The organism is Micromonospora sp. KLBMP9576 (assembly GCF_050941805.1).
GTDB lineage: Bacteria > Actinomycetota > Actinomycetes > Mycobacteriales > Micromonosporaceae > Micromonospora.
The window spans coordinates 3,165,454-3,619,889 of record NZ_CP194567.1 but is presented as its reverse complement, the minus strand read 5'-3'; the positions used below and the strand labels follow the sequence as shown (position 1 = coordinate 3,619,889).

The following is a 454,436-nucleotide window of genomic DNA, read 5'->3' as shown; positions in this document are numbered from 1 at the left end:
CCTCGACGACCACGAGCCGGTCGGCCAGCACCAGCGCGTCCAGCGGGTCGTGGGTGACCAGCAGGGCGGCCCCCGGGTGCGCGGCCAGGTGCCGGTGCAGCTCCGCCCGGGTGTCCAGCCGGGTACGCGCGTCGAGCGCGGCCAGCGGCTCGTCGAGTAGCAGCAGCGCCGGTTCGACGGCGAGCGCGCGGGCCAGCGCGACCCGCTGCGCCTGCCCGCCGGAGAGCTGCCGGGGCCGGCGCTCGGCATGCTCGGCGAGACCGACCCGGCCCAGCCAGTCGTGGGCGATCCGCCGGGCCGTACGCCGGTCGGCGCCGTGCCGCCGGGGCCCGAACGCCACGTTCTCCCACGCGCTGAGGTGCGGGAAGAGCAGGTAGTCCTGGAAGACCACGCCGACCGGCCGGCGCTCGGTCGGCGTCCAGGCGCGTCGCGCCGGCCGGTCCAGGTCGACGCCGTCGAGGGTGAGGTGCCCGGCGGTCAGCGGGAGCAGGCCGGCGAGCGCGCGCAGCGCGGTGGTCTTGCCCGCCCCGTTGGGGCCGAGCAGCGCGACCACCTCGCCGGCGGCGACCCGCAGCGCGACGTCGAGGCGGAACCCGCCCCGGTCCACCACCAGGTGCGCGTCGAGCAGGGACGCGCTCACGGGCCGGTGATCCAGCGGTCGCGCAGCCCGGCGAGGATGGCCACCGAGACGGTGAGCAGGACGAGGCTGAGCACCACGGCGGCCTGCACGTCCGTCTCCAGCGCCAGGTAGACGGCCAACGGCATGGTCTGCGTCCGCCCCGGATAGTTGCCGGCGAAGGTGATGGTGGCGCCGAACTCGCCGAGCGCCCGGGCCCAGCACAGCACCGCCCCGGCCGCCAGGCCGGGAGCCACCAGGGGCAGGGTGACGTGGGTGAACGTCGTCCACCGACCGGCGCCGAGAGTCGCCGCCGCCTCCTCGTACCGGCCGTCGGCGCCGCGCAGCGCCCCCTCGACGGCGATCACGAGGAACGGCATCGCCACGAACGCCTCCGCGAGCACCACGCCGGCGGTGGTGAACGGCAGGGTGATCCCGAAGGTCGCGTCGAGCCAGCCGCCGAGCAGGCCGCGCCGGCCGAAGACCAGCAGCAGCGCCACCCCGCCGACCACGGGCGGCAGCACCAGCGGCACGGTGACGAGGGCGCGTACCAGGCGTCGGCCGGGGAACTCGACGCGGGCCAGCAGCCAGGCCAGCGGCACCCCGAGCAGCAGGCAGAGCAGCGTGGCCAGGGTGGCGCTCAGCAGGGACAGCCGCAGCGCGGTGAGCACGCCCGGCGCGGTGAGCCGCTGCGGCAGGTCGGCCCACGGCGTACGGGCCAGCAGCCCGACCAGCGGCAGCACGAGGAAGACCAGCCCCAGCACGGCCGGCAGCAGCAACGCGAGCGGCACCCGGGCGCCCCGCCCTCCGTGGGTACGCGTCACGGGGCCTGGAACCCGGCCCCGGTGAGCACCGCCCGCCCCCGATCCGAGCGGACGTACGCGACGAAGGCCCGCGCGCCGTCGGGGTTCGGCGCGTCGCGCAGCGCGACGATCGGGTAGTCGTTGACGGCGCGGGCGGACTCGGCAAACTCCACGGCCGTCACCTCGGCCGCGGCGGCCAGCGCGTCCGTGCGGTAGACGAGGGCCGCGTCGACCTCGCCGAGGCGCAGCTTGGACAGCGCGCCCCGCACGTCGCGTTCCAGGGTGACCGGGGCGAGGGTGACGGCGGCGGCGTCGAGTGCGGTGCGCGCCGCCGCGCCGCAGGGCACCTGCTCCGCGCAGAGCGCGACCTTGACCCCCGGCCGGCTCAGGTCCGCCAGCCCGGCGACGGCGTGCGGGTTGCCCTTCGGCACGGCGACGACGAGCTGGTTGCGGACGAGGACCGCCGGATCGCCGTCGGCGTGGCCGGCCTCGGTGACGGTGGCCATGTTGGCGGTCGCCGCCGAGGCGAACACGTCGGCCGGCGCGCCCTGGTTGATCTGGGCGGCCAGCGCCGCGCTGCCGGCGAAGTTGAGGACCACGCTGGTGCCCGGGTGGGCGGCCTCGAAGTCCCGGCCGAGCCGGGTGAACGACTCGGTGAGGGAGGCTGCGGCGAACACGGTCACCGCCCCGCCCGCCGAGCCACCGCCGGAGCTGTCTCCCGCCCCGCCGCACCCGGTCAGGGCCACCGTCGCCACCACCAGCGTCGCCGCCGCCCGCAGCCGTGCCCTCACGAGCCCTGCCTGCCCCGCGAGCCCGCCGCCGGGTCGGCGCGTTCCACCACCACCGTTGTCGACTTGATCACCGCGACGGCCAGTGAACCCACGCGCAGGTCCAGCTCGTCGGCCGCCTCACGGCTCATCAGCGACACGACCCGGAACGGGCCCGCCTGGATGTCGACCTGCGCCATCACGGTGTCCCGCACGACGTTGACCACGATGCCACGCAGCCGGTTGCGGGCCGAGGAGACGTCCGAGCGGTCCTCCGGGTCGGTGCCCTTACCCCGCGCGAAGGCGGCCAGGTCGACCCCGTCGATGACCCGATGGCCGTGCCCGTCGCGCCCGGCGGCGAGCCGCCCGGCGTCGACCCACCGGCGTACGGTGTCGGCGCTGACCCCGAGCAGCTCGGCGGCCTCCCCGATGCGGAACGTCGTCACGAGGCACACCCTAGCGCCCGCACCTGCGAGGGCCCGTGGTGGATCCCGCTTGCTGAAGCGATGGTGGAACGGCTCCGCCCCTGGCGATCGCGTCAGCGGGCACCGTCCGGGCCGGTCCCGTCGCCACCGGGCCGGCTAGTTGACCCGGACGGCCGCCCGTTCACCTGCTGTCGCCGCGTCGCGGGATAGACCACAATGAGGGGCTCGCACGGGGGGACGGCGACCGGGAGGGTCGAGTTGGGTCAGGACGAGGAGAGCGGCGCGAGCCCGTCGGTGCCGTTGCCGGCGCCCGGCCGCGCCTGGCGGTCCCGGCAGGTGCGCCTGGCGGCCCTGCTGCTCCTGCTGGTGGTGGTCGTGACGGCCACGGTCCGGGTGGTAGTGGCCAGCGGCCCGCCGACCTGGGACGAGCTGCGCGAGCGGGCCGGACTGACCAACCGGGACAGGCTGATCATCGGGGTCAAGGACGACCAGCCGGGCGTGGCGCAGAAGCTGGAGAACGGTGCGTTCGAGGGCTTCGACATCGACATCGCGTACATGATCGCCGAGGACCTGGGCTTCGACGCCCCGGAGGTGACGCTGCTGTCGATCGAGAGCGAGGACCGGGCCCGCCGGCAGGCACGCGACGCCGACGGCAGCTTCGTCACCGTCGACCTGGTGATCGCCTCCTACAGCATCACGGAGCAACGCCGGGAGCAGGGCGTGGTCTTCTCCTTCCCGTATCTGGAGACCGAGCAGTCGGTGCTGACGCTGGCGTCCGACCCCCGGCAGGTCGCCAGCCTGCGCGACCTCGACAAGGCGAAGGTCTGCACGCTGGGTACGTCCACCTCGGAAGAGCGCCTGCGGGAGGCGGGCGCGAGCCCGATCGGCCGCAATCGGATCAGCCAGTGCGTCCAGGCGCTCTACGACGGCGAGGTGGACGCGGTGACCACCGACGCGGCGATCCTGGCCGGCTTCGTGGGCCCGCGCCCGTCGGGGGAACTGCCGCCGGCGACGAAGCTGCTGCGGCGCAAGGAGTTGCGGCACTGGGACATCGGCGCGGAGTCGGCGGAGAAGTGGGGCGTGAACACCGGCCCCGTTCCGGCGATGCGGGACCTGGTGAACCTCTCCCTCTACCAGTCCGCGAAGGGCCCCGACGGCGATCTGTGGAAGGCGGCTTTCGACCGCTACCTGGCCTCGGAGCAGCAGTACAGCAACCCGCAGCAGGTGGCGGTCGGCCGGCAGCCGGAGCCCGAGGAGAAGGTGGAGGTGCGGCAGTGGCCGTGGGAGAGGTGGGCCCTGCCGTCTCCGAGCCGGCCGCGACCGGGCGCCCAGACCGCCGCCCGGGCACGAGGCAGGCGCAACAGGCGCAGCAGTGGCTGCTGACGCTGCTGCCCGCGTTCCCGGTGCTGCTGCTGGTGCTGCGGCTCTGGCGGCTCAGTCGGCAGGACATGCCGACGATGCTGCTGCTGGTGCAGTACGTCAGCCCGCTCGGACTGCTCAGCGCCCTGCTGATCGCGCTGGTCTGGGCGTTTCCGCTCGTCGTGCTGGTGCTGGCGGTCCTCGGCCGGCTGCTCCAGGTCAGCGCGCCTGACCGGTTCGACCCGGAGCGCTCGCTGCTCGCCTACGGCACCGTGCGTACGCCCGGCTGGGTTCTGGTGTCGGCGGTCGCGCTGGCGGCGCTCACCTGGCAGTTGCGGTTCCTGCCGCTGCTGGTGATGCTCTCCCTCTGGGTGCTGGCGCTGCGGACCCGGCTGCGTCACCCGGACCGCCCCCGGCTCCTGCTCGGCACCGGGTTGGTGCTGCCGGTCGTGGCGGCGGCCGCGAGCTACGCCTGGCTGGGCCCCGCCGTGCCGGCCGCGGTCCGCGGCGGCGAGCTGGCCACGGCCCTGCTGCTGGTGGTGCCGCCGCTGGGGGCGGTGGTGCTCACCGGCCCGGTGCCGGGCCCCGTCGCCCCGGCGCTGACCCGCACCCTCGCCTACGTGGTGGCCGGCGTGGTGCCGCTGGTGATGGGGGTGGTCTTCCTGCGGGTGCCGCTGCTGCCGGCGGTCGCCGTCGAGGTAGGCCCGGAGGCCGGCCCGGTCCGGGAGGTGGTACGCGGCCAGGCGGTCGCCGTGACCGACCGGATGACCATCGTGCTCGACGGGCGGGGCGAGGTGCGTTTCCTGCCCAACGACCGGGTACGCGGGCAGTTGCTGTGCCCGGACCCGGGACGCGTCCCGGTCAGCCGGGTGGACGTGTACGGCTGGCAGGTGGAGGAGACGGCGCTGGACTGGTTGATCCCCCGGCAGCCGGTGGGGCGGACGGACCCGCGCTGTCTCGGTCGGCTGCCGGCCGCCGACCCCGGCGACCCCTTGACGCCCGGCTCGTCGACGCCCGGCCCCGCCACGTCCGTCCCCGCGTCCCCGGGCCCGCGTTGACGGTCGTTCCGGCCGGCCGGGGCGGTTGTCCCGGCGCCCCGGCCCGCCCGCCGAGCGCCCTGACCGGGCGGCTCGGCCCCCGTCCCGGGAGGTTCGCGGGGGCGGTCAGCCGCGGCGGGCGGTGCGGCCCTTGAGGTGGCGGCCCAGCTCCCGGGCGATCTCCCGCTCGGCGTCCCGCTCCGCCAGCGCCTGCCGCTTGTCGTACGACCTGCGGCCCTTGGCCAGGGCCAGCTCGACCTTCGCCCAGCCGCCCGAGAAGTACATCGACAGCGGCACCAGGGTCAGCCCGCCCTCGCGGGTGCGCTCCAGGATCCGGGCGATCTCCACCCGGCGCAGCAGCAGCTTGCGGGTGCGCCGGGGCGCGTGGTTGGTCCAGCTACCGAAGCCGTACTCGGCGATGTGCAGCCCGTGCAGCATCAGCTCGCCGTCGTGTTCCTGGGCGAACGCGTCGACAAGCGACGCCCGGCCCTCGCGCAGCGACTTGACCTCGGTGCCGGCCAGGACGAGGCCCGCCTCGTAGGTCTTGAGGATCGTGTAGTCGTGCCGCGCCTTCTTGTTCGAGGCGATCAACTTGCGCTCGGTCTGCCGGGCCGCGTTCACCCGGTGGAGGATATCGGCCGGCCGGTGGCTCGCGGCGGTCGACTCCCGGCGCCGGCTGCCTCCACCCGCAGATTGGCGAGCAGCCGGTCGACCGCCGGCGGACGGTGCCGCCCGGCGGCGGTGGCCGCGTACACCCGCCGGGCCGGCGCGTCGTCGCCGTGCAGGCGCAGCAGCACCAGGTCGGCCGGGGCGGCCCGGACGGCGAGCGCGGGCACCAGCGCGACCCCCAGCCCGGCGGCCACGCAGCCCAGCTTGCCGGTCCAGTCGGCGGCGACGATGTCCGTCCGGGGCCGGAAGCCGGGTGGCATGGTGGCGCGCATCAACGGGTCCTCGCCGTCGGCCGACCCGGCGACGAACGTGTCGTCGGCCAGCTCGGCCAGCCGCACCGTGCGGCGTCGGGCAAGGCGGTGGTCCCGGGCCACCGCCACCAGCAGGCGCTCGTCGAGCAGGTGCCGCAGCTCGAGGCGTCCGGCGTCCAGCGGCCGGTCCGGCGGCGCGCTCACCACGGCCACGTCGGCGTCGCCGGCGAGCAACCGTTGCAGCAGGTCGGGGGTGCGGCCCTCGACCACCGAGAGGGCCACCCGGGGGTACGCGGCGCGGAACGCGGCCAGCGCCCGGGGCACGAGGGCGGCCATCGCGGTCGCGAACGCCCCCACCCGCAGCCGGCCCCCACCGAGCCCCCGCAGCGCGTCCAGGTCCCGGTGGGCGGTGGTGAGCCGGTCCAGCACCGCCTGCGCGTGCGGCAGCAGGCACCGCCCCGGCTCGGTCAGGGCGACGCCGCGCGGCAGCCGGTCGAACAACGCCACGCCCAGCTCCGCCTCCAACGCCGCGATCTGGCGGGACACCGCCGACTGGGTGTAGCGCAGCTCGCGGGCGGCGGCGGTGATCGAGCCGTGCCGGGCCACCGTCCGGAACACGTCGAGGGCGAGCGGCTGCATCCGCCGAGCGTACCCACGCATGCGTCGCACGCATGGCTGCCATCCCGATGATTCGCTGATCGCATGGCACCGCCCGCCCTACGGTTTCCCCCATGACAGAGATCGCCGTACTCGGCACGGGCCGGATGGGGGCGTCGATCGCCGTCGGCCACGCCGGCGTCGTCATCACGATGCTCGCCGACGCCGACGCCGTGCAGGCGGTGCTGTTCGGGCCCGACGGGGCCGCGCCGGCCCTGCCACCCGGTGCCTGCCTGGTCGAGATGTCCACCAACGGTCCGGTCGCCGTCCGCGAACTCGCGACGCGCCTACCCACCACCGTGGACCTGGTCGACGCCCCGGTGGCCGGCAGCGTGGCCGCCGCCCGCGCCGGCCAGCTTCGGGTGCTCGCCGGCGGCGCCGATGCCGCCGTCGACCGGGCCACCCCCGTCCTGGGGGCGCTCGGCACCGTACGCCGTTGCGGCGACACCGGCGGCGGGGCCGCGCTGAAGCTCGTGCTCAACGCGGCGCTGCTCGTCGCGGTCGCCGGGCTGGCCGACACCCTGGCGGTCGCCCGCGCCGTCGGCGTCGACCGGGCGACCGCCCTCGACGCGCTGGCCGCAGGCCCGCTCGGCGGAGTGCTCACGCGCGCCACCGCCACCGACGCCGACTTTCCGCTCGTCCTCGCCGCCAAGGACCTCGACCTGGCCCGGGACGCGCTCGTCGCCACCCCGGCCCCGCTGCTGCGCGCGGCCCGGAGCACGCTGGCCGCCGCCGACCCGACCGCCGACATCGCCACCCTCGTAGCCCTGGAGAACTCGTGAGGCGCACCCTCGACAACCCGCCCACCGTCGCCGCCCCGTTCGGCGACCGGTTCGCCCACGTGGCCCGCGTCGACCTGCCCGGCGGCGCACTGCTCATGCTCGCCGGGCAGGTGGCCGTCGACGACGACGGCCACCTGGTGGGGCCGGGCGACGTCGTCGCGCAGTCGGAACGGATCTTCGAGATCGTCGAGGGCGTGCTGGCCGGCCACGGCGCGGGCCTGGCGGACGTGCTGCACGTCCGGACGTTCATGACCGACCTCGGCGACCTGCCCGGGTACGCCGGCGTGCGGCGTCGGCTCTTCACCGCCGTGCCACCGCCCGCCAGCACGACGGTCGAGGTAAGCCGGCTCTTCCTGCCCGGCGCGCTCGTCGAGGTGGAGGTGGCGGCCGCCGTCACCGGCCGGTCCGCCGCCTGAGCCTGCGCGTCACCGCCCTGCCCGGCGGGTGCCGCCGGCCGCGCTCGCCGGCGTCGTCGCGTCCGCCGAACCCGGTGGCGTCGGCCGCCCGACGCGCGCGAGACTCTGTCGATGGATCACCGGGCGATGGTGCGGCTGAGCAAGCGGATGTCCCTGGCGCTGCGCCACGTGCCGGCCCGGTTCGGCCTCGTGCCCGACCGGGCGGGCTGGGTGCCGGTGGAGGCCCTGTGTGCCGCGCTGCGCATCGACCGTGCCGACCTGGACCCCGTGGTGGCCGGCGACGACAAGCAGCGCTTCGCCGTGCAGCGCGGTGCCGACGGCGTCGAGCGGATCCGGGCCAACCAGGGGCACTCGATCCCGGTCGAGCTGGGGCTCGCGCCCGCCGTGCCGCCGGCACGGCTCTACCACGGCACCGGTCGCGCAGCGCTCGACTCGATCCGGGCCACCGGCCTGCACCGGGCCGGTCGGCACCACGTGCACCTGTCACCGGACGTGGCGACCGCCCGACGGGTGGGTGCCCGACGGGCGGGCGAGCTGGTGGTGTTGACGGTGGACGCGGCGGCGATGGCCCGCGACGGGCACATCTTCTATTGCAGCGCCAACGGTGTCTGGCTCACCGACGCGGTGCCCGCCCGCTACCTGACGGGCTGAGCGCTCCGGCTCAGCCCGGGTGCCGGGCGAGGAAGTCGGCGAGCATCCGGGTGTGGGTGGAGAAGGCCAGCTCCGTGGGTTCGGTGAGCACCAGCCACTCGGTGGCCTCGGCGGTCGGCGCCGACGGTGGCAGCGCGTCGGCCCGCCGCGTGGGCAGCTCGCCGAAGACCATCATCGTGCCGCCGGCCGGGGCGCCGTGCACCGCGAGCAGCCGGGCGTCGGCGGCGTCGGCGCGCAGGCCGGTCTCCTCCCACAGCTCCCGGACCAGCGCCTCCTGCCACTCCTCGCCGTACTCGACGAAGCCACCCGGCAGGGCGAGCTGGCCGCGGGCCGGCTCGATGTCGCGGCGGACGACGACCACGCCGAGACCCCGGGCCGTGCGGACCGGCAGCACCGCCACCGCGACGGGCAGCGGGTTGCGCCAGACCGTCTCGCCGCAGGCCGCGCAGACCCGCGGCCACCCGGCCGCCGCCGGGTAGGCCGCGCCGCAGTAGGAGCAGTGGGAGTACGGCGCGCCGGTCATGCCGCAGCACGTTACCCGCCGGCCGCGACTCGCCGTCTCGTGGCGGGCCGTGACCGGCGTCGCGCCCGCGCTCAGGGCATCGGTGTGCCGGTGTAGAAGGCGGTGGTGCGGGCCACGGCGGCCCGGGCGGCCTCGGCGTCGGTGCCGTCGGCGACGCTCGCCTCGCCCCAACGCTCGCTGCTCGCCGTCGCGAACCGCCGGCCCTGCTCGGAGACCGCCCATGCCTCGCCCTCCTGCGGCGTGACCCCGCTGCCGTCGGCGGCCAGGTGCGAGGCCAGGCCGAGCAGCGCCAGGTCCCAGCCGACCCCGAGCGCGCCCGGGCCGAACTGGTCCCAGCGTTCCTGGTCGACGTGCGCGACGTGCTCCAGCTCGAAGCGGGTCCGACCGTCCCCGGCCGGGGTCAGCCGCACCTCGATCCAGCTCACCTCCTCGCCGTACTCCCAGGTGGCGGCGAAGCCCTTCGGCGGGTCGCAGCGTTCGATCGTACCGCCGGCGTTGCCCTCCAACTGGTAGCGGCCGTGCAGCCGCAGGTCGCCGGAGACCGGCATGAACCAGCGGGGGATCCGCTCGGCGTTGGTGCAGGCGTCCCAGAGGTCCGCCAGTGGCGCGTCGTACGTCTGGCTGATGGTCATCACCCGGGCCTCGCCGGCCTCCAGCACCCGCCGGCCGAGCTGGCGGCGTACGGCGTTGATCTGCTCGGTGGCGTCGATCATGCGTCTCTCCTGTCATCGGGCGGTCTGTCGGTCACGTCCGGCTGCGCGCGTAGCCGCCGTTCGCGCTTGCCTCGGGCCAGTTCGGTGGCGAGGGCGTGCAGGGGCGGCGTCCAGAACCGGCGGAAGTCCGCCAGCCAGCTGTCGACCTCCCGTAGGCCGCGGGGATCCACGGCGTAGAGCCGCCGGGCCCCCGCCGGCCGGACGGTGGCGAAGCCGTTGTCGCGCAGCACCTTCAGGTGCTGGGAGACGGCCGGCTGGGAGATCCCGAACTCCCGCCGGATCACGTCGCACAGCCCGCCGGCGGTCATCTCGCCGTCGGTGAGCAGTTCGAGGATGCGGCGCCGCACCGGATCACCGAGTACGTCGAAGGCGTGCACGCGCTCTTTCTATCACACATGGCTTATATAAGCGGGCCCTGATAAAGGGCGTCCGCGGCCCCGGGTTTGCCTGCCGGGTGGCCGGGAACCCGGGGCACCCCGGTAGCGCGGCGCCGACACGCCGCCCGACGAACGGACGCCGAGCGCCCATGACGTACCGCCCGGCAGTTGCCAGCGATCTAGAGCCGGCGGCCCCGCTGACGCTCGGGGTGGAGGAGGAGTACCTCCTGCTCGACGCACGCACGGGGGAGAGCCTGCCGGTCGCCGACCAGGTGCTCACCGCCCTGTCCGGCGCCGCTCGGGACCAGAGCCGGCAGGAGTTCCGGCACAGCATGGTGGAGATGGTCACGCCCGTCACCGTCGAGCTGGCCGAGCTGCGCGGGCACCTGGTGGCGCTGCGCCGCTCCGCCGGCGACGCCGCCGAGGCCGCCGGGGCGCGGCTCGTCGCCGTCGGCGCCACGCCCGTGCACGAGCGGCACCGGACGGTGCCGGACGAGCCCCGCTACCACGCGATGTCCCGGCGCTTCGGGCCGGTGGCGCACGATCCGGCCGTCTGCGGCTGCCACGTGCACGTCGGTGTCGCGGACCGCGAACTGGCCGTGCAGGTCTGCAACCACCTGCGTCCGTGGCTGCCGGTGATCCAGGCGATCACCGCCAACTCGCCGCTGCACGACGGGCGCGACACCGGGCACGCGAGTTGGCGTTCCATGCAGCTGGAACGCTGGCCCAGCATCGGGCCGACCCCGCACTTCGACTCGGCCGCCGACTACGACGCGACCGTGGCGGAGCTGATCGACGCGGGGGTCATGCTCGACGCGGCGATGGTCTACTGGTACGCGCGCCCGTCGGCCGCGTACCCCACGGTGGAGATCCGGGTGGGCGACGTCTGCCCGGGGGTGGACGACGCCGTGCTGGTCGCCGGCCTGGTCCGGGCGCTCGTCGCGACGCTGGCCGAGGAGGCCCGCGCGGGACGGCCCGCCCCGCGCATCCGGGACTGCCTGGTCTCCGCCGCGCACTGGCGTGCCGCCCACGACGGGCTGGAGGGCGACCTGATCGACCTGCGCGCCGGCGTCGCGCGCCCCGCCTGGGACCTCGTCGGGGACCTCGTCGAGGAGGTCGCGCCGGCCCTGACCCGGCACGGCGACCTCGACTACGTACGCGACCAACTGGCCCGGCTGCGCCGCGACGGCAACGGCGCCACCCGGCAACGCCGGGTCATGGCGCGTACGGACAACGACGTGCGCGCAGTCCTGGACCACCTGGCCGCCGAGACCCGCGCCGGCTGAGCCGCCCCCGCCCCGGTGCGGCGTGCGTCGGGCGGGGGCGCTCAGCGGATGTCGTGGGACTGCAGCCAGAGTTCCAGCAGGCCGAGCTGCCACAGCTTGTTGCTGCCGGCGGCGGCCTGCGCGCGGTCCGGTTCGGCGAGCAGTTCGTCGACATACCCGGGGCGGAACAGGCCGCGCTCGCGGGCGGCGGGCGCGGCGAGGGCGTCGGCGACGAGGTGCCGCAGCGGCCCGTCGACGTTGCGCAGCGCCGGCACCGGGAAGTAGCCCTTCGGTCGGTCGACGACCTCGGCGGGCAGCACCTGGCGGGCCACCTCCTTGAGCACGCCCTTACCGCCGTCGGCCACCTTGTGCTCGGGCGGGCAGGCCGCCGCCAGGGTGACCAGGTCCTGGTCCAGGAAAGGGGTGCGCACCTCCAGCCCCCACGCCATGCTCATGCTGTCGACACGTTTGACCGGGTCGTCGGGGAGCATCAGGTGGGTGTCCAGGCGCAGCACCGCGTCCAGCGCCGTCTGCGCGCCCGGCGCGGCCAGGTCCGCCGCGAGCAGTTCGCGACTGGCGTCGCGGTCGCAGGCGTACGCGGGGTGGACCACCCGGTTCAGCTCGGCGTGGTCCCGGTCGAAGAACGCGTCGGCGAAGGCCGCCGTCGCGCCGTCGCGGGGTGTCCGGGCGAGGGGCTGGTGGTAGCCGTAGCCGGCGAAGACCTCGTCGGCGCCCTGCCCGGACTGGGCCACCTTCACGTGCCGGGCCACCTGTTCGGAGAGCAGGTGGAAGGCGACCACGTCGTGGCTGCCCATCGGTTCGGTCATGGCGTGGACGGCACGGCGTACGGCCGGGACCAGGTCGTCGTCGGCGAGCCGGATGCGGTGGTGGTGGGTGCCGAAGGCGCCGGCAACCAGGTCGGAGTAGTGGAACTCGTCGCCGCTCTCGCCGCCCCGGCTGTCGAAGCCGATGCTGAACGTCTGCAGGTCGCGTTGCCCGGCCTCGGCGAGCAGCGCCACGATCATGCTGGAGTCCAGGCCGCCGGAGAGCAGCACGCCGACGGGCACGTCGGCGACGAGGCGCCGCCGCACGGCCGCGCGCAGCGCCTCGCCGACGGCGTCGCGCCAGTCCCCGGCGTCCATGCCGGCGTGGGCGGGGTCCCGGGCGTATTCGGGCCGCCAGTAGACGCGCTCGCGGCTGCGCCCGTCGGCCTCGATGACGCGCAGGGTGGCCGGGGGGAGCTTGCGCACCCCCCGCAGGACGGTCCGGGGCGCCGGCACGATGGAGTGCCAGGACAGGTAGTGGTGCAGCGCCACCGGGTCGATCGTGGTGTCCACGTCGCCGGCGCGCAGCAGCGCCGGCAGGGTGGAGGCGAACCGCAGCCGTCCGGGTGACTCCGCGAGGTAGAGCGGTTTGATGCCGAGCCGGTCGCGGGCCAGCACCAGTCGGCGTCGCCGCCGGTCCACCAGCACGATCGCGAACATGCCGACGAGGTGTTCGACGAAGGCCTCGCCCCACTGCGCGTACGCCACGAGGACGACCTCGGTGTCGCTGGTCGAGTGGAACGTGTGCCCGGCGTCGCGCAGTTCCTCGCGCAGTTGCGGGTAGTTGTAGACGCAGCCGTTGAAGATCAGAGCGAGTCCCAGGTCCTCGCGGGCCATCGGTTGGGCGCCGGCCTCGGTGAGGTCGATGACGGTGAGCCGGCGGTGCCCGAGGGTCACCCAGTCGTCGTGCCAGAGGCCATCGCCGTCGGGGCCGCGCGACCGCATGGCCTCGGTCATCCGGGTCACCGCCCCGGCGTCCGGCGTCGACCCGTCGAACCTCGCCTCTCCGCTGATACCGCACATGATCAGCCGTCACCGGACTCGCTGGGCACCGGATCCACGGTCACCACTCCTGTCGGCGTCGCAGGCGCCGGGCGGCCCGGTCGGGGGCGCCCGGTCCCGTCGGGTAGGACGGGCGGCTGGGCTACCCCGGTGCCGGGGCAGCAAACCCGGCCGCGGTCCGACGGCGGGCGGTGGCGGGGCGGGGAACGGCGCGCGGCGCTGCGGCGGGCGAGGAACGGGCGCGCGGCGCTGCGGCGGGCGGGGAACGGGCGTGCGGCGGCTGCGTTGGGCGGGGAACGGGCGTGCGGCGGCTGCGGTGGGCGGGAACGGCGCGCGGTGCTGCGGCGGGCGGGGAACCGGCGTGCGGCGGCCACGGTGGGCGGGGCGGTCAGTCGCGCAGCGTACCCAGGATGCGGGTGAGTTCGGCGCGGTCGGTGGGCGGGAGGGCGCCGAAGAGCTGCTCGGCGGCGGCCCGGCGGGCGGCGCGCAGGGCGGCGCCGGTGTGCGTACCCTCCTCGGTCGGCGCGACCAGGGTGGCGCGCCGGTCCGCCGGGTCGGGCCGGCGCCGCACGAGCCCGCGCCGCTCCAGGTCGTCCACGACCTCGGTGGCCGAGCGCGGGGCGATGCGCAGGTGCTCGGCGAGCGCGCTGAGCCGAAGTTCACCGTGGCGGATCAGGGTGCCGAGCGCCCGGGACTGCCCGGGCGTGACGTCCCAGGGGGCGAGCGCCTCGCGGGTGCGGTGCCGCAGCCGGCGGGTCACCGCCTGGAACGCCTCGGCGAGCCCGTCCTCGGGGCCGTCCGTGTCTGTCGTCACGGGAATACCGTAGCAGTGGAAGCTGTTGCTCCCTCATGTTGAGGTAACCTCAGCATATCCGACGTGAGGAAGTATCCCTTGGAACCCGTCCCCTCCGGCCGCGACCGCGGCCCCCGCAAGGTCAGCGCCGCCGAGAAGGCGCAGGCCCGCCAGGTGTCGCTGCGGCGCATCGGCCGGCTCTTCACCCGGCACCGCGGCGCACTCGGCACGGTGATCGCGATCATCGTGGTCTCCTCCGTGCTCGCCATGGCCTCGCCCTTCCTGCTGCGTGCCGTGATCGACCGTGCCCTGCCCGAGCGTGATCTGCCCCTGCTGGCCCGGCTGGTGGCCGGCATGGTCGCCGTCGCCGCCGTGACCTCCGTGCTCGGCGTGGCGCAGACCTGGATCTCCACCCGGGTCGGGCAGCAGGTCATGCACCGGCTGCGCACCGACGTCTTCACCCACCTGCAACGGCAGTCACTGGCGTTCTTCACCCGCACCCGCACCGGCGAGGTGCAGTCGCGGATCACCAACGACATCGGCGGCATGCAGAGCGTGGTCACCTCCACCGCCACCTCCGTCGCGGCCAACCTGACCACTGTGGTCGCCACCGCGGCGGCGATGGCCGCGCTCTCCTGGCGGCTCTCGCTGGTCTCCCTCGTCGTGCTGCCGCCGGCCCTCTGGCTCACCCGCCGGGTCGCCCACCTGCGCCGCGAGATCACCGCGCGCGGCGACAGCACGAACTCGCCGACCTCAACGTGACGGTCGAGGAAGGGCTCTCGGTCAGCGGCGTGCACCTGGCCAAGACCCTCGGCACCGGCCCCGCCCTGGCCGCGCGCTTCACCGACTCGTCGGCCCGCCTGGTCGATCTGGAGCTGCGCTCGGAACTCGCGGGACGTTGGCGGATGGCCACGATGAGCGTCGTGTTCGCCGCCATCCCGGCGGTCATCTACCTCAGCGCCGGCCTGCCCGCCGCCGCCGGCACCCTCAGCATCGGCACCCTGGTCGCGTTCACCGCGCTGCAGGGCGGGCTGTTCCGGCCGCTGATGGGCCTGCTCAACGTGGGCGTCTCGGTGACCGCGTCGCTGGCGCTGTTCGCCCGGATCTTCGAATACCTGGACCTGCCGGTCGAGGTGGACGACCCCGCCGAACCGGTCGACCTCGACCCCCGTCGCGTCCGCGGCCACCTGCGCCTGAGTGACGTCACCTTCAGCTACCCGGGCAGCGACACCGCCGCCGTCGCCGGGATCACCCTCGACGTGCCGGCCGGCACCTCGCTGGCCCTGGTCGGCGAGACCGGATCCGGCAAGAGCACCCTGGCCGCGCTGGTCAGCCGGCTACAGGACCCGACGAGCGGCCGGATCACCGTCGACGGCGTCGACCTGCGCGACCTGCGGCTGGCCGATCTGGCCGCGATCGTCGGCGTGGTCAGCCAGGAGACGTATCTGCTGCACACGACCGTGCGGGAGAACCTGCGCTACGCCCGCCCAAACGCCACCGACGCCCAGATCGAGGCCGCCGCCCGGTCCGCGCAGATCCACGACCTGATCGCCGGGCTGCCCGACGGGTACGAGACGGTCGTCGGCTCCCGGGGGCACCGCTTCTCCGGCGGCGAGAAGCAGCGTCTCGCTATCGCCCGCACGCTGCTGCGCGACCCGCGCATCCTGATCCTCGACGAGGCCACCAGCGCGCTGGACACCGAGACCGAACGCGCCGTGCAGCGGGCCTTCGACGAGGTGGCCCGGGGTCGCACCACCATCACCATCGCGCACCGGCTCTCCACGGTGCGCGACGCGGACCGGATCGCCGTGCTCGACCACGGCCGGATCGTCGAGTCCGGCAGCCACGACAGCCTGGTGGAGCGCGCCGGCCGCTACGCCACCCTGGCCGCCTGACGCTCCCCGGCCACCCGGTCTCAAAACCGTCGCAATATCCGTCTCATTATTCCGCGCCGGTCGGCTCCAGGTGGCGGTAGACGGTGGCCCGCGAGACGCCGAGCGCGGCGGCGATCTCGTCCGCCGAGTGGCCGCCCTCGGCGTGCATCCGCCGGGCCGCCTCGACCTGCTCCGGGCCCATCGCCCGGGGCCGCCCGGGGCGTCGCCGCCCCCGCCCGACCCCGGCCCCCGCGCCGCCGGCGTCCGCCGCCGGCGTCTCCACACTGCTGCTCACCGGCGTGTCCGTGCCGCCCGCCGTATGCGTGCCGCCCGCCGGGTCCGCGCCGCCTGCCGGGTCCGCGCCGCCTGCCGGGTCCGCGCCGCCCGCCGGGCCCGCGCCGCGGGCCGGGCCGGGGCCGACGGGGTCGCCGAGTAGCCGGCGCACGCCGTCGAGCATGTCGGCCCGCAGCACCTCGACCGGCACGTCGGTGAAGAAGACGACCGGGTCGCTGCACGCGGCGACCGCCTGCACCGCGCGGACCCGCTCCCGGCGCCCCGCGCCCGGCCCGGCGATCAGGTCGTTCGCGCGCATCGCGATCCGGATCAGCCGGTGGTAGGTGTCGCCCCGGCCGACGAGCGCGATGTCGTGGAAGAGCATGCCGAGCGGGCGACGGTGGCCCAGGATGATGTCCACCCAGCCCTCCAGCACCGTCCAGCGGGCCCGCTCGGCCGGCCCCTTCTCGGCCGCGTCGAGCAGCGCCTCGAAGTCGGCCACCAGCGGCTCGACCAGGGCCGCGAGCAGGTGCTCCTTGGCGGGGAAGTGGTAGAGGATGGCGGCCTTGGTCAGCCGCAGCCGCTCGGCGATCTGGCGCAGCGAGGTGCGCTGGTAGCCGTGCTCGCCGAACAGGTCCAGCGCGGCGCGCAGGATCCGGGTACGCGTGTCGTCGGGCACCTCGACGGTCATGCCGGCAAGCCTAGCCACGACTGACCGATGACCGGCGACACCGTTGATTCTACTGACCATCGGTCAGTAGAGTGTGGTCGTCGCGCCACCGACGGCAGGAGGGGTCATGCCCGTCATCTCGATCGAAGACCTGGTCAAGACGTTCGGCGGCGTCCGTGCGCTAGACGGGCTCCACCTGCGGGTCGAGGCGGGGGAGGTGCACGGCTTCCTCGGCCCCAACGGCTCCGGCAAGTCCACCACCCTGCGCGTCCTGCTCGGCCTGCTGCGCCGCGACGCGGGCGACGTGCGGGTGTTCGACGCCGACCCCTGGCGGGACGCGGTGGCCCTGCACCGCCGCCTGGCGTACGTGCCCGGCGACGTGAGCCTCTGGCCCAACCTCTCCGGCGGCGAGGCCATCGACCTGTTCGGCGAGCTGCGCGGTGGCCTGGACCGCCGTCGCCGCGACGACCTGCTGCAACGCTTCGACCTCGACCCGACCCGCAGGTGCCGCACCTACTCCAAGGGCAACCGGCAGAAGGTCGCCATCGTCGCCGCCTTCGCCTCCGACGTGGAGCTGTACGTGCTCGACGAGCCGACGTCCGGGCTCGACCCGCTGATGGAGGCCGTCTTCCAGGACGAGGTCCGCCAACTCACGCGCGACGGCGCCACCGTGCTGCTCTCCAGCCACGTGCTGGCCGAGGTCGAGGCGCTCTGCGACCGGGTCAGCATCATCCGCGAGGGCCGCACCGTCGAGTCCGGCACCCTCACCGAGCTGCGGCACCTCACGCGTACGGCGATCACCGTCGAGACCGCGCGACCGGCCACCGGACTGGCCGACCTGCCCGGCGTCCACGCCGTGCGCGAGGTCGACGGGCGCACCCACCTGGAGGTCGAGCCCGCCCACCTCGACGCGCTGCTCGGGCGCCTCGTCGGCTTCGGCGTCCGCGCGCTGACCAGCGCCCCGCCCACCCTGGAGGAACTCTTCCTGCGCCACTACGGCGACGCACGTCCCGCCGTCGCGACCAACGGCCACCGCCCGGGCGCCGACCGGCCGGCCGGTGCCCGGTGAGCGCGTTCACCGGCACCGGGCGGCTCGCCCGCCTCGTGCTACGCCGCGACCGGGTCCGGCTGGCGATCTGGGTGCTCGGCACGCCCCTGCTCGGCTACGCCCTCGCCGGCAGCGTCAAGGGGTTCTACCCGGACGAGGCGTCCCGGGCCGGCTACGCCAGCACGTCGGCCGCCAGCCTCGTCGCCCGCGCGTTCAACGGGCCGATCGCCGGCACCGACCTCGGCGCGGTGGTGGTCGCCGAGACGTACGTGACGCTGGCCCTGCTCGCTGCGCTGCTGAGCACCTTCGCGGTGGTCCGGCACACCCGGCAGAACGAGGAGAGCGGCCGGGCGGAACTGCTCGGCGCCTCCGTCGTCGGCCGGTACGCGCTGCTCACCGCCGCCCTGCTGGTCGTCGTCGGGGCGAACGTGGCCGCCACCGCCCTGCTCGCCGCCGCCCTCGCCGGGGCCGGCCTGCCCCTCGCCGGGTCCGTCGCGGCGGCCGCCGCCGTCGGCGGGGTCGGGGTGGCGTTCACCGGTGTCGCCGCCGGCACCGCCCAACTGTCGACCACCTCCCGGGGCGCCAACGCGCTCGCCGCCGCCACCGTCGGCGTCGCCTTCCTGCTCCGCGCGGCCGGCGACGTGCTGGGCGAGCAGACCGGCGACGGCCTGCGGGTGGTCAGCGCCTGGCCGTCCTGGCTCTCCCCGCTCGGCTGGGGCAACCAGGTCCGCGCCTTCGGCGGCGAACGCTGGTGGACCCTTGCGCTGCCCGTCGTGCTGCTGGTCGCCGGCGTGGCGGCGGCCTACGCCCTCGCCGAGCGGCGCGACATCGGCGCCGGGCTCGTCGCGCCCCGGCGCGGGCCGGCCACCGCCGCACCCGGGCTGCTCAGCCCCGCCGGCCTGGCCTGGCGGTCGCAGCGCGGCACGCTGCTCGGCTGGGCGGTCGGGGTGGCGGTGCTCGGCTTCTCGATGGGCATCGCCGGCGACGAGTTCAACGCCATGATCGAGGAGAACCCGGCCACCGCCGAGGCCATCACCGCGATGGGCGGTGGCGCGAAACTGGTCGACGCGTACCTGGCCGCGATGCTGGCGCTGTTCGCGCTCACCATCGGGGCGTACGTCGTGCAGGCGCTGGTGCGTACACGCACCGACGAGACCGACGGGGTGCTGGAGGCGGTGCTGGCCACGACGGTCAGCCGCACCCGGTGGCTGACCACCCAGGTGCTCGCCGCGACGCTCGGCGCCCTCGCCCTGGTGCTGCTGGGCGGGCTCACCACCGGCCTCGGCTACGGCCTGGTCGCCGGCGACCCCCTCGGGCAGGCCGTCGAACTGGGCGGGGCGGCGCTGACCCGGCTGCCGGCCCTGTTGGTGGTGGCCGGGGTGGTGACGGCGCTGATCGGGCTGCTGCCCCGCTGGTCGGTGGCGTCGTCCTGGGCGGTGCTGATCGTGTTCCTGCTGCTCGGGCAACTCGGCGCGGTGCTCGACCTGCCGCAGGCGGCGCTGAACCTGTCGCCGTACACGCACGTGCCGTCGGCGCCGGCGGTCGAACCCGCGCTGCTGCCGCTGGTCGCGCTGACGGCGGTCGCGGCGGCGCTGCTGGCGGCCGGGCTGGCCGGCTTCCGCCGCCGCGACGTACCGAGCTGACCGGGCGGCAGGGAAGGGCCCGCTGGTCAACGGACCCCGTGGTAGGAGAGCCCCTTCCGCCCACCTCACGGAACGCGACGAGTCGGTGCGGCCGGGTCAGCCGTCCCTCACGACCTGGCGAGCGGCTCCCGCGATCCGGTGTCGAGCCGCCCGGCCACCCGCGCGAGGGCGTCGCGCATCAGCACGCCGTAGTCGTCGTCCGGCAGTTCGGCGGCGAGGGGCGTCGCGACCGCCACATGCTGCCGGGCCCGGTCCACGTCACCGGCCCGGCGGTACGCGTCGGCGAGGTTGAGGTGCAGCGACGGCAGGAAGGCGCGCACCCGCAACGACGCGTGGTGCTCCTGGGCGCGCTCGTCGCTGAGGTCGGTGGCGGCGGCCAGCGCGCGGCGGTCCCACGTCAACTCGTCCGCGACGGCGTCCTGGAGGTCGGCCAGGTGGTGCGCGATGGTGCAGCGGTGCAGGGCGTCCCCCGCGTCGCCGACCCGGTCCCAGAGCGCGGTCAGGGCGTCGCGGGCGGCACCCCGGTCGCCGGCCCGCCCCAACTCCAGGGCGTGACCGATGTCGGCCATGACATCGTCGTCGTCGTTTCGGTCCATCATGCTCCCCGTGGTCGGGCCGGCTGCCCGGCCGTCGGTCCTCGCCGCACATCCTGCAAGCTCGACCCACTCGAGGGTCAAGCCCCGCGCGGGGCGCGCCATGCGGGTGACCGCGATGCGGGGCGGCGCAGCGACCGGTGGCGGCGCTTCGCTACCGAGGTCGAATGGCACCGTGCCCCGATGTCAGCCGGGGTAGCGGGTCCGCCAACAGGGGTCGGTCGGGGGGTAGTACTCGCCCCCCGAAGGGCTGTCCTGAAGCTCGGTGACCATGTCGCGGGCCAGCGTGTCGGCCGTCCAGGCCAACTCCAACCGGGACAGCCAGTCGACCGGAAGGGCATCCGGGCCGTGTGCCGTACCCAGCAGGGCACCGGCCACCGTCACGGCGTGGCCGCCGTCGCCGGCCGAGGCGGCGAACAGGAGGGCCTCGCGCACTGTCCGCCGTCCCGGGAAGCAGGCGACGGCGTAGACGCCGCCGGCCAGCGCGGAAACCGCCCGCTCATCGGGGGCGAGGCGGCTCAGTTCGCGCAGCGTGGCCGGGCCGGACCGGGCGGCCGCCAGGGCTGGCGCCAGTGATCGCTCCGACGCTTCGGACCAGTCCCCGGCGCCGAGCCGCACGCTCTCCAGCGCCTCGACGAGTGGCTGTCCCGCGGCCAGCAGACGAACCACCGCACCACCCAGCCCGGCAGCGGCCACCGCGTCGCCCGCGTGCGTGAGGGCGGCGATCTCGGCCGGCTCGCACGGGTAGAGGCTGACCGGCAGGCTTCGGGTCAGCGCGTGCGCCCCGGCGCTCGTACCGTTGGGGTCGTCGACCGTGCCGATCCGCCGTCGTCGCAGTGCCGCCACGGTCGCCGGCGCGGACCCGCGCCGCTGGGCCAGCGCCGGCACCTCTACCAGCCAGCCCAGCGGCGAACCGCTCTCGCCGCCGACCTGGAAGCCGGGGATGCCCTGGATCGTGGCCCAGCGGCGGTACGACTCCCACACCACGCTCGGCGGGTGGCAGATGCCCCGGTGCCGATGTCGGACGTGGGCGCGGATCAGGCCGTCGATGGTGAAGCAGGCGAGCTGGCCGGCGCTGGTCGCCGGCAGTGGCCCGGCCGCCGGCACCTCGCCGCCCGCCGCGCCGATGGCGTCACCGAGCATCAGCCCGAGCGCGCAGCCCCGAGCGGTCGCGAGCTGTTCCGCCGTCACCTTGGTCACGCCGTGCAGCATATTCAGCCCGGTGCCGGTGCCGGTGCCCCTGCGGTGGCCGGTGCTCGCGGGCGTGCGTGCACTGCCAGCCGCGCCGCGACCGCCTGAGCCGGACGTTCTCCTGGCCGGGCGGTTCATTTGTCGATTACCCGGAAGCCACCAGTCTCTTCGGCCGGGTCGCTGTCAGACGATCACACCGTCACGTCGGGGTGCACACTCGCAGATGCGCCATCGCGCATCACCTCCTTCGTTCGGCTTAGCCGTCTCGAAGGATCGTCTAACCTGGTGCGGCGCCGCCCCCTCGCAAAATCGCTCGACCGGGCCGACGAGGCTGGTGTGCCGCGGGAGGCGACGACCCGACGCCGTGACGAGGTCGGGCCGTCATGATACGGGGGACCTACAGCAGTGACTCCCGGAGTTCATCGAGGGCTGCCCGCTCCGCGTCGGTACTCGTCTCGACGGTGGCATCCATCTGGTTCAGTAGCTGGATCGAGACGGCCAGCACACTACCCACCAACAGTCGCAGATCCGGATGGTGACTGGCGGCGTACTGGGTCAGGCCCGCCCGCACAAACTCCGGGAAGACCACCGGGTCGATATCGAAGGTGTCCCCGAATACGTCAGTCAGACCGATCGGCACCTTCAGTACGTCAGCGACCACGTGCGCCATTCCGATGTAGAGGGCCCCGACAGTGTTCGCCGGGCTCCACACCAATTCTTTGCCGAGCATGAATGTGTAGGTCACGATGGCCACTCCAGCCGGATGTCAGCGCTCAACTCAACCCGCAGCTCCCGAATCCGTTGCTCAACTGGCCCGCGCAGCCACGAGGGCAGACCAGGATCGGTGAAGCACAGGCCGAGCGGTGCATTCTCATAGACCTTTATATGTCTCTGCGCCTCGATATACCTCCTGATTTTACGGTCGACCTGTTTTTCGACCCAGATGTCCACATCGTCGCACCGTGCGCAGCGTAAACCGTGCCCGCATGAACACCCCCGTGTTGATTGCGAAGCGCAACGTCGGCACCAGCCAACAGGCTCATGAGTCCCGAGTCAAGAGCAATCTGGCATTCGTCGAAGACAATTGCCGACCGGCCTGGTCGGTTCGCTGGTGTGGCGTTCACAACGCGCACGGGTTGAGCCAGCCCGGCGAGCAGCTGGTCCTGACCATGCGGTCGACGGGGTGACCTGACATCGGTCCCTTGTCGTCCGTAGGGGGCACATGAGGTGATGGAGTAGACAGTGGCGGATGCAGAACTTCACCTGCGCCGGCGCCCATCCGCACATTTGCTCGACAGATTCGCCTGGTGCCGGTAGTGCCGACGAAAGGAACACGAATCGTGCTTCTCGTGCTCCGCCGCGCCGGCCACCGCCGCGCTCGCACTCGCCGCCTGCTCGGCAACAGAAGCGCCGACCACTCCCGCGTCACCGACGGCACGCGGGGAAGGGCATGGCGCTGCGCGACCTGGGTGACGCGGCCGTGCGGTACAGCGACAACACCGCCGCCTACCTGCTGCTGAAGCGGCTCGGCGGCCCCGCGGGCTTCGAGCGGGCACTACGCGACCTCGGCGACCAGGTCACCGATCCCGAGCGGACCGAGACCGACCTCAACGAGGCGGCCCCCGGCGACCGGCGGGACACGAGCACTCCCCGGGCCCTCGCCACCGACCTGCGGCGCGTACGTCGTCGACGACGCGTTTTCCGCCGAGGACCGCGGTGCTGACCACGTGGCTCAAGGGGAACACGACCGGGGACGAGCTCATCCGGGCCGGCGTCCCGGCCGGCTGGCAGGTCGGCGACAAGACGGGCTCCGGCGGGTACGGCACCCGCAACGACATCGCTGTCGTCCAGCCGCCCGACGGCGCCCCCGTCGTGCTCGCGATCCTCTCCAGCGGAGCGGTTGGCGTCGCGACGACCGAGGTTGCCGGCAACGTGCCGTTCAGGCCGGGCGTGTCCGCGTATGTGGGGCGGCGCAATCGAATCGGTTGTTGTTAACCTGTGCGTCGACTCAGTCCTGCCGGGGTGGGAGGCTGGTCGATCCCACCGGCCGGTCGTCGCCATACGTAATTGTGTCGCGCGTGCTCCGGCGGCCGGCTGTCCGGGCCTCCGGTCCGGGGCCACGAGAGGCTTGACCGGTCGTCACGGGAGGTGGACGATCGGATGCATCGACTGATGTGACTGTAATGGTGTCCCAGCCACTTCCCGCCCCGGGGGCTCGAATGGTCAGCAGTGTGCCGGTGACCGAACCAGGTGAGAAACCGCTGTTGGCAAGGGCGTACCGGATCGTGAATGTCGGGGAGGCCGACTTCGCCTTCACCGATCTTCGTGAGACTGCTTTCGGTGGGGTGCAGACCCGGCATTTCCGTTTTTTTCACCCCCGTCAAGCGCACGCGGATGCGGCTGCCCACCTCGCTGCCGGAATTCGCTGAGCTGCGGCACGTGGCCAACCTCTCGGACAGCCCGGTGACGGTGGCCGCCGAACTTGGCGGGCACTGGACGGACCACAACCTCGCAGCCATCACCCACGTCGCCGCCTGCAACTTCCGGTGCGCCTACTGCTACGTGGACTACGCACACCTGGCAGGCCGGGACAGTTTCGTCGCCACGGCGGACGACGTGGTGGGCGACTTCGTCGCGCTTCGGCGTGCGCTCATCGGGGCCGGCGGCAACCTAAGCCTGCTGAGGTTGAGTGGCGGGGAGCCGTTGCTGGCTCCATCCCTCGTGATCGGGGTCTACCGCTCCCTGGCGGAGCGCGACCTGCTCGCCAGCGTGGTGCTGAAGGTCGAGTCGAACGTCTCCGCCCTCGTGTACGCGTGGCGGCGCGGTGCCGTACGTCTCACCGCCGCAGAGCGGAACTGGATGCCGCGCATCAAGTTGCACACGACGCTGCACCATCCGCCCGGCAGCGCGCAGTGGCCCGATATCCGGGCCGGTCTCGCCTTCGCGCTCGAACTCGGCCTGGATGTGTTTCCCGCCGTCGGCGCCAACGACTGGACCGGGGAGCAACTCGAAGTGTTGTTCGACGAGTTGGCCGCGATCAGTTCGGGGTTTCCCCGACGGCTCGCCGTACGGCCGTTTCAGCTTGACTATCCCGTACTCGCCGATCGCCGGAAACTGCCGCAGCCCGCAGAATCTGAAGCGCCCTCAGTGATCTGGGAAGGAATTCTCCGGCGTCGCCTGGGTGTGGACTATCTGGATCGGCCCCGACATCTGGTAACCCTCAGTTGAGGACACGATGAACCCGCACCTGGAGGACGCCGGTGATCGACTCCATCACCATCTGTAGCAGCTCGAGGTTCTACGGCACCGCCCAGCGGGCGGAGGCTGCCTTGCGTGCGCTGGGCATGACCGTGTACACCCCGCGCTACGACTACAACGAGCAGGAGGTCGCCGTCGACGAGTCGGACAAGGCGCGGCTCACGCACGAATTTCTCGCGAAGATCGCCCGCTCCGACGCGGTCTTCGTCGTGGCCGCGGGCGGCTACGCGGGGGTCAGCGTCTGTATCGAGGTCGGTTTCGCCGCCGGTCAGGAGAAGGTCGTCGTGTTCTCCGAGGCGCCGACCGAATTCGCGCTCCGCGCGTTGGTCGACGCGGTGGTCCCGGTCGACGAGATCGGCGAGAGGGTGCGTTCGGTGACCAGAGCGACGGCGAGCAGGCAGTCGTGATCGTCGCGGCGCCCGGTTCGTCGAGCCGGTTGTACGGCCCGCTCGTGGAACTCGTCGGCGGCCTCTTTCCGAGCCTCGCCACGGCGCATCCCAGAGCGCTGTCGCACCACTCGGGCCCGGACTCGCTCGTCTTCTGCCGGGGCTTCGACATCCCCGAGCTGGTGGCGTCGAAGGTCGTCGACATCGGCATCACCGGCTACGACGTCTGTGTCGAGTGGTGCATCGCCAACGGTCGGCGGCTCCACCTGCGCGCGTTGCCCCCGACCCGCACCTCGTTCGTCACCTACTGCACGCTCGGCGACCGGGATCCGTTACGCATCTACACCGAGTATCCGGCCATCACCCGGGCATGGCTCGCCAACCGGGCGGAGGAGCGAGCGATGCGGATCGTACGGCTGCACGGCTCGACCGAAGGGGTCATCCGGGCGGACACCCGCGGCGCCGGCGTGCTGCTCGTGACGTCGGGCGAAACCCTGCACGTCAACGGGTTGGACGTGGAGGTGCCGCTGCTCGCCACGGACGTGTGCGTGGTCACCCGCGAGCAGCCTCCGGACGACAACCAGCTCATCGACCTCGACGCGATGCCGGTGCTAGGCATGCCGAGCTTCTGCGCCGTGCCGCAGCGGCAGCCGGTGGCGTGAGGCGGTGCCGCCGGGGCCGTTCATGACACACGGTTGGGTCGACGTGGAGCGTCCGGGCCGACTGGGATCTCGTCGCGGAGCGACGGTGGCACGCTGGGACGAGCGGTTCGGCCCCGGCCGCTGGCGCCTCGCCTGGCGGGTCGGGCCGGCGGCACACCCCTGGCCGGCGGCCCTGGCGCTCTACGAGGACGCCTACCACCGGCGGCTCGCCGACGACCCGGCGCTGCTCGGCAACCTGCTGGCCACGGCCCGGGACGTCTACGACGTCAGCGTCGCCGACGTCCAGTCGGGACTCGACTACACCCACCAACGGTCGACGGCGCACCACCTCCAGGACGTCGCGGTACGGCGGGTGCTGGTACGCCTCGGTGTCTGGTTCGCCGGCGCGCAACTCGTCCGCCTGCGCGGCTCGTCGCTCGACGCACCGTCCCCGGGCGCCTGCCGCGACTCCGGCACGGTGCGTTTCCACCGGCCGGACCTGGTGGTCAGGCCCGTACTCACCGGGTGGTGGGACGCGGACAGCGTCGAGGAGTTCTACCAGTCGAACAAGTACCTGCAGACGTGGGCGGGCCCCTCCGGTCCGGCGAGGACGAGATGAGAGGCACGCGGATGACGCGGGAACCGTCAGGAGGTCGTACCGGTGGAGATTGAGGTGCCGACGGTCTGCACCGGCTGGCACGACGTGCTCGCGTTGTTCTCCCGTGACCTGCCGGCCCGGGTCGCGACGAGGCACGGCATCTGTTTCGACATACCCGGCCTCACCGTCTGGCTGCGGAACCCGGCCGACCTCACCCCGCCGAAGGGCTACCTATATCCGGAGCTCATCAAGGACTACCGGGACCGGATCTTCGGCGACCAACGGGAGTCTTCGCTGCTCTACCAGCGGTTGCGCCGCTGGCCCGGAGCGGACGGATCGGCGACCGACCAGTTCGAGCGGGCCGTGGGACTGCTCCGCCAGGACGAGCACAACCGGTCGGCCGTCTTCTCCACCTGGCGACCGGACGAGGACCTCGGGGGACGCTTCCCGGTCTCGCCCGTCGGCGGCGCGTTGCGGATCGTGGGCGACGACCTCGTGCTGTTCCTGACGGCCCGCAGCGTCGACGTGTGGGTCGGTCTCGTGCCGGAACTGCTGACCTTCGCGCAACTAGTGTCGGACGCCGCGCTCGCGCTGGGGCTCAGTGGCAGCAGGGTCTGCTACCACTCGTGGAGCAGTCACCTGTACGAGGTCGACTACCTGACCTATCTCACGGGGGCGCAGTGACTCGTTCGCTCACGTTGTTGGACAGCGGGTTGGTCGACCCGCACACCCTCGACAAGGTGCTCCAGTCGGTCGTGTTCTTCTCCGACCGCATCGTCCTGCGAGCCTCGTTCGAGGTCGCCGCCGCCTACCGCGAACGCGCGCCCGAGATCAACCGACGGGTCGACGAACTACACGAGGCCGGTCTGCTGCGGCTCTGGGGCCACGAGTACGAGGTCGACGACGCCGGCCGGGTGAGGTTCGGCAGGGGACCGCGGCAGGGGCGCCGAGCCGACCTGGTCATCGCGCAGGGACAGATGCGGGAGAGCCTGATCCGCATGGACGAGGTGATGCGCGCGATGCGGGAGGAGGCCTACCAGCGCGCCGAGGGCGGCCCCAGCACCCTACGACAGGGGCCGGCAGAGATCGTCAGCCTGCGCAACCACATGGCTTCGCTCGTCATCTCCTCCGAACTCCGGCAGGACGGCATGTTGTCCAACCCGGCGGTCAAGGCCCAACTCGCCAGAAGCATCGGACAGCCGCCGTCGGAACGTTTCGAGGCGACCGTCGTCCGGGACGTGCTGGGGCAGCTCGAGATCGGCTCACTGGCCCAGCTCGACGTCGACCAGATCATCGAGTCCCGGCGGTTCAACGCCGACTTCCGTACCCTGCTCGACGAGTCACTGCTGGCGGTGTCACGGGGCTATGACCCCGTCCTCACCCCCGAAGCGACGGCCCGTGAGCTGATCCGCCGCTACCGCGATACCGTCGCGGAGTTCGCGCGTCCTCGCGTCGCGGGCCAGGTCGCGCAGGAGGTGGTCTGGGACGTCCTGGGCGCCACCGTCCCCTCGACCATCGTCTTCAAGTACGGGCTGCGCGCACTTACCTGGCGAAAGGCCGTCCAGCGGGCCAAGCCGTTCCTGCTCCTGATGCATCTCGAACGGACGACCGCCCGCCAGCGACTCGGGTGAACTCACCGAGGATGCGACGGCGCAACCTAACTGTGAACACCCGTCGACTGCCGGTATTGCAGGAGGGCGTGTTCGATGTCCGCGAGTGTGCCCTGCGCGGACGGCGGCAGGAAATGGCGTAGCTGCCACGTCGCCACCGCCACGTGGTCGTCCGAGACGGTGCCGCCCGGCAGCCCGGTCACGGCGTACGACCAGACGAGGACGAGCGCCAGCGCGTAACCGGTGTCGGGATGGTCGTATCTGAGATCCAACCAGTGTCTCGAATCGGCGGGCAGTTCGAAGACGGACCCGTCGCGGCGGGCGCGGGCGAGCTGCTCGGCGAGCACCGCCACGGACTGCTCCGAGTTTTCCTCGGCCACTCTCCACCTGAGCCGCGCCATCGCGGAGAAGGACGCCACCGCGGTGACGACCGCCCGGCATTGGTCCCGGTCGAGGTGGCGCCTTGCCCGAAACAACCTCATGCCGGCTTGTTGTCGGGCAGGAGCGGCGCCAGCATGGACGAAGCCTCTCACGGGCTTTCGTCCTGGTTCAAACACCGCAGTTCGGCCTGTCGCGCCGCGGCGTCGCCTCCAGGTCGTCTCCTCTCCGGTTCGAGGACGCCGGCGTGTCGCACGAAGACCTCGCGGAGTTCAAGCCGGGGGAGAAGCCGCAGCGCGACAGGCCGATCTGCCAACGTCAGCTTCTGCCCTTAGTAGGCCTCCAGCCCGGCGGGGGACGCGAGAGCTGCGGGATCCGTCACGGAACCGTGCAGATGGCGTATGCCCGGTAGGAGGCACCGCACGCCATCCGGCGTAGCGGGGGCAAGGGGCGTCTTCGTCAGTGATCGCAGGATCTGGCTGTGAAAGTTCTGATCGGAGCACCGCTCGTAGCGCCCTCCCCGACGCGGCGTTGCGACGGCGCTGCCTTGCGACGGCGCGGCGTTGCGACGGCGCTGCGGCGCGGTGCTGCGGCCTGGCGGCGCTGGGGCGATGAGGGCGGCGTGCGGGTTTCGGTTGTCAATTACCCGGAAGCCAGCCACCCCTTCGGCCGGGCCGCTATCAGACGATCACGCCCTGCGGCCTCCCGCCTCCGCGCGTCACCACCGCGCCACCGCACGTCGGGCGTCGCCACCTCACCCCGCCACCGCACGTCGCAGCCCCATTGGTGCCTTAGCACACGCCTGGACGTGGGGGGCCTTGTCCACAATGCGGGTGCTGTCCACAGCACTCATGGGGGTGACGTGCGCGCGGTGGCCGTATCCGGCACGGTCGCGCCGTGAACTCTGTGCTGCGGACTCTGCTCGAGCGCAATGGCGGGCTCGTCACCCGACGCGGCGCCATGGAGGTGCTGCCACGTTGGGTGCTGGAGGACGCCTCGCGCGCCGGGCGTCTGCTGCGGCTGCTGCCCGGGGTCTACGTGGACGCCGCCCTGGCCGACGACGTGGAGCGCGTGCCGCCGCTGGCCCGGGTGGCCCCGGTCCTGGCCCGGCGGGCGGTCGTGGCGTACGGGGGCGGTCGTGGCGCGTTGAGCCACCTCACCGCCCTGGACGTGTGGAAGCTCCGCCGTCAACTGCCCGGGGAACCGGTACACCTGAGCGTGCCGATCGGTGCGGGGCAGCGCAGCGGGCCGCACCTGGTCGTACACCATCGCAGGTCCATCGCCGGGGAGCCACCGCACGCGCTGGTACGCGACGGCGAGCCGGTCACCCGGTTGGATCGCACGCTCGTGGACGCCTGGCCGCTGCTGCCTCCCGTGGACCGGCCGGCGACCCTCATCAGGGCGGTCAACGACCGCCTGAGCACTCCGCAGAGGATCGCCGCCGCGTTGGCGACCGCGCCGAAGCTCGCGGGTCGCGCCGCACTACGTGGGCTGCTGGATCGGCTGGCCGCGGGCTGCCGAGGCCCGTTGGAGATCTGGGGACACGATCGCGTATTCGCCGGGCCGGGAATGCCGGCGCTCCGGCGGCAGGTGCGGGTACGGCTGGGCGGGCAGGTCGTCTACCTCGACCTGTTCGCCGAGGCCGAGTTGGTCGACATCGAGCTGGACGGCGCGACCCACGGCGATCCACGCGAACGCGAGATCGACCTGCGCCGCGACGCGCTGCTGGCGGCCCGGGGGATTCTCGTCGTCCGCTTCACCCACCGCCGGCTGCTCCACGAACCCGACGAGGTGCGTCGTCAGATGCTCGCCATCCTCGCGACCCGACGCAGCCAGGGCTTCAGGCCCGGCCCGGGGACGATGGGAGCGGCCTCATCCGAGCGAGGTGCGCTCCACCTCGGCCTGCCCACGATCGTCTGACGGGGGACCGGTGGAATTCATTCCCGCACCCCGGCTGGCCGTCAACTGATCTTGGTAGTGATCGAGCGGGAGGCGGACGGGGGCGTGAGACCGGCTCAGGTGGGTGGAGTGGAGAGGGGTGGGACCTGGTCAGGGTGCGGGTGACTCGTCGAGGATGGCGCTGAAGCGTTCCTCGGCCAGGTCGAGCTGCCCCATGATGTGCGCCTTCACGCGCTCGGACAGGGGAGTGTCCGGCCGCGACACGAGTTCTCGGTAGACCGGCACGAGCGGCCGGTACTTCGCCGCCGACGAGGCCACCTTCGGCCCGATGGTGTGGATGACGCCCACCCCGTTGTCCGTGAAGTCGGAGATCTTGATGACTCGCGCCCACGGCTCCCGGTCCAGGCTGGCCGCCACGTGCTCGCGGTACTGCACGTGCTTGTCCCGCCCCGGGTCGTACGCCGGGTTGGTCACCGCGCCGACCAGGTGGGCCACCCGCGGTCCGAAGCGGGCCGCGAGCACGGCCAGGGCGGCGGCGGTCGCGGCTTCCCCGGATGGCGCGGTGGCCGGCCCAACGGCCTGTGCGGCGGCCGGCGCAACGGCGTGCGCGGCGGCCAGCTCGTCGGGGTGGTCCTCGACCGCGTCGTGCAGCAGTCCCGCGATGATCACGTCGACGTCGCGGACCTGGTAGTGGTGCATCAGCCGGATCGCCACCCGCAGCAGGTGGTTGAGGTAGGGCTCGCGCACCCGCCGGTCGTCGCGGTGCAGCTCGGCGGCCAGGTCGAGCGCCTCGGTGAGTCGCTCCCGGGCGGCCTCGTCGAACGCGCGCAGCTCCAGTCGGAACCGGGCCAGCAGGCCGGGCTCGCCGTGGATCTCGGTGATGGCGTGCATCGGCATGGTGGCGAGGTAGGCGGGAAACTCCATTCGACACTTATAGCCGATCTTCACCGCCCCAGGGGCCCCTGCCGTCGGCCACCCGACGCCGGAAGGGCGCCGCGTTGCCGGGCGGCGGGGGAGACGCGGCCGGGCGGCGATCCGGTGCCGGGGAAGGGGCCGCCGCGTCGCCTCAGCCGTCGGAGACGTGCTTGACCAGGCGTACGGTGGTGCCGTCGGCGGTACCGTCCACGGTGGCCTCGTCCATCAACCGGGCCATGATCAACTGTCCCCGGCCGCGTTCGCTGTCGTCGGGGCTCGCGGCCCGCCAGCCGCCCGTGTCGCGTACCACGATTTCCAGTCGGCCGGCGCGCAGGCGCCCCCGTACGGTGACCGACGCGTCCGGGGCGAACCGGTAGCCGTGCTCGATCGCGTTGGCGCACGCCTCGCCGGCCGCGATCAGCACCGCGTCGACGTCGTCCCCGCCGATGTCGAGGCCGGTCAGCCACTCCCGCAGCGCCTGCCGCGTCGGCGCGAGCTGCCCCGGGTCGGCGGTCAGTTCGGCGACGAAGGCCCCCGGCTCGCGATGCCGGTAGACCAGGACCGCCACGTCGTCGTGGCGGGTGTCGGGCAGCAGGTCCCGGACCATCCGGTCGGCCAGCGCGCCCTCGGGCAGCTCGCGACCCTGGGTGAGCGCGGCGACCGCCCGGGAGATGCCGGCGTCGATCAGTTCGCGGCGCCGCTCGATCAGCCCGTCGGTGTAGAGCAGCAGCGTCGAGCCGGGCCGCAGCCGTGCACCGGCCTCCGGCCGTCCGGGCACCGCGACGCTGGCCAGCGGCACCGAACCGGCGCGGGTCAGCAACTCGGCGGAGCCGTCCGGGTGCACCAGGATGCCCGGCGGGTGGCCCGCCGACGAGTAGCGCAGCAGGCCCAGCGAGCGGTCGATGATCGCGCAGAAGACCGTGGTGCAGGCGCCGCCGGGCACCATGCGGGCGAAGTCGTCCAGCGCGCAGAGCACCTCGGCGGGACTCTTGGCCTGTAGGAGCAGGGCGCGTGAGGCGCTGCGCAGCTGACCCATCACGGTGGCGGCGGGCAGGCCCCGCCCCACCACGTCGCCCACCACCACGCCCACCAGGTCGTCGGGGAGCTGGACCACGTCGTACCAGTCGCCGCCCACCTCCAGCGGCGCCACCGCCGGCTGGTAGCGGGTCGCGAACCCGGCCGGCAGGTCGACCGGGCCGAGCATCGCCCGCTGCATGGCCAGGGCCACCGTCCGCTGGGTCTCGAAGGCCCGCGCCCGCACCAGCGCCTGGGCCAGCGCGGCGCAGAGCTGGCGCACCAGCGGCCGGTCCACCGTCGGCACCGACCGGGGCGGGTCCAGCTCCAACCACACCCCGCCGGGCGCGCCGCCCGGTTCGATGCGGGCACCGAGCGCGGTCACCCGGCCCTCGTCGTCGAGGACCAGCAGGGGGTCGCCCTCCGCGGCCAGTCCGTCGAGCGCCCGCTGCACCGGCCCGGTCAGCGTCAGGCCCTGGGTCACCACCAGGGGGGTGCCGGCGGCGTCGGCGCAGACGGCCAGGCCGCGGCTGCCGTCCAGCAGGGTGCACAGCTCGGACAGGCCGGCATCGAGCACCTCGGCCACGTCGGTGGCGCGGGCCAACCGGCCGGAGAGCGCGGTCAGCGCGGACGTCCGGGCTGCGGCGCGTACCTCGTCGGTCACGTCGCGCAGGGTGGCGACGTAGAGGCGGCGGCCGGTACGCGGCTCCCGCAGCGAGTTGTAGACGGCCTCGGCCCAGATCCGGTGCCCGTCGGCGTGCCGCAACGGCAGGGTCACCCGTCCCCGCCCGGCGTCCCGGGCGGCGCACAGCAGGCCGATCAGCAGACGCCGGTCGGCCGGCGCGGCGGCGGCCTCCGGCCACCACGGGTGCGGCGCCGCGACCGGCGCCGCCAACCGGGCGACGCCGACCAGCCGGCGGAACGCCTCGTTCGCCTCGACCAGCGCGCCGTCGGCGTCGACCACGGCGAAGGCGTCCTGCAACGACTCGATCAGCGCCGCCCGCCAGGTCCCCTCCTCGTTGCGCAGCCGGGCCAGCTCCAGGTGCGCGCCCACCCGGGCCAGCAGCTCCTCGGAGGAGAACGGCTTGGCCAGGTAGTCGTCGGCCCCGGACCGCAGCCCCTCCACCGCCGCCTCCTCACCGGCGCGCGCGGAGAGCACGATGATCGGCAGCCCGGCCGTACGCCGGTCGGCGCGCAGTGCCCGGACCAGCCCGAAGCCGTCCAGGCGGGGCATCATCACGTCGGTCAGCACCAGGTCCGGCACGCGCTCGGCGATCCGGTCGAGCGCCTCCCGGCCGTCGGCCGCGGTGACCACCCGGTGGTGGGGCGCGAGCAGGCTCGCCAGGAAGGCGCGCAGGTCGGCGTTGTCGTCCACCACCAGCACCGTCGCGACATCCCGGGCGTCGCCGCCGGTGCGGTCCGCGTGGGCGGGCACGGCACCCGGCAGCCAACGCAGGGCCTCCGCCACGTACGCCTCGTGGGCCGGCTCGTGGGTCCCCTCGCGCGGCACCGTGGCGGTGGCCCGGCCGTACGGCAGCCGCACGGTGAACGTGGAGCCCTCGCCCTCGACCGAGCGCACCCCGACCGAGCCGCCGTGCAGCCGGGCCAACTCCTGCACCAGCGCCAGCCCGATGCCCGTGCCCTCGTGGGACCTGCCGCCGGCGCCGCGTACCCGGTGGAAGCGGCGGAACAGCAGCGGCTGCTGGTCGGCGGGGACGCCGACGCCGGTGTCCTCGACGCTCAGCGTGACGTGCTCGCCGTCGCCGCGCAGCCGCAGCCGCACGGTGCCGGTCAGGGTGTACTTCAGCGCGTTGGAGAGCAGATTGACCACGACCTTCTCCCACATGTCGCGGTCCACGTACGCGGTGCGCGGCAGCGCCTCGACGTCCACCCGGTAGGTCAGCCCCGCCGCACGCATGGCGTACCCGAACGACTCGGCGACCCCGGTGGTGAGCGCCGCGAGATCGGTCGCCACCCGTTCCGGGTCGAGCCGGCCGCTCTCGATGCGGGTGAAGTCGAGCATGTCGTTGACGAGCTTGCGCAGCCGGCCGGTGTTGCGGTGCACCAGCTCCAGGCGTTCGCGCTGGCCGGGTGGGAGCGGCTCGCTGCGGTCGGCGAGGCTCTCCCGCACCGGCCCGGCGATCAGCGTCAGCGGGGTGCGCAGCTCGTGGCTGACGTCGGTGAAGAACTCCGTCTTCGCCGCGTCCAGTTCGGCCAGCGCCGCGGCCCGCCGCCGCTGCGCCTCGTACGCCAGCACGTCGCCCAGCGCCGTGGAGACCCGGTCGGCCACCAGGTCGAGAAAGCCCCGGTACGCCTCGTCCAGCTCGCGGAACGGGCTGATGCCGGCGACGAGTACGCCGACCGGGCGGTCCTGCCCGGCGGCCAGCAGCGGCAGCACCACCACCTCGTCCACGGGCGCGCCGGCGACCGTCCCCGCCGTGGCCCGGGGGGCGCCGGGCAGAGCCACGTTCCGCACCCGGGCGGGCCGGCCGGTGCGCGCGACCTCGCCGATCTGCGCCAACCACCCGGGGCCGGCGGCGGGCTCGTCGGGCACACCGACCGAGGCGGCCAGGACCAGGGCGTCCGCGTCGGGCAGCGACGGGAGGTGACCCGGCAGGGGCCCGACCGGGCCGCCGACGCCCTCCGGCAGGGGGCGGGCGCCGGGCAGCGACTCGGTGGGACGCAGGTAGATCATCGCGGCGGGCAGGTCGGCGGGGCTGCCGGCGAGGACCCGGGCCGACGCGCGGACGGCGTCGCGGGTGGTGTCCGCCGCCGCGATGGAGACCGAGCCGAGCTCGCGCAGCGTCTCCAGCCGGCGGTCGCCGAGCACCCGGGCGGTGACGTCCGTGGTGGCCACGAAGACGCCCGGGATCTGGCCGCCCCCGGCGCGTACCGGGCTGTAGGAGAAGGTCCAGTACGTCTCCTCCAGGTAGCCGTGCCGGTCGAGCAGGAGCAGTTGGTTCTCCGCGAAGGTCGCGCCGCCCCCGGCGAGCACCTGGTCGGTGAGCGGGCCCAACTCGGCCCAGACCTCGGCCCAGCACCGCGCGCCCGGCTGCCCGACCGCCGCCGGGTACTTGCCGCCGAGCACCGGGGTGTACGCGTCGTTGAAGATCTGCACCAGCTCCGGGCCCCACCACAGCAGCATCGGGATCTTCGACGGCAGCACGGTGCGTACGGCGGCGCACAGCTCCGGCGGCCACGTCTGCACCGGGCCGAGCGGAGTGGCCGCCCAGTCCGTGGCCCGGTGCGCGGCGCTGGTCGGATCGTCGCCGTTGAAGAGGTCGTCAACGGACCCCCGGTCGTCCGGCGGCCCGACGCGCTGCCTCGAGTCCATGTTCCGGCCCCCGTCCCGTGCTGGTCCCCGGTTTGCGAGCAGCCCCGCCGTGCCCCTCACCGTCTCGCCGGGGTCATGTGCCCAACCGGGCACGGCTTGAACCGTCCATCGACGGGGCCCGGTCCACCGGCCGGCCGCGTCCGTGCCGCAGCGGTCGACGCCGCCGCGTCGCCGTTCACCCGGCGGCGGTCAGCGGGCCAGACGGTGCTCGCGGGGGCTGACGCCGTGGACCCGGCGGAAGGCGTTGCTCAGCGCGAACGGGCTGCCGTAGCCGACCCGGCGGGCGACCGCGCCCAGGGTGGCGTCGGGCTCGCGGAGCAGGTCGGCGGCGAGCGCCAGCCGCCACCCCGTGAGGAACGTCATCGGCGGCTCACCGACCAGGTCGGTGAAGCGGCGGGCCAGGGCGGCCCGGGAGACGCCGACCTCGGCGGCGAGGACGGCGACCGTCCACGGCCGGGCCGGGGCGTCCTGAAGCAGCCGCAGCGCCGGGCCGACCACCGGGTCGGCGGCGGCGACGTACCAGGCGGGTGCGGCGCCGGGGCGGGCGAAGAACGTCCGCAGCGCGGCGATCAGCACCAGGTCGAGCAGCCGGTCGAGGACGGCCTCCTGCCCGGGCGCGTCCCGGGTGACCTCGTCGGCGAGCAGGGGCACCAGCGGGCTGCGCCACTGCGCGCCGCCGACCACCAGCAGGGGCGGCAGGGCGGTGAGCAGCCGGCGGCCCAGCTCCCCGGGCAGGTGGTAGGTGCCGGTCAGCAGCACCGTCGCGGCGTCCGCCCCCGTGCCCCAGGTGCGTACGCCCAGCGCCATCGTCTCGGCCAGGGGCTCACCCCACAGCGTCGTGCACCGCTGCCCGGGATGGATGACCACCTGCGCCGGCGTGGCCGGGTCGTCGGCCACGAGGTAGCCGTCCGGCCCGCGCAGCACGGCCACGTCGCCCGGCCCCAGCACGACAGGCGTGCCGTCGTCGGGGACTGCCCAGGCCGCCCCGCGCACCAGGGCCACCACGGTCAGCGGGGCACGGTCCTCGACGCGCAGCGCGAACGGCGGATCCAGCATCGACCGGAGCAGGAAGGCCCCCCGCGCCCGCGCCCCGTCCAGCAGCCCCGTCAACGGACCCACGCCCGGATCCTAGCCAAGGCCCCTGCCGGTCATGGCGGGCGTGCCCCGCGGGGGCTGCCGGTCGCCCACACCACAGGTCCGGCCCGGCGTGGCCCGCCCGGCGCAACCCGTTGCCGCCGGCCTCACCCGCCCGGCTCCGGCCGGGGCCGGTTCACCCGCTGAGCCGGCGGACCAGCTGGGAGGGGAACACCGTCGACGGCGGCACCGCCCGCCCGCCCAGCACGGCCGTCGCCGCCGCCGTGGCGATCCGGGCCACCGGATTGGTCGCCGTGGTCAGGGCGGGAGTCGTCATCGCGGCCAGCGGAATGTCGTCGAAGCCGGTCACCGCGACGTCCCCGGGGACCTGGACGCCGTCGCCACGCAGCCCGTCCATCACGCCGAGCGCGGTGGCGTCGCTGCTGCCGAGGATCGCGTCCGTGTCCGGCCAGCGCGCCAGCACCTCCCGGGCCGCCACCCGGCCCCGGTCGGCGCTGAAGTCCCCCGGCACCAGCCGCACCGGCAGGGCGGCGTCGCGCACCACCCGTCGGTACGCGCCGACGGACCGGCCGGCGCAGGACAACCAGCGGGGGCCGGTGACCATGGCGATGCGGCGGCGCCCGGTGGCGTACAGGTGCCGCAGCAGCGCCTCGGTGCCACCGCCGTTGTCCACGTCGAACGACGGCACGAGGGCCGAGCCGATGCCGATCGAGGCCACCCGGCCGCGCAGCCCCACCGGGACCGCGTCCAGCACCGTCTCGGTGGTGTTGATCAGGACGACGCCGCCGACGCTGCGGTCCTCGGCCAGCCGGCGTACCTCGCCCGGCGCCCGGGTCGGCAGCCAGTGCAGGGCCACCCCGAGCCCGTACGGGGTGCAGACCCGGGCGCACGCCCCGAGCGCCCGGTGCACGTACGGGTCGTCGAGGACCGTCGAGGCGGTGCCGGTCACCGCCATCACCAGCCGTACGCCGGTGCCCCGGACCAGTGCGCGGGCGGCCAGGTTCGGCGTGTAGCCGAGCCGGTCGGCGGCGCCGCCCACCCGGTCGCGGGCGGCGGCGGAGGCGTAGCCCGTGCCGGCGAGCACGCGCGAGGCGGTGGCCCGGGACACCCCGGCCGTACGCGCCACGTCCTCCAGCGTCGGTGGTCGGTGTGCGGTCGTCATTGCTGTCCTCCCCGTGCGTCGGCCGCCGCGACCCGGACGGTCGACCGCATCATCCCCTGTGGCGCGTCGGCGGGCGAGGCCCGGACCCCGGGTTGTCCTGAAAGCGCTCTCAGGTGTGGGATCGGGCGGCAGACCCCGGCCGAGAGGACCGCCGCCATGAGCCGTACCGCCGCACCGACAGCCGCGCCGACGCCGGCCGTAGCCCGGGCGGTGCTTGCCGCCCGCAACGGCGTGGCCGTGGTGTTCGCCCTCAACGGCCTGGCCGTGGCCAGCTGGTTCTCCCGGGTGCCGGCCGTCCGCGAGGAGCTCGGGCTCAGCCCCGGCCGGCTCGGGCTGCTCCTGCTCGCCATGTCCGTCGGCTCGCTGCTCGCCATGCCCACCGCCGGACTGGTGGCCCAGCGGTTCGGTTCGGCCCGCACGGTCGCCCTCTCCACGATGGTCGTCGCGGGCGGACTGACCGTCGCCGGGGCCGGCACCCTCGCCGGTTCGCCGGTCGGGGTGGTGTTGGGCCTCTGCGCTCTCGGCTATGGCTCCGGCGCCTGCGACGTCGCGATGAACGTCGAGGGCGCGGTGGTCGAGCGGCGGCTGCGGCGCACCATCATGCCGCGCCTGCACGCGGCGTGGAGCCTCGGTTCGGTGGCCGGCGCCGGGCTCGGTGCCGGTGCCGCCCGCCTCGACGTGTCCGTCGCCGCCCACCTCGCGGCCCTCGCGGTGGTGGTGCTGCTGGGTACGCTGCTGGCCGTCCGGTCGTTCCTGCCGGCCACCGAGAGCGGCACCGCCGACGGGCCGGCCGGCCCGGCCGAGCGTCGGCGCGACCTGCTCGCCGCCTGGCGGGAACCGCGCACCCTGCTCATCGGGTTGCTGGTGCTGGTGGCGGCGTTCGCCGAGGGTAGCGCCAACGACTGGGTGGCCGTCGCCTTCATCGACGGTCACGATCTCAGCGAGGCGGCCGGGGCCGGCGTCTTCGGTCTCTTCGTCGTCGGCATGACCCTCGGGCGCACCGTCGGCACCGTCGCGCTGGACCGGTGGGGTCGGGTGCCCGTCCTGTCCGGTGCGATCCTGCTCGCCACCGTCGGCGCGGGCGTGGCGGTGCTCGCCGGGCCCGGGCCGGTGGCGATCGCCGGCGTCGCGCTCTGGGGGATCGGCGCGTCGCTCGGCTTCCCGGTCGGGATGAGCGCGGCGGCCGACGACGAGCAGCGGGCGCCGGCCCGGGTCAGCGTGGTCGCCGTGATCGGGTACACGGCGTTCCTCGGTGGCCCGCCGCTGCTCGGCCTGCTCGGCGACCGGGTCGGCACGCTGCAGGCCCTGCTCGTCGTGCCGCTGCTGCTGCTGCCCACCCTGGCCCTGGTGCCCGCCACCCGTCCGCCCGCCACCCGTCCGCCGGCCCGCTGAGCGCCGGTCCGCTGAGCGCCCACGCGCCCCGCTGCCGGGTGCGGGCGCGCCACGGCGGACGCCGAGCAGCCGAGTCAGCCGGCCCTGTGGCGTGACCCCGGTTCGCGCGGCCCGCGGGGACCGTTCAGCCGGTGACGGCCCGCGCCAGGACGAAGCCGACGGTGGCGGCACCGAGGCCGGCGACCACGCTGGACAGCACGTTGACCAGCGCGCCGACCCGCCGGCCCGCGCGCGCCAGCCGCAGCGTCTCGTACCCGAAGGTGGAGTACGTGCTCAGCGCGCCGCAGAAGCCGGTGCCGAGCAACGCGCCGGCGGCCGGGCCGACGGGCAGCCCGGTCAGGAGGCCGAGCAGCAGCGACCCGGCCACGTTGACCGTCAGCGTGCCCCACGGGTAGGCGCCGCCGAGCCGGGCCTGCACCGCCCGGTCGGTGAGGTAGCGCAGGCTCGCGCCGACGGCCGCGCCGAGCGCGATCAGCAGGACCGTCACGGGCCGGCCCCGCGCGACGCTCGGGCCGGGCGGGCGGCGTCGAGCAACCGGGCGGTCACGGTGTCGCCGAGCCAGACCGCGCCCAGCGCGCCGAGCAGGGTGGCAGCCAGGTTTCCCAGGGCCACCGCCGGGGCGCCGGCGGCCAACGCAAGCTGAACGTCCACCGCGTACGTGGCGAAGGTGGTGTAGCCGCCGAGCATCCCCACACCGAGGAACGGACGCAGCAGCGGCGCGCGACCACCGTGGCGGTCGAGCACCGCCATCAGGACACCGATGAGCAGGCACCCGGTCAGGTTCACGGCGAAGGTGGCCCACGGCAGGCCCGTCGGGCCGTGGGGGATGGACTGCTGGAGGCCGGCCCTGGCGAGGGCGCCGAGCGCACCGCCGGCGGCGACGGCGACGAGCACCGCGCCGGGGCGGGTGGACAGCTCGGCGCGGTCGGCGGGTACGCGCAGATCGACGTCGGGGTCGATGCGCGGTTCCGGCCCGGTCACCTCGCCTCCCCACCGGCGCCCGGGACAGGGGCGCCGGCGCGCCGCCAGCCTAGCCACCGGCGCCGGGTCGGGGTCCACCGTGGCCCGGGGCGTCGGCGTGGCGGGCCCGCCACGCCGATCCGCCGGTTTTGTCGCGCTTGCCCGGGGAAGCAGGACGGCTGCCAGGCAATTCACGGAAAGGGGAGCGCGATGTCCGAGACGACCGCGACCTCCGGCGGGCGGCCGGCCGGAGCCGAATCCGGGGACGGACGGTCCCGTGGCCGGGCGGCGGGGCCGCCGTTTCGCAGACCGAGGTGGCCCAGGGCGTACGCCTTCGCGCTGGTGACCGGGGCGCTGTTCCTGCTCTCCTGGATCGCGCAGTTCGTCTTCCAGGCCGGCGCGGCGCGCACCGAGGCGGGCCAGCACGGCCAGTCCTTCGCCTGGGCGGACTTCCTGCCGCAGTTCCTCGCCGCCACCTTCGAGAACTGGCAGTCCGAGTTCCTCCAGCTCATCTGGCAGGCGGCGGGCCTGGCCCTCTTCTACCACTGGGGATCCTCCCAGTCCCGCGAGTCCGACGAGCGGATCGAGGCGAAGCTGGACGCGCTGCTGCGCGAGCGCGACCTGGACCCGGAGAACCCGTGACCGGGCGCGCGGGCCGGCGTACGGTACCAAGATCGGCGGTCGAGGTGGCCGCCCCGGACCGGGGTGGAGCGGTCGATGGGCGGGACGCGTCGGATCGACGACCAGCGGCGGGGCGGCTGACGTGGCCGGGCGCAACGCCGCGTACGACATGTTCGCCGCCGACGTGGCCTCCAGGGGGCTCGGCATCGAGCTGGTCGAGGCCGCCGCCGGCGCGGCGGTGGCCCGGATGCGGGTGACCGGCGCGATGGTCAACGGTCACGCCATCGCCCACGGCGGGTACGTGTTCCTGCTCGCCGACACCGCCTTCGCGCTGGCCTGCAACAGCCACGGCCCGGCCACCGTCGCCGCCGGCGGCGAGATCACCTTCGTCCGGCCCGCCCGCGAGGGTGACCTGCTGGCGGCGCACGCCACGGAGCGCACCCGGTACGGCCGCAGCGGCATCTACGACGTCACGGTCACCCGCGACGACGGCGCGGTGGTGGCCGAGTTCCGGGGCCGCAGCCGCACCCTGCCCCCGACCGTCGGCTGAGTCACGCCGCCGCGGCGACCGGCCGGGCGGGGGAGCGCGGCCCTCCTCGGCCGGCCGCCGGGGCGACCCGGCCAGCCGCACGGTCAGCCCAGTCGGGCCAGCTCCCGCGCGGTGAGCCGGAGCGCCCCGGCGGCCACGTTCTGCGCGAGATGCTCCGGGTCGCCGGTGCCGGGGATCGCCAGCACGTGCGGCCCCTGGTGCAGCGTCCAGGCCAGCCGGATCTGGTGCGTGCTCACGCCGTGCGCGTCCGCCACCGCCCGGACGGCGTCGTCCTGGTGCTCGTCGCCGGCACCGGCCTCGCGTCCCTGGCCCGCGATGGCGAAGAACGGCACGAAGGCGATCCCCCGCTCGCCGCAGACCCGCAGCAGTTCGTCGGCCCACCGGTTCGTGTCGAGGGCGTACGCGTTCTGCACGCACACCACGGGCGCGATGTCCCGCACCTCGTCCAGGTGGTCCACCCGCACGTTGGACAGGCCGAGGTGCCGGATCAGCCCGGCGTCGCGCAGGTCGGCCAGGGCGGCGAAGCGCTGCGCCACCGAGTCCCGCCCGGGTCGCCGGACGATGCGCAGGTTGACCACGTCCAGGTGGTCCCGGCCCAGCCGGCGCAGGTTCTCCTGCACCTCCCGGCGCAGCTCCGCCGGGGTCAGTTCCCGGTGCCGGGTCGCCGCGTCGAAGGACGGCCCGACCTTGGTGGTGATGACCAGGTCGTCCGGGTACGGCGCGAGGGCCTCGCGGATCAGGTCGGTGGCGTACCGGGGTGAGCCGGTGCCGACGCCGAGCGGGCCGCCCGGCGAGACGTAGAAGGCGGCGGTGTCGATGTGGTTGACCCCGAGTTCGACGGCCCGGCGCAGGACGCGAATGGCGCGCGCCCGGTCCGGATCGACGGTGAGCCGCATGGAGCCGAACCCCATCCGGTGCACGGTGCGGTCGCCGAGGGTCCAACTGCCGGCGGCGGCGGCGGTGTTCTCTTCAACGGACATCGGGCGAAACTAGCCAGCCGTGGCGGGCCGCGCACTCGGTCGGCCGCCCGATACCGCCCCGTTCGGGCGACTGTTAGCTTGGATCGTGGGGGAGATGCCGGCCCACGCCGCCTCCCGTACCCGTCCCCGCCTTTCGTTCACGTCGCGGTCGGTGCCGCGCGCGGCCCGGCCCGGGTGGGCCAGGCCGGCGGGCCTGGTCGCGGCCCGCCGCCCACTCGCGAAGCTCCACCACGCGACCGGCCCCGCCGCGTCGCGTGGGGGCGACCGGCGGGCCGGCGCGAACCGGGCCCGCCCCGGCCGGCACCGGCCGGACGGCCGCCCCGGGCGTGTCGGGCACGCGGGCGGCGAGCGGCCCGGCCGCGCCGCGACCGCCCGGACCGGGCGGCGGCCCGGCCGCGCCCCACGCCGTCGGGACGGACGCGAGCCGGAAGCCGCCGGCGAGCGGAGAGCTGCCCGCGAGCCTGGAGGTGCCGGCGAGCCGGGGTGTCGCCGCGCGGGTGGGTGCGGGCACCGGCGGCACGCGGGTCGCGCGCACCGGCGCGGGTGCCACCCGCGCGGCGGTGGCGACCACGGGGGCCGGTGGCTGCGCCGGCCGCCCGGCCCGCCGGGCGAACACGGCCCGGGCCGCCCTCGGCAGCCGGGCGTACGCCACCTCGCGGACCGCCGCGTCGGCGACGAGGTACCGGCCGTCGGGGCGGCCGACCAGCAGACCCGTCGCGGCCAGGGCACGCAGCACCGGGGCGGCCCGCCCGGCCGCCCAGTCGAGCAGGCGCTCGACCATCGGCGCGGTGACCCCGACGGCGACGGTGGCGGCGGCCATCAGCACGGCCCGCGGCGCACCGTCGAGCCGGTCCAGTCGGGCGTCGACCTCCCGGCGTACCTCCTCCGGGACCGGCTGCGTCGCGTCCAGCGACGCCGCGTACGCGGCGGCCCGCCCCGGGTTCCCGCCGACCAACGGCAGCAGCCGGGCGACCACCGCCGGCCCGGCGGCCGGGCCGAGCAGGTGGCGCAGCAGCCGGCCGCTCTCCACCGGCCGCAGCGGCGGCACCGCCAACCGGTGCCGACGGTCCCCCGCGCCGGGCAGCTCGTCCGCCCACCCGGGACGGTGCAGGGCCAGCACCACCAGCGGCAGCGACCGCGCGGTGGCCGCCGCGAAGAGCCGGCGCAGGAAGCGGTGCAGCGCCACGGCGGCCCGGTCGAGGTCGTCCACCGCCACCAGCACCGGCTGCCGGGCGGCGAGCCCCAGGAGCGCCTCCCGGGCCACCTCGGCGCCCCGCGCCGCGCCGCCACCGCCGGGGGCGGCCAGCAGCGCCTCCAGCGCGCCCACCGCGTCGGTCACCGCCGCGCCCGGCAGCAGGTCCGTGAGGGCGGTGAGGCGTCGCCGTACCGTCGCGGGCGGTTCACCGGCGCGCAGGCCGGCGAGCCCCCGCACCAGGTCCGCGACGCAGGCCAGGGGCTGCGGGTACGGCGGGCAGTGCGCGACGCACCAGCGCACCGGCGTCCCGTCCACGGTGCGCACCGTGCGGGTCAGCTCGTGCAGCAGCCGACTGCGTCCGCTGCCGGCGGGCCCCACCAGCGACAGCCAGCGCGGGCTGCGCTCCCGGACGGCCCGGGCGATCAGGTCCCGGGCGGCGGCCAGCTCGCGCCGCCGGCCGATCAGCGGTCCCTCGTGCCGGGGCGGGGCCGGCCGGGCCGCGCCGGTCGCGTGCCACACGTCGACCGGCGACGCCTTGCCGGTCAGGGCCACCGGCGGCACGTGGCGCTGCTCGACGAGTCCCACGGTGGCGCGGTGGGTGGCCGCGCAGAGGGCCACGCCGCCCGGCGGGGCGTACTCCTGCAACCGGGCGGCGGTGGTGATCACCGAGCCGCTGGCCACGCCGTGCCCGCCGTCGCGCGCCGCGGCGAGGTCCACCAGGGCCTCCCCGGTGGCCACCCCGGCGCGGACCCGCAGGCGCGGGGCGCCGGGCGGCGGTCGCCGGTCGAGGGCCCCCTGGATCTCCAGCGCCGCCCGCACCGCCCGGTACGCGTCGAACCCGTCGGAGCGGCGGGCCCCGAACAAAGCCATCACCGCGTCGCCGACGTACTTCTCGACCACCCCGTGCCACCGGCGCAGCACCCCGGCGACGGTGTCGAAGTACGCCCGTTGCAGGGCCCGTACGTCCTCGGGGTCGAGCCGCTCGACGAGCGCGGTCGACCCGACGATGTCGACGAAGAGCACGGTGACGAGGCGTCTCTCCTCCGGCACCGGCCAGCGCGGCGAGGTGAAGCGTGGCGGACCGGCGACGATGGTGGGCATGGGCATCGCACCCGCCTTTCCCCGTGGTGGCTGACGACTCCTCGGACACTGTCACCGATCAGCCGACGGGGGATCTGCCGAACGACGTATGTCGGCCGTGCGCAACCTTCGGTCGCATTGTCGACGCGAGGAGTACCGCGGGCGGGAAAGACTTGTAGAACGGTGCGGGGACCTGTGACTAGGCTGCGTGCCATGGCCAGCGAAGTGGACACCGCACCACTCGTCGGCCGGGCCGACCTGGTGACGACGGTACGGCGTGCCCTGCTCGACGACGTAGCGCAGGGGCAGACCGCAGCCGTCTTCCTCACCGGCGAGAGCGGCGTCGGCAAGACCCGGCTGCTACGCGAGGTGGGCGCCCGGCTGCGCGACGCCGGAGCCCTGGTGCTGACGGGCTCCTGTCTGGACATCGGCGACGCCTCGCCGCTGCACCCGCTGTTGCAGGCGCTGCGCCGCCTCGACGCCGAGCTGACCGGCTCGCACGCCCGGACCTCCTCCTCGGTGCGTGGCCTGCTGCGGATGTTCGCCGAGGAGACCGCCGGCCCGGACGGCGCCGGGGCGCTGCTGGAGCGGGTCTCCCGCGGGCTGCACCTGATCGCCGAGGGACGGCAGCTGGTGCTCGTCCTTGACGACCTGCAGTGGGTCGACCGCAGCACCCGGCAACTGCTGCTCTACCTGCTGGCCGGGCTGGGCGACCTCCAGCTGTCCGTGCTGGCGGCGGTGCGGGCCGAGTCGTTGCAGGGCGCGCACCCCCTGCGTCGGGTGCTCACCGAGCTGCGCCGGCTGCGTACGGTGCGGGTGCTGGACCTGGCCCCGCTGGACCGGGCGGGCACCGACCGGCTCGCCGCCGCCGTGGTCGGCCGGGAACTCGCCCCCGAGGCGGCGGAGCTGATGTGGCAGCGCAGCGGCGGCAACCCGTTCGTGGTGGAGGAGCTGGCCCGCGACCTGCGCGACGGGCGTCCCGGCCTCTCCGACACGCTGCGCGAGATCTTCCTGGCCCGGGTGGACGCGTTGCCCCAGCACGCGCACGCCGTGGTGCACGCGGTGGCGGCGGGCGTCGAACCGGTGGAGCACTGGCTGCTGGCCAGCGTGACGCGGCTGCCCGAGGAGGAGTTGATCGAGGCGGTCCGGGCGGCCGTCGCACACCGGCTGCTGGTCAGCGCGGACGACGGCTACCGGCTGCGCCACCGGCTGGTCGCCGAGGTGCTGGCGCACGAGCTGCTGCCCGCCGAGCGCGCCGCCCTGCACCGCCGCTACGCCGAGGCGCTCACCGCGGTCCCCGCCGACCTGCACCAGGCGCGCCTGGCGCACCACTGGCGGCTGGCCGGCGAGCCGGCGCGGGCGTTGCCCGCCGCCATGGCGGCGGCCCGGGAGGCCGAACGCCTGCACGGCTGGGCCGAGGCGCACCGGCACTGGTCGGTCGCGTTGCACCTGGCCGCCTCGCCCGGGGTGGGTCCGCTGGACGTGGACCGGCCCACCCTGCTGGGGCACGCCGCCGAGGCCGCGCACCACTGCGGTGAGCACGCCCGGGCGCTGGCCCTGCTGGAGGAGTTGTCCGCCGCCGACCCGGCGGCCTGCGCGCTGCACATCCGCCGGGCCCGCTACCTGGCCGCCGCCGGCCGTTCGGCGCCCGCCGAGGCCGAGTACCAACACGCCCTGGAGGCCGCCGACTGCACGCCCCGGCAGCGGGCCACCGCCGCCGCGCACCTGGCCGAGCTGCTGCTGCACCTCGGCCGCTACGCCGACGCCGGCCAGCGGGCCCGGGAGGCGCTGGAGCTGTCCGCCGCCGTCGAGGGCTCCACCTCCGAGGTGGTCCTCGCCAGCTCGGCGCTGGGCTTCTCCGAGGCATACCTGGAGGACCCGGACGCCGGGCTGGCGGTGATGCGCCGCGCGCTGGAGACCGCCGAACGCTCCGGTCGCCCGGAGGACGTGGCGTGCGCGTACCTGCACCTGGCGGAGCTGCTGACGGGCCCGCTGAACGTCCTGGAGGAGGGCGTCGTCGTCGCCCGCCGGGGTGCCGAGCGGGTGGCCGAGCTCGGTCTCGGCCGCACCTACGAGACCCGGCTGCTGGCCATCGCCACCAACGGGCTGTTCCGGGTCGGTCAGTGGGCCGAGGCGGAGAAGGTCGTCGCGGCCGCCCTGCGGCACCGCCCCTCCGGGGCGGACGCGGTGGAGCTGCTGCTCGCACGCTGCCGGCTCTGGGTGGGCTACGGCGACGTCGAGGCCGCCGACCGCGACCTCGACGCGGTGGCCACGGTCCTCGCCGGCGGCGGGGCGCGCCACGTGATCCCCCTGCTCACCCTGCGCGCCGGGCTGGCCATGTGGCAGGGCCGGCACGACCTCGCCCGGCAGGCGGTGCAGCGCGGCCTGACCGAGAGCCGCTCCGACGACGTGGGCATCCTCGCCGCGCTGGTGTGGCACGGCCTGCGGGCCGAGGCCGAGGCTCACGCCAGCCGCACCGTGGCCGTGGACCCGACGGCGGTGCGGCGGCTGCGGGAGGTCGCCGACCGGGTCGCCCGCAAGAGCGAACACGCCGCCCGCCCCGTACGCGACGTGGTGGACGGCTTCCTGGCGCTCTGCGCCGCCGAGGTGAGCCGCCTCGAGCGCAGCGATCCGGAGCTGTGGGCCCGTTCGGTGACGCAGTGGGACCGCCGTCACCACCCCTACCCGGCGGCTTACTCCCGGCTGCGCCAGGCGGAGGCGCTGCTGGCCCGGCGCAGCCGCAGCGCCAATGCTGCCACCCTGCTGCGGCAGGCCTACGAGGTGGCGCAGGGCCTCGGCGCGGTGCCGCTGACCTCGGAGATCCGTACCCTCGCGGGCCGGGCCCGGGTGTCACTGGAGGACCGCCCGGCCACCGGCGGCCCGGTCGCCGCGGCGGACGGCGACGAACTGGCGGCGCTGACGGCCCGCGAGCGGGAGGTGCTCGCGGCGGTCGCCGAAGGGCTGACCAACCGGGAGATCGGCCAGCGGCTGTTCATCAGCGAACGCACCATCGGCGTGCACGTCTCGCACATCTTCGACAAGCTGCACGTCCGCACCCGGGTGCAGGCCAGCGCGATCTTCCTACGCAACCGGTCGCGCTGACGCCGGGCGGGATACGTCGTTCTACTGATCCGGCCGGCCGCCGCCGGCTGGAAGGCTGTGCTGCGTCGCCGACGGCACGGGGGTGCCGGTAACCAGTGTGGAGGACAGATGACGCAACCGGTGTGGGGGCCCGTCCATTCGGACATCGTCGACCTGCTCGCCGACCACCCCGCCGACGTGCCGGCGGTGGTCGACCACCTCACCAAGCTCCAGGACCTGCTGGTCCGGCTGCCTCCGCTGGAGGCGAGCTGCCCGCTCGCCGACTTCAACCGGCTGTACCTGACCATCACCGAGAACGTGCTTAACGGGCTCTACGACGACCGGTTCCACGATCCGGTGTTCCTGTCCCGCCTGGACGTGGAGTTCGCCGCCCGCTACTTCGACGCGATGCGGCTGTGGACCGACTCCAGCCCGGGCACGCCGAAGGCGTGGGCCTGCCTGTTCGAGCGGATGGCCGGCCCGGACGCCCGCCCGCTGCCGTCGGCGGCCGCCGGGGTGAACGCGCACATCAACTTCGACCTGCCGTTCGCGCTGGTGACGACGTTCGACAGCCTGGAGTCGGAGCCGGTCGACGGCACCGACCAGCACCGTGACTACCTGACGATCAACGACATCTTCGCGGACAAGATCCCCGGCCTGCGGCGCGGCTACCTGGAGCGGTGGCAGCTACTCATCGACATGCTCAACGGCGACATCGACGACTGGTACCAGGGGGAGCTGGTCGAGTACACCCGCGACGTCGCCTGGCGCAACGCGCAGAAGATCTGGCGGTGCCGGCACGATCCGACCGCCCACGAGTGTGAGCGTACGCGGCTGGACGACACCGCCGCGGCGCTCGGCCGGTTGCTGCTCTCGCCCCTCGGGGCGTTCCTGCAGTAGCCGGGACGGGGGGTCCCCGCGCTGCGCACCGGCACCCGGCGCGGCGCGGGGACGCGTCCCACCCGTACGCCCGGGGCGCGTACGGGAGCGGGTCGGCCGGCCCGGGGGGTGTCGGCCGGCCCGCGCGGGGCCGCCACCGGTGGCGACCGGGTCGTCCCGGCTTCACCGTTCCGCCGGGCGACCGGCCGGCGACCGCCTACGGTCGGGTCAGGACCGCCGAGGGTGGGGACGGGACATGCGTGACGAGCACGGGCCGCGGTCGCGGCGCACGCGCGGGCGCCGCCCGCCGCCCGCCGGCCCGCCCCGGGACCTGCGCGCCGCCCGGGACCCGAGTCGCCCCGCCGGGCACCCCGTCGCCGTCCCGGCGGCACAGCCCAGCCCCACCCGGCCGGCCGCGCCGCCGAGCCCGCTGCGCCGATGGCTGTTCGCCCACCGGGTACAGCCGGTCGGCCCCGAGGCGGCGCAGGCGCAGGACCGCCGGCACCCCTGGTGGCAGGTGATGTGCCTGACCGGCGTCGACTACTTCTCCACGCTGTCGTACCTGCCCGGGATCGCGGCGGTGGCCGCCGGTGCGCTCTCCCCGCTGGCCACCCTCCTGATCGTCGCGCTGACGCTGTTCGGCATGCTGCCCATGTACCGCAGGGTGGCCCGGGAGAGCCCGTACGGGCAGGGCTCGGTGGCGATGCTGGAACGGCTGCTGCCGTTCTGGCGGGGCAAGATCTTCGTGCTGGTCCTGCTCGGCTTCGTGGCCACCTCGTGGATCATCACGATCACCCTCTCCGCGGCCGACGCCACCGTGCACCTGCTGGAGAACCCGCACGTGCCCGAGGGAGTGGGCGGCCCGGGGGCCGCCGTCGGCATCACCGTCGCGCTGCTGCTCGTCCTCGGCGGGGTCTTCCTGCTCGGCTTCCGGGAGGCGGTGGCGGTGGCCGTACCCCTGGTCGTGGTCTTCCTGGCCCTGAACGCGGTGATCGTGGCGGTCGCGCTGGCGGCGATCGCGGCGGACCCGGGGACGCTGTCGGACTGGACCGCCGCGCTGACCGCCGGCGGCGGCCCCGGTGAGGTGGCGCTGACCGCTGTGCTGGCGTTCCCGCTGCTGGTGCTGGGCCTCTCCGGCTTCGAGACGGGGGTGAGCATGATGCCGCTGGTGGCCGGCGCGGGGGCGGACCGCGAGGCGCGGCTCGCGGCGCGGATCCGCAACACCCGCCGGCTACTGACCACCGCCGCGCTGGTGATGTCGGTCTACCTGATCGCGACCACGCTCGTCACCACGGTGCTCGTCCCCGCCCGGGAGTTCGCACCGGGCGGGGCCGCGAACGGCCGGGCGCTGGCATACCTCGCCCACGAGCGCATCGGCGAGGGCTTCGGCACCGTCTACGACGTCAGCAGCGTGCTGATCCTCTGGTTCGCCGGTGCCTCCGCGATGGCCGGCCTGATCAATATCGTGCCCCGTTACCTGCCCACGTACGGCATGGCACCGGAGTGGGCCCGCGCCGTGCGGCCGGTCGTGATCGTCTACACCGCGGTCAGCGTCGCGATCACCGTGGTGTTCCGGGCCGACGTCAACGACCAGGCCGGGGCGTACGCCACCGGGATCCTCGCCATGATGGTCTCCGCCGCCGTGGCGGTCACGATCTCCGCGGCCCGCCGCCGGGAGCGCCTCGCGGCCGGCGGCTTTGCGGTGCTCACCCTGGTCCTGTCGTACGCGCTCGTCGAGAACGTCGTCGAGAAGCCGGACGGCATCGCCATCTCCGCGCTGTTCGTCGTCGGCATCGTCGCCGTCTCGCTGGTCTCGCGGGTGGCCCGCACCACCGAGCTGCGTACGGAGTGCATCGAGTTCGACGAGCGCGCCCGCCGCTTCATCGCCGACTCGGTGGCGCACGACGGTCGCCTGCACCTCATCGCCCACAAGCGGGCGGGCGGCGCGGTCAAGGAGTACACGCTCAAGGAGCGCGCGCAGCGCGGGATGAATCCCGTGCCCGGCGAGGGCGACGTCCTCTTCCTGGAGATCGACGTCGTGGACCCGTCGGAGTTCAGCCAGGTGCTGCGGGTGCACGGCGTCCAGGTGGGCGGCTTCCGGGTGCTGCGGGCCAGCAGCCCGGCGGTCCCCAACGCCATCGCGGCGATCCTGCTGGCGCTGCGCGACGCCACCGGCGTGCGCCCGCACGCCCACTTCGAGTGGTCGGAGGGGAACCCGCTCGCGCACCTGCTGCGCTACCTCATCCTCGGCCGTGGCGACACCCCGCCGGTGGTGCGGGAGATCATCCGCAAGTCCGAGCCGGACCCGGGCCGCCGCCCCGGCATCCACGTCGGCGGCTGACCGGGTACGGGGCCCCTACTGGTCGCTGTGCGGCGGAATTGCCGGTTCTATCCGCTACGCCGGTTAGGTGAAGATTAATTCATGTTCGGCGGACTTGCCCGGAGCGCGCCCGTAACGTGGGTTTCGGCGGCCCTCGTGACGTCGGCCGCCCCGCGTCCGGTTCGACGCGGACGTGTCCCGTACGCGCGAAAGGCAGGGAAGCCTGATGAGGACGTATCAAGGGGGCCGGCGGGGAGCACCACCCGGGCGGCGGCGGTCCCGGTGGCTCTTGGCGGGCAGCCTCGTGGCGGGCAGCCTGGTGGTGGGGATGAGCGGCGCCGCCGTGGTGGGCGAGCCGGCCGCGGCGGCACCGTCCCCGGTGCTGCGCGGCGACGACTCCGGCCAGTGGGACCGCGACGACCGTCGCGAGCAGCGCCGTGGCAATCTCGGCGCGCGGGGCGCCGAGGACCCGGGCGAGCGACGCCGCGCCGGACCGGCAGGCAAGCGGCCCGGCACGGGGCAACGCGCGGAGATCCGGGTGCCGTGCGACGCCGGGAAGCTGGTCGCGGCGCTGGTCCGGGCCAACGCCGAGGGCGGCGCCGACCTGCGGCTGGCGCCGAGGTGCAGGTACGAGCTGACGCACGCCTTCGCGCAGCCCGACGACTACGACGGCGGGATCAGCGACGCGCGGGAGGCCGCCGACAGCGCGGAGAACCCCGGTGACGCCGAGGCACCCCCGCGCGACCCGCGGCACGACCGGGCCGGCCTGCCCGTGATCTACCAGCCCATCACCATCCGGGGCGAGGGGGCCACCATCGTCCGGGGCCCGCGCGCCGAGGCGTTCCGGTTCTTCACGGTGCGCGACGGCGGGGAACTGACGCTGTCCGACGCCGTCCTGCGCAACGGCCTGTCCGAGGCCGAGGGCGGCAGCATCTACGTCGTGCACGGCGCGTCCGCAGTCATCGAGCGCACCACCCTCGTCGACAGCACCTCCCTCTCCGCGGAGCAGGGCGGCGGCGCGATCTTCAACGACGGCAACATGGTCGTCACCGGGAGCCGGTTCATCGCAAACCACGCCGCCGGCACCGAGGGCAAGGGCGGGGGCCTGCTCAACGGCGGCGTGCTGGACCTGCGTGACTCGGTGTTCCGCGGGAACAGCGCGGTCGCGTACGGTGGCGGCCTCGCCAACTACCGGGGCGCGGCCGAGGTGGACTCCAGCGTCTTCGCGCGCAACGACGCGGCGCAGGGCGGTGGCGTCGCCAGCTTCTCGGCCCGCACCCGGCTCGCCGGGACGAAGGTGGTGGGCAACAAGGCGCAGACCGGCGGCGGCGTCGCCAACTCGGACGCGCTGATCTTCCTGCGCGACGTGCAGGTCCGCGACAACACCGCCACGGGCAACGGCGGGGGCATCTCCACCTTCCAGGGTCTGGTGCCGGTCGACGACAGCGTCGTGGCGGGCAACAGGGCCCGGGGCGACGGCGGTGGGATCTTCGCCGAAAAGTCGAACCTGCTGGTACGCCACAGCGAGGTCGACCGCAACCGCGCCGTCGGCGCGGAGTCCACGGGTGGCGGCGTCTTCGCCACGCAGGGCCAGGTCTCGTTCTTCTTCACCCGGGTGGCCGGCAACGACGCCACGACGAAGCCCGGTGGCGTGTTCGTGGACCAGGCCAGCCTCAAGATCGACGAAGCGACCGCCGTGGTCGACAACGAACCCACCAACTGCGCGGGCAGCAGGATCCCGGTCGCGCACTGCCTCCGCTGACCGTCGGCGGGCCGGTCGTCGCGGACGCGACGGCCCGCAACCGGAACGCGGGTCGACCCCGCCAGCCGATCATCGTGATCAGGCCGGTGGGGTCGACCGCGCATCCGGCCGGCCTAGGCGAGCGCGCGTAGCCGGGCGGCGAGGTCGCCGGCGAAGAAGTCCAGGAAGCCGTCCGGGTCCGCGCCGGCGTTCTGTAGCACGATGTGGTCGTAGCCGGCCTCGACGTAGGAACGTACGGCCGCCACGTGCGCCTGCGGGTCCGGGCCGACGGAGAACAACTCCCGTACGTGCCGCTCCTCGACGTACGCGCTGGCGGCGTCGAAGTTCACCGGGTTGGGCAGCTCGCTCATCACCTTCCACCCGGTCACCGCCCATCGGCTGGTCTCCAGCACCGCCTGCACGGCCTGCTGGTCGTCGGTGGCCCAGGCCATCGGCACCTCGGCGTAGCGGGGACCGTCGCCACCGGCCTGCCGGTAGTGCTCGACGATCGACGACTTCGGCTCGTTGACGAAGAGTCCGTCTCCGAGTTCGGCGGCCATCGTCGCCGAGGAGCGGCCGCTGGCGGCCACCGCGATCACCGGTGGGGTCTGCGGCAGGTCGAAGATCCGGGCGTCCTCGAGTTGCAGGTGCTTGCCCTCGTACGACTGGTATCCGCCCTGCCAGAGCAGCCGGATGATCTCCAGTGCCTCGCGGAGTCGCTCGTGCCGTCCCCGTACGCTGGGAAAGCCCTGACCCACCACGTGTTCGTTGAGCCGTTCCCCCGCCCCGACGCCGAGGGTGAACCGGCCGTCGGAGATCAGCGCCATGGTCGCCGCGGCCTGCGCGATGATCGCCGGGTGGTACCGGACGGTCGGGCAGGTGACCCCGGTGGCCAGGCCGATCCGGTCGGTCTTCGCCGCTATCGCGCCGAGCACGCTCCAGGTGAACGACGAGTGTCCCTGCACGTCGAGCCATGGGTGGAAGTGGTCGCTCATCTCGACGAAGTCGAAGCCCACCTGCTCGGCGCGGACGGCCTGGCGGATGATCTCCTGCGGTCCGTACCCCTCCGAGGCGAGCTTGTAGCCGATCTTCATCCGGTGCTCCCGTCCGTGCGGCGGTGGTGGCGCAAGGCCGGTTCCCACCGCCCGCACCCACAAACGTCGACCGCCGGGCCAGCGCCGGAAGCCCAGCCTCCTAGGATGCGCTAGGCGGAGCGTCGAGCCGCACGCGCCACGTAACGCCCGGCACGCGCCCGGATCCGGCGGGGTGCCGCCGGCCGGGCCCGGGGTGCACGTTTCTCCCGGCTCCGGGCCCCGCGCCCAGGCGGCAGGTCGCGGACACGGCTCGGCCCGCGTCCCTGCTTCGGGGCGCGGGCCGGACTGCCGGGTTCCTACTTGGACGGCTGGGGGAGTGCGCAGTCCACCTTGGGGTTGGCCCCGATGTAGTTGAGCGGTCCCGCCACGATGGTCACCAGGATGGTGCCGGCCTCGGCACAGTTTGTGTCGTCACCGCTGTAGTAGCCGCGCTGCCCGGCGGCGACCGCGCCGATGATCAGCCAGATGACGAGCAGGACTCCGAATATCGACGTGCCGCGCATCGTTGCCTCCGCAAGGGTGTGGTGGATCGAGGTGCTGTGCGTTGTACCCAATCGCGACGAGCGGCTAACTGCACCGCCCTTCGGGCACCCCCGGCTCCACGCGACGGCGCGCCCTCGAGTCATGACACTCTTGGTCACGCCGCGTCACCGATCCCGCGCTCCCGCCGCGCCACCCTTCGCCCCCCTTTGCTCTGCATCCGCATACGCACCGAGCACGGTGAGTATCTGGTGCCTATGTGGATGCAGAGCAAAGGCGGCGGGTCGGGCGGCTGCCACCGGAGGTCGCGTTCGCCGAATTCCCTGGCAGCGGTGCCGCGTCCCGTCAGTGCCACCGGACGGGAGCCAGCTCGGGTCGGGGCTTCTGTCACTCAACGTAGCGCTGACCGGTGAGGCCCCGCCCGGCACGCAGCGTCACCGCGTTCGGCGGCCGTGGCCCGGCCGGGACGTCGACCCGCCGACATCGCGGCACCCGGTGGCCGGGTGCCGCGATGTCGGCGAGGCAGGTCAGGCGTCCGTGTCGCCGGCCGGCGCCGGCAGCGCGGCGGCCGCCTCCTGCGGAGCGCCGGCGAGCACCTTCGCCTGCTGCGGCCAGGTCGCCAGGCTCGGCGCGCCACGCAGTCCGGCCGCCCGGATGGTCTCGCGTAGCGCGGCCTCGTCCAGTTCCGCGAGCTGGCGGTACGTGCGGATGCCGGCCGCCTGCAGCGCGGCGGCCATCTTCGGGCCCACGCCCTGGATCCGACGGAAATCGTCGGCCGCATCGGCATCGGCCGGCGTGTGCGACTCACCGCGCGGAGCCGGGACTGCGACGGGCTCGGCTGGGACGGCGACGGGCTCCGGCTGAGCGGGCGTGGCGGTGGCGGGCTCGGCCGTCGGGGCGGACGCGACGGGCTCCGGCTCGGCGGGCGTGGCCGGGACCGGCTCGGCGTCGGGGGCGGGCGTCTGCGCCGGTCGGTGGTCGACGGGGCCGGTCACCTCGGCCGCAACCGGCAGCACGACCTCGTTGTCCGTCCGGGTGTCGGCGGTGGGGCGGGCCAGCGGCGCGGGCTCGACGTCGGGCACCGGCACCGGGTCACCGGTCAGCGCCATGTCGGCCGGGTCGATGTCGTCGGCCCGGGGCGCGTCGGAGGCGACGACCGTCACGGGCGAGGCGTCCCGGTTCGTCGCGTCCGGGTCGGTCGGGGTGTCGGCTCCGGGCGCGGCGGGGGCGCGGTCGGCGACCGCGTCCGGCGTCGGATCGACGGTAACCTCGGGACGCGCCTCGTCCAGGACGGCGACCGGCGGCGGGTCGACCACCACGGCGGTCACGCCGGCGACCGGGTCACCGTCCATGGTGGGCGAGGCAGGTGCGGCAGCCCCCGCGTTCTGCCGGCCACGCAAGAACCAACCGCCTGCCGCACCCACCGCCAAAGCCACGATCAGTATCAGCCAATGCCCGAAAGACCACGCCACGGTAAATCTCCCTATCATCCACGTCCGGAAACCCGCGAGAAAAACTCGCCGCAGCTTCGCACACGCCCGACAGGGCCGACGGGCAGGACCGGGGCACAGGGACCCGGTGGGACGGGTGGCGCGGGACGAGTTGCACGGCTGGTGTCCGACAGGCGACGCAGGGTTGCCCCGGCGGTGTCCGGTCGTCGCCGCCGGGTCGGATCCGAGCCGATCCCGGTGCCCGGGGTGGGGGATCCCTGTCGGACGGTCAGTCCTGCTCGCCCCGGTAGCTGTAGAAGTCGTCGACGAATCGGCGGGCCAGCCGGGGCACCCGGCTCGTGACGCCGAAGTAGCCCCGGGCGCCCAGCAGCGCGAGCCGGCCGACAACCGGCTTGTACATCCGGTCGTCCCCGCTGGTGCCGCTGCGGTTGAGTGAGTCGGCGACGCGGGCGAACCCGTACGGCGCCATCACGGCCTCGTAGTCGGCCACCGCCTGGAGCAGTGTCTTTTCGCCGGCCACGGCCAACCGCAGTTGCCGGCAGAGCAGGGCGGCGTCGCGCAGGGCGGTGTTGGCGCCCACCCCGCGTCCCGGCGTCATCGTGTGGATGGCGTCGCCGAGCAGGGTGACGGTGCTGCTCTTCCACGGCGGCACCGGCTCGCTGGTGGCCACCTTGATCGGCAGGACACTGCCGGGGTCGCCGCGGGCGAGCAGCTCACGCAGGTGGGGGTGCCAGTTTCGGGTGAGCTGCAGGGCGAGCAGGACCAGGTCCTCGCCGCGCCGCTGCAGGACGTCGGGTGGGAACCGGCGCGCGGCGCTCCACACGACCAGGTTGATGTTGTCGTGGGTGTTGTCGTGGCGCAGCCCCGGCCAGCCGCGCAGCAACTCGGCGTCGGCGGGGTCGACGTCGGGTTTGAGCGCGCCGGCCCGGTCCCACTTGAACTCCATGACGTGCAGCACGCCCATCACCCCGCCGGTGCCGAAGATCAGCGAGATGCCCTGCTCGACCCGCTTCGGCAGCAGCTCCCGGGTGTGCGGGGTCAGGGGGATCCGGGTGGCGATGTTGACGGTGCCGGCGTCGCGGGTGACCGCGTGCGGCAGGTACTGCCGGCGTACCGCCGAATGCGTGCCGTCCGCGGCGACGAGCAGGTCGCCGGTGGCGGTGCTGCCGTCGGCGAAGTGCGCGGTCACGCTGCCGTCGTCGCGCTGGTCGTACCGGACGAAGGTTTTGTCGAAGTGGACGGCGTCCTGCAGGCCGGTGAGCAGGACCTGGCGCAGGACGGTGCGGGCCACCGACCGTTCGGTGTTCACCGGGTCCGTGTCCGGTCGCAGTGTGAACGAGGCGGTGCGGCGCATCCGCTGCGTGATGACGTTGAAGTACCGGGGGGAGCGGGCGCAGGTGGCGAGGTAGAGGTCGAACAGGGCGGGTGGCAGGCACTCGCGCAGCGCTCCGCTGCCGGTCGGGCCGATGCCGACCCGGTAGCCGAGCAGTCCCTCGCCCCGGGTGCGGTGGCGCTCGTAGACCGCGACGCTGATTCCGGCCTGGCGCAGACCGTGCGCCAGGCACAACCCGCCGGTGCCGGCCCCGATGATCAGGACGTGGGGAGTTCTGGCCGCCATGTCGCGGGCTCGCTCAGCCGGCCACGTGCGAGGACGACGCCGCGTCGGCGGCGTCCCAGCGGTAGAAGCAGCCGGCGATCGCGTCGCGCGGCGAGCGCCAGGTCGGCAGGTACGGCGTGGTGTGCGCGGAGAGCCGCTCGTTGACCTGGCGGTAGAGCGGGTGGTTGCGGGCGTCGGCCAGCGCGTCCGGGGCCACCTCCGCGGTCTCCATCAGGTGTACGCACAGGTCGTGCAGGCAGTACAGGGACCGGTGCCGGACGCCGGTGAGGGCGGGCAGTTCGGTCGCGTCGGACTCGGCGAAGATCTGCGCCACCCGACCCTCCGCGCCCGGGATGATCCTGCTGACGATTAGTAGGCGGCTCATGGGGACCCCTCTCACCGGTGGCGCTCCGCGGTCGGGTCGCCGACCACGGGCTGTGGTGCGCCCACCGTGCCCGGCCAACTGTCACCTCTCCGTCACACGTGCCGTCGTGCCGGTGACGCCGCCGCCGCGGGCGCGGGGCGCGACCCGGGCGTCGCCCGGCGCCGCTCGACGGGGACGTCCCGGGTGGCCTCCCGGATCGGCGCGAGGGTGTCGTCGAGCAACGCGGTCATCGCCACCGAGGGCTCCAGCCGCAGTTCCCGCAGCAGCAGGTCGCGGTAGACGTAGAAGGCGTGTACGGCCTCGAAGGCGTTGCCCTCGGCCAGGTGGATGCGGACCACCAGCCGGTGTGGCGTCTCGCGCAGCGGCTCGGCGGCCATCGCCTCCAGCGCGGCTTCCAGGGCCGCGCCGTGCCGGCCCGCCGCCAGGTGCTGGCCGGCCAACTCCTCCAGCATGTGCAGGCGCAACTGGCGCAGCCGCTCCCGGTCGGCCAGCACCCAGTCGTCGTACCAGCCGGGGAGCAGGTCGTGCCGCCCGGCGGCGAGCGCGGCGGCGGAGCACGGGTCGTTGCCGTCGCGCACCCTCGCCGCCGTGCCGACGAGCGCGTCCACGTCGACCCGTACGACCGGCCCCAGGCAGACCGTGTCGCCGGAGGTGGCGATCGGGCAGCAGGGGTCCTGGCGCAGCCGCCACAGCGCGGTCCGCAGCGACGACAGCGCACGCTCCTCCGGCGCGTCGGGCCAGAGCAGGCCGGCCAGGTGGCTGCGGGTGGCGCCGGGGCGTAGCCCGATCAGCGCGATGACCCGTTGCAGGCCGCGCGGCACCACGACGGGGGTGTCGGCGTGCAGCAGCCGGAACCCGCCGAGCAGGTGCAGCGAGATCTCGGCAGCCGGCCGGCATCCGGTGGTCGGCGTCGACGGATCAGCGGCCACGGTGGCACCCCCTGCGGAACGCTCGTCCCGCTTGTCTGCTGTCCCCGGCGCGGCGGCCCCTGACCCCACTGTCGGAGCGCTCCGCCGCGGCGGAGCGTCGCGGCCACCGGGCTGACCGTGACGAAGATTATCAATCATAGTAACTCTCAGTCAATGTCCAGGACGGGATCGCGCTTGCCTGCCGTCGTCCACGAGAACCCTTCCGAACTGCGGATAGCTCCGTTCGGATGATCGGTGGCGCACAGCGGATGCACAGCCAGCGTCAACGCAGCGTCACGAGACTGGGTTGTCGTTCGACAGTTGGTGACGCCGCGGTGACGGCCGTGCCCGCATCGTGTCGCCAGTCGTCCGGGTCGGCCGGCGCCCATCGTCGCCGCCGCCGGATGTCGTGGAGGGAGGTCCGTCATGGAGCGTTCGCTGATCGTCGCGAAGGTGGTGCCGAGCGCCGAGGCGCGCGTCGCCGAGATCTTCGCCGAGTCCGACGCGACCGAGCTGCCGCGCCTGGTCGGGGTGCGGCACCGGTCGCTCTACCGGCTGGGGGAGATCTACGTGCACCTGCTGGAGACGGAGACGCCGGGCGGGGCGGCGGTCGAGGCGGCCCGGGGGCACCCCGAGTTCGCCCGGGTCAGCGCGCGGCTGCGCCCGTACGTCTCGCCGTACCTGCCGACGTGGCGGGAGCCGCGCGACGCCATGGCGCGCTGCTTCTACCGCTTCGACGCCGCGCCCGCCGGGCGGCCGTCGTGACCGCCGTCGCGCCCCGCGAGGAGCAGCTCTGGTCCCGGTGCGGCGGCTGCGCCACCCTGCTGTACCGCAAGCGGCTGCGACGCAACCTCGACGTCTGCCCCGAGTGCGGCGCGCACGCCCGGGTGGACGCGCCCGAACGGCTGCGGCAACTCGTGGACCCGGGGTCGTTCACGGCCCTGCCGGACCGCCCGGCCGAGGTCGACCCGATCGGCTTCGTCGATCTGCTGCCGTATCCGCACCGGCTCACCGCGGCGCGGGCCGGCACCGGCCTGGCCGAGGCCGTCGTCTGCGGCACGGGCACCGTCGGCCGGCATCCGTGCGCGCTCGCCGTGATGGACTTCCGGTTCCTCGGCGGCAGCCTCGGTTGCGTGGTCGGGGAGCTGATCACCCGGGCCGCCGAGCGGGCGCTGGCCGACAGGATCCCGCTGGTCCTGGTCACCGCCTCCGGCGGGGCGCGGATGCAGGAGGGCGCACTGTCGCTGATGCAGATGGCCACGGTCAGCCAGGCCGTCGCCGCGCTGCGGGAGGCCGGCCTGCTCACGGTCAGCGTGCTCACCGACCCGACGTACGGGGGCGTGGCCGCCTCGTTCGCCACCAACACCGACGTGCTGCTCGCCGAGAGCGGCGCGCGGATGGGCTTCGCCGGTCCCCGGGTGATCCGGCAGGTCACCGGCCGGGACCTGCCGGCGGGCTTCCAGAGCGCCGACTTCCTGTTGCGACACGGCCAGGTGGACATGGTGGTGCCCCGGCACGCCCTGCGGGGCCGGCTGGTGGCGCTGCTCGCCGCTGCCGCCGGGCGGCGTCCGGCGGCGGCGCGGGCCGGCGTACCACGCCCGGAGCCGCCGGTGGACCGCCCGTCCGCGCCGCCGCCGGACGCGGACGCCTGGCAGACGGTACGGCTGGCGCGGCATCCGGGCCGCCCGACCACGCTGGACTACCTGGAGACGGCGTTCGACGGCTTCGTCGAGTTGCACGGCGACCGCCTCGGTGCGGACTGCCCGGCCGTCGTGGGTGGGCTGGCCCGGCTCGACGGCCGGGCCGTGATGGTGGTCGGGCACCAGAAGGGTCACACCACGGCCGAGCTGGTCGCCCGCAACTTCGGGATGGCCAGCCCGGCGGGGCACCGCAAGGCGCTGCGGCTGATGCGTCTCGCCGCCCGCCTCGGCCTGCCGGTGGTCACCCTGGTCGACACCCCCGGGGCGGATCCCGGCGTGAGCGCGGAGGAGCATGGCCAGGCGGCGGCCATCGCGGAGAACATCCTCGCCCTGACCGTGCTGCCCACGCCCGTCGTGGCCGTGATCACCGGCGAGGGCGGCAGCGGTGGCGCGCTGGCCCTCGCGGTGGCCGACCGGGTGCTCATGTTCCAGCACGCCGTCTACTCGGTGATCAGCCCGGAGGGCTGCGCCGCCATCCTCTGGCCCGACCGGGGCGCCGCACCGCAGGCGGCCCGCGCGTTGCGGCTGACCGCGCCCGACCTGTGCCGCCTCGGGGTCGTCGACGACCTCGTACCCGAGCCGGCCCCGGCGGCCCACCACGATCCGGAGGCCGCCGCCCGGGCGCTGCGCGAGGCGGTGCTGGCGCACCTGCTGCCGCTGCTCGACGTGCCGCCGGCCACGCTGGTGCGCCGACGGCGGCAGCGTTTCCGGCGCTTCGGTGCCGCCCGCCTCGGCACGCGGGCGGGTGCCCGGTGAGCGCCGGCGTGCACCCGGTGCCCGACGCGCAGCCGACGCCCGAAGCGCGGCCGGGGCACGGTGGGCTCCCCGGCGGCGACCGCCCCGTGCCCGAAGCGCGGGCCGCGTCCGACCCGTGGGCCGCGCCCGGCGTGCCGGCGGGGAACGGCACCGGGCACGGGCTGGACGCCCTGCTGGCCGGGCTGCGCCACCTCGTCGCGGAACTCGCCGGCCCGCTGCGGCGGGTGCGGCTACGCAGCGGGGACACGGTGCTGGAGGTGGAGTGGCCCGAGCCCGCCGCGGCGGCGGCCGGGGGCGCGCTTGTCGTGCCGTCCCCGCCGGCCGGGTCGTCGCCGGGCCGGTACGCCGTGCGCTCGCCCATCGTCGGCACGTTCTACCGGGGGCCGGAGCCGGGCGCCGCGCCCTTCGTCGCCGTCGGCGATCCGGTGCACCCCGGGCAGGTCATCGGCATCATCGAGGCGATGAAGCTGATGAACGAGGTGACCGCCGAGCGGGGCGGCCGGGTCGCCGAGGTCCTCGCCACCGACGGCGAGCCTGTCGAGTACGACCAGCCGCTGGTCGCCCTGGATCCGGCGTGAGGGGCGGACCGCGATGTTCGAGAAGGTGCTGATCGCCAACCGGGGGGAGATCGCCCTGCGGGTGCTGCGTGCCTGCCGCGAGCTGGGGGTGCGTACGGCGGTGGTCTACTCCACCGCGGACGCCGACTCCACGGCGGTGCGCCTGGCCGACCAGGCCGTGCGGATCGGGCCGCCGGCCAGCCGGCGCAGCTACCTCAACGCTGCCGCGATCGTGGAGGCCGCCCGGCAGGTGGGTGCGCAGGCGGTGCACCCCGGCTACGGGTTCCTCTCGGAGGACGCCGACTTCGCCGAGATCTGCGCCGACAACGGTCTCGTCTTCATCGGCCCGCCGCCGGAGGTGATGTCCGTGCTGGCCGACAAGTCGTCCGCGCGGGCGTTGATGCGCCGGGCCGGGCTGCCCCTGCCGCCGGGCAGCGTCGCGCCGGTGCCGTCGGCCGCCGCGGCGGCCCAGGTGGCGGCCGAGGTGGGCTATCCGGTGATCGTCAAGGCCGCGGCGGGCGGCGGGGGGCGCGGCATGACGGTGGTCGCCGCCCCGGCGGAGCTGCCCCGGGCGTACGCGCGGACCCGGGCCGCCGCGCAGGCCGCCTTCGGCGACGACCGGGTGTACGTCGAGCGGTTCCTCACCGGCGCCCGGCACGTCGAGGTGCAGGTGCTGTGTGACTCGCACGGCAACGGCGTGCACCTGGGCACCCGGGACTGCTCGGTGCAGCGCCGGCACCAGAAGCTCGTCGAGGAGGCGCCCGCCCCGTCGCTGTCGGCCGCGACCGTGGAGGCCATCGCGCGGTGCGCCCTGCGCGGTGCCCTGTACGCGGGGTTCACCGGCGCCGGCACTGTGGAGTTCCTCGTCGATCCCGACGAGCGGTTCCACTTCCTGGAGATCAACTGCCGGATCCAGGTCGAACATCCCGTGACCGAGATGATCACCGGGGTCGACCTGGTGCACGAGCAGCTGCACATCGCCGCGGGGGTGCCGCTGCGCTGGCGGCAGGAGGACATCCGGCCGCACGGCGTCGCCATCGAGTGCCGGGTCAACGTGGAGGACCCGGAGCGCGGCTTCGTGCCGACCCCCGGCCGGCTGGAGCGCTTCGTCCCGCCCGGCGGCCCGTTCACCCGGGTCGACACGCACGGGTACGCCGGCTACCTGTTCGGCCCGCACTACGACTCCCTGCTGGCCAAGGTGGCGGTCTGGGCGCCGGACCGGGAACTCGCGCTCAACCGGCTGGAACGCGCCCTCGACGAGTTCGACATCGCCGGGCCCGGCGTGTGCACCACCATCCCGTTCGTCCGGCGGGTGCTCGACGACGCCGGGTTCCGTAAGGGCCGCTACTGCACCGCCCTGGTCGACCAGTTGCTCGCCGGCCCGCCCGACGCACACCACTAGGAGGCTCCGATGACCGTCACCCATGGCCGTCCGCTCACCGCCGAGATCACCGACATCCTGGTGGCCAACTGCGGGTTGGACGCCGACGCGGCCGCCCGCGCCCCGGCGGCCTCCCTGGAGGAGCTCGGCATGGACTCGCTGGCGCTGCTCGAACTGTCCGCCGTGGTCGCCGACCGGTGGCAGGTGCAGCTTCCCGAGCAGGCCGGGCAGCTCAGCGTCGCCGGCGTGGCCGAGCTGGTCGCCCGCCGCGCGGACCCGCCCGGACACACCGAGAACAGCGTCCTGATCGCCGCGCCGCTGCCGCTGGTCTGGGACGTCACCAACGACGTCGCCAACTGGCCGGAGCTGTTCACCGAGTACGCCCGCGTCGAGATTCTGCACCGCGACGGCGACACCGTGCGGTTCCGGCTCACCATGCACCCCGACGAGAACGGGACGGCGTGGAGCTGGGTCAGTGAGCGCACCGCCGACGTGGGCACCCGGCAGGTCCGCGCCCGGCGGGTGGAGACCGGGCCGTTCGAGTACATGCGCATCCACTGGCGTTACGCCCAGGAGACCGGCGGCACCCGGATGACCTGGGTGCAGGACTTCGCGATGAAACCGACCGCGCCGGTGGACAACGCCGGCATGACCGACCGGATCAACGCCAACAGCGCGGTGCAGCTCGCCGTCATCAGGGAGAAGATCGAGCGGCTGGCCGGTGGCGATCCCGGGCCGGCCGGCGCGCGCGCGGCGACGGGTGCCGGCGATGAGTGAGCGCACCCCGCGGCCGGTCGTGGCCGCCACCGTCGCGCCCGACAGCCGCCGCGGCGGTGAGCTGCGCGTGCTGCTCGGCCCGAAGTCCGTCGGCAGCACCTCCGGCTTCATGGGGGTGGCGACGCTGCGCCCGGGGGAGCGGATCGCCGAGCACTACCACCCGTACAGCGAGGAGTTTCTCTACCTGGCGCGGGGCGCCATCACCGTCGACCTCGACGACCGTCCGGTGCCGTTGGCCGCCGGGGAGGCGCTCTTCGGCGCACGGCGACCCGGCGGATCAGTTTCTTCGACCCGTCGGCGTTCCGGTCCCAGATCGCCGCCGAGTGCGACTTCGACCCGGTCGCCGCCGGCCTCACCGACGCGGAGCAACGCCGCGCCGACCGGTACGTGCAGTTTGCCCTGGCGTGTGCCGCCGAGGCGCTCGGCGACGCGGGGCTGGAACTCACCGATGCCGAACGGGACCGGGCCGGGGTGGTGCTCGGCACCGCCGTCGGCGGCACCACGGCCCTGGAGCGGGAGTACGTGACGCTCAGCGACACCGGCCGCCGGTGGCTGGTCGACCCCGCGCGCGGCGGCCCCTACCTTTACCAGGCGCTCGTGCCCAGCAGCCTCGCGGCCGACGTGGCGTGCCGGCACGGGCTGCACGGCCCGGCGCAGGTGGTCTCCACCGGCTGCACCTCCGGCATCGACGCCATCGGCTACGCCCATCAGCTCATCGCCGACGGCGAGGCCGACATCGTGCTGGCCGGGGCCGCCGACTCGCCGATCTCCCCGGTGACCGTCGCCTCCTTCGACGCGATCAAGGCGACCAGCCCGGACAACGACGACCCGGCGCACGCCTCCCGCCCGTTCGACGCCGACCGGCACGGTTTCGTCCTCGCCGAGGGTGCGGCCGTGCTGGTGCTGGAGGAGGCCGGGCGCGCCCGCCGCCGCGGTGCGCACGTGTACTGCGAGGTGGCCGGCTACGCCAGCCGCAGCAACGGCTACCACATGACGGGGTTGCGGCCCGACGGGCTGGAGATGGGACTGGCCATCTCGGACGCGCTGAAGCAGGGCCGCATCGCCCCCGGCGAGGTCTCCTACATCAGCGCCCACGGCTCCGGCACCCGGCAGAACGACCGGCACGAGACCGCCGCGTTCAAGCGGGCGCTGGGCCAGGCCGCGTACGGGGTGCCGATCAGTTCGATCAAGTCGATGGTGGGGCACTCGCTCGGCGCGATCGGCTCGATCGAGATGGCGGCGTGCGCGCTGGCGGTGGAGTTCGGGGTGGTGCCGCCGACGGCCAACTGGTCCACCCGGGACCCGGAGTGCGACCTGGACTACGTGCCGAACGAGGCGCGGGAGTTGCCGGTCGACGTGGCGCTCTCGGTCGGCAGCGGGTTCGGCGGTTTCCAGTCGGCGATGGTGTTCCGCCGGTTGCCCGGGTCGGTGCTGCCGTGACCGCGCGGGCCGTGGTGACCGGCATCGGCGTCGTCGCGCCCAGCGGGATCGGCGTGGACGCGCACTGGCGTACGGTGCTCGCCGGCACCCGCCGCACGGGGCCGATCACCCTGTTCGACCCCGCCGGCTATCCCACCCGCCACGGCGGGGAGGTGCCCGGCTTCGACGCCGCCGCGTACGCCGACAACCGCCGGCTGGTGCAGACCGACCGGTGGACGCATCTCGGCTTCGCGGCCACCCGGTTGGCGCTGACCGACGCCGGGCTGCCCGAGCGGGCCCCGGACCCGTACGGCTACGCCGTGACCCTGGCCAGCTCGTCGGGCGGGAACCTGTTCGGCCAGCGGGAGCTGCAACGGCTCTGGGGTGGGCCGTCGCGCACCGTCGGGGCGTACCAGTCGATCGCCTGGTTCTACGCGGCCAGCGTCGGGCAGCTTTCCATCCACCACCAGTTCAAGGGGCCGAGCGGGGTGCTGGTCGCGGAGACCGCCGGCGGGCTGGACAGCCTTGCGCACGCCGCGCGGGCGGTGCGCCGGGGCACGCCGGTGGTGATCGCCGGGGCCACCGAGTGCCCGCTGAGCCCGTACGCCCTGGCCTGCCAGCTACGCTCCGGCCTGCTCAGCGAGTGCGCCGACCCGGAGCGGGCCTACCGGCCGTTCGACGCCGCCGCCAGCGGCTACCTGCCCGCCGAGGGCGGCGCGGTCTTCGTGGTGGAGGAGCTGGGTCACGCGCTGTCGCGGGGCGCCCGGGTGTACGGCGAGGTGAGCGGTTGGGGGGCCACCCACGACGCCGCGCACACCGGGCCGGACACGGCCGGCGATGCCGGCCAGTACGCCCGCGCGATGCGGCTGGCCCTGGACCGGGCCGGGGTCGGGCCGGAGGCGGTGGACGTGGTGCTGCCCGACGCGCTCGGCGTGGCCCGCTACGACCGCAGCGAGGCCGGCGCGCTGCGCGCCGTCTTCGGCGACCGGCCGCCCCCGGTGAGCACCCAGAAGCCGCTGACCGGCCGCGCGCACCAGGGCGGTTCCGCGCTGGACGTGGCCACCGCGCTGCTCGCCTTCGCGCACGACACGCTGCCGGCCTCCGCCGGGCCGGACGAGGTGGCCGAGGGCTGCGAGTTGGACTTCCTGCGGGAGCACCGGCGGCCACGCAGCCGGCTGGCGCTGGTCTGCGCCCGCGGTTTCGACGGTTTCAACAGCGCGCTGGTCCTGCGGGGGGCCGCGCCGAGGGGAGTGGCGACATGAGCGAGCAGCGGGCGCGGGTGGTGTTCCTGGTGCGGGTGCCGCGCGAGCGCACGGAGGCGTTCCTGGCCGCGTACGAGGCGGTCCGGCACCTGGTGGCCGGCGGGGTGCCGGGGCACCTCGTCGACCAGGTCTGCCGCTCCTCGGCGGACCCGGAGCAGTGGCTGATCACCAGCGAGTGGGCCCGCCTGGCCGACTTCGAGGCGTGGGAACGCAGCCCGGAGCACCGGGACCTGGTCCGGCCCATGCGGGAGTGCTTCACCGACGCCCGGTCGCTGCGCTTCCTCGTCCATGCGCAGACGCCCGCCGCGGCACCGGCCTGAGCCCGGCGGCGGGGGCGACCCGGCAGGCCGGCTACCGCACGCCGGCCTGCACGGTCAGGGTCCCGGCCTCGGCGTCGATCGTGGCCCGGGCGCCGAGCGGTACGGTGAGCTGGCCGTTGCCGTGCCCGAGGGGCAGCCCGCCGAGCACCGGGACGCCGAGGTCGTAGAGGCGGTCCTTGAGCACGGACGCGGCGTCCCACTCGCCGGGCTCGCCGATGCTGTTGGTGATCTGGCCGATCGCCACCCCGGCGACCCGGCCCAGTACGCCCACCCGGCGCAGCTCGGTCAGCATCCTGTCGTAGTCGTACGGAGCCTCGTCCACGTCCTCGAAGAACAGGATGGCGCCGTCGAAGTCCGGGGCGTCCCGGGCGCCCAGCGAGGTCGAGATCAGGGTCAGGCACCCGCCGAGCAGCCGGCCGGTGGCCCGGCCCGGCACCATGACGGGGGCGGCGGTCTCGGCCGGGTCCCGGGTGATGGTCATCGGCGCGGTGGTCATGACCGCCCGGCGCAGCGCCTCGGCCGACTCCGGACCGGTCCGGCTGTCCGTCCAGTTGACCATCGGGCCGTAGAAGCCGACCAGGCCGGCCTCGCGGCACAGTCGACCGTGGATGCTGGTGATGTCGCTGAACCCGACCACGACCTTCGGGTCGCGGCGCAGGGCGGCCACGTCGAGCCGGTCCACGATCCGCTGGGTGCCGTAGCCGCCGCGGGCGGCGAAGACGGCCCGGACCCCGGGGTCGGCGAACGCGGCGTTGACGTCGGCCAGCCGCTGCGCGTCGGTGCCGGCCAGGTAGCCGTGCCGGGCGTAGACGTGCCGGCCCAGCTCCACCTGGAGGCCCCAGCCACGGAGGATCGCGATGCCGCGCTCCATCAGGGCGGGGTCCGGGGTGCTGCCGGGCGACACCACCCGCACCCGGTCACCGGGGGCCAGGGCCCGGGCCAGCAGCGGTGTCCGCCCGCCGCGCGGGGCCGCCCGGGCCGCCCCGCCGGTGCCGACCAGCAGCGCGCCACCGGCCGCCGCCGCGGCCCCGGCGTGCAGCACGCGCCGCCGCGACAGGGCCGCGTCGGCGGGTTCCGTCGTGGTGGTGACCTCGTCGGAATTCCGCATCGGTGTCCTCTCCGTCGTGCCGCTACCAGCCACCCGGGCCGGCTATAAATCAGTGTGCGTCGATGTTGTCGGCCGTCGCAACCGCCCGGTGGGCCCGGCCCAAGCGCCGCCGGGCCGGGCGTCGCTCGGGCCGGTCGTCCGGTGGCGGGGGGTGCCGCGCCGGCGCCCCGACGTCCGCCAGCCGCCCTGCACCTGCCGTCGGAGGGGCCACCATCAGCCGTCCGGTGCGCCTTTCGCGCCGTCCGCACGATGGGTCATCCGGCGGTTACCCTCGGCCCATGTACGCGCCCGACCCTGCCCGCCGAACCGGGCGTGGGCATCCGGCCGGCCGCCCTTTCTGATCCAGCCATTCGCATCTAGCTATGCCTTTGAACGCCGTCGTAAGGTTCCCCGCAGCACCCCGACAGGCGCACCTTGATGGGCGGTTACGCCCTGTTTGAGGCTGGGCGGTGAACGGTAGTGGCGACGGGAAATCCTGCGGCAACAGACCCGGGCTGGGTCGATGAAATCCTGCTCGATGGCCCCTCGGCCGACATTTGTCTCCGACTGCCCGAACCGGTCGACCGGGGCACCCTGCGCCGGCTGGTGACCGACGCGCAGGCCCGCCTGCACGCCGCCGGACTGCGCCCCGGGGGCGCCGCCGCGCTGCGGCTGCCGCCCTCGCTGGCGTACGTGGCGAACCTGCTGGCGACCTGGCGTGGCGGGGCGCAGGCGATCCTGCTCGACCACCGGCTCACCGACCACGAGGTCGACCGGGCACTCACCCGGCTCACCCCGCAGGTGGTCGTGGCCCCCGTGCGCGCCGGCGGCGGGCTGCGCGTCTTCGTCGACGTCACCGAGGGCGTCACCGCGTACGCCGACCGCCCGGCCGTGAGCGGGCACGCGCTGATCCAGCTCAGCTCCGGCTCCACCGGACCGTCCAAGGTGATCGGTCGCGGCGCGGCCGACCTGGTCGCCGAGGTGCGCCGCTACACCCACATCGACGGTGTGGCGCTACCCGGTGAGCGGATCATCCTGCTGCCCTCGGTCGTGCACGTGCTCGGCCTGGTCGGCGGCCTGCTGTACGGCCTGCACGCCGGCGCCGAACTGGTCGCGCCGCAGCGCCTCGCCGGCGACGCCGTGCTGGCCGCGATCGCCGCCGCCGACTCGCCGGCCACCGTGCTCGGCGTGCCGTTCCACATCGGACTGCTCGCCTCCACCCGGCCCGCCGGCCCGCTGCCACCGTTCCGGCGGATGACCACCGGCGGCGAGCTGGTCCCGGCCGCCGTCGCCCGCGCCTTCACCGACCGCTACGGCGTGCCGCTGGGCAACATGTACGGGATGACCGAGGTCGGCGTCATCGGCACCGACCTGCACGGCCGGCACCGCCCGTCGGTCGCCCCGGCGCCCGGTCTCGACGTCCGCGCGGTCGACGGGGAGCTGTGGGTGAGCTGCCCCGCGTCGCCGTACGTCGGGCCGGGCGACCCCACCCGCTGGGCCGACGGCTGGCTGCGTACCCGCGACGCCGGCACCGTCGACGCGGACACCGGCCTGGTCACCGTCCGCGGGCGGCTCGACTCGCAGGTCTCGGTGGGCGGCCTCAAGGTCGACCTGACCGAGGTGGAGGCGACGGTCGCCGAGCTGCCCGGCGTCGCCGCCGCCGTGGTCGTCTTCGACGGCGGCATCACCGCCTACGTGCAGCCGGACGGGCCGCTGTCCGAGGACACGCTCGACGTGCTGATCGGCGAGCGGCTGGCCGGCTACAAGCGTCCCCGTCTCCTGCGGCTGGTGGATCAGCTACCCCGCACGACCACCGGCAAGCTGGTCCGTTCGGCCGACGCGCTGCGCACGGCGGCGACGTGACCGCCACCGGGCATCGCCGCCCCGACGTCGGGCACCACCTCGACCCGCACCACCACCTCGACCCGCGCGGCGTCGACGGCGACCGCCAGGACCAGGCCGTCGCCCACGCGCGGGTGCCCCACCCGCAGCCGCGCCAGAGCGGGCACCGGCCACAGCGCCACGGGCACCCCGCCGGGCGCGGGGTGCGGCGGCGACCAGTCGGTGCCGACGGGCACGGGCATCCGCCGGCGCAGTCCGCCGGCGCGCAGCCCCACCCCCAGCGCCTTGCCCACGGCCTCCTTCGCCGTCCACAACCGCAGGAAGTCCAGCACCTGCCCGTCGGCGGGCCGGCCGGCCAACCACGCGGCCTCGGCGTCGGCGTACCACCGGCGGGCCAGCGCCAGCGCGGGCAGCGGGCGGCACCGCTCCACGTCGATGCCCACCGGCCCGGCGGGGCGGGCCGCGACCGCCAGCACCGGGCCGCACCGGCTGACGCTGACCGGCAGCCGCAGCCGGCCGCCCGCGCCGCGCACCGCGACCCGCGGACCCCCGTCGCGACCGCGCCCCACCACGATCTGCGCCTCCGGCCAACCGAGCAGCGTGGCACCCGCCCGCCGCAACAGCCGGCCGGCCGGGACCGGCCGACCGCCGTCACCCCGGCCGATCCACACGTACGCGGTGTCCCGACCCGACACCGGTGACCGGCTCACAGGAAGAGGTTAACCATGCGACCCGAGATCCGCGCCTTCGTCGTCGAGCAGCTCGAGGACATGAACTACGACGTCGAGGGCATCGACGACGGCACGACGCTCGGCCCGTCCGGGGTGGACCTGGAGTCGTTGGCCCTGGCCGACCTCGCCGTGCGGGTGGAGGACCGCTACGGCGTGAAGTTCGCCGACGACGAGTCCGAGATGCTGGCCCTGATGACGGTCGGCGAGTTCACCGCGCTGGTCGCCGGCCGGGTCGCCGGGACGACGAGCGGCAACCCCTGATGGCCGGTCGCCCCGACCTGGACCGGGCCGAGCTGGTGGGCATGCTCGCCGACCTCGCCGGGAAGCCACCCGCCGAGCTCGGCGACCGGATCGGCTCCATGGAACTGGCCTGGCTCGTGCACCTCGTCGAGCAGCGCCACGAGCGGCGGCTGGAGCTGACCGACGACCAGCTCGCCGGCATCCGGACCGTCGACGACGCCCTGGCGGTCCTGCGGGCCGCCCTGACCGCCGCCGCCGATGGCTGAGCGGCCGGCCGTCCACCTCACCGGCCTGTACGCCGGCAGCGCCCTCGGCCGGGGAACCGACGCGCAGCTCGCGGGCGTGCTCGCCGGCGTACCGACGTTCCGGCCGGTGGACCGCTTCGACACGGCGGCCCGGCGGGTCGACGCCGCCGCCACCCTGCCGGATCACGGCGACCTGGCCGACGAGCTCGCCGTCGCGGTCGACGCGGCCTGCCGGGACGCCGGGCTCGACGCCGCCCGCCGCGCCGGCACCGCCCTGCTGCTGGCCGTGCACGGCGGGGCGGCCGTGCCGGCGCTCACCACGGCGCTGGCCGCCCGCACAGGGCTGACCGGCCCGGCCCAGGCGTACACCACCGCCTGCGTCTCGGCGAGCAGCGCGGTCGCCGACGCCGCCGCCCTGATCCGTCGGGGCGACGTCACGCGGGCGGTGGTGGCCGCCGGCTACCTGGTCGAAGCGGACCAGTACGCCCTCTTCGACGCCGGGCGCGCCCTCGCCACCGACGGCGCGGTGCGCCCGTTCAGCGTCGGCCGCACCGGCCTGCTGCTCGGCGACGGCATCGCCGCGGTGGTGCTGGAGTCGCCGGCCGTCGCCCGGAGGCCGGTCGCCGACCTGCTCGGCTGGGGCCGGGCCGGGGACGCCCACCACCCCTGCCACCCCGAACCGGGCGGGCGCGGCCTGGTCCGCGCGCTCACCTCGGCGCTGCGCCGGGCGGGGCTCGCGGCGGCGGCCGTCGGGTACGTCAACGCCAACGCCACCGGCGCCGGGCCCGGCGACGCCGCCGAGGCCGCCGCGCTGCGCACCGCGCTCGGCGCGGCGGCGACCCGCGTGCCCGTCAGCTCCACCAAGGCGCTGCACGGGCACGCCCTGGAAGCCTCCGGCCTGCTGGAACTGGTGGTGACGGTGCTCGCCCTGCGGCACGCGAGCCTGCCCGTCAACGCCGGCTGGCTCGGCCCCGACCCGGCCTGCCCGCTGGACGTCATCCGTGACACCCCCCGGCCCCCCGGCACCCGGTACGCGCTGAGCCTCAACGCCGCCTTCGGCGGTGCCGGCACCGCGCTGCTGGTCGGTGCCCCGTGAGCAGCGGCGGCGGGCACACCGGCGGTGGTCCGGCGACGGACGCCCGGCTCACCGTGCTGGCCGAGGCGGCCTGGCCCGAGCCGGGCGACGGCCCGCCACCGTCGCTGCCCGGATACGTGCACTCCAGCTTCCCGCCCCTGGTCGCGGCGGTCGCCGAGCGCTGCCTGACCCGGGCGTACGGCCAGCGGCCGGCACCCGACGGCGAGCGGACTGCGATCGTGCTGCTCAGCGCGGCCGGCGACCGGGCCAGCGCGGCGCACGTGCGGGCCACCGTCGCCGCCGGCGGGCGGCCCGGGCCGCTGTTCTTCTTCCAGTCGGTGCCCAACAGCGTGGCCGGGCACGTGGCCGCCCGCTGGGCGCTGGGCGGGCCGGTGCTCTGCCTCGCGCCGGGCGGCGACCCGCGCACCGAGGGCCTCGCCGAGGCGGGGCTGCTGCTGCACGACGGCGACGCCGACCGGGCGCTGCTGGTCCTGATCGAACAGGCGCCCGACGACGGTGCCACGCGGGACGCGGGCGTCGCGCCCGGCACCCGGGCCGTCGCGGTGCTGCTGGGGGGAGGAGACACACCATGAGGAACAGGGGACTGCGCGCGGCGCTGGCCGCCGACGAGCGGATCGGCGCCGGCAACGTGCTGGCCCGGGTGCTGGCGCACGGCGCCGACCCGGCCGGGCCGGGCCTCACCTTCGACACCGCCGTGGACGGTCACCCGGCCGAGCACCCGCTCACGCTGGGCCGACTCGACGAGCTGGTGGCCGCCCGCGCCGCCTGGTTGCACGCGCGGGGGATCACGCCCCGTGACCCGGTCGCCGTGTGGGCCACCGCCGCCGCCGACATGGTGCTCAGCTTCCTCGCGCTGACCCGGATCGGCGCGATCCCGGCGCTGATGAACGGCGGGCTGCCCCCCGGGATCGCCGCCGAGTACGTGCGCCGGCTGCGCGGCGTCGGTGTGCTCGCCGACGACGCGCACACCGCCCTGCTGGCGGGGCACGACCTCGGCGTGCCGGTGCTCGGCACCCCCGCCGAGGCCGGCACCGGCGACCCGGCCGCCGCGCCACAGCATTACCGCCACGACGCCGACGACCCGGTCGTCATCACCCACACCTCCGGCACCACGGGGGTGCCCAAGGCGGTGCTGCACTCGCACGCCAGCCTGTTCGCCGCCACCCGGCACCTGCTTGCCATGCCGCAGGCGCAGGGCACCCACCGCATCCTCAACGCGCTGCCCGCCCCGCACACCGCCACCGTGCTCATGGTCAACCAGGCCCTCGGCAACGCCGCCGGGATGCTGCTCCTCTCCGACCAGGGCGGGGATCGGGTGCTGGAAGCGATCCGGCGCTGGCGCCCCGACGGGGTGTTCGGGTTCTCCGTGACCTGGGCGGAGCTGGCCCGCTTCGACCTGGCCGCGTACGAGCTGGACTCGGTGTCGCTGTGGTTCAACACCGGCGACTGCTCCCACGAGCCGCACGTACGCCGGCTGGTCGCGGTCGGCTCCCGCGAGGTGGTGACCCGCGAGGGGGTGACCCGGGTGCCCGGCTCGGTCTTCATCGACGGACTCGGCTCCAGCGAGATGGGGCACTCGATGTTCCACATCACCCACCGCGTCGACACCGACCGGTACGGCCGCTGCGTCGGCCGGCCCTACGAGTTCGCCAGGGTCGCCGTGCTCGACGCCGGGGGCGACCCGGTGCCGGCCGGCCAGGTGGGCTGGCTCGGTGTCGACTCGCCGACGCTGTTCCGCGGCTACTGGAACGACTCCGTCACCACGTACCGGTCCCGCCAACGCGGCTGGTACCTCACCGGCGACCTGGTCCACGCCGACGCCGACGGCCGCTACCACCACCTGGACCGGGCCGTCGACGCCGTCGACGCGGGCGACGGACGGTGGTTCTACACCGCGCTGTCCGAGGAGCGGGTCCTCACCGCCTGCCCCGACGTCACCGACTGCACGGTGGTGATCACCTCGGGGGCCGGCGGGGTGGTCACCGACGTGCTGCTGGAACTCGCCGCCGGCGCCGACCCGGCGCAGGACCGCACCGGGGTGGTCCGCGCCGCGCTCGGCCCGGACGTCGGCGCGACCCTGCGCCGGGTGGTGCCGGTCGGCTCCGCCGACATCCCGGTCACCGTCACCGGCAAGGTACGCAAGGTGGCCCTACGGGAGCGGTATCTCACCGAGTCGCCGTCGTGACCGCCGTCATCACCGGGATGGGGCTGTTCACCCCCGCGGGGCGCGGCGTCGAGGCCACCTTCGACGCGCTCCGCACCGGGCGCTCCGGGCTGGCCCGACCCTGGGCCGGTCACCCGGCCGCCGAATCGCTGGAGGTGGCCGGCGTGCTCCCGCGGATCGACCCGCGTACGGTCGCCACCGGCCCGGAGACCCGGGTGCTGGACCGGATCGTGGTGCTCGCCCTGCTCGCCGCCGCCGACGCGCTCGCCGACGCCGGCATAGAGGTGGGCCGGGACGTGGACCCGGGCCGCATCGGGGTGATCGTCGGCGGCGTCGGCGGCCTGTCCACCCTGGAGACGCAGGTGCTGGCCCGCGCCGAGCGCGGCCGGGCGGCGGTCAGCCCGTACCTGCTCACCGGCATCCTGCCGAACATGCCGGCCGCCCGGATCGCCATCCGGTACGGCATCCGCGGCTACGCCTCGTCGGTCGGCACCGCCTGCGCCTCCGGTGCCCAGGCGGTCGCCGACGCGGTGCGACTGATCCGCGCCGGGGAGGCCGACGTGGTGCTCTGCGGTGCCAGCGAGGCCCCGCTGTTCCCCACGTTCGCCGACGCCTTCGGCAACGCCCGGGCGTTGGCCCGGGGCTGGGCCGACCCCACCGCGGCGAGCCGGCCGTTCGACGCCCGCCGCAACGGGTTCGTCCTCGCCGAGGGCGCGGCCCTGCTGGTGCTGGAACGCAGCGGGCACGCCGCCGCCCGGGGTGCCGCCGGTTACGCCGAGGTCGCCGGGTACGGGGTGACCACCGACGCGTACCACCCGACGGCCCCCCGACCCGACGGGGCCGGCGCGGCGGAGTGCATGCGGCGGGCCCTGGCCAGCGGTGGTGTGCCCGCCGCGCGGGTCGGCTACGTCAACGCGCACGGCACCGGCACGAAGCTCGGCGACATCGCCGAGACCACCGCACTGGCCGAGGTGTTCGGGGCCGGGGGTGTGCCGGTCAGCTCCACCAAGGCGCTCACCGGCCACCTGCTGGGCGCCTCCGGGGTGCTGGAGGCGGCCGTGACGGCGCTGGCGCTCGGCCGGGGCCTGCTGCCGCCCACGTACAACCTCGACGACCCGGACCCGGCCTGCCCGGCGGACCACATCCGCTACGAACCGCGCGGGACGGACACCCGACACGCGCTGACCAACTCCTTCGGCTTTGGCGGACAGAACGTGAGCCTGCTGCTCCGGCGGGCCGCGCGGGCGAGGGACTGACCCCGCACCACCCCGGGCGGACCGCGCCCGGACGGCAGACCACGGGGGGACCGTGGAAAGGGCTGAGGACATGGACATCCAGGGGATCGACCACATCGAACTCTTCGTCGGCGACGCCCGGCAGGCCGCCTTCTACTTCGACCGGGCGGTCGGCTTCGAACTGCGCGGCCAGGGCGGCCCCGAGACCGGGCTGGCCGGCCAGCGGTCCCTGCTGCTGGGGCAGGGGGAGATCCGGATGCTGCTCACCACCGGGCTCACCGGCGGGCACCCGGCGGCCCGGTACGTGCGGCGCCACGGCGACGGCGTCGCCGTGATCGCGTTGGCGGTCGACGACGCCGCCGCCGCGTACGCCGAGCTGGTGCGCCGGGGCGCGGCGCCGGTGACGCCGCCGAGCACCTTCACCGGCGCGGACACGGAGGTGGTGACCGCCGAGGTGGCCGGGGTCGGTGACGTGCGGCACCGCCTGGTGTCGCGGCGCGGCGACCCGGCCCAGTTCCTGCCCGGCGCGGTCGCGGTGACGCCCCCGCGGGGCGACGGCGGCCGGTTGCTCGTTGACATCGACCACCTGGCGATCTGCGTGCCGCCCGGGCGGCTCGCCGGGACGGTCGGGCACTACCGCGACGTGTTCGGCTTCGCGGAGGTCTTCGCCGAGCGCGTCGAGGTCGCCGGGCAGGCGATGAACTCCACCGTGGTGCGGAGCCCCTCGGGACGGGTCACCCTGGTGCTGCTGGAACCGGACCGCTCCCACCGGCCGGGGCAGCTCGACGCCTTCCTCCAGCAGCACGCCGGTGCGGGGGTGCAGCACCTGGCGCTGCGCACCGACGACATCGTCACCGCGGTCGCCGCCCTAGCCGCGCGGGGCGTGCGCTTCGCCGGCACCCCCGCCAGCTACTACGACGCACTCCAGGCGCGGGTCGGCCCGGTCGACGCGCCGCTGGAGCGGCTGCGCGACCTCGGCGTGCTCGTCGACCGCGACCACGCCGGGCAGCTGCTGCAGATCTTCACCGAGTCCGTGCACGTGCGCCGCACGCTCTTCCTGGAGCTGATCGAGCGGCGCGGGGCGCGGAGCTTCGGCAGCGGCAACATCAGGGCCCTCTACGAGGCCAAGGAACGGGAACTGGCCGCGGCGGGGGAGGGCCGCACCGTCGCGGCCCCGACATCGCAGGAGGTGCGGGCGTGACCGCGACCGAGTTCGAACCGGCCCTGACGGCCGAGGAGGAGGCCCTGCTCCCCTCCGAGCAGGACGTGGCGTCCTACGCCGCGCACGGCTGGTACCTGTCGAAGAAACTGCTCACGGACGACGAGGTGGACGCCCTCGCGGCGGCCGCCGAGCGCTACTACGCGGGCGAGCGGCACCGTCGCCTGCCGGTACGCCCACCGCGGCTCGCCTACTGGGAACCGTCGAAGGGCGCGGTGCAGCGGCACAACGACTACGTCCACCACGAACACGACGGGCTCGCGGCGATCCTGCGCAAGCCACTGCTCGGCGCGGTCGCCGCCCGGCTCGCCCGGGCCACCGAGATCCGCGTCTTCCAGTCCACGCTGATCTACAAACCGCCGGCCGCCGGCGAGCCGTCGAACATCGTGCCCTGGCACTTCGACAAGCACTACTGGGCGTCGTCGTCGTCGGAGGACATGCTCACCGCGTTCATCCCGATGCACGACTGCGGCGAGGAGATGGGCACCATCACGATGGTCGACGGCTCGCACCGCTGGACGGAGGTCGGCGCCGACGACACGGTGGTGCGGCACTTCGCCGAGCGCGACCGCGACCAGTTGGAGGAGATGCTCGCCGAGAACGCCGCCCACAACGGCGTCGAGATCCGCAAGGTGCCGGTGGTGATCCCCAAGGGACACGTGAGCTTCCACCACTGCCGCACCTACCACGGCAGCGGCGCCAACGTCAGCGGACGCCCGCGCCGGGCGGTCTCGCTGCACCTTCAGGACGGCGACAACGCCTGGCGGGGGTACCGCCTCTCCGACGGCACCCTCGCCGCGTACAACCACGACGTGCTGGTCCGCCGCACCCACGACGGGCGGCCGGACTACGCGGATCCCGAGTACTGCCCGGTCATCTGGCGCGACCGCGCCCCGCAGGGAGGCTGACATGTCACGGTACGACTGGGGAAGGACCCACCCGGGGATCGAACGGTTGGAGAAGGCGGTGGGCGACCGCCGCGACGCGGTCGTGCGGCACCCGCTCTACGCCGCCCTCGACACCCACGAGGCGCTCGTCACCTTCATGGAGCACCACGTCTTCGCCGTCTGGGACTTCATGTCCCTGCTGACGTCGTTGCAGCGGCAGCTCACCTGCGTCACCGTGCCGTGGATCCCGACGGGCCCCACGGGCAGCCGCCGCCTGATCAACGACATCGTGATGGTGGAGGAGAGCGACGAGCTGGGCGACGGCTACCTCAGCCACTTCGAGCTGTACGTGCAGGGCATGGGGGAGGCCGGCGCCGACACCACGGCCGTGGAGGGGCTGGTCGACCTGCTGCGGGCCGGCCGGCCGGTGGCCGAGTCGCTGGTCGCCGCAGGCGTGCCCGCGCCGTCCGCGGCGTTCGCCGCCACCACCTGGCGGATCATCGAGACGACCCCGGTGCACTGCCAGGCCGCCGCCTTCGCCTTCGGCCGCGAGGACCTGATCCCCGACATGTTCACCCAGGTCGTCGCCGTCAACGAGCGCAGCCGGCGGCTGCACACGTTCGTCGACTACCTCCAGCGGCACATCGAGGTCGACGGCGAGCAGCACACCCCGATGGCGATGCAGATGCTCGCCGACCTGTGCGGCGACGACGACGCGAAGTGGTGGGAGTGCGCGGACACCGTCAACACCGCGCTCACCGCCCGCGCCCAGCTCTGGGACGACATCCTCGCCGCGGTCGAGGAGGGCCGCGGCCGGTGACCGACGCCGAGGCGGTCCGGCTCTACCGGATGGTGCGGCTGATCCGCCGCTTTGAGGAACGGGCCATCGAGCTGGTCCGCTCCGGGCACGTCGTCGGCGGCATCCACCCGTACCTGGGGCAGGAAGGGATCGCCGCCGGGGTCTGCGCCGCCCTGGGCGCCGCCGACGTGATCGCCGGCACCCACCGGGGGCACGGGCACGTGCTCGCCAAGGGCGCCGACCCGGCCCGGATGCTCGCGGAGCTGTGCGGCCGGGTCACTGGCCTCAACGCCGGGCGGGGCGGCTCGATGCACGCCGCCGACTTCGGCGTCGGCGTGCTCGGCGCCAACGCCATCGTCGGCGCGTCCGGGGCGATCGTCACCGGCGCGGTGTGGGCACGCCGCCGCCGGGGCGACGACACCGTCGGGGTGAGCTTCTTCGGCGACGGCGCGGTCAACGAGGGGATGCTGCTGGAGGCGTTCAACCTGGCCGCGCTGTGGCGGGTGCCGGTGCTGTTCGTCTGCGAGAACAACGGCTACGCCACCACCATGCCCGTCGCGGGCGCGGTCGCCGGCAGCATCCCCGGCCGGGCCGCCGCCTTCGACATCCCGGCCGCCGTCGTGGACGGCCAGGACCCCGAGGCGGTACGCGACGCCGCGGCCGCCGCCGTCGCCCGGATGCGCGCCGGCGGCGGCCCCGAGCTGATCGAGGCGCTGACCTACCGGTTCGACGCCCACCACACCTTCGAGCACGCGATACGCCTCGACTACCGCCCGCCCGACGAGGTGGCCCGGGGCCGCGCCCGCGACCCGGTGCACATCCAGGGCGCCCGGCTGCCCGACGCCGTGCGGGCCGGGGTGGACGCCGAGGTCGAGGCCACGCTCGCGGCGGCCGTCGAGTTCGCGCTCGCCGGCGCCGAACCGGACCCGGCCGACGCCCTGGCGCACCTGTACGCCAGCGGCCTGACCGCCCGCACCGGAGGTGGGTAGATGACCCGGCTGTCCTACCGCAGGGCGCTCACCCGGGCGCTCGCCGACGAGCTGGCCCGCGACGACTCGGTGTTCCTGCTCGGCGAGGACATCCGGGTGGCCGCCTCGCACGTCACCGCCGGGCTGTTCGCGCGGTTCGGCCCGCAGCGGGTGCTGGACACGCCGCTGTCGGAGCAGGCGTTCACCGGCTTCGCCACGGGGGCGGCGCTGGCCGGGATGCGCCCGGTGGTGGAGTTCCAGATCCCGTCGCTGCTGTTCCTGGTCTTCGAGCAGATCGTCAACCACGCGCACAAGTTCCCGCTGATGACCGGCGGGCAGTGCGCGGTGCCCGTCACCTACCTGGTGCCCGGCTCCGGTTCCCGTACGGGCTGGGCGGGGCAGCACTCCGACCACCCGTACGGCCTCTTCGCCCACGCCGGGGTGACCACCGTGGTGCCGGCCACCCCGGCCGACGCGTACGGGCTGCTGGTGTCGGCGGTGCGCTGCGCCGACCCGGTGGTGGTCTTCGCCCCGGCCGGGGCGCTGGACGTGCGCGCCGACGTGGACCTCGCCGCGCTCGCGCCGGTGCCGCTGGGGCGGGCCCGGGTGCACCGGCGCGGCGACGACGTGACGGTGGTCGCGGTGGGGCACCTGGTGCACGACGCCCTCGCGGTCGCCGAGGAGGTGGCCGGCGAGGTGTCGGTGGAGGTGTTCGACCCGCGCACGCTCCACCCGTTCGACTGGGACGCCCTCGCCGAGTCGGTGGCGCGCACCGGGCGGCTGGTGGTGGTGGACGACTCCAACCGCTCCTGCGGCATCGCCGGGGAGATCATCGCGACCGTCGTCGAGCGGGTGCGGCTGGTGGCGCCGCCACGGCGGGTCACCCGCCCTGACGGCGCGGTGCTGCCGTTCGCCCCGGCGCTGGACCGGGCCGTGCAGCCCAGCCGCGAACAACTCCTGGCCGCCATCGCGAACGTCATGAGGGACGGATGATGAACGACGCCGACTACCGCTGGCCCCCCGCCGCCAGGGCGTGGCTCGACCTGCCCGCGCCGATCCGCGCCGAGATGGTGACCGCCGGCGCCGGGTCCTGGCGGGAGGTCTTCGACGGCCGGGCCACGTACAACGAACGGTGGCGGCTGGCCCGGCCGCCCGTGATGGACGAGACCTCGTTGGGCGTGCTCAACGCCGTCTCCGACCGCCTCGCCCAGCTCATCTTCGAGGCGTGCCGGCGGCGGGCCGCCACGGCGGGGGAGCTGCGCCGGCTGCTGGACGTGCCCGACGGCGAGACCCGGCTGCTCGACGACGACGAGCCGCTGACCGAGGCGCTGCTGGACGCGTTCCGGCCGGACGTGCTGCTCAGCGACGGGGTGCCCCGGTTCGTGGAATACAACATCGACAGCAGCCTCGGTGGGGCGTTCGACGCGGACACCACGGTGCGCCGCTTCGTCGCGCTCTACCGGCGGCGCGGCCTCACCGACCGGGTCCGGCTGGCGGCGGCACCCTCGGCCGTGGACCGGCGGTTCGCCGCGATCCGCGCCGGTCTCGGCCTGCCCGCCGGCGCCCGCGTCGCCATGCTGATCGACTTCGACGCCGAGTACCCGGGACTCGACGACCCGGGTCGCTTCGTCCGGCTGCTGTCGCCGGTGGTCGAGCGGGCCGCCGTCGCCGGCCTGGACCTGGTCATCGCGCCGGTGGCCGGGGTCACGCTCGACGACCGGAGTCGGCTCGTGGCCGACGGCGCCCCCGTCGACGGGGTGTTGCGGCTCTTCGTGCCCAACCGGGTCACCGCCAGCGCCGGGGTGGACGCGCTGGCGGCCGGGCTGGCGGCGGGCACGGTGCCGATGTGGGTGTCGGCGGCGGCCTGGCTCATCGCCAACAAGCGCGCCTTCGCCTGGCTGTGGGAGGACGCCGACGCCCTGCCGGCGGCGGACCGGGACCTGGTGCACCGGTACGTGCCGCGTACCTGGTCGCTCACGGCCGACCTGCTCGACCGGGCGGTCACCGACCGGGCCGACCTGGTGGCGAAGCCGGCCGGCGGCTCCGCCGGGGTGGACGTGCTGATCGGCCGGGAGACCGACGCCGACGCGTGGCGCGACGGGCTGACCCGCGCCGTCGGGCGGGGCGGCTTCATCCTCCAGGAGTACGTGCCCTCCGACGACGTCCCGCTGGACTTCGTGCGGATCGAGACGGGCGAGACGGTGAGCGCCGAGGTGCCGTACAGCATCGCCCCGTACCTGTTCGGCCGCCGGCCCGCCGGCGCCTGCGTCCGCACCGGCTTCCCCGGCTGCGACGGGGTGCTCAACCTGGCCCGCGGCGTGCTGCTCTCCGGCCTGCTGGTGGTCGACTGACGCGCGGCGGCCCCGGTCGACCGCAGGGGTCGCCGGGGCCGCCGTCGGTGTCGCGTCAGGCGGCGGACCACCGCCACCGCTGGCCGGCGCAGGCCAGCAACCCGGCCATGGGAACGTTGCCCTCGGCGGAGTTGTAGGCGTGGGCGAGGCACAACCCGGTGCCGGGATTCTTGATCGTGCCGTCGGGCAGCGCCACCCAGTCCTGCGTCGGGGCGTTAACGCAGGCCCGCACGTCCACCGCGTGCCGCAGCAGCGGAGGCCTGCCGGTGGTGCGCGCGGTGAGGCAGCCGGATTCGGTCCGCAGCGTCAGCCCGCTCTGGGTCCACAGTTGCGGGTCGCCGACGGCGCAGGAACGGAGCTGCGTGCCAGGGTCGACGCCGACGCCCGTGTAATCCAGGCACCGGCCGGTGGCCTCCTCGACCACCTGGCCGTGCGCGCCGCCGCCGCCCCGCTGGATCCAGTACTGGTCCTGCCCGGACCCGCAGGCGGACATCGTCAGGTCGCTCGGGGTGCTGGTCGGTGAGGAGACGCACCTGTCCGATGCGCGGTTGCGCAGCTGGCTGCGCACCGAGCCGTTCTCGATGCGCCACTGCTGGTTGACGCCGTTGTCGCAGGTCCACTGCTTGACGTCGCCGGTGGCCGGCAGCTCGCTGTAGAGGCACCTGCCGTTGACGGCGTTGCGTAACTCGTACCAGCCCTCCGCGTTGCGGGTCATCGTCCACCGCTGGCCGGGAGCGGCCGCGTCACACACCGCGCTGCCGGCCGGGACGCCGTTGGTCGTCCCGCTGCCGAGCAGGCACTGACCGCTGAGACCGTTGGTGATGGGCATGGCCCGCCCGTCGAGCCAGTCCGGTGCGGCGGCGACGGCGGCCCTGATCCAGTCCCCCAGGTCGTCCAGGCGGGTCTCGACCGCGCTCCGCCGGGTCTCGGACTCGCCGAGGCAGCCACCCTGCCAGGACCGGTCGTGCACAGCGACCAGCTCGACCGTGGCGCCGTTCACCCGGAGGGCGGGACCGCCCGCGTCACCCTTGCACAGGGAGGCACCGGTGGCGCCGCCGTCGATGTCGATCGTGTCGGCGCCCACGGAGGTGACGGTGAAGACGCCGCTGTGCAGCCGGTCCGGCACCCACTCGGTGGCGGTGCGGCCGTACCCGAGGGCGTGCAGCTGCTCCCCGGCGGTCGGCGCCGCGCCGATCCGCGCCGGGGCGATTGCCGTGACCGGTTGGTCCAGCCGCACCATCGCCACGTTGCGCGCGCCGTGCGGCACCACGCCGACGGCGTTGCGCACCTCGCCGGTGGTGCCGGTCAGGTCGGCCCGGCCGACGGTCACTGTGGTGGGCTGCGCCGGGTTGCCGGCGGCCGGGGGCTGACCGGCGTCGGCGAGGCAACTGGCGGCGGTCACCACCCAGTGTGGGTCGACGAGGGCGCCCGTGCAGGACCGCACGCCGTCCCCGAAGTCGACCTTGGCAACGAACGGGTAGGCCCCCTGAGCGGCGGCGGTGCCACCGCTCACCGCCTGGGCCGGCAGGGCGCCGAGGGTACTCACCGCGAGGGTGGTGCCGAGCACCACCGCGAGCGCGCGGACACGCCGCATTGTCTCTCCGATCTGGTGCCGGTCGGCGGAGCGTGAGCGTCCGGCTGCCGGCTCTCCCCGTGGTCAGGCGGGCGGTCGGCTCGCCTTCTTGTGATGCACGGTGCGTCACCGGGTCTCACCGGCGGCAACCGCACCACCCTAGAGGAGATCAGTCGGCGCGGATGTCCCGTTCCCGGGCCTGTCGACCCGTCCGCGCTTCGGCGGTGGACAATCCCCCGATGGACGGACGGGAGCGGTCGACACCGGACCGGTGGGGTGTCCTCGCCCGGGCGGCGTTCGGGCGGGGGCGGGCGCTGGTCTCGGTCGAGCGGTTGACCGGCGGCACCAAGAAGGGCGTCTACCGGCTCAACCTGGACGACGGGTCCAGCGGCATCGCCTACGTGTGGCAGCCGGGGGAGGACTACTGGCCGGCGCGGGCGGCCCCGGCACCCGAGGACCCGTTCGGGCACGTACCTGTCGTTGGTGGCGGGTCCGTTGCGCCTGCTCGGCGGCGACTACCCCGACCGGGCCCGCATGCGGGCCATCGTCGCGCACAACGTCGCCCGGGTGCTGGACCAGCTCTGAGCGCTCGCAGCGTGGTGAGCGCCCCGGCGACCGGCCGATCGGCGGCGGCGAGCGCGGTCGTGCGGCGTCGGGGCGGGCGTGCCGCGGGTCAGGAGTCCTTCAGGTAGGCGAGGACGGCCAGGACGCGGCGGTTGTCGTCGGAGGACGGAGGCAGCCGCAGCTTGTCGAAGATGCTCGCGGTGTGTTTGCCCACGGCGCTCTCGCTGAGGAACAACCGCTGCGAGATGGCGGCGTTGGAACGGCCCTGGGCCATGAGTTCGAGCACGTCGCGTTCGCGCGGCGTGAGGCGGGCCAGGGGCGATCTGGTGCCGCCGGCCGCCAGCAGCCTCGCGATCACCTCCGGATCCATTGCGGTGCCGCCCGCCGCGACCCGGCGTACGGCGTCGACGAACTGGTCGGCGTTGAGGACGCGGTCCTTGAGCAGGTAGCCGACCGCGCCGGCCCCGTCGGCGAGCAGCTCCCGGGCGTAGAGCTGCTCGACGTGCTGGGACAGCACCAGCACCGGCAGGCCGGGAATCTCCCGCCGGGCGGCCAGCGCCGCCTGGAGGCCCTCGTCGGTGAACGTGGGCGGCAGCCGCACGTCGACGACGGCCACGTCGGGCCGGTGCCGGGTCAGGGCGGCGCGCAGCGCCGGCCCGTCGCCGACCGCCTCGGCGAGGGTGAAGCCGTGACTTTCCAGGAGCAGGACCAGCCCATCCCTCAGGATGTGGAGGTCCTCGGCGAGGACGACGCGCAAGGGATCTCCATGGTGACGACGGTGGGCCCGCCTGGCGGGCTGTGCAGGGTCAGGGTGCCGTCGAATGTAGCGAGCCGACGTCGGATGCCGCGCAGCCCGGTCCCCGCGGCCGGGTCGGCCCCGCCGGGGCCGTCGTCGCTCACCACCATCCGGAGCGTCCCGTCGCGGTGCCACAGCGAGACCGCGACGCGGGACGCGCGGCGGGCCGCGTTGGTGAGGGCCTCGCAGGTGGCGAAGTAGGCGGCCGACTCGACCGGCGCGTCGAGCCGCCCGGGCAGGTCGACGTCCACGTCCACCGGCAGCGGGGTGTCGAACGCGATCGCCCGGATCGCGTCGCCGAGCCCGCGTTCGGCCAGCACCGGCGGATGGATGCCGCGTACCAGGTCGCGCAGCTCGGTCAGCGCGGTGGCCGAGGTCTCCTGCGCCTGGGCCAGCAGCTCCCGGGCCCGCGCCGGGTCGGTCTCCATGAGCCGCGCGGCGGCGCTCAGGCCGAGCCCGACGGCGATGAGCCGGGCCTGGGCGCCGTCGTGCAGGTCGCGCTCGATGCGGCGCAACTCGGCCGCCTGCACGTCGACGGCGTCGGCCCGGGTGGTGGCGAGGTGCGCCACCCGCGAGGCGAGCACGGTGGCGGCAGTGGGGGTGAGCAGGAGCCGGTCCCACGCCAGCCGCAGCCTCATCAGCGGGCCGGCCAGGCCCAGCCCGAGCAGCGCCACGCCCAGCCCGACGGGCACGCTCGCCCAGTCCGGGAACCCCGGCGCGACGAGGCCGACGTGCTCGATGCCGAACCACAGATAGAACGGCGTGGCCCAGTAGCCGGTGAGCAGGCCGATCGGCACCGCCCAGGCCACCCAGGTCAGCGGCTGGCAGAACAGGCCGTAGAACCCGAGGCCGACCAGGACCGCCGGGACGAACGAGACCGGGGCCAGGACGACCGAGCCCAGCGACCACAGCTGGTCGCGCCAGGTGGCCGGGTCGCGCAGCAGCCACCCCGGCCGCTGCCCCTGCAGGGCCGCCGGAAGATCGGTGTACAGGACCCGCCCGACCCGGTAGTTGCCGTCCTCGTCGGGGCTGGGCGACGGCGGGTACGGCCGGTACGGCGCGGGCAGGTCCGTGCCCGTCCAGGCGTGCGCGGAGCGCCGGTAGAGCCCGACCAGCGGCCGCGTGACCGGCAGGGTGAACGGCAGCAGCCCGCCCCACGACAGGGCGCCGGTGAGCAGGTTGAGCAGCAGGCCGCCGAACGCGGCGAGCGACAGCACGGCCAGGCCGGCCCCCCGCCAGGTCGCGGCCGACGCCCTGGTGACCCACCTGCCGACCGCCGTCCGTGGCCGTGCGGTGCCCAGCAGCACGCCGGCCCACAGCCCGTACGCCCGCAGCGCCCACGGCGCGAGCAGGAACGCGGCCACGATCGCCCCGACGCCCGCCGGCACCGACCACACCCGATCCCCGGGCGGCGAGCCGAGCAGAAACACGCCGGCCGCGATCAGTGCGGGCGGCACCAGGACCGCGATCCCGCCGGTGACGGGGGTGAGGATGAGCCACAGCCATTCCCGCCCCAGCGTCGGGTCCTTCGCGTGCTGGTCCAGCTTCAGCAGGAACGCCGGCACCCGGGGCGACCTGTACAACGTGCCGTCCTGGGCGTACCAGCCGTCCTCGCGCCGGTGCGGCGTGGGCGGCGGCGAACGGACGGGGTCGGGGAGGTCGGCCCCGGCCCAGTCGCGGGCGAGCCGGCGGGCCAGCGCGCTCAACCGGATCTGGCCGGAGACGGCGAGCGGGTAGGTGAACACCAGGGTGGCGGCGAGCACGAGGAGGTGCCCGTAGGCGAACCCGGCCACGATCAGCACGGCCAGGGCGACGCAGCGTGGTACGGCGAGCGCGAGACGAGTCACGGGTCGAGTCTTCGCCGCACCGATCGCCGCCGCATCGGGGCAGGGTACCGACCGGGGGTGGAGCTGGGTACACCCCCACCGGGCGGTTGGACCCATTATCCGCGGCCGGCGGGATTCCTAGCGTTGTCGGCATGCCAGTCATCGAGGTGCGCAACCTCCGCAAGCAGTACGGCGACCAGGTGGCCGTCGCCGACGTGTCCTTGAGCGTCGACGAGGGCGAGATCTTCGGACTCGTCGGTCCGAACGGCGCCGGCAAGACCACCACTGTGGAGTGCGTCGAAGGGCTCCGGACCCCGGACTCCGGGACGGTGCGGGTGCTGGGCCTGGACCCGCACCGGGACCGTGTGGCGGTGCGGCAGAAGCTGGGCATCCAGCTCCAGGAGAGCCAGCTGCCGGACCGGATCAAGGTGTGGGAGGCACTCGACCTGTACAGCTCGTTCTATCCGCAGCCGGCGGACTGGTGGGCGTTGATTGACGAGCTGGGCCTGACCCCCAAGCGCAACACGGCGTTCGCGAAGCTCTCCGGGGGCCAGAAGCAGCGGCTCTCGATCGCGCTGGCGCTGATCGGCAACCCGTCGGTGGCGATCCTGGACGAGCTGACCACCGGGCTGGACCCGCAGGCGCGGCGCGACACCTGGGAGCTGGTCCGCCACGTACGGGACCGTGGCGTCACGGTCCTGCTGGTGACCCACTTCATGGACGAGGCGGAGCGGCTGTGCGACCGGTTGGCGGTCGTCGCGGCCGGCCGGGTCGTCGCCGTCGACACTCCCCGCAACCTGATCGCCGGTGCCCAGGTGCCCGGTGTCGAACGACCCACTCTCGAGGACGCGATCCTCGCCCTCACCGCTGCCGGGAGCAACCGATGACCGCCCTTTCCAAGATCATCCGTGTCGAGGCGAAGCTGTTCCTCCGGGATCCGGTCGGCACGTTCTTCGCCATCGCGTTCCCGGCCCTGCTGATCCTGGTGCTCGGCCTGGCCATGCCGGGCATCCGGGAACCGGCGGACGAGCTGGATGGCCGCCTTCCCCTGGAGGTCTACCTGCCCATCACCATGACGCTGGCCATCGCGACGGTGACGATGATGACGCTGGTGGGCGTGGTGGGCAGCTACCGCGAGCGGGGTGTCCTGCGTCGGCTGTCGACGACCCCGGTCTCGCCGGCGGCGGTGCTCGTCGCGCAGGTGGCCGTGAACGTCGCCGCGCTGCTGGTCGCGTGCGGCCTGGCCTGGCTGGTGGCGGCGACAGTCTTCGACGTCCCGCCGCCCGGCAACGCGGTCGGTTTCGTGCTGGCGTTCACGCTCGGGGCGAGCGCGATGTGCGCCCTCGCGCTGCTCGTGGCGGCGGTCACGCCGAGCGCCCGGGCCTCGATGGGGATCGGTCAGCTGATCTACTTCCCGATGATGTTCTTCGCCGGGGTGTGGACGCCGGGGCCGCAGATGCCCGACCTGGTGCGCAAGATCGCCGACTTCACCCCGCTGGGCGCCGCGTCCCTGGCCGTGCAGGACGCCTGGGCGGGTACCTGGCCCACGCTGCTGCACCTGACCGTGATGGTGGTGTTCACCGTGGTGCTGGGCGGCTTCGCGGCCCGCTACTTCCGCTGGGAGTGAGCCGCGACCGGGTGCCATGACGGGGGAGGGGCGGGCGCGGGATACTCCGCCCCGCCCCGAACGCGAAATCGCCACCACGCGACGTCCACGGTGCCGTGTCCGGCGGGCACGCCGCCGCCCCCGCGGTGCACGGTGCGGGTCCGGGGTGCGCGGCGCCGCGTCCGGGGTCCACGGCGTCCCGGCCGCCTGCACGGCGTCCCGGCCCGATGCGCGGCAAGATCTTGGAAAGGAGGTGCCCCCCCAGGGGGCCGGTTTCTGCCAAGATCTCCGGCTTTCCTGAATAGCGGAACCGAGTTCCCAAAAACGGACCAATGCGGAGCGGGCCTGCCCACCGCGCGACTTCGGCCCGGCCGCAGCCGCAGCCGACTCGGCCCGGCGTGGTGGCTCGCACCTTCGTCCCGGAGGGCTGCGCCGGATGCGCGGCGGGGGGCGCCGGGTGGCCCCCACCTACTGTGCTATCCACGTCTCATGACCGACCGTCAGGACCCGGCCCCGATGAGCGCTGCGGGCCGATCGATGAGCCCCGCCACCGACATCCGCCACCACCGGCTGCTGTACGGGTGCATGGGGCTGGGCGGCGGGTGGGACACGCAGCCCTACGGCGCGCGGGAGATCGGGGTCGCGGAGGCGGCGATCGAGGCCGCGCTGGAGATCGGCGTCACCGCTTTCGACCACGCGGACATCTACCGCCACGGCAAGTCCGAGGCCGTCTTCGGCGAGGTCCTCGCCCGCACGCCGGGGCTGCGTTCGCGCGTCCTGCTGCAGACGAAGTGCGGCATCCGCATGACCGACGACGCCGGGCCGGGCCGCTACGACCTGCGCGGGGGGCACATCGTACGCAGCGTCGAGGAGAGCCTGGCCCGGCTGCGTACCGACGTGATCGACGTCCTGCTCCTGCACCGGCCGGACCCGCTGGCCGATCCCGAGGACACCGCGGCGGCGCTGACCTCGCTGCACCGGCAGGGCCTGGTACGGCACTTCGGTGTCTCGAACATGGGTGCGGCGCAGGTGGCCCACCTGCAGGCGCACCTCGACCTTCCCCTCGTCGTCAACCAACTCCAGATGAGCCTGGCCCACCGGGACTGGCTGGAGGCGGGCGTCCTGGTCAACACGCGGGAGTCCGCCGGCACCGGTTTTCCGCTCGGCACCCTCGAGCACTGCCGGATGAACGGGATCGGCCCGCAGGCCTGGGGGGCGCTCGCGGGCGGGCGGTTCACCGGTGGCCAGCAGACGCCGGCGGAGCACGCCACGGCCGAGCGGGTCGCGGCGCTCGCCGAACGGACGGGCAGCACGCCGGAGGCGGTCGTGCTGTGGTGGCTCCAGCGGCACCCGGCGCGGATCGCACCGGTGATCGGCACCGTCCGGCCGGAGCGCATCCGCGCCTGCCGCGACGCCGTGCTGCGGGAGCCCGAGCTGACCCACGAGGAGTGGTACGAGTTGTGGCTCAGCGCCCGTGGCGGCCCGCTGCCGTGACCACTGGCCGGCGCCCCGACCGCTCGTACGCTCGACGGGGTCGCCCGGCGAGCCGTTGATCAGTCCCGCTGCCGGGCGCTCGCGCAGCAGCGCCCGCAGCCGCTTGAGCGAGTCGCCCCGGGCGAGCCGCTGATCAGGCCCGCTGCCGGGGTTGCGCGAGGTGGGCGCCGAGGCGGCGGACGGTCTCGGCGGCGGCGACCGCGTCGCTGCGGGCGCTGCCGTGCCGGCCGTCGCCGCTGTACATCGACGCTTCGGCGGTGAGCGGATGGTCGGTGAGCCGCACGTGCAGGGTGCCGAGGCGCTCCGCGAGCACTTCGGTGTGTGCGGAGAGCCGCCGCATCCGCTCGCCCAGGCCGGCGCGGTGCCGCTCGGGCACGGCGGGGCTGAGCGACACGTCGAACATGCCGACCGTGATCACCTCCGCTCCGGCAGCCTGGAACGCCTCGATCATGGCCGTCAGCTCCGCGTCGACCGCGTCCGCGTCGTACCCCCGGCCGAAGGCGTCGTTGCCGCCGCAGACCACAAGCGCCAGGTCGGGACGGAACGCGAGCGCCGGGTCGAGCTGGGTGGCGCGCACCTCGTGCGCCCGCAACCCCCGCAGCCCCAGATTGAGGTACGCCAGCTCAGGGCGGACGGCGCGCAGCTCGGCGGCGGTCCGGTCGGCCCACTGCACGTCGGGATAGCCGTCGGCGGGCTGGCAGAGCCCCTCGGCCACGCTGTCGCCCAGCACCGCGAAGCGCCGCCACGGGTGCCCTCGCAGCAGCGCCGCGCTCTCCCCGTCCCGTAGGCACCACGGGTCCGTCGCCTCGGTCAACGTCGATGGCATCCTGGCACGCTAACCGACGTCGGGCGACCGGGGCCATCGTCCTGGTGCACAGTGGGTGGCGCGGGGGCAGCGTCCTGTCGCCGACCGCGAGGTGCGCCGCCGGGTTCGGCGGCCGTCGCCGACCGCGAGGACGGTGCCCAGAGCGACGACGTGCCCAGAGCGACGACGTGCCCAGAGCGACGACGTGCCCAGAGCGACGACGTGCCCAGAGCGACGACGTGCCCAGAGCGACGACGTGCCCAGAGCGACGACGTGCCCAGAGCGACGACGTGCCCAGAGCGACGACGTGCCCAGAGCGACGACGTGCCCAGAGCGACGACGAGGCACGCCCGGTGGGCTGTGCCCCGGCTTGTCCATGCCGTCGTGGTCCGACCCGAGCAGGTCGGCAGATTTCCAGTGACCCGTATCCATGCGCGGGGTCGTTAGGATTACCGGGGTGGGAGAGGCGCCGGACCGTGGTCGACGCCGACTCATGCTCGCCGCTCTGTTGTTCGTCGTCGGCGCGCTGACCCTCGCCCTCGTCTCCGAGTTGAGCAGTTCACCGCTGGAGCGGATGCTCGCGGCACTGCCGGTCTGGGTGTCGGTCGCCGTCGTGGCGGGGCTGCTGTCGGTGGGGACCGCCGCGACTGTCGCGTACGAGCGGCTGTCCCGCGGCAGCGACGGGCCTCGGGCGGGGGCGACCCCGCGGCTGCGGCAGGGCAGGGCGCTGACCAGGACGACGGCGGTCGTGGCGATGGTGGCGGCGGGGGCGGGCGGCGCGGTGGCGGGGCCGCCACTGTTCACCTGGGTCTCGGACTCGATCGCGGCGGCCACCCGTCCCCGGTGGACGGCCGAGGTGCTCTACTCGTTGCAGGAGAGGGCGGCACACCCGGTGTCGTTGAGCCGGGACGGTTCCACGCTCGCGGCGGGCTTCTACGACGGGACCGTCATCGTCTGGGATGTCGGGACGCGGGCCAGGTTCGTCCTGCGCGGCTGCGACGGGCTGACGGACCTGGCCCTGTCGCCGGACGGCGGGACGCTGGCGGTGGTCGGCCACAGCCGCTCCCAGCAGTGCCCCGGCAGCCACCTCAGCCTGTGGGACGTTGACGCCCAGAGCAGGCTCGGCGGTTGGCGGGCGCCGACCGTCATCCCGCACACCGTGGCGTTCAGCCCGGCCGGGACGCTGCTCGCCCTCGGCGGCCAGGTAGACGACGACAGGGCGCCGGACGGCACCGTGCAGCTCTGGGACGTCGGTAGGCGCGCGCGCGTCGCCGAGTTCGTCGCGAGCAAGACGCCCGTCACGGCGCTCGCCTTCAGCCCGGACGGCCGGACCCTCGCGGGGGGCGGTACCGACTGGAGCCAGGTCCGGTCGGACGTCTACGCCACCAGGGCGATCCTGTGGGACATCGGCACCCGGAAGGTGGCCGGCACGCTGACGCTGCCACCGAAGACCCATCTGCGGGCGCTCGCCTTCAGTCCCACCGGCGACGTGCTCGCCACCGGTGGGGGCAACGACGACGAGGCCACCGAGACCGTGCTGCTGTGGGACGTCGCGTCCCGAAGGAACACCGCCACGATCGAGGGGAAGGGCAAGGCGGCCAACTCGCTGGCGTTCATGCCGGACGGCCGGACCCTGGTCATCGGGTTCGCGGTCGGCGAGAAGGGCGACGGCGAGGTCGAGCTGTGGGACGTCGCCGGCGTCGAACGGCTGGAGACCCTGGTTCACCCGGGTAGCGCGGTGAGTTCCGTGGCTGTCGGCGAGGCCGGGCGGATGCTCGCCAGCGTCACCTACGGCGGCGCGGTCCGGCTCTGGACGAGGAGCGGGTAAGTCCCCCGCCGGGGGCTCACGGCCCGTCCCGGTCCGCGGTGGCGGCGAGCAGCCGGTGGGCGAAGGTGTGGCAGGCCCGCGTGAGCGCGGGTGGCGCGCTGATGCGGAAGTCCGCGTCCAGGAAGGCGAGGTTGAGCACCAACCACTGCCAGGCGTCGGGCGCGAGGGTGACCCGGGTCCGCCGGTCGTCGAGGGCGTCGATCTCGGCGTCGTCGTGTCTGAGGGCGTCGCGGACGCGCGGCGCCGGCGCGTCGACCACGAGGGTGACCCGCTGCCTGGCCCGGTCGAGACCGCGGCGCAGATACTCCAGCGCCGATCCGGCGGGCAGTGGGCGTGGCACGTAGGGCACGCCGGTGCGCAGCGCGTCGGTGAGGCGGTCGAGGCGGAACACCCGCCAGTCCGCCCGGTCGGTGTCCCACGCCAGGAGGTACCACCTGAGCAGGTGGTGGACCTGCCGGTAGGGCTCGACCCGCCGCCGGGCCCGCCGGGCGTGGGCGTCGGTGTAGGTGAACGTCACGACCTCGTGCCGGGCGACGGCGTCGGCGAGGAGGCCGAACTGCTCGGCGGGCACGGGCGGTGTCGCGTGCGGGCTCGTCTCGAGGCTGGCCCGGACGGCGGCGACGCGGGGACGCAGCCGGGCGGGGAGGAACTGGTCGAGCTTGCCGTAGGCGCGGGTGGCCGCCTCGTCGATGCCGCCGGGCGTGGCGGATCCGGTGGCGGCGAGGGAGGCAAGTGCGAGCAGGGTGGCGACGGCCTCGTCGTCGTCGAGCACGAGGGGTGGCATGGTCCGCCCGGCGGTGAGCCGGTAGTAGCCGCCCGGTCCCGGCTGGGTGTCGACCGGGTATCCGTAGCCGCGCAGCCGGTCGACGTCCCGGCGCAGCGTGCGCGGGCTGACGCCGAGCCGCCGGGCCAGCTCGTCGCCGCGGAAGGACCGGCCGGTCTGCAACGTCGACAGCAGGGAGAGCATCCGTTGGGTCACGTCCGCCATGTGGCCAAGTCTGCCCGCTGTCGCGGTCAGGATCCGGCCGCATCTGCCCCTAGCTTCGGGGTCATGGCGCACCGCAGCATCACCATCCGGGGAGCACGCACCAACAACCTGGCCGGGCTGGACGTGGACGTGCCGCGCAACCGACTGGTCGTCTTCGTCGGTGTGTCCGGCTCGGGCAAGTCGTCGTTGGTGTTCGACACCATCGCCGCCGAGGCGGGCCACCAGCTCAACGAGACCTTCCCGCCCTTCGCCCGCAACCGGTTGCCGAAGTGGGCCCGCCCCGAGGTCGAGCACATCGGCGGCCTGTCGCCGGTGATGGTGCTGGACCAGCGCCGCGTCGGCGGCAACGCCCGCTCGACGGTCGGCACGACCACCGACGCCTGGACGTACCTGCGGCTGCTCTTCTCCCGCCTGAGCACGCCGCGGGTGGGCGAGTCGCACCGTTTCTCCTTCAACGATCCGGCCGGCATGTGCCCGACCTGCTCGGGGCTCGGCGAGGTGGTCCTCAGCGCCGTCGACCGCTTCCTCGACCTGGACAGGTCCCTCGCCCAGGGCGCGATCCGGCTGCCGGGCTTCGGCGCGGGCGGCTACTGGTACTCCCAGTACGCCGACATCGGCACCTTCGACCGCGACACCCCGCTGCGGGACTGGAGCCGACAGGAACGCGAGGCGCTGCTGTACGGCGGCGAGGCGGCCGCGAAGCTGGGCCGGAAGACCCCCAAGGCGTACGAGGGGGTGGTCGACCGTTTCGAGCGGATCTACCTGCACACCTCCGACAACCTGTCGGAGCGCAAGCAGGAGACCATCCGCCGGTTCACCCGCTCCGCCGTCTGCCCCGAGTGCCACGGCGACCGGCTCGACGAGGCCGCGCGGAGCGCCACGGTGCTCGGCCGCACGATCGGCGAGATGTCCCGCATGGAGGTCACCGAGCTGGCCGAGCTCGTCCGCGCCGTCACGTCGGCCCACGTCGCGCCCGTCGTGGCGGCGTTGACCGACCGCCTGTCGGCGATGACCACGATCGGGCTCGGCTACCTCTCGCTGTCCCGGGCGACCACGACGCTCTCCGGCGGTGAGTCGCAGCGGATCAAGATGGTCAAGCACCTCGGGTCCAGCCTGGTCGAGATGACGTACATCGTCGACGAGCCCACCGTCGGGCTGCACCCGAGCGACGTCGAGTCGGTGATCCGCCTGCTGGAGCAGCTACGCGACCGGGGCAACAGCGTCCTCGTCGTCGAGCACGACCCCGCCGTGATGGCCCGCGCGGACCAGGTCGTCGAGGTCGGGCCCGGCGCCGGGCCCGACGGGGGGCGACTCGTGTTCCAGGGGGCGTTCGCCCAGCTCCGGCACGCCGACACCCCCACCGGCCGGGCCCTCGCCCGGCGCCGCCCGGTGAACCGGGACCCGCGTCCGGGCACCGGCAGTCTCACCGTCGCCGACGCCATCCGCAACAATCTGCGACACGTCACGGTGGACGTCCCCGCCGGGGTGCTGACCGTGTTCACCGGGGTCGCCGGCTCCGGCAAGTCCAGCCTGGCCGCCGAGCTGGTGGCCCAGCACCCCGCGACCGTCATCGACCAGCAGCCGGTCGGCGTCAGTCGGCGCTCCACCCCGATCACGTACACGGGCGTCGCGCCCGCGATCCGCAGGCTGTTCGCGACGCGCCACGGCGTGCCGGTGAGCCTGTTCAGCGCCAACTCGGCGGGCGCCTGTCCCGACTGCGGAGGGCTCGGTGTCATCCACACCGACCTTGCCTTCATGGACGGGCAGGAGGTCGCCTGCGGTACCTGTCAGGGTCGACGGTTCACCCCGGACGTCCTCGGCTACACGGTCGACGGGCTGTCGATCGCCGACGTCGACGGTCTCACCGTGGACCAGGCGGTCGCCCGGCTGCCCGCCCGGCAGATCGCCGACGCGCTGCGGCACCTCGCCGACGTCGGCCTGGGCTACCTGCGGCTGGGCCAGTCCCTGAGCACGCTCTCCGGGGGCGAGTGCCAGCGGGTCAAGATCGCCAAGGAGCTCCGCGAGACGGACGAGCCCACCACCTACCTGCTCGACGAGCCCACCACCGGCCTGCACCCTAGCGACGTGGACACGCTGCTGCGCGTCCTCGACGGCCTCGTCGACCGGGGCCACACCGTCGTCGTCATCGAGCACAACCTCGACGTCATCCGCCGGGCCGACTGGCTCGTCGACCTCGGTCCCGGACCGGGCCGGCATGGCGGGACGGTCCTCTACGAGGGTCACGTCGCCGACTACACCGACCGGGCCACCCCCACCTGCCGGGCGCTCGCGTCCGCCGAACCGGACGTCGACCCGCGACACCGGTACGCGGTCGCGCGGTAGGCCCGGCGCCGCCCGGCCGGATCGCGCCGGCGGCCCGTCCCGCATCGACGCAGCCGCGACTCGCACCCTGCCGGGCCGCGCGCGGTCATGCGCTCAGAGCCGGCGACGCGAAGCTGTCAATGTAGCGTTGACGGATGACGCCCGAGTTGAGCCAGCTCTCCGACGTCACCGCCGACCGCGTCCGGTTGGACGAGCGGGAGTTGGAGCTGATCGACCGCGCGCGTCACCTCGGTGCGACCTGGGCGCAGGTCGCCGCTGCTCTCGGCCTCGGCAGCCGGCAGGCCGCGGAGCAGCGCCGGCAGCGCCTGGCGGCCGCGCGACGGTCGCGGCGGCAGGAACTGGATCTGGCCTACGCGCCCCCGATCGCGGCGATCCGGGGCGCGGTCCTCGAGCTCCAGCGGTGGATCGACGCGGACCGGCGGTGGGACGCGCGGTTTCGGCGCGCCGCCCTGGTGAGGCGGACCGTGGAGCTGGCCCTCGGCGCCGACCCGGGTTCGCTGTACGCGCTGGCCTCCCTCCTCGCGGTCGACCTGGCCGATGCGGGAGGTGGCCGGTTGCCCGTGCCGGTGCGGGCGGTCGCGAGGAGCCTGGACGATCTCCTGTCAATGGCGCATTGACAACTCCTTCGCAGTATTGCCTGCCCCTCACTCAAGGTTGAGGATCTGAGTCGCCACGGCTCAACCTTGGAGGACCGATGCGTCGCAACGCCGTGCTGTTCATCGCGATCTCGCTGCTGTCGGGCTTCGGCAGCAGCGCCATGTCACTGGTCGCCGGGATCTGGATCCTGGACCTCACCGGTTCCGTCAGCCTCGCCGCCCTAGCCGGGCTCTGCGTGTACGCCCCGGTCCTCGGTGGCCCCTGGCTGGGAGGACTGCTCGACCGGGCGCCGCGGCGGCCGCTCGTCGTGGCGGTCAACCTCACGCTGTCCGCCGTTCTGCTCAGTCTCCTCGCGGTGCGGGGGCCGGGCCAGGTGTGGCTCATCTTCCTGGTGTCCTGCGCCTACGGTGTCAGCTACGTGCTGATCGACGCGGGCGAGACCGCGTTGCTTCCCGCCGCGCTGTCGCCCACGCAGCTCGGCGACGTCAACGGCTGGCGTTCGAGTGCCCAGGAAGGCATGAAGCTCGTGGCACCCCTGGCCGGCGCGGGCCTCTACGCGTGGCGCGGGGGCCAGGCCGTCGTCCTGCTCAGCGCGGCGATGCCGATCCTGGTAGCCGTCCTGTACGCGGCCGTGCGACTGAGGGAACTGCCCCCCGTCCCGCCGACTGACCGGCCGCCCGGCCTGCGCGCGGGGCTCGCGGTCCTCCTCGCACAGCGGGCGACACGCGTCACCGTGGTGCTCGCCGCCGTGGCGATCGCCATGTCCGGCTTCACGACCGCTGCCAGCTACGCGATCGTCACCACGGAGCTGGGCCTGCCGGCGACGTTCCTCGGCGTGCTGCTCAGCGCACAGGGTGCCGGGTCCCTCGCCGGCGGCCTCGTCGTCGGCCGGCTCATCGCCCGCTGGAGCCCCGCGACCGTGGGCGTCGCCGGCACGACGCTCTTCGCCGTCGGCTGCCTGGCGCGGTGCCTGCCCTGGTGGCCCGGCACGGTCGCCGCCTCGGTCGTCGCCGGCATCGGCCTGCCCTGGGCCCTGGTCGCCGCGGTGACCGCGGTGCAGACGCACACGCCGACAGCGATGCTCGGACGGGTCTCCGGCACCGCCAACACCGCGATGTTCGGTCCGGTCGCGCTGGCGATCCCGCTCGGCTCCGCCGCCGTCCACCTCGGCGACCGCCTGACGCTCGTCGTCGCCGCCGCGATCTGCCTCGCCTGCGCGGCCGGCGCAGCGCGTCAACCACGCAGCGGGTGCGAACGACGTCGCGGGACAGCGCCGTCCGGCCGGGCCGCGGGGCGCAGGGCGGGCAGCAGCGGCAGCAGGGTGACGACGAGGCAGAACGCCGCCATGGCCAGCAGGGCCGCGTCGAGGCCGAGGGCCGTCACCGACCAGCCGCCCAGCAGCGCGCCCAGCGGCAGTCCCGCGAACGCCAGCGACCCGGCCAGCCCGATCACCCGGGTCTGCAACCCGGGCGGCACCCGCTCGTAGATCGCGACCCCCAGCAGCGGGTTCACCGCCGCGATGCCGATGCCGGACACGAACGTCACCGCCAGCACCACCGCCAACTCGTCACTGAGCGCCAGGACCAGCAGCCGGGGGGCGCCGCCCACCGCCGCCCCGAGCACGAACGTCAGATACCGGGGCAGCCGGGGGCCGTACACGCTGAACAGCAGGTTGCCCAGCAGCGCCCCGGCCGAGAACGCCCCGAGCAGCAGGCCCAGCCCGGCGGGGCTGCGCAGCGCGTCGGCGACCCAGAGCGGGATGTGCACCGCGACGCTGGCGTTGACCACCATGTTCAGCGCCGAGATCACCAGCAGCATGCTCAGCAGCGTCCGGTCGCGGCCCAGGTGGCGGAACCCGCCCGCGAGCGACCGCAGGTACGACTGCGGCGCCGACGGTGCCGCCGGGGCGGGCGGGCGGAGCAGGAGCCCGACCAGCAGGGCGCAGACGGCGAAGCTGGCGGCGTCGATGAGCAGTGCCCGCGTCAGCCCGAACCACCAGACGAGCAGCCCGCCCAGCCCCGCGCCGAGCAGGGTGACCAGCCGGCCCAGCCCGTCGTAGACCGAGGTCAGCCGGATCAGGGGGACCCCGGCGGCCTCGGCGGCCGGGCGGAACATCACGTGCTTGACCCGGTCGCCGACGCCCCGCAGCGCGCCCACCACGGCGACCAGTGCGACAAGCGTCGGAAAGCCGAGCCACGGGGTGAGGGCGACCGCCACCATCAGCGCGGCGCTGCCGGCGTCGGCCAGGATCGAGGTGCGCCGCAGCCCGATCCGGTCCGCCCAGGGCGTGCCCAGGGCGCTGGAGAGCAGGTAGGGCAGCGTCTCGGCGGCGGCCACCACACCCATCCTCGTGGGGCTGCCGGTGGTCTCCAGCACCAGCCAGGGGATGGCCACCACCGAGATCCGGCTGCCCAGGTTGGAGATCAGGTCGGCGGCGACCAGGACGGTCAGTTCCCGCCGGGGGGTCACGCCAGGCTGCCGATCGACGCCTCCGGCTGCGCGAGCGTGCCCGGGTGCTCGGCGGCGTACCGGGCCCGCAGCGCGCGCTTGTCCACCTTGGCGGACCGGTTGAGCGGCAGCCGGTCGACGAACTGGACCCCGCCCGGCGCCCAGGTGTCGCTCAGCTCGGCGGTCACCAGGTCGACCAGTTCCCGGGCGGTCACCGTCGCGCCGGGCGCCGGCACCACGAAGGCGTACGGCAACTCGCCGGCCGCCTCGTCCGGCACGCCGATCACCGCCGCCGCCCGCACCCGCGGGTGCCCGGCCAGGACGTCCTCGATCGGGCGGCAGTGGATCGGCCAGCTACGCCGCCGCGAGAGGATCCGGTCCTGCGACCGGTCGACGAGGTAGAGGTAGCCGTCGGCGTCGAGGTGCCCGACGTCGCGGGTGCGGACCCAGTCGTCGACGAGCGTCTCGGCGGTCAGCTCGGGCTGGCCGTGGTAGCCGGCGAAGCGCAGGGCGGTGTGCACCCACACCTCGCCGTCGGCGAAGGGTGGCAGCACCGTGCCGTCCTCGGCGCGGATCTCGACGCGCACGTCGCCGTAGGGTCGCCCGCAGGAGCGCAGCCGCTGCGGGTACGCCGGGTCGTCGGTCAGCCCCGGCAGGGCGGTGACCACGACCGCCTCGCTGAGGCCGTACACGATGCGCAGCACCGGGCCGAAGCGGGCGATCGCCTGGCGCAGCCGGGCGGGCGCGGCGGGCCCGGCGCCCACGTTGAACATGAACATGGCGGAGAAGTCCGCGCCGTCCAGCGCCGGATGGTCGAGCACCTCGTAGAGCATCGGCGGGGTGACGAACGTCGAGTTGATCCGCTCCCGGCCGACGGTGTCGATGAACTGCGCCGGGTCCCAGCCGTCGCGCGGAAACAGCACCCCGCCGGTGAAGAGGTTGAACAGTGTGGTGATCTGGCCGCTGGCCAGCCACATCGGCGAGTGCGACAGGTGCCGCAGCGGCGGGTGCCCGGCGGCGCGGAAGTCGGCGGCCAGGGCGAGGACCTGCGCGTAGAAGCTCTCCCGGTGGTGCACCAGCTTCGGGGTGCCGGTGGTGCCGCTGGTCTGCAGGAAGGACTCCGGCACCGGCACCTCGACCGGCACCTCGCGGCCGTCCGCCACCGCGGGCTCCACCCCGGCGAGCAGGTCCGGGCCCGCGCCGCCCGGGCCGAGGCAGAGCACGGGCACGCCGGGCAGCCCGGCGGCCAGCTCGGCACCGAGGTTGGTCGGGTCGCGGGCGTCGTAGAGGAACGCGTCGGGGTGGGCCAGCCGGGCGAACTCGTCGACCTCCCGGCGGGACGTGACCGGGGCGATCCACATCGTCCGGCAGCCCAGCAGGTGCAGGGCGAGCTGCACCATCGGCCCCTCCACCGGGTTGCCGAGCGCGAGCAGCACCGCGTCCCCCGGTCGTACGCCGTGCCCGAGCAGGGTCGCGGCGAGGCCGCGCACCCGGGCGGCGACATCGGTGTAGCTGAGCCGGCATCCGTCCCCCGCCAGCGCCTCCCGGTCGCCGAGACGGTCGAACAGCTCCAGCGCCCGGTGCACGTAGCCGGCCCGTCGTTCCGGTCGGTCGGTCATCCGACAGCCCTCCATCGGCGCAGAAGTGGCCGCCCGCGGGCAGCCCGGGAGACGGCGTGGCGGGCGGACGCCCCGACGACCGCACCGCCGCCGTCTGTGAGCGTAGGCACCACCGACCGTCACCGGACAGAGTCTGAACCGGCGCTCAGGCCGGACCGACAGGCATCTGATCACGTCGATCAGGTTGATTGACGCTCGTGAAACGGGACGGCTAGGTTTCTGGACCATCGTCCAGGCGGCGCCGTCAGCGGACGGCCCTGGGCTGCCAACGATGGAGGTTCCATGTCGACCCCGAAGAGATGGCATGTCATCGCGTCCGCCGCCACCCTGCTCGTCGTCGGCACCCCGGCGATGGTGGCCAGCGCCGGCCCGTCCGACACGGACGCGCCACGCCAGCGCACGGTCTGGGCCGGTAGCTGGGCGGCTGCGGTCACCAGGGGAAACGCGACCGGCCTGACCAACAACGGCCTCAACGACCAGAGCGTGCGGATGCTCGTGCACACCACCGTCGGCGGAGAGCGGTTCCGGGTCCGCCTGAGCAACTCCTACGGCGAGCAGGCCGTGCGGGTCGGCCGCGCCACCGTCGCGAAGCCGAACACCGCGACCCCCGGCGACCTGTCCGACATCGACGTCACGACCCTGCGGACGCTGACCTTCGGCGGCGCCGGCTCGGCCACCATGAACCGGGGCGCCGAGCTGGTCAGCGACCCCGTGGCGATGCCCGTCGGCGACCAGCAGGACCTGGTGCTGACCGTGCACTTCCCGACCCCCACCGGGCCGGTCACCTTCCACGGCCAGTCCCGGCAGACCAACTACATCGGCGCCACCGACCTGACCTCCGCCGCCGGCGGGGCCGGGTTCACGATCCGGCCGGACTGCTGCTGGTTCTTCCTGTCGGGCATCGACGTGCAGCGCCGGCACAGCCCCGGCTCGGTGGTGGTCCTCGGCGACTCCATCGCCGACGGCAACGGCAGCACCGTCAACACCAACCGGCGCTGGCCCGACCTGCTCGCGGACCGGCTCATCGACGCCCGCCCGGACGTGCGCACCCCGGGCGTGCTCAACCTCAGCCTCGCCGGCAACCGGCTCAACCACGAGGGCACCGAGCCCGGGGCGGGCGGCTTCCCCGGCTACCACGAGCTGGGCCCCAACGCCCTGGCCCGCCTCGACGAGGACGTCTTCGCGCAGACCGACGCCCGGACGGTGATCACCGGACTCGGGATCAACGACGTCTGGATGTCGGGCGATTCCGCCGGGCAGATCATCGCCTCGCTGCGGCAGATCAACCAGCAGGTGAAGGCGCGCGGCCTGCGTAGCCTCGTGTCGACGCTGACCCCGTACGAGGGGCACGGCAACCCTGGGGTGTGGACACCGGAGAAGGAGGCCACCCGGCAGGCGGTGAACGCGTGGCTGCGCGGCAGCGACGAGTTCGACGGGATGCTCGACTTCGACCGGGTGCTGCGCGATCCGGCGCGGCCCAGCCGGCTGCTGCCCGCGTACGACTCGGGTGACCACATCCACCCGAACGACGCCGGGAACCGGGCGTTGGCGGACGCCGTGCCGCTGCGACTGCTCGGTCTGTGACATCGGCGCGGGCGGCGGGCGGGTCCCCGCCGCCCGCCGCACCGTCGACGGGAGAGGCCGGACGACCATGGACGTCACGCGGCTGCTGACCCGGCTCTACGGCGACGAGGGCCGGCAGGACCCGTACCCGTGCCACGCCGCCCTGCACCGGCTGGGGCCGGTCAGCCCGGTGCCGCCGCGCGCCGAGCACCGACCGGTCGCCGCCGCCGCCGCCGTCGTCGTCGGCTACGACCTCGTCGGCCGGGTGCTGCGCGACCCGCGGTGGTACAAGCGGGGAGCTGGACTTCTACCGGCGGCGGGCGGAGCGCATCGACGACTTCCTGGCCGTGGCGGGCAGGGCCCCGCAGCGCCTCGCCGCCGGTGAGCTGCGCGGCGTCGACAGGCTGACCATCCATCCCCGAGGAGGCCCCGCATGAGCGTCCATCCGCAGGTGGCGGCGTACCGGGCCGCCCGCGAGGCGGCCGGCGTCGCGCCGCTGTACACCCAGAGCCTGGCCGAGGCCCGCGCCGCCGACCTGGCCGCGATCCGTGCCGGCGGCGGCGCGGTCGAGCCGGTGCGCGAGGTACGCGACACGCACGTGCCCGGCCCGGCGGGCGACCTGCCGGTGCGCATCCACCGGCCGGCGGGGCGGGGGCCGCTGCCGACCCTGGTCTACTTCTTCGGCGGCGGCTGGACGCTGGGCAGCGTCGACACCGCCGACGGCATCTGCCGGCGGCTGGCCAACGCGGTGCCCTGCCAGGTGGTGACCGTCGGCTACCGGCTCGCCCCCGAGCATCCCTTCCCGGCGGCCGTGCACGACTGCCACGCGGCCCTCCGGTGGCTCGCCGCGCACCCGGAGGAGTTCGGCGTCGATCCGCGGCGGATGGCCGTCGGCGGGGACAGCGCCGGCGGCAACCTGGCCGCCGCCGTCACCCTGCTGGCCCGGGACCGCGGCGGGCCCCGGCTCGCCGCCCAGGTGCTGGTGTACCCGAACACCGACCAGAGCGCCGAACCCGACGGCGACGGCGAGGACCCGCTGTTGTTCAACCGCCGTTCGGTGGCCTGGTACCGGGGGCACTACCTCGCCGACCCCGCGCACGCGCGGCACCCGCTGGCGTCGCCGCTGCGCGCCGAGGACCTGGGCGGCCTGCCCCCGGCGCTGGTGATCACCGCCGAGCACGACCCGCTGCGCACCGAGGGGGAGCGCTACGCCGGACGCCTGCGCGACGCCGGGGTGCCCACCGTCCACACCCGGTACGCCGGCATGATCCACGGCTTCTTCGCCATGCCGGGGGCGTTCGACGACGGCCGGCGGGCCCAGGACCAGGCCGCCGGGTTCCTGCGCGACCGCTTCGCGGCGGTGGACGCGACGGCGGCAACGGCGGCGGACGCGACGGCGGCGACGGACGCGACGGTGCCGGACGCGGCGGCGGGGCCGGAACCGTCGACCTTGGCCGACTTCGCCGCCCCGGCCCGGGCGGCGCTGCCGCCCGACGTGTGGGACTACATCGAGGGCGGCAGCGGGGCCGAGACGACGCTCGCCGCCAACCGTCGCGCGCTGGACCGGGTGGCCGTGCTGCCCCGGGTGCTGCGCGGCGTGCACACCCCCCGCACCGACGCGCGGCTGCTCGGCACGTCGTACGCCATGCCGGTGGCCGTGGCGCCGATGGCGTACCAGCGGCTGGTGCACCCCGACGGGGAACTGGCGCTGGCCGCCGCCGCGGGGGCCGCCGGGGTGCCGTACCTGGTCAGCACCCTGAGCAGCGTGCCGATCGAGCAGCTCGCGCAGACCGGCGCGACGCTCTGGTTCCAGCTCTACTGGCTGCGCGACCGGGGCCTCGTCGCCGACCTGCTGGACCGGGCGCACGCGGCGGGTTGCACGGCGCTGACCGTCACCGTGGACGTGCCGATCCTCGGCCCACGCCGGCGCAACGTGCGCAACGCGTTCGTCATCCCGCCGCACGTGGTGGCGGCCAACCTGCCCGCCGGCCGGGACACCCTCGCGCACACCGCCACCCCCGGTGTCTGCGCCGTCGCCGCGCACACCGGCGAGGTCTTCGCGCCCGCGCTGACCTGGGCCGACCTGGAGTGGCTACGCGGGCGTTCCACCCTGCCGCTGGTGGTCAAGGGCGTCCTCGACCCGCGCGACGCGGAGCTGGCGGTGGCCGCCGGCGCGGACGCCGTGGTGGTCTCCAACCACGGTGGGCGGCAGCTCGACGGGGCGCCGGCCACCGCCACCGTGCTGCCGGAGGTGGTGTCGGCGGTGGGCGACCGGTGCGAGGTGCTGCTGGACAGCGGCGTACGCGACGGCTTCGACGTGCTGCGCGCGCTCGCCCTCGGCGCGCGGGGGGTGCTGGTGGGTCGGCCCCTGCTGTGGGCGCTCGCCGCCGGCGGCCGGGCCGGGGCGCGGACGGCGCTGGCGCTGCTGAACGGCGAGTTCCGCGACGCCCTGGCGCTGGCCGGCTGCGCCGACCCGCTCGCCGCCGGCGAGCTGCGCGTGCTGCGGGAGGACTGAGCGGTGGCCGACCCGGCGGACCTGCACGTCGCCGACCTGCATCCGGCGGTCGACGACCCGACGCTGAACTCGATGAACTTCCTCAACGAGGTGGCCCAGCACTACCCGGAGGCGGTGTCGCTGGCGGCCGGCCGGCCGTACGAGGAGTTCTTCGACGTCGCGGCGCCGCACCGGCACCTGGAGACGTTCCGCCGGCACCTGGTCGACGACCTCGGGCAGAGCCCCACGCAGGTGCACCGGACCCTGTTCCAGTACGGGCGCACCAAGGGCATCGTGCACCACCTCGTCGCCCGTCACCTCGTCGTCGACGAGGGCGTCACGGTCGACCCGGAGGCGATCGTGGTGACCGTCGGCTGCCAGGAGGCGATGTTCCTGGTGCTTCGGGCGCTGCGCGCCGACCCGCGTGACGTGCTGCTCGCCCTCGCCCCGACGTACGTGGGGCTGACCGGCGCCGCCCGGCTGCTGGACCTGCCGGTGCTGCCGGTGGCGGGCGGCCCGGCCGGGGTCGACCTGGCCGACCTGCGCGAGCAGGTGCGCCGCGCCCGGTCGGCGGGACTGCGCCCGCGCGCCTGCTACGTGATGCCGGACTTCGCCAACCCGTCCGGCGTGAGCATGGGGTTGGCCGACCGGCGACGGCTGCTCGACCTGGCGGCCGAGGAGGACCTGCTGCTGCTGGAGGACAACCCGTACGGCCTGTTTCCCGCCGGGGACGCCGGGCGGCTGCCCACCCTCAAGGCGCTGGACACCGCGCGGCGGGTGGTCTACCTGGGCTCGTTCGCCAAGACGGTGCTGCCCGGCGCGCGGGTGGGCTACGTGGTGGCCGACCAGCGGGTGGCCGGCGCGGACGGATCGGTGAGCCTGCTCGCCGACCAGCTCGCCAGGATCAAGAGCATGGTCACGGTGAACACCTCCGCGATCGCCCAGGCCGTGATCGGCGGCGCACTGCTGGCGCACGGGTGCAGCCTCGTGGCGGCCACCGTCCGGGAACGGGCCGCGTACGCCCGTAACCTGCGCCACCTGCTCGACGGCCTGGCCCGGCGGTTCCCGGCGGACACCTCGCCGGTGCGGTGGAAAGCCCCGGCCGGCGGGTTCTTCGTCGTGGTCACCGTGCCGTTCACCGTCGACGACGTGTTGCTGCACCGCTCCGCCCGCGAGTACGGGCTGCTCTGGACGCCGATGGCGCACTTCTACGACGGCACCGCACCGGTCGACGCGCTGCGGCTGTCGGTCAGCGCGGTCACCCCGGAACAGATCGACCTGGGGCTGGACCGGCTGGTCGCGCTGGTCGCCGACGAGACGGCCCGACGGGCGGCGAGCACCGGCGTCAGATGACACAGCGCGTTCACCGCGCGGCAATGCGCGACTGCCATGTTCCGTAGTCCTGCGTGGACGCCCATAATGGACGCCATGGTCGCCTGGGAATACGCCTTGCTGGTCCGCCGCTATCAGGGGCAGGGCCGCAACTTCCACGTCAGCTTCATCTGGTACGGCCCGGACGGGTCGCGCCGCGACATCACCGCGTACGGCGACACGGCGATCGCGCACCTCAACCGGGCCGGCCGGGAGGGGTGGGAGCTGGTCTCCGCGGCCGAGGACGTCAACAACGTCCAGGGCAGCACCGAGGTGCACCGCTACCACCTGAAGCGGCCCGTCGCCTGAGCCCCGGCCGGTCATCGGCGGGCCGGGCCGGACGCCGACGCCCCCACCCGGCGGGCCGGGCGGGGGCGTCGCGGTGTCGGGCTCAGCCGAGGTCGACGCCCGGGTAGAGCGGGAAGCCGGTCAGCAGGTCACTGGCCTGCTTGCCGACCCGACCGGCCACGGCCGGATCGAGGACGTACTTGGCCTTCGACGGTGTGCCGTCCGGGTTCGCGCCCGGCTTGGTCTGGCTGAGCACGGTGTGGATCAGTTCGGCGGTCTCGTCCATCTGCGCCACGCCCAGCCCTCGGCTGGTCAGCGCGGGGGTGCCGACCCGGATGCCCGAGGTGTACCAGGCGCCGTTCGGGTCCTGCGGCACCGAGTTGCGGTTGGTGACGATGCCCGAGTCGAGCAGCGCCTGCTCGGCCTGCCGGCCCGTGAGCCCGTAGCCGGAGACGTCGATCAGCACCAGGTGGTTGTCGGTGCCCCCGGTGACCAGCGTGCCGCCGCGGCGCAGCAGACCCTCGGCGAGCGCCTGCGCGTTGTCGACGACGCGCTGCGCGTAGTCGGCGAAGTCGGGGCGTCGCGCCTCGGCGAGGGCGACCGCCTTGGCGGCCATCACGTGCGGCAGCGGGCCGCCGAGCACCATCGGGCAGCCCCGGTCGACCTGGTCGGCCAGCTCGGGCTGGCAGAGCACCATGCCGCCGCGCGGGCCGCGCAGGGACTTGTGCGTGGTGGTGGTGACGATGTGCGCGTGCGGCACCGGGTCGAAGTCGCCGGTGAAGACCCGGCCGGCGACCAGCCCGGCGAAGTGCGCCATGTCGACCATGAACGTCGCGCCGACGGAGTCGGCGATCTCCCGCATGATCCGGAAGTTGACCTTCCGCGGGTACGCCGAGTATCCGGCGACCAGGATCAGCGGCTTGAACTCGCGGGCCGCCTCGGCGACCCGGTCGTAGTCGATGAGGCCGGTGACCGGGTCGGTGCCGTAGCTGCGCTGGTCGAACATCTTGCCGGAGATGTTCGGCCGGAACCCGTGGGTGAGGTGGCCGCCGGCGTCCAACGACATGCCGAGCATCCGCTGGTTGCCCAGCTCCCGGCGCAGCGCGAACCAGTCGGCCTCGGTGAGGTCGTTGACCTGCCGCACCTGCGCCCTGCGCAGCGCGGGCGACTCCACCCGGTCGGCCAGGATCGCCCAGAACGCCACCAGGTTGGCGTCGATGCCCGAGTGCGGCTGCACGTAGGCGTGGGCGGCGCCGAAGAGCTCCCGGGCGTGCTCGGCGGCGAGCGCCTCGACCGTGTCGACGTTCTGGCAGCCCGCGTAGAAGCGGCGGCCCACGGTGCCCTCGGCGTACTTGTCGCTGAACCAGTTGCCCATGGTCAGCAGGGTCGCGGGGGAGGCGTAGTTCTCGCTGGCGATGAGCTTGAGCGACTCGCGCTGGTCGGCGAGTTCGGCGCCGATGGCGTCGGCGACCCGAGGCTCGACGGCGCGGATCACCTCGAGGGCGCTGCGGAAGGCGGTGGATTCGGCGTTCGGCGACGACATGCGACCTCCAGTGACGTGCGGAAGGCCCAGGCGCTCGGCATGCGTCCTCATGACGGGACCGCTTCCCGATGGTTGTCCATCCCCACGCGCCAGTCACGGCCCGTGCTGATCCTACCGGGTCTCCGGCGGCGGCCTCCGGCCCACCTCGGCAGTCGCGCCGGCCCGTGGTGCGGACTCCGGCGGGGTGGGGCTCGCGGCGCGGTGCGCGGCTGCATAGGATCAGCGGCATGGCGGGGGAGGACGGCGAGGGCGGCAGCCTGCTCGCCATCAGTGACCTGCACGTCAGTCACCAGGGAAACCGGGAGGTGGTGCAGGGGCTACGCCCCGGCTCGCCGCAGGACTGGCTGCTGGTCGCCGGGGACGTGGGCGACACCGTGGCCGACGTCGAGTGGGCGCTCGGCCTGCTGGCGAGCCGCTTCGCGAAGGTGGTGTGGGCGCCGGGCAACCACGAGTTGTGGACCCCGCCGGCCGACCCGGTGACCCTGCGTGGGGCAGCTCGCTACGCCTACCTGGTCGACGCCTGCCGGCGGCTGGGCGTGCTGACCCCGGAGGACCCGTACCCGGTGTGGCGGGGGGTGGGCGGCCCGGTGCTGGTGGCGCCGCTGTTCCTGCTCTACGACCACAGCTGGCGCCCCGACGGGTTCGACACCCCCGAGGCGGCGCTGGCCGAGGCGTACCGCACGGGGATCGTGTGCACCGACGAGTTCCTGCTGCACCCCGACCCGTACCCGAGCCGGTCGGCGTGGTGCGCGGCGCGCGTCGCCGAGACCGCCCGCCGGCTCGCCGAACGGGAGCCGGACATGCCGACGGTGCTGGTCAACCACTGGCCGCTGCTGCGCGAGCCGACCCGGGTGCTGCGCTACCCGATCTTCGCCCAGTGGTGCGGCACCGAGTCCACCGCCGACTGGCACCTGCGCTTCGACGCCGCCGCGGTGGTCTACGGCCACCTGCACATTCCCCGCACGACCTGGCACGACGGGGTGCGCTTCGAGGAGGTCTCGGTGGGCTATCCCCGGGAGTGGCAGCCCCGGGCCAAGCCCCCGGCGCTGCGGCGGATCCTGCCCGCACCCCCGGCGTGACGACGGGCCCCGGAGCACCGGGGCCCGTGCGATGCCGTCCGCCTCAGGCCGTCACGGCGTCCAGCGACTTCTTGATCGCCTTGGGGTCGGTCGGCTTGCGTGGCGCGTCCGCCCGCAGGGCGATCATCCGCTCGCCGATCTCCTGGAGCTGCTTACGGCCGAGCGCCTCGCGCACCTTGGGAAACCACTCCTGCTCCTCCTCCTCGACATGGTGCAGGACGTTCTCGATCAGCACCGTGGTCTTGGCGTTGAAGCGCTCGTCGGTGGCGTCCATGGTGAACAGCTCCGCGCAGAGCACGTCGGCGACGTGGTGCTCCTCGTACGACTCGAGGATGTCGTCCTCGAGGTCGGGCAGGAGCTTGCGGACCTCGGGGTACATCACCTCGTTCTCCAGGTAGGTGTGCACCGTGAGGGCCTCCAGGATCTCGTTCACCAGCTTCTGCCGTCGCGCCGCCGGACCCTCCTCGGCCTCCTGGAACGCCTTGAACAGGCGGCGCATCTCCTTGTGGTCCTCTTTCAACACGACGATGGCATCGGTGGACACCGTTGACCTCCTCGACTCGACTGACGCCCCTCCCGTACCCCCGGTGTGAGCAGGGAAAACGGGTGGGGCCCGGCGGGAATCCGCCGGGCCCCACCGGGGGTGGCGCCGTTACCGGACCACGTTGTACGCGTTGACCATGCCGGCGCCGTAGAAGCCGTTGCGCTTGCCGCCGGAGCAGGTCGCGTCGTAGGCGTTCGGGCCGGCCGCGATCAGCGGCACCGGGTTGTAGACGCCGCCGGGGCACGCGATCGCCTCGGCGGTGTTGCCCAGGAAGGCCGACAGCTGACCGGAGGTCATGCCCGGGTGCGCCGAGACGGCCAGGGCGGCCACGCCGGCGGCGTGCGGCGAGGACATCGAGGTGCCCTGCTTGTAGCCCCAGCCGTCGGTCCTCGTGGTGGTGTTGTAGGTGGTGGAGAGGATGCCGTCGGTGAGGGTCGAGCTGGCGCCCCGGGTCCGGAAGCGGGTGTCGCCACCCGGCGCCGTCACCTCGACCACGCCCTGACCGTACGAGGAGTAGTAGCTCTTCTGCCCGGTCGGGCCGACCGCCGACACCGTCACCACGCCCGGCGCCTCGCCCGGCAGGACGAGACAGGCGTTGGTGAGGTTCTCGCGCTCCTCGGGGGTCCCGTTGTTCGGGCTGCCCGTGTCGGTGACCTTGTGGGCGAGGTCGAAGTTCGAGTTGCCCGCCGACGCCACGTGCAGCACGCCCCTGCTCTGCGAGTAACGCAGCGCCCGCTGGATCGCCTTCCACACCGGACGCTGGCGCGCGTCGTTGCGGCAGTTGAGCTCCCACGGGTCGATGTAGTAGCTGTTGTTGGTCACCCGCATGCCCTGCTCGGCGGCCCACATGAACCCGCAGACCGCGGCCTCCGGGAAGATGTAGCCGTCGTCGTTGACCACCTTCACGGCGGCCACCTTGACGCCCGGAGCGACACCTGCCACCCCGACGCCGTTGACGGCGGCGGCGATGGTGCCGGCCACGTGGGTGCCGTGGTCGGAGGTGGTCGGGTTCCAGGCGGACTCGGCGGTGTCGGAGACGCCGCCGATGCAGGACGTGCTCTTGTTCCTGGCGATCTGGCCGGCCAGGTCGGGGTGGCTGGAGGAGATGCCGCTGTCCAGCACGCCGACCACCACGTCGGCGCGGCCGGCGTTGACGGCGTGGGCCTGCGGGACGTCGATCATCGGCATGTCCCACTGCTGACCGAAGAGGGGCTCCCCGGCCGGGTCGGCGGTCGGGTTGGCCGCCTCCGCCGCCGGGACCTCCAGGGTCTCGCCCTCCTCGAGGGCGGTGCCCAGGCCGGCCGTGGACGCCACCGAGTCGACGCCCGCGCCCGCCACGTCCGTGACGAAGGCGGGGTTGGTCGACCGGACGACGAGCACGCCGATCTGGTCGTAGCTGGCCACCACGGTGCCGTTGGCGGCGGCCACGCGGGCGGCCGCCTTGTCGGTCCTGGCACCCTGCGGGGCGAGCACCAGGAACGTGGTGTCCGGGCCGGCGGCCGACGCCGCCGGGGCCAGCCCGCCGGTGACGGCGAGGCCGACGCCGAGCGTCACGGCGGACGCGGCAGCCAGTGTCTTGCGATGGAGCTTCTTCACACAGACTCCCAGGGGCTGTCTCCAGCCGGTTGCGCCCCCGGGCGGGGAGCAGCCGGCGGGAGGCGCGCGGGACGCACGCCTTCCACAGGAACCAGCGCCGCGGGGCCGCGTCGCGTTACACGCGTCGGCCCGACCGGGCCGGGACGTGTCAGACAGTCGCCAGGGTGTGCGGGATCTCGTCGAGCAACTCCCGGGCGAGGAACCCGATCCGGCCGTACCGGGGGACCAGCCGCTGGCCGCTCACCGCGTGGGCGAACGCCGCCCAGCAGGTGGCCTGTGCCGGCTCCGCGCCCCGCGACAGCAGCCCGGCCAGCAGCCCGGCCCGCACGTCCCCGCTGCCGGAGGTGCCCAGGCCGGCGTCGCCGCTCTCCTCCCGCCAGCTGCGGCCGTCGGGGGTGGCGATGTGCCCGTAGAGCGAGACCACCGCGTCGTAGCGACCGGCCAGCTCGATGGCCTCGGCGTCGAGGTCGTCGCCCGGGTCCCGGCCGAGCAGGTGCCGGGCCTCGGTGAGGTTGGGCGTGAGCACCACCGCCCGTCCGGAGCCGACCAGCAGCTTCGGGGCGTGGCTGAGGGCCCCCAGGGCGTACGCGTCGAGCACCAGCGCCGTGCGCGGACCGGCCGTGTCGAGCACCAGGCGCAGCAGGCGGTCGGTCTCGTCGATGTCCTTGAGGCCGGGGCCGACGGCCACCACGTCCGCCTCCGCCACCAGGTCGCCCAGCAGCTCGCCCGGCCGGCCCGCGATCGCGCCGTCGGCGGTCTCCGGCAGCCCCACCACCAGTGCCTCGGGCACCTGGATGCTCAGCGCGGCGGCGGTGGACTCGGCGGCGGCGAGCTGGAGCACGCCGGCCCCGGCCCGCAGGGCGGCCACCCCGGCGAGCAGCACCGCGCCGGGGGTGAACCGGGACCCGCCGACCACCAGCACGGTGCCCCGGGCCTCCTTGCCGCCGGTCGGCACGGGCAGCGCCCAGTCCCGCAGCAGCCCGGGGGTGATCACCCGGGTGTCAGACCGGTTCGGCATGGATCTCGTCCTCCCTCGTCGGCCGGGCACCCTGCGCGCGCAGGTGCCCGACGTCGTTGAACACGTCCGGGGTCAGCGTGCCGTCCGTCCCGGCGGACCAGCCGGTGATCGAGCAGTTGGCGATGACGTGCTCGCGGGTCAGCGCCATGAGCTGTTCCTCGGTGAGCCCCTCCACCAGGTAACGGGTCAGGAAGACCAGGGCGTCGTGGCCGAACAGCAGCACGCGCTGGCCCTCGTGGTCACGGCGCAGGTCACCGAGGAGGGTGCGCAGGCGCAGCGCCACGTCGGTCCAGGACTCCCCGCCCGGCGGCCGGTAGTAGAACTTGCCGAGCCGGTCGCGGCGCGCTGCCTCCTCCGGATGCCGCCGGCGCACCCCGTGCCCGGTCAGCCCGTCCAGGATGCCCAGCTCCCGGTCGCGCAGCCGCTCGTCGCGGGAGACCGCGATCCCGGTGCCGGCCAGGGCCAGCTCGGCGGTCTGCACGGCCCGCAGGTACGGCGACACCACGGCGACGTCGGGCCGGCGGGCCTCGGGCAGGTCGCCCAGCCATCGGGCGGTGGCCCGCGCCTGCTCCTGGCCGGTCGGACTCAACGGCACGTCGGCGTCGCGGTGCGACAGGTCGATCAGCTCAACGCCGGCCGCCTCGGCGGCCGTGGCAGCCACGTTCGCCGTGCTCTCGCCGTGCCGGACGATCCAGAGCGTCGCCAGTTCCCCCATGGGGCAACCCCTACCCGGTGCCCGCCGCGGGTAACCGCGCCCGGGTCACACCTCAGGCGCGGGCGTGGGGCGGCCGACACCGTAGACCTCCCGCCGGATCTCCTCCAGCCGGTCGGCCAACTCCCGCGGCCGGCTGAGGGCCACCGGGTGCCCGCCGTCCATCTCGTCGGGGGTGACGCCCAACCGGTCGGCCACCAGCTCCCGCAGGAAGTCGATCGGGAAGAAGCGGTCGCCCCGGCAGAGCAGCGCCCGGGTCGGCACGTCCGGCCAGGCGTCGAGGGGCCACGGCTTCTCGAACGGCGTCCCCGACTGGTCCCGGGCGTTCGCCGCCGCCTCCGCGACGAGCTGCGGGGGCAGTTCGTGGAAGAAGACGACGCCGGGGTCGTCGTCCTGCTCCGGCGTCCACCCCTCGCGTTGCGCCTGTGCCCGCCTGGCCTGAGCGTAGCGGGTGGCGCCCCACCACTCGCCCGGCGACTCGCCGGGCGCGGGCACCATCGGGGTCAGCAGCACGAGCAGTCGCGCGTCGACCCGCTCGCACACCAGCGGGCCGGTGAACGCGCCGAACGACTGGGCCACGACGACCAGGTCCCGGCGGTCCCCGATGGCCCGCACAGCGGCGTCGGCGTATTCCGCCAGCCCCGCCGAGTCGTCGGCGCACGGCAGGTCCACCGCCACCACGTCGTGCCCCCGATCCCGCAACTGCTCCGCCAGCAGGTGCCAGTACCAGGGCCCGCTGCCCGCGGGCGGAATCAGGGCGTACGTCGCCATTGTCGGTGATCCTCTCCTGGTGCGACGAGGTCGACCGACCGTAGCCGACCCCGACGCGGATCGGGTGGCCCGTAGGACGCGTGGCGGCGAGGGTGTTCCCGCCCCGGCGCCGGCCTGGGCCGTGTCGCGGACCCCGGGCGGGTGGCGCGGGCCGCCGTTAGGCTCGGCAGTTGTCGGCGCGCGCTCGTCGCCGCGCAACGTCTACGACGACCGTGCGACGAGCATGTTCCGGCTGACCCCGGGCTACATCGACAACAGCAAGATCAAGAGCGTGGGGAACCACCCCGGCGGTCCGGTGACGATCCGGGTGCCGGGCGACACGGCAAACCCGAACGGGAGCTGGGGAAACGGCAACATCTGGCGCTACGGCCGGGTCGGCTCGTCCGTCGGTAACCGCTACCTGCGGGGTTCCGCCATCCACAAGGCGCGGCCGGTGGTCTGGGAGACGCGCTGAGGCGTCACGGGCGTGGCGGCTCCACCGCCGCGACCGTAGCCGCCGCGGTGGTGATCCCGTAACCCGCCCGGGCGGGCGGGCACGGTCCCGGACGGGCGTGCCGGCCGCCCGGGCGGGTTACGGTGTACGGCGTGGCGACGCCGGCCGAGGAGATCCAGGTGGGGCGGCGGCTGGTGCGCGTCTCCAGCCCCGACAAACCGTACTTTCCGCAACTGGGGCTGACCAAGCTGGACGTCGTGCGCTACTTCCTCGCCGTCGGCGACGGCATCCTGCGCGCCCTGCGGGACCGGCCGACCATGCTGGAGCGGTGGCCGCGCGGCGTGTTCGACGGCGCGAGGATCGGCACCCGGCAGGACAACCGGGGCGACGCCTTCTACCAGAAGCGGCTGCCGGCGGGGGCACCCGAGTGGGTGCGCACCGCCCACCTCACCTTTCCGAGCGGCCGTACGGCCGACGAGGTCGCGCCGAGCGAACTGGCGGTGGTGATCTGGGCGGCCAACCTCGGCACGCTGCGGTTCCACCCGTGGCCGGTCTGCGCCACCGACGTCGAGCGGCCCGACCAGCTTCGCATCGACCTGGACCCGATGCCGGGGGTGGGCTTCGACCAGGTGGTGCCGGTGGCCCACGAGGTACGCGCGTTCCTCGCCGAGCTGGGCCTGACCTGCTACCCGAAGACCACCGGCGGACGCGGCCTGCACGTCTACCTCTCCATCGAGCCCCGGTGGAGCTTCGGGGACTGCCGGCGGGCGGTGCTGGCGATCGGCCGCGAGATGCAGCGCCGGTTGCCGGAGGTGGTCACCACCACCTGGTGGCGGGAGCAGCGGGACCGGCCCGTCTTCGTCGACTACAACCAGATGTCCCGGGACCACACGATGGCCTCGGCGTATTCGATCCGCCCCACCCCGGCGGCGCTGGTCTCCGCGCCGCTGGACTGGTCGGAGCTGGACGCGGCCCGGCCGGAGGACTTCACCGTGACGACGATGCCCGCCCGGTTCGCCGAGCGCGGCGACCCGCACGCGGGCCTCGACGACCGGCGGTTCTCGCTGGAACCGCTGCTGGAACTGGCCGACCGGGAGGGGCTGGACGCACCGCCCGAGCGGTGAGCCCGCCCGGTGCCGGCCCGGTGCCGGCTCACTGCCACGGGCTGCGCTCGCCGTCGAACTCCTCGAAGACCAGCCAGGTGCGGGTGGAGAGCACGCCCGCGATGCCCTGCACCCGGCCCAGCACCACGTCGCGCAGGGTGGCGTTGTCCGGCGCCCGGACCAGCGCGAGGACGTCGTGGTCGCCGCCGAGCAGGGCCGCGTGCGCGATGTAGCGGACCCGGGCCAGCTCCGCCGACACCTCGCGCCAGGTGTTCTGTTCGATCTGCAACGCCACGTACGCCGAGGTGCCCAACCCCGCGGCCTCGGGCGCGACCTGTGCCCGGAAGCCGGTGACCACCCCGTCGCGCAGCAGCCGCTGCATCCGCGCGTACGCGTTGGTGCGGGAGATGTGGATCCGCTCGGCGAGGGTGCGCACCGACGTGCGGCCGTCGCGGACCAACTCGTCGAGGATCCGGCGGTCCACCTCGTCCAGGGGACGCGCCGAACGTCCCGTTCCGGCCGTCGGCTCCACCGCGGCTCCGGACTCCTGGCTCATCACGTCGCCCGTCCAATGCCATCCGTCCCGCGTTTGTCCGGGATCTTGAGTCAATCATCCAACAGCAGGAGCATAAGCCCACCACACGTCCAGGAGGTTCCGCCGTGACGACCACACCCGAGGCGGTCCGCAGGGCATCCCCGCGCAGCCGCCGTAAGGCCACCCCGCCCGACCCGGCCACGCCGCTGCTCCCGTCCGCCGCGCCCGTCCGCCTGCTCGACCCCACCGGCACGCCGCTGCCCGCCCCCGCCGACTACCCCGAGCCGCCCGTCGCGGCGCTCGTCGAGCTGCACCGGCGGATGGTCGTCGGCCGCCGCTTCGACAGCCAGGCCACCGCCCTGACCAAGCAGGGGCGGCTGGCGGTCTACCCGTCCTCGCGGGGGCAGGAGGCCTGCCAGGTCGGCGCCGTGCTCGCCCTGCGCGACACGGACTGGGTCTTCCCGACCTACCGGGAGTCGATGGCCCTCGTCTCGCGGGGCATCGACCCGGTCGAGGTGCTGACCCTGCTGCGCGGGGACTGGCACTGCGGCTACGACCCCGCGGCCCGGCGCACCGCCCCGCAGTGCACCCCGCTGGCGACCCAGTGCGTGCACGCCGCCGGGTTGGCCTACGGCGAGGCGTACCAGGGGCGGGACACCGTCGCGCTGGCGTTCGTCGGCGACGGGGCGACCAGCGAGGGCGACTTCCACGAAGGCGTCAACTTCGCCGCCGTGTTCAAGGCCCCGGTCGTCTACTTCGTGCAGAACAACAAGTACGCGATCAGCGTGCCGCTGTCCCGGCAGACCGCCGCACCGTCGCTGGCGTACAAGGGCGTCGGCTACGGCGTACCCAGCGAACAGGTCGACGGCAACGACCCGGTCGCCGTGCTCGCCGTGCTCACCCGGGCGGTGGCACACGCCCGGGCGGGCAAGGGCCCGTTCCTGGTCGAGGCGCACACCTACCGGATGGAGCCGCACACCAACGCCGACGACGCCACCCGCTACCGCGACGGCGCCGAGGTCGACGCCTGGCGTGACCGGGACCCGCTGGCCCGGCTGGAGACCTACCTGCGCGCCCGCGGCGCGCTCGACGACGCGGGCGTCGCCGCGCTCGCCGACGAGGCCGAGGCGTACGCCGCCGACCTGCGCACCCGGATGAACACGCAGCCCACGGTCGACCCGATGAGCCTGTTCGAGCACGTCTACGCCGAGCCCACCCCCCAGCTCGTCGAGCAGCGCGAGCAGGTCCGCGCCGAGCTGGCCGCCGCCCAGGACGAGGAGGGTGAACGCTGATGGCCACCCTGACCATGGCGAAGGCGCTCAACGCCGCGCTCGCCGACGCGATGCTCGACGACGAGCGGGTGGTCGTCTTCGGCGAGGACGTCGGGGCGCTCGGCGGCGTCTTCCGGATCACCGACGGCCTGCAGGCCCGCTTCGGCGACAAGCGCTGCTTCGACACCCCGCTCGCCGAGGCCGGCATCGTCGGCTTCGCCGTCGGCATGGCCATGTCCGGGCTGCGCCCGGTGGTCGAGATGCAGTTCGACGCGTTCGCGTACCCGGCGTTCGAGCAGATCGCCTCGCACGTGGCGAAGCTGCGCAACCGCACCCGGGGCGCCCTCAGCGTGCCGATCGTGATCCGGGTGCCCTACGCCGGCGGCATCGGCGGCGTCGAGCACCACTGCGACTCCAGCGAGGCGTACTACGCGCACACCCCCGGCCTGAAGGTCGTCACCCCGGCGACGGTGCAGGACGCGTACGGCCTGCTGCGCCAGGCGATCGACGACCCCGACCCGGTCGTGTTCATGGAGCCGAAGAAGCTCTACTTCTCCAGCGCCGAGGCGGACCTGTCGGCCACCGCCGCGCCGATCGGCCGGGCGGTCGTGCGCCGCCCCGGCCGCGACGCCACCCTGGTGGCGTACGGGCCGGCGGTGCCGGTCGCCCTGGAGGCCGCCGAGGCCGCCCGCGAGGACGGCTGGGACCTGGAGGTCGTGGACGTGCGAAGCATCGTGCCGTTCGACGACGAGACCGTCACCGCCTCGGTCCGGCGTACCGGCCGGTGCGTGGTGATCCAGGAGGCGCAGGGCTTCGCCGGGGTCGGCGCGGAGATCGCCGCCCGGGTGCAGGAGCGCTGCTTCCACGCCCTGCACGCCCCGGTGCTGCGGGTGTCCGGGCTGGACATCCCGTACCCGGCGCCGATGCTGGAGCACACCCACCTGCCGTCGGTGGACCGGATCCTCGACACGGTGGCCCGGTTGCAGTGGGACGACCAGCCCGACGGGCGCTGGCTGAGCCGGGGGAGCGCGGCGTGACCACGGTGGACACCGCGCAGGTCTTCCTCCTACCCGACCTGGGCGAGGGCCTCAGCGAGGCCGAGATCGTCGAGTGGCGGGTCGCCGTGGGTGACGTGGTCACGGTGGACCAGAGCGTCGTGGAGGTGGAGACCGCCAAGGCGGTCGTCGACGTGCCCTGCCCGTACGCCGGGCGGGTCGTGGCGCTGCACGGCGCGGCGGGCGAGACCCGCCCGGTCGGTCAGCCACTGATCACCATCGCGCCGCTGACCGACGACGGGCCCGCCGGGCACGCCACCTACCGCGAGGAGGAACGCGCCGGCTCGGGCAACGTCCTCATCGGGTACGGCACCGGCCACGGCGGTCCGGGCCGCCGCCGCCGGCGGCCCCGCCTCGTGGCCGCACCCGAACCCGCCCCACCCGGATCCACCCCGGTGCACGGGGCCGACCGGCCGTACGGCGCGGCGGCGCCCCTGGTCATCTCGCCGATCGTGCGCCGGCTGGCCCGCGAACACGGCCTCGACCTGGCCACCCTGCGCGGCACCGGCCCCGGCGGCGTGGTGCGCCGGGCGGACGTGGAGGCCGCCGCGGCCCGGGTGCCGACGCCGGCCGCGCGCCTCGCCGCGGTGCCGGACGAACCCGTGTCGACGACGGCCGCCGAGGCGCAGGACATGGTCGTCCCGCTGACCGGCATCCGCAAGGTGATCGCCGACAAGCTCTCCCGCAGCCGGCGGGAGATCCCCGAGGTGACCATCTGGGTGGACGTGGACGCCACGGGGCTGCTGGAGACCCGCGCGGCGATCAACGCGGCGACCCCGCACGCGCCGGTGAGCATCCTGGCCCTGCTGGCCCGGATCTGCCTGTCCGGGCTGCGCCGGTATCCGCAGCTCAATGCCCGGGTCGACGCGGAGGGCCAGCGGATCGTCCAGTACGCCGGTGTGCACCTGGGCATCGCCGCGCAGACCGACCGGGGGCTGGTCGTGCCGGTGCTGCGCGACGCGCAGCGGCTCAGCACGGCCGAGTTGGCCGCCGAGCTGACCGCCACCACCACGGCCGCCCGGGCCGGCACGCTGCCCCCGGCGCGGCTGACCGGCGGCACGTTCACCCTCAACAACTACGGCGTATTCGGCGTCGACGGCTCCACCCCGATCATCAACCACCCCGAGGCCGCGCTGCTCGGGGTGGGGCGGATCGTGGACAAGCCCTGGGTGGTGGACGGGCAGCTCGCGGTGCGCAAGGTGACCCAGCTCAGCCTGACCTTCGACCACCGGGTCTGCGACGGCGGGGTGGCCGGCGGCTTCCTGCGGCACGTCGCCGACTGCGTGGAGCGGCCGGCGCTGCTGATCGCCCACGTCTGAGCCCGGACCGCGACGGTCCCCGGCGGCGCCGGGGACCGTCGCGGTCGTCGTACGCGACGCGTGCACGGTCGGAACCTTGCCGCGACCGGCGCTTCCGGTCGTCCGCGCGGCGGCACCTTGACGATCGGGCTGAGGCGGGAAGCGGCGTTTTCCGGGGTGGGGGCAGGGAACGCGCTCCGGGTGATTTCCGTGCCGCACATCGGGCGGCGGGCCGGTGAACCGCCCGGCGCGGCGCAACCGGGACTCGCCGGGATGCCGGGGATCGGCGGCGGCGCCCCGGACGATCCCGACGGGGATTCGCAGCCCGGGGCGAGCGGCCCCATTTTACGCAGTGCGGCGAATGCCTCCCGTAATTGCTTTCACGATTCGGCCGAATTGCGCGCCCATCCGGTGCGGCATGGAGAGAATGTGGCTGAGGGACACCAATTAACGGGGGGGCGCATCATGAAGTTGAGGCGGCGACTGACGGTGCTGGCCGTGACCATCGCGGCCACGCCGTTGGCCCTCGGCGGGTGCACCGCCGACCGCAAGGCGGGTGCCCGACCGGCCGAGGGGCGGGCGGCGGCCCCCGAGTTGGCCGTGACGCCCGCCGACCGAGCCCGCGAGGTACCGCTCACCGCCGAGGTGGGCACGACGGTCAGGAACGGGAAGATCACCGCCGTGCGGCTCACGGACGACAAGGGCACGCAGGTCCAGGCGGAGCCCCGGGAGGACGGCTCGGGCTGGGTGCCGACGAAGGCCCTGAAGCCGCGCAGCACCTACACGGCGGAGGTGACCGCCACGGGCGACTCGGGGACGACGACCACCAGGAAGACCACCTTCACCACGATGCCGAAACCGACGAAGCCGGCGGTCACCAGCACGTTGTACTTCGCCGGTAACCAGACGTACGGCACCGCCATGCCGGTGACCGTGGCGTTCGACCCGCCCATTCCGAAAGAGGCCAGGGACGAGGTCCAACGCCGTTTGTTCGTGAAGACGGACCCGCCGCAGCCGGGCGCCTGGTCGTGGGTGTCCGACGGCAGCCAGGTCTATTACCGGGCCCCCGACTTCTGGCGGCCGGGCACCACCATCAGCGTCCGGGCCGGGCTGGAGGGCCTGCCGATCGGCAAGGACCAGGTCGGCGACTCCGACCACACCGCCACCTCCAAGATCGGCCGGCAGGTGGCCCTGGAGATCGACAACGCGACCAAGCAGATGTCGGTGCTGCGCGACGGCAAGGTCGTCCGCAGGATCCCGGTCAGCCTCGGCAAGCCGAGCACGCCGACCTCCAGCGGCAAGATGGTGGTGATGGAGAAGCACCAGCAGACGACGTTCGACACCCGGGGTTCGGCCGACCCCTACGTGGTCGACGTCGAGGACGCCCAGCGGCTGACCTGGGGCGGCGAGTTCATCCACGGCGCACCATGGTCGGAAGGCGACCAGGGCAGCGTCAACGTCTCGCACGGCTGCACCAACGTCTCCGCCGCCGCCGCGGACTGGCTGATGGGGGTCACCCAGGTCGGCGACCTGGTCACGGTCAAGGGCACCGAGGTGCCGTTGAACGAGGGCAACGGCTGGACGGCCTGGAACGTCGGCTGGGACGAGTTCGCCAAGGGCAGCGCGCTGCCCGTGCCGGCCGGGTTGCGGCCGTCGCCGTCGGCCGTGCCGCATCCGGGGGCGGTGGCCGGAGGCTCGCCGGCGCCGGTCCCCTCCGCGGGCGGCGGCTGACTGCGCCGTACGCACATCGGGCCGGTCCGCCGTCGCGCGGGCCGGCCCGCGCCGCGCGTCGGCTGCGTTCGCCCGTACCACGGCGGCCCGCCGGCGCTCGGCGGGTCATCCCTGAGGCGGACCCGGCGGGTCCCGGGGATGACCCTGGGCGTACCCGGATCCCGTCCCTGAGCAGGGCGGAAATGTCGGTGGTGGGGGATAGGTTCGTCGTATGCGACAGCGCGACGACCGACTCCACGTGGAAACCACCGTGGCCGACCACGTGGTGGAGGTGCGGGCCACCGGCGAGATCGACATCGCCACTGTCGCCACGCTCCGCTCCGCGCTCTGGGCCGCTCCGGCACGACCCGTGCTCCGGCTCGATCTCGCCGGCGTCAGCCTGCTCTCCGCCGCCGGCGTGCGGGCGCTGGTCGCCGCGCACCTGCGCGTGCGCGCCAGGGGTGGGGAGTTGGTGCTGCTGCGCCCCGACCCGGTGGTCGAGCGGGTGCTGCGGGCGACGGGCCTGCACCGGGTCATCCCGATCCTGGACGCGTGCCCCGAGCGTGAGCTGGTGCCCTGCTGACCCCCGGGGTCTGAGCCCACCGGCCCGTCATCCAGCCGCGTGCCGTCCGCGTTCACGTCCGGCGTCCGCCTCAGCGCACGCCGAGCAGGTCGACGACGAAGATCAGGGTCTCGCCCGGCTTGATGACGCCGGCGGCGCCGCGAGCGCCGTAGCCCAGGTGCGGGGGGATGGTCAGCCGCCGGCGGCCGCCGACCCGCATGCCCACGACGCCCTGGTCCCAGCCGGAGATGACCTGCCCGCCGCCGAGCGGGAAGTCGAACGCTTCGTCCCGGTCCCACGAGGAGTCGAACTCGCGGCCGGTGGAGTGCGCCACCCCCACGTAGTGGACGCTCGCGAGCTGACCCGGCTGGGCCTGCGGCCCCTCGCCGACGGTGATGTCCTCGATGACGAGATCGGCGGGCGGCGCGCCCTCGATCGGACCCACCTCGGGCTTGCCCGGGCGGGCCCCTGCTGCCTGGTTCATTTCGGGATTCTCCTGCCGTTTCGGTCCTGATGTCCTCACCCGAGATCCTGCCCGATGGCCCCCGGCCGGTGCGGGGCGGTCCCGGCGAGCGACCGGCGGCCGGGCACAGGGGCATCGGCGGCGTGGACGCGCCGGCACCCCCCACCCGCCCGCAGCGGTGGCCGCGCGGGGCCGGGGCGGCGGAGCGCCCGCGCGCCGCGGGCACGTCGAGGCGGGCGTCACCGGTGGTGACGCCCGCCGAGGGGAACTGCCGTGCTCAGGTCACCGCAGCCAGGGGAACCGCCGCACGATGGGGAGCTTCGCCCAGATCCCGCCCAGGCCGAGGGTGGCGCCGGCGTTGACCAGCGCGAGACCGATCAGCAGTGCCGCGTGGAGCAGGTGCTCGTCCATGAAGGGGTTGGTCTCGGGGGGCAGGACCACCGTCCACATCATCACGTAGAGCACCGCGCCGGCGACGGCGGCGACGCGCATCCCGATGCCGAGCATCAGTGCGACGCCGATCGCGGCCAGGCCGATCATGAAGAGCACGTCGGCCCAGGGGGCTCCGGCGATGCTCTTGTAGAAGCCCGCGAACGGGCCGGCCGCGCCGAAGCTGAGGAAGCCCTTGGTGGGGCTGCCGCCGTTGATCCAGGCGTTCTTCGCCTCGGTGGCGAATCCCAGGCCGAAGACCTTGTCGAGGAAGGCCCAGACGAAGGTCCACCCGAGGGCGATCCGGATGCCGCCGAAGACGTACCGGGCGGCCCGCTCCCGGGGGGTCTCGGCGGTGTGGCGGGTCTCCGCCACCGGCGCGTCGGTCCTGGCGGTGGTTCGCTCGATCGTCGCGGCCATTGTCTCCACGTCCCTTCAGTGCCTCGCACCGCGCTTTCCGGTGGCATCTCCATTGGACGCCCGCCGGTGCCCGTCGGGCAGGGCCGATCGGGCCCCACCGCACCGGGACCTTGGACCCCTCCCGTACCGGTCCGTCCGACCTGGCCGGCCCGGTACGGCGGCCCTGACCAGGGGCTGCGTGCCGGCCGTAGCGTCACAGGTGCAAACGACAGGGAGGCCGTCATGAGGACTTGGCAGGTGGGCGACGTGATGACCCGGGAGGTCGCCTTCGTGGTGGAGGAGACCCCCTACCGGGAGGTCGTCGACGCGTTGGTCCGGCGGGGCATCAGCGGCGTACCCGTGGTGGACGGGTTCCGTCGGGTGCTCGGCGTGGTGTCGGAGTCGGATCTGCTGCACAAGGTCGAGCGGGCCGGCCGTCCCGACGAGCGGCGGGTCTTCGAGGGGCGACGCCGGCGCACCGCCCGGGAGAAGGCCGACGCGCTGCTGGCGGGTGACCTGATGACCGCCCCGCCGGTGACGACCTGGCCGGGGGCGACGGTCTCCGCCGCCGCCCGGCAGATGGACCAGGAGTCGGTCAAGCGGCTGCCCGTGCTCGACGACCTGGGCCGCCTCGTCGGCATCGTCACGCGCGGCGACCTGCTGCGGGTGCACCTGCGCACGGACGCGGAGATCCGCGAGGACGTGGTGCAGGAGGTGCTGCGCCGGGTGCTCGCGGTGCGCGACGGGCTGGTCACCGTCCAGGTACGCGACGGCCAGGTGACGCTCGACGGCCGCCTGGAGCGGCGCAGCGCGGTCGAGTTGGCGAGCCGGCTGGCGGGGCAGGTCAGCGGCGTGGTCCTTGTTACCAGCACCATCGGCTACGACGTCGACGACAGCACGCTCGGCGAGGCGGACGCGACCCGGGTCAGCCCGGTGGCGTGACGCCTGCCCCGGCCGGCGGCGGCGCCGACTTGCGCGCACCGCCGCCGGCCGGAGGGCGGCTCGCCTAGGCTCGAGACCGGACGCGCTCGGGGATGCGGAGGACGCCGGGTGGACGAGGCGACGTTCGCGGCGCCCCTGTGGGCCTGGGCCGCGGTGGGCGCGGTCATCGCCGTCATGCTCGCCGTGGACATGCTCTCCCACCGCGACAACCATGTGATCGAGCTGCGCGAGGCGCTGCGGTGGAGCGCCGTCTGGATCACCGCGGGGCTCACCTTCGGGGTGGTGATCTGGCTGTGGCGCGGCGGCGAGCCGGCCGTGGCGTACTTCTCCGGTTACCTGCTGGAGAAGGCACTCTCCGTCGACAACGTCTTCGTCTTCGCGCTGCTGTTCGGATACTTCCGGGTGCCCGCCGAGTACCAGCACAAGGTGCTCTTCTGGGGGGTCGTCGGCGCGCTCGGGTTCCGGCTGGCGTTCATCTTCGCCGGCGCCGAGTTGCTGGGGCGGCTGACCTGGGCCGGGGTCGTGCTCGGCGGCTTCCTGATCTGGACGGGGTGGCGGCTCGCGGTACGCGGCGAACCGGACGTCGACCCGGACCGTAACGTCGTCGTCCGGGCCTTCCGGCGGTTGGTGCCCACCGAGTCCCGTTACCACGGCGACCGGTTCACCGTCCGGGTCGGCGGCCGGCGCAGGGCCACCCTGCTGCTGGTGGCGCTGGTTGCCATCGAGGCCACCGACGTGCTCTTCGCGGTCGACTCGGTGGCGGCGATCCTCGCCATCACCACCGACACGTTCCTGGTCTGGACGGCGACCGCGTTCGCCGTGCTCGGCCTGCGCAGCCTGTATTTCTGCCTGGCCGGGCTGCTGCGGCACTTCGGCCACCTGCGGTACGGCCTGGCCCTGCTGCTGGCCTTCGCCGGGGTGAAGCTGGTCCTGGCCGAGACGCCGGTCGGCGAGCTGCCGGTGTGGTCGACCCTCGCGGTGGTGGTGCTGACGCTGTCGGCCGCGATCGGGTGGAGCGTGTTCGACGCCCGTCGGGGACGGCGTCGACGGGCGGGCGGCTGACGCCGGCGGGCTCGGAGTGGGGCCCGGGCGGTCAGCTTCCCGGCGGCCACGGATCCGGCCGGGGAAGCGGGCAGCCACTTTCGCCGGCCGGGCGAGAAAACCCCTGCGCCCAGCGCGCCGCAAGACGCGCGGGCCAGAAATCGAATTCCGGGCCGGGGCGGTGGGTCGGGCCGCCTGTGCCGGCGGCGAATGGTGCGGCCGAGAATGGACCTTCGCCGGGGCCTCGGCCGTGAGAATGGCGGGTGGTGGGAAAACCGGCGGGGCCGCGCTGATTCCTCAGCGGGCCCCGCGACCCGAGCGGGAGCCCGGTGGCGGTCAGCGGTTCTTGTACGCCTCCACGACCTCGACCGGGATGCGGCCACGCTCGGAAATCTTGTAGCCGTTCTTGGTGGCCCATTCCCGGATGGCCCGGTTCTGCTCCCGGTCCATTCCCGAACCGCCCGGCGTGCCCGCCCGGCGGGGCGCCCGCGCGGCCTCGACCGATCCGCGGCCGATCCTCCGGCCAGCGTTGATGTAAGGGTCGAGGGACTTGCGCAGCACGCCCGCGTTCTCGTCGGAGACGTCGATGGTATATGCCACGCCGTCGAGACTGAACTCGACGGTCCGGTCGGCCTTTCCACCGTCGAGGTCGTCGGTCAGGACGGTGATTACTTTTCTCGCCATCGTCAATTACTCCCTGTGTGGGGCGGGGTGTGGTCAAAGTTTGACCTATACCCCGCCCAATCCGCAACAATGCGCGTCGTCTTCATTTCGGCGGGTCGCGTTATCGGGGGAAACGGCTCGGCGCAAAGCCAGGGTTCAGTCGCCGAGTAGGCCGGCGTGGCCGGCGACCGCCGCCGCCTCGGCCCGCGTGGATACCCGCAACTTGCGCAGCAGCGCGGCCGTCATCCGCTTCACCGTGCGTTCCGAGACGTGCATCCGTTCGGCGATCTCGACGGTGCTGCGCCCCGCCGCGATGGCCCGCAGCATGGCCCGTTCCTCGTCGTCGAGATCCACCGGTGCCGGCCGGCCCGCCCGCAGCAGCATTCTCAGCAGGGGCCCCGGCAGCACCGCCCAGCCGTCGAGGATGGCCAGCAGCGGGGGCAGCAGTTCCTCCGGCTCGGCGGTCTTGGGCAGGTACCCCTCGGCGCCGGCGCGCAGCGCCTCCAGGGCGGGAGCGGTGTCCTCCCCGCCCGACATGGCCACCACCCGCACCCTCGGGGTGGTCCGCCGGATCGCCGCCACCGCCCGGATCCCGCCCGGCGGCGGCATGTGCAGGTCGACCAGCGCCAGGTCGGGAAGGCAGCGGCTGACCAGTGAGGCGGCGGCCGAGGCGTCGCCGGTGGAGCCCACCACCTCCGCCCGCCCCTGCGTGGTCACCGGCAGCAGCAGCTCCAGCCCGCGTACGAACAGCGGATGGTCGTCCACGACGGCCAGCCGAACGACGGGGGAACCGGGCATGCCTGCTCCCTTCCCGAGCGGGTACCGATCATGCGGCCGTGTGCCGGCCGGGCGAGCGGGTACGCCGTCGCGGCCGACGGGCGTGACGAGGGAGGTCCTTGCGGATGAGCGGACGCAACGGGTGGCGGGCGCCGCTGCGGGCGCGGTGGACCAGGCCCGAGCCGGGGCCGGCCGACCCGGCCGCCCTGGACACCGACCCGGAGCTGCTGCTGCGCGTGCTCTGCCACGAGTTCCGTACCCCGGTCAGCGCCCTCACCTCGCTCACCCGGGCGCTCGCCGACGACCGGCTCGCGCTCACCGGCGACGAGCGCCGGGCCATCACGGCGCTGGCCCACGACCAGGCGGTGCACCTGCAGGGTCTGCTGCGCGACGCCGCCGCCGGCACCGGGGCCCTGACCCCGGCGGCGCGGCCGGTGGACCCGGTGGCGCCGCTGGCGGAGATCCTGCGCCCGGCGGCGGCCCTCGTGCCCCGGCACCGGCTGCTGGCCCGGGTGACCCGGCCGGCCGGTGCCTGCCCGGTGCCGCGCTGCCGGACCCGGCAGGTGGTGACCAACCTGGTGGAGAACGCGCTGCGGCACGGTCCGGCCGAGGGCCGCATCGGCATCCACGCCGCGCTGGGCCGCCGCGGTCTGCGCATCGCCGTCACCGACGAGGGACGGGTCGACCCGGTGCTCGTCGAGGCGCTGCGTCGGCCCGCCCCCGGCGCCGGGGCCTCGGGGCTCGGGCTGTGGATCGTCCGGCGGCTGCTCGCCGTCGACGGCGGTCGGCTGCGCCTGCACCGGCTGCGACCGCGCGGGGTGGCCATCGAGGTGGTGCTGCCCGCCGCGCCGGCGGCAGGTTGACCCCGCCGGGCCGGGGTCTGGCCCGATGGGGCCGGCGGATGCGGGAACCGCCTGGGTGACAGCCCGACCGGCACCGAGGAGGACCCGTGTTCAGTCACATCAAGGACCTGCAGTTCGAGGCCAAGCCGGACGGCCCGGACGCCGCGTTCGCCCGCCGGCTCCAGGAGATCCTGGGCGGCAAGTGGGGCGAGATGACGGTCGCCAACCAGTACCTCTTCCAGGGCTGGAACTGCCGCCTGCCGGGCAAGTACAAGGACCTGTTCCTCGACGTGGGCACCGAGGAGATGGGCCACGTCGAGATGATCGCCACGATGATCACCCGGCTGTTGGAGAACGCGCCGCTGTCGTTGCAGGAGGCCGCCGGCGACAACGCGATGGTGGGGGCGATCTACGGCGGGTCGAACCCGGCGCACTTCATCCACGGCGGTGGCGGGGCGCTGCCGGTGGACAGCGCCGGGGTGCCCTGGAACGGCAACTTCATCACGGCCAGCGGCAACCTGATGGCGGACTTCCAGCTCAACGTCACCGCGGAGGCGCAGGGCCGCCTCCAGGTGGCCCGGTTGTTCAACATGACCGACGACCCCGGGGTCAAGCAAATGCTGCGCTTCCTGCTGGCCCGCGACACCATGCACCAGAACATGTGGATGGCGGCCATCGAGCAGCTCAAGGAGGACGGCCTGGAGGAGATGCCGGTGCCGGACGCGTTCCCGGACTCCAAGGAGTTCACCGAGGAGTTCAGCTACACGTACCTGGACTTCTCGCCGGGCAGCGACGCGGCCGAGGGCCGCTGGGCCTCCGGGCCGACGCCCGACGGCAAGGGCGAGTTCCGCTACGACCACAGCCCCCGGGCGCACGCGCCCGAGCCGGTCCTGCCGCCCGGCGACCCGCGGCTCTACGGCACGAACCCGGGCCTCGCCAAGGGCGCCGTCAACAAGGTCAAGAGCAAGCTCACCTGACGCCGTCGCGCCGGGTCGTCCGCGAGCGGCGGGCGGCCCGGCGGCACCGTACCGGAGGAGGTGTGCCGTGACCGAACTCGTGCTCCGCCCGCTCGCGGACGCGTTCATGCAGGTGGGTGTCTACGTCGCCGTGATGGTGGCGTTCTTCGGCTGGCTGCGCTGGCGCCACGGCGACCGGGTCACCGACGGGCTCACCAGGCGGCCGCGGCTCGGTCCGCTGGTCGGCGCCCTGCTGGGCGTCAGCCCCGGCTGCGGCGGGGCGATCATCCTGATGCCGCTCTACGCCCGGCGGAAGGTCTCCTTCGGCACCGTGGTCGCCGCCCTGACGGCGACCATGGGGGACTCGTCGTGGGTGGTGCTCGCCTGGAACCCGCTGTTCGCCCTCAAGATCCACGCACTGCTCTTCGCGGTCGGCCTGGTGACCGGGTACGCCGTCGACGCGCTCGGCATCGACCCGGCCCGCGCGGTCAACCACCGGGTCGCCGCCGCGCCCACGCCCGCACCGGTCGGCCTGGCCGCCGCGGGCGGGCCGGACCTCGCCGGGTCGCGGCGGCTGCTCGGGGGGCTGCTGCCCCGGGTGCCGGCGTCCACGGCGTTCTGGGGGTTGACCACGCCGGCGTTCGCGGTGTCGGTGCCGGTGGTCTTCCAGTTGGTCGACCCGGGCGCGCTGACCCGCTCCTTCGGGGGCGTCGACCCGTACCTGGCGCTGGGGGTGCTCGGCTCGCTCACCGCGGCGCTGATCTTCGCCGGAGGGGGCGGGAAGCTGGCCGACGACAGCCTGGAGACGGCGCAGCCCCGCTCGTTGCGGCAGACGCTGCGGCACAGCGCGCACGAGGCGTCCTTCGTCACGGTCTGGGTCGCCGTGGCGTACCTGGGCTGGCAGGTGGTGACCACCGCGACGGGCTTCGACGGCTCGCAGCTCGCCCTCACCGGGCTCGTCGGCGTGCTCGTCGGCGCGGGCATCGGCCTGATCCCCGGGTGCGCGGTGCAGATCGTCTTCACCGGCCTGTACGTCAGCGGTGGCCTGCCGCTGCCGACCCTGGTCGCCAACGCGATCAGCCAGGACGGTGACGCGCTGATCCCGCTCGCCGCGCTGCGCCGGCACTCGGCGGCGCTCGCGACCGTCATCACCACCGTTCCGGCGGCGGCCGTCGGCGCCGCCCTGCTCGTGCTGCTCTGATCCCGTCCGGAAGGAGAGCCCGATGTCCGTCGAGGTCCCGCTCACCCGCGTCCGGCGCAAGTTCGTCGTCTTCGCCGCGCTGGCCGTCGTCGCGGCGCTGGCCGGCCTGCCGGGTTGGACGGTCGCCGCGCTGGCGCTGACCACCCTGGCGATCCCGTTCGCCGTGACGGTCGCCGGAGGCGCCGGCCTGGCGCGGGAGCTGCTGCGCCCGGGCCGCAGCCCGGCGGCGCGACGTGGCCTGGGTCACACCCAGGAACAAGGGGAACGCCTTGTTACTTGAGCTGGATACGCTCAACTCAACTGGATAGCAGGTGTTCGATGGCAACCCTTCCGGTCCTTCCCCTGACAGACGCCGTGCTCCTGCCGGGCATGGTGATCCCGGTGACCCTCGACCCGACCACCCAGGCCGCCGTCGACGCGGCCCGCGCCACCGGCGAGAACACGCTGCTCGTCGTGCCCCGCCTCGACGGCGAGTACGGCCACGTCGGCGCGGTCGCCACCATCGAGAAGGTCGGCCGGCTGCCCAGCGGCGAACCGGCCGCCGTCGTCCGGGGGCTGTCGCGCGCCCGGATCGGCTCCGGCGTACCGGGGCCCGGCGCCGCCCTCTGGGTCGAGGCGACCGAACTCGACGAACCCGTCCCCGCCGGCCGCGCCCGCGAACTCGCCCGCGAGTACCGCGCCCTGATGACCTCCGTGCTCCAGCAGCGCGGCGCCTGGCAGGTCATCGACGCCATGGAGCGGATGACCGACCTCTCGGAGCTGGCCGACTCGGCCGGCTACGTCTCCTGGCTCAGCCTCGCCCAGAAGACCGAACTGCTCGCGGCGCCGGACGTCACCACCCGGCTGGAACTGCTCGTCGGCTGGGTCAGGGAGCACCTCGCCGAGCAGGAGATCGCCGAGCGGATCGGCACCGACGTCCGCGAGGGGCTGGAGAAGTCCCAGCGGGAGTTCCTGCTGCGCCAGCAGCTCTCCGCGATCCGCAAGGAACTCGGCGAGGACGAGCCGGACGGCTCCGCCGACTACCGGGCCCGCGTCGAGGCCGCCGAGCTGCCCGACAAGGTACGCGAGGCGGCGCTGCGCGAGGTCGGCAAGCTGGAACGGGCCAGCGACGCCTCCCCGGAGGCGGGCTGGATCCGGACCTGGCTGGACACGGTGCTGGAGATGCCGTGGGGCACCCGTACCGAGGACAACACCGACCTGGCCGCCGCCCGTGCCGTGCTCGACGCCGACCACGCCGGCCTGGCCGACGTGAAGGACCGCATCCTGGAGCACCTCGCCGTACGCAACCGGCGGGCCGAGCGCAACCTCGGCGTCGTCGGCGGCCGGGGCTCCGGCGCCGTGCTCGCCCTCGCCGGCCCGCCCGGCGTCGGGAAGACCAGCCTCGGCGAGTCGATCGCCCGCGCGCTCGGCCGCAACTTCGTGCGGGTCTCCCTCGGCGGCGTACGCGACGAGGCCGAGATCCGCGGCCACCGGCGCACCTACGTCGGGGCGCTGCCCGGGCGGATCGTGCGCGCCCTGCGCGAGGCCGGCTCGATGAACCCGGTCGTGCTGCTCGACGAGGTCGACAAGCTCGCCGCCGGTTACTCCGGCGACCCGGCCGCCGCCCTGCTGGAGGTGCTCGACCCGGCGCAGAACCACACCTTCCGCGACCACTACCTCGAGGTCGACCTCGACCTGTCCGACGTGCTCTTCCTGGCCACCGCCAACGTGGTGGAGGCCGTTCCCGGCCCGCTGCTGGACCGGATGGAACTGGTCACCCTCGACGGGTACACCGAGGAGGAGAAGGTCGCCATCGCCCGGGACCACCTGCTGCCCCGGCAGCGGGAGCGGGCCGGGCTCACCGCCGAGGAGGTCGACGTCGCCGACGACGCGCTCGCCCGGATCGCCGGCGAGCACACCCGGGAGGCCGGCGTGCGGCAGCTCGAACGGTCCCTGGCGAAGATCCTGCGCAAGGTCGCGGTCGCCCTGGCGACGGACCCGGCGCCGGTCCGCGTCGACGCCGGCAACCTCGCCGGCTACCTCGGGCGGCCGAGGTTCACCCCGGAGTCGGCCGAGCGGACGGCGGTGCCCGGCGTGGCCACCGGCCTGGCGGTCACCGGCGCCGGGGGCGACGTGCTCTTCATCGAGGCCACCAGCATGGCGGGCGAGCCGGGGCTGACCCTGACCGGCCAGCTCGGCGACGTGATGAAGGAGTCCGCACACATCGCGCTGTCGTACCTGCGCTCGCACGGGCGCCGGTTCGGCCTGGACCCGAACGCCCTCGCCGGGCGGCGGATCCACCTGCACGTGCCGGCGGGCGCGGTGCCCAAGGACGGCCCCAGCGCGGGCATCACCATGGTCACCGCGCTGGCGTCGCTGGCCAGCGGCCGGCCGGTGCGGCCCGAGTTCGGGATGACCGGCGAGGTCACCCTCTCCGGCCGGGTGCTGCCCATCGGCGGGGTGAAGCAGAAGCTGCTCGCCGCCCACCGGGCCGGCCTGACCGAGGTGATCATTCCGGCCCGCAACGAGCCGGACCTGGACGACCTGCCCGCCGAGGTCCGGGCGGCGCTGACCGTGCACCCCCTGGCCGACGTCGCCGACGTGCTCGCCCTGGCGCTGCGCCCGGCCGACGCCGACGCCCGTCCCGACCCGGCGCTGACCGCCGCCTGAGGCGTGCGGAGGGCCCCGGTCGGACGCCTCGCGCGCCCGGCCGGGGCCCTCCCCGGCGGCACCCCCACCCGCGCGGCCGGCTCCGGCGCCTGCGGACTGAGCACCCGCGGCCACCCACGTCGACGGGGGCACCCGTCCACCACGTGGAACGTGAGGACGGTGCCCCCGGTTGCCCGCTAGCGGCGCTCGCGCCGGTCGGCCCCGTCGAAGCGGCGCTCGCCGCCGCCGTCGCCGTCACGATCCCGGCGTACGGTCGTCTTGCGGCCCTTGATGGTGCTGCCGCGCAGCCCCGCGATCACCTGGTCGGCGACGCTCTGGGGCACCTCCACCAGCGAGAAGCGGTCGGCGATCTCGATGGAGCCGATGTCCCGGCCGTTGATCCCGGTCTCGCCGGTGATCGCACCCACCAGGTCCTGTGGGCGCACCCCGGCGCGCCGGCCCAACCCGATGAAGACCTGGGTGGTGTTGCCGGTGCGCGGCCGGGCACCGCCGCGCCGCTCGCCCCGGCCGCCGCCCTCGGGCCGGCCCTCGCGCGGGCCCCGGACGGGGACCTGCGGGATCTCCTCCTCGTCGTCCGAGCCCGGCGAGGTCGCCTCGTGCGCGAGCTTCACCGCCGCGAGGGCCACCTCCACCAGGTCGAACTCGTCGGTCAGCGACTCGACGATCGCCCGGTACGGGTCGAGGTCGTCCTCCAGCAGGCTCTCCCGCAGGGCGCCCTGGGTCAGCTCCAGCCGTCGGGTGCGCATGTCCGCCACCGTCGGGATCTTGTCGATGGCGATCCGCTGGCCCGTGACCCGCTCGATGGTCTTGAGCATCCGGTGCTCGCGGGGCTCCGCGAGCGTGATCGCCACGCCCTCCCGTCCGGCCCGCCCGACCCGCCCGATCCGGTGCACGTACGACTCGGGAGCCGACGGGACGTCGTAGTTGACCACGTGGGTGAGCTGCTCGACGTCCAGGCCGCGGGCCGCCACGTCGGTGGCGACCAGCAGGTCCGCGGTGCCGGTGCGCAGCCGGCCCATGACCCGGTCGCGCTGCTCCTGGCTCATCCCGCCGTGCAGCGCCTCGGCCCGGTAGCCACGGCCGTTCATGGTCTCGGTGAGCCGGTCGACCTCCTCGCGGCTGCGGCAGAAGACGATGGCCGCGGTGGGGGACTCGACGTCCAGCACCCGGCCCAGCGCCGCCGGCTTGTGCGCCCGCGTGACGATGTACGCGCTCTGCCGCACCAGGGGCGCCTCGCCGGCCACCGGCTGCTCACGGGCGATGAGGATGCGCAGGGGGTCGGTCAGGTGCTTGCGGGCCAGCCCGTCGATGCGCGCCGGCATCGTCGCCGAGAAGAGCACCGTCTGCCGCTGTGCCGGCGCGTGCTCCAGGATCGCCTCGATGTCCTCGGCGAAGCCCATGTCGAGCATCTCGTCGGCCTCGTCGAGCACCACCGTGGCCAGCGAACCCAGGTCGAGCGTGCCCCGGGCGATGTGGTCCAGCGCGCGGCCCGGGGTGGCGACGACGACGTCGACGCCGAACTCCAGGGCGCGTAGCTGCCGGCCGATCGGCTGCCCGCCGTAGATCGGCAGCACCCGGGCGCCCAGGTCCTTGCCGTAGCGGTGGAACGCCTCCGAGACCTGCACCGCCAGCTCGCGGGTCGGCACCAGCACCAGCGCGGTCGGTGCGCCGCCGGAACGGTCGTCCGGCATCCGCTGCAGCAGCGGCAGCGCGAAGGCGGCGGTCTTGCCCGTACCCGTCGCGGCCTGACCCAGCAGGTCCCGGCCGGCGAGCAGGGGCGGAATCGCCTCCCGCTGGATCGGGGTGGGCTCCTCGTAGCCCAGGGCGGACAGCGCGCCCAGCAACTCGGCGCGCAGCCCGAGATCCGTGAAGGCGCTCGTGTCGTCGAGGGTGTCGGGGCCGGGCTCGGTGGGCGGGTCGTGCCGTACGGGTGCGGAACTCATGCCGTCAAGCTTTTCATCACCGCCACGGCGGTGTTTCGCCGACCGGCACAACAGCCACCCGCGCGGTGCCCGCACCGCCGTCCGGGGAGCTAACCTGACGGCGTGCGCACGGTCGAACTGGTCTGCTCGCCCGGCCTGGAGGCCGCCGTACGCGGGGCCTGGGAGCGGTTGGCCGCGGCGGGGCTGCCCAGCCTGGCGCGCAACGCCCACCCGAGCAACCGGCCCCACCTGACCCTCGCCGCGGTCGACGAGTTCCCGCCCGGCGCCCGGCGGCGACTGGCCGCCCTGTTCGACGCGGCGTTGCCGCTGCCCGTGCGGCTGGACCGGATCGCGGTGCTCGACGGCAGCGCCCCGCTGGTGTGGCTGCTCGACCCGACGCCGGAGCTGACCGCCCTGCACGCGGCGGTCTGGGACGTTCTGGCCGGGGCCGCCGGGCAGCGGCCGTGGCACGCCCCGGGGCGCTGGCGGGCGCACCTGAGCCTGGCGCTGCGGTTTCGCGACGCCGACCGCCGGGTGGCCCGGGCGCTGGCGGGCGTCGACCGCCCCGGCGGCACCTTCGTCGCCGGGCGCAGCTACGACGGGGACACCCGGGCGGTCAGCCCGCTCGGCGGCGACGGCCCCTGAACGGGCCCCGTTCGTGCCCGAGGGCGACGGTCGGCCCCCTGAGGGGGAGATAGGAGGATTGCTCGGCCTCATCCCTTCCGGCGTGATTACGGTGTGTGCAGGGCGATGCACACGGTGACGTCGTGACGGAGAGGGGACCCGACCATGCGAGTGCCCAGCCGAAGCTCGGGACACCAGTCCGGCTCCTCCGTCACGCCCCCCGCCCGGTCCCGCCGGCGGGCACCCGGCACGCCGCCCAGGCCCGCCGTCGGGCCCGACCTCGACGCGTACCGGGCGGCCGTGGCCGACCTGCTGGTCGAGGTCGGCGCCCTGGCCGGGGCGGGCCGCACGCAGGCCCGGCAGGTGCTGATCGACGACCGGCTGCGCGAACCCGCGCTCGCCGCCGTGCTCGACGCCACCCCGCAGGGGATCGTCGGCGCCCGCGAGACGCTGCTGCTGGAGATGGCCCGCCACCAGTCCGAGGCGCGCGACGGCGTCGCCGAACTCACCGCGCTGGTCCGGGTCTACCTGCTCTCCCGCGTCGACGTGCTGTGGTGGCGCGACGCCCCCACCTTCCGCACCGACGCCCAGGTCGGCGCCAGCCCCGACCTGGTCGACCTGGAGTGGCTGCGCCGCCGGGACCTGCTGCGCTTCCGGTACGCGGAGCAGCCGCGGACGCTGCTGCGGCGTGGGATGCGGGCGGTGCGGCGTCGGCTGCGGCCCGACGCCGCGCCGCGTACCGCCGGCCTGCCGTTGCGGCGGGCCCGCCGCGAGGTGGTGGCGCTGCTCAACGACCTCGCCCGGCAGTTCGCCGCCAGCACCCCGCCGGCCACGCCGCCGCTGTGGGTCACCAGCCTGGTGCACAGCGTCGAGCACCAGCACCGGCTGCGCCGGCTCGGGCACCCCGCGACCGCGCCGAGCGGGCACTGCCTCGGCTGGGCCGTCGACGTCGAGATCGAGTGGTTCGGGCGGTTCGGCGTCCGCGACACCCTGGCCGAGCTGCTGCTGGCCCGGCAGCGGGCCGGCGAGATCAACGTGGTCGACGAGGGACCGGCGTGGCACCTGTGCCTCGCGCCGACGGCCCGGCGGCGGCTGCGCCGGGCGTACGAAGCCGAGATGGGGCTCTGAGCCGGCGCTGCCCGGCAAGGCGGTGCGGGCGCAGCCCGAGCGGGTCGGCGCGTGCCCACGTGCCGACGCGAGCGGGCCCGACCCCCGGGTGGGGACCGGACCCGCTCGCGTGGGTGTGGCTACCAGCCCAGGTAGCTGGGCTGGGTCTGCACGTTCAGCTCGCGGTACCGGACGAGGTTCGCCGTCCAGGTCCGCCAGTCGGTCAGCTTCAGGACGTCGAAGCCCTTCACCATGTCGTTGGAGTAGATGTAGCCGTTGTAGTAGTACGCGGACCAGGTGCCACCGCCGACGAGCCGGTCGGTCGAGAGCGGGCCGCGCTCCCAGAACGCGATCTCCTTGGGGTTGGCCGAGTCGGTGAAGTCCCAGACGGAGATGCCGCCCTGGTACCACGCCTGGACCATGATGTCGCGTCCGAGCACCGGGATCAGCGAGCCGTTGTGCGCCACGCAGTTCTCGGTGTCGGCGTTCATCCGGGGGATCTTGTAGTAGCTGCGGAACACCATCTTCCGGGCGTCACCGCGACCGGTGATGTCGTAGATGGCGTCGGCGCCCCGCTCCGGTCCGATGGCCTCGTTGCAGGTGGCCGCGCCGCCGCCGCCCAGCTCGTCGGTGAAGACCACCTTGGTGCCGGCGTTGTTGAACGTGGCCGAGTGCCAGAACGCGAAGTTGACGGTGTCCCGGACCCGGTTGATCAGCCGCGGGGCCTCCCGGTTCGAGATGTCCATCAGGATGCCGTCACCCATGCAGGCGCCGGCGGCCAGGTCCTTCTCCGGGTAGGCGGTGATGTCGTGGCAGCCGGTGGTCGCCGAGCCGCCGGGACGGCCCTCGTAGCCGCCGTCGGGGAAGAGGTTCGGCGTGGCCACCACCGCCGCGTCGGTGGGCGACTTCACCGGCACCTTGACGATGGAGATGGAGTCGTGCGGGGGCTGGCAGTCGGGGAACTCCGCCCGCGGGCTGTACGAGGAGATGTACAGGTAGACGGCCTTGCGGTCCTTGCCCGGCACCAGGGTGTGGGTGTGCGAGCCGCAGGCCGTCTCGACGGCCTTGACGTAGCGGGGGTTGACCTTGTCGCTGATGTCGAAGACCTTGATGCCCTCCCAGGACGCCTTCTCCGTCGCCGGCGCGCCGGTGCTGCTGCACGAGTCGTCGCTGCGGGGCGAGTCGGTGGAGAGGAACAGCAGGTCACCGTGGACGGAGATGTCGTTCTGCGACCCGGGGCAGTAGACCTGCGACACCACGCTCGGCGCGGTCGGCCGGGAGATGTCGTAGACGACGAAGCCGTTGTAGTTGCCGGCGAAGGCGTAGCGGCCCTGGAACGCGAGGTCGCTGTTGGTGGCGTCCAGCGGCGCCTGCTTCGGCAGGTTGGCGACCTGGCGTAGGTTGGGGCTGCTGACGATCTCGTCGACGCCCGGGATGGCGTTGGTCGTGTCCACAGTGCCCGAGGGGGCGGAGCGCGTCGCCACGCCGGCGTTACCCGGTGCGGCGGTGGCGACGCTGGCGAGGAGAAGGCCGGCCGCGGCCAGGCTCACGGTGGTGAGCCGCCGGGCCCGCAGGGTGCGGAAACTGGTCATCGGCGACGCCCTTCACGCGGGGATGGCGAATGCGCACACCCTACAGCCCGTTGAGTTCCATCGATGTGATGCGCATCACATGAAACATCTTGCGTCGATGGATACCATCGCCATGACCTCTACCGGGGGGAATCGCCCATGACCAATCGCCGTGCGCGGTCCCTGGCCGTCGTCACAACCGCGCTCCTGCTGGCGGCGGTGCTCGTCGTGCTGTCCCGCACCGCCGCTGCCCCGAGCGCGGCCCCGGCGGGACAGCCCGCCGCCTCGCCGTCGGCGCCGACCGGCCCGCCCCGGCCCGCCGTGATCGTTCCCGGCCGGCCCGGTGAGAGCGCCGCCGTCCGGCCCGCCGAGGAGATGCGCGACGCGACCCGGGCCCGGCACAACTCGATGGACGTCTGGTTCGTGCGGATGATGATCCCGCACCACGCCCAGGCGCTCGAGATGGCGGAGCTGGCCACCGACCGCGCCGGCGACCCGACCCTGCGCGCCCTCGCCGAGCGGATCCGCGCCAGCCAGGGGCCCGAGATCGGCATGATGCGGGGCTGGCTGCAGACCCGCAGTCTCTCCACCGAGGTGGCCGGGCACGACCACGGCAGCATGCGGGGCATGCAGACGCCCGAGGCGATCCGGCAGCTCGCGGCGGCGCGGGGCGCCGAGTTCGACCGGCTCTTCGTGCGGATGATGACGGAGCACCACCAGGGGGCGGTCCAGATGGCCACCGAGCTGCTCAAGGTCGGCGCCGACCTGACCCTGTCGGAGTTCGCCAACTCCGTGGCCACCGAGCAGACCGTCGAGATCGACCGGATGCGCGACCTGCTGACCTGACCCGGGGGAGCCGGCCGGGTCGGGGCGCGGTGCCCCCGGCCTGCGGCACGTACGCTGGGTGACCGTGAACCGCACGATCCTCGGTCGCCCCCTGCGCGGCGTCGCCTTCGACGTCTTCGTCGCCGCCACAGTGGCGCTCTTCGCCCTCGCCGGGACGGCCAACCAGCCCGGCGGGTGGAAGGCCAGCCTGGTCGGCACCGTGATGGCGGCGGCGCTGCTGTTCCGCCGGGCCCACCCGTCGGCGGTCGCCGTGGTCGTGGCGGTGCTCGCGCTGGTGCAGGTGGCCGCCGGGTGGGGGCCGCTGGCCTTCGACGTCGCGGTGCTGATCGCCCTCTACAGCGTGCTCAAGTACGCCGACCGGCTCCGGGACGGGATCCTCGCCGGGATCGGCGCCGCCGTCGGGGTGGTCCTCGCCGGCCTCCACACCCAGGCGGCCATCGCCTGGTGGGCCACGGCGATCTACTACGGCCTCGTCACCGGGGCGGTCTGGCTGGTCGGGCTGAACGTGCGGACCCGCCGGTTCTACGTGCTCAGCCTCGAGGAACGGGCCGCCACCCTGGAGCGGGAACGCGAGGCGGAGGCGCGCGCCGCGGTCGCCGGGGAGCGCACCCGCATCGCCCGGGAACTGCACGACGTGGTGGCGCACAGCATGGCCGTGATGATCGTGCAGGCCGACGGGGCGCGGTTCATGCTCGACCGGGACCCGGAGACCGCCCGCCAGGCGGTCAAGGTGGTCGCCGACACCGGCCGGCAGGCGCTGGAGGAGATGCGCCGGTTGGTCGGCGTGCTGCGCGAACCCAGCCCGGCGGACGCGGGGGACGAGCCCGACGGCGCCCGGGTGGCCGCCGACCCGGCGCACCGCCGGTTGGCCCTGGCCGAACTGCCCGCACTGCTCGACCGGTTCCGGGCCGCCGGCCTGCGGGCACGGCACGCGGTCACCGGGGAGCCGGCGGCGCTGCCGCCCGGGCTGGAGCTGACCGTCTACCGGGTCGTGCAGGAAGGGCTCACCAACGCGCTGAAGCACGCCGGGGTCGGCGCCGGCGTCGAGGTCACCGTCGCCCACGCCGACGACGCCGTGGCGGTGCGGGTGGTCGACGACGGGCGCGGCCGGCCGCCGGTCAGCCCCGCGCCCTCCGGCGGGCACGGCCTCGTCGGCATGCGCGAGCGGGTGAGCGTGTACGACGGCAGCCTGACCGTCGGACCGGGAACGGCCGGGGGCTGGCAGATCGAGGCGTGGCTCCCGCTACCGTCGACATCCGCGACGACGGAGGTGACGCCGGCATGACGATCCGCGTGGTGATCGTGGACGACCAGGCGCTGGTCCGCGCCGGTTTCCGCATGGTGCTGAACTCCCAACCCGACCTGGAGGTCGTCGGCGAGGCGATCGACGGGGCCGACGCCCTGCGGCTGCTGGCCCGCGTCGAGGCCGACGTCGTGGTGATGGACGTCCGGATGCCCACCCTGGACGGGGTGGAGGCCACCCGCCGGATCTGCCGGGACCGTCCCGCCGGATCGCCCCGGGTGCTGGTGCTCACCACCTTCGACACCGAGGCGGACGCCTTCGCCGCGCTCCAGGCCGGCGCCAGCGGCTTCCTGCTCAAGAACGTCCCGCCGGAGGAACTGCTGGCGGCCATCCGGGTGGTCGCCCAGGGCGATTCGGTGGTCGCCCCGTCCATCACCCGGCGGCTGCTCGACCGGTTCGCCGGCCGGCTCGGCCCCGGTCCCGCCGCCCACCCCCGGATCGGCCAGCTCACCGAACGCGAGCGGGAGATCCTCCTGCTGGTGGCGCAGGGCCTCTCCAACGCGGAGATCGCCGCCCGGGTGCACGTCGCGGAGGCCACCGTGAAGACGCACGTCGGGCGGATCCTCGCCAAGCTCCAGCTCCGCGACCGGGTGCAGGCCGTGGTGCTGGCGTACGAGACCGGGCTGATCACCCCCGGCGGCTGAGCCCGGCTACGACCCAGGTCGTACGGGCTCACCCCGTCAGGGACACCCGAGGTCGCAGTGGAGTCGGGCGCGCGGGTGGACGCGGCCGTACCGGCGGCGCCCATAGCGTCGGAGACGTCCCAGCCACGACCTCCACGGGGAGCGCCACGTGCCCGTCACACCTCCCGCGCCATCCGCCGCCGGCGTCGCGGTCACCGCCCGCGGCCTCTCCAAGCGGTACGGTGCCGGTCAGGCCGCCGTCGTCGCACTCGACGATGTCGACGTCGACTTCGCCGCCGGCCGGTTCACGGCCATCATGGGCCCGTCCGGCTCCGGCAAGTCCACCCTCATGCACTGCCTCGCCGGCCTGGACCGGCCCACCACCGGCAGCGTACGCATCGGCGACGCCGACCTCGCCCGCCTCGACGACAAGCGGCTCACCCTGCTGCGCCGCGACCGGGTCGGCTTCGTGTTCCAGAAGTTCAACCTGCTGCCGGCGCTGAGCGCCGAGGAGAACATCGTGCTGCCCCTGGCCATCGCCGGCCGGCGGCCGGAGCGGGCCTGGCTGCGGCAGGTCGTCGCGGCGGTGGGGCTCGCCGACCGGCTGCGTCACCGTCCCGCCGAGCTCTCCGGCGGCCAGCAGCAGCGGGTGGCGGTGGCCCGGGCACTGATCACCAGGCCGTGGGTGATCTTCGCCGACGAGCCGACGGGCAACCTGGACTCGCGCTCCGGCGCCGAAGTGCTGCGCCTGCTCCGCGAGGCCGTCGACACCCTCGGCCAGACGGTCGTCATGGTGACCCACGACCCGTCGGCGGCCGGGCACGCCGACCGGGTGGTCTTCCTCGCCGACGGCCGGCCGGTACGCGACCTCGCCGCCCCGACCGCCGAGCGGGTGCTCGACGCGCTCGCCGGACTCGATGCCGCGCGCGTGCCGGCCACCGGCCGCGAGGCGGTGGCCCGGTGATTCGCACGACCCTGCGCCAGCTGCGCGCCGAGGCGCTGCGCCTGATGCTCTCGTCGCTGGCCATCGTGCTCGGAGTGGCCTTCATCGCCGGCACGTTGATCTTCGTCGACGGGATGCGGGCCGGCGCGTACGACCGGGCCGGGGCGTTCGACCGGCACACCGACCTCGCCGTGCACTCCGCCACCGCGGACCCGCTGCCGGCCGAACTGGTCGAGAAGGTGCGCTCGGTCGACGGGGTCGCCGCCGCCGAGGGGGAGCTGCTCGGCTCCGGCGGGATCATCGGCGCCGACGGCCGCCCCGTGCTCGGCTACGCCGTGCTCGCCGCGATCCCCGTCGACGACGCGCTGCGCTCGTACGACGTGGTGGCCGGCCGGCTGCCCGAGCGCCCGGGCGAGGTGGTGCTGGACGCCGCGACCGCCGACGAGGAGGGCTTCACCCTCGGCACCGGGGTACGCGTCGGCGGCGGCGGGGGAGCCGCCCGCCCGTACAACCTGGTCGGCACGGTCGACGTGGCCGGCACCGCCCGCGACGTCGGCGGCCCGTTCATCGGCCTGGTCGGCGCGGACGCCCTCGCGGTCACCGGCCGGCGCGGCTACGACCGGATCATGGTGGCCGCCCGAGCGGATGCGGCCGACGAGGCGCTGGCCGCGCGGGCCGCCGAGGCCGCCGGCGCCGGCACGACCGTCAAGACCCGGCAGCGCATCCTCGACGACGCCGTGGCCGACGCGGTGCGCGACCTGCGGCAGTTCAACATGGTGCTGCTGACCTTCGCCGGGGTCGCCGTCGTGGTCGCCGGCTTCGTCATCGCCAACACCTTCGCCATCGTGCTGGCCCAGCGGACCCGGCGGACCGCGCTGCTGCGCCTGGTCGGCGCGACCCGGGGCCAGCTGTTCCGTGCCGCGCTGCTGGAGGCCGCCCTGGTCGGCCTGGTCGCCTCCGCGGCCGGCGTCCTGGTCGGCGTGGCCCTGGCCGGGGGCATGACCCGGCTGATGACGCGGCTCGACGCGCCGGTCTCCGGCGGGCTCACCGTCACGGGACCCACCGTGCTGGTCAGCCTGCTCCTGGGCACGGCGGTCACGATGGGCGCCGCCCTGCTGCCCGCCTGGCGGGGCACCCGGATCGCCCCGGTCGCCGCGCTCACCGACGCCGCGGTGCAGCCCGCGCGGGGGGCCGGCCGGCTCCGGCTGACCGCCGGCGCGCTGGTCTTCGCCGCCGGGATCGCCGCGCTGGCCGCCGCCGCGCCGACCGTCCAGGTGGTGCTGGTGGCCGCCGGCGGCGTGCTCACCTTCTTCGGGATCGTGCTCTTCGGCCCGGTGCTCGTGCCGGCGCTGGTCCGGGTGCTGGGCTGGCCGGCCCGCAGGTTGTTCGGGGCCACCGCCGGCCTGGCCGTGGCGAACGCCGTGCGCAACCCGCGTCGGATCGCCGCGACCGCCACGGCCCTGGTGATCGGGATCGGGCTGGTCTCGGCCTTCGTGGTCGGCGCCCGCAGCACCAAGGACGGCATCGAGCGCAGCGTGGACGCCGAGATCGGGGTCGACTGGCTGGTCACCGGGGTCGGCGGCGACCTGCCGGCGCCGCTCGTGGCCGAGTTGCGCGCCCGGCCCGAGCTGGCGGTCGTGCACGAGCAGCGCGGCGCCGTGACCGCCGGCGTGCGGGTCCGGGCCGCGCACCCCGCCCTGGTCGGCCGGACGCTGACGGGGGTCGTGGCGGGGGACGTCCGGGGGCTGGGGCCGGGGTCGGTGCTGGTGCACCGGGAACTGGCCCAGGCCCGGGGCTGGACGACCGGCTCCACCGTCACCATGCGCGGCCGGTCGTTGCGGGTGGCCGCGGTCGTCACCGCCGACGGCCCGGCGTTCGCCGGCAGCCCCGTTCCCGACGGTCACGTGATCGACGTGGTCGACGCCGACTTCGCCACGCTCTTCCCGGACGAGCGGGGCTACCTGGCCGAGATCGACCCCGCCGCCGGCGTCTCCGCCGACCAGGCCCGGGCCGCCATCGAGGCGGTGCTCGCCCAGTATCCGACGGCCAACCTGATGGACCAGGGCGCGTACAAGAAGATGCTCACCGCCACGGTCGACATGCTGCTCGCCTTCGTCACCGCGCTGCTGGGCCTGGCCGTCGTGATCGCGCTGGTCGGGGTCGCGAACACGCTGAGCCTGTCGGTGGTGGAGCGAAGCCGGGAGAACGCCGTGCTGCGGGCGGTCGGCATGACCCGGGGGCGGATGCGCGCGATGCTGGCCGTCGAGGCGGTGCTGACGGCGCTGGTCGGCGCGGTGCTCGGGATCGGCCTCGGCACCGGGGTCAGCGCCGCCGCGATGGCCATGCTGGCCCGGATCAGCGGCGACTTCGCCGTGGTGCTGCCGGTGGGGCAGCTCGGGATGATCCTCGGGGTCGCGGTCGTGGCCGCCCTGGCGGCCTCGGTGCTGCCGGCCCGCCGGGCGCTGTCCCGGCCGGTCGTCGAGGCGCTCGGCGACCAGTGACATCCGCTGGCCGGTCCCGTCGCCCGCACGGGGCGGCGGGACCGGCCAGCGGTGCCGGGTCTACAGGCGCTCCACCACGCCGCCGACGCACCGGTTGCGGGTGTCGAAGACGTACCGGGCGTGCCGGGCCACCAGGTCGTAGTCGAAGTCGTCGTGGTCGGTGACCACCACCACCGCGTCCGCCGCGCGGAGCTCCCGCTCGGTCAGCTCCACCACGAGCACGCCGTCGGGGATGTGGTGCGGCTCCGCGTACGGCTCGACCGCCCGGACGTCCGCGCCCAGGGCCTGCAGGCGTCGGGCCACGTCGACGGCGGGGGAGTCGCGCATGTCGCCGGTGTTCTTCTTGTATGCCAGGCCCAGCAGCAGCAGCCGGGCCCCGCTGACGGTGCGGCCGGTCCGGTTCAGCCCGTTCATGATTCGCTGGGCCACGTGCTCGGGCATCTCGTGGTTGACGTCGTTGGCCAGCTCGATGAACCGGAACTGCCGCCCGAGGCGCCGCTTGACCTGCCAGGACAGGTAGCACGGGTCGATCGGCAGGCAGTGCCCGCCGACGCCCGGACCGGGCCGGAACGGCATGAAGCCGAACGGCTTGGTCTCCGCCGCCTCGATCGCCTGCCAGACGTCGATGTCGAGGTGGTGCGAGAGCATCGTCAGCTCGTTGATCAGGGCGATGTTCACCTGGCGGAACGTGTTCTCGATCAGCTTGGTCAGCTCCGCCACCCGGGTGGAGTCGACCGGCACGGTGCGTTCCACGAGCCGGCGGTAGAACCCGTCGACCCGGGCCAGCGCGGCGGCGTCCGTGCCGGAGACCACCTTCGGAGTGTTCTCCAGGCGCCAGGTCCGGTTGCCCGGGTCGATGCGCTCCGGGCTGTAACCGAGGTGGAAGTCACCGGGGCTGCGCAGCCCGCTGGCCGACTCCAGCAGCGGGCGCAGCAACTCCTCCGTGGTGCCGGGGTACGTGGTGGACTCCAGGATCACGGTGCAACCCGCCCGCACGTACGGGCCCACGGCGACACCGGCCTGCTCCACGAAGCTGAGGTCGGGCGTGCCGTCCCGCAGCGGCGTCGGCACCGTGATCACGCAGATGTCGAAGCCCTCGGCGTCGGCGTACTCCGTGCTCGGCCGGTACCGGCCGCTGCCCAGCGCCCGGCCCAGCCGGTCGGCGGGGATGTCCTCGACGAACGACTCGCCCGACGCGAGCCGCTTGACCCGGTCGGAGTCGACGTCCAGGCCGACCACGTCCAGGCCGGCTTCGACGGCCCGCATGGCCAGCGGCAGGCCGACGTACCCCTGGCCGATCACCACCAGCTTGTCAACAACGCTCACCCGGACTCCCGAAGGCAGACGGCGGAAAGACCCTGCTGGGAGGGTAGAGCGATTCCTGTGCCCGTAAGTCCGGTTTGGGATTATCGGTGCCGCTGGGGTGGTCGCGCCGGCGACCCCGTCGGTCAGACCGCCGGCGGATTGGCCGGATCCACCGGCGTGGTCTGCGTCGCGGTCGGCTCCGCCGGCGGCGTGCTCTGCGTCGGGGGATCGCTGGGCGGCGGGCCCGTCGGGGCGCTGGTGGAGGTGGGATCCGGCGACGGGGTCGCGGACCTGCTCGGCTGGGGGGAGACCGGCGGCGCGGTGGCCGACGGCGACGGTCGCGACGTGGAGCCGGTGGGCCGGAACGGCCGGTCGCGGTCGACGGGAGCGTCGTCCTGCTCCGCCGGCGCCTCGGCGCCGACGCTCGGCTCCACGACCGGGGTGGTGGTCCGCGGGACCTCGACCGCCGGCGCGTCGCGCCCGGTCGCGCCGAGCGCCGCGCCGAGACCCGCCAGCGCCACGAGCACCGCCGCGGCCGCGCCGAGCAGGGTGCCACGTCGCTTCCGACGGGTCGCGGTCGCGACGACCGGCAGGTCGGCGCGGGTGCCCGAGTCGAGCTCGCCCACCGCGAGGGCGGGCGCCCCGACGATCGGCGCGGTCGGACCGGACACGGCGGCGCGGGCGGCCTCGGCCATCGCCGCCGCACTGCTGAACCGGTCGGCCGGGTCCTTGGCCAGGGCGCGCGAGACGAGCGCGCGCACCGCCTCGGGCACGCCACGCGGCAGCTCCGGCGGCTCGTCGTCGAGGTGGCGCACGGCCACCTGCAGCGGATTGTCGCCGGTGAAGGGCGGACCGCCGCTGAGGCAGCAGAAGGTCACCGCGCCGAGGGCGTAGACGTCGGTGGCCCCGGAGACCGGCCGACCGGCCGCCTGCTCCGGCGCCATGTAGAGCGCGGTGCCGGGCACCGCGTTCGTGCTGGTGATGCTGGTGACGTCGGTCGACCGGGCGACACCGAAGTCGACCAGGACGACGCTGCCGTCCTCCTGCACCAGCAGGTTGCTCGGCTTGACGTCGCGGTGCACGATCCCGCCCAGGTGCGCGGCGTGCAGCGCCTGCGCTACCTGCGCGACGATCGCCATCGTCTCGGCCACGTCGAGGCGACCGGCGGCCTCGATCCGCTTGGACAGCGGCTGGCCGGTCACGAACTCCATGACCAGGTAGTCGGCCCGGCCGCCGTCGGGCAGGTCGTCCTCGCCGCTGTCGAAGACCTGGACGATGCCGGGGTGGCGCAGGGCCGCCATGATGCGGGCCTCGGCGCGGAAGCGGGCGATGAAGTCGGGGTCGGAGACCAGCGCGGGCAACAGGACCTTGACCGCGACCTGACGGCCGAGGACGAGGTCCTTGCCCCGCCAGACGTCGCCCATGCCGCCCGTGGCGACACGTTCGTCCAGGCGGTAGCGACCGCTGAGTACGACCTCCGATGACAACACACCACCACCGTACCCAGAGCGGCGCGGATCGGCGCGGCGCGGATCGGCGCCCCGGCCCCCGCGGGCCGGCCGGCGGGGTTGCGAAAGCGGGGCCGGCCCATGGATGAACGGTGATCACCCGGCGGCGGTGGGTCACGGTGGCCGCCCGCCGCCGCCGCACGCTGGACGAACATGAAACCCTTCGCGGCCAAAGCGGGGTGCAGCGTCGCACAGGGCTACGCCGTTACGGCGACGGGCCGCCCGAACGGCTAGATAATTATCACTCTTTTACCTACCGGGTCGGGCTTGCCTGAGGGGCGCAGGCGCTCCTAGCGTTGGCCCGACTCGGGCCGCCCCCATGGTTGCCGCGGCACCTGCGCCACCGGCCGTGCCGCCACGGCAGGAGTCCGGACGTGCCGTCCGGGCCACGCGGACCCGGCGGTGAGCAGGCCAGCGGGGGGCTGAGGGTGCGGGATCAGGTCCGGCCACCCTGCCGTGCCCGCCTATCGGGCGCGCACGCGTGCCTCCCGCAGCCACGAAATCGGCGGGCCCATGACGGCTGAGCTGAACGACGCCGTGGTGGCGGCGCAGGCCGGCGACGAGGACGCCTTCCGCTTCCTCTACCGCAGCCTCCAGCCCGGCCTGCTGCGATACCTGATCGCCCTGGTCGGCGCGGACGCCGAGGACGTCGCCTCGGAGACCTGGCTGCAGATCTCCCGCGACCTGGCCAGCTTCACCGGTGGGCAGTTCCGGGCCTGGACCGTCACCATCGCCCGCAACCGGGCGATGGACCACCTGCGGCGGCAACGTCGCCGCCCCTGCATGCCGGTGCCGGTGCAGGAACTCGCCGAGCTGGCCGCCGACGCCGACACCGCCGAGCGGGCCGGCGAGACGATCGGCACCGAGGCGGCGCTCGCGCTGATCGGCACCCTGCCGCCCCGCGAGGCCGAGGCGGTCCTGCTGCGTGCCGTCGTCGGGTTGGACGCCCAGACCGCCGGGCGGGTGCTCGGCCGCCGGCCCGGTGCCGTGCGCACCGCCACCCATCGCGGGCTGCGCCGCCTCGCCGCCCTGTTGGAGCGCCACGACCCGAACGGGTCCTCGGCCATCCCCGCCGCGGCGGTGCCGCCCCGACCGCGCGCCGGCGGGCGGCAGGCGCCGTACGCCGAGCCGGCGGACGGTTGACGTGAGGGGACCCAGGATGTTCTTCCGTCGGGCCGGGCGGCCCGGGGACCGGGCCGCGTCCGACCGGCTGCTCGACACCGCCCGCGCCGCAGCGACCCGGACGGCCGACGGCGAGCCCGGTCCGCTGGCCCGCGTGCTCTCCGCCGCCGCCGGCCCGGCCCGCCCCGGCGAACTGGCCGGGGAGGAGGCCGCCGTGGCCGCCTTCCGGGCGGCCCGCGCCGTGCGGCCCGCCGTCGGCCCCGCCCCGTCGCCGCGCCGCCGCCGGTTCACGGCCGGTGCCGCGGCCTGGGGGGCCGCGATCGCGGTCACCGCCACGGCGGGCGCGTCCTTCGCGGCCGTCGCGCTGAACGGCGCCGACGAGCCGGTCCCGCCGTCGCGCCCGGCCGCCACCGCCCCGACCGCCACCGCGCCGGCCACCACCGCGCCGGACGACAGGCAACCGGAGCGGGGCGGCTCGACCGCCACCACCGGTGGCGGCCGAGCCACCGGAACCCCGTCCGCTGCCTCGACCGCCAGCACCTCGGGCACGCCCGGCCCCGACACCACCGCCGGTGTCGCGCCGACGACGCCGGGGCAGCGCGCCGAGCAACTGCGCGGGCTCTGCCGGGCGTACCTGGCCAGGAAGCCGGCGCAGCGGGTGGAGGCCCTGGACACCCCCTCGTTCGCCCGCCTGGTGACCGCGGCGGGCGGCCCCGGGCAGGTCGAGGACTTCTGCCGCGAACTGGTGCCCGAGGTGCCGCCGCCGGCCCCGACCGGCTGACCCGCCCGTGTTCTGGCCCGGTCCGCCGGCCTGGGGCCCGTTCCACCTGGCAGCCGGAGCTGAGCGGCGGGCGCGGCGGGCCGGGGCCGGGTCGCCCGATGCGCCCGCCGTTCCGGCCCGCCGCGGGAAAACCGTCTGCTAGACAGGATCGGGTGGGAGCCGCCGGCACCCCCGCCGATGTCGGTGGGTGGCGATACGGTGACACGGGCCGGAAGTCGGCCGGGAAGGAGCCCGACCTGTGGTGACGTCGCCGGAAGTCGAGAAGAGCACCATCCTGCGGGAGTCCGCCGCCGCCGAGGGGCACCTCGCTGGCATCTGTTTCAAGACCGGTCCGCCGACACACACCGGTGTCGAACTCGAATGGACCGTGCACGACGCCGCCGACCCCGCCCGGCCCGTCGACCGCGAGCGGCTCCGGGCGGCCCTGGGCCGACACGGCCCCCACACCCTCGACCGCGCGAGCCCCGCCGAGCCGCTCCCACACGGTGGCACCGTGACAGTGGAGCCCGGCGGGCAGTTGGAGATCTCCACCGTGCCGCGCACCTCCCTCGCCACCCTCTTCCACGCCACCGACGGCGACATCGCCGAGCTGCGCGGTCTGCTCGACGCCGCCGGGCTGGTCCTCGGGCGCAGCGGCATCGACGCGCACCGGCCGCCCCGCCCCGTGGTCGAAGGCCCCCGCTACCGGGCCATGCGGCGCGTCTTCGACCGACGCGGCCCGGCCGGCCGGACGATGATGTACAGCACCGCCGGCCTGCAGATCTGCCTGGACGCCGGGGAGCCGGAACACCTGGCCGACCGCTGGGCGGTGGTGCACGCGGTCGGGCCGCCCCTGCTGGCCGCGTTCGCCACGGCTGACCGGCACGCCGGCCGGCCCACCGGCTGGGCCTCCGCCCGGATGGCCGCCTGGTACGGCATCGACCCGGCCCGCACCCGTCCCGTCTGGACGCCGGAGACGGATGTCGACCCCGTCACCGCCTGGACCAGGTACGTCCTCGCCGCGCCGCTGCTCTGCGTACGTGGCGGGGGTCCCGACTGGACGCCGCCGCCGGGGATCACGTTCGCCGACTGGGTCGACGGGGCGCTGCCCCGACCGCCCACCAGCGACGACCTCGACTACCACGTGAGCACGCTCTTCCCGCCGGTGCGGCCCCGCGGCTACCTGGAGCTGCGCTACCTCGACACGCAGCCGGGCCGGGGCTGGGCGCTGCCGCTCGCGGTGCTGTCCGCCCTGCTCGCCGACCCCGGCACCGTCCGGGCGGCCCGTGCCGTCGCCGGGCCGGTGGCGCACCGCTGGCACGCCGCCGCCCGGCACGGCCTGCGCGACCCGGCACTCGCCGCCGCCGCGGCGGACCTGTTCGACCTGGCCCTCGCGGCCCTGCCCCGGCTAGACCTGCCGGCGGCCCTGCACGACGACATCGACCGTGGCGTACGACGGCGGCGCGACGCCGCGGGGAGGAGTCACCGGTGACCGGAACGAGCACCCGGTGGGCGGGCGCGGAGCAGTTGCGCAGCCGGATCGCGGCGGAGCTGGCCCGCACCCGCGCCCGCACCGCCCTGCTGACCGAGGCGGTCGACGAGGACGACCTGATGCGGCAGCACTCGCCGTTGATGTCGCCGCTGGTGTGGGACCTGGCCCACGTCGGCAACCAGGAGGAGCTCTGGCTGGTGCGGGACGTGGGCGGCCGCGAACCCGTCCGGCACGACATCGACGACCTGTACGACGCGTTCAAGCAGCCCCGCCGGGACCGCCCTACGCTGCCGCTGCTGCCACCGGCCGAGGCGCGCGCCTACCTGCTCACCGTCCGGGACAAGGTGCTCGACCTGCTGGACCGGGTCGCGTTCACCGAACGGCCGCTGGTCGCCGACGGCTTCGCCTTCGGCATGATCGTGCAGCACGAGCAGCAGCACGACGAGACGATGCTCGCCACCCACCAGCTGCGCGCCGGCCCGGCGGTGCTGCACGCCCCGCCGCCGCCGGAGCCGAGGGCCCGGGTTGACGCGGAGGTGCTGGTGCCGGCCGGTGAGTTCACCATGGGCACCGACACCGACGCGTGGGCGCTGGACAACGAGCGCCCGGCCCACCGGGTCCAGCTGCCGGCGTACGTCATCGATGCCGCGCCGGTGACCAACGGACGCTATTGCGAGTTCATCGCCGACGGCGGATACGACGACCCGCGCTGGTGGAGCCCGGCCGGCTGGCGGCACCGGCGGGAGGCGGGGCTGTCCGCGCCGGCGCACTGGCGGCGCGACGCCGACGGGTGGGCCTGTCGGCGGTTCGGGCGGTGGGCGCCGGTCCGCGACGACGAGCCGGTGGTGCACGTCTGCTTCCACGAGGCGCAGGCGTACGCCGCGTGGTGCGGCAAGCGGCTGCCGACCGAGGCGGAGTGGGAGAAGGCGGCCCGCTGGGATCCGGCCACCGGCCGTTCCCGCCGCTACCCGTGGGGCGACGAAGACCCCGCCGCCGAGCACGCCAACCTCGGCCAGCGACACCTGTGGCCGGCCCCGGTGGGCGCCTACCCGGCCGGGGCCTCGCCGCTGGGCGTGCACCAGCTCATCGGCGACGTGTGGGAGTGGACCTCCACGGCGTTCCGGGGCTATCCCGGCTTCACCGCTTTCCCCTACCGCGAATACTCGGAGGTCTTCTTCGGCGACGAGCACCGGGTGCTGCGCGGCGGGTCGTTCGGCACCGACCGGGCGGCCTGCCGGGGCACCTTCCGCAACTGGGACTACCCGATCCGGCGACAGATCTTCAGCGGCTTCCGGTGCGCGCGCGACGCCCGGCCGGAGGAGACGCAGTCGTGAGGGCGGGCCCGCCCGGCCGGCGACGGCGACACCGGGGGCGCCCCGCCGGGCCGGGCGGTGCCGGCTGATGTGCCGCCACCTGGCCTACCTGGGGCCGCCGGTCACCCTGCACGAGCTGCTGTTCGACCCGCCACACTCCCTCGTGCGGCAGTCCTGGGCGCCCCGCGACATGCGCGGCGGCGGGACGATCAACGCCGACGGCTTCGGCGTCGGCTGGTACCCGGGCGGGGGCGAGCCGGTGCGCTACCGGCGCTCGCAGCCGATCTGGAGCGATCCGACCATCGCCCAGCTCGCGGCGGTGACCTCGGCCGGCGCGGTGCTGGCGGCCGTCCGCTGCGCCACGGTGGGCATGGCGGTGATCGAGGGGGCGGCCGCCCCGTTCGCCGAGGGGCGGTGGCTGTTCAGCCACAACGGGGTGGTGCGGGGCTGGCCCGACTCGATGGTCCCGCTCGCGGCCACCCTGCCCGTACGCGACCTGCTCACCCTCGACGCGGCCACCGACTCGGCGCTGCTGTGGGCTTTGGTGCGACACCGGCTGCGGGCCGGGGTGCGGCCGGCCCGGGCGATCGCCGAGACCGTGACGGCGGCTGCCGGGGCCGCCCCCGGGTCCCGGCTCAACCTGCTGCTCACCGACGGGCGCACGGTGGTGGCCAGCGTGGCCGGGCACGCGCTGTCGATTCGCGCGACGCCGGCCTCGGTGCTGCTGGCGTCCGAGCCGCACGACGACGAGCCCGGCTGGCAGGCGGTGCCGGACGGGCAACTGGTGGAGGCCACCGCGACGGGGGCGCGGGTACGTGCCCTCGCGCAGGTGTGACCGCCGCCCGACAGGGACGTGCCACCCGACGACGAAGGGACAGACATGAGCGCGGAGCCGCTGGAGATCCACCTGGAGGAGCAGGACCTGGGCCGCAGCCTGCGGGAGGACGTGCGCACCGGCCTGACGGCGGAGCAGAAGTGGCTGCCCCCCAAGTGGTTCTACGATGCCCGTGGCAGCGAGCTGTTCGAGGAGATCACCCGGCTGCCGGAATATTATCCGACCCGGGCCGAGCGCGCGGTGCTGGCCGAGCGGGCGGCCACGATTGCCGAGCTGACCGGGGCGAAGACGCTGATCGAGCTCGGTTCGGGTTCGTCGGAGAAGACCCGGTTGCTGCTGGAGGCGTTCACCCGCCGGGGCGGGCTCGGCACGTTCGTGCCGCTGGACGTGTCGGTCAGTGCGCTGCGGCAGTCCACCGCCGAGATCGCGGCCGAGCATCCCGGGCTGCGGGTGCGCGGCATCGTGGGTGACTTCACCCGGCACCTGGACCGCCTGCCGATCGGGGGACGCCGGCTGGTGCTCTTCCTCGGCGGCACCATCGGCAACCTCCTGCCGGCCGAGCGGGCGCGGTTCCTCGCCGCGATGCGGGCCGCGCTGGAGCCGGGCGACTGGCTGCTGATCGGCACCGACCTGGTCAAGGACCCGGCGGTCGTCGTGCCCGCGTACGACGACTCGGCCGGGGTCACCGCCGAGTTCAACCGCAACGTGCTGCGGGTGATCAACCGGGAGCTGGGTGCCGACTTCGATCCGGCGGGGTTCGCCCACGTCGCGCTCTGGGATCCGCAGCGGGAGTGGATCGAGATGCGGTTGCGGGCGCTGCGGCCGATGCGGGTCCGGGTGCTCGATCTGACGGTCACCTTCGCCGAGGGCGAGGAGTTGCGCACGGAGGTCTCGGCGAAGTTCCGGCCCGAGGGGATCGCCGCCGAGCTGGGCGCGGCCGGCTTCGCCGCCAACGATTTCTGGACCGACCCGGACGGGCTGTTCGGCGTCACCCTGGTCCGCGCCGAGTGACGAGCGCGCTCACCCCGGCGGGTGGCCCGTCCACCCGCCGGGGCCGGCCCGATCCGTGATCGGCTAGGCTGGTCGGCGCGAAGGGGAGTAGCCCCCAATGTCGTGGTCGACACACTGGTGCGTTCCGCACCCGGCCACGCGGCCTCGTCATCGAGGCGGGCGAGACCTTCGACCCAGGCTGTTGCAGCCGGGTCGAGGGCGCCCCCGTACCTCCTCCCGGCCTGATCCGGAAGGATGTCATGGAAGGTTTCCTCGTCGCGCTGACGGTCAGTTTCGGCGTCATCTTCGTCGCCGAGCTGGGGGACAAGTCCCAGCTGATGGCCCTGACCTTCGCCACCCGCTTCAAAACCGTACCGGTCCTGATCGGGATCACCGTCGCCACCGCCGTGGTCCACCTGGCCTCGGTGGCGATCGGCTACGGCCTCGGTGCGGCGCTGCCGACGGAGTGGATCTCCCTCGTGGCGGGCGTGGCGTTCCTCGGCTTCGGCGCGTGGACGCTGCGCGGCGACCGCCTCACCGAGGAGGAGAAGCGCAAGGCGGAGCTGAGCAACAAGTCCGCCATCGTCGCGGTGTCGGTCGCGTTCTTCCTGGCCGAGCTGGGCGACAAGACCATGCTCGCCACCATCACCCTCGCCACCCAGTACGGCTGGTTCGGCACCTGGCTCGGCTCGACGATCGGCATGGTCGCGGCGGACGCGCTCGCCATCCTCGTCGGGCGGATGCTCGGCCGCCGGCTGCCGGAGAAGACCATCAAGTACGGTGCCGCGGTGCTCTTCGCGATCTGCGGGCTCTGGCTGATCCTGGAGGCCGTCGGGCAGCTCACCTGAGGTCGACTACCGCCCCGCTGGCCGGGTAACGCCAGCGGGTGGGCATCGAGGAGTTCGTCCACCGCGGCTACCAGGCTCTGGTGGTCGCGGTGGAGGTCGCCGGGGCGGTGGTCATCTTCACCGGGGCGGCGTGGGCGGCGCTGCGGTTCGTGGTCGAGGGGCTGCGGCACCGCAGCGCCGCCGTGTTCACCCCGATCCGGCTCTCCCTGGGGCGGTTTCTCACCCTCGGGCTGGAGTTCCAGCTCGCGGCCGACATCCTGCGTACGGCGGTGTCGCCGACCTTCGCGCAGATCGGGCAGCTCGCGGCCGTCGCCGCCATCCGGACCGCGCTGAACTACTTCCTGGGTCGCGAGATCCGTCAGGAGCAGCGGCAGGTCCGGGAGAAGGAGCCGGCGCTGTGACCCCCGCTGTCGCCGGCGGTCGCCCGCTCAGCCGTCGCCGCGCTGGTAGACGTCCGGCACGCCGTCGCGGTCGGCGTCCACCCGTTCGGCCTCGGCGATGCGCCGGTAGGCGGCGTTGCGCCGGCGCAGCACGATCGAGGCGAGCAGCGCGGCGATCACCGAGCCGGCCAGCACGGCCGCCTTGACGTTGCCGGCGCCGGTGCTGCCGTGGTCGAACGCGAGTTCGCCGATCAGCAGGGAGACGGTGAATCCGATGCCGGCGAGCAGCGCCACGCCGAACAGGTCGGACCAGGCGATGTCCTCGTCGAGCCGGGCCCGGGTGAAGCGGGCCAGCAGGAAGGTCGAGCCGAAGATCCCGATGGCCTTGCCGAGGACCAGGCCGGCGACGACGCCGATCACGATGGGGTCGGAGACGATCGCGCCGATGTCGGCGTCGCGCAGCGACACCCCGGCCGCGAAGAACGCGAAGACGGGCACGGCGAACCCGGCGGAGATGGGCCGCCAGCGGTGCTCGAGGTGCTCGGCGAGCCCGTGCGCGTCGCCGGTGCGGCTGTGCAGGACGGGCACGGTGAAGCCCAGCAGGACGCCCGCCACGGTGGCGTGCACGCCGGAGGCGTGCATGAGGGTCCACGCGGTCACCGCCAGCGGGAGCAGCGCCCACCACCAGGTCTTGCGGCGCTGCACGAGCAGGCCGAACAGCGCGATCGGGGCGAGGGCGGCGAGCAGGGGCAGGACCTGGAGGTCGGCGGTGTAGAAGATCGCGATGATGGTGATGGCGAGCAGGTCGTCGACCACCGCGAGGGTGAGCAGGAAGGCCCGTAGTCCCTGCGGCAGGTGCGAGCCGATGACGGCCAGCACGGCGAGGGCGAAGGCGATGTCGGTGGCGGTGGGGATGGCCCAGCCGCGCAGCCCGTCGCCGCCGGCGACGAGGTTGACCGCGACGTAGATGAGGGCGGGCGCCGCCATGCCGCCGACCGCCGCGACCATCGGCAGCGCGGCCCGGCGTGGGTCGCGCAGCTCGCCGGCGACGAACTCGCGTTTGAGTTCCAGTCCCACCACGAAGAAGAAGATCGCCAGCAGTCCGTCGGCGGCCCAGGCGGCCAGGCTCAGGTCGAGGTGCAGCGACGCCGCGCCGGAGAACGGCACCCACGCGCCGATGGCGGCGTAGGAGGCCTCCCAGGGCGAGTTGGCCCAGGCGAGTGCGATCACCGCGCCCAGCAGCAGGAGGCCGCCGCCGACGGTCTCGGTGCGCAGCACGTCGGCCAGGAACCGGGCCTCGGGCCAGGACGTACGTGAGAAGAAGCGGTGCGGTCGCGGGGTGCGGTCGGTCATGTGTGGATTCACCTCTGGTCTGGGCAGCACGAATCGCCGCCGACCAGGCTTCCCGGCACACCGTCAACGACCCTACCCAGCGTCGGCGGGGTCGGCGAGCCGGCACGTGTGATTGGCGGCGACGTCACGGCGGGTGGGCTTTCGCCCGCGACCAGGCAGGCCCTACGCCGTTTGTCCCGTGGGTGGGTCGAGCGCATATGTCAAGGGTCGAAAATGCGTAACTCGGGACATAAGGGCGTATGAGTCGCTTTAATGGTTTCACGAGATTAAGTCGACCTTGGGGGTTTTCGTGAAGTTCTTTGGCGTTACCGGCCTGCTACGGAGGCCCGCCTGATGGACCTTTACCGCCAACTCCGCCTCGTGCGCCGGCACTGGTGGATCGTGCTCCTCACGGTCATGGTCGCGCTCGGCGTCACCGCCCTCGTCACCGTCCGGGCGCAGCCCCGGTACGTCGCGTCGGTGACCTTCTTCGTCACCACGCCCAGCCAGGGCGTCACCGATGCCTACCAGGGTGGTCTCTTCCTCCAACAGCGCGTCAAGTCGTACGCCGAACTGCTCACCAGCGACCGTCTCGCGCAGAGCGTGGTCGCCGAGAACCCCGTCGGTCTGACCGCCGAGGAGATCCAGCGCCGGATCGGCACCTCCACCGAGACCGGCACGGTGCTGCTGCGCGCCTCGGTGACCGACACCGACCAGAACCGGGCCCTGAAGGTCACCGAGGTGCTCTCCGCCAAGTTCGTCGAGCTGGTGCAGAAGGTGGAGACGACCCAGGACGGCAAGGCCGGCCCGATCAGGATCGAGGTGGTCAGCGGGCCCCGGGTCACCCCGACCCCCGTCTCGCCGCAGCCGGTACGCAACTTCGCCGTCGGGACGCTGCTCGGCCTGCTCGGCGGCGTGGGGCTGGCACTCCTGCGCGGGCTCGCCGACGTCCGCCTGCGTGACGCCGCCGGCCTGCAACGCACCACCGGCAGCCCGCTGCTCGGCGAGATCCCCTTCGAGAGCACGGCGAAGTCGGCACCGTTGATCGTCGGCGACGCGGCGAACTCCGCCCGGGCCGAGGCGGTCCGGAAGCTGCGCACCAACCTGCGCTTCGTCGACGTGCACGAGCCGGCCCGGGTCATCGCGGTCACCAGCGCCCTGCAGGGCGAGGGCAAGACCACGCTCTCCTGCAACCTGGCGATCGCCCTGGCCGAGGCCGGCTGGCGGGTGCTGCTGGTCGACGCCGACCTGCGCCGCCCGAAGGTCGCCGACTACCTGGGGCTCGACGCCGGCATCGGGCTCACCGACGTGCTGGTCGGCGACGTCCAGGTCGGTGACGTGGTGCAGCGCTGGGGTGACAAGTCCCTGCTGGTGCTCCCGAGCGGCTCGGCGCCGCCCAACCCCAGCGAGCTGCTCGGCTCCAAGGCGATGGCGGATCTGCTGCTCGCCCTGCGGGAGTCCGCCGACATCGTCATCATCGACACCGCCCCGCTGCTGGCCGTGACCGACGGTGTGGTGGTGGCCGTGCAGGCCGACGGCGCGCTGCTCGTCTCCCAGCAGGGCCGCACCTCACGCAGCCAGGTGGCGCAGGCCGCGCGCGCCCTCAACTCGGTCTCCGTGCGGCTGCTCGGCTGCGTGCTGAACATGGCCAAGGTGGCCAAGGCGGACGCCTACCAGTACGAGGCCTACCGGGTGGTCACGGGGGCCGGCACGCCGGCCGAGCGTGGCCGGGCCCGGCACGCGGAGCGGGTCGACGACGTGACCAGCGACCGTACGCAGGAACTCACCCGGCTGTCGCGATGAGCGCCGCGAGGGGGCGCATCGACCGTTCGATCTCCTCCGCGCACCGCCGGAAGTCGGCGGCGGTCCCGCCGATCGGGTCCCGCAGGTCGTCCGCGTCGGGGGTGGCGGGTTGCAGCCGCCCCCGGGCGCGGGTAGCGGCCCCGACCGCGGCCCGCAGGGGTCCGTCGGTCGGATCCGTGGTCGCCTCGGCGGCCTCGGCCAGGCGACCGAACTGCCGCAGCGTGAACGTCCGGTGCAGCGCGGCCGGCGCCAGCGCGGTGCACACCGAGCGCTGCCGGCGCGTGGCCGCGAGCACCAGCGTCGCCCCGATCAGGTGTTCGGCGCGCAGCCGGCGGCTGCGGAAGTCGGTGGGGTCCCCGCCGGTCTCCGCCGCCAGGTCGGCCGCGTGCGGGTGCATCGGCAGATCGTCGAGGGCGTCGGTGCCCGCGCTGGCGATCGTCACCTCGAGCCCGGACAGCAGGCGCCGGGCGATGTACTCGGCCATCGGTGAGCGGCACAGGTTGGCGTGGCAGACGAACAGCACCCGGTCGACCATGCGGACCCCTCTCGTCGGTGCCGTCGCGGGCGGTGGCGCCGCGACGGGCGGCGGCCGTCGGTGCCGGCCGGTGGTGGAGGGGATGCCGGCATCGTACGCGGACCGGACGCCCGCGGGGCACGGTGCCGCGCCGAACCGACCCGGCGGGACGGGGGCGTGCCGGTGAGGATCGGCATCCTGTCCTACCACTTTCCGCCCGAGCCGGCGTTCATCGCGGGCAGCCTCGCCGAGGAACTCGCCGTGCGGGGGCACGAGGTGAAGGTGCTCACCGGCTTCCCCGACTATCCCGGCGGTCACGTCTATCCCGGCTGGCGGCAGCGGTGGCGGCACGAGACCCGCAGCGAGCGGCTGACGGTGCGGCGGGTGCCGCGCTACTGCGCACGCGACGGCTCGGCCCGCGCCCGGCTGGCCGGGTACCTGTCGTTCGCGGGCAGCGCGACCCTGACCGGGCGGTCGTTCCTGGCCGACGTCGACGCCCTCTACGTCCACCTGCCGCCGGCGAACGCCTTCGCCGCGGCGGGCCTGCTCCGCCTGCTGGGCCGGGTGCCGAGCGTCGTGCACGTGCAGGACGTCTGGGCGGAGGGCGAGCCGGTCGACGCCGGGCGCGAACGGTGGACCGAGCGGATCGCCGCCGCGATGGCGCACGCCTACCGGGGCGCCGACGCGATCGCGGTCGCCGCACCGTCGCTGCGCGAGCGGGTCGTCGCCGCCGGCGCGGACCCCGCCCGGGTGCGGGTGGTGCTCAACTGGACCGACGAGCGGATCTTCCATCCCGCACGGCCCAGCACCGCCGCCCACCGCCTGATCCGCCGCGACGAGCGCTGCGTGGTGATGCACGCCGGGACGATCGGCGCCCGGCAGGGGTTGCAGACGGCGGTCCGGGCGGCGGCGGCGCTGGGGAACACGGTGGATCTGGTGCTGGTGGGCTCGGGCGCCGACGAGCGGCGGGTGCGGGGGCTCGCCGCCGAACTGCGCGCCGAGAACGTGCGCTTCGTCGAACGGCGCTCCCCCCTGGACATGCCGGAGCTGTACGCCGCCGCCGACTACCAGCTCGTCATGCTGCGTGACCTGCCCGAGCTGCGCAGCACCCTGCCGGCGAAGCTCCAGGCGGCGTTCTCCTGCGCCGCGCCGGTGGTGGCGTCGGCCGGCGGCGACACCGCCGAGCTGGTGGAGCGGGCGCGGGCGGGGCTCTCCTGCCCGCCCGGGGACTGGGCGAGCCTCGCTGACCGGTTCTGGTTGGCCGCCACCATCCCGGCGCCCGCCCGGGCCGAGATGGGCCGGCGCGGGCGGGAGGCGTACCTGCGGGAGATGTCGATGCCGGCGGGCGTGGACCGGATCGAGCGGCTGTTGCACGAGGCCATGGCCTGGCGCGCCGATGCGGCGAAGCGCGAGCGGGGCTCGTGAGCGGGTTGCCCGCGTCATCTCCCGGTGTGAACGGTCGTTAGCAAAGTGGAACGTCAGCGGCACGGGCCGCTGTCCCGGTCCAGGAAGGGCGTGTGGTGTGACGCAGAGCGTGAGACGGCGCCGACGGCGCGGCCGTACCCGCCGACGGCAGGTGCGCCGGGCCCTGCTCGCCACCCTGGTGGTGGGTTCGTTGTTGCTGCTCACCGGCGGCTGGGTGGGCTTCCGGGGCTGGCAGGCCCGTGCCCACCTGCTCAACGCCGCCGGCCTGGCCCGGGAACTCAGCGCCCAGCTCGTCGGCGGCGACAGTGCCAGGGCACAGCGCACCCTCGCGGCGTTGCAGGAACAGTCCGGCAGCGCCCGGACGGCGACCGGCGATCCCGGCTGGTGGCTCGGCCGGCACACCCCGTACGTGGGGGACAACCTGGCTGCCGTCCGGCAGATCTCGGTGGCGCTCGACGACCTGGCCCGGCAGGCGTTCCCGCCGCTGCTGCGCGCCGACCTGACCAGCCTGGTGCCCGCCGGGGGGCGGCTCGACGTGGGCCGGCTGCGGAAGTTGTCGGCCGAACTGGGCGCGGTCAACGCCACGGTGCAGGGTGCCCGGGACAGTCTCGCGTCGGTGCCCAGCGACGGCCTGGTCGGTCAGGTCCGGCAGGCGCTCGTCGACCTGCGGAGCGAGATCGACCGGCTGGCCGGCCTGACCGCCGCCGCGGACCAGGCCAGCCGGCTGCTTCCGACGCTGCTGGGCGCCGACGGCGCCCGCACCTACCTCGTGGTGTCCCAGAATCCCGCCGAGCTGCGCGCCACCGGCGGCATGATCGGCGCGTACGCCGTCATCCACGCGGCGGACGGCCGGGTCCGGATGGGGCGGCAGGGCATCAGCAGCGAGCTGGGCCGGTTCCAGCCGCCGCTGAAGGTGCCGGCGGAGGTGCGCCGGATCTGGGCCGACCTGCCCGGGATCTATCCGGCGGACGTCAACCTCAGCCCGCACTTCCCGACCGCCGCCGCCCTCTACCGGGAGATGTTCCGCCGACGCCTGGGGATCACCGTGGACGGTGTGCTCGCCGTCGACCCGGTGGTGTTGTCGTATCTGCTCAGGGCCACCGGCCCGGTGCTGGTGCCCGGCGGCGTCCCGCTGGCCGCCGACAAGGTCGTGCAGACGGTGCTCAGCGACAGCTACCAGCGGATGGACAACAAGAAGCAGGACGCCTTCTTCGCCGCCTCCGCCGCCGCCGTGTTCGACGCGCTGGTCACGAAGAATGTAGAGCCGAAAGCTTTATTGTCCGCATTTGACCGCGCTGTCACGGAACGGCGGATATTGTTCTGGAGTGCCCGAAGTGACGAACAGCGGACCATCGGCGCCAGCCGAATGGCCGGCGCGCTCCCGGAACGGGACAGCGTGCCGACGGTCGGCGTGTTCCTCAACGACGGCAGTGGCGCGAAGCTCGGCTACTACCTCCGGCCGGCAGCGACCCTGGCGGTCGGCGACTGCCGGCCCGACGGCCGCCGGGAGATCCGACTCCGGGTCACCCTGCGTTCGTCGGCACCAAGGTCGGGCCTCAGCGAGTCGGTTCTCGGCCTCGCGCTGGCCGGTGACCCGTACACCGTCCGCACGCTGGTGTCGGTGCACAGCCCGGCAGGTGGGGCTGTGCTCGCCGCCCGTCTGGACGGCGTCGAGACGCCGGTGGGCAGCGGCACCGAACGGCGCCGCCAGGTGGGCACCGTCAACGTCGAGGTCGGCCCGGGAGCCTCCCGCACCCTGGAGGTCACCGTGCTGACAGCGGTCACGAGCGTCGGCGCCGCCGAGCTGTGGCTGACCCCCACCGTCACCCCATGGACCACCCAAGTTGTTTCCGCACCAAGCTGTGATCAGTAGGAGGGAACCAATCATGCGGCTATCCCGCATCATCATGGCGCTCACGGTCGGCCTGGCCGTGCTGGCCGCGCCGACCGCAGCGGGGGCGGCGCAGCCGCAGCCGGCGCCCGGCACCGGAACGCCACAGCCACCGGTCTATCCGCCCGGCCCCGCGACTCTGACGGTGAGCCCGCCGACCGTCGTCGTCGGACAGACCGCCACCCTGATCGGCACCGGCTGGACGCCGGGCGAGACGGTCATCATCACCGTCAGCACGTCGCCGCTCGCCGCCGCCGTGTCCGGTGCCGACCAGGCCCGCCGCAGCAACGGCGAGACGGTCGCGATGGCACCCGTCTCGTTGCAGCGTGGGCCCCAGCCGAGCCCCAGTACCCTGGTGGTCACGGCCGACGCTGCCGGCAACTTCCGCACCACCTACACGCCGACCAGCCCCGGCACCTACACCTTCCGGGCGGTCGGTCAGACCTCCGGTCAGGTCGCGACGGCCACGCTGACCGTGCTCAAGAAGCACGCGCCGCCGCTGCCCGTCACGGGCGACAGCGTGAGCACCCCGATGAAGTTCGGTGGCGGCCTCGTCGGCGCCGGCGCGGTGCTCCTGCTGCTGTCGCTGGTCTGGCGCAAGCGCCACCGCTTCGGTATCGGAGCCGCGCGCTGACGGTGAACCCCCTTCCGGGCATGGCCCGGACACCGCGAGATGGCTGGCGCCCGTCGGATCCGTCCGACGGGCGCCGGTCCGTGCCCGTTGGTGTCCGTCGCGCCGGTCGGCACGCCGGCGCGGGGGATGACCGGTCCCGGCCGGGCATCCGGTTTCGGCTCGGCCGCGAACCGGGCCCGCACCCTCGGCGGCCCGGCCGGGGCGTGGCACCATGGCCGTGTCCTCCGCCGGTGGCGGGACACGACATCGATGGAGTCGGGATGACAGGACTGGCCGGTGCGCCGGTGCCGGGGCTGGCGCCACTGTGGACGCACGACCCGGTCACCGCCGGCGCCTACCGGCTGCTCGGCCGGCTCGGCGCGGGCGGCCAGGGGGTGGTCTACCTCGGCGAGGACGACCAGGGCCACCAGGTCGCGGTGAAAATGATCAACATGGACCTGCGTGACGCCCGGACCCGGGCGCAGTTCATGAAGGAGATCGCCGCGGCACGACGGGTCGTCCCGTTCTGCACCGCCCAGGTGCTCTTCGCGGACGTGGACGGCGAACGCCCCTACGTGGTCAGCGAGTTCATCGAGGGCCCCACCCTGCACCAGCACGTCCGCGACGACGGCCCGATCGCCGGCAACGCGCTGCACCGCCTCGCCGTCGGCACCGCCACCGCGCTCGCCGCGATCCACCGCTCGGACGTCGTGCACTGCGATCTCAAGCCGGACAACGTGGTGCTGGGCCGCGACGGCCCGCGCGTGATCGACTTCGGCATCGCCCGGGCCATGGGCGTCACCGAGACGGTGACCAGCCGGGTGATGGGAACCACCGCGTACATGGCCCCGGAGCGGTTCCGCAACGACGCGGTCGGGCCACCCTGCGACGTCTTCGCCTGGGCGGGCACCATCGCGTTCGCCGCCGGTGGCCGGCCACCCTTCGGCAACGACTCGCTCTTCGCGGTGATGCACCGGGTGCTCAACGACCCGCCGGACCTGCCCCCGCTGCCCCCGGGCCTGGACGAGTTGATCCGGCACTGCCTGGCCAAGGAGCCGGCGGACCGGCCGCAGGCCGAGCAGGTGCTGATGCGGCTGCTCGGGCACGACGCGGCGGGGACCGGTCCGCTGCGCCGGGAGACCGTGCTCCAGCTGGGCATCGAGACCGCCGGCGCGCCCACGCCCGGGCAGCCGCTGGCGGCCCCCGCCGCGCCGCTGGCGCCGCAGCCCCGCCCCGTGGCGCCGGAGAGTCGGACGTTCGCGCCGCAGGCCCACCCCGTGGTGCCGGAGAACCGGACGTTCCCGCCGCAGCCCCGCCCCGCCCCGGCGGAAACCCGGGCGGTCGTGGCCATGCCGCCGTCGTACCCGCCCACGGCGCCCGTGCCCGACGCTTCCGCTGACCCGGTCGACCCCGCCGACGACCGCTGGGGGCGGCGGCTGCGCCGCGAGTCGGTCGACGCCGGCGGCGTCTCGATCGCGATCTTCCTTGGTTTCGCCGGCGCCGCCGCCGGCTACGTCGCGTCGAGCACGGTGGGCCCGGCCGTGGCGAGCGGGGCGGCCACCTTCGTCGTGGTCTACGTGGTCCGGTTGCTGGCGGCGTCGGCCCTCGGCGGCCGGTCCGACGATTCCTGAGCGCAGGGTGCCGGGCCGGACGCCGCCGGTGGCGGGCCACCGATAGGTTGACTGCCATCAGTCGCCCCCCGAGGAGGACAGCCCCATGCCCGCAGCCCCGTCGCGCACCCGGCAGTGGTTGCCGTACACCGCCGCCGTCACCGCCGGGCTGCTGGTCATCGGCGGGGCGTTCGTGCTCGTGCGGCAGCGGGAAGCGGGCAGTGACCGGTCCCGGGCCGACTGCGCGGTCCGCCTGGACGTCAACTCCTCGACCGAGAAGGCGGCGCTGCTGGTCGAGCTGGCCGGGCGGTACAACGACAGCGACCGGACGCTCGACGGCGGCGGCTGCGCCCAGATACACGTCAGCGCCCTGAACTCCGGCAAGGCCACCGAGGCGCTCGCCGCCGGCTGGAGCGGCACCGGCCTGCCGCAGCCGCAGGTCTGGCTGCCGACGTCGAGCCTGTGGACCGGCCAGCTCCGGCTGCTCGACGAGGCCGCCGGGCGGCCGCCGCAGACGCCGGACCGGTATCCGTCGATCGCCAACAGCCCGCTGGTCATCGCGATGCCGCAGCCGAAGGGCGAGCTGGTACGCGGGCGCGGGCCGCTGGGCTGGGGGGAGATCCTCGGCCTCTCCGGGCGGCAGGGCTGGGCGGGCTTCGGCCGGCCGGAGTGGGGCCGGTTCACCTTCGGCAAGGACAACCCGAACCTCTCCACCTCGGGTCTGGCGGCGACCATCGCCACCTACTACGCCGCCGCGAACCGCGCCAGCGACCTGACGAGGTCGGACCTGTCGGACCCGAAGGTGACCCGGTTCGTCCGGCAGATCGAGGCCAACGTGTCGCACTACAGCGACGACTCGGTGGAGCTGCTGCGTGACCTCGCCGAGGCCGACCTGGCCGGTACGGGCGCCGGCACGGGCGACATGAGCGCCATCGTCATGCAGGAGGAGCTGGTCCACCTCTACAACGAGGGCGGGTTGAGCCCGCGGCAGGAGGGCCAGGAGCGCGGCCCCCGGCCGAGGGTCCCGCTGGTCGCCGTACACCCGAAGGAGGGCACCTTCAACCTGGACCACCCGTTCGTGGTGCTCCCCGCGGCCGACGAGCGGCAGCGCGCGGCGGCGGACGACTTCCTGAAGTTCCTGACCGCGGAAGACCAGCAGAAGAGCTTCGCCCGCCTCGGTTTCCGGGACCACGAGCGTGGCGCCTCGGCGGAGCTGCTCGCCAGCGTCGGCGCCGAGCCCACCGGCGGGTTGAGCTACTTCGCGCCGCCGAACCCGGGGGTGGTCGAGGCGATGCTCAAAGGCTGGAGCACGCTGCGCAAGAAGGCCAACATCCTGATCGCGCTGGACACCTCCGGGTCCATGGAGGAACAGGTCGGGAACAGCACCCGCTTCAAGGTCGCCTCGGCGGCGGCGGCCAAGGGGCTCGCGCTGCTCAACTCCGAGGACCGGGTCGGGCTCTGGTCGTTCTCCTCGGAGACCAGGAAGCGGCCCGAGGGCCCGTACCGGGAGGAGGTCCGGCTCGGCGACTTCGACCAGAAGCGGATCAACGACCGGATCGCCAAGCTGCACGTCGAGGGGGAGACCGCGCTCTACGCGACGGTCCGGGCCGCCCACCGACAGCTGCTCCAGCGGTACGACCCGGACCGGATCAACGCCGTCGTCGTGCTGACCGACGGCAAGAACGAGTACCGCCAGGACAACGACCTGGCCCGGCTGCTCGCCGACGTGGCCCTGGACCCGAAGCGCCCGGTCAAGGTCTTCTGCATCGCCTTCGACAAGGACTCGCAGTTCGACACGCTCGACCGGATCGCCAAGGCGTCGTCGGGCAAGGCGTTCGACGCCACCGATCCCGCCACCATCGACGAGGCGTTCGTGAAGCTGGTCAGCAGCTTCTGAGCCCGCCCGCCGGGCGGCGACGCCACGCGCCGCCCGGCGGGCCACCCGCTCAGATCAGGCCGTGCGCCAGCATCGCCTCCGCCACCCGGCGGAACCCGTCGATGTTCGCCCCGGCCACGTAGTCGCCGGGCAGCCCGTACTCCTCGGCGGTGTTCCAGCAGCGGTCGTGGATGTCGCGCATGATCCCGCGCAGCCGCTGCTCCGACTCGTCGAACGTCCACGACTCCCGGCTGGCGTTCTGCCGCATCTCCAGCGCGCTGACCGCCACCCCGCCGGCGTTGGCGGCCTTGCCCGGCGCGAAGCGCACCCCGGCCCCGGCGAGGATGCGTACCGCCTCCGGCGTGGTGGGCATGTTCGCGCCCTCCACCACCGCGACGCAGCCGCCGGCCACGAGCGCCGCGGCCTCCGCGCCGCCGATCTCGTTCTGCGTCGCGCACGGCAGCGCCACCTCGCAGGGCACCTCCCAGACGGTACGACCGGACACCACCCTGGCGTGCCGCACGTGCCGGGCGTAGTCGTCGAGCCGGGCCCGGCGCTGCTCCTTCAGCTCCCGCAGCAGCTCCAGGTCGATGCCCTTGTCGTCGTGCACGTAGCCGGACGAGTCGGAGCAGGCGACGACCCGCCCGCCGAGCTGGTGCACCTTCTCGATCGCGTAGATCGCCACGTTGCCGGAGCCGGAGACCACCACCCGCTTGCCGTCCAGGCCGCCCCCGGCCCGGCTGAGCATCTCGTCGGCGAAGAAGACCGCCCCGTAGCCGGTCGCCTCCCGGCGTACCTGTGCGCCCCCGTACGCCAGGCCCTTGCCGGTGAGCACCCCCGACTCGTACCGGTTGGTGATCCGCTTGTACTGGCCGAACAGGTAGCCGATCTCCCGGCCGCCGACGCCGACGTCCCCGGCCGGCACGTCGGTCTCCGCGCCGATGTGCCGGTACAGCTCGGTCATGAAGCTCTGGCAGAACCGCATCACCTCCCGGTCCGAGCGGCCCTTCGGGTCGAAGTCCGCGCCGCCCTTGCCGCCGCCGATCGACAGCCCGGTCAACGCGTTCTTGAAGGTCTGCTCGAAGCCGAGGAACTTCACGATCCCCAGGTAGACCGAGGGATGGAAGCGCAACCCACCCTTGAACGGGCCCAGCGCGCTGTTGAACTCCACGCGGAAGCCCCGGTTGGTGTGGATCCGGCCCCGGTCGTCCTCCCACGGCACCCGGAAGATCACCTGCCGTTCCGGTTCGCAGATCCGCTCGACGATCCGCGCCTCGGTGTACTCGGGGTGCCGGGCCAGCGCCGGGCCGATGCTCTCCAGCACCTCGCGTACCGCCTGGTGGAATTCCGGCTCGCCCGGATTGCGGGCGACCACGCTGGCGAACACCGTCTCCACGGTTGCGGGCATGCCGACTCGTCCCTTCGGTTGCGCTGATGTCCGTCGCCATCATCCGCGCCGGGTTACCCGCCAACCGTGGCGGGATGCCGGTAAGGGGCCCACGCGGTCATCCGGCGGACGAATCGCGCCGGGCGGCGACCGCCCGCCGGGTCTCCTCGGCGACCAGGTCGGCGTTGATCTGCGCCGCCACGACCACGCCGGCCGCCGCGGCGGCACCGACCTGGGCCCGCGGATCGGAGACGTTGCCGGCGACCCACACCCCGGGCACGTCGGTGCGGCCCGTCGCGTCGGAGGGGACGTACTCGCCGGCCCCCGAGGGGTGTTCGGCCGGTCGTAGCCCGAGCGCCGTGAGGAAACCGGCGCGCGCCACCATCCGCGACGTGACCGCCAGCGCCTCGCGGCCGACGACCCTGCCGTCGTCCAGCCGTACGCCCGCGAGCCGGTCCCCGACGATCTCCAGGGCCGTCACCTCGCCGTCCACCACGCGGATGTCCCGGGCGGTGAGCTGCTCCGCCTGCTCCTCGGTGACGGGCGGCCCGAGGTGGGTGAAGTATGTGACGTCGGCGCTCCACTGCCGGAACAGCAACGCCTGGTGCACGGACATCGACCCGCTCGCCAGCACGCCGACGGCCCGGTCGCGGAACTCCCATCCGTGGCAGTACGGGCAGTGCAGCACGTCCCTGCCCCATCGCGACCGCAGCCCCGTGACGTCCGGCAGCTCGTCGACCAGCCCGGTGGCCACCAGCAGCCGCCGCGCGAGCACCGTCCGGCCGTCGCCGAGCGTCACCGCGTACCCGCCGTCGTGGTCGTGAGCCACGGCGTTGACCTCGCCGGTCACCACCCGGCCGCCGTAGCCGCGGACCTCGGCCCGGCCGCTCTCCAGCAGCTCGGCGGGCCGGATGCCGTCGCGGGCCAGCAGCCCGTGCACGCCCTCGGCCGGGGCGTTGCGCGGGGCGCCCGCGTCGATGACGGCCACCGACCGCCGGGCCCGGGCCAGGGTCAGCGCCCCGCTCAACCCCGCGGCGCCACCGCCGATCACCACCACGTCGTAGCTGCCGTCCAACTGATCGGTCACCGTGACCACCTCCTGCGGCCACGATGCGCGCACCGTGGCGATGGTGGCAAACATCGTTGCCATAGTGGCAAACTGGCGGGATGGACGACGATCTCGACCTGGCGCTCGGCGCGGTCGGCCCCCGGCTGCGCGCGCTGCGCCGCCAGCGGGAAACCACCCTGGCCGACCTGTCGGTGGCGACCGGCATCTCGGTGAGCACGCTGTCCCGGCTGGAGTCCGGCGCCCGCCGGCCGACCCTGGAGCTGCTGCTCCCGCTGGCCCGGGCCCACGGCGTCACGCTCGACGAACTCGTCGACGCCCCACCCACCGGCGACCCGCGCATCCACCTGCGGCCGGTCACCCGGCACGGGATGACCATGCTGCCCCTGACCCGCCGCCCCGGCGGCATCCAGGCGTACAAGTTGGTGATCCCGGGCGACGGGCGGCGGGCGCGGCCCGATCCGCAGACCCACGAGGGCTACGAGTGGCTCTACGTGCTCAACGGGCGGCTCCGGGTCGTCCTCGGCGACCGGGACCTCGTGCTCACCCCTGGCGAGGCGGCGGAGTTCGACACCCGCGTCCCGCACTGGTTCGGGTCGGCCGACGCCGACCCGGTCGAGTTCCTCAGCCTCTTCGGCCGGCAGGGCGAGCGCGCCCACCTGCGCGCCCGCCCCGGAAACCCGCCGGCAGCCGGGCCGCCCGCCCACGGCTGACCCTCGCCCCCTCCTCGACACGCGGTGGGGGAGCGGGGGACCGGGACGGGGCGGGGATGATGCGGGGATGGGTGACGAGCGGATGTGGGGCGGACAGCCCGGTGCCGTCGTGCTGCCGAGCGGGGTGCCGGTGCGGGGCCGGCGGATGGCGGACGCGGCGTCGCCCGCCGACTTCGCGCTGCTGCTGGCGCCCGGGCCGCCGCCCGCCTGGCCGCACCGGCGGATCCGGTGGCCGGACTTCTGGGTGCCGGTCGACCGGGCGGACGCGCTCGACGCGCTGAGCGAGGCGCTGCGTCGCGCCCACGACGGCGAGCGGGTCGAGGTGGCCTGCCGGGGCGGCACCGGGCGCACGGGCACGGCGCTGGCGGCGCTGGCGATCCTCGACGGCCTGCCGCCCGAGCGGGCGGTCGACTGGGTGCGCGCCGCCTACCGGCCCCGGGCCGTGGAGACGCCCTGGCAACGTCGCTGGCTGCGCCACCTCGCCTGACGTGCCCCGCCGCCCACACGGGGGTGAGCCGGAGGGCCGGCGGCCCTCCGGCCGGCGGTGTCAGTGGCCGACGTACTCGCGTAGGTGCCGGGCGGTCAGCGTGTCGCCGTGGGCGACCAGGTCGGCCGGCGTGCCGGTGAAGACGACCCGGCCGCCGTCGTGCCCCGCCCCCGGCCCGAGGTCGATCAGCCAGTCGGCGTGCGCCATGACCGCCTGGTGGTGCTCGATCACGACGACGGTGTTGCCGGCGTCGACCAGCCGGTCCAGCAGGGCCAGCAGTTGGTCCACGTCGGCCAGGTGCAGCCCGGTGGTCGGCTCGTCGAGCACCCAGATGCCGCCGCTGTCGGCCATCCGGATGGCGAGCTTGAGCCGTTGCCGCTCGCCGCCGGAAAGGGTGTTGAGCGGCTGGCCCAGGGTGAGGTAGCCGAGCCCCACGCCCACCAGCCGGTCGAGGATCGTCCGGGCGGGGCCCTTGGGGAAGAAGTCCCGGGCCTCGGTGGCGGACATCGCGAGCACCTCGCTGATGTTCTTCCCGCGCAGCCGATAGGTGAGCACCTCGTCGGTGAAGCGCCGCCCCTCGCACTGCTCGCAGACCGAGGCGACACCGGCCATCATCGCCAGGTCGGTGTAGACCAGGCCGAGGCCCTTGCAGGTCTGGCAGGCCCCCTCGGAATTGGCGCTGAACAGCGCCGCCTTGACGCCGTTGGCCCTGGCGAAGGCCGTGCGGATCGGGTCCAGCACGCCCGTGTAGGTGGCCGGGTTGCTGCGCCGGGAACCCCGGATCGGCGACTGGTCGACGATCACCACGCCGTCGCGGTGGCGCAGCGAGCCGTGGATCAGCGAGCTCTTGCCGGAGCCGGCCACGCCGGTCACCACGGTCAGCACCCCGAGCGGGATGTCGACGCCGACGTCACGCAGGTTGTGCAGGTCGGCGTTGCGGATCGACAACTGCCCGGCGGGTCGGCGTACGTGTCCACGCAGGCGTACCCGGTGGTCGAGGTGGCGGCCGGTGAGGGTGTCGGAGCGGCGCAGGCCGGCGACGTCGCCCGTGAAGCAGATCCGGCCGCCGGCCGCCCCGGCGCCGGGGCCGAGGTCGACCACGTGGTCGGCGATGGCGATCGTCTCGGGCTTGTGCTCGACCACCAGCACCGTGTTGCCCTTGTCGCGCAGGCGCAGCAGCAGGTCGTTCATCCGGGCGATGTCGTGCGGGTGCAGGCCCACGGTCGGTTCGTCGAAGACGTACGTGACGTCGGAGAGGCTGGAACCGAGGTGCCGGACCATCTTCACCCGCTGCGCCTCGCCGCCGGAGAGGGTGGCGGACTCGCGGTCCAGGCTGAGGTAGCCCAGGCCGATCTCGACCAGCGAGTCGAGCAGGTCGCCCAGGTTGCCGACCAGCGGGGCGACCGACGGGTCGTCGACCGACCGGAGGAAGCGGGCCAGGTCGCTGATCTGCATGGCGGCGCACTGCGCGATGTTGTGCCCGGCGATCCGGCAGGACAGCGCCGCCGCGTTGAGCCGGGTGCCCCCGCAGCCGCCGCAGGTGGTGAAGGTGACCGCCCGGTCGACGAAGGCGCGGATGTGCGCCTGCATCGACTCGCGTTCCTTGGCCAGGTAGAGCCGGCGCACCTTGACGGCGAGGCCCTCGTACGTCCAGTTGCTGCCGCCCGCCTTGATCTTGGTGGACGGCTTGTGGAGGAAGTCCTCCCACTGCTGCGGCGTGTAGTCCTGGAGCTTGGCGTCGGGGTCGAACAGCCCCGAGTGGACGATGCTCTGCCAGTACCACGAGTCGACGGCGAAGTTCGGCACCTTGATCGCGCCCCCGTTGAGCGAGCGCTCGCGGTCGACCAGCTCGTCGACGTCGAGGTCGGCGACCCGCCCGAGGCCCTCGCAGGCCGGGCACATGCCCTCGGCGAGGTTGAAACTGAACGCGCCGGCCCCACCCACCTGCGGGCTGCCGAGCCGGCTGAAGACGATGCGCAGCATGGCGTACGCGTCGGTGGCGGTGCCGACCGTGGAGCGCGAGTTCGCGCCCATCCGCTCCTGGTCGACGACGATGGCCGCGCCCAGGTTGCGCAGCGAGTCGACGTCGGGACGGCTCAGGTTGGGCATGAACGACTGGAGGAACGCGCTGTAGGTCTCGTTGATCAGGCGCTGCGACTCCGCGGCGATGGTCCCGAAGACCAGGGACGACTTGCCGGAGCCGGAGACCCCGGTGAAGACGGTCAACCGGCGCTTGGGGATGTCGACCGAGACGGAGGCGAGGTTGTTCTCCCGGGCGCCGCGTACCTCGATCATGTCGTGACTGTCGGCGGCGGATCGTACTGGCTGCTGCATGCGAACCCTTCGCGAGATCGTGGGCGGAGCCCGCCCGGGTCTCCTCCACGGAGGCCAGGCCGCCTTCAATCGTCTCATTCATGCTCCTGTGGAGGGTTGCACCTCGCTGACCGGGCATAGCTGCCCGGAGCAGGAGGGAAAGTCTCAAACTACGGGTAAGCGGGTAGGGTGAGCCGGTGGCGGAGCGGAGGCGGCGTGCCGGGCGATGGCGGGGAGCGGAGGTCGCGGCGACCGCCGGGATCTCCGTGCAGCAGGTCCGCAACTACCTGGACCTCGGCGTGCTGCCACCGGTCGACCGCACCCCCGCCGGCTACCGCGTCTTCACCGACGAGCACGTGCGGGCGCTGGCCGTCCTGCGGCGGCTGGCCGAGGGGCACGGCTGGGCGCGTACCCGGGGGATCATGGTCGCGGTGCACCGGGGCGACCTGGCGGCGGCGCTCGCGGCGCTCGACGCCGGCCACGCCGAGCTGGACCGCGAGCGGGCCAGCATCCGACGCGTGCTCGGCGCGTTCGAGACCGTGGTGACCAGCCCGGCCGCCGTCCTGTCGGCGCCCCGGCGCGGGGCCCGCATCGGCGCGGTGGCCGACATGGTCGGCGCACGCACCTCGCAGCTACGGCTGTGGGAGCAGCGCGGCCTGCTCCGGCCGGTGCGCGAGCGCGGCACCGGCTACCGGGTGTACGACCCGGCCGAGCTGCGCGCCGCGCAGGTCGTCGCGCTGCTGCGCCGGGGCGCCTACCCGTTCGACATCATCGCGGCCGTGCTCGACGAGATGCGCACCACCGGCAGCGCCCAACGGGTCCACGCGGAACTGGCCAAGCGGGAGCAGGAGCTGCACCGGCGCAGCCTGCGGCGGCTGCGCGCCTCGGCGGCCCTGCACGACTACCTGCGGCACCGCGACCCGACCCTGCCGGACTGAGCCGGCGGCCGGCGCACGCGACCCGCGCTCAGCGCGACACCGGCTCGCCGACCCGCCCCCCGCGCGGGTCGGCCGGCAGCGGCGGCGGGGCGAAGAAGGTGCCGGCGGCCCGGAGCGCGACCGCGTCCCCGAGCACGTCGCCGGGCCGGTTGGCGTGGCCGAGCAGCGCGCCGCCCCAGCGCATGCCGAGGTAGTCGGCGCTGCACCGCAGCGTGGCGACCAGCGGATCCGCCTGTGCCGTGTCCTCGTTGCTCAGGACGCTGACCGCCCACATCCGGCGGCCGGCCATGCGCTGCCGGAAGTCGACACCGGGCATCCGTAGCCAGCCCGACCAGTGGTCGAGGTAGAGCTTGGTGGCGGCGCTGACGCTGTACCAGTACAGCGGGGAGGCGATCACCAGGTCGGTCGCGGCGAGCGTCTCGGTCAGCAGCAGCGCCTCGTTGCCGGTCGGCGGCAGGTAGCCCTGCTCGTCGTGCCGGATGTCCCGGAAGGGCGTCAGGGGATGCTCGGCCAGCCGCAGCCAGCGCTGCTCGGCGTCGGCCGGCAACGCCGCCGCCGCGCGCCGGGCCAGCAGCTCGGTGTTGCCGCCGGAGCGTGAGCTGCCCAGCAGGAAGAGGAAGCGCATGGCGACACCGTCCAGGTCCGGCGGATCGAGGTGTAGCCATGAAGGTACCGGAGCGGGCACCGCTGCCGGTGACGCCGACCGGTCAGAGCGGCACGGCCACCAGCGCCGGCGTGGGTCGGGCCCGGCCGGTCCCCGAGGGCGGGACGGTGGTCACGGCCGGGGCGTCACGGTGAGCAGGACGGCGGCGTCCGTGACGGCGTGCAGCGCGTGCCGCAGGGGTGGGATGACCATCAGGTCGCCGGCGTCGCCCGTCCAGGACTCGTCCCCGGCCACCAGCCGCACCTGCCCCACGAGCACCTGCAGCGTCGCCTCGCCCGGGCTGTCGTGCTCGTCGAGGGACCGGCCGCCGCGCAGGGCGAGCAGGGTCTGGCGCAGCCGGTGGTGCCGGCCCGGGTGCAGGGAACGGGCGCTGCGTCCGCTGTCGGCCTGCCGCGCGGCGGCGAGCTGCTCGTCGGCGAGGCGGGTCAGTGAGAGGGCTTCCATGGTCGTCCCTTCGGTCGGTTCCCTGCGGGCGGGAGACGGGTCCCCGGCACGGCGTCAACTCCCGCACGAAGCGGCGGACCAGCCACCGCTCCGCGGCTTCCAGCATCCGTCGCCGGCGTGTCCGCCGGCAGGGCCGATGGTCCCGGGATGCGGCCACCGCCGGGCCGGGGCGGTCGGTCCGGTGCCGGCGGGTGGCCGGGCACGGGGAACCGGGCCCCACCCCGAACCCCGCCGACTAGGGTGCGGGGCATGAAGGTTCGGCTGTTGGCGGCCGCGGCGACCGCCCTTCTCGTCACCGGCGTGCCCGCCCCCGCGGCGGCCGGCCCGAGCGGTTCCGGCATCGCGGCGCCCGCGTCCGCCGCCACCGCGGCGCCCGGGCCCGCCGTCGCGCCGCCCGCGCCCTGCCCGAGGGCGCGGGCGCGGGCGCCCCGGGTGTCCCGGCCGCCGCGCCCCTCGCCGCCGCCGGCCGTGCCGAGCGAGCGCGTGGTGGGCGGCCCCGCGCTGGACACCGCCGGGCTCGTCGTACCGGCGTCCACCGCGCGTCCACCGGCGGTCACCGCGACGTCGTGGCTGGTCGCCGACCTGGACACCGGCCAGGTGCTGGGCGGCTGCGGTCCGCACGAGTACGGCACGCCGGCCAGCGTGCAGAAGCTGCTGCTGGCGGCCACCGTGCTGCCCCGACTCGACCCGCAGCAGGTCGTCACGGTCACCGACGAGGACATGGACATCGAACCCGGCTCGTCGGCCGTCGGGCTGGTCGCCGGCGGTCGCTACCGGATCGAGACCGTCTGGCTCGGGCTGCTGCTCCAGTCCGGCAACGAGGCGGCCAACGTGCTGGCCCGCCTCGGCGGCGGACCGGACGCAGCGGCCGGCGGAGTCCGGGCGATGAACGAGCGGGCGCACCACCTGGGCGCCCTGCAGACCCACGCGGTCACCCCGTCGGGCCTCGACGGGCAGGGGCAGTTCACCAGCGCGTACGACCTCGCGCTGATCGCCCGGGCCTGCTTCGCCGACCCGCTGTTCCGCCGGTACACGCTCACCGAGACGCACCGCATCCCCGACCAGCCGGCGCAGCGGACGAAGGGTTTCGAGATCCAGAACGAGAACCAGCTCGTCTACCGCTATCCGGGCGCCCTCGGCGGCAAGACCGGCTTCACCGACCTGGCCCGGCACACCTACGTCGGGGCGGCCCAGCGCGACGGCCGGCGGCTGGTGGTCACGCTGCTCGGCGCCGAGCCGCAGCCGGCGCGAGGCTGGGAGCAGGGCGCCGCCCTGCTCGACTGGGGCTTCTCGCTGCCCCGGGGCGCCGCCGTCGGCCGGCTGGTCGAACCGGGGGAGCTGACCGCCCCGACGACCAGCGCGCCGTCCGTGCTCGCCGCCACCGGCGAACCGCGCCCGGCCGCGGCCAGCGGCCCGCTCGGGGACGGGCCGCTCGGCCGGTGGCCCGTGGCCGCCTTCGTGGCGGCGATGATCGGTCTGCTGGGGGTGGGACTGCTCTGGCGACGCCGGGCGGGACGACGCCAGCCTTCCTGACCGGACGTGGGCCGGATCGACAACCGGTGATCGATTACATAGACTCCGGTCTTTCTGGTGTCCTGAGTCCGGGAGGATCCCCGTGTCGAGCGAACCCTGCCCGCATCCCGTTGCGCCGCCGACCCCGACCCGCCACCGGCCGGCCCGTACGCTGACCCGGCTCGCCGGGGCGGCCCTGGTGGCGGGCGTACTGATCACCGGCGGCGGCGCCGCCGCGGTCGCCGCGCCCGGCGGGTCGCCGGAGGGCGTCGCCGGCCCCCGGGTCACGCCCGGCCCGTGCGCGTACACGCAGACGCCCGAGGAGCCGGCCGCCCGGCCGGTCCCGTTGCCGCCCGACCCGAGGCGCACCCCGGACCGGGGCACCGTGCGGGTCACGTTGCGCACCAACCAGGGGCCGATCGGGCTGACCCTGGACCGGGAGGCGGCCCCCTGCACGGTGCAGAGCTTCCTGCACCTGGCCCGCCACCGCTTCTACGACCGGACGGGCTGCCACCGGCTCACCGCCTACCCGACGTTGCGGGTGTTGCAGTGCGGTGACCCGTCCGGCACCGGCTCCGGGGGGCCCGGCTACCGCTACGCCGACGAACTGCCCACCGACCTGCCGCCGGCGCCGACCGACCCGACCGGTGTGCGCCGGCTCTACGCCCGGGGCACCCTCGCGATGGCCAACGCGGGTCCGGACACCAACGGCAGCCAGTTCTTCCTGGTCCAGTCGGACTCGGCGCTGCGCCCCAACTACACGGTCTTCGGCTCGATCGACGCGGCCGGCCTGGCCACCCTCGACCGGATCGCGGCCGGTGGCATCGCCCCCACCGCCGAGGATCCGGCGCCGGTCGACGGGGCGCCCGCCCTGCCGGTCGACATCCGGCGGGTGGTCCGGCAGCATCACCACCGCTGAGCGCACGGCCGGCGCGCCCCGTCGGCCGGCCCGGTCACCGAAGGGGGTCGGCGCCACGCCGACCGGAACTTTCGGAACGCTACCGGGAGCGCCGGGGTGCGCCGGCGGGCGGGGGAGGGCCCGTCACGCCCCGCGCGGCGGGGCGGTGCTGTCCCGTACGACCAGGTTGGTGGCGAGTTCGACCCGGGGCGAGTCGACGCCGTCGCCCTGCGCCAGCCGCAGCACGGTCCGGGCGGCGAGGCGGCCCATCTCCACCAGGGGCTGGCGGACGGTGGTCAGCGGCGGTGAGGCCCAGCGGGCCTCGGGCAGGTCGTCGAAGCCCACGACGCTGACGTCGTAAGGGATCCGCAGCTCCCGGCGGCGGACGGCCTCGTAGACGCCGAAGGCCATCTGGTCGCTGGAGGCGAAGATGGCCGTCGGCGGGTCGTCGAGGCCGAGCAGCGCCGTCCCGGCGGCGAAGCCGGAGGCGTGGTAGAAGTCGCCGGGGTGCACCAGCCGGTCCTCCACGGGCGCCCCGGCGGCCTCCAGCGCGGCCCGGTGGCCGTCGAGGCGGGCCCGGCTGCACAGCAGGTGCGGCGGCCCGGCGACGAAGCCGATCCGCCGGTGCCCGAGCGACAGCAGGTGCTGGGTCGCGGCGAGCCCGCCGGCCCAGTTGGTGGCCCCGATCGTCGGCACGTCGGTGGCGGGCACGCCGGCGGGGTCGACGACGACCACGGGCACGTTGAGGCGGCGTAGCTGGGCGTGCAGCGGCGGGCTCAGGTGCGAGGTCACGAAGATGACGCCGTCGGTGGCCCGGTCCCGCAGGTTCTGCAGCCACTGCCGGGCGGCGGTCGACTGGCGGTGTATCGCGGAGACGACCGTGCCGACGCCCGCGCCGTGCCCGACGTCCTCGACCCCTCGGATGATCTCCACCGCCCAGGGGCTGTCCAGGTCGTTGAAGACCAGGTCGACCAGGCCGGCGCGGCTCACCGTGCGGCTGCCACGGCGCTGGTAGCCGTGGTGGCGCAGCAACTCCTCCACCCGCTCGCGGGTCTCGGGGGCCACGTCCGAGCGGCCGTTGAGCACCCGCGACACGGTCGGCACCGACACCCCGGCCTCCCGCGCGATGGCGGTGATGGTGATCCTGCGCCCGTCGGTGCCGTCCACCCGCGTCTCCATTCACCGGTCGGCGGCGGCGGCCGTACCCGTCGCCACCGAAGAACGTCCGGAACGGCGGGGCCGTTCCACCGCGTCATCTTGCCCCACGATCGGGGGTTGACGACACGGCAGGTCGGTTCTAGCGTTCGGACGAGTTACGGAAGACTTCCGGAAACTTGTCGGACGCCTTTCGGTCGTCGCGCCGGCGGCGACGGTTCCCCCACCACACCCCCACCACGAGAGGCCGATCATGACTGTACGCACGCGGCTCGCCCGGGCGGTCGCGCTCGGCGCCGCCCTCGCGCTGGCGCTGCCACTGACCGCCTGCGGCGGCGGCGAATCCGCCGCCGGCCCGGACGAGATCCGCATCCTGGTCTACGGCGACGCCACCAACAAGGTCGAGAAGCAGCTCGTCGACACGTTCAACAAGACCTCGAAGGTCAAGGCCGTGCTGGACACCATCCCCGGCGCCGACTACCAGACCAAGCTCCAGACCATCGTCAACACCAACCAGGCGCCGGACGTCTTCTTCAACTGGGGCGGCGGCAGCATCACGCCGTTCGTCAAGGCCAACCTGCTGCTCCCGCTCGACGACATGATCGCCAAGGACCCGGGACTGAAGGCCAACTTCCTGCCGTCGGTCTTCAACACCGCCGTCGTCGACGGCAAGTCGTACGGGGTGCCGATGCGCGGCACCCAGCCGGTGCTGCTGTTCCACAACAAGAAGGTCCTCGCCGACGCCGGCATCGCCCCGCCGAAGACGTGGGACGACCTGCTGGCCGCCGTGGGCACCCTCAAGGCCAAGAAGATCACCCCGATCGCGCTCGGCGGCGGCGACCAGTGGCCGACCCAGATGTGGTACCAGTACCTGTACGACCGGGTGGCCGGCCCCGAACTGTTCGCCAGGGCGCTCGACGGCGACAAGGACGCGTGGGCGAGCCCGGAGAGCCGCCGCGCCCTGGAACTGCTGCGTCAGCTGACCGACGCGGGCGCCTTCGGCACCAACTTCGACTCGGTCAAGTTCACCGACGGCGGCTCGCCCGCGCTGCTGGCGGGCGGCAAGGCCGGCTTCGAGCTGATGGGCTCCTGGAACTACTCCACCCACCACGACGCGAACCCGACGTTCGCCGCCAACGACCTCGGCTGGTCGGCCTTCCCGAGCGTCCCGGGCGGCAAGGGCGACCCCGGCAACGTGGTCGGCAACACCAACAACTTCTACTCCGTGCTGAAGAGGACGAAGCACCCGGAGGCGGTCGCGGAGTTCCTCAAGTTGCAGTACTCCGACGAGTTCGTCCAGGCGCAGCTGGCCATCGGCAACCTGCCGACCACCACCAACACCGAGAAGTTCCTCGACGGCGCCACCAACCCCGACTACCTGAAGTTCCAGTTCACCATGGTCAAGCAGGCCCCCAACTTCCAGCTCTCCTGGGACCAGGCGTACCCGCCGGCCGCGACCACGACCATCCACCAGGCGGTGCAGCAGTACTGCAACGGCCGGCTGGACGCCGACGGCTTCGTCAAGGCGATGCAGTCCCTGCAGGCGGGCTGAGCGCGACCATGTCCACGACCACCCTCGCCGCCCCCGCCGTGCCGGAGCAGCGACGGGTCCGACGACGCCCGGGGGGCCCCACCGTCGGCCGCCCGGGCTTCGCCTGGGCGCTTCCCGCGACCCTCTTCTTCGGGCTCTTCGCGCTCGTTCCGCTGGTCCTCGTGCTCGTGCTGAGCTTCACCAGTTGGGCGGGCCTCGGCTCGCCGGAGTTCGTCGGGCTGGACAACTGGCGGCGGCTCGCCGGCGATCCCGTCATGCGCGACAGCCTGTGGTTGAGTGTCCTGCTCACCGCCCTCGGGGTGCTGGTGCAGACGCCCCTGAGCCTGCTGATCGGGGTGTGGGCGGCCGGACCGCAGCGCAACCGGGCGGTGCTGTCCGCCATCTTCTTCCTGCCGCTGCTGCTGTCGGCCACCGCCGTCTCGGTGCTGTGGCGGGCGTTGCTCGACCCGAACTTCGGTGTGCCCGGCCAGGCCCCGTGGCTGTTCGGCGACGGCAACCTGTTCGGCAGCCGGAGCGGCGCGATCGCCGTCCTGGTCTTCGTCAGCAGCTGGCAGTTCATCCCGTTCCACGCGCTGATCTACCAGGGCGCGGCCCGCGCCGTGCCGGCGGTGCTCTACCAGGCCGCCGAGGTCGACGGCGCGGGCCGCTGGGGGCAGTTCCGCCACGTCACCCTGCCGCAGTTGCGCAACGCCATGATCACCTCGGTGGTGCTGATGGTCGTCGGTGGGCTGACCACGTTCGACACCGTGCTGATCCTCACCCAGGGCGGCCCGGGCACCGACACCACCATCACCGCCTACTACATGTACGAGCAGGCGTTCCGCAGCTTCGACTTCGGCGCCGGCGCGGCCATCGCCCTGCTCCTCGTCGTCGTCGCCACGGTCATCTCGCTGATCGTCGTCCGGGTCTCCGGCTACGACCGGATGCGCTCCACGATGGAGGGCCTGTGACCCGCCGCCGCCCCAACTGGCTCGCCGGCATCGGCGCACTGGCCTGGCTGCTCCTGGTCGGCCTGCCGATCTACGTGATGCTGGCGATCACCGTGCAGACCCGCGAGGGGTACGGCCGCAACGGCCCGATCGCCCTGCCCGACACGTTCACCCTCGACAACTACACCGGCGCCTTCGACGAGGGCTACGGCCGGTACCTGGTCAACACCCTGGTGGTGACCGCGAGCGTGGTGGCCATCGTGCTGCTTCTGGTGCCGCCGCTGGCGTACGCGATCGTGCGCAGCCGCGGCCGGCTCACCTCCGGCGTGTTCCGGCTGTTCCTGCTGGGCCTGGCGATCCCGGCGCAGGCGGTCATCGTGCCGATCTTCTACCTGATCAGCAAGGCCGGGCTCTACGACAACCTGGTCGGCGTCATCCTGCCCACGGCCGCCTTCTGCCTGCCGGTGTGCGCGTTGATCCTCAGCGGCGTCATGCGGGACATCACCGCCGACCTGTACGAGGCGATGGCCATCGACGGCGCCACCCCGACGCGGGTGTTCCTCCAACTGGTGCTGCCGCTGTCACGTGGCGGGATCGCCACCATCGCGGTCTTCTCCGCCCTGCAGGCGTGGAACGGGTTCCTGTTCCCGCTGATCCTCACCCAGTCCGACTCCACCAAGGTGATCACCCTCGGCCTCTACAACTTCCAGACGCAGTACGGGATCAACATCCCCGGCCTGCTCGCCGCGGTCGTGCTGTCGATGGTGCCCGTCCTGCTCGTCTATCTGTTCGCCCGGCGGGCCCTGGTGCAGGGGCTGATGGGCGTCGGAGGAAAGTGACCGACAACGTGACCCTGGACATCGCCCCCGACGCCGGGACCTGGACCGATCCGACCCTCGACCTCGCGACCCGGGTGGACGCCCTGGTTGCCGCGATGACCCTGCCGGAGAAGGTGGCGCAGCTCTACGGCGTCTGGGTGGGCGCCGCCGCCGACGGCGGGGAGGTCGCGCCGTACCAGCACGAGATGGAGGAACCCGTCGACCTGGCCGCCCTGCTGGAGACGGGCCTCGGCCAGCTGACCCGCCCGTTCGGCACCGCCCCGGTGGACCCCGCGCTCGGTGCGCTGTCGCTGCTGCGGACCCAGCAGCGGATCGCCGCCGCGAACCGGTTCGGCATCCCGGCGATGGCGCACGAGGAGTGCCTGGCCGGCTTCGCCGCCTGGGGCGCCACCGCGTACCCGGTGCCGCTGTCCTGGGGCGCCACCTTCGACCCGGAGCTGGTCGGGCGGATGGCCGCCGCGATCGGGGCCGACCTGCGTCGCGTCGGGGTGCACCAGGGCCTGGCGCCGGTGCTCGACGTGGTGCGCGACGCGCGCTGGGGGCGGGTGGAGGAGACGATCGGCGAGGACCCCTATCTGGTGGGCACCATCGCCACGGCGTACGTGCGGGGGCTGGAGTCCGCCGGTGTGGTGGCCACCCTGAAACACTTCGCCGGCTACTCCGCCTCCCGGGGCGGCCGGAACCTGGCGCCGGTGTCGATGGGCCCCCGAGAGCGCGCGGACGTGCTGCTGCCGCCGTTCGAGATGGCGGTACGCGAGGGCGGCGCGCGGTCGGTGATGCACGCCTACACCGACACCGACGGGGTGCCGTCGGCGGCCGACGAGGAGCTGCTGACCGGCCTGCTCCGCGACGCCTGGGGCTTTGCGGGCACGGTGGTGGCCGACTACTTCGGCATCGCCTTCCTGCACACCCTGCACGGGGTGGCCGGCGACTGGGCGCAGGCGGCGGCGCTCGCCCTGGCCGCCGGGGTGGACGTGGAGCTGCCGACGGTGAAGACCTTCGGCGAGCCGCTGCGCGAGGCGCTGGCGGCCGGCACGGTGCCGACGGCGCTGATCGACCGGGCGGTGCGCCGGGTGCTGACCCAGAAGGGGCAACTCGGCCTCCTCGACGCCGACTGGAACCCGGTGCCGGCCGCGCTGGCCGGGGCCGACCTGGCCGATGCGGACGCGCTGCGCGGCACCGTCGACCTCGACCCGCCGGCCAACCGGGCGCTGGCCCGCGAGGTCGCCGAGAGTGCCGTGGTGCTGCTGGCCAACGACGGCGTCCTGCCGCTGCGCCGGCCGGCCCGCATCGCGCTGGTCGGCCCGCAGGCGCAGAGCCCGACGGCGGTGCTGGGCTGCTACTCGTTCCCCGCCCACGTCGGCTCCCGGCACCCCGAGGTGCCCGTCGGCATCGCGCTGCCCACCCTCGCGGCGGCGCTGCGCGCCGAGTTTCCCGACAGCGACGTGGTCACCGTGGCCGGCGTCCGCGTCGACGGCGACGGCACCGGTGGGGTGCCGGCGGCCCTCGCGGCGGCGCGGGACGCGGACCTGGTGGTCGCCGCGCTCGGTGACCGGGCGGGCCTGTTCGGCCGCGGCACCAGCGGCGAGGGCTGCGACGCCGAGTCGCTGGCCCTGCCCGGGGCGCAGCAGCACCTGCTCGACGCGCTGCTGGACACCGGCACGCCCGTGGTGGTGACGCTGCTCGCCGGGCGGCCCTACGCCCTGGGCCGGGCCGTGGACGAGGCCGCCGCGATCGTGCAGTCGTTCTTCCCGGGTGAGGAGGGCACCCCGGCCATCGCCGGTGTGCTCAGCGGCCGGGTGGCGCCGCAGGGGCGGCTGCCGGTCAGCGTGCCGCGCGGGCCCGGCGGGCAGCCGAGCACCTACCTGTCGGCGCGGCTGGGCCAGGCCAGCGACGTCTCCAACGTCGACCCGACGCCGGCCTACGGTTTCGGGCACGGTCTGGGCTACACCACGTTCGACTGGTCACAGCTGGTGCTCGACGAGCCGGTCGCGGCGACCGACGGGGAACTGCGGCTGCACTTCACGCTGCGCAACACCGGCTCGCGGCCGGGCAGTGAGGTGGTGCAGGTGTACGCCCACGACCCGGTGGCCTCGGTGGTCCAGCCCGTGCAGCGGCTGGTCGGCTACCTGCGGGTGCCGCTGGCGGCGGGAGCCGCCTGCCGGATCGACCTGGCCGTGCCGGCCGACCTGTTCTCGTTCACGGGGCGCGACGGGCGGCGCGTCGTCGAGCCGGGCGAGCTGGAACTGCGGCTCGCGGCGTCCAGCACCGACCACCGGCTGGTGGCGGCGGTCGCGCTGCGCGGCCCCGCCCGGCACGTCGACCACACCCGGCGGCTGCACCCCCGCTTCGCCGTCACGCCGTCGGCCGGGTGAGCGGTGGCGTTCACCGACCTGCCCGAGGAGCAACTGCGGACGTACCGGGGCGGGGTGCGGGAGCCGGCGGACTTCGACCGGTTCTGGGCGGACACCCTCGCCGAGTCCCGTGGGTGCGGGTGGCCGGTGCGCGTGACGCCGGTCCCGACGGGGCTGGCCACGGTCGACGTGTGCGACGTGACCTTCCCCGGGTTCGCCGGGCAGCCGGTGCGGGCCTGGTTGCGGCTGCCGCGCGACGCCGGGACGCCGCTGCCCACGGTCGTCGAGTACGCCGGCTACGGCGGCGGCCGGGGGCACCCGCTGGAGGGCCTGCTGTGGGCGTCGGCGGGCTTCGCGCACCTGGTGATGGACACCCGGGGGCAGGGCGCGGGGTGGTCCCGGGGCGACACCCCGGATCCGGCCGCCGCCGGCCCCGAGTCGCCCGGGGTGCTCACCCGGGGCGTGACCGACCCCCGCACCTACTACTACCGGCGGTTCCTCACCGACGCGGTGCGGGCGGTGGACGCGGCCCGCACCGTGCCGGCGGTCGACCCGGCGCGGATCGCGGTGCTCGGGCACAGCCAGGGCGGCGGGGCGGCGCTCGCGGTGGCCGCGCTGGTGCCCGAGCTGCGGGCCGTCGTGGCCGGTGTGCCCTTCCTGTGCGACATCCCGCGCGCCGTCGTGGTCACCGACGCGTACCCCTACCGGGAGATCCGCGACTACCTGGCGGCGCACCGGCACGCGGAGGACCGGGTGCTGGCCACCCTGGCCTACGTCGACGGGGTGAACTTCGCCCGCCGGTGCCACCTGCCGGCCCGCTTCTCCGTCGCGCTGATGGACGAGATCGTGCCGCCGTCGACCGTCTTCGCCGCCGTCAACGCCTGGCGGGGGCCCACGGAACTGGCGGTGTGGCGCTACAACGGCCACGAGGCCGGCGGGATCGACGACGACGAGGCGGCCCTGCGTTTCCTGCGCGTACACCTGGCGCCGGACCGGCCGCCCGGCGGCCCGTAGCCTGATAGACAGGGTGCATGGCCAGGGCAGCGCGGATCCGCCGATGGGTGCCGGGCCGGGCGGCGGTCCGGCGGCGGCCCGGCGTCCGGGCCGTCGTGGCGGCCGTCGTCATCGCGGCGCTCGCCCCCGGTTGTGGTCGTCCCGCACCGGCGCCGCCGGTGACCCCCACGTCGTCCGCGCCGGCCGCACCCGGGTCGTCCGCGCCGTCGTCCGGGTCGTCCGCGCCGCCCGTCCCCGCGTCGTCCGCGCCGTCGTCGGCGTCCGCCTCGGCGGGGGCGCCGGGCCGGCCGGGTCTGGTGGTCCTCGGTGACGTCGACCCGCGCATCCGGACCGACATCCGGTACGCCACCGCGCACAACTTCGTCGGCCGGCCCGTCGCCGGCTATCCCGAACCGGTCTGCCTGCTCAGCCGCCCGGCGGCCGAGGCACTGCGCCGGGTGCAGGACGCCGCCCTCGCCCGGGGCCGCAGCCTGAAGGTGTACGACTGCTACCGCCCGCAGCGGGCCGTCGACGACTTCGTCGCCTGGGCGCAGCGGCCCGGCGAGCAGCAGACGAAGGCCGAGTTCTATCCCCGGGTGGCAAAGTCCGAGCTGTTCGACGAGGGGTACGTGGGCGCCCCCACCGCGCACAGCCGGGGCAGCACCGTCGACCTGACCCTGGTCGACGTGCCGACGGCCACCCAGCCCCCGTACGCCCCGGGTCAGGCCCCGGTCTCCTGCACCGCCCCGCGCGGGCAGCGCTTCGCCGACAACGGCGTGGACATGGGCACCGGCTTCGACTGCTTCGACCCCCTCGCGCACACCGACTCGCCGCAGATCACCGGCGTGGCCCGGGAGAACCGGCGGCTGCTGCGGCAGCTGATGACCGACGGCGGCTTCGTCAACTACGACCGGGAGTGGTGGCACTACCGCTACCGCGACGAACCCTGGCCGGACACGTACTTCGACGTGCCGGTGGCCCGCTCCTCCGCCGGGCGGCCCTGACGGTCGGGCCGCGCCGCGAGCACCGCGCCCGCCGCCAGCGGGTCCCGACGCCCGGACCCGACCCGGCGACTCAGGCGCCGGCGCGCAGCGGCAGCCAGGCCAGCACGTCCTGGATCTTCGCGTCCCAGTACGCCCAGCCGTGCGCGCCGGGGGAGAAGTCCACGGTCAGCTCGACGTCTCGCTCGCGGGCCGCCGCCACGAAGGTCAGGTTGTCCTCGTAGAGGAAGTCCTCGGTGCCGCAGGCGACGTAGAGCGCGGGCGGATCGCCGCCCGCCACCCTGTCGAGCAGGGCGACCGTGTCGTCGTCGGTGCCGGCCACCGCGCGCTCACCGAAGACTGTGTGCCAGACACCGCGGTCGAGGGGTGCCGTCGGGTGGTCGCGGCGGGTCGCCACGTCGAGCGCCCCGGAGAGGCTCGCCGCCGCCGCGAACCGGCCCGGGTCGCGCAGGGCCCACTTCAGGGCCCCGTAGCCGCCCATCGAGAGCCCGGCGACGAAGGTGTCCGACCGCCGCGCCGAGAGCCGGAAGAACTCCTGGCACAGCCGGGGCAGTTCGTCGCTGAGGAAGGTCCAGTACCGGTTGCCGTGCTCCTCGTCGGTGTAGAAGCTGCGCCCGACCTGGGGCATCACCACGGCGAGGCCGAGCGGCGCCACGTACCGCTCGATCGAGGTGCGGCGCAGCCAGACGGTGTCGTCGTCGGAGAGGCCGTGCAGCAGGTAGAGCACCGGCGGGTCGCCCGGCGGGGCGCTGCCGGTGAGCCCGATCTGCGTGGTGGTCCGCTGCGGCAGGATCACCGTCATCGAGGTGCTCATGCCGAGCGCCTCCGAGTAGAAGTCACAGCGCATCAGGGCCACGGTCGACGACCGTAGCGCATTGCCACGTCCAGCAGAGGACCGCAGGCCGGCAACCCCGCTGCCCTCAGCCGCGCCCCGGCGCCCCGCCCGGTGCGGGTGGGGCCGCGCCGGCACCCGCCGACGGGGCCAGCCGCGCGTCGAGGCCGTCGAGGTCGTCGACGAACCACACGTGACCGGACCGGTTCGACTCGTGCACGAGCGCGCGCAGGGCCGAGCTGGCCGCGAGGTGTCGGGAGATGTCGCCCACGACGACCAGCCGGAGGCGGTAGTTGACGAACTTCTGCATGATGTCGCCGGCCACGCGGGTGCCGAGGGAGAAGAACGACGCGTCGAGCCGGTGCGCCGGCACCGCCACGATCTCGGCGCCGGCGAAGGCCGCGCCGATCAGGTCCAGCGCGTCCTGCTCGGTGGCCACCGGCGGGCCGGCCGGATCGCAGACCAGCACCGGCACCCCGGCCCGCTCCTGGATGACGTCAGGCATCCCCGGCCTCCCCGGTGAGCAGGCCGTTGTCGCCGTCGAGCACGGCGTCGAGCAGGCGCAGCAGCTCGGCGGTGGCCGAGGCGTCGCCCAGGATCACGATCTTCATGCGGTGTCGCTCCTCGTCGTGGACGGTCTGGACGCGCAGCGGGCGCGCCGGGTGGTGGGTGGTGTTCGCCGCGGCCAGCACGAGCGTGCCCAGCCGGTCGGCCGCGGCCCGGCCGACGCCGTCGACCTGCACGATGCTCGACACCTCCACCGCCGCGCCGCCGCCGGGTGGCCCGGGCGCCGGCCGGCCGGTCAGCGCGTCGAGGTCGGCGCGGGCGATCCGGTACTGCTTGCCGATCCGCACCGCCGAGAGGCGGCCGGAGCGGATGTAGCCCCGCACGGTGCGCACGTGCAGGCCCAGCCGCTCGGCCACCTGCTCCACCGAATACATCTCATCACTCATCGCTCCCTACCTTAGTCATGATGGGGAAGGAAAGGGAATGATGGGGTCGGCCCGTGACCGACCGGCCGCCCGCAGGGCGGGGCACGGCCGCCGATATCCGTTGCGACCACCGTCGTGGCCCCCTACCGTCGACGGGGCAAGGTCAACCGGCCCGACCCAGGGGAGTACGCCGTGCCGCAGCGCACCCGCACCGACGCCGCGCGCCGCGCGCCGCTTGCCGGTGCCCCGCTGCCCGCGGGCACACCGGAGCTTTTGCAGTGCCGCCCCGGGCAGGGCCGGCAGCCGGGGTGGCGGCGCGTCTAGCGCCAGCACCACGCGCAGCCGCCCACCCCACCGGGGTCCGGGCGGCTTCTTCGTCCGACCCGTCACCCCCACCACGGCGACGCGGGCATTCCCTCCGCCCCCGACCGGCCGACGACACGAGGAGACGACGATGAGTTACACCCCGCTCGCGGGCACCCGGGCGCCGGTGCGGGTCTGGACCGACCCGTACGACATCGAGCCGCAGGCCGCCCGGCAGCTGCGCAACATCGGCGCGCTGCCGTGGGTGCAGGGCGTCGCGGTCATGCCCGACGTGCACTTCGGCAAGGGCGCCACGGTCGGCTCGGTCATCGCGATGCGGCAGGCCGTCTCGCCGGCCGCGGTCGGCGTCGACATCGGCTGCGGCATGTCGGCGGTCCGCACCTCGCTGACCGCCACCGACCTGCCGGACGACCTGGCCGGGCTGCGTTCGGCGATCGAGGCCACGATCCCGGTCGGGTTCACCCAGCGGGAGAAGCCCGTCGACCCGCGCCGGATCCGGGGGCTGGAGCAGGCCGGCTGGGACGACTTCTGGGCGCGGTTCGCCGGGCTCGACCGGCGGGTGGCGCAGCTCGAGACGCGGGCCCAGCGGCAGCTCGGCACGCTCGGAGGCGGCAACCACTTCATCGAGGTCTGCCTGGAGCAGGGCGGCGCCGACGAGGGCCGGGTGTGGCTGATGCTGCACTCCGGCTCCCGCAACATCGGCAAGGAGCTGGCGGAGCGGCACATCGCCGTCGCCCGGCGGCTGCCGCACAACACCGACCTGCCCGACCGGGACCTCGCGGTGTTCCTCACCGGCACGCCCGAGATGGACGCCTACCGCCGGGACCTGTGGTGGGCGCAGGAGTACGCGCGGCGTAACCGGGCCGTCATGCTCGCCCTGCTCTGTCAGGTGGTGCGCGAGCAGTTTCCGCAGGTGAGCTACGACGAGCCGATCTCCTGCCACCACAACTACGTGGCGGAGGAGAGCTACGACGGCGTCGACGTGCTGGTCACCCGCAAGGGGGCGATCCGGGCCGGCCGGGGGGAGCTGGGCATCATCCCGGGATCGATGGGCACCGGCTCGTACATCGTGCGCGGCCGGGGCAACCCGGACGCGTACTGCTCCGCGTCGCACGGGGCGGGGCGGCGGATGTCACGGGCCCAGGCGAAGCGGACGTACGACACCGCCGACCTGGTCGCGCAGACCGCCGGCGTCGAGTGCCGCAAGGACGCCGGGGTGGTCGACGAGATCCCGGCCGCGTACAAGGACATCACCCAGGTGATGGCACAGCAGGATGACCTGGTCGAGGTGGTGGCGCACCTCAAGCAGGTCGTCTGCGTGAAGGGGTGACCGCCGGCCGGCGCCCGCCGAACGGGCGGGCGCCGGCCGTACGCCCTTTCCGAGCCCGTCCCCGGTGCCCGACGCGCCCTGCCCACCCCGAGGGGGCCCCGCATGTCCGATGCGTCGATCGTCTGTTCGCGCCTGACCTTCTGCTGGCCGGACGACACCCCGGTCTTCGAGGACCTGTCCTTCACCGTGGGCGCCGGCCGTACCGGTCTCGTCGCGCCCAACGGCGCGGGCAAGACCACCCTGCTCAGGCTGATCGCCGGCGAGTACCGGCCCACCGGCGGCTCGGTGACCGTCGACGGGGTGCTCGGCCACCTCCCGCAGGACCTCCCGCTGGCCGGGGAGCTGACGGTGGCCGAGGCCATGGGCGTCGCCCCGCTGCTCGCGGCGCTGCACGCCATCGAGGCCGGGGACGCCGACGAGGAGCACTTCGCCACGATCGGCACCGACTGGGACGTCGAGGAGCGTACGCGCGCCCAGCTCGACCGGCTCGGCCTCGACGACGTGGCCCTCACCCGCCCTCTGCGCACCCTCAGCGGCGGTCAGGTCGTCTCCCTCGGCCTGGCGGCGCAACTGCTCCGCCGCCCCGACGTCCTGCTGCTCGACGAGCCGACGAACAACCTGGACCTCGACGCCCGCCGCACGCTGCACGCCGTACTGGCCGACTGGAACGGCTGCCTGCTGCTGGTCAGCCACGACCGGGCGCTGCTGGACCGGATGGACCGCATCCTCGAACTCGACCGCGGCGAGGTCCGCTCCCACGGCGGCAACTTCACCGCGTACGAGGAGGCGGTGCGCGCCGGGCGGGAGGTCGCCGAGAAGAACGTCCGCCACGCCGAGCAGGAGGTCAGGCGGGAGAAACGGGAGCTGCAACAGTCCCGCGAGCGGGCCGAGCGCCGCGCCGGCAACGCGGCCCGCAACCTCTCCGCCGCCGGCCTGCCGAAGATCTTCGCCGGCACGATGAAGCGAGGCGCCCAGGAGTCGGCGGGCCGGTCGCACGGGACGCACACCGCGCGCCTCGACGACGCCCGGACCCGACTCGACGAGGCGGGCCGGGCACTGCGCGAGGAACAGCGGATCACGCTGGAGCTGCCGGGCACCAACCTGCCGGCCGGCCGCACCGTCTTTCACGGCGAGGCCGTGCAGGTCCGCCACGGCGACCGGGCCCTGTTCGCCGACACCGGCGTGGACCTCACGATCCGGGGACCCGAGCGGATCGCCCTCACCGGCCCGAACGGCGCCGGCAAGTCGACCCTGCTGCGCGTGCTGAGCGGCGACGTGTCGCCGGAGGGCGGCCGGACCAGGCGGTCCGACGGCCGGATCGCGTACCTGTCCCAGCGGCTGGACCTGCTGGATTCCGGCCGCACGGTCGCGCAGAGCCTGGCGGCGGTCGCGCCCACGATGCCGCAGGCGCAGCGGATGACCCTGCTCGCCCGCTTCCTGTTCCGGGGCGCCCGCGCCCACCTGCCGGTCGGTGCGCTCTCCGGTGGCGAGCGGCTGCGCGCCACCCTGGCCTGCGTGCTGTTCGCCGAACCGGCGCCGCAACTGCTCCTGCTCGACGAACCGACAAACAACCTGGACCTGGTCAGCGTGGGCCAGTTGGAGAGCGCGCTCGACGCGTACCAGGGGGCGTTCGTGGTGGTCAGTCACGACGAACGGTTCCTCGCCGGCATCGGCGTGAACCGCTGGCTGCGGCTCGCCGACGGCCGGCTGCGGGAGACCTGCGCCCCCGGCGGCGTCGCGTCGGAGTCGTGACCGGGGGCGTCAGCCGATGCGGTACTGGTCGCCGTAGACGGCGAACACCAGCGGCGTGTCCAGGTTGAAGTTGCCGTTGTTGAGGAAGACCCGCTGCGCGGTGTCCACACGGGAGGTGTCCGAGTGCGCGGGCTCCTTCCTCATCTCCGCGACCCGTTCGTCGAGGAAGGCGTGCAGCCAGACCCGCTCGTCGCCGCCCTGGGCCGGCGGCTTCGCCCGGGCCAGGGCGCGGGAGCGGATCGACCGCATGCCCTCGTAGCCGTGCATGACCGCCGCGTCGTAGTAGGCGAACTGGCCGAGCGCCCGGACCCCGTCGGTCTTGCCGTCGCGCACGGACGGGTTGAAGTAGACCCGGTCCCGCTCGGCCTCCTGGGCGGCGCGGAACACCGGGTCGGCGGCGGCGGCGCGCCAGTCGCGGGGGAAGTACGGATCGAGGCCGGCGTGCGAGTCGGTGCCGTCGACGGCGCGCAGCGCCGACAGGTAGCCGGCCAGCACGTTGCCGGGCTTGGTCCGCGCGTACGCCTCCACCAGTTCGAGCATGTCGCCGGTGCCCGAGCAGAAGCCGATGATGCCGGCGGTGTAGCCCCGCCCGTCGCCGATGTCCTCGATGTAGGAGAACTGCGCGCGCCAGTCGAGCGAGGAGTTCTCGGCCGCCGAGACGAGCTGCATGGCGACGTCCTTCTTGGCCGGGTCGTCGAGGGGAGAGCCGGCGGGGGTGGAGGGGCCGGGCGTGGGGCCACCGCCGCCGGGCAGGTTCCACCGCTGGTTGGCGGTGCCGGCGCAGCTCCAGATCTGCAACCGGGTGCCGTCGGCCGTGCTCCGGTCCGTGACGTCGAGGCACTTACCCGAGCCGGTGTTGACCAGCGCGCCGTTGCTGGCGGTCCACCGCTGTGCGCCGGTGCCGTTGCAGTCGTACAGCTGCACCTTCGCGCCGTCGGCGGTGGAGGCGGCGGTGACGTCGAGGCACTTGCCGAGCGCGCGGACGGAGCCGTCGGTGTTGCCGGTCGTCCACGCCTGGGCCGCGGTGCCGTTGCACTCCCAGAGCTGGACGGGTGTGCCGTTGGCCGTGCCGGCGCTCGCGACGTCGACGCACTTCCCGCCGAGCCCGGTGATCGTCCCGGCCGCCGCGGCGCTGGCCGGGAGCAGGCCGTGGCCGAGCGCCGCGGCGGAGAGCAGCAGGACTCCCGAGAGCTGGGCGACTGTCCGCTTGCGAATCATGGCGCTCCTCGGAGGGGAGGGGCGGCGTGCCGCCGCCCGCCGGTCGTCCCTGCGGCACGGGCCCGACAGCACCACCGAGATACTGGAAACCGTCCTAACTAATAACAGTTGGTCGATGCGATGTCAATCCGGCCGCGCGGGTGGCGCCGGCCTACGTGGGACCGGGCGCGCGGGCCTCCGCGGTGGTGCGGGCCTTCGTGTGGCGCGGGCCTCCGTGGTGGTGCGGGCCTTCGTGATGGTGCGGGCCTCCGTGGTGGCGCGGACGTCCGCGACGGCGGTTGGAGCGTCGGTAGGTGGGTCGGCGTATTGGCGGGCGGCGGCTGGGGTGCCGGTATGACGGTTCCGTTATGCCGCATATTGCCGGTCGTCGCTTAGTATCCACGTACATCGATGACCGGTGGCGACCCGCCGCCGGCCAACCCAGGGAGTGCGCGTATGTTCCGACAACTGCTGCGTGCGGCGACCGTCGCGCTGGCGGCGGCGCTGGCCGCGACCGGAATGCAGGTCGCCACCGACACCAGCGCGTCCGCCGCCGCCCGGACCGTCTACTACGACGCGAGCCGTGCCGGCGAGTTCCGCACGAACTTCGACCAGGCCGCGACCATCTGGAACAGCCGGGTCAGCAACGTCCAACTGGTCGCCCGTACGCCGGGCAACGTCACCATCTACGTCGACAGCGGGTGGCCGCGCGCGCAGGTCAGTGGCCTCGGCTCCGGCCGGGTCTGGATGGGCTGGACCGCCGTCAACCAGGGGTACGACCGCACCCGCATCGCCACGCACGAGATCGGCCACATCCTCGGCCTGCCCGACCGGCGTACCGGGCTCTGCACCGACCTGATGTCCGGCAGCAGCGCGCCGGTCTCCTGCCGCAACGCGAACCCCAGCGCCGCCGAGGCGTCCCGGGTGAACCAGCTCTTCGCCGGTGGCCTCGCCGCGTCGGAGGCGCCCACCGGCACCTTCACCTGGAACGACGCCGACGACATCTCGCCGCAGGTGGTCAACGGCCGGCCGGCAAGCGAGAACTACCCGTGGATGGTGTACGTCTCCGGCTGCACCGGCACCCTGATCAAGGCGAACTGGGCGGTCACCGCCAAGCACTGCGGGACCCCCACCTCGGTGCGGGTGGGCAGCGTCAACCGCAGCAGCGGCGGCACGGTGGTCCGGGTGACCCGGGCGGTCAACCACCCCAGCGTCGACGTGAAGCTGCTGCAACTCGCCAGCTCCGTGACGTACGCTCCCGCCCCGATCCCGACCGCCTCCGGGGCGGTCGGCACCGCCACCCGGATCATCGGCTGGGGTCAGACCTGTGCCCCCCGGGGCTGCGGCAGCGCCCCGACCGTCGCGCACGAGCTGGACACCTCGATCGTGGCGGACAGCCGCTGCCTCGGCATCAACGCCGCGTACGAGATCTGCACCAACAACACCAACGGCAACGCGGGCGCCTGCTACGGCGACTCGGGCGGCCCGCAGGTGCGCCGGATCAACGGGGCGTGGGCCCTGATCGGCGCGACCAGCCGGGCCGGCAACAACAACTCCACCTGCGCCACCGGCCCGTCCATCTACGTGGACCTGCCGTCCATCCGGTCCTGGATCAACACCCAGGTCGGCGGCCTGCCGGCCTGACCCCCCGAACCCCGGCGGCCGTTGTCGGTCAAGGGTTCCGCGTTCCGGATCGGCGCCACGAAGGACGCGAAACTCTTGACCGACTCGGCGGGCACGGGCCGGGTGCGCCCGGTGGAAAGACGGAGAAGGCCGACCCCGTAGGGGCCGGCCTTCTCCGTCAGTGCGGTGCGCTCGCGGTGTGCGTGTGGTGGGTCAGGCGGTGTAGCCGCGGGTGGCGATCCAGTCGGCGAGGTTGTTGACGCTCATGCGGTAGGAGGCCTGGTGGGGGTTGGCGGAGTCGGCGATGGTGACGGTGTTGCCGTTGTCGCGGTAGCCGACGACGCTGATGTAGTGGCCGCCTTCGAAGGCGTGGGTGGTGCCGTCGGTGTCGGTGGCGGTGCCGGCGATGTTGGCGACGATGGCGTGGCCTTCGTCGATGGCGGTGACGATGTCGGTGCGCAGCTTGTCGGTCTGCTTGTCGTCGGCCTTGGTGCCGGGGATCTCGACGGACTGGTAGGCGTCCTTGCCGGTTTCCTTGTTCAGGATGGGGGTGATGTCGTTGATGGAGTCGGTGCCGGCTTCGGTGGTGCCCATGCGCTGGGCCATGCCGTGTACGTCGATGTTCTTGCCCTGCACGCTCAGGGCGTTGCGGGCGGCGGCGGGGCCGCAGTAGTAGAAGTTGGGCTGGGCTTCGTAGCGCACGCCCAGTTCCCGCTCGTGCTGCTTGCGGTCCTGGGTGGCGGGCTTGGCCTCGGCGGGTGCGGCGAAGGCGGTGGCGGGGCCGGCGATGGCGCCGCCGGTGACGGCGAGCCCGGCCACGGTCAGTGCGGTCCTGCGGAAGATGTCGGTACGCATGATGGTGGCACCTTTCGATCGGGGGTACGCGACACCCACCAAGGGGGGTGGGGGCGTCGCGGGCGAAGGGAAAGGTCAAACTCAGGGGGCGTCCCGGCGGGGCCGGGGCCTGGGTTGCGGGGGATGTAACGACGCGGGTCCGGCCGGCATTCCGGGCCGTCGCCCGGGCGTCGGGAGGGCTGCGGGGGGTCACGCGCTCACGATGGTTACAACGACCCGGGCCCCCGACCCATGCCCGCCCGGCCGGTGACCCCGACCACCACAAAAGCCCACGTAACGGATAGGCGATCGAGAAGCCCCCAAACCGTGCGGTCCGCGAAACCGGACGTCCGCCCCAGTCCGTACCGCGTGCCCAGGCCAGTACGGGGGAGCCTCCTCGCCCGCCAACTCGGCGTCGGCGCCGCACCGCCGCCCCCACATTCGCCGCCACCCACCGCGCCGGCCCCGCACCCCTCAGCCGCCGCCGTGCCGATCAGCCGCCCCGGACTGCTCAGCCGCCGCCGCACCCCTCAGCCGCCCCGGACTGCTCAGCCGCCGCCGCACCCCTCAGCCGCCCCGGACTGCTCAGCCGCCGCCGTGCCGCCGCTCCTGCATTCGCCGCCGCCGTGCCGCCGCTCCTGCATTCGCCGCCGCACCACAACGCACCAATCGCCGCAAACGCCCCCGCGCCCGCCCCTACCCCTCAGCCGCTGCCGCACAGCGGTCCACCGGCTCCGCCCCGCCGTCCCGCGCCCCGCCGCCGCCCACCGCGTCGCCGCCATGGAACTGGCTGGGCACCGTCAGCTGGTTCCTCCGTCAGGGAGGGCGTGCGCGAGGCGGCGGCTGGTGATCAGGACCCCATGGACGTTATTCGGCCGCTTTGAGGTACATGGCGTCCTGATCACCTTTGGCTGAGCGTGGTCAACGGCGGCCGGCGCGCTCTCGCCCGCGCCCCGGGCGTCAGCGGACGGGGCGTGCAGCGGACGGGGCGTGCAGCGGACGGGGCGTGCAGCGGACGGGGCGTGCAGCGGACGGGGCGTGCAGCGGACGGGGCGTGCAGCGGACGGGGCGTGCACGGATCGGGTGTGCACGGATCTGGTGTGCCCGCCGGTGGAGGCGGGGCGGGCGACGGATCAGGGGATCGGCGACAGGCGGTGCTCGATGGTGACGGTGGTGCCCTCGGCGGTGGAGACCAGGCGTACGTCGCCGTGAGCGTTCATGAGCGTGGCCCCCCGCCCCCGGTCCATGGCCGGGCGTCGGTCTCGCCAGGTGCCGAAGTCGCGCACCGAGATCAGTACCGTGCCGTCGGCCACCCGCAGGCCCACGCGTACCTCAGGGCGGGTCGGGCGTTGGGCGTGCTCGACGGCGTTGTTGACCGCCTCGGAGGCGGCCAGCAGGAGATCCGCCACCGTGTCCGGATCGAGGTTCAGGCCCTCCAACGAGGTCCGCACGTCGCGGCGCATCGAGGCGGCTGCCGTGGGCTGGTTGGGGTACGTCCAGCCCTTGTCCACCGCAACCGGATGCGCGGAGGCCGGGCACCGGCCGCCGTTGTGTGCCGGCTCCCCGTGCCCGCCGGGCGACGTACCGCCCCCCGGCACCTCCGGCAGGTCATCCGCCGCTGAGCTGACCGCACCCGCCGTGCCGTCCGCGCTCGCGGTGCCATCCGTGCTGTGCGGGCCGTCCGTGCTGTGCGGGCCGTCCGTGCTGTGCGGGCCGTCCGTGCCTTCCGGGCTGTGCGTGGCGGCGGTGCCCTCCGGGCCCTCTGGGCCATGCGTGCCTTCCGGGCCGTGCGTACCCGCCGTGCCGTGCGTGCTCGCGGTGCCGCCGGGCGTGCCGTGCGTGCTCGCGGTGCCGCCCGCCGTGCCGTCCGTATCCGTGGCCGCCCGACGGGGGTAATGCTGGGCGCGGGTACGGTGCAGGGCGGCCCGGATCCGGGCGATCAGTTCGGCGGCGGCGAAGGGCTTCACGACGTAGTCGTCGGCGCCCAGGTCGAGCCCCTCCACGCCGGCGTCGCCGCCGGCCCGCGCGGAGAGCACCACCACCGGCAACGTCCGGGTGCCGGCCCGCTCGCGTAGTCGGCGGAGCAGTTCGAAGCCGTCGACGGCGGGCATCATCACGTCGGTGAGCACCAGGTCCGGCGGGTCCCGGTGGATCGCCGCCAGGGCCTGCTCGCCGTCACCGACCGTCTCCACCCGCCAGCCCTGTTCGCCCAGCAACCGGGCCAGGTACGTGCGCATGTCGGCGTTGTCGTCGGCGACCAGGATCCGCACGCCCCGCAGCGGGTTCACCGCACCGTACGCGGGCAGCGGTGGTCCGGCCGGCGCGGATGCCCCCGCCTGTGCCGGGTCGGCCAGCCAGCCGGTCGCCTCCTGCGCGGCGGCCCGGGCGGCGTCGCCGACCTCGTCCATCCCGATGTCCGCCGCGGTGCCGTGCCCCGGCGTGGCGGGGGTCCAGGGCAGGGCCACGGTGAACGTCGTGCCCACCCCGATGCGGCTCTCGACCCGCACGTCGCCGCCCTCGAGGCGGGCCAGTTCGCGTACCAGGGCGAGCCCGATGCCGGTGCCCTCGTGGCTGCGCGACCGGGCGCCGTGCACCCGGTGGAAGCGTTCGAAGAGCCGGGGCAGCTCATCTTCGCCGATGCCGATGCCGGTGTCGGAGACGGTCAGCCGCACCTGCTCGCCGGTGGCGGTCAGCTCGACGCGGATGCGCCCCACGAACGTGTACTTCAGTGCGTTCGACAGCAGGTTGGTGACGATGCGTTCCCAGTTGACCGGGTCGACGCGTACGGCGCGGGGCAGCGGCGGGCAGTCGACCTCCAGGCGCAGCCCGGCGCGTTCGACGGCGGCCCGGAACACGCTGGCCAGTTCGGTGGTGAGCGCGGCCAGGTCGACCTCGCGTGCCTCGCTGTGCGCCTGCCCGGCCTGCAGGCTGGAGAAGGTGAGCAGGCTGTTGACCAGGGTGAGCAGCCGGGTGGCGTTACGCCAGGCGGTGTCGATCCGCTCCCGCTGCGTCGCCGGCAGGGGGTGTTCGTTGTCGTTGAGGGCGTCGTCCAGCGGGCCGAGCATCAACGTCAGCGGTGTGCGGAACTCGTGGCTGACGTTGGTGAAGAAGCCCGTCTTGACCCGGTCCAGTTCGGCGAGCGCCTCGGCCCGCCGGCGCTCCTGCTCGTACGCCATCGCGTTGCGTACCGCGACGGCGACCTGCTGGGCCAGCAGCGCGAAGAACGACCGGTAGGACTCGTCCAGGCCCCGGCTCGGGCTGACCCCGACCAGCAGCACGCCGAGCGGCTGGTCGGCCTCGGCGGAGGGCAACGGCAGCGCCAGGGCGGTGCCGACCGGGTCGCCCCACGCCCCGGCGGGCAGGGCGAGCGTCCGGTCGACGCCGGTGACCTCGCTCGTCGTGCCGGCGGCGGCGCCCGCCAGCCCCCACTCGAGCGCGCGCCCCTTCGGCAGCGTGGCGGGCAGGGCCGCTGCCACACGGTCGCCGCCGACGCAGGCGGTCCGGCGCAGCAGGTCGCCCTCGCCCACGTAGATCGCGGCGAACGGGACGTCCAGGGGGTGCCCGCCGATGGCTTCGGCGAGTCGGGCGCAGGTGCTCTCGACGTCGACGGTCCGCCCGTCGCCGCCGACGGAGAGGTCCCGCAGCAGGCGTAGCCGGCGTTCGCCGACGACCTGTTCGGTGACCTCGCTGCACACGGTGAGCACCCCCACCGTGCGTCCCTCGTCGTCGCGGGCGGGGGCGTGCGAGACGCTGAAGTATGCCTCCTCGCGGTAGCCGGCCCGGTCCAGCAGCAGTTGCAGGGCCGGCACCCAACTGGCGACCCCGGTCGCCATCGCCTCGTCGATCAGGGGGGCCAGCACGCCCCAGCCCTCGGCGAGGGTGACCCGCACGTCGCCGCCGAGCGCGTCGGGATGCTTGTCGCCGATCAGTGCCGAGTACGCGTCGTTGTAGAGCTGGGTGAACCGGTCACCCCACAGCAGCAGCATCGGGTAGCGGGAGGAGAGCACCACCCGGACGGCGGCGCGCAGGCTCTGCGGCCAGCCGTCGACCGGGCCGAGCGGGGTGGCCGCCCAGTCCAGGTCCGCCATCAGTCGACCGGTCTCGCCGCCGTCGGCGAACAGGTCCCGCGTGGGTCGCGTCACCCTCGGTCGCACCTCATCGCAGCCCCCGCTTCCGGGCCCCGGCGACCCTTGCTGGCGTTCCCGCACATCCTGGCACCTGGCTTGCGCCGCACGTCGGCCGGCACCCGGCGTGACCTTGTACCCAGCGCCCCGCCTCCTGACACCTCGACGTCGTGGGCCCGGCGTCGCCGAGGACCGGTGCGCACCCGTCGACACACTGCCGTCCCGTCGTCTCACCGTCTGCGGGGGCTCGTATCCTTTCCGCGACCCTTCGGTGGGCTTTCGAGGATGAAAGGACACGGTGTGAGCAACCGGGCCGAGACGTTGGAGTTCCAGGCCGAGGCGCGTCAGCTGCTCCAGCTGATGGTCCACTCGATCTATTCGAACAAGGACGTCTTCCTGCGTGAGTTGATCTCGAACGCCTCGGACGCGCTGGACAAGCTGCGCCTGGCGTCGATGGTCGACAAGGATCTGCAGGTCGACACCTCCGACCTGCACATCGAGCTCGAGATCGACAGGTCGGCGCGCACGCTGACCGTGCGGGACAACGGCATCGGCATGTCCCGCGACGAGGTGGTCGAGGTGATCGGCACGATCGCCAAGTCGGGCACCGCCGAGCTGCTGGGCAAGCTGCGCGAGTCCGCCGACGCCGGGGCCCGGCAGGAGCTGATCGGTCAGTTCGGCGTGGGCTTCTACGCGGCGTTCATGGTCGCGGACCGGGTGGAGCTGGTGACCCGCCGGGCGGGGGAGAGCGGCGGCACCCGCTGGGAGTCGGCCGGCGAGGGCACGTACGTGATCGAGTCGGTCGACGGGGCACCGCAGGGCACCTCGGTGACCCTGCACCTCAAGCCGGCCGACGACGAGGACAACCTGCACGACTACAGCGCCGAGTGGACGATCCGGGAGATCGTCAAGCGATACTCGGACTTCATCGCCTGGCCGATCCGGATGACCGTCGAGCGTCCCGGCGAGGGTGAGGGCGACGCGCCCAGCACCGAGATCCAGACGCTCAACTCGATGAAGGCGCTCTGGGCCCGCCCCCGCGACGAGGTCGACGAGGCCGAGTACAGGGAGTTCTACAAGCACGTCAGCCACGACTGGGCCGACCCGCTGGACATCGTGCACATGAAGGGCGAGGGCACCTTCGAGTACGAGGCGCTGCTGTTCATCCCCTCGCACGCGCCGCTGGACCTGTTCGCCCCGCAGGGCCGCCGCGGCGTGCAGCTCTACGTCAAGCGCGTCTTCATCATGGACGACTGCGAAGCGCTGATGCCGAACTACCTGCGTTTCGTCAAGGGCGTCGTGGACGCGCACGATTTGTCGCTGAACATCTCCCGGGAGATCCTGCAGCAGGACCGGCAGATCCAGGTCGTCCGCCGCCGGCTGGTCAAGAAGATCCTGGCCACCGTCAAGGACATGAAGGCCAACCACGCGGAGCGCTACCGGAGCTTCTGGACGGAGTTCGGCACCGCGGTCAAGGAGGGCCTGATCGACGACGTGGAGAACCGGGCCACGCTCCTGGAGATCCTGTCGGTCGCCTCCACCCACGACCCGGCCGAGCCCACCGACCTGGCCGGTTACGTCGGCCGGATGAAGGAGGGGCAGAGCGACATCTACTACGCCACCGGCGACTCCCGCGCGATGATCGAGAACTCGCCGCACATGGAGGCGTTCGGCGCCAAGGGCTACGAGGTGCTGCTGCTCACCGACCCGGTCGACGAGGTGTGGATCGAGCGCGTCGGCGAGTACGACGGCAGGACGCTGCGTTCCATCGCCAAGGGCCAGGTGGACCTGGACACCGAGGAGGAGAAGAAGGAGGCCGAGGCCGAGCGCGAGCAGCAGCGCAAGGACTTCGCCGACCTGCTCGCCTGGATGGGCACCACCCTCGCCGACTCCGTCAAGGAGGTCCGCCTCTCCTCGCGGCTGACCACCTCGCCGGCCTGCGTCGTCGGCGACGCCCACGACATCACCCCGACGCTGGAGAAGATGTACCGGGCGATGGGCCACGAGGTCCCGTCGGTCAAGCGGATCCTGGAACTCAACCCCGGGCACCCGCTGGTCACCGGCCTGCGCAAGGCCCACGAGCAGGGCGGCGCCGAGGAGTCGTTGACGGAGACCGCCGAGCTGCTGCACGGCATGGCGCTGCTCGCCGAGGGCGGGGAGCTGGCCGACCCGTCCCGGTTCACCCGCATCCTCGCCGACCGGCTCGCCCGGACCCTCTAGCGCTGCGGCGGGTCGGTCGGCGGGGAAGCCCGCCGGCCGACCCGCCCGGGCGGCGGGCTCAACGAGCGTCGGGGATCATTACCCGGAAGCCCGCCTCGCCCCGGCTCGCGTCGATCCGGCCGGGCGCCCGCAGCAGCGCCTCGCGGCACCCCTGCACCTGGTAGCCGCTCGCGCCGGTGCCGCTGGCGTAGCAGAGCAGGTACGCCCCGGAGGAGACGGGCCGCAGCGAGAACCGGCCGCCCCGCCCGAGGGCGCCGGTCACCCCGCCGGCGGACGCCACGGCGGACGTCGGCACGGTGAACGGGGCGTACGACACCTGCTCGGGCGTCGGGGCGGCGCCGACGCTGGTTAGTGCCCAGAAGTCGGGTGCCGCCGTCGCCGGTATCGCGAGCACGGTGCCGCCCCTGGTGGCGGCGCCCCTGCCGGCCGACTGGTCGGAAGCGTCGCGCATCGTGCCGAGCACCTCGTCGGGCTGCGGTCCACCCGCGCCGAACGGGCCGCGGCCGGCGGCCCAGAGCGCCGTGGCCAGCACGGCCGCGACGAGCACCACGGCACCGAGGCCGGCGGCGACGAGCGCCACCGGCCTCCGCGCCCGGATGCCGGTCACCTGAATTCGAACTCCGTACTGTGCCGGGTGCCGTCGGCCAGGGTCACCGTCAGCCGGTGCCGGCTGCCCGCCCAGGACCGTGGGGTCTCGATGTTGAGATGGTACGACCCGAGGGTCGAGATCCACCGGTATTCCGCCCCGGGCGCATCGAAGGTCGCCGAGACGACCGCCGACTCGCCCGGCTGCTCGCCCCCGACCGTCCACTTGGCCGGGATGGTCCGGCCGGCCTCGACGACTGTCAGCCCGTCCGGGTCGATCGGCGGCCGGAAGCCACCGAACTCGTACCGCGGGGTCGGCGCGGGCAGCCGGGAGACGCTGACGGTGATCTCGCGGGTCACCGTCTGGCCGGCCGCGTCGGTCACCGTGGCGCTGATCCGGTGCGCCCCCTCGCTCAGCCGGTCGGCACTGGTCAGCAGCACCCGGCCGGCGCCGAGGGCACCGTCGCGGTCCGACCGCCAGGTGACGTCGCCGTCGTCCAGCAGCCCGGCCTCCGCGTCGTACGCCCCGGCGTCCAGCCGGATCGCCTGCGTGCCGTGGTAGGCGGCGCCGTCGGCGGGGTTCCGGATGGTCAACTGGGGTGCGGCGTCGGGCATCGCGAACGGCTCGGAGGTGACCACCGCGGCGTCGAGCCCGTGCGAGGCGATCACCCGGACCAGCGCGGCCGGCGAACCGGGCACCATCCACCGGGGCGCGCTCGCCCCGGTCGCCGCGGTGTCGGCGGCGTACGTGCGCCAACTGCCGCCGCCGTCGGCGCTGTACTGGGCGGTGTACGTCGGCGCGTGCGGGCCGGCGTGCCTGCCCTTCCAGCTCAACCGGACGGTGTTCCCGTCCCGGTCGACCGCGGCGGCCGGCCGGTCGACGTCGGGCTTCTTCCGCTCGGCGGCCAGGGCGCCGATCACCCGGCCGCCGTGCAGGACGACCGCCCGGGCGGCCGACTCGGGCGCGGCCGGTACCGCCAGCTCGAAGCTGCCGACGGTGCGCTCATCCTGCCCGTCGCCGCCGGGCGGTTCGTCACCCTCCTGGCGCCGGGGCTCGAAGCGCACCTGGTGCAGCACCCGGTCGTCGGCGTCGAGCACCCGCAGCTCGTAGCCGCCCGCAGGGTCGTTCGCGGCCACGGGGGCGCCGAACGCCGGCACGGTCGGCCGGAAGACGGCGGTGCCCGCGGCGGTGTCGACCGTGCCGCGGAGCACCACCGCGGCCGGGTCGTCGCTCGCGGCGGCCGGGGTACGGCTCGACGCGGCGCCGGTCGCGTCCGGGGAGAGCCGGCCCTCGTACAGGGCCCGGTAGTCCCGGGCGTCGATCCAGCGCCCCTGGCTGTCGCCCCTGGTGGAGTTGCAGTAGCTCATCATCGGGTAGGTGGCGTGCGGCGAGGTGATGGCGAGCCCCTCGCGGTCGCCGAAGTACCGCGCGGAGACCCCCCAGATCTCCCGGTCCCGGTCGCCGTTGGGTCCGAGGGTCGGCCGGTCGCCCTGGCCGGTGCCGGTCCAGTGGGGGTAGTCGTCGGTGAAGGTCCCCGCGACCTCACCGCACCAGCCCCGCTTGGCGCCGAGAACCGGGAAGGTACGGCCGTTGCGGTCGGCGTTCACGGTGTGCTCGCGGCCCAGCGAGTGCGCCACCTCGTGCGCGCCCCGGTTGCGGGCGTACCCGGTGCCGTACAGGCCCTCGCTGCCGGAGAGCCAGCCGGAGGAGACCGGGCTGCCGATGCCGATGGCCAGGCCACCGCCACCGTCACCGAGCAGCGCGGCATGGTACTGGGTCCGCGGGTCGAGTTGGCCGGACCGGAAGTTGGTCCACCAGTCGATCCAGAGCCGGCCGTTGACGTCCTCCAGTCCGTCGTCACCATCGGGCCGCTCGTCGAGGTCGAGCGTCTCGAACGAGGCGTTCGCGTTGCTCACCGGAAACGCGTCGTGCATCCGCTGGTACTGCTCGAAGAGGTTGTCGAAGGTGGGCTCCCGGACGGTGCCGTTCTCGGTCCAGCTCGCCGCGAAGAGCTTGACCCGGAACCGCCCGCCGGGCCGGAACTCGACCTCGGTGCCGCAGTCGCCGGTCCACCGGCCGCCCTCGCAGCGCACCCCGCCGGGCAGCTCCGGCACCAGCTTGACCCGCCCGCTGGCCCAGCCCGGCGGCAGCGCGAAGTTCAGGCTGCCGGAGAACCGCTCCCGCCCGGCCCCCGGATCGGGGCCGACCACGATCTGGGGGTCGACCGGTGTCAGTGGGCTGCCGGGCAGTTCCTGACCGTCGCGGTAGCCGCGCAGCCGGCCGCTGGTGCGTACCTCCTGGCTGTCCGCCGTCTTGAAGAAGGCCCGGACGATCGTGGACCTGGCCCGGATCAGCGGGACGCTGTTCTGCCAGTCCTGCACGGCCTGGTTGACCTCGATCGCCGCCAGGTCCAGCGCGTAGTTCAGACACCCGGAGACCAGCGAGGAGAACTCGGCGGTGCTGCGGGCGGCGTTCACCCGGCCGCCGCCGAAGACGTGCGGGCCGTAGACGGTGCGGGCCTGTTCCTCGCTGAACACGCCGCTGGTGAGGGCGAGCACGCCGTAGCGGTCGACGCCCTTGCCCTTGGCGTACGCGACCGCCTCGGCGAGGCCCTCGCCGGCGTTCGGTTCGCCGTCGGTGGACATGCACATGGACCACGACGTGCCGGACCGGCCCGCGGCGGCCAGGTGGTCGGCGCCGGCGTGGACGGCGTCGCCAGGGTTGGACACGTCGTCGAGCCGCTCGACGGCGCGCAACCGGGTGGCGAGGCCCGTCGCCGCGTCCTCGTCGGTGAGCCGGGTCAGCGGGATCTCCAGGCGGGTGCCCTCGGTCACGTCGCTGCCGGAGTACTGGAGGACGCCGACAGCGACCCGGTCCGAACGGGGGAAGAGCAGCGGGTCCTCGACGGCGCGGGCGAAGCCCTCCAACTGCACCTGCCAGTCGGCGTCGGTGAGCGACAACGATCCGTCGACGAGGAGCATCAGGTCGGTGGGTGGCTGGGACGGCACGGGTGCGGCGGCCGCGACACCGGGCACGCCCGCCCCGGTCAGGGCGAGTGTGAGTACGGTGGCGATGGCGGTGAGGCGTCTGCGGCTGGGTCTGCGATGCACGGCTCTCCCTCGGTCCGACGTCATCGACTGCGTCGTCCGTACGGGACCTGGCGGCACGGCCGGCCAGGGCCGGCGCCCGCACGCCCGGTCCCCGCTACGGGCGCCCCCGCAGTCTGGCGGCCGGGGACTCCGCAAACCATCGAAATATCTGGATGACGACACCGCGCGGGTCAGCGTCGACGGGCATCAGGTGGGCCGGTACTCGACCTCGGGGCGGCCCGGGGTGCCGTAACGCGGGGCGCGGGCCACCCGACCCGTGTCGACCAGGTGCTCCAGGTAGCGCCGGGCGGTGACCCGGGACGTCCCCGTCCGCTCGGCCACCTCCGAGGCGGAGATCCCGGGCCGGTGGCGCAGGACGTCCAGCACGGCGTCGAGGGTCTCCGCGCCGAGCCCCTTGGGCAGGGTGTCGGGCGCGGTGCCGCGCAGGGTGGCGAACATCCGGTCCACCTCGTGCTGGGCCACGACGGTTCCGGCGGCGGACGCCTGCCGCCGGTACTGCGCGTACCGCTCCAGCTTGTCGCGGAACGCGGCGAAGGTGAAGGGCTTGAGCAGGTAGTGGGTGACCCCGAGGGCCACCGCCGCGCGCACCATCGCCAGGTCGCGGGCCGAGGTGACCGCGAGCACGTCCGCGTCGCTGCCCGCCGCCCGCATCGCCCGGCAGACGTCCAGGCCGTGCACGTCGGGCAGGTGGAAGTCGAGCAGGACCAGGTCGACCGCGTCCTCGCCGGTGCGGCGCAACACCCGCATCGCCTCCCGGGCGGTGTGTGCCACGCCGACCACGCGGAACCCCGGCACCCGCTCGGTGTACGCCCGGTGCGCCGCGGCGATGAGTTCCTCGTCCTCGACGACCAGGACGCGTACCCCGCTCACGTCGGCAGCTCCACCGGTATCGGCAGCCGCACGCGGAGCACGGTGCCGCCGTCCGCGGCGGCGCACACCTCGTGCCGGCCGTCGTGCCGGGTGACGACCTGGCCGACCAGGGCCAAGCCGAGGCCCCGCCCGGTGGCCTTGGTGGACCAGCCCCGGCGGAACGCGTCGGCGACCTGCCCGGGTGGCAGCCCGGAGCCGTTGTCGGTGACCTCGACGCGCACCTCGCCGTCCTCCTCGGCCACGCGCACCCGTACCCGTCGCGGTGGTGGCCTGCCGGCGACGGCCTCCAGCGCGTTGTCGACCAGGTTGCCCACGACGGTGAGCAGGTCGCCGGTGGGCAGCCTGCCGACGTCGAGCCGGGAGGCCGGGTCGACCGTCAGCTCGACGCCCCGCTCGGCGGCGTGGGCCGACTTGCCGAGCAGCAGCGCGGCCAGCGCCGGTTCGGTGATCGCGGCGACGACCTGGTCGGTGAGCTGCTGGGCCAGCGCCAGCTCCGCGGTGGCCAACCGGACCGCCTCGTCGGCGCGGCCCAACTCGACCAGGGTCAGCACGGTGTGCAGCCGGTTCGCGGCCTCGTGCGCCTGGGAGCGCAGCGCTTCGGTGAGCCCCCGCACGGAGTCCAGCTCGCTGGTGAGCGCGCGCAGGTCGGTGTGGTCGCGCAGGGTCAGCACCGTGCCCAGCGCCCGGCCGCCGGGGCCGGTCGACCGCTGGTTGGCGACCAGTGCGCGGTCGGCGGTCAGGATCAGCACGTCCCGCGCGTCCTGGCCGGAGGTGATCAGCCCGGTCAGCGCCGCGGGCAGGTCGACCTCGGTCACCGGGCGGTCGACCAGCGGCGCGCCGGTGGGCAGTCCGAGCAGGCGCCGGCCCTCGTCGTTGATGAGCGTGAGCCGCCGGTCCGGCCCGATCACCAGCAGGCCCTCGCCCACGGAGTGCAGCACCGCGTCGTAGTACTCGTACATCCGGGTGATCTGGGCCGGGCCGAGGCCGTGGGTCTGCCGGCGCAGCCGCCGGCTGAGCAGCCACGAGCCGGCACCGGCCAGGGCCAGCGCGGCGGCGGTGGCCGCCAGCAGCACCGGGGCGCGGTCCAGCAGCCTGCGGTTGATCACCCGGGTCGTGATGCCGACGGAGACCAGCCCGACCACCCCGCCGTCGGGCTCGCGTACCGGCGCGACGGCCCGCACCGACTCGCCGAGGGTGCCGGTGTTGACGACGGTGAACGGCCGGCCGGCCAGCGCGGGGCCGATCTCGCCGATGAACGGCCGGCCGATCTGGGTCGGGTCGGTGTGTGAGTAGCGGGTTCGGTCGCGGGCCATCACCACCACGAAGTCGGTGCCGGTGGCGGTGCGGATCGACTCGGCGTACGGCTGGAGGACCGCCGCCGGGTCCGGCGAGCGCAGGGCCGCGGTGACGTCGGGTGAGCGGGCCACCGTCTCGGCGACGGCCAGCACCTGCTCGCGGGCCGCGTCCCGGGCGTCGGCGTGGGCGACCAGCGCGACGCCCACGGTGCCGGCCGCCACCAGCAGGATGACCACCATGACCTGGAGCGCGAACAGCTGCCCCGCGATGCTCCACGTCTTTGCGGTCATGTCTCCTCGTGCTGGCGAATCGGCGCGCGTCGTGCCGCCGATGGTGCGGGTCGGTGAACAGAATGAACGCAAGGCTGACTCAGATTGTGACCGGTACCACTGTGTCGGTCATGCAGACCCCCACCACCAGCGCTGCGGTCACGCGCCCCCCGCGGGACCGTACCCACTATCTCTATCTCGCGGTGATCGTCGCGGTCGTCGCGGGCATCACCCTCGGCTTCGTCGTGCCCGCGTTCGCGCAGGAACTCAAGCCCCTGGGCACCGGATTCGTCGCGCTGATCAAGATGATGATCAGCCCCGTCATCTTCTGCACCATCGTGCTCGGGGTCGGGTCCGTCCGGCAGGCCGCCAAGGTCGGCAAGGTCGGCGGCCTGGCGCTCGGCTACTTCCTGCTCATGTCGACCGTGGCGCTCGCCATCGGCCTGGTGGTGGGCAACCTGATCCACCCCGGCAGTGGCCTCCAGCTCAGCGGCGACCTGGCCGAGGCGGGGCAGCAGGCGGCCGGCACCCAGAGCGAGGGCACTGTCGACTTCCTGCTCGGCATCATCCCGACCTCGCTGCTGTCGGCGTTGACCGGCAGCGAGGTGCTGCAGACCCTGCTGGTCGCCCTGCTGGTCGGCTTCGCGGTGCAGGGGATGGGCCGCCGGGGCGAGCCGGTGCTGCGGGCCGTCGGCGTCGCGCAGCGGCTGGTCTTCAAGATCCTCGCGATGATCATGTGGCTGGCGCCGATCGGGGCTTTCGGCGCCATCGCCGCGGTGGTCGGGGCGACCGGGATGGACGCGCTCAAGAGCCTGGCGCAGATCATGCTGGGCTTCTACGCCACCTGCCTGATCTTCGTGGTGGTGGTGCTCGGCGCGCTGCTCTGGCTCGTCGCCCGGATCTCGATCTTCTCGTTGCTGCGCTACCTCGGCCGGGAGTTCCTGCTGATCGTCTCGACCTCGTCGTCGGAGTCGGCGCTGCCCCGGCTGATCGCCAAGATGGAGCACTTCGGGGTGAGCCGCCCGGTCGTCGGCATCACGGTGCCGACCGGCTACTCCTTCAACCTGGACGGCACGGCGATCTACCTGACCATGGCCTCGCTCTTCATCGCCGCGGCGATGGGCGACCCGCTGTCGGTCGGTGAGCAGGTCTCGCTGCTGTTCTTCATGATCATCGCGTCGAAGGGTGCCGCCGGGATCACCGGCGCCGGTCTGGCCACCCTCGCGGGCGGGCTCCAGTCGCACCGGCCGGACCTGGTGGACGGCGTCGGGCTGATCGTCGGCATCGACCGGTTCATGTCGGAGGCCCGGGCGCTGACCAACTTCGCCGGCAACGCGGTCGCCACCGTCCTGGTCGGCACCTGGACCCGCGAGTTCGACCGGGAGCAGGCCCGCGCCGTCCTCGCCGGCGAGCGGCCGTTCGACGAGGCCACCATGCTGCACGACGGGCACGACGGGCACGACGGGCACGACGGGCACGGTTCGCGGCCGGCGGCGGCGACCGCGGCCGGCGGCGGGGGAGCGCCGGAGCGGGCCGAGCGGGTGACCGCCGGGTAGCCGGTCCTACCGGCGGACGCCGGCCGTGGCCCGTCACCCGGCCCGGCCGGCGCCCGGCGCGCGGGCGCGGCCGGATACCGTACCCGGGGCGCGGCGGGCCCGCGCCGGGCCGTCGAGCGGTGGGAGGAACGGATGCGCCTGCACGTGGGATGCGCGATGTGGACGCACCGATCCTGGCAGGGACGCTTCGTGACGCACCCGTTGCCGGCCGAGGAGCGGCTGCGCGCCTACGCCGGCTGGTGCACGGCCGTGGAGGGCAACACGACCTTCTACGCGACCCCCACCCCCGAGACGGTGGCGTCGTGGGCGCGCCAGACCGGCCCCGACTTCCGGTTCGTGCCCAAGCTGCCGAAGGTCGTCACCCACGACCGCCGACTCACGGGTGCCGACGAGGAACTGCGCGTCTTCCTGGACGCCGTCGAACCCCTCGGCCCCCGGGCGCACGCCCTGTGGATCCAGTTGCCGGGCTCGTTCGGGCCCACCGACGTGCCCACGCTGGCCCGCTTCCTGCGCGGGCTGCCCGCCACCCACCGGTACGCCGTGGAGGTCCGCCACCCCGCGTTCTTCGCCGAGTCGTGGGCGGCGCGGACGTTGACGGAGGCGCTCGCCGTGGTCGGCGCGGAGTGGGTGCCCTTCGACACGACCGCGTTCTTCCGCACCCCGCCGACGAGCGACGCCGAGCGGGAGGCGTGGACCCGCAAGCCGCGCAACCCGCTGCGTACCCACGCGCTGACCGACCGGCCGATCGTCCGGTACCTCGGCCGGGACGACCCCGCGCGCACGGTCGAGGGCTGGCAACCGTGGCTCGACGTGGTGACCGGCTGGCTGCGTGAGGGCCGGTCGCCGACCGTGTTCGTGCACACTCCGGACAACGCCGACGCCCCCGACCTCGCCCGCCGCTTCCACCACGAGGTGCGCTCGCGCCTGCCCGGGGTCGAGCCACTGCCCGACCCGGCGCCGGTCGGGCCGTCGACGCTGTTCTGAACGCACCCGCCGGCCCACCCCGGCCCCCGCGACCGTCACCTGAGGAGACCCCGATGCCGTCGCTGGCCGTGCCCCCGCTGTTCGCCGCGCTGGAGCCGGCCCGCACCGTGCTGATCGCCGGCGCGGGCGGCGGCTTCGACGTGTACGCCGCGATCCCGCTGGCCGTCGCGCTACGCGACGCCGGTCGGACCGTGCACCTGGCCAACCTCTCCTTCACGCGGCTCGAACTGCTCGATCTGCGGGCGTGGACGGCGCGCAACGTCGCCGCCGTCACCCCGGACACCGACGGCCCGGACGACTACTTTCCCGAACGGGCGCTGGCCCGCTGGCTCGCCGCCAACGACCAGCCCTGCACCGTGTACGCCTTCCCGAAGGTGGGAGTGCAACCGCTGCGCGACGCCTACCGGCATCTCGTCGACGTGCTCGGCGTGGACGCGGTGGTGCTGGTCGACGGGGGCACCGACATCCTGATGCGCGGCGACGAGGCCGGCCTCGGGACCCCCGCCGAGGACATGACCAGCCTCGCCGCCGTCGCCGGGCTGGACGTGCCGGTGAAGCTGGTGGCGTGCCTCGGGTTCGGCATCGACGCGTACCACGGGGTCAACCACACCCAGGTGCTGGAGAACATCGCCGCCCTCGACCGCGACGGCGCGTACCTCGGGGCGCTGTCCGTCCCGCGCACCAGCCGGGAGGCGCGGCTGTACCGGGACGCGGTCGCGTACGGGCAGGCGGCCACGCCGTTGCGGCCCAGCATCGTGCACGGGCAGATCGCCGCCGCCGTCCAGGGTGCCGACGGGGACGTCCACGTCACCCGCCGTACCCGGGGCAGCACCCTGTTCGTCAACCCGTTGATGGCGATCTACTTCAGCTTCGACCTGGACGGCCTGGCCCGCCGCTCGCTCTACCTCGACCGCCTGGAACACACCGTCGGCATGCGGCAGGTGGCGTCGCGGATCGACGCGTTCCGCGACGACGTCGAACGCCGCGTCCCGCGGGTCTTCCCGCACTGACCGGCGGGTCCCGGACGTCTCCGACAGGCTCTCCGGAAGCCGGTGTCACCCGCCGCGTCGGGACCCGCCCCCGACGGCGTGGGCGGCCGTGCGGCGGCGTCCACGAGGCGGGTCGGGCGGGGCCGGGCCCGCCTCCGCTCATCGGCGCCCGCCCCCGGACAACGCGGCGGCACCGCCCCCGGACGGCGCGGCGCGGCGGCGGACCCGGGCCGGTGGAGCGGGCAGGGCACGGCGGTCGACCTTGCCGTTCGCGGTCGAGGGCAGCTCCGGCAGGACCACGTACCGCAGGGGCACCATGTGATCGGGCAGCTCCCGCGCCACGACGGCGCGCAGCGCGGGTTCGGTCACGGCACCCGGGTCGGCGTCGCGTTCGGGCACCACGTACGCCACCAGGGCCGCGGCGGCGCCCGGATCGTCGCGCAGCAGCACGACGCTGTTCGCGACGGACGGATGCCGGTTGAGCACCGACTCGATCTCGCCGAGCTCCACCCGCTGCCCGCGGATCTTCACCTGCGTGTCGATGCGCCCGCCGTAGTGCAGGGTTCCGTCCGGCGACCACCAGGCCAGGTCACCGGTGCGGTACACCCGCTGCGGCCGGCCGGCGACCGCCACCTCGACGAAGCGTTCCGCGGTCAGGTCGGGCCGCCCGGCGTACCCGCGGGCCAGGCAGTCCCCGCCGACGACCAGCTCACCGGCGACGCCCAGCGGGGCCAACTCGCCGCGCTCGTCGAGGACGTACGCGGCGACGTTCGTGATCGGCCGCCCGATGGGGACGGTGTCGTCCGGTTCGGGCCGGCGGCACGGCCAGGCGGTGACGTCGATGGCGGCCTCGGTGGGCCCGTACAGATTGTGCACCTCGACCCACGGCAGGGCGGCGGTGAGCTTGTTGACCAGCTTCGGCGGCAGGGCCTCCCCGCTGCAGACCACCCGGCGCAGGCCGGTGCAGCGGGCCAGTCCGGGCTCCTCGACGAAGAGGGCGAGCATGGACGGCACGAAGTGCACGGTGCTCACCGACTCGCGGGCGATGACGTCGACCATCTCCTGCGGGTCGCGGTGCGCCTGCGCCTCGGCCGTGACCAGCGTCGCGCCGGTCATGAACGCCCACAGCAGCTCCCACACCGACACGTCGAAGGTGTGCGGGGTCTTCTGCAGCAGCACGTCGCCGGGGCCGACGCGGTAGGCGTCCCCCATCCACGCCAGCCGGTTCGCCAGCGACAGGTGCGTCATCTGCACGCCCTTGGGCGCCCCGGTGGAGCCGGAGGTGAAGATGACGTACGACAGGCCCCGCACCACCTCCTCGGGTGCCCGGTAGCCGCGCCAGTCGACCGGCGCGGCGGGCAGGTCACGGCCCGCCAGTGGCCGCACGGGCACGCCCGGCGCACCGTCGCGGCCCAGCGCGGCCCGCCCCGCCTCGTCGGCGAGCACCAGCGCGGCGTCGGCGGTGGCGAGCATGAGGTCCAGCCGCAGGCGCGGATGGGACGGGTCCAGCGGCAGGTACGCCCCGCCGGCCAGCAGGACGCCGAGCACCGCGACCACCATTTCGGGGCTGCGGTCGGCGCACAGGCCGACGACCGAGCCGTGGCCCACGCCGTCGGCACGCAGCCGACCGGCCAGCGTGGCCGCCTCGTCCAGCAGTTGGCGGTAGGTGCGGTCGCGTCCGCCGCCGCGCAGCGCCACGGCGTCCGGGGTGCGCCGCGCCTGGCGGCAGATCGTCTCCTGCACGGGCGTGCGGGGCGCGGGGCGTGGGGCGGGGTTGAACCGCAGCAGCGTCGCGCGCTCGCGCGGGCCCACCAGCACGGCCTCGCGTACCGGCCGGTCGGGGTGGGCGGTGAGCCAGGCCTGCAGGGTCTCCAGGCGCTCCCGCAGGTGTGCGGGATGGCCGTGGTCGCGGGTGACGTGGACGGGCACCCCACCCAGCACCGTCGACACCCCGCCGGCACCGGCCGCCCCCACCGCCAGCACGACGTCCGCCGCGGCCGTCGCCTGCCCGGCCGTCGCCTGCCCGAGGGGAGCGGGCGCGTCGGATGCGGCCACGACGGCGGGGTCCGCCCCCAGGACGCGGGTCTGTGCGCGTACCTCGGTCATGGTGCTGTCCGGACGGACCCGCACCGCGACGTCGTGGACGGGGCCGCGCACGGCGACGCGGGTCGCGCCCGCGAGGCGGTGGCAGAGCACGGCCGCCACCGCGGCCACCACCGCCAGGTCCCGGCCGCTCACGCCGTCACCAGCCCGGCCAGCGTGCGCGGGGTGGGGTCGGCCGACAGCGTCTCCACCGGGATGCGCACCCCGAACCTGCGCTGCACCTGCGTGATCATGCGGATGAACAGCAGCGACTCGCCGCCGAGGGCGAAGAAGTTGGCGTCCGGCCCGATCTCGGCGCAGCCGAGCATCCGACCCCACAGGTCCATGATCTCCCGCACCACCTCGTGCTCGTCGGCGCCGGCGGGGGGCGGCGCCGGTTCCTGGGCCTGCGGGACCGGTCGCGGCGGCGCGGCGTCGAGCCAGTGTCGGGTGCGGGCGAACGGGTACGTGGGCAGCGCGACGCGCCGTGCACCGCTCTCGCCGCGCACCGCGGCCCAGTCCACGGAAGCCCCGGCGGTCCACAGCCCACCGAGCCCGGCGAGTACGTCACCGGCGTCCGCCCGCGGTGTCGGGCGGGGTTGCAGGGCGAACCCGGGCACCCGCCGCCCGCTCTGCCGGGCCGTGCCGGTCAGCGCCGTGCCCGGTCCCACCTCCAGCAGGACCGGGTCGGGCAGGTCGAGCCCGGTCAGCAGCGCGTCGTGGTAGCGCACGGGGCTGCGTAGCTGCGCGGCCCAGTAGCCGGCGGCGCGCGGCAGCCCCCTGCCCAGCAGGGTGCCGTCCACGGTGCTGATCACCGGCACCCCCCGGGGCTGCTGGTCGACGCGGTCGGCCTCGGCGCCGAGCAGCAGGGCCGCGTCGGCCATCATCCGCGAGTGGAAGGCGCGCTGTGCGGGCAGCGCCCGGCAGTGCACCCCGGCGGCGTCGAGGCGTCCGCGCAGGGCGGCGAGCCCGGCCACCGGACCGGCCACCACCGTGAGGTCGGGGGCGTTGCGGGCGGCCACGTCGAGACCGTCCAGTCCCGCGAGCAGCTCCTCGACGGCGGGCGGCGGCGCGAGCACGGCCAGCATGCCGCCCTCGGGCGCGTCCTGCATCAGCCGGCCCCGGGCCGCGACCAGGCGCAGCATGTCGTCGGCGGACAGCTCGCCGGCCAGCGCCGCGGCGGGGAGTTCGCCGACGGAGTGGCCGATCAACGCCGCGGGGCGCACGCCCCACGACAGCAGCAGCCGGCCGAGCGCGAACTGGTGCAGCGCCAGCGCGGGCTGGGTCACGTCGGTGCGGTGCACGACCCCGTGCGGGTCGTCGCCAACCAGCACGTCGCGCAGGTCCCGCCCGAGGACCGGGGTCAGCAGCCCCGCCCCGTGGTCGACGTCGGCCCGGAAGGACGGGTAACGCGTGTAGAGGCCCCGCGACATGGCGGGGAACTCCGCCCCCTGCCCGGGGAACAGGAAGATCACGCTGGGCCGGCGCGGAGCCTCGCGGACGGGCGCCCGGGGCAGCCGGGCCAGCGCCGTGGGGACGTCGTGCGCGGCGACCGCGAGCCGGTGCGGGAAGTGCCGGCGGTACGTCTGCGACGTCAGCGCCACGTCGGCGACGGCCAGGTCGGGGCGCTGCCGCAGGTGCTCGCCCCACTGCGCGGCGGCCTCGCGGACCGCCTCCGGGGTGCGGCCCGACAGCACGATCAGCTCGGTGCGTTCGTCGGCGGCGCCGGGACCGGGCGCCCCCGTCGCGTCGGCCTCCTGGAGCACCACGTGGGCGTTGGTGCCGCCCAGGCCGAAGGAGCTGACCGCGGCCCGGCGTGGCCCGTCGGTGTCCCACTGCCGGGCCACGGTGTCCACGGTGAACGGGGTGGAGCCGTCGAGCAGCTCGGGCCGGGCCTGCTTGAGGCCGGCCAGCGGGGGGATCTGCCGGAAGTGCAGCGCCAGCGCGGCCTTGATGAGCCCGCTGACCCCGGCCGCCGCGTCGAGGTGGCCGACGTTGGCCTTGACGGAGCCGATCGAGCACGGCCGGTCGCCCCGGCGGAACACCTCGGTCAGCGCCGACAGTTCGATCGCGTCGCCGACCTCCGTGGCCGTGCCGTGCGCCTCCAGGTAGCCGACGGTGGCGGGGTCGACGCCGGCGGCGGCGTACGCGCGGGTCAGCACGTCGATCTGCCCGGCGATGCCGGGCGCGGTGTAGCCGACCTTCACGCCGCCGTCGTTGTTCACCGCCGATCCCCTGATCAGCGCGTACACGGTGTCGCCGTCGCGGCGGGCGTCCTCGGCGCGTCTCAGCGCCACCATCGCGACGCCGTTGCCGGGTACGGTGCCGGCGGCCGAGGCGTCGAAGGGGCGGCACGCGCCGTCGGGAGACATGATGCCCTTCGTCTCGTAGAGGTAGCCGGCCTGTTGCGGCACCGCCACGCAGGCGCCGCCGGCGAGCGCGACGTCCGAGTCGCCGGTACGCAGGCTCTGGCACGCCAGGTGCACCGCCACCAGCGACGTCGAGCAGGCGGTCTGCACGGTGACGGCGGGACCGCCCAGGTCCAGCCGGTACGCGACCTTCGCCGCCAGGTGGTCCTTCTCGTTGCCGAGCACGACCGACAGCAGGCCCTGGGTCTCGACCAGGCCGGGCTGCGCGTACACGTGGTGCAGCGCGTAGTAGTTGAAGCCGGCCCCGGCGAACACGCCGACCCGGCCGAAGGGGTGCCGGGTGGCCAGCCCGGCCGACTCCAACGTGGCCCACGCGGTCTGCATCAGCAGCCGGTGCTGCGGGTCCATGATCTCGGCCTCCCGCGGCGCGATGCCGAAGAAGGCGGCGTCGAAGAGGTCCGGGTCGGCCAGCACGCCGCGTGCCGGCACGTACGCGGGGTCGTCGAGCCGCTGCGCGGGCACGCCCGCGGCCAGCAGCTCGCCGCGGGTCAGCTCGCTGATCGTGATCTTCCCGGCGACCACGTTGGACCAGTACTGCCAGACGTCGGCGGCGCCGGGGAAGCGGCCCGCCAAGCCTACGATCGCGATGTCGCCGTTCATGAGGATGCGCCTGCCCCTTCGGTCTGTGCGTGCAGATGTCCCGCCAGCGTCTGGACGGTGGGGAAGCGGTAGAGGTCGGTCAGCGGGATGGTCCGCCCGGCCAGCCGCTCCTGGAGCAGCCGCCGCACGATCGCCAGCCGCAGCGACTCCCCGCCGACGTCGAAGAACGCCTCGTCGACGTCGAAGTCGTCGGTGCCCAGCGCCTCGGCCCACGCCCCCGTCACCAGCGCCTCGAACTCCGCCAGCGTCGGGCCGCCCCGCGCGGGAATCCGCGCCGGCCCTGCGCCCGCCCCGTCGGGCGTCGGCGCGGCGTCCGCCGGCGGGGTCCCGGGCCGCGGCTCGCCGGCCAGCGCGGCCAGGGCCCGCAGGTCGACCTTGCCGTTGCGGTCCAACGGGAACTCGGCCACGGTCACCCACTGCCGGGGCCGGGCGTACGGGGCCAACCCGGCCTCCACGGCGCGGCCCACCGCCGCCACGTCCAGGCCGTCGTGCGCCGGCTTGAGCGCGGCGCACAGGCGAACGCCCGTCACCGGGTCGCCGACGGCGAACACCACCGCGTCGCGTACCCCCGGCTGCGCCCGCAGCCGGCGTTCGACGTCGACCAGTTCCACCCGGTGTCCGGCGATCTTCACCTGGCGGTCGTTGCGGCCCAGGAAGCGCAGTTGGCCGTCCGCGCCCCAGCGCACCAGGTCCCCGGTGTGGTACCGGCGGGCACCGGTCGCCCCGTGCCGGACGAACGACTCGTCGGTGCGTACGGGGTCGTTGAGGTAGCCGTCGGCCAGCCCCGTGCCGGCGGTGCACAGCTCGCCGACCGCACCCGGCGGCACCGCTCGCCCCGCCGCGTCGACGACGTACAGGTCGGTGCCGTGCACCGGCACGCCGATCGGCAGCGGATCCGGCGTCGCGTCGGCGTGGTCGACCGGGTACGTGGTGGTGAACGTGGTGTTCTCGGTGGGGCCGTAGGCGTTGGTGACGCGCAGCCCGGGGCAGGCCCGCAGCACCCGGCGCACGTGCGCCGGGGAGACCACGCCGCCGCCGGTGAACAGCTGCCGCAGCCCGGCGAACGCGTCCGGACGGTGGTCGGCGACCAGGTGGAACACGCCGGAGGTGAGCCAGGTGTGGGTGATCCCGGCGGTGCGCAGGAACTCGGCCAGGCCGCTCGGCGTGGGTTCCCCGGGCGGGTACACCACCACCGTGTCGCCGTTGGACAGCGGAACCAGCAGCTCCAACGTGGACGCGTCGAACGCCAGCGGGGACAGCCGGGTGATCCGCATGCCCGTCGGGTCGGCGAACAGGGCGGGGTCGTCGGCCAGCCGCAGCACCGCCCGGTGCGACACGACCACGCCCTTGGGCACCCCGGTGGAGCCCGACGTGAAGGAGACGTACGCGGTCCGCCCCGGGTCGGTCGGGGCCGCCTCGGCCGGGCGGTCGACGCCGGTGTGCCCGGCCGTCGCCGGCCCGTCCGGGTCGGCCACGGCGCAGTCGGCCACGCCCGACCACCGTGCTCCGGGCGCGTCCGCGCCGAGCCGGGCCCGGGGCGCGACGGCGGCGGCGAGGTGCGCGCGCCACTCGTCGGTGGCGTGCTGGTCCACCGCGACGTAGTACGCGCCCAGCCGCAGCACGCCCAGCACCGCCACCGCCTCGGCGGCCGAGCGCGGCAGCTCCAGGACCACCGCGTCGCCGGCGCGCACGCCGCACGCGTGCAGCAGCCGCGCCTGCGCGACCGCGTGCCCGTGCAGCTCTCGGTAGGTCAGCGTGAGCCCGGTGTGCGCGTCGACCAGCGCGACCCGGTCGCCGGTGGACCCCGCGTGCGCCGCGAACCGGCTCCACACGTCGTCGGCCGTGTCGTGCGACCCGCCCGCGCCCAGCTCCCGCAGCCGGGCGCGTTGCCCCGCCGACAGGGTCGTGACGTCACGCAGGGCGGCATCCGGTGCGCCGGCCAGCTCCCGCAGCGCGGCCCGGAACGACTCGGCCAGTTCCCCGGCGTCGGCGGCGGTGAGCGCCGAGGTCGCGTACTCCAGGGCGAAGCGGGGACGGTCCGACCACGACTGGAGGTAGAGCAGCGCGTCGAACACCGCGCCGTGGCAGTGGCCCTCGTGCACCCGCCAGCCGCGCCCGCCCGCGTCCAGTTCGTCGGGCACCAGCTCGTGGTGGGCGGCGAAGCCGAACTGGGCCAGCGGGTTGCGGCCCGGGTCGGTGGCGACACCCAGCCCGGAGACGACCCGCTCGAACGGCACGTCGGCGTCGGCGGCGGCCTCGGCCAGCGAGGCGGCGACGGCGCGTACGTAGTCCCGCGCGCTGGCGTCGTCGGGCGCCGCGCAGCGCACCGGGACGACCCGGGTGCACAGGCCCACGATGGCGGCCATGTCCGCCTCGAACCGGCCTGCCGCCGGCACGCCGAGCACCAGGTCGGCCAGGCCCGCCCGGCGCGACGCGGCCAACGCCCACGCCGCCATCGCCACCGACGTCACCGTCACCCGGCAGTGCCGGGCCAGTTCGGTAGCGGCCCGCGTCGCCGCCGCGTCGAGGTGGAAGTGCAGGCGCGCGCCCCGGCCGTCGGCCTCGACGACCGGCGGCAGGTCGGTGGGCAGTGCCACCGTCGACGGCGCGCCGTCCAGCCGGGCCGCGACGCGGCTCAGCGCGTCGTCCAGCGCCCCGGACGCCTCCCGCGCGGCCAGCCGCGAGCCGACCCAGTCCGGCGACGGTGCCGCGCCCACCGGACCGGCGCCGGCGTAGAACTCGGCGAACTCGCGCCACAGCACCCCGATGCTCCAGCCGTCGCCGATCGTGTGGTGCACCAGCATGGTGAGCAGGTCGCGCCGCCCGGCACGGGTCAGCACGAAGACGACCGGCGGCTCGTCGAAGGGGCGCAGCAACCGGGCGGCCGAGCGGCCGTACAGGTCGTGCACGGCGCGTACCGGGTCGTCGTCGGGCAGCGTCTGGTGCAGCAGCCGAGGCTCGTACGGCGCGGGCAGCACGATCCGGGCCTGGTGCGGGTCGCGGACGAACCGGGTACGCAGCGCCTCGTGCCTGCCCGCCAGCTCCCGCAGCGCCGAGCGGGTCCGGGCCGTGTCGAGCGGTCCGTCCGCCTCCAGGGTGAACATCAGGTGGTACGGCGCGTCCCGGTCCAGCAGGTGCGCGGCCAGCATGGACCGCTGGCCGGGCAGCAACTCCCGCTCGGCGGGTTGCCGCGTGGCCACCGGCGGCGCGGTGTCGACGTACTCCACCGCGCCGGCCAGCGCCTGCGCCAGCGGCAGGGCCGACAACAGCCGGGAGCTGTCCACGTGTGCGCGCAGCTCCCGCTGGCCCAGCGAGACCAGCGCGATGGCCTGTAGCGAGGTGCCGCCCAGCCCGACGAACGACTCGGTGTCCGCCGCGTCGCGTAGCCGCTCGGGGGCGACACCGAGCACCCGGGCGGCGAGCGGCGCCCAGTCGGCGAGATCGCGGGGCGCCATCAGACGGTCTCCGCCCCCGGCTTGTCCAGCGGCACCTCGCCCGCGACGTGGCGCAGGTCGGCGAAGCGGGGATTCTCCAGCACGTGGCCGAACATCACCGCGAGGTTGAGTTCCTGGCGGATCAGGGTGCTCAGCCGCAGGGCGCTGAGCGAGTGGCCGCCGAGGTCGAAGAAGTCGTCGTCGTCGTCGACCGTGTCGACGCCGAGCACCTCCATCCAGAGCTGCTCGAACTCGCCCACCCAGGTCCGGTCTTCTACGTCGCGCATCAGTGGTGCCTTCCTGTGTCCAGTCGGGTCGCGGGGGCGTCCAGGTAGTGCCGGGTGGCCGCGAAGGGGTAGGTGGGGGCGGGCAGTCGGCGCCGGCCGGTGTCGTGCCCGGTGTCCCAGGCGCCGGCGATGCCCAGCTGCCACAGCGCGCCGACGGTGGCCAGCAGGCGGGCGTGCCGGTCGGCGGGCATCGCCGGCTGCTCGGCGCCCAGGTGCGGGGTGACGCTCGTGCCGACCTCGATCCAGAGCACCCCGTCGAGCTGCGGCGGTGTCGTCGGCGCGGGCGTCCCGGCCGCCCGCTCCCGCCAGTACGCGAGCCCGCCGGATCCGGTCGGCGGCTGCCCGCCCGGCACGTGCACGGGCAGTTGGGCCGGGCCGGGCCGGATGCCGTCGAGGTCGCCGCCACGGACCAGCACGAGGGCGTCGGCGACGGTCAGGATCCCGGCGACGACCGCGCACGCCACCGCCCCGATGCCTGCGCCGGCCACGGCGCGCGGGGCCACGCCCCGGCTGCACAGCGACCGGGCCAGGCCCACGCAGGCCAGCAGGCGGTCGCAGCGCTCCCGGACGGCGGCGGCGAGGTCGTGATCGCGCAGCAGCGCCACGCCCTCGTCGGCGACCCGGCGGTAGACCGGATCGGCGTCGTAGTTGGGCCGGTTGCCGGTCAGCTCCCCGGCCCCGGTGAGGTGCAGCGCCACGCCGCGCGCCCGCGCCTTCGCGTCGACCTGCCGTGGCGTCGGCGTCGAGCCGTGCGTGCCGGTCAGGAAGGCGGCCCGCCACGGCAGCTCCGCCCGACCGGTGCGCAGCGTGTACGCGAGGTCGGCGAGCTCGCCGGGCGCGGTTCCCGCCACGTGGGCGGCGACGCGGTCCAGGCTGGTCTGCGCCACGGCGGCCGTCTTGGCGGAGACCAGGATCAGCTCGGTGACGTGGCGGCGCGGGTGGGGCCGGGCGGGCGGAGCCTCCTGGAGCACCACGTGTGCGTTGGTGCCGCCGATGCCGAAGGCGCTCACCCCGGCCCGGCGTACGCCGTCGATCGGCGCCCAGGGCCGGGCCGCCGTCGGCAGTTCGAACACCGAACCGTCCAGCCGGATCGCCGGGTTGGGCGTGGCGAGGTGGGTGATGGGCGGGATCACCCGGTGCTTCAGCGCCAGCACCGTCTTGATCAGGCCGATCACCCCGGCGGCGGTGTCCAGGTGCCCGACGACCGACTTGGCCGCGCCGAGCGCGCAGGGCGCCCGGTCGGGCCGGTCGCTGTCGAAGACCTGCCGCAGCGCCGCCACCTCGATCGGGTCGCCGAGCGCGGTGCCGGTGCCGTGGGTCTCGATCAGCCCGACGGTGTCCGGGTCGACGCCGGCCACGTCCAGCGCCGCCGAGATCACGTCGGCCTGCCCGGTCGGCCCGGGCGCGGTGAAGCCCGCCTTGCGGGCGCCGTCGTTGTTCACCGCCGAGCCGCGGATCACGGCGTGCACGGTGTCGCCGTCGCGCAGCGCGTCGTCGAGCCGCTTGAGCACCACCACGCCCGCGCCGTCGCCGGGCACGGTGCCGTCGGCCGCCGCGTCGAAGGCCCGGCACCGGCCGTCGGCGGAGAAGATCCCGCCGGGCTCGTGCAGGTGCCCGCGCCGCGTCGGCGGCGCGACCGTGGCCGCCCCGGCGAGCGCCACGTCGGCGTCGTACGTCAGCAGCGCCTGCGCCGCCTGGTGCACCGCGACCAGCGAGGTGGAGCAGGCCGTCTGCAACGTCAGCGCCGGACCCTGCAGGTTCAGCTTGTACGCGATCCGGGTGCCCGCGAAGTCCTTGTCGCTGCCGATGATGAGCCCCAGACCGCCGGCCGCCTCGACGGCGCGCTCGTCGGGCCACACGTTGTCCAGCAGGTAGACGTTCAGGCCGGTGCCGACGTAGACCCCGATCCGGTTGCCGTCGGCGGCGACGGGCGGGTGCCCGGCGTGCTCCAGCGCGGCCCAGGCGCACTCCAGCAGGATGCGCTGCTGCGGGTCCATCAGGGCGCTGTCCGACGGCGAGTAGCTGAACAACCGGTGGTCGAAGCGGTCGGCGTCGGGCAGCACCGCCCGGGCGGGCACGAAGTCGGGCCGCTCCACCAGGTCCTTGGGTACGCCCCAGCCGACGAGCTGCTCGGGGGTGAAGAAGGTGACCGCGTCGACCCCGGCGACCACGTGCCGCCAGAACAGGTCCAGGTCGCGTTCGGCGCCGGGCACCCGCACGGCCATGCCGACCACGGCCACCGCCGCGCTGTCGTCGGGCTCAGCCACGGTGGCCTCCGGTGGCGCGGCGCCGGTCGGCGAGCAGGGCGCGGCCCCGGTGCCGTTGCGCGACCCGGGCGTCGGTGACCGGCGGGGCGGCCTGCCGCACGTGCGCGGCGCAGCCGGCGACCGTGCCGGCGCGGAACAGGTCCGTCACGGAGACGTCCAGGCCCTCGTCGGACAGCCGCTGCTGGAGCGCGATGAGGGCGAAGCTGTGCCCGCCGAGGTCGAAGAAGTTGTCGTGCAGGCCGACGTCGGCCCGGTCGAGCACCTCGCCCCAGCAGGCCCGGATGCGTTCCTCCAGCCCGGTGCCGGGAGTGAGCCCGCGTGCCGGCCCGGGCGCGACCGAGGTGCGCGTGGCCCGGCTGTCGGCCAGCAGCCGCGCCGTGTCCACCTTGCCGTGCGCGGTGAGCGGGACCGCCGCGACGGTCAGGATCCGCGACGGCACCATGTACGCCGGCAGCGTGCCGCGTACGTGGGCGCGCAGCTCGCGTTCGGCGTCCGGGCCGAGGTCACCGACCACGAAGGCGGCCAGCTCGTCGTTCTCCGCCGCGACGGCGCACGAGCGCACCGCCGGGTGGGCCAGGAACGCGCCCTCGACCTCGGCCAGCTCGACGCGGTAGCCGCGTAGCTGCACCTGGGTGTCGTTGCGGCCGAGATACACCAGGTTCCCGTCGAGGCCCCACTTCACCACGTCGCCGGTCCTGTACATCACGCCCCCGCCGTACGGGTCGGGCAGGAAACGCGCGGCGGTCAGCTCCGGGTTGCCCACGTAGCCGTGCGCGACGAGCGCGCCGCCGCAGTACAGCTCGCCGGGCACGTTGCGCCCGGTCGGTCGCTGCTGCTCGTCCAGCACGTAACAGCGCCCCGAGGGCAGCGGCACGCCGACCGTGCCCTCCCGCACCTGGGGCAGCTCCGCGGCGGGGGCCGCGAAGATGGTGACGTGGATGGTGCCCTCGGTGATGCCGTACATGTTGACGAAGACCGCCCGCAGGCCAGGCGCGCCGGCGACCAGCGACGCGACCCGCGACCAGCTCAGCGCCTCGCCGCCGAGGACGACGTAGCGGATGTCGCCGACGTCGTCGGCGTCCAGCAGCCGCAGGTAGGGCGGCAGCAGCCGGTAGAGCGCGCCGGGGGTCTGGAACACCACCGTGACGCCCTCGTCGCGCACCAGCGCGGCGAGCCGCTGCCGGTCGACCAGGTCGGCCCGGTCGGCGACGACCAGCCGGGCGCCGGTGCTCAGCGCGCCCCACATCTCCCACACGGAGGCGTCGAACGAGAACGAGCTGGCCGCCAGCCACACGTCGTCGGCGGTGACGTCGAGGCCGGCGGGGGTGGGGTCGTTGAGTGCGGCCAGGCCGCCGTGGCCGACCATGACGCCCTTGGGTGTGCCGGTGGAGCCGGAGGTGTAGATGACGTACGCCTCGTCGCCGGGGCCGGGGAACGTGTTCGCGACGACGGACGACCCGTCCAGGGTGTGCGCGTCGGCGAGCCGGATGTCGCGGCCCCGCGCGAGCGCGCCGGCCGCGTCGGCGGTGCCGGCCTCGGCCAGCATGAACGGCATGCCGGCGCTGGCCGTGATGAGTTCCAGGCGGTGCTGCGGGTACTCGGGGTCCAGCGGCACGTAGACGCCGCCGAGCTTCCACACGCCCAGGATCGCGGCGACGATCGCGGGGGAGCGGTGCAGCAGCAGCCCGACCCGGTCGCCTCGGCGTACGCCCCGGTCCGCCAGCCCCGCCGCGATCCGCCCGGCCCACCGGTCCAGCTCGGCGTAGGTGACCTCCACGTCCCGGTGGCGCACCGCCACCGCGTCGGGGGTGCGCGCGGCGTGCTCGGCGAACCGGCGCAGCACCGACGGGTGTTCGGTGGACTGCTGCGCGACCGGCGGGTTCACCCCCTCGGTCAGCAGCCGCCGTTCGGCCTCGTCCACCATGCTCGGTTCGGCGTCGGTCCCGTCGACGACCGACCGTAGGAAGGTCAGGTAGTGGGTGAGCATCGTCGCGACGGTCTCCCGGGTGAACAGCTCGGTGCTGTACTCGGCCCGCAGGAAGGGCGTGGCGGTGGAGACGTCGAGGGTCAGGCCCAGGTCGAACTTGGTGACGTCGATCTCGACGTCGACCTCGGTCAGCGTCACCTGGTCGAACTCGGGAAACGCGAACGGGAAGTTCTGCACCGTCAGGGAGGTTTGGAACAGGGGCGCGTGGCTGAGCTGCCGTTCCCCCACGGTGGCCCGCACCATCTGTTCGAAGGGCACGTCCTGGTTGGCGAACGCGGCCATGCTGGCCCGGCGGGCCCGCTGCACCAGCTCGGCGAAGCCGGGCCTACCGGACACGTCGAGCCGGATCGGCAGGGTGTTGACCAGGCAGCCGACGAGGCGCTCCTCGGCCTCGTCCATCCGGTTCGCCACCGGCACCCCGATCACCACCTCGTCCTGGCGTGCGTAGCGCGACAGCACCGAGGCGTACGCGGCCAGCGTCACCGCGAACAGCGTCGCCCCCCGCGCCCTGGCCCACGCGGTGAGCCGTTCGACGAGCTGCGGCTCGACGGGGCGGCGCAGCACCGCGCCGCGGGTGCTCAGCACGCTCGGGCGGGGGAAGTCGGTGGGCAGCGCGAGCTGCGGGACGTCCCGCAGCTCGGTGCGCCAGAAGTCCAATCCGGAGCTGTCCCGCTCCCACGAGTCGCGCTGGCGCCGCGCGTACTCCAGGTACGACGCCGCCGGTCCGGTGTCCCCGGTGTCCACACCGGACAACTCGGCGTGGTATTCGGCGGCGAGGTCGCGCAGCAGCAGGCCCACCGACCAGCCGTCGCAGGCGATGTGGTGCACCAGCACCGCGAGGGTGTGCTCGTCGGGCCCCCAGGAGCGCAGGTAGGCGCGCAGCACCGGCTCGTCGCCGAGCCCGAACGGGCGGCGGGCCTGCTCGGCGACCAGGGCGTGCAGGTGGTTCTCCTGGGTGTCCCGGTCGGCCCACCCGCCGGCCTGGACGTCGATGTCGGCGTGCGGGGTGGGCGACACCCGTTGCGTGAGCACGCCGTCGACGACCGCGAACGTGGTACGCAGCGCGTCGTGCCGGGCGACGACGCGGATCAGCGCCGCGCGCAGCGCCGCCGGCCGCACCGGACCGCGCAGGTGCACCGCGAGGGCCACCACGTATGCGGGGTTGCCGGGCTCGAGCTGGTTGAGGAAGTAGAGTCTTTCCTGAGCGAAGGAAGCACGACCGGTACGAACCATGGACCGATCGTGGGCCGTGGGGTGTCCCGTCCGGCAGAGCGTGCTTCCCCGCCACGGCAGGGAAAACCTCCCGGTCGGGTGGCGGACACGCCGACGCGCCCGCCCGGGGCGCGACGCGACCGGCCCCGGTCCGACGGGGGTCAGCCGTCGGACCGGGGCCGGTCGGGGTGTGCTCGGTCAGGGGCGTGACCCGAGCGACGGAGTCTGGTGCCTCGTCCTCGCCCGGTGGCCGGATCGCGGGCGTGAGGCGTCCGCGCCGGGCTGCCGGACGAGCCGCTAGTATTCGCCGCGCCCGAAGGCGGCCAGCTCCGCGGAGTGCCCCGGGTTGCTGACGTACGTGGCCCCGATCGGGGCGGTCACCCGGCACCACGTGTCGAGCCGTGCGACGTCGATGCCGGCCGCCTCGGCCAGTTCGTCGCGTCGGCGCAGCATCTCCGCGCGGTCCAGGCCCTCCAGCACGTAGTCGACGGCGTCGAAGCACGGGTCGCCGGCACAGGCCATCGGGTCGACGGCCACCAGGCCCTTCGCGCCGCCGCTGAGCACGTTGCCCAGGTGCAGGTCGCCGTGCAACAGCACGGTGTCGGTGGGCACCGCGAAGAGGTCGTCGCGCAGCCGCTTCGACCCGGTGAGGTCGGCGCCCCGCCGCACGGCGGAGTTGAACAGCACGTCGATCCAGTCCTCCAGCCGGCGCGGCGCGGTGGCCGGATCCCCGACGCCGTGCAGGTCGTTGAGGAAACCGGCGTACTCCTGCGGCGACGGCGGCTGCGGCATCTTCTCCACGAGGGTGCCCGGCTGGATCGACTCGAGCAGCACCGCGCCCCGGGCCGCCGCCAGCACCGCCGGCACCCGCCCGCTGGGCGCGAACTGGCGCAGCATGTCGACCTCCTCGCGCACCGCGTAGGCGTCGGGCGACAGCTTCAGCACCGCCTCGCCCCCGCGGTGGCGGCACCGGAACACCACTGCGGAGTTGCCGGACTTGAGCTGCTCGCCGAGATCGAGCCCCCACTGCGCGACGAGTTCGTCCAGCCGCTGGGTCAGCGTGCCCACCCAGCGGTGCGCGGCCCTACCGAACCGCGGTTGCAGCCGGTTGGCGATCGTTTCCAGGTCCAGAGCCATTCCGCTCACCTTTCCCTTGATTGCGCGCCGGCGTACGCGCCAGCCACCGCCGGTGCGGCGTCCCGCCGGCGCGGCAGCGCGACACTGCCCCCCGGCGGCAGGCCCGGGCCGGCGGCGGGCGCTCCCGCGCCCTCCAGCCTGGCCTTGCGGGCGACCTCGATCGCCTCGTACCGGTCCGACACGTTGAGCTTGCTGAAGATCGTGGAGATGTGGTTGCTGACCGTCTTCGGCGAGAGGTTCAGCCGGGTGGCGATCGCCCCGTTACGCATGCCGGAGGCGATCAGCTCCAGCACCTGCCGCTCGCGCGTCGTCAGCTCGGGGAAGAGTTGCTGGTTGCGGGGCTCCCGGCCGAGCTGCCGCACGAGTTGGTCGGCCACGCGGGGGCCGAGGATCACCTCGCCCGTCGCGAGGCCCCGGATGGTGCGCACGATGCCGTCGCCCGGGCAGCTCTTGAGCACGTAGCCGCGGGCGCCCGCCCGCATGGCCGCGAAGACCGCCCCCTCGTCCTCGACCGCCGTGAAGACCAGCACGGCGGTCGAGGGCGACATGCGGGCGATCTCCTGCAGGGTCACCCCGACCTGGAAGCCCGGCAGTTCGATGTCGAGCACGAGCACGTCGGGGCGCAGCGCGGCCGTCGATCTCATCGCCTCGCGGGTGGTGCCCGCCTCGGCGACGACGGCGACCTCGGCGGAGGGGGACAGCATGGCGTGCAGGCCTCTGCGCACCACCGGCTGGGCGTCGGCCAGCACAACGGTCACGGGGCGTGTCGCGCCGTCCGTGACATCTCCCGGGTCCCGCCTCGTCGTATGAGCCGGTTCCGAGGTCGAGCCAACGCTCACCATCACCACACCCCACCGTCCTGAACTCCGCCCGCGACGTGACGCCCTCGTGGAGGCGTCACGGCCCCGCCGATCTTTGATCGGCGTGAACATCTTCTGCCGCGTGGCAGGACAACGCAAGAACATGGTCGTACCCAGGCCATGTAAATTTTCTGACGTATTCTTTGCGACCAATTAAATGAAAAGCGTCGAAGCCGATTGTCGGTTTGAATGGAGCACGCCGCGACAGAACGGGAATGCCGGGACGAGGTGCCCGACACGCGCTCCCGTGGGCCTGCCGCACCGCCCTGACCTGCGGGTAGGTCGTGGCTGGCCAGGTGTCTCCGGGAAGGATTCCTGGTCGGCCGGGAAGTCGTCCCGTGCCCGGTCGGCCGAACGCCCTGTCCCGCCCGGTGGTCGTACCAAGAGTATTGACGGGACCTGCTCCGTCACACCAGGATGTGTAAATATGGCGTCGTCCCGATTGATTGATTATTCCTCCCGTCTGGTGCCGACCGATCCGTTGCGCAGGAAACTGATCGCGATCCGGCTGGCCGAATCGATCGGCAAGGGGGTCTTCCTCAGCGGAAGCGTCGTCTACTTCACGCTCCGCGTCGGGCTCGACGCCAAGCAGGTAGGCCTGGGCCTGTCCGCGGCCGGCCTGTCCGCGTTCATCTCGTCGGTGCTGTTCGGCGTGATCGCCGACCGGGTGGGCGCGCGCCGGCTGCTCGTGCTCCTCTTCGCCGCGCTGGCGGTGGGCTTCGGGCTCTACGCGCTGGTGGACAACGCGGTGCACTTCTTCGCCCTGGTGGTCGCCGTCGGCTTCCTCGAGTACGGCACCGGTCCGACCAACGGGGCTCTCATCGGCAACCTCGTGCCCGCCGAGGAGCGCGTCAAGCTCAAGGCCATGATGCGCTCGGTGTTCAACATCGGCTTCAGCATCGGCATCGGCGTGGCCGCCGTCGCCGCGCTCAGTCAGCGGCTGCTCGTGCTGATCCCGCTCACCACCGCCGCCTTGATGGCGGGCGCGGCGCTGCTGGTCACCCGCCTGCCCGACGCGCCCTCACGCCCGATTCCCGTGGGCTTCAGGCGCTTCGCCGCCGTACGCGACCCGCGGTTCCTCGGCGTCATCGGCGTCTCCACGGTGCTCGCCTCCCACGTCACCGTCATCCTGGTGACGATGCCGCTGTGGGCGCTCAACCGCACCTCGCTGCCGCACTTTCTGGTGCCGCTGCTGCTCATCTTCAACACGGTGTTCGTCATCCTGTTCCAGGTGCGGGCCAGCCGTGGCGCGGACACCGTGGCGGGCGCCGGCAGGCTCGCCCGGCGCTCGGGCTACTGGCTGGCCGGCGGCTGCGCCGTCATCGCGCTGACCGCCCTGGCGGACAACGTCGTGCTGGTCTGCGTCGCGGTCGTCGCCGGGGTGCTGATCCTGTCGGTCGCCGAGGTGATGCAGGCCGCCTCGGGCTGGGGTCTCGCGTTCGGTCTCGCCCCCGAGCACGCGCAGGGCGAGTACCTGGGCGCGTTCGACCTGCACGTGATCACCCAGAACATCATCGGTCCGGCCGCGCTGTCCGGCCTGGTCATCGCCTTCGGCTTCTGGGGCTGGCTCGGCATCGCGGTCGCCGCGCTGGTCGCGTCGGCGCTGATCATCCCGGCCGCGCGCCGCAGCCAGGCCACCCTCGTCGCTGAGCCGGCCCCCGCGACCGCCCCGTAGGCCCGACACCCCGGATCTCCGCTTGCCGGCCGGCGGCGGGCCGCGGCGGGCGGGGGTGGCGGGAGACGAAACATACCTTCACCGTTGGTCCGTCGGCATGTAGACAATCTTCTTGGGTTTGTCTATCGTCAGCACCACTTAGCGACGTACATCGATTGGAAGAGGTCGTCAATGGTGCGCATCAGACGATGGGGTGGCATCGCCGTGGCCCTGCTGGCGACGGAGATCCTGGTCGCGGGCACCGCCGCGCACGCCGCCGCGCCCACGCCGGATCCGGTCCCGGTGAGCGTCGAGGACGCCGTGGCCGCCAAGCTGGTCGGGCAGGCCCGGGCCACGGCGGCACGCGCCGACGAATCCGACACCCGGGTGACCGTCACCCGGAAGAACAGCAGGTGGGCCTTCGGCACCGCCGTGGCCGTCGCCTCCCACGAGAAGGACGACCACCCGACCGGCGCCGTCTTCATCGCCCGTGCCGAGGCCGACGGCTGGCGGGTGAGCTTCGACGGCGAGGCCGGCTTCAGCGAGCTGGCCGCCGAGTCCCCCCTGGTGAACAAGCGGGAGAAGGCGGTCTTCACCAGCACCCCGAGCGCGATGTACGCCGGCGGCGACTACCGGACCGGGATGGCCCTGCCGTTCGCGGTCGGTCAGACGTGGACGATGACCGGCGGCCCGCACGGCTGGGGCGGCGGCGCGCCGTTGAGCTCGATCGACCTGGCCGGCGGCGACCAGGTGGTCCGCGCGGCACGGGGCGGCACGGCGTACACGATGTGCACGGGGTGGATCCGGGTGATCCACGACCGGGGCTACTCCACCGACTACTACCACCTGTGGAGCAGCATCTCGGTCAACGGCGCCGCCGTCGGCGAGGGCGCCTACCTGGGCTACACGGGCACCGACGTCACCTGCGGCGGCTCGGCCAGCGGCCGGCACGTCCACTTCGGCCTGCGGCAGAACAGCGCCTACGTGCCCATCGCGGGCCACGGCATCGGCAAGTGGGAGATCCTCAACGGCGCCGCCGCCTACCAGGGCGCCGCGCGGCACGGCTCGGCTCTGGCCGGTGTCGGCGGCGGCCTCTACAACTACGGGGCGCTGGGCTTCAACCAGGCGGTGGTCGACGCCAACGGCGGAGGCACGCTGACCAAGCGGGCCGGCCCGGGCAGCGGCAACGCGGTGCGGGGGTCGGTGGGCGACGGTGCCACGGTGACGGTGTCCTGCTCGTCCAACGGCACCACCCACACCGGCCGGTACGGCAGCACGGCGCTGTGGAACCGGCTGAGCGACGGCACCTGGGTCTCCGACGCCTACCTGTGGACCGGGGTGAACGGCCCGGTCAACGGTTGGTGCTGACCGGCACGTGCACGCAGGGGCTCCGCCACTTCGGCGGGGCCCCTGCGCCGTCCGGTGCCGCCGGGCGTGCGCCGGGGCGTCTCAGTCCGGCGCCCCGACGAGCAGCGACTGGTGACGACCCCACAGCCACCGCAGGTACTGCTGGAGTTCCCCGAGCGTGGCGACCCAGCCCCGGTCGGTGTAGGTGAGGATGCGCATCACCTCCCCCGGCAGGAGGTCGTAGGCGGTGCCGCCGGTTTCCGGGACGGGTGTGTCGGGGCAGACCGCCACGGGGACGGGGATGAGGGGGAGGCGCAGCCCACAGCGGTCGAGCGCCTTGAGGACCGTGAGGTAGGCGCGGGGCAGGTGGTACGGGGAGACGGCGAGCGCGAGGCTCGTGATGCCGAGGCCCTGGACCCTATCGACGATCCAGGCGGCCTGCCGGCCGGTGTCGGGGGCCGGCCCGACCTGGAGGCAGACCCCGTCGACGCGGCGGAGGCCGAGACCGCGCAGGTGATCGAGCGTGAGGTCGACGTAGGTCTCCTCGGCCGGGTTCCCGTTCGTCACCAGGAGGTGGCGCAGGCCGGGGTTCGCCTCCCAATCGCGGATCGCCTGGCTGAGCCGCCACTGCTCGCCCTGACCGGTGGCCACGGCGAGCGCGTCGACGTGGCCGGCCGCCGGGCGGGGCAGGGCGAGGATCACCGTGACGGCTCTCAGCACGTCCAGGAGCTGGCCGGCGGTGAAGCCGGCGAGGTCCTCGTCCCGCACGAGGCGGGGGACGACCACATCACGATCCACCGGCTGCCGCACCCCCTGTCCCAGCGTAGATCACCAGCCCTGCGGAACACCTGACGCCGAGGGCGGTCGCTGTCGAGGATCGCCGTGGCACGGTCGGCGAGGGCCTGCCCGGCGGTCAGGTGGCGCGACGGCAGCGGTCGCCGAGGGCGCGGATCGCGTCGACCAGCTCCGGCGGATCGGTCACGGTGAAGTCCACGCCGACGGAGGTGACCATCCAGGCCAGGTCGGCGGCCGAGTCGCCGCCGAGGTGCAGCAGGCAGGTGGTGTCGTCGACGGGCTCCACCGCACCCATTCCCGGCCACACGAGGTCGGCCACCGTCGCGGCCGGCCCGTGCATGGTGACGCTCGCCCGAACGGCCCACGGGCCGGTGGACAACTGCCGCGACAGGTACGCGGTCACGTCGCCGTCGGGCGGCTCGCTCGGGGCGAAGCGTGGCCCGCCCGGCGTGCGGGGCCGCAGGCGGTCGACACGGAACGTGCGCCAGTCGTCGCGGTCGGCGTCCCAGGCCACGAGGTACCAGTGCCGGCCCCAGTTGACCAGCGTGTGCGGCTCGACGTCGCGTACCGTCCCGTCGCCTGAGTGGCTGGTGTAGTCGAAGCGCAGGCGCTCACGGCGTGCCGTGGCCTCGGAGATGGCGAGCAGCGCGTCCGGGTCGACGCCCGGGCCCGTGTCGCCGGCGCGGACGGTGGCCTGTTGCAGGGTGGTTACCCGGTGCCGCAGCCGCGACGGCAGCACCCGTTCCAGCTTGGCCAGCGCGCGCAGCGCGGTCTCCTCGATGCCGGTCACCGAACTGGCCGTGGCGGTACGCAGACCGATGGCGATCGCGACCGCCTCGTCGTCGTCGAGCAGCAGCGGCGGCAGGACCGCGCCGGCGCCCAGCCGGTAACCGGCGAGGCCCCGGGCGGCGCGCACCGGGTAGCCCAGCTCGCGCAGCCGGTCCACGTCCCGGCGCACGGTGCGGGTGGTCACCCCGAGCCGGTCGGCGAGGTCGGCGCCGGACCGGTCCCGGTGCGTCTGCAACAACGACAGCAGCTTCAGCAGGCGGGCCGAGGTCTCCGACATGGGTACCAGGGTGGCACGCCGGTTAGGAACGCCAGCGACCTAACCCGTCCCTAACGTGGTGGTCGTGACCACTTCCGATTCCGCGATCCGCCCCTTCCGCATCGACGTCCCGCAGGCGCAGTGGGACGACCTGACCACCCGGCTGGCGAACACCCGCTGGCCGGTGCTGCCCGACGTGGGCTGGAGCCGCGGCGTTCCCGTCGCGTACCTCAGGGAGCTGGCCGAGCGCTGGCGCACAGGCTACGACTGGCGGGCACACGAGGCGGAGCTGAACGACATCCCGCAGTTCGTCACCGAGATCGACGGGCAGCGCCTGCACTTCCTGCACGTACGCTCGCCCGAACCGGACGCGACGCCGCTGATGCTCCTGCACGGGTGGCCCGGCTCGATCCTGGAGTTCCTCGACGTCATCGGCCCGCTGAGCGACCCCCGCGCGCACGGCGGCGACCCGGCCGACGCGTTCCACCTCGTCGTGCCGTCCCTGCCCGGGTTCGGGTTCTCCACGCCGCTGTCCGGGCCGGGCTCGGGGAGCGCGGCGATGGCCGCGGCGATGGTGCGGCTCATGAGCCGACTCGGTTACGAGCGTTACGGGGTGCAGGGCGGCGACACCGGCTCGTACGTCGCCGCCGCCATGGGCCGGCAGGCCCCGGAGCACGTGCTCGGGATCCACGTCAACGCGCTGCTCACCTTCCCGGTCGGTGCCGGCGGCGAACTCGACGGCCTCACCGCCGCCGAGCAGCGGCGCCTGGCGGCGATGGAGAGCTACAACGACGGCTACCTGCAGATCCAGGCCAAGTCGCCGCACACGCTGGCGTACGGGCTGCACGACTCGCCGGCCGGGCAGCTCGCGTGGATCGTCGAGATGTTCCACCGCCTGACCGACCGCCCCGCCGAGGTGCCCCTCGACGCCGTCGTCGACCCCGACTGGTTGCTCACCAACGCCAGTCTCTACTGGCTGCCCGGCGCGGGCGGATCGGCGGCGCAGGTCTACTACGAGGACATCACCGCGACCGCGTGGGGCGGGTGGGACGACCCGGGGGCGGGCGGCGGCGCCGGCTGGGCGGCCACCGCGGCCGGCGCGGTGCCCACCGGCGTGCTGGTGTCGACGGCGAAGGACGTCACGATCCGCCGGTTCGCCGAGCGCGAGCACCACGTGGTGCGCTGGACGGAGTACGACCGGGGCGGGCACTTCTTCGCCCTGGAGCAGCCCCGGCTGTTCACCGGGGACGTGCGTGACTTCTTCCGCGGGGTCCGCTGAGAGTGGCTCGCGGCGCCGGGAGTCTCAGGCGGTGACGGTGGCGATGAACGCGGCGATGTTGCCCACCGTCCGCTGGATCCGCTCTTCCAGGGTGAGGGACTCCGGCAGCCGTGCGCCCGCGCCCGGGTCCTTCCTGCCCCGGATGTAGAGCGAGCAGGCGAGATCGCTGCACAGGTAGGTGCCGACCGTGTTGCCCTGCTGCCCCGCCTTGCCCGCCTTCGGCGCGACCATCAGGGAGACCCCGCCGGCGGGGGCGGTCAGGCACATCGAGCACATGCCGCGCGGTGGCCGCGCGGAGGTGGGGCTGGGACAGCGCAGCGCGAGGGCCCTGGGGCGAGCGTCCAGTTCGACGACGAGGTAGGCGCGGTGGGGGGCCTGCGGGTCTCGCCAGCCGAGGTAGTCCAGGTCGTCCCAGGGCCGCTCGGTCAGGTCGCGTGGGACGGACAGGCGTTTCGCCTCGCCCTTGGTGCAGTTGACGAAGGCGGCGCGGATCTCCTGCTCGGTCAGCGGCTTCATGCGAGCGAGGCTAATTTGCCTAAGGGTATTAGGCAAATGCATAATGGTCCCTCCCGGCAAGGAGGAGGGTTATGGCACGCGCGGGACTGAGCACGGAACGCCTGACCCTGGCGGGGGCGGAACTGGCCGACGAGGTCGGCTTCGACCAGGTGACCCTCTCCGCCCTCGCCCGGCGGTTCGACGTCAAGGTCGCGAGCCTGTACTCGCACCTGTCCAACTCCCAGGACCTCCGGAGCAGGATCGCCCTGCTGGCCCTGGCGGAACTCGCCGACCGGGCCGCCGACGCCCTGGCAGGGCGGTCCGGCAAGGACGCCCTGACCGCCCTGGCGAACGTCTACCGCGACTATGCCCGGGCGCACCCCGGCCGCTACGCCGCGGCCCAGCTCAGGCTCGACCCGGAGACGGCGGCGGCGAGCGCGGGCGGCCGGCACGCGCGGATGACGCGGGCGCTGCTACGCGGCTACGACCTGACGGAGCCGGACCAGACGCACGCCGTCCGGCTGCTGGGCAGCGTCTTCCACGGCTACGTCAGCCTGGAGATGGGGGGCGGGTTCAGCCACAGCGCCCCCGACACGCAGGAGACCTGGACGCGGGTCCTGGACGCCCTCGACGCCCTGCTGCGCAACTGGCCCGCGCGCTGACGGTGCCGCGCTGTCACGGTGCCGCGCTGTCACGGTGCCGCGGTCGAGGGCCAGGGGGTGGTGCAACGGCGCGGCGTCCGCCCGTGACCGTGATCCGGTGACGATGGGCCGGGCGGAACATGGCGGGGTGGCCGGCAGGGCATCAACTGATCATCGGCGCCCGCATGTGTGCAGAGCCGGCTGGCCACGGGCGGCGCGGGCGCGGGGCCGCACAGCGGCCCGGCGACCCGGGCAGGTCGACGGGCTCCACCGTGGGTGGGGCAGGATGGGCGGGTGCACATCGAGCCGGTCGACGCCGCGCCCCGGCAGGCGTTCCCGCGGACGATCCTGCGGCAGCGCTGGGAGGACCTCGCGTTCCTGCACTGGCCGGTCGCGCCGGAACTCGTCGCGCCGCTGCTGCCGGCCGGCACCCGCCCCGACACCCTCGACGGGGTCAGCTACGTCGGGCTGATCGGCTTCCGCATGGTGGGGCTGGGCCTTGGGCTGGGGCCGGGGGTGCCGTACCTCGGCACCTTCGCGGAGACCAACGTCCGGCTCTACTCGGTCGACGACGACGGCCGGCGCGCGGTGGTGTTCCGTTCGCTGGACGCGTCCCGGTTGGTGCCGGTGCTGGTGGCCCGGGCGACCCTGCGACTGCCGTACCTGTGGTCGGCGATGCGGGTGGACCGCGACGGTGACCGCCTCACCTACCGGTGCCGGCGGCGCTGGCCCGGTCCGGTCGGCACGGCGAGCCGGATGGTGGTGCGGGTGGGGGAGCCGATCGCCGAACCGACCCCGCTGGAGCACTTCGTGACCGCCCGCTGGGGGCTGCACACCCGGGCGTACGGGCGGACGCTGCACCTGCCGAACTGGCATCCCCGCTGGCCGCTGCACCGGGCGCGGCTGGTGCACCTCGACGACGAGCTGGTCGCCGCCGCCGGGCTGCCGGCGCCGGCCGGGGCGCCGGTCAGCGTGCTGTATTCCCCCGGCGTCCCCGTCGGGTTCGGTCCACCCGCCACCGCGCGCCGGGCCGCGTCGTCGGACCGGACCGGCTGACCCCGGGTCACCCCGGGCGGCGGCCCGGACGCGAACTGCCCAAGTCGGGCAGCCGTCACAGGCCGCTGACCTTCGGCTGCCGATGATCGGTCAGCCGGAACCCGACGCCGCGTACCGCGTCGATGGCCACGCCGGTGCCGAGTTCGAGCAGCTTGCGACGCAGCCGCTTCACCAGGGACTGCACGTCCGCGTTGCGTTGCAGCCCCTCGTCACGCCAGACGGAGCGGTGCAGCTCGGCATAGCTCCACACCCGGATCGGCTCGCTGGTCAGGCAGGCCAGCAGGTCGTGTTCGAGCCGCGTCAGGCCGATCTCGCGGCCCCGGCTGCGGGCGGTCGAGCGGGCCGAGTCGACCAGCAGCGTGTCGTCCACGCCGGCGTCGGGCGGCGGCTCGGGCGGCGCGGGGCCGAGCCGGGACGGGGCCGCGATCAGCCTGCGCAGCTCGTCGAGGTCGGCGACCAGCAGCAGCGGCGCGACGCCGTCGAGGCGTTCGGCGAGCCGGATCCGCTCGGCCGGCGACGGCGTCACCGCGATCACCAGCGGAAAGTTCTCGTCGGCCGGTTCTGGCCCGCCCGGCGCAGTGCCTTCGTCGCGTGCCCCCACAGCACCCACCCGGAAACTATGGACAACCTCTGCCCATCTTCGTCATGACCGTGACCATCATTGGCAGACGCCCCGACCGCCGGCCAACAGCTAGTGACAGATTGCTTACGGCAAGTTCTTGATCGTCCCTTCATGTCGATCATAGTGTCCACACGGGCATCCGACGCGACCCGCGCGGTGCCTAGGGGGCAGGGAAGCTCGGGTTCCGGATCGCCTGGAACGGAGCCGATTCCGTGCGCCCTCCACCATGGCTCGTTCCACTCTGGGTCGTTCTGGAGGAGGCACCACAGATGTTCATACGTCCACCCACGAGGCGCTGGGCCAGATCCCTGGTCAGCGCCGGTGCGGCGATCGTCCTCGCCGCGACGAGTCTGGCCGCGACCGGGTCAGGCGCACAGGCCTCCCCGTCCGACAAGATCCGCCCCGAACTCACGAAGCAGCTCCAGGGCAAGAGCGAGGGTGAGTTCTGGATCCGCTTCAAGGACCGGGCGGACCTCAGCAAGGCCAGCGCGATCAAGGACTGGAACAAGCGTGGCACCGCGGTCGCGGACGCGCTGAAGAAGACCGCCGCCGACAGCCAGACCAAGGTCCGCGCGGAGCTCGACGGCACCGGCGCGAAGTACCAGACCTTCTGGGCGTCCAACGCCATCCGGGTCAGCGGCGGCTCGCTGGAGATGGCGCAGAACCTCGCCGCCCACGCCGAGGTCGAGGGCCTGTACGCGCCGGTCGCGTACGAGGTGCCCGAGGTCAGCAAGGGCACCGACGAGAAGACGGTGAACGCCCTCGAGTGGGGCATCGCGAACATCAACGCCGACGACGTCTGGTCCCAGTACGGCGTCAAGGGCGCCGGCATCACGGTGGCGAACATCGACACCGGGGTCCAGTTCAACCACCCCGCGCTGGTGAACTCCTACCGCGGCAACAACGGCGACGGCACGTTCGACCACAACTACAACTGGTTCAACGCCGCCGGGACCTGCGCCACCGCGCCCTGTGACAGCAACGGCCACGGCACGCACACGATGGGCACGATGGCCGGCTCGGACGGCGCGAACCAGATCGGCGTCGCGCCCGAGGTCAAGTGGATCGCGGCGAACGGCTGCTGCCCCAGCGACGCGGCGTTGGTCACCTCCGGCCAGTGGATGCTCGAGCCGACGGACCTCAACGGCCAGAACGCGGACGCCAGCAAGCGGCCGAACATCATCAACAACTCGTGGGGAACGACCCTGCCCTCCAACGACCCGTTCATGGAGGACGTGACCCTGGCCTGGACCGCGTCGGGCATCTTCGGTGTCTGGTCCAACGGCAACAGCGGCTCGGCCTGCCAGACGAGCGGCTCCCCGGGCAGCCTGGTCAGCAACTACTCGGCCGGCGCCTACGACGTCAACAACAACATCGCCAACTTCTCGGCGCGGGGCGCCGGGCAGAACGGCGAGATCAAGCCCAACATCGCGGCACCCGGGGTGAACGTCCGGTCGAGCATCCCGGGCAGCGGGTACGCCAGCTACAACGGCACCTCGATGGCCGCGCCGCACCTGGCGGGCGCCATCGCGCTGCTGTGGTCGGCGGCGCCGGCGCTCGCCGGTGACGTCGACGCCACCCGCGCGCTGCTCGACAACGCGGCGGTCGACAAGGCCGACGCCCAGTGCGGCGGCACCACCGACGACAACAACGTGTTCGGCGAGGGTCGCCTGGACGCGCTCGCGCTGCTCGGCGCCGCGCCGATCGGTGACACCGGCACCCTGGCCGGGAAGGTGACCGACGCGAGCACCGGCGCCGCGATCGCCGGCGCCACGGTCACCGTGACCGGTGCCGCCGACCGCGAGCTGGTCACCGGGGCCGACGGGACGTACTCGTCCCTGCTGCCGGTCGGTGACTACCAGGTCGCCGTGGCGGCGTTCGGCTACCAGGGCCGCACGATGCCGGCGGCGGTCACCAGCAACGCCACCACGAGGCTCGACGTCGCGTTGACGGCGGTGCCGAGCGTCACCGTCAGCGGCTCCGTCACCGACGGTTCCGGACACGGTTGGCCGCTCTACGCGAAGGTGACCGTGACGGGTCCGTCGGGGGTCTCCGACTACACCACGCCCGTCAACGGCCGCTACAGCCTCAAGCTGCCCTCCGGCGCCACCCACAGCCTGAAGATCGAGTCGCAGTACCCCGGTTACCAGACCGTGACCAAGGAGGTCGTGGTCGGCACCGGCAACGTCACCGCCAACGTGGCCGTGCCCGTCCAGTCGAACGCCTGCACGGCGGCGCCCGGCTACACGTTCGGCTCGGACGGCGAGTACGAGACCTTCGACGGCACCACCGTGCCGGCCGGCTGGTCCGTGGTGGACAACGCCGCCAGCGGCCAGGTCTGGAAGTTCACCGACGACGGTGCCCGCGGCAACCTGACCGGCGGCACCGGCAACTTCGCGATCATCGACAGCGACGAGTACGGCTCGGGCGGCAAGCAGGACACGTCGCTCGTCAGCCCGGTCGTCGACCTCACCGGCGTGACCGCGCCGGTGATCCGGTTCAACCAGGACTACAACTGGCTGGGCAGCGACCGCGCCGACGTGGACCTCAGCCTCGACGGCGGCACCACGTGGGCCAACGTGCTGCGGCAGTCGGCCGACGTGCGCGGCCCGAAGGTCACCGAGGTCGCGATCCCGCAGGCCGCCGGCCAGGCCCAGGCCCGGGTCCGGTTCCGCTACTACGACGCCTCGTACGAGTGGTGGTGGTCGGTCGACAACGTGCTGATCGGCAGCCAGCTCACCTGCCGGCCGATCGACGGCGGCCTGGTCCTCGGCCACGTCCGTGACAAGAACGACAACGGCTACGTCAACGGCGCGACCGTCACCAGTGACGAGCGGCCGGCGGAGAAGGCCACCACCGTGGCCACCCCGGACGACCCCGGGCTGGCGGACGGGTTCTACTGGATGTTCTCGTCGCTGACGGACACCCACAAGTTCACCGCGAAGGCCGGCAGCTACGTCAGCCAGAGCAAGCAGATCGACGTCCAGGCCGACTGGGCGACCGCCGCGAACTTCCAGCTGGCGGCCGGCCGCCTGTCGGTCAAGCCGGCCCAGGTCGCCGGGACGGTCCGGATGCCCACCGGCAAGGTCACCAAGGCGTTCACGGTGACCAACACCGGCGGTGCCCCGGTCGCCGTCGAGTTCAGTGAGCGCGACGGCGGGTTCGAGCTGCTGCGGGCCGACGGGTCCCGGATGGGCAAGCAGGAGGTGCTCGGTTCCTCGGGCGCTCCGGAGCAGCGCCTCGACGTGCCGACCTCGTTCGCCGCGAAGACGTCCGGCAAGTCGACGGCGTCGACGTCGGCCCCGGTCGGCCCGCAGGCCGAGCCCTGGACGGACATCGCCGACTACCCGGCGGTCGTGATGGACAACCGGGTGGTGAACCTGGGTGGCAAGGTGTATTCCATCGCCGGTGGCACCGGGTCGGTGTCCAGCGCGAAGAACTACGCCTACGACCCGATCGCGCAGACCTGGGCGCCGATCGCCGATCTGCCCGGTGCGCGTACCGCCATGACTGTGGGCGTCGTCGACGGGAAGATCATCGCGACCGGCGGCTGGGGGCCGGCAGGCCCCGACGGCACCACCTGGTCGTACGACCCGGCGGCCAACACCTGGACGGAGAAGGCCGACAACCCCGCGCCGCGCTCCGCCGCCGGTCAGGCCGTCGCGGGCGGCAAGCTGTACGCCGTCGGTGGCTGCACCACGGCGTCCTGCACGCCGATGTCCAACGACGTCGTCCGGTACGACGCGGCCAGCGACAGCTGGGAGACGCTTGCCGACTACCCGAAGTCGGTGGCCTTCCTCTCCTGCGGCGGGATCGACGGCATCGTCTACTGCACCGGCGGCAACGACGGCGCCGCGGCGCAGAAGGCCAGCTACGCCTTCGACCCGGGTGCCAACACCTGGAGCGCCATCGCCGACGCGCCGGCCGACAACTGGGGCAGCTCGTTCGCCGTCGCGAACGGCAAGCTCCTCGTGGTCGGCGGCTCGCAGGGTGGCGCCATCACCAACGTCGGCTTCGCCTACGACCCGGCGACCAGTTCGTGGTCCGGGCTACCGAACGCCAACGCCGCCCGGTACCGCGGTGGCGCGGCGTGCGGTTTCTACAAGGTGGGTGGCTCCTCGGGTGGCTTCACCGCGACCGTCGACAGCGAGGCGCTGCCGGGCTTCGAGGAGTGCGCCGCCAGCACCGCCGACGTCAGCTGGATGACGATCGACAAGACGGCGGCCACCCTGGCGCCGGGTCAGGCCGTCACGGTCAACGTCGCCATGACGGCGAACGTGGACCAGCCGGGCACCTACACCGCGTCGGTCGCCATCAAGGAGAACACCCCGTACACGGTGGAGCCCGTGGCGGTGACGATGAACGTGCTGCAGCCGACCACCTGGGGCAAGTTGACGGGTACGGTCACCGGCACGAGCTGCCAGGGCGCGAGCTCGCCGATCTCCGGCGCCACCGTGCAGGTCGATTCGTGGGCGATGTCCTGGACGTTCGCCACGGACGCCGAGGGCAGGTACGCCTACTGGTTGGACCGTCGGAACAACCCGTTGACGATGATCGTCGCCAAGGACGGCTGGAAGCCCCAGACCCGTCAGACGAAGATCAACACCGCCACCCCCACGGTGGAGGACTTCGCGTTGTCCCCCGGGCGCTGCTGACGCCGGCCGTCAGCTGACAGATCCGGCCCGCCTGGTCGCGAGACCAGGCGGGCCGGGCCGCGTCGGGCCCCGCGCGGCAGGCTGTCCGCGCCCGCCGGCCGTGCCGGTAGCGCGGGCTGGTCAGGCGTCGCTGGCCGTGCTGGTAGCGCGGCCTGGTCAGGCGTCGGCGGTCAGGCCGGGGTGAGGCGGAAGCCGACCCCCCGGACCGCGTGGATCGTCGCGACGGCGTTCACGCGGGCGAGTTTGCGCCGCACCCTGCGCACCACCGAGTGCATGTCGGAGCCGCGCCCCAGGTGCACGTTGCCCCAGACCTCGAGGTGCAGCCGCTCGTAGGTCCAGACCTGTCCGGGCGCGCCGACCAGGCACCGCAGGAAGTCGTGCTCCAGGCGGGTCAACGCGATCTCGCGGTCCAGCCAGCGCAGCACGCGCCGGTCGGAGTCGATGCTCAGGCCGGCCGGCGGGGGTGTCACGGCGCCCGGCACCGGCTGGGCCGTCAGGGCCACCGTGGGCGCGGCCACGGCCACCGGTGCGACGTGGGGTGTCCCGGCCACGCCGAGGAACTTCCGCGCCTGATCCACGCTCGACACGATCAGAAACGCCTCGGTCCCGCCGAGCAGACGCGCGAGCTGCCTGCGTTCGGCCGGCGAGGAGGCGATGCCGATGACCAACGGAGCGACCCCCCTCATTTCCACCCCTTCCGGTTCTCCACCCACTCCGGAACGATTTCCGTCACGACGTCGATCAATCGGTGTCCTGACCCTAGTGGTGTCTCGTCTCGCTCTGGTTAAAAGCAGCGGCACTTTGGCATGGCTGAATTGCTTGCGATTCGCGGGTCGCGCCGAGGTGTCGCCCTTCACCATGGCTTGACCTCATTCGACGGCTGGTTGTCCGGCCGCGCTTGTCAAGTGATCGACAATGCCCTGGTAGGAGTGCTCGGGGTCGGCGCGTCAGGTTCGGTTGATCGTCACACCGCGGCATACGCGACGGCGCTGCGGGCGCTGTCTCGATTCGCCCGCCCGCCCGGTGGCGGTGGCGAGACGACGGATCCCGGGGCGGCCACGTCGAGCGGTCAGGCGCGGGCGGGCGACCAGCCGGCGGGAACGAGCCGGGCGTCGTCGCCGCCCTCGCCATGGAACAGCAACCCGTCCCGGTCCGCCGCCACGATCCGATCGACGTAGACGCCCCGACCCTGGCTGGAAGCGTCGGTGCTGCTGCTCCACCGCAGATGGGTCGCCCGGTCGGGCAGTTCGACCGAGACCTGCCACCAGGCCCGGCCGCCGTAACCGGTGACCGTGCCGTCACTGACCCACCGTCGGTCCCCGTGGCGCAGCAGCATCCGTCCCGGAGCCCAGGTCGAGCCCCCGTCGGTGGAGACCTCGAACCGGGCACTGTCGTAGCGGGGCTCGGTGTCGTACCAGAGCAGGAAGCTCGCCGTGCCGCCCCGCGCCTCCCGGCGCAGCCCGGCGGTGAGGGTGACGGTCGCGAGGTCGCGCGGGTCGGCCCGCCAGGCCTCGCGCGACCGGGGCCGCACCGGCATCGCCTCGGCGAGATCGCGGGCGACGGCGCGCCGGGCGACGTTGTTGCTGCCCCAGCCGCGATCGGGGTGCACCCGGTTGCTGAGCAGGATGACGAACGAGTGGGAGAGCGGGTCGATGACGATCGACGTCCCGGTGAACCCGGTGTGCCCGAACGCCACCGGGGAGGAGAGCCCCGTCATGTACCAGTGCTTGTCGAGCTCGAAGCCCAGCCCGCGGTCGCTCTCGGGGTAGGCCTGCTCCAGCGGGGCGTTGTGGTTGACCAGCATCGCGCGCACCGTCTCCGCGCGCAGGATCCGACGCCCCCGGTATTCGCCGCCGTTGAGCAGGGACTGGCAGAGCACGGCCAGGTCCGCCGCGGTGGCGAAGACGCCCGCGTGCCCGGCCACGCCGCCGAGCGACCACGCGTTCTCGTCGTGCACCTCACCGTGGACCATGCCCCGTCCGGCGTACGGCTGGTACTCGGTCGCGGCGATCCGCGACCGCCGCTCCGGCCCCGGGTTGTAGCCGGTGTCGGTCATGCCCAGCGGCGCGGTGACGCCGTCGGCGACGAGCGCCGCCAGCGGCCTGCCGGTCACCCGTTCCACGAGCACGCCCAGCGCGATCAGCCCGAGATCGGAGTAGACGTACCGGGTGCCGGGCTGCGCGCCGGGCGCGAGCGGTGTGGCGAGCGCGGCGGCGAAGCGCTGCGCCGGCGTCGGGTACCTGCTCCACAGGGGCGCGAAGGAGGGCAGCCCCGAGGTGTGGGTGAGCAGCATCCGTACGGTCACCGCCGCCTTGCCGCCGGCCGCGAACTCCGGGACGTACCGGGCGACCGGCGCGTCGAGGTCCACCCGCCCCCGCTCGACCTGCTGCATGGTCACGATGGCGGTGAACAGCTTCGACACCGACGCCAGGTCGAAGATGGTGTCGGGCCGCATCGGGATCTGCTCGTCGGCGGCGAGTTCCACCCCTGCCAGCCCGGGCGGCGGGCCGACGGCGGCGTACCGCAGCGCGGAACCCACCGCGGCGTGCTGCACGATGACGCCGTCCTTGGCCGCCAGGACCACGGCACCCGCGTACGCGGGATGGTCGGGGTGCTCCGGCGTCGGGCGCAGGTGCGCCGCCAGGTCGACGGGAAGCCGATCCACGTGTTCGGGGAGCAGCCCGGCCTCGCGGGCGTGGCCGGGCCGCAGCGTGTCGTGCCGGAAGTGGATGTCGGCGGGCGTGACGGCCGGCGGCGCCGATCCGGCCGGCGGCGGCGCGGCCCCGGCGCCGGTGACCGGCAGCGTCGTGCCCAGGACGGCCACGGCCAGGCCCAGCGCGAGTGGGCGGAGTTGACCGAGCGACGACATGGTGGGTTGCCTCCTACCGGCTCATGCCGTGGCCGGGGGGACGGAGCGCGGTGCCCGCGCCCTCGGCCGTGGGAATCGTGACGGGAGGCCGCCCGCGGGGGGCGACCCGCCGTGCGGCGCGCGGACGCGGGCGGCCAGCGCCGCCCGCGGGTGCGAGCAGGTCGCCGGGTGGCCGGTCACGCCCGACAGGTACGCGATGTCGTGGGGATCCCGGACCGCTACCGTCGCCGCGGGCTTCCCCGTGGCGACCGGCGTGGCGAAGAGTCGGGCCTTCATCGATGACGACCTCTCATCCCGATGGCTGAAACTTAGCTACACATCGATGAATCGTCAAGAAGGTTTGCTACAGATCCGGGGCCTGGCGCGACCTGACGCCCGCGGCCCGTCGGACGGAACCCGCGGGGCGTGGGCGGCGAGATCACCGCCGCGCGGTGACGACCGCGAACCGCCCGTGTCGTGAGGGCGTCCCAGGCGGGCCGGCCGAGGGCTCCGGCGGCTTTGCCGGTGCTCCGCGGCGCGTGGCAGGATATCGACCATGACCAGCGATGAGCAGGTGAAAGCGAGTCACCGCAACACCCCGACGAGCGACGAGTTCCGCGCTTTCATCGCCTCCGGTTGGGCCACCCCGGACGCGACGCCCGTCCCGCGCGCGGAGGTCGCCGAGCACGCGGCCCGTCGCCGGGCGGCCCTGTCCCGGCGGTTCCCGGGCGAGCGCCTCGTCATCCCCGCCGGCGGCCTCAAGGTGCGCAGCAACGACACCGACTACACGTTCCGGCCGCACACGGCCTTCGCCTGGCTGACCGGCCTCGGGTTCGACAGCGAGCCCGACAGCGTCCTGGTGCTCGACCCGACGCCCGAGGGCCACGAGGCGATCCTCTTCTTCCGGCCGCTGGCCCCCCGCGACAGCGAGGAGTTCTTCGCGGACTCCCGCTTCGGCGAGTTCTGGGTCGGCCCGCGCCCCACGACGGGCGAGCTCGAGCAGCGGCTGGGGCTCGGCACCCGGCACCTCGAATCGCTGCCCGACGTGCTGGCCAAGGACGCCGGCGCGACAGTCGTCCGCGTCGTGCGCGACGCCGACGGCGAGCTCGCCCGGCTCGTCGACGAGACCCGGGCGCAGGCCTCGGGCACCGCGTCGGTGACCCAGCGGCACGAGGCGGACGAGGAGCTGGCCCGCCACCTCTCCGGGATGCGGCTGCTCAAGGACGAGTGGGAGGTGGGCGAGATGCGCAAGGCGATCGCCGCCACCCACCAGGGCTTCGACGCGGTCATCGCCGGCCTGCCCGAGGCCGTCGGCAAGCAGCGCGGCGAGCGGTGGGTCGAGGGCCTCTTCGGCCTGTACGCCCGGCACGAGGGCAACGGCATCGGCTACGAGAGCATCTGCGCCTCCGGCGACCACGCCACCACCATCCACTGGACGAAGAACACCGGCCCGGTCCGCGAGGGCGACCTCATCCTGGTCGACGCCGGCGTCGAGGTCGACTCCCTCTACACCGCCGACATCACCCGGACCCTGCCGGTGACCGGCCGCTTCACCGCCGTGCAGCGCGAGATCTACGAGGCGGTGCTGGAGGCGCAGGAGGCCGGCCTGGCGGCGGTCAAGCCGGGCAACCGGTTCAGCGACATCCATGCCGCCGCGAACGTGGTCATCGCCCGCCGGCTGCTGGAGTGGGGGCTGCTGCCGCCGGGGGTGACCCTCGAGCAGACCCTGGACCGCGAGCGTGGCGGCTGGCACCGGCGCTGGATGGTCCACGGCACGTCCCACCACCTCGGCATGGACGTACACGACTGCCAGATGCTGCTGCGCCAGGACTACATGGACGGCGAGCTGAAGCCGGGGATGATCCTGACCGTCGAGCCCGGCCTGTACTTCAAGGCCGACGACCTGCTGGTGCCGGCGGAGTTCCGCGGCATCGGCGTCCGGATCGAGGACAACGTGCTGGTGACCGAGGACGGTCACGAGAACCTGTCGGCGGCCATGCCGCGTACGGCCGACGACGTGGAGGCCTGGATCGACCGGGTGGGCTCGGCCGCCCGGGCGTGACCGCGTCGGCCCCCGTCGGGCACCGGGATCCGGTGCCCGACGGGCGGCCACGGGGGCTCAGCCGCCGTGGAAGGTGCAGCCGATCCTGGCTCCGCCGGCCATGCTGACCACCCCGACCCCCGGGTCGGCGCTGCCCCGCACGAGGCAGCCGGCGTACCCGTCCTCCCCGACGACGTCGCCGTCGGCCAGGTAGACCCCCCAGTTGAGGTAGAGGTCCTGCCGGCCACCGGCGCCGCCGGGGAACGGTTCGGCGGTGGGCCGGACGCGTCGTTGCAGCACGAACGGGCCGTCGAGCGCCGAGTCGAGCCGGGCCCGCCACTCGGCCCCGTCGACCGTCCAGCCGGGCAGGACCCCGTTGCCGCCGTGCAGCAGCGTCGGCTTCAGGACCAGCTCGTCCTGCCGGGCCCGGCCGTAGGCGAGCAGGTCCACCTCGGCGCCCTCGGCGTCGGTGCCGCGCGCCCGCACGTGCCGGGTCCACGGCAGGATCCGGTCGAGGCAGGCCAGCTCGCCGGCGTCGAACAGGCCCCGGTGCCGGTCGTCGGAGAGCATCGCCAGGGTGCCCTTGTTGCCGTACAGCTCGGCGTCCAGGCGGCTGAACAGGCCGACCTGCTCCCGCTCGGCGGCGGCCAGCAGCGGCTCCACCTGGGCCGCCGCCGCGGGGTCGGAGAGGTCCTCGGGCAGGAAGTACCGCAGGACGACGTCGACGGCGCGGCCCGCCACCCTCGGCCGTCCCCCCGGGTACGTGAACTGCCCGAGGTGGCAGCCGACGCCCTCGATCCCGTACCGGCCCAGCATGTCGGCGAGCACCTCGAGGCGGGAGCCCACGATCGCGAAGTTCTCGGTGGTGTCCACCACGGCGACGACGGGCGGCCGGTCGGTCGGGATCATCGCGGCGCACTCCGCGTACATCATGCGCACGATGCAGTCCAACGTGTCCGGGTACCGCAGCCCGTGGCGCGTCACGAACTCCCGCAGCGGCGGGTACGCCAGCATCGCCCGGTTGATGTCGGCGGCCTCGAAGCCGCCGAGCGCGCTGGTGATGTTGAACTCCAGCAGCCGGAAGCCCGTTCCATCGTGGTAGAGGTCGGCGCGGCCCAGCGGGGCGAGGGAACCGGCGTGGGCGCCGCGGGTGATCAGCGCCGTCTGCCGGGCGTCCATGCCGACGGCCTCGGCCAGCGCGGTGAGGTTACCGTCGAACACCCGCTCCGGCAGGGCGCGCAGCAGGTCGTAGACCGTGCGGAGGTCCCGGGCGAGGCCGTGGCACTCGGTCGTGCTGAGGAAGGCGGGGCCGTCGGTCAGTCGGTCCCGGTACGGCTCGAGGACCGCCGAGTCACCGGCGGCGGCGGTGGGGACCTGCGTCGACCCGCTCGCGGCGAGGTGCTCGACGTACGCGCGGCCCAGGGGTGACCTGCCCAGTACGGGCGGGCGGGTGGTCGTCACGGTTGTCCTTTCGGGCGGATGGCGCGGGGTCTTCTTCCGTGGCGCGACCGGCGACTCGTTTCGGCCCCTTTTCGGGCCGCCTGTCCGCCGTCGCCGGCACTCGCACCGACCTGTCAGGAACCGCCGGCAGGTCGCACCTGACGAAGATAGTCGCCACCGCACCGCGTCGCCGTCGACGGTGCGGCGCGGTGCCCCCGCTGCGCCGGTGGACACCGGGGACGGACGCCCCCGGCGCCGGTCCGGCGGGCGGGGGAGGCGTCCGGGCTCCATGGTGGAGCCCGCGATGAGATCGACGCAACAGCCAGGTCCGCTCGGCATGGTCATCTGATAGCTTCGATTCCGGCGGTTCGCTGCGGTTGTCGGTAGCTCGACGGCTGCATTTCCTGTCGTGCATATAACGGGGGCTCTTTCGGTTATCGAGTGGAGACTTCGGAAACAAGTTCTATGTCCGATTATTGCTTTCCGGCCGGCGAATCCCGCCGTGCGGAACCGCCGAGCGGTTCCCGGCCGCGACGTGTCCCGGCACCCGCCCCGGTGGGCCCGTCAGCTCCGCCGAACGCCCACCGCGACGGACCGCGCCGCGGTGGGCGTCGTCGTGCCGCCCGCCCGTGCCCGGGCGGCGCGCACCGGGTCCGGGTCGGCCCGCGCCGGGGCGCGGTGGCGTGAGCGCGTCGCGCCGGCGACGAGCCCTTGCCGGGTGGCGGGCCCGCCAGCGGTCGTGGGGGACGAGGTGGGACGACCCGAAGGGGCCAGCACGTGAACCGGCCGCGTACCGCGGCCCTCGGCAGTGAGGGAAGGCGACATGGGAGTTTCGGACGCAGTGTCCAGGGTGGGCGGGTCGGCGGGTGTCCCCGTGGCCCGCATGACGTTCGACGAGTTCATGGCCGTCGGTCCCGGCGGTCTCTTCAAGGCTGACGTGCCCGTGGTGATCGCGCTGCCGGGTGACGTGCAGGGGCTGGGCCGCGACGGCGTGGCGAGCCGGCTGGCGGACATGACCGTCACCCTGTTCACCGAGCCGGGCGACAAGAACCACCCGGGGCGCTGGGAGACCAGGGACATCAAGCTGCGCGAGTTCTTCGCCGACGAGCGCCACCTGAACAGCCCGGACACCTGGCACCGGGTGGTGTCGAACATCCGCAACAGCCCGGCCGACGTGAACGCCGTCGTCGGCTTCGACGCGGAGCAGTTCTTCGGCTACGGCGACACGTTGTACGCGGCGAACCTGTGGATCAGCCACCGCGGCGTGTTCACGAAGAACCACTTCGACGAGTTCGAGAACTTCAACATCGCGCTGGAGGGCCGCAAGCGCTTCATCATCGCCCCGCCCGGCTCCCGCGAGTACTACCCGCGCTCGGTGCTGCGCGGGTTCGGGGACAAGTCCCAGGTCTTCGACCTGGACGACGTCGACCTGGAGCGTTTCCCCAGGGTGGCGCCCAAGCTCGCCCAGCGGCGCGACTTCGTCCTCGAACCGGGCCACATGCTCTACCTGCCGCTCGGCTGGTGGCACCAGGCCGAGTCGCTGGGCGAGATGAACATCAACGTCAACTTCTGGCTGAAGTCGAAGAAGCTCCTGCGCCGCCCACACGCCCTCGGCGTCGCGATGTACACGTACGCGTACCGCAGGGTCAGGGGCGTCTACAGCTACAAGCCCACCGAGGTGAACTCCTGATGAGCGAGCGCAAGACCATCACCCCCACCCACCGCTACCGCAACAACGACAAGCTCATCGGCGTGGGCAACACCTTCTGGAACATGTCGGAGGAGCACGGGGTCGCCGGCATCGTCGGCGACCTCGACGACGGCGTGTTCCGGATGGCCGACGGCCACGAGTTCGTCAACTTCACGGTCTGTTCCTACCTGGACCTGGACACCCATCCCAGGGTCATCGACGGCGCGGTCGCCGCGCTGCGCCGCTTCGGCGTGCTGGACCACTGCATCCCGCGCACCCGCGTGCAGACCCCGGTGCTGCTGGAGTTGGAGGAGTCGCTGGGCGAGCTGTTCGACGCGACGGTGATCAGCGCGATCTCCACGGCGGCGGCCAGCACCGGCCTGCTGCCGCTGGTCGCCTCGGGTCACCTCGGCAACGGCACCCGCCCGCTGATGGTCTTCGACCGCAACGCCCACGTGTCGATGGCCAACGCCAAGCCGAGTTGCGCCGACGAGACCGAGGTCGTCACCTGCCGCCACCACGACCTCGACTACCTCGAGGACATGTGCCGCACCTACGAGCGCGTCTGCTATGTCGTGGACGGTTCGGACAGCCTCGGCGGCTACGCGCCCGTCGAGGAACTGGCCGAGTTGCAGGACAGGTACAACCTCCTGGTCTTCTATGACGACTCGCACTCGCTGTCCGCGTACGGCGAGCGCGGCATCGGCTACGTGCGCTCGCACTGCCCGGTGCGCGACGAGCGGACCATCACGGTCGCGACCCTGAGCAAGGGGTTCGGTGCGGGCGGCACGGCGATCCTGCTCGACGGCTTCCCGAAGGAGACGCGGCGGATCATCGAGCGGTTCGCGGGCCCGCTGGGCTACTCGCAGAAGATGAACGCCGCCGCGGTGGGCGCCGCGCTCGCCTCGGCCGAGATCCACCGCACCGAGGAACTCACCCGGTTGCAGGGGCGGCTGCGACACAACATCGCGCTGTTCGACTCGCTGCTCGCCACCGAGCAGTCCGGCAGCACGTACCCGATCCGGGTGGTGCCGATGACCGACGAGACGGTCGTCGAGGCGGCCCAGCGGGTCTTCGCGGCCGGGTTCTACACCTCTCCGGTGTTCTTCCCGATCGTCGCCCGCGGCACCGCCGGGCTGCGGGTCATGCTGCGCGCGGGCCAGACCGAGGAGCAGATCACCAGGCTGTGCTCCGTGCTCGTCGAGGCGGGTGCCCGCCCGGCCGCCGCGCTGCCCGAGGCGGTCGCCCAGTGACCCGCCCCGCACGGGCGGTGCCGCGCAGCATCCTGTACACCCCGGCGCTGTCGCTGGACCGCATCGTGAAGGCGTGGTCCTACGACGCGGACGTCCACCTGATCGACCTGGAGGATTCCGTGCCGGCGGCCGAGAAGCCCGCCGCGCGTACGGTGTGCCGCGCCGCCCTGGAGAAGACGCCACGCCCGGAGAACGTCGCGGTACGCGTCAACGAGCTGGGCAGCGTCGCGGCCGTGCAGGACCTGTTGGCGCTCGCCGAGTCACCGGTGCGCCCCGGCATCGTGATGATGACGATGGTGACCTCGGCGGCCGAGGTGGCACTGCTGCGGCGGATCCTGGCCTCGGCGGGCGCGCACCCGGAGATCTACGTGACGGTGGAGACCGTCGAGGCGGTCACCGAGATCGACGCGATCGCCGGGGCCAGTGACGGGCTGGTGCTCGGTTCCGCGGACCTGGCGGCCACGCTCGGGGTCGAGATCACCTGGGAGGCCATGCTGGCGGCCCGGCAGGCGATGGCGCTGGCCTGCGCGCGGCACGGCACCGCCTGCATCGACACCGCCAACTTCCGGCTCGCCGAGCCGGCCGTCCTGGCGCGGGAGACCGCGCGGGTGCGGGCGCTCGGTTTCCACGGCAAGGCGACGGTGCACCCCGGCGAGCTGGACGAGATCAACCGGGTGCTGCGTCCGCAGGCCGACGACCTGCGGCTGGCGCGCAGGGTGGCCGAGGCCGTGCGGGCCGCCAACGGCGGGATCGCCCTGCTGGACGGAAACATGGTCGGCCCGCCGTTCGCCCGGATGGCCCGCGCCACCGTGGCCCGCGAGGACGCCTGGGCCGCGCGCTTCGGTGCCGCCGGAGCGGTCGGATGACCGGGGCGGTGACGGTCGGCGCCGCGCAGATGGCGGGTACGGCGCAGCTGCTGCGGGTGGTCGACGCGTTGGGCGAGATGTTCGCGGACCTGGCCGCCGGCCGGACCGAGTCCCCGCCGCGCACCGTCATCGAGCACGGCGCCCAGCGGGTCCTGCTGGTCAGCCCCGCGGTCTGGCACCGACGCGGCGTGGGCAGTGTCAAGATCACCACGCTCACCCCCGACAACCCCGGGCGTGGGCTGCCGCTGATCCACGGCGTCGTCGCCCTCACGGACCTGACCACCGGGCAGATCACGGCCCTGCTGGACGGCGCCGAGCTGACGGCCGTCCGCACCGGCGCGGTCGCCGCCCTGGCCACCCGCTGGTGCACCCCCGGGGACGCCGAGGACCTCGCGGTCATCGGCGCGGGGGTGCAGGCGCGGGCCCTGGTGCGCGCGATGGTGGCGGTGCGCCCCATCCGTACCGTCCGGGTGTTCTCGCGCACCCGCGGCCGGGCGGAGCAGTTCGCCGACTGGGTACGCGACGTCGTGCCCCACCCGGTGCGCGCGAGCGTCTGCGACAGCGCGAAGGCCGCCGTCGTCGACGCGGCGATCGTCTGCACGGCGACCTCGACCAGCGACGACACGCCGCTGGTCGAGGCGGGCTGGGTTGCCCCCGGCGCGCACGTCAACGTCATCGGCGGCACCCACCCGGGCGCGATCGAGCTGGATCCCGCCCTCCTGGCCGAGGCCGTCGCGGTGGTGGAGGAGCGCGGCGCGGCACTGGACGGCGCCGGTGAGGTACGGGCCGCCCTGGCCGCCGGCCTGCTCGGCGTCGACGACCTGTACGAGTTGGGCGCGCTGGTCACCGGCGAGGTCGACGTCGGCGCCCGGACCTCCGTCCTGCGTACGGTCGGGATGTCCATAGAGGACACCGCCGCCGCGGTGGCACTGCACGAGGGGGCGGTCGCCGCCACGTAGGTCAGGAGGCGGCGTCCTCCCGGCAGCGGACCAGGAAGGAACGTTCGAAGACGATGACGGTCTCGCCGGTGGACTTGGCGCCGGTCGTCTCGACCGTGATGATGCCCTGTCCGGGCCTCGACCGGCTCAGTCGCCGGTCGAGGATCCGGCTGCTGGCGTAGAGCGTGTCCCCGACGAACACCGGCTCGCGCAGGCGGACCTTGTCCCAGCCCAGGTTGGCCACCGCCCGCGCCGACAGGGCCTGCACCGTCATGCCGCCGACCAGGCACAGCGTGATGCCGCTGTTGACCAGCACCCGACCGTACTCGCTGCCCGCGCCGTAGTGCGCGTCGAAGTGCAGCGGGTGCTGGTTCATGGTGAGCAGGGTCAGCCAGGTGTTGTCGGTCTCCGAGATGGTGCGGCCCGGCCAGTGCCGGATCACCATGCCGGGCTCGAAGTCCTCGTAGTCGCCGCCGTGCTCCTCGCGGTATTCGTTGCCCTGCACATGACGCAGTGTCATGACGACTCTCCCGGCTCGCTCGTGGACGGATCGACGGGTCCACGTCGGACGTGAATGTTAACGTATTTCGATCATCGTTCAGGAGATGCCGGCCCCGTCGAGCACGCTCGGCCGGCGGCCCCACGTGCGAGCCCGGGGAGCGTCAGATGACCGTGCGCGAGGGTGACGGCACCACGGGTGGCCCGACCGGGCATCCGTGGTTCGGAGACCAACGGCTGACCCCGGCCGCGCCGGCGGGGACGATCCGGGACATGCTGCGCCACGAGCTGCGGGACACCGGCTGGCCCCACCAGGCGTTGCTGCCCGTGGCGCCGATAGCCGTGCCGCGCGCGTCCTACGCCGGGCTCTTCCGGGTGGCCGCCGCGCTGGTCGACCTGCTGCGCCGCACCGCCCTCGAGACGGCACCCACCACGGCGGGCCGGCTGGCGGCCTACCGCATGCCGCAGAGCGAGCACCAGCTTTTCGTGCGGGACCCGTTCGTCGAGGAACGCTACCCGGACTGCGTCGTACGCCCGGACGTCGTCATCGGGCCCGCCGGGCCGCAGTTCCTCGAGTTCAACGTCAGCGGTGCGCTGGGCGGCGTGGTGGAGACGCACTGCCGCCTCGAGGTGTGGCGCCGGCTGCACGCCGACGCCGTGGGCCGGACCCCGTTCACCTCACCGGACCCGTTCGCCGTGCGCGCCGGGATGTACCGGTCGCTCTGCGCGGAACTCGGGGTGGCGCCGCGGGTGGCCATCGTCGGCAGCGCCCGCGTCGAGGGTGTACGCAGCCGCTACTTCCAGCTGGAGGCCGACTACCTCAACAACCACGGCCTCACGGCGCGGTTCTTCGAGCCGGAGGAGCTGCCGCAGGCGTGGGACTGCGCCCCGCACCTGCGCTACCCGGTCGGGCTGCGCAACTTCACCATCCCCGACTGGCTCGACGCGGGCCTCGACACCAGCTACGTGCAGGACGCGCTGGACAACGACTGCCTGCTCGTGGGCACCCAGACGTCGACCTTCATGCACAGCAAGCTGACCATGGGCCTGCTGTCGGAGGGCCGGCCGTGGATGAGCGCGGCCGATCGCGACCTCGTCGACGCGTACGTGCCGTGGACGCGGATCCTCTCGGACCGCCGGGCCGCCCGGGCGGGCCGCGAGGTGGAGCTGCTCCCGTTCGTCGTGGCGAACCGGGACCTGCTGGTGCTCAAGGCGGGCCTGGGGGAGAGCGGCAAGCAGGTGGTCATCGGCCGCGAGGTCGACCAGGCGACGTGGGAGTCCGCCGTCGGCGAGGCCGCCGCCGAGGGCACCAGCGTGGTGCAGGACTTCGTGGCCCCGAGGACGTGCCGGGTCGCGCTCGTCGCCGACGGCGACGACGAACCCCACGACGTCGAGGTCGCCCCGGTGATCGGGCCGCTGCTGTTCGGCGGGCGTCCCGCCGGCCTGTTCTGCCGCTACTACGGCGACGGCTCCGCCGGCATCGTCAGCATCCGGGGTGGCGAAAGCAGTTCCGACAACTGCATGGTGGCGGTCTGACCCACCGCCGCGTCGTGGCTCCCACGCGGCCGGCGTCGTCGCGGCAGGCGGCCCGGACCACGCCCGGCGACCGGCCCGGGCGGGGATCGCCGGCGGCCCCGCCGCCGGACGGCGTCGGTGTCGACGCGTCGTCCGGCGGCGGGGCCCGACCCGACCGGTCAGCGCACGGCGACCTGCTGGGCGAGTGCCGCGCCGCCGGCCTCGAAGGCGGCCAGCACGGAGGTGGGCCGGCCGCCGGTGGCCGGCACCAGGACGGTCACCGGGCGGCCGGGTCGCACCTGCACCGCACGTTCACCGAGGGAGCGGTCGCCGTCCCAGGTGTACAGGTACACCGTGCCCGCGCGGTCGGCCCGGACGCTCACCCGCACGCCACCGGGCACCTGCCGCTGGTCGGTCAACTTCAGCGCCCGCTCGGGCAGCCGGGTGACGGCGGCCGGAGCCACACCGTCCACCGCCGACTGGGCGATGGACTGCGGGCTGTGCACGCTGCGCGCGGCGGTGTCCGGGAAGACCGGTGCGCTGGGCTGCCGCTGGGCCGGGGCGAGACCGGGCAGGGTGACCAGGCCGTACCGGTACGGGTCGGCCCGCACGCCGGTGAAGGTGGACCAGCCCAGCCGCGACTGGGAGCTGAGGTCCTGGGTGTCCGAGTCGTACACCAGCACGTTGAAGCCCATCCGGGCCGGGTCGATCGCGTCGGGCAGCACCGAGAACGGGATGCGCGCCTCGATCGTGTAGCCCGCGTACGGCGCGGTGACCTTGCTGACCACCGTCATCCCCGGGGCGGTCGTGACGCCGGGTCCCTGCCGGTTGTCGGCGTCGCGTTGCCAGCACGGCGGGTCGCCGTTGGCGGGGTCGTCGGTGACCGGGAAGATGCCCGCCTTGAACACGGTGGAGGTGTCCGTCGAGTTCCCCTTCGGGTCGACGATGATCTCCACACTGTCGGTGCGCCGCTGCCGCTTGCAGTCCTGCGGCACCACCTTCTTGCCGAGCACGTCGTCGGTGACCTGTACGAACACCGTGAGGGCGTCCTCGGTGAAGGCGATGCGGCCCTTGGCGGAGGCGTCCTGCGCCGTGGTGGCCTGTCCCTCCCAGATGCGGGACAGGTCCAGTTCCTCGCCGGGGTACTCGCCGGGGGAGGCCACCCCGTCGACGGCGTGGCCGTTGCCGGCGCGCGGGACCTCGCTGGTCGGCACGATCTCCAGGGCGCCCGCCTCGACGGTGCTGCCGGTGCCGCTGGTGGTGGTGATGGTGATCCCGTGGTCGCCGCCGTCGCCGCCCTCGTTGGCGGTCGGCAGGCTGGCGTCGGCGGTGACGGTGAAGGTGACCGACCCGGTGGCGCCCGGCGCCAGCTCGGCGTAGCTCTTGGTGGCCGCGTCGGCGGTGAAGCCGGCCGGCAGGCCGAGGGCGACGGTGCCGCTCTGGGCGGTCCTGCCGTGGTTGCGCAGGTCCACCCGGACGGGCCGGCTCTGGCCGGAGCCGACGGTGAGCACCGGCTTGATCAGGGTGTCGAGCTGCGGGTAGCCGCTGTCGCCGGCCCAGGTGCGGAACAGCCCCACCTCGGGTAGGGGTTCCAGGGTGCCGCGCACGTCGGCGACCACCCGCACCGCCCGGTCGGTGCGACCGGTGCCCTGGCCGGTGGTCAGGGACGCGCCGACGAGGTGCTGGGCGTTGGTGTCGGCGCCGGCGGGGACGGTCACGGTGAAGGTGACGGTCCGCTCCTTGCCCGCCGGTACGGCACCGCGTACGACGCCGGAGCCGGTGGCGGTCCAGCCCTGCGGCAGTCGCAGGGCGACCCGGGGCGAGGTGAGCGCCCGGTTGCCCGGCGCGCGTACGTGCGCGGTGACCTCGACGCTCTGGCCGGGGGTGAGGTCGAACCGGTCGGCGCTCAGGTAGAGCTCGGTGCCCCGGGGCAGCCCGCCGGCGGCCGGGGGCAGCACGGAGCCGCGCAGGATCGCCTCGGGGGTGGTGTCCGCCGGGTCGTACGGCACGCGGCTGTCGACCAGGGTGTAGAAGTCGCAGCGGATCTTCGTCGGGTCGGTGGGGGCGGCGGCGGTGCCGGCCCAGCCCTGGGTGACGTAGTCGCGGCGGGCGTCCACCTCCACCTCGGCCCAGGTCCTGCCGGTGGCGCTGCGGGCGCCCTCCCAGACGCCGAACACCTGGTCGGTCGGGACGGTCGGGGTGAAGCCGGTGGCGCAGCCCGGCCCGGTGGAGGAGCTGCCGCTGCCGCCGGTACGCAGGAACTTGGCCGCCCGGAAGGGCTTGAGCCCCTCCCTGGTGACCTGCTCGGGGAAGGCCTGCGGGTCGGCGGCGGCGTGGAACGCCTCGGCGGCGAACCGGGCGGCCTGCTGGTGGTTGCCGTGGTTGCCGGGCGTGGGCGACGGGTTCATCGTCATGACGATCTCGGGCCGGGTCTGCCGGATCACCCGGACGATCTGGGCCAGGGTGTCGTCGTGGCCCCAGATCTGCTCGGACAGGGGCGCCGAGGCGGTGTACCAGAAGTCGACACGGTCGAGGTTGTAGAGGTTCTCCACGCCGGCGCGGCCGATCGCGGTGCGCTCCTCGCGCTCCCGGATGATGCCCAGCGGCGGGCCCTCCTCCAGCCCGACGGCGTTGCCGCCGCCCTCGCCCCGGGTGATGGTGACGACGCCGGCCTTGGCGCCGTGCTTCTCCTTCCACTGCCCGAGGGTGGCGAGGCTGCCGGCCTCGTCGTCGGGGTGGGCGCTGACGAAGAGGACGTCGAGGTCGACGGCGTCGGCGGGCCGGGGGCCGCCGGGGGCGGCCAGGGCGACGGCCGGTGTCCCGGACAGGGCCAGGGCGAGCGCCGTGGGTAGCAGGAATGCCTTGAGACGCATGCGGATCCTTTCGCTTGATGCGAGGTCCGGACGACGGATCGACGTCGGGCACGGGGGTGCCGACGTGTGGGTCGTGATCGGACGGTGCGGGGGTGGTGGGGGCACCGGGCACGACGGGGCACCGGCGTCACCGGGTACGCAGCGGCACGGAGATCCGTACACACTGGAAGGCCTTCGCCCGGTGACGCTAGGGACCGGCGCGGCGGCCCGTCAATGCTTTGCAAGGTCTTTCTTCTTTTGCGAAAGAAACTAACTCGCTGTCGGTGCGGGCGTTGCCGGCCGCGAGATCGACCGCCCGGATTCCCCGAGGGGACCGCCGGTGGCGGCGTTTCCGCTGCTCACGAGAGATCCCGCGAAGTAACGAGACGGTTTCGTTACTTGACTCAATAGTTCGTTCGCCGTAGGAAGGAAGTGTGACTGACGTGGTGACGCCACCAACGAGCCCGGTGAGCCGGGAGCGGTCGAAGGAGATCAAGCGGCTTTCCGTGATCTCCACCGCCCGCCAGGTGCGGGTGCTCTCCCGCGCCGAGCTGACCGAGCTCACCGGCCTGAGCCCCGCCACGCTCACCCCGCTCGTGCGCGAGCTGATCGCCGAGGGATACCTGCTCGAACGCGGCCCCGGCGCCTCCCGCACCGGCCGGCCGCGGGCGATGCTGGAGTTCAACCCCCGCGCCGAGCTGGTCGCGGCGGTCTCCCTGGAGCCGTCCCGGATAAGCTGCGAGATCGCCGACAGCGACGGCGCCGTGATCGCCCACCGCACGGTCCGGCTCGCCGGCGACATCGTCGACACCATCTGCCGCTTCGTGCCGGAACTTGCCGGCGACGGGCTGCCGGCGTTGCGCGGGGTGGCCATCGCCGCGCCCGGCGTCTCCACCGGCGGCGCCGTGCGCCTGGCCCCCTCGGTCGGCCTCGTCGAGGGCCGGCCGGTGGGGGAGTCGGTGCAACTCCGGCTCGGGGTGCCGGTGGTGGTGGACAACGACGTGAACCTGATGGCGGCCGGCGAGCACGCGGTGGGCGCGGGTAGCGACGTCGCCGACCTGCTGCTGCTGCACGTGGCCGACGGCATCGGCGCCGGCCTGGTGCTCGACGGCCAGGTCCGGCGGGGCTCCGGCGGGGCGGCCGGCGAGGTCGGCTTCCTGCCGCTCGACCCGGCCGACCGGGGCCACGACGGGATCGGCCCGTTCGAGGCCCGCTGGTCGGAGAACGCCATCGCCGAGCGGATGGTCGCACTGGCCCCCGGGCGGCGGCCGGAATCGCCCGTGGCCGACCTGGTGGCGCTGGCCGCCACCGACGAACGGGCCGCCGCGTACCTGGACGACGTGCTCGCCGCCTGGTCGCGGCTGATCGTCTCCTGCGTCTGCGTCGCCGATCCCGGGCGGGTACTGCTCAGCGGCGCCGCCACCCAGCTCGACGACGCCGCCGTCGACCGGCTCCAGGCGCTGGTCGCCGCCGCCGCGCCGAGCAGCACCGAGGTGCGCCGGGCGGTGCTCGGCGACCGGGCGGTGCTGCACGGGGCGGTCAGCTACGCCCTCTCGGCGGCAGCCGCCTCGATGCCCACCCTGCTGCCCAGCCCCTGACCACACACCACGCACACCGTAGTTCCCCCCACACCCCTCGGAGGTACCCCATGAGACGTCGACTTCTCCTCGCCGGTGCGCTCGCCACCGTGCTCGCCGCCGGCACCGCCTGCGGCGGCGGTGGCGACGACAGCACGGCAGGCGGCGCGAGCGCCGAGAAGCTGACCATCTACACGGCCCGCGACAAGAAGGTCTCCACCTACGTCGTGGACCAGTTCACCGCCAAGTACCCCGAGTACAAGGGCAAGGTCGAGATCCTCAACCTCGGTGCCCAGGAGATCCTGGAGCGGGTCCGGGCCGAGAAGGCCAACCCGCAGGCCGACGTCTGGTGGGGCGGCACCCAGCAGGGGCTCTCCGCCGGTGCCGGCGAGGACCTGCTGGCCTCCTGGCAGCCGGCGTTCGCCGGCAAGATGGACCCGAAGTACAAGGACGCCGAGGGCCGCTGGTTCGGGGAGATCCTGCTTCCCGAGGTCATCATGTACAACAACAAGGCGCTCACCCCGGAGCAGGCCCCGAAGGACTGGGACGACCTGCTGAAGCCGGAGTGGAAGGACAAGATCATTATCCGGGACGTGGCCGCGTCCGGCACGATGCGGTCGATCTACGCCTCGATGATCGTGCGGCAGTCCCCGGACGGCAGCAACCCGCAGCCCGGCTACGACTGGCTCAAGAAGCTCGACGCCAACACCGGCGCGTACGCGGCCAACCCGACCGACCTCTACCTGAAGCTCTCCCGCCAGCAGGGCACGCTCAGCGCCTGGAACCTGCAGGACGTCCTGTTGCAGGCCAACCAGTCGAACATGCCGTTCGGCTACGTGATGCCGGCCTCCGGCGCCCCGGTGCTGGTCGACGGCATCGCCGCGGTCAAGGGCGGCAACACCACCGGCGCGCAGAAGTTCATGGAGTTCCTCTTCGACGACAAGCTCCGCGCCGACCTGGCCAAGGACTACTACCAGATCCCGGCCGTGGACATCGCCGAGAAGCCGGAGTGGCTGGCCCAGCTCGGCCTGAAGCCGCTGGACGTCGACTGGGACGTCATCGGCAAGAACGAGACCGAGTGGATCAACCACTGGAACAGCCAGATCAAGAACAAGGGCTGACCGTCGGGCGCGGGGACGCCATCGTCCCCGCGCCCCCTCGCCCTGCCACGACCGACCAGGTCCGGTACCGCCTGAAGGAGAGGACCTCATGATCGATGTCACGCTGGAGTCGGTGAGCAAGCGCTTCGCGCGCGGCGGCGACACCGCGGCCGTGGACGACGTCGACATCACCATCGCCGCCGGGGAGTTCTTCACGCTGCTCGGACCGAGCGGCTGCGGCAAGACCACCACCCTGCGGATGGTGGCGGGGTTCTACTTCCCCACCTCGGGCCGGATCCGCTTCGGCGCCGAGGACGTCACCCGGCGCCCGCCGAACAAGCGCGACACCGGCATGGTGTTCCAGAACTACGCGCTCTTCCCGCACATGAGCGTCGCGCAGAACGTCGCGTACGGACTGAAGATCCGCAAGGTCGGCCGGGCCGATTCGCGACGGCGGGTCGAGGAGGCGCTCGGGCAGGTGCACCTCGCCGGCTACGGCGACCGGCGCATCGACGAGCTCTCCGGCGGCCAGCAGCAGCGCGTCGCCCTGGCCCGGGCGCTGGTGATCCGGCCCCGCACCCTGCTGCTCGACGAGCCGCTGTCCAACCTCGACGCCAAGCTGCGCGAGGAGACCCGGGTCGAGATCCGCCGCATCCAGCGCGAGGCCGGCACCACCTCCATCTACGTCACGCACGACCAGGCCGAGGCGATGGCCATGTCGGACCGGATCGCGGTCATGCAGTCCGGCCGGGTGCAGCAGATCGGCGCACCGCAGGAGATCTACCACCGCCCGGCGACCAGCTTCGTGGCCCGCTTCATCGGCCGCAGCAACGTGCTCAGCCTGCCGGTGCTCGCCGCCGCCGCGCAGAGCGTCACCGTGGGGCTGCCCGCCGGTGGCGAGATCACCGCGCCCGCCCCGACGGACCACGGCCTGCGCCAGGGCGACACCGCGCTGGTCTCCGTGCGCCCCGAACACCTCGGGCTGACCTCGGCCACCGAGTCGGGCGCGCTGCCCGGCCGGGTCACCGAGGTGGAGTTCACCGGCATGGCCACCAACCTCGTGGTCGACGTGGCCGGCGAGGCGGTGCAGGTCGCCGCGATCGACGTGCCGGCCGGGATCGCCGCCGGCGACCAGGTCGGGCTGCGGCTGAACCGGGAGCGGATGTGGGTGGTGCGCCCGTGAGCACCATCCCCGCCACCCCCGGCCCGGCCACCGTCGCCCCGGTCACCCGGGAACCGGCGCCGCCGCCCGGTCCGCGCCGCCGCCTCGCCGCCCGGTTCGCCGGCGGCACCGGCTCGCGCTGGTTCCCGTACGTCCTGGTCTTCCCGCTCGCCCTGATCCTCTTCGGGTACGTGGTGCAGCCGATGTTCGCCACCTTCGCCGAGAGCGTCGGTGTGGACGGGGTGGAGAACTACGGCAGCTTCCTCACCGGCGGCGGGGTCGCCCGGTCGTCCCTGGTCACCTCGTTGATCATCTCCGCGGCCAGCGTGCTGCTCTGCGGCGTCGTCGGCGTGGCGATGGCCTTCCTGCTCAAGCGCTTCTCGTTCCCCGGCCGCAAGCTGATCGAGGCGATCATCCTGGTGCCGGCGGCGCTGCCGCCGCTGATCGGGGCGATCTCGTTCCAGCTGCTCTACAGCGAGACCGGCATCCTGCCGCGCGGCCTGCAACAGCTCTTCGGCGCCGAGAACCCGGTGCTGCCGTTCAGCGGCATCGCCGGGGTGCTGATCGTGCACACCTTCACCATGTACCCGTACTTCTACCTGTCCGCCTCGGCCGCGCTGTCGGGAATGGACCCGTCGGTGGAGGAGGCGGCGTACAACCTGGGCGCCGGCCGGGTCCGGGTGTGGCGCACGGTCCTGCTGCCGATGCTCACCCCGGCGCTGGTCTCCGCCTCGCTGCTGGTGTTCATGACCTCGCTGGCGTCGTACACCGCCCCGCTGCTGTTCGGCGTGGACCAGACGATGACCATGCAGATCTACATCAACCGCACCAACGGCGACCTGCCGATGGCCTCCACGTACGCCTCGGTGCTCGGCGTGGTCTCGGTGCTGTTCCTGCTCGGCATGCGCTGGTACGAGGGGCGGCGCAGCTACCGCTCCCAGTCCAAGGGCGTCGCCGCGCACCGGCGCGAGATCACCAACCCACTCGGCAAGTGGCTCGCCCTGACCGCGTCGGTCCTGGCCACCGCCGTCCTGCTCGCCCCGGTGGCGACCATCGCCCTGGTCGCGTTCTCGGCGGACGGTTCCTGGACCACCGAGGTCATCCCGGCCGCGTACACCATGCAGAACTTCGTCACGATCTTCTCCGACCCGGCGGCGTTCCAGCCGATCCTCAACTCGCTGAAGATGAGCCTGATAGCGACCGTCGCCTGTGTCGTCGTCGGCGTGCTCATCGCGTACGCGGTGCGGCGGCTGGACTTCCGCGGCCGGGGCCTGCTGGACGTGGCGGTCATGCTGGCCTGGGCGCTGCCCGGCACGGTGGTGGCGATCAACCTGATCTCGGCGTTCAGCACGGGCAGCGCGTTCAGCTTCGGACAGGTGCTGATCGGCACGTTCTGGATCATGCCGCTGGCGTACTTCGTGCGGTTCCTGCCGCTGGTGTTCCGGTCCAGCTCGGCCACCCTGGCACAGATCGACCCGTCGCTGGAGGAGGCCGCGCGCAACCTGGGCGCGTCCTGGTGGCGGGCCTTCGGCACGGTCACCCTGCGGTTGATGCTGCCCGGCGTGGTGGCCGGCGCGCTGCTCGCCTTCGTGCACGGCGTCGGCGAGTTCGTCGCCTCGGTGCTCATCTACACCTCCGAGACCGCGCCGATCTCCGTCGAGATCAACAACCGGATGTACTCGTTCGAGATCGGCACCGCCGCCGCGTACGGCATGCTCCAGGTGGTCCTGATCTTCGTGGTGATGGTGGTCTCCGGTCGCCTGGACGGCGGCCGGCGCTCCAGTCGGGAGGCGGCCAAGTGGACGGCGTGAGCGCGGCCTGGCCGGCGGGCGGCGGGCTCGTCCCCGCCGCCCGGATCCCCGGCGGGGAACTCGCGGCCCTCGCCGCGGCGGCGGACTTCGCGGTGCTCCCGGTCGGCGCCGTCGAGTGGCACGGCCCGCACCTGCCGCTCGGCACCGACCTGATCCTCGCCGAGGGCTTCGCCGCCGAGAGCGCGCTCGGCGGCGACGGGGCGGTGCCGTCCGGCGGCACCCCGGACGGCACCGCGACCCCGACCGGCCCGCGCGGGGTGCTCTTCCCCGCCGTGCCGTACGCGGCCTGCCCCGGCCAGACCCGGCCCTGGCCGGGCACCGTGGCGATCCGGCCCGAGATCGCGGTCGGCTACCTCGCCGACGTGATCGAGGGGATCGTGGCCGCCGGGTTCCCCCGGCTGCTGATCGTCAACGGACACGACGCCAACATGTCCACCGTCCGGGCCGCCATGGAGTGGGTCTCCGGGCGGCGTACGGCCAGCCTGCTGCTGGTCAACTGGTTCCAGCTCGTCACCCCGGCGGAGACCACCGAGCTGTACGGGCCGCTGCCGGCGCGCGGGCACGGCGGCGCGTACGAGACCTCCGGGGTGCTCGGCTTCGACCCCGACGCGGTCCGCCTCGACGCGGTCGCCGACCTGCCGCCGAAGCCGAAACTGCCGGTGACGCACCCGTACGTGCTGGTGGAGTCCCGGCCCGACCCGTGGCAGGGCTGGTCCGGGCACATCTCGCTGGCCGACGAGGAGGCCGGCCGACGGGTCCGGCACCTGGCCGGGGCCCGGCTGCGCGAGGTCGTCGCCGCCTGGGTGGCCGCCCCGCCGCCCGCCCCGCCCACCGACGCCCCGCTGCCCACCGGCACGTCGCAGCCGACCGGGGCCCCGCAGCCGACCGACGGGTCACCGCCGACCGGGGCGTCGCGGCGGACCGACGTCCCGGCGGCGGGTGGGGCCGAGCCCGAGGAGGCACCGTGACCGTCGAGCGTGGACTGGCCGTCGTCGACTTCCACCTGCACTTTCGCATCGGCGCCGACGAGACGGTCAAGGCCTGCGAGCAGGCCGCCGGCATGCACCCCGGGGGCGAGCACGAACGCGCCGTACGGGCCGCCGGCTCCGCCGGACAGGCGCGGCGGTGGCGGCAGGCATGGGGTTTTCCCGACCCGGAGCCGCCCGCCGCGCGCTGGCAGGACGAGGCGGACCGCTGGGCCGAGGAACTGCGCGCGGTCGACGTGCACCGGGCGGTCTTCGTCACCGGGGGCGGCAACGACGCCGTCGCCGACGTGGTGGACCGCCACCCCGACCTGCTGCTCGGCTTCGCCCACCACGACCCGTACGGCGCCGGCGCGGCGGCCGAACTGGAACGCGCGGTCGTCGAGCGCGGCCTGCGCGGGTTGAAGCTCTTCGCCCCGCTGCTGCGCGGCCCGCTCGACGACGCGGCCCTCGATCCGCTCTGGGGCACCGCCCAGCGCCTCGGCGTGCCCGTGCTGATCCATATCGGACATTACGGCAGCGCGGGCGGCCTGTCCCACGGCCGCTTCGGGGGGCCGGACGAGCTGGCCCGGATGGCCCGCCGCTTCCCCGAGCTGGCCGTGGTGGTGCCGCACTTCGGCGTCCAGCACGTGCAGGATCTGCTCTTCGCCGCCTGGGGCTGCCCGAACATCCACGTCGACACCTCCGGGTCGAACCAGTGGGTGCGCTGGATGCCGTACAAACTGACGCTGGAGGAGCTGTTCCGGCGCTGCTACGAGACGATCGGCCCGCAGCGGATCGTGTTCGGCAGCGACTCGTCGTGGTTCCCGCGCGGTTACGTCACCCGCTACCTTGACGACCAGCTGCGGATCTGTCGTGAGCTGGGGCTGCCCGACGACCACCTACGCGCGATCTTCGCCGGGAACGCCGAGCGCCTGCTCGGCCTGCACCACTGACCGGCTGACGCCCGGGCGCGGCACGTGACGCCGCGCCCGGCACGGAAGGAAGTAGAGACCGTCATGAGCACACCCGCGCTGACCACCTACCAGCGGCACCACCTGCGGCCGACCTACGACCACCACGTCGGGTACCTCTTCCCGGCGATGGTGCGGGCCAGCCAGGCCCACGTGGTGATGCTGACCGAGCAGGGCCTGGTGCCCGCCGATCGGGGCGCCCGGCTGCTGCGCGGGCTGGCCGAGCTGCGCGCGGACGCCACCGCGGCCCCGGAGTTCGACGGCACCTTCGAGGACACCTACTACCTGATGGAGAAGCGGCTGGCGCAGGCGTGCGGCATCCCCACCTCGGAGCTCGACGTGCAGATGGCCCGCAGCCGCAACGACCTCGACGCCGGGGTGTTCCGGATGCTGCTGCGCGACCAGCTCCTCGGGGTCCTCGACCGGGTGCTCGCCGCCGGCACGACCGCGCTGGACTCGGCGCACCGGTACGCCGACGTGGTGATCACCGGCTACACCCACCGCCGGCCGGCGCAGCCCACCACCATCGGGCACGCCCTCGCCGGCTACGCCGAGGCCCTCGCCGGACAGGCCGTCGCCTACGCGGAGCTGATCGACGCCCTCAACACCTCGCCGCTGGGCTCCTGCGCCTTCGCCGGCACCGACCTGGACATCGCCCCCGCCCGGGTGGCCGAGCTGCTCGGCTTCGACGGCCTGGTCACCAACTCCTACGAGGCGGTGGCCGGCGCCGACCACCTCATGCGGGTCGGCACCCTCAACGCCCAGGCCCTCGCGACCGGCGCCCGGCTGGCCCGCACCCTGATGGACTGGCTGACCTGGCGCTGGGTGAGCACGCCCGGCGACTTCACCCAGGGCAGCAGCATCATGCCGCAGAAGCGCAACCCGGTGGTGCTGGAGCACCTGGTCTCGATGGCGGGCGCCACCGCCGCCGACGCCGCCAGCGTGCTCAACAACGTCGGTGCCGCCTGGTGGGAGGACTCCAACAACGCCACCACCGACGTGCAGGTGCGGCTCTGGGACAGCAACGACCGCACCGACCGGTTCTTCGCCCTGCTCGGCGGCTTCCTCGCCGAGATCGAGCCGCTGGAGCCGCCGTCGGCGGCCCAGATCGTGGCCTCCGGCGCCACCACCACCGCGGCGGCCGACGCGCTGTCCCGGCACGGGGTGCCGTTCAGGGCCGCCCACTCGGTCCTCGGTCGGCTGGTGCGGGGCGGAACGCCGGACACCTGGACACCGCAGACCGTCCGGGCGGCGGCCGAGGGAATCGCCGACGGGCTCGACGACCGCGCCGTGGCCGACCTGATCGCCGCCGCCGTACGCCCGGAGCTGGTGCTCGCGCGCGCCCAGGTCGACGGCCCCGGCGCGGACGCGGTGCGCGCCCAGGTGGCCGTGCTGCGCGGCACCTTCGACGCGGTCGCGGGCCGGCTGGCCGCCGTCCGCGACCGCCTCGCCGCCGCCGACGCCGCGCTGGACGCGGTCGCCGCGCAGGGGGCGGCCCGATGAGCGCGCCCGACGCGGCGGCCGGGGTCGTGGCGGTGGCCCGGTGAGCGTGCGGCTGGCCGGCCGGGCCACGCAGCCCGCGCCGCCGGCCGGTGCCGAGGGCGTGCTGCTCGGCATCGACTTCGGCGGCACCAAGATGGCGGTCGGGGTGGCCGACGGCGAGGGCCGGTTGTTGGCCCGCGAGCGTGTCCCGACGCACGCCGAGCGGGGCGCCCCGCAGGCCCTGGACCGGGCGTTGGAGCTGGCCGAGAAGCTGGTGGGGGAGCTGGGAGCGCCGGTCGCGGCGGCCGGCGTCGCCTCGCCCGGCGTGGTCCGCCGCGACGGCATCGACCTGGCCCCGAACGTCCCCGGCTGGGACGGGCTGCGCCTCGCCGACGCGGTCCGTGACCGGCTGGGGGTGCCGGTGGTGGCGGTCGACAACGACCTCAACGCCGCCGCCCTGGCCGAGCTTCGCCTCGGCGCGCTGCGCGATGTCGATCCCGGCCTGGTGGTGGGCATCGGCACCGGGGTGGCGGCGGCGGTCACGGTCCGCGGGGCGGTGCTGGCCGGGCACCACGGCGCGGCCGGCGAGATCGGGTACGCGGTGGCCGGTGGCCCGTGGCCGGGCACGATGCTGGAGCTGGGCTTCTCCGGCCGGGCGCTGGACCTGCTCGCCGACTCGCTCGGCATCTCGGGCGGGGCGCGGGGGCTGGCCGCCGCGGCGGAGCGGCCCGGCCCGGCCCGCGACGCGTTGACCGCCCGGGTGGACGAGCTGGCCCGGCACCTGGTGACCTGCTGTCTGCTGCTCGATCCGCAGCGGCTGGTGCTGGTGGGCGGGGTGGTCGGCAACGCGCTGATCCGCGGCCTGCTGGGGGAGCGGTTGGCGGCGGTCCTGCCGTACCCGCCGGAGGTGGTGTTGTCGCGCTTCGCCGACGACGCGGCGTTGCTCGGCGCGGTCATCCTCGCCCGCGAGGCGGTCCCCACTTCCCGCTGACGGTGCGCGCGCTCCCGCGCTGCAAGTATTTTCAGTCCCGAGGCCGGTGGTCCATCAAGGTCCGCCGGCTTCGTGGCATTTGCCAGCTACAACCGCCCCTCGGCTGTTGCTGCTTTCAATGTTGCCAGGAAATTTCGCAAACTTTTCTGCAAGCTATTGCAGAGTCTGTCAGCGATCGAGCATTGTGATTGCTACGCGGACGGCCGTCCCGCTTGTCAGTGCCTCTTCGTCCCCCGGAAGAAGGTCTCTCTGCCATGGCCCGATCGACACCGCCACCGCGGGTCCGCATGCCCCGCCTGCTCCTCGCCGCCGCCCTCGTCGCGTCCGGCGTCACCCCCGCCGTGGTCACCGCCGCCGCACCAGCCCGGGCCGCCGCGCCGGCCGCCGCCGCGCTCAACGACAGCGAGGTGACGGCCAACCTGTGGGAGTGGAACTGGAACTCCGTCTCCGCCGCCTGCACCGACCACCTCGGCCCCGCCGGTTACGGCGCGGTCCAGGTCGCCCCGCCGCAGGAATCCGTCAGCCTGCCCGACAGCGCCGACGGGGTGCACCCCTGGTACGAGGTGTACCAGCCGGTCTCCTACAAGCTGGAGAGCCGGTTCGGCAACCGGCAGCAGTTCGCCACCATGGTCACCGCCTGCCACGCCGCCGGCGTACGCGTCTACGTCGACGCGGTGGTCAACCACATGGCCGGCGTCAACAACCCGGCCGGCACCGTCGGCTACGCCGGCACCACCTTCACCGGCTACGACTACCCGGCCGTGCCGTACGGCTACGGCGACTTCCACCACGCCGGCGACAACTGCCCGACCGCCGGCGGCATCAACGACTGGAACAACGAGGCCCAGGTGACCAGCTGCGAGCTGCTGGCCCTGTCGGACCTCTACACCGAGAAGGAACAGGTCCGCGACAAGGTCGCCGCCTATCTCAACGACCTGATCGGCCTGGGCGTCGACGGGTTCCGCGTCGACGCCGTCAAGCACGTCAGGAAGGCGGACTTCGCGGCCATCCTCGGCAGGCTCGACAACACCGTCGCGGAGAACCGGCGCCCGTACGTCGCCCAGGAGATCTTCGACGGCGCCTCGAACGACGCCCTGAAGGCCCGCGCCTTCACCGGCAACGGCGACGTCCTCGACTTCGCGTACGCCAAGGGACTCAGGTCGAGCTTCCAGGGCTCGATCGCCAACCTCGCCAACGTCGGGAGCTGGAACCTCGACGCGCCCAGCGCCAACGTCTTCGCCATGGTCACCAACCACGACCTCGAACGCGACGGGGTGGTGCTGTCCTACAAGAACGGCACCGACTACACGCTGGCCAACTACTTCGCGCTGGCCTACCCGCACGGCAGGCCCTCGGTCTACGACAGCTTCACCTGGTCCAACCGCAACCAGTCGCCGCCGGCCACCGGCAGTGGCCACGTGACCGACGCCGCCTGCGGCGGAGAGTGGACCTGCCTGACCCGCTCCACCGGGATCAAGGGGATGGTCGGCTGGGCCAACACCGCCCGGGCCGTCAAGACCGTCTCGGACTTCACGGTCGTCAACAGCAACGTCGTCGGCTTCCGCCGCGGCGACCGCGGCTGGATCGGCATCAACGACTCCGCCGCCGCCAGCACCGCCCAGTTCGTCACCGGCCTCGCCGACGGCGCGTACTGCGACGTCATCTCCGGCGCGGCCACCGCCGCAGGCTGCACCGGCGCCACGGTCAGCGTGACCGGCGGCCGGGCCACCGTCACCATCCCCGCCAACGGCGCCGTCGCGCTGCACGCCAACGCCCGGGGCGGCCCGGCCGTCCGGGTCGCCACCACCTTCACCGCCACGGCCGCGCTGCCCGCCGACCGGACGCTGCACCTGGTGGGCGACACCCCCGCGCTCGGCAGCGGCCACCCGGCCGCCTCGGTGCCACTCACCCGCGCCGGCGACGGCACCTGGACCGCGACCGTCGACCTGCCGGCCGCCACCGCCGTCTCCTACCGCTACCTCGTCCGGAGTGGGACGACGGTGCTGGAGCAGGAGGCCGCGGGGCGCACCTTCACCACCCCGGCCGGCGGCACGGCGACCCGGACCGACACCTACGTGCCGGGACCGGTCGGCGACACCGTCGCCACCACCTTCACCGTCAGCGCCACCGTGACCGGCGGGCAGGAGGTCTACGTCGTCGGCGGCGTCCCGGCGCTGGGCGCCTGGGCGCCGGCGAACGCGGTGCGGCTGCCCGCCACCGGCGGGGTGTTCCGCGCGGTGGTGGACCTGCCCCGCTCCGCCACCGTGGAATACAAGTTCATCAAGAAGACCCCGGCCGGCGCCGTCGTCTGGGAGGCCGGCGCGAACCGCGCCCTGACCACCCCGGCCGGCGGCAGCTACACCGTCACCGGGACCTTCCGCGGCGACACCGCCGGCCCGGTCGCCACCGCGTTCCACGCCACCGCGACCACCTCCTTCGGCCAGAACGTGTACGTCGTCGGCAACCTCCCCGCCCTCGGCGGGTGGAACCCGGCGAACGCCGTCGCGCTCTCCCCGGGCGACTACCCGATCTGGCGGGCCACCGTCAGCCTGCCGCCCGGCGCCGCCGTCGAGTACAAGTACCTGAAGAAGAACCCCGACGGCTCCGTCACCTGGGAGTCCGGCGGCAACCGGAGCTTCACCACCCCGGCGGGCGGCACCGACACCCGCACCGACACCTGGCGCTGACCCGCCGGCGGCCGGCTCCCGCCCCGGGGGCCGGCCATCCGGGCCGCCGGGAGTCCCCGGTCGGCACGGGCGGTGGTCGGGCCGCGGTGGGGAAGTGTCGCAGGGCGCGGCTACCGTGCGGGCCATGACCGCCCCCGCAGACGTGCCGCCCGAGTTACTCGACCGCCTGCGGGCCATCTGCCGCGAACTGCCGGAGAGCTACGAGGAGCCGGCCTGGGTGGGCGTGCGCTGGCGGGTCCGCAAGCGCACCTTCGCCCACGTGCTCGCCGTCGACCCCGACCACCAGGCGGCCTATGCGCGGGCCGCCGCGACCGACGAGCCGACCTGCGTGCTGACGTTCCGCTCGCCCGCCGACGAGCTGCACGCCCTGATGGCCTCCGGGCACCCGTTCTTCAAGCCCGAGTGGGGCGCCGACGTGCTGGGGATGGCCCTCGACGAGGGTGTCGACTGGTCGGAGGTCGGCGAGCTGCTCACGGAGAGCTACTGCCTGCTCGCTCCGAAGAAGCTGGCCGCCCTGGTGACGGGGCCGGCGGAGCGTTCCTGACGGCCGGCGCGGGCCGCGTGGCGGCCGGTCGCGGCGGTGGTCTGCGCCGGCCGGTGCGCGCGGCTCACCGCCCGGCCCGGTCGGTGTCCTACGCCGCCGACGCGGTGCGCGGGGCCGGTCGGGTGTGTCGCGGCAGCACGGCGGTGGGCGGGTCGGTGCGGCTCTGTTCCGGTCCCGCCGCGTGCCCGGGCTCGGCGCGCGCCATGCGCAGTGCGCGCTGCGCGTTCTGCCAGGGCGGGCAGGGCCAGGCGAGGCGAGCGCAGAGCAGGTTGCGGCACCCGCCGTTGCCGTCCGGTTCGTGGGCGTCGGCCACGTCCAGGGCGAGCTTCCACAGCAACGGGTCGGTCACCTCGTCGGGACGGTCGACCTGGCGGTCGGACCGTTCGATACTTGTCTCGGACACGAGCTGGTCCCCCCTTTGAACGCAGGTGCGATCTTCACCTTCTCCAGTTTCCGCGCAGGTCAAACCTCGACGCCCTTGCAGGGTGCGCGGCCCCGGCGGCGGCGCCGGCCGGGTCGGGCCGCACGGCGGTGACCCTCCCGGCGGGTGTCGGCGTGGGCCGCGCAGCCAGTCACCCGTGCGCCCCGGAGCCCCGCAGGTCGAGAACGCCGACGGTCTCGCCACCGCTCTGCTCGCCGGTCGGCCGGAAGCCCAGCCTCAGGTAGAACCCCTGCGGCCCGTCCGTGCGGGGCGACCAGGTGACGTACGCGCGGGTGCCGCCGCGCGCGCGGATCTCGTCGGCCACCGCCTCAACGGCGAACCGACCGTAACCGCTGCCCTGGGCGTCGGCGGCGATGTTCAACCGCCAGAGGCCGGAGCGCAGGTCGTCGGCTTTGCGGTCGTGATCCCACGGGATGTCGAAGAAGGCCATCACGAAGCCGACCAGCCGGCTGCCGTCATAGATCAGCCTCGGCCAGGCGTGCTCCGGGAACACGTACGCCTCGGCGAGCGACCTGACCACCGGCTCGACCAGGTCCTCCTGGTCGGGGCGTACGGACAGCGCCAGCGCCGCCTGGTGGTTCCTCGGGGTGATCTTCTCCAGTCGCACGCTGCGGACGATAGCGGGCAGGCCTGGGCCCGGCCACTGGTTTGCGCGGCGGTCGGATGGCAGGACGGGTCCCCCGCCCATCGGCGGGGGACCCGTCCTGGCCCAGCTCGCGTGTTACACGCGGGTGATGCGGATAGCGTCGGCGATCACGAGGCCGGTGTTGCCGGACCACCGGCTGACACCCACCTTGTTGGCGTCCCCGGCGGCCAGGGTGAAGGTGCCCAGCGAGCGCCAGCCACCCCCGTTGGCGCTCTGGTTCACGTGGACCGTCTGGTTACCGCTGCTGGTCGCCACGATGTACGGCGTGGTGGTGTTGTAACCGGCCACGCCCGGGTACCAGGCCTCCACGCGGTAGGTGGCGGTGGCCGGGATGTTCACCTTGTACCAGGCGGTGTCGCTGGCCGCGACCGGGTCGGCGAACCGGTAGTCGGCGCCGTAGCGCTGCGCCGAGTACGACGAGGTGCCCCAGTTGGCGCTCGCGGTGAACCGGCCGGCGGTGGTGTTGTCGACGATGGTCGACCAGGACGTCGGCGGCGGCGGCGTGGTGCCGGTGACGAGCTGCATGTAGTAGGTCCAGTTCCAGTTCGGACCCGGGTCGGTGTGCGTGGCGCCCGGCACCTGGTTGTGACCGATGATGTTGTTGCGGGTCTTCGGGATGCCGTACTTGTCGCACAGGTACCGCGTCAGCGCGGCCGACGAGCGGTACATCGCGTCGGTGTACCAGGAGGCGTTGTTGACGTAGCCCTCGTGCTCCAGGCCGATCGACTGGGTGTTGTAGGTCCAGTTGCCGGCGTGCCAGGCGACGTCCTTGTCCCGCACCATCTGGGTCACCGCGCCGTCGGAGGAGCGGAGCAGGTAGTGGGCGCTGGTGCCGGCGGCGGCGTTCTGGAACCAGCTGATCGAGCCGGCGTAGCTGCCCTGCATGGTGTGGATGACGATGTAGTTGATCGGGTACGACGACTCGCGGCTGGAGGCCGTGTAGTTGGCGGAGTTGGCCGGCACCCAGGCCGCCGGGCCGTAGTCGGTGCTCTGGATGCCGATGTCGGCGGTGCCCAGGGGCGCCACGTCGGCGTAGTCGCCCCGCTGGGGCGCGACGGGACGGCCGTCCACGCTGACCTGGCCGCTGGCGGTGCTCGCGTTGAAGCCGCTGGCGAGCAGGTCGTACACCGCGTCGGCGTACAGCCGGGCGGTGGCCTTGTCGGACGAGCCGCCGTAGCGGGCGATCAGGCCGTACCACTGGTTGACGTCGTCGCGCTGCGCCGCGGTGAGCCCGGCCTGATCGGCGTACGAGCGCAGCACCGCCGCCGCGCCGGCGACGTTCGCCGCGTCCCGGGTGCGCAGTGCGGTGCGGTCCAGTCGGGCGCGGCTCACGGCCTCGTCGAGGGTCCGCACCTTCGGGTTGCTGGTCAGGTGCATCACGCCGTACCCGCCGGAGCTGCTGGGCTCGCCGTGGTGACTGTCCAGCCGGGTCTCCGCGTAACCGAGCGCGGCGAGCAGGTCGCGTGGCACGTCGGACCGGGCCGCCGCCTGGTCGAAGGCGCCGGCGAGGGTCTGCGCGCCCTGCTGCGGTGCGGCCTGGGCCGGCTGGCCGGTCAGGCCGATCATCATGATCATTGCGCCGCCGAGCAGCTGGCTCACCCGACGCGGGGGTCTGCGAACAGTCACCGTCACTCCTCGTGACTACGAGGGCGACCGTGATCATGTCGCCCGGATTGCCGCACCATATAGCGCGACGCGCGTCTATGTCGAGACCTTGCATCGGATTGGATGGTGGTGAAGAATTCCTTCATCCGTGGCCCTCGGGGGCGGCGTCGGTGTGCCGCCTGGCGCCCGGGACGCCCAGCCCCCGCCGCGCGGCCGGGACATCGACAGGGATTGACATACCGCTTCGCGCGCGCCGAGGATGGCCTCGCCGGACACCGTCACCCTCCTTCCGCCAGGTCGTGACGTCGCAGACCTGGCGCGTGGCCGGCAGAAGGGTCGACAGATGCGTGCCTGCTCAGGTCCCCGGTGGCGCCGCCGCCTTCCCGTACCGGCCGCGCTGGCCGCCGCCACGGCCGTGGTGCTGCTGGTCAGCCCGGCCTCGGCAGTCGTGCCCGCCGCCGAGACCCCCGTCGGGCTCGTCCGGGAAGCCGGCGAGGAGGCGAACGTCGTCGAGGTGCTGCTCACCGGCACCGCCCAGCTCGACGCCCTCGTCGCCACGGGCGTCGACCTCGACCACCACGTCTCCCGCACCGGGAGCGGTGTCGTCGCGCACGCGGTCGTCACCGCAGGTGAGTCCGCCGCGTTGACCGCCGCCGGCTTCACCCTCGGCAAGGTGCTGCACCGCCCCGCCGACGCCCGGGCCCGGGTCGCCCAGCGCGAGGCGACCATTGCCGGGCACGTCGCGCAGAACCGGGAGTTCGCCGCCGACGCGGCCGGCCTGACCGCGTCCGCCGTCGCCGACGTCAAGATCATCCGGGCGGACTGGTACACCTCCGGAACGGAGCAGGTCCTCTCCGTCGAGGCCAAGTGGGCGCGGGGCCAGACGGCCACCGACACCCTGACCGTCGAGCGGGACAGCGGCCCGGGCACCGCGATCGGCTCCGGCGGGACGCAGACCATCTCCCGCTTCGTCGACGCCGGCGTCTACCTCTACCACCGCGGCGCCGCGCCGGTGACCAGCCGGCCCGACCGGATCCGGATCACCAGCCCCACCGGCGACGTGACGGTCGCGAAGGTGCGGGAGTGGCTGCCGACCCCGGGCAGCGGCCCCGAGGGGCCGGGCTACCAGAAGGACTTCGTCACCAGTTACCTGACGCCCACCGAGCTGTACGCGCGGATCCGCCAACTCGCGGCCCAGTTCCCGCGGCTGGCCCAGGTCGTCGAGCTGCCGCACAGGACCAACGGCTACCGGCGGCACGCCCAGGCGGTCCTGGGGGCCGCCGCCGACAGCCGCGTCGCGGTGGACTCCCTGGCCTGGGGCCACCAGGGCGGCAACGACGTCTCCGTGGAACTCGCCGACCCCGGCGCGGCCGACAGCCCGCTGTCGGTGACCGTCACCGGCCCGGCCGTCCGGGTCACCCTCGGCACCGACGCCACCGGCGGGGTCACCAGCACCGCCGCCCAGGTCGTCGCGGCCCTCAACGCCGAGGCCGGCACGCTGCTGCGGGCGTACGCCTACCGCGGCAGCCCGGGCACCGGCGTGGTCGCGCCGGCCGCGCGGACCCCGCTCAGCGACGGGCTGAGCGCCCCGGCGAGCGTCTCGCGCGACCCGCACCCGGTATACGCCATCCGGATCGGCAAGCACCGCGACGGCTCGAAGCTCGGCGTGCTCGCCTACGCCCAGGAACACGCCCGCGAATGGGTCCCCCCGTTGGTGACCGTCGAGACCGCCGAGCGGCTGCTGCGCAACTACGCCACCGACCGGCAGACCCGGGAGCTGCTCGACAACCTCGACATCTGGATCGCCCCGTCGGTCAACCCCGACGGCGGGCACTACTCCTTCTACGACTTCAACTCCCAGCGCAAGAACATGACAAACCACTGCCCGACGACGAGGGCGGCCGACTTCCTGGCCCGCAACTCCTGGGGCGTGGACAACAACCGCAACTACAGCGAGTACAGCCTCTTCGACGGCTACTCGGGGGCGTCGGCGAGCTGCACCAGCGGCACATACGCCGGGCCGGGCGAGCTCTCCGAGCCGGAGAACCGCAACCTCGACTGGCTGGCCGCCCGCCCGAACGTCAAGTTCTCGATGAACCTGCACTCCTCGGGCAACTACTTCATGTGGTCGCCGGGGGCGTACGCGCTGCCCGGCCGGGTCTCCGCGCCCCGGCCGACCCTCGCCCAGGAGGCGGCCTTCTGGGGCGCCTCGTCACGGATCCTCGCGGCCATCAAGCGGCACCGCAACATGGCGGTCACCCCGGCCCGCACCGGCCCCATCTCCGACGTGCTCTACTCGGCGGCCGGCAACTCCGGTGACATGCTCTGGTACAAGTACGGCATCTACGCCTGGAACTTCGAGGTCGGCACGTCGTTCCAGCCCGAGTGGGACGAGGCGCACTCCGAGGCGATGGAGTTCGCCAACGGCCTGGTCGAGATGCTGCGGGTGGCGCGGGACTTCGCCAAGGACCGGACCCGGCCGCGCAGCTCGCTGACGGTCGCGCCGAGCGCGACGCCCGGCATGGTGGACGTGACGTTCTCCACCAGCGAACCGGCGGCCGTCTTCTACACCCTCGACCGGGCCGCCCCCACGTACGCGTCGACGCTCTACGGCTCGGCGGGCATCCGGGAGGGCGGGGAGACGCTGACCGTCGCGGCGGGCACCCGGGTGCACTGGTTCTCAGTGGACTCGGCGGGCAACGTGGAGAACAACTACCGCCCCGACGGCAACGGCCGCAACTACCGCAAGGGCACCGCCGTCCTGCCCCGGCGCTGACGGCCGGGTCACGACCCGGGGGTACGTCGGGTCCCGACCCGGCGCACCCCCGGGTCGCGTGTCGTTCCCGCCCCGCGCGGGGCGGTACCCCCGTCGCGTGTCGTCTCCGCCGTGCCCGCCATCGCGCCGGCTCCCACCGCATGATCGGTTACGGTGGTGGCCGGCGGCGGATGCCGACAGGGGAAGGGACGGCGGGATGGGTGCACTGTTGGCCCTGGCCCTCGGCGGCCTGGCGGTGGTCGTCCTCGCCAACGCCCTGGCCCGCCGCACCAACCTGCCGGCCTCGGTGCTGCTGGTCCTCGCCGGGATCGGCTACGGCTACCTGCCCGGCCCGAACCTGGAGCTCGACCCCGAGGTCGTGCTCTACCTGGTGATCCCCCCGCTGCTCTACGCCGCCGCCCTGCAGTCGAGCCTGACCGCGCTGCGCCGCAACGCCCGGACCGTGGTCGGCCTGTCGGTGGCGCTCGTCCTGGTCACCGCGCTCGCCGTGGGCTTCGGCCTCAACGCGGTGGTGGCGGCCGTCCCGCTGAGCTTCGCCATCGCCGTCGGCGCGGCCGTCTCCCCGCCGGACCCGGTGGCGGCGCTGTCGATCGGTCGGCGCGCCGGCATGTCGCCCCGGCTGACCACGCTGGTCGAGGGGGAGGGGCTGCTCAACGACGCGACCGCCCTGACGATCCTCCAGGTCGCCGTGGCGACGGCGGTCGGCGGCCGGTTCTCCGTCGGGCACGCCGTGGGTGACTTCCTGTTCGTCGCCGCCGGTGGACTGGCCGTCGGGATGGCCGTGGCGTGGGTCATCGCCCGCCTGCGCGCGGTGGCGTCCGACCCGCTGACCGACAACGCCCTGTCCCTGGGAACCCCGTTCGCCGCCTACGTGGCGGCCGAGAGCGTGCACGTCTCCGGGGTCCTGGCGGTCGTCGTGGCCGGCCTCTGGCTGGGCCACCGCAGCGCTTCCCTGCAGTCCAGCGGCGCACGGTTGCAGACCCGGTCGGTGTGGCACCTGGTGGAGTACCTCCTCGAGGGCTACGTGTTCCTGCTCATCGGCCAGCAGCTGCCCGCCGTCGTACGCGGCCTGGCCGCCTACGACCTCGGCACCGTCGTCGCGGCGTCGGCCGTCACCGTCGGCATCGTGCTGCTGGTGCGCCCGCTGTGGCTGCTGGCGGGCGCGCACCTGCCCGCCCGGATGCATGCCCGCCTCGGCGGCGACCCCCGCCCCGACAACCCGCCGTTGTCCGGTCGGGAACTACTCGCGCTGAGCTGGGCGGGCACCCGGGGCGTCATCACCCTCGCGGCGGTGTTCACCCTGCCGGCGAGCACGCCCGCCCGGGACCTGCTGTTGTTCTGCGCATACCTGGTGGTGCTGGTCACCCTCGTCGGCCAGGGCCTGACCTTCGCCCCGCTGCTGCGCCGCCTGCGGCTGCCGGGCACCGACGTGAGCCGGGCGCTGACCCGCAACGAGGCCCGCGCCGCCGCGACGCGGGCCGCCCTCGACCGGCTGACCGCCCTCGCGGAGGCCGAACCCGGCATCCGCGACGTCGCCGCCCCGCTGCGCCGGGCCGCCGAGGGCCGCCACCAGCGCTACACCGAACGGGTGGCCCTGCTCTCCACCGTCGAGGACCAGGTGGTGCCGATCGACGACCGCTATCGCCTGGCCCTGCGGGCCCGCCGGGAGATGATCACCGCCGAGCGGGACGAGCTGCTCGCCTGGCGGGACGCCGGTCGGCTGGCCGACGCCGACATGCGCGTCCTGGAGCGGGACCTGGACCACGAGGAGAGCATGCTGCCGTCGTTGCCCCCGTCGTGACCGCTCCCGAGCGCCGGCCGTGGCCGTCGGGTCGGGCGGCGACGACCCGGCGGTTCAGTCCGGCAGCAGCGGCATCTCCGGGCCGGGGTCGCGGCCCAGCAGCACCGCCCGGGTGAGGGCGGCCGACCCGAACCGGTCGCGCACCGCGTCCACGGCCGCGTCCAGGTCCGCCCCCGGATCGCGCGCGAACGGCAGTGGCGGCTGGACGGGGGAGTCGTCCAGGTTCCCGACCGACACGCCGAGCAGGGTCACGCCCCGCCGTTCGATCTCGGGCAGTGCGGCCCGCAGCAGCGCCCGTGCCGCGGCGAGCAGCGGGGCCGTGTCGGCGGTCGCCTTGGCCACCGTGTGGGAGCGGGTCGCGCGGGTGTAGTCGCCGAAACGTAGCCGCAGCGTCACCGTCCGGCCGGCTCGCGTCGCCGCCCGCATGCGCCGCGTCACCCGGTCGACCAGACCGGCGAGGACCGCCTCCAGCTCGGCGGGGGAGTGCCCGCCGGCGGCGAGGGCGTGCTGCCCGCCCATCGAGCCGCGCCGGCGGCCGACCTGCACCGGCCGGGGGTCGCGCAGGTGCGCCAGCGCGTGCAGGTGCCGACCGGCGCCCGCGCCGAGCAGCGAGACCAGGGTGGCCTCGCCGAGGCGGGCGACCTGCCCGACCGTGCGGATGCGCCGCTCGCGCAGCTTCGCCGCGGTCACCGGCCCGACGCCCCACAGCCGCTCCACGCCGAGCGGGTGCAGGAACGCCAGCTCCCCGTCCGGGGCGACGACCAGCAGGCCGTCGGGCTTGGCGACGCCGCTGGCCACCTTGGCGAGGAACTTCGTGCGGGCCACGCCCACGGTGATCGGCAGGCCGACCCGCTCGCGCACCTGCCGGCGCAACCGGTCGGCGATGTCGGCGGGCGGGCCGACCAGCCGCCACAGGCCGCCCACGTCGAGGAACGCCTCGTCGATGGAGAGCCCCTCGACGATCGGGGTGGTCTCCCGGAAGATATCGAACACCGCCCGGCTCGCCGCCGTGTAGGCCGCCATCCTCGGCGGCACGACGATCGCCTCGGGGCAGAGCCGCCGGGCCTGCCGGCCGCCCATCGCGCTGCGCACGCCCCGGGCCTTCGCCTCGTAACTGCAGGCGAGGGCCACGCCGCCGCCGACGATCACCGGCCGGCCGCGCAGGCGCGGGTCGTCGCGCTGCTCGACCGACGCGTAGAACGCGTCCAGGTCGGCGTGCAGGATGCTGGCCTCGCGCGACACGAACACATGTTCGCACGGAAGCCCGCGACGGCGGCGCTGACCTGCCCGAACACCGCCGGGCGGGCACCTCCGGAGGCGCCGGGGCCGCGCGACCGACCGGCGCGACGGCGGGGGTGGCGGCGACGGCGAGGGCGGCCAGCGCCTACAGTTCGTCGAACGGGCGGGCGTAGGCGAACGCGCCCCGGATCGACGGCCGCCAGGCGCTCAGCGGGCGGGCCATGAAGTAGCGCGGTCCCCACGGCTGCGGCGGGGTGACGCCGAGGTCGACCGCCGGGCGGAACCCGAAGCGCGGGTAGTAGTCGGGGTGCCCGAGCAGCACCACCAGGGCCTCCTCGCGCGCGTCGGCCGCGCCGAGCACCGCGTGCATCAGCGCGGAGCCGACCCCGCGCCGCTGCCAGGCCGGCAGTACGCCGAGCGGCCCCAACCCCAGCGCGACCGGCTCGCCGGCGACCCGGCCCCGGGTGCACACCACGTGCCCGACCACCCGCCCGGCGTCGTCCGCCGCGACGAGGGAGAGGGCCGGCAGCCATCCGTCGTCGGCCCGCAGCGCGTCCACCAACCCTGCCTCGACGGGTACGGCGTCCGGCTTCTCCGGGTCGGCGAAGGCGGCCAGGTGCACCGCCCGGATCGCGTCGACGTCGGCGGGGGTCTCGCGTCTGATCAGCACCGGGCCACGATAGGCGCGGCCGTGCACCCGACGCGCGCCATTAACGGCGTCGCCCGCTCATCCCGTGGGCCGCCGACGCCGGGCGCGGGCGGCGACGATCCGGTGCACCGCCACCAGCGGCAGCACCCCGACCGGGTACCAGGCCAGATCGACCGGGTCGAACTGCACCCCGAGCGCGAGCCGCGCCAGCGGGCTGCGCGCCGACAGCGCCGCCGGTACCCCGGTCAACTGCGACAACTCGACCGCCCAGCAGAAGGCGATCGCGACCGCGCCGGCCACCGGCGGCGACAGCCGCGGCCGGAGGAACAACACGCCGGCCCAGACCACGCAGGCGTACAGTGCGGTGCCGGAGTGCTGTTCGAGGCCGCCGCCGGCCGGCGCGCGCACGACGAGGGCGACGAGCACGAAGAGGACGGCCGCGGCGAGCATCAGGAGCCGGCACCGCAGAGAGGTGATCGACATTCCGGCGATGCTAGGTGTCCGCCCGCAGCGGCCAGGAACTCCGCGTGTACTCGTGTGGCGCGTCGCGGACGGTCAGGACATCGCGGTCGGCGAGGGTGGGGCGGTGCCGCCCTGGGGAGCCTCCGCCGTCATCAGCCGGACGATCTCCGCCCGGTCGGCGGGGGACGGCAGTCCCCACCCGGGGCGGTAGCCGTACACCTCGTGCAGCGGGTAAGCGGCGGTGCGCCCGTCGAGGATCTCGACCGCGTCGGTGTCGATCAGGCCCGGGTGCTCGACGCCGCACGCCTCGGCGACCTTGACCAGGTCCCGGCGCAGCGTACGGATGTAGTTCGCCGCGCGGACCGACTTCGAGGCCGGGTCCACGCCTCGGACGAGCCACGGGTTCTGGGTGGCGACGCCGGTGGGGCAGGTGTCGGTGTGGCACTTCTGGGCCTGGATGCAGCCGATCGCCAGCATCGCCTCCCGGCCGACGTTGACCAGGTCGCAACCGAGCGCGAAGGCGACCACCGCGTTGTCGGGCAGGCCGAGCTTGCCCGCGCCGGCGAACACCACCTGCTCGTGCAGGTCGCGCTCGGCGAAGACCTTGTAGACCCGGGCGAAGCCCTGCTGGAACGGCAGCGACACCGAGTCGGTGAAGATCAGCGGCGCGGCGCCGGTGCCGCCCTCGCCGCCGTCGACGGTGACGAAGTCGACCCCGCGCCCCGTGTCGCGCATCAGGGTGGCCAGTTCCTCCCAGAAGCCCAGGTCGCCGACGGCGGACTTGATGCCGACCGGCAGGCCGGTCTCGGCGGCGAGCAACTCCACCCAGTCCAGCAGGCTGTCGCAGTCGGAGAACTCGGCGTGCCGCGACGGGCTGACGCAGTCGCGCCCCTGCGGGATGCCCCGGGTCGCCGCGATCTCGGCGGAGACCTTGGCCGCCGGTAGGAGGCCGCCGAGACTGGGCTTCGCGCCCTGGCTGAGCTTGATCTCGAGCGCCCGCACCGGCGCGCCGGCGACCAGGTCCTTGAGCCGGTCGAGGCTGAACCGGCCGTGTTCGTCCCGGCAGCCGAAGTACGCGGTGCCGAGCTGGAAGATCAGGTCACCGCCCTTGCGGTGGTACGGCGACAGCCCGCCCTCGCCGGTGTTCTGCAGGCAGCCGGCCAGGGCGGCGCCCCGGTTGAGCGCCTGCACGGCGTTGCCCGACAGGGACCCGAAGCTCATTCCGGAGATGTTCACGACCGACTCGGGCCGGAACGCGTGGGCGCGCCCCCGGGCCGCGCCGAGCACCTTGGCGCACGGCAGCCGGACGTCGTGCCCGGCACCCGGCGTCGACGGCGGGACGGCCCGACCGAAGGTGCGGTGCTTGATGATGGGGTATCCGGGGGTGAACTCGATGTCGTTGTCGGTGCCGAAGCCGAAGTAGTTGTTCTCCTGCTTCGCCGACGCGTACACCCATCGGCGCTGGTCGCGGGTGAACGGCCGCTCCTCGTTGTTGCCGGCCACGATGTACTGGCGCAGCTCGGGCCCGATGGACTCCAGCAGGTACCGGGCCCGTCCGAGCACCGGGAAGTTGCGCAGCAGCGCGTGGTCGCGTTGCAGCAGGTCCCGCGCGGCCAGCGCGGCGACGGCGGCGGCGACGGCGGGTACGGCTCGACTGGCCCATTTCATGCCCGCCACTCTTTCCGCGACGGCCCCGGGCCAAACGACCCCGGGCGAACCGGCGGCGACCGATGCCGGCGGGCGGATCGAGGCCGGCCCCCACCGGGACGGTCGGGGCGGGGATCCGGGGCGGGGGCCGCTGGGGCGGGCGAACGCACCGGTGGGCGCGGCCGGCGGAACGCGAATGCGGACCCGAATTCACCTCCGACAGTCGCCATTCAATTTTAGAAATTGACGAATATTGTTCGAGTAAATAATTACCGGTGGGCAATTGTCTGGTCCTCTCGGGGGCGGTAGCATCGGTCGCACGGACACCCAACCCGAGTCGGCGACCTTCTGGCCGATGTGGATCTCACCGACTTCATCCATTTTCTCCGGGATATCGCATGAAGTTTGTCCAGTTGCTGTCGCGCCGATTCGGTAAGGGTGACTCCGGAACGGCTCCAACAATTTCCGGAACGATTCCGGAGGAAATGCGGGAGGTGCCGTACGTGACGCTATACGGCTGGGACGCCAGTGACTACGACGTCGACCGGGGGCTGACGGTCGACCGGATCCGGGAGGCCCGCGCGGCGGGCATCGACTTCATGACCTACAAGGGCACCGAGCAGTCCGTGGGGGGCACCTTCCACAGCCAGTACTACGGACTCATGCTGACCGCGGCCAAGGACGCCGGCATTCCCTTCCTGGGGATGTACGTCGTGGTGCACTCGGGTGTCTCCATCGAGGACCAGGTCAGGACGGCCATCGACTACGCCGATCGGCACACCTCCTGGTGGCGCGACTACGACCGGTTCTTCTGGCAGATCGACCTGGAGCGCTGGCCGACCGACGACGTGCCGTCGCGCGTCGGGGTCGAGGCGGCCCGGGAGTTGCAGGCGCGCAGCGGCAAGGTCGCGGTGATGTACGCCTCGCGCGGTCAGTACGGATCGGACGAGTTGGGCGACCATCCCCGCTGGAACGCCAATTACCCGTACCGGGTGGCGGAGCACTTCAAGGCCGCCTACGCGCGTGCGGGCGGCGATTCCGGGCCGGGTTGGGTCCGCTACGGCAGGCCGGAGATGATGCCGCGAATCTGGCAGTACACGGATTCGGCGATAATAGGTCGGCAACACACCTGCGATGCCGACGCCTTTCGTGGCACCGCCGAGGATTTCGCCGAAATGATCGGCGCACGAGCGCCGGAAGGGGACGACGAAGTGATCGCCAAGTTTATCAGCGGGACATACCGGGACGTGACGCTCGACGCCACCGACGCCTTCCACGCGATCCGCTGGGAAGACGGCGAATACCACTGGACCCTGCCCGAGGCCGGCATCGTCGGCGTGCAGGCCACGGTCGACCTGCGCGGGTTGCAGCGGGACGATCTCGTCCGGGTGCGGGCGGAGTACCTCGAGCCGGGCCATCCGGAGAGCGACACGCCGCTGCTGACGCAGGAGTTGGTGTCGATCAACCCGGACACCGCCGGTGGCGTCTTCGTCGTGAGCACCCCCGACGTCAACATCGAACTCCCAGAGCACAGCCAGATCCGCATCCAGGTGGCCGTGCGGCCCGGCGACGGCGACACCACCCGCCGGCTGTCGTACGGCGACCTCACCCGGGTCAGCATGGTGCTGTTCCGGCTGCCCGGGTGAGGTCGCGTCCATAGGGGCCGGCGCGCGGTGGTCAGGTCACCGCCGGTGCTGGGTCAGTGGCGCAACGACCGGCGCACGATGCCGCCGACGAGCGCGCACCAGGTGTCGAGGTCCAGCTTGCCGTGGGCCGGCAGGCCGTGGCGCCGCTGGATGTCCTTGACGGCCATCCTGGTCGGGTGGTCGTACTCGCCGGTGACGGCGACCTCGGGGTGACTCTGGAAGTTCAGCAGGAACTGCACGGCGTTGACGGGCAGGCCAACGGCGTCCTTGCCCAACTCCGGCACCAGGGTCTCCCAGGTGGGCGCGGTGAGGGTGGCGTCGACGTCGACCGGGATGCCGTTGCGCTGCTGCCAGTCCTGCACGGCCGCGACGGTGGCGGCGTCGAAGACGCTGTTGACCGGCACGGGGTAGCCCCGGTGGGCCAGCAGGTACTGCGCCACCCGGACGCTGGGGGAGCCGACGAAGCGCCACAGGTCGGGCCAGCGGCGGGCCGGCACGTCGGCGAGGTCGGTGCCGAGTTCGGCGAACACCCGGCGGCGCAGGGTGGGGAACTGTCCGTAGAAGGCCGCCCCGGGGCACGCCGTGGTGCGGAAGTCCCAGTGGCCGAAGATGTCGTGGGCGTGCAGCCCGTACCGCCGGCAGATGGTCGCGCAGAGGGCGACCAGCGAGTCGAGCAGCGCCTCCGGCGGGGTCTCGGTGACGTACGTGCCCTCGTTCTCGATGCCGATGGCCCGGCCGTTCTCGCCGGGGCAGTGCGCCGAGATCATCTGGCGGTCGCCGGCCCGCAGCCGCTCCAGGCTGCCCCGGCGTCCCTCCAGCACGTAGCCGCCGCGGCTGATGGTGAAGTGCTGGCCGGTGTCGGACCAGCCGTTGCCGTCCATGTGCAGGTCCTGGCAGTCGCGGGCCAGCTTGATCCCCTGGGCCTCGGAGTAGTCGGTGACGTTGGGGAACGCCATGTGGTGCACGATGATCTTGTTGGTGGGGATGGCGCTGACCGCCAGCGGGTCCGCCGGTGGACGCGCGCCCCACTCGTCGCAGCCGTAGATCCAGTCCAGGTCGGTGCCGGGGTCCGCCCGCGCGGCGGACGGCAGGGCGAGCTGGCTGCCGACGACCGCGACCGTGGCGGCGCCGAGGCCGGCCCGCAGCAGGGTCCGGCGGTCCAGGGCGGAACTCTCGACGTGCATCGCATCTCCTCTGCGGCCGGAGCTGAGGGCGGGGCGGCCCCGTGAAAAGGAACTCCAGGCATCGCGTGTGCAGTGGAGGATATTGCCAAGGTTCGGCGCTGCGCCAGCCTCCTGCGCCTGGCAGGATGACGGCATGCGGCAGGGCGCGGTCGGCCACGTCCGGCTGGTCCAGCGCCAGGGGCGCGGCCTGGTCGAGAAGCGGATGGCGGAACCCTCCCGCCACGACACGGAGGTCCTCGCCCTGCGGGCACTCGCCCACACGGGCATGCCGGTTGCCGAGCTCGTCGAGGTCGGGCCGGGCTCGATCCTCATGACGCTCATGCCGGGCGAACGACTGGACAGCGAGCACGCCGACGTACGCCTCGACGGGCTCCGCGCCTCCGCGACACTGCTGCGTCGGCTCCACGGGCTGCGACCACCTGCCGGGCTGCCGGCCGCGCCGGACGACGCGCTGATCATCCGCCGCTACCGCGACGCCGGAGGCCCACCGCTTCCGCTCGCCGTTCCACCGGCCGACCGCACGGTGTTCTGCCACGGCGACTGGACCGACGGAAACCTCCTCGCCGCGGACGGCGACATCACCGCGGTCCTCGACTGGGAGGCGGCCCACCTGGGTGACCCGCTCAGGGAGCTGTCCCGCGCGGCCTGGGGCGCGGCGCGCAAGGACCCGCGGTCGTTCGACGCCCTCGTCGACGGGTACGGAGCCGACCCCGCCCGGGTGCGGGCCTGGTTACCGATCCACGCCGCCGAACTCTGGCTGTGGTTCGCCGAAGCCGGGCCGCCCGAATACCTCGAACAGCTCACCGGGGAACTGAGGAGCCTGCCGACGCGCGAGGACGAGGCGTGCCGCGCCCTCGTCGCCGGGACCTAGAGCACCTGGGAGAGGAACCGGCGCAGCCGGGGGTGCTGCGCCTCCTCGAAGATCGCGGCCGGCCCGCCGGCCTCCAGCACCACGCCGCGATCCATGAACGCGACGGTGTCGGCGACCTCCCGGGCGAAGCCCATCTCGTGGGTCACCACCACCATGGTCATGCCGTCGGCCGACAGCTCGGCCATCAGCGCGAGCACCCCCTTGACCAGTTCCGGGTCCAGCGCGGAGGTCGCCTCGTCGAAGAGCATCACCTGCGGGCGCAACGCCAGCGCGCGGGCGATCGCGACCCGTTGCTGCTGCCCGCCGGAGAGCTGCGCCGGCCGGGCGTCGGCCTTGGCCGCCAGCCCCACCAGCGCCAGGTGCTCGCGGGCGAGCGCCGCCGCCTCGTCCGCGTCGAGCTTGCGGATGCGGCGCAGCGCGAGGGTGATGTTGCGCAGCACGCTCATGTGCGGAAAGAGGTTGAACTGTTGGAAGACCATGCCGACCCGCTGCCGCAGGGCGTCCGGGTCGTCGCCGAGCACACTGCGCCCGTCGAGCAGCACGTCGCCGCGGTCGGGCTCGATGAGTCGGTTGATCGTGCGCAGCAGCGTGGACTTGCCCGACCCGGACGGGCCGATCACGCAGGCCGTCGCCCCGCGCGCCACGTCCAGGTCTACCCCGCGCAGCACCCGGTGTGCGCCGAAGGCCAGGTGTACGTCGCGGACGCTCAGGCTCACCGAGGTCGTCGTGTCGATGCTCATCGCTGGTTTCCTCCCGCCGCTCCCGGCAGCGCCAGGTCGAGGTCGTCGTCGGTGTCGTCGGGCGCGGCGGCCTGCCGGCCGTGCCGCAGCCGCCGGTCGATCCAGTTCACGGCGTGCGTCAGCGGCACGGTCAGCACCAGGTAGCACAGCCCGGCCAGCAGCAGCGCCGACTGGTTGCCGGTGTTCGCCGCGTAGTCCTGCCCGATCCGGAACAGCTCCCGCTGGCTGGCCAGCAGGCCGAGGAAGTAGACCAGGCTGGAGTCCTTGATCAGCGCGATCAGCTGGTTCACCCAGGCCGGCAGCACCCGCCGGATGCCCTGCGGGACGATCACCAGGCGCATCGCCTCGCCCCAGGACAGGCCCAGCGCCCGGGCCCCCTCCAGTTGGGCGGCCTCCACCGACTGGATGCCGGAGCGGAAGATCTCTCCGATGTAGGCCGCCGCGATCAGCGACAGTGCCAGGATGCCGAGGGGATACGGGTTGGGCCCCCACACCTGCATGCCCAGCGGCGCCAGGCCGACGCCGATGAGCAGGATCGTCGCCGCCGCGGGCAGGCCGCGGAACACGTCGGTGTAGACCCGCGCCGGCCACCGCAACCATCGGGTACGCGAGATGCCCGCGACGGCCAGCGCCATGCCCAGCACCGAGCCGAGCAGGGCGGCGGAGATCGCCAGGATCAGCGTGTTGGGCAGCCCCACCGTCAGCATCTCGGGCAGCGCCTCGCGCATGGAGTCCGCGTCGAAGAAGGTCTCCCACAGGGTGCTCAACGGATCCATCGTCTCTCCTACCGCCCCGCTCGCTCGTCGTCGTACGTGTCAGGAGGTGGCCGCGGCCGACGGCACCGGGACCGTGCCACTGCCCGGCGTGAAGTCGGCCGGGATCTGCCGGCCCGGGTAGTACTGGGCCTGCAGGCGGCTCCACGTGCCGTCCGCGATCACCTCGTCGAGGCCCCGGTTCAGCGCCTCGCGCAGCTTGTCGTTGCCCCTGGCGACCGCGTACGCCGTGGGGGACGGGCTGAGCAGCTTGGCCGCGACCGTGATCTTGCCGCCGCTGTCGGCGGCCGACTTGTCCCCGATCTCGGCGGGGGCGATCCAGGCGTCGGCGGTGCCGGCCTTGAGCTGGTTGATCGCCCCGTTGTAGTCGGGCACCCGGACCGGGTCGAGCCCCTCGCCGGTGGCGTAGTCGTCCTGGACGGTGCCCTGCACCACCACGACCCGCTTGCCGGCGAGCTGGTCGAATCCGCTGATCGACGAGCCGGCCGGCACGTCGAGTCCGAAGTGGCCGAAGTCGTAGCCGTTGCCGAAGTCGACTGTCTTCTTCCGCGCCTCGGTGATCGTGATGGAGGAGCTGCCGACGTCGAACTTGCGGTTGTTGACCTGGGAGAGCAGGGCGGAGAAGTCGGTGCCGACGAACTCGACCTTCAGCCCGACCTTCGCCGCGACCGCGGTGAGCAGGTCGTTGTCGAAGCCGGTGAACTTGCCGTCCTTGAGATAGACGTTCGGCGGGGCGTCGGTGAGCGTGCCGGTGCGCAGCACGCCCGGCTGGAGCAGGCCGTACGGGTTGTCGGCCGCGCCGGCCGCGTCGTCGCCGCAGCCGGTCAGGGCGGTGGCGGCGAGAGCGGCGGCCACGCCGAGGGCGGCGGCCCGGGTCAGGGAGGTAAGGATGCGCACGGGTGTCTCCGAGGGTGTGGTCCGGCGGCGGGCACGGGCGTGCCGCGCCGGCGGGACGCCCGATGGGCGTACCGCTGAAGGAGGTGGTGCCGGTGAGGGAGGGGGAATGCGCGCCTAGCGCGGGTCGCCAAGGCGACAGGAGGTGGCGCAGACCCGCATCGTGTCGACGTGGCGGCGCCGGGTCAGGCCCGGCGACGTCGGGGCCACGACGGAAACCGTCGGCGATGAACAGGTGCGAAAGGACATGGCTCTCCTCGGTCGCTGACGACCCGGGAACCAGGCCGCGCTTGCACCGGAGCTGCTCCGGTGCCTGGTCTTCACCCGGGGCACCCCTGCGCGGACGAGGGTTGCCGGCCAGCGAGCCGGGGCTTGACGCTGGCGCTCATGACCTGCCGAGGAGGCTAGCGCCCGCCTCGGGTGGCCGTCCAGTCGCTATGACCACGCTCACCCGCGACCGCGTGCGGGCCGGCGCCGGTGCGGACGGGCCCCGCGCAGCGCCACCCGGAAATCACGCGCCCCCACGCCCCCCGGTGCCGCGTCTAGACTGCCCACGTGATCGCGTTGCGCCTCGCCGCCGCCGCGTACGGCCAGTGGAGCACCCCCGCGCTTCCGTTGTACGGCGACGACCACGAACGCTCCGACTTCGCTCCCTGACCGGCCCGGCGCCGCGCGCCCCCCGGTCCATTTCCCCGCCACCGTCCGGGAGCGTCCATCATGCCCGTGCCCGAGGAAGCCGCACTCGTACCGACCGCCGACCCTCCGCCGGCCGGCGGAGCAGCCGCCGACCCCACCGACACCTCCGCCCTCGCGGTGCTCCGGGCGCCACAGACCGCCCGGGTCCTGGCGGCCAGCCTGCTCGGCCGTATGCCGTTCGGCGCGGCCCCCCTGGCCCTGCTGGTGTTCGCCCGGGAGACGATGACGCTCACCGTGGCCGGCCTGCTGGTCGGCGCGTTCACCGCCGGCACGGCGGTGGGCCAGCCGATGCTCGCCCGGATGGCGGACCGCTGGCGCCAGCCGCCGGTGCTGTGGCTGGCCGTGACGGTGTCGACGGTCGGCTTCGCGCTCATCGCCCTGCACGTCGACCTGCCGATGGCCGTCCTCGGCGCCGCCCTGGCCGGGGCGGGGGCTCCGCCGTTCGAGTCGTGCCTGCGGGTGCTCTGGCGCGACCTGCTCCCCGCGCACCGCGTGCAGACCGCGTACACCCTGGACATCGCCGTCCAGGAGACGATCTTCATTCTCGGCCCGGTGGTGACGCTCGCCGCCGTGGGCCTGGCCGGCCCGGCCGGCGGCCTGGGCGCCGCCGCGCTCTTCCAGGCCGCCGGCACGGTCTGGTTCGCCACGACCGGCGCGGTCCGGCGCTGGCGGGGCGAGCCGGCGGTACGGCACTGGGCAGGTCCGCTGCGGGCCGGCCGGCTCCGGCTGCTCCTCGGGGCGCTGGTGCTGGTCGGCGCGGCGGTGGGCAGCGTGACCGTCGCCGCGACCGGGTACGCCGAGTCGGCGGGGGCGCGTTCCTGGGCGGGCTGGCTGCTCGCCGCGCAGGCCACGGGGGCGCTGACCGGCGGCCTGCTCTTCGTACGCTTCGGCGGGCTGCGCAGGCACGCCACCCTGCCCCGCGTGGTCGGGGTCTTCGCCGCCGGCTACCTGCCGTTGCTGCTCACCCCGGCTCCGGGCGTGATGCTGGCGCTGATGGCGCTCAGCGGGCTCGCGCTCCCGGCCCTGCTGACCATCGCCTTCGTCGCGCTCGACGACCTCGCGCCCGTTGGCACGGTGGCCGAGGCGTTCGCCTGGGCGGCGACGGCGTTCTCTGTCGGCAGCGCGGGCGGCGCGGCGGTGGCCGGGGCGCTGCTGGACGTCACGGGGGAGGTGACCGTCGGCTTCCTGATCGCTCCGCTGAGCGCCGCGGCGGCCTGTGGTGTCGCGCTGATGGGTGCCGGCAGGCCCGGCCAGGGCGGACGCACGCGGTGAAGCGGTGCCGGGTGACCGGTGTTTCCCCGCTCGCCGCCGGGGGTAGGTCGGGCCGGATGAACCCGGACAGCGTTGTGGAGGATTTCCGATGAGAGACGACTTCGGCGACGCGGTGGGGGACACGCTCCGGTCGGTGCTGCTGTTCCTGCCCAGGGCGGTCGCCTTCGTGGCCATCCTGGTGGCCGGCTGGCTGATCGCCAAGGCCGTGCTGAAGATCGTGGGCAAGGTGCTCGAACGGGTGGGCTTCGACCGCGCCGTGGAGCGCGGCGGGATCCGCCGCGCCCTGGCCCGCTCCCGGTACGACGCCAGCGACCTCGTGGCCCGGCTCGCCTACTACGGGGTGCTGCTGGTGACCCTCCAGCTCGCCTTCGGCATCTGGGGCCCGAACCCGATCTCCGACCTGATCGCCGGTGTGATCGCCTGGCTGCCGCGCGCCTTCGTCGCGATCGTCATCGTCGTGGTCGCCGCGGCCATCGCCAACGCGGTGAAGGACATCATCAGCGGCGCCCTGGGCGGGTTGTCGTACGGCCGGGTCCTGGCCACGATCGCCTCCGTCTTCATCCTCGGCTTGGGCGTCATCGCCGCGCTCGACCAGATCGGCGTGGCCACCGCGGTCACGACGCCGGTGCTGATCGCGGTGCTGGCCACCGTCGGCGGCGTCCTCGTCGTCGGGGTGGGCGGCGGGCTGGTCCGTCCGATGCAGAGCCGCTGGGAGTCGTGGCTGGCCCGGGCCGAGCGGGAGTCGCGGCTGATCGCCACGCACGCCCGCGCCTACCAGGCCGGACGCCGCGACAGCGAGGCCCACCTCGGCACCCCGGCCAGCACCGGGGATCCGGAGGCGACCCAGGTGGTCTCCGCTCCGCGCGTCGGCGGTGACGCGGAGGCGACCCAGGTGGTCTCCGCTCCGCGGTTCGGCGGTGACCCGGACGCGACCCAGGTGGTGCCCGGCCCGCGCGTCGGCGGTGACGCGGACGCGACCCAGGTGGTCTCGCGCGACGCCACCGTGGCGGCCGGCGACATCGAGGCCACCATGGTCATCCCATCGGCCGACGGGGAGCAGCGCCGCCGCTGAGCACGCCCGCGTGAGGGCGGGATCCGGACCGGATCCCGCCCTCACGCGTGTCCGGGGACGGGCGTGACCGGCGCGGCTACCATCGCCGGCATGACATGGCGATGTTGACGCACTGCTAGGGGCCACTGCCGTGGGCCGCCGCGGTCGCCGTACGTCCGGCGTCCGCCTCGTCCCCACCGGAAGGCCCCCATGACTGTCCATTCTCCGCGTGTGTCCGACCCGCGCGTCCGCCGGCTGGCGGCGACCCTCTACGGGTACGCGTTCCTGACCGAACTGGTCCTGCTCTATCCGCTGTACGCGTTGCTGTTCAGCGACACCGGGCTGTCGCTGTGGCAGATCTCGTCGCTGTTCGTGATCTGGTCGGCTACCGGCGTCCTGCTGGAGGTGCCCTCCGGCGCGTTGGCCGACGCGCTCTCCCGGCGGCTGCTGCTCAGCCTCGCACCGCTGGCGACCGCCGCCGGTTTCGCGCTCTGGGTGCTCGCGCCCGGCTATCCGGCGTTCGCCGTCGGATTCGTGCTCTGGGGCGCCGGCGGGGCGCTCGCCTCGGGCGCGGTGGAGGCGCTGGTCTTCACCGAACTCGACCGCCTCGGTGCGGCCGGCCGGTACGCCCGCCTCAACGGTCGGGCGAAGAGCGCCGGGACGCTCGGCGTGCTCGTCTCGATCCTGTTGGCCGGGCCGGTGTTCGCCGTCGGCGGCTACCCGGCGGTGGGCGCGGCCAGCGTGCTCGCCTGCGTGCTGGCTGCCGCCGTCGCCACCCGGCTGCCCGAACACCGCCCCCGACCCGCCGTCCCCGGCGCTGATCTCACCGCCGCTCCCGCCGGCGACGCCCCCACCTCCGCCGGGGACGTCCCCGCCCCTGCCGGCGACGCCTTCGCCGGCGCCGCTGATGTCACCGCCGGCGACGTCGGGGCGGACGACGGCGCGGGGCTCGGCTGGTGGGCGAGCCTGCGCGCCGGGCTCGCCGAGGTCCGCGCCGACCGGGCCGTGCGGGCGGCGGTGCTGCTGGTCGCGGTGGTCGCGGCGGTCTGGGGCGCCCTGGACGAGTACACCCCGCTGCTGGCCCGCGACACCGGGGTCGGCGAGGCGGTGGTGCCGCTGCTGCTCCTGCTCGTCTGGGTCGGGGTGGTCGCGGGTGGTCTGCTGGCCCCGGTGGGGGAGCGGCTGACGGCCCGGGGTAACGCCGGCCTGCTGGCGCTGTCGGCCCTGGCCCTGGCCGCCGGGGCGCTGCTCGCCCGGCCGGTCGGCTTCGCGCTGGTCGCGGTCGCGTTCTGCGGCTTCCAACTCGCCACGGTGCTCGCCGACGCCCGGTTGCAGGCGCGGATCACCGGGCCGGCCCGGGCCACCGTCACCTCGCTCGCCGGGATGGCCACCGACGCGACGGTCATGGCGGCCTACGGCGGATACGGCCTGCTGGCCACCGGGGCCGGCAACGGGGTCGCGTTCGCGGTGGCCGCCGTGCCGTATCTGGCCGTGGCGCTGATCGTGGCCACCCGTGCCGACTTCGGGCGCGCGTCGACGGCCGCCGGCTGACCGGGCCGCCAGCGCACGCGGGCGCGGTGCGACGGTCGGGGGCGGCGGGAGACGGGGGACGGGTTCAGGCGCCGGCGGTCTCGCCGGTCTGCGCCCAGATCGAGCTCATCTCGTCGAAGGCCTGCTCCATGAGCTGGACCATCGCCCGCTGGGCGCGATCGCCGTCGCGGCGCTGGATCGCCTGGGCGACCTCGGCGTGCAGCTGGAGGGCCTGCTCGTGCGGGTGGTGCGGCATCAGGTGGTGCTGGTGACGGCCGGTCAGGACCTCCGCGATCAGATCCTGCAACCGGACGAACATCTCGTTGCCGGAGGCGACCAGGATCCTGCGGTGGAATTCTATGTCGAGCTGGAGGAAGCGCTCCTCGTCGCCGGCCTTGCCGGCGGCCCACATCTTCGCCGCCAGCCCGACCAGGTCGCTCGCCTCGTCGTGGCCGATCCGCCCGGCGGCGAGCCAGGCGGCGTGCGGCTCGATGGCCGTACGCAGCTCGGTGATCGAGCGGAGCTGGACGTTGCGGCCGGCCGAGGCAAGCCGCCAGCGGATGACCTGGGGATCGAAGACGTTCCAGTCCTCGGCGTGACGGATCATGACGCCGACGCGGCGACGGGTCTCGATGAAGCCGATCGAGGCGAGCACCCGCAGCACCTCGCGGACCACCGAGCGGGACACGGCGTACCGGTCGACCAGCTCGTCGATGTTGAGAACCGCTCCCGGCGCCAGCTCGCCGTCGCAGATGGCGGTGCCGAGGCGGTCGAGCACGCGGGCGTGCAGCCCTGCCTCAACCGGGGCGAGCTGGGCCGCAACAAGCCCCTTGGGGGACGATTCCACGCATCAGATCATATCAGTTGGAGCAACCCCTTGTATAAATCTGATTTTTCGGCCTAACATCCCGATGTTAAGCGGATGTAAACCGCGAGGTGGCGCCCACCCGACCGGGCGGCGGCCACGGCCCCGGCATAAGGAGTGATGGACGTGAGACGTCGAGCGGTTATCGGGACCTCCCTGGGGATGGTCGTCGCCCTCGGACTGTCCGCCTGTGGCGGCGGCGGGGACGACGCCGGCAGTTCGAACACCGTGCGTGTGACGCTGGTGAACCACGTCTGGTCGGAGAACATCAAGAAGGCCCTGCCGGAGTTCGAGAAGCAGTCGGGCCTGAAGGTGGAGGTCACCCAGCTCGGTGAGGACCAGCTCTCCGACCAGTACAACGTCAAGCTGAACGCCGGGTCCACCGACCTGGACGTGATGATGTACCGGCCGCTGCAGGAGGGGAGGCTGTTCGCCAAGAACAAGTACCTCGCCGACCTGACCGAGAAGAGCAAGTCGGACAGCGCGTTCGAGATCGCCGACTTCCAGTCCGGCCCGGTGCAGGCGACCACGTACGAGGACAAGGTGGTCGGCATGCCGATCATCACCGAGCAGGAGGTCCTCTACTACCGCAAGGACCTGCTGGAGAAGTCGGGCTTCACCGCCCCGCCGAAGAGCCTGGACGAGCTCAAGACGCAGGCCGCGAAGGTCGAGGCGGACAACCCGGGCGTGGCGGGCTTCGTGTCGCGTACCGGCAAGTCCGCCGCCGTCACCCAGTTCTCCAGCTTCCTCTTCAGCTTCGGCGGCGACTTCGTCGACGCCAGCGGCAAGGCCTCGGTCAACACCGAGCAGGCCAAGCAGGCGTACGCCTACTACGGCGGGCTGCTGCGTGAGCACGGTCCGGAGAACATCAGCACCGACATGAGCTGGTCCGAGGCGATGGCGATCTTCACCCAGGGCAAGGCGGCCTTCTACACCGAGGCCAACTCGCTCTACAAGAACGCCACCGACCCGGGCAAGTCGAAGATCTCCGAGACCGTCGGGTTCGCGGCCTTCCCGGCCGGCCCGGCCGGCTCGAAGCCGTACAACATCCCCTCCTGGGCGCTCGGCGTGAACGAGGCGTCGAAGAACCAGGACAACGCCTGGAAGTTCATCCAGTGGGCGGCCGGCAAGGAGCAGGCGCTGGCGCAGCAGAAGGCCGGCGTGCCCAGCGCCCGCACCTCCGTCTGGGAGAACCCGGAGGCGTCGGCGACCTACCCGAAGGACCTCGCCGAGGCCACCACGGTCAGCGCCGCCAACGGCGTGGGCCACGACCGGCCGCTGGTGGAGAAGGTCGCCCAGGCGCGGGAGATCGTCGGCCAGCCGATCGTCGACGCGATCACCGGCAAGGACGCGGCCGCCTCGGCGGACGCGGCGAACGAGGCGTTCCAGAAGTTCCTCGACGACGAGGCGAAGTAGCCCGAAGCGCAGGTGGCGGGGCCGGCCGGCCCCGCCACCCCGCGTCGGGACGCTGGCCCTGACCCACCCGGAGACCCCATGTCAGCCGTCACCACACCAGTCAAAAGATCGCCTGAGGCGTCCCCGGCCTCCCCGCAGACCTCGGCCTGGTCGCGCTGGGCCAACGAGCACCGCAAGTGGCTCTTCGCGGCACCCGCGATGCTGTTCGTCGCCGTGCTGATCGTCTTCCCCGTCGTCTGGACCGGGTACCTCAGCCTCACCGACGCCGAGGGTTCGGTTCGCGCCGAGAGCAGCTTCATCGGCCTGCAGAACTACCTCGACGTGCTCGGCGACACCGACCGGTTCTGGCCAGCCGTGTGGCGCACCGCCCTCTTCACCGGCGTGGTGCTCTTCTTCGAGGTCGTCCTCGGCATGGCGATCGCACTGCTGCTGTGGCGGCCGTTCCGTGGCGAGAAGTGGGTCCGCGTCGCGATCCTCCTGCCACTGGTGGCGACGCCGGTCGCGGTCGGCATGATGTGGCGGCTGATCTTCGATCCCAACATCGGCATGGCGAACCAGCTCCTCGGTTGGGTCGGCATCGACCCCCAGCCCTGGCTCTCCGGGCAGAACTCGGCCCTGCCGACGACGATGTTCATCGACATCTGGCAGTGGACGCCGATGGTCGTGCTGATCCTGCTCGCCGGCCTGACGTCGCTCTCCGACGAGCCGCAGGAGGCGGCGCTGATCGACGGGGCCAGCACCTGGCAGCGGTTCCGGCACGTCACCCTGCCGCTGCTGATGCCCACCGTGATCGTCGCGATCCTGCTGCGTGGCATCGACGCGCTGAAGACCTTCGACATCCTCTACGCCACCAAGGGGCGCGGTGGCGGGTCGTTCCACGAGGTGGAGACCCTCAACGTGTACGCCTACGGGCTCAGCTTCGACTACAACGACTACGGCGTCTCGTCGACCGTCCTCATCATCTTCTTCCTGATCATCATCGGGGTGATGTGGGCCCTGACCTACCGCAAGAAGGGGCTGAACCGATGAAGCTGCGCAGGCCGTACAAGGCTTTCCGGACGGTGGCCCTCGTCCTCGTGGTGCTGGCGCTCATCGCGCCGCTGGTCTGGATGGTCGCCGCGTCGCTGAAGACGAACGTCGACATCTACGACACCGACAAGGCGTTCGTCTTCTCCCCGACGTTCGACAACTACTCCAACGTCCTGCAGCAGGCGAACTACCTGCAGTTCATCGGCAACAGCCTCTGGGTCGCGTTCGCGGCCACCGTGCTGTCGTTGCTGCTCGGGGTGCCCGCCGCGTACTCGATGAGCCGCTTCAACATGAAGAAGTCCGCGCTCGTCGTGCTGATGGCGCGGGTGATCCCCGGCGTCTCGCTGCTGGTGCCCTGGTACTACGTCTTCTCGAACCTGCAGATGGTCGGCGGGTTCACCCCGCTGATCCTCAGCCACATGTTCGTGTCGCTGCCGCTGATCGTCTACATCATGATGGGCTACTTCGACGGCCTGCCGGCCGAACTCGAGGAGGCCGCGCTCGTCGACGGGCTGACCCACATCGGCGCGTTCCGGCGGATCACCCTGCCGCTGTCGGTGCCCGGCATCGCCACCGCCGGCATCCTGTCGTTCATCTTCTCCTGGAACAACTTCATGTTCGCCCTCGTGCTCTCCGGGGCCGACACCAAGACGCTCCCGGTCGCGATCTTCGACTTCGTCGGCTACGCCAGCATCGACTGGGGCGGCCTGATGGCGGCGGCCACCGTGGTCACCCTGCCCATCATGGTGATCGCCCTGTTCGTGCAGAAGTACGTCGTCTCCGGCCTCACCGCCGGCGCCACGAAGGGCTGAGGACACATGACCACGATCGCACGGGTGGAGACGTTCCTCGTCGCACCGCGCTGGCTGTTCGTCCGGGTCGAGACGTCCGACGGCGTCGTCGGCTGGGGCGAGGCGACCTGCGAGGGCCGCTCCGAGACGGTGCGCACCGCCGTCGACCAGCTCAGCGAGCTGCTCATCGGCCGAGACGCGCTGCGCATCGAGGACCACTGGCAGGTGATGACCAAGGGCTCGTTCTACCGGGGCGGGCCGATCCTGGCCAGCGCCGTCGCCGGGCTCGACCAGGCGCTGTGGGACATCGCCGGCAAGCACTTCGGCGCGCCGGTGCACCAGCTGCTCGGCGGCCCGGTGCGCGACCGGATCCGGGTCTACGGCTGGGTCGGCGGCGACGAGCCCGGCGAGGTGCGCGACCAGATCGCCGCCGCCGTCGCCTCGGGCCTGACCGCGGTGAAGATGAACGCCTCCGGCCGGATGAGCGCGGTCGCGTCCGTCGCGGAGCTCGACGCCGTGGTGGCGCGGGTGGCCGCCGCCCGCGAGGTGCTCGGCGACGAGCGGGACGTGGCGGTCGACTTCCACGGCCGGTTCACCCTCGCCAGCGCCCGCCGGGTCGCCCCGCTGCTCGAGCCCTACCGGCCGTTCTTCCTGGAAGAGCCGGTGGCCCCGGAGAACTCGCACCTCATCGGCGAGTTCGTCCGCTCCACCACCACCCCGGTGTCGACGGGGGAGCGGCTCTACAACCGGCAGGAGTTCCTGCCGGTGCTCCAGGCCGGCATCGCGGTCGCCCAGCCGGACCTCTCGCACGCCGGCGGCATCACCGAGGTCCGCAAGATCGCCGCGCTGGCCGAGGTGTACGACGTGCAGCTCGCCCCGCACTGCCCGCTCGGGCCGATCGCCCTGGCGGCCTGCCTGCAGGTCGGCTTCGCCACGCCCAACTACCTGATCCAGGAACAGAGCATCGGCATCCACTACAACCTCGGCGCCGAGGTGCTCGACTACTGCCTCGACAAGACCCCGCTGACGTTCGTCGACGGGTACGTCGAGCGGCTCACGGCACCCGGCCTCGGCATCGAGATCGACGAACACGCCGTACGCACGGCTGACAAGCGGGGACACGCGTGGCGCAGCCCGATGTGGCGGCACCGCGACGGCTCCTACGCGGAATGGTGATCGAATGACCGTCAACCTCACCGCCGACCTCGCCGCCGCCCGCATCCTCGCGATCATCCGCGGCACCGACACCGCCGCCGCCGTCGCCGCGGGCACCGCGCTGCTGCGCGAGGGCGTCCGCATCGTCGAGGTGGCCCTCACCACGCCGGACGCCCCGCGCGTGATCGAGGCGCTGCGCGCCGCCGCCCCGGCGGGGTCGCTCGTCGGCGCCGGCACGGTGCTCACCACCGCCGACGTCGCCGACGTGGCCGCCGCGGGCGCCCAGTTCGTGGTGACGCCGGCCGTGGTCGAGTCGATCTCCGAGGCGGCGCGGCGCGGCCTCCCGGTCGCCGCCGGGGCGTTCACCCCCACCGAGGCGTACACCGCGATGCGGATGGGGGCGAGCGCGGTCAAGCTCTTCCCGGCATCGGTCGGTGGTCCCGCGTACCTCAAGGCGGTGCGCGACCCCTTCCCGGACATCCCCTTCGTCGCGGTCGGCGGCGTCGGCCGGGACGACGTCGCCAGCTACCTGCGCGTCGGCGCGATCGCCGTCGGCCTCGGCGGCCCCCTGGTCGGCGACGCCGCCTCCGGCGGCGACCTGGACGCTTTGCGGGCGCGGGCGCGCGGCTACCTCGCCGCCGTGCGGGAGCCGGCCGGATCATGACCGCGCCGGACCTGCTCACCGTCGGCGAGGCGCTGGTCTCGCTGCGCTCGGCCGGTCCACTGGCCGCCGGCGGCCCGCTGACCATGCACCTGGCCGGCGCCGAGTCGAACGTGGCGGTCGGGGTGGCCCGGCTCGGCCACCGCGCCGCCTGGGTCGGCCGCCTCGGCGCCGACGAGCTCGGCGAGTACGCGCTGCGGCAGTTGCGCGCCGAGGGCGTCGCCGTCGACGGCGTGGTCCGCGACCCGCGGCGGCCGACCGGCCTGATGTTGCTGGAGCGGCGCACCGCCGACCTGACCCGGGTGCAGTACCACCGGGCCGGATCGGCGGGCTCCGCGCTCGACGTCGAGGACCTGCGCGGGCCGTTGGCCGCCGGGGCGCGGATGCTGCACCTGACCGGCATCACGCCCGCGCTGTCCGACACCGCCCGCGCCGCCACCCGGTGGGCGGCCGAGGCCGCCGTCGCGGCGGGCGTCGCGGTCTGCCTCGACGTCAACCACCGCGACCGCCTCTGGTCCCGGGACACCGCCCGCGAGGTGCTGACCCCGCTGGCCGGGTACGCCTCGATCGTCGTGGCCTCCACCGACGAGCTGGACCTCGTCGGCGAGCCCGGCGCCGACGAGACCACCGTCGTGGCGGACCTGCTGCGCCGCGGCGTGGAGACGGTCCTGGTCAAGCTGGGCGCCGACGGCGCCCGCGCGCACACCCCGGACGGCGTCCGGCACGCCGAGGCGCTGACCGTGACCGCCGTCGACACCGTGGGGGCGGGGGACGCGTTCACCGCCGGCTACCTGTCCGGCTGGTTCGACGGGCTCGACCCGGCCGGTCGGCTACGCCGCGCGGCGACCCTGGGCGCCTTCGCGGTCTCCAGCCCCGGCGACTGGGAAGGGCTGCCGCGTCGCGCCGAGTTGTCCCTGCTCGACGGCCACGAAGCCGGCAGCGTCATCCGTTAGCCGCCGCACGCACCCGAAGGAAGAAAGGCACCCCGTGAAGATCGTCGCAGCCGACGTCATCGTCTCCAGCCCCGACCGCAACTTCGTCACCCTCAAGATCACCACCGACGACGGCGTCACCGGCCTGGGCGACGGCACCCTCAACGGCCGGGAACTCTCCGTCGCCTCGTACCTGCGCGACCACGTCGTGCCGCTGCTGATCGGCCGCGACGCGCACCGCATCGAGGACGCCTGGCAGTTCCTCTACCGCTCGGCGTACTGGCGTCGCGGGCCGGTCACCATGGCGGCCATCGCGGCCGTCGACGTGGCCCTGTGGGACATCAAGGCCAAGGCCGCCGGCATGCCGCTGTACCAGCTGCTGGGCGGGGCGTCGCGCACCGGCATCATGGCCTACGGCCACGCCTCCGGCCGGGACCTGCCGGAGCTGTTCGACTCGATCCGCCGGCACCTCGACCTCGGTTTCCGCTCCATCCGGGTGCAGACGTCGGTGCCGGGCATCAACGCCGTGTACGGCGTCGCCGCGCAACCCAGCGCCGACGGCAAGCGCTACGACTACGAGCCGGCGCAGCGCACCCCGCTGCCGGCCGAGGAGGACTGGGACACCCGCTCCTACCTGCGGCACCTGCCCGGCGTGTTCGAGGCGGTCCGCAGCGAGTTCGGCCCGGAGCTGCCGCTGCTGCACGACGGCCACCACCGGATGACCCCCATCCAGGCCGCCAAGCTCGGCAAGGCGCTGGAGCCGTACGACCTGTTCTGGCTGGAGGACTGCACCCCGGCCGAGAACCAGGAGGCGCTGCGGCTGGTCCGTCAGCACACCACCACCCCGCTGGCGATCGGCGAGATCTTCAACACCGTCTGGGACTACCAGACGCTCATCCGCGAGCAGCTCATCGACTACGTGCGCTCCGCCGTCACCCACACCGGCGGCATCACGGCCATGCGCAAGCTGCTCGACTTCGCCGCCCAGTACCAGATCAAGTCGGGCATCCACGGCCCGACCGACATCTCGCCGGTCGGCATGGCCGCCGCCCTGCACCTGGACCTGGCCATCCACAACTTCGGCATCCAGGAGTACATGCAGCACGGGGCACTCACCAACGAGGTGTTCCGGCAGTCGTTCTCCTTCGCCGACGGCTACCTGCACCCCGGTGAGCAGCCCGGCCTCGGCGTCGAGCTGGACGAGCAGGCCGCCGCGAAGTTCCCCTACGTGCCGGCCTACCTGCCGTTCAACCGCCTGCAGGACGGCACCGTCCATGACTGGTGAGGGCGCGGCCCCGACGCGGCACGTCGTCGTCATGGGGGTGTCCGGGGCCGGCAAGACCACGGTGGCCCTGGGCATCGCCGCCGGCACCGGGTTGACCTTCGCCGAGGCCGACGAGTTCCACCCCCCGGCCAACGTGGCGCGGATGCGCGCCGGCGTGCCGCTGGACGACGGGGCGCGCCTGCCCTGGCTGCGCGAGCTGGCCGGCTGGATGGCCGCCCGTGCCGCCGAGGGCGTCTCGACGGTGCTGGCCTGCTCGGCGCTGCGGCGCTCCTACCGTGACACGCTGCGCCAGGGGCCGCCGAGCGTCGAGTTCGTCCACCTGGACGGGTCGGCCGAGGTGATCCGGCAACGGATGGCCCGACGCGCCGGGCACTACATGCCGGCGAGCCTGCTGCAGTCGCAGCTCGCCACCCTGGAACGCCCGCACCCGGACGAGAACGTGCTGGTGCTCGACGTGGCGCTGACGCCGGACGCGCTCGTCGCGGCGGCGGTGCGGCGGCTCGGCCTGTCCGAGGGCGTCACCGCGACCGGCTGACCGCTTTCGGGCACCGCGACCGGCTGACCGCTCCGCTCCCGGGCACCGCGACCGGCGTCAGCCGGGCGACCCGTCGAGGTAGACCCAGCGGCCGTCCTCGCGGACGAACCGGCTGCGCTCGCTCTGCGTGCCCGGCCGGCCCCCGGCGCGATGGTGGGCCCGGAACTCGACGGCGCCCGCGGCGTCGAACAGCCCGCCCCGCTCGGTGTCGACGATCTCCAGGCCCGTCCAGCGCAGGCCCGCGTCGAGATCGAGCCGGCGCGGCCGGGTCGAGGAGTGCCAACTGCGCAGCAGGTAGCCGGTGTCGCCGACGACGAAGGCGGCGTACCTGCTGCGCATCAGCGCCTCGGCGGTCGCGGCGTCGGCGTCGCCCCGGTGCAGTCGCCCGCAACACGCGGCGTACGGCCGCTCGGCGCCGCAGGGGCAGGGTCGCTCGGCATCGCCGGACACCCGGCGGCGGGGTTGCTTCACCACCGGCCCATTGTGTCCGACGGCCAGTGGCGGAGGGCCGGCCGGTGCGAGCCCACCCCCGGCCACGGTGTCATCGCCGCAGCAGCGGCAGCACCCGGCGGCCGAGCAGGTCCCCGCCGGCGAGGTCGTGTTCCTGGCTGGCGACGTGCCGCTGGATCCGTGCCAGCAACTCCGGGTCGATGTCGACGTTCGGGTCGAGGGCGGCGACCACGGCGAGGTACATGGCGATCTCCGTGCGGGCCACCCGACGGGCCAACGCGCCGTCCTCGTCCACCACGGTCACGGCGCCGAGCACCACGCCGGCCTGGTCGTCGGCGGGCGTGGCGTCGTCCAGCCAGGCCCGCATCGTCTTCGCCATCGCCGGGTTGGCCGACCCGCCGACCTTGATCTCCGCGGCGAACCGGGCGGCCGTGTGGGCGGTCTGCTGACCCCACGTGCCCACCAGGACGGGCACGTCGGCGCGGACCGGGGCGTAGCGCGGCACGGTGCCGGGCGCCACCGCCCGGTGTGCCGAGCACCACCGCCGGACGGTCAGGACAGCTCGACCGGCAGCGGCACGGGGCGCTTGGCCACCCGGCCGTCGCCGGAGGACCGCCCGTGCGCGTGGCGGGTCAGCCACGGCAGCAGGTGCCGGTGGGTCCAGGCCAGCTCGGCGCGGAGCACCTCGTGGCCGCGCCGGCGCGGCGCCGGCCCCAGCGGGCGCATCCAGTCGTCGTGCGCGTCGGGCAGGCCGACGGCGTGCGCCAGCGCGGCGGCGATCCGCTCGTGGCCGGCGCTGTTGGCGTGCAGCCGGTCGTCGCTCCACAGCCGGGGATCCGAGGCGACCGGGTGGGCGCCGAGGTCCAGCAGGGTGGCCCCGGTCTGTGCCGTCACGGCCCGCAGGGCGGCGTTGAGCGCCAGCACCCGGCCGCGCAGCGGGCGGGCCAGCGGCATCACCGGCACCGGGTCCGGCAGGGTGAAGGTCAGCACCGTCGCGCCCTGCGCGAGAAGCGCCCGCTGCATCGCCCCGACCTCGGCGGCGACCCGGCCGGCGTCGAACGACGGGCGCAGCATGTCGTTCGTACCGGCGACCACTGTGGCGAGGTCCGGCGCGAGATCCAGGGCGGGCCCCAACTGCTCGGCCCGCACGGCGGCGGCGGTGCGTCCCCGGATCGCCAGGTTGGCGTACTCCAGCCCGCCCTGGGCACGGGCCACCGCCAGGGCGAACCGGTCGGCCCAGCCCCGGTAACCGCCCGCGTCGTCGGGATCGTCGAGCCCTTCGGTGGTGCTGTCGCCGATCGCCACGTACCGCCGCCACGTCATGTCGGGCAGGGTAGCGGCCGGACGCCGGCCGTGGCGTGCCCGCACGGCGCGCGCGGGGATCACGGCAGCCGGGTCGCGAAGACCACGACGTTGTCGACGTAGTCGCCGCTGTCCCGGTCGAACCGGCCGCCGCAGGTGATCAGGCGCAGGCCCGGCGCGTCGCTCGGCCCGTAGACCAGGTCGGTGGGGAAGCGGTCCTTCGGGTACGACCCGACGGCGTCGACGGCGAACGTGGCGATGCTGGCGTCGGCGCGGGTGACCCGTACGGTGTCGCCGGCGCGCAGCCGGCCGAGGTCGAAGAAGACGGCGGGGCCGGCGGCGGAGTCGACGTGCCCGACGAGCACGGCGTTGCCGGTCTCGCCGGGGCTGGCGCCGTGCCGGTACCAGCCGGCCAGGGTGGGACGGTCCAGCGGCGGCACCTCCAGGCGGCCCCCCGCGTCGGCGCCCACCGGTACGACCCGCGCCCGCACGCCGATGGCGGGGATCCGCACGTCGACGGGCTCGGCCCGGTGCAGCGGCGGCACGGGCGGCGCCGAGCGGGCCGGTCCGGTGCCGTCGGCGGCCTGTGGGCGGGGCGGGCGGGGCGGGTCCGTCGACACCCCGACGGCGACCAGGCCCAGCCCGGTCGTGCCGAGCAGGGCCACGGCCGTGACCGCCCAGCCGGGCCGGCGCCACGACACGATCCCACCTCCGTACGGGGTCGCCCGGGTGCCCGCTCCGGTGGTTCACCGGTGCGGGCACCCGGGGGCAGGGCTGGTGCGGCTCGCCGGCCGTCGCTCAGCGCGTGGCCGCCGCCATGTGGCGGCGGCGGCGTACCAGGATCAGGGCGCCGCCCGCGGCGGAGCCGAGCAGGACGCCGCCGGCGGCCAGGGCCCCGGTCCCGTCGGCGGCGTCGCGACCGCCGGCCGCCGCCCCGCCGATCGGGGTGACGGTGAACGTGGTGCTGCCGTCCGCGCTGCCGTCGCCGCAGGTCGCGGCCACCGTGTAGGTGCCCAGCGTGAAGCCGGCGGTGAAGAGTTCGGCGCTCAGTCCGCCGCCGGCCGCCGCGGTGGTGGACCGGACGTTCTGGTCGCGGTCGGGGCCGGTGACGCGGAAGAGCGCGTCGCCGGTGCTGGGGTTGCAGGTGGTGGCGGTGAGCACGACCGTCCCGCCGACCGGCGTGGTGGCCGGCGACACGACGGTGTCGGCCAGCGCCGCGCCGGGAAGCAGGAGGGTGCCGAGACCCACGCCGACCGCCGCCGATACGAGAACCGTTTTTGCCTTCATGCGCGTCTTCCCTCACTTTTCGTCCGCTGACTGCGTGGGACGTCGTTCGGGTGGCCAACTCCGTGACTAGCACCGGTGTGACCAACCCTAGGAGGGTTGGGACCCCGATCCGGTGAAAATGAGAAATCTTCGTTGCCGTCACGTGTCCGCCCTGAGGGCGGAGGGAGCAGCGGAAATGCCGGCACGGTCCGCCCGCGAGGGTTGACCGCGACGGGTCGGGCTGTCGGGGCTGGGCCAATTTGCTGCGCGTCGGTCGACGGCGACAGCCGCTGTCCGGTATCGGGACGACCGCCGCCGAGGCGTCCCCGGGGAACTGACCGGCCACCGCGAATTCCGTGTGCCCCGGCGCCCGCCCGGCGCTAGGGTCGCGCGGTGACGGAGATCAGGACCGGACGGCTGCTGCTGCGCGACTGGCGGGAGTCCGACCTCCCGCCGTGGGCCGCGATGAACGCCGATCCCGAGGTGCGCGAGCACCTCGGCCCGCTGCTCACCGCCGAACAGGCGACCGCCTCGGCGCGCTCGTTCCAGGACGACCTCGACCGGCTCGGTTACGGCTTCTGGGCCGTCGAGGTCCGCGACGGCGGCGCGTTCGTCGGCTTCGCCGGGCTGGACCGGGTCGACGACGGGGTGCCCGTCGCCGGTGTGGAGGCCGGCTGGCGGCTCGCCCGCTCCGCGTGGGGCCACGGCTACGCCACGGAGGCGGCCCGCGCCGTCCTGCGGTACGGCTTCGACACCGTCGGGCTGGCCGAGATCCTGGCCATCACCACCGCGACCAACGCGCGCTCGCAGGCGGTGATGCGCCGTCTGGGCATGACCACCGACCCGGCCGACGACTTCGACGACCCGGAGGTCGACTCCGGTCCGTTGCGCCGGCAGGTCGTCTACCGCAGGCGGGCCGGGGACCGCTGAACGTCCGGCGTCCCGGCACCGTGCTGTCCCAGGGAGCGGCGGACGCCCTGGGCGCCGGGCCCGGACAGGCGTGTCCTGGCCCAGCGTGACGTCCACCAGGTCCGGCGGGATGATCCTCAGCCGCGCCCGTCGGGGTCGGTCACCCAGCCGGCGAGCAGCACCAGCCCGGAGGCCCGGTGCACGGCGAGGAAGCCGAAGGGGCGGTCGATGTCGAGGCGTACCCGCCGCCTGCGGGCGGTCCGCCCGGGGGCGGCGGAACCCGCCCGCATGGCGACGGCGGTGACGGCGGCGGCGCGGAAACCCGTCGCGCTGAAGGTGGCAGTCACGCTCTGCCGCGCCTGCGAGACGGCCAGGAGTCGGGCGATGCCGGGGAAGTGGTCACCGTCGCCGACGGCCGTGGCAAGGCCGAACGTCGCCGGCCGGCGCAGCAGGTCATGGTCGGCGCTGACGGTGAAGCCCACCGTGCGGACGAGCAGTTCGGGCCGGTCGTCGGACGCGTCCACGACCTGCTCGTCGACGCCGGGTCCGGCGGCCACCGGCAGCGCGGACGGTACCCCGAGCGTGCCGATCGCGGCCGGCAACACCTCGGCCGGCCCGTGCTCCGGGGCGCCCAGGGCGAGCACCACGTCGACGTCCTTGGCACCGCGCACGGTCAGCACACTCAACGGCCCGGTGGGGGTGTCGACGGCCCGCAGCGCGTCGATGTCGTGGCTGAGCCGGTGCAGCCCGGCCAGGCGGCGACCCCGCCACGGCCCGACGGTCGGCTGGCACCAGGCGTCGCGCAACGGCTCGGCCCACTCGGTGCGCAGCGACAACGCGCTGGCCAGGACCATCCTCGTCGCCGGTTCGACACGCACCGGCAGCCGGTGGACCAGGCCGTCCGTGTGCGCGGCGGCCCACGCGTCGAGGGCGGCCTGGTCGTGCGCCGGTTCCCCGGTCAGTTCCCCGCGCATGGCCGCCGGCGTCTCGCGCCGCCACCGCTCGGTCAGCGGCAGGTCCCGTCGCGCCCAGGCGGCGAGCGCGAGCCGCGTGGTGGGGGAGCGGTCCAGGTCGAGCGGGGCGGGGTCCGGGGCGACCGCGAGCAGTTCGTCGCGGGCGGGGCCGGCGGCGTAGCGGGCGAGCAGGGCCAGCAGCGGATGGACGCCGGCGCCGGAGAGGACCGTCTGGTCGGCGTCCAGCAGGGACGCCCAACGGGCGGTGAGCGCGTTGGCGGCGATGGTGCTCATGGGTCGGGCGTCCTCCGGGGGTGTGAGGTCGCCGGGGGCGACGGCTGGCACCCTACCGCCGGGCGTCGAGCGACGGGGTCCGCGCGACCCGGGCCGGTCGGTGCCCGCCGGCCCGCGCCGGTGTGGCAGCGTGGACGGCGTGAACACCTGCGGACCCCGGGACGTCGACCTGGCACTGGTCGGCGGCGGTGGCGCCGCCTCGCTGGTCCTCGCCGCCCTGGACCGGCACGGTGTGCGCGACCTGCGGATAGCCGTCATCGACCCGGTGCACCGGCGCGGGCAGGACCGGACCTGGGCGTTCTGGGACCGTCCCGGCAGCGACCTGGACCCGCTGCTGGCCGCGAGCTGGCCCCAGGTCGAGGTCGCGACGCCCGCCGGCCGTCGGGTCCTCGACCTGACCCCGCTGCGGTACGCCATGCTGCGCTCGGGCCCGGTCTACGACCGGGCTGCCGAGGCCGAGCGGCGGCTCGGGGTACGGCGGATCGTCGCGCCCGTCGACGCCCTGCACGACGACGGCGGGCACGTCACGGTACGCGCCGGCGGTGAGCCGGTCGTCCGCGCGTCCTGGGTGCTGGACTCCCGCCCCCGTTCACCCCGGCGACCCGGGCGCACCAACTGGTTGCAGCACTTCCGGGGCTGGTGGCTGGAGGCCGACGTGCCGGTCTTCGACCCGGCGCGGGCCGTGCTGATGGACTTCCGCACCCCGCAGCCCGCGCGGGGCGTGTCGTTCGGCTACGTCCTGCCGGTCAGCGACCGCTACGCCCTGGTGGAGTACACCGAGTTCGGCCCCGACCTGCTCACCGACGCCGGGTACGACGCCGCGCTGGCCGGCTACCGGGACCTGCTCGGCCTCGACCCGACCCGGCTGAGGGTGCGCGAGGTGGAGAACGGGGTGATCCCGATGACCGACGGCCCGTTCGAGGCCCGGCCCTCACCCCGGGTGGTTCGCCTCGGCACGGCCGGCGGCGCCACCCGACCCTCCACCGGATTCACCTTCTCCGCCATGCACCGCCAGGCCGAGCAGGTCGCCCGCGCCCTCGCCGCCGGCCGCCCGCCGGTGCCCGCGCCCGCGTACCCCCGTCGGCACCGCTGGATGGACGCGGTCGCCCTGCGGGCGCTGGCCGCCGGGGGCGTCGGCGGGCCGGAATTCTTCGGTCGGCTCTTCGACCGCAACCCCGCCGAGCGGGTGCTGCGGTTCCTCGACGGCGCGAGCACCCCCGCGGAGGAGGTGGCGCTGATGAGCTCCACCCGGCTGCGGCCGATGGTCGCCGCCACGGCCGGCGACGCCGTGGCCCGGTTGCGCGCCCGCGTCGACCCGACCCGGCGGCCGGCGGCCTGGACGGTCCCGCCGCCGGTCGTCGGCGACCGGGCCGGGACCGACGGCTGAGCCACCCGTCCCCACCGGCGTGCCGGCGGCCCCGGCGCCCGGGTGTCCGGCGCGGATTCGGTAGGTTGCCGGCATGGTGGACGAGGCGGCCGGCAGGGTGGTGCAGATCTGGACCGACGGCGCATGCAGCGGCAATCCCGGCCCCGGCGGGTGGGGTGTGCTGCTGCGCTACGGCGCGCACGAGCGGGAACTGTGCGGCGGCGAGGCGACCCCGACCACCAACAACCGGATGGAGCTGATGGCGGCCATCCAGGCACTGGAGGGCCTCACCCGGGCCGCCACCGTCGAGCTGCACACCGACAGCACGTACGTGCGTAACGGCATCACGAGCTGGCTGGCCTCGTGGAAGCGCAACGGGTGGCGCACCGCCGCGAAGCAGCCGGTCAAGAACGCCGACCTGTGGCAGCGGCTGGAGGCCGCCTGCGGCCGGCACGAGGTCACCTGGCTGTGGGTGAAGGGGCACAACGGCCACCCCGAGAACGAGCGCGCCGACGCGCTGGCGAACCGGGGCATGACCGAGGCCCGCGCGTCGGTGCCCGCCGGTCGCTGAGCGCGCCGGCGGGCGGGCCGCGCTCAGGTCACTCGGTGCGGCTGGGGTCGGTGGTGCCGGAGACGGCGTCCACGTCGTAGCCGGCGCGGCTGACCTCCCGGGCGGAACGCCGCTCCTCGGCCGGCAGGTCGGCGAAGTCGTCGCCGGTGTCGTCGGTGCTGTGCAGGGACTCGCCCGGGGGTCGCAGCGACGCCTGCATGGCGGTGGCGCCGTCCGGCTCGTCGGTGGCGGCCCGGTCGGTACGGTTCTGATCGGTCATCGCACACTCCTGCCCCTCGGCTGTGCCCGCAAACCTGACCCGCGGTGTTCAGCGTGCCGCGTCCGGGTGCCCGGGCATGCCGGACCCGCCGCCGGAACCGCCCGAGCCGCCGCCGACCATGCCCGATCCGTCGTCCTCGGTGACCAGGTCGGGCTTCGCCGTCGTGTCGTCCGGTGCCGGGACGTCCGTGTCCGCCTCGACCTGGACCAGCCGGGCCTGGCCGGCCTCGTCCTCGGCGTGCGCCGGATCGACCGGCAGTTCACCGTCGCGTGCCCGATACCCCACGACTGCCTCCCCGTGCGTTCGCCGGTGCGGTCGCGTCCCGGCTACCCGTAGGTACCCGCCCGAAACCCGGTCCCGGGCCGGGGCGGCCGAGGTGCCGGGCGGGACGTTCAGCGGCGGCGTGCCGGCCGGCCCGGCCGGCCGGGTGAGCGGGGCGGGCGCGGCAGCGCGGTGAGCGGCAGCGCCGACCAGTGCCCGGGGCGCGTGCGGCCGGGCGGCAGGGCGGTGTGCCGGTCGCCCCGGGCCGCGTCGAGCTGCGACTGGTGCAGGAACAGGGCTGCGGACAGGTCCGCGCCGCGCAGGTCGGCCCCGCGCAGGTCGGCGCCGGTCAGGTCGGCCAGGGCGAGGTCGGCCCCGCGCAGGTCGGCGCCGATCAGCAGCGCCCCGCGCAGGTTCGCCCGGCGCAGGTCGGCCCGGCGCAGGTCGGCGCCGAGGAGTTGGGCGCCGCGTCGGTCCACGCCGGGCCGGCCGCCCCGGGCCCGGGCCGCGTCTGCGGCGCGGGACAGCAGCGGGTTGACCCGCCCCCGGTACGCGTCCACATCGAAACCCCGCAGCGCCCCGGCGGGCTCCCCGGCCAGCCGCTCGGTCTCGTCGAGCGCGACGGACAACTCGCCGCGCAGCGGCGGCGGCGGGCGCGTCGCGAGCGCCTCGGTGAGGTGCCAGAGCAGCTCGTGCAGCGGCCGCATCACCGCGAACGCGTCGAACATGCCCGCCGCGGTCTCCGGCGCGTCGCGCCAGTCCCGCCCGCCGAAGGTGACCTGGGCCACCCGTTGCCCGGCGCCGAAGCAGTCGAAGACGGTGCAGCCGGGGAAACCCCGGTCGCGCAGGTCGGCGTGGATGCCGCAGCGCGAGTCGGCCGCCAGGTTCGGGCAGGGCCGCCCGGCGGGCTTGTCGATCGCGAAGTCCGCCGACGCGGAGAACGCGGGCGCGACGCAGCAGAGCCCGAAGCACCGGGCGCAGTCGGCGCGCAGCCGGTCCGCCGCCGGTGTCGCCCCGGGAGTCTCCGACACGCTGACCGTCCTCCTGCCGATCGGGGTCTTCCGCCGGCGGTCTCGCGGGCGGAGGCTCCCATTGTCGCGCCCCCGCGAGGCCACCGGGCCACCGGGTGCACGCCCACGCCCCGGCCGCGGCGCACCGTCCGCGCGGCCCGGCGTGCAGGGGCCGGAGCCGTGGGCAGCGCGGGCCACGCCTGCGTTCAGCCCTGCACCGAACGCCAGTCGTGCGACTCCAGCGCGTTGGCCTGCGGGCCCATCATCAGCATGCCGCCATCGACGGGCCAGGACGCGCCCGTGACGTACGCGGCGGCGGGCGAGGCGAGCAGCGCGACCACGGCGGCGACCTCCCGCGCGTCGCCGGGCCGGCCCACCGGCACCCCGGGCCGCTCCTGCGTGAACGGGTCGACGTCCTCCTGGCCGGTCATCGGGGTGGCGATCTCGCCCGGTGCGACGGCGTTGACGGTGATCCCGTCGGCGGCGAGTTCCTGCGCCATCACCCTGGTCAGCAGGCCGAGCCCGCCCTTCGCGGCGCAGTACGCGGCCGAGCCCACCCGGGGCGCGTGCTCGTGCACGCTGGTGATGTTGACGATCCGGCCGCCCAGCCCGGCGGCCCGCATCCGCCGGGCGGCCCGCTGCCCGCACAGGAACGGCCCGTCGAGGTCGACGGAGAGCACCTCGCGCCACTGCTCCCAGCCGGTGTCGACGAACGGCGTGGACGCACCGGTGCCGGCGTTGTTGACGAGCACGCCGAGGCCGCCGAGGCGGTCGGCCAGCTCGTCGACGACCGCGTCGGCGCCCGGCAGCCGGGTCAGGTCCAGCTCGGCGACCTCGCAGCGCCGGCCGGCGGCGCGTACCTCGGCGGCGGTGCGTTCGGCGCCCCCGGCGTCACGGTGCCAGGTGACGCCGACGTCGAAGCCGGCCTCGGCGAGGGCGACGGCGCAGGCCCGGCCGATGCCGGAGTCCGCGCCGGTGACGATGGCGATTCTCGGGTAGTTGTCGTAACGCGATGGCATGTCGACGCACTACCCCGTCGACGCCGACGAAATCCTGCGACGGTTCCCGCCCGTCGGGGGATTGCCCGCGTCGTCGCGTTCTGACATTCTCCAGCGTGGACGCTGCCAGTGACGGTCGTCAATCCGGAAGGACCGCGCTGCGGCGGTGCACGTGAGCTGCCGGAGGAATCCTCGTGAAGCGCAGACGCCGCCATCTGCTCACCGGACTGGCGGTCGGTGTCCTGGTGGCATCGACCGGTCTCGTTGGAATCCACTTCGCCGGGGCCGAGGTGCCGGCAGCCGTCGCGGCCGGCGACGGGGAGATGCCGGGGGCGCTCGGCGCGCACATGGAGCGGCTGCGCCAGGCCGTGCCGGGCAGCGACGGCATGTCGCCCGACGGGCCCGGCAACGCCGCGCAGCAGGATTTCCTGGAGCGCGCGTACCCGGCCGACACGATCAGCATCGCCCAGATCGACCGCTCCAAGTCGGCGTACGCGGCGGCCGAGCGCCGCCCCGGCGGCACCCGCGGCTGGACCAACATCGGGCCCAGCGAGGCCCTCTACCCGTTCACCGAGTACCGCAACGCCGGCAACTACGTGCCGAACGCGTACGTGGCGGGCGGCCGGGTCACCTCCATCGACATCGCGCCGGACTGCAACGCGCTGCTCTGCCGGGCGTACGTCACGCCGGCCGGCGGCGGTGTCTGGGGCACCCTGAACGTCCTCGCCGCCGAGCCGAAGTGGTTCTACCTGGGCGGGCCGTTGGGCATCAACGCCGCCGGCTCGGTCAAGATCGACCGCAACGACCGGACCGGGCTGACCATCTACGTCGGCACCGGCGAGGCGAACACCTGCGCCTCCGGCTGCGTGGCCGGCGTCGGGCTCTACAAGTCGACGAACGGCGGCGTGACCTGGAAGGGCCCGCTCGGCAAGGACGCGCTCGCCGGCAAGGGCATCGGTGAGATCACCATCGCCCCGGGCGACCCGAGGACGCTCTACGTCGCCACCACCACCGCCCTGCGCGGCATGTCCGGTTCCTGCTGCACCGGCGTCACCCGGCCCGTGCCCGACGCCGAGAAGTGGGGCCTGTACAAGTCCACCGACGGCGGCGCGAACTGGCGGTTCATCCACAACGGCGCGGCCGACGCGTCCCAGTGCACCGGCAGCGCCGCCGAATACAACAACACCGCCACCTGCTCGCCGCGCGGCGTGCGCTACGTCAAGCTCGACCCACGCGACGCGAACATCGTCTACGCCTCCTCGTACGCCCGGGGCGTCTGGCGCTCCGGCGACGCCGGCGCGACCTGGACGCAGATCAAGCCCTCGCTGAACCCGGCGGTCTTCCAGACCCGGGCCGCGATCGACGTGACCGCCCTGCCGAACGGCAGGACCCGGATGTACGTCTACGAGGGCAACCTCGGCAACCCGTACTCGCGGCTGTTCCGCAGCGACGACGTGGCCGGCGGCGCCCCCGCGTTCGCCGACCTGAGCAGCGCCAACCCGGCCGACCCGGGCTACGCCACCTACAACCAGTGCACCGGCCAGTGCTGGTACGACGTGTTCGTGCACACCCCGGCCGGGCACCCGGACATCGTCTACACCGGCGGCTCGTACGTCTACGGCGAGACAGTCGCCCACAAGCGGGCCGTGGTGCTCTCCACCGACGCGGGCGTCAGCGGCACCGACATGACCTTCGACGGCACCGACGAACTGCACCCCAACGGCCTGCACCCCGACCAGCACGCCCTGGTCACCAACCCGCGCAACCCGTACCAGTTCTTCGAGGCCAACGACGGCGGGGTGATGCGCTCCAGCGGCCAGTTCGTGGACCGCTCAACCTGGTGCGACAACCCGGACCGCAACCTGACCACGCAGGCGCAGCGCGACCGCTGCAAGCAGATGCTGTCGAGGATCCCGTCGAAGCTGGACGGCATCAACAAGGGCATGAACACGTTGCAGTTCATCGGTCTGTCGGCCAGCCCGCACGACCACCGGCTGCTGCAGGGCGGCACCCAGGACAACGGCACCTGGGAGAACAAGGGCGAGCGCCGGCGCTGGGTCAACACGATGATCGGCGACGGCGGCGCGTCCGGCTTCGACGTGGGGCGCCCGGAGTTCCGCTTCCACACCTTCTACGACGCCTCGCCCGAGGTGAACTTCGCCGGCGGCGACATCGGTAGCTGGATCTCCATCTCCGACCCGGTCTTCGGGCAGCCGGGCACCCTGTTCTACGCCCCGGTGATCAGCGACCCGAAGGTCAGCGGAACGATCTTCGCCGGGACCTCGCGCACCGCCTACCGGACGAAGACCTTCGGGCTGGGCGACCGGAGCGTGGCCGAGGCCGACCGGATCTGCAACACCTGGACCGGCACCTTCGAGGCGCAGTGCGGCGACTTCGCCCCGCTGGGCACCGTCAACCTCACCGACGCCGCGTGGGGCGACCGGGCCGGCGGCGCCGTCTCGGTCATCGAGCGGGTCGGCACCGACTCGTCCACGGCGTACGCGGCCACCAGCACGGGCCGGGTCTTCGTGTCACGCAACGTCGACGCCGAGCCCGCGTCGGCGGTCACCTGGACGCGGATCGACACCGCCACCACGCCGCAGCGCTTCGTCACCGGCATCCACGTCGACCCCGCCGACCCCGGCCGGGCGTGGGTCTCCTACAGCGGCTTCAACTCGAACACCCCGACCACCCTCGGGCACGCGTTCGAGGTGCGGCTGGCCGGCGCCGGCGCGACCTGGACCGACCGGTCGTACGACTTCGGCGACCAGCCCATCACCGACCTGGTCCGCGACGACGTCACCGGCACCCTCTACGCGGCCACCGACTTCGGGGTCCTGCGGCTGGACCGGGGCGCCACCACCTGGGTGAAGGCGGCCCGTGGCATGCCGAACGTGGAGGTCGCGGGGCTGACAGTCGTGCCGGGCAAGCGGCTGCTCTACGCCGCCTCGCACGGCCTCGGCGCCTGGCAGCTCCCGCTCTGAGGCAGGCGACCATCGGCAACGACACGGTGAGGGGCCGCGCGCGCGGCCCCTCACCGCTGCCCGGGGCGGCCGGCCGCGCCTGGCGTACCCTCGGCGCGGCCTTCGTCCTGCTCGTCTTCGTCCCGCCGCTGCTGCTGCTCGTCTCCGGCTCGCTCACCGAGCCGGGCCTGCCGCCGCCACCCACCCCGCGGCTCGTGCCGGAGCCGGTCTCCACCACCGGCTACCAGCAGGCCGTCGAGCTGGGCGGGCTGCTGCGCGCCTCGCTCAACTCGGTCCTGGTCGCGGCCGTCGCGGTGCCGCTGAGCGTGCTCGTCGCCGCCCTGGCCGGTTTCGCGCTGGCCCGGGCCGCCCCGCGCGTCACCGGCATCGTCCTGGCGGCCAGCCTGGTCGCGCTGATGGTGCCGGCCACCGCGCTGTTGGTGCCGCGCTTCGCGATCTTCCGGATGCTCGGCCTGACCGACACCCTGGTGCCACTGGTCGCCCCGGCGCTGCTGGGCACCTCACCGCTCTACGTCCTGGTCTACTACCTGGCCTTCCGGGCGCTGCCGGCCGACCTCTACGACGCCTGCCGGGTGGCGGACCTGTCGCCGCTGCGCACCTGGTGGCGCGTCGCCCTGCCGCTGGTACGCCCGGTCACCGCCGGCCTCACCGCCCTGACGTTCGTGCTCACCTGGTCGAACTTCCTCGACCCGCTGGTCTACGTCTACGACCGCGACCTGTTCACCCTGCCGCTGGCGCTGCGCTCCCTGTCGGTGCTGGACCCGACGAACTTCCCCGTGTTCCTGGCCGGCGCGGTGCTGGCCACGGTGCCGGCGCTGGCCGTCTTCGCGCTCGCCCAGCGGCGCTTCCTGCACCACGACGACCCGACGGGACGGAACTGACGATGCGACCGGCAACGGAACCGACGACGCGACCGAAGGCGCTGCTCGCGCTGCTGCTCACCGCCGTGCTGGCCGTCGCCGGGTGCGGCTCCGGCGCCGGGTCGTCCGCCGACGGACCGGTGCGGCTGCTGGTCTTCGGCGCCCCGGAGGAACTCGCCGCCTACCGCACCCTCGTCGAGGCGTACGAGAAGGCGCGCCCCGGCACGGACGTGCAGCTCGTCGAGGCCAGTGACCGCAAGGACCTGCTGGCCCGGCTCGCCACCTCGGTGGCCGGCGGCGCCCCGCCGGACGCGTTCCTGATGAACTACCGCTTCTACGGCCAGTTCGCCGCCAAGGACGTCATCGAGCCGCTCGACGACCGGCTGGCCGCCTCCGGGGCCGTCGACCCGGCCGACTACTACCCGGTGGCGTGGGACGCCTTCCGCTGGCGCGACCGGCAGCTCTGCCTGCCGCAGAACGTCTCCAGCCTGGCCGTCTACTACAACCGCACCCTGTTCGCGAAGCACGGGGTGCCCGAGCCGAAGGCCGGCTGGACCTGGAACGACCTGGTCGGCGCGGCCACCGCGATGACCCGCGACGCCCGTGGCGTGGTCGTCAGGGCCACCGAGAGCGAGGGCGCGGCGCTGCGCCCGGCCGTGCACGGCCTCGGCGTCGAGCCGTCGATCATCCGGCTCGCCCCGTTCGTCTGGTCGGGCGGCGGCGAGATCGTCGACGACCCGGCGAAACCGACCCGGCTGACCCTGGACACCCCGGCCGCCCGGGACGCGCTGAAGAACCTCGTCGACCTGCGGCTGGCGTACGGGGTGGTGCCCACCGACGAGGAGGTGGAGGCCGAGGACGACGAGTCGCGCTTCGCCAACGGCCGCCTCGCCATGCTGATGGGTTCCCGCCGTTCCACCACCACGTTCCGCTCCATCACCGGCTTCGAGTGGGACGTCGCCCCGCTGCCCGTCTACCGGGAGCAGGTCGGGGTGCTGCACTCCGACGCGTACTGCATGACGCGGGGCGGGAAGCGCAAGGACGCCACGTGGCGGTTCCTGGAGTTCGCCATCGCCGAGGAGGGCCAGCGGATCATCGCGGCCACGGGCCGCACCGTCCCGTCGCACATCGACGTGTCGCGGTCGCCGGCGTTCCTCGACCCCGCCCGGCCGCCGCGCGGCGCGAAGGTCTTCCTCGACGCCATCCCCACCGTCCGGACGCTGCCCACCGTCTCCACCTGGCCGGAGATCGAGGACGTCACCTACGGCATCCTGGAGAACGCCATGCACCGCGGCGACCGGCTCGACGACGTGATCCGCGACCTCGACCAGCAGACCCGGCCCATCTTCGCCCGCGGGGAACACGGGTGAACGAGGCGGGTCTCGCCCTGGCCGGCGTGTCGGCCGCGTACCGCGGCGTGCCGGTGCTGCACGAGGTCGACCTGGCCGTCGCGCGGGGCGAGCTGCTGGTGGTGCTCGGCCCGTCGGGCGCCGGCAAGTCGACGGTGCTGCGGGTCGTCGCCGGACTGGAGCCGGTCACCGCCGGCCGGATCCGCATCGCCGGGCGGGACGTCACCGCCGAACGTCCGGGCCGGCGCGACGTGTCGATGGTGTTCCAGTCGTACGCGCTCTTCCCGCACCTGAGCGTGGCGGAGAACATCGCCTTCGGCCTGGAGGTGCGCGACGTCCCCCGCGCGGCGGCCCGGCAGCGGGCCCGCGCGGCGGCGGAGACCGTCGGCTGCGCCGCCCTGCTGGACCGGCGGCCCGGGCAGCTCTCGGGCGGCGAACGGCAGCGGGTGGCGCTGGCCCGGGCCCTGGTCCGCGAGCCGGAGGTGTTCCTGCTCGACGAGCCGCTGTCCAACCTCGACCAGGCGCTGCGGGTGCAGATGCGCGCCGAGCTGCGGGCCCTGCACGAGCGGCTGGGCGCGACGATGGTGCACGTCACCCACGACCAGACCGAGGCGCTGGTGCTCGCCGACCGGATCGCCGTGCTGCGCGCCGGGCGCATCGAGCAGGTCGGCACCCCCGACGAGATCTGGCACAGCCCCGCCACCACCTTCGTCGCCCGCTTCGTCGGTTCCCCGGCGATGAACCTGCTGCCCGCGCACGGGCCGGTGCGGCCCACGGGCGCGGCACCGCCCGGGGCGACCGTCACGGAGTCCGGCCGGCTGGAGATCGGCTTCCGGCCGGAGGCCGTCGACCTGGCCGTGACCGACGGCACGGCGGCCACCGTCGACCGCGTCGAGGTTGTCGGCGAGGACGCGTACGCGTACCTGACGCTCGCCGGCGGGCACCCCGTCGTCGCCCGGGTGCCCGCCGCCCGCCGCCCCGGGCGCGGCGCGGCGGTACGCGTCGGCGTGCGCTGGGCCGACGTGCACGTCTTCCACGCCGGCTCCGGGCACCGGTACGCCCCGTGACGGGCACCGACCGCCGCTCGCGCCGGCAGTTGGCGCTGATGCTGACGCCGTACCTGGTCGGTCTCGTCGGGCTGGTGCTGCTGCCCGCCGCCATCACCCTGGCGCTGGCCTTCACCGAGTACGACCTGCTGCGCCCGCCCCGCTGGGTGGGGCTGGACAACTTCGTGGCGCTGCTGGGCGACCCGGTGTTCCGGGTGTCGCTGACCAACTCGCTGGTCTTCGCGCTGGTGGCCGTACCGCTGCGGATGCTGCTCGCCCTCGGCCTGGCGCTGCTGCTGCACCGCCGCGCCGTCGGCGTCGGCGGTGCCCGCACCGCGGCGGTGCTGCCGACGGCGGTGCCGGAGATCGCCTACGGGCTGCTCTGGCTGTGGCTGCTCAACCCCCTCTACGGCCCGATCAACCAGCTGCTGCGCACGGGCGGCGAGAACGGCCTGACCGCGCTGGGACGCACCCCGCCGCAGTGGCTCACCGACCCCACCGACGCCCGCGCGGCGATCGTGCTGATGAGCCTGTTCACCGTGGGGGAGACCTTCGTGGTGCTGCTGGCCGCCCGCCGCGCGCTGCCCCGCGACGTCTACGAGATGGCGGCGATCGAGGACGCCACCGGCTGGGACGTGTTCCGCCGCGTGACGCTGCCCCTGATGGCGCCGGTGCTGGGGCTGCTGGCGGTACGCGACGCCATCCAGAGCCTGCACTTCTCGTTCGTGCCGGCGTTCGTGGTGACCGACGGCGGCCCGCCCCCGTACGCCACCACCTACCTGTCGCTGTTCGTCTACCGCACCGGCTTCGAGTACCTGCGCTACGGCTACGCCGCCGCCGCGACCCTGGTGATGATCCTGCTGACCGTGGCGGCGGTGCTGGTGCAGTGGCGGCTGATCCGCCGCTACCGGGGGTTCTACCGGGTGTAGGGGCGGCGGTGCCTGCGTCGCCCGCGAAACCCCGGTGAAACCGTGGTGATGCCGGTCGCCCGCACGCTGCCACCATGACGACACCACCACCACGGGCGGCGATCGCGGCGTCCGGCCTGCGCAAGTCGTACCGCGGGCACGTCGTGCTCGACGGCATCGACCTGACCGTCCCGGCGGGCACCGTCTTCGCTCTGCTCGGCCCGAACGGCGCGGGCAAGACCACCGCCGTGCAGATCCTCTCCACGCTGATCCGGGCCGACGGCGGCCACGTCCGCGTCTTCGGGCACGACCTGGCCACCGAGCCGGACAGGGTGCGGGCGACGATCGGCGTCACCGGCCAGTTCTCGGCGGTCGACAACCTGCTCACCGGCGCGGAGAACCTCCAGCTCATGGCGGACCTGCGGCACCTGGGCCGGGCCGCGGGCCGGGGGGCGGTGGCCGCCCTGCTGGAGCGCTTCGACCTGACGGCCGCGGCCGACAAGCCGGTGGTGGCCTACTCGGGTGGGATGCGGCGGCGGCTGGACCTGGCGATGACGCTGGTCGGCGAGCCGCGACTGATCTTCCTGGACGAGCCGACGACCGGCCTGGACCCGCGCAGTCGCCGGGTCATGTGGGAGATCATCCGCGATCTGGTGGCCGGCGGGGTGACCATCTTCCTCACGACGCAGTACCTGGACGAGGCCGACCAGCTCGCCGACCGGGTAGCCCTGCTCGACGGGGGACTGCTGGTGGCCGAGGGCAGCCCCGACGAGCTGAAGCGGCTGGTGCCGGGGGGCCACGTCCGGTTGCGGTTCGCCGACTCCGGCGCGCTCGCGGCGGCGGCCCGGGCGCTGCCGCAGGCGACCCGCGACGACGAGACGCTCACGTTGCAGGTCCCCGGCGACGGGGGCGTCCGGTCGGTCAAGGCCCTGCTCGACCGGCTCGACGACGCGGCGGTCGAGGTCGACGCGCTGAGCCTGCACACCCCCGACCTCGACGACGTCTTCCTGGCCCTCACCGGCCGCCCCACCGACGAGAAGGTGAGCACGAAGTGACCACCCTGGCCCACACCCTCGGCGACTCCAGGACGATGCTGCGCCGCAACCTGCGGCACGCGATGCGCTATCCCGCCCTGACCGTGACCGTCGTCGGTGTGCCGGTGATCTTCCTGCTGCTGTTCGTCTACGTCTTCGGCGGCACGCTCGGCGACGGCCTCGGCGATGTCGCCGGGGGGCGTGGCGCGTACGCCAACTACGTCACCCCGGGCATCCTGATGGTCGCCATCGCCGGCACCGCCCAGGCCACGGCCATCTCGGTGGCGATGGACATGACCGAGGGCATCGTCGCCCGCTTCCGGACGATGTCGATCGCCCGCTCGGCGGTGCTGACCGGGCACGTCGTCGGCGCCGTGCTGCAGACGATGTGCGGCCTGGTGGTCGTCGGCGCGGTGGCGCTGCTCGTCGGGTTCCGGCCGACGACCGGCCCGGCCGGGTGGCTGGCGGCGGCGGGGATGCTGACGCTGGTGGCCTTCGCCATCACCTGGCTGTCGGTCGCGCTGGGCATGGTCACCAAGACCGTGGAGAGCGCCAGCAACCTGCCGATGCCGCTGGTCCTGCTGCCGTTTCTGGGCAGCGGGTTCGTGCCGACGGACTCGATGCCGGCGGGCCTGAGCTGGTTCGCCGAGCACCAGCCCTTCACCCCGATCATCGAGACCCTGCGCGGCCTGTTGTTCGGCGCGGCGAGCGGCGGCAGCGCGGTGCGGGCGGTGGGGTGGTGCCTGGTGATCGCACTGGTCGGCTACCTGTGGGCACGCAGGCTCTACGACCGGGACCCGTCGCGTTGAGCGGTCACGGGCGGCCGCGTACCGCCGCGAGGGCGACGGCGCGCAGGTCGTCGTGACCGAGGGCGGCGTACGACGAGGAAGCCTCGTCGTACGCCGCCGCGTCGGCCTCGCGGGCCTGTGCCCTGGCGGTGGCCGAGGACATGGTCGGCTGGAAGCTGCGCAGGTGGTGGAACCGCTCGGCCAGCGCGACCAGGCGGGCGCCGGCGGCCAGCTGCCGGCGCTCGTCGCCACGGCGCGCGCGGGCGAGGTCCACGGTGCCCAGCGCCAGCAGCAGCGCCCCGCAGATCGGCCGCTGCATCAGGAACGCCGGCGGATCGGCCATGGGCCGGTCGAGCAGCGCCACCAGTGTGCGCGCCAGCTCGTCCGCGAGGCCCTCGACGAGGTCGAGCCGGCCGTTTCGGGCATGGGCGACGACGCACGCCGCGTGCACCTCCAGCATCCACGGCGCCTCGCCCACCGCTTCGGCGGGCTCCACCGGGTGGTCGGCGGCGCGGCCCCACAGTCGCAGGCCCGCGTCGACGTCCCCGCCGGCGAGGGCCAGCTCCGCGCGGATGCCCCACTCGAACGCCCCCATCCCGTGCGTGTGGTCGGCGCGGTCGAACGTCGCGCGTTCGGCCCAGTGTCGTGCCTCGTCGAGCGCGCCGAGTTGCAGGTTGACCAGCACCAGCGTCCACCGGATCTGGTGCACGTCCAGCCACGGTCCCGACCCGGTGAGCAGGTCCAGCGCGGCGGTGAGGTTGCGGCGGGCCTCGTGCCCGAGTTCGGCACCCAGGCACAGTTCGCCGACGCGCGCGTGCGCGAGGACGCGCAGCCAGGTGAGCGGCTGGCCGTGCACGGCGGTGAGCATCCGCCGGGCCGCGACCAGGGCTTCGCCCGGCGCGCCCTCCTGCTCGAGGAGATAGCTGGCGAGGCAGTTCGCCACGCCGGCCACCGCCGGGGCGGCAGCGTCGCACAACGCCGTCAGCACCGCCCGGTCCGCGCTGATCTCCGGCACGGCGCCCAGCACGAGGCAGAGCGCGCCGACCACGGTGTCCGGTGGCGCGGACGGCAGCCGGCGCAGGGTCGCCAGGGCGCGGGTCGCGTGCGGGCCCAGGACCATGAACGTGTGCGCCACGCAGAGCGCCGCCACGGTGCGGGTGACGGCCACGAACGGCGGTGGCGGACGGAAGTGCGACAGCACCGGGCCCGTCTCCTCGGCGAGCGTCAACATCCGGGAATGGTTGACGTCCATGGTCCACAGCGCGGCCAGGACCGCCGACGTGGCCGCGACCGTGGGCCCGTCGTTGTCGGCGACCGCGTACCGCAGCGCCTGGACCAGGTTGTCCTGCTCGGCGCGGACCAGCCCGGCGGCGGCGAACGCGGTCGCGCCGAGCAGCGACTCGTGGTGCGCCAGGCCGAAGTCGCGGGCCCAGCCGAGGAAGGCGGCGCGCACCCCGTCGGCGTCGCCCGACTCCGCACGACGCGCGCCGGCGAACTCGCGGACGGTCTCCAGCATCCGGAACCGGGCGCCGGCCGGCGTCTCCTCGACCCTCAGCAGCGACTGGTCGACGAGGTGCTCCAGCACCGTGGTCACGTCGGTACGGCCGAGCAGGCGCGCGGCGGCCGGCGGGCCGAAGCCGCCGGGGAAGACCGACAGGGCGCGCATCGCCGCCTGCCCGTCCGGCCCCAGGAGGTTCCAGCTCCAAGCCACGACGTCGTGCAGGGTGTGGTGGCGTTGCGGCGCGTCGCGGGGGCCCCCGCGTAGCAGGGCGAAGCGGTCGTCGAGCCGGCGGGCGATCTCGGGCACCGTCATGGCCCGCACCCGCGCCGCGGCCAGCTCGATGGCCAGCGGCAGGCCGTCGAGGCGCCGGCACAGGTCGGCGACCGCCTCGGCGGGCAGGCCGGCGCCGGGCCGGGCGGCCCGGGCGCGCTGGGTGAACAGCTCGACGGCGGCCGGTGGGGCCAGTTCGGGCAGTGGGTGCACCGACTCCGACGACAGCCCCAGCGGGGTGCGGCCGGTGGCGAGCACCCGCAGGTCCGAGGTGGCGGCCACCAGCGCGCCGACCAGGTCCGCGACGCCCCGTACGACCTGCTCGCAGTTGTCCAGGACGAGCAGCACCGGCCCGGGGCCGAGCGCGCCCACGATCGCGGCGACCGCGTCCGGTGCGACGGGGGCCGGGCCGGCGGGCGCGTTGCGGGCCTCACCGACACCGAGGGCTGCGGCCACCTCGGCCGCGACGTCGGCGTCGGCGGTGATGCCCGCGAGCGGCACCAGGCGTACGACGCGCTGCTCCGCCCGCCGCGCGACGGCGTACGCCAGCCGGGTCTTGCCGAGGCCGCCCGGACCCACGACGGTTGTCACCCGCGACGCGCGTAGCAGCCCGGCCACCGCGGCGAGGTCTTCGTCGCGCCCGAGCAGCGGGTTGGGTTCGTGCGGGACGTGGTGGTGGGCCGGAGCGGCCTCTCCGCCGAGCAGCGTGCGGTGCAGTTGCCGTAGCGCGGGCCCCGGGTCGGCCCCGAGGTCGTCGCGCAGTGCCCTGCGGTACCGCTCGTAGCGGGCCAGCGCCACCGATGGGCCGCGGGTGGCCGACTCGCAGCGCAGCAGCTCACCGAGGATCTCCTCGTCGCGCGGCGAGCGCGTGGCCAGGGCGTCGAGCGGCGACAGGGCCTCGGCGTGGCGACCGAGCCGGGACAGGGCCAGCGCGCGGGAGCGTCGCAGGGACCGGTGGACCCGGACGCGGTCCGCCCGCAGCACCGCCAGCGGATCCGCACCGGGTGGGTCATCGGTGGGCGGCCCGCTCCAGAGGGCGAGGCCGGCGTCGGCGTGGGCGAGCGCCGCGGTGTGGTCGCCGGCGCGGGCGGACCGCTCGGCCGACTCGCCGTGCCGCACCACGGCGGCGGCGTCGACCTGCTGCTCCCCGAGGCTCAGGCGGTACCCGGTGGCGGTCGTGGCGATCACGTCGCCGCCCAATTGTGCCCGCGCGCGGGAGACGAGGATCTGCAGGGCCTTCGTGGGGTTGCGTGGCTGCTCGTGCGGCCAGAGCGCGTCGATGAGCCGGGACGCGGCGCAGTCGCCGGGGAAGTGGTCGGCGAGCAGTGCGAGCAGCCCGCGCAGCCGGGGACCGGTGATCTCCCGGCCGCGAAAGGTCACCCTCGACAGCAGGATCAGCTCGGCGCTCACCCGAACAGGTTAGGACGCGGGCGCCCGGCGTCCAGTAACCGCGGCGCCGGCCCGGTAATCCCGGGGGACGTGCGGCTCGGGTTCGCGGTCACCGGGCAGGCACGGGTGCCCGACGTCTGGGCGATGCGGCGGCCGGCCGCCGGTGACCGGGTGTAGGCGGCGCCCGCCCGGGTAGCCGCCGGGAATGGAGCTGGTCGAGGAGTCGCCGTACCGCTTCCGGATCGACCGGCGCGACCCGATGCGGGTGCCGGGGGTGGTCTTCGCGTCCCGGTCGTTGCTGCCCGACGCGGGGGCGGACAAGTCGCTGGAGCAGGTGGCGAACGTGGCCACGCTGCCCGGCATCGTCGGGGCCTCGTACGCCATGCCGGACGTGCACTGGGGCTACGGGTTCCCGATCGGCGGCGTGGCCGCCACCGACGTCGCCCACGGCGGGGTGGTCTCGCCCGGCGGAGTGGGTTTCGACATCTCCTGCGGGGTGCGGCTGCTTGCCGCCGACGTCGACCGCGACGGGCTGCGGCCCCGGCTGGACGCGCTGATGGACGGCCTCGGCGAGGCCACCCCCCGTGGCATGGGCCGGGGCGCGGTGTGGCACCTGTCGACGGGCGCGGAACTCGACGCGGTGCTGCGCGGCGGCTCCCGCTACGCGGTCGAGCGTGGCTTCGGCGTCGAGGAGGACCTGCGCCGCTGCGAGGACGCCGGCGCCGTCGGCGACGCCGACCCGACGCAGGTCAGCGAGCGGGCGGTCGAGCGCGGCGCCCGGCAGGTAGGCAGCCTGGGCTCCGGCAACCACTTCCTGGAGGTGCAGGCCGTCGCGGAGGTCTACGACGACATCGCGGCGACCGCGTTCGGGCTGCGCCCCGGGCAGGTCTGCGTGATGATCCACTGTGGGTCCCGGGGGCTGGGTCACCAGGTCTGCACCGACCACGTCCGCCGGATGGAGAAGGTGATGGCCCGGTACGGCATCCACGTCCCGGACCGCCAGCTCGCCTGTGCCCCGGTCTCCTCCCACGAGGGCCGCGCCTACCTGGGTGCGATGGCCGCCGCCGCCAACTACGCCCGCGCGAACCGGCAGTTGCTCGCCGATGCCGCCCGCAAGGTCTTCGCCCGGGTCACCGGCAGCCGCCTCGACCTGGTCTACGACGTCTCGCACAACCTCGCGAAGATCGAGACGCACGACGTCGACGGCGAGCGGCGCGCGTTGTGCGTGCACCGCAAGGGGGCCACCCGCGCCCTGCCGCCCGGGCACGTCGACCTGCCCGACGACCTGCGCGACGTGGGCCAGCCGGTGCTCATCCCCGGCTCGATGGGCACCGGCTCGTTCGTGCTCACCGGCGTGCCGGGGGCGCCCGCCTTCGCGTCCACCTGCCACGGGGCGGGGCGGGTGCGCAGCCGCAAGCAGGCCGTGCGCGCGGAGCGCGGGCTGGACCCGCACGCCGAGCTGGCCGCGCAGGACATCGCCGTGCGCGGCGCGTCGCGGCGCGGTCTGGCCGAGGAGATGCCGGCGGCGTACAAGGACGTCTCGGCGGTGGTGGCCGCCGCGGAGGGCGCCGGGCTGTGCCGGAAGGTGGCCCGGCTGGTGCCGCTGGGTGTGGTGAAGGGCTGAGCCCGGCCGTTCACACGTCCAGCGTCACCGCGCAGGACCAGCCCGTGGGGCCGGGGCCGAAGCGCAGCTCGTGCAGGGAGACGGCTTTCGGCACCGCGCCGACCAGCTCGACGGCGTCGGTGTCCGCCGTGCGCCAGCGCACCAGCAGGCCGCCGGCGCCGTCGTCGGCGACCTCGGTGTGCAGCGGCAGCTCGCCCGCCGTCTCCATCCGGAAGATCACTTCGTCGAGTACGCCCAGCAGCAGGTCCGCGTCGTCGTCGCCGGCCGGCGCGTGGAACTCCCGCTGCGGGCCGGGGGGTGCCCCGGCGGGGTCGACGAACGTGTCGACCAGCGCGGCGACTGCCTCGGCGACGCACTCCCGCCGGGTCGGCGCCCACGCCTCGACGCGCACGTCGGCGGTGTGCGGCAGGCGGCGGTGCCCCCGCCCGTTACGTGGCTGCATGCTCCGATCCTCCCGCCATCGCGCGGCGCGCGACGGCGGTTCAGGTCAGGCCGAGGCGGGCGATGGGCTCGACGAGTTCGCGTTCCTCGTAGGCGAGGTGGGACAGCAGTGTGTCGCTGAGCAGGTCGACCGCGGCGCGCAGCTCGGGCATCCCGTCGGAGACGGAGACGAACGCGACGAGGGCGCGGTCGACGCGCTCCAGCACGTCGTGGATGGCGTGGTGCTCCTGCTCGAGCCGGTCCAGCACCGGGGCGAGCCGGGCGTCGCCGCCGCGCAGGTGCGGGAAGATCGCCCGGTCCTCCAGGGTGTGGTGGGTGGTGACCACCCGGCAGTACGACTCGCAGTACGTGCCGAGGGTCCACTTGTTCTGCCGCATCGTCATGGTGTTGATGTGCGAGCGGGCCGTGCCGGCGTCGAGCAGCCCGGCGCCGACCTGCTCCACCAGGTCGTGCAGCCGGGCCAGCTCGGCGCGCAGCCCGTCGTGCACGTCGATGAGGTGCTGGGCGCCGGCCTGGTCGTCCGGGGTGTAGGTGCGCGCCGGGTCCGGCGCGGGCCCGGCGGGCCGGGTGCTCTCGTCCCAGACCCGGATCGCGCTGCGGCGCACGCCGTCGTCGGGTGTCGGAACGACGGCGAAGGCTCCCACCCCGGCGGGCCGGCCGACGTCGCCCGGCGCCCCGGTTGCCGCCCCTCGCGCGCTGCCGGCGGTGGCGGGCGTGCTGCCGGCCCCGCCGGGCGGGGTGGTGTAGGCGCGTTCGCCCGCCACCAGCTCGCGCACGGCGGGGGCCACCTCGGCGGCGAAGCGCCGCAGGTCCTCGGGCTCGTCGCTGCCCAGGATGAAGGTGCTGATCCCGTCGCTGAGCGCGAGGTCGGCCAGTTCCTCCGCCCACTGCTCGGCGGGCCCGTGCAGCGGCCCCCGGCCGTTCGGCGCGAACCGGCCGGTGACGTTGAGCAGGCGGCGCACGTCGGCCGGGTCCCGGCCGGCCTGCCGCGCGGCCTCGTCGATGATGGTGTTGCCCCTGGCGAGGTCGCCGGGTTGCAGGTAGCTCAGCGACGGCAACCACCCGTCGGCCCGTCGCCCGGTCAGCGCCAGCATCCGCGGCTTGTACGCGCCCAGCCAGATGCCCACGTCGTGGGCGGGCGCGGGGCCCCGTTTCGCGCCGACGACCCGGTGGAACTCGCCGTCGACCCGGACGCCGCCGCGCGCGTCGACGTCCCAGACCTGGCGGATGACGTCGATCGCCTCCGTCAGGGCCCGCACGCCCTGCCCGGGGGAGAGCCGGCGCCCGCCCATCGCCTCGATGGCCTCCCAGAACGCGCCGGCGCCCAGGCCGAGTTCCACCCGGCCGCCGCTGAGCAGGTCGAGGCTCGCCACGCTGCGGGCCAGCACGGCCGGCGGGCGCAGCGGCAGGTTCGTCACGTTGGCCGCCAGCCGCACCGTGCCGGTGCGGGCCGCCACGAAACTCATCAGCGTCCAGGTGTCGAGGAACGCGGGCTGGTAGGGGTGGTCCTGGAAGGTGACGAGGTCGAAGCCGACCTGCTCGGCCAGCATGGCGAGGCCCACGACCCGCCCCGGCTCGGCGTTGCCGGGCGTCAGGAACGCCCCGAATGTCAGCGGATGACCGTAGTCGCTCATGTCGGCACTCCCTTTTCGCCTTGAAGCCTCTCACGCGGACCGGACCCGACCCTGAGTCGACCCTGAAATCGTCCGCCGTCGCCGTCGGGGGACCTCGGCCGGCCCGGCCGGGAAGTATCGTCGGCGCGTGCGGATCACGAAGTTCACCCACTCCTGCGTCCGGCTGGAGCACGCCGGGGGTGTACTGGTCATCGATCCGGGCACCTGGAGCGAGCCGCGGGCCCTGGCCGGCGCGGACGCGGTGCTGGTCACCCACGAGCACACCGACCACGTCGACGTGCTCCGGCTCGCCGGGCTCGGCGTGCCGGTCTTCGTGCCGGCGGGGGCCGTGCTGCCCGACCTGGCGCCGCTCTCCGTCACCAGGGTCGGTGCGGGCCAACGGTTCACCGCCGCCGGCCTCACCGTGACCGCGTGGGGCGGGCGGCACGCCACCATCCACGGCGGCCAGCCCGACTGCCCCAACCTGGGTTACCTCGTCGACGACGCGGTCTACCACCCGGGCGACTCCCTGCACCGGCCCGACCGGCCGGTCGAGACGTTGCTGGTCCCGGCGCAGGCATCCTGGCTGAAGCTCGCCGAGGCGATCGACTTCGCCACCGCCGTCGGGGCCGAGCGGGTGTTCCCGATCCACGACGCCCAGCTCAACGAGCGTGGCCTGACCAGCGTGAACGGCTGGTTCGCCGAAAATGTGCCCGGCTACCGGCACCTGGCGCCGGGCGAGCACGCCTGAGTGGACCACGGGCCGGCAGCCCTGCGCACCACCACCGGCCGTGTCGCCTGCGGAGCGACTGCTATACGGTCGATGGGTGAGGGTTGAAGAGCACTGGTGGAACGGCGACACGTCCCGGCGTGGGCGTCGGGACGTGTACATCCGCACTGACGGGCAGCGTTGGGACGTTCAGGTACGGATCGGCGGTGAGTCCGGCCGGTCCAAGGTGCAGGAATGCCCCGGTCGCACGTCGGCGGTCATCCTGGCCGGCGCCTGGCGTGGCAATCACCCCGCCTGGCGCGAGGTGACGGACTGACGGCTGTCGCCGGCGCACCGGCGACAGCCGGACAACGCCTGGCGACGGCCGCTCGCGGCCGGCTTCCCCGTCGGCGTTGGTCACAATCTGGTCACCATTCCGTTCGGGGCGGCGTGAACCGCCCCCGGTGACGACGGCGCGCTCATCGGGCAACCGATGGGCGCGCCGTCGCGGTCCGAGCGGTGGCCGAACCGTCAGAGGCCCCGGACGGTCTCGACCAGTTGGTCCAGTGCGGTGCCCCAGCCCTCGACGAATCCCATCTTCTCGTGGGACTGCTTGGCCGAGGCGTCGGCGTGGATCGCGGTGGCCGTGTACTTCGTGCCGTTGCCGCTGCGTTCGATCCGGATGACGGCGGTGAACGGGAAATCACCGTCCGTGCCGACCTGCGGCCGGAAGCCGGGGCCCAGCCCCGAGGTGAAGACCAGCGTCCTGCCCTCCTCGACGACCAGGATGCAGCCGGTGCTCGGATACTCCGTGCCCTCGGGCGAGCGCATCACGGTGTGGAACCTGCCGCCGGGCTGGAGATCGATCTCGCAGGAAGAGGTCGACCAGGGCTTCGGTGCGAACCACCGCACGACCAGCTCGGGCGTGGTCCAGGCCCGCCAGACCAGCTCGGGCGCGACGTCGACGGTGCGTTCCAGGACGAGGTCGAGGTCCGGGTTCACGCTGGGGTAGGCGGTCATGTCTGCTGCTCCTTCAGGTCGTGGAGAAACGAGTCGAGCTGATCGAGGCGTCGGGTCCACACGGCGCGCTGACCGGCGAGCCAGTCATCGACGTGCGCGAGCGGCTCCGGCGCGAGCCGGTACGTCCGCACCCGCCCCCTCTTCTCCGACGTCACCAGGCCGGAGCGCTCGAGGACGCCCAGGTGCTGGGTGAACGACGGCAGTGCCATGTCGAACGGGCGGGCGAGTTCGCTGGTCGTCGCGGGCCCTCGGCCGAGGAGCTCGACGACCCGGCGCCGGGTCGGGTCGGACAGCGCGTGGAACACGCCGTCCAGGGTCCCGTCTCCGCCACCGTCTCGCTTAGGCATGTGCCTTAGTATGTCATGCTGTGGGCATGGCCGACGCGAACGCCCCGCAACCGGTGCTCCTGCACGTGTACTGCCGCCTGACGGTCGCCGTGACGGACCCGCAGGCGGTCACCGACCACGCCGTGGCCGACTTGCGGGCGGCGGACATCGACTGGTCCACGGAGGAGGACGACCTCGACACGGCGGTGGCGGAACTGCGCGGCGACATCGCAAGCTCTTTGGCGTCCGGGCTGGACATCGGCCGGATGGTCGACGGCATCCCGGGTGCGGAGGCGAGGGGTGGGCTGGCCTGGGCCGAGTCCGGGCCGCCGCGTGACGCCGTCTGGCACGACGAGCGGTCGGGCAGCCCCGCCACGCAGGACGGCCCGGCGACGTAGCGCGTCCCGCCGGGCGCCGCAGTCAGGCCACCGGGGGATGGGTGTCGCGGTAGATGGCCGCCAGCCAGACGTCGCGCAGCACGTCGACCACGTCGTGCTCGGCCACCGCCGGACCGTCGCCGGCGAAGGTGGCGTACCAGACGCGCTCGCTCATCGAGTTGAGCGCGACGGCCAGGTCGCGGGCGGGCACCCCGTCGGGGGCCGCGCCGCGCCGCCGTTCGGCCTCGATCGCCGTCTCGACCGCGTACACCCAGCGCTCCAGCACACTCGCCCACAGCCGGCGCACCTCGGCGTTGGTGCCGCGCACCTGGGCGCAGGCCAGCACGACGGCGCGGTGCGCGCCGAAGGTCTCGTGGAACCGCCCGATCAGCTCCCGCCAGCGCCCCCGCGGGTCCTCGGCCAACCGCTCCAGCGCGTCGCCCGCGGCGGTGTCGGCCTCGGCGATGACCCGGTCCAGCAGCGTCAGCAGCACCGCGTCCTTCGACGGAAAGTAGAAGTAGAACGTGGGCCGGGAGATGCCGGCCCCACGCGCCAGGTCGTCGATGGAGATGTCGGCGAAGGCGCGCTGGCGCAGCAGCCGCTCGGCGGTGGCCAGGATGGCCAGCTCCCGTTCGTCGCCGGCGGACCGGGCCGCGCGCCGTCCGCGCCCGGTGGCGCTCCCGGTGCTGGTACGGGCGGGCGTCATGCCCGCTGACTCTACTGGGCTCGACACCCCGTCGGCTGGACTCGACAGGGTGTTGACGGGCGTCGACACCCGTGGTTAGTGTCCGGTGTCACCGGCGGACGGGAGACGAGATGGCCACCGACCACGTCGACGTGCTCATCGTCGGTGCCGGCCTGTCCGGCATCGGGGCCGCCTGCCACCTGCGCCGCCACTGCCCGGAGAAGACGTACGCGGTGCTGGAGTCCCGCGACGCGGTCGGCGGCACCTGGGACCTGTTCCGCTATCCCGGCGTCCGGTCCGACTCCGACATGTTCACCCTCGGCTACTCCTTCAAACCCTGGACCGACCCGAAGGCCATCGCCGACGGCGACTCCATCCGCGACTACGTGCGCCGCACCGCCGACGAGTACGGCGTCACCGACCACGTCCGCCTGCGCCACCGGGTGCTGCGCGCCGACTGGGACGGCGAGAGCGCCCGCTGGACCGTGCACGCCCACCGCGACGACACCGCCGAGACCGTCACGCTGACCTGCTCCTTCCTGTTCGCCTGCGCGGGCTACTACCGCTACGACGCCGGCTACACCCCGGCGTTCGCCGGCACCGAGCGCTTCGCCGGGCGGATCGTGCACCCGCAGCACTGGCCGGCTGACCTCGACCACACCGGCAAGCGGGTGGTGGTGATCGGCAGCGGCGCCACCGCCGTGACCCTGGTGCCGGCGATGGCCGAGCGGGCCGCCCACGTGACCATGTTGCAGCGCTCACCCACGTACGTCATCGCGCTGCCCTCACGCGACGTGCTCGCCGACGCGCTGCGCCGCTGGCTGCCGGCGAAGACCGCGTATCCGGTGGTGCGCTGGAAGAACATCCTGCTCTCCACCGCCAACTTCCAGCTCAGCCGGCGCGCGCCCGCCCTGGTCAGGAAGCTGCTGCTGCGCGCCGCCCGGGGCCGGCTGCCGGCCGGCTACGACGTCGACCGGCACTTCTCGCCCCGCTACGACCCGTGGGACCAGCGGCTGTGCGTGGTGCCCGACGGCGACCTGTTCAGCGCCCTGGCGCGGGGAGCGGCGTCCGTGGTCACCGACACCGTCGACACCTTCACCGAGCGCGGCGTCCGGCTCCGCTCCGGCGCGGAGCTGGCGGCCGACGTCGTGGTCACCGCCACCGGGCTCAACCTGCTCGCTCTCGGCGGCATGACGCTCCGTGTCGACGGCGACGACGTGGCGCTGCCCCGCACCGTCGCCTACAAGGGCATGATGCTCTCCGGGGTGCCGAACTTCGCGATGACCATCGGCTACACCAACGCCTCGTGGACGCTGAAGGCCGACCTGGTCGCCACCTACGTCTGCCGGCTGCTGCGCCACCTGGACCGCACCGGTCAGCAGGTCGTCACCCCGCTGCCGCCCCCCGACGCCGGGCGGGTGCCGCTGATCGACCTGGCGTCCGGCTACGTGCTGCGCAGCGTCGACACCCTGCCCAGGCAGGGCGCCAGGGCGCCGTGGCGGCTGCACCAGAACTATCCCCGGGACGTCCTGCTGATGCGGCACGGCCGGCTCACCGATTCCGGCGTGCGGTTCTCCCGCGCCGGCACCCCCCGACGGAGGACCGTTCGTGCGTAGGTTCGTCTTCCCCGGCGCGACCGCCGTGCTCACCGGTGCCGCCAGCGGCATCGGCGAGGCCCTCGTCCACTCGCTCGCCCGTCGGGGCAGCGACCTGGTGCTGCTCGACCGCGACGCCGGGCGGCTCGACGCCGTCGTCGCGGCCGTGCGCGCCGCGCACCCCGACCGGCAGCTCACCACCTACCTGGTCGACCTGGCCGACGCTGCCGCCACCGCGCGGGTGGCCGAGGAGATCCGGCAGCGCCACCCGGCCGTCCGGCTGCTGGTCAACAACGCGGGCGTGGCGTTGGGCGGCCGGTTCGACCAGGTGAGCCTCGACGACTTCGGCTGGGTGCTCGACGTCAACTTCCGCGCCGTGGTGCAGCTGACCCACACGCTGCTGCCCACCCTGCGGGCCGAGCCGGGCGCGCATCTGGTCAACGTCTCCAGCCTCTTCGGCCTCATCGCCCCGGCCGGGCAGACCGCGTACGCGGCCAGCAAGTTCGCCGTCCGCGGCTTCACGGAGGCGCTGCGCCAGGAGTTGGCCGGCGACGGGATCGGCGTGACCTGCGTGCATCCCGGCGGGATCCGCACCCGCATCGCGCAGAACGCCCGGGTCGGCGGCGGCGTTCCCGCCGAGGAGTTCGAGACGAGCCGCCGGCAGTTCGAGAAGCTGCTCACCATCGACCCCGCCCGCGCCGCAGAGGTGATCCTGCGTGGCGTCGAGCGCCGCCGGGGCCGGGTGCTGATCGGCTGGTCGGCGCGGCTGCCCGACCTGCTGGCCCGGGTGGCGCCGGCGGCGTACCCGCGGGTCCTGGCCTTCGGGCTCGACCGCGTCGCGGGCGATTCCGCCCGCCGCCTCACCACCGCGCCGGCCGCCCCCACGACGCGCCGCCCCGGCGCCGACCGGGCCGGGAAGGCGGCGTGAGCGCCGGGCCCCGGCCCCGGCACGTCACTGTGGACGGCCGGCGGGTGTGTCATCGCGTCGACGGCGACGGGCCCCCGGTGCTGCTGCTGCACGGCATCGGCCGCACCCTGCGCGACTTCACCGAACTGCACGATCTGCTCGCCCGGCGGTTCCGGGTGCACAGCGTCGACCTGCCCGGCTACGGCGGTTCGCTGCCGATGGCCCGGCCCTGCACCCTGCCGGCGCTGGCGGACTTCGCCGCCCGCTACCTCGACGCCGTCGGCGTCGACCGGCCGGCGCACCTGGTCGGCAACTCCCTCGGCGGCGCGGTCGCCATGCGCCTCGCGGCAGCCGAACCGGCCCGGGCGGCCAGCCTGACGCTGGTCAACAGCGCCGGCTTCGGCCGGGAGGTGACCATCGCGCTGCGGCTGCTCGCGCTGCGCCCGCTGGGCCGGCTGCTGCTGCGGCCGACCCGGTGGGCGGCCCGCCGCACCGAGCTGTCGCTCTTTCACGACCCGGCCTTCGCGACCGCCGAACGCGTCGCCCACGCCCTGGCCGCCGCCCGCCAGCCGTACGCCGCCCGGGTGATGCTGGAGACCGCGCGCAGCCTCGGCACCTTCCGGGGCGTGAGCCCACACTGGCGGGAGGAACTCCTGGCCGAGGTGCGGCGGCTCGACCTGCCCACCCTGGTCGTCTGGGGCGAGCGGGACCTGATCCTGCCCGCGACGCACCTCGCCGCCGCCCGGTCCCGGCTGCCGGCCGCGCGTACCCACCTGTTTCCCGAGTGCGGGCACATGCCGCAGATCGAGTGCGCCGAGGAGTTCCATCGCCTGCTCGTCGACTTCTGGGCCGAAAGCGGCACGCAACAGGTGGAGGGGGACTAGCCGGGAACGCCGGTCGGGCCGGCGACGGGGTGGTCCGCGCCACTGCGCAGCGGGGCGCGGGGACGCGCCCCGGCGACCCCGCTCACCATGGCACCATGACAACCGCCGTCGCCGCGCGCCTCGACGACGACGCCGACGTGCCGCGTGCCCCGCGGTGCGGGTGCTGACCGCGCCGGTCGCCGCGCGCCGACCCGGGGCCGGACTCGTCTGGGGCGTGGCCCTGGCCGCGTACGTGGCCGCCGTGTTCCACCGCAGCTCACTCGGTGTCACCGGCGTCGACGCGGCCCACCGGTTCGACATCAACGCCTCGGCGCTGGCCGTCTTCTCCGTCGCCCAGCTCGCCGTGTACGCGGCGATGCAGGTCCCGGTCGGCGTGCTGCTCGACCGGTTCGGCTCCCGCCGGCTGCTCCTCGTCGGCGGCGCGCTGATGGTCGCCGGTCAACTCTGCTTCGCCCTCGCCACCGGCATGCCCCTCGCCATCGTCGCCCGGGTGCTGATCGGGCTCGGCGACGCGATGACCTTCATCAGCGTGCTGCGGATCGTGGCGCTGTGGTTCCCGGGGCGCCGCTACCCGATGATGACCCAGCTCACCGGCACGTTCGGCCAGCTCGGGGCCATCCTCGGCACCGTGCCGCTGGTGGCGTTGCTGCACCGGGCGGGCTGGACCCCCGCCTTCCTCACCGTCGCCGCGATCGGCGCGACGGTGCTGCTGATGGTCGCCGCCGCCGTCCGGGACACCCCGCGCGGCGAGGTACCGGCCGGCGCCCCGCCCACCCGCACCGACGTCCGCCGGGAACTCGCCGCCGCCTGGGCCCAGCCGGGCACCCGGCTCGGCCTCTGGACGCACTTCGTCACCCAGTTCTCCGGCGCCGTGTTCGCCCTGCTCTGGGGCTACCCGTTCCTGGTGCAGGGACAGGGGCTCAGCCCGACCGCGGCGGCGTCGCTGCTGACCCTGATGACCGCCGCCATGCTGCTGGCCGGCCCGGCGATCGCGCACCTCTGCGCCCGGTACCCCTTCCACCGTTCGGTGCTCGTCTTCGTGACCATCGGCGCGACCGCCACGGCCTGGACCGTGGTGCTCGCCTGGCCGGGACGCGCACCGGGCTGGCTGCTGGTCACGCTGGTGCTGGTCCTGGCGGTCAACGGCCCGGCTTCGATGATCGGGATCGACTACGCCCGCAGCTTCAACCCGGTCAACCGGATCAGCAGCGCCACCGGCGTGGTGAACGTCGGCGGCTTCGCCGCCTCGATCCTGCTGGTGCTGGCCGTCGGCGTGGTGCTCGACGTGGCCACCCCGCCGGGCCGGGCCACCCCCGACCTGAACGCCTTCCGGTGGGCGTTCGCCCTGCAGTACGTCCTGTGGGGACTCGGCGCGCTCCAGGTCCTGCGCTACCGCAACGCGGCCCGCCGCGCGATGGCCGCCGCGCCGCCGCCTGGCCGGCCGTGACGGCCCGCCTCGGTGCGCCCGCTCGCGCGGAGGCACAGCTCAGCGACGCCGGCGACCGTGGGTGAGGTCGTCCAGCACCAGGGTCAGGCCGGCCCCGAGCAGCCACACGTCCTTGGCCAGGCCGATGCCCTGCTGGGTGGGGCGCAGGCTGCCCGGCTCGCGCATGCCCGGCGTCCTGAGGTAGAGCTGCACGAGACCGGCGCCGAACGCGGCCAGGCCCAGGCCGGCCAGCGCCGACGGCACGAACGGCGCGAGCAGCGCCGCGCCCAGAGCGATCTCCGCCCGGGAGAGCAACCGGGCGAACCGGTCCGGGTCGAGCTGCCCGAGCTGCGGGACGGCCCCGACAGCCATCGCGTGTACGCCCTGCGCCGCCTCGCCCTCCAGCGACCGCTTGCCCCACCCCGAGTTGAGGACGAACGCGCCGACGCTGACCCGCAGTGGCAGATGGCTGATCTTCATGGGCGCACTCCCGTCCGACCGACGAACCGTGCCCCCGCCTACCCTTCGCCGATCGGGATAACCGCCCGAGGGACCCGGCTCTCCGCGACGATCGGGGTAGCTTCGCCCGAGGAACGTTTGATCGAGGTGCCGGGCCAGCGCACCGACGGACGCCGACGCGACGCGTCGGCGGGAAGCAGGAGGAACCGTGAGCCAGCAGGTCAGGGGAGTCATCTCCCGCAGCAAGGGCGCGCCGGTCGAGGTGACCACCATCGTGCTGCCGGACCCGGGGCCGGGTGAGGCGATCGTGCGGATCCAGTCCTGCGGGGTCTGCCACACCGACCTGCACTACCGGGAGGGTGGCATCAACGATGACTACCCGTTCCTGCTCGGGCACGAGGCGGCCGGCGTGGTCGAGCAGGTGGGGCAGGGCGTCGACGGCGTCGCCCCGGGCGACTTCGTGGTGCTCAACTGGCGGGCCGTCTGCGGGGTGTGCCGGGCCTGCCGCCGGGGCCGCCCGTGGTACTGCTTCGCCACCCACAACGCGGCGCAGAAGATGACCCTCACCGACGGCACCGAGCTCACGCCGGCGCTGGGCATCGGCGCCTTCGCGGAGAAGACCCTGGTCCACGCCGGTCAGTGCACCAAGGTCGACCCGGCGGCCCGACCCGCCGCCGTGGGGCTGCTCGGCTGCGGCGTGATGGCCGGGCTCGGGGCCGCCATGAACACCGGCGGGGTCACCCGGGGAGACTCGGTGGCCGTGATCGGTTGCGGCGGCGTCGGGGACGCGGCGGTCGCCGGGGCCGTCCTGGCCGGCGCGACGACGATCATCGCCGTGGACACCGACGCCCGCAAGCTCGACTGGGCCCGCAAGTTCGGTGCCACCCACACGGTGGACGCCCGGGCGGACGACCCGGTCGAGGCGATCCGCGCCGCCACCGGTGGCTTCGGCGCCGACGTCGTGATCGACGCGGTCGGCCGCCCCGAGACCTGGAAGCAGGCCTTCTACGCCCGCGACCTGGCCGGCACCGTCGTGCTGGTCGGCGTGCCGACCCCGGAGATGACCGTCGAGGTGCCGCTGCTCGACGTGTTCGGCCGGGGCGGCGCGCTGAAGTCGAGCTGGTACGGCGACTGCCTGCCCAGCCGCGACTTCCCGATGCTGACCGAGCTCTACCTGCAGGGCCGGCTCGACCTGGACGCCTTCGTCACCGAGGAGATCGCCCTGGACCAGGTCGAGGAGGCGTTCGCCCGGATGCACGGCGGCGACGTGCTGCGCTCGGTGGTGATCCTCTGATGGCGGCCCGGATCGAGCACGCCGTCACCTCCGGCACGTTCTCCCTCGACGGCCAGACCTTCGACGTGGACAACAACGTGTGGGTGGTGGGCGACGACGTCGAGTGCGTCGTCGTCGACGCCCCGCACGACGTCGACACCATCCTGGCCGCGGTCGGCGACCGACAGGTACGGGCCATCCTCGCCACCCACGCCCATGACGACCACGTCCGGGTGGCCCCGGCGCTGGCCCGGGCCACCGGCGCCCCGGTGCTGCTGCACCCCGCCGACCGGGTGCTGTGGGACATGGTGCACCCCGGCGAGGCGCCGGACGGGGAGCTGCGCGACGGGCAGCGCATCGAGGTGGCCGGCACGGCGCTGACGGTGCTGCACACGCCCGGCCACAGCCCCGGCGCGTGCAGCTTCCACGCGCCGGCGCTCGGCGCGGTGTTCACCGGCGACACGCTCTTCGCGGGTGGGCCGGGGGCGACGGGACGCTCGTACAGCGATTTCGGCACGATCGTCGCGTCGATCCGGGACCGGCTGCTGACCCTCCCACCGGAGACGGTCGTGCACACCGGGCACGGGCCGAGCAGCACCGTCGGCGCGGAGGCCCCCCACCTGGACGAGTGGCTGGCTCGGGGGCACTGATCCACCCGCCGCCCGCGGTGGCCCCACGGGTTAGGCTCCGATGACATGATCATCGACGATGCCGATCGGGTCCCCGCCGTACGCCAGCTGCGCCTGGTGGTGGAGGCCGAGGACTACGACGCCGCAGTGGCGTTCTTCCGCGACGCGTTGGGCCTGCCCGAGCAGGCCGCGTTCAGCGGGGCCGACGACGCCCAGGTGGTGATCCTCGATGCCGGCCGGGCCACCCTGGAGATCGCCGACCCGGCGCAGAAGCGGATGATCGACGAGGTGGAGGTGGGGCGCCAGGTGGCCCCGAAGCTCCGGGTGGCCTTCGAGGTGGACGACAGCCGCGCCGCCACCCGCCGCCTGGTCTCCGCCGGGGCGACCGAGATCGCGCCGCCCACGGTGACGCCGTGGCAGTCGCTCAACGCCCGCCTCGACGCCCCGGCCGGTCTCCAGATCACCCTCTTCGAGCAGCTGCGCGGCGCCGGGCCGGGCGACCCGGCCGGCGCGGGCGAACGCGAGGAGTGAGCGAGCCGGTCCCGGCTGCCGCGAGCTGACCGGGTGGACGTCGACCCTGGCGCACCCCGCCGATCCGGTCGGGTGCGCCGGGGTCCGCTGTCGTCGCGCAGCGCCGGGTCTGGCGCGCGCCGCGACCGGCCCGGCCGCGCGGGCTGCGCCGGCCGTGCCGTTTCGTCCCGACCACCGGGGTGACCCCGGTCGCAGCCCGCCGCTGCCGGTCCATATCCGGAATGACCGACAAGGCGGGTCGGTTGTGTCCCCCGTACCGCCGGAACCGAAACCCCCTCCGGCGCGGCAGTTCCCCCGAGGAGCGCTTCATCCGGGAGCGCTTCGCCTGACCGAAAGGGCAACCCACGTGAAGTACCGCTTCACCCGGTGGCTCCCGGCCATCGCGAAGGACTCGAAGGACCCGAACCGCAAGATCGCGCTGAGCGTCGTGGGCGTCGCCGCCCTCGGCGGCCTTGCCTTCGGCCCGACGGCCGTGGCCGCCCCCGTCACCACCACGCCCCACTCGGGCGCCGTGGCGGCGATCGAGCAGGCCACCGGCCAGCGCGCGCCGGACGCGGCCGACGAGTCGGCCCAGACCACGGGCGGTACCACCACCGAACCGACCGCCGGCAAACCAGGCCGCGAGGAACTCATCCCGCACGGCGTGCAGGGCGCCCAGTCGCGTGTTCCGCTCGACGACGCGCAGCGCGCCAACGCCAAGGCCATCGTCGAGGAGGCCAAGGAGACCGGCGTGGGTGAGCGGGGCGCCGTGATCGGCGTGGCCACCTCGTTGCAGGAGTCGAAGCTCTACAACCTCGGCCACCTGGGCGCCTACAACGACCATGATTCGCAGGGCCTGTTCCAGCAGCGCCCGTCGTCGGGTTGGGGTTCGCCCGACCAGATCACCGACCCCGAGTACGCCTCCGAGGCGTTCTTCACCGCGCTCAAGAACGTGGGCGGCTGGCAGAACCTGCCGCTGACCTCCGCCGCGCAGACGGTGCAGGTCTCGGCGTACCCCTTCGCCTACGCGCAGTGGGAGGAGCAGGCGGCGGACATCGTCTCCGAGCTCTGGTGACACCCCCGTGACCCGACCGGCCGGCCCCGCCCCATGGGCCGGCCGGTCGGTCCGTGCCCCCGGCGGTTGCGCCGGGGGCGCCGCCCCGCTCGGGCGACACGGCTGATCCCTGGCTCGGGTGTGTCTCGACGTTCGGGGGTTTCGGGTTGGGGTCGGGGTGGGGTGTCGGGTTTGGGGGTGTGACCGGGGGCATCGTGGGGGCGGAATCGTGGCGGGGCCGGGGTCGTTACATCTTGCGTACGGCCGAGTACGGGGTGCGCCGCTGGTGCGCCCGGGCCCCCGGGAATGATGGCCTGGGTCACCTGGGTGACCGCAACGACCATGATTCGCAGGGTCTGTTCCAGCAGCGCCCGTCGTCGGGTTGGGGCACGGTGGAGCAGATCACTGACGCGCAGTACGCGACGACGGCGTTTCTGAAGGGTCTGAAGCAGGTTGACGGGTGGCAGGACATGCCGCTGACGGAGGCCGCGCAGACGGTGCAGGTGTCGGCGTATCCGGATCACTACGCGCAGTGGGAGCAGCTCGCCGCCGACCTCGTCGCCGAGCACTGGAACAGCTGACCACGAGCAGTCGAGCCAAACGCCGCTGGCCGGCACCCCGGGTGGGGTGCCGGCCAGCGGCGTCTTCACGCCGGATCTGCGTGGCGGCGGCCGAGCGTGACGTCGACCAGGGCCGCGACCAGCGCGAGCGCGATGACGCCGGCGGCCAGCAGCAGCGAGTGCCGGAAGGCCAGCGAGTAGTCGCCGCCGCTGGATGCCACCGAGGAGAAGAAGAGGGATCCGACGGCGGCGATCCCGGCGGCGGAACCGATCCGCTGGCCGGTCTGGAGCATGCCCGCGCCGCTGCCCGCCTGCCGTACCGGCACCTCGGACAGGGTCAGGGTCTGGTTCGGCGCGATGACCAGGCCGCTACCCAGCCCGGCGACGAGCAGGGGAGCGGCGGTCAGCCACGGCACGGGGGCGCCGCTCGGCGCGCGGTCGAGCACCACGACCACCGCGACGAGCCCGATCACCACGGCGAGCAGCCCGGTGGCGACCAGCGGACGGCCGTAGCGGTTGACGATCCGGCCGCCGAGCGCGGACGCCGCCGCCGAGCCCAGCGCGAACGGGGTGATGGCCAGGCCGGCGACCAGTGCGCTGTAGCCGAGGCCGTTCTGCAGGTAGAGCGTGAAGATGAAGAAGATCGCGGTGAACCCGCCGAAGTAGACAAGCGCGATGAGCGAACCGAGGGCGTACGACCGGAAACCGAACAGCCGCAGGTCGAACAGGGGGTCCTGGCGTCGGGCGTACCACCGTTCCCAGGCCCCGAAGCACGCCAGGACGAGCAGCCCGGCCGGCACGAGCAGCCACTTCGCCGGGCCGCGCCACGTCTGTTCCTGCACCAGCGGCAGCAGCACCAGCAGCACGCCGACGCCGAGCAGCAGCACCCCGACGGGGTCCAACCGGCGGTCGTCGCGCGGGCCGGCGGGGCGGTCGGGGATCAGCCGCCAGCCGAGGACCACCGCGACGATGCCGACCGGCACGTTGACGAAGAACACCCACCGCCAGCCGTGCTCATCCCCGCCGACGGCGATGAGCAGGCCGCCGAGCAGCGGGCCGACGGCCGTGGAGATGCCGATGGTGGCCCCGAGCAGCCCGAACGGGCGGGCCCGCTCGGGCCCCCGGAAGAGTTCCTGGATCATCCCGTTGACCTGCGGGTTGACCACCCCGGCGGCGGCGCCCTGGAACAGCCGGGCCGCGATCAGCCACTCGGGGGAGTCGGCCACGCCAGCCAGCGCGCTGGCCAGCGTGAACACGGCGATGCCGAGGACGAAGGCGGTGCGCCGGCCGCGCATGTCGCCGAAGCGGCCGGCGGAGACGAGCACCAGACCGAACGTGAGGGCGTACCCGGAGAGCACCCACTGCAGGTCGCTGGGGGAGGCGCCGAGGGCGCGGTCCATCGACGGGAGGGCGACGTTGACGATGCTCACGTCGAGCAGCGTCATGAAGGCGGCGACCAGCCCGACCGAGAGGGCCCGCCAGCGCCGCCGGTTGTCGACCGCCGAGGCCGGTGGCGGTGCGTCCGCATTCATCGTGCCTCCCGTGGACCGGTCGTCGAACCCCGCTGCGCGCTACCCCGGTCCCCGGGAGGCGAATCCCCGCCCGACGGCTCAGGCCATCTGGCGGGCGCAGAACCGGGGCCCGAAGTCCAGGCCGGCCATCGGCGAGTCCTCCCGGTGCAGCAGGTTCTTCTCGGTGAGTTCGTGCAGCGGGACGCGCAACTGCTCCGCGGTGAGACCGGCCTCCTCCGCGATCAGGTCCGGATACGGCACCTGCCCCCTGGCCTCCAGGGCCGCCACCGCGTCGTACACCTGTTCCTCGACATCCGACAGTCGTACCTGCCGCATCGGGTTTCCTCCTTCGCCTGACCCGCCCACGGGCGGGCGGTCCCGCCGCGCGGTTACCCGCTGGCCCGCCGAAGATGCCGACCCGTTCGGGCGGTGTCCCAGCCGCGCCGGCAGGGCCGGAGGCTGCGGCTTGCCCTAGGCTGCACCCGTGATCGTCTGGGATCTCGCCGTCGTCGGCGCCGGCCCCGCCGGGCTCTCCGCGGCCCACGCCGCCGCCCGCGCGGGCGTGCGCACGTTGGTGCTGGAACGCGCCGCGCATCCGCGCTACAAGACCTGCGGTGGTGGCCTGATCGGCACCTCGCTCGCGGCGGTGGCCGACCGCATCGAGGTGCCCGCGCACGACCGGGTGGACCGGGTCACGTTCACCCGGGACGGGCGACGCTCGTTCACCCGCCGCCATCCCGGCGGTCCGCTGGTGACGATGGTGCGCCGGGAGGAGTTCGACGACCGGCTGCGCGCCGCGGCGGTCGCCGCCGGCGTCCAGCTCCGCGAGCGGGTCGCGGTCCGCGCGGTCGAGCAGGACACCGAGGTCGTACGCCTCAGGCTCGCCGACGGGGACACGGTCCACGCGCGTACGGTGATCGGGGCGGACGGCTCCTCGGGGGTGACGGCCCGGCACGTGGGGGTCCGCCACCGGCAGGTCGACCTGGGGCTGGAGCTGGAGCTTCCCGTGTCGCCGCAGGAGCAGGCCCGCTGGCGGGGCCGCCTGCTGCTCGACTGGGGTCCGCTGCCCGGCTCGTACGCCTGGGTCTTCCCGAAGGGCGACCGGTTGACGGTCGGCGTCATCGCCGCGCGGGGCGAGGGGGAGCGGACCCGCGCCTACCTGGGCGGGTTCGTCGACCGCCTGGGCCTGTCGCTGGTGCGGCCGGCGCACGACTCCGGTCACCTGACCCGCTGCCGGACGGAGGACTCCCCGGTGCGGCGGGGCCGGGTGCTGGTCGCGGGTGACGCGGCGGGGCTGCTGGAGCCGTGGAGCCGGGAGGGGATCAGCTACGCGCTGCGCTCCGGGGAGCTGGCCGGCGCGGCGGTCGCCGCGGGCGACCTGGTGGGCTACGACCGGGCGGTCATCCGGGACCTGGTGCCGTCGATGCGCGCCGGGCATCGGCTGCTCGACGTGTTCACCCGGCGGCCGGGGGTCTTCCACGCGTTGCTGGCCACGCCGCCGGGCTGGCGGATGTTCGTGCGGTTCTGCCAGGGGCGGGCGAGCTTCGACGAGACGTTGCGGCGCGCCCCGGTCCGGGCCGCGCTGGCGGCGCTGGACCGCCTGCCGGCCCGCTGAACCCGAGAGGGGCGGCGGACAACACCACCGCGCCAGCGGCCCAGGCACCTCGTTCCACCCAGGATCCTAGGATGCTCCAGCGGTGGTGTGCGCCACCACCGCTGCACAATGACGGCAACCGACGACAAGGCCACCAACCCCGCCGTCCGGCGGACCCGCGGGTGCCCCGGCGCTCAGAGCTGCCTGACGAAGACGATGGCGTCGATCTGACCGGTGGTGGCCGGGTCGAGGGCAGCGTAGGTGTGGTCGGCCGGGACCCGGGCCGTCAGCTCGCCGAGCGGGCCGGTGGCGAGGCGGCCGGGATCGATGACGGCGCGGGCGTGGGGGAGGGCCGACAGGGCCCCCTCGAGGGTGTCGGGACGGGGCACGTCAAGACCGCGGCTGCCGAAGGTGGTGGCGACGAAGGCGTACCGGTCACCGAGGTGGCTGGCGATGATGGCGCCCGCGCTCCACCACCGCAGCGTCTGGTCGGCGAACCGCATCTGGCTGCGGTGGCGCTGCAGGTGGCTGTTGTGGGCGAAGGCGAGGGTGGGGCCGCGATGGGCCTCGCGGCGGAGAACGGCGTGGAGGTTGTCGGCCATCATCGCGTCGCGCAGACTCACGAGGGTGCCGAAGCGGGTGGGCGCGGTGTCGGCCATCGCCGCGTGGTAGCGCAGCAGCCCTGCGGCGGTGCGGGCGTGCAGGTCGGCGCGCCACCGGTCGTCGGAGGACGCGACGGCCGCCAGGTGGGGGGCGTGCGAGGTGAGCAGCACCCGCAGGTCGTCGACGATCAGGCGCAGCCGGCCGGCGGCGGGGGTGCGCCCGACGGACCGGGTGGGATCCCGCATGGCGTCCGGGTTGGTCCAGCGCTCGTCGGGGCCGAGTAGTTCGTCGAGCGTCTCGCGGCCGAAGGGCAGGTCGAGGTGGGCGGCGAGGTGGTCGTGCAGTGCGGTCAGGGCGGGGCGAGGGCTGGCGGCCCCGGCGGTCTCCAGGGGGCCGTCGAAGCCGTAGCAGCGCAGCCGCTCGGGTGCCGGGCGCTGCTCGTTGTGGGTACGCATCCAGCGCAGCAGCTCGCGGTTGGCCGGTGAGGCGGCGAAGCCGTGGCTGAAGCCGCGGCTCGTGGCGTCGTCGAGGGTCCCCGTGCCGTCGGTGACGTACGCGTCGGCGACCAGGGCCGACAGGCAGTCGCTCTCCAGCGCGATCGAGCGGTAGCCCTGGTGCGCGACGAGGTGGCGGAAGAGTTCGTTGCGCAGCTCGGGGAAGGCCTCGACGCCGTGGGTGGGCTCGCCCAGGCCGAGCAGTCGGGTGCCGGGGGAGAGCAGGGCGGTGAGGGCGCCGCCGGTGAAGGGGCGGGCGGCGTCGGCCAAGGTTGTCATGGATTCAACCGTATCGTTGATCATCGGCTGTAGACTTCGGCCGCATTCTCCGGCTGTCGACAGGGGCTACCCTCAAATGCGGTTCCGGCCCTCCGGGTTGGCGCAGGAGCACGGGCTGTCCACGCGGGCAATGCGCCACTACGAGACGGCGGGGACCCTGCCGCCGGCCGGGCGCTCGCCGCACGGCTCCCACGCCTACGTCGCACGCCACGCGGTGGCGTCGCGGACGTTCCTGGCGTTGGTTCCCGCGCACGGCCAGGCGGATCGTCCCCGGCCGGAACGGCGACCGGGATCAGAAGACCGGCACGCCCTCGCGCACCAGCCGCCAGTTGGGCTGGTGGAAGTCGGCCGGGTCGATGGTGCCCCTGGCCTGCGCCCAGTCGATGAGCAGCTGGCGGATCTCCTGCTGCTCGTTGTAGACCTGGGTCGTCACGATGCCGGGGAAGTTGCCACCGCCGCTGCGCCGGTAGTTGTTCACCGCCACCACGAACTGCGCGTTGTCCGCCACCGGCGTGTCGGTGCCGGGCAGCACCAGGCGGGTGACGCGCCGGCCGACCGGCTTGGCGATGTCGATGTCGTAGTCGAGGCCGGAGACGACGTCGTAGTTGTAGTCCGGCACGGCCGGGTCGCTGATCGCCGCCGGGTCGACCGGGGCGCCCGGGGCGAGGGTACGGAAGTACTTCGCCGAGTACTCCAGGTAGGCGCGCACCTCGGCGCCGCTGAGCACGACCGCCTCGAGGGTGTTGTCGAAGACGTACAGCCCGGCCACGTCGCGGATCTTCACGTCGCCGGCGGGGAAGACCGCGGTCCGGCTGAACGGCGCCGCGATCGACAGCACGGGCAGGTCCGCGTACGGGGTGCCGGCCAGCGCCCGCGTGACGACCTCGGTCTGGACGTGGTTGATGAAGTCCAGGATCGGGGTGTCCTGGTAGCGGCTCGCCGCCGCCGACAGCTCCACCGTGGAGCGGGCCACCACCTGGTTGACGTACGCGACGGTCTTCTCGTGCTGGCTGCGCACGGCGGCGAGGACCGACGGGTCCTCGGTCACGGTGTTGGTGTTCAGCAGGGCGGCGGCCTTCTTGGTGATCTTCCAGCGGCCCCGCTCGCGGGTCAGGGTGAAGTCCATCCGGCTCAGCCGCTGGCCCCACTTCGACGGCTCGGTGAGCAGCACCTGCTCGCCGGTGCGTTCGTTGGTCACGAACTTCTCGGCGACCTCGGCGTGGGCGTGGCCGAACAGGATCGCGTCGACGCCGGGGACCCGCTGGGCGATGAGCGCCGTCGGGTTCTCGTTCGGCAGCTCGGGGCCGTAGCTGGAGGTGCCGCTGTCGCCGCCGTGGGCGGAGATCAGCACGATGTCGGCCCCGCGCGCCCGCATGAGGGGGACGTAGTGCGCGGCGGTGGCGATCATGTCGTCGAACCGCAGCCGGCCCTCGACGTTGGCCCGGTCCCAGATGGCGCTGCCCGGGTTTGTCAGGCCGAGGATGCCGACCCGCAGCGGGGGCGCGGCGAAGCCGACGGAGACCTTCTTGATGACGTACGGCAGGAAGGCCGGCTTGCCGGTGGCGGCGTTGACGGCGTTGGCGGCGAGCGCCGGGAAGCCCAACTGCGAGATCCACCTGGTCAGCAGCGGCAGGCCGTAGTTGAACTCGTGGTTGCCCAGCGTCACGGCGTCGTAGCCGAGCACGTTCATGGCGTTGGCCATGGGGTGCGTCGCACCGGTGGTGGTGATCGGCTCCTGCTTGGCGTAGAAGGTGGCCAGCGGCGTGCCCTGGATGGTGTCGCCGGCGTCGATCACGAGCGTCGCCCGGCCCCGCCGCTCGGCGCGGATCCGCTTCACCAGGGCGGCCAGCTTGGCGACGCCCACGTCGTTGTGCTTGCTGTCGTCGTACTCGGCGTCGGAGTAGTAGTCCCAGTTGTAGACGTTGCCATGGGTGTCCGAGGTGCCGAGGACCGTGAGGTCCCAGGTCCGCGAGCGGGCCGGGCCGGCCGCCTGCGCGGGGGCGGCGGCGAGCAGCGGGACGCTCGCCGCCGCCGCGGCTGCGGCGGCGAGCACCGTGCGACGCGACGGGCCGCAGGGAGAGGTCATGAGTGGTTGCCCTTCCGTGGGGGTTCGGGCGCCCGGCGGGCGCATGCGCACCATAAACGAGCGGTCGGCGGCGCCGCCGACGCGGCCCGCGTACCGCGCCGCCCGTCCGGGGTCACGCCGGGTTGCTCGTTTCCGCCCGTCGTCGCGGGGTAGGGCGGTGGAAGACCCAGATCCACCCGGTTCGCGAGGAGATGTCGGTGAGCGAGGACCAGCACACCCAGCAGGACCCCACCAGCCAGTACGGCCAGCGGGAGGGGCAACCGAAGCAGCAGCAGACGCCGCCCGGCACGACGGCGGAGATGACCCCGAAGCCGGACCACGGCGAGGAGTCGTACCGCGGCAGCGGCAAGCTCGACGGCCGGCGGGCGTTGATCACCGGTGGTGACTCCGGCATCGGCCGGGCGATCGCCGTCGCGTACGCCCGTGAGGGCGCCGACGTGCTCATCTCCTACCTCGGCGAGGAGGAGGACGCCGACGCCCGGGAGACCGTGCGTCTCGTGGAGGAGGCCGGTCGCCGCGGTATCGCGGTGCGCGGCGACATCACCGACGAGAGCCACTGCCGGGAGCTGGTCGAGCGGGCCGTGCGGGACCTCGGCGGGATCGACATCCTGGTCAACAACGCGGCCTACCAGATGGCGCAGGACAAGGGCATCCTCGGCATCAGCGACGAGCAGTTCGACCGGGTGCTCAAGACCAACCTGTACGCGATGTTCTGGCTCTGCCGGGCGGCCGTACCGCATCTGGCGGAGGGTTCGGCGATCATCAACACGGCGTCGATCCAGGCGTTCGACCCCTCGCCGCAACTGCTGGACTACGCCACCACCAAGGCGGGGATCGCCAACTTCACCAAGGCACTCGCCGCCGACCTGGCCGAGCGGGGGATCCGGGTGAACGCGGTGGCGCCGGGGCCGATCTGGACGCCGCTGATCCCGGCGACGATGCCGGAGGAGAAGGTCGAGCAGTTCGGCCAGGACACCCCGCAGGGGCGCCCCGGCCAGCCGGCCGAGCTGGCGCCGGCGTACGTCTTCTTCGCCTCCCAGGAGTCCAGCTACGTCACCGGGGAGATCCTCGGTGTGACCGGTGGTCGCCCCACGAAGTAGGCCGAATCGGGTGCGCCGGTGGCGGGTGCCCGCCTGCCGCCTCGTCGCCGGCGTCGGGGGGGCCGATCCCCGCCCGGGCGCGCTCAGCGGGGCCAGGAGGACAGGCGGGCGCGGACCCGGGCCACGGCGGCGGCGTCCAGTCCGTAGCGGGCGAAGCGGCGGTCGGGCAGTCGGTCGAGGTAGCGGCCGGCGGCCCGCACGTCCGCCTCGTCCAGCGCCGGGTCGAGCTGGCGGGCCAGGGCCAGCAGCTCCGCCACGTCGTGGTGTTCGAGCGCCGCCGCGACGTCGATGTAGTCCCGGACCTCCCGCCGGTTGACCAGGGCGGCGGTCTTGTTCGCCATCAGGTCGCGTACGTCCATCACGGGGCCGAGGCCCATCACCACGGGGCTGCGGTGCCGGTCGAGGCGGGCCAGGCTGAGCCGCAGGTGCCGCCCGTCCCGGCTCACCACGAAGTCCCGCAGGTCCCGATCGAACCCCTCGAACAACTCGGCCAGCTCGCTGTCCGGGTCGGCGTCGGTCACCTCGAACCCGGCCCGCTGCAGGGCGGTCCGTACGCCGTCGGCCGCCCTGGCGGCGGCCCCCTCCACGTCGGCGAAGAGGTCCACGTCCTCGGTGGGGCGGGTCACCAGCCCGTGTGCCGCCCAGGCCACCCCGCCTCCGAGCACGAACCGGTACGCCCCGGCGGCGGACAGGGCCACCCGGGCGACCTCGCGGTAGAACTCGTGCGGATGGGCGGTGCTCACGCGGCGCGCAGGCCCCGGTGGCGGCTCTCCCACGCCTGGCGTACGCCGCGCGGCAGGTTGAGCAGCCGCCACACCCGGTGCAGCGTGCGCCCGTCGATGAGCAGCCGCAGGTCATCGGCCCGGGTGGTCTCCCGCAGCACGTTCTCGTACATCCAGAGCAGTTCGTCCGGATCGCCCAGGTCGAAGGTGCGCTCGGCGTTCCACATCAGCCGCAGCGGCAGCTCCACCACGCCACGGGTGGGGCCGGCGAGTTCGGTGAGGGTGCGGGCCACCACGGCGGGCCGGCCCGGCCGGGCCAGGGGGGCCGTGCGGGTCGCAGCGGGGGAGAGGGCCGGCATCCTGTCAGGGTAACCCCAGGTCGGCTCGCCGGGCCCGTCGTCCGGCGCGGCGGGTGTCGTGCGCCCTGTTCGCGGCGCCCGGCGCGGCGCCCCGCGCGGGCGCGAAATGCCGATCCCGGGCCGAAATGGTCGGTCCCCGGCTCGGGTGTGCGTCGTTCGGGTGGGATCGGGGTGGGTGTCGGGTTTGGGGGTGTGACCGGGGGCATCGTGGGGGCGGAATCGTGGCGGGGCCGGGGTCGTTACATCTTGCGTACGGCCGAGTACGGGGTGCGCCGCTGGTGCGCCCGGGCCCCCGGGAATGATGGCGGGCCGCCGGTCGTTACACCTGGTCCGGGCGGCGTGAGGGCATCCCCGTCCCACCGAGCGGCCCGGTTCTCCCCTTCGAAAGCTTTCCCGACGTGTCGTCGGATTCTTGAGTTCGTTTGAGCGCCGGACGGTGCTTGTGTCCGCGCGTGCCGACCCCCCTTGGTGCGTGTGGGTGCCGACCCCCGAATGGAGCGTTTCTGATGAACACGATCATGCGTAAGGGTGTTCTTGGTGTTGCTGGTCTGGCGTTCGCCGGTGGTGTGTTCGCCGGTCCCGTGGCCGCGCAGGCCGCCGCGCCGGTGGACGCCTCCGTGGTGACGGTGCGCGCCGACAAGCCGGTCGTGGACAAGGCGAAGCTCATCCCGCACGGTGTGCAGGGCGAGCAGTCGCGTATCGACCTGTCCGACGAGCAGGTCGCGAACACCAAGTCGATCATCGCCGCGACGAAGAAGGCCGGTATGGACGAGCGGGCCGCGGTGGTGTCGATCGCGACGGCGTTGCAGGAGTCGAAGTTGGAGAACCTGGGTCACCTGGGTGACCGCAACGACCATGACTCGCAGGGCCTGTTCCAGCAGCGCCCGTCGTCGGGTTGGGGCACGGTGGAGCAGATCACTGACGCGCAGTACGCGACGACGGCGTTCCTGAAGGGTCTGAAGCAGGTTGACGGGTGGCAGGACATGCCGCTGACGGAGGCCGCGCAGACGGTGCAGGTGTCGGCGTACCCGGATCACTACGCGCAGTGGGAGCAGCTCGCCGCCGACCTCGTCGCCGAGCACTGGAACAGCTGACCACAGACTTTCATCGCAAGGGGGACCGCCGGCCGGCACCGGAACTCGGTGCCGGCCGGCGGCACGAAACCGGCCGCCGGCGGGAACATCGCGCCCCGTCGGCTGGTTGAATGAGGTGTCGGTGTGTCCAGTGTCCCCGGGCCTCACCAAAATGCCTTCGCGGAATACCGTTCGGCTGGAGCCGCGTCGTGCCACTCGCCGAGAGGCGACCTGCACACCGACACCAGCGCCGCCCCCGGGTCTTCGGCCCGGGGGCGGTGTTGTCTCCGGGGCGACCCGGGCCGGGTGAAGATCGGCGGCCCGGGTCGCGGTCCCGCTCGGGCTGGCCTAATGTTCGAGGGGTCGGCGACGTACGGGCCGGGAGGGGGTGTCGCGGGTGGGCCTGCGGACCTTTCTCGAGGGCTGGCCGGTCTACCGGCAGCTCACCGGCACCGACCCGCTGGGCCGGGGCGCCGCGGCGCAGTCCGGCCGGTCGGCGGCGCTGACCGCCCGCACCGAGACCGCCGACCGGGTGGCCCGCTCGGTCTGCCCCTACTGCGCGGTCGGCTGCGGCCAGCGCGTCTACGTCAAAAACGACGAGGTCACCCAGATCGAGGGCGACCCGGACAGCCCGATCTCGCGGGGCCGGCTGTGCCCGAAGGGGTCGGCCAGCAAGAGCCTCGTCACCAGCCCGCTGCGGCAGACGAAGGTCCGCTACCGGCGGCCCTACGCCACGGACTGGGAGGATCTGGAACTCGACGTCGCGCTCGACATGATCGCCGACCGGGTCCTCGCCGCCCGCGCGCAGACCTGGGAGGACGCCGACGCGCGGGGCCGCCCGCTCAACCGCACCCTGGGCATCTCGAGTCTGGGCGGCGCGACGCTGGACAACGAGGAGAACTACCTCATCAAGAAGCTGTTCACGGCGATGGGGGCGCTCCAGATCGAGAACCAGGCGCGCATTTGACACTCCGCCACCGTCCCCGGTCTGGGGGCCAGCTTCGGTCGCGGTGGTGCGACGGACTTCCAGCAGGACGTCGCCAACGCTGACGTCATCGTCATCCAGGGCTCGAACATGGCCGAGGCCCACCCGGTGGGCTTCCAGTGGGTGATGGAGGCCAAGCGGCGCGGCGCCAAGGTCTTCCACGTCGATCCGCGGTTCACCCGCACCAGCGCGCTGGCCGACACCTACCTGCCGATCCGGGCGGGTTCCGACATCGCGCTGCTCGGTGCCGTGGTGCGCTACATCCTGGAGAACGAGCTGGACTTCCGGGAGTACGTGCTGGCCTACACCAACGCCGCGACGATCGTCAGCGAGCGGTTCGTCGACACCGAGGACGGCGACGGGTTCTTCTCCGGCTTCGACCCGGAGACGGGCAGCTACGTCCAGGACTCCTGGCAGTACGCGGGCCACGAGGACGACTCCGGCAGCGGGCACACCGCGAAGGAGCGGGACTCCGCGGCCGGGCTGCGCCACGAGTCGCACGGCGCCGAGGTGGGCGGCGCCACCGAGCGCGACGAGACGCTGCAGCATCCGCGTTGCGTCTACCAGATCCTGAAGCGGCACTTCGCCCGCTACACCCCGGAGATGGTGGAGCGGGTCTGCGGCATCCCGCCGGAGAGGTTCCTGGAGCTGGCGCGGGCCTGGACGCAGAATTCCGGCCGGGAGCGCACCGGCGTGCTGATCTACTCGGTCGGGTGGACGCAGCACAGCGTGGGCGTGCAGTACATCCGCACCGGCGCGATCATCCAGCTGCTGCTGGGCAACATGGGCCGCCCCGGCGGGGGGATCCTGGCCCTGCGTGGGCACGCCAGCATCCAGGGCTCCACCGACATCCCGACGCTGTTCAACCTCCTTCCGGGCTACCTGCCGATGCCGCACCACGCCGACCACCCCACCTTCGACGAGTGGGTGCACAGCATCCGGCACCCGGGTCAGAAGGGCCTCTGGGGCAACGCCCGCGCGTACGCGGCGAGCCTGCTCAAGGCGTACTGGGGGGACGCGGCGACGCCCGAGAACGACTTCGGCTACGGATACCTGCCCCGGATGACCGGTGACCACGGCACGTACCAGCAGGTGCTGAACATGATCGACGGGAAGGTGCGTGGCTACTTCCTGCTGGGGCAGAACCCGGCGGTGGGCTCGGCGCACGGGCGGGCACAGCGCCTGGGCATGGCCAACCTGGACTGGCTGGTGGTGCGTGACCTGTTCATGATCGAAAGTGCCACGTTCTGGCGCAACGGCCCCGAGGTCGCCACCGGCGAGATCGTGCCGCAGGAGTGCAGGACGGAGGTGTTCTTCCTGCCGGCCGCCTCGCACGTGGAGAAGGAGGGCACCTTCACCCAGACCCAGCGGTTGCTGCAGTGGCGGGAGAAGGCCGTCGAGCCGCCGGGCGACGCCCGCTCCGAGCTGTGGTTCTTCTACCATCTCGGGCTGCGGCTGCGCGAGAAACTGGCCGGCTCCGACCTGCCACGCGACCGGGCGCTGCTCGACCTGACCTGGGACTATCCCACGCACGGCCCGCGCGCCGAGCCGAGCGCGGAGGCGGTGCTGCGCGAGATCAACGGCTACGAGGTGGCGACCGGCCGTCCGCTGTCCGGCTTCGCCGAGGCCCGCGACGACGGCTCCACCGCCGTCGGCTGCTGGATCTACTCCGGGGTGTACGCCGACGGGGTCAACCAGGCGGCCCGGCGCAGGCCCGGCCCCGAGCAGGACTGGGTGGCCGCCGAGTGGGGCTGGGCGTGGCCGGCGAACCGGCGCACCCTCTACAACCGGGCCTCCGCCGACCCGCAGGGCCGGCCGTGGAGCGAACGCAAACGCTACGTCTGGTGGGACCCGGACGCCGGGGAGTGGACCGGCTACGACGTGCCGGACTTCGAGCGGACCAAGCCGCCCACGTACCGGCCGCCCGAGGGCGCGTCCGGCCCGGCGGGGCTCGCCGGCGACGACCCGTTCGTCATGCAGGGTGACGGCAAGGGCTGGCTGTACGCGCCCAGCGGGGTGCTCGACGGCCCGCTGCCGACGCACTATGAGCCGGCCGAGTCACCGGTGCGCAACCCGCTCTACCACCAGCAGGCCAACCCCACCCGCAAGGTGTACGCGCACCCGGTGAACTCGGTGAACCCGAGCCCGCCGCAGGAGCACAGCCAGGTCTTCCCGTACGTGTTCACGGTCAGCCGGCTCACCGAGCACCACACGGCCGGCGGGATGAGCCGCACGGTGCGGCCCCTCGCGGAGCTGCAACCGGAGATGTTCGTCGAGGTGTCGCCGGAGTTGGCGGCCGAGGTGGGCGTGGCGCACCTCGGCTGGGCGCACCTGGTCAGCGGCCGGACGGTGATCGAGGCGAAGGTGCTCGTCACCGACCGGCTCAGCCCGCTGCGGGTGGACGGCCGGGTGATCCACCAGGTGTGGCTGCCGTACCACTTCGGGTTCGAGGGCCTGGTGACGGGCGACTCGGCCAACGACCTGTTCGGGATCACCCTGGACCCGAACGTGCTGATCCAGGAGAGCAAGATCGGTACCTGTGACGTGCGTCCGGGCCGGCGGCCCACCGGTGCGGCCCTGCTGGACATGGTGGCCGACTACCAGCGGCGGGCGGGCATCGTCCCCGGCCATCCCGCCCCCAACCTCACCCCGGACGCGGTTGCGCCTCCGGCCCCCGCGGACGGCGCCGGGGAGGGCCGCGATGCTTCCTGACCCGCACAGCCTGTCCGGGCCGCTGGACCCCGCCCCGGAGGCGGGCTGGACCGACGCCCCGCCCCGCATGGGTTTCTTCACCGACACCAGCGTCTGCATCGGCTGCAAGGCCTGCGAGGTGGCGTGCAAGGAGTGGAACGGCGTCCCCGCCTCGGGGCTGGACCTGCTCGGCATGTCGTACGACAACACCGGCGCGCTGACCGCGAACTCGTGGCGGCACGTGGCGTTCATCGAGCAGCCCCGCCCGGCGGGACACCGCGGCGCCCCGTTCGCCGGCACCCCGACGGCCGGGTCGGTGAGCGCCTCGTCGGCGGCCGTGGCGGCCGGGGTCGGTAACCCCAGCGGCACCGACCCGGGGGTGCCGCCGGGCTCGGCGTCCGCCGCCGCCCGGATGGCCGGCAGCCCCGCCCCCGCGACCACGGCACCCGCGCCCGCGTCGGTGTCCGGGGGTGTGGACCCGACGCCGGGCGGCCGGTCCGGCGGGCCGGAGTTCCTGGGCATGCCCGGGGCCGAGCCGCCGGGGCGGGCCGGCGGCGCCCAGGGGCGCACCGACTTCCGCTGGCTGATGATGTCGGACGTGTGCAAGCACTGCACGCACGCGGCCTGCCTCGACGTCTGCCCCACCGGCTCGCTGTTCCGCACCGAGTTCGGCACGGTGGTGGTGCAGGAGGACATCTGCAACGGTTGCGGCTACTGCATCTCCGCCTGCCCCTACGGCGTCATCGACCAGCGCAAGGACGACGGCCGGGCGTGGAAGTGCACGCTGTGCTACGACCGGATCGGCGCCGGCGGGACGCCGGCGTGTGCGCAGGCCTGCCCGACCGAGTCCATCCAGTACGGCCCCCTCGACGAGCTGCGGGAGCGGGCCGCGGCCCGCGTGACGACGCTGCACGAGCGGGGCGTGCCCGAGGCGCGGCTCTACGGGCACGATCCGGACGACGGTGTGGGCGGCGACGGTGCGTTCTTTCTGCTGCTCGACGAGCCCGAGGTGTACGGGCTGCCCCCGGACCCGGTGGTCACCACCCGGGACCTGCCGAAGATGTGGAAGCGGGCCGGCCTGGCCGCGCTGGCGATGGCGGCGGCGGCCGTCGTGGCGTTCGCGGGCGGCTCCGCGTGAGCCCGGACCGCCCGGTCGGCGAGCGGTTCCGCCGCTTCCGTGACCGCCTCACCGCCACCCCGGGTGAAGCCGCACCGCCGGCGGGCCCAGGCGAGGCCCGCGCTGCGCCCGACCGGGGCGGGCGGCGTCGCGGCGGGCGGGCCCGCCGGGGCGGCGAGGAACTGACCGTCCCGGAGGCCGAGTTCACCTCCTACTACGGCCGGCCGATCCTCAAGGCGCCGGTGTGGAAGTGGGACATCGCCGCCTACCTGTTCACCGGCGGGCTGGCCGCCGGGTCGTCGCTGCTCGCGGCGGGCGGGCAGGTCACCGGCCGCCCCGCCCTGCGCCGGGCCGGCCGGGTCGCCTCGCTGGCGGCGATCACGGCCAGCACCGTCTTCCTGATCAAGGACCTGGGGCGACCCGCCCGGTTCCACCACATGCTGCGGGTGGCCAAGCCCACCTCGCCGATGTCCGTGGGCACCTGGATCCTCGGCGTGTTCGGGCCCGCCGCGGGCCTCGCCGCGGTCGCCGAGGGCGCGTCGTGGCTGCCGGAGCGCGGCCTGCCCGGGCTCGTGCGGCGGGTGCTGCCGCCGATCGGGCACGCCGCCGGGCTGGCCGCCGCGGCGAGCGCCCCGGCGCTGGCCACGTACACCGGGGTGCTGCTCGCCGACACGGCGGTGCCGTCCTGGCACGAGGCGTACCCGCACCTGCCGATCATCTTCGCGGGCAGCGCCCTGGCCAGCGGCGCGGGCGTGGGGCTGCTCGCCGTGCCCGCCGGGCAGGCCGGGCCGGCGCGCCGGATGGCGGTGGCGGGCGCGGCCCTGGAGCTGTACGGCGCACACCGCGTGGAGACCCGGCTCGGGTTGCTCAGCGAGCCCTACCGGGTCGGGTCCGCCGGCCGGCTGCTGCGCGCCGGCCGGACGCTCACCGCGCTCGGGGTGGCCGGCGCGCTGCTGGGCCGGCGCAGCCGGACGCTCTCCGCCCTGTCCGGCGCGGCCCTGCTGGGCGCGTCGGTGGCGACCCGGTTCGGCATCTTCCACGGCGGTGTCGCCTCGGCGAAGGATCCGAAGTACACGGTGCTGCCGCAGCGCGAGCGCCTCGAGCGGCGGCGCGGCGCGGCCGGCTGACGGCTGACGGCTGCCCGCGCCCGGCGGCCCGGGTTGTGGTTCACTGCTGCGTGGAGGCGTTCAGGCGGCTGGTGCCCCTCCCGGTCTTCAAAACCGGTGTGGTCCGGGATCCGGGCCAGGCGGGTTCGATTCCCGTCCGTCTCCGCCAGGCTGCGGAAGAGGGGGCCATGGGGGACGTCGCGGTCGATCCGCGCCGGCGGGTGCCGCGCACCGACGCGCTGCTCGCCGACCCCCGGCTGGCCGCCGCGGTGAGCGCCCTGGGCCGCGACCGGGTCAAGGCCGCCGTCCGCCACGCCCAGGCCCGGGCCCGCGCCGGCGAGATCGCCCCCGAGGCGGTCCGCGACGCCGCCCTGGCCGCCCTGCCGGCGCCGACCCCGGCGGCCGTGCTCAACGCGACCGGGGTGCTCCTGCACACCAACCTGGGACGCGCCGCGCTGTCGGCCGCCGCCGTCGCGGCGATGGTCGCCGCCGCCGGGCACACCGATGTCGAACTGGACCTGCGCACCGGGCGGCGGGCCCGGCGCGGCCGCGACGCCCTCGACGCCCTCGCGGCCGCGGTGCCCGACGCGGGCGCGGTGCACGTGGTCAACAACGGCGCCGCCGCGCTGGTGCTCGCCGCCACCGCGCTGGCCGCCGACGCGGAGATCGTCGTCAGCCGGGGCGAGCTGGTGGAGATCGGTGACGGCTTCCGATTGCCGGACCTGCTGGAGAGCACCGGCGCCCGGCTGCGCGAGGTCGGCACCACCAACCGCACCACGCTCGACGACTACGCCGCCGCCCTCGGCCCCCGCACCGGCTTCGTGCTCAAGGTGCACCCCTCGAACTTCCAGATCACCGGCTTCACCTCGGCGGTGCCCGTGCGGGAGTTGGCCACCCTGGGCGTCCCGGTGGTCGCCGACATCGGCTCCGGGCTGCTCGCGCCGGACCCGCTGCTGCCGGCCGAGCCGGACGCCGCCGGCGCCCTGCGGGCCGGGGCGGCGCTCGTCACCGCCAGCGGCGACAAGCTGCTCGGCGGGCCGCAGGCCGGGCTGCTGCTCGGCGACGCCGGCCTGGTCGCGCGGCTGCGCCGCCATCCCCTCGCCCGGGCGTTGCGGGTGGACAAGCTGACTCTCGCCGCGCTCGCCGCCACCCTCGCCGACCCGGCCACCCCCACCCGGGAGGCGTTGCACGCCGACCCGGGTGCGCTGCGGGCGCGCACGGCGCGGCTGCGCGACGCGCTCGCCGCGCGCGGCTGTGCGGCGGAGGTGGTGGCGACCGGCGCGGTCGTCGGCGGCGGCGGGGCGCCCGGCGTCGAGCTGCCCTCGTGGTCGCTGAGCCTGCCCGAGCGGTACGCGGGCCCGCTGCGCGTCGGCGACCCGCCGGTGCTCGGCCGGGTGGAGCGCGGGCGGCTGCTGCTGGACCTGCGTGGCGTGCCCGCGGCTGCCGACGCTGCGCTGCGCGACGCCGTGCTGCGCGCGCGGGGGGAGGGCTGAGCGTGTTCGTGGTGGCCACCGCCGGGCACGTCGACCACGGCAAGTCGACCCTGGTCCGGGCGTTGACCGGGATGGAACCCGACCGGTGGGCCGAGGAACGCCGCCGGGGCATGACCATCGACCTCGGCTTCGCGTGGAGCGCGCTGCCCTCCGGCGTGACCGTCGCGTTCGTCGACGTGCCCGGGCACGAGCGGTTCGTGCCGAACATGCTCGCCGGGGTCGGCCCGGTGCCCGCCGCGCTGCTCGTGGTGGCCGCCGACGAGGGGTGGATGCCGCAGTCGGCCGAGCACCTCGCGGCCCTCGACGCGCTCGGCGTGTCGTACGGGCTGCTGGTGGTGACCCGCGCGGACCTGGCGGACGCGGGGCCGGCGACGGCCCGGGCCCGGGCGGAGCTGGCCGGCACCTCCCTCGGCGGCCTCGACGCGGTCGCCGTCAGCGCGGTGAGCGGTGCCGGCCTGCCGCAGCTTCGCGCGGCACTGGACCGGCTCGCCGCCCGGCTGCCCGCCGCGCGCACCGACGCCCCGGTGCGGCTCTGGGTGGACCGCGCGTTCACCGTCCGGGGCGCCGGCACGGTGGTGACCGGCACCCTCGGCGCCGGCCGGCTGCGGGTGGGTGACGAGCTGGAGCTCGCCGGGGACGCGGAGCCGGTGCGGGTACGCGGCCTGCACTGCCTCGGTGCGGCCCGACCCGAGGTCGCCGCGGTGGCCCGGGTGGCGGTGAACCTGCGCGGCACGCCCCGCGAGCGTCTCGGGCGCGGCGACGCGCTGCTCACCCCCGGCCGGTTCCACCACACGGATCTGCTGGACGTCCGGCTGACCGGCGACCCGACGGCGCGGCTGCCGGCCACCCTGACCCTGCACATCGGTTCGGCGGCGGTGCCGGCCCGGGTCCGGCCGCTGGGCGCGGACACGGTCCGGCTGAGGCTGGCCCGACCATTGCCGTTGCTGGTGGGGGACCGGGCGCTGCTGCGTGACCCGGGCCGTCACCACGTCGTCGGCGGGGTGAGCGTGCTGGACGTCGCGCCGCCCGCGCTGACCCGCCGGGGTGCGGCGGTGGCCCGCGCCGCCGTGCTGGCGACTGTGGACGGGCGCCCCGACCTGGCCGGTGAGTTGCGCCGGCGGCGGCTGGCCCGGGCCGCCGACCTGGTCCGCACCGGCGTCGAGGTCACCGGCCGGCCGGTCGCCGGCGACTGGTTGGCCGACCCGGAGTACTGGCGGGGCCTCGCCGCCCGGCTGGTCGAGGAGGTCACCCGGCACGCCCGGGAACACCCCCTCGAGCCGGGTGCGCCGGTCGAGGCGCTGCGCCAGCGCCTCGGGCTGCCCGAGCGGGCGTTGGTCGAGGCGCTGGTCCGGCCGCCGCTGCGGCTGCACGCCGGGCGGGTCACCGCGGCGGCGGTGGACGCGCTGCCGGCGCCGGTGGCCCGTGCCGTGGCCCGGATCCGCGCCGGGTACGCCGACCGCCCGTTCCGGGCCCCCGAGGCCGAGCACCTCGCCGAGGTGGGGCTGGGTCCCCGGGAGATCGGTGCGGCCGTGCGCGCGGGGGCGTTGCTGCGCCTCGCCGAGAACGTGGTGCTGCCGCCCGGCGCGGTCGACGACGCGGCACGGGTGCTGGCCGGGTTGTCCCAGCCGTTCACGCTCAGCGCCGCCCGGCGGGCGCTGGACACCACCCGCCGGGTCGCGGTGCCGCTGCTGGAGCTGCTGGACCGGCGTGGTGTCACCCGGCGGCTGCCCGACGACACCCGGGTCGTGGTGGCCCGCACGCTTGCGCCGAGGCGGCCGGATCCGGGGCCGGCCCGGCGCTGAAGCCGCCCCGGTGGGGCGGTCGGTCGCCTAGCGTGACGCCATGGACCCTTCCGCGGTCTGGCGGGACCGGCAGCACAGGTGGCGGATCGAGGCGTACCGGGCGCCGGACCTGCGTTTCGCGATCTTCGCCACCAACGGCACCACGGAGTCCGCGCCGCTGTGGCTGTTCGGGATGTCGGCGCTGGCCCGCTGGCTGATGACGCACAGGATCTCCCTCGACGACCTGGAGGTCGACTGACATGGGGGCTCAGCTCGGTCAGCTCGCGCTGGTGGCGGTGCTGGTGCTGGTCAACGCCGCCCTGTCGGGCAGCGAGATGGCGCTGGTGACGTTGCGTGAGGGGCAGGTGCGCCAGTTGGGTCGGCGCAGCCGGTCGGGGGAGCGGCTGGCCCGGCTGGTTCGTGACCCCAACCGTTACCTCGCCACCATCCAGCTGGGCATCACCCTCGCCGGGTTCCTGGCCTCCGCCGCCGCCGCGGTCTCGCTGTCCGAGCCGCTGGTGGGGCCGTTGGGGTTCCTCGGCGGCGCCGCCCGGGGGGCCGCGATCATCGTGGTCACCGTGCTGCTGACGTTCGTCACTCTGGTCGTCGGCGAGTTGGCACCGAAGCGGTTGGCGATGCAGCGCGCGGAGCGTTGGGGGCTGGTCAGCGCCGGCCCGCTGGACCTGCTGGCCCGGCTGTCCCGGCCGGCGGTCTGGTTGCTCAGCAGGGCCACCGACGCGGTGGTGCGGCTCGCCGGCGGGGACCCGCGGGCCAGCCGGACGGAGATGACCGAGGACGAGCTGCGGGAGATGCTGGTCAGCCAGCGGGGCCTGTCCGCGCAGCAACGGGAGATCCTCACCGGCGCCTTCGACATCGCCGGCCGGACGCTGCGGGAGATCCTGGTGCCCCGGCTGGAGGTGACGGTGCTGGCGGCGGGTCTGTCCGCCGCCGACGGGCTGCGTCGCCTCGCCGCCGCCGGCCGCTCCCGCGCCCCGGTCGTCGGGCCGGGCGGCCTCGACGAGGTGTGCGGCGTGGTGCACATCCGCGACCTGGTGGCGGCGGACGCGGCGAGTGTCGCGGACCGGGCGCGTCCGCCGCTGCTGCTGCCCGGCACGTTGCCGGTCTCCGACGCGCTGCGTCGCCTGCGGCTGTGTCACCAGCAGCTCGCCCTCGTCGTCGACGAGCACGGCGGGGTCGACGGGATGATCACCATGGAGGACCTGCTGGAGGAGGTCGTCGGCGAGCTGTACGACGAGAGCGACCGGGACGTGAGCGGGGTGGCCCGGGAGCCGGACGGCTCGCTGCTGCTGCCCGGCGACTTCCCGCTGCACGACCTGCCCGACGTCGGCGTGCGCCTGCACTTCCGGCCGTCGCGGGAGTACACGACGGTGGCGGGGCTGGTGCTGGCCGGGCTGGGTCACCTGCCGGCCGGTCCGGGGGAGACGGTGCACCTGCCGGGGCTGAGTGTGGAGGTGGTGCAGGTGTCCGGCCGGGTCATCCGGCGGGTGCGGCTGCGGGGTTTCTCGACCGGCCCCTGACCGCCGCCCGATCGGGGGAAAACAACCCAAATGCCCTCATTGGCTGGCTTTCTGTGCGTACCGTCCGGGGCGTGAAGGACCGAGGGATGCGGACGTTCGTCACCGTGCTGGCCGGGCTCGCGGTGATCTACTTCGGCACCACCGGCCGCAGCGAGGAGGACGGCCGCGGCGTCTCCGGCGGCCTCGTCGTGCTCGCGCTGCTGGCAGCGCTGCTGGTCTGGCACCTGACGAAGCCGGGCGACAAGACGGTCAAGTAGGTCGGATCACCCCGCGGCGGCGCGGGTGACGTCCCCGGCGGACTCCTCGCCCAGGGCCACCCGCACCAGCGCCGAGGCGAACCGGCCGAAGTCGTCCGGGCCGACCAGCCCGCCCAGCCGGTCCGCCGAGGCGGGCAGCCCGAGCCGCTCCGCCCCGGCCAGGGCCCGCCGGTCGGCGTACGGCCGCAGCTCCGGCCAGACCACCTGCGCCTCGCGCAGGAAGATGTCGGCCCCGGTGGGGCCGATGCCGGGGAACTCCGTCAGTCGCCGGCGCAGCCCGGCCGCCGCGCCGTCGGCGTCGCGGCGCAGCCGGCGCAGGTCACCACGCCAGCGATCCAGACACAGCCGGGCCCCGGTGCCGAGCATCGTCGAGGTCCGCTCGTCGTAGCGGCGGTAGTGGCCCCGACCCAGCGCGTCGACCCGGTCCTGCCAGCTCGCCGCCTCCATCGCCTGCGGGGTGCGGTAGCCGGCGGTGAACAGCTCCCCGGCGGCCGCCACCGCCACCCGGGCGCGGATCCGGGTGCTCAGCAGCGTGGCGAGCACCAACAGCTGATAGAGCGGGGCGGGCCGGTCGGCGAGCGTGATGCCCGCCTCCTGCGCGTACGTCCGGCCCTGCCGCTCGAGCAGGACCCGCACCACCCTACGGTCGTCGCCCACCCTGCCCGGTTACCCGTCCCGCTCCCGCTCACCCCTGCGACCGTGCGCCACCTCGGGTATGGCGCCGGGTCGGCCGGGTAACCGATCCCGGACAGGCCCGAACCCCGGAAGGAGAAACCCGTGGTCAACCCGCAGCAGGAAGAGTTGCGCCGCAACAACAAGGGCGCCACCAGCCAGGACAGCAAGGGCCCGCGCCCGACCGGACACCCGCTCAACCGTGGCTCGTCGCACGGCGACGAGGGGCGCCCGGTGCCCCGTGGGCAGGTCTCCCCGTACGGCCCGACGACCGAGCCGGTCGCCGACGACGAGAGCTGACCGCGTACTAGAGGCGTGGCGGCCGCAGCCGGTTCCAGGTGGCTGCGGCCGCCACGCCGTACGCGAGGTGCGGCACAACGTCGGAGAGCCAGTCCGACCGGCCCCAGGTGCGCGGATCGCTGACCCCGAGCAGGGCCATAGACCCGTCGGACGTCGCCATCACGGCCCCACCGAGCACCCCGGCGGCCAGGGGCAGCGGCAGGCGGCGGCCGCCGAGGACCATGGCGTAACCGACCCCCGCCGCCACGCCGACGCCGTAGCCGAGCAGGGGCCCGAGGCCCGAGCGGCGGTTCGCCGCCCGGTCCCCGGACCCCAGGTCCACGTGTGCCACCCCGGCCAGCCGCCCGGCGGTGTCCTCCGGCGTGCTGCTCGCCGGCCGCGCCCGCAGCACCATGTCCAGGTAGCTGACCACGTTCAGGGCGACGCTACCCACCGCGCCGACGATCGCCCCGTCGACCAGGTTCGTCGCCCTCACTTCGGGTCGCCCGGTTCGCGTTCGCCCTTGGGGCCGTAGGCGCGCTCACCGCGGACGACGCCGCGCTGCCCGCGGTCGGACTGCAGGATCCGGTTGGCCACGTCGTTGGCCTTGTCGTCCGGCACCCGCCGTCCCGAATCGTCGATGGCGTTCCGGATGCGTGCCCGCTGCTTGTCGTACGCGTTGCTGCCCGGCCGTGGTCCTGGCATCGCTGCCTCCTCCGGTCGTCGTCGCCGTTGGCGTACCGCGGTCGTCTACCCGCCTGCGCGGGGACCAACCCCGCGACCGGTTCGCCGCACCGTCGCCGTGCGCCGGGTGGCGGGCGACGTTGTCGCTACTGTCCGTCGGTCGTCTCCACACGGGCGATGAGCTGCTTGAGTCGCGCGATCTCGTTGGCGAGGGCGGTGGTGCCGGCGGCGGTGAGGGTGATCCAGGTGCGACCGCGCCGGCCCTCGTAGCCCTTCTCGACCTCGATCAGGCCGGCCGATTCCAGCACGCTGAGGTGCTTGGAGAGGTTGCCGGCGGTCAGCTCGAGGTGGGTGCGGAGGTAGCCGAACTCGACCCGGTGGGCCTCGTGCGCGATGGTCAGGATGCCCAGCCGTGCCCGCTGGTGCACCACCTCGTCCAGCCCGGTGACCGGGTGCCCGGCGTCCGGGTCCGGGGTGCCGGGCGCGGCTGTCACCGCTGCCGCCTGCGGGCCGCCGTGAAGAACCCGACGGCGCCGAGCAGCAGCACCGCGCCGCTGATGGCTTGCGGCACCGCGAATCGGGCCTCGAGTCCCCAGCCTGCCGGTCCCCAGCCCTCGTTCATCGGCAGCACCAGCAGCACCAGGGCAAGGTAGGCGAGGGTGAACAGCAGCAGCCCGATGTTGCGCTCGATCCGGGCCAGCACCACCAGCGCGACACCGATCATGCTCCAGGGTGAGACCAGCCGGTCCAGCACCAGCCACCAGTACGAGAGTGGCTGCATCGGCTCCGGGTGGCTCGGAAAGTACAGGGCCGCGGCTACCCACGCGGCGGTGAACACGACGGTCGTCGCGGCGCCGGCGATCGCGTACGGCAACACCCGGGCACCCAGCCCGCGCGCCCGGGCAGCCCGCACATAGGAGACGGCGATCGCCGCGTAGGCGAGCAGGAGCGCCGGCGGCCAGTAGTACAGCACGCCCCGGCGGGCGAATTCGCAGCTGGTGTCGGGGTGGCAGTGCGCCGTCATGCCGAGCCAGTCGAACGGGATCCCGACGAACGTCACTCCGGCCAGCACGAGCAGCGCGACCCAGGTCATCCGTTGGTCGAGACGTACCCGGTGTGCCAGGGAGCGAACCTCGGACAGCAGCCGGCGGGGATCGCCGCCGGCGGATATCGGCTCAGTAGTCATGCCAATAGGTTTCCACAGCAAACCTGTCGGCGCTAGTGCCAGATCGGCGCTCGTTCAGCGTGGCGCGCGGATCACCGCGACCGGGCAGTCGGCGTGGTGCAGCAGCGACTGGCTCACCGAGCCCAGCAGCAGCCCGGCTAGCTCCCCGCGCCCCTGCCGGCCGACCACCAGCAGTTGGGCCCGCCGGGACGCCTCGGCGAGCACGGTGGCGGGGCGGCCCCGCGTGGTCTCCCGGCTGACCGGCACGTCCGGCCACCGCTGGGTGAGCCCCGCCAGCGACTCGGCGACCACCCGCTCCTCCTCGGAACGCAGCTCGGTGTCGTCGTACACCAGTGGTCGCATGTCCCCGGGGCCGGTGGAGGTCGGATGCCGGTAGGCGTGCACCGCGACCAGCGCCGCGCCGCGTACCGACGCCTCCTCGATGGCGAACTCCGCGGCGAGCCGGGCCGACTGCGAGCCGTCCACCCCGACGACCACGGGCCCGTCGGGGCGCCCGGTGCCGCGGGCGACCAGCACCGGACAGTCGGCGTACGCGGCGACCTGCACCGCGACGGACCCGACCACCAGTGCGGAGAAGCCGCCGAGCCCCCGGTCGCCGAGCACGATCATCGCGGCGGCCGGCGACTCGCCGAGCAGCACCGCGGCGGCCTCGCCGTCGATGATCTCGCCGGAGATCCGCAGCCCGGGCACCGCCGCCTCGGCCTCGTCCGTGGCGGCGGCGACGACCTGCTCCGCCTGGTGCCGCAGGCCGGCACCGGGCGGACCGGCGGCGGGGGCGTCAACCGGCACGCGCAGCAGGGGCCAGATGAAGGCGTGCACGATCCGCAGCGGCCGGTGCCGGCGGGCGGCCTCGCCGGCGGCGAGCCGCACGGCGCGCAGCGCCGAGTCCGAGCCGTCCACGCCGACGACCACCGCCGCGCCGTTCGCCGAGTTCACCGCCCACCTCCCGCCGGTTCCCGGCCAGTATCGCGGCCGGGAACCTGTCAGCGGGCCGATACCGGGCAGGCCGACGGGTGGGTACGCTGTGCGCGGCTGGTCGAGAGGGAGCGTTGTCGATGGTGGAGCCGCAACAGCCGAGCACCGCGCGCATGATCGACTTCTGGCTCGGCGGCCAGCACCACTTCCCGGTCGACGTGGCCGCCGCCCGGGCCTTCGAGCGGGCGTACGGGCAGTGCGCCCCCGTCTTCCGTGAGCTGCGTGCCTTCCTCGGCCGGGCGGTACGGGCGATCGCCGCGCAGGGGGTGGACGGTTTCCTCGTCTTCGGCGCCGGGGTGCCGACCATGGGCAACGTGCACGAGGCCGTCCCCGACGCCACTGTGCTCTACACCGACGTCGACCCGGTCACCATCCGCCTCGGCCAGCGGCTGCTGGCCGGCAGCGACCGGGCCGGCTACGGCTTCGGCGACGCCAGCGACATCGGCACGATCGACCGCGCCCAGCTGCACCGGTTCGTACCGGGTTGGGGCAGGCGGCCCGTCGGCGTGGTCTTCCTGGGGCTGGCCGCGTTCCTGGACGACGAGACGCTGGCCCGCACCCTCGACGAGCTGTACGAGGCGACCGCGCCGGGCAGCCTGCTCGCGGTCGACTTCGACACCGAGGAGCTGGCCGGGTTCCCGCAGGCCCTCGCGATGATGGGACCGACGTTCCGGGTGCGCCCGCCGGCCGCCTTCGTGCCGCTGCTGGGGCGCTGGGCGCCCACCGCCGACGGCATCGTCGCGATCACGCGTTGGCGCCCGGAGGGGCCGCCGGCGCCGGTGCCGGACGCCTTCCACGGTGGGATCGCCGTACGCGCGGCGCCCTGACCGCCGACCCCACCGCGCGTCCGCGCCGCCCACCACCCACCACCCACCGCTCACCGGCCGTGGCGTCCCCCCAAGGGTCCGTCGCGTCCCGCTCACCGCCCGTCGCGTTTCGCCCCATCGCCCGTCGCGCCCGGTGCTGCCCGCCCGCGCGGAGGGTGCTGCCGGGGCCTCCGTATGATGCTTGCCCTACAGCAAGCTTCCGGAGGATGATCATGTTGGAGGCACCGGGCCAGGTCCTGCGTGCGCTTCGCGCGGCCCCGCCCGACCAGGTGGTGGAGGCGGCGGACCGGGTGATCCGGTCCGTGTTGGGCGCCTCGCGGATGGACGTGTTCGTCGCCGACTACCGGATCAGCGGGCTCTGGCCGGTGCTGGGCGGGGATCTCACCGACGGCGGCTTCCTCGCCTGCCACGGGGTGGCGCAGCGTTGCTACAGCAGTCAGCAGCCGGTGACCGACACCGACGACGAGGGCCGGTGCCGGCTGTACCTGCCACTGTCGGTGTGGGGCGAGCGGCTGGGCGTGCTCCTCGTCGAGCTGCCCGCCCCGGTCGGTGCGGACACCGTCGGCCGGGCCGCGGACATCGCCGGCGAGCTGGCCGTCGTCCTGCGCGCGGCGGACCGGGGGACCGACAGGTACCGCCGGGTCCGCCGCCGGGAGCGACTCAGCATGGCCGCGGAGATGCAGTGGGAGCTGCTGCCGGGGCGCGGCGTCAGCCATCCGGCGTTCGAGCTCGCCGGGCAGTTGGAGCCGGCGTACCTGGTGGGCGGGGACCACTTCGACTGGTCCGTGGACGAGGACCTCACGGTGACGGCGCTCAACGGTTCCGGCATCGGGCTGGCGGCGGCGCTGCTGACCGCCGTGACCGTGAACGCGTTGCGCAACGCCCGGCGCTCCGGCGGCAGCCTCGTCGAGCAGGCCGAGCTGGCCTCCGACACGGTCTACTACCAGCATCGCGGGCGCCGGTACGTGGCCACGCTGCTGCTCCAGCTGGACACCACCACCGGCCGGGTGCGGGCGGTGGACGCGGGCTCACCGCACCTGCTGCGCCAGCGCGGTGCGACGGTGACGCCGATCGAGCTGGAGCAGCAGCTCCCGCTGGGCATGTTCGCCGATGCCCGCTACGACGTGCAGGAGTTCGACCTGGCGCCCGGGGACCGGCTCTTCATCGTCAGCGACGGGGTGTGGTCCGCCGACCCCGGTGACCGCGGGGCATACGGTGAGCGGGCGATGGCGCGGGCGATGCGGTCCACGCGGTTGCAACCCCCGGCGGAGGCGGTTGGTACGGTGATGCGCGAACTGCACGCCTGGCACGCGGATGCCGACCTGCGCGACGACGCGGTCGTCGTCTGCCTGGACTGGCGTGGTCCCGTCGGGCGGGGCGACGCGTGAGAACCGTGGTCGCGACGGCGGAACACGAGCGGGCCGATCGCAGGGGACACCGGGTGGAGCGACCTCTGAATCTCGCCGCGGCGATCGACGCGGCCGCCGCGACTCTTGTCGGCGTGCTCGACTCCGCGGTGTCCCGGCACCAGATGACCGTCTCGCCGACCCAACTGCGCGTGCTGTCGCTCATCTCGGGCCGACCGGAGACCAACGTCAACGGCCTGGCCGAGTTGCTCGACGTCGTACCGTCCTCGGCGAGCCGGCTGTGCGACCGGTTGGAGGCCACCGGGCTGCTGCGCCGGGTGCCCGACCCCCGGGACCGGCGGGAGGTGCGGCTGGTGCCGACCGCCGCCGCCGAGACGCTGCTGCGCGAGTTGCAGGAGCGCCGGCACCGGGCGGTGCAGGTCGTGTTGGACCGGATGCCCGCCCGGGTGCAGCGCGACCTGCTGCTGGCGCTGGTGGCCTTCGAGCGGGCGGCCGGCGCGCCGGCCGAGGTCGCGCCCGACTCCTCGGCCCGCACGGCCTGACGGCCCGCACGGCCTGACGGCCCGCACGGCCTGACGGCCCGCCGCCCGAATCCGCCCACCACCCAGTATCCTAGGACGCTCTACGCGTGGTGACCCGCCACGCACGACGCCAGCCCTGGCGCCGGAGCCCACGGCCGAACGACGGAGCCAGGAACGGGCTACGACGGCCCGATATAGTGGCTGCGCAACCAGCCGGCCCGTGATCGCCACGATCGCGGGCCGCGTCAGGCGAGGGTCCCGTCCCGGGACCGCAGGGGGTGCCGGCGCCAGCCGGCCCGACAGCGCCCACGTTCCCCACGCCGCCCGTCCTCGGTCGGGCGGCGGAGCGTGCGGCGAAGGAGGTTCGGTGTCGCGTCCGTCGGCTCGGCAGGAGCATCCGGAGGCCACCGGTGGAAGCGGTCCGACCGCGGGCGACCGGATCCTCACGCTGCCGAACGTCATCAGCCTCGTCCGGCTGCTCGGCGTGCCGCTCTTCCTCTATCTCCTGCTCGTCGCGCACGCCGACGTGGCCGCGCTCGTGGTGCTGGCCATCGGCGGTACCACGGACTGGGTGGACGGCTGGGTCGCCCGCCGGATGCGTCAGGTCAGCCGGCTGGGGGAGCTGCTCGACCCGTTCGCCGACCGGCTCTACATCCTCGCCACGCTGCTCGGGTTCACCGCCCGCGGCGTGGTGCCCTGGCAGTTCACCGCGGCGCTGCTGGCCCGTGAGCTGCTCCTGCTCGCCTCGTTGGGGGTGCTGCGCCGGCACGGTTACGGCCCGCCGCCGGTGCACTACGTCGGCAAGACCGCGACCTTCCTGCTGCTGGCCGCCTTCCCGATCCTGTTGCTGGCCGCCGCGGTGCCGGACACCGCGGCAGTCGCCGGGGCGATCGGCTGGGGCCTGGCCTGGTGGGGCCTGGTGTTCTACTGGGTCGCCGGCGCGCTCTACGTCGTGCAGGCCCGCCGCCTGGTCCTGGCCGTGCGGGCAAGGGGAGCGTCGGCATGACGGGCACGCCGGAAGACGGTGGGGGACGCGGCGACCGGGTGTACGCCCCGGACTTCCTCACCGAGTTGTTCCGCAACCCGTTGGATCCCGGGTACGCGGACGCCGCCGCCCGGCGTCGGGAGCGACCAGCCCCGACCCGCGGGTGGCGGGGCTGGTCGACGCGGTCGGTGAGCCTGGTCGTGGTGGTGGTGCTGGGTTTCCTGTTCGCGGTGGCGTACCGGCAGACGCTCAAGGCCGAGCCGGGGCGCAGTCAGGCCCGGTCCGGGCTGGTCGAGCAGATCAAGCAGCGTGAGACCGAGACCGACCGGTTGTCGGTGCGGGCCGACGAGCTGCGGGCGCAGGTGGCGCAGCAGCGGGAGGCGGCGCTGGGCGGTTCGGAGGCGGCACGGTTGCGCGTGCTGGAGGCGGGCACCGGGCTGGGGCCGGTGCGCGGCGACGGCCTGGTGGTGCGCCTGGCGGACGCGCCGCAGAATCCGGACGCGGTGACCGGTGCGGATGTGGGGCCGTCCCGGGTGATCTACAGCGACCTGCAGGGCGTGGCCAACGACCTGTGGGCGGCGGGGGCGGAGGCGATCGCGATCAACGGTCAGCGGTTGACGGCGATGTCGACGATCCGGTCGGCGGGGCAGGCGATCCTGGTGGATTTCCGGCCGGTGACGGGGCCGTACGAGGTGTCGGCGATCGGCCCGGGGTCGATGCGGGACCGGTACGAGGACAGCCGCAGCGCGCTGACCATGCGGAAGGTGGCCGAGGACACCGGGCTGTCGTTCGGGTTACGCAAGGCGGGGGACCTCACCCTGCCGGCCGCTCCGGACCCGCGGCTACGCTACGCGCAGCCCTCGGTGAGCCCGACGCCGTCGCCGTCGGGGGCTGACCGTTCCGCCAGTCCCGCGCCGTCCGGTTCGAGGACGTCTCCCAGCCCCTCCGGAGGTGGTCGATGATCGCGGTGCTGGCGTTGCTCGCCGGTGTGGTTCTCGGGGTGTGGCTCGACCCCACGGTTCCCGCGGCGTTGCAGCCGTATCTGCCGATCGCGGTGGTGGCCGCGCTGGACGCGGTGTTCGGCGGGGTGCGGGCGAAGCTCGACCGGATCTTCGACGACAAGCAGTTCGTGGTGTCGTTCATCTCGAACGTGTTGGTGGCGGGTCTGATCGTGTACCTGGGTGACCAGTTGGGGGTGGGCGGTCAGCTCTCCACCGGTGTGGTGGTGGTCCTGGGGGTTCGGATCTTCGGCAACGTGGCGGCGATCCGTCGGCATCTGTTCCGGGCGTAGGTTGATGGCGTGAGCAGCGACGAGCACACCGAGACCGGCACGGGTTGGCCGCAGCCGGTGGTTCCGGGTCCGTCGGATCCGGCGGGCGAGCCCGATCCGCGGCCGGATTCGCCGGATCCTGACGAGTTGAGCCCGCTGGCGCCGCAGCGTCCGGCGCCGTCGGAGGTGCCGCCCGTGCGGGAGGAGCCGGACGACGCCGCGACGGTCGATCTGAGTCGTGCCGCCGGCGAGGGTGCGGCGCTCGCCGGTGGCGCGCCGCCGCGGCGGCGGGTGAGTTCGGCCGGGGTGATGATCGGGGTGCTGTTGGCGTTGCTGGGGTTCACCCTGGTGGTGCAGCTCAGGACGACGTCGACGGATCCGACGGTGGCGGCGACGCGGCAGGAGGACCTGGTCCGGATCCTGTTCGACCTGAATTCGCGGGAGGTCCGGCTGCGGCAGGACATCGCGACGCTGGAGGAGAGTCAGCGGCAGTTGCGTTCGGGTCAGCAGGGGCGGCAGGCGGCGCTGGAGGAGGCGACGCGGCGGGCCGACGAGTTGGGCATCCTGGCGGGGACGTTGCCGGCGACGGGGCCGGGGTTGGCGGTGCGGTTCGAGGCGGGGGACAAGCCGCTCTCGGCGTCGCGGGTGCTGGACGCGGTGCAGGAGTTGCGGGGCGCGGGCGCGGAGGCGATGCAGATCTCCGGTGGTGACCGGGCCACGGTGCGGATCATCGCGTCGACGTTCTTCCTGGACGGGGAGGGCGGGGCGTTGGTGGTGGACGGGCGTCGGTTGACGGGACCGTTCACGATCACGGTGATCGGTGATCCCGCGACGATGCGTACGGCCCTGAACATTCCCGGCGGGGTGGTGGCGTCGGTGACGGGTGACGGCGGTAAGTTGATCGTTGAGGATCGTGAGGCTGCCGAGGTTTCGGCGCTGCACGCGCCGATCAAGCTGGAACACGCCCGTCCGGTCTCCTGACCGGCGCGGCCCGCACCTTTCCGGTGCGCCGATGGATGAAGGACGCGTCTGGTGATTCCTGAGGATCTGCGGTATACCGCCGAGCACGAGTGGGTGGCGGGTGACGGTGGCGGCAGTGTGCGCATCGGCATCACGCACTTCGCGCAGGACGCTCTTGGCGACATCGTGTTCGTCCAGTTGCCCGAGTCGGGTGCGGTGGTGGCGGCCGGTGAGTCGTTGGGTGAGATCGAGTCGACGAAGAGCGTCTCGGAGATCTACGCCCCGCTCGGCGGGACGGTGGTGGCGCGTAACGAGGCGCTCGGCGACACCCCCGAGGTGATCAACACTGATCCGTACGGTGCGGGTTGGTTGTTGGAGATCACTCCGGATGATCCGGCGGCGGTAGGTGGACTGTTGTCCCCGGCCGCGTATCGTGAGCTCACCGAGAGCTGAGTGCGTTTTCTCCGGGCGTGGCAGGTGTTCCGCGCGTCCGGTTGCCCTGCATTTCGGCGCTGGCTAGGCTCGCCCAGTCGACCGAGAACCCAATAGTTGTGTTGTGCGTCGCGGAATTGCCTTCACGGCACGGGGAGCCCAGCCGCCGGGTGTGTGAGTGCCCGGCGGCCAGTCCCGCCATCGCCCGACGCCGACCGAACAGATCCGTGAGGTGGTCCCATGACGCGCCCAGACGACGAGTTCCCCCCACTCGACGTCACTTCGACGCTCAATCTCGGTTCGCTCGACGAAGTGCTGGAGGGTCCGGACACCGATGTGGTGCCGAGCCGGATGTCCGGTTCGTTGCCGCCGGGTATGGCGCTGCTGGTGGTTCGCCGGGGTCCGAATGCGGGCGCTCGGTTCCTGTTGGATCATGACGTGACGACCAGTGGCCGTCATCCGGACAGTGACATCTTCCTCGATGATGTGACGGTGTCGCGGCGGCACGCGGAGTTCCACCGTGATGGTGGGACGTTCACGGTGCGCGACGTGGGGAGCCTCAACGGCACGTACGTGAACCGGGAGCGGGTCGAGGCGGCCACGTTGAGCAATGGTGACGAGGTGCAGATCGGTAAGTTCCGGGTGGTGTACATTGCCGGTCCGCGCCCGCAGGAGGGGGCCGGCCGGGGGTGAACGAGCCTGCGGCCTCCGCGCCGCCCGAGGGTGCCGGTGCCCGCCCGCTGATGAGTATCGGCGAGGTGTTGGGTCAGTTGCGGGCTGATTTTCCGGACGTGACGATTTCGAAGTTGCGGTTCCTCGAGGCCGAGGGTCTGGTGGAGCCGCAGCGGACGGCGGCGGGTTACCGGAAGTACAGCTGGGACGATGTGCTGCGGTTGCGGTTCGTGCTGACCGCACAGCGGGATCAGTATCTGCCTCTTCGGGTTATTCGCGATCAGTTGGCGCAGTGGGATGCCTCGGGGGAGTCGTCGGGTCGGCAGCGGCCGACGTTGGTGGCGGTGGGTCCCGACGGGGAGGTTCCGGGGCGGGTGCCGCAGGAGCCGGCCGAGTCGCCGCAGGCGCGGTTCGGCCGGACGGATCTGGTGGCGCGCAGTGGGATCGACGAGTCGACGCTGGGTGAGTTGGAGCGGCTCGGTGTGCTGGTGTCGGATCCGCCGGGTTGGTACGACGGCGATGCGTTGATCATCGCGCGGGCGGTGGCGGGTCTGGCGGTGTACGGGTTGGAGCCTCGGCATCTGCGGGGTTACCGGTCGGCGGCTGATCGGGAGGTTGGTCTGTTCGCGCAGTTGGTGGCGCCGTTGGCGCGGCAGAGTGATCCGGCGGCGCGGGCGCGGGCGGCGGAGACGGCGCGGGAGTTGGTGGCGTTGTCCCAGCAGTTGCACGCGGCGTTGGTGCGGGTGGGGTTGCGTTCGACGTTGGGTCGGTGACCCGGCGGGGTCGGGCGGAAGGATCTTCCCCGGGAAGCGTGTCGTAGGCTTGCCGGGGTAACCCCTTTTCTGGCGCGGGTGTGGTGCGGGTAGCGCATCGGACGGCCGTGTCGCGGTCCGTGTACCGTGCAGGGAAGGGCGCGGTGCGGCACATAGGTGACAACGACACGGAGGCGGCGGTGCGCGAGCTGAGCGTGGTCGGAGTTCGGGTGGAGCTGCCCAGCAACCAGCCGATCGTCCTGCTCAGGGAGGTCGAGGGGGATCGCTACCTGCCGATCTGGATCGGTGCGGTCGAGGCGACGGCGATCGCCTATGAGCAGCAGGGGGTCAAGCCGGCCCGGCCGCTGACCCATGATCTTCTGCGGGACGTGTTGGCGGCGTTGAAGGCGCCGTTGCGGGCGGTGGAGATCATGGAGTTGAAGGAGAACGTCTTCTACGCGGATCTTCTGCTCGGTGACGGGGTGCGGGTGTCGGCCAGGCCGAGCGATTCCATCGCCCTGGCGTTGCGGGTCGGTGCGCCGATTCGTTGTGCGGAGGAGGTCCTCAGCGAGGCGGGGATCGTGATCCCGGACGAGCAGGAGGACGAGGTGGAGAAGTTCCGCGAGTTCCTGGACCAGGTGCGTCCGGAGGATTTCGCCGGCTGATTTGCCGCTTGTTTTCCCGGGATGGTGCGAGTGTCGCTCCCCGGGGTGCTGTGGGTGATCTTCGTGGTGTCGCGGCGTGTCGCGGCGCCTCCTTCGGGGCAATTCCCGACGACGGCTATAGGGTTGCCGTTGTCGAGGGGTGCGCGTCCCGGAAACGACGTGTCACCGCACTGGCGGGGAGGTTGTCCGGATGCACGAGCCGCGAGATCCCGATCCTGGCGTGAGGCTGGACGAGCCGGGTGTGACGCCGCCGGGGTGGGCGACCGAGGGCGATGGTGCCGTGGGATACCGGGGCGTCACGGCTTGTCACGCGGCGGGGATCAGCTACCGCCAGTTGGATTACTGGGCGCGCACCGGGCTGGTGGTGCCGGGGGTGCGCGACGCGTCGGGTTCGGGCACGCAGCGGCTGTATTCGTTTCGGGACCTGGTGGTCCTGAAGGTGGTGAAGCGGCTGCTGGACGCCGGGGTGTCGTTGCAGAACATCCGTAAGGCCATCGAGGCGCTGCGTTCGCGTGGGGTGGCGGATCTGGCGGGCATCACGCTGATCTCCGACGGCACGACCGTGTATGAGTGCCGGTCGCCGGAGGAGGTGGTCGACCTGTTGCAGGGTGGCCAGGGGGTGTTCGGTATCGCGATCGGTGGGGCGTTCAAGGAGATCCAGGGTTCCCTGTCGCACCTGCCGTCGGAGCCTGCGACGTCGGCCGAGCCGGCGGTGGTGGCGGATCCGTTGGGTGACGAGTTGGCGGCGCGTCGGGCGCGGCGTCGGGCGGGTTGACCCGCCGTCCTCCCGGGAAGTGGGTCGTCGTCGGTGGTTCAGTGCCGTTCGACGGCGGCGACGGCGTCGGCGATGGGGGTGTCGCCCGCGACGAGTTCCAGGATCGCGCCGGCGCTGCCCGGGTGGTAGAGCAGGGCGACCAGGACCCGGGCGACGTCGGTGCGGGTGATCGAGCCCGGTGGGGTGTGCCGGTCGAGGGTGATCCGCCCGGTGGGTGGGTCGTCGGTGAGCTGGCCGGGGCGCAGGATGCTCCAGTCGAGGTCACGGCCGGTCAGGTCGTCCTCGGCGGCTTTCTTGGCCCGCAGGTATGCGGCGAACACGTCGTCGGCGGGTGGTGCGTCGTCGACGCCCATGGATGACAGCAGCAGGTAGCGGCGTACGCCGGCGCGTTCGGCGGCGTCGGCGAGCAGGACGGCGCCGCCCCGGTCGACGGTGTCCTTGCGGGCGGCGCCGCTGCCGGGGCCGGCGCCGGCGGCGAAGAGGACCGCGTCGGCGTCGCGTAGGTGTGCGGCGAGTTCGTCGACGCCGACGTGTTCGAGGTCGGCCACGACGGGGTGTGCGCCGGCGGCGCGCAGGGCGGCGGTGTGGTCGGGGTTGCGGATCAGGCCGACGGCGGTGTCGCCGCGACCGGCGAGTTCGCGGTGGGTCAGTTGGGCGATCTTGCCGTGTCCTCCGGCGATGACGACGCGCATACCGTCAACCTAGCCGTCGGGGCGTCGTGCTGCGGTGTGGTCGGGGTGTTCGCCGTGGGGTGGGTGGCTGAGGCAGCATGGACGGGTGACGGAGATCCTCGACGCGCTGGCCGCCCGGGTGGCCGGCGGTGGTGTGGTGGTGTTGAGCGGGGCGGGGCTGTCCACGGAGTCGGGCATCCCGGATTACCGGGGGTCGAGCGGGGCGGCGCGGCGGCACACCCCGATGACGTACCAGGTGTTCACGGGTGACGCGCAGGCGCGGCGGCGCTACTGGGCGCGCAGCCATCTGGGGTGGCGGGTGATCGCGGGGGCGGTCCCGAACGAGGGGCACCGGGCGGTGGCGCGGCTGCACCGCGTCGGGTTGGTCGACGGGGTCATCACGCAGAACGTGGACGGGTTGCACACGGCGGCGGGCAGCCCGTCGGTGGTGGAGTTGCACGGGCGTCTGGCCGAGGTGGTGTGTCTGGGCTGCGGTAACCGGACGTCGCGGGCGGAGGTGGACCGGCGGTTGCGGGAGGCGAACGAGGGTTTCGCGGCGCGGGTCGCGGTGGTCAATCCGGATGGTGACGTGGATCTTGCCGACGAGGAGGTGGCCCGGTTCCGTGTGGTCGACTGCACGTTCTGCCGGGGCGGGGTGTTGAAGCCGGACGTGGTGTTCTTCGGCGAGACGGTGCCGGCGGCGCGGGTGTCGCGGTGTTTCGACCTGGTGGCGCGGGCACGGTTGTTGCTGGTGTTGGGGTCGTCGTTGACGGTGATGTCGGGTCGCCGGTTCGTGCTGCGGGCGGCGAAGTTGGGCATTCCGGTGGTGATCGTCAACCAGGGGCCGACCCGGGGTGACGGGTATGCGGCGTTGACCGTCGACGCGCCGCTGGGTCGGCTGCTGCCGGCGTTGGCCGACCGGGCGGCCACCGCCGTGGTGCCGGCGGGCTGACGGGCGTCGGCCGGTAGCGGTCGCGGCGGTGGTGGGGTAGGTGGGTGATCCACTCCGGGGGTACGACCTTCGGTGGGCGATCGGGCGCTGGTAGCGTTGACCATGCCGGCAGCACCCACGTGGGAGAGACCGCCCAGCAGCATCCGGGGCGGCGCCGAAGGGGCAAATCCTCCCCGGAACCTCTCAGGCAAAAGGACCTCGTGGGCAGGCACTGTGGAGCGCCTCGCGGGCGCGACAGAGGGGGAGGCCGACCTGTCGACCTCGCCCCGGGAGCGCCATCCATGACCGTAGAGCAGTTCGCCGCCCGTCACATCGGCCCTGATCCGCACGATGAGCGTCGGATGTTGGAGGCCGTCGGTTACGGCTCGGTCGAGGAGCTGATGGACGCGGCGATTCCCGAGGTGATCCGCTGGCACGGCACCCTGGCGTTGCCGGAGCCGGCCAGCGAGCATGAGGCCCTGGCCGAGTTGCGGGCCCTGGCGGCCCGCAACACCGTGGCGGTGTCGATGATCGGTCTGGGCTACCACGGTACGCACACCCCGGCGGTGATCCGGCGCAACGTGCTGGAGGATCCGGCCTGGTACACGGCGTACACGCCGTATCAGCCGGAGATCAGCCAGGGCCGGTTGGAGGCGCTGCTGAACTTCCAGACCATGGTCACGGACCTGACGGGGTTGGCGACGGCGAACGCGTCGATGCTGGATGAGGGCACGGCCGCGGCCGAGGCGATGACGCTGGCGCGGCGCGCGTCGAAGAGCAGGAGCCGGGTGTACGTGGTCGACGCCGACACCCTGCCGCAGACCGTCGCGGTGATCTGCAGCCGGGCGGAGCCGATCGGCATCGACGTGCGGATCGTCGACACCGAGCGCGACGAGTTGCCGGCGGAGTTCTTCGGCCTGCACCTGCAGTACCCGGGGGCGTCGGGGGCGGTGCGTGACCAGGCGGGTCTTGTCGAGGCGGCGCACGGTGTCGGGGCGTTGGTCACGGTGGCGGCGGATCTGCTGGCCCTGACGTTGCTGCGGGCGCCGGGGGAGATGGGCGCCGACATCGCCGCGGGCACCACGCAGCGGTTCGGTGTGCCGATGGGCTTCGGTGGGCCGCATGCCGGTTATCTGGCGGTGCGGGCGGGGTTGGAGCGGATGCTGCCCGGCCGGTTGGTGGGGGTGTCGCGGGACGCGGACGGCAACCCGGCGTACCGGTTGGCGTTGCAGACCCGTGAGCAGCACATCCGGCGGGAGAGGGCGACCAGCAACATCTGCACCGCGCAGGTGCTGCTCGCGGTGATGGCCGGCATGTACGCCGTCTACCACGGTCCGGACGGGCTGCGGGAGATCGCCCGCCGTACGCATGGCATGGCGGCGCGGTTGGCGGCGACGCTGCGGCGTCTCGACGGTGTCGAGGTGGTGCACCAGGCGTTCTTCGACACGGTCCTGGTGCGGGTGCCGGGGGGTGCCGGGGCGGTCGTCGCCGAGGCGGCTGGCCGGGGTGTGAACCTGCGGTTGGTCGACGCCGACCACGTGGGGGTGTCCTGTGACGAGACGACCACGGTGGCGCACCTGCGGAAGGTGTGCGACGCGTTCGGGGTCACCGTCGCGGGCCGGCCGGCGACGGTGGCGGACGCGCCGGTCGAGGGTGCGTTGCCGGCGGCCCTGGCCCGTACGTCGGATTTCCTGACCCACCCGGTGTTCGGCAGTCACCACTCGGAGACGGCGATGCTGCGTTACCTGCGGCGGTTGTCGGACTTCGACTACGCCCTGGACCGGGGGATGATCCCGCTGGGGTCGTGCACGATGAAACTCAACGCCACCACCGAGATGGAGCCGGTGAGCTGGCCGGAGTTCGCGCACATCCACCCGTTGGCGCCGGACGCGCAGACCTCCGGTTACCGGGAGATGATCTCCCAGTTGGAGGGGTGGCTGGCGGAGGTGACCGGTTACGACGCGGTCAGCGTGCAGCCCAACGCCGGTTCGCAGGGCGAGCTGGCGGGTCTGCTGGCGATTCGTGGCTACCACCGGCAGCGGGGGCAGGGGCACCGCGACGTGTGTCTGATTCCGTCGTCGGCGCACGGCACCAACGCGGCGAGCGCGGTGATGGCGGGTATGCGGGTCGTGGTGGTGGGCTGTGACGACGGGGGCAACATCGACCTGGTGGACCTCGACGCCAAGATCGAAAAGCATCGGGGCGCCCTCGCGGCGATCATGGTGACGTATCCGTCGACGCACGGGGTGTACGAGACGGGCATCGCGTCGCTGTGCGCGAAGGTCCACGACGCCGGCGGGCAGGTGTACGTCGACGGGGCGAACCTCAACGCGCTGGTCGGGTTCGCCAAGCCGGGCAAGTTCGGGGCGGACGTGTCGCACCTGAACCTGCACAAGACGTTCTGCATTCCGCACGGCGGCGGTGGTCCGGGGGTGGGTCCGGTGGCGGTGCGGGCGCACCTGGCGCCGTTCCTGCCGGGTGACGCGTCCGGTGCGCACGTCGACGGCCGGCCGGCGATCTCGGCGGCACGGTACGGGTCGGCGGGGATCCTGCCGATTCCGTGGGCGTACCTGCGGATGATGGGTGCGGCGGGGCTGACCCGGGCCACCGGGGTGGCGGTGCTGGCGGCGAACTACGTGGCGGCGCGGCTGCGGGGGCACTTCCCGGTGCTGTACGCGGGCAACAAGGGCCTGGTGGCGCACGAGTGCATCCTGGACCTGCGGGCGCTGACGAAGGCGACCGGGGTGAGTGTGGACGACGTGGCGAAGCGGCTGGTCGACTACGGGTTCCACGCGCCGACGATGTCGTTCCCGGTGGCGGGGACGCTCATGGTGGAGCCGACCGAGAGTGAGGACCTGGCCGAGCTGGACCGGTTCTGCGCTGCGATGATCGCCATTCGGGCGGAGATCGACGCCGTGGGCTCGGGGCGGTGGCCGGCCGGGGACAACCCGCTGTCCAACGCCCCGCACACGGCGGCGATGGTGTCGGCGGACGAGTGGGCGCACCCGTATCCGCGGTCGGTGGGCGCGTATCCGGGTGGGGTGGAGCGGGCCGGGAAGTACTGGCCGCCGGTGCGGCGCGTCGACGGCGCGTACGGCGACCGGAATCTGGTGTGTTCGTGCCCGGCGCCGGAGGCCTTCGAGAGCTGACGTCGCGTGACGCCGGGGCGGTCGTGCTGCCGCCCCGGCGGGTGCGCCGAGCTGGGTGGCGACGTCCCTGGGCGGGAGATCGGCCCGGTGCGGCGCGGCACGAACCGGGTGACGCAGTGTGAGGGGGATCAGGCGGCGAGGGCGTGCCGGGCCGGGCCGCGGTGCGGGGCGATGCTGCTGCCGTCGGGGAGTAGTTCGCCGGTGTCCTCGAAGACGATGACACCGTTGCAGAGCAGGCTCCAGCCCTGTTCAGGAAAGCAGGCGAGGACCCGGGCGGCGTCCCGGTCGGTCGCTTCGGCGGAGGGGCAGGTGGGTTGGTGCTGGCACATCGGGATCTCCGGACTGTGGGGGCACTGTGTCATGGTTCACATGACCAGTGACGCACAGTACCAAGCGAAACGGCCCAACATCGAGCAGGTATGCGCGTGGTTCTCGGGAAATCCACTGAACGGATGAGGAAGAATGGGCCGGACGGTGTGGAAGCGCTCCCATCGGTAGGGGTCGACGCACCGGCGGCGCCGGCCGGCTGCCGCCGCACGCTCGTCGAGCGGGCGCGGTGGCAGTGGCGTCCGGCCGACGGCGGGGACCCGGCGGCGCAGGTCGAGCTGTTCCTCGCCGCCCACGGTCTGCCGATGCACGACCTGGCCCGGCCCGCCACCGGCCACGACCCGAGCGGGGTCTGCGGGGCGGCCCTCTACGTCTCCGCCGCCGCCGGGGCCACCCTGGTCGGCGCGAACCCCGGCGCGGCCAACCCCGCCCCGGCGCTGCCGGAGGTCGTCGTGGTCGTCTACGGCCACACCCCGGCGCCCGCCCGGTCGTGCGGGTCCAGCTCGGCGCGCACACGGTGGTGGTGCGGCGACTGGGTGCCGAGCTGGACGCCGGCGCAGCACGCCGACGCCGTGACGGCGGTGCGCGCGGCGATCGGTCGCGGCGACGTCTACCAGGTCAACGTCGTCGGCCACGCCGCCGCCCGCTACGACGGCGACCCGCTGGCGGCCCTGCGCCGGCTGGCCGCGCTGCCCGGCGCCCGCTACGGCGGCATCCTCACCGGACCCGGTTGGGCCATCGGCTGCGCCAGCCCGGAGACCCTGGTGGAGCTGGCCGACGGGCGTCTGATCACCCGGCCGATCAAGGGCACCCGGGCGGCCACCGCCGCCGGCCGCGCCGAGCTGCTCGCCTCGGCCAAGGAACGCGCCGAGCACATCATGATCGTCGACCTGGAACGCAACGACCTGGGGCGCGTCGCGCGCACCGGCAGCGTGCGTGTCGACGAGCTGTTCGCCGTACGCCGGTGGTGTGACCTGTGGCAGGCCGAGTCGACGGTGTCCGCGGCGGTCGCCGACGGGCTCGGCCTGGCGGACCTGCTGCGCGCGGTGTGCCCCGGCGGCTCGGTCACCGGCGCCCCCAAGCTCGCCGCCCTGGACGCCGTCGCCGCCCTCGAGCCGGTGGGCCGGGGCGCCAGCATGGGCGCGCTCGGCTGGGTCGCCCCCGGGCGCGTCGACCTGGGCCTGACCATCCGCACCGCGGCGGTGGACGCCGAGCGGGTGCACGTGTGGGCGGGCGGAGGCATCACGTGGGGCAGCGACCCCGAGGCCGAGGTCGCCGAGGCCGCCGCCAAGGCCGCCCCGGTGCGCGCCGCGCTCGCCGGTGGGCGCGACGGCGCGACCTGAGCGGCGGGGCCGGTGCCGGCCCCGTCAGCGGCGCGCGGCGAAGCCGTCGAGCGCGGCCACGACCCGCTCGGACATGCCGGTGCCGGCCCCGTGCCCGACGGCGTCGAGCAACTCCAGCCGGGCGTCGGGCCAGGCCCGCGCCAGCCGCCACGCGGTCTCCGGCGGGCTGCTGACGTCCAAGCAGCCGTGCAGCAGCACCCCGGGAATGCCGGCCAGCCGCCCCGCCTCGCGCAGCAACTGCCCCTCCGGCAGGAAACACCCGTGCCGCCAGTAGTGGGTGACCAGTCGGGCGAACACCATCCGGAACGCCGGGTCGTCGTAGCGGGGGTCGGGCCGGTGCCCGGGCACGGTCGCGACGTGGGTGTCCTCCCACGCGCACCAACGCCGGGCCGCCTCGTCGCGTACGGCCGGGTCCGCATCGGCCAGCAGCCGGGCGTACGCGTCGGCCAGGTCGCCGTCGCGTTCGGCCGGCGGCACCCCGTCGCGGAACCGGGCCCACTCGGCCGGGAACACCCGCCCCATCTCCCGGGTCATCCACTCGATCTCCCGTCGGGTGCCGGCGGTGACGCTGAACAGCACCAGCTCGCTGACCCGCCCGGGGTGCCGCTGCGCGTACGCGAGGCCCAGGGCGGAGCCCCAGGAGGCGCCGAGCACCAGCCAGCGCTGCACGCCGAGGTGCGCGCGCAGCAGCTCGACGTCGGCGATCAGGTGTGCGGTGGTGTTGGTGGACAGGTCCACGCCCGCGTCGGCGGCGTGCGGGGTGCTGCGGCCACAGCCGCGCTGGTCGAACAGGGTCACCCGGTAGCGGGCCGGGTCGAACAGGGTCCGCCAGCCGGGTGTGCAGCCGGAGCCGGGCCCGCCGTGCAGCACCACCGCCGGCTTGCCGTCGGGGTTGCCGCAGGTCTCCCAGTACACGAGCTGACCGTCGCCGACCTCGAGCTTGCCGTGTGCGTACGGCTCGACCGGGGGATACCGCTGCGCCATCGCTCGTCCTCCCTCACCCACCTGATATGACAGCGCTGTTACATTAGCGGGGTGACGCAACGACCGGAACGCGAGGCCCTCGGGACGCTGCTGCGCCACGTCCTCGACCGGATCGACAGCGACGTCGCCACGGTCTACTCCGAGCGGGGCCTGGCCGACTACCGGCCCCGGTTCTCGCCGCCGCTGCGGGTGCTGGTCGCCGACGGGCCGCTGCCCATCCGCGACCTGGCCCGCCGCGTCGGGGTCACCCACTCCGCGGCCAGCCAGAGCGTCGCGCAGATGGCCCGCGCCGGCCTGGTCGAACTGACCCCGGGCGCGGACGCCCGCCAGCGCATCGTGCACCTGAGCGCCCGGGCCCGCGAGTTGCTACCGCTGATCGAGGCGGAGTGGGCGGCGACCACCACCGCACTGCGCGAACTGGACGCCGAACTGCCCGTCCCGCTGGCCGACCTGCTGTATGAGGTGCTCGCCGCGGTGGACCGGCGGTCGATGCGTCAGCGCATCGCCGACGCGGGCCTGCCACCGCCGGCCTGAGCCTGACCCGCGTCTTCGGCAGGGTGGACGTGACGGCGTGGGACTGGGTGCGGGTGTCGGCGGTCGAGGCGCGGGGCGGGTGCCGCGCACGCCTCAGCGGTCGAGGCGCCGGTAGCGGCGCACCGCCAGGGGCCCGAACACGGCGATCAGCAGCAGTGGCCAGGCCACGGCGAGTGCGACGGCGTGCCGCGCGGCGAACGACTCGCCGCCCCAGCCGGGGTTGCCGAACAGTTCCCGGCAGGCCGCGACGGTCGCGGACAGCGGGTTCCACCCGGCGACGGTGCCGAGCCAACCGGGCATGGTGTCGGGGGAGACGAACGCGTTGGAGGTGAACCCGAGCGGCCAGACCAGGATCTGCAGCATGATCACCGACTCGGGTCTGCGCAGTACCAGCGCCAGGTGGATACCGATCCAGACCAGCGCGAAGCGCAGCAGCAGAAGCAGCCCGATGGCGGCCAGCGCCGCCGGTGCCCCGGCCCGCCACTGCCAGCCGACGGCGGCACCGCAGGCGAGCATGACGGCCAGGCCGACGGCGCAGTGCAGCAGGTCCGCGGCGGCCCGGCCGGCGAGCACCGCCGAGGGCGTCATCGGCAGCGACCGGAACCGGTCGGTGACGCCGCGCGCCGTGTCGACGGCCACCGCCGCGTACGTCGACTCGATGCCGAACAGCACCGTCATGGCGAACATGCCGGGCAGCAGGAACTCCCGGTAGTCGCCGCCACCGGGCACGATCAGCGCGCCGCCGAACAGGTAGCCGAACATCAGCACCATCAACACCGGGAACAGCAACGCGGTGACGAACTGACCGGGTTGGCGCAGCCAGTGCGCCATGGCCCGCCCGGTGAGGGCGACGCCGTCGGCGACGGCCCAGCGCAGGCCCGTGGCGCTCACGCGCTCACCTTCACCGCGGTGTGCCGGTGGCCGCCGGTGAGTTTCAGGAACACCTCGTCGAGGGTGGGGCGGCGCACCACGACGTCGGCGGCGGTGAGACCGGCGTCGTCGAGGGCCCGCAGCACGGCACCCAGCGCGGCGACCCGCCCGCTGACGCCGACGCTGAGGCGCAGGCCCGCCGCGTCAACGAGCGGGGTCGCGGCGACGGCGGCGCCGACGACGCGGACGGCCCGGTCCAGGTCGTCGGCGCGGGTCAGTACGACGTCGACGCGATCGCCACCGAGGGCGGTCTTGAGCTGCTCGGGGGTGCCGGCGGCGATCACCCGGCCGGCGGCGACGACCCGGATGGTGTGGGCGAGCTGGTCGGCCTCCTCCAGGTACTGCGTGGTCAGCAGCACGGTGGTGCCGTCGGCGACGAGGCGGCGCACCGCGTCCCACACCTGGGCGCGGGCGCGCGGGTCGAGGCCCGTGGTGGGCTCGTCGAGGAAGAGCACCGGCGGGTCGAGGATCAGGCTCGCGGCCAGGTCGAGTCGGCGGCGCATCCCACCGGAGTACGTGCCGACGGGCCGCTCGGCGGCGTCGGTCAGGTCGAAGCGGGCGAGCAGTTCGGCGGCCCGGGCACGCGCCCGCGCGCCGCCGAGGTGGTGCAGCCGGCCGAACAGCACCAGATTCTGCCGGCCGCTGAGGACCTCGTCGAGCGCGGTGTGCTGGCCGACCAGGCCGATGCGGGCGCGGACCCGCCCGGGGTGGCGCAGCACGTCGACGCCGGCTACCCGGGCCGTGCCGGCGTCGGGCCGCAGCAGGGTGGTCAGCACCCGCACGGCGGTGCTCTTGCCGGCGCCGTTGGGGCCGAGCAGCCCGCACACGGTGCCGGCGGGCACCGTGAGGTCCAGCCCGGCGAGGGCGTCGGTGTCGCCGTAGCGCTTGCGTAGTGCCTCGGCCTCGATGGCCGTCGTGTCGTCGTGCATCCGCGCCCCCGCCCACTCGCTCCGTACGCCGTACCGTACACCATACGGTACGGCGCACGGTAAAGTGCCGGGATGACGACCGAGTACAGCGGCACCGGCGACCCCGCGCGCAGCCTGGCCCTGCTCTGGCGCACCCGCGAACGCGCCAGCCGCAAGGGCCGGCCCGACCTGTCCGTGGAACGCATCGTGCGCGCCGCCATCGAGGTCGCCGACGCCGAGGGCCTCACCGCCCTGTCCATGCGCCGCGTCGCCGAACGCCTCGGCGTCGGCACCATGTCCCTCTACACCTACGTCCCCGGCAAGGGCGAACTGCTCGACGTCATGCTCGACACCGTCTACGGCGAGACCGCCCGCCCCGACGAGGTCCCCGGCGGCTGGCGCGGCCGGCTCACCCAGATCGCCCACGAAACCTGGGCGCTCTACCTGCGCCACCCCTGGCTGCTGCAGGTCGCCACCACCCGCCCCCCGCTGGGCCCCCACGTCATCGCCCGCTACGAGTACGAGCTGCGCGCCGTCGACGGCATCGGCCTGACCGACCTGGAGATGGACGCCATCGTCACCCTCATCTCCGGCTACGTCCACGGCACCGTACGCGGCGCCGTGGAGACCGCCCAGGCCGCCGCGCGCACCGGCATGACCGAACAACAGTGGTGGCAGGCCCACGCCCCCTACCTGGAGAAGGCCCTCGACCCGCGCCGCTTCCCCCTCGCCGCCCGCGTCGGCACCGCCGCCGGACAGGAACACCAGGCCGCCACCGACCCGCACGCCGCGTTCGAGTTCGGCCTGGCCCGCATCCTCGACGGCATCGAGGTGCTCGTCGCCACCCGCCCGCACCCCACCGCCGCCACCGGCGGACGATAACCTTGCCGCCATGACGATGCGCCCCATCAGGATCATCGGTGACCCCGTGCTGCGCACCCCCAGCGAGCCCGTCACCAACTTCGACGCCGAACTGCGCGCCCTGGTCACCGACCTGATGGACACCCTGCTCGGCGCACCCGGACGCGCCGGCGTCGCCGCCCCCCAGATCGGCGTCAACGCCCAGGTGTTCGTCTACGACGCCGACGGCGAACGCGGCCACCTGGTCAACCCGACGCTGGAGCTGTCGGAGGAACTACAGGACGACGACGAGGGCTGCCTGTCCATCCCCGGGCTCTACTTCCCGACCCCGCGCGCCCTGCACGCCACCGCCCACGGCTTCGACCAGCACGGCGAGGCGCTGAGCATCTCGGGCAGCGGCTTCCTCGCCCGCGCCCTGCAACACGAGACCGACCACCTCGCCGGGCGCCTCTACGTCGACACCCTGCGCGGCGACGCCCGCCGCAAGGCCCTGCGGGAGATCCGCGCCGGCCGCTTCGACTCACCCCGCCGCCACGACTGAGCCCTCCGCCCACACCCTCGCGCCCGCCGACGGGTCACCGCTGGTGGGCGCGCAGCGCGTACTCGCCGTAGTCGGCCACCCGGGTGAAGCCCAGCCGCCCGTAGAGCCGCACCGCCGCCGCGTTGTCCGCCCTGACGTTGAGCGTGACGTGCGTGACGTGCTCGCGCAGCCGCCGGCACAGGGTGGTCACCGCCGCGGCGGCCAGCCCCCGCCCGCGCCACCGGGGATGGGTGGTCACGTTGCCCAGCGCCGCCACCCGGTAGGCCGGGGAGAACACGTGCACCCCGGCGACCGCCACCAGCTCACCGCCGTCGCGCACCCCCACGTACTGGCCGGTGTCCAGCATCCGCGGGTCGAACCAGTTGCCCGGGTAGGCGACCTCGTACAGCCGGCGCAGCGCCGGCAGGTCGGCGGCGTCCAGCACGGTTCCCGCCGGGGCCACCGCGTCCAGCCGCGCCGGATCGGTCAGCGCCATGCGGTGGTGCGGGCCGGCCGCGTCCATCCGGAACGCCCCCGCCAGGGCCGGCTCCACGCCGGGGGACAGGTGCGCCCACAGCCGCGCCGGCAGCACCGGCGCAAGCTGACGCAGCAGCGCCGCCAGCCGCTGGACCCGCGGCGGGGCCGCGAACGCCAGCAGCGTGGGCGTCTCCGCGCCGTGGTAGAGCAACGCGACCTCCTCGTCGCGGCGGAACCAGGAGGTGTACGGCCAGAAGAAGTCGTCCAGGTCACCCAGCTGGTACGCGTGCAGCACCGGGTCCCGCCCCAGCAGCGCGGCCAGGACGGCCCGGTCGTGTTCGGCGCGTACCGGCATCCGCCGATGATCACACATCCGGCCCGGCGCGGGACGCTCCGCCCGGCGCCCCTCAGCAGCCCGGCGGCGTGGCCGTCTCCGGCTCGGCGGGAAGGTGCTCGTGCGCCCACCGGCCCAGCGCGTCGAGCACCGGCAGCAGTGCCGCGCCCGCCCCGGTGAGCTCGTAGCTCACCCCCACCGGGGGACCCTGCCGGACCGTCCGGGTGACCAGCCCGAGCCGCACGAGCTCGCCCAGCCGGTCCGACAGCACCGACTCGCTGATCCCGGGCAGGGCGCGGGTCAGCTCGGCGAACCCGGCCGGCCCGTCGGCGAGGGTGCTCAGGAGCATGCCGTTCCACCGCTTGCCGAGAAACGCGAAGGCCCGGGCGACGCCCCCGTCACACGTGCGGGGCGTGTCGCCCACCTGCGGCCTGACCGTCATGAACCCAGGATACGGGGCACATCCCCCGAACAAGAGACTACTAAAAACCTAGCTGCTACCGTTACCGAAGCAGACCAGCCGAACTCCATGGAGACGCCCCGATGACCGACGTCCACTCGCCCCTGATCAACCTCCACCCCGAGGCCCAGGCGCTGCTGTTCACCGACGCCCGCACCGCCAACGCCTTCACCGACGAGCCGGTCACCGACGAACAACTCCAGGCGATCTTCGAACTCGCCAAGTTCCCGCCCACCGCCGCCAACACCCAGCCCCTGCGCATCCTCTACGTACGCCCCGGCGAGGCCCGCACCCGCCTGGTCGCCCACATGAACGAAGGCAACCAGGCCAAGACCGCCAGCGCCCCCATGGTCGCCGTGCTCGCCGCCGACACCGACTTCCACGAGTTCATCCCGAAGGTCTTCCCCATCCGACCTGAGATGCGCGACAGCCTCGCCGGCAACCTGGAGGCACGCGAGCGCATGGCCCGCTTCAACGCCACCCTCCAGATCGGCTACTACCTACTCGCCGTACGCGCCGCCGGCCTCGCCGCCGGGCCCATGGCCGGCTTCGACGCCACCGCCATCGACCGCGAGTTCTTCGCCGACACCACCTGGAAGACCCTGCTCGTGGTCAACATCGGCCGCCCCGGCGAGAACGCCTGGTTCCCCCGCCTGCCCCGCCTCGACTACACCGACGTCGTCCGACACGCCTGACCCACCCACGACCAGTGGGTGGCGACCCGTCAGACCGCCACCCACTGGTCGAAGCCCAACTTCCCGACCAACGCCACCACCACCACCAAGAGCACCACCCGCACGAAACCCGAACCACGTCGCAACGCCATCCGCGCCCCCAACGCCGCCCCCACGACGTTGCACACCGCCATCGCCGCCCCCAACAACCACCACACGTGCCCCGTCGCCGCGAACACCACCAACGCACCCAGATTCGTACCCACGTTCACGACCTTCGCCATCGCCGAACCGTGCACGAAATCCGCACCCACCAACAACGTGAACGCCACCACCAGAAAGGTCCCCGTACCCGGACCCACCAACCCGTCGTACAGCGCTATGCCCACCCCGGCCACCGCGACCGCCACACCCACCCGCACCCGCGTACGCCGATGCGGCTGCGCCACCACCCCCAACCGCGGCCGCGACACCACGAACGCCGCCACCGACACCAGCACCACCAACACCACCGGCCGGTACGCCGACGCCGGCACCACCCCCGCCAACGCCGCACCCACCCCGGCGCAACACATCGCCAACCCCGCCGACGGCCCCGCCACCGCCCAATCGATCTTCGTACGCCGCGCGTACGTCACCGCCGCCGTCGCCGTACCCGCGATCGCCGTCAACTTGTTCGTCGCCAACGCCGACGCCACCGGCATCCCCGGCACCGCCACCATCAACACCGGCAACAACAACAACCCACCACCACCCACCACGGCATCGATCCAACCGGCCATCGCGGCCGCGGCGAGCAAGATGGTCAACGACCCGGCATCCAGATCCACGGGGCGCCATTCTTCCCACCCCCCACCACCCCACGACCCACCCTGTGGCCAGCCTCACCGGCCCCGCAACCGCCGCAACCACACCCCCACCGCCGCCAACGCCACGAACAACAGCACCGAACAGAACAACACCTTCAACACCGGGCAACCCTCCCACCGCCACGTAAGGTGCAAGCGTGCGCCTGGCCACCTTCAACCTGCTGCACGGCCGATCCCTCGCCGACGGACTCGTCGACCCCGACCGGCTCACCGCCGCCGTCACCGCCCTCGACGCCGACATCCTCGCCCTGCAGGAAGTCGACCGCGACCAGAGCCGCAGCGGCAGACACGACCTCACCGCCATCGCCGCCCGCGCTCTCAACGCCCCCGAACACCGCTTCGCCGCCGCCGTCGTCGGCACCCCCGGCGAACAGTTCCGCCCCCTCACCCACGACGAAGACGGACACGGCGAGCCCTGCTACGGCATCGGCCTCGTCACCCGCCACCGCGTACACACCTGGCAGATCATCCGACTACGACCCGCCCCCGTACGCTCACCCGTCTACGTGCCCGGCCCCGGCGGCGGACTCATCCTGCTGCGCGACGAACCCCGCGTCGTACTCGCCGCCGTCCTCGACACACCCCACGGCCGCATCACCGTCGCCGCCACCCACCTCTCCTTCGTCCCCGGCTGGAACGCCCACCAACTACGCCAGACCATCCGCGCCCTACGCGCCCTGCCCGCCCCGCGCATCCTGCTCGGCGACCTCAACCTGCCCGCCGGCCCCGCCCGACTCCTCACCGGCTGGCGCCCCCTCGGCCGCCGCCCCACCTACCCCGCCGGGCAACCCCGCGTCCAACTCGACCACATCCTCGCCGACCGCCACGGCCTCGACCAGCTCCCACCCGTCACCGCCGTACACACCCCCCTGTCCGCCATCTCCGACCACCGCCCCCTCCTGGTCGACCTCGGCTGAACCCTGTGGCAAGCTGGCCGGCAGACGCGACTGGCGGCCAGGGGATGGACACCAAACCATCGGGGAGCTCCACGCGCGGGGTCGACCGCCTGGGCCCCGCCCGCAAGGGGAGCACCATGCCCACCGCCAGACTCCTGCCCGGCACCCCCGTCGCCGACCACATCCGCACCGAGATCGCCGCCGGCGTCACCGCACTACGCGCCGCCGGCACCACCCCCGGCCTCGCCACCATCCTCGTCGGCGACGACGACGCCAGCGCCGGCTACATCCGCATCAAACAACGCCAGGCCACCGAACTCGGCTTCACCTCACCCCACGTGCACCTGCCCGCCACCGCAACTCAGGCGGACCTGCACCACGCCATCGCCGACTTCAACACCGCACCCGACGTGCACGGGGTGCTCATCCAGCACCCCATCCCCGCACACCTCGACTACGACCGCGCCCTGCAGACCATGGATCCCGACCTCGACGTCGACGGCATGCACCCACTCAACATGGGACGCCTCGCCCTCGGCCTGCCCGGACCCCTGCCCTGCACCCCCGCCGGCATCGAAGCCCTGCTCGCCTTCCACGACATCCCCGTCGCCGGCCGCGACGTCGTCATCCTCGGCCGCGGCGCCACCCTCGGCCGACCCCTCGCCCTGCTGCTCGCCCAGAAACGACCCACCGCCAACGCCGCCGTCACCGTCGTGCACACCGGCGTACCCGACTGGGCCACCCACACCCGCCGCGCCGACATCCTCATCGCCGCCGCCGGCGTGCCCGGCATCATCCAACCCGAACACGTCCGCCCCGGCGCCGTCGTCATCGGCGGCGGCGTCCGCTACGAAGGCCGCCGCCTCCTACCCGACGTCGCCGAAAGCTGCGCCGACGTCGCCGGCGCCATCACCCCCCGCGTCGGCGGAGTCGGCCCCACCACCGTCGCCATGCTCTTCCGTAACGCCCTCGACGCCGCCCGCCGCGCCACCGGCCACCCGACCCCCCAGGCCCGGTGACCCCACCGCCCGCACCCGGGGTACGGCCCGCCGCAATCCCGGGTGCGGGCGCCCGGGACCGTGTCCGAGCAGACGACCGATCAGCTGGGCCGACATCGGCACCGAACAGGCCACCATCGACGCGCTCATCGGCGGAGCCACGGCTCCACGTCGTCCCAGCCCACCCGGCAGAGGAACAGCCCCGCCACCGGGCCGCCCGTAGTTTCCAGACCAAAAGCAACGGTAAGCAGTTGATTTAGGCCCTCACCTGGGGGGCCGAGCTCCTCAAGCTGACGTTCCCCGGCAGACGTTTCCGCCGTTTTCCGCGATCCCGGTACGTGGGACGGGAGGTCAACGCCGGTGTCGGCGTGGTGCTCGTCGTTCTCGGCGGTGATGCGGGCGGAGATCTCCTCGCCGAACCGGACGTAGATGCCGAGGGTGGCCAGGTGCCGGTGGCGGGACTTGGCCTGCAGCTCGGCGGCGCTGCGGCCTTTGGCGGCCAGGTGGGTCAACCCCGAGTGGCGCAGCTGGTGGAGGGTGTAACCGGCACCATGCGGATCGTGGAGCTTGGACGTCTGCTTGAACAGGTACTCGGCGCGCGGGTAGGACAGCCGGCCCCGGCCGATCTCCGGGCAGATGTCGCCCAGTGCAGGCGCGCGCCGCCCCGCTGCCGCGGCACGCCGGTCGGCAAGGAACACCGGCCCGATGGTGCGGCCTGCCAGCAGCGGGGGGCAGCAGCCTGGCGGTCGGGGTTTCCCAGTGCACGTACGCGCGGTCGCCGCCCTTCTCGGTGACCAGGGCGCGCCGGAACTCCATGTCAAGGTCGGGCACGTCCGAGCCGAGGATCTCCTCGGCTCGGGCGCAGGTCTCGTAGCGCATCCGCCACAGCACCCGCTCCCGCAGCGGGTTGCGGTCGTCGTGTGAACGTGCCGTCTGTGTAGTACTCGTAGAGGCAGTTCTTGACGTGGGCGGTGGCTGCGGTGCAGTCGCCCATGTCCCACTGCCCGTGCCCAGAGACATCTGGCGTTGACCAGTGAGGATTGTCCGGCAGGGTGACGGGCGTGCACCCGATCGCCGCTGTCTCGTTCCCGCCGTCCTGTAGCCCGTTCGTCGCCGGATCGATCTCCCGGCCCTGCTCGTCGACGTACCGCGCGTGGTCTGCGAGACCAGGCGGTTCGAGACCTGGGACGGCATCGGCGTAGGAGACAACATGGTCGGGCTGGACACGGGGCTGCGCGGCTGCCGGCGAGGCGAAACTCATGCCTGCGACCGCCACACTTGCCGCGACCGCGACCCGCATGATCGTCGTGCGTACTGCGTCACTGTTCCTCCCCTGTGGTTGGTGACCTACCGATAGGCGGGTGGGCGCTCGCTGGGCATGGCCTGGACCACGTCAAGGCCGAAGGTGCTCAGTAGCGTGTCGACGGCGCTCCGATCAGCGCCTATCCCTGCCCAGTGAGTGTCGACATCACTGGTGAAACACCAACGGCGATCAGCCGGCCAGACGAAGGCGGGGACCACAGCGGAGTCGCCGTCGAACGGCCCGTCGCGGCCTTCGATGTAGTCCGCGAGACGGCCGGTGAACAGGACGTACCGGCGGTGCGGAACGGTGACCATCGGGCCGTGCCGTTCGGTCGCGGACAGGGCACTTCCGGCGGCGCCTTCCCAGACGCAGAAGAAGCACTGGTCAGGCGTTGTCGTGAATTCCGCGAGGACGTGCAGCGCACGTCGTGCCTGCGGCGTCGACAACTCGCGGTCGGCCGGAACGTCGGCGTCGGTCTCGCGCTGATCGGGCGAGGTGGGATCGGGGATGTACCGCAGGCGGGCGTACGCCTCGTAGCCGGAGGGCCCGAAGGTGATCAGCTGCTCCGCCGGAGTCCGCGACGTCGCGAGCCAGGCCGCTGCGGCCGTGTCCGCCGTATACGTCAGAACCATCTCTCGCGGCCCCCGTCGTCGTTGACGCGCGCAGTGCTACCGCCGCATTAGCACCTTCCGTCGCTGGCGGTAACTTCCGTGCGCGCACGCCTACAATAGGTAATGCGCTCACCGTCGGCCTGCGATACGGCCGTTTGTATGGCCGACATGGCCAGGCTGAACCTCTGGGGCGTTCGCCTGGTTTTGAATAGCTGTGCGCCCAGATCAGGCCGATCCCGGCGACGATTGATCCGCACCGTCGTCGGGTTGCAGCGCCCGGTACAGCGTGGAGCGGCCCACGCCCAGGTGCGCGGCGATGGCGGTCACGGACTCGCCGCGGGCCAACCGGGCTCGGGCGACGTCGAGCTGGTCGGCGTTGACGGCGACCGGACGGCCGCCGCGTCGGCACGTCGACGCCACGACCGGACACGAACTGCCGCGACCCGGCGACGCCGCCTGACGCCCGGGTCCTTGGCAGGGCGTGGGGGGCGGAAATACCTAAGCACGTCAGATTCCCCGTCGTTCCCGCTTCCCTAACTTGGTGCTCAGGAGAGAGCACGAGCACCGAGGGAGAAACAGACATGAGCGACATGAACGGGCTGGTCCAGCGCTACCTGGCCGCGTGGAACGAGCCCGACGCCGCCGCGCGGCAGGCCGTTCTGGCGGAGGTCATCGCCGAGGACGCGGTCTACACCGACCCGCTGGTCTCCGTACGGGGCAGAGACGGGCTCGACGCCGCCATCGCGGCGGTGCAGGGGCAGTTCGGCGGGCTGGTCTTCAGCTTCGGCGGCGCCATCGAGGCCCACCACGACATCGCGCGGTTCGTGTGGCACCTGGGGCCGGCGGGCGGGCAGCCGGTCGTCATCGGCTTCGACGTCGTGGTGGTCGGTGACGACGGGCGGATCAGCCAGGTGCTCGGTTTCCTCGACAAGGTGCCGGCCGGGCTCTGAACATCCCCGGGGCGGTCCGCCCCCGGTCGTCGACGCAACTGAGGAGGAAACATGACCGCGTACGTGATCGCGCATCTTCGTGACCCGGAGGAGTTCCACCCCGAGGTGCTGGAATACATGGAGAGGATCCAGGCGACGATGGACCCGTTCGCCGGTCGCTTCATAGTCCACGGGGGAGCGGTGGACGTTCGCGAGGGCGTATGGCCCGGGAGCCTCGTCATGCTCGAGTTTCCGTCGGGGGAGCACGCGCGCCGCTGGTACGAGTCGCCCGCCTACCAGGCGGTCCTGCCGCTGCGGACGGACCACCTGGAGGGCGATGTCGTCATCGTCGAGGGTGTCGGGCCCGAGCATTGCGCGGCGGCGAAGGCCGCCGGGATCAGGGCGGCGTCCTGAGCTCCGTCAGGCGGTGACGTCGTAGTTGAAGCCGAAGGCGCGCGCACCGGTCTCCGTGCGGGGCCGGTGGCTCGTCTTCGGCCCGAAGGCGACGTAGGAGCCGGGGCCGTGAACGCGGTCGCCCTCGATGACTTCACCGCTGACGACGAAGTACGCCTCGCCGTAGGTCTCGTGGACGTCGAGGTCCGGCCACGTGGCGCCCGGGGCCAGGTCGATCACCCACGTCCGGATCCCCGGCATGCCCGGCAGCGTCCGTACGCGGACACCGGGACCCAGCTCGACGGGCGCGACCGCTTCGACGTCCACGGAAAGCGTCTGCCCGGATAGCACCTGTTCCGGCGGGCTCATCAAAACAAGATGTCACAGCCCCAGCCGGGCGGCGAAATCCTTCAGCTCGCTACGGGACGCGACGCCGAGCTTGGGATAGGCCTTGTAGAGGTGGTAGCCGACCGTCCGGTGACTGAGGAAGAGTTGCGCGGCGATGTCGCGGTTGGACAGGCCCTGCGCGGCGAGCCGGGTGATCTGCAGTTCCTGCGGGGTGAGGTCGGCAGCCACACCCTCCGCGGGTCTGCTGCCCTGCTCGGGGGCGCCGGTCGCGGTGAGTTCACCGCGGGCGCGTTCGGCCCACGGCCGCATGCCGAGCCGGCCGAAGACCTCCAGGGCCGCGTTCAACGGTCCGCGCGCCTCGGCCTTGCGTCTCGCTCTGCGCAGCCACTCGCCGTAGAGCAGCGCGGTCCTGGCGTACTCCACGGCGCGGCCGTCCTGGTCGTGCAGTTCGAGGGCCGCCGTGTAGCACGTCTCGGCCTGGTCATCGGCGGCGAGCAGAGCGCGGCAGCGCAGGACGAGCGCGTCGGCCCACGGCTGCCGGGCCGCCCCGGCCCACCGCTCGAAGCGTGCCAGCGGCTCGGCGGCGCGTTCCGGCGCGCCCACCCGTACGGCCGACTCGACCAGGTCGGCAGTGGAACGGGTGGCGCAGATGTGATGGCGCATCGGCTCGCGGGTCAGGCGCTCGAACCGGGTGAGCGCCGCCTCGGCGCGGCCGAGGCCGAGCTCCAGCAGCCCGAGCGACCAGTGTGCCCACGGTGCGCCGGGGGAGATGGTCCCGGCGGCGGCTCCCGCCAGCCCTTCCTCGGCGGTGCGCCGGCAGGCCACCTCGTCCCCCCTGGCCGCGTGGAGGTAGGCGAGCACGCTGCTGAACTGGCTGATCCACTGCTGCTGGCCGGTGTCGCGGGCGAGCCGGAGAGCCTCGGTGGCCGTGGCGAGCGCGTCCAGGTGCCGGCCGGCGAACACCTCGCCCTCGGCCACGAAGAAGAGCACCGTCGGCAACCGCCCGGCGCCCCCGCGAGCGCGGTGTTCGGCGGCGAGCGCGCTCGCCAACTCGTAGGCGTCGGCGTCCTGACCCAACGCGAGCGCCGCTCCGCAGAGGATCATCAACACCTGGTCGGGGGCCCGGCCCCGCCGCCGTACCCCCACGAGAGTGTCGCCCAGCGGCAGCGGACGCCCGGCCCGACCCCGGTCGAGCTGGACGAGGTAGGGCACCACCGGCGAGAGTGGATCCGCATCGTCCGACGGCAGCGTGGCCAGCCGGTCCAGCGTGGCCGCGAGCTGCCGTTCGCCCAGGTACCAGGCGGTGTGTACGGCCTGGATCAGCAGCTCGGCGGCCCGGCCCGGATCGGTGGCGTGGACGAGCCCGGCACCGTCGAGCAGCAACCGGTGGGCGGAGGCGTAGGAGCCCTGCCAGAAGTCCGCGAGCGCCCGCACCTGGGCGATGCGCGCGTGCACCGCCGGGGCCTCGTCCAGCCGGCGGGCCGCGCGGCCCCCGAGGTCCCTGGCCCGGCCCAGATCACCGGCCTCCAGTGCGGCCTCCGCCGCCAGGGCCTCCCGGTGAGCCCTGGCGGCGGGCTCGGCGCTCAGGCCGGCGGCCCGCTCGTACGCCGCCACGGCCGCCTCGTAGCCGCTGCGTTCGCACGCGCGGGCGGCGGTGCGTTCCAGCGCGGCGGCGGCCTGCTCGTCTGCCCCGGTGGCGGCGGACGCCAGATGCCAGGCCCGGCGGTCGGCGTGCTCGGGCGACGTGAGGGCGGCGGCGAGCGCCCGGTGTACGGCGAGGCGTCGCCCGATCGGTGCCCGCTGGTAGACGGCGGCGCGGATCAGCGGATGGCGGAAGCGGATCGTGGTGCCGCCGGCGTCGCCGCGGAGCACCAGGCCGGCCCGCTCGGCGGGGGACAGGTCGTCGACGGTGGCGCCCAGCGCGGCGGCGGCACGCAGGATCACGGCGAGCTCGCAGGTCTCGTCGGCCGCCGCCACCAGGAGCAGGCTCTGGCAGGCCTCCGGCATCCGGCTGACCTGGCCGTGGAAGGCCAGTCGCAGGCGACTGGTGAGGGGAAGCGCCCCCGGCGAGAACGCGCTGCCGCCGTCGGCTGCCAGGGCGACCGGCAGCTCCAGCAGGGCCAGTGGGTTGCCGCCGGCCTCGGCGAGCAGGCGGTAACGCACGGCGGGTGTGAGCGGATGCCGGTCGAGCAGGGCCGCGGCCGCCTGCGGGGCCAGCCCGCAGAGGCGCAACTCCGCGAGGCCGGGGGTGGGGAAGGAACCCTCACCGTCGCGGGCGGCGAAGATCATGACGACGCCCTCGGCGTGCAGGCGCCGGGCGGCGAACAGAAGCGCGTCCCGCGACGCCCGGTCGAACCACTGCGCGTCGTCGACGAGGCACAGCAGCCCCGTGTCGTCGGCGTGTTCCGTCAGCAGAGAGAGCGCCGCCAGCCCCACCAGCATCGGCTCGGAGCCGGCCGCGGGTCCGAGCCCGAACGCCGCCTCCAGCGCCTCGCGCTGCGGACCTGGCAGCGCGGAAAGGGCCCCGAGCGCCGGGCGCAGCAGCAACTGCAGCCCGGAGAACGGCAGTTCCGCCTCGAACTCGACCCCTGTGGCGCGCAGCAGCCGCAGGTCCCCGGCCGTTGCGGCGGCGCGGTCGAGCAACGCCGTCTTGCCGATGCCCGGCTCACCGCGCAACACCAGCGACGCGCTGGTGCCCGCGCGGGCACCCGCCAGTAGTTCGGCGATCGCGTCCTCCTCGGGCTTGCGCCCGTGCAGTTCCCCCGTGCTCATGATCCCATCCTGGCATTCGCCCAGGAGCGCGAGAACCGCCCCGACCAGCGCTGGCGTGCGGACCGCCGCCTGTCGGATCGGCCACCACGACCGCCTGGGATGCCCGATGGCAACCGGTTTCTCCCGGACATCATCCCGATCGGCCGGCGGACTCGCCCGGTGAGACGAGCCCTGTCTCGTAGGCGAGGACGACGGCCTGGGCCCGGTCACGCAGGGCCAGCTTGGCGAAGATCCGGGCGACGTGCGTCTTCACCGTCGCCTCGCTGAGGGTCAGGTCCCGCGCCAGCTCGGTGTTGGACAGACCCCGGCCCATGAGCGTCAGCACCTCGCGCTCGCGCGGCGTCAGCGCGGTCAGGTCCCGGTGCACGGCCGGGGTCACGAGGCCCGACCCGGTCCCGGGGGTGCTGGCGGCGAAGCGTTCCACAAGACGGCGGGTGATGGTGGGCGCGAGCAGGGCGTCACCGGTGTCGACCAGTCGCACGGCGGCGGCCAGGTGCGCGGGGGTGACGTCCTTGAGCAGGAACCCACTGGCGCCGGCGGCGAGGGCGGCGTACACGTAGTGGTCGAGGTCGAAGGTGGTCAGCATGATCACCCGGCAGTCCGGGTTCTGCGCGAGGACGCGGCGGGCGGCTGCCAGGCCGTCCATGACGGGCATCCGGATATCCATCAGTACGACGTCGGGCCGCAACCTGCGCGCGGCGGCCACGGCCTCGGCCCCGTCGCCGGCCTCACCCACCACGTCGATGCCGCGGGCGGTCAGGATCAGGCGGAAGCCGGTGCGGACCAACTCCTGGTCGTCGGCGATCACGACACGCGGAGCGGCGCCGGTGGGCGCGGTCACGGCCGGTCCACCGGGATCCGGGCGCGGACGCGGTAGCCGCCGCCGAGGCGGCGACGGGCGTCCAGGTCGCCGCCGTACACGGCGACCCGCTCCCGCAGGCCGAGCAGCCCGCGTCCCGTTCCGTCCGCCCGGCCCCCGATCGGCTCGCTGCGGGCGGTTCGGCCGGCCGACAGGACGCTCGGGCCGCTGTTCAGCACCTCGACGCGCAGGTAGTGCTCCGCATACCGCACCGTCACCTCGGCTTTCGCCCCGTCGCCGTGTTTGAGGGCGTTGGTCAGGGACTCCTGGATGATCCGGTAGGCGGTGACGTCGATCCCGGCCGGCAGTGGGCGCGGCTCACCCGAGATGCGCACCTCCACGGGCAGGCCCGCGAAGGCGACCCGGTCGATCAGCGGGCTGAGTCGACTCAGGCTCGGTTGCGGTGACAGGTCACCCGCGTAGGGTTCGTCGTCGCCGTCCTGCGCGGGTGCGAGCAGACCGAGCAGGTGCCGCAGCTCGGTCATGGTGTTCCGGCCGGCGGTCTCGACGGCGCTCATCGCCGCCGCGGCCTCGTCGGGCATCGTGACCAGCACCTCGCGGGCGGCTCCGGCCTGGACCACCATGAGGCTCACGTTGTGGCTGACGATGTCGTGCAACTCGGCGGCGATCCTGGCACGTTCGGCGTCGACCGCGGTCCGTGCCGCACTCTCCCGCTCCCGCTCCAGCAACCAGCCACGCTCCTCGACGGCCGTCCGATGCCGCCTTCGCGCCCGGATCGCCGTCATGCCCAGACACCCGGCGGCACTCACTGCCGCCGCCAGGGCGATGACCAGCCAGGTCGAGCCAGACTCCCACACCGGACCATCTTCGCAGCCGCACGACGCGACCCGAATCAGCCCGTGGATGCAGCGCGTACATCCCCGGGATGACCTGCCCGAACGGATACCTCCCGGGGGCGACGCCCCAGCCCGGGCCCCCGTCCTACGGTCCCACCATGACAACTGATCGTGACAGTGCCCGGCAGGTGGTGGTGCGGCTCGACACCGTACACAAGGAGTACGGCGACACGAAGGCCCTCGACGGCCTGTCGTTGGAGGTCAGGGCGGGCGAGGCGGTCGCCGTGATGGGCCCCTCCGGTGCGGCAAGTCCACCCTTCTCAACATGGTCGCGGGCCTGGACCGGCCGACCTCGGGCACGGTCGAGGTGCAGGGCAACGACCTCGGGAGACTCAACGAGACCGGGCTGGCGCTGTTCCGGCGGCGCCACGTCGGAATGATCTTCCAGTTCTTCAACCTCATCGACGACCTGCCCGCCCTGGACAATGTGGCGCTGGCCGCACAGCTGACCGGCACCCCGGCCCGGCAGGCGCGCCGCCGGGCCCTGGAGCTTCTCGACGAACTCGGTGTGGCCGACCGCCGCAACAACTATCCGGCGACGCTCAGCGGCGGTGAGCGCCAACGGGTCGCCGTGGCCCGGGCCCTGATGAACCGGCCCGCGCTGCTGCTGGCCGACGAGCCGACCGGGGCTCTCGACAGCCGCTCCGGGGAACAGGTGATGGACCTGCTGATCGACCTCAACCAGATCGGCCAGACCCTGCTGATCGTCACCCACGACCCGCAGCTGGCCAACCGCTGCGCCAGCCGGCTCGTCGAGGTCGCCGACGGTCGGGTCGACCGGGACAGCGCGCGGGAGGTGGCCGCGTGAGCGCCGTGTGGAGAGCATCCCGGGCGGCCGTGAAACGCCGCCGGGTCCAGACGTTCGTCATCGGGCTCGTCGTGTTCTGCTCCACCACGACCGTCCTGCTCGCCCTGGGGCTGCTGGCCGTCGCCTCTGCTCCCTTCGACAAGGCGTACGCCCACCAGCGCGGCGCCCACACGGTGGCGACGTTCGACACCACAAAGGTCTCGCCGGAACAGTTGGCCCGCACCGCCCGGCAGCCGGGGGTGCAGGCCGCGGCCGGGCCCTTCGCGCAGGCCGTCGTCGACATCCCCGAGGACTGGCTCTGGATGGCGGGCGGCGCCCTCACCGTGGTGGGCCGGGGCCATCCGGCGGGGCCGGTTGACCGCATCGAGGTGCTGGAGGGCCGCTGGGCCACGGCGCCCGGCGAGATCGTGGTCAACTGGTCCGTTCAGGGAACCCCCGACCCGCAGATGCTGGGCACCAGGCTGGAGACCGCGGCAGGGCCGACGCTGACCGTCGTCGGCTTCGCCGCCAGCATGAGCAGGTCGGCGAGCGCCTGGGTCTCGCCCGAACAGATGGCCGCACTGCAACCGACCTCCGCCCAGATGCTGTACCGCTTCGCGGACTCCTCGACGGAGGACCAACTGCGCGCCGGGCTGGCCGGGGCCACCGTGGGACTGCCCCAGGAAGCGCTGACCGGCGCGCAGACCTACCTTGCCCTCAAACAGGCCTTCTCCGCGCTGGTCGACGCCTTCCTCCCGTTCATGATGCTCTTCGGTCTCCTCGGCCTGCTGGTCTCCACCCTGATCGTCGGCAACGTGGTCAGCGGGGCGGTCGTTTCCGGATACCGGCACATCGGAGTGCTCAAGGCACTGGGTTTCACCCCGAACCAGGTCGTCGCCGTCTACCTGACGATGCTCTCCGTACCGGCCGTGGTGGGCAGTGTGCTGGGCACCCTGGCCGGTGCCGCGTTGGCGGGGCCGATCCTGGACGTCGCGTTCTCCGGCATCGAGGTGGCCGGGCCTCGATCGGCGGCGTCGACCCGTGGGTGCCCGTGCTCTGCCTGGTGGGCATGCCCGCCCTCGTCCTGCTGGCCGGTCTGCTTCCCGCCCTGCGCGCCCACCGGCTGCCCGCCGCGCAGGCCATCAGCGCGGGCGGCGCACCGCGGACCGGGCGTGGGTTGCGCGTGCAGCGGATGCTCGGCGGCACCCGGCTGCCGCGTCCGGTCAGCCTGGGCCTGGGCCAGCCGTTCGCCCGCCCCGGCCGCACCCTGCTGACCACGGCGGCCATCGTCCTCGGGGTCACCACGGTGACCCTGTCGACCGGGCTGACCAGCACCATGGTGGCGTTCGCCAACGTCGGGCGGGAAGACGATGGCGCCAGGATCCAGGTGGAGACGGGCGAATCGGGCAACGACCGGACCCCACCGCGGCTCAGTGACGCGGAGATCGAGCAACGGCTGCGTTCCCTGCCGGGCGCGGCGGCGGTGCGGGCCCGCGCGCTGGCCCAGGTCAACGTGGTGGGGCAGACCGAGCCCGTCTTCGCCGACTTCTACCGTGGGGACGACCACTCGTACGCCCAACTGATCGTCAGGGGCCGTGCGCCGGCGGCGGCGGGGGAGATCGTGGTCGGGCCGTCGTTCCTGGACCAGCGCGGACTGAAGGTCGGTGACCGGGTCACACTGGAGCTCAACGGCAGGCAGGTCTCCGCGACCGTCGTGGGTCAGCTCATCGAGGGTCACGCCCGCGGGCTGGAGGCCACCTGGCAGACCCTCGCGCAACTCGCACCGGACACCCGAGCCATCGAGTACGCGGTGCGGCTGGCCCCCGGCGCCGACGCGCGCGCCTACGCCGCGGCCGTCGAGGCGCTCGACCCCGGCCTGCACGCGTCGGTGCTGGGGGCGGGGAGCTCCGCCGCCACCACCGTCGTCGCCTTCTCGACGGTGTTCACGGTGCTGTTGACCGTTGTAGCGTCGCTCGGTGTCTTCAACACCGTCCTGTTGAACATCCGTGAGCGGCGCCGGGACCTGGGCATGCTCAAGTCGATCGGGATGACCCCCCGGCAGGTGGTGGCGATGACCGTGGCCTCGGTCGCCGGGCTGGGCGCGATCGGCGGGCTGCTCGGCATCCCGCTCGGGATCGTGGCGCACCGCCTCGTCGTCGACAACATCGGAATGGTCGAGTTCCCCGCGTACATGAAGGACGTCTGGCACGCGCCGCAGTTGGTCGTGGTGCTCCTGGCGGGGGTGGCGATCGCCGTTCTCGGTGCCCTGGTCCCGGCCCGGTCGGCGGCCCGGATGACCATCGCCTCGGTGCTGCACACCGAGTAGGGCACCTGTCCGCGGCGCCTCCTGGATTTCGGCCCGTGGCGACCGGCGGCGTTCAGCCGTCGGTCGCCACGGGCCGGATCGCAGGTCACGTCCAACCCCCAAGCGGTACCCGCAGCGACCCGGCGCAGATCCCAACGGAAGGCGTCGCCGGAGACCTGACGACGCACCGCGCCCAGGATGCGCACCTCGGGATCCGCAAGGTCGCCGGTGACCGGCATCTGCCACGCCTCGCTGAGCGCGGCGAGGCCGTCCGGGCTCAACTCATCGGCAAACAGGATCCGGTAGACGCGCGTCTCGCGGAACGGGGTGCCCGTAGTCCTGGCGGAAAAATCAACGGATATCGCTGACCAGGGCAAACGTGTTGGGACGTGGCAGGAGGTGGGCGGATCCCTGAAGGGCCCAGACCAGGGGTTCGCCAGGTGTCTGTAGCCCTGTGACCTGCGGTTCTAGTAATCGCGGAAAAACCAACGGATTTGGCTGACCTGTGACAACGCGGGTCGATGATCGTCGCAGTGATGGTTTCCACTACGTTCACGGCGGTTTTGTCCGGTGGCGTAGGGAGTGTGCGATGGCGACGCGGTTGTTCCCCGATGATCAGATGGAGCGGCTGAAGTCGTACCCGGACATCGGCACGGACGAGTTGATCCGGTTCTTCACGCTCACCGCGGCGGACGCGGCGTTCGTCAGCCCGGGCCGTGGACGCGGTCCGACCGACCGGCTCGGCCTCGCAGTGCAGCTGTGCACGTTGCCGTGGCTCGGGTTCGTGCCGGATGAGGTGCGGTACGCGCCGCCGGCGGTGGTGGCCCGGCTCGCGGGCCGGCTCGGCGTCGACCCGCAGGCCCTGGAGCGTTACGGCGAGCGTCCGCAGACGCGCACGGATCATCTACGCCTGGTCTGTGACTACCTGCGATGGAAGTCCGCGCCGACCGGCGGCATCGAGTTGAAGGAGCTGGAGGAGTTCCTGCTGGGGCGGGCGTTGGAGCATGACTCGCCGACGACGCTGTTCAACCTTGCCTGTGAGTATCTGATTGCGAACCGGACGGTGCGGCCCGGGGTGGTCCGCCTGCTGGAGATGGTGGCCACGGCCAGGACGACGGCCAGGACGGTGACTCATGATCTGCTCGCGCCGTTGCTGACCGGGCAGATGACCGCCGATCTGGACCTGTTGCCAAGGGTGGACGCCGGGTTGGGGATGACCCGGCTGGCGTGGCTGACCAAACCGGCGGTGGACGCTACGGCCACCTCGATCAAGACATCGATCGAGAAGCTGACCTGGGTGCGGGCCATGGACGGGCACCTGATCGACCTGTCGATGCTGGCCGCCGAGCGGCGCCGGTTCCTGGCCACGATCGGCCGCCGCTCGACCGGGCAGGCCCTGGAACGGCGTGACGACGAGCGCCGGTACCCGATCCTGCTGACCCTGGTCGCGCAGTCCGCGGTCGATCTGCTCGACGAGGTGGTGGGTTTGTTCGACCAGGCGGTCTCCGCGCGGGAGGCGCGGGCGAAGGGCCGTACCGAGAAGGCCCTGGCGGAGCGGGGTAAGAGCGGCGAGTCCCGGCAGGCGCTGCTGGACATGATCCTGCCGGTGCTGGCCGACCCGGGCATCCCCGACGAGCAGGTCGGTGGGCTGCTGCGCGGGCAGATCGGGATGGGCCGGATCCGGGAGGCCGCGGCGATGGGCTGGCCAGCGTTGCCGCGCGACAACGGCCAGCTGGCGGAGATGAACGCCTCCTACAACTACCTGCGGCAGTTCGTGCCGCAGGTGCTTGCCGCGATCGACTTTCGCGGCGGGCCCGGTGCTGACGAGCTGATGCAGGCCCTCGCCATGCTGGCCGAACTGTCGCGGACCGGTACCCGCAAGGTCCCGGCGGGGGTGCCCGACGGGTTCGTCCCGGCCCGCTTCCGCGACTACTTGACCCGCGCGCAGCGGCAGAACGATGACGTGTCCTACCGGCATTACTGGGAGCTGTGTGTGCTGCTCGGGGTGCGTGACGGGCTGCGCTCCGGTGACGTGTTCGTGCCCGGCAGCCGCCGATATGCCGATCCCAGTTCGTACCTGTTCACCGAACCGGTGTGGGCGACGCGGCGCGACGAGTTCTGCGCGCTGGTCGGCAAGCCCGCCGACGGTCGGGTCGGACTGGAGCAGGGCCTTGAGGAGCTGCACACCACGCTGGGTGACCTGGAGCGGGTCTTGGCGGATACGGGCCCGGACGAGGTGGGGTCGGTGCGCCTGGATGAGCAGGGCAACCTGGTCATCCCTCCGTTGTCGGCCGAGGACGTGCCGGCCGAGGCCACCACGATCAAGGAGGAACTGGCCGGGATGCTGCCGTTCGCGCCGATCGCGTCGCTGCTGATCGAGCTGGACCACCGCACCGGATTCCTGTCATGCTTCACCCACGCTGGCGGCCGTAAGCAGGCCATGTCGGGTGACCTCAAACGCAACATCCTCGCGGTGCTGATCGCGAACGCCACCAACCTCGGGCTGGTGAAGATGGCCGAGGCGTGCGGCGTGCCCTACGACGTTCTCGCCTGGACGCAGGAGTGGTACGTGCGGGAGGAGACCCTGCGGGAGGCGAACACGGTGATCGTCAACCATCACCACGGCCTGGCGTTCGCCAAGGTGTTCGGCGGGGGCACGATGTCGTCGTCGGACGGGCAGCGGTTCCCGACCCGGGGGAAGTCGCTGACTGCGCGGGCGATGAACACGTTCTTCGCCGACGAGGGCCTGTCGACCTACACCCACGTCTCAGATCAGCACTCCACGTACGGCACGAAGGTGATCGTGCCGACCACCCGCGAGGCCCACTACGTCCTGGACGACTTCCTCGGTAACGCCACCGATCTGCCGATCGCCGAGCACGCCACGGACACCCACGGCGTCACGTTGATCAACTTCGCGTTGTTCGACCTGGTCGGCAAGGCGCTGACCCCGCGGATCCGGGACCTGGGCAAAGTCACCCTGTGCCGCGACGACACCCCGACGGTGGTCAATGCCTGCTATCCGCACGCCGGGCCGCTGTTGACCGACCGCCTCGATCAGGACTTGATCGTGGACATGTGGCCGGATCTGCTGCGGATGGCGGGGTCGTTGAAGTTCGGGCAGGCTACCGCGTCGCTGATCGTCGGGAAGTGGTCGGCGGCTTCCCGGCAGAACACCCTGGCCATCGCGCTCAAGGAGTGGGGGACGCTGCGGCGCACCATCCATTCGGCGAAGTACCTGTCGGATCCGGTCTACCGGCGCAAGATCGGCCGGCAGCTCAACAAGGGCGAGTCGCTGCACGCGCTGCGCCGCGACCTGCACTACGCCAACCAGGGCAGCATCCGCCGCCGGCACCTGGAGCAGCAGACCGAACAGGCGTGGTGCCTGACCGTGCTGACCAACGCCGTGATCACCTGGACCACCGAGTACTACGCCATGGCCGTCGATCGGCTGCGCGCCGCCGGGCGTGACATCCCGGACGAGCTGCTGGCGCACATCTCGCCGGCGCACAGCGAGAACATCAACTTCTTCGGCACCATCACCGTCGACATTGAGGCGGAGTTGGCCAAACTCGACGAGCGCGGCGTGCGCCCGCTGCGGGGGTTCGGCCCCGGCGGCCAGTAGCCGAGCGTCTGACCCGCCTGCCAGGTGCCTGCCGATGGGGTGTTGATCAAGCCGATGATGACCGAGTGGCGGGCCCGCGCAGGGCGGCCTGGACATCCGTAAGCCTGGGCACGAACTGCGAGAACTCGTCGACGCGATCCTGCACGTCAACCGCACAGGCACCGCCTGGGAATAGCTGCCCACGACTTCCCTCAGTACAAGACCCGTCCACTTGCTGGAGCCGCCGCCGGCGCCACCGAGAAGATCCATGACCCTGCTGCCATCGACAGGCGTCAGACCAGCAAAGAATCATGAACGGCGGTCATTGACAGCGGCCTACTCGCATCAGCAGTATCGAGTAGGTGCGGGACGGGTTCCGTACACAAATTCACATTCGAAACCCTGGGGAGGTGAATCGATGAGTAAAGGATTCCGAAAGAGCGTAATCGCGGGCGTTCTGACGACATGCGCTCTGTCGACCACGATGATCATGGGTCCGGCGCCCGCTCTCGCGGTTGGCGGCGACTGCACCGCGAAAAAGGAGACGAGCGGGTTGAACAACCGAGGCGGCGCGCTCTGCTCGTCGTTGCAGGCCGATTCGAGGGCTCGGCCCAAGCTCGTCCGGGACCTGGGGCCGGACTACACCGGTGCTTACTTCACGGCGCTCAACGTGTGGCGGTACACCGACTGGTACACCTGCTACTCCGGATGCGAAGGGGCGTATGAGATCACGCACGTCTGATTCATGGCAGGATCGCGTGGTGGGCCAGCACTTCCGGCCCATCACACGAGTCCGCTAGGGAGTGCCATGCTCGTGCTTGAGCAGGTGACCGTCAAATATCCGGATGTCACGCCGCTCGATGGCCTCGACCTCACCTTGGCACCCGGTACAACCGCGATTATGGGTCCGAGCGGCAGTGGCAAGAGCACGCTGTTGCGCCTCATCGCTGGAATACAAGCGCCCACATCCGGCGAGGTCCGCATCGACGGCACCGCCGTGGTCACGGCGTCGTGGCGTTCAGCGGGCGATGCCCGAGTGTCCTTTATCCACCAGGACTACCGGTTGGTGCCGTTTCTGACGGTCGAGCAGAACATGTTGCTGGCAGCTGAGCTGAGGGGTGTCAGCCGCTCGCGGGCGGACGTCGGCTCGATGCTCGGCCGCGTAGCGCTGCCCATGCCGATGCGAGAGCGCCTGCCGGCAAAGTTGTCAGGGGGGCAGCAACAGCGGGTGGCGATCGCCCGTGCCCTGATGGCGGGAACCTCGGTCATCCTCGCGGACGAGCCGACCGGGGCGTTGGACGTGGACAACACCGAGCGGATCACGGACATCCTCGTCGATCTTGGACACCGGGAACGACTGGTAGTCGTGGTCGCGACCCACGACCCGGATGTGGCGCGGCGACTGGACCGTCGCTTCGAGCTGTCCCGGGGCAAGCTGGTGCAGTTGGCATGAGCTCTCGCGTCGGTGGCACGGCGCTGACCGTGGCCTTCGTGCGCCACCGGATGGCGCAGGTGGCTGTGCTCACGCTGCTGGGCTTCATGCTGGGCGGCACCGTTATCGGCCTGGCCGTGGCGCGCAGCAGCGCCGAGCAGGCGATCCAGGACTCGGTTCGCGCCGACATCGGGGGAAACCGCTACGCGCTCCAGACCGGTGATTCCGCTGCGAGCAAAGCCATCGCGACCGTACCGGACGCCATGCCAGTGCAAGATCAGACGGGTGACGTGCTCGCAGGTGACCTCTCCGCACCCGTACTGGTCCGCGCCTACACCAAGCCGTCGTTGCAGCTGGGAATCGTCATCCGGGGCACCCGACCCCGGGATGCGGGCGAGCTCCTACTGTCGGAGTCGACCGCGCAGGCCCTGGGGATCGCGATCGGCGACACCGTTCGGGTGCGAACCGGGGACGGCCAGCGGCCGGGCCGGGTCGTGGGCCTGTCAGTGGATCCGGCCAACCGGACGACGAGCACCTTGGTGCAGCTCGTGGCGGAGTCGGCGCAGTTCCGGCCCACCATCTGGCTCAGTGACACTGACTTCTACACCGTGGCGGCGCTGCGGCCTGTCCTCGATCAGCGCACGGCGACCTACCAGTCCGTCGACACCGTTCTCGAGGCATCCGCGCAGAACCGCCCCCAGTTCCTCAGCGCCATGCGGTTCGTCCCGGCCGGCTGTGGCCTGCTGATGGGCATCCTGCTCGTCGCGGCGGGTGTGGTGCTGTCCCGTCGGTGGCGGCTCGACGCCGACGCGCTGATCGCAGCGGGGATGCCGCCCGCCCTGGCATGGCGCAGGATGCTGTCAGTCGTCTGCGCGACGGTGCTGGCCGGCGAGGTCCTCGGCGGCTGCGCCGCGTCCACGGTCCTGCTTCTCTCGCGCGACCCAGTGTCCGCGTGGGTGGGGCAGCAATGGGTGGGGATCGCGATCCCGTGGCAGGAGCCCGTGGCCCTTCTGGGTCTTACCATTCTGTTCGCGCTGTCGGCCGTGCCGTTGACCCGCCTCGCCGCACGCTGGGTGGAACGCCGCATCCCGCGGCCCTCGCAGGGTCGCTGGGCGACCCTGGCGGGAGCACTGGCCGTGGGTCTCGGCCTTGCCGCGTTGGTGCTCCTGACCCGGCTGTCTCTGGGGCCGCACGGAAGCCACGCGGCCGCGCTCGTGCCGTTGGCGGCCGCTGTCGTCGCGTTCGCACTGCCGTCAGTCGTCGCACCGATCCTCTGCTGGGGACTGCCCACGGCTACCAGGACGCTCATGCGGCACCTGCTTGCGGGTTTGCGGCCGGTTGCGGCCACCGGCGCGGTCGTCATGGTGCTCAGCGGGTACTGGTCGGCGCAGAACACCTACGACGCCAACGTCGGCGAAGCCCTGTCGAGCCCGCTCGAACCGGCTGGTTCCTTCGTCGTGAGCGAGATGCCGGACAACTCGATTGAGGCGTTGGCGGCGTTCTACCGATCGCACGGTGGGCGGCAGGTTGTGCGGTATGCGATCCCCGACGAGTCGAAGGCTCAGCTGCGGGTGACGGCGCCGAAGGTCCTTACGTGCATGTCCAGCCAGCGCACTCTCAATCCCACCGAGGTGACCGACTGCTTTCCCCGGGAGTCGGCGGCGCCGCTCAACCGGGTCATGCTCGGAGAACCGGGGTCGGCGCCACGAGCCGATCCGCACTTGCTGGACAACGGCAAGGTCGGGCTGCTGCTGTTCGCCAGCGGGGACGGGACGGCAACTTCGCTCGCCGACACCCGGGCGGAAGCCGACTCGCAGCTTGGCGGCAACCTGCCCGGCCTGGTGGTCGCTCCGGACAGCGCCGTGGCTAAGAAGTTCGGGCTCACCGCGAACGGGACCAGCGAGGTGCTTCTTCCGGACTTCGCCCGATTGTCGCCACGCGACCAGTTCCTCGTCCGAGCGGCGGCCATTCGTCTCGCCCCGAGCGCGCAGTTGGCCAGCGGAACCGACCCGACGGCCTACGACCGGCTGCGCTCCGTCGCCAACACCGCCAGCTTCCTCGGCGCGACCACAGCAGCGTTGATCCTGCTGCTGGGCGGCGTCGCGTTGGTCGTCGCGCACACGTTGACCAGGCGCACGCTCGTCGACATTGGCGCGGTACCCGGCCGAAGGTGGGGGATCGTCGCTCGGTGGACAGCCGTCCCCTTGACGACGGCGGCGCTGGCCATCCCGCTGGCCATATTCACGGCATCTGGCGGGGGCCAGCGCACGGAAGCGTCATACGGAAGCCTGTGGTTTCTGCCGGGCCTCCTCGGTGCAGCCGCCTCCCTGATCGTCGGGGCGGCGTTCCTGCGACCACCCCCGACGGCCGACGAGTAGACGCAAGGTACAGCGCTGGTGGCACGACCGATCAGGGGAACTCGATCCCGGACCGCCGCCCACACTGGCAGCCAGGTCATCGCATATGGCTCGCGCGATGATCGCCTATTGGAAGAAGATCGCCTTGTGCCCACCGCGACATGTCTCGACCGTGTCGCAGTAACGTTCGTTCGCTTTACACCCGGGCTCCGGTGATGTTCGCCCAGGTCGCATCTGTAACGGAACCCGTGTCCGCGCCTTCGTAACGCGCTCGGGGGTTCGCGATACAGTCACAGGCATGCGGATCGGCTACGGACGGGTCTCCACCCGCGACCAGAACCCCAACGCCCAGCACGACGCACTCACCGCGGCCGGCTGCGAGCAGATCTTTGTCGACAAGGCGTCCGGCAAACTCGCCCGCCGCCCCGAACTCGACAAGGCGCTCCTGGTCGCGCACCGGCCCGGGGATCAGCTCGTGGTCACCAAACTCGACCGGCTCGGCCGCTCCCTGGAACACCTCATCGAACTTTCCGCCCAGCTGCAGCAGCGCGGCGTCGACCTGGTCGTGCTCGACCAGAAGATCGACACGTCAACCGCAATGGGCCGGATGTTCTTCCAGATCCTCGGCTCCATCGCCGAGTTCGAACACGCCCTCATGTCCGAACGCACCCTCGACGGCCTGGCCGCCGCCCGCGCTCGCGGCCGCACCGGCGGCCAGAAACCCAAGCTCACCCCGCGCCAGGCGAAGATCGCGCGGGAGATGTACGAGGAGACCGGACCCGACGGACGCCGACTGCACACCGTGGAGGAGATCGCCGCTGAGTTCGGCGTCACCCGCCCCACCATCTACCGGCACCTGTCCAAGCTGCCCACCGAGGCCGGCTGAACAGAACGGACACCCACCCCACAGTCCTGCGAGCATCGCGGCTGCTTTCCGTCCACTCGTCCAGCGACTTTGGGGCTGGTGACACCTACCCAAGCAGCACAAGTCAGCGACGCCTCGCGCGAACCGAAGCCGGATCACCCAGATCAACTTTTTGGCCCCTCCTCGCAAGATCGTTACTGACCACCTGTTTGCCCTGGTCAGCGATATCCGTTGATTTTTCCGCTAGGACTACGGGCACCCCGGAACCCCGGCTCGGGCTCGGAACCGCTCAACCGCAAGGCGGACGGCGGCTGAGCTGGAGGGGCACCGAAGCATGCCCGCAGCGCGGCCTCGTCTGGCAGGGCTGCCACGCAAAGGTCCCAATAGAGCGCCTCCGCCGCTGTCCGGCCAACGGCCGTCGTTCGTTCTCGCAGCACGGCGTCCAGGCGTAAGCGCCGACTGGTGGCCGACGCGTCGCACCAGCGACCCTCACGCACTCGACACTCCACCGACCCCCTGCCGGCATTAACGAATTACCGGCAATGCCAAACCAATAAATAGCCGGGACGAAGGGTGCATATCGCCCGCACATCATAATGACAGTTAAGGTGCGTAACTATCTACGCTGGTGTAGACCCGAGCGAGCGGGTGTCCTGGCTCAGCGCAAACTGATGCGGGTCGGGAGAGTTGATGCTTTGGATCAGTGGATCTGACGCCGGCTCAGTGAAAGTGATGCCTGGCGTCGCCGGGGCGGGTCTGCCGTTGGTGCTGCGCCCTCCGCAGCCGCGTCCGAAGAGCCTTGCGCCGTGCTACCTGGACGCAGCGGCGTGAGCGCCAACGCGCTGACGCCGAAGAGTGGGCCGCGGCGAAGGAACGCGGTTTGCTGCTCGACGTGCCTGTGGAGGAGCTGCTGCCGTTGACGAACGCGGCTGGCGGAGACCGACTTCCGATCTTGGGTCGCATATGCGCGGTGAGGACTTGGGCGTGTTCACGCACGGCAAGGTGGAGATCCTCAACCCCCAGGACGGCGAGCCGGCCGCGGACTGGCCCGACCTGCTCGCGTACATGAAGGACTTCTACGGCGACGACCCCTTCGGCTGGGAGAACGACGTGGTCTACTACCGGCTACATCCGCACTGGATGACCGTCTACGCCCCCGACATCGCGAAGCTCACTGCGGCGGCCCCGTCTTGATCCGCGGCACGGGCCGCATCGGGCCCAGACAGGGTGCTGGCCGCGCACTGCGCAGACGGGCTCCACGCAGATCGGCCGTGCCGGGTACCGGGCGGTGATCGAGATGGCGTCCCGTGCCGGGTCATCGACGCCGACCTGGACACATTGGCCGGGGTTTGGTTCCGACGACGTTCAACTCGACGCCGCGCTCCCGCCAGTAGCCGGTGTCTGCGACCACCGTGGCTGCCCAACGGGTGAGTTGCCGCTCGGAGTACGCGGCGTCGATGTGCTGAACGGTGGCGGCAGACGCGACCGGCTCGGGCTGCCAGGCAGCGATCGCCCGGCGGCCGGTTGCCTGGCCGCCGTCAGCGCCATGACAGCCGGCACCGCCAGTAGCAGGTGCGACGCCTAGCAGTCGGGGGCGTGCCCGGCCCGGGCCCTGGCGACTTCCGCGGCCCCGCGTTCGCGCCACCGTCTCTGCGCGTCGCGGTTGCAGGCCCGGCATGCCGTGCGGTAGCGGCCCGTGCGGGGGTCGAGTTCGCGTTCGTGCCCGTTGCGGCACTGGGGGTGCTGCGTCCGGTTGCGACAGTTCTCTGCGCGCGTGACCTGACGCAGGTGGGTCGGCTCGATGCAGTCGGGCGCCCCACACCGGTGGTCGACCTCGAGCGTCGGGTCGTAGTCGCCGACGAAGACGACAAAGGCCACGATGTGGGCCCAGGCCCGGCCGGCGACCTTCTGATACACACCGCGCTGGCTGCCGTAGCCACGCACGATCAGGCAGCCGCCGTCGATGCGTGTCGCACGGTCGAGCAGGTAGGACCGGAGGGTCGCCTCGGTGAAGTGTCGCGACAACCCCTTGACCTGTGACAGCACCCGGTCAGAGTAGTGGGGCGCGCCGACGTCAGCGCTGGCCGGTGACGGCCCGCATCTCCTGGTTGAGGATCTCCTGCATCGGCAGGCCGTCGTAGTTGCTGAGGACGACGCCCACCCAGCCGGTGTCCGGATAGATGTGCCAGTTGGCGGTGCTGCCGGGGTTGGCGCCGCCGCGTCCGATCACCCACTGGCCGTTGATGAGCTTGGCCGGCATCGCGTACGCCATGAACGAAGGGTGGGTGGGGGCGGGGCCGCCGTCCTTGCCCCTGCCCTGCGGGATCTTGGCCCCGGTGAACAGTTCGGCGTGGGGCCGGTCCAGCACCGTGCCGTTGCGCAGCGCGTGCGCGAACCGGACCAGGTCCGGCGCGGTGGCGAAGCCGCCGTCCCCGGCGTAGTCGATGAAGTTGCGGCCCGGGTTCTTGCCTGGTTCGTACGGGTTAGGGCTTCCCTTGTCCAGGTTTCGCACGGCGTCCACCCGACTGCCGTCGGCCTGGAGCATGTACGAGTGCGCGATGTGTGCTCGTCGGTGAGCCACTGGGGCCTGGTGTAGAACGCCGTGCCCGTCATGCCGGAGCGCCCGAAGATGTGTTCGTGCACGTAGTCCCAGTACGTCGTGCCGGTCACGGCCTCCACGATCTGCGCGGCGATGGCGAACCCGGCGCCCGTGTTGTCGAAGCCCGTGCCGGGCACGCCACTCAGCTCCGCCTGCCGGGTCCACCGCTGGTAGAACCCGTGCACCTCCTCCCGGCTGTGGAAGACGCGTTGCAGGTCCTGCGGCGGTTGGTTCATCCCGGAGGTGCTGGTGAGCAGGTGGTGGATTGTCACCTGCTCGGCGACCTGGCTGTCGAAGCCCGTCAGGTGGGTGCCCACCGGGTCCGACAACCGCACCTCGCCCCGCTGCGCCAGCTGCAGGATTGCCACCGCGGAGAACGGCATGACCGCCGAGCCGAGGTTGACCGCGACGCCCTCGTGGTTGCGGATCCCCTTTCCCTGTCGGCCATGCCGTAGCTGCGTGACAGCACGGTCCGGCCCTGGTGCGCCAGCAGCACCACGCCGCAGAATTTGTCCTCGGCGGCCAGCTTCGCCACGTACCGGTCGTAGGCTCCGCCGGGCAGCATGTCCGGCGGGATCCGGCCGTGCCCGGACGCGGAGCGTGCGTTGGTCGGGCCCGGTTCGGCGTCCACCAGCGGCGCGCCAGCCGCCACGCTGGCGGCCGCCAGCCCGCCCCACCCGAGCAGCCGCCGCCGGTCGATTCCGCCTACCGATTCCATGATCAGGTCCTTTCCCGAGGAACGAACGGTCGGTTGCAGGTCTACCGGCGACCGCCTGTCGGCAACCGATCGTCGACCCATACGCCGCCCATACGCCGTGCTGGGGATACTGGGCGGATGCGGGTGCTGCTGGTCGAGGACGAACAGCCGCTGGCCACGTACATCGCGGCGGGGCTGCACAAGCACGGCTGTGCAGTGGACGTGGCACACGACGGTCAGCAGGCGCTGGACAAGTGCGACATCACCCCGTACGACGTGGTGGTCCTGGACCGGGACCTTCCGGTGGTGCACGGCGACACCGTGTGCCGGCTGTTGGCGCAGCGCGGCACCGCCCGGGTGCTGATGCTCACCGCGTCGGGTGCCGTGTCCGACCGGGTGGACGGGCTGGCCCTGGGCGCCGACGACTACCTGGGCAAGCCGTTCGCGTTCGCCGAGTTGGTCGCTCGGGTGCGTGCCCTGGCCCGGCGCAGCACGCCGGCCCGCCCTCCGGTGCTGCGCGCGCGGGGTGTCGCACTCGATCCGTCCCGGCGCACCGTCGAACGCGATGGTCGGCTGCTGTCGCTGACCCCGAAGGAGTTCGGGGTGCTGGAACGGCTGCTCGTTGCCGACGGCGACGTGCTCAGCGCGGAAGTGCTGCTGGACAAGGTGTGGGACGAACACGCCGACCCGTTCACGAACGCCGTGCGCATCACCGTCAGCACCCTGCGCCGCAAGATCGGCGACCCGCCGCTGATCGAAACCGTGACCGGCGTCGGATACCGATTCGCTCCATGATCCCGCGACTGACCGCCCGCGGCCGGCTCACCCTCCTGTATACCGCCCTGGTGCTGGCCGCCGGGGCCCTGTTGCTGGCGCTGACGTACCTGCTGCTGCTGCGGGGCAGCCTGCGGCTGCCGTCCCCGACGCCGGACGACGACGTCGGTGGGCGGCTGCGCGGGGAGGCGATCTTCGATCTGCTGACCCGGGCCGCGCTGGCGCTACTGGTGGTGACCGCCCTGGCCGCGCTGACCGGCTGGCTGGTCGCCGGGCGGATACTGCGGCCCCTCCGCGAAATTTCCGCTACCACGAACCGGCTGTCCGCGGAGAACCTGTCGGAACGGGTACCCGTCCGGCAGCCCGCCGACGAGCTCACCGCGCTGGCCGGCACCATCAACGGCATGCTGGACCGCATCCAGCACGGCATCGCCGACCGCGACCGGGTGTTGAGCAGTCAGCGCCTGTTCGTCGCCAACGCCGCGCACGAACTGCGTACCCCGCTCACCACCATGCGCACCGCCGTCGACGTCACCCTCGACGGCGAGCCGGACCGGGCTGAACTCGTCGCCATGGCCGGTGACATCGCCACCGCCGTCGAGACCAGCCAGCGCACCCTGGACGGGCTCCTGATCCTGGCCCGCAGCCAGGCCGTGCGTTACAACCACGCCGGCGGAAACGTCACGATGGTCTCCGGCACCGCGAACGGGCGCGCGTTCCTGCGGGTCGTCAACACCGGTCCGCTGGTCACACCGGAGGAGGAACGGTGGCTGTTCGAGCCGTTCGTCCGGGGCGCCGGCAACGGCACCCGTGGGGCCGGGCTCGGCCTGTCCATCGTCCGGGCGGTCGTCACCGCGCACGACGGTGGGATCTCCAGCATCGCCCGGCCGACCGGCGGTATGGACATCGCCGTGCACCTGCCGCCGGCCCCGAAGGCCGCTATCTCCGGCGGTGCCGTGGCGCCGCATGCCGGCGAGGGGCGGCTCCCCTCGGTAACGTGACCCTGCATTCCGCTGCGCCAGGCCATGTCACCGTCGCCACGCGGCCGGTCAGCCGCGGTGGCGGACCTCGGTGTCCCAGATCTCGGCCCATGGGCGCCGCAGGCCCCGGCAGACCCAGATCGGGCCGTCGTTCTCGTCGTTGTCGACGGCGACCCGCTGGTCCACCCGCCCGGCGAGGGTGACCTCGGTGAACCAGCTCCGTAGCTGCTCTGGCTCCTCGATACCGACGGCGATCACCACGTCCGCGTGCTCCGGCGGGCGGCCGAAGGCGGCCATGCTGTTGTGCCCGGAGCACACCGGCGGCAGCCCCCGCGCCGGACCGTAGCGTGTGACGGCACCGGCCTCGCCGTAGTTGCCGGTGAGGATGACGGCCCGTTGCCGCTGGTCGACGGGGAGGCCCCGGTGCACGGCGGCGAGCGAGTCCGCGAAGCCGCGCCAGCCGATCGTCTCGCCGGCGTCGTAGTTGGCGGCCACGACGAAGCCGGGTAGCCGGTCGGCCGGCAGGACGGCCAGCAGGATCAGCACGTTGCTGACGGTGAGCACGGCGCCGGCCGCCAACAGCGCCCGGCGGGGCAGGCGGCGGCCCCGGCTGGCCCAGCCTGCGGCGACGACCGCCCCGGCGGCGGTGAGCACCAGCAGCAGCGGGGCGTCGTAGTAGCCCTTGCCGCCGGAGCCGGCCGCTGTAGGAGCTGTCGCCGTCGGCGATCGCGGCGGCCACCGACAGTTGCGGGAAGCCGTGCGCCGCCTGCCAGATCAGGGTCGGCGCGCCGAGCAGCGGGACGACTGACCGGTCCGGCGGAAATGACGTGCGGTCCGCGTACGCCGGCTGGCAGGGTGGCCGGTATGACGGCGCAGGTTCTGGCGGGTGCGCTCGCCGACGACGTACGCCGGCGGGTCTTCGCGGCGATCGTGCTGGGCGGTGCCGACGCCACGGCGGTGGCCGACCGGACGGGGCTGTCGGCGCGGCAGGTGCTCACCGCGATCCGGCGGCTCGTCGACACGGGGCTGGTCACCGGCGGCGACGGTGACCTGCGGGTGGACGCAGACCGGGTGCGGAGGGCGGCCCGTACGCCGGCGGTGCCCGGCCCGGCCGAGGATCCCGTCGACCGGGTGCTGCGCACGTTCGTGCGCGACGGCAGGCTGACCGGGCTGCCGGCGCAGCGTGGCCGGCGGCGGGTGGTGCTGGCGCACGTGGCGGAGTCCTTCGAGCCGGGGGAGCGCTATCCCGAGCGGGCGGTCGACGAGGTCCTGCGGCGCTGGTGCGAGCGGGGCGGCTGTGATCACGTGTCGCTGCGCCGGTACCTGGTCGACGAGCAGTTGCTGACCCGGGAGCAGGGCGTCTACTGGGTGCCTCGACCCCACGGCGAAGATCGACGGGTGGACACGACAGGCTGGACGATGACCGCGACCCATCCCGACCGGCCCGAGGTGGCGGCCCTGCTGGAGGCGTACTACGAGGAGATGGTCCGCCGCTACCACGGCCGCCCGGCACGCCCGGAAGAGGTCGCGGCGGCGATGGCCGACGACCCGAGCGACGACCTGGTCGCGCCCACCGGGGTCCTGCTGGTCGCCTATCGCGACGGCGATCCGGCCGCCTGCGCGGGGCTGCGCTACCGGCCGGGCTGGGCGGAGCTGACCCGGGTGTATGTGCGCCCCGAGCACCGCGGCCACGGTGGCGGAGCGGCGCTGCTCGCGGCCGTGGAGGAACGGGCCCGCTCCTTTGGCATCAACCGGATCCGGTTGGACACCCGCAGTGACCTGGTCGAGGCCCGTGCCCTGTACGCCCGGCACGGCTACCGGGAGATCCCGGCGTTCAACGACGGCGTCTACGCCGAGCACTGGTTCGAGAAGATCCTGAGTTGACGACGCGGGCGAACTGCGCTAAATAAAGAAGTGAGAGTTGAGTCGGTCCGGCTCAACTAGAGGACCTTCGGCCAGGAGAACCGAGGAGGCACGGCCATGCTGATGCGTACCGACCCGTTCCGTGAGATCGACCGGATCACCGAGCAGTTCTTCGGCACCACCGCGCGTCCCGCGGTCATGCCGTTGGACGCCTACCGAGACGGCGACTGGTTCTACGCGGCGTTCGATCTGCCCGGCGTCGACCCGGACAGCATCGACTGCACCGTCGAGCGCAACGTGCTGACCGTACGCGCCGAGCGGCGCCGGCCCGCCGGCGACAACGTCGAGCTGGTCTCCGCCGAACGCCCGATGGGCACCTTCACCCGTCGGCTCTTCCTCGGCGACACCCTCGACACCGACCGGCTCGAGGCCGGCTACGAGAACGGCGTGCTGACCCTGCGGATCCCTGTGGCGGAGCGCGCCAAGCCGCGCCGGGTCACCGTCACGGCCACCGGCAACGGTCGCAAGGAGATCAACGCCTGATCCCGGACGGCGGGGGCGCCGACGGCCGTTGTGGCCGTCGGCGCCCCCGGTCGTGTCCGGGCCGCTCACCATGGGGTCTCACGCCGCCGGGATGCTCAGGTCCGCGCACCGCCGAGGCCGAGCAGCACCGCGAGGCCCAGGGCGCTGCGCGGGGTGTACGGCACCCGCCACAGCCCGCCGTGTGCCGCGCCGTACGCCTCGTCCTGCCACGGGTGCGGCAGCGCCGGACCACCGCCGGTACGCAGGTCGTGCACCAAAAGCGCGGCCATCAGCGTGTTGCTGGTCGCCGGGTCGAACACCTCGATGCCGAAGCGGTGCGCGCCGGCGTACGCGGCGGCCAGCGCCCGGTTGCGCAGCACCGAGCGGGTCCGGGTGGGCGGGGCGACCGTGAACGACACCGTCGCTCCCGCGTCCCGGTCGACCGTCGCCCGCCACCGCTGCAGGCGTTTGGCCAGCGCGTAGTTGGGACCCTGCTGGGGCACGAGGCTGTCGTTGACGCCCGGGTCGACGCCGGGCGGGTAGTTGCGGTGCAGGAGCCTGCCGCCGGAGGCCATTCGCAGCGACCGGCGGACGATGCCGCGCTGCGCGTAGCCCCGCTCGGCGTGCCGCACCGCGTCACCGGGAACGGCGAAGACGTCCGTGGGGGTCGCCAGGAACGCGAGCGCCACGTCGTCGCGGCGCTGTCGCACCCGGAGGGTGAGCGCGTCGACGGCGGTGGCGAGGCGGACGTTGGTCGCGCCGTCGGCGTAGACGTAGTTGCCCAGCACGAGCCGGCCGTCGACGCCCAGCAGCCAGTCCGCCACCTGCGGTAGGTGGTGCAGCAGGTCGGCGCCGGCGCGGGCGGCCAACGCGTCGTCGTCGGTGGTGTCGGTGTCGGCCGGGACGGGCAGGTGGAGCCGGCCGGCGGAGCGCCGCGTCGTGTCCAGCAGCCGCCGCCAGATCTCCGGACGTGGCAGGTCGACCGCGACGACGTCGCCGCCCCAGCGCAGCACGGACGGCAGCGGGCCCATCTCCGCACCCGCGCCGAGCACCACGACGCGCTGGTCGCGCAGGTCGAGCCAGTCCGGGTTGGCCATGACGGTCCGTACCGCCTCGGCGCAGGACGGTTCGACGACGCCGGCGCTGACCCACTCGTCGAGGCGGCGGCGCAGGTCGTCGCCGCGCAGCCGCTGACCCCGGTACGGCAGGGACAGCTCGCGTTCGGCCTCGGCGGTGCCGGCGACCGTGGCCGACCGCAGCGGCTGCGCCCCGGTGGGCGTGTCGAACACGTCGCCGAGGCCGACCTCGGTGCCGTCGGCGCGGAGCACGCGCATGCGGCCGTGCAGCGACGCGAGCCCGTCGCGGGCGATCGTCACCGCGGCGTCGCGGGAGAGCAACCCGGCCTCGACCAGCCGCCGGAAGTGCCCGAGGTAGCCGTGTCGCCAGTCCGTCTCGTGTTGCACCGAACGCGCGCCGACCGGGTCGACGGCGCGCAGCGCGTCGGCGACGACCGCCCGCCCGAGCGCGGACGTGCTGCGTCCCGCGTCGGTCTTCGGAAACACGACCCCGGTCGGACCCGCCACGAACAGCCTCCCTCGCCCTGAACCAACGGTGTCACTCTGCCGTACCGGGCGGTGGCGCGCAGAGCCGGACCTGCGTGCCACGGGCCGCTTCGCCGAGGCGCGTGTTCAGGCCGGGGTCGGCAGGCGCAGCCGGCCGTCGGCCATTTCGGCGACCGCGTCGACGCGGTGCAGGTGCCCCCGGTCGTGGGTGACCAGGACGGTGGCCGTGTCGCGCTGCCGGGTGAGGTCGGTGAGCAGTTCGATGATCGCCGCGCCGCGGTCGTGGTCCAGTGCGCTGGTGGGCTCGTCGACCAGCAGCACCGCCGGATCGTTCATCAGGGCGCGGGCGATGTTGACCCGCTGGCGTTGGCCGCCGGAGAGCTGGTGGGGGCGGCGCTCCGCCTGCCCGGTCAGCCCCACCGCGGCCAGCAACCCGGCGGCGCGCTCGCGCCCGGCGCGGCGGGGACCGCCGGCCAGGTGGGCGATCACCTGCAACTGTTCGGCGGCGGTCAACGAGGCGATCAGGTTGGGTTGCTGGAAGACGACTCCGATCTTCTCGCGGCGCAGCGCGGCCGTCTCCCGACGACCCAGCCCCGTGGCGTCGGTGCCGGCGACGACCACCGTGCCCGAGTCGGGGGTGATCAGGGTGGCGGCGACCGCCAGCAGGCTCGACTTGCCGGAACCGGAGGGGCCGAGGACGGCGGTGGTGGTGCCCGCCGGCACGCGCAGGCAGACCCGGTCGAGCGCGGTCAGTCGGGCGTCGCCGTCAGGGTAGGTCAGTGTGACGTCGGCGAGGTCGAGGCTCATCGGGCGCTCCCCAGGGCGATCAGCGGGTCGACGGAGGTGATCCGTCGGACGGACAGGGCGGCGCCGGTCGCGCCGAGCGCGATCATCACGGCGGCCGGCAACAGGATGGATCCGGCGGTGAGCGTGAACGGCACCACGCCGGCCGCCGCCGTACCGACGGCGACCGCGAGCGCGGTGCCGGCGGCCGTGCCGGCGAGCAGCAGCACCAGGGCCTGCCCGAGTGCGTCGCGCAGCAGGTGCCCGGTGGTGGCGCCGAGGGCCTTGAGCACCGCGATGTCCGCCGCCCGCTGGATGGTCCACACGGTGAAGAACGCGCCGACGACCAGCGCGGAGATCGCGAACAGCATGCCGCGCATGAGTTGCAGCGACCCGTTCTCGGCGCTGTACGAACCGATGGCCGGCAGCGATGCGGCGCGGGTGACCGTACGGGTGCGAAGTTGCCGGTCGGCGGTGCTCAGGTCGGCGTCGCGGGTGGTTGTCAGCGCGACGACGGTCGCGGTCTGTCCGCCCGGGCCGGGGGTCAGGTCCTGCCAGTCACGCAGGTCGGTCCAGATCACCGGGGTATGGCTGTGCGAGGCGTCGCCGGCCACCGCGGCCACGGTCAGCCGGCGTTCGCCGACGGACACGCTCTGACCCGGCCGGGCATCCAGTGCGTCGGCCGCCGCCCGGGACAGCACGGCCTGCCCGGCGGCGAGGGCGCCGGGCGCCAGGCCCGACTCGGGTGGGACACCGAACACGGACAGCGTGGTGCTGCGGTCGCCGGCGCTGACCCTGGTGGTGGCGATGCCCAGCGGCGTGGCGCCGGTCACCCCCGGCACGCTCCGCCAGCCGGCCCACTGCTCCCGGCTGACGGTCGACTCGGCGAACGAGAGTTTCTGACCGTCGGCCGGGGCGGAGAACACCAGGTGGTCGGCGGGCAGGTCGGCGATGGCCGAGGTGCTGCCCCGGCCCAGGCCCGCGGTCAGGCCGGACAGCAGGACCACCAGCAGCGTCATGAGCGTGACGACAGTTGCCATCAGGGCGAAGCGGCCCTTGGCGAACCGCAGATCTCTGCACGCGACGAACACGGTCGCATCAACCTTCCAGTAGCGGGGAGGGTCGCGGCGACGGCCCCGGCACCAACGGTCGTCCGGATCGCGGCCGTCGCCATCGCGCCGCCGATCGGGTTCGGGACGTCGAACTGCGTACGCCAGGATCAACCCTTTGGTTGATGGCGGCGGCCGTCGGCGTCCTAGCCTGGAGACATCGTGAACCCGGAATCGCTCGCTCGGCCGCTGCGGCTGCTGCACGTCTGCCTGCACCTGCTGGTGACGGTGCTGCTGGCGGTCGCCGCCGGGCGTGCCCTCACCGGTCAGGGGCCGCCACGTGTCGCCGTGCTCGCCGCGGCGGTGACGCTGGCCGTCGCCTACGCAGCCGGGGCGGCGCTGCCGCTGGTCCGCCGGTCCCGGCGCGCCGCGGCGGCATGGCTGGCGGCGCTGACGATCGGGTGGCTGGTGCTGCTGGTCCTGACCCCGGACGGGGTGTGGTTCGCGTTCCCGCTGTTCCTGATCGAGCTGTTCCTGCTGCCCGCCCGCGTGGGGACCATCGCGGTGGCGGCGACGACCGTCGCGGCGATCATCGGTGTCGCCGGCCATCACGGGACGCTCACGGCGGGCGCGGTGATCGGCCCGGGCCTCGGTGCCGCGGTCTCGGTCGGCACCGTGCTCGGCTATCAGGCGTTGTACCGGGAGAGCGAGCGCCGGCAGCGGTTGATCGAGCAACTGACCGCCACCCGCGCCGAACTGGCCGCCGCCGAGCACGCCGCCGGTGTCCTCGCCGAACGCGAACGCCTGGCCCGCGAGATCCACGACACCCTCGCCCAGGGGCTGTCGAGCATCCAGCTGTTGCTGCGGGCCGCCCAGCGTGCCCTTCCCGAGCGGCAGGAGGTGGCGGCCGGCCACGTCGAGCAGGCCCGCCGCACGGCGCAGGAGAACCTCGTCGAGGCGCGCCGGTTCGTCCGCGCACTGACCCCGCCCGGCCTCGACGGCGGCTCGCTGCCGGCGGCGCTGCGGCGGCTGTGCGCCGTGACGGCGGACCGCTCCGGGCTGGCCGTACGCCTGCATCTCGATGGGACGGCGGTGCCGCTGCCGACCGGTCACGAGGTGGCCCTGCTGCGGATCGCGCAGTCCGCGTTGGCCAACACCGTCCGCCACGCCGGGGCGAGCCGCGCCGACGTGACCCTGCGGTACGGGGACTTCGGCGTCGTCCTCGACGTCGTGGACGACGGCACGGGCTTCGACGTCGAGAACACCGGCGGCCCGGGGGGCGAGGCCGGGTTCGGGCTGGCCGCGATGCGGGCGCGGGCCGAGGAACTCGGCGGCACCCTGGCCGTGGGCTCGGTGCCCGGGCAGGGCACGGAACTGGTGGTCAGCTTCGCCTCCCCGGGCGCCGGCGGGTCGGCGGTGGGCACGTGAGCGCTCCGATCCGGCTGCTGCTCGCCGACGACCACCCGGTCGTACGCGCCGGGCTGCGCGCCGTCCTCGCCACCGAGGCCGACCTCGAGGTGGTCGCCGAGGCCGACACCGCCGAGCGGGCCGTGGCGCTCGCCGAACGGGAACGCATCGACGTGGTGCTGATGGACCTCCAGTTCGGCCGGGGCATGCACGGTGCCGCCGCCACCGCCGCGATCACCGCCCGTCCCGACGGGCCCGTCGTGTTGGTGTTGACCACCTACGACACCGACGCCGACATCCTCGCCGCCGTCGAGGCCGGGGCGACCGGATACCTGCTCAAGGACGCCCCGCCCGAGGAGTTGGCCGCGGCCGTGCGTGCCGCCGCCGCCGGCCGGTCCGCGCTCGCCTCTGCCGTCGCGCACCGGCTGATCGACCGGGTGCGTACCCCGGGCACCGCCCTGAGCCGCCGCGAGACCGAGGTGCTCCAACTCGTCGCGGACGGGCTGTCCAACCAGCAGATCGGCCAGCGGCTGCACCTCAGTCACGCCACCGTCAAGACGCACCTGGTGCACGTCTACGGCAAGCTCGGCGTCGACTCCCGCACGGCCGCCGTCGCCGCCGCCAGGACCCGTGGCCTGATCCGCCGCTGACGAGCGCGGTGGAGCCGGTCGGCGCGTCGGCCCGCTGCCGTCGTTCTGGCTGGCCGGGGCGCGGTGGCGGGGCAGGGCGGGTTCGCAGCCGCTCTCCGGCGCGCGGCTAAAGCGGTCGCGCGGGATTCCGGGGCGTGTCAGACTCGACGGGATCCGTAGCCGAGGCGTCAGGAGCCCACCGGACGATGTGATTCGCAGGACGCGGCAGGGCGGTGCCCGCCGCCGCCGGTTCCGGCCGTGCGCCCGTGCGGGCGTCGACGGCCCCGCCTGTCGTCCCGCGGAGGATCACCCGTGTTGAAGGTCGTTTCGGTTAGCAAGCACTACGACGCCGAGCCGCTGTTCACCGACGTCGAGCTCGTCCTGAACGCCGGCGACCGCGTCGGCCTCGTCGGCCCCAACGGGGTGGGCAAGTCCACCCTGCTGCGGGTGCTCACCGGCGAGGAACCGCCCTCGGGCGGGCATGTCGCGCTGGCCCCCGGCACCCGGGTCGGCTACTTCGCCCAGCAGGTGCCGGACCCGGAGGCCACCGTCGGGCAGTTCCTCGCCGCCGGGCTCGGCGAGCTGCACCCCCTGGCCGCGCGGCTGCACGAGCTCGAGCGACGGATGGCCGACGGCGACAGCCGGGTGCTCGCCGAGTACGGCGACGCGCAGGAGCGGTGGGCGGCCCTGGACGGCTGGCGGGCGCAGGCCCGGCTCACGGAGGTCCGCCAGCGCCTCGACGTCGACCACCTGCCCGACGACGCCCCGCTGCACCGCGTCAGCGGCGGCGAACAGGCCCGGCTCACCCTCGCCCGGGTGCTGCTGCACGCCCCCGACCTGCTGGTGTTGGACGAGCCGACCAACCATCTCGACGCCGACGGCGCCGCCTGGCTCGGCGACTGGCTGGCGGCTTTCCCCGGCGCGGTGCTGGTGGTCAGCCACGACCGGGCGTTCCTGGACCGCACGGTCACCCGGATCGTCGAGCTGGACGGCATCCACGAGGCGCCACAGACCTACCCCGGCGGCTACACCGACTACCGGGCGGAGAAGACCCGCCGCTGGCAGCGGCTGCTGCGCGACTACGAGGCCCAGCAGAAGGACCACCGCCGGTGGCTGGCCGACATCGACCGCACCAGACAGCAGGCCCGCGGGGTCGAGGAGACGGTACGTAGCGGCCTCGGCGCCGACCAGCAGCGCCGCTACGCCAAGAAGGTGGCGAAGAAGGCGAAGGCCCGCGAACGGCGGCTGCGCCGGCAGATGGACTCGATCCGGTGGTTGGCCGAGCCCCGTACCCGGCCGCCGCTGACGCTGGCGTTCCCGCAGGAGGCCACCGGCGAGCGGGAGGTGCTGCGCACGCGGGGCCTGACGCTGCGCGCCGGCGGCCGTACGCTGCTCGACCGCGTCGACGTGACCGTCCACGCCGGCGACCGGATCCTGCTGACCGGCGCGAACGGCACCGGCAAGACGACCCTGCTACGGGCGCTCGCCGCCGAGCACGCCCCCGCCGGGGGTGAGGTCGTCGCCGCCGAACGGGTCGCCGTGCTGCCGCAGACCCATGACGCGCTGCGCACCCACGTGACCGTGCGGGACTTCTTCCGCTCCCGGGTGCCGGTGTACGCCGACGACGCCGAGCGGCTGCTCGACGCCCACCTGTTCGGCCCGGAGCGGTGGGACGCGCCGCTGCGGCTGCTCTCCGCCGGGGAGTTGCGGCGGTTGCTGCTGGCGGTGCTGGTGAACACTCCGGCGCGGGTGCTGCTGCTCGACGAGCCGACGAACTATCTCGACTTCGACGCCCTCGACGTGGTGGAGGAGGCGTTGCGGCAGTTCCGGGGCACCCTGGTCATGGTCAGCCACGACACCTGGTTCGCCGAGGCGGTCGGTGTGCACCGGCGCTGGCGGCTGCTCGGGGGGCGCGTCGTCGAGGAGCCGGTGGTGGCCGCGATCGCCTAAAGGATGTCTCGTAACTCGGCGAAGGCCGTTGTCCGGCAACGGTTCTGGTGTCACCCCATGAGGATGATGTTGTGGAGGTGGGCGATGCCGGACGCGGTGTCGGCCAATGTGTGGGCGGCGCGGCGGTAGCCGCGCAGGATCTTGAAGCACTTCATGCGGGCCAGTGCGTGTTCGACCTGCGCTCGGACGGTGCGGTGTTGCTTGTTCAGGTCGGCCTTCCAGGCGGGTAGCTCGCCGCCGTCGGTGGGCTTGCGGTACGGGATGATCACCTCGGGGTCGCCGCGGTAGGCGCCGTCGGCCATGACCGGCCGTCCGGCCAGCTTCTGGTCGATGCCGGAGGCGCGGTAGACGATGGTGTCGTTGCGGTTGCCGGGTTGCGGATCGCCGAGGGCGACGACAAGGCGGGTGTGGGCGTCGATGATCGTCCTATCAGACCAGGCACGGGGTGCGGGACCTCCCATGGCGGCGCCGCTAGAGGTCGAGCCGGATCTCCCGGATCTCCTGCTGAACCCAGTGGTTTCCGTCGGATGCCTCCAACCGCGCGAGCTCTCGCTGGAACTCTGGTGCCCTGGGCTCGAGGACGCTCAGGAGTTCCAACGCACCGATCCTGGCTCCGACATGTGACGAACACAGCCAGGGGTAGTAGGCCGCCCGACCGCTGTGGATGATTTCCCGGGTCCGGGTGACGAACTCGGACAGGTGCGTGTCATCAGGGCGCAGGGGCGCCGGGTGGAATGGGCCGTCGTCGCCGACACAGCTCAGCAGGAGGCTGAGCGCCTCGGCGGCCACCTCGGGCCGTTCACCGCGGCATAGTTCGATCAGGAACGGGGCGGTCGGTTCGGCGGTGCGGAAGTAAAGGCCGGAATGGCCGTGGATCAGGGCGCCCCTCAGCGCCTCGCCCCACTCGCGTGCCGCCTGGCCTTCCGCCGTTGCCAAGCCGCGGATCAGGTCTGGGATCTCACACGCGTCGCGTTCGGCGTCTCTGGGATTGCGCGGTCGGAACCCCGCCCAGTCGACCAACTCCAGCCCCGCAAAGGGTTCGGGACGGGAGCCAGGCGGCGAAGCAACCATCGACTCAGAGTACTGGGACCACCTGGGTCAAGGCGTGGCGCGAAGGCGCCTGAACGAGGCTACTCAGTGCTCGCCCATGGACCCGTCGGCACCCGAGTTACGAGACGTCCCTTAGGGCGCGCCTCCTGCCGTTGCCCACCCGGGCCTGAGAGCATTTTTCACATGCTTTCCCCGAACGTTCCGGCGCGGCCGGCCCGGCCCACCCCGCTGGCCCTGCCGGGGGGTCCGGTCGACTTCACCGAGGCGTGGCTGCGCAACCGGCGGCTGTCCGCGCACACCCGCGACGCGTACCGGCGCGATGTCGCCGGGTGGCTGGCCTGGTGCGCGGCGCGGGAGCTGGACCCGTTGCGGGCGAACTTCCTGCACGTCAACGAGTACGCCCGGGCGATGGAGGCCACGCTCGGCGCGCGCACCGGCAAGCCGTTGACCCCCGCCACCGTCGCCCGCCGGCTCTCGGCCCTGTCCAGCTGGTACGACTTCCTCGTCAAGCTGCGTGCCGTCGAGGCCAACCCGGTCTCCGGCGCCGACCGCCCCCGCATCGACCGGGACCACTCCGAGACGGTCGGGCTGACCCCGCAGGAGGTCGACGGGCTGCTCGCCGCCGCCGAGGCCGACACCGGGCCGACCGCCGCCCGCAACCTGGCCGCGATCGCGCTGCTGGCCGACCTCGGGCTGCGCGTGGGTGAGCTGGTCTCGCTGGACCTGAGCGACCTGGGGGCCGAGCGGGGCCACCGCAGCGTCCGGTTCGTCGGCAAGGGCGGCCGGTCCCGCCGCCGCGCCCTGACCCCCGGCACCGCGTACGCCGTCGACGCGTACCTGGCGCAGCGGGCCGCCGCGCAGGGCGTCACGGTGCCCGAGCTGACCGGTGCGCTGCTGGTCACCGCCAGTGGGGCCCGGCTGGACCGGCACGCGATGTTCCGGCTGGTGCGCCGGCTGGCCCGCACGGCCGGCATCCCCGCCTGGGCGAGGCTGTCGCCGCACTCGCTGCGGCACGCGTTCGCCACCACCGCCCGCGCCGAGGGCGTGCCCCTGGAGGACGTGCAGGACGCCATGGGCCACGCCGATCCGCGCACCACCCGCCGATACGACCGGGACCGGCACAACCTCGACCGCGATCCCGCGTACGCCATCTGGGCGGCCCGCGCCCGCCGCCGCGGCTGATCCAGGCGCGGCACATCCGCGTGGCCCGGCCGAGGGACGCGGCAAGGGTCGGCGTGCTGCCCGCGGCGTCCCCGCCCGCCGGGCGGGCCGGCTGGGCCCGCCGCGTTCATCAGCGGTCTACGGTTCGGCGTGCACGAGCGCGCGGCTCAGCGCACCGATGCTTTGCTGCCCCCCGGCGACGACCAGGACGTCGCCGTGGGCGAGCCGCTGCCCGAGCCCCGGCGCGGTGATCGTGTGCCCGTCGCGGACGACGGCGATGACGCTCACCCCCTGGGTTTGCGCCACGGCCTCGGCCAGGCTCCGCCCGTCGTAGGGCGACGCGGCCGTGACCGGCAGCTCGGCGACGCTGATCGTCTCCCGGTGCCCCCTCGGCGGGGTGAGGTGGTCGACGGTGGCGACGGGGTGCAGCAGTTCTGCCATCTCCTGCGCCTCCGTCGGGCTCAGGGTCACGGACCGTTCGACGGTGTCCGGGTCGCCGGGGGCGTAGACCACGACGTCGCGGCGTCCGCTGCGGTGGCAGACGACCCCGACCGCCTGCCCACCGGCGGTGTGCAGGGTGAAACCGACGCCGATGCCGGGCAGCGGCACGCGTTCTATCTGCATCAGTGCCTCCTGTCGTGTTGCGGGGCGGACGTGCGCCCGGCCGCGTCGGACCAGGTGACCAGCCGCACCGGCCGCGGCGCCGGGCTCATCCTCATGGTCATCCGTGTGTCGGGCGTCGACATCGGGGCTGACACCCAATTTGCCGGCGGTGCGCGTCGGCCCTGCGGCGCAGCTCGGCGGAAATGGGTGCGGACACGCATTTACAGGACGCGCCCCGGCCGGCAGGCTGATCATGATGAGGGTGCGCGCCGGGTCGGCGTCGGCGCCGGGCCGGGAACGGGAGGTGTCGTCGTGTCGCTGTTCTGGCGGATCTTCCTGCTCAACGCCGCCGTGCTCGTCGGCGCCACGTTGCTGCTGCTCGGCCCGGTCACGGTGTCCACCCCGGTGCTGCTCGCCGAGGCCGTCGTGCTGACCGTGGGCCTCGCCGCGATGCTGGTCGCCAACGCCGCGCTGTTGCGGGTGGGTCTGGCGCCGCTGCACCGGTTGACCCGGGCCATGACCACCATCGACCTGCTCCAGCCCGAGCCCCGCCCGGTCCCCGCCGGGCAGGCCGGCATCGCGGACCTGATCCGCGCCTTCAACGCCATGATCGACCGGTTGGAGGCGGAGCGGGCCGCGAGCGCCGCCAGCGCCCTGTCCGCCCAGGAGGCCGAGCGCCGCCGCGTCGCCCGGGAGCTGCACGACGAGGTCGGCCAGACACTGACCGCGGTCCTGCTGGAACTCAAGCAGGTCGCCCGGCACGCTCCCGAACCGGTGCGCGCCCAACTGGCGCAGGTGCAGGAGACCACCCGCGACAGCCTCGACGAGATCCGCCGCATCGCCCGCCGGCTGCGCCCCGGCGTACTGGAGGAACTGGGCCTGACCAGCGCCCTCAAGGCGCTCGTCGCGGAGGTCACCGGGCACACCGACCTGTCCGTGCGCCTGCACCTCGACGCGGACCTGCCCGCCCTCGACGGCGACGCCGAACTGGTGCTCTACCGGGTGGCGCAGGAGGCTCTCACCAACACCGTGCGCCACGCCCGGGCGAGCGGCGTCGAGTTGTCCCTGGTCCGTCAGCCGGGGCACGTGCAGTTGCTGATCCGTGACGACGGCCGGGGCGTCGGCGATGCCGCCGAGGGCGCCGGCGTACGCGGCATGCGCGAACGGGCCCTGCTCGTCGGCGCCCAGCTCGCCGTGGCGCCCGCCCCCGGCGGCGGCACGCAGGTCCGGCTGCGGGTGCCGGTCGGCAACGGGAAGCAACGACCGTGACCACCCGTATCCTGCTCGCCGACGACCACGCGCTGGTGCGCCGGGGCGTGCGGCTCATCCTCGACAGCGAACCGGACCTGACGGTCGTGGCCGAGGCCGGCGACGGCGCGCAGGCCATCGACCTGGCCCGGACCGAGCGCCCCGACCTGGCCATCCTCGACATCGCGATGCCACGGATGACCGGCCTGCAGGCCGCCCGGGAGCTGTCGCGGCAACAGCCGGGCCTGCGCATCCTGATGCTGACGATGTACGACAACGAGCAGTACTTCTTCGAAGCCCTGAAGGTCGGCGCCAACGGCTACGTGCTCAAGTCCGTCGCGGACCGCGACCTGGTGGAGGCCTGCCGCGCGGCCATGCGCGACGAGCCGTTCCTCTACCCCGGGGCGATCAGCGCCCTGGTGCGTACCTACCTGGAACGCACGGCGCGGGGCGAGAGCCTGCCGGCCCGGGCCATCACCGAACGCGAGGAGGAGATCCTCAAGCTCGTCGCCGAGGGCCACTCGTCCAAGGAGATCGCCCGCCTGCTGTTCATCAGCGTCAAGACCGTCGAGCGGCACCGGGCCAACCTGTTGCAGAAGCTGGGCCTGCGGGACCGGCTCGAGTTGACCCGATACGCCATCCGGGCCGGCCTGATCGAGCCGTGACCGGGGTCGGCGGGGGCGACTTTCCTGCGGGCGGGCCCGCCGGTTCTCTACGGTCGACGGGTGGGCGCTGAGCAGCCGTGGAGCCGGCCGGCCCGGCGGCGCCGCCCGGCGCGCACCGGGCTGGTGTTCACGGGCGTGACCGTGCTGCTGTGCTGCACGGGCGTGGCGGGGCTGGGCGCCTGGAACGTGCAGGTGGTCACGCAGGCCAGCGGCCCGGTACGGGAGAGCGCCGACGGGTTCCTGCGGTCGGTCGCGGCGGGCGACACCGACGGCGCGTACGACCGGCTCTGTGCCGACGCGCGCAGCCGGTGGAGCCCGATCGGGTTCACCAGTTGGCTGCGTACCCCGCCGGTGGTCAACGGTTACGAGATCGTCGACGTGTCGGTGGCGACGCGGAGCGGGCGCCCGCGCGGCACGGTGACGGTGCGGCTGACCCGCGACAGCGGCCTCACCGAGCAGCGGGACCTGTCGGTGGTACGCGAGGACGGGCACTGGCGGGTGTGCGGCGACCCGTACTGACCGTCAGCTCTCGGGGCCGAGTTCGCCCGCGCGGTGGTGCCGGCGGCAGAGCACCTGGTAGCGCACGTCGGTGCTGTCCGTGGTGTCGCCGATGACGACCTGTTGGCCCTCGCGGGCCACCCGGCCGCCGACGACCCGGGCGTTGAGCAGGCCCTCCCGGCCACACCAGCAGAGCACCTCGACCTGGATGCGGGCCACCTCGTCGGCCAGTTCGAACAGCCGCCGCGCCGCCGGGAACAGCTGGGAGCGGAAGTCGGTGGCCAGCCCGAACGCGTACACGTCGACGTCGTAGCTGTCGACGAGTTCGGCCATCTGCTCGATGTGTGCCAGGTCGTAGAACGACGCCTCGTCGCAGATGAGGTAGTCCACCCGGACGCCCTCGGCCCAGGTGTCGCGGACGAGGGCGACCAGGTCCAGCTCGTCGGTGACCTCGATGGCCTCGTGGGCCAGGCCGATGCGGGTGGTGACCTGCGGGCCGAGCGAGCGGTCGATGCGGGTGGTGACCAGGCCACGGCGGCCCTGCCGGGAGTGGTTGTGGTTCATCTGCAACGCCATGGTCGACTTGCCGCAGTCCATCGGCCCCCAGAAGAACTTCAACGCCGCGGCGTGCAGCGGGCGCCCGTGCGCGCCGCGCGCCGCGGCGCACCCGGCGGGGGAGTCGTCGGGGCCCCACGGGGGACGCGCCAGGCAGGTCGGGGCGGCGGCGTGGTCGGTCACGGTCGGGCAGCCTAGCCGATCGACGCCGCCTGATTCCGGCGGCGCGGACGGTTGCGTCTCACAACACCCGCGGCGGGGTGTTGCCGGCGGCGACGATCGCCCGGCGGATCGGCACGGCCAGCAGCAGCAGGAACCCGACGACGAAGAAGATCAGCAGGGAGACCAGGCCGACCCGGTAGGAGTTGGTGAGCTGGAAGACGATGCCGAAGGCCAGCGGGCCGAGCCAGCTGGTGCCCTTGTCGCTGATCTCGTAGAAGCCGTAGTACTCGCCCTCCTTGCCGGCGGGGATGAGCTGGCTGAACAGCGACCGGCTCAGGGCCTGGCTGCCCCCGAGCACCAGGCCGATGGCGGCGCCGAGGATCATGAACGGCACCGGCGCCTCGGCGGGCAGCCGGAACGCGCCGAGGATCACGCCGGTCCACAGGACCAGACTGATCAGCACGGTCTTCCAGGCGCCGATGCGCCTGGCGAGGGCACCGAGCAGCAGCGCGCCGCCGAAGGCGAGGAACTGCACCAGCAGGATCGTGACGATCAGGGTGCTCTGCCCGAGCTTGAGCTCCTCGGTGCCGTACTGGCTGGCCAGGGCGATGACGGTCTGGATGCCGTCGTTGTAGACCAGGAACGCGAGCAGGAAGAACAGCGTCAGCGGGTACGCCTTGATCTCGCGCAGGGTGCGCCCGAGCTGCCGGAAGCCGCCGCTGATCGGGTTGCCGCCGCGCAGCGCGGTGGCGGTGGGGTGCTCGCGCAGCCAGCGCATCGGGACCAGGGTGAACACCGCCCACCACACGCCGGCCGACACGATCGACCAGCGGGCCAGGTCGAGGGTGCGCTGCGCGTTGCCCTCCTCGCTGAACAGGGTGACCGCGACCAGGTTGAGCCCCAGCAGCACGCCGCCGCCCAGGTAGCCCAGCGCCCAACCGCGGCTGGAGATGCCGTCGCGCTCGTCGGGGCCGCCGAGCTGTGGCAGGAAGGAGTTGTAGACCACCACACCGGCGCCGAAGGCGATGTTGGCGATGACGAACAGCGCCCCGCCGAGCAGGTAGCGCTCGCCGGTGACGAAGAGCATGCCGATGGTGGCGGCGGCGCCGGTGAACGCGGCGACGGCGAGCAGCCGCTTCTTGTGCGCCGACCGGTCGGCGATCGCCCCGATGACCGGGAGCACGAACACGGTGAGCAACACCGACAGCGACACCAGGTAGGGGAAGTAGGAGCCGGCGGCGACCTTGACGCCCAGCGGGTACACGTACCCGGCGCAGGTGTCGGCGCCGAGTTCGCAGCCGGCGGCGAGTTCGGTGACGGTGGTCAGGAACGGGCCGAGGAACACCGTGATGACGGTGGTGGAGAAGGCGGACATCGCCCAGTCGTAGAGGTACCAGCCGCTGCGTTCGCGGCGGGTGCTCGCCGGGACGGGGGCGTCGTTGACGGCGGGGGTGACGGTCTCGGCCATCAGGGTCCTTCTGGGCTGTTCAGGCGGCCCAGTGGCCGCGGCTGCGGTAGACGTCGCGCAGCAGGCCGACGTGATCGGTCATGATGCCATCCACACCAAGATCAAGTAACCCGTGCATCTCGGTGGGATCGTCGATCGTCCAGACGTGCACCTGCAGGCCGAGACGGTGGGCGTGACGCAGGAACCGGCGGTCCACCACGGGCACCCGCCCGTAGCGCACCGGCACCTGCGCGGCGACCACCGACGGGGGCAGCCGCAGCGCCCGTCCGGTCAGCGAGGCCATCCGCAACCGGGCCACCCCGCGCATGCCGAGGCCGGTGGCGACCAGCCCCCGCGTGCCGGCGCGCAGCCGGGCCAGCCGGGCGTCGCTGAACGAGGCCAGCAGCACCCGGTCGCCGGCCTTGGCGCGCGCGACGGCGGCCACGGCCGCGTCGACGCCCCCGTCGGCCTTGACGTCGACGTTGAACCGCACCTGCGGCCAGGCGTCGAGGACCTCGTCGAGGCGGGGCACCACGGCGGCACCACCGACGCGTACCGCCCGCAGGTCGGCCCAGCGCAGGTCCGCGATGCGCCCCGGTTCGCCGGTGACCCGCGTCAGCGTGGCGTCGTGCAGGATCACCGCGACGCCGTCGGCGGTGGCGTGCACGTCGGTCTCGACGTAGCGGTAGCCGAGCCCGATGGCGCGGGCGAACGCCGCGGCGGTGTTCTCGTCGCCCTCGGCGGCGCCGCCGCGGTGAGCGAACGCCAGCGGTGCGGGGGCGTCTAGGTAGGCGTGGACCACGCGGGGAGTATGCCTGCCCCGGCGGCACCGCGATGGCCACCCGGCGAACCGCGCCGACACCCGGGGATCGGTGCGTCACTGCCGGATCCCCGACAGTGACGATCATGTCGTGCCGCGGCGCCGCGACACTGTCCCGGTGATGCCGTGGACGCCTCCCGGGCCGGCACGCGACCAGGAGCCACCCGCGCTGGCCGCCCGGCCGCTGGACCCCCTGCCCGATCGCCTCACGCTGTCAGGACCGGGCCGGGCACGCGGGCGCCGCCTGCCGCAGGTCCGGCTGCTGCTGTGCCTGGTCCTGCTGGCGGGCAACCCCTGGAGCGTCCGGCTGATCACCGACTGGCGCTACGAGTTGCCCCGCGGTCCCGGCCCGTCGGGCCTCCTGGGGGCGCTGGGCGAGGTGTTCCTGCTGGCGGCGTCCTGGCCCAGGTGGGAGTTCCGACCGGTCCGGTCCGAGCTTCTCGCCTGGTGGCTCGCGGAGAACGCCCGCACCGTGCTGTTCGTCGCGATCACGGCGGCGCTGCTGCGTCGGCTGGACACGCAGTCGCTCGCGCCGCAGCGCGCGTACCGGGTGCTCGGGGTGATCGGCGCGAGCGTGACGGGCGCGGTGCTGGCCGCGGTGGGTGCCGTGGTGCTGCACATGGCCACCGACAGCGGCGGGCTACGCGGGGTCAACCTGACCGCGACGGTGCTGGAGACGCTCACCGGCGCGATGTTCTGTGGTCTCGGCTTCGGCGCGCTGCTGGCCTGGGCATCGGTACGCCGGCCGGGACCGCGCCGCGAGGACGTCGCGGCGACCTGGCTCGGAGGGGGATGAGAGATGGTGCTGCGGCAGGAGGCCGGCGCGCACGACGCCGCGTCGGCGCGGCGGGCCCACCCGGACGTCGGGGGCGAGGCCACCCGCTACCTGTGCGCGGCGGCACACGCCGACGACACCTTCACCCGGCGGGTGCTCGCCGAGGTGTTCGACGACGACCTGCGTGCGGTCGCCCCGTCAGTGGGGTTCGACCTCGCCACGGTGCTGCGGCACTGCCTGACGGCCCGCCGTCGGCGGCGGCTGCGCGACGTCGGGCTGGTCGCGGCCGGCGGCGTGGCGGTGCTGCTCGCCCCGCTGGCGACGGTGCTGGTCGCGGCCACGATGGCGGTGGTTGCTTCGCTGGCCCCGCTGCGGCCGGGTCGGCACCACCCGGCGGCGTCGATCCTGTCGATGACCGCGATCGCGGGGCTCTCGCTCGTGCTGGTCTCCCAGCTCGGGGCGGCCGCGTCGGGTGACGAGCGGTCGGGCCTGCCCGACTGGACCATCGGCCGGCCGTGGCTGGCGCTGCCGGCCGGCGTGGCCGCCTACCTGGTGCTCGTGGGGCACCTGCTGGGCACCCGGCGGTTGTTGGTGACCCGGTTGCGCCGGGCCCGGTTCCTGCCCGCTGCGCCCGACGTCGCCTCCCTGTCGGCGCGCCACGCCGACCGCCTGGCCGACGTCGATCGCGCCCAGCGCGGCAACGTGACCGTCTACGGCGGGTACGAGCCGTTCGTCGGGCACGGCACCCCCGTGGCGGGGTGGTCGTTCGCCCTGCCGATCCTGGCGCACGCCCACGGCGGCGACGGGCCCGCCCCGACGCCGTTCACCGTCGTGGAGCTCATCGACCACGTCCGGGCGCGGCTGGCGGCGATCCGGTTCGACGGCGATCCCGGGCCGGGCCGGCTCGCCGGGCTGCTGCTCGAAGACCGGGTGTTCGTCTGCGGTGACCGCCTCACCGACGACGCGCGGCTGCTGCCGGACCGGGAGCGGATGCCCCGCCAGCGGTGGTCCGACAACGAGGTGCGTGAGGTGGCCGCGCGCCCCCGGGGCGCGGCACGGCACTACCTGTGCGCCCAGGTGCCGTCCTGGGGTGGGGAGGTGGTCGCCTCCACGTTCCTGCACTTCTCCACCGACGGGCAACTGCTCTACCTGGAGTGCGCCCGCACGGTGCTGGAGCCGCCCCGACAGGATTACCACGACGTGGACCGGCTGACCGAGTGGTTGCCGGCGAGCCAGCTCGCGCAGGTGCTGGCCACCGCCACCGAGCGGTTGCTGCCCACCGCGCTCGCCGCCCCGTTGCGGTTGCTGCGGGACCTGGCGCGAAGCGCCGGCCGGGGCCGGCGCCAGGCGCGGCTGCGGCAACAGGCCCGCGAGGACCTGGGGTACGACTACGGCGCCCGCGTCGGCGTGCGGGAACTCGCCTCCGGTGCCAGCTACCACAACTACTTCCAGGTGCTCGACGCCGCCAAGCACCTGAAGATCGTCGAACGGCACGTGCTGGCCGCGATCATGGATTTCCTCGACGAGCGTGGGGTGGACACCGCCGAGTTCCGTAACCGGCAGACGACGATCCTCAACCAGGGCGTCATCCAGACCGGCGGCCTCAGCGTGGTCGGCAACCAGGCGGTCGGTCCGGCGGCCCGGGCCGAGCAGCAGGGCGGCGCGACGCCGCCAGGGAGTCGTCGACCGGATGACGACTGAATCACAGGGGGAGACGAGCATGCCCGAGGCCTCGCACAACTACGGCATCCAGCAGTCCGGTGGGGTGAGCCAGGTGGGCAACCAGGCGGTGGGTCCCGGCGCGTACGCCAGCGGTGGCAGCCTGTGGGCCACCGCGCCCGCCGGGGCCGACGCCACGGCGCTGGTGCGGCAGTTGGTCGAGGTGCTCGACCGGCACCGCGACGAGTTGTCGCCACCGGCGCGCGCCACGGCCGCGCGGCTGCGGGCGGAGCTGACCCGCCCGGACGCCGAACCGGCCCGGGTCGCCGGGCTGTTGGAGCGGATGGCCGTGTTGGCCGCTCCGGTGGCGCCGGTCGCCACGGCGGTCGGCGAGCTGCTGCGGCTGGCGCAGGCGCTCTGACGGCGCGTCCAGCCGCCGCCGCACCGGGCCGCAGCGGGTGTCGGGCTGTTCAGCCGGGCGCCCGGCGGTGCGAGCGGCTGGTGTCGGTGGGCCTGCCGGGGTCGACGTGGCGGGGCCGGTCGGGTTCGTCGGGGCGCAGCGGCACCAGGGCGTCGGTGACGGCGTCGATGATCCGCGCGGTGCCCCGGCGCGCGGCGCCGGGGGTGTCGGGGGCGAGGTCTGCCAGGCCGACGGGGTCGCCGAAGTGCACGCGCAGCACGGGGCGGCGCCACAGGGCGCGCACGATGGCGCGCAGCAGTCCCTTCGGGGCGCGGTAGGGCACCACCTCGTGCGAGCCCCACTGGGCCACGGGGATCACCGGCGCACCGCAGGCCAGAGCGAGGCGGGCGGTGCCGGTCTTGCCGCGTTCGGGCCACAGGCCGGGGTCCAGGCCGATGCGGCCCTCCGGGTAGACCAGGACCACCGAGCCGGCGGCGACCGCCGCGGCGGCCTCGTCCAGGGCGCGGCCGACGGCGGCGGTGCCCCGCTCGACGCGCAGGTGCCCGGCGCGGCGCATCGCGGCGCCGAGCACGGGGGTGCGGAACAGCCCGCCGGTGGCCATGAAGCGGGGGGCGACGCCCCGGGTGTGGCAGGCGGCGGCGAGCACCACGGGGTCGAACGGGCTGAGGTGGTTGGCGGCCAGAATCAGTGGGCCCCACCGCAGCGCCTCGGGCACGTCGCCGCTGACCCGCAGGCGGGCGACGAGGGCGACGACGACGCGGGCGAGCAGTTGCGCGGCGCGCCAGATCAGCGGTGGCCGCCAGGGCAGGCGGGTGGTGTCCATCAGCGCGAAATGGTCGCACGGGCGGGCCCGCGCGTGCGGTGCGGGGGCGGGGGAGCGGGCCGGGCGGCAGTGGTGATCAGGGTCATTGGTCCCGGGCCTCTTCGGGACCACCGCCCCTGCCGGATTCTCTACGACGGGAAGTAGTATCTACTACGTCTCGTAGTATGCAAAAATCCTGGGGGTAACTGGTGGACGCGTTGGACGTCGCCCGCTGGCAGTTCGGTGTCACGACCGTCTACCACTTTCTCTTCGTGCCGCTGACCATCGGCCTGTCCGTGCTGGTGGCGATCCTCCAGACGCTGTGGCACCGCACCGGCAACGAGAAGTACCTGAAGCTCACGAAGTTCTACGGCAAGCTCTTCCTGATCAACTTCGCCATGGGCGTGGTGACCGGCATCGTGCAGGAATTCCAGTTCGGCATGAACTGGAGCGACTACTCCCGCTTCGTCGGCGACATCTTCGGCGCCCCCCTGGCCATCGAGGCGCTTGTCGCGTTCTTCCTGGAGTCGACCTTCATCGGCCTGTGGATCTTCGGTTGGGACCGGCTGCCCAGGCGGCTGCACCTGGCCGCCATCTGGGCCGCCGCCATCGGCACCAACCTCAGCGCCTACTTCATCCTCGCGGCGAACTCGTTCATGCAGAACCCGGTCGGCTACCGGATCAACCCCGACAGCGGTCGGGCCGAACTCACCGACTTCGTGGCGGTGCTGACCAACAAGGTCGCCCTGATCACCTTCCCGCACACCATCGCCGGCGCATTCCTGGTGGCCGGCTCGCTGCTGGTCTCCGTCGCCGTCTGGCACCTGATCCGCAACCGGGACTCCGCCGACACCCCGGCCTACCGGTTCGCCGCGAAGTTCGGCTCCTGGGTCACGCTGGTCTCCACCGCCGCCGTCGTCATCACCGGCGACATCCAGAGCAAGATCATGACCCAGGTGCAGCCGATGAAGATGGCCGCCGCCGAGGGCCTCTACGCCACCGAGTCGCCCGCCTCGTTCTCCGTGCTCACCATCGGCAGCCTCGACGGCACCCGCGAGGTGTTCGCCCTCAAGATCCCGTACCTGCTGTCCTGGCTGAGCACCGGCGACCCGAACGGCACCGTGCACGGCATCAACGACGTACAGGCCCAGTACACCGCCCAGTACGGCGCCGGCAGCTACACCCCGATCATCCCGGTCACCTACTGGAGCTTCCGCTTCATGATCGCCTTCGGGGTGGCCGCCGCCGCGATCGCCCTGCTGGTGCTCTGGAGCCAGCGCAAGGGCCGCACCCCCACCAGCAGGTGGCTGCTGCGTGCCGCGCTGATCATGCCGCTGTTGCCCCTCGCGGCGAACTCCTTCGGCTGGATCTTCACCGAGATGGGCCGCCAGCCGTGGATCGTCTTCGGCGAGATGCTCACCCGCGACGGCGTGTCCCGCAGCGTCTCCATGGCGGAGGTGCTCACCTCGTTCACCGCCTTCACCCTCATCTACGCCGCGCTCGCGGTGGTCGAGGTCAAACTCCTGCTGCGCTACGCCAAGGCCGGCGTGCCGGAGGTCACCGACAACCCCGAGATCGACGACACCCACGACGACGCCGAGCGCCCGCTCGCGTTCGCCTACTGAGCACCGGAGACAACCGTGGAACTCACCACCATCTGGTTCCTGCTCGTCGCGGTCCTGTTCACCGGGTACTTCATCCTCGAGGGATTCGACTTCGGCGTCGGCATGCTGCTGCCCGTACTCGGCCGTGACGACAAGGAACGACGCGTCCTGATCAACACCATCGGGCCGGTCTGGGACGGCAACGAGGTGTGGCTGATCACCGCCGGCGGCGCCATGTTCGCCGCGTTCCCCGAGTGGTACGCCACCCTGTTCTCCGGCTTCTACCTGCCGCTGCTGCTGATCCTGCTGGCCCTGATCATCCGCGGCGTCGCCTTCGAGTACCGCCACAAGCGCCCGGAGGCGTCCTGGAAGCGTCGCTGGGACACGGCGATCTTCGTGGGCTCGGTGGTGCCGGCGGTGCTGTGGGGCGTCGCGTTCGCCAACATCCTGTGCGGCGTGCCGCTCGACGCCGAACACGAGTACGTCGGCGGCCTGATCGACCTGCTGCACCCGTACGCCCTGCTCGGCGGGGCGACCACCGCGGCGCTGTTCCTCACCCACGGCGCCGTGTTCATCGCCCTGAAGACCGTCGGCGAGGTACGCGAGCGCGCCGGCGCGCTCGCGGTGCGCCTGGGCGTGGGCACCGCCGTGCTCGCGGTGGCGTTCCTGGGCTGGACGTTGACGATCCGCTCCAGCACGGCCGCCGTCGTGTTCGCCGTCGGCGCGGCCCTGGCCCTGCTCGGTGGCCTGGCCGCCGCCCGGGTACGCCGCGAAGGCTGGGCGTTCACCGGCACCGCGGTGGCGATCGCGCTGGCCGTGGCGACGCTCTTCGCGGCGCTGTTCCCGAACGTGCTGCCCTCCACCCTCGACGCGGCCGGGACGCTGACGGCCACCAACGCCGCCTCCACCCCCTACACCCTGAAGATCATGACCTGGGTGGCGGTGGTCTTCACCCCGATCGTGCTGGCCTACCAGGGCTGGACGTACTGGGTGTTCCGCAAGCGCATCGGGGTGGCCCACATCCCGCAGCACTGACCTCCCCACCGGCGGCCACCGGGCCCGTCAGCTCCCGGCGACGGAATCCCAGAGCCCGCCGAGGGGTACGCACCCGGCAAGTCCGCGGCGCACGCGCTGACACGCGGCGGGGCGGGTGGCAGCGCCACCCGCCCCGCCGTCGCCACGCCTCAGCCCGCCTCGCGCAACTCCGCCAGCCGGGCCTCGATCTCGGCCAGCTCGGCGCGCAGCTTCTCTGCCTGCTGCTCCGCGTCGGCCCGCTCCACCGCCATGATCTGCTCCACCGCCTCGTGCACCCCCGGCACGTCCACCAGCGCCACCATCCGCAGCGCCTCGGCCGGCTTCACCACGTACGGCTTCGCGAGCGACTTGCTGCCCTGCTGTGCCGCCACGGTCCATTCGCCGTCGGCGTACGCCAGCGTCACCGTCAGCCCCGAGGGGCCCTTCGGCTTGGCCGCCTTCACCGGCCGCCGCGCCGGCTTCGGCTCCGCCGCCTCCACCTTCGGTTCCTCCCGTTGCGGCTCGCGCGGCGCCGGCACCCGCGCCCGGTCCAGCACGAACTCCGGCTCCGCCGGCGCGGGCTGCGCCGGCGGCTCCGGCTGCGCCTCGGCCGTCTTGCGCCCGGCGCCGCGCGGCGCCACCGCCACGTCGGCGGGGGAGAAGGGCAGCTCGTCACGCCCGAAGCGGACCACCACGAACTCGTCGGAGACCGCCGGGTCGGTCAGCTCCACCACCTGACCCACCTGGCCGGCGATCTGGCCGGCCGAGGCGGTGAACACCACCTTCGGCTTGCGCCCCGCCGCCAGCGCCTCGCGGATGCTCTGCACCTCGTCAGTGGACAAACCCTGGCCCGCGGCACCCATCGCAACCTCTTCCCTCGTACACCTGTTCAGACGCTGCCTTGATACCAGTCCACCACGACAAGCGGAAGATCAACCCCCCAGTGCCCGCAACGCCGCGTCCGCGTGGTCGTTCATGTTCAGCTCACTGTGGACGACCTCGATCACCCGCCGGTCGGGGCCGATCACGAACGTCATCCGCCGCGTGCTCAGGGCGCCCAGCGGCAACCGCCGCCGCACCCCGAACTGATCGGCCACCGCCCCGTCGACGTCCGACAGCAGCGGATAGTCGAACCCGTGCTGCCGGGAGAACTCCGCCTGCTTGGCCACCGGATCCCGGCTGATCCCCACCCGGGTCGCGCCCAGCGCCGCGAACTCCGCCGCCAGGTCCCGGAAGTGGCAGCTCTCCGCCGTGCACCCGCGCGTCATCGCCGCCGGGTAGAAGAACAGCACCACCGGGCCGGCGGCCAGGAAATCCGAGAGCCGCCGCGGCGTGCCCGTCTCGTCGGGCAGTTCGAAGTCCCGCACCACGTCCCCTACAGCCACACCAGCCATCTCGCGCACCTCCGCCGTCGTCACCGCAAGTGCCGAAGCGTATGCGATCCCAGGCCGCGCTGACGTTCCCATTATCGAGAATGATAACGTCGGGTGGTGGACACCTCGCCGCACCGATGGGCCGACCTGGCCCTGCATCCCGTACGGATCCGGATCCTGCGCGCGATCGCCGGAACCCGCCGCACCACCCGCGACCTCGCCGCCGCCCTGCCCGACATCCCCCAGGCCACCCTCTACCGGCACCTGACCACCCTCGTCGGCGCCGGCCTGATCGACATCGCCGAGGAACGCAGGGTCGGCGGCGCCACCGAACGGATCTACACGCTGCCCGGCGGCGGCATCACACCCGACGCCACCACCCTCGCCGCCGCCGGACCCGAGGACCACGCCCGCTGGTTCACCGCCTTCGTGTCGAGCCTGCTGTCGGAATTCACCCGCTACCTCGACCGCGAACACATCGACTACGCCGCCGACGGCGTCGGCTACCAGCAGCTCGTGCTGCACCTCAGCGACGCCGAACTGGCCCAACTCGCCCAGGACCTCAGCGCGCTGCTGCTCCCGCTCGTACGGCACCAGCCCACCACCGACCGGACCCCACGGCTGCTCGCCACCATCCTCCTGCCGGCCGAGGCACCCCACGCCGGCCCCACCCCGGACAGCACGGAAGGAACCACCTGATGGCCGCCATCACCCTGACACCCACCCACCTCCACATCCGTTTCACCCCCGGCGAACGGATGTGGACCAGACGCGGGGAACTCGATGTGCCCCTGAGCGCCGTCCGGGACGCCACGACCGTCGCCGACCCACTGCGCCTGGCCCGCGGCGCCCGCAGCGGCCTCGCCGTCTCCGGCTTCGTCAAGATCGGCGTCTGGGGTGTCCTCGGCGGCCCCCGGCAACTCGTGTCCGCCCGCGCCGGACAACCCGGCCTGCACCTCGTCGTCGAGCGCAAAGCCACCGGCTACGACGAGATCCTGCTGTCCGACCCCACCGCACCCGCCGTCGTGCACGAAATCCGGAACCGGCCGTGACCGGCGAACGCCTCCCCGTCGAGGTGTCCCACCTGAGCAAACGCTTCGGCACCGTCACCGCCATCCACGACCTCAGCTTCACCGTCGAACCCGGCACCGTCACCGGATTCCTCGGACCCAACGGCGCCGGCAAGACCACCACCCTGCGCGCCCTCACCGGCCTGGTGACACCCACCGCCGGCACCGCCACCATCGGTGGCCTGGCCTACCGACACCTGCCCCGACCCTCACGCACCGTCGGCGCCGTCCTCGACAACGTCGCCTTCCACCCCGGCCACACCGCCCGCGACCACCTGCGCGTCTACGCCGCGATGGGCGGGCACCCGGACCGCCGGGTCGACGACCTGCTCGACCGGCTCGCTCTCACCCCGGCCGCCCACCGGCGCACCCGCACCTTCTCCACCGGAATGCGGCAACGACTCAACCTCGCCACCGCCCTGCTCGGCGACCCCCGCGTGCTGCTGCTCGACGAACCCAGCAACGGCCTCGACCCCGAAGGCATGTCCTGGCTGCGGCAACTGCTACGCGACCTCGCCACCGACGGACGCACCATCCTGGTCTCCAGCCACGTGCTCAGCGAACTCGAGACCCTCGCCGAGCACGTCGTCGTCATCCGCCGCGGCGAACTCGTCGCCGCCGGGCCCTGGGCCCAGCTCACCGGACCCCCCGTCGTCGTGGTCCGCACCCCCGACGCCGACGCGCTGCGCACCGCCCTCGCCGACACCCACGTCGAACACGAAGGCCCCGACCGCCTACGCGTGCACGGACTCGACACCCCCACCGTCGCCGACGTCGCCGCCCGACACCGACTGCGGGTCCACGAACTCACCACCGAACACACCAGCCTCGAACAACTCTTCCTGCGCCTCACCACCGACCAGCCCACCCACACAGGACAGGCACCCACCCCGTGACCCCGCTGATCACCGCCGAGTTCCGCAGACTGCTGGCCACCCGCACCCCGGCCGCGCTCCTGCTCACCGCCGCGCTGCTCGGCGGCGGCCTGACCGCCAGCATGGCGCTCGTCGGCCCACAGAACTTCACCCCACCCCTGCCCGGCCTGCACACCGACACCGGCGTACGCGCACTGCTGGGCATCCTCGGCCTCACCGCCCTCGTCCCCGCCGCGCTCGGCACCGCCGCCGTCACCACCGAGTACCGCCACCACACCGCCGCCCTCACGTTCCTGTTCGCACCCCGCCGAGGGCGCGTACTGGCCGCGAAACTCGTCGCCTACGGCGCCGCCGCACTGGCCTACGGCACGGTGCTCGCCGGCACGTCCGCCGCCGCGCTCTACGCCGTCACCGCCGCACAGGGCGTGTCACTCGGCCTGCCCACCGGCACCGTGTTGGCGCTGCTCGCCCGCGTCGGCGTCGCCATGGCCACCTACCTGCTCCTCGGCGTCGGAATGGGCGCGCTCATCCGCAACCAGGTCGTCGCCCTGTGCGTGGTGGTCGGCTACCTCTACCTCGGCGAGACGCTGCTCATGATGATCCCCGGCGTGAACCTGCTCTATCCCGTCCTGCCCGGCGGCGCGACCGCCGCCCTGACCGGCTTCACCTACCTGACCGACGCCATGGCACAGGAACTCGGCACCACCCCCGTCCGGCTCCTCCCGCCGGCCGCCGCGGCGCTGCTGCTGCTGACGTACACCCTTCTCGCCTGCGCCACCGCCGTCCTCGCGCCGATGCGACGCGACGTCACCTGACCGACGACGCACCACCCGGTAGCGTCGGCCCCGCAACCAGCAGAAAAGAGCAACCCATTGAATCCGGTCACCGTCATCACCGGCGGCAGCCGCGGCATCGGCGCCGCCACCGCCCGCCGCCTCGCCCACGCCGGGCACCACGTCGCGTTCAGCTACCGCCGCGACCACACCGCCGCCACCGCGGTGCTCGCCGACATCGAAACCACCGGCGTACGCGGCCTCGCCGTGCCCGCCGACACCCGCGACCCCGACGACGTCACCGCCCTCTTCGACGCCGCCGCCGCCCTCGGCCCCCTCACCGGCCTGGTCAACAACGCCGGCATCACCAGCCCCATCGGCGCGTTCGTCGACCTCGACCCCACCGACCTGCGCGACGTCGTCGACGTCAACCTCATCGGCTACGTCCTCTGCGCCCAGCAGGCCGCCCGACGCATGGGCGACAGCGCCGCCATCGTCAACGTCTCCTCCGCCGCCGCCACCCTCGGCAGCCCGGGGGAGTACGTCCACTACGCCGCCGTGAAGGCCGCCACCGACGCCCTGACCATCGGCCTCGCCAAGGAACTCGCCCCCCGCGGCATCCGCGTCAACGCCGTCGCCCCCGGCATCATCCGCACCGACATCCACGCCCTGTCCGGCCAACCCGACCGGCCCGACCGCGCCGCCGCCCGCGTCCCGCTGGGCCGCCCCGGCGAACCCGACGAGGTCGCCGCCGCCATCGCCTGGCTGCTCAGCCCGGACGCCACCTACACCACCGGCACCGTCCTGCGCGTCGCCGGTGGCCTCTGACACCGCCCACCGACCGCGTCGGCGACAATCACGGCATGCCGCGGACCACCCCACCCGCCCTCGCGCCCGGCACCATGGCACGCCTGCCACAACCCGACCTCCCGGCGGGCGAGCTGCGACTACGACCGTGGCGACCCGGCGACCGGGCGGCGGTGCTCACCGGGTACGCCGACCCGGCGATCCGGCGCTGGCACTGCCGGAGCATGACCGACGACGAGGCACGCGACTGGATCCACACCTGGCCCCGGCGGTGGCAGCACGAAACCGGCGCGGGCTGGGCGATCGTCGACGACTCGGGCGTGCTCGGCCAGATCAGCCTGCGCCGCCTCGCCCTCGCCGACGCCCTGGCCGAAGTCTCCTACTGGGTGCTGCCCACCGCTCGCGGCCGGCGCATCGCACCACGGGCACTGACGGCACTGGCCACCTGGTGCTTCACCACCCTCGGGCTGCACCGGATCGAACTGGCCCACTCCACGGCCAACCCCGCGTCCTGCCGGGTGGCGCAACGCGCCGCCTTCACCGCCGAGGGCACCAAACGCGGCGAAGGCTGGCACGCCGACGGGTGGCACGACATGCACCTGCACGCGCGCCTCGCCACCGACCCACCGACCGGTGATCCGGTCCCGCAGCCGGGACACCGCCGACGTCCACGGACGTGAGCGCAGTGCAGACGTACCGGTATCTCGGATCCTCCTGCTCTCGACCAGAGCGGGCTCGCCCGACGCCTGCACCGCGCACTCGGCACGCCGTGAAGTCCCCGACCCCCGGCCCGCCGCGACGTACGATCACGCGGGTGAGCAGCCCACCCGCCGAAGCGCAACACCTGCGCGACCTCGCGCGCCTGCGGCGCGTGCGCGACCGCATCGACCGCGAGTACGCCCAACCCCTCGACGTCGAGGCCCTCGCCCGCAGCGCACACATGTCGGCCGGGCACCTCAGCCGCCAGTTCCGGGCCGCCTACGGCGAGTCGCCCTACAGCTACCTGATGACCCGACGCATCGAACGCGCCATGGCGCTGCTGCGCCGCGGCGACCTCAGCGTCACGGACGTCTGCTTCGCCGTCGGCTGCTCGTCGCTGGGCACCTTCAGCACCCGCTTCACCGAACTCGTCGGCGTGCCACCCAGCGTCTACCGGCGCCGGGAAACGCAAGCCACCGCGGGAATGCCGTCCTGCGTGGCGAAGCAGGTCACCAGGCCGATCAGGAATCGAGAAGCGCCCGCCGTCGCGCCACACCTAGCGTGACCACCATGAACATCACCATTCACTCCAGCTTCCTACCGCACACCGACCCCGACGCGTCCCTGGCCTTCTACCGCGACATCCTCGGCTTCGAGGTCCGCAACGACGTCGGATACGAGGGCATGCGCTGGATCACCGTCGGCCCCGCCGGCCAGCCCGACACCGCCCTCGTCCTGCACCCGCCGGCCGCCACCCCCGGCCTCACCGACGACGAGCGCCGCACCATCTCCGAACTGATGGCCAAGGGCAGCTACTTCGGCGTCAACCTCGCCACCGCCGACCTCGACGACACCTTCGCGAAGCTGCAGGCCAGCAGCGCCGAGGTCGTGCAGGAACCGACCGACCAGCCGTACGGGGTCCGCGACTGCGCCTTCCGCGACCCCGCCGGCAACATGATCCGCATCCAGGAACTGCGCCCCGCCGCCCACTGACCGGCCCCCGCACCTCGACACCGTCGACGGCACCACGCCCGGTGCCGTCGACGGTTCGACGAAGCGGGAAGACCGCATCCCGCGCCGAGGCAACGGCGAAGGCAGCCCGACAGATGGAGACATGATGAGCACGGCCACGAGACCACACCCGCAGCCGCCCGCGCCGCACCTCGCCGACAGCCACGACCTCATCCGCGTGCAGGGCGCACGCGAGAACAACCTCAGGAACGTCAGCGTCGAGCTGCCCAAACGCCGCCTCACCGTGTTCACCGGCGTCTCCGGCTCCGGCAAGAGCTCACTGGTCTTCGCCACGATCGCCGCCGAGTCACAGCGGATGATCAACGAGACCTACAGCGCCTTCGTCCAGGGCTTCATGCCGACCCTCGCCCGCCCCGACGTCGACCTCCTCGACGGGCTGACGACCGCGATCATCGTCGACCAGGAACGGATGGGCGCGCACGCCCGCTCCACCGTCGGCACCGTCACCGACGCCAACGCGATGCTGCGCATCCTGTTCAGCCGGCTCGGACAACCCCACATCGGTTCACCCCAGGCATACTCCTTCAACGTCGCCTCCGCCCACGGCGCCGGAGCCGTCACCGTCGAACGCGGCACCCAGCAGGCCGTACGCCAGAGCTTCTCCGTCATCGGCGGCATGTGCCCACGCTGCGAGGGCATGGGCCGGGTCACCGACTTCGACCTCGCCGCGCTCTACGACGACAGCAGGTCCCTCAACGAGGGCGCGCTCACCGTTCCCGGCTACAGCACCGACGGATGGTACGGCCGCATCTTCGCCGGCTGCGGGTTCCTCGACGCCGACAAGCCGATCCGCGACTTCACGAAGCGGGAACTGCACGACCTGCTCCACAAGGAACCCACCAAGATCAAGGTCGACAACGTCAACCTCACCTACGAGGGCCTCATCCCCAAGATCCAAAAATCGTTCCTGGCCAAGGACCGGGAAGCGATGCAACCCCACATCCGCGCCTTCGTCGACCGCGCGGTGACCTTCACGACCTGCCCCGACTGCGCCGGCACCCGACTCAACGACGCCGCCCGATCCTCCACCATCAACGGCACCAGCATCGCCGACGCCTGCGCCATGCAGATCAACGACCTGGCAACCTGGGTCCGCGACCTGCACGAACCCACCGTCGCACCACTGCTGACAGCACTGGGGGAGACCCTCGACTCGTTCGTCGAGATCGGCCTCGGCTACCTCAGCCTCGACCGCCCCTCCGGCACCCTCTCCGGCGGCGAAGCCCAACGCACCAAGATGATCCGCCACCTCGGATCATCACTCACCGACGTCACCTACGTCTTCGACGAACCCACCATCGGCCTGCACCCACACGACATCCAACGCATGAACGAACTGCTGCTGCGCCTACGCGACAAGGGCAACACCGTCCTGGTCGTCGAACACAAACCCGAGACCATCGCCATCGCCGACCACATCGTCGACCTCGGCCCCGGCGCCGGCACCGCCGGCGGCACCATCTGCTTCGAAGGCACCGTCGAGGGACTACGCGCCAGCGACACCCTCACCGGCCGCCACCTCGACGACCGCGCCACCCTCAAGAAGACCGTCCGCACACCCACCGGCGCCCTCAAGATCCGCGGCGCGAACACACACAACCTGCGCGACGTCGACGTCGACATCCCCCTCGGGGTCCTCGTCGTCGTCACCGGCGTCGCCGGCTCCGGCAAGAGCTCACTCGTACACGCCTCGATCCCCACCACAGCCGACGTCGTGTCGATCGACCAGGGCGCGATCCGCGGCTCACGCCGAAGCAACCCCGCCACCTACACCGGGCTGCTCGACCCGATCCGCAAAGCCTTCGCCAAGGCCAACGGCGTCAAACCCGCACTCTTCAGCGCCAACTCCGAAGGAGCCTGCCCCACCTGCAACGGCACCGGCGTCACCTACACCGACCTCGGCATGATGGCCGGCATCACCACCACCTGCGAGCAGTGCGAAGGAAAACGGTTCCAGGCGACCGTGCTCGAACACCACCTCGCCGGCCGCAACATCAGCGAGGTGCTCGCCATGTCGGTGACCGAAGCCGAACAGTTCTTCGGCACCGGCGACGCCCGTACCCCGGCCGCCCACACCGTCCTGCGGCGACTCGCCGACGTCGGCCTCGGCTACCTCACCCTCGGCCAACCACTCACCACCCTGTCCGGCGGCGAACGGCAACGCCTCAAACTCGCCACCCACCTCGGCGACAAGGGCGGCACCTACATCCTCGACGAGCCGACCACCGGCCTGCACCTCGCCGACGTCGAACAACTACTCGGCCTGCTCGACCGACTCGTCGACGCCGGCAAGTCCGTCATCGTCGTCGAACACCACCAGGCCGTCATGGCGCACGCCGACTGGATCATCGACCTCGGCCCCGGCGCCGGGCACGACGGCGGCCGGATCGTCTACGAAGGCACCCCCGCAGACCTCGTCGCCGGCCGCCACACCCGCACCGGCCGACACCTCGCCGCGTATGTCGGCACCTGACGCCACCCACCCGCCGCACGCGCCGTCAACGGACGCGGCGTACCCGCCATGCCGCTACCTCCCCGCCGACGGACGACGACAGCCGTCGGCGTCCACCAAGCGACGCCGGCCATCGGGACGGGATCCGGTCTGGGGGAGCAGGCACCCCGCTGGACGTGCCCAGCCGGTCGACGTACACGGCGCCGCAGGTGCCCTGCGGCCCACGCGACCGCAGTGGCGGTGCCATCAGCACCACCGCCGGAGCCGGCGAGACTCGACGGCGTCCGCGGCCTCGTCCGGCCCGCTGCGTGTGTTGACCCGACCGCGATCGACCGGCACGCTCTGCTCATGCCAGATCCGCAGGGCGTAGCCAGAGCCCGCGCCGCGGCGGCAACGCTCCGGTCGTGCATCACCATCACAGAGACGACCGTCGCCGCTGCGAACGAGCTGCTCGATTCGATCTTGGCGCTCCCGGACCTCGCCGGGGCGACCGAAGAACTCGCCGCCCTAGCCGAGTTCTACCTCCGCTTCTCGGACGCGGTCGCGGGCGACGATCCCGGTCTGGCAGGCCATGTGCACGAGAGCGCCCTCGACGTCCTGACCTGTCTCGCCGCCTACGACATCCACCGGGTCCCCCGGGTCTTCGTCAGCCGGGTACGCATGCTGGTGTTGAACGACCAGACCGACCGGCACCTGCCCGCCCTGGAAGCGCTCGCCGAGCTGGCAACGTCGCAGTGCCGCCCCGACCAGGAGGTACTGCTGCGCATCGGTGAACTCCGCTGGTCCCGATTTCTGAACACGTCCGGCGACGCGGCACTGCGCGAGCTGCTGGCCTGCACCACTGCCTACGAGAGCGCCGCAGAACTGGGTGAACTGGCCGCTCCTGACGAGATCGTGGACTACCTGACCCATCTCCGGCCGCACGCCGACCCACCGGAGATCCTCCTGCGGGGATGGATACAGCGGGGATATCAACCGCCGGGAGCCACGGGCCGCCAGGTGATCATTCTGCGGAGTCAGTTCCAGCCGCGAAACCATCTCCTGCTCGCCGAACTCGCCGGATGCCACCTGACCCGGTTCAAGCACTCCGGCCACCCCGACGACCTCGAAGCGGCCGTCAGCATCGCGGCACCGCTGATCGAGAGCGGGGCCAGCCCGGACGCGATGCTCTGGGCCCGCTTGACCCTGATGGGCGCACTCGTGCTCCAGGACGACATCGAGCAAGCCTCCCGGTTGCTTCAGGAAACGATCACCGGGTACGGCGACAACGTGCCGATGCAACTTCGGCAGGAATGGTTCACCACGGTCAGCCTGATTGCAGCTCTCACCGAGGATCCGAGGGTCATCAACGCCGCCGCCGTACAGCTACAATCCGCGATAGCCGAAACCGGCCACCGCGACCCGGCCACGGCTCCACTGTGGTTCCAACTCGCCTCGACGTGGCAGCGGCGCTTCAAGCTGACCGGACACCTGCCCGACCTCACCAAGGCGATACGCGACGCACGGGTGGCCACACGCCTTGATCCACGAACGCCGGCACCGCGCGAGTGCTTAGCCTTCTGGCTGTTCGACCGCCATCAGCTGACCGGCAACGTCGAGGACAAGCGCGCGTCCGCGGAGCTGCTGCGCACCCTGCAGGTCGAGCGCGCACTGTCACCGCACGCCATCGACCACAGCATGAAGATCCTCCTGTCCACCTCACCCCTCGGCCCCGAGGCCCTCACCGAGCTCGCCGACAGCTTCCGGAGGACGACGCGCGAAACCGCCGACAGCCGCTCGTGGTTCTTCCTCGCACTCACCCTCACCCGGCTCAACGAGACCACGGAAAACCACCGGCACGACGACGAGGCCATCGATGCGGCCCGCCACGCACTGACCGCGGCGACGACGAGCACCGGAGCCGACGAGCTGATCCGGGACATGAGGGGCCTGCTGGCCAAGAACCTAGGCCGCCGGGGACGGCCGGCCGACGCTAGTGAGGCGATCAGCCTGCTGCGCGGCCTCGTCGAGACAGAAGCCCGACCGACAGCAGCCAACCTGCACCGGATCCGGCTCGCGGCACTGCTGCTAAAAAACCGGGTCGGCCACCACGACGTCGCGTTCGACCTGCTTCGACGGGTCGCGGACGACCCGGCGGCCCCGGCCACAGACCGGACGGACGCGGCCTACCTCCTGGCCCAGGCGGCTGCCGCGGCGGGCGAACACGCGATAGCCGCCGACAGCTACCGGACCACCGTCGACCTCCTCGCCCGCGAGGCCCGAAAGCCGCTGTACCCGGCCGAGCGCCGAGAGCAGAAACGACGTTGGTTCGGTGCGGCGGAAGACGGCGCCGCCTGCGCCCTGGCCGCGAACCGCCCGGAGACGGCGCTGGCTCTGCTGGAGCAGGGGCGCGGAATTCAGATCGGCCAGACACTCCAGCTCCGCGAGCAGTTGCGCTGGCTGCGAGCCCATCGGCCGGAGCTGGCCGAGGAAATGGCGCAGCTTCTGGACGCGATCCAGGCGTACCGGAAAGGAACGAACGGCGAGATCCCGCGTGACTTCATCGAGGCGTTCGTTCCGGTTCTCGCCATCGTGCGGGAGCGCGTACGCGCCCTACAGAACAGTTTTGACCTGACCGCGTTCTCTTCGGTCGAGGCCCTTTTCGAAGAGAATGAACGCCTCGCGAACGAGGTGAGCAGCGAAGTCCTGTCCGAGGACACCCGCTACGAGTTCCTGGCCCGCTGGAGCGACTTCGAGGTCAAGGTTCGCCACACGGTGCCCGATGAGCCGTGGCGGCTGCCGACCGACGCACCCACGCTGCTCGCCGCGGTACCCGACGGCCACGCGGTAATCATCAACACCAGCCGACAGGGATGCGCCGCTCTGATCATCGGCGACGGGCGCGCGACTCAGATCGAACTGCCACGCTTGACCCTGACGGACATCAACGAGCAGTACCGCCGGATAATGCTTGCCATCCTCTCCGTCCAGGCCGGAGATCTGTCGAAGGATGCCCGCGCCGAACTCGCCGTCGCCTTCACCGAGGCACAAGCGTGGCTGTGGGACACCGTCGCGGAGCCGGTCCTGAGCCGGATCCACCCCCCGGACCGAGAACCACCGGCCGAACTGCCCCGGATCTGGTGGCTGCCGGCCGGCCCCCTGGCCGTGCTGCCGCTGCACGCCGCCGGCCGGCCTGGCGGTCCCTACGTGCTGGACCGGGCGGTGTCGTCCTACGCCACAACCCTCGGCATGCTGCACCACGTCCGCCGCGGCCGGCGCCTCACCAACGGGGAACCCCGGCTGCTCGCGGTCGCGGTACCGGAGATTGACGGCGCCGCCCCGCTGTGGCATGCCGCACAGGAGTTGGCCGCCCTGGAGCCACGGCTGACTCGCTCACTCGTGGGCGCCGAGGCCACCATCAATTCGGTGACCGCCCTGTTGCCCGCGCACGACCACGCGCACTTCGTCTGCCACGCCACGCCTCCGGTGGGCGGCGTGCCCGCGCAGCTCCATCTGTCGAACGGCTTCCTAACCGTCAACCGCCTCGGCTGGCTCACCCCGGTGAACGCCGAGCTGGCGTACCTGTCGGCCTGCCATTCGGCTAACGCCTCACCGTTCGACATCGGTGCCGGCGATCATCTCGCTGCGGCCTTCCAGGCTGCGGGCTATCGACATGTGATCGCTACGCTCTGGGCCGCCGCAGACCACGTCGGGCCGCAGGTGGCGGCCGACTTCTACGGCGAGTTGGCCCGGGCTGGCTCGCCCGCGCGGGCGCTGCACCACGCTGTCCTCCGGCTACGCGACGATTACCCGGACAAGCCCTCGATCTGGGCATCGTTCGTGCACTTCGGACCATGACGCTAGGGCGGGTCGGCCTTGAGCCGGAGCACGTCCTCCTGGTCCTCGCTGACCCCGCCCCGATACAACAGCTGGCCCAACGCCAGCCAAATCTGCCGTTCCTCGGCCAGCGCCGCCGGTAGACGGACGCCGTACGAGACCAGCAGGGTCCGTCGTGAAATGTCGAAGGCTGACCGAACCAGCTCGCAGTACCGGATGGCGGCGGAAACCGACCACAGATACAGCAGCCGGGCGAGCAGAAACAGGCCAGCGGTGAGCAGCAGCGTACGCGCGAACCCCAGATCGGCGATGCCGGCGAGTGCGATGATCAGCACCGACAGCGCACCCGAGAAAGTCGCCGAAACCAGGCTCAGGTCGATGGTCGACCTGGCCCCGACGAGCTCGGCCCGCAGCGGCTCGGGAAGCAGCGGGTAGAGCCGGGGCCAGAAGAACACGGCATCCATGCCGTACCGATCCTCCGGATACGCCTCGGCCGCCCGGAACACGTTGCCGAGACGGGTCGGTCTGATGTCCTCCCCATTCGGCGGATAGCGTGGATAGGTGACTCGGTAGCCGCCTTGCTCCGACAACAGTTCCCGCCGACGCAGCTGGCGCCCGCAGGCCCAGTCCTGAGCCCGGCCAGACGATCCCCAATAGCCCTCGTAGAGCCGGGTCAGCGGCAATAACGAGAACTGCAGCAGCAACGCAGCGATGAGCAACGCGACCGCTGCGGCGAGGCCCAACAACCCGGCCTGCAGCCCGTCGAGCTGTTTGGCCCATTCCTGGGTCCGTGACCACCCGACGGCCCGGGCGATCAGGGCAAACACGGACCCGACGAACACCAGCGTCGGGACCAGCAGGGACACGGTGTCACGGAGCGTGAGCCACCCGGAGGCCCGGGTCATCGCCGCACTCAGCATCCGGTCACCAGACAAAATGGTGGTCGGCGAACCCGTCGGGGTTTGAGCATTGAACGGCTGCGTGAGGCCGGGCCTCGAAGTCACGGCGTGCGCTGCAACGGGCTTTGTCTCGGAAGCCGCAACGCCGGCGCAGGAGCGGGATACGCACGTCGCCCGGGAGCCCGACATCCACGCTGCCACGAGCTTGTCGGTGCGGCCAGACGTCGGCCAGGTCCTCGTCGGCCCAGACGCCTACGATCTTGTCACCGGCGCGCACCACCACCGTGGGTGGCCATCGAGCCTCGTCGAACGCCTGACTGTTCAGTGCCGCGGCCACCGGCCAGGCCGCGTCGACGACGATGATGTCGCGCTCCGCCACCGGGCCGCCAGTGCAGTCCATCGCGGCCGGCACAGCGGCTATGACCTTCGTGCCGCCCTCGTCGACCGTGACGATCCAATCGTCGCGGACCTCGAACGGCCGCTGACCAGGAAGGGCCACGGCCGCCGGCCTGATCTCCATCTCACCGACAAGGCTGACATGCGGTCGTGCCATGCGGCCATCCTCCCGCATGTCCCCACGAGTGCGCCACCATGGCGGGAGGCGTGACACTATCGCCTCGTTGCCCACGGCAACCGCTCGGCTTCGCCCCAGCACCCCGGCGCACCAATTACGGCCGCAGGAGGGGGAGGGCAGCACTACGTGGAGCAGAACCGGGTCCACCGAGGACCGCATTCGTCACCTGCGGCGGGAGTGACCGATGGACTGGACTTGGACGAGATCACCCAGGCCCAGACCGGCCCGGCTCGGTGTGGGAGGACTCGAGAGCGGCTGGAGTTATTGAGAACGGCTCGAGATGACTGAGAACTGACGGGTTGCCCGTGCGGCCGCTGGCCCGCACGCGCCAGCGGCCCTGGTTCGATAATGCACATTATGTAAAGTAACGCAGGACGGGGCCCTCCCTCGGCCGAGGTCGGACGAACACCAACTCGGCGGGACGCGCGCACACCACGGGGACATCGGCGCGAGGGCTCCATGATCGGACGAATGCCCGCACATGCGGGCGAACGCTGGCGACAAGGCACGGCCGGGCCTGCCGGACGGCCGCCACGAAGCCACCGGGCGGCTCAGGAAGACCTGCCACCGTCGACGCCGGCCCGAACAGCCCGCCTCGTCGACGATCGCCGGCGCAGACCTGCACCGACCCGAACACCCCCGGTCACGCTCGTCGGAGCCGCGACACGGGCGTCCGCGAAACCGGTCCCGGCCAGCCCGCACCTCCCGACGGGTTCGACGGCTCCCCGCGCCCGCGCGCCGCGACGGGCGTCGGTGGCCACCGCCGTCCGCCCCGACCCTCCGCCGGTGAGCGTCGTTGCCGGATTCGCGGCGCCACGCTCGCCGCCTACCGCACCAGGTGCCCCTCTCCCCGCCCTTGCCGACTAACCCGAAAGTCATGCATAATATCCCTTATGCATGACAAACAGGACGAATCGGTACTGCGGCTGATCGAGGAGTTCCTGACGGCCCGCGCCACCCGCAAGCCCTCCCCCCACACCCTGGCGGCGTACCGGCGGGACCTGCGTGCCGTCGCCGCCCTGGCGGCCGAGGAGACCAACCCTCCCCTCCCCCTCGACGAGCTGCCCGTCGCCGCCCTCACCGCCCGCGTCATGCGCGCCGCGTTCGCCCGGTTCGCCGCTCCCCGCGCGGCGGCGTCGGTGCACCGGGCCTGGTCCACCTGGAACAGCTTCTTCTCCTTCCTCGTCGCCGACGCGGTGGTCGCCGGCAACCCGATGCCGGCGGTCGGTCGTCCCCGGGCGCCACTCCCCCAGCCGAAGCCGCTGCGCGGCGCGGACACCCCCGAGCGGCTGCTCGCCTCGGTGGCCCGGCAGGAGGGCCGCCAGCACGACCCGTGGCCGGAGCGCGACCTGGCGGTGTTGGCGCTGGCGCTCTGCGCGGGGCTGCGGCTGTCGGAGCTGCTGGCCCTGCGGGTGGGTTCGCTGACGGGTCGTGCCGGCGAACGGCGGGTCGACGTCGCCGGCAAGGGCGGCCGGCCGCGGGTGGTGCCGATCGAGCCGGATCTGGATCGAGTGCTGGTGGCATACCTGGACAGCCGGGTCCGCCGGTTCGGGTCGCGGACGGTGCGCGCGGACGCCCCGCTGCTGGTGGACCGCCGGGGTGAGTCGCTGCGCCGGGGCGGGCTGCAGTATCTGGTGGAGTCCTGCTACCGGCGGGCGGGCATCACCGACCGGGTGCCGCGCGGGGCGCGGTTGCACGCGTTGCGGCACACCTTCGCGACGCGGCTGGCGGAGGACGGGGCGAGCGCGGCGGAGATCATGCGGTTGCTGGGGCACGCGTCGTTGGCGTCGTCGCAGACGTACATCGAGGTGACGGCCGGGCAGCAGCGTGAGGCGGTGCGGTCCAACCGCACGAATCGCGCGTTGGCGGCGTTGGCGGCACCGCCGCCGGGCGTACGGGCGTGAGCGTCGCCCGCTGCGGTGTGGTGGCGGAGCAGGCTCTGCCGGCGCGCATCAGGTCGAGGCGGTCCGGGGCAGCGGGCGATGCGGCCCCCCGCACGTGGCCGCTTCGGGGAGTCGGGCTGCCGGCTCACTGGTAGGCCCGCCCGACTGGCAGCGCCGCCTCGAATCACGACCTGGCCGATCGGCGCTGGGACGACGACCGGCGGGCCTCCTTGTCCCACATCACTGCTGCGACTCTGGTCCTGCACGGCAGCGATGACCCGCTGTTCCCTCAAGCCCACGGCGAAGCCCTCGCGGCGCAGATCCCGGCGGCGCATCTGGAGATCGTGCCTGGAATGGGCCATCACCCGTTCTTCTCGCCAGGGCTCACCGATCGGATCGCCGGCTCGATAATCCGCCATACGATCTGATTCCAAGCCGCCCGCAGTCGGGCCACAGGCGGCTGGTCATGTCGGGCTTGACTTCGCCGTACGGGCGACGTGGGTCCAGAACAGCGGGGGTGAGGCCGCACCGGTCGGCGTCGTGAGCCGGTCGAGGGCGGGCGGGCTCCGGCTGCGGCAGGTGGTAAACCCGGTGCCGCGACGGGCGCGGTACCGCGATCATGGGACCGGCCACGAACCGCGACCAGTGAGGAACCACCCCGCCGTGCCCGCACCCGCCGCGGTCGAGCCGCTCGGTGTAACACCTGCCGTGTCCCCTCGCACCACCGATTGGAAGAGTGATCCCCCATGTCCCGTAGCCGCGCCCACATCGCGATGGTCGGCGTCCCCGCCGTCAGCCACGTCCTGCCGAGCATCGAGATCATCCGCGAGCTGGTGGCACGCGGGCACCGGGTGACCTACGCCAACGACCCGGCGGTGACCGACCTGATCACCGGCACCGGCGCCGAACTCGTCCCCTTTGCCTCCGGGCTGCCGGTCGCCGACAACGACTGGCCCGACGACCCCATCGCCGCGATGGGCCTCTTCCTCGACGACGCCATCCACGCGCTGCCCCGGTTGCGCGCCACCTACGACCACGACCCGGCGGACCTCTACCTCTACGACATCGGCGCCTACGCCGCGCGGGCCCTCGCCGAATCGCAGGGTCGGCCCGTGCTGCAACTCTCCCCCACGATGGTGGCCTGGGACGGCTACCACCAGGACGTCGCGGCGCAACTGTGGCAGCTACCGGGCGCCGACGCACCCACGCCGGCATGGGCGGCAGCAGCGAGGGACTCTTCGCCGGCGTGCCGATGATCGCCGTACCGCAGGCCGTCGACCAGTTCATGAACGCCGACCGGCTCGTGGAACTGGGCGTGGCCCGCCGCGTCGACACCCCGCACGCCACCGCCGAGACCCTGCGGGCGGCCCTCGTCGACCTGGTTGGCGACGCGGAGGTCGCCCGTACCTCGGCGCTGCTGCGCGCCGAGGTACGCACCGAGGGCGGCACGTCCCGCGCCGCCGACCTCATCGAGGAGTTGGTCTGAGGGTAGTCGCGCCACGACCACCCTCAGGTGTGCGCGTGCTTGAAGGCCTGGCAGAAGTCCTGTCGGGTCACCCTCCCGTTGCCGCCTCCGCCCACCGAGTAGCCCCGGGTCGACAGGGCCTGGATCGGATCCAGCACCTCGTGCATGAAGTGTCGGGTCCAGTCGCTGGTGTTCTGCCCCTCGTACCCGGACAGCGGCACCAGGACGGCCAGGCTTCCACCGGGGCACTTCAGGGCGCCCCAGACGACGCGGTACAGGCCCACCCGGCTCGTGATCAGGCCACTGGCGCCCACCTCGTGGTCCTCCTGGAGGCGGGGTGCCGCTCGGACGATGTCGCCGACGATCTGCTCGAGGTCGCCGGAGCCCTGCACGGTGATCACGAGCCCCACCGCGTCGACGAGGCGGTAGAGGGTTTCCACCGCGGTGCCTCGGGCACCGGGAGTCATCTCGAGTGCGAACATGCGCTACCTCCGCTGGTCGGTCCGGGAATCGTGCTGGTGCTGCCCGGGAACGCCCCGGTCCCGGGCAGCCGGCCCCGTCGTCGTGCCCGGGTACGGGGCGCGGTTCAGCAGCGGCATCAGCGACACCACGCCCCGGCGGATGGGCAGCGCCCGGACGTCCGCGATGGCGATCATCTCCTCGGCGCGGGTCACGACGTCGACGAGCGTGGGCGGCCAGCCGCAGTCGATCCACGGTGGCGCGTCGCAGGGCGCCTCGTCGGCGGCCGACGACAACGCCCATGGTCCGGCCGGTGCGGCGGCGAGCGTCATCGGCGGCAGGGGCTCGACGTAGAGGGCGTCCCGGTCGGTGGCCGTCGAGGGCGGCGACGCCGGCACGCCACGGCGCAGGGTGCCGGCAATCCGCAGCGACTCCAGCAGCTCGGCGAACTGGCGTTGCCGGCCACTGCGGCGGGCCGATTCCAGGACCCCGTCATGGGCGTGGTCGAGGGCCGCGCGCCAGCCGGCCCGCTCGCTGACGTGCGCGAGTCGCCACGACATCGACTGCATCGCGGCCCACGCGGCGGCCAGCAGGTCGAACCGCTGGGCGCTGTCGTCCGGGTAGGTCAGTCCCTCGTTGAACGAGGCCTGTGCGTACGCCAACCACTGCCCAGTCCGCAGGTACTGCTCCTGCGCCCGTCGGAAGTTCGCGCGCGCCTCGGCCGCGTCGCCCTGGCGGCGGGCGATCGTCCCCAGGCCCAGCCGGGCGTCGGCCGCCTCGTGCTGGTGGCCGGTGGCGTCGAAGTGGGCCAGCGCCTCGGCGTACCTGAGCTGCGCCTCCGGCAGGTCGCCGGCGCGAGCTGCGACCAGGCCCAGGTTGTGGTTGGTGCGCGCCGCGCGCTCCGCCGAGGGTTCGCCGGCCTGCCAGTGCCGCAGGGCGGCCAGCAGATGTCCGCGGGCGCCGTCGAAGTCGCGCAGCCCCGCCCGCGCCAGCCCCATGTTCTGGTCGAGTTCGGCCAGCTTGCGTCCCAGTTCGACGCCGTCGCACGTCTCCCGGTAGAGGTCGCCCGCCGCGACGAGACGTGCGAGCGCGACGTCGGGACGGCCAAGTTCGGTCAGGACGGCACCCAGGTTCACCAGCGTGTCCGCGGCGTGGCGACGGAATCCGCCACTGAGCAGGGCCTGCGCGGCAGCCTGGTACTGCGCCGCGGCGACATCGAGTTCGCCACGCTGGAACGCGACGTTGCCCAGGTTCTGCTCGACTACGGCCACCTGCCGGTCCAGACCCAGGTCCCGGTACAGCGGCAGCGCCGCGCGGTAGCGCTCGGCGGCCTCGTCGAGCTCACCCAGGAAGTAGGCGGTGTTGCCGACGTTCGTCGTGGCGTCGGCGACACCCTTGCGGTCGGTGCAGGCGCCGAAGGCGTCGAGGGCGACGAGATAGTGCGCCCGGGCCGCGGACCAGTCGGCGTGTCCGAACGCCCGGGTGCCGGCCGCCATGCTGGTCTTCGCCGTCTCGGCCGGGTCACCGGCCGGCAGGGCCCGGGGGGCGTAGGCCGGCAGGGCCCGGGGGGCGTCGGGCCGACCTGTCCTGCTCGTGGGCGGCGGCGCCGGCCGGTCCAGCCCCGGGATCGTTCGGGTCGCGGCGTCCGGGATGTCGTAGGTCACCAGTGCCGACCACACCAGCGGGGCGTGCCGGCGACGTTCGGTGTCACTGCCCGCGCTGCGCCAGCACCGCAGCCGGTCACGCTGCCACGCGCCGACGGCCCGGACGGGGTCGATCGTGTCCAGCGCCGCGTCGACGGCCAGCGCCAGCCCGGTCGTGGCCGAACCGATCTGCCCCCCGCGTGACACCAGGCGTTCCGAGCCGTCGCTCGGCAGACTCCAACGGGTGGCGATCACCGTGCGGGCACCGGCGTTCAACGCCGCCAGGGTGAGGCCGACCTGCTCGGCGTACCCGGAGTCGTCCGACTGGCAGGCGATGAAGCCCACCCGCCGCGGGGCAGGCCACCGCGACGGCTCCCGGAGCCACCGCCCGGCGGTGAGCCGCGACTCCCCCGTCGCCACGTCGGGGGCGAACTCGAGGCCCGCCGTGGTCGGCATCGTCGCA

403 protein-coding genes, 1 tRNA gene, 12 pseudogenes and 3 riboswitches (2 of these 419 only partly in view) are annotated in these 454,436 nt (G+C 73.7%); of the genes and pseudogenes, 250 read left to right on the top strand and 166 right to left on the bottom strand.

From position 1 onward, the window contains the following. The 4 genes in view from ACQ452_RS16230 to ACQ452_RS16215 are tightly spaced (each overlapping or abutting the next) and all read right to left on the bottom strand, a layout consistent with a single transcriptional unit that may run on beyond the window. A protein-coding gene (locus tag ACQ452_RS16230; protein WP_433385134.1) for an ABC transporter ATP-binding protein crosses the window boundary here: on the bottom strand, nt 1–640 show its 5' portion. It extends 425 nt beyond the left edge of the window; only the first 640 of its 1,065 coding nucleotides appear in the window; the start codon lies at nt 638–640; the stop codon falls past the left edge of the window. Further along, nucleotides 637–1,440, bottom strand: a complete 804-nt coding sequence (locus ACQ452_RS16225; protein ID WP_433385131.1) for an ABC transporter permease — start codon at nt 1,438–1,440, stop codon at nt 637–639. The genes ACQ452_RS16230 and ACQ452_RS16225 overlap by 4 nt, the downstream gene beginning before the upstream one ends. Then, a complete protein-coding gene (gene modA, locus ACQ452_RS16220; protein ID WP_433385129.1) occupies nt 1,437–2,210 on the bottom strand; it encodes a molybdate ABC transporter substrate-binding protein in 774 nt (257 codons plus the stop codon). The genes ACQ452_RS16225 and modA overlap by 4 nt, the downstream gene beginning before the upstream one ends. Further along, on the bottom strand, nt 2,207–2,632 hold the full coding sequence (locus ACQ452_RS16215; protein ID WP_433385127.1) for a TOBE domain-containing protein: 426 nt from the start codon (nt 2,630–2,632) through the stop codon (nt 2,207–2,209). Before ACQ452_RS16215 ends, modA begins: the two co-directional genes overlap by 4 nt. Before the next feature lie 237 nt (nt 2,633–2,869). Here ACQ452_RS16215 and ACQ452_RS16210 point away from each other — a divergent pair, with 237 nt between their 5' ends. Together ACQ452_RS16210 and ACQ452_RS16205 are read left to right on the top strand one after the other, a co-directional pair. After that, entirely contained in the window at nt 2,870–3,994 is a 1,125-nt protein-coding gene (locus ACQ452_RS16210; protein WP_433385124.1) for a transporter substrate-binding domain-containing protein, read from the top strand. Then, on the top strand, nt 3,892–5,028 hold the full coding sequence (locus ACQ452_RS16205; protein ID WP_433385121.1) for a hypothetical protein: 1,137 nt from the start codon (nt 3,892–3,894) through the stop codon (nt 5,026–5,028). Before ACQ452_RS16210 ends, ACQ452_RS16205 begins: the two co-directional genes overlap by 103 nt. Before the next feature lie 105 nt (nt 5,029–5,133). Here the strand turns inward: ACQ452_RS16205 and smpB are convergent, their stop codons facing one another. Both smpB and ACQ452_RS16195 read right to left on the bottom strand, forming a co-directional pair. Beyond that, nucleotides 5,134–5,628, bottom strand: a complete 495-nt coding sequence (smpB, locus tag ACQ452_RS16200) for an SsrA-binding protein SmpB (RefSeq protein ID WP_433385118.1) — start codon at nt 5,626–5,628, stop codon at nt 5,134–5,136. Next, nucleotides 5,625–6,566, bottom strand: a complete 942-nt coding sequence (locus ACQ452_RS16195) for a LysR family transcriptional regulator (protein ID WP_433385115.1) — start codon at nt 6,564–6,566, stop codon at nt 5,625–5,627. The genes smpB and ACQ452_RS16195 overlap by 4 nt, the downstream gene beginning before the upstream one ends. Before the next feature lie 92 nt (nt 6,567–6,658). Here ACQ452_RS16195 and ACQ452_RS16190 point away from each other — a divergent pair, with 92 nt between their 5' ends. The 3 genes from ACQ452_RS16190 (at nt 6,659) to ACQ452_RS16180 (ending at nt 8,433) form a co-directional block, all read left to right on the top strand. Next, nucleotides 6,659–7,366 carry an NAD(P)-dependent oxidoreductase gene (locus ACQ452_RS16190; RefSeq protein ID WP_433385112.1) on the top strand — a complete coding sequence of 236 codons (708 nt, stop codon included), beginning with the start codon at nt 6,659–6,661 and terminating at the stop codon, nt 7,364–7,366. Next, the gene (locus ACQ452_RS16185; protein WP_433385109.1) at nt 7,363–7,782 is read left to right on the top strand and encodes a RidA family protein; all 420 of its coding nucleotides are present in this window, start codon (nt 7,363–7,365) and stop codon (nt 7,780–7,782) included. The genes ACQ452_RS16190 and ACQ452_RS16185 overlap by 4 nt, the downstream gene beginning before the upstream one ends. Before the next feature lie 111 nt (nt 7,783–7,893). Next, nucleotides 7,894–8,433, top strand: a complete 540-nt coding sequence (locus tag ACQ452_RS16180; protein WP_433385106.1) for an RNA 2'-phosphotransferase — start codon at nt 7,894–7,896, stop codon at nt 8,431–8,433. A gap of 10 nt (nt 8,434–8,443) precedes the next feature. On the opposite strand, the gene ACQ452_RS16175 is transcribed toward ACQ452_RS16180, so the two are convergent. The 3 genes from ACQ452_RS16175 to ACQ452_RS16165 form a co-directional block, all read right to left on the bottom strand. Further along, a complete protein-coding gene (locus ACQ452_RS16175) occupies nt 8,444–8,956 on the bottom strand; it encodes an NUDIX domain-containing protein (RefSeq protein ID WP_433385103.1) in 513 nt (170 codons plus the stop codon). A 71-nt stretch (nt 8,957–9,027) separates the two neighbouring features. Next, nucleotides 9,028–9,669 carry an SRPBCC family protein gene (locus ACQ452_RS16170; protein WP_433385100.1) on the bottom strand — a complete coding sequence of 214 codons (642 nt, stop codon included), beginning with the start codon at nt 9,667–9,669 and terminating at the stop codon, nt 9,028–9,030. Continuing rightward, a complete protein-coding gene (locus ACQ452_RS16165) occupies nt 9,666–10,046 on the bottom strand; it encodes an ArsR/SmtB family transcription factor (protein ID WP_433385097.1) in 381 nt (126 codons plus the stop codon). The genes ACQ452_RS16170 and ACQ452_RS16165 overlap by 4 nt, the downstream gene beginning before the upstream one ends. A gap of 149 nt (nt 10,047–10,195) precedes the next feature. Between ACQ452_RS16165 and ACQ452_RS16160 the strand changes: the two genes are divergently transcribed. Beyond that, nucleotides 10,196–11,332 (top strand): carboxylate-amine ligase, encoded by a 1,137-nt coding sequence (locus ACQ452_RS16160; RefSeq protein ID WP_433385094.1) that lies wholly within the window; start codon nt 10,196–10,198, stop codon nt 11,330–11,332. Nucleotides 11,333–11,373: 41 nt separating this feature from the next. Here ACQ452_RS16160 and ACQ452_RS16155 read toward each other — a convergent pair whose 3' ends face one another. Then, the gene (locus ACQ452_RS16155) at nt 11,374–13,158 is read right to left on the bottom strand and encodes an N-acetylglutaminylglutamine amidotransferase (RefSeq protein WP_433385091.1); all 1,785 of its coding nucleotides are present in this window, start codon (nt 13,156–13,158) and stop codon (nt 11,374–11,376) included. Between the two features lie 367 nt (nt 13,159–13,525). Further along, complete coding sequence (locus ACQ452_RS16150) at nt 13,526–13,951, bottom strand: MarR family winged helix-turn-helix transcriptional regulator (protein ID WP_433385088.1); 426 nt, start codon at nt 13,949–13,951, stop codon at nt 13,526–13,528. A gap of 78 nt (nt 13,952–14,029) precedes the next feature. Here ACQ452_RS16150 and ACQ452_RS16145 point away from each other — a divergent pair. Further along, nucleotides 14,030–15,825, top strand: a pseudogene (locus ACQ452_RS16145) (ABC transporter ATP-binding protein). 46 nt (nt 15,826–15,871) lie between these two features. Here ACQ452_RS16145 and ACQ452_RS16140 read toward each other — a convergent pair. After that, complete coding sequence (locus ACQ452_RS16140; RefSeq protein WP_433385085.1) at nt 15,872–16,768, bottom strand: TetR family transcriptional regulator; 897 nt, start codon at nt 16,766–16,768, stop codon at nt 15,872–15,874. 106 nt (nt 16,769–16,874) lie between these two features. Between ACQ452_RS16140 and ACQ452_RS16135 the strand changes: the two genes are divergently transcribed. Further along, entirely contained in the window at nt 16,875–17,816 is a 942-nt protein-coding gene (locus ACQ452_RS16135; protein WP_433385082.1) for an ABC transporter ATP-binding protein, read from the top strand. Further along, the gene (locus ACQ452_RS16130; protein ID WP_433385079.1) at nt 17,813–19,438 is read left to right on the top strand and encodes an ABC transporter permease; all 1,626 of its coding nucleotides are present in this window, start codon (nt 17,813–17,815) and stop codon (nt 19,436–19,438) included. The genes ACQ452_RS16135 and ACQ452_RS16130 overlap by 4 nt, the downstream gene beginning before the upstream one ends. 107 nt (nt 19,439–19,545) lie before the next feature. Here ACQ452_RS16130 and ACQ452_RS16125 read toward each other — a convergent pair whose 3' ends face one another. The 4 genes from ACQ452_RS16125 to ACQ452_RS16110 form a co-directional block, all read right to left on the bottom strand. Further along, on the bottom strand, nt 19,546–20,037 hold the full coding sequence (locus ACQ452_RS16125) for a hypothetical protein (RefSeq protein WP_433385076.1): 492 nt from the start codon (nt 20,035–20,037) through the stop codon (nt 19,546–19,548). Between the two features lie 180 nt (nt 20,038–20,217). Next, nucleotides 20,218–21,231, bottom strand: a complete 1,014-nt coding sequence (locus tag ACQ452_RS16120; RefSeq protein WP_433385073.1) for an ADP-ribosylglycohydrolase family protein — start codon at nt 21,229–21,231, stop codon at nt 20,218–20,220. A gap of 388 nt (nt 21,232–21,619) precedes the next feature. Continuing rightward, on the bottom strand, nt 21,620–21,967 hold the full coding sequence (locus ACQ452_RS16115) for a DUF6086 family protein (protein WP_433385071.1): 348 nt from the start codon (nt 21,965–21,967) through the stop codon (nt 21,620–21,622). Next, nucleotides 21,964–22,173 carry a hypothetical protein gene (locus ACQ452_RS16110; RefSeq protein WP_433385068.1) on the bottom strand — a complete coding sequence of 70 codons (210 nt, stop codon included), beginning with the start codon at nt 22,171–22,173 and terminating at the stop codon, nt 21,964–21,966. The genes ACQ452_RS16115 and ACQ452_RS16110 overlap by 4 nt, the downstream gene beginning before the upstream one ends. A 35-nt stretch (nt 22,174–22,208) precedes the next feature. On the opposite strand from ACQ452_RS16110, the gene ACQ452_RS16105 reads away from it, so the two are divergent. From ACQ452_RS16105 to ACQ452_RS16070, 8 genes and pseudogenes are all read left to right on the top strand, one after another. Next, nucleotides 22,209–22,409, top strand: coding sequence for a hypothetical protein (locus ACQ452_RS16105; RefSeq protein WP_433385066.1), 201 nt, complete (start codon nt 22,209–22,211; stop codon nt 22,407–22,409). A gap of 254 nt (nt 22,410–22,663) precedes the next feature. After that, nucleotides 22,664–23,217: pseudogene (locus tag ACQ452_RS16100) on the top strand (serine hydrolase); the annotation flags it as partial. A 330-nt stretch (nt 23,218–23,547) separates the two neighbouring features. Further along, nucleotides 23,548–24,450 (top strand): hypothetical protein, encoded by a 903-nt coding sequence (locus ACQ452_RS16095; RefSeq protein ID WP_433385064.1) that lies wholly within the window; start codon nt 23,548–23,550, stop codon nt 24,448–24,450. A 32-nt stretch (nt 24,451–24,482) separates the two neighbouring features. Then, the gene (locus ACQ452_RS16090; RefSeq protein WP_433385062.1) at nt 24,483–24,887 is read left to right on the top strand and encodes a hypothetical protein; all 405 of its coding nucleotides are present in this window, start codon (nt 24,483–24,485) and stop codon (nt 24,885–24,887) included. Further along, nucleotides 24,884–25,528 carry a hypothetical protein gene (locus ACQ452_RS16085; RefSeq protein WP_433385059.1) on the top strand — a complete coding sequence of 215 codons (645 nt, stop codon included), beginning with the start codon at nt 24,884–24,886 and terminating at the stop codon, nt 25,526–25,528. The genes ACQ452_RS16090 and ACQ452_RS16085 overlap by 4 nt, the downstream gene beginning before the upstream one ends. 85 nt (nt 25,529–25,613) lie before the next feature. Beyond that, nucleotides 25,614–26,126, top strand: coding sequence for a hypothetical protein (locus tag ACQ452_RS16080; RefSeq protein WP_433385057.1), 513 nt, complete (start codon nt 25,614–25,616; stop codon nt 26,124–26,126). Nucleotides 26,127–26,168: 42 nt separating this feature from the next. Beyond that, nucleotides 26,169–26,789, top strand: a complete 621-nt coding sequence (locus ACQ452_RS16075) for a thymidylate synthase (RefSeq protein ID WP_433385054.1) — start codon at nt 26,169–26,171, stop codon at nt 26,787–26,789. Further along, the gene (locus ACQ452_RS16070; protein WP_433385051.1) at nt 26,786–27,736 is read left to right on the top strand and encodes a hypothetical protein; all 951 of its coding nucleotides are present in this window, start codon (nt 26,786–26,788) and stop codon (nt 27,734–27,736) included. Before ACQ452_RS16075 ends, ACQ452_RS16070 begins: the two co-directional genes overlap by 4 nt. A gap of 26 nt (nt 27,737–27,762) precedes the next feature. Here ACQ452_RS16070 and ACQ452_RS16065 read toward each other — a convergent pair whose 3' ends face one another. Next, nucleotides 27,763–28,095 (bottom strand): hypothetical protein, encoded by a 333-nt coding sequence (locus tag ACQ452_RS16065; protein WP_433385048.1) that lies wholly within the window; start codon nt 28,093–28,095, stop codon nt 27,763–27,765. Between the two features lie 895 nt (nt 28,096–28,990). Between ACQ452_RS16065 and ACQ452_RS16060 the strand changes: the two genes are divergently transcribed. After that, nucleotides 28,991–30,013, top strand: coding sequence for a DUF559 domain-containing protein (locus ACQ452_RS16060; protein ID WP_433385045.1), 1,023 nt, complete (start codon nt 28,991–28,993; stop codon nt 30,011–30,013). 129 nt (nt 30,014–30,142) lie between these two features. Here the strand turns inward: ACQ452_RS16060 and ACQ452_RS16055 are convergent, their stop codons facing one another. From ACQ452_RS16055 to ACQ452_RS16040, 4 genes are all read right to left on the bottom strand, one after another. Continuing rightward, the gene (locus tag ACQ452_RS16055) at nt 30,143–30,916 is read right to left on the bottom strand and encodes an HD domain-containing protein (protein WP_433385042.1); all 774 of its coding nucleotides are present in this window, start codon (nt 30,914–30,916) and stop codon (nt 30,143–30,145) included. A gap of 142 nt (nt 30,917–31,058) precedes the next feature. Next, entirely contained in the window at nt 31,059–35,255 is a 4,197-nt protein-coding gene (locus ACQ452_RS16050; RefSeq protein WP_433385039.1) for a SpoIIE family protein phosphatase, read from the bottom strand. A gap of 189 nt (nt 35,256–35,444) precedes the next feature. Next, nucleotides 35,445–36,374, bottom strand: coding sequence for an AraC family transcriptional regulator (locus ACQ452_RS16045; protein WP_433385036.1), 930 nt, complete (start codon nt 36,372–36,374; stop codon nt 35,445–35,447). A 151-nt stretch (nt 36,375–36,525) separates the two neighbouring features. Continuing rightward, nucleotides 36,526–37,512 carry a LacI family DNA-binding transcriptional regulator gene (locus ACQ452_RS16040; RefSeq protein ID WP_433385033.1) on the bottom strand — a complete coding sequence of 329 codons (987 nt, stop codon included), beginning with the start codon at nt 37,510–37,512 and terminating at the stop codon, nt 36,526–36,528. A gap of 156 nt (nt 37,513–37,668) precedes the next feature. Between ACQ452_RS16040 and ACQ452_RS16035 the strand changes: the two genes are divergently transcribed. Continuing rightward, a complete protein-coding gene (locus ACQ452_RS16035; RefSeq protein WP_433385030.1) occupies nt 37,669–38,904 on the top strand; it encodes an MFS transporter in 1,236 nt (411 codons plus the stop codon). 124 nt (nt 38,905–39,028) lie between these two features. On the opposite strand, the gene crcB is transcribed toward ACQ452_RS16035, so the two are convergent. Further along, the gene (gene crcB / locus ACQ452_RS16030; RefSeq protein ID WP_433385027.1) at nt 39,029–39,391 is read right to left on the bottom strand and encodes a fluoride efflux transporter CrcB; all 363 of its coding nucleotides are present in this window, start codon (nt 39,389–39,391) and stop codon (nt 39,029–39,031) included. Continuing rightward, nucleotides 39,388–39,885, bottom strand: a complete 498-nt coding sequence (locus ACQ452_RS16025) for a fluoride efflux transporter FluC (protein ID WP_433385024.1) — start codon at nt 39,883–39,885, stop codon at nt 39,388–39,390. The genes crcB and ACQ452_RS16025 overlap by 4 nt, the downstream gene beginning before the upstream one ends. A 189-nt stretch (nt 39,886–40,074) precedes the next feature. Here ACQ452_RS16025 and ACQ452_RS16020 point away from each other — a divergent pair, with 189 nt between their 5' ends. Together ACQ452_RS16020 and paaI are read left to right on the top strand one after the other, a co-directional pair. Further along, entirely contained in the window at nt 40,075–40,506 is a 432-nt protein-coding gene (locus ACQ452_RS16020) for a DUF6766 family protein (protein WP_433385022.1), read from the top strand. A 148-nt stretch (nt 40,507–40,654) separates the two neighbouring features. Beyond that, a complete protein-coding gene (gene paaI, locus ACQ452_RS16015) occupies nt 40,655–41,035 on the top strand; it encodes a hydroxyphenylacetyl-CoA thioesterase PaaI (RefSeq protein ID WP_433394185.1) in 381 nt (126 codons plus the stop codon). Nucleotides 41,036–41,118: 83 nt separating this feature from the next. Here the strand turns inward: paaI and ACQ452_RS16010 are convergent, their stop codons facing one another. After that, nucleotides 41,119–42,015: an aldo/keto reductase gene (locus ACQ452_RS16010; RefSeq protein WP_433385019.1), complete on the bottom strand. Its 897-nt coding sequence runs from the start codon at nt 42,013–42,015 to the stop codon at nt 41,119–41,121. A gap of 73 nt (nt 42,016–42,088) precedes the next feature. Further along, on the bottom strand, nt 42,089–44,317 hold the full coding sequence (locus ACQ452_RS16005; protein WP_433385016.1) for an AAA family ATPase: 2,229 nt from the start codon (nt 44,315–44,317) through the stop codon (nt 42,089–42,091). A 186-nt stretch (nt 44,318–44,503) separates the two neighbouring features. Between ACQ452_RS16005 and ACQ452_RS16000 the strand changes: the two genes are divergently transcribed. The 4 genes from ACQ452_RS16000 to ACQ452_RS15985 all read left to right on the top strand — a co-directional run bounded on the left by ACQ452_RS16000 (nt 44,504) and on the right by ACQ452_RS15985 (nt 52,332). Next, complete coding sequence (locus ACQ452_RS16000) at nt 44,504–47,392, top strand: helix-turn-helix transcriptional regulator (protein ID WP_433385013.1); 2,889 nt, start codon at nt 44,504–44,506, stop codon at nt 47,390–47,392. 108 nt (nt 47,393–47,500) lie between these two features. Further along, nucleotides 47,501–48,271, top strand: coding sequence for a DUF5995 family protein (locus ACQ452_RS15995; RefSeq protein ID WP_433385010.1), 771 nt, complete (start codon nt 47,501–47,503; stop codon nt 48,269–48,271). A 235-nt stretch (nt 48,272–48,506) separates the two neighbouring features. Then, complete coding sequence (locus ACQ452_RS15990) at nt 48,507–50,591, top strand: amino acid transporter (RefSeq protein ID WP_433385007.1); 2,085 nt, start codon at nt 48,507–48,509, stop codon at nt 50,589–50,591. 205 nt (nt 50,592–50,796) lie between these two features. After that, the gene (locus tag ACQ452_RS15985; RefSeq protein ID WP_433385004.1) at nt 50,797–52,332 is read left to right on the top strand and encodes a hypothetical protein; all 1,536 of its coding nucleotides are present in this window, start codon (nt 50,797–50,799) and stop codon (nt 52,330–52,332) included. A gap of 113 nt (nt 52,333–52,445) precedes the next feature. Here the strand turns inward: ACQ452_RS15985 and ACQ452_RS15980 are convergent, their stop codons facing one another. From ACQ452_RS15980 to ACQ452_RS15955, 6 genes are all read right to left on the bottom strand, one after another. Continuing rightward, nucleotides 52,446–53,405 (bottom strand): TIGR03557 family F420-dependent LLM class oxidoreductase, encoded by a 960-nt coding sequence (locus ACQ452_RS15980; RefSeq protein WP_433385000.1) that lies wholly within the window; start codon nt 53,403–53,405, stop codon nt 52,446–52,448. Between the two features lie 296 nt (nt 53,406–53,701). Further along, nucleotides 53,702–53,908, bottom strand: a complete 207-nt coding sequence (locus ACQ452_RS15975; protein ID WP_433384997.1) for a hypothetical protein — start codon at nt 53,906–53,908, stop codon at nt 53,702–53,704. Nucleotides 53,909–54,412: 504 nt separating this feature from the next. After that, nucleotides 54,413–55,237, bottom strand: coding sequence for a helix-hairpin-helix domain-containing protein (locus ACQ452_RS15970; RefSeq protein WP_433384994.1), 825 nt, complete (start codon nt 55,235–55,237; stop codon nt 54,413–54,415). Between the two features lie 367 nt (nt 55,238–55,604). Beyond that, nucleotides 55,605–56,954 (bottom strand): FAD-dependent oxidoreductase, encoded by a 1,350-nt coding sequence (locus tag ACQ452_RS15965; RefSeq protein WP_433384991.1) that lies wholly within the window; start codon nt 56,952–56,954, stop codon nt 55,605–55,607. A gap of 13 nt (nt 56,955–56,967) precedes the next feature. Continuing rightward, a complete protein-coding gene (locus ACQ452_RS15960; RefSeq protein ID WP_433384988.1) occupies nt 56,968–57,318 on the bottom strand; it encodes a TcmI family type II polyketide cyclase in 351 nt (116 codons plus the stop codon). Between the two features lie 92 nt (nt 57,319–57,410). After that, entirely contained in the window at nt 57,411–58,247 is an 837-nt protein-coding gene (locus ACQ452_RS15955) for an AfsR/SARP family transcriptional regulator (protein ID WP_433384985.1), read from the bottom strand. 405 nt (nt 58,248–58,652) lie between these two features. Between ACQ452_RS15955 and ACQ452_RS15950 the strand changes: the two genes are divergently transcribed. The 9 genes and pseudogenes from ACQ452_RS15950 (at nt 58,653) to ACQ452_RS15910 (ending at nt 66,398) form a co-directional block, all read left to right on the top strand. After that, nucleotides 58,653–58,991, top strand: coding sequence for a TcmI family type II polyketide cyclase (locus ACQ452_RS15950; RefSeq protein WP_433384982.1), 339 nt, complete (start codon nt 58,653–58,655; stop codon nt 58,989–58,991). Then, entirely contained in the window at nt 58,988–60,682 is a 1,695-nt protein-coding gene (locus tag ACQ452_RS15945) for an acetyl-CoA carboxylase carboxyltransferase subunit alpha (protein ID WP_433384979.1), read from the top strand. The genes ACQ452_RS15950 and ACQ452_RS15945 overlap by 4 nt, the downstream gene beginning before the upstream one ends. 86 nt (nt 60,683–60,768) lie before the next feature. Further along, nucleotides 60,769–61,260, top strand: a complete 492-nt coding sequence (locus ACQ452_RS15940) for an acetyl-CoA carboxylase biotin carboxyl carrier protein (RefSeq protein ID WP_433394184.1) — start codon at nt 60,769–60,771, stop codon at nt 61,258–61,260. 13 nt (nt 61,261–61,273) lie between these two features. Further along, nucleotides 61,274–62,641: an acetyl-CoA carboxylase biotin carboxylase subunit gene (locus ACQ452_RS15935; RefSeq protein ID WP_433384976.1), complete on the top strand. Its 1,368-nt coding sequence runs from the start codon at nt 61,274–61,276 to the stop codon at nt 62,639–62,641. A gap of 9 nt (nt 62,642–62,650) precedes the next feature. After that, complete coding sequence (locus ACQ452_RS15930; RefSeq protein WP_433384973.1) at nt 62,651–63,397, top strand: SRPBCC family protein; 747 nt, start codon at nt 62,651–62,653, stop codon at nt 63,395–63,397. Then, a pseudogene (locus ACQ452_RS15925) lies at nt 63,390–63,653 on the top strand (cupin domain-containing protein); the annotation flags it as partial. The gene ACQ452_RS15930 and the pseudogene ACQ452_RS15925, both read left to right, overlap by 8 nt. 2 nt (nt 63,654–63,655) lie before the next feature. Next, nucleotides 63,656–64,837, top strand: a pseudogene (locus tag ACQ452_RS15920) (beta-ketoacyl-[acyl-carrier-protein] synthase family protein); the annotation flags it as partial. Then, nucleotides 64,834–66,078 carry a beta-ketoacyl synthase N-terminal-like domain-containing protein gene (locus ACQ452_RS15915; RefSeq protein ID WP_433384970.1) on the top strand — a complete coding sequence of 415 codons (1,245 nt, stop codon included), beginning with the start codon at nt 64,834–64,836 and terminating at the stop codon, nt 66,076–66,078. The pseudogene ACQ452_RS15920 and the gene ACQ452_RS15915, both read left to right, overlap by 4 nt. Further along, a complete protein-coding gene (locus tag ACQ452_RS15910; RefSeq protein WP_433384967.1) occupies nt 66,075–66,398 on the top strand; it encodes an antibiotic biosynthesis monooxygenase family protein in 324 nt (107 codons plus the stop codon). The genes ACQ452_RS15915 and ACQ452_RS15910 overlap by 4 nt, the downstream gene beginning before the upstream one ends. Nucleotides 66,399–66,429: 31 nt before the next feature. On the opposite strand, the gene ACQ452_RS15905 is transcribed toward ACQ452_RS15910, so the two are convergent. Next, nucleotides 66,430–67,506 (bottom strand): S66 peptidase family protein, encoded by a 1,077-nt coding sequence (locus ACQ452_RS15905; protein WP_433384964.1) that lies wholly within the window; start codon nt 67,504–67,506, stop codon nt 66,430–66,432. A 459-nt stretch (nt 67,507–67,965) separates the two neighbouring features. On the opposite strand from ACQ452_RS15905, the gene ACQ452_RS15900 reads away from it, so the two are divergent. Beyond that, nucleotides 67,966–69,348 (top strand): class I adenylate-forming enzyme family protein, encoded by a 1,383-nt coding sequence (locus ACQ452_RS15900; protein ID WP_433384961.1) that lies wholly within the window; start codon nt 67,966–67,968, stop codon nt 69,346–69,348. Here the strand turns inward: ACQ452_RS15900 and ACQ452_RS15895 are convergent. Further along, complete coding sequence (locus ACQ452_RS15895) at nt 69,279–70,037, bottom strand: 4'-phosphopantetheinyl transferase family protein (protein WP_433384958.1); 759 nt, start codon at nt 70,035–70,037, stop codon at nt 69,279–69,281. The two genes, ACQ452_RS15900 and ACQ452_RS15895, sit on opposite strands and share 70 nt — an antisense overlap. Before the next feature lie 15 nt (nt 70,038–70,052). Here ACQ452_RS15895 and ACQ452_RS15890 point away from each other — a divergent pair, with 15 nt between their 5' ends. From ACQ452_RS15890 to ACQ452_RS15835, 12 genes are all read left to right on the top strand, one after another. Continuing rightward, nucleotides 70,053–70,319 carry an acyl carrier protein gene (locus tag ACQ452_RS15890; protein WP_433384955.1) on the top strand — a complete coding sequence of 89 codons (267 nt, stop codon included), beginning with the start codon at nt 70,053–70,055 and terminating at the stop codon, nt 70,317–70,319. After that, nucleotides 70,319–70,564: an acyl carrier protein gene (locus ACQ452_RS15885; RefSeq protein WP_433384952.1), complete on the top strand. Its 246-nt coding sequence runs from the start codon at nt 70,319–70,321 to the stop codon at nt 70,562–70,564. The genes ACQ452_RS15890 and ACQ452_RS15885 overlap by 1 nt, the downstream gene beginning before the upstream one ends. Continuing rightward, nucleotides 70,557–71,639: a beta-ketoacyl synthase N-terminal-like domain-containing protein gene (locus ACQ452_RS15880; protein ID WP_433384950.1), complete on the top strand. Its 1,083-nt coding sequence runs from the start codon at nt 70,557–70,559 to the stop codon at nt 71,637–71,639. The genes ACQ452_RS15885 and ACQ452_RS15880 overlap by 8 nt, the downstream gene beginning before the upstream one ends. Continuing rightward, complete coding sequence (locus ACQ452_RS15875) at nt 71,636–72,211, top strand: beta-ketoacyl synthase chain length factor (RefSeq protein ID WP_433384947.1); 576 nt, start codon at nt 71,636–71,638, stop codon at nt 72,209–72,211. Before ACQ452_RS15880 ends, ACQ452_RS15875 begins: the two co-directional genes overlap by 4 nt. Beyond that, the gene (locus ACQ452_RS15870; RefSeq protein WP_433384944.1) at nt 72,208–73,824 is read left to right on the top strand and encodes a class I adenylate-forming enzyme family protein; all 1,617 of its coding nucleotides are present in this window, start codon (nt 72,208–72,210) and stop codon (nt 73,822–73,824) included. The genes ACQ452_RS15875 and ACQ452_RS15870 overlap by 4 nt, the downstream gene beginning before the upstream one ends. Then, nucleotides 73,821–75,059 carry a beta-ketoacyl-[acyl-carrier-protein] synthase family protein gene (locus ACQ452_RS15865; RefSeq protein ID WP_433384942.1) on the top strand — a complete coding sequence of 413 codons (1,239 nt, stop codon included), beginning with the start codon at nt 73,821–73,823 and terminating at the stop codon, nt 75,057–75,059. Before ACQ452_RS15870 ends, ACQ452_RS15865 begins: the two co-directional genes overlap by 4 nt. Nucleotides 75,060–75,129: 70 nt before the next feature. Next, the gene (hppD, locus tag ACQ452_RS15860) at nt 75,130–76,239 is read left to right on the top strand and encodes a 4-hydroxyphenylpyruvate dioxygenase (RefSeq protein WP_433394182.1); all 1,110 of its coding nucleotides are present in this window, start codon (nt 75,130–75,132) and stop codon (nt 76,237–76,239) included. Further along, nucleotides 76,236–77,165, top strand: a complete 930-nt coding sequence (locus ACQ452_RS15855) for a phytanoyl-CoA dioxygenase family protein (RefSeq protein WP_433384939.1) — start codon at nt 76,236–76,238, stop codon at nt 77,163–77,165. Before hppD ends, ACQ452_RS15855 begins: the two co-directional genes overlap by 4 nt. 1 nt (nt 77,166) lies before the next feature. Beyond that, nucleotides 77,167–77,964, top strand: a complete 798-nt coding sequence (locus tag ACQ452_RS15850; RefSeq protein WP_433384936.1) for a DUF3050 domain-containing protein — start codon at nt 77,167–77,169, stop codon at nt 77,962–77,964. A gap of 29 nt (nt 77,965–77,993) precedes the next feature. Further along, the gene (locus ACQ452_RS15845; RefSeq protein WP_433394181.1) at nt 77,994–78,932 is read left to right on the top strand and encodes a thiamine pyrophosphate-dependent dehydrogenase E1 component subunit alpha; all 939 of its coding nucleotides are present in this window, start codon (nt 77,994–77,996) and stop codon (nt 78,930–78,932) included. Further along, complete coding sequence (locus ACQ452_RS15840; RefSeq protein WP_433384933.1) at nt 78,933–79,904, top strand: alpha-ketoacid dehydrogenase subunit beta; 972 nt, start codon at nt 78,933–78,935, stop codon at nt 79,902–79,904. After that, nucleotides 79,904–81,262 (top strand): hypothetical protein, encoded by a 1,359-nt coding sequence (locus tag ACQ452_RS15835; protein WP_433394179.1) that lies wholly within the window; start codon nt 79,904–79,906, stop codon nt 81,260–81,262. Before ACQ452_RS15840 ends, ACQ452_RS15835 begins: the two co-directional genes overlap by 1 nt. 55 nt (nt 81,263–81,317) lie before the next feature. On the opposite strand, the gene ACQ452_RS15830 is transcribed toward ACQ452_RS15835, so the two are convergent. The 3 genes from ACQ452_RS15830 to ACQ452_RS15820 all read right to left on the bottom strand — a co-directional run bounded on the left by ACQ452_RS15830 (nt 81,318) and on the right by ACQ452_RS15820 (nt 86,042). After that, nucleotides 81,318–82,856 (bottom strand): ricin-type beta-trefoil lectin domain protein, encoded by a 1,539-nt coding sequence (locus tag ACQ452_RS15830; protein WP_433384930.1) that lies wholly within the window; start codon nt 82,854–82,856, stop codon nt 81,318–81,320. Between the two features lie 652 nt (nt 82,857–83,508). Then, nucleotides 83,509–84,156, bottom strand: a complete 648-nt coding sequence (locus tag ACQ452_RS15825; RefSeq protein WP_433384927.1) for a response regulator transcription factor — start codon at nt 84,154–84,156, stop codon at nt 83,509–83,511. Next, a complete protein-coding gene (locus tag ACQ452_RS15820; RefSeq protein ID WP_433384924.1) occupies nt 84,120–86,042 on the bottom strand; it encodes a histidine kinase in 1,923 nt (640 codons plus the stop codon). The genes ACQ452_RS15825 and ACQ452_RS15820 overlap by 37 nt, the downstream gene beginning before the upstream one ends. Before the next feature lie 131 nt (nt 86,043–86,173). On the opposite strand from ACQ452_RS15820, the pseudogene ACQ452_RS15815 reads away from it, so the two are divergent. The 3 genes and pseudogenes from ACQ452_RS15815 to ACQ452_RS15805 all read left to right on the top strand — a co-directional run. Continuing rightward, nucleotides 86,174–86,875, top strand: a pseudogene (locus ACQ452_RS15815) (ABC transporter ATP-binding protein); the annotation flags it as partial. A gap of 29 nt (nt 86,876–86,904) precedes the next feature. After that, nucleotides 86,905–87,648: an ABC transporter permease gene (locus tag ACQ452_RS15810; RefSeq protein WP_433384921.1), complete on the top strand. Its 744-nt coding sequence runs from the start codon at nt 86,905–86,907 to the stop codon at nt 87,646–87,648. 468 nt (nt 87,649–88,116) lie between these two features. Further along, a complete protein-coding gene (locus tag ACQ452_RS15805) occupies nt 88,117–89,121 on the top strand; it encodes an aldo/keto reductase (RefSeq protein WP_433384918.1) in 1,005 nt (334 codons plus the stop codon). 133 nt (nt 89,122–89,254) lie between these two features. Here the strand turns inward: ACQ452_RS15805 and ACQ452_RS15800 are convergent, their stop codons facing one another. After that, on the bottom strand, nt 89,255–89,947 hold the full coding sequence (locus ACQ452_RS15800) for an SGNH/GDSL hydrolase family protein (protein WP_433384915.1): 693 nt from the start codon (nt 89,945–89,947) through the stop codon (nt 89,255–89,257). A 436-nt stretch (nt 89,948–90,383) separates the two neighbouring features. On the opposite strand from ACQ452_RS15800, the gene ACQ452_RS15795 reads away from it, so the two are divergent. Next, on the top strand, nt 90,384–91,754 hold the full coding sequence (locus ACQ452_RS15795) for a WD40 repeat domain-containing protein (RefSeq protein ID WP_433384912.1): 1,371 nt from the start codon (nt 90,384–90,386) through the stop codon (nt 91,752–91,754). 16 nt (nt 91,755–91,770) lie between these two features. Here the strand turns inward: ACQ452_RS15795 and ACQ452_RS15790 are convergent, their stop codons facing one another. Then, nucleotides 91,771–92,742 (bottom strand): helix-turn-helix transcriptional regulator, encoded by a 972-nt coding sequence (locus ACQ452_RS15790; RefSeq protein ID WP_433384909.1) that lies wholly within the window; start codon nt 92,740–92,742, stop codon nt 91,771–91,773. A 63-nt stretch (nt 92,743–92,805) separates the two neighbouring features. On the opposite strand from ACQ452_RS15790, the gene ACQ452_RS15785 reads away from it, so the two are divergent. The 3 genes and pseudogenes from ACQ452_RS15785 to ACQ452_RS15775 form a co-directional block, all read left to right on the top strand. Then, entirely contained in the window at nt 92,806–95,085 is a 2,280-nt protein-coding gene (locus tag ACQ452_RS15785; RefSeq protein WP_433384906.1) for an ATP-binding cassette domain-containing protein, read from the top strand. 134 nt (nt 95,086–95,219) lie between these two features. Continuing rightward, a complete protein-coding gene (locus ACQ452_RS15780) occupies nt 95,220–95,702 on the top strand; it encodes a hypothetical protein (protein ID WP_433384903.1) in 483 nt (160 codons plus the stop codon). Between the two features lie 77 nt (nt 95,703–95,779). Further along, nucleotides 95,780–96,844, top strand: a pseudogene (locus ACQ452_RS15775) (MFS transporter); the annotation flags it as partial. Between the two features lie 71 nt (nt 96,845–96,915). Here ACQ452_RS15775 and ACQ452_RS15770 read toward each other — a convergent pair. After that, nucleotides 96,916–98,151, bottom strand: a complete 1,236-nt coding sequence (locus ACQ452_RS15770) for an MFS transporter (protein WP_433384900.1) — start codon at nt 98,149–98,151, stop codon at nt 96,916–96,918. Next, the gene (locus ACQ452_RS15765) at nt 98,148–99,749 is read right to left on the bottom strand and encodes a class I adenylate-forming enzyme family protein (RefSeq protein WP_433384897.1); all 1,602 of its coding nucleotides are present in this window, start codon (nt 99,747–99,749) and stop codon (nt 98,148–98,150) included. The genes ACQ452_RS15770 and ACQ452_RS15765 overlap by 4 nt, the downstream gene beginning before the upstream one ends. A gap of 309 nt (nt 99,750–100,058) precedes the next feature. Between ACQ452_RS15765 and ACQ452_RS15760 the strand changes: the two genes are divergently transcribed. From ACQ452_RS15760 to ACQ452_RS15735, 6 genes and pseudogenes are all read left to right on the top strand, one after another. Further along, nucleotides 100,059–101,333, top strand: a complete 1,275-nt coding sequence (locus ACQ452_RS15760; RefSeq protein ID WP_433394177.1) for an SGNH/GDSL hydrolase family protein — start codon at nt 100,059–100,061, stop codon at nt 101,331–101,333. Nucleotides 101,334–101,400: 67 nt separating this feature from the next. After that, nucleotides 101,401–101,697 (top strand): hypothetical protein, encoded by a 297-nt coding sequence (locus ACQ452_RS15755; RefSeq protein ID WP_433384894.1) that lies wholly within the window; start codon nt 101,401–101,403, stop codon nt 101,695–101,697. 48 nt (nt 101,698–101,745) lie between these two features. Beyond that, nucleotides 101,746–102,681 (top strand): annotated as a pseudogene (locus ACQ452_RS15750) (alpha/beta hydrolase); the annotation flags it as partial. A 45-nt stretch (nt 102,682–102,726) separates the two neighbouring features. After that, on the top strand, nt 102,727–103,827 hold the full coding sequence (locus ACQ452_RS15745) for an alpha-hydroxy acid oxidase (RefSeq protein WP_433394175.1): 1,101 nt from the start codon (nt 102,727–102,729) through the stop codon (nt 103,825–103,827). Nucleotides 103,828–103,830: 3 nt separating this feature from the next. After that, nucleotides 103,831–105,159, top strand: a complete 1,329-nt coding sequence (locus ACQ452_RS15740; RefSeq protein ID WP_433384891.1) for an aminotransferase class I/II-fold pyridoxal phosphate-dependent enzyme — start codon at nt 103,831–103,833, stop codon at nt 105,157–105,159. A 66-nt stretch (nt 105,160–105,225) separates the two neighbouring features. Next, entirely contained in the window at nt 105,226–105,486 is a 261-nt protein-coding gene (locus ACQ452_RS15735; RefSeq protein ID WP_121398707.1) for a hypothetical protein, read from the top strand. Nucleotides 105,487–105,568: 82 nt separating this feature from the next. Here the strand turns inward: ACQ452_RS15735 and ACQ452_RS15730 are convergent, their stop codons facing one another. Continuing rightward, nucleotides 105,569–107,008 carry a glycine hydroxymethyltransferase gene (locus ACQ452_RS15730; RefSeq protein ID WP_433384888.1) on the bottom strand — a complete coding sequence of 480 codons (1,440 nt, stop codon included), beginning with the start codon at nt 107,006–107,008 and terminating at the stop codon, nt 105,569–105,571. Nucleotides 107,009–107,025: 17 nt separating this feature from the next. After that, nucleotides 107,026–107,115, bottom strand: a riboswitch (ZMP/ZTP riboswitch). A gap of 120 nt (nt 107,116–107,235) precedes the next feature. Here ACQ452_RS15730 and ACQ452_RS15725 point away from each other — a divergent pair. Continuing rightward, entirely contained in the window at nt 107,236–108,087 is an 852-nt protein-coding gene (locus ACQ452_RS15725) for a metallophosphoesterase family protein (RefSeq protein WP_433384885.1), read from the top strand. 43 nt (nt 108,088–108,130) lie between these two features. Here ACQ452_RS15725 and ACQ452_RS15720 read toward each other — a convergent pair whose 3' ends face one another. The 5 genes from ACQ452_RS15720 to ACQ452_RS15700 form a co-directional block, all read right to left on the bottom strand. Next, nucleotides 108,131–108,631 (bottom strand): hemerythrin domain-containing protein, encoded by a 501-nt coding sequence (locus ACQ452_RS15720; RefSeq protein ID WP_433384882.1) that lies wholly within the window; start codon nt 108,629–108,631, stop codon nt 108,131–108,133. A gap of 108 nt (nt 108,632–108,739) precedes the next feature. Beyond that, nucleotides 108,740–110,227, bottom strand: a complete 1,488-nt coding sequence (locus ACQ452_RS15715; protein ID WP_433384879.1) for a S8 family peptidase — start codon at nt 110,225–110,227, stop codon at nt 108,740–108,742. A gap of 148 nt (nt 110,228–110,375) precedes the next feature. Then, nucleotides 110,376–111,245, bottom strand: a complete 870-nt coding sequence (locus tag ACQ452_RS15710; protein ID WP_433384877.1) for an NAD(P)H-hydrate dehydratase — start codon at nt 111,243–111,245, stop codon at nt 110,376–110,378. Further along, complete coding sequence (locus ACQ452_RS15705) at nt 111,229–111,960, bottom strand: histidine phosphatase family protein (RefSeq protein WP_433384874.1); 732 nt, start codon at nt 111,958–111,960, stop codon at nt 111,229–111,231. Before ACQ452_RS15705 ends, ACQ452_RS15710 begins: the two co-directional genes overlap by 17 nt. Before the next feature lie 45 nt (nt 111,961–112,005). Continuing rightward, a complete protein-coding gene (locus ACQ452_RS15700; RefSeq protein ID WP_433384871.1) occupies nt 112,006–112,728 on the bottom strand; it encodes an alpha/beta hydrolase in 723 nt (240 codons plus the stop codon). Between the two features lie 223 nt (nt 112,729–112,951). On the opposite strand from ACQ452_RS15700, the gene ACQ452_RS15695 reads away from it, so the two are divergent. Further along, entirely contained in the window at nt 112,952–113,182 is a 231-nt protein-coding gene (locus tag ACQ452_RS15695; protein ID WP_433384868.1) for a hypothetical protein, read from the top strand. Between the two features lie 131 nt (nt 113,183–113,313). Next, nucleotides 113,314–114,285: a DNA polymerase domain-containing protein gene (locus tag ACQ452_RS15690; protein WP_433384865.1), complete on the top strand. Its 972-nt coding sequence runs from the start codon at nt 113,314–113,316 to the stop codon at nt 114,283–114,285. A gap of 28 nt (nt 114,286–114,313) precedes the next feature. Here ACQ452_RS15690 and ACQ452_RS15685 read toward each other — a convergent pair whose 3' ends face one another. Then, nucleotides 114,314–114,820: an Lrp/AsnC family transcriptional regulator gene (locus ACQ452_RS15685; RefSeq protein WP_433384862.1), complete on the bottom strand. Its 507-nt coding sequence runs from the start codon at nt 114,818–114,820 to the stop codon at nt 114,314–114,316. 104 nt (nt 114,821–114,924) lie between these two features. Between ACQ452_RS15685 and pdhA the strand changes: the two genes are divergently transcribed. From pdhA to ACQ452_RS15660, 5 genes are all read left to right on the top strand, one after another. After that, on the top strand, nt 114,925–116,091 hold the full coding sequence (gene pdhA / locus ACQ452_RS15680; RefSeq protein WP_433384859.1) for a pyruvate dehydrogenase (acetyl-transferring) E1 component subunit alpha: 1,167 nt from the start codon (nt 114,925–114,927) through the stop codon (nt 116,089–116,091). Then, nucleotides 116,091–117,107: an alpha-ketoacid dehydrogenase subunit beta gene (locus ACQ452_RS15675; RefSeq protein WP_433384855.1), complete on the top strand. Its 1,017-nt coding sequence runs from the start codon at nt 116,091–116,093 to the stop codon at nt 117,105–117,107. Before pdhA ends, ACQ452_RS15675 begins: the two co-directional genes overlap by 1 nt. Further along, nucleotides 117,104–118,444, top strand: coding sequence for a dihydrolipoamide acetyltransferase family protein (locus ACQ452_RS15670; RefSeq protein ID WP_433384852.1), 1,341 nt, complete (start codon nt 117,104–117,106; stop codon nt 118,442–118,444). Before ACQ452_RS15675 ends, ACQ452_RS15670 begins: the two co-directional genes overlap by 4 nt. 444 nt (nt 118,445–118,888) lie before the next feature. After that, nucleotides 118,889–120,154, top strand: a complete 1,266-nt coding sequence (locus tag ACQ452_RS15665) for an Ig-like domain-containing protein (RefSeq protein WP_433384849.1) — start codon at nt 118,889–118,891, stop codon at nt 120,152–120,154. A gap of 211 nt (nt 120,155–120,365) precedes the next feature. Then, nucleotides 120,366–120,716, top strand: a complete 351-nt coding sequence (locus ACQ452_RS15660) for an STAS domain-containing protein (protein WP_433384846.1) — start codon at nt 120,366–120,368, stop codon at nt 120,714–120,716. 70 nt (nt 120,717–120,786) lie between these two features. On the opposite strand, the gene ACQ452_RS15655 is transcribed toward ACQ452_RS15660, so the two are convergent. Next, the gene (locus tag ACQ452_RS15655; RefSeq protein WP_433384843.1) at nt 120,787–121,179 is read right to left on the bottom strand and encodes an FKBP-type peptidyl-prolyl cis-trans isomerase; all 393 of its coding nucleotides are present in this window, start codon (nt 121,177–121,179) and stop codon (nt 120,787–120,789) included. Nucleotides 121,180–121,440: 261 nt separating this feature from the next. Continuing rightward, complete coding sequence (locus ACQ452_RS15650; protein WP_433384840.1) at nt 121,441–122,016, bottom strand: hypothetical protein; 576 nt, start codon at nt 122,014–122,016, stop codon at nt 121,441–121,443. Nucleotides 122,017–122,229: 213 nt separating this feature from the next. Here ACQ452_RS15650 and ACQ452_RS15645 point away from each other — a divergent pair, with 213 nt between their 5' ends. Beyond that, the gene (locus tag ACQ452_RS15645) at nt 122,230–122,928 is read left to right on the top strand and encodes a CBS domain-containing protein (protein WP_433384838.1); all 699 of its coding nucleotides are present in this window, start codon (nt 122,230–122,232) and stop codon (nt 122,926–122,928) included. 174 nt (nt 122,929–123,102) lie between these two features. Then, on the top strand, nt 123,103–123,990 hold the full coding sequence (locus ACQ452_RS15640; RefSeq protein ID WP_433394173.1) for a TerC family protein: 888 nt from the start codon (nt 123,103–123,105) through the stop codon (nt 123,988–123,990). A gap of 315 nt (nt 123,991–124,305) precedes the next feature. Here the strand turns inward: ACQ452_RS15640 and ACQ452_RS15635 are convergent, their stop codons facing one another. Continuing rightward, nucleotides 124,306–124,653, bottom strand: a complete 348-nt coding sequence (locus ACQ452_RS15635; RefSeq protein ID WP_433384835.1) for a histone-like nucleoid-structuring protein Lsr2 — start codon at nt 124,651–124,653, stop codon at nt 124,306–124,308. Nucleotides 124,654–124,788: 135 nt separating this feature from the next. Further along, a complete protein-coding gene (locus ACQ452_RS15630; RefSeq protein WP_433384832.1) occupies nt 124,789–125,430 on the bottom strand; it encodes a response regulator transcription factor in 642 nt (213 codons plus the stop codon). A 104-nt stretch (nt 125,431–125,534) separates the two neighbouring features. On the opposite strand from ACQ452_RS15630, the gene ACQ452_RS15625 reads away from it, so the two are divergent. From ACQ452_RS15625 to lon, 5 genes are all read left to right on the top strand, one after another. Next, the gene (locus ACQ452_RS15625; protein WP_433384829.1) at nt 125,535–126,272 is read left to right on the top strand and encodes a sensor histidine kinase; all 738 of its coding nucleotides are present in this window, start codon (nt 125,535–125,537) and stop codon (nt 126,270–126,272) included. Nucleotides 126,273–126,358: 86 nt separating this feature from the next. Beyond that, entirely contained in the window at nt 126,359–127,228 is an 870-nt protein-coding gene (locus ACQ452_RS15620; RefSeq protein WP_433384826.1) for a manganese catalase family protein, read from the top strand. 67 nt (nt 127,229–127,295) lie between these two features. Continuing rightward, nucleotides 127,296–128,408, top strand: a complete 1,113-nt coding sequence (locus ACQ452_RS15615) for a putative manganese transporter (protein ID WP_433384824.1) — start codon at nt 127,296–127,298, stop codon at nt 128,406–128,408. Nucleotides 128,409–128,430: 22 nt separating this feature from the next. Then, entirely contained in the window at nt 128,431–128,688 is a 258-nt protein-coding gene (locus ACQ452_RS15610; RefSeq protein WP_433384821.1) for a hypothetical protein, read from the top strand. A 38-nt stretch (nt 128,689–128,726) separates the two neighbouring features. Further along, the gene (gene lon / locus ACQ452_RS15605; RefSeq protein WP_433384818.1) at nt 128,727–131,057 is read left to right on the top strand and encodes an endopeptidase La; all 2,331 of its coding nucleotides are present in this window, start codon (nt 128,727–128,729) and stop codon (nt 131,055–131,057) included. 176 nt (nt 131,058–131,233) lie between these two features. Here the strand turns inward: lon and ACQ452_RS15600 are convergent, their stop codons facing one another. After that, entirely contained in the window at nt 131,234–133,000 is a 1,767-nt protein-coding gene (locus ACQ452_RS15600; protein WP_433384816.1) for a DEAD/DEAH box helicase, read from the bottom strand. A gap of 102 nt (nt 133,001–133,102) precedes the next feature. On the opposite strand from ACQ452_RS15600, the gene ACQ452_RS15595 reads away from it, so the two are divergent. Next, complete coding sequence (locus ACQ452_RS15595) at nt 133,103–133,624, top strand: 2'-5' RNA ligase family protein (RefSeq protein WP_433384813.1); 522 nt, start codon at nt 133,103–133,105, stop codon at nt 133,622–133,624. Nucleotides 133,625–133,768: 144 nt separating this feature from the next. Continuing rightward, a complete protein-coding gene (locus ACQ452_RS15590) occupies nt 133,769–134,731 on the top strand; it encodes a DUF5715 family protein (protein WP_433384810.1) in 963 nt (320 codons plus the stop codon). A gap of 119 nt (nt 134,732–134,850) precedes the next feature. On the opposite strand, the gene ACQ452_RS15585 is transcribed toward ACQ452_RS15590, so the two are convergent. Next, complete coding sequence (locus tag ACQ452_RS15585) at nt 134,851–136,302, bottom strand: LVIVD repeat-containing protein (protein WP_433384807.1); 1,452 nt, start codon at nt 136,300–136,302, stop codon at nt 134,851–134,853. A gap of 138 nt (nt 136,303–136,440) precedes the next feature. Here ACQ452_RS15585 and ACQ452_RS15580 point away from each other — a divergent pair, with 138 nt between their 5' ends. The 5 genes from ACQ452_RS15580 (at nt 136,441) to ACQ452_RS15560 (ending at nt 142,497) form a co-directional block, all read left to right on the top strand. After that, nucleotides 136,441–137,127 (top strand): DUF305 domain-containing protein, encoded by a 687-nt coding sequence (locus ACQ452_RS15580; RefSeq protein ID WP_433384804.1) that lies wholly within the window; start codon nt 136,441–136,443, stop codon nt 137,125–137,127. 58 nt (nt 137,128–137,185) lie between these two features. After that, entirely contained in the window at nt 137,186–138,412 is a 1,227-nt protein-coding gene (locus ACQ452_RS15575; RefSeq protein ID WP_433384801.1) for a sensor histidine kinase, read from the top strand. Beyond that, complete coding sequence (locus ACQ452_RS15570; RefSeq protein WP_433384798.1) at nt 138,409–139,074, top strand: response regulator; 666 nt, start codon at nt 138,409–138,411, stop codon at nt 139,072–139,074. The genes ACQ452_RS15575 and ACQ452_RS15570 overlap by 4 nt, the downstream gene beginning before the upstream one ends. Before the next feature lie 148 nt (nt 139,075–139,222). After that, nucleotides 139,223–140,017, top strand: a complete 795-nt coding sequence (locus tag ACQ452_RS15565; RefSeq protein ID WP_433384795.1) for an ABC transporter ATP-binding protein — start codon at nt 139,223–139,225, stop codon at nt 140,015–140,017. After that, nucleotides 140,014–142,497: an ABC transporter permease gene (locus tag ACQ452_RS15560; RefSeq protein WP_433384792.1), complete on the top strand. Its 2,484-nt coding sequence runs from the start codon at nt 140,014–140,016 to the stop codon at nt 142,495–142,497. The genes ACQ452_RS15565 and ACQ452_RS15560 overlap by 4 nt, the downstream gene beginning before the upstream one ends. A gap of 60 nt (nt 142,498–142,557) precedes the next feature. On the opposite strand, the gene ACQ452_RS15555 is transcribed toward ACQ452_RS15560, so the two are convergent. Both ACQ452_RS15555 and ACQ452_RS15550 read right to left on the bottom strand, forming a co-directional pair. Beyond that, the gene (locus ACQ452_RS15555; protein WP_433394171.1) at nt 142,558–143,763 is read right to left on the bottom strand and encodes a nucleotide sugar dehydrogenase; all 1,206 of its coding nucleotides are present in this window, start codon (nt 143,761–143,763) and stop codon (nt 142,558–142,560) included. Between the two features lie 182 nt (nt 143,764–143,945). Then, the gene (locus ACQ452_RS15550; RefSeq protein WP_433384789.1) at nt 143,946–145,292 is read right to left on the bottom strand and encodes a protein kinase domain-containing protein; all 1,347 of its coding nucleotides are present in this window, start codon (nt 145,290–145,292) and stop codon (nt 143,946–143,948) included. Between the two features lie 531 nt (nt 145,293–145,823). Between ACQ452_RS15550 and ACQ452_RS15545 the strand changes: the two genes are divergently transcribed. The 8 genes from ACQ452_RS15545 to ACQ452_RS15510 all read left to right on the top strand — a co-directional run bounded on the left by ACQ452_RS15545 (nt 145,824) and on the right by ACQ452_RS15510 (nt 153,071). After that, nucleotides 145,824–146,453 (top strand): RNA polymerase sigma factor, encoded by a 630-nt coding sequence (locus ACQ452_RS15545; RefSeq protein ID WP_433384786.1) that lies wholly within the window; start codon nt 145,824–145,826, stop codon nt 146,451–146,453. 16 nt (nt 146,454–146,469) lie between these two features. Next, nucleotides 146,470–147,213, top strand: a complete 744-nt coding sequence (locus tag ACQ452_RS15540) for a hypothetical protein (protein WP_433384783.1) — start codon at nt 146,470–146,472, stop codon at nt 147,211–147,213. Between the two features lie 238 nt (nt 147,214–147,451). Beyond that, complete coding sequence (egtA, locus tag ACQ452_RS15535; protein ID WP_433384780.1) at nt 147,452–148,684, top strand: ergothioneine biosynthesis glutamate--cysteine ligase EgtA; 1,233 nt, start codon at nt 147,452–147,454, stop codon at nt 148,682–148,684. Further along, entirely contained in the window at nt 148,681–150,018 is a 1,338-nt protein-coding gene (gene egtB, locus ACQ452_RS15530) for an ergothioneine biosynthesis protein EgtB (protein WP_433384777.1), read from the top strand. The genes egtA and egtB overlap by 4 nt, the downstream gene beginning before the upstream one ends. A gap of 67 nt (nt 150,019–150,085) precedes the next feature. Next, nucleotides 150,086–150,832 (top strand): ergothioneine biosynthesis protein EgtC, encoded by a 747-nt coding sequence (egtC, locus tag ACQ452_RS15525; RefSeq protein ID WP_433384774.1) that lies wholly within the window; start codon nt 150,086–150,088, stop codon nt 150,830–150,832. Between the two features lie 45 nt (nt 150,833–150,877). Further along, a complete protein-coding gene (gene egtD, locus ACQ452_RS15520) occupies nt 150,878–151,843 on the top strand; it encodes an L-histidine N(alpha)-methyltransferase (RefSeq protein ID WP_433384771.1) in 966 nt (321 codons plus the stop codon). A gap of 239 nt (nt 151,844–152,082) precedes the next feature. Beyond that, a complete protein-coding gene (locus tag ACQ452_RS15515; protein ID WP_433384768.1) occupies nt 152,083–152,670 on the top strand; it encodes a TMEM165/GDT1 family protein in 588 nt (195 codons plus the stop codon). A 38-nt stretch (nt 152,671–152,708) separates the two neighbouring features. Next, a complete protein-coding gene (locus ACQ452_RS15510; RefSeq protein ID WP_433384765.1) occupies nt 152,709–153,071 on the top strand; it encodes a DUF1622 domain-containing protein in 363 nt (120 codons plus the stop codon). A 27-nt stretch (nt 153,072–153,098) separates the two neighbouring features. Here the strand turns inward: ACQ452_RS15510 and nhaA are convergent, their stop codons facing one another. Beyond that, a complete protein-coding gene (gene nhaA, locus ACQ452_RS15505; RefSeq protein ID WP_433384762.1) occupies nt 153,099–154,403 on the bottom strand; it encodes a Na+/H+ antiporter NhaA in 1,305 nt (434 codons plus the stop codon). A 333-nt stretch (nt 154,404–154,736) separates the two neighbouring features. Between nhaA and ACQ452_RS15500 the strand changes: the two genes are divergently transcribed. Continuing rightward, on the top strand, nt 154,737–156,185 hold the full coding sequence (locus tag ACQ452_RS15500) for a polysaccharide biosynthesis tyrosine autokinase (RefSeq protein WP_433384760.1): 1,449 nt from the start codon (nt 154,737–154,739) through the stop codon (nt 156,183–156,185). On the opposite strand, the gene ACQ452_RS15495 is transcribed toward ACQ452_RS15500, so the two are convergent. After that, nucleotides 156,166–156,720, bottom strand: coding sequence for a low molecular weight phosphatase family protein (locus ACQ452_RS15495; RefSeq protein ID WP_433384757.1), 555 nt, complete (start codon nt 156,718–156,720; stop codon nt 156,166–156,168). The two genes, ACQ452_RS15500 and ACQ452_RS15495, sit on opposite strands and share 20 nt — an antisense overlap. Before the next feature lie 162 nt (nt 156,721–156,882). Between ACQ452_RS15495 and ACQ452_RS15490 the strand changes: the two genes are divergently transcribed. The 5 genes from ACQ452_RS15490 (at nt 156,883) to ACQ452_RS15470 (ending at nt 164,135) form a co-directional block, all read left to right on the top strand. Next, complete coding sequence (locus tag ACQ452_RS15490; RefSeq protein WP_433384755.1) at nt 156,883–158,124, top strand: glycosyltransferase family 4 protein; 1,242 nt, start codon at nt 156,883–156,885, stop codon at nt 158,122–158,124. A 109-nt stretch (nt 158,125–158,233) separates the two neighbouring features. Further along, a complete protein-coding gene (locus tag ACQ452_RS15485; RefSeq protein ID WP_433384752.1) occupies nt 158,234–159,997 on the top strand; it encodes a DUF4012 domain-containing protein in 1,764 nt (587 codons plus the stop codon). A gap of 13 nt (nt 159,998–160,010) precedes the next feature. Next, nucleotides 160,011–160,649, top strand: a complete 639-nt coding sequence (locus ACQ452_RS15480; protein WP_433384749.1) for a hypothetical protein — start codon at nt 160,011–160,013, stop codon at nt 160,647–160,649. 260 nt (nt 160,650–160,909) lie between these two features. Beyond that, entirely contained in the window at nt 160,910–162,259 is a 1,350-nt protein-coding gene (locus ACQ452_RS15475; protein ID WP_433384746.1) for a serine/threonine-protein kinase, read from the top strand. Between the two features lie 85 nt (nt 162,260–162,344). Then, nucleotides 162,345–164,135: a substrate-binding and vWA domain-containing protein gene (locus ACQ452_RS15470; RefSeq protein WP_433384743.1), complete on the top strand. Its 1,791-nt coding sequence runs from the start codon at nt 162,345–162,347 to the stop codon at nt 164,133–164,135. 49 nt (nt 164,136–164,184) lie between these two features. On the opposite strand, the gene gdhA is transcribed toward ACQ452_RS15470, so the two are convergent. Both gdhA and ACQ452_RS15460 read right to left on the bottom strand, forming a co-directional pair. Continuing rightward, the gene (gdhA, locus tag ACQ452_RS15465) at nt 164,185–165,522 is read right to left on the bottom strand and encodes an NADP-specific glutamate dehydrogenase (protein ID WP_433384740.1); all 1,338 of its coding nucleotides are present in this window, start codon (nt 165,520–165,522) and stop codon (nt 164,185–164,187) included. 97 nt (nt 165,523–165,619) lie between these two features. Then, nucleotides 165,620–166,588: an NAD(P)/FAD-dependent oxidoreductase gene (locus ACQ452_RS15460; protein ID WP_433394170.1), complete on the bottom strand. Its 969-nt coding sequence runs from the start codon at nt 166,586–166,588 to the stop codon at nt 165,620–165,622. Between the two features lie 80 nt (nt 166,589–166,668). Between ACQ452_RS15460 and ACQ452_RS15455 the strand changes: the two genes are divergently transcribed. Together ACQ452_RS15455 and ACQ452_RS15450 are read left to right on the top strand one after the other, a co-directional pair. After that, entirely contained in the window at nt 166,669–167,280 is a 612-nt protein-coding gene (locus ACQ452_RS15455) for a helix-turn-helix domain-containing protein (RefSeq protein ID WP_433384737.1), read from the top strand. Nucleotides 167,281–167,347: 67 nt separating this feature from the next. Beyond that, nucleotides 167,348–167,767 (top strand): protein-tyrosine phosphatase family protein, encoded by a 420-nt coding sequence (locus tag ACQ452_RS15450; RefSeq protein ID WP_433384734.1) that lies wholly within the window; start codon nt 167,348–167,350, stop codon nt 167,765–167,767. Nucleotides 167,768–167,827: 60 nt separating this feature from the next. On the opposite strand, the gene ACQ452_RS15445 is transcribed toward ACQ452_RS15450, so the two are convergent. Next, a complete protein-coding gene (locus ACQ452_RS15445; protein ID WP_433384731.1) occupies nt 167,828–170,101 on the bottom strand; it encodes an ATP-binding cassette domain-containing protein in 2,274 nt (757 codons plus the stop codon). A 176-nt stretch (nt 170,102–170,277) separates the two neighbouring features. Between ACQ452_RS15445 and ACQ452_RS15440 the strand changes: the two genes are divergently transcribed. Further along, nucleotides 170,278–171,018 (top strand): MerR family transcriptional regulator, encoded by a 741-nt coding sequence (locus tag ACQ452_RS15440; protein ID WP_433384728.1) that lies wholly within the window; start codon nt 170,278–170,280, stop codon nt 171,016–171,018. Between the two features lie 28 nt (nt 171,019–171,046). Here ACQ452_RS15440 and ACQ452_RS15435 read toward each other — a convergent pair whose 3' ends face one another. Together ACQ452_RS15435 and ACQ452_RS15430 are read right to left on the bottom strand one after the other, a co-directional pair. Beyond that, a complete protein-coding gene (locus tag ACQ452_RS15435; protein WP_433384725.1) occupies nt 171,047–171,643 on the bottom strand; it encodes a flavodoxin family protein in 597 nt (198 codons plus the stop codon). A gap of 150 nt (nt 171,644–171,793) precedes the next feature. Next, nucleotides 171,794–172,126: a cupin domain-containing protein gene (locus tag ACQ452_RS15430; protein ID WP_433384722.1), complete on the bottom strand. Its 333-nt coding sequence runs from the start codon at nt 172,124–172,126 to the stop codon at nt 171,794–171,796. A 249-nt stretch (nt 172,127–172,375) separates the two neighbouring features. On the opposite strand from ACQ452_RS15430, the gene ACQ452_RS15425 reads away from it, so the two are divergent. Continuing rightward, the gene (locus ACQ452_RS15425; protein ID WP_433384719.1) at nt 172,376–173,659 is read left to right on the top strand and encodes a D-alanyl-D-alanine carboxypeptidase family protein; all 1,284 of its coding nucleotides are present in this window, start codon (nt 172,376–172,378) and stop codon (nt 173,657–173,659) included. Between the two features lie 151 nt (nt 173,660–173,810). Next, nucleotides 173,811–174,557: a peptidylprolyl isomerase gene (locus tag ACQ452_RS15420; RefSeq protein ID WP_433394168.1), complete on the top strand. Its 747-nt coding sequence runs from the start codon at nt 173,811–173,813 to the stop codon at nt 174,555–174,557. 123 nt (nt 174,558–174,680) lie between these two features. Here ACQ452_RS15420 and ACQ452_RS15415 read toward each other — a convergent pair whose 3' ends face one another. Continuing rightward, nucleotides 174,681–175,703: a LacI family DNA-binding transcriptional regulator gene (locus tag ACQ452_RS15415; protein WP_433384716.1), complete on the bottom strand. Its 1,023-nt coding sequence runs from the start codon at nt 175,701–175,703 to the stop codon at nt 174,681–174,683. Between the two features lie 241 nt (nt 175,704–175,944). On the opposite strand from ACQ452_RS15415, the gene ACQ452_RS15410 reads away from it, so the two are divergent. Genes ACQ452_RS15410 through ACQ452_RS15385 form a run of 6 tightly spaced genes read left to right on the top strand, consistent with a single transcriptional unit; the run spans nt 175,945 to nt 183,362 of the window. Beyond that, on the top strand, nt 175,945–177,243 hold the full coding sequence (locus tag ACQ452_RS15410; protein ID WP_433384714.1) for an ABC transporter substrate-binding protein: 1,299 nt from the start codon (nt 175,945–175,947) through the stop codon (nt 177,241–177,243). A gap of 8 nt (nt 177,244–177,251) precedes the next feature. Next, nucleotides 177,252–178,193: a carbohydrate ABC transporter permease gene (locus tag ACQ452_RS15405; RefSeq protein ID WP_433384712.1), complete on the top strand. Its 942-nt coding sequence runs from the start codon at nt 177,252–177,254 to the stop codon at nt 178,191–178,193. Continuing rightward, nucleotides 178,190–179,011 carry a carbohydrate ABC transporter permease gene (locus ACQ452_RS15400; RefSeq protein WP_433384709.1) on the top strand — a complete coding sequence of 274 codons (822 nt, stop codon included), beginning with the start codon at nt 178,190–178,192 and terminating at the stop codon, nt 179,009–179,011. Before ACQ452_RS15405 ends, ACQ452_RS15400 begins: the two co-directional genes overlap by 4 nt. Continuing rightward, nucleotides 179,008–181,386 carry a beta-glucosidase family protein gene (locus ACQ452_RS15395; RefSeq protein WP_433384707.1) on the top strand — a complete coding sequence of 793 codons (2,379 nt, stop codon included), beginning with the start codon at nt 179,008–179,010 and terminating at the stop codon, nt 181,384–181,386. The genes ACQ452_RS15400 and ACQ452_RS15395 overlap by 4 nt, the downstream gene beginning before the upstream one ends. A 3-nt stretch (nt 181,387–181,389) precedes the next feature. Beyond that, nucleotides 181,390–182,379, top strand: a complete 990-nt coding sequence (locus ACQ452_RS15390) for an acetylxylan esterase (protein WP_433384704.1) — start codon at nt 181,390–181,392, stop codon at nt 182,377–182,379. Between the two features lie 17 nt (nt 182,380–182,396). Further along, complete coding sequence (locus ACQ452_RS15385) at nt 182,397–183,362, top strand: M15 family metallopeptidase (RefSeq protein ID WP_433384701.1); 966 nt, start codon at nt 182,397–182,399, stop codon at nt 183,360–183,362. 70 nt (nt 183,363–183,432) lie between these two features. Here ACQ452_RS15385 and ACQ452_RS15380 read toward each other — a convergent pair whose 3' ends face one another. The 3 genes from ACQ452_RS15380 to ACQ452_RS15370 form a co-directional block, all read right to left on the bottom strand. After that, nucleotides 183,433–184,215 carry an alpha/beta hydrolase gene (locus ACQ452_RS15380; protein WP_433384698.1) on the bottom strand — a complete coding sequence of 261 codons (783 nt, stop codon included), beginning with the start codon at nt 184,213–184,215 and terminating at the stop codon, nt 183,433–183,435. A gap of 64 nt (nt 184,216–184,279) precedes the next feature. Next, on the bottom strand, nt 184,280–184,696 hold the full coding sequence (locus ACQ452_RS15375; RefSeq protein ID WP_433384696.1) for a DUF4180 domain-containing protein: 417 nt from the start codon (nt 184,694–184,696) through the stop codon (nt 184,280–184,282). After that, a complete protein-coding gene (locus tag ACQ452_RS15370) occupies nt 184,689–185,144 on the bottom strand; it encodes a helix-turn-helix domain-containing protein (protein WP_433384693.1) in 456 nt (151 codons plus the stop codon). The genes ACQ452_RS15375 and ACQ452_RS15370 overlap by 8 nt, the downstream gene beginning before the upstream one ends. Before the next feature lie 433 nt (nt 185,145–185,577). Between ACQ452_RS15370 and ACQ452_RS15365 the strand changes: the two genes are divergently transcribed. Together ACQ452_RS15365 and ACQ452_RS15360 are read left to right on the top strand one after the other, a co-directional pair. Next, entirely contained in the window at nt 185,578–186,777 is a 1,200-nt protein-coding gene (locus tag ACQ452_RS15365; protein ID WP_433384690.1) for an RtcB family protein, read from the top strand. Between the two features lie 102 nt (nt 186,778–186,879). Beyond that, nucleotides 186,880–188,529 (top strand): ABC-F family ATP-binding cassette domain-containing protein, encoded by a 1,650-nt coding sequence (locus ACQ452_RS15360; RefSeq protein WP_433384687.1) that lies wholly within the window; start codon nt 186,880–186,882, stop codon nt 188,527–188,529. 9 nt (nt 188,530–188,538) lie between these two features. Here the strand turns inward: ACQ452_RS15360 and ACQ452_RS15355 are convergent, their stop codons facing one another. Next, nucleotides 188,539–189,747 carry a chitosanase gene (locus tag ACQ452_RS15355; protein ID WP_433384684.1) on the bottom strand — a complete coding sequence of 403 codons (1,209 nt, stop codon included), beginning with the start codon at nt 189,745–189,747 and terminating at the stop codon, nt 188,539–188,541. 390 nt (nt 189,748–190,137) lie between these two features. On the opposite strand from ACQ452_RS15355, the pseudogene ACQ452_RS15350 reads away from it, so the two are divergent. Then, nucleotides 190,138–190,614, top strand: a pseudogene (locus ACQ452_RS15350) (snapalysin family zinc-dependent metalloprotease); the annotation flags it as partial. 36 nt (nt 190,615–190,650) lie between these two features. Next, nucleotides 190,651–191,370, top strand: a complete 720-nt coding sequence (locus ACQ452_RS15345) for a S1 family peptidase (protein ID WP_433394167.1) — start codon at nt 190,651–190,653, stop codon at nt 191,368–191,370. A 192-nt stretch (nt 191,371–191,562) separates the two neighbouring features. Here ACQ452_RS15345 and ACQ452_RS15340 read toward each other — a convergent pair whose 3' ends face one another. Together ACQ452_RS15340 and ACQ452_RS15335 are read right to left on the bottom strand one after the other, a co-directional pair. After that, complete coding sequence (locus ACQ452_RS15340; protein ID WP_433384681.1) at nt 191,563–192,204, bottom strand: C39 family peptidase; 642 nt, start codon at nt 192,202–192,204, stop codon at nt 191,563–191,565. Nucleotides 192,205–193,316: 1,112 nt separating this feature from the next. Beyond that, a complete protein-coding gene (locus ACQ452_RS15335; RefSeq protein WP_433384678.1) occupies nt 193,317–196,325 on the bottom strand; it encodes an ATP-binding protein in 3,009 nt (1,002 codons plus the stop codon). 342 nt (nt 196,326–196,667) lie between these two features. Here ACQ452_RS15335 and htpG point away from each other — a divergent pair, with 342 nt between their 5' ends. Further along, the gene (gene htpG / locus ACQ452_RS15330) at nt 196,668–198,527 is read left to right on the top strand and encodes a molecular chaperone HtpG (protein WP_433394165.1); all 1,860 of its coding nucleotides are present in this window, start codon (nt 196,668–196,670) and stop codon (nt 198,525–198,527) included. Between the two features lie 58 nt (nt 198,528–198,585). On the opposite strand, the gene ACQ452_RS15325 is transcribed toward htpG, so the two are convergent. The 4 genes from ACQ452_RS15325 to ACQ452_RS15310 form a co-directional block, all read right to left on the bottom strand. Then, nucleotides 198,586–199,134 (bottom strand): hypothetical protein, encoded by a 549-nt coding sequence (locus ACQ452_RS15325; protein WP_433384675.1) that lies wholly within the window; start codon nt 199,132–199,134, stop codon nt 198,586–198,588. Then, nucleotides 199,131–202,223, bottom strand: coding sequence for a PxKF domain-containing protein (locus tag ACQ452_RS15320; protein WP_433384672.1), 3,093 nt, complete (start codon nt 202,221–202,223; stop codon nt 199,131–199,133). The genes ACQ452_RS15325 and ACQ452_RS15320 overlap by 4 nt, the downstream gene beginning before the upstream one ends. A gap of 186 nt (nt 202,224–202,409) precedes the next feature. After that, complete coding sequence (locus ACQ452_RS15315; protein ID WP_433384669.1) at nt 202,410–203,093, bottom strand: response regulator; 684 nt, start codon at nt 203,091–203,093, stop codon at nt 202,410–202,412. Then, complete coding sequence (locus ACQ452_RS15310) at nt 203,090–204,679, bottom strand: ATP-binding protein (RefSeq protein ID WP_433384666.1); 1,590 nt, start codon at nt 204,677–204,679, stop codon at nt 203,090–203,092. Before ACQ452_RS15310 ends, ACQ452_RS15315 begins: the two co-directional genes overlap by 4 nt. A 110-nt stretch (nt 204,680–204,789) precedes the next feature. On the opposite strand from ACQ452_RS15310, the gene ACQ452_RS15305 reads away from it, so the two are divergent. The 3 genes from ACQ452_RS15305 (at nt 204,790) to ACQ452_RS15295 (ending at nt 208,208) form a co-directional block, all read left to right on the top strand. Continuing rightward, nucleotides 204,790–206,214 (top strand): cation:dicarboxylate symporter family transporter, encoded by a 1,425-nt coding sequence (locus tag ACQ452_RS15305; RefSeq protein WP_433384663.1) that lies wholly within the window; start codon nt 204,790–204,792, stop codon nt 206,212–206,214. A 156-nt stretch (nt 206,215–206,370) separates the two neighbouring features. Continuing rightward, nucleotides 206,371–207,198: a DUF72 domain-containing protein gene (locus tag ACQ452_RS15300; protein ID WP_433394163.1), complete on the top strand. Its 828-nt coding sequence runs from the start codon at nt 206,371–206,373 to the stop codon at nt 207,196–207,198. A gap of 53 nt (nt 207,199–207,251) precedes the next feature. After that, complete coding sequence (locus ACQ452_RS15295; protein ID WP_433384660.1) at nt 207,252–208,208, top strand: DUF1152 domain-containing protein; 957 nt, start codon at nt 207,252–207,254, stop codon at nt 208,206–208,208. A 138-nt stretch (nt 208,209–208,346) separates the two neighbouring features. On the opposite strand, the gene ACQ452_RS15290 is transcribed toward ACQ452_RS15295, so the two are convergent. The 8 genes from ACQ452_RS15290 to ACQ452_RS15255 all read right to left on the bottom strand — a co-directional run bounded on the left by ACQ452_RS15290 (nt 208,347) and on the right by ACQ452_RS15255 (nt 224,380). After that, entirely contained in the window at nt 208,347–210,425 is a 2,079-nt protein-coding gene (locus tag ACQ452_RS15290) for an amino acid adenylation domain-containing protein (protein ID WP_433384657.1), read from the bottom strand. After that, nucleotides 210,422–213,298 (bottom strand): type I polyketide synthase, encoded by a 2,877-nt coding sequence (locus tag ACQ452_RS15285; protein WP_433384654.1) that lies wholly within the window; start codon nt 213,296–213,298, stop codon nt 210,422–210,424. Before ACQ452_RS15285 ends, ACQ452_RS15290 begins: the two co-directional genes overlap by 4 nt. Further along, nucleotides 213,295–216,753 carry an amino acid adenylation domain-containing protein gene (locus tag ACQ452_RS15280; RefSeq protein WP_433384651.1) on the bottom strand — a complete coding sequence of 1,153 codons (3,459 nt, stop codon included), beginning with the start codon at nt 216,751–216,753 and terminating at the stop codon, nt 213,295–213,297. Before ACQ452_RS15280 ends, ACQ452_RS15285 begins: the two co-directional genes overlap by 4 nt. Continuing rightward, entirely contained in the window at nt 216,753–217,019 is a 267-nt protein-coding gene (locus ACQ452_RS15275; RefSeq protein WP_433384648.1) for a phosphopantetheine-binding protein, read from the bottom strand. Before ACQ452_RS15275 ends, ACQ452_RS15280 begins: the two co-directional genes overlap by 1 nt. Beyond that, the gene (locus ACQ452_RS15270; protein WP_433384645.1) at nt 217,019–219,286 is read right to left on the bottom strand and encodes a beta-ketoacyl synthase N-terminal-like domain-containing protein; all 2,268 of its coding nucleotides are present in this window, start codon (nt 219,284–219,286) and stop codon (nt 217,019–217,021) included. Before ACQ452_RS15270 ends, ACQ452_RS15275 begins: the two co-directional genes overlap by 1 nt. Continuing rightward, a complete protein-coding gene (locus ACQ452_RS15265) occupies nt 219,279–222,506 on the bottom strand; it encodes a non-ribosomal peptide synthetase (RefSeq protein ID WP_433384642.1) in 3,228 nt (1,075 codons plus the stop codon). Before ACQ452_RS15265 ends, ACQ452_RS15270 begins: the two co-directional genes overlap by 8 nt. 276 nt (nt 222,507–222,782) lie before the next feature. After that, on the bottom strand, nt 222,783–223,622 hold the full coding sequence (locus ACQ452_RS15260; protein WP_433384639.1) for an aminoglycoside phosphotransferase family protein: 840 nt from the start codon (nt 223,620–223,622) through the stop codon (nt 222,783–222,785). 5 nt (nt 223,623–223,627) lie between these two features. Then, nucleotides 223,628–224,380 carry a LuxR C-terminal-related transcriptional regulator gene (locus tag ACQ452_RS15255; protein WP_433384636.1) on the bottom strand — a complete coding sequence of 251 codons (753 nt, stop codon included), beginning with the start codon at nt 224,378–224,380 and terminating at the stop codon, nt 223,628–223,630. Between the two features lie 529 nt (nt 224,381–224,909). Here ACQ452_RS15255 and ACQ452_RS15250 point away from each other — a divergent pair. Both ACQ452_RS15250 and ACQ452_RS15245 read left to right on the top strand, forming a co-directional pair. Next, nucleotides 224,910–226,157, top strand: coding sequence for an MFS transporter (locus ACQ452_RS15250; RefSeq protein ID WP_433384633.1), 1,248 nt, complete (start codon nt 224,910–224,912; stop codon nt 226,155–226,157). A gap of 171 nt (nt 226,158–226,328) precedes the next feature. Beyond that, on the top strand, nt 226,329–227,504 hold the full coding sequence (locus tag ACQ452_RS15245; RefSeq protein WP_433384630.1) for a peptidase M23: 1,176 nt from the start codon (nt 226,329–226,331) through the stop codon (nt 227,502–227,504). A gap of 81 nt (nt 227,505–227,585) precedes the next feature. On the opposite strand, the gene ACQ452_RS15240 is transcribed toward ACQ452_RS15245, so the two are convergent. Next, a complete protein-coding gene (locus ACQ452_RS15240) occupies nt 227,586–228,281 on the bottom strand; it encodes a hypothetical protein (protein WP_433384627.1) in 696 nt (231 codons plus the stop codon). Between the two features lie 115 nt (nt 228,282–228,396). Then, the gene (locus ACQ452_RS15235; RefSeq protein WP_433384624.1) at nt 228,397–229,344 is read right to left on the bottom strand and encodes a helix-turn-helix transcriptional regulator; all 948 of its coding nucleotides are present in this window, start codon (nt 229,342–229,344) and stop codon (nt 228,397–228,399) included. An 85-nt stretch (nt 229,345–229,429) separates the two neighbouring features. Between ACQ452_RS15235 and ACQ452_RS15230 the strand changes: the two genes are divergently transcribed. Beyond that, complete coding sequence (locus tag ACQ452_RS15230) at nt 229,430–230,602, top strand: epoxide hydrolase family protein (RefSeq protein ID WP_433394161.1); 1,173 nt, start codon at nt 229,430–229,432, stop codon at nt 230,600–230,602. 24 nt (nt 230,603–230,626) lie between these two features. On the opposite strand, the gene ACQ452_RS15225 is transcribed toward ACQ452_RS15230, so the two are convergent. Then, nucleotides 230,627–231,118: an FBP domain-containing protein gene (locus ACQ452_RS15225; RefSeq protein ID WP_433384621.1), complete on the bottom strand. Its 492-nt coding sequence runs from the start codon at nt 231,116–231,118 to the stop codon at nt 230,627–230,629. Nucleotides 231,119–231,189: 71 nt separating this feature from the next. On the opposite strand from ACQ452_RS15225, the gene ACQ452_RS15220 reads away from it, so the two are divergent. Together ACQ452_RS15220 and ACQ452_RS15215 are read left to right on the top strand one after the other, a co-directional pair. Next, nucleotides 231,190–231,759, top strand: a complete 570-nt coding sequence (locus ACQ452_RS15220; RefSeq protein ID WP_433384618.1) for a TetR/AcrR family transcriptional regulator — start codon at nt 231,190–231,192, stop codon at nt 231,757–231,759. A 273-nt stretch (nt 231,760–232,032) separates the two neighbouring features. Beyond that, nucleotides 232,033–232,794 (top strand): YqjF family protein, encoded by a 762-nt coding sequence (locus ACQ452_RS15215; RefSeq protein WP_433384615.1) that lies wholly within the window; start codon nt 232,033–232,035, stop codon nt 232,792–232,794. A gap of 55 nt (nt 232,795–232,849) precedes the next feature. Here ACQ452_RS15215 and ACQ452_RS15210 read toward each other — a convergent pair whose 3' ends face one another. Next, on the bottom strand, nt 232,850–233,395 hold the full coding sequence (locus tag ACQ452_RS15210; protein WP_433394159.1) for a winged helix-turn-helix domain-containing protein: 546 nt from the start codon (nt 233,393–233,395) through the stop codon (nt 232,850–232,852). Nucleotides 233,396–233,685: 290 nt separating this feature from the next. On the opposite strand from ACQ452_RS15210, the gene ACQ452_RS15205 reads away from it, so the two are divergent. After that, on the top strand, nt 233,686–238,071 hold the full coding sequence (locus tag ACQ452_RS15205; protein WP_433384612.1) for a S8 family serine peptidase: 4,386 nt from the start codon (nt 233,686–233,688) through the stop codon (nt 238,069–238,071). Nucleotides 238,072–238,241: 170 nt separating this feature from the next. Here ACQ452_RS15205 and ACQ452_RS15200 read toward each other — a convergent pair whose 3' ends face one another. Beyond that, nucleotides 238,242–238,757 (bottom strand): winged helix-turn-helix domain-containing protein, encoded by a 516-nt coding sequence (locus ACQ452_RS15200; protein ID WP_433384609.1) that lies wholly within the window; start codon nt 238,755–238,757, stop codon nt 238,242–238,244. Nucleotides 238,758–239,140: 383 nt separating this feature from the next. Next, complete coding sequence (locus ACQ452_RS15195; RefSeq protein WP_433384606.1) at nt 239,141–240,940, bottom strand: serine hydrolase; 1,800 nt, start codon at nt 240,938–240,940, stop codon at nt 239,141–239,143. Nucleotides 240,941–241,475: 535 nt separating this feature from the next. Between ACQ452_RS15195 and ACQ452_RS15190 the strand changes: the two genes are divergently transcribed. Beyond that, the gene (locus tag ACQ452_RS15190; protein ID WP_433384603.1) at nt 241,476–242,981 is read left to right on the top strand and encodes an aminopeptidase P family protein; all 1,506 of its coding nucleotides are present in this window, start codon (nt 241,476–241,478) and stop codon (nt 242,979–242,981) included. A 57-nt stretch (nt 242,982–243,038) separates the two neighbouring features. Here the strand turns inward: ACQ452_RS15190 and ACQ452_RS15185 are convergent, their stop codons facing one another. Further along, nucleotides 243,039–244,421 carry a hypothetical protein gene (locus ACQ452_RS15185; protein WP_433384600.1) on the bottom strand — a complete coding sequence of 461 codons (1,383 nt, stop codon included), beginning with the start codon at nt 244,419–244,421 and terminating at the stop codon, nt 243,039–243,041. Nucleotides 244,422–245,283: 862 nt separating this feature from the next. Between ACQ452_RS15185 and ACQ452_RS15180 the strand changes: the two genes are divergently transcribed. Genes ACQ452_RS15180 through ACQ452_RS15165 form a run of 4 tightly spaced genes read left to right on the top strand, consistent with a single transcriptional unit; the run spans nt 245,284 to nt 249,168 of the window. Continuing rightward, nucleotides 245,284–246,090, top strand: a complete 807-nt coding sequence (locus tag ACQ452_RS15180; protein ID WP_433384597.1) for a cupin-like domain-containing protein — start codon at nt 245,284–245,286, stop codon at nt 246,088–246,090. Next, a complete protein-coding gene (locus ACQ452_RS15175; RefSeq protein WP_433384594.1) occupies nt 246,090–247,343 on the top strand; it encodes an aminotransferase class I/II-fold pyridoxal phosphate-dependent enzyme in 1,254 nt (417 codons plus the stop codon). The genes ACQ452_RS15180 and ACQ452_RS15175 overlap by 1 nt, the downstream gene beginning before the upstream one ends. After that, nucleotides 247,340–248,209, top strand: coding sequence for an HpcH/HpaI aldolase/citrate lyase family protein (locus tag ACQ452_RS15170; protein WP_433384591.1), 870 nt, complete (start codon nt 247,340–247,342; stop codon nt 248,207–248,209). The genes ACQ452_RS15175 and ACQ452_RS15170 overlap by 4 nt, the downstream gene beginning before the upstream one ends. Further along, complete coding sequence (locus ACQ452_RS15165) at nt 248,206–249,168, top strand: ornithine cyclodeaminase family protein (RefSeq protein ID WP_433384588.1); 963 nt, start codon at nt 248,206–248,208, stop codon at nt 249,166–249,168. Before ACQ452_RS15170 ends, ACQ452_RS15165 begins: the two co-directional genes overlap by 4 nt. A 1-nt stretch (nt 249,169) precedes the next feature. Here the strand turns inward: ACQ452_RS15165 and ACQ452_RS15160 are convergent, their stop codons facing one another. After that, nucleotides 249,170–249,667 (bottom strand): MaoC family dehydratase, encoded by a 498-nt coding sequence (locus tag ACQ452_RS15160; protein ID WP_433384585.1) that lies wholly within the window; start codon nt 249,665–249,667, stop codon nt 249,170–249,172. Nucleotides 249,668–249,813: 146 nt separating this feature from the next. Between ACQ452_RS15160 and ACQ452_RS15155 the strand changes: the two genes are divergently transcribed. Then, nucleotides 249,814–251,181, top strand: coding sequence for a hypothetical protein (locus tag ACQ452_RS15155; protein WP_433384583.1), 1,368 nt, complete (start codon nt 249,814–249,816; stop codon nt 251,179–251,181). 158 nt (nt 251,182–251,339) lie between these two features. Here ACQ452_RS15155 and ACQ452_RS15150 read toward each other — a convergent pair whose 3' ends face one another. After that, on the bottom strand, nt 251,340–254,033 hold the full coding sequence (locus ACQ452_RS15150; protein WP_433384580.1) for a sugar-binding protein: 2,694 nt from the start codon (nt 254,031–254,033) through the stop codon (nt 251,340–251,342). Between the two features lie 413 nt (nt 254,034–254,446). On the opposite strand from ACQ452_RS15150, the gene ACQ452_RS15145 reads away from it, so the two are divergent. The 10 genes from ACQ452_RS15145 to ACQ452_RS15100 all read left to right on the top strand — a co-directional run bounded on the left by ACQ452_RS15145 (nt 254,447) and on the right by ACQ452_RS15100 (nt 267,302). Continuing rightward, on the top strand, nt 254,447–255,610 hold the full coding sequence (locus ACQ452_RS15145) for an ROK family protein (protein ID WP_433384577.1): 1,164 nt from the start codon (nt 254,447–254,449) through the stop codon (nt 255,608–255,610). 50 nt (nt 255,611–255,660) lie between these two features. Further along, nucleotides 255,661–256,710 carry an extracellular solute-binding protein gene (locus ACQ452_RS15140; protein ID WP_433384574.1) on the top strand — a complete coding sequence of 350 codons (1,050 nt, stop codon included), beginning with the start codon at nt 255,661–255,663 and terminating at the stop codon, nt 256,708–256,710. 88 nt (nt 256,711–256,798) lie between these two features. After that, the gene (locus ACQ452_RS15135) at nt 256,799–257,872 is read left to right on the top strand and encodes an ABC transporter ATP-binding protein (RefSeq protein WP_433384572.1); all 1,074 of its coding nucleotides are present in this window, start codon (nt 256,799–256,801) and stop codon (nt 257,870–257,872) included. After that, nucleotides 257,869–259,662, top strand: a complete 1,794-nt coding sequence (locus tag ACQ452_RS15130) for an ABC transporter permease (protein ID WP_433384569.1) — start codon at nt 257,869–257,871, stop codon at nt 259,660–259,662. The genes ACQ452_RS15135 and ACQ452_RS15130 overlap by 4 nt, the downstream gene beginning before the upstream one ends. Continuing rightward, on the top strand, nt 259,650–260,630 hold the full coding sequence (locus tag ACQ452_RS15125; RefSeq protein ID WP_433384566.1) for a creatininase family protein: 981 nt from the start codon (nt 259,650–259,652) through the stop codon (nt 260,628–260,630). Before ACQ452_RS15130 ends, ACQ452_RS15125 begins: the two co-directional genes overlap by 13 nt. Further along, a complete protein-coding gene (locus ACQ452_RS15120; RefSeq protein WP_433384563.1) occupies nt 260,627–261,580 on the top strand; it encodes an amidohydrolase family protein in 954 nt (317 codons plus the stop codon). The genes ACQ452_RS15125 and ACQ452_RS15120 overlap by 4 nt, the downstream gene beginning before the upstream one ends. A 63-nt stretch (nt 261,581–261,643) precedes the next feature. Next, the gene (locus ACQ452_RS15115) at nt 261,644–263,101 is read left to right on the top strand and encodes an argininosuccinate lyase (protein WP_433384560.1); all 1,458 of its coding nucleotides are present in this window, start codon (nt 261,644–261,646) and stop codon (nt 263,099–263,101) included. A gap of 40 nt (nt 263,102–263,141) precedes the next feature. Beyond that, nucleotides 263,142–264,071, top strand: a complete 930-nt coding sequence (locus tag ACQ452_RS15110) for an ROK family protein (protein ID WP_433384557.1) — start codon at nt 263,142–263,144, stop codon at nt 264,069–264,071. 254 nt (nt 264,072–264,325) lie between these two features. Beyond that, complete coding sequence (locus ACQ452_RS15105; protein WP_433384554.1) at nt 264,326–266,758, top strand: carbohydrate-binding module family 20 domain-containing protein; 2,433 nt, start codon at nt 264,326–264,328, stop codon at nt 266,756–266,758. Between the two features lie 124 nt (nt 266,759–266,882). Further along, nucleotides 266,883–267,302 carry an MmcQ/YjbR family DNA-binding protein gene (locus ACQ452_RS15100; RefSeq protein ID WP_433384551.1) on the top strand — a complete coding sequence of 140 codons (420 nt, stop codon included), beginning with the start codon at nt 266,883–266,885 and terminating at the stop codon, nt 267,300–267,302. An 88-nt stretch (nt 267,303–267,390) separates the two neighbouring features. Here ACQ452_RS15100 and ACQ452_RS15095 read toward each other — a convergent pair whose 3' ends face one another. From ACQ452_RS15095 to ACQ452_RS15085, 3 genes are all read right to left on the bottom strand, one after another. After that, nucleotides 267,391–267,705, bottom strand: coding sequence for a hypothetical protein (locus tag ACQ452_RS15095; RefSeq protein ID WP_433384548.1), 315 nt, complete (start codon nt 267,703–267,705; stop codon nt 267,391–267,393). Nucleotides 267,706–267,874: 169 nt separating this feature from the next. Then, nucleotides 267,875–268,351: a GNAT family N-acetyltransferase gene (locus ACQ452_RS15090; RefSeq protein ID WP_433384545.1), complete on the bottom strand. Its 477-nt coding sequence runs from the start codon at nt 268,349–268,351 to the stop codon at nt 267,875–267,877. A gap of 114 nt (nt 268,352–268,465) precedes the next feature. After that, entirely contained in the window at nt 268,466–269,416 is a 951-nt protein-coding gene (locus ACQ452_RS15085; RefSeq protein ID WP_433394157.1) for an N-acetylmuramoyl-L-alanine amidase, read from the bottom strand. 922 nt (nt 269,417–270,338) lie between these two features. On the opposite strand from ACQ452_RS15085, the gene ACQ452_RS15080 reads away from it, so the two are divergent. Both ACQ452_RS15080 and ACQ452_RS15075 read left to right on the top strand, forming a co-directional pair. Continuing rightward, on the top strand, nt 270,339–272,771 hold the full coding sequence (locus ACQ452_RS15080; RefSeq protein WP_433384542.1) for a M14 family zinc carboxypeptidase: 2,433 nt from the start codon (nt 270,339–270,341) through the stop codon (nt 272,769–272,771). Between the two features lie 196 nt (nt 272,772–272,967). Continuing rightward, entirely contained in the window at nt 272,968–274,572 is a 1,605-nt protein-coding gene (locus tag ACQ452_RS15075; RefSeq protein WP_433384539.1) for a Na+/H+ antiporter, read from the top strand. A 54-nt stretch (nt 274,573–274,626) separates the two neighbouring features. On the opposite strand, the gene dinB is transcribed toward ACQ452_RS15075, so the two are convergent. The 4 genes from dinB to ACQ452_RS15055 form a co-directional block, all read right to left on the bottom strand. Further along, nucleotides 274,627–275,814 (bottom strand): DNA polymerase IV, encoded by a 1,188-nt coding sequence (gene dinB / locus ACQ452_RS15070; protein ID WP_433384536.1) that lies wholly within the window; start codon nt 275,812–275,814, stop codon nt 274,627–274,629. A 142-nt stretch (nt 275,815–275,956) separates the two neighbouring features. Then, the gene (locus ACQ452_RS15065) at nt 275,957–276,481 is read right to left on the bottom strand and encodes a GNAT family N-acetyltransferase (RefSeq protein WP_433384533.1); all 525 of its coding nucleotides are present in this window, start codon (nt 276,479–276,481) and stop codon (nt 275,957–275,959) included. A gap of 57 nt (nt 276,482–276,538) precedes the next feature. Further along, nucleotides 276,539–276,943 (bottom strand): DUF2809 domain-containing protein, encoded by a 405-nt coding sequence (locus ACQ452_RS15060; RefSeq protein WP_433384530.1) that lies wholly within the window; start codon nt 276,941–276,943, stop codon nt 276,539–276,541. Nucleotides 276,944–277,015: 72 nt separating this feature from the next. Then, nucleotides 277,016–278,590 carry an FMN-binding glutamate synthase family protein gene (locus tag ACQ452_RS15055; protein WP_433384527.1) on the bottom strand — a complete coding sequence of 525 codons (1,575 nt, stop codon included), beginning with the start codon at nt 278,588–278,590 and terminating at the stop codon, nt 277,016–277,018. Nucleotides 278,591–278,967: 377 nt separating this feature from the next. Between ACQ452_RS15055 and ACQ452_RS15050 the strand changes: the two genes are divergently transcribed. Continuing rightward, nucleotides 278,968–280,215 (top strand): hypothetical protein, encoded by a 1,248-nt coding sequence (locus tag ACQ452_RS15050; RefSeq protein WP_433384524.1) that lies wholly within the window; start codon nt 278,968–278,970, stop codon nt 280,213–280,215. 53 nt (nt 280,216–280,268) lie between these two features. Here ACQ452_RS15050 and ACQ452_RS15045 read toward each other — a convergent pair whose 3' ends face one another. After that, nucleotides 280,269–281,399: a peptidoglycan recognition protein family protein gene (locus ACQ452_RS15045; RefSeq protein ID WP_433384521.1), complete on the bottom strand. Its 1,131-nt coding sequence runs from the start codon at nt 281,397–281,399 to the stop codon at nt 280,269–280,271. Nucleotides 281,400–281,532: 133 nt separating this feature from the next. On the opposite strand from ACQ452_RS15045, the gene ACQ452_RS15040 reads away from it, so the two are divergent. Then, nucleotides 281,533–282,270, top strand: coding sequence for a phosphotransferase family protein (locus ACQ452_RS15040; RefSeq protein ID WP_433384519.1), 738 nt, complete (start codon nt 281,533–281,535; stop codon nt 282,268–282,270). Here ACQ452_RS15040 and ACQ452_RS15035 read toward each other — a convergent pair. The 3 genes from ACQ452_RS15035 to ACQ452_RS15025 are packed head-to-tail and all read right to left on the bottom strand — an operon-like array spanning nt 282,267 to nt 284,680. Then, entirely contained in the window at nt 282,267–283,004 is a 738-nt protein-coding gene (locus ACQ452_RS15035) for an amino acid ABC transporter ATP-binding protein (RefSeq protein WP_433394156.1), read from the bottom strand. The two genes, ACQ452_RS15040 and ACQ452_RS15035, sit on opposite strands and share 4 nt — an antisense overlap. Nucleotides 283,005–283,006: 2 nt before the next feature. Beyond that, complete coding sequence (locus tag ACQ452_RS15030; RefSeq protein WP_433384516.1) at nt 283,007–283,786, bottom strand: amino acid ABC transporter permease; 780 nt, start codon at nt 283,784–283,786, stop codon at nt 283,007–283,009. 39 nt (nt 283,787–283,825) lie between these two features. After that, nucleotides 283,826–284,680: an ABC transporter substrate-binding protein gene (locus ACQ452_RS15025; protein ID WP_433384513.1), complete on the bottom strand. Its 855-nt coding sequence runs from the start codon at nt 284,678–284,680 to the stop codon at nt 283,826–283,828. A gap of 278 nt (nt 284,681–284,958) precedes the next feature. Then, nucleotides 284,959–285,070: riboswitch (SAM riboswitch) on the bottom strand. Between the two features lie 324 nt (nt 285,071–285,394). On the opposite strand from ACQ452_RS15025, the gene ACQ452_RS15020 reads away from it, so the two are divergent. The 3 genes from ACQ452_RS15020 to ACQ452_RS15010 all read left to right on the top strand — a co-directional run bounded on the left by ACQ452_RS15020 (nt 285,395) and on the right by ACQ452_RS15010 (nt 289,247). Then, on the top strand, nt 285,395–286,645 hold the full coding sequence (locus ACQ452_RS15020; RefSeq protein ID WP_433384510.1) for an MFS transporter: 1,251 nt from the start codon (nt 285,395–285,397) through the stop codon (nt 286,643–286,645). Nucleotides 286,646–286,733: 88 nt separating this feature from the next. After that, nucleotides 286,734–287,717 carry a mechanosensitive ion channel family protein gene (locus ACQ452_RS15015; RefSeq protein WP_433384507.1) on the top strand — a complete coding sequence of 328 codons (984 nt, stop codon included), beginning with the start codon at nt 286,734–286,736 and terminating at the stop codon, nt 287,715–287,717. A 189-nt stretch (nt 287,718–287,906) separates the two neighbouring features. Then, nucleotides 287,907–289,247: an MFS transporter gene (locus ACQ452_RS15010; protein WP_433384504.1), complete on the top strand. Its 1,341-nt coding sequence runs from the start codon at nt 287,907–287,909 to the stop codon at nt 289,245–289,247. 64 nt (nt 289,248–289,311) lie between these two features. On the opposite strand, the gene ACQ452_RS15005 is transcribed toward ACQ452_RS15010, so the two are convergent. Beyond that, nucleotides 289,312–290,073, bottom strand: coding sequence for a FadR/GntR family transcriptional regulator (locus ACQ452_RS15005; protein ID WP_433384501.1), 762 nt, complete (start codon nt 290,071–290,073; stop codon nt 289,312–289,314). Between the two features lie 144 nt (nt 290,074–290,217). On the opposite strand from ACQ452_RS15005, the gene ACQ452_RS15000 reads away from it, so the two are divergent. The 8 genes from ACQ452_RS15000 (at nt 290,218) to ACQ452_RS14965 (ending at nt 297,895) form a co-directional block, all read left to right on the top strand. Beyond that, entirely contained in the window at nt 290,218–291,507 is a 1,290-nt protein-coding gene (locus tag ACQ452_RS15000) for an ABC transporter substrate-binding protein (RefSeq protein WP_433384498.1), read from the top strand. Nucleotides 291,508–291,585: 78 nt separating this feature from the next. Beyond that, nucleotides 291,586–292,536, top strand: coding sequence for a carbohydrate ABC transporter permease (locus ACQ452_RS14995; protein ID WP_433384495.1), 951 nt, complete (start codon nt 291,586–291,588; stop codon nt 292,534–292,536). Then, complete coding sequence (locus ACQ452_RS14990) at nt 292,533–293,348, top strand: carbohydrate ABC transporter permease (RefSeq protein WP_433384493.1); 816 nt, start codon at nt 292,533–292,535, stop codon at nt 293,346–293,348. Before ACQ452_RS14995 ends, ACQ452_RS14990 begins: the two co-directional genes overlap by 4 nt. Before the next feature lie 6 nt (nt 293,349–293,354). Continuing rightward, nucleotides 293,355–294,503, top strand: coding sequence for a galactonate dehydratase (gene dgoD, locus ACQ452_RS14985; protein ID WP_433384490.1), 1,149 nt, complete (start codon nt 293,355–293,357; stop codon nt 294,501–294,503). Nucleotides 294,504–294,507: 4 nt separating this feature from the next. Next, nucleotides 294,508–295,146 (top strand): bifunctional 4-hydroxy-2-oxoglutarate aldolase/2-dehydro-3-deoxy-phosphogluconate aldolase, encoded by a 639-nt coding sequence (locus ACQ452_RS14980; RefSeq protein ID WP_433384487.1) that lies wholly within the window; start codon nt 294,508–294,510, stop codon nt 295,144–295,146. After that, nucleotides 295,143–296,096, top strand: coding sequence for a sugar kinase (locus ACQ452_RS14975; protein ID WP_433384484.1), 954 nt, complete (start codon nt 295,143–295,145; stop codon nt 296,094–296,096). Before ACQ452_RS14980 ends, ACQ452_RS14975 begins: the two co-directional genes overlap by 4 nt. A 34-nt stretch (nt 296,097–296,130) precedes the next feature. After that, entirely contained in the window at nt 296,131–297,360 is a 1,230-nt protein-coding gene (gene manD, locus ACQ452_RS14970; RefSeq protein ID WP_433384481.1) for a D-mannonate dehydratase ManD, read from the top strand. Continuing rightward, nucleotides 297,350–297,895, top strand: a complete 546-nt coding sequence (locus ACQ452_RS14965; RefSeq protein WP_433384478.1) for a gluconokinase — start codon at nt 297,350–297,352, stop codon at nt 297,893–297,895. Before manD ends, ACQ452_RS14965 begins: the two co-directional genes overlap by 11 nt. Nucleotides 297,896–297,952: 57 nt before the next feature. Here the strand turns inward: ACQ452_RS14965 and ACQ452_RS14960 are convergent, their stop codons facing one another. From ACQ452_RS14960 to ACQ452_RS14940, 5 genes are all read right to left on the bottom strand, one after another. Further along, nucleotides 297,953–298,369, bottom strand: coding sequence for a YchJ family protein (locus tag ACQ452_RS14960; RefSeq protein ID WP_433384475.1), 417 nt, complete (start codon nt 298,367–298,369; stop codon nt 297,953–297,955). Nucleotides 298,370–298,436: 67 nt separating this feature from the next. Further along, complete coding sequence (locus tag ACQ452_RS14955; RefSeq protein ID WP_433384472.1) at nt 298,437–298,865, bottom strand: hypothetical protein; 429 nt, start codon at nt 298,863–298,865, stop codon at nt 298,437–298,439. 32 nt (nt 298,866–298,897) lie between these two features. Beyond that, nucleotides 298,898–299,668 (bottom strand): SGNH/GDSL hydrolase family protein, encoded by a 771-nt coding sequence (locus ACQ452_RS14950; protein ID WP_433384469.1) that lies wholly within the window; start codon nt 299,666–299,668, stop codon nt 298,898–298,900. Between the two features lie 59 nt (nt 299,669–299,727). Then, nucleotides 299,728–300,348 carry a class F sortase gene (locus ACQ452_RS14945; protein ID WP_433384466.1) on the bottom strand — a complete coding sequence of 207 codons (621 nt, stop codon included), beginning with the start codon at nt 300,346–300,348 and terminating at the stop codon, nt 299,728–299,730. Between the two features lie 97 nt (nt 300,349–300,445). Next, nucleotides 300,446–300,934: a hypothetical protein gene (locus tag ACQ452_RS14940; protein WP_433384463.1), complete on the bottom strand. Its 489-nt coding sequence runs from the start codon at nt 300,932–300,934 to the stop codon at nt 300,446–300,448. 372 nt (nt 300,935–301,306) lie between these two features. On the opposite strand from ACQ452_RS14940, the gene ACQ452_RS14935 reads away from it, so the two are divergent. Next, nucleotides 301,307–301,843, top strand: coding sequence for a GNAT family N-acetyltransferase (locus tag ACQ452_RS14935; RefSeq protein WP_433384461.1), 537 nt, complete (start codon nt 301,307–301,309; stop codon nt 301,841–301,843). Between the two features lie 116 nt (nt 301,844–301,959). Here ACQ452_RS14935 and ACQ452_RS14930 read toward each other — a convergent pair whose 3' ends face one another. Next, complete coding sequence (locus ACQ452_RS14930; RefSeq protein ID WP_433384458.1) at nt 301,960–303,069, bottom strand: hypothetical protein; 1,110 nt, start codon at nt 303,067–303,069, stop codon at nt 301,960–301,962. A gap of 139 nt (nt 303,070–303,208) precedes the next feature. On the opposite strand from ACQ452_RS14930, the gene ACQ452_RS14925 reads away from it, so the two are divergent. Together ACQ452_RS14925 and rnhA are read left to right on the top strand one after the other, a co-directional pair. After that, a complete protein-coding gene (locus ACQ452_RS14925) occupies nt 303,209–304,456 on the top strand; it encodes a lycopene cyclase family protein (RefSeq protein WP_433384455.1) in 1,248 nt (415 codons plus the stop codon). A gap of 73 nt (nt 304,457–304,529) precedes the next feature. Next, nucleotides 304,530–305,006, top strand: coding sequence for a ribonuclease HI (gene rnhA / locus ACQ452_RS14920; protein WP_433384453.1), 477 nt, complete (start codon nt 304,530–304,532; stop codon nt 305,004–305,006). A gap of 28 nt (nt 305,007–305,034) precedes the next feature. Here the strand turns inward: rnhA and ACQ452_RS14915 are convergent, their stop codons facing one another. From ACQ452_RS14915 to ACQ452_RS14900, 4 genes are all read right to left on the bottom strand, one after another. Further along, a complete protein-coding gene (locus ACQ452_RS14915; protein WP_433384450.1) occupies nt 305,035–305,265 on the bottom strand; it encodes a hypothetical protein in 231 nt (76 codons plus the stop codon). A gap of 48 nt (nt 305,266–305,313) precedes the next feature. Further along, the gene (locus ACQ452_RS14910; RefSeq protein WP_433384447.1) at nt 305,314–305,550 is read right to left on the bottom strand and encodes a preprotein translocase YidC; all 237 of its coding nucleotides are present in this window, start codon (nt 305,548–305,550) and stop codon (nt 305,314–305,316) included. Between the two features lie 107 nt (nt 305,551–305,657). Continuing rightward, complete coding sequence (locus ACQ452_RS14905; RefSeq protein ID WP_433384444.1) at nt 305,658–306,557, bottom strand: pentapeptide repeat-containing protein; 900 nt, start codon at nt 306,555–306,557, stop codon at nt 305,658–305,660. Between the two features lie 185 nt (nt 306,558–306,742). Then, the gene (locus ACQ452_RS14900; protein ID WP_433384441.1) at nt 306,743–307,555 is read right to left on the bottom strand and encodes an SDR family oxidoreductase; all 813 of its coding nucleotides are present in this window, start codon (nt 307,553–307,555) and stop codon (nt 306,743–306,745) included. A gap of 173 nt (nt 307,556–307,728) precedes the next feature. On the opposite strand from ACQ452_RS14900, the gene ACQ452_RS14895 reads away from it, so the two are divergent. The 7 genes from ACQ452_RS14895 (at nt 307,729) to ACQ452_RS14865 (ending at nt 316,524) form a co-directional block, all read left to right on the top strand. Continuing rightward, entirely contained in the window at nt 307,729–310,518 is a 2,790-nt protein-coding gene (locus ACQ452_RS14895) for a WD40/YVTN/BNR-like repeat-containing protein (protein ID WP_433384438.1), read from the top strand. A gap of 26 nt (nt 310,519–310,544) precedes the next feature. Continuing rightward, nucleotides 310,545–311,399, top strand: a complete 855-nt coding sequence (locus ACQ452_RS14890; RefSeq protein WP_433384435.1) for a carbohydrate ABC transporter permease — start codon at nt 310,545–310,547, stop codon at nt 311,397–311,399. Nucleotides 311,400–311,401: 2 nt separating this feature from the next. Next, nucleotides 311,402–312,748: an ABC transporter substrate-binding protein gene (locus tag ACQ452_RS14885; protein WP_433384432.1), complete on the top strand. Its 1,347-nt coding sequence runs from the start codon at nt 311,402–311,404 to the stop codon at nt 312,746–312,748. Next, nucleotides 312,745–313,794 carry an ABC transporter ATP-binding protein gene (locus ACQ452_RS14880; RefSeq protein WP_433384429.1) on the top strand — a complete coding sequence of 350 codons (1,050 nt, stop codon included), beginning with the start codon at nt 312,745–312,747 and terminating at the stop codon, nt 313,792–313,794. The genes ACQ452_RS14885 and ACQ452_RS14880 overlap by 4 nt, the downstream gene beginning before the upstream one ends. Before the next feature lie 38 nt (nt 313,795–313,832). Beyond that, nucleotides 313,833–314,702: a carbohydrate ABC transporter permease gene (locus ACQ452_RS14875; RefSeq protein WP_433394154.1), complete on the top strand. Its 870-nt coding sequence runs from the start codon at nt 313,833–313,835 to the stop codon at nt 314,700–314,702. Nucleotides 314,703–314,776: 74 nt separating this feature from the next. Continuing rightward, nucleotides 314,777–315,736, top strand: coding sequence for an ATP-binding cassette domain-containing protein (locus ACQ452_RS14870; RefSeq protein WP_433384426.1), 960 nt, complete (start codon nt 314,777–314,779; stop codon nt 315,734–315,736). Next, complete coding sequence (locus tag ACQ452_RS14865) at nt 315,733–316,524, top strand: ABC transporter permease (protein WP_433384423.1); 792 nt, start codon at nt 315,733–315,735, stop codon at nt 316,522–316,524. The genes ACQ452_RS14870 and ACQ452_RS14865 overlap by 4 nt, the downstream gene beginning before the upstream one ends. Before the next feature lie 4 nt (nt 316,525–316,528). Here ACQ452_RS14865 and ACQ452_RS14860 read toward each other — a convergent pair whose 3' ends face one another. Next, a complete protein-coding gene (locus tag ACQ452_RS14860) occupies nt 316,529–319,684 on the bottom strand; it encodes an ATP-binding protein (RefSeq protein ID WP_433384420.1) in 3,156 nt (1,051 codons plus the stop codon). 184 nt (nt 319,685–319,868) lie between these two features. On the opposite strand from ACQ452_RS14860, the gene ACQ452_RS14855 reads away from it, so the two are divergent. Beyond that, on the top strand, nt 319,869–321,287 hold the full coding sequence (locus tag ACQ452_RS14855) for an RtcB family protein (protein ID WP_433384417.1): 1,419 nt from the start codon (nt 319,869–319,871) through the stop codon (nt 321,285–321,287). Nucleotides 321,288–321,297: 10 nt separating this feature from the next. Here ACQ452_RS14855 and ACQ452_RS14850 read toward each other — a convergent pair whose 3' ends face one another. After that, complete coding sequence (locus ACQ452_RS14850; protein ID WP_433384415.1) at nt 321,298–321,729, bottom strand: archease; 432 nt, start codon at nt 321,727–321,729, stop codon at nt 321,298–321,300. Nucleotides 321,730–321,769: 40 nt separating this feature from the next. Then, nucleotides 321,770–323,362, bottom strand: coding sequence for an LLM class flavin-dependent oxidoreductase (locus ACQ452_RS14845; RefSeq protein WP_433384412.1), 1,593 nt, complete (start codon nt 323,360–323,362; stop codon nt 321,770–321,772). A gap of 127 nt (nt 323,363–323,489) precedes the next feature. Between ACQ452_RS14845 and ACQ452_RS14840 the strand changes: the two genes are divergently transcribed. Continuing rightward, nucleotides 323,490–324,092 (top strand): MBL fold metallo-hydrolase, encoded by a 603-nt coding sequence (locus ACQ452_RS14840; RefSeq protein WP_433384409.1) that lies wholly within the window; start codon nt 323,490–323,492, stop codon nt 324,090–324,092. Nucleotides 324,093–324,168: 76 nt separating this feature from the next. After that, on the top strand, nt 324,169–324,387 hold the full coding sequence (locus ACQ452_RS14835; protein WP_433384406.1) for a hypothetical protein: 219 nt from the start codon (nt 324,169–324,171) through the stop codon (nt 324,385–324,387). A gap of 194 nt (nt 324,388–324,581) precedes the next feature. Here the strand turns inward: ACQ452_RS14835 and ACQ452_RS14830 are convergent, their stop codons facing one another. Further along, the gene (locus ACQ452_RS14830) at nt 324,582–325,070 is read right to left on the bottom strand and encodes an SRPBCC family protein (RefSeq protein WP_433384404.1); all 489 of its coding nucleotides are present in this window, start codon (nt 325,068–325,070) and stop codon (nt 324,582–324,584) included. Further along, complete coding sequence (locus ACQ452_RS14825) at nt 325,067–325,417, bottom strand: ArsR/SmtB family transcription factor (RefSeq protein WP_433384400.1); 351 nt, start codon at nt 325,415–325,417, stop codon at nt 325,067–325,069. Before ACQ452_RS14825 ends, ACQ452_RS14830 begins: the two co-directional genes overlap by 4 nt. A 26-nt stretch (nt 325,418–325,443) precedes the next feature. Between ACQ452_RS14825 and ACQ452_RS14820 the strand changes: the two genes are divergently transcribed. Further along, on the top strand, nt 325,444–325,794 hold the full coding sequence (locus ACQ452_RS14820) for a hypothetical protein (protein WP_433384397.1): 351 nt from the start codon (nt 325,444–325,446) through the stop codon (nt 325,792–325,794). A gap of 22 nt (nt 325,795–325,816) precedes the next feature. Here the strand turns inward: ACQ452_RS14820 and ACQ452_RS14815 are convergent, their stop codons facing one another. Then, nucleotides 325,817–326,479, bottom strand: a complete 663-nt coding sequence (locus ACQ452_RS14815; RefSeq protein WP_433384394.1) for a TetR/AcrR family transcriptional regulator — start codon at nt 326,477–326,479, stop codon at nt 325,817–325,819. Between the two features lie 110 nt (nt 326,480–326,589). Here ACQ452_RS14815 and ACQ452_RS14810 point away from each other — a divergent pair, with 110 nt between their 5' ends. The 4 genes from ACQ452_RS14810 (at nt 326,590) to ACQ452_RS14795 (ending at nt 331,291) form a co-directional block, all read left to right on the top strand. Beyond that, the gene (locus tag ACQ452_RS14810) at nt 326,590–328,074 is read left to right on the top strand and encodes a flavin-containing monooxygenase (protein WP_433384391.1); all 1,485 of its coding nucleotides are present in this window, start codon (nt 326,590–326,592) and stop codon (nt 328,072–328,074) included. Further along, entirely contained in the window at nt 328,067–328,981 is a 915-nt protein-coding gene (locus ACQ452_RS14805) for an SDR family NAD(P)-dependent oxidoreductase (RefSeq protein WP_433384388.1), read from the top strand. The genes ACQ452_RS14810 and ACQ452_RS14805 overlap by 8 nt, the downstream gene beginning before the upstream one ends. Continuing rightward, the gene (locus ACQ452_RS14800) at nt 328,978–329,844 is read left to right on the top strand and encodes an alpha/beta fold hydrolase (protein ID WP_433384385.1); all 867 of its coding nucleotides are present in this window, start codon (nt 328,978–328,980) and stop codon (nt 329,842–329,844) included. Before ACQ452_RS14805 ends, ACQ452_RS14800 begins: the two co-directional genes overlap by 4 nt. Nucleotides 329,845–329,998: 154 nt before the next feature. Next, complete coding sequence (locus tag ACQ452_RS14795) at nt 329,999–331,291, top strand: MFS transporter (RefSeq protein ID WP_433384382.1); 1,293 nt, start codon at nt 329,999–330,001, stop codon at nt 331,289–331,291. 39 nt (nt 331,292–331,330) lie between these two features. Here the strand turns inward: ACQ452_RS14795 and ACQ452_RS14790 are convergent, their stop codons facing one another. Beyond that, nucleotides 331,331–331,750, bottom strand: a complete 420-nt coding sequence (locus ACQ452_RS14790; protein ID WP_433384379.1) for a hypothetical protein — start codon at nt 331,748–331,750, stop codon at nt 331,331–331,333. 187 nt (nt 331,751–331,937) lie between these two features. Here ACQ452_RS14790 and ACQ452_RS14785 point away from each other — a divergent pair, with 187 nt between their 5' ends. The 5 genes and pseudogenes from ACQ452_RS14785 to ACQ452_RS14765 all read left to right on the top strand — a co-directional run. After that, nucleotides 331,938–333,023: an S-(hydroxymethyl)mycothiol dehydrogenase gene (locus ACQ452_RS14785; protein WP_433384376.1), complete on the top strand. Its 1,086-nt coding sequence runs from the start codon at nt 331,938–331,940 to the stop codon at nt 333,021–333,023. After that, the gene (locus tag ACQ452_RS14780) at nt 333,023–333,652 is read left to right on the top strand and encodes an MBL fold metallo-hydrolase (protein WP_433384373.1); all 630 of its coding nucleotides are present in this window, start codon (nt 333,023–333,025) and stop codon (nt 333,650–333,652) included. The genes ACQ452_RS14785 and ACQ452_RS14780 overlap by 1 nt, the downstream gene beginning before the upstream one ends. 45 nt (nt 333,653–333,697) lie before the next feature. Beyond that, nucleotides 333,698–334,162 (top strand): VOC family protein, encoded by a 465-nt coding sequence (locus ACQ452_RS14775; protein WP_433384371.1) that lies wholly within the window; start codon nt 333,698–333,700, stop codon nt 334,160–334,162. 346 nt (nt 334,163–334,508) lie between these two features. Further along, entirely contained in the window at nt 334,509–335,216 is a 708-nt protein-coding gene (locus ACQ452_RS14770) for a hypothetical protein (RefSeq protein WP_433384368.1), read from the top strand. A gap of 287 nt (nt 335,217–335,503) precedes the next feature. After that, nucleotides 335,504–335,776 (top strand): annotated as a pseudogene (locus tag ACQ452_RS14765) (hypothetical protein); the annotation flags it as partial. A 65-nt stretch (nt 335,777–335,841) separates the two neighbouring features. Here ACQ452_RS14765 and ACQ452_RS14760 read toward each other — a convergent pair. Further along, entirely contained in the window at nt 335,842–337,287 is a 1,446-nt protein-coding gene (locus ACQ452_RS14760) for an MFS transporter (protein WP_433384365.1), read from the bottom strand. Nucleotides 337,288–337,365: 78 nt separating this feature from the next. Next, a complete protein-coding gene (locus ACQ452_RS14755; protein WP_433384362.1) occupies nt 337,366–337,602 on the bottom strand; it encodes a hypothetical protein in 237 nt (78 codons plus the stop codon). Between the two features lie 148 nt (nt 337,603–337,750). Here ACQ452_RS14755 and ACQ452_RS14750 point away from each other — a divergent pair, with 148 nt between their 5' ends. Next, nucleotides 337,751–338,881: a geranylgeranyl reductase family protein gene (locus ACQ452_RS14750; protein ID WP_433384359.1), complete on the top strand. Its 1,131-nt coding sequence runs from the start codon at nt 337,751–337,753 to the stop codon at nt 338,879–338,881. Between the two features lie 173 nt (nt 338,882–339,054). Here the strand turns inward: ACQ452_RS14750 and ACQ452_RS14745 are convergent, their stop codons facing one another. Further along, complete coding sequence (locus tag ACQ452_RS14745) at nt 339,055–340,236, bottom strand: erythromycin esterase family protein (RefSeq protein ID WP_433384356.1); 1,182 nt, start codon at nt 340,234–340,236, stop codon at nt 339,055–339,057. Nucleotides 340,237–340,528: 292 nt separating this feature from the next. Further along, nucleotides 340,529–342,322, bottom strand: coding sequence for a bifunctional metallophosphatase/5'-nucleotidase (locus tag ACQ452_RS14740; protein WP_433384353.1), 1,794 nt, complete (start codon nt 342,320–342,322; stop codon nt 340,529–340,531). 197 nt (nt 342,323–342,519) lie between these two features. Here ACQ452_RS14740 and ACQ452_RS14735 point away from each other — a divergent pair, with 197 nt between their 5' ends. Next, on the top strand, nt 342,520–343,422 hold the full coding sequence (locus ACQ452_RS14735; protein WP_433384350.1) for an SDR family oxidoreductase: 903 nt from the start codon (nt 342,520–342,522) through the stop codon (nt 343,420–343,422). A gap of 83 nt (nt 343,423–343,505) precedes the next feature. Here ACQ452_RS14735 and ACQ452_RS14730 read toward each other — a convergent pair whose 3' ends face one another. Together ACQ452_RS14730 and ACQ452_RS14725 are read right to left on the bottom strand one after the other, a co-directional pair. Then, nucleotides 343,506–344,165 carry a nucleotidyl transferase AbiEii/AbiGii toxin family protein gene (locus ACQ452_RS14730; protein WP_433384347.1) on the bottom strand — a complete coding sequence of 220 codons (660 nt, stop codon included), beginning with the start codon at nt 344,163–344,165 and terminating at the stop codon, nt 343,506–343,508. Next, nucleotides 344,162–344,503, bottom strand: a complete 342-nt coding sequence (locus ACQ452_RS14725) for a hypothetical protein (protein ID WP_433384344.1) — start codon at nt 344,501–344,503, stop codon at nt 344,162–344,164. The genes ACQ452_RS14730 and ACQ452_RS14725 overlap by 4 nt, the downstream gene beginning before the upstream one ends. A 506-nt stretch (nt 344,504–345,009) precedes the next feature. Here ACQ452_RS14725 and ACQ452_RS14720 point away from each other — a divergent pair. From ACQ452_RS14720 to ACQ452_RS14675, 10 genes are all read left to right on the top strand, one after another. Further along, the gene (locus ACQ452_RS14720) at nt 345,010–345,597 is read left to right on the top strand and encodes a hypothetical protein (protein WP_433384341.1); all 588 of its coding nucleotides are present in this window, start codon (nt 345,010–345,012) and stop codon (nt 345,595–345,597) included. 376 nt (nt 345,598–345,973) lie between these two features. Continuing rightward, nucleotides 345,974–349,273: a formate dehydrogenase gene (gene fdh / locus ACQ452_RS14715; protein WP_433384338.1), complete on the top strand. Its 3,300-nt coding sequence runs from the start codon at nt 345,974–345,976 to the stop codon at nt 349,271–349,273. Next, entirely contained in the window at nt 349,263–350,390 is a 1,128-nt protein-coding gene (locus ACQ452_RS14710) for a 4Fe-4S dicluster domain-containing protein (protein WP_433384335.1), read from the top strand. Before fdh ends, ACQ452_RS14710 begins: the two co-directional genes overlap by 11 nt. Continuing rightward, nucleotides 350,387–351,496 (top strand): NrfD/PsrC family molybdoenzyme membrane anchor subunit, encoded by a 1,110-nt coding sequence (gene nrfD, locus ACQ452_RS14705; protein WP_433384332.1) that lies wholly within the window; start codon nt 350,387–350,389, stop codon nt 351,494–351,496. The genes ACQ452_RS14710 and nrfD overlap by 4 nt, the downstream gene beginning before the upstream one ends. 52 nt (nt 351,497–351,548) lie before the next feature. Beyond that, nucleotides 351,549–351,644, top strand: a tRNA-Sec gene (locus tag ACQ452_RS14700). A 19-nt stretch (nt 351,645–351,663) separates the two neighbouring features. Further along, a complete protein-coding gene (gene selA / locus ACQ452_RS14695) occupies nt 351,664–352,968 on the top strand; it encodes an L-seryl-tRNA(Sec) selenium transferase (RefSeq protein ID WP_433384329.1) in 1,305 nt (434 codons plus the stop codon). A gap of 2 nt (nt 352,969–352,970) precedes the next feature. Further along, on the top strand, nt 352,971–354,770 hold the full coding sequence (gene selB / locus ACQ452_RS14690; RefSeq protein WP_433384326.1) for a selenocysteine-specific translation elongation factor: 1,800 nt from the start codon (nt 352,971–352,973) through the stop codon (nt 354,768–354,770). A 40-nt stretch (nt 354,771–354,810) separates the two neighbouring features. After that, entirely contained in the window at nt 354,811–355,008 is a 198-nt protein-coding gene (locus tag ACQ452_RS14685; protein ID WP_433384324.1) for a hypothetical protein, read from the top strand. A gap of 1 nt (nt 355,009) precedes the next feature. Beyond that, nucleotides 355,010–356,287, top strand: coding sequence for a hemolysin family protein (locus ACQ452_RS14680; protein ID WP_433384321.1), 1,278 nt, complete (start codon nt 355,010–355,012; stop codon nt 356,285–356,287). Nucleotides 356,288–356,358: 71 nt separating this feature from the next. Next, nucleotides 356,359–356,544, top strand: coding sequence for a hypothetical protein (locus tag ACQ452_RS14675; RefSeq protein ID WP_210838630.1), 186 nt, complete (start codon nt 356,359–356,361; stop codon nt 356,542–356,544). A gap of 6 nt (nt 356,545–356,550) precedes the next feature. Here the strand turns inward: ACQ452_RS14675 and ACQ452_RS14670 are convergent, their stop codons facing one another. Further along, nucleotides 356,551–357,201, bottom strand: coding sequence for a hypothetical protein (locus tag ACQ452_RS14670; RefSeq protein ID WP_433384318.1), 651 nt, complete (start codon nt 357,199–357,201; stop codon nt 356,551–356,553). Between the two features lie 120 nt (nt 357,202–357,321). Between ACQ452_RS14670 and ACQ452_RS14665 the strand changes: the two genes are divergently transcribed. Next, nucleotides 357,322–357,516 (top strand): hypothetical protein, encoded by a 195-nt coding sequence (locus ACQ452_RS14665; protein ID WP_433384316.1) that lies wholly within the window; start codon nt 357,322–357,324, stop codon nt 357,514–357,516. A 7-nt stretch (nt 357,517–357,523) separates the two neighbouring features. Here ACQ452_RS14665 and ACQ452_RS14660 read toward each other — a convergent pair whose 3' ends face one another. The 5 genes from ACQ452_RS14660 to ACQ452_RS14640 all read right to left on the bottom strand — a co-directional run bounded on the left by ACQ452_RS14660 (nt 357,524) and on the right by ACQ452_RS14640 (nt 360,301). Beyond that, nucleotides 357,524–357,991: a hypothetical protein gene (locus ACQ452_RS14660; protein WP_433384313.1), complete on the bottom strand. Its 468-nt coding sequence runs from the start codon at nt 357,989–357,991 to the stop codon at nt 357,524–357,526. Next, nucleotides 357,988–358,200 carry a phosphatidylethanolamine-binding protein gene (locus ACQ452_RS14655; RefSeq protein WP_121398371.1) on the bottom strand — a complete coding sequence of 71 codons (213 nt, stop codon included), beginning with the start codon at nt 358,198–358,200 and terminating at the stop codon, nt 357,988–357,990. Before ACQ452_RS14655 ends, ACQ452_RS14660 begins: the two co-directional genes overlap by 4 nt. A gap of 125 nt (nt 358,201–358,325) precedes the next feature. Next, on the bottom strand, nt 358,326–358,673 hold the full coding sequence (locus ACQ452_RS14650) for a transcriptional regulator (RefSeq protein WP_433384310.1): 348 nt from the start codon (nt 358,671–358,673) through the stop codon (nt 358,326–358,328). Next, entirely contained in the window at nt 358,670–359,365 is a 696-nt protein-coding gene (locus tag ACQ452_RS14645; RefSeq protein WP_433384307.1) for a hypothetical protein, read from the bottom strand. Before ACQ452_RS14645 ends, ACQ452_RS14650 begins: the two co-directional genes overlap by 4 nt. A 54-nt stretch (nt 359,366–359,419) precedes the next feature. Continuing rightward, nucleotides 359,420–360,301 carry a universal stress protein gene (locus tag ACQ452_RS14640; RefSeq protein ID WP_433384304.1) on the bottom strand — a complete coding sequence of 294 codons (882 nt, stop codon included), beginning with the start codon at nt 360,299–360,301 and terminating at the stop codon, nt 359,420–359,422. A gap of 119 nt (nt 360,302–360,420) precedes the next feature. On the opposite strand from ACQ452_RS14640, the gene ACQ452_RS14635 reads away from it, so the two are divergent. The 12 genes from ACQ452_RS14635 to ACQ452_RS14580 all read left to right on the top strand — a co-directional run bounded on the left by ACQ452_RS14635 (nt 360,421) and on the right by ACQ452_RS14580 (nt 369,566). After that, complete coding sequence (locus ACQ452_RS14635; RefSeq protein ID WP_433384301.1) at nt 360,421–361,167, top strand: SAM-dependent methyltransferase; 747 nt, start codon at nt 360,421–360,423, stop codon at nt 361,165–361,167. 212 nt (nt 361,168–361,379) lie between these two features. Continuing rightward, the gene (locus ACQ452_RS14630; RefSeq protein WP_433384298.1) at nt 361,380–362,555 is read left to right on the top strand and encodes a PP2C family protein-serine/threonine phosphatase; all 1,176 of its coding nucleotides are present in this window, start codon (nt 361,380–361,382) and stop codon (nt 362,553–362,555) included. Between the two features lie 53 nt (nt 362,556–362,608). Continuing rightward, entirely contained in the window at nt 362,609–363,076 is a 468-nt protein-coding gene (locus tag ACQ452_RS14625) for a MarR family winged helix-turn-helix transcriptional regulator (RefSeq protein WP_433384295.1), read from the top strand. Nucleotides 363,077–363,422: 346 nt separating this feature from the next. Next, complete coding sequence (locus tag ACQ452_RS14620) at nt 363,423–364,061, top strand: CDP-alcohol phosphatidyltransferase family protein (RefSeq protein WP_433384292.1); 639 nt, start codon at nt 363,423–363,425, stop codon at nt 364,059–364,061. Further along, the gene (locus ACQ452_RS14615) at nt 364,058–365,002 is read left to right on the top strand and encodes a DUF881 domain-containing protein (protein ID WP_433384289.1); all 945 of its coding nucleotides are present in this window, start codon (nt 364,058–364,060) and stop codon (nt 365,000–365,002) included. Before ACQ452_RS14620 ends, ACQ452_RS14615 begins: the two co-directional genes overlap by 4 nt. Continuing rightward, on the top strand, nt 364,999–365,331 hold the full coding sequence (locus ACQ452_RS14610) for a small basic family protein (protein WP_007460356.1): 333 nt from the start codon (nt 364,999–365,001) through the stop codon (nt 365,329–365,331). The genes ACQ452_RS14615 and ACQ452_RS14610 overlap by 4 nt, the downstream gene beginning before the upstream one ends. Nucleotides 365,332–365,340: 9 nt before the next feature. Further along, entirely contained in the window at nt 365,341–366,291 is a 951-nt protein-coding gene (locus tag ACQ452_RS14605; protein WP_433384286.1) for a DUF881 domain-containing protein, read from the top strand. A 51-nt stretch (nt 366,292–366,342) separates the two neighbouring features. Continuing rightward, nucleotides 366,343–366,723, top strand: a complete 381-nt coding sequence (gcvH, locus tag ACQ452_RS14600) for a glycine cleavage system protein GcvH (RefSeq protein WP_433384284.1) — start codon at nt 366,343–366,345, stop codon at nt 366,721–366,723. 219 nt (nt 366,724–366,942) lie between these two features. Next, on the top strand, nt 366,943–367,395 hold the full coding sequence (gene odhI / locus ACQ452_RS14595; RefSeq protein ID WP_433384281.1) for an oxoglutarate dehydrogenase inhibitor Odhl: 453 nt from the start codon (nt 366,943–366,945) through the stop codon (nt 367,393–367,395). A gap of 50 nt (nt 367,396–367,445) precedes the next feature. Beyond that, entirely contained in the window at nt 367,446–368,147 is a 702-nt protein-coding gene (gene ftsR, locus ACQ452_RS14590) for a transcriptional regulator FtsR (protein WP_433384278.1), read from the top strand. A gap of 179 nt (nt 368,148–368,326) precedes the next feature. Next, on the top strand, nt 368,327–368,791 hold the full coding sequence (locus ACQ452_RS14585) for a bifunctional nuclease family protein (RefSeq protein WP_433394152.1): 465 nt from the start codon (nt 368,327–368,329) through the stop codon (nt 368,789–368,791). 190 nt (nt 368,792–368,981) lie between these two features. Continuing rightward, a complete protein-coding gene (locus tag ACQ452_RS14580; RefSeq protein ID WP_433384275.1) occupies nt 368,982–369,566 on the top strand; it encodes a MerR family transcriptional regulator in 585 nt (194 codons plus the stop codon). 38 nt (nt 369,567–369,604) lie between these two features. On the opposite strand, the gene ACQ452_RS14575 is transcribed toward ACQ452_RS14580, so the two are convergent. Then, the gene (locus tag ACQ452_RS14575) at nt 369,605–370,258 is read right to left on the bottom strand and encodes an SDR family oxidoreductase (protein ID WP_433384272.1); all 654 of its coding nucleotides are present in this window, start codon (nt 370,256–370,258) and stop codon (nt 369,605–369,607) included. 85 nt (nt 370,259–370,343) lie between these two features. Between ACQ452_RS14575 and ACQ452_RS14570 the strand changes: the two genes are divergently transcribed. Further along, on the top strand, nt 370,344–371,189 hold the full coding sequence (locus ACQ452_RS14570; protein WP_433384269.1) for an NAD-dependent protein deacetylase: 846 nt from the start codon (nt 370,344–370,346) through the stop codon (nt 371,187–371,189). A gap of 110 nt (nt 371,190–371,299) precedes the next feature. Further along, a riboswitch (glycine riboswitch) is annotated at nt 371,300–371,398 on the top strand. Between the two features lie 72 nt (nt 371,399–371,470). Beyond that, nucleotides 371,471–374,317, top strand: a complete 2,847-nt coding sequence (gene gcvP, locus ACQ452_RS14565; RefSeq protein WP_433384267.1) for an aminomethyl-transferring glycine dehydrogenase — start codon at nt 371,471–371,473, stop codon at nt 374,315–374,317. A 128-nt stretch (nt 374,318–374,445) separates the two neighbouring features. Here the strand turns inward: gcvP and ACQ452_RS14560 are convergent, their stop codons facing one another. Continuing rightward, a complete protein-coding gene (locus ACQ452_RS14560; protein WP_053661069.1) occupies nt 374,446–374,646 on the bottom strand; it encodes a DUF5999 family protein in 201 nt (66 codons plus the stop codon). Nucleotides 374,647–374,769: 123 nt separating this feature from the next. On the opposite strand from ACQ452_RS14560, the gene ACQ452_RS14555 reads away from it, so the two are divergent. Continuing rightward, a complete protein-coding gene (locus ACQ452_RS14555) occupies nt 374,770–375,987 on the top strand; it encodes a chorismate-binding protein (protein ID WP_433384264.1) in 1,218 nt (405 codons plus the stop codon). 24 nt (nt 375,988–376,011) lie between these two features. Here ACQ452_RS14555 and pip read toward each other — a convergent pair whose 3' ends face one another. Next, nucleotides 376,012–376,971, bottom strand: coding sequence for a prolyl aminopeptidase (gene pip / locus ACQ452_RS14550; RefSeq protein WP_433384261.1), 960 nt, complete (start codon nt 376,969–376,971; stop codon nt 376,012–376,014). A gap of 51 nt (nt 376,972–377,022) precedes the next feature. Between pip and ACQ452_RS14545 the strand changes: the two genes are divergently transcribed. Further along, nucleotides 377,023–377,505 carry a MarR family winged helix-turn-helix transcriptional regulator gene (locus ACQ452_RS14545; protein WP_433384258.1) on the top strand — a complete coding sequence of 161 codons (483 nt, stop codon included), beginning with the start codon at nt 377,023–377,025 and terminating at the stop codon, nt 377,503–377,505. Nucleotides 377,506–377,598: 93 nt separating this feature from the next. On the opposite strand, the gene ACQ452_RS14540 is transcribed toward ACQ452_RS14545, so the two are convergent. Both ACQ452_RS14540 and ACQ452_RS14535 read right to left on the bottom strand, forming a co-directional pair. Next, complete coding sequence (locus tag ACQ452_RS14540; RefSeq protein WP_433394150.1) at nt 377,599–378,336, bottom strand: ABC transporter permease; 738 nt, start codon at nt 378,334–378,336, stop codon at nt 377,599–377,601. Nucleotides 378,337–378,392: 56 nt separating this feature from the next. Further along, on the bottom strand, nt 378,393–379,364 hold the full coding sequence (locus ACQ452_RS14535) for an ATP-binding cassette domain-containing protein (protein ID WP_433384255.1): 972 nt from the start codon (nt 379,362–379,364) through the stop codon (nt 378,393–378,395). Nucleotides 379,365–379,436: 72 nt separating this feature from the next. On the opposite strand from ACQ452_RS14535, the gene ACQ452_RS14530 reads away from it, so the two are divergent. Together ACQ452_RS14530 and def are read left to right on the top strand one after the other, a co-directional pair. Next, nucleotides 379,437–380,225: a TetR/AcrR family transcriptional regulator gene (locus tag ACQ452_RS14530; protein WP_433384252.1), complete on the top strand. Its 789-nt coding sequence runs from the start codon at nt 379,437–379,439 to the stop codon at nt 380,223–380,225. A 10-nt stretch (nt 380,226–380,235) separates the two neighbouring features. Beyond that, nucleotides 380,236–380,745: a peptide deformylase gene (gene def / locus ACQ452_RS14525; protein WP_433384249.1), complete on the top strand. Its 510-nt coding sequence runs from the start codon at nt 380,236–380,238 to the stop codon at nt 380,743–380,745. A gap of 34 nt (nt 380,746–380,779) precedes the next feature. Here def and ACQ452_RS14520 read toward each other — a convergent pair whose 3' ends face one another. Both ACQ452_RS14520 and ACQ452_RS14515 read right to left on the bottom strand, forming a co-directional pair. Further along, nucleotides 380,780–381,556, bottom strand: coding sequence for a GNAT family N-acetyltransferase (locus tag ACQ452_RS14520; RefSeq protein WP_433384246.1), 777 nt, complete (start codon nt 381,554–381,556; stop codon nt 380,780–380,782). Nucleotides 381,557–381,608: 52 nt separating this feature from the next. After that, on the bottom strand, nt 381,609–381,977 hold the full coding sequence (locus ACQ452_RS14515; protein ID WP_433384243.1) for a winged helix-turn-helix transcriptional regulator: 369 nt from the start codon (nt 381,975–381,977) through the stop codon (nt 381,609–381,611). 101 nt (nt 381,978–382,078) lie between these two features. On the opposite strand from ACQ452_RS14515, the gene ACQ452_RS14510 reads away from it, so the two are divergent. Then, entirely contained in the window at nt 382,079–382,690 is a 612-nt protein-coding gene (locus tag ACQ452_RS14510) for a malonic semialdehyde reductase (RefSeq protein ID WP_433384240.1), read from the top strand. 29 nt (nt 382,691–382,719) lie between these two features. Here ACQ452_RS14510 and ACQ452_RS14505 read toward each other — a convergent pair whose 3' ends face one another. Beyond that, nucleotides 382,720–383,439, bottom strand: a complete 720-nt coding sequence (locus ACQ452_RS14505) for a sulfite exporter TauE/SafE family protein (protein WP_433394148.1) — start codon at nt 383,437–383,439, stop codon at nt 382,720–382,722. A 236-nt stretch (nt 383,440–383,675) separates the two neighbouring features. On the opposite strand from ACQ452_RS14505, the gene ACQ452_RS14500 reads away from it, so the two are divergent. Both ACQ452_RS14500 and ACQ452_RS14495 read left to right on the top strand, forming a co-directional pair. After that, nucleotides 383,676–384,455: an endonuclease/exonuclease/phosphatase family protein gene (locus ACQ452_RS14500; RefSeq protein WP_433384237.1), complete on the top strand. Its 780-nt coding sequence runs from the start codon at nt 383,676–383,678 to the stop codon at nt 384,453–384,455. A gap of 116 nt (nt 384,456–384,571) precedes the next feature. Continuing rightward, on the top strand, nt 384,572–385,453 hold the full coding sequence (locus ACQ452_RS14495) for a bifunctional 5,10-methylenetetrahydrofolate dehydrogenase/5,10-methenyltetrahydrofolate cyclohydrolase (RefSeq protein ID WP_433384234.1): 882 nt from the start codon (nt 384,572–384,574) through the stop codon (nt 385,451–385,453). Between the two features lie 125 nt (nt 385,454–385,578). On the opposite strand, the gene ACQ452_RS14490 is transcribed toward ACQ452_RS14495, so the two are convergent. The 3 genes from ACQ452_RS14490 to ACQ452_RS14480 form a co-directional block, all read right to left on the bottom strand. Next, on the bottom strand, nt 385,579–386,130 hold the full coding sequence (locus tag ACQ452_RS14490) for a hypothetical protein (RefSeq protein WP_433384231.1): 552 nt from the start codon (nt 386,128–386,130) through the stop codon (nt 385,579–385,581). A gap of 649 nt (nt 386,131–386,779) precedes the next feature. After that, nucleotides 386,780–387,367, bottom strand: coding sequence for a hypothetical protein (locus ACQ452_RS14485; protein WP_433384229.1), 588 nt, complete (start codon nt 387,365–387,367; stop codon nt 386,780–386,782). 204 nt (nt 387,368–387,571) lie between these two features. After that, on the bottom strand, nt 387,572–387,766 hold the full coding sequence (locus ACQ452_RS14480; protein WP_433384226.1) for a helix-turn-helix domain-containing protein: 195 nt from the start codon (nt 387,764–387,766) through the stop codon (nt 387,572–387,574). Nucleotides 387,767–387,927: 161 nt separating this feature from the next. On the opposite strand from ACQ452_RS14480, the gene ACQ452_RS14475 reads away from it, so the two are divergent. Both ACQ452_RS14475 and ACQ452_RS14470 read left to right on the top strand, forming a co-directional pair. Next, a complete protein-coding gene (locus tag ACQ452_RS14475) occupies nt 387,928–388,296 on the top strand; it encodes a nuclear transport factor 2 family protein (protein ID WP_433384223.1) in 369 nt (122 codons plus the stop codon). 51 nt (nt 388,297–388,347) lie between these two features. Further along, nucleotides 388,348–388,689: a DUF1330 domain-containing protein gene (locus ACQ452_RS14470; RefSeq protein ID WP_433384220.1), complete on the top strand. Its 342-nt coding sequence runs from the start codon at nt 388,348–388,350 to the stop codon at nt 388,687–388,689. Nucleotides 388,690–388,695: 6 nt separating this feature from the next. Here the strand turns inward: ACQ452_RS14470 and ACQ452_RS14465 are convergent, their stop codons facing one another. From ACQ452_RS14465 to ACQ452_RS14450, 4 genes are all read right to left on the bottom strand, one after another. Further along, complete coding sequence (locus ACQ452_RS14465) at nt 388,696–388,995, bottom strand: hypothetical protein (protein WP_433384217.1); 300 nt, start codon at nt 388,993–388,995, stop codon at nt 388,696–388,698. A 54-nt stretch (nt 388,996–389,049) separates the two neighbouring features. After that, nucleotides 389,050–391,788 carry a helix-turn-helix transcriptional regulator gene (locus ACQ452_RS14460; RefSeq protein ID WP_433384214.1) on the bottom strand — a complete coding sequence of 913 codons (2,739 nt, stop codon included), beginning with the start codon at nt 391,786–391,788 and terminating at the stop codon, nt 389,050–389,052. 130 nt (nt 391,789–391,918) lie between these two features. Continuing rightward, nucleotides 391,919–392,629 carry a response regulator gene (locus ACQ452_RS14455; RefSeq protein WP_433384211.1) on the bottom strand — a complete coding sequence of 237 codons (711 nt, stop codon included), beginning with the start codon at nt 392,627–392,629 and terminating at the stop codon, nt 391,919–391,921. Continuing rightward, the gene (locus ACQ452_RS14450) at nt 392,626–393,393 is read right to left on the bottom strand and encodes a sensor histidine kinase (protein WP_433394146.1); all 768 of its coding nucleotides are present in this window, start codon (nt 393,391–393,393) and stop codon (nt 392,626–392,628) included. The genes ACQ452_RS14455 and ACQ452_RS14450 overlap by 4 nt, the downstream gene beginning before the upstream one ends. A gap of 209 nt (nt 393,394–393,602) precedes the next feature. Here ACQ452_RS14450 and ACQ452_RS14445 point away from each other — a divergent pair. The 9 genes and pseudogenes from ACQ452_RS14445 to ACQ452_RS14405 all read left to right on the top strand — a co-directional run bounded on the left by ACQ452_RS14445 (nt 393,603) and on the right by ACQ452_RS14405 (nt 406,048). Then, a pseudogene (locus ACQ452_RS14445) lies at nt 393,603–394,312 on the top strand (ABC transporter ATP-binding protein). Between the two features lie 29 nt (nt 394,313–394,341). Beyond that, entirely contained in the window at nt 394,342–395,565 is a 1,224-nt protein-coding gene (locus ACQ452_RS14440; RefSeq protein WP_433384208.1) for an ABC transporter permease, read from the top strand. Next, on the top strand, nt 395,484–396,617 hold the full coding sequence (locus ACQ452_RS14435) for an ABC transporter permease (protein WP_433394144.1): 1,134 nt from the start codon (nt 395,484–395,486) through the stop codon (nt 396,615–396,617). The genes ACQ452_RS14440 and ACQ452_RS14435 overlap by 82 nt, the downstream gene beginning before the upstream one ends. Before the next feature lie 568 nt (nt 396,618–397,185). Further along, entirely contained in the window at nt 397,186–400,221 is a 3,036-nt protein-coding gene (locus ACQ452_RS14430; RefSeq protein WP_334608137.1) for a Tn3 family transposase, read from the top strand. Nucleotides 400,222–400,618: 397 nt separating this feature from the next. Next, entirely contained in the window at nt 400,619–400,942 is a 324-nt protein-coding gene (locus ACQ452_RS14425; protein WP_157747145.1) for a hypothetical protein, read from the top strand. A 66-nt stretch (nt 400,943–401,008) separates the two neighbouring features. Continuing rightward, nucleotides 401,009–401,653, top strand: a complete 645-nt coding sequence (locus ACQ452_RS14420; protein ID WP_157747146.1) for an ABC transporter ATP-binding protein — start codon at nt 401,009–401,011, stop codon at nt 401,651–401,653. Next, nucleotides 401,650–404,010, top strand: coding sequence for a hypothetical protein (locus tag ACQ452_RS14415; protein ID WP_433384203.1), 2,361 nt, complete (start codon nt 401,650–401,652; stop codon nt 404,008–404,010). The genes ACQ452_RS14420 and ACQ452_RS14415 overlap by 4 nt, the downstream gene beginning before the upstream one ends. Nucleotides 404,011–404,287: 277 nt before the next feature. Then, entirely contained in the window at nt 404,288–404,875 is a 588-nt protein-coding gene (locus ACQ452_RS14410; protein WP_089000344.1) for a recombinase family protein, read from the top strand. Nucleotides 404,876–405,838: 963 nt separating this feature from the next. After that, on the top strand, nt 405,839–406,048 hold the full coding sequence (locus ACQ452_RS14405; protein WP_433384199.1) for a hypothetical protein: 210 nt from the start codon (nt 405,839–405,841) through the stop codon (nt 406,046–406,048). 387 nt (nt 406,049–406,435) lie between these two features. On the opposite strand, the gene ACQ452_RS14400 is transcribed toward ACQ452_RS14405, so the two are convergent. The 3 genes and pseudogenes from ACQ452_RS14400 to ACQ452_RS14390 all read right to left on the bottom strand — a co-directional run. Beyond that, entirely contained in the window at nt 406,436–406,900 is a 465-nt protein-coding gene (locus tag ACQ452_RS14400; protein ID WP_433384196.1) for an HNH endonuclease signature motif containing protein, read from the bottom strand. A 28-nt stretch (nt 406,901–406,928) separates the two neighbouring features. Continuing rightward, nucleotides 406,929–407,435 carry a serine hydrolase gene (locus ACQ452_RS14395; RefSeq protein WP_433384193.1) on the bottom strand — a complete coding sequence of 169 codons (507 nt, stop codon included), beginning with the start codon at nt 407,433–407,435 and terminating at the stop codon, nt 406,929–406,931. A gap of 26 nt (nt 407,436–407,461) precedes the next feature. Next, nucleotides 407,462–407,836 (bottom strand): annotated as a pseudogene (locus ACQ452_RS14390) (serine hydrolase domain-containing protein); the annotation flags it as partial. 452 nt (nt 407,837–408,288) lie between these two features. Between ACQ452_RS14390 and ACQ452_RS14385 the strand changes: the two are divergent. Together ACQ452_RS14385 and ACQ452_RS14380 are read left to right on the top strand one after the other, a co-directional pair. After that, nucleotides 408,289–408,945 (top strand): response regulator transcription factor, encoded by a 657-nt coding sequence (locus ACQ452_RS14385; RefSeq protein WP_433384190.1) that lies wholly within the window; start codon nt 408,289–408,291, stop codon nt 408,943–408,945. Further along, on the top strand, nt 408,942–409,925 hold the full coding sequence (locus ACQ452_RS14380; RefSeq protein WP_433384187.1) for a HAMP domain-containing protein: 984 nt from the start codon (nt 408,942–408,944) through the stop codon (nt 409,923–409,925). Before ACQ452_RS14385 ends, ACQ452_RS14380 begins: the two co-directional genes overlap by 4 nt. 48 nt (nt 409,926–409,973) lie before the next feature. Here ACQ452_RS14380 and ACQ452_RS14375 read toward each other — a convergent pair whose 3' ends face one another. Further along, nucleotides 409,974–410,558, bottom strand: coding sequence for a hypothetical protein (locus ACQ452_RS14375; protein WP_433384184.1), 585 nt, complete (start codon nt 410,556–410,558; stop codon nt 409,974–409,976). A gap of 210 nt (nt 410,559–410,768) precedes the next feature. On the opposite strand from ACQ452_RS14375, the gene ACQ452_RS14370 reads away from it, so the two are divergent. Together ACQ452_RS14370 and ACQ452_RS14365 are read left to right on the top strand one after the other, a co-directional pair. Then, nucleotides 410,769–411,788, top strand: coding sequence for a GNAT family N-acetyltransferase (locus ACQ452_RS14370; RefSeq protein WP_433384181.1), 1,020 nt, complete (start codon nt 410,769–410,771; stop codon nt 411,786–411,788). 96 nt (nt 411,789–411,884) lie between these two features. Next, nucleotides 411,885–412,310 carry an Hsp20/alpha crystallin family protein gene (locus tag ACQ452_RS14365; protein WP_433384178.1) on the top strand — a complete coding sequence of 142 codons (426 nt, stop codon included), beginning with the start codon at nt 411,885–411,887 and terminating at the stop codon, nt 412,308–412,310. Between the two features lie 95 nt (nt 412,311–412,405). Here the strand turns inward: ACQ452_RS14365 and ACQ452_RS14360 are convergent, their stop codons facing one another. The 3 genes from ACQ452_RS14360 to ACQ452_RS14350 form a co-directional block, all read right to left on the bottom strand. Beyond that, nucleotides 412,406–413,872, bottom strand: coding sequence for a hypothetical protein (locus ACQ452_RS14360; protein WP_433384175.1), 1,467 nt, complete (start codon nt 413,870–413,872; stop codon nt 412,406–412,408). A 105-nt stretch (nt 413,873–413,977) separates the two neighbouring features. After that, nucleotides 413,978–414,658: an ABC transporter ATP-binding protein gene (locus ACQ452_RS14355; RefSeq protein WP_433384172.1), complete on the bottom strand. Its 681-nt coding sequence runs from the start codon at nt 414,656–414,658 to the stop codon at nt 413,978–413,980. Further along, entirely contained in the window at nt 414,655–415,725 is a 1,071-nt protein-coding gene (locus ACQ452_RS14350; protein ID WP_433384169.1) for an ABC transporter permease, read from the bottom strand. Before ACQ452_RS14350 ends, ACQ452_RS14355 begins: the two co-directional genes overlap by 4 nt. Before the next feature lie 180 nt (nt 415,726–415,905). Here ACQ452_RS14350 and ACQ452_RS14345 point away from each other — a divergent pair, with 180 nt between their 5' ends. From ACQ452_RS14345 to ACQ452_RS14335, 3 genes are all read left to right on the top strand, one after another. After that, nucleotides 415,906–417,111, top strand: coding sequence for a sensor histidine kinase (locus ACQ452_RS14345; RefSeq protein WP_433384166.1), 1,206 nt, complete (start codon nt 415,906–415,908; stop codon nt 417,109–417,111). Then, complete coding sequence (locus tag ACQ452_RS14340) at nt 417,108–417,740, top strand: response regulator (protein WP_433384163.1); 633 nt, start codon at nt 417,108–417,110, stop codon at nt 417,738–417,740. The genes ACQ452_RS14345 and ACQ452_RS14340 overlap by 4 nt, the downstream gene beginning before the upstream one ends. Before the next feature lie 291 nt (nt 417,741–418,031). Then, a complete protein-coding gene (locus tag ACQ452_RS14335; RefSeq protein ID WP_433384160.1) occupies nt 418,032–419,669 on the top strand; it encodes an ABC-F family ATP-binding cassette domain-containing protein in 1,638 nt (545 codons plus the stop codon). Between the two features lie 50 nt (nt 419,670–419,719). Here ACQ452_RS14335 and ACQ452_RS14330 read toward each other — a convergent pair. Then, a pseudogene (locus ACQ452_RS14330) lies at nt 419,720–420,088 on the bottom strand (transposase family protein); the annotation flags it as partial. A 52-nt stretch (nt 420,089–420,140) separates the two neighbouring features. Beyond that, on the bottom strand, nt 420,141–420,740 hold the full coding sequence (locus ACQ452_RS14325) for a hypothetical protein (RefSeq protein ID WP_433384157.1): 600 nt from the start codon (nt 420,738–420,740) through the stop codon (nt 420,141–420,143). A 162-nt stretch (nt 420,741–420,902) separates the two neighbouring features. Between ACQ452_RS14325 and ACQ452_RS14320 the strand changes: the two genes are divergently transcribed. Next, nucleotides 420,903–421,901: a tyrosine-type recombinase/integrase gene (locus ACQ452_RS14320; RefSeq protein ID WP_433384154.1), complete on the top strand. Its 999-nt coding sequence runs from the start codon at nt 420,903–420,905 to the stop codon at nt 421,899–421,901. A gap of 117 nt (nt 421,902–422,018) precedes the next feature. Here the strand turns inward: ACQ452_RS14320 and ACQ452_RS14315 are convergent, their stop codons facing one another. Next, entirely contained in the window at nt 422,019–422,504 is a 486-nt protein-coding gene (locus ACQ452_RS14315; protein WP_433393910.1) for a cation:proton antiporter regulatory subunit, read from the bottom strand. 291 nt (nt 422,505–422,795) lie between these two features. Here ACQ452_RS14315 and ACQ452_RS14310 point away from each other — a divergent pair, with 291 nt between their 5' ends. From ACQ452_RS14310 to ACQ452_RS14300, 3 genes are read left to right on the top strand one after another with little or no spacing between them, the layout of a single operon-like run. Further along, nucleotides 422,796–423,752, top strand: coding sequence for a HAMP domain-containing sensor histidine kinase (locus ACQ452_RS14310; protein ID WP_433393908.1), 957 nt, complete (start codon nt 422,796–422,798; stop codon nt 423,750–423,752). Further along, complete coding sequence (locus ACQ452_RS14305; protein ID WP_433393906.1) at nt 423,749–424,396, top strand: response regulator; 648 nt, start codon at nt 423,749–423,751, stop codon at nt 424,394–424,396. Before ACQ452_RS14310 ends, ACQ452_RS14305 begins: the two co-directional genes overlap by 4 nt. Nucleotides 424,397–424,456: 60 nt before the next feature. Further along, nucleotides 424,457–424,915, top strand: coding sequence for an Rv0361 family membrane protein (locus ACQ452_RS14300; RefSeq protein WP_433393905.1), 459 nt, complete (start codon nt 424,457–424,459; stop codon nt 424,913–424,915). A gap of 3 nt (nt 424,916–424,918) precedes the next feature. On the opposite strand, the gene ACQ452_RS14295 is transcribed toward ACQ452_RS14300, so the two are convergent. Genes ACQ452_RS14295 through ACQ452_RS14285 form a run of 3 tightly spaced genes read right to left on the bottom strand, consistent with a single transcriptional unit; the run spans nt 424,919 to nt 427,860 of the window. Further along, nucleotides 424,919–425,632 carry a thymidine kinase gene (locus tag ACQ452_RS14295; protein WP_433393903.1) on the bottom strand — a complete coding sequence of 238 codons (714 nt, stop codon included), beginning with the start codon at nt 425,630–425,632 and terminating at the stop codon, nt 424,919–424,921. A 58-nt stretch (nt 425,633–425,690) separates the two neighbouring features. Then, nucleotides 425,691–427,079, bottom strand: coding sequence for an MFS transporter (locus ACQ452_RS14290; protein WP_433393901.1), 1,389 nt, complete (start codon nt 427,077–427,079; stop codon nt 425,691–425,693). Nucleotides 427,080–427,098: 19 nt separating this feature from the next. Further along, on the bottom strand, nt 427,099–427,860 hold the full coding sequence (locus ACQ452_RS14285; protein WP_433393899.1) for a glycerophosphodiester phosphodiesterase family protein: 762 nt from the start codon (nt 427,858–427,860) through the stop codon (nt 427,099–427,101). Between the two features lie 139 nt (nt 427,861–427,999). On the opposite strand from ACQ452_RS14285, the gene ACQ452_RS14280 reads away from it, so the two are divergent. Genes ACQ452_RS14280 through ACQ452_RS14270 form a run of 3 tightly spaced genes read left to right on the top strand, consistent with a single transcriptional unit; the run spans nt 428,000 to nt 430,733 of the window. After that, nucleotides 428,000–428,674 carry a hypothetical protein gene (locus ACQ452_RS14280; RefSeq protein ID WP_433393898.1) on the top strand — a complete coding sequence of 225 codons (675 nt, stop codon included), beginning with the start codon at nt 428,000–428,002 and terminating at the stop codon, nt 428,672–428,674. Between the two features lie 3 nt (nt 428,675–428,677). After that, nucleotides 428,678–430,354 carry a hypothetical protein gene (locus tag ACQ452_RS14275; RefSeq protein ID WP_433393896.1) on the top strand — a complete coding sequence of 559 codons (1,677 nt, stop codon included), beginning with the start codon at nt 428,678–428,680 and terminating at the stop codon, nt 430,352–430,354. After that, the gene (locus tag ACQ452_RS14270; protein ID WP_433393894.1) at nt 430,344–430,733 is read left to right on the top strand and encodes a hypothetical protein; all 390 of its coding nucleotides are present in this window, start codon (nt 430,344–430,346) and stop codon (nt 430,731–430,733) included. The genes ACQ452_RS14275 and ACQ452_RS14270 overlap by 11 nt, the downstream gene beginning before the upstream one ends. A gap of 49 nt (nt 430,734–430,782) precedes the next feature. On the opposite strand, the gene ACQ452_RS14265 is transcribed toward ACQ452_RS14270, so the two are convergent. Then, nucleotides 430,783–431,556: a lysophospholipid acyltransferase family protein gene (locus tag ACQ452_RS14265; RefSeq protein WP_433393892.1), complete on the bottom strand. Its 774-nt coding sequence runs from the start codon at nt 431,554–431,556 to the stop codon at nt 430,783–430,785. 188 nt (nt 431,557–431,744) lie between these two features. Between ACQ452_RS14265 and ACQ452_RS14260 the strand changes: the two genes are divergently transcribed. Both ACQ452_RS14260 and cydB read left to right on the top strand, forming a co-directional pair. Further along, nucleotides 431,745–433,160: a cytochrome ubiquinol oxidase subunit I gene (locus tag ACQ452_RS14260; protein ID WP_433393891.1), complete on the top strand. Its 1,416-nt coding sequence runs from the start codon at nt 431,745–431,747 to the stop codon at nt 433,158–433,160. Nucleotides 433,161–433,175: 15 nt separating this feature from the next. Beyond that, entirely contained in the window at nt 433,176–434,174 is a 999-nt protein-coding gene (gene cydB, locus ACQ452_RS14255; protein ID WP_433393889.1) for a cytochrome d ubiquinol oxidase subunit II, read from the top strand. Nucleotides 434,175–434,323: 149 nt separating this feature from the next. Here cydB and ACQ452_RS14250 read toward each other — a convergent pair whose 3' ends face one another. Together ACQ452_RS14250 and ACQ452_RS14245 are read right to left on the bottom strand one after the other, a co-directional pair. Further along, nucleotides 434,324–435,016: a hypothetical protein gene (locus tag ACQ452_RS14250; protein ID WP_433393887.1), complete on the bottom strand. Its 693-nt coding sequence runs from the start codon at nt 435,014–435,016 to the stop codon at nt 434,324–434,326. 69 nt (nt 435,017–435,085) lie between these two features. Continuing rightward, nucleotides 435,086–435,547 carry a peroxiredoxin gene (locus ACQ452_RS14245; protein WP_433393886.1) on the bottom strand — a complete coding sequence of 154 codons (462 nt, stop codon included), beginning with the start codon at nt 435,545–435,547 and terminating at the stop codon, nt 435,086–435,088. Between the two features lie 96 nt (nt 435,548–435,643). Between ACQ452_RS14245 and ACQ452_RS14240 the strand changes: the two genes are divergently transcribed. From ACQ452_RS14240 to ACQ452_RS14195, 10 genes are all read left to right on the top strand, one after another. Beyond that, nucleotides 435,644–436,225, top strand: a complete 582-nt coding sequence (locus ACQ452_RS14240) for a helix-turn-helix domain-containing protein (RefSeq protein ID WP_433393884.1) — start codon at nt 435,644–435,646, stop codon at nt 436,223–436,225. Continuing rightward, entirely contained in the window at nt 436,225–436,578 is a 354-nt protein-coding gene (locus tag ACQ452_RS14235) for a hypothetical protein (RefSeq protein ID WP_433393882.1), read from the top strand. The genes ACQ452_RS14240 and ACQ452_RS14235 overlap by 1 nt, the downstream gene beginning before the upstream one ends. Then, nucleotides 436,575–437,492: an ABC transporter ATP-binding protein gene (locus ACQ452_RS14230; RefSeq protein ID WP_433393880.1), complete on the top strand. Its 918-nt coding sequence runs from the start codon at nt 436,575–436,577 to the stop codon at nt 437,490–437,492. Before ACQ452_RS14235 ends, ACQ452_RS14230 begins: the two co-directional genes overlap by 4 nt. Further along, entirely contained in the window at nt 437,489–438,286 is a 798-nt protein-coding gene (locus ACQ452_RS14225) for an ABC transporter permease (RefSeq protein WP_433393878.1), read from the top strand. Before ACQ452_RS14230 ends, ACQ452_RS14225 begins: the two co-directional genes overlap by 4 nt. Nucleotides 438,287–438,343: 57 nt before the next feature. Further along, nucleotides 438,344–439,072, top strand: coding sequence for an SDR family oxidoreductase (locus ACQ452_RS14220; protein WP_433393876.1), 729 nt, complete (start codon nt 438,344–438,346; stop codon nt 439,070–439,072). Nucleotides 439,073–439,107: 35 nt separating this feature from the next. Next, the gene (locus ACQ452_RS14215; protein WP_433393875.1) at nt 439,108–439,731 is read left to right on the top strand and encodes a GNAT family N-acetyltransferase; all 624 of its coding nucleotides are present in this window, start codon (nt 439,108–439,110) and stop codon (nt 439,729–439,731) included. Nucleotides 439,732–439,865: 134 nt separating this feature from the next. Then, nucleotides 439,866–440,315 (top strand): helix-turn-helix transcriptional regulator, encoded by a 450-nt coding sequence (locus ACQ452_RS14210; protein ID WP_433393873.1) that lies wholly within the window; start codon nt 439,866–439,868, stop codon nt 440,313–440,315. Nucleotides 440,316–440,320: 5 nt separating this feature from the next. Next, nucleotides 440,321–440,743, top strand: a complete 423-nt coding sequence (locus ACQ452_RS14205; protein WP_433393871.1) for a VOC family protein — start codon at nt 440,321–440,323, stop codon at nt 440,741–440,743. A gap of 124 nt (nt 440,744–440,867) precedes the next feature. Then, nucleotides 440,868–443,255, top strand: a complete 2,388-nt coding sequence (locus ACQ452_RS14200; RefSeq protein WP_433393869.1) for an ATP-binding cassette domain-containing protein — start codon at nt 440,868–440,870, stop codon at nt 443,253–443,255. A 327-nt stretch (nt 443,256–443,582) separates the two neighbouring features. Beyond that, nucleotides 443,583–447,071: a CHAT domain-containing protein gene (locus ACQ452_RS14195; RefSeq protein ID WP_433393868.1), complete on the top strand. Its 3,489-nt coding sequence runs from the start codon at nt 443,583–443,585 to the stop codon at nt 447,069–447,071. 2 nt (nt 447,072–447,073) lie between these two features. Here the strand turns inward: ACQ452_RS14195 and ACQ452_RS14190 are convergent, their stop codons facing one another. Both ACQ452_RS14190 and ACQ452_RS14185 read right to left on the bottom strand, forming a co-directional pair. Beyond that, nucleotides 447,074–447,916 (bottom strand): hypothetical protein, encoded by an 843-nt coding sequence (locus ACQ452_RS14190; RefSeq protein ID WP_433393866.1) that lies wholly within the window; start codon nt 447,914–447,916, stop codon nt 447,074–447,076. A 58-nt stretch (nt 447,917–447,974) separates the two neighbouring features. Beyond that, nucleotides 447,975–448,502 carry a hypothetical protein gene (locus ACQ452_RS14185; protein WP_433393865.1) on the bottom strand — a complete coding sequence of 176 codons (528 nt, stop codon included), beginning with the start codon at nt 448,500–448,502 and terminating at the stop codon, nt 447,975–447,977. Between the two features lie 914 nt (nt 448,503–449,416). On the opposite strand from ACQ452_RS14185, the gene ACQ452_RS14180 reads away from it, so the two are divergent. From ACQ452_RS14180 to ACQ452_RS14165, 4 genes are all read left to right on the top strand, one after another. Further along, on the top strand, nt 449,417–450,427 hold the full coding sequence (locus ACQ452_RS14180; protein WP_433393863.1) for a tyrosine-type recombinase/integrase: 1,011 nt from the start codon (nt 449,417–449,419) through the stop codon (nt 450,425–450,427). Nucleotides 450,428–450,636: 209 nt separating this feature from the next. Continuing rightward, nucleotides 450,637–450,834, top strand: a complete 198-nt coding sequence (locus tag ACQ452_RS14175) for an alpha/beta fold hydrolase (RefSeq protein WP_433393861.1) — start codon at nt 450,637–450,639, stop codon at nt 450,832–450,834. A gap of 318 nt (nt 450,835–451,152) precedes the next feature. Continuing rightward, complete coding sequence (locus tag ACQ452_RS14170; protein ID WP_433393859.1) at nt 451,153–451,662, top strand: hypothetical protein; 510 nt, start codon at nt 451,153–451,155, stop codon at nt 451,660–451,662. Then, nucleotides 451,620–451,892 carry a nucleotide disphospho-sugar-binding domain-containing protein gene (locus tag ACQ452_RS14165; protein ID WP_433393857.1) on the top strand — a complete coding sequence of 91 codons (273 nt, stop codon included), beginning with the start codon at nt 451,620–451,622 and terminating at the stop codon, nt 451,890–451,892. The genes ACQ452_RS14170 and ACQ452_RS14165 overlap by 43 nt, the downstream gene beginning before the upstream one ends. Before the next feature lie 23 nt (nt 451,893–451,915). Here ACQ452_RS14165 and ACQ452_RS14160 read toward each other — a convergent pair whose 3' ends face one another. Both ACQ452_RS14160 and ACQ452_RS14155 read right to left on the bottom strand, forming a co-directional pair. Beyond that, on the bottom strand, nt 451,916–452,353 hold the full coding sequence (locus ACQ452_RS14160) for a hypothetical protein (RefSeq protein WP_433393855.1): 438 nt from the start codon (nt 452,351–452,353) through the stop codon (nt 451,916–451,918). Between the two features lie 3 nt (nt 452,354–452,356). Continuing rightward, a protein-coding gene (locus tag ACQ452_RS14155; RefSeq protein ID WP_433393853.1) for a CHAT domain-containing tetratricopeptide repeat protein crosses the window boundary here: on the bottom strand, nt 452,357–454,436 show its 3' portion. It continues 848 nt past the right edge of the window; the window shows 2,080 of its 2,928 coding nt (coding positions 849–2,928); the start codon falls outside the window, past its right edge; it ends in the stop codon at nt 452,357–452,359.

What these genes read in the sequence shown, in the direction of transcription:
- ACQ452_RS16195 (WP_433385115.1), bottom strand. Translation starts at nt 6,566, where the DNA reads ATGCAGCCGCTCGCCCTCGACGTGTTCCGGACGGTGGCCCGGCACGGC.
- ACQ452_RS16190 (WP_433385112.1), top strand. Translation starts at nt 6,659, where the DNA reads ATGACAGAGATCGCCGTACTCGGCACGGGCCGGATGGGGGCGTCGATC.
- ACQ452_RS16180 (WP_433385106.1), top strand. Translation starts at nt 7,894, where the DNA reads ATGGATCACCGGGCGATGGTGCGGCTGAGCAAGCGGATGTCCCTGGCG.
- ACQ452_RS16175 (WP_433385103.1), bottom strand. Translation starts at nt 8,956, where the DNA reads ATGACCGGCGCGCCGTACTCCCACTGCTCCTACTGCGGCGCGGCCTAC.
- ACQ452_RS16170 (WP_433385100.1), bottom strand. Translation starts at nt 9,669, where the DNA reads ATGATCGACGCCACCGAGCAGATCAACGCCGTACGCCGCCAGCTCGGC.
- ACQ452_RS16160 (WP_433385094.1), top strand. Translation starts at nt 10,196, where the DNA reads ATGACGTACCGCCCGGCAGTTGCCAGCGATCTAGAGCCGGCGGCCCCG.
- ACQ452_RS16155 (WP_433385091.1), bottom strand. Translation starts at nt 13,158, where the DNA reads ATGTGCGGTATCAGCGGAGAGGCGAGGTTCGACGGGTCGACGCCGGAC.
- ACQ452_RS16140 (WP_433385085.1), bottom strand. Translation starts at nt 16,768, where the DNA reads ATGACCGTCGAGGTGCCCGACGACACGCGTACCCGGATCCTGCGCGCC.
- ACQ452_RS16135 (WP_433385082.1), top strand. Translation starts at nt 16,875, where the DNA reads ATGCCCGTCATCTCGATCGAAGACCTGGTCAAGACGTTCGGCGGCGTC.
- ACQ452_RS16125 (WP_433385076.1), bottom strand. Translation starts at nt 20,037, where the DNA reads ATGATGGACCGAAACGACGACGACGATGTCATGGCCGACATCGGTCAC.
- ACQ452_RS16105 (WP_433385066.1), top strand. Translation starts at nt 22,209, where the DNA reads ATGAACACCCCCGTGTTGATTGCGAAGCGCAACGTCGGCACCAGCCAA.
- ACQ452_RS16055 (WP_433385042.1), bottom strand. Translation starts at nt 30,916, where the DNA reads ATGGAGTTTCCCGCCTACCTCGCCACCATGCCGATGCACGCCATCACC.
- ACQ452_RS16050 (WP_433385039.1), bottom strand. Translation starts at nt 35,255, where the DNA reads ATGGACTCGAGGCAGCGCGTCGGGCCGCCGGACGACCGGGGGTCCGTT.
- ACQ452_RS16040 (WP_433385033.1), bottom strand. Translation starts at nt 37,512, where the DNA reads ATGACGACCGCACACCGACCACCGACGCTGGAGGACGTGGCGCGTACG.
- ACQ452_RS16035 (WP_433385030.1), top strand. Translation starts at nt 37,669, where the DNA reads ATGAGCCGTACCGCCGCACCGACAGCCGCGCCGACGCCGGCCGTAGCC.
- ACQ452_RS16020 (WP_433385022.1), top strand. Translation starts at nt 40,075, where the DNA reads ATGTCCGAGACGACCGCGACCTCCGGCGGGCGGCCGGCCGGAGCCGAA.
- paaI (WP_433394185.1), top strand. Translation starts at nt 40,655, where the DNA reads ATGTTCGCCGCCGACGTGGCCTCCAGGGGGCTCGGCATCGAGCTGGTC.
- ACQ452_RS16010 (WP_433385019.1), bottom strand. Translation starts at nt 42,015, where the DNA reads ATGTCCGTTGAAGAGAACACCGCCGCCGCCGCCGGCAGTTGGACCCTC.
- ACQ452_RS16005 (WP_433385016.1), bottom strand. Translation starts at nt 44,317, where the DNA reads ATGCCCATGCCCACCATCGTCGCCGGTCCGCCACGCTTCACCTCGCCG.
- ACQ452_RS16000 (WP_433385013.1), top strand. Translation starts at nt 44,504, where the DNA reads ATGGCCAGCGAAGTGGACACCGCACCACTCGTCGGCCGGGCCGACCTG.
- ACQ452_RS15995 (WP_433385010.1), top strand. Translation starts at nt 47,501, where the DNA reads ATGACGCAACCGGTGTGGGGGCCCGTCCATTCGGACATCGTCGACCTG.
- ACQ452_RS15990 (WP_433385007.1), top strand. Translation starts at nt 48,507, where the DNA reads ATGCGTGACGAGCACGGGCCGCGGTCGCGGCGCACGCGCGGGCGCCGC.
- ACQ452_RS15985 (WP_433385004.1), top strand. Translation starts at nt 50,797, where the DNA reads ATGAGGACGTATCAAGGGGGCCGGCGGGGAGCACCACCCGGGCGGCGG.
- ACQ452_RS15980 (WP_433385000.1), bottom strand. Translation starts at nt 53,405, where the DNA reads ATGAAGATCGGCTACAAGCTCGCCTCGGAGGGGTACGGACCGCAGGAG.
- ACQ452_RS15975 (WP_433384997.1), bottom strand. Translation starts at nt 53,908, where the DNA reads ATGCGCGGCACGTCGATATTCGGAGTCCTGCTCGTCATCTGGCTGATC.
- ACQ452_RS15970 (WP_433384994.1), bottom strand. Translation starts at nt 55,237, where the DNA reads ATGGACGGTGACCCGGTCGCCGGCGTGACCGCCGTGGTGGTCGACCCG.
- ACQ452_RS15965 (WP_433384991.1), bottom strand. Translation starts at nt 56,954, where the DNA reads ATGGCGGCCAGAACTCCCCACGTCCTGATCATCGGGGCCGGCACCGGC.
- ACQ452_RS15960 (WP_433384988.1), bottom strand. Translation starts at nt 57,318, where the DNA reads ATGAGCCGCCTACTAATCGTCAGCAGGATCATCCCGGGCGCGGAGGGT.
- ACQ452_RS15950 (WP_433384982.1), top strand. Translation starts at nt 58,653, where the DNA reads ATGGAGCGTTCGCTGATCGTCGCGAAGGTGGTGCCGAGCGCCGAGGCG.
- ACQ452_RS15935 (WP_433384976.1), top strand. Translation starts at nt 61,274, where the DNA reads ATGTTCGAGAAGGTGCTGATCGCCAACCGGGGGGAGATCGCCCTGCGG.
- ACQ452_RS15930 (WP_433384973.1), top strand. Translation starts at nt 62,651, where the DNA reads ATGACCGTCACCCATGGCCGTCCGCTCACCGCCGAGATCACCGACATC.
- ACQ452_RS15910 (WP_433384967.1), top strand. Translation starts at nt 66,075, where the DNA reads ATGAGCGAGCAGCGGGCGCGGGTGGTGTTCCTGGTGCGGGTGCCGCGC.
- ACQ452_RS15905 (WP_433384964.1), bottom strand. Translation starts at nt 67,506, where the DNA reads ATGCGGAATTCCGACGAGGTCACCACCACGACGGAACCCGCCGACGCG.
- ACQ452_RS15890 (WP_433384955.1), top strand. Translation starts at nt 70,053, where the DNA reads ATGCGACCCGAGATCCGCGCCTTCGTCGTCGAGCAGCTCGAGGACATG.
- ACQ452_RS15885 (WP_433384952.1), top strand. Translation starts at nt 70,319, where the DNA reads ATGGCCGGTCGCCCCGACCTGGACCGGGCCGAGCTGGTGGGCATGCTC.
- ACQ452_RS15880 (WP_433384950.1), top strand. Translation starts at nt 70,557, where the DNA reads ATGGCTGAGCGGCCGGCCGTCCACCTCACCGGCCTGTACGCCGGCAGC.
- ACQ452_RS15870 (WP_433384944.1), top strand. Translation starts at nt 72,208, where the DNA reads ATGAGGAACAGGGGACTGCGCGCGGCGCTGGCCGCCGACGAGCGGATC.
- hppD (WP_433394182.1), top strand. Translation starts at nt 75,130, where the DNA reads ATGGACATCCAGGGGATCGACCACATCGAACTCTTCGTCGGCGACGCC.
- ACQ452_RS15850 (WP_433384936.1), top strand. Translation starts at nt 77,167, where the DNA reads ATGTCACGGTACGACTGGGGAAGGACCCACCCGGGGATCGAACGGTTG.
- ACQ452_RS15845 (WP_433394181.1), top strand. Translation starts at nt 77,994, where the DNA reads ATGGTGCGGCTGATCCGCCGCTTTGAGGAACGGGCCATCGAGCTGGTC.
- ACQ452_RS15840 (WP_433384933.1), top strand. Translation starts at nt 78,933, where the DNA reads ATGACCCGGCTGTCCTACCGCAGGGCGCTCACCCGGGCGCTCGCCGAC.
- ACQ452_RS15835 (WP_433394179.1), top strand. Translation starts at nt 79,904, where the DNA reads ATGAACGACGCCGACTACCGCTGGCCCCCCGCCGCCAGGGCGTGGCTC.
- ACQ452_RS15830 (WP_433384930.1), bottom strand. Translation starts at nt 82,856, where the DNA reads ATGCGGCGTGTCCGCGCGCTCGCGGTGGTGCTCGGCACCACCCTCGCG.
- ACQ452_RS15810 (WP_433384921.1), top strand. Translation starts at nt 86,905, where the DNA reads ATGACCGCCCTTTCCAAGATCATCCGTGTCGAGGCGAAGCTGTTCCTC.
- ACQ452_RS15805 (WP_433384918.1), top strand. Translation starts at nt 88,117, where the DNA reads ATGACCGACCGTCAGGACCCGGCCCCGATGAGCGCTGCGGGCCGATCG.
- ACQ452_RS15800 (WP_433384915.1), bottom strand. Translation starts at nt 89,947, where the DNA reads ATGCCATCGACGTTGACCGAGGCGACGGACCCGTGGTGCCTACGGGAC.
- ACQ452_RS15790 (WP_433384909.1), bottom strand. Translation starts at nt 92,742, where the DNA reads ATGGCGGACGTGACCCAACGGATGCTCTCCCTGCTGTCGACGTTGCAG.
- ACQ452_RS15785 (WP_433384906.1), top strand. Translation starts at nt 92,806, where the DNA reads ATGGCGCACCGCAGCATCACCATCCGGGGAGCACGCACCAACAACCTG.
- ACQ452_RS15780 (WP_433384903.1), top strand. Translation starts at nt 95,220, where the DNA reads ATGACGCCCGAGTTGAGCCAGCTCTCCGACGTCACCGCCGACCGCGTC.
- ACQ452_RS15765 (WP_433384897.1), bottom strand. Translation starts at nt 99,749, where the DNA reads ATGACCGACCGACCGGAACGACGGGCCGGCTACGTGCACCGGGCGCTG.
- ACQ452_RS15755 (WP_433384894.1), top strand. Translation starts at nt 101,401, where the DNA reads ATGGACGTCACGCGGCTGCTGACCCGGCTCTACGGCGACGAGGGCCGG.
- ACQ452_RS15735 (WP_121398707.1), top strand. Translation starts at nt 105,226, where the DNA reads ATGGACGCCATGGTCGCCTGGGAATACGCCTTGCTGGTCCGCCGCTAT.
- ACQ452_RS15730 (WP_433384888.1), bottom strand. Translation starts at nt 107,008, where the DNA reads ATGTCGTCGCCGAACGCCGAATCCACCGCCTTCCGCAGCGCCCTCGAG.
- ACQ452_RS15725 (WP_433384885.1), top strand. Translation starts at nt 107,236, where the DNA reads ATGGCGGGGGAGGACGGCGAGGGCGGCAGCCTGCTCGCCATCAGTGAC.
- ACQ452_RS15710 (WP_433384877.1), bottom strand. Translation starts at nt 111,245, where the DNA reads ATGCCGAACCGGTCTGACACCCGGGTGATCACCCCCGGGCTGCTGCGG.
- ACQ452_RS15705 (WP_433384874.1), bottom strand. Translation starts at nt 111,960, where the DNA reads ATGGGGGAACTGGCGACGCTCTGGATCGTCCGGCACGGCGAGAGCACG.
- ACQ452_RS15700 (WP_433384871.1), bottom strand. Translation starts at nt 112,728, where the DNA reads ATGGCGACGTACGCCCTGATTCCGCCCGCGGGCAGCGGGCCCTGGTAC.
- ACQ452_RS15695 (WP_433384868.1), top strand. Translation starts at nt 112,952, where the DNA reads ATGTTCCGGCTGACCCCGGGCTACATCGACAACAGCAAGATCAAGAGC.
- ACQ452_RS15685 (WP_433384862.1), bottom strand. Translation starts at nt 114,820, where the DNA reads ATGAGCCAGGAGTCCGGAGCCGCGGTGGAGCCGACGGCCGGAACGGGA.
- ACQ452_RS15675 (WP_433384855.1), top strand. Translation starts at nt 116,091, where the DNA reads ATGGCCACCCTGACCATGGCGAAGGCGCTCAACGCCGCGCTCGCCGAC.
- ACQ452_RS15665 (WP_433384849.1), top strand. Translation starts at nt 118,889, where the DNA reads ATGAAGTTGAGGCGGCGACTGACGGTGCTGGCCGTGACCATCGCGGCC.
- ACQ452_RS15660 (WP_433384846.1), top strand. Translation starts at nt 120,366, where the DNA reads ATGCGACAGCGCGACGACCGACTCCACGTGGAAACCACCGTGGCCGAC.
- ACQ452_RS15655 (WP_433384843.1), bottom strand. Translation starts at nt 121,179, where the DNA reads ATGAACCAGGCAGCAGGGGCCCGCCCGGGCAAGCCCGAGGTGGGTCCG.
- ACQ452_RS15645 (WP_433384838.1), top strand. Translation starts at nt 122,230, where the DNA reads ATGAGGACTTGGCAGGTGGGCGACGTGATGACCCGGGAGGTCGCCTTC.
- ACQ452_RS15640 (WP_433394173.1), top strand. Translation starts at nt 123,103, where the DNA reads ATGCTCGCCGTGGACATGCTCTCCCACCGCGACAACCATGTGATCGAG.
- ACQ452_RS15635 (WP_433384835.1), bottom strand. Translation starts at nt 124,653, where the DNA reads ATGGCGAGAAAAGTAATCACCGTCCTGACCGACGACCTCGACGGTGGA.
- ACQ452_RS15630 (WP_433384832.1), bottom strand. Translation starts at nt 125,430, where the DNA reads ATGCCCGGTTCCCCCGTCGTTCGGCTGGCCGTCGTGGACGACCATCCG.
- ACQ452_RS15625 (WP_433384829.1), top strand. Translation starts at nt 125,535, where the DNA reads ATGAGCGGACGCAACGGGTGGCGGGCGCCGCTGCGGGCGCGGTGGACC.
- ACQ452_RS15610 (WP_433384821.1), top strand. Translation starts at nt 128,431, where the DNA reads ATGTCCGTCGAGGTCCCGCTCACCCGCGTCCGGCGCAAGTTCGTCGTC.
- lon (WP_433384818.1), top strand. Translation starts at nt 128,727, where the DNA reads ATGGCAACCCTTCCGGTCCTTCCCCTGACAGACGCCGTGCTCCTGCCG.
- ACQ452_RS15600 (WP_433384816.1), bottom strand. Translation starts at nt 133,000, where the DNA reads ATGAGTTCCGCACCCGTACGGCACGACCCGCCCACCGAGCCCGGCCCC.
- ACQ452_RS15590 (WP_433384810.1), top strand. Translation starts at nt 133,769, where the DNA reads ATGCGAGTGCCCAGCCGAAGCTCGGGACACCAGTCCGGCTCCTCCGTC.
- ACQ452_RS15585 (WP_433384807.1), bottom strand. Translation starts at nt 136,302, where the DNA reads ATGACCAGTTTCCGCACCCTGCGGGCCCGGCGGCTCACCACCGTGAGC.
- ACQ452_RS15580 (WP_433384804.1), top strand. Translation starts at nt 136,441, where the DNA reads ATGACCAATCGCCGTGCGCGGTCCCTGGCCGTCGTCACAACCGCGCTC.
- ACQ452_RS15570 (WP_433384798.1), top strand. Translation starts at nt 138,409, where the DNA reads ATGACGATCCGCGTGGTGATCGTGGACGACCAGGCGCTGGTCCGCGCC.
- ACQ452_RS15555 (WP_433394171.1), bottom strand. Translation starts at nt 143,763, where the DNA reads ATGCGGGCCGTCGAAGCCGGCCTGGACGTGGTCGGCCTGGACGTCGAC.
- ACQ452_RS15545 (WP_433384786.1), top strand. Translation starts at nt 145,824, where the DNA reads ATGACGGCTGAGCTGAACGACGCCGTGGTGGCGGCGCAGGCCGGCGAC.
- ACQ452_RS15540 (WP_433384783.1), top strand. Translation starts at nt 146,470, where the DNA reads ATGTTCTTCCGTCGGGCCGGGCGGCCCGGGGACCGGGCCGCGTCCGAC.
- egtC (WP_433384774.1), top strand. Translation starts at nt 150,086, where the DNA reads ATGTGCCGCCACCTGGCCTACCTGGGGCCGCCGGTCACCCTGCACGAG.
- egtD (WP_433384771.1), top strand. Translation starts at nt 150,878, where the DNA reads ATGAGCGCGGAGCCGCTGGAGATCCACCTGGAGGAGCAGGACCTGGGC.
- ACQ452_RS15515 (WP_433384768.1), top strand. Translation starts at nt 152,083, where the DNA reads ATGGAAGGTTTCCTCGTCGCGCTGACGGTCAGTTTCGGCGTCATCTTC.
- nhaA (WP_433384762.1), bottom strand. Translation starts at nt 154,403, where the DNA reads ATGACCGACCGCACCCCGCGACCGCACCGCTTCTTCTCACGTACGTCC.
- ACQ452_RS15500 (WP_433384760.1), top strand. Translation starts at nt 154,737, where the DNA reads ATGGACCTTTACCGCCAACTCCGCCTCGTGCGCCGGCACTGGTGGATC.
- ACQ452_RS15495 (WP_433384757.1), bottom strand. Translation starts at nt 156,720, where the DNA reads ATGGTCGACCGGGTGCTGTTCGTCTGCCACGCCAACCTGTGCCGCTCA.
- ACQ452_RS15480 (WP_433384749.1), top strand. Translation starts at nt 160,011, where the DNA reads ATGCGGCTATCCCGCATCATCATGGCGCTCACGGTCGGCCTGGCCGTG.
- ACQ452_RS15475 (WP_433384746.1), top strand. Translation starts at nt 160,910, where the DNA reads ATGACAGGACTGGCCGGTGCGCCGGTGCCGGGGCTGGCGCCACTGTGG.
- ACQ452_RS15470 (WP_433384743.1), top strand. Translation starts at nt 162,345, where the DNA reads ATGCCCGCAGCCCCGTCGCGCACCCGGCAGTGGTTGCCGTACACCGCC.
- gdhA (WP_433384740.1), bottom strand. Translation starts at nt 165,522, where the DNA reads ATGCCCGCAACCGTGGAGACGGTGTTCGCCAGCGTGGTCGCCCGCAAT.
- ACQ452_RS15455 (WP_433384737.1), top strand. Translation starts at nt 166,669, where the DNA reads ATGGACGACGATCTCGACCTGGCGCTCGGCGCGGTCGGCCCCCGGCTG.
- ACQ452_RS15450 (WP_433384734.1), top strand. Translation starts at nt 167,348, where the DNA reads ATGGGTGACGAGCGGATGTGGGGCGGACAGCCCGGTGCCGTCGTGCTG.
- ACQ452_RS15445 (WP_433384731.1), bottom strand. Translation starts at nt 170,101, where the DNA reads ATGCAGCAGCCAGTACGATCCGCCGCCGACAGTCACGACATGATCGAG.
- ACQ452_RS15435 (WP_433384725.1), bottom strand. Translation starts at nt 171,643, where the DNA reads ATGCGCTTCCTCTTCCTGCTGGGCAGCTCACGCTCCGGCGGCAACACC.
- ACQ452_RS15430 (WP_433384722.1), bottom strand. Translation starts at nt 172,126, where the DNA reads ATGGAAGCCCTCTCACTGACCCGCCTCGCCGACGAGCAGCTCGCCGCC.
- ACQ452_RS15425 (WP_433384719.1), top strand. Translation starts at nt 172,376, where the DNA reads ATGAAGGTTCGGCTGTTGGCGGCCGCGGCGACCGCCCTTCTCGTCACC.
- ACQ452_RS15410 (WP_433384714.1), top strand. Translation starts at nt 175,945, where the DNA reads ATGACTGTACGCACGCGGCTCGCCCGGGCGGTCGCGCTCGGCGCCGCC.
- ACQ452_RS15405 (WP_433384712.1), top strand. Translation starts at nt 177,252, where the DNA reads ATGTCCACGACCACCCTCGCCGCCCCCGCCGTGCCGGAGCAGCGACGG.
- ACQ452_RS15385 (WP_433384701.1), top strand. Translation starts at nt 182,397, where the DNA reads ATGGCCAGGGCAGCGCGGATCCGCCGATGGGTGCCGGGCCGGGCGGCG.
- ACQ452_RS15375 (WP_433384696.1), bottom strand. Translation starts at nt 184,696, where the DNA reads ATGCCTGACGTCATCCAGGAGCGGGCCGGGGTGCCGGTGCTGGTCTGC.
- ACQ452_RS15370 (WP_433384693.1), bottom strand. Translation starts at nt 185,144, where the DNA reads ATGAGTGATGAGATGTATTCGGTGGAGCAGGTGGCCGAGCGGCTGGGC.
- ACQ452_RS15365 (WP_433384690.1), top strand. Translation starts at nt 185,578, where the DNA reads ATGAGTTACACCCCGCTCGCGGGCACCCGGGCGCCGGTGCGGGTCTGG.
- ACQ452_RS15360 (WP_433384687.1), top strand. Translation starts at nt 186,880, where the DNA reads ATGTCCGATGCGTCGATCGTCTGTTCGCGCCTGACCTTCTGCTGGCCG.
- ACQ452_RS15355 (WP_433384684.1), bottom strand. Translation starts at nt 189,747, where the DNA reads ATGATTCGCAAGCGGACAGTCGCCCAGCTCTCGGGAGTCCTGCTGCTC.
- ACQ452_RS15340 (WP_433384681.1), bottom strand. Translation starts at nt 192,204, where the DNA reads ATGCGTACCGACATCTTCCGCAGGACCGCACTGACCGTGGCCGGGCTC.
- htpG (WP_433394165.1), top strand. Translation starts at nt 196,668, where the DNA reads ATGGTCCACTCGATCTATTCGAACAAGGACGTCTTCCTGCGTGAGTTG.
- ACQ452_RS15310 (WP_433384666.1), bottom strand. Translation starts at nt 204,679, where the DNA reads ATGACCGCAAAGACGTGGAGCATCGCGGGGCAGCTGTTCGCGCTCCAG.
- ACQ452_RS15305 (WP_433384663.1), top strand. Translation starts at nt 204,790, where the DNA reads ATGCAGACCCCCACCACCAGCGCTGCGGTCACGCGCCCCCCGCGGGAC.
- ACQ452_RS15300 (WP_433394163.1), top strand. Translation starts at nt 206,371, where the DNA reads ATGTGGACGCACCGATCCTGGCAGGGACGCTTCGTGACGCACCCGTTG.
- ACQ452_RS15295 (WP_433384660.1), top strand. Translation starts at nt 207,252, where the DNA reads ATGCCGTCGCTGGCCGTGCCCCCGCTGTTCGCCGCGCTGGAGCCGGCC.
- ACQ452_RS15285 (WP_433384654.1), bottom strand. Translation starts at nt 213,298, where the DNA reads ATGAACGGCGACATCGCGATCGTAGGCTTGGCGGGCCGCTTCCCCGGC.
- ACQ452_RS15280 (WP_433384651.1), bottom strand. Translation starts at nt 216,753, where the DNA reads ATGGCGCCCCGCGATCTCGCCGACTGGGCGCCGCTCGCCGCCCGGGTG.
- ACQ452_RS15275 (WP_433384648.1), bottom strand. Translation starts at nt 217,019, where the DNA reads ATGCGCGACGTAGAAGACCGGACCTGGGTGGGCGAGTTCGAGCAGCTC.
- ACQ452_RS15265 (WP_433384642.1), bottom strand. Translation starts at nt 222,506, where the DNA reads ATGGTTCGTACCGGTCGTGCTTCCTTCGCTCAGGAAAGACTCTACTTC.
- ACQ452_RS15260 (WP_433384639.1), bottom strand. Translation starts at nt 223,622, where the DNA reads ATGGCTCTGGACCTGGAAACGATCGCCAACCGGCTGCAACCGCGGTTC.
- ACQ452_RS15250 (WP_433384633.1), top strand. Translation starts at nt 224,910, where the DNA reads ATGGCGTCGTCCCGATTGATTGATTATTCCTCCCGTCTGGTGCCGACC.
- ACQ452_RS15245 (WP_433384630.1), top strand. Translation starts at nt 226,329, where the DNA reads ATGGTGCGCATCAGACGATGGGGTGGCATCGCCGTGGCCCTGCTGGCG.
- ACQ452_RS15235 (WP_433384624.1), bottom strand. Translation starts at nt 229,344, where the DNA reads ATGTCGGAGACCTCGGCCCGCCTGCTGAAGCTGCTGTCGTTGTTGCAG.
- ACQ452_RS15225 (WP_433384621.1), bottom strand. Translation starts at nt 231,118, where the DNA reads ATGAAGCCGCTGACCGAGCAGGAGATCCGCGCCGCCTTCGTCAACTGC.
- ACQ452_RS15220 (WP_433384618.1), top strand. Translation starts at nt 231,190, where the DNA reads ATGGCACGCGCGGGACTGAGCACGGAACGCCTGACCCTGGCGGGGGCG.
- ACQ452_RS15205 (WP_433384612.1), top strand. Translation starts at nt 233,686, where the DNA reads ATGTTCATACGTCCACCCACGAGGCGCTGGGCCAGATCCCTGGTCAGC.
- ACQ452_RS15200 (WP_433384609.1), bottom strand. Translation starts at nt 238,757, where the DNA reads ATGAGGGGGGTCGCTCCGTTGGTCATCGGCATCGCCTCCTCGCCGGCC.
- ACQ452_RS15195 (WP_433384606.1), bottom strand. Translation starts at nt 240,940, where the DNA reads ATGTCGTCGCTCGGTCAACTCCGCCCACTCGCGCTGGGCCTGGCCGTG.
- ACQ452_RS15190 (WP_433384603.1), top strand. Translation starts at nt 241,476, where the DNA reads ATGACCAGCGATGAGCAGGTGAAAGCGAGTCACCGCAACACCCCGACG.
- ACQ452_RS15180 (WP_433384597.1), top strand. Translation starts at nt 245,284, where the DNA reads ATGACGTTCGACGAGTTCATGGCCGTCGGTCCCGGCGGTCTCTTCAAG.
- ACQ452_RS15175 (WP_433384594.1), top strand. Translation starts at nt 246,090, where the DNA reads ATGAGCGAGCGCAAGACCATCACCCCCACCCACCGCTACCGCAACAAC.
- ACQ452_RS15165 (WP_433384588.1), top strand. Translation starts at nt 248,206, where the DNA reads ATGACCGGGGCGGTGACGGTCGGCGCCGCGCAGATGGCGGGTACGGCG.
- ACQ452_RS15160 (WP_433384585.1), bottom strand. Translation starts at nt 249,667, where the DNA reads ATGACACTGCGTCATGTGCAGGGCAACGAATACCGCGAGGAGCACGGC.
- ACQ452_RS15155 (WP_433384583.1), top strand. Translation starts at nt 249,814, where the DNA reads ATGACCGTGCGCGAGGGTGACGGCACCACGGGTGGCCCGACCGGGCAT.
- ACQ452_RS15150 (WP_433384580.1), bottom strand. Translation starts at nt 254,033, where the DNA reads ATGCGTCTCAAGGCATTCCTGCTACCCACGGCGCTCGCCCTGGCCCTG.
- ACQ452_RS15140 (WP_433384574.1), top strand. Translation starts at nt 255,661, where the DNA reads ATGAGACGTCGACTTCTCCTCGCCGGTGCGCTCGCCACCGTGCTCGCC.
- ACQ452_RS15135 (WP_433384572.1), top strand. Translation starts at nt 256,799, where the DNA reads ATGATCGATGTCACGCTGGAGTCGGTGAGCAAGCGCTTCGCGCGCGGC.
- ACQ452_RS15115 (WP_433384560.1), top strand. Translation starts at nt 261,644, where the DNA reads ATGAGCACACCCGCGCTGACCACCTACCAGCGGCACCACCTGCGGCCG.
- ACQ452_RS15105 (WP_433384554.1), top strand. Translation starts at nt 264,326, where the DNA reads ATGGCCCGATCGACACCGCCACCGCGGGTCCGCATGCCCCGCCTGCTC.
- ACQ452_RS15100 (WP_433384551.1), top strand. Translation starts at nt 266,883, where the DNA reads ATGACCGCCCCCGCAGACGTGCCGCCCGAGTTACTCGACCGCCTGCGG.
- ACQ452_RS15080 (WP_433384542.1), top strand. Translation starts at nt 270,339, where the DNA reads ATGCGTGCCTGCTCAGGTCCCCGGTGGCGCCGCCGCCTTCCCGTACCG.
- ACQ452_RS15075 (WP_433384539.1), top strand. Translation starts at nt 272,968, where the DNA reads ATGGGTGCACTGTTGGCCCTGGCCCTCGGCGGCCTGGCGGTGGTCGTC.
- ACQ452_RS15060 (WP_433384530.1), bottom strand. Translation starts at nt 276,943, where the DNA reads ATGTCGATCACCTCTCTGCGGTGCCGGCTCCTGATGCTCGCCGCGGCC.
- ACQ452_RS15055 (WP_433384527.1), bottom strand. Translation starts at nt 278,590, where the DNA reads ATGAAATGGGCCAGTCGAGCCGTACCCGCCGTCGCCGCCGCCGTCGCC.
- ACQ452_RS15050 (WP_433384524.1), top strand. Translation starts at nt 278,968, where the DNA reads ATGAAGTTTGTCCAGTTGCTGTCGCGCCGATTCGGTAAGGGTGACTCC.
- ACQ452_RS15045 (WP_433384521.1), bottom strand. Translation starts at nt 281,399, where the DNA reads ATGCACGTCGAGAGTTCCGCCCTGGACCGCCGGACCCTGCTGCGGGCC.
- ACQ452_RS15040 (WP_433384519.1), top strand. Translation starts at nt 281,533, where the DNA reads ATGCGGCAGGGCGCGGTCGGCCACGTCCGGCTGGTCCAGCGCCAGGGG.
- ACQ452_RS15030 (WP_433384516.1), bottom strand. Translation starts at nt 283,786, where the DNA reads ATGGATCCGTTGAGCACCCTGTGGGAGACCTTCTTCGACGCGGACTCC.
- ACQ452_RS15020 (WP_433384510.1), top strand. Translation starts at nt 285,395, where the DNA reads ATGCCCGTGCCCGAGGAAGCCGCACTCGTACCGACCGCCGACCCTCCG.
- ACQ452_RS15015 (WP_433384507.1), top strand. Translation starts at nt 286,734, where the DNA reads ATGAGAGACGACTTCGGCGACGCGGTGGGGGACACGCTCCGGTCGGTG.
- ACQ452_RS15010 (WP_433384504.1), top strand. Translation starts at nt 287,907, where the DNA reads ATGACTGTCCATTCTCCGCGTGTGTCCGACCCGCGCGTCCGCCGGCTG.
- ACQ452_RS14995 (WP_433384495.1), top strand. Translation starts at nt 291,586, where the DNA reads ATGTCAGCCGTCACCACACCAGTCAAAAGATCGCCTGAGGCGTCCCCG.
- ACQ452_RS14990 (WP_433384493.1), top strand. Translation starts at nt 292,533, where the DNA reads ATGAAGCTGCGCAGGCCGTACAAGGCTTTCCGGACGGTGGCCCTCGTC.
- dgoD (WP_433384490.1), top strand. Translation starts at nt 293,355, where the DNA reads ATGACCACGATCGCACGGGTGGAGACGTTCCTCGTCGCACCGCGCTGG.
- ACQ452_RS14980 (WP_433384487.1), top strand. Translation starts at nt 294,508, where the DNA reads ATGACCGTCAACCTCACCGCCGACCTCGCCGCCGCCCGCATCCTCGCG.
- ACQ452_RS14975 (WP_433384484.1), top strand. Translation starts at nt 295,143, where the DNA reads ATGACCGCGCCGGACCTGCTCACCGTCGGCGAGGCGCTGGTCTCGCTG.
- ACQ452_RS14965 (WP_433384478.1), top strand. Translation starts at nt 297,350, where the DNA reads ATGACTGGTGAGGGCGCGGCCCCGACGCGGCACGTCGTCGTCATGGGG.
- ACQ452_RS14950 (WP_433384469.1), bottom strand. Translation starts at nt 299,668, where the DNA reads ATGACGTGGCGGCGGTACGTGGCGATCGGCGACAGCACCACCGAAGGG.
- ACQ452_RS14940 (WP_433384463.1), bottom strand. Translation starts at nt 300,934, where the DNA reads ATGAAGGCAAAAACGGTTCTCGTATCGGCGGCGGTCGGCGTGGGTCTC.
- ACQ452_RS14930 (WP_433384458.1), bottom strand. Translation starts at nt 303,069, where the DNA reads ATGAGCACCATCGCCGCCAACGCGCTCACCGCCCGTTGGGCGTCCCTG.
- rnhA (WP_433384453.1), top strand. Translation starts at nt 304,530, where the DNA reads ATGGTGGACGAGGCGGCCGGCAGGGTGGTGCAGATCTGGACCGACGGC.
- ACQ452_RS14915 (WP_433384450.1), bottom strand. Translation starts at nt 305,265, where the DNA reads ATGACCGATCAGAACCGTACCGACCGGGCCGCCACCGACGAGCCGGAC.
- ACQ452_RS14900 (WP_433384441.1), bottom strand. Translation starts at nt 307,555, where the DNA reads ATGCCATCGCGTTACGACAACTACCCGAGAATCGCCATCGTCACCGGC.
- ACQ452_RS14885 (WP_433384432.1), top strand. Translation starts at nt 311,402, where the DNA reads ATGCGACCGGCAACGGAACCGACGACGCGACCGAAGGCGCTGCTCGCG.
- ACQ452_RS14875 (WP_433394154.1), top strand. Translation starts at nt 313,833, where the DNA reads ATGCTGACGCCGTACCTGGTCGGTCTCGTCGGGCTGGTGCTGCTGCCC.
- ACQ452_RS14870 (WP_433384426.1), top strand. Translation starts at nt 314,777, where the DNA reads ATGACGACACCACCACCACGGGCGGCGATCGCGGCGTCCGGCCTGCGC.
- ACQ452_RS14855 (WP_433384417.1), top strand. Translation starts at nt 319,869, where the DNA reads ATGGAGCTGGTCGAGGAGTCGCCGTACCGCTTCCGGATCGACCGGCGC.
- ACQ452_RS14850 (WP_433384415.1), bottom strand. Translation starts at nt 321,729, where the DNA reads ATGCAGCCACGTAACGGGCGGGGGCACCGCCGCCTGCCGCACACCGCC.
- ACQ452_RS14845 (WP_433384412.1), bottom strand. Translation starts at nt 323,362, where the DNA reads ATGAGCGACTACGGTCATCCGCTGACATTCGGGGCGTTCCTGACGCCC.
- ACQ452_RS14830 (WP_433384404.1), bottom strand. Translation starts at nt 325,070, where the DNA reads ATGACCGCCTACCCCAGCGTGAACCCGGACCTCGACCTCGTCCTGGAA.
- ACQ452_RS14825 (WP_433384400.1), bottom strand. Translation starts at nt 325,417, where the DNA reads ATGCCTAAGCGAGACGGTGGCGGAGACGGGACCCTGGACGGCGTGTTC.
- ACQ452_RS14820 (WP_433384397.1), top strand. Translation starts at nt 325,444, where the DNA reads ATGGCCGACGCGAACGCCCCGCAACCGGTGCTCCTGCACGTGTACTGC.
- ACQ452_RS14815 (WP_433384394.1), bottom strand. Translation starts at nt 326,479, where the DNA reads ATGACGCCCGCCCGTACCAGCACCGGGAGCGCCACCGGGCGCGGACGG.
- ACQ452_RS14810 (WP_433384391.1), top strand. Translation starts at nt 326,590, where the DNA reads ATGGCCACCGACCACGTCGACGTGCTCATCGTCGGTGCCGGCCTGTCC.
- ACQ452_RS14790 (WP_433384379.1), bottom strand. Translation starts at nt 331,750, where the DNA reads ATGAAGATCAGCCATCTGCCACTGCGGGTCAGCGTCGGCGCGTTCGTC.
- ACQ452_RS14780 (WP_433384373.1), top strand. Translation starts at nt 333,023, where the DNA reads ATGGCGGCCCGGATCGAGCACGCCGTCACCTCCGGCACGTTCTCCCTC.
- ACQ452_RS14775 (WP_433384371.1), top strand. Translation starts at nt 333,698, where the DNA reads ATGATCATCGACGATGCCGATCGGGTCCCCGCCGTACGCCAGCTGCGC.
- ACQ452_RS14760 (WP_433384365.1), bottom strand. Translation starts at nt 337,287, where the DNA reads ATGAATGCGGACGCACCGCCACCGGCCTCGGCGGTCGACAACCGGCGG.
- ACQ452_RS14755 (WP_433384362.1), bottom strand. Translation starts at nt 337,602, where the DNA reads ATGCGGCAGGTACGACTGTCGGATGTCGAGGAACAGGTGTACGACGCG.
- ACQ452_RS14745 (WP_433384356.1), bottom strand. Translation starts at nt 340,236, where the DNA reads ATGACAACCTTGGCCGACGCCGCCCGCCCCTTCACCGGCGGCGCCCTC.
- ACQ452_RS14740 (WP_433384353.1), bottom strand. Translation starts at nt 342,322, where the DNA reads ATGACCTCTCCCTGCGGCCCGTCGCGTCGCACGGTGCTCGCCGCCGCA.
- ACQ452_RS14725 (WP_433384344.1), bottom strand. Translation starts at nt 344,503, where the DNA reads ATGCCGGCCCTCTCCCCCGCTGCGACCCGCACGGCCCCCCTGGCCCGG.
- ACQ452_RS14720 (WP_433384341.1), top strand. Translation starts at nt 345,010, where the DNA reads ATGAACACGATCATGCGTAAGGGTGTTCTTGGTGTTGCTGGTCTGGCG.
- ACQ452_RS14710 (WP_433384335.1), top strand. Translation starts at nt 349,263, where the DNA reads ATGCTTCCTGACCCGCACAGCCTGTCCGGGCCGCTGGACCCCGCCCCG.
- selA (WP_433384329.1), top strand. Translation starts at nt 351,664, where the DNA reads ATGGGGGACGTCGCGGTCGATCCGCGCCGGCGGGTGCCGCGCACCGAC.
- ACQ452_RS14685 (WP_433384324.1), top strand. Translation starts at nt 354,811, where the DNA reads ATGGACCCTTCCGCGGTCTGGCGGGACCGGCAGCACAGGTGGCGGATC.
- ACQ452_RS14680 (WP_433384321.1), top strand. Translation starts at nt 355,010, where the DNA reads ATGGGGGCTCAGCTCGGTCAGCTCGCGCTGGTGGCGGTGCTGGTGCTG.
- ACQ452_RS14655 (WP_121398371.1), bottom strand. Translation starts at nt 358,200, where the DNA reads ATGCCAGGACCACGGCCGGGCAGCAACGCGTACGACAAGCAGCGGGCA.
- ACQ452_RS14645 (WP_433384307.1), bottom strand. Translation starts at nt 359,365, where the DNA reads ATGACTACTGAGCCGATATCCGCCGGCGGCGATCCCCGCCGGCTGCTG.
- ACQ452_RS14635 (WP_433384301.1), top strand. Translation starts at nt 360,421, where the DNA reads ATGGTGGAGCCGCAACAGCCGAGCACCGCGCGCATGATCGACTTCTGG.
- ACQ452_RS14630 (WP_433384298.1), top strand. Translation starts at nt 361,380, where the DNA reads ATGTTGGAGGCACCGGGCCAGGTCCTGCGTGCGCTTCGCGCGGCCCCG.
- ACQ452_RS14615 (WP_433384289.1), top strand. Translation starts at nt 364,058, where the DNA reads ATGACGGGCACGCCGGAAGACGGTGGGGGACGCGGCGACCGGGTGTAC.
- ACQ452_RS14610 (WP_007460356.1), top strand. Translation starts at nt 364,999, where the DNA reads ATGATCGCGGTGCTGGCGTTGCTCGCCGGTGTGGTTCTCGGGGTGTGG.
- odhI (WP_433384281.1), top strand. Translation starts at nt 366,943, where the DNA reads ATGACGCGCCCAGACGACGAGTTCCCCCCACTCGACGTCACTTCGACG.
- ftsR (WP_433384278.1), top strand. Translation starts at nt 367,446, where the DNA reads ATGAGTATCGGCGAGGTGTTGGGTCAGTTGCGGGCTGATTTTCCGGAC.
- ACQ452_RS14580 (WP_433384275.1), top strand. Translation starts at nt 368,982, where the DNA reads ATGCACGAGCCGCGAGATCCCGATCCTGGCGTGAGGCTGGACGAGCCG.
- ACQ452_RS14575 (WP_433384272.1), bottom strand. Translation starts at nt 370,258, where the DNA reads ATGCGCGTCGTCATCGCCGGAGGACACGGCAAGATCGCCCAACTGACC.
- gcvP (WP_433384267.1), top strand. Translation starts at nt 371,471, where the DNA reads ATGACCGTAGAGCAGTTCGCCGCCCGTCACATCGGCCCTGATCCGCAC.
- ACQ452_RS14560 (WP_053661069.1), bottom strand. Translation starts at nt 374,646, where the DNA reads ATGTGCCAGCACCAACCCACCTGCCCCTCCGCCGAAGCGACCGACCGG.
- ACQ452_RS14555 (WP_433384264.1), top strand. Translation starts at nt 374,770, where the DNA reads ATGAGGAAGAATGGGCCGGACGGTGTGGAAGCGCTCCCATCGGTAGGG.
- pip (WP_433384261.1), bottom strand. Translation starts at nt 376,971, where the DNA reads ATGGCGCAGCGGTATCCCCCGGTCGAGCCGTACGCACACGGCAAGCTC.
- ACQ452_RS14540 (WP_433394150.1), bottom strand. Translation starts at nt 378,336, where the DNA reads ATGGCGCACTGGCTGCGCCAACCCGGTCAGTTCGTCACCGCGTTGCTG.
- ACQ452_RS14535 (WP_433384255.1), bottom strand. Translation starts at nt 379,364, where the DNA reads ATGCACGACGACACGACGGCCATCGAGGCCGAGGCACTACGCAAGCGC.
- ACQ452_RS14530 (WP_433384252.1), top strand. Translation starts at nt 379,437, where the DNA reads ATGACGACCGAGTACAGCGGCACCGGCGACCCCGCGCGCAGCCTGGCC.
- def (WP_433384249.1), top strand. Translation starts at nt 380,236, where the DNA reads ATGACGATGCGCCCCATCAGGATCATCGGTGACCCCGTGCTGCGCACC.
- ACQ452_RS14520 (WP_433384246.1), bottom strand. Translation starts at nt 381,556, where the DNA reads ATGCCGGTACGCGCCGAACACGACCGGGCCGTCCTGGCCGCGCTGCTG.
- ACQ452_RS14515 (WP_433384243.1), bottom strand. Translation starts at nt 381,977, where the DNA reads ATGACGGTCAGGCCGCAGGTGGGCGACACGCCCCGCACGTGTGACGGG.
- ACQ452_RS14510 (WP_433384240.1), top strand. Translation starts at nt 382,079, where the DNA reads ATGACCGACGTCCACTCGCCCCTGATCAACCTCCACCCCGAGGCCCAG.
- ACQ452_RS14495 (WP_433384234.1), top strand. Translation starts at nt 384,572, where the DNA reads ATGCCCACCGCCAGACTCCTGCCCGGCACCCCCGTCGCCGACCACATC.
- ACQ452_RS14485 (WP_433384229.1), bottom strand. Translation starts at nt 387,367, where the DNA reads ATGGTTCTGACGTATACGGCGGACACGGCCGCAGCGGCCTGGCTCGCG.
- ACQ452_RS14475 (WP_433384223.1), top strand. Translation starts at nt 387,928, where the DNA reads ATGAGCGACATGAACGGGCTGGTCCAGCGCTACCTGGCCGCGTGGAAC.
- ACQ452_RS14470 (WP_433384220.1), top strand. Translation starts at nt 388,348, where the DNA reads ATGACCGCGTACGTGATCGCGCATCTTCGTGACCCGGAGGAGTTCCAC.
- ACQ452_RS14460 (WP_433384214.1), bottom strand. Translation starts at nt 391,788, where the DNA reads ATGAGCACGGGGGAACTGCACGGGCGCAAGCCCGAGGAGGACGCGATC.
- ACQ452_RS14450 (WP_433394146.1), bottom strand. Translation starts at nt 393,393, where the DNA reads ATGACGGCGATCCGGGCGCGAAGGCGGCATCGGACGGCCGTCGAGGAG.
- ACQ452_RS14435 (WP_433394144.1), top strand. Translation starts at nt 395,484, where the DNA reads ATGCTCGGCGGCACCCGGCTGCCGCGTCCGGTCAGCCTGGGCCTGGGC.
- ACQ452_RS14430 (WP_334608137.1), top strand. Translation starts at nt 397,186, where the DNA reads ATGGCGACGCGGTTGTTCCCCGATGATCAGATGGAGCGGCTGAAGTCG.
- ACQ452_RS14425 (WP_157747145.1), top strand. Translation starts at nt 400,619, where the DNA reads ATGAGTAAAGGATTCCGAAAGAGCGTAATCGCGGGCGTTCTGACGACA.
- ACQ452_RS14420 (WP_157747146.1), top strand. Translation starts at nt 401,009, where the DNA reads ATGCTCGTGCTTGAGCAGGTGACCGTCAAATATCCGGATGTCACGCCG.
- ACQ452_RS14415 (WP_433384203.1), top strand. Translation starts at nt 401,650, where the DNA reads ATGAGCTCTCGCGTCGGTGGCACGGCGCTGACCGTGGCCTTCGTGCGC.
- ACQ452_RS14410 (WP_089000344.1), top strand. Translation starts at nt 404,288, where the DNA reads ATGCGGATCGGCTACGGACGGGTCTCCACCCGCGACCAGAACCCCAAC.
- ACQ452_RS14385 (WP_433384190.1), top strand. Translation starts at nt 408,289, where the DNA reads ATGCGGGTGCTGCTGGTCGAGGACGAACAGCCGCTGGCCACGTACATC.
- ACQ452_RS14380 (WP_433384187.1), top strand. Translation starts at nt 408,942, where the DNA reads ATGATCCCGCGACTGACCGCCCGCGGCCGGCTCACCCTCCTGTATACC.
- ACQ452_RS14370 (WP_433384181.1), top strand. Translation starts at nt 410,769, where the DNA reads ATGACGGCGCAGGTTCTGGCGGGTGCGCTCGCCGACGACGTACGCCGG.
- ACQ452_RS14365 (WP_433384178.1), top strand. Translation starts at nt 411,885, where the DNA reads ATGCTGATGCGTACCGACCCGTTCCGTGAGATCGACCGGATCACCGAG.
- ACQ452_RS14355 (WP_433384172.1), bottom strand. Translation starts at nt 414,658, where the DNA reads ATGAGCCTCGACCTCGCCGACGTCACACTGACCTACCCTGACGGCGAC.
- ACQ452_RS14325 (WP_433384157.1), bottom strand. Translation starts at nt 420,740, where the DNA reads ATGGTTGCTTCGCCGCCTGGCTCCCGTCCCGAACCCTTTGCGGGGCTG.
- ACQ452_RS14320 (WP_433384154.1), top strand. Translation starts at nt 420,903, where the DNA reads ATGCTTTCCCCGAACGTTCCGGCGCGGCCGGCCCGGCCCACCCCGCTG.
- ACQ452_RS14315 (WP_433393910.1), bottom strand. Translation starts at nt 422,504, where the DNA reads ATGCAGATAGAACGCGTGCCGCTGCCCGGCATCGGCGTCGGTTTCACC.
- ACQ452_RS14290 (WP_433393901.1), bottom strand. Translation starts at nt 427,079, where the DNA reads ATGGCCGAGACCGTCACCCCCGCCGTCAACGACGCCCCCGTCCCGGCG.
- ACQ452_RS14280 (WP_433393898.1), top strand. Translation starts at nt 428,000, where the DNA reads ATGCCGTGGACGCCTCCCGGGCCGGCACGCGACCAGGAGCCACCCGCG.
- ACQ452_RS14275 (WP_433393896.1), top strand. Translation starts at nt 428,678, where the DNA reads ATGGTGCTGCGGCAGGAGGCCGGCGCGCACGACGCCGCGTCGGCGCGG.
- ACQ452_RS14270 (WP_433393894.1), top strand. Translation starts at nt 430,344, where the DNA reads ATGACGACTGAATCACAGGGGGAGACGAGCATGCCCGAGGCCTCGCAC.
- ACQ452_RS14265 (WP_433393892.1), bottom strand. Translation starts at nt 431,556, where the DNA reads ATGGACACCACCCGCCTGCCCTGGCGGCCACCGCTGATCTGGCGCGCC.
- ACQ452_RS14250 (WP_433393887.1), bottom strand. Translation starts at nt 435,016, where the DNA reads ATGGGTGCCGCGGGCCAGGGTTTGTCCACTGACGAGGTGCAGAGCATC.
- ACQ452_RS14245 (WP_433393886.1), bottom strand. Translation starts at nt 435,547, where the DNA reads ATGGCTGGTGTGGCTGTAGGGGACGTGGTGCGGGACTTCGAACTGCCC.
- ACQ452_RS14235 (WP_433393882.1), top strand. Translation starts at nt 436,225, where the DNA reads ATGGCCGCCATCACCCTGACACCCACCCACCTCCACATCCGTTTCACC.
- ACQ452_RS14215 (WP_433393875.1), top strand. Translation starts at nt 439,108, where the DNA reads ATGCCGCGGACCACCCCACCCGCCCTCGCGCCCGGCACCATGGCACGC.
- ACQ452_RS14205 (WP_433393871.1), top strand. Translation starts at nt 440,321, where the DNA reads ATGAACATCACCATTCACTCCAGCTTCCTACCGCACACCGACCCCGAC.
- ACQ452_RS14200 (WP_433393869.1), top strand. Translation starts at nt 440,868, where the DNA reads ATGAGCACGGCCACGAGACCACACCCGCAGCCGCCCGCGCCGCACCTC.
- ACQ452_RS14195 (WP_433393868.1), top strand. Translation starts at nt 443,583, where the DNA reads ATGCCAGATCCGCAGGGCGTAGCCAGAGCCCGCGCCGCGGCGGCAACG.
- ACQ452_RS14185 (WP_433393865.1), bottom strand. Translation starts at nt 448,502, where the DNA reads ATGGCACGACCGCATGTCAGCCTTGTCGGTGAGATGGAGATCAGGCCG.
- ACQ452_RS14180 (WP_433393863.1), top strand. Translation starts at nt 449,417, where the DNA reads ATGCATGACAAACAGGACGAATCGGTACTGCGGCTGATCGAGGAGTTC.
- ACQ452_RS14170 (WP_433393859.1), top strand. Translation starts at nt 451,153, where the DNA reads ATGTCCCGTAGCCGCGCCCACATCGCGATGGTCGGCGTCCCCGCCGTC.
- ACQ452_RS14165 (WP_433393857.1), top strand. Translation starts at nt 451,620, where the DNA reads ATGGGCGGCAGCAGCGAGGGACTCTTCGCCGGCGTGCCGATGATCGCC.
- ACQ452_RS14160 (WP_433393855.1), bottom strand. Translation starts at nt 452,353, where the DNA reads ATGTTCGCACTCGAGATGACTCCCGGTGCCCGAGGCACCGCGGTGGAA.